General features: G+C 63.2%; 270 protein-coding genes, 2 tRNA genes, 4 rRNA genes and 3 pseudogenes (1 of these 279 only partly in view). 121 read left to right on the top strand and 158 right to left on the bottom strand.

Annotated elements, in window-relative coordinates; translation table 11 throughout:
• Positions 1 to 179, top strand: partial view of a DUF2868 domain-containing protein gene (locus CCOS191_RS25375; RefSeq protein ID WP_082120493.1) — the 3' end only. Its footprint begins 1213 nt before the window's first position; the window shows 179 of its 1392 coding nt (coding positions 1214-1392); its start codon lies off the left edge, out of view; it ends in the stop codon at positions 177 to 179.
• Positions 172 to 1536 carry a GTPase/DUF3482 domain-containing protein gene (locus tag CCOS191_RS25380; RefSeq protein WP_046857469.1) on the top strand — a complete coding sequence of 455 codons (1365 nt, stop codon included), beginning with the start codon at positions 172 to 174 and terminating at the stop codon, positions 1534 to 1536. The genes CCOS191_RS25375 and CCOS191_RS25380 overlap by 8 nt, the downstream gene beginning before the upstream one ends.
• A gap of 31 nt (positions 1537 to 1567) precedes the next feature.
• Here the strand turns inward: CCOS191_RS25380 and CCOS191_RS25385 are convergent, their stop codons facing one another.
• The 15 genes from CCOS191_RS25385 to tagH all read right to left on the bottom strand — a co-directional run bounded on the left by CCOS191_RS25385 (position 1568) and on the right by tagH (position 20548).
• A complete protein-coding gene (locus CCOS191_RS25385; protein WP_046857470.1) occupies positions 1568 to 1981 on the bottom strand; it encodes a hypothetical protein in 414 nt (137 codons plus the stop codon).
• Positions 1982 to 1985: 4 nt separating this feature from the next.
• Positions 1986 to 2402 carry a hypothetical protein gene (locus CCOS191_RS26900; RefSeq protein WP_052752660.1) on the bottom strand — a complete coding sequence of 139 codons (417 nt, stop codon included), beginning with the start codon at positions 2400 to 2402 and terminating at the stop codon, positions 1986 to 1988.
• The gene (locus CCOS191_RS25395; protein WP_046857471.1) at positions 2402 to 3304 is read right to left on the bottom strand and encodes an NAD synthetase; all 903 of its coding nucleotides are present in this window, start codon (positions 3302 to 3304) and stop codon (positions 2402 to 2404) included. Before CCOS191_RS25395 ends, CCOS191_RS26900 begins: the two co-directional genes overlap by 1 nt.
• A gap of 95 nt (positions 3305 to 3399) precedes the next feature.
• Entirely contained in the window at positions 3400 to 4326 is a 927-nt protein-coding gene (gene tagQ, locus CCOS191_RS25400; RefSeq protein WP_046857472.1) for a type VI secretion system-associated lipoprotein TagQ, read from the bottom strand.
• A 78-nt stretch (positions 4327 to 4404) separates the two neighbouring features.
• Positions 4405 to 6171, bottom strand: coding sequence for a formylglycine-generating enzyme family protein (locus CCOS191_RS25405; RefSeq protein ID WP_046857473.1), 1767 nt, complete (start codon positions 6169 to 6171; stop codon positions 4405 to 4407).
• A complete protein-coding gene (locus tag CCOS191_RS25410; protein ID WP_046857474.1) occupies positions 6164 to 7366 on the bottom strand; it encodes an FtsX-like permease family protein in 1203 nt (400 codons plus the stop codon). Before CCOS191_RS25410 ends, CCOS191_RS25405 begins: the two co-directional genes overlap by 8 nt.
• Positions 7366 to 8070, bottom strand: coding sequence for an ABC transporter ATP-binding protein (locus CCOS191_RS25415; RefSeq protein ID WP_046857475.1), 705 nt, complete (start codon positions 8068 to 8070; stop codon positions 7366 to 7368). The genes CCOS191_RS25410 and CCOS191_RS25415 overlap by 1 nt, the downstream gene beginning before the upstream one ends.
• On the bottom strand, positions 8070 to 11072 hold the full coding sequence (locus tag CCOS191_RS25420) for a serine/threonine-protein kinase (RefSeq protein ID WP_046857476.1): 3003 nt from the start codon (positions 11070 to 11072) through the stop codon (positions 8070 to 8072). Before CCOS191_RS25420 ends, CCOS191_RS25415 begins: the two co-directional genes overlap by 1 nt.
• A gap of 7 nt (positions 11073 to 11079) precedes the next feature.
• The gene (locus tag CCOS191_RS25425) at positions 11080 to 11799 is read right to left on the bottom strand and encodes a PP2C family protein-serine/threonine phosphatase (RefSeq protein WP_046857477.1); all 720 of its coding nucleotides are present in this window, start codon (positions 11797 to 11799) and stop codon (positions 11080 to 11082) included.
• Entirely contained in the window at positions 11796 to 12452 is a 657-nt protein-coding gene (tagF, locus tag CCOS191_RS25430) for a type VI secretion system-associated protein TagF (protein ID WP_046857478.1), read from the bottom strand. Before tagF ends, CCOS191_RS25425 begins: the two co-directional genes overlap by 4 nt.
• Positions 12449 to 15955 (bottom strand): type VI secretion system membrane subunit TssM, encoded by a 3507-nt coding sequence (tssM, locus tag CCOS191_RS25435; RefSeq protein ID WP_046857479.1) that lies wholly within the window; start codon positions 15953 to 15955, stop codon positions 12449 to 12451. Before tssM ends, tagF begins: the two co-directional genes overlap by 4 nt.
• Positions 15952 to 17268, bottom strand: coding sequence for a DotU family type VI secretion system protein (locus tag CCOS191_RS25440; protein ID WP_038707182.1), 1317 nt, complete (start codon positions 17266 to 17268; stop codon positions 15952 to 15954). Before CCOS191_RS25440 ends, tssM begins: the two co-directional genes overlap by 4 nt.
• 6 nt (positions 17269 to 17274) lie before the next feature.
• On the bottom strand, positions 17275 to 18609 hold the full coding sequence (tssK, locus tag CCOS191_RS25445; protein WP_046857480.1) for a type VI secretion system baseplate subunit TssK: 1335 nt from the start codon (positions 18607 to 18609) through the stop codon (positions 17275 to 17277).
• Positions 18610 to 18624: 15 nt separating this feature from the next.
• On the bottom strand, positions 18625 to 19119 hold the full coding sequence (gene tssJ, locus CCOS191_RS25450) for a type VI secretion system lipoprotein TssJ (RefSeq protein WP_046857481.1): 495 nt from the start codon (positions 19117 to 19119) through the stop codon (positions 18625 to 18627).
• A gap of 49 nt (positions 19120 to 19168) precedes the next feature.
• Positions 19169 to 20548, bottom strand: coding sequence for a type VI secretion system-associated FHA domain protein TagH (gene tagH / locus CCOS191_RS25455; RefSeq protein WP_046857482.1), 1380 nt, complete (start codon positions 20546 to 20548; stop codon positions 19169 to 19171).
• A gap of 396 nt (positions 20549 to 20944) precedes the next feature.
• Between tagH and tssA the strand changes: the two genes are divergently transcribed.
• The 17 genes from tssA (at position 20945) to CCOS191_RS25540 (ending at position 45641) form a co-directional block, all read left to right on the top strand.
• Positions 20945 to 21982: a type VI secretion system protein TssA gene (tssA, locus tag CCOS191_RS25460; protein ID WP_046857483.1), complete on the top strand. Its 1038-nt coding sequence runs from the start codon at positions 20945 to 20947 to the stop codon at positions 21980 to 21982.
• Between the two features lie 72 nt (positions 21983 to 22054).
• Entirely contained in the window at positions 22055 to 22570 is a 516-nt protein-coding gene (gene tssB / locus CCOS191_RS25465; RefSeq protein WP_023632506.1) for a type VI secretion system contractile sheath small subunit, read from the top strand.
• A gap of 11 nt (positions 22571 to 22581) precedes the next feature.
• Positions 22582 to 24075 carry a type VI secretion system contractile sheath large subunit gene (gene tssC, locus CCOS191_RS25470; RefSeq protein ID WP_046857484.1) on the top strand — a complete coding sequence of 498 codons (1494 nt, stop codon included), beginning with the start codon at positions 22582 to 22584 and terminating at the stop codon, positions 24073 to 24075.
• A 94-nt stretch (positions 24076 to 24169) separates the two neighbouring features.
• The gene (locus tag CCOS191_RS25475; protein ID WP_023632508.1) at positions 24170 to 24658 is read left to right on the top strand and encodes an Hcp family type VI secretion system effector; all 489 of its coding nucleotides are present in this window, start codon (positions 24170 to 24172) and stop codon (positions 24656 to 24658) included.
• A gap of 75 nt (positions 24659 to 24733) precedes the next feature.
• Positions 24734 to 25168 carry a type VI secretion system amidase effector protein Tae4 gene (locus tag CCOS191_RS25480; protein ID WP_046857485.1) on the top strand — a complete coding sequence of 145 codons (435 nt, stop codon included), beginning with the start codon at positions 24734 to 24736 and terminating at the stop codon, positions 25166 to 25168.
• The gene (locus CCOS191_RS25485) at positions 25165 to 25575 is read left to right on the top strand and encodes a hypothetical protein (RefSeq protein WP_046857486.1); all 411 of its coding nucleotides are present in this window, start codon (positions 25165 to 25167) and stop codon (positions 25573 to 25575) included. Before CCOS191_RS25480 ends, CCOS191_RS25485 begins: the two co-directional genes overlap by 4 nt.
• Positions 25569 to 26084 carry a type VI secretion system baseplate subunit TssE gene (gene tssE / locus CCOS191_RS25490; protein ID WP_038707176.1) on the top strand — a complete coding sequence of 172 codons (516 nt, stop codon included), beginning with the start codon at positions 25569 to 25571 and terminating at the stop codon, positions 26082 to 26084. The genes CCOS191_RS25485 and tssE overlap by 7 nt, the downstream gene beginning before the upstream one ends.
• Positions 26081 to 27943 carry a type VI secretion system baseplate subunit TssF gene (tssF, locus tag CCOS191_RS25495; RefSeq protein WP_046857487.1) on the top strand — a complete coding sequence of 621 codons (1863 nt, stop codon included), beginning with the start codon at positions 26081 to 26083 and terminating at the stop codon, positions 27941 to 27943. Before tssE ends, tssF begins: the two co-directional genes overlap by 4 nt.
• Positions 27907 to 28956, top strand: coding sequence for a type VI secretion system baseplate subunit TssG (gene tssG / locus CCOS191_RS25500; protein ID WP_046857922.1), 1050 nt, complete (start codon positions 27907 to 27909; stop codon positions 28954 to 28956). Before tssF ends, tssG begins: the two co-directional genes overlap by 37 nt.
• Positions 28949 to 31624, top strand: a complete 2676-nt coding sequence (tssH, locus tag CCOS191_RS25505; protein ID WP_046857488.1) for a type VI secretion system ATPase TssH — start codon at positions 28949 to 28951, stop codon at positions 31622 to 31624. The genes tssG and tssH overlap by 8 nt, the downstream gene beginning before the upstream one ends.
• A gap of 11 nt (positions 31625 to 31635) precedes the next feature.
• Entirely contained in the window at positions 31636 to 33573 is a 1938-nt protein-coding gene (locus tag CCOS191_RS25510) for a type VI secretion system Vgr family protein (protein WP_046857489.1), read from the top strand.
• A gap of 12 nt (positions 33574 to 33585) precedes the next feature.
• Positions 33586 to 34020: a DcrB-related protein gene (locus CCOS191_RS25515; RefSeq protein WP_046857490.1), complete on the top strand. Its 435-nt coding sequence runs from the start codon at positions 33586 to 33588 to the stop codon at positions 34018 to 34020.
• Between the two features lie 9 nt (positions 34021 to 34029).
• The gene (locus CCOS191_RS25520; protein ID WP_052752661.1) at positions 34030 to 38352 is read left to right on the top strand and encodes an RHS repeat-associated core domain-containing protein; all 4323 of its coding nucleotides are present in this window, start codon (positions 34030 to 34032) and stop codon (positions 38350 to 38352) included.
• Positions 38349 to 38876: a hypothetical protein gene (locus CCOS191_RS25525; RefSeq protein WP_046857491.1), complete on the top strand. Its 528-nt coding sequence runs from the start codon at positions 38349 to 38351 to the stop codon at positions 38874 to 38876. Before CCOS191_RS25520 ends, CCOS191_RS25525 begins: the two co-directional genes overlap by 4 nt.
• Positions 38877 to 38932: 56 nt before the next feature.
• Positions 38933 to 43366 (top strand): RHS repeat-associated core domain-containing protein, encoded by a 4434-nt coding sequence (locus tag CCOS191_RS25530; RefSeq protein WP_052752662.1) that lies wholly within the window; start codon positions 38933 to 38935, stop codon positions 43364 to 43366.
• A gap of 1 nt (position 43367) precedes the next feature.
• A complete protein-coding gene (locus CCOS191_RS25535; protein WP_046857492.1) occupies positions 43368 to 43799 on the top strand; it encodes a hypothetical protein in 432 nt (143 codons plus the stop codon).
• Between the two features lie 171 nt (positions 43800 to 43970).
• Positions 43971 to 45641 (top strand): FMN-binding glutamate synthase family protein, encoded by a 1671-nt coding sequence (locus CCOS191_RS25540; protein WP_046857493.1) that lies wholly within the window; start codon positions 43971 to 43973, stop codon positions 45639 to 45641.
• Positions 45642 to 45671: 30 nt separating this feature from the next.
• Here the strand turns inward: CCOS191_RS25540 and CCOS191_RS25545 are convergent, their stop codons facing one another.
• Positions 45672 to 46979, bottom strand: coding sequence for an OprD family porin (locus CCOS191_RS25545; protein ID WP_046857494.1), 1308 nt, complete (start codon positions 46977 to 46979; stop codon positions 45672 to 45674).
• A 608-nt stretch (positions 46980 to 47587) separates the two neighbouring features.
• Here CCOS191_RS25545 and CCOS191_RS25550 point away from each other — a divergent pair.
• Positions 47588 to 49678: a TonB-dependent receptor gene (locus tag CCOS191_RS25550; protein ID WP_046857495.1), complete on the top strand. Its 2091-nt coding sequence runs from the start codon at positions 47588 to 47590 to the stop codon at positions 49676 to 49678.
• Between the two features lie 479 nt (positions 49679 to 50157).
• Here the strand turns inward: CCOS191_RS25550 and aguA are convergent, their stop codons facing one another.
• Together aguA and CCOS191_RS25560 are read right to left on the bottom strand one after the other, a co-directional pair.
• The gene (gene aguA, locus CCOS191_RS25555) at positions 50158 to 51264 is read right to left on the bottom strand and encodes an agmatine deiminase (protein WP_023630147.1); all 1107 of its coding nucleotides are present in this window, start codon (positions 51262 to 51264) and stop codon (positions 50158 to 50160) included.
• Positions 51265 to 51464: 200 nt separating this feature from the next.
• Positions 51465 to 54365, bottom strand: coding sequence for an aminotransferase (locus CCOS191_RS25560; RefSeq protein WP_046857496.1), 2901 nt, complete (start codon positions 54363 to 54365; stop codon positions 51465 to 51467).
• 198 nt (positions 54366 to 54563) lie between these two features.
• Between CCOS191_RS25560 and CCOS191_RS25565 the strand changes: the two genes are divergently transcribed.
• Genes CCOS191_RS25565 through CCOS191_RS25575 form a run of 3 tightly spaced genes read left to right on the top strand, consistent with a single transcriptional unit; the run spans position 54564 to position 58227 of the window.
• The gene (locus CCOS191_RS25565) at positions 54564 to 56378 is read left to right on the top strand and encodes a sensor histidine kinase (RefSeq protein WP_046857497.1); all 1815 of its coding nucleotides are present in this window, start codon (positions 54564 to 54566) and stop codon (positions 56376 to 56378) included.
• Positions 56375 to 57775 carry a sigma-54-dependent transcriptional regulator gene (locus CCOS191_RS25570; protein ID WP_046857498.1) on the top strand — a complete coding sequence of 467 codons (1401 nt, stop codon included), beginning with the start codon at positions 56375 to 56377 and terminating at the stop codon, positions 57773 to 57775. Before CCOS191_RS25565 ends, CCOS191_RS25570 begins: the two co-directional genes overlap by 4 nt.
• The gene (locus CCOS191_RS25575; RefSeq protein ID WP_046857499.1) at positions 57772 to 58227 is read left to right on the top strand and encodes a thioesterase domain-containing protein; all 456 of its coding nucleotides are present in this window, start codon (positions 57772 to 57774) and stop codon (positions 58225 to 58227) included. The genes CCOS191_RS25570 and CCOS191_RS25575 overlap by 4 nt, the downstream gene beginning before the upstream one ends.
• A 52-nt stretch (positions 58228 to 58279) precedes the next feature.
• On the opposite strand, the gene cysQ is transcribed toward CCOS191_RS25575, so the two are convergent.
• Both cysQ and nudE read right to left on the bottom strand, forming a co-directional pair.
• Positions 58280 to 59113: a 3'(2'),5'-bisphosphate nucleotidase CysQ gene (cysQ, locus tag CCOS191_RS25580; RefSeq protein WP_046857500.1), complete on the bottom strand. Its 834-nt coding sequence runs from the start codon at positions 59111 to 59113 to the stop codon at positions 58280 to 58282.
• Entirely contained in the window at positions 59110 to 59676 is a 567-nt protein-coding gene (nudE, locus tag CCOS191_RS25585) for an ADP compounds hydrolase NudE (protein ID WP_023630347.1), read from the bottom strand. Before nudE ends, cysQ begins: the two co-directional genes overlap by 4 nt.
• A gap of 64 nt (positions 59677 to 59740) precedes the next feature.
• On the opposite strand from nudE, the gene yrfG reads away from it, so the two are divergent.
• Complete coding sequence (gene yrfG / locus CCOS191_RS25590) at positions 59741 to 60403, top strand: GMP/IMP nucleotidase (RefSeq protein WP_046857501.1); 663 nt, start codon at positions 59741 to 59743, stop codon at positions 60401 to 60403.
• A 108-nt stretch (positions 60404 to 60511) separates the two neighbouring features.
• On the opposite strand, the gene lysM is transcribed toward yrfG, so the two are convergent.
• Positions 60512 to 60952, bottom strand: a complete 441-nt coding sequence (lysM, locus tag CCOS191_RS25595; protein WP_046857502.1) for a peptidoglycan-binding protein LysM — start codon at positions 60950 to 60952, stop codon at positions 60512 to 60514.
• Between the two features lie 175 nt (positions 60953 to 61127).
• Here lysM and fdhD point away from each other — a divergent pair, with 175 nt between their 5' ends.
• The 5 genes from fdhD (at position 61128) to CCOS191_RS25620 (ending at position 66809) form a co-directional block, all read left to right on the top strand.
• Positions 61128 to 61955 carry a formate dehydrogenase accessory sulfurtransferase FdhD gene (gene fdhD, locus CCOS191_RS25600; protein WP_046857503.1) on the top strand — a complete coding sequence of 276 codons (828 nt, stop codon included), beginning with the start codon at positions 61128 to 61130 and terminating at the stop codon, positions 61953 to 61955.
• 8 nt (positions 61956 to 61963) lie between these two features.
• Positions 61964 to 64309, top strand: a complete 2346-nt coding sequence (locus tag CCOS191_RS25605; protein WP_046857504.1) for an FdhF/YdeP family oxidoreductase — start codon at positions 61964 to 61966, stop codon at positions 64307 to 64309.
• 223 nt (positions 64310 to 64532) lie between these two features.
• Positions 64533 to 65015, top strand: a complete 483-nt coding sequence (locus CCOS191_RS25610; protein WP_046857505.1) for a glycine zipper domain-containing protein — start codon at positions 64533 to 64535, stop codon at positions 65013 to 65015.
• Positions 65016 to 65224: 209 nt separating this feature from the next.
• The gene (locus tag CCOS191_RS25615; protein WP_046857506.1) at positions 65225 to 66034 is read left to right on the top strand and encodes a CheR family methyltransferase; all 810 of its coding nucleotides are present in this window, start codon (positions 65225 to 65227) and stop codon (positions 66032 to 66034) included.
• Positions 66035 to 66152: 118 nt separating this feature from the next.
• Positions 66153 to 66809 (top strand): response regulator, encoded by a 657-nt coding sequence (locus CCOS191_RS25620; RefSeq protein ID WP_046857507.1) that lies wholly within the window; start codon positions 66153 to 66155, stop codon positions 66807 to 66809.
• Here the strand turns inward: CCOS191_RS25620 and CCOS191_RS25625 are convergent.
• A complete protein-coding gene (locus CCOS191_RS25625) occupies positions 66799 to 67233 on the bottom strand; it encodes an acyl-CoA thioesterase (RefSeq protein ID WP_046857508.1) in 435 nt (144 codons plus the stop codon). The genes CCOS191_RS25620 and CCOS191_RS25625 overlap by 11 nt on opposite strands.
• Before the next feature lie 126 nt (positions 67234 to 67359).
• Here CCOS191_RS25625 and CCOS191_RS25630 point away from each other — a divergent pair, with 126 nt between their 5' ends.
• Positions 67360 to 67803 (top strand): hypothetical protein, encoded by a 444-nt coding sequence (locus CCOS191_RS25630; protein ID WP_046857509.1) that lies wholly within the window; start codon positions 67360 to 67362, stop codon positions 67801 to 67803.
• A gap of 413 nt (positions 67804 to 68216) precedes the next feature.
• On the opposite strand, the gene CCOS191_RS25635 is transcribed toward CCOS191_RS25630, so the two are convergent.
• Both CCOS191_RS25635 and hslO read right to left on the bottom strand, forming a co-directional pair.
• On the bottom strand, positions 68217 to 69758 hold the full coding sequence (locus CCOS191_RS25635; RefSeq protein WP_046857510.1) for a phosphoenolpyruvate carboxykinase: 1542 nt from the start codon (positions 69756 to 69758) through the stop codon (positions 68217 to 68219).
• 179 nt (positions 69759 to 69937) lie between these two features.
• Entirely contained in the window at positions 69938 to 70840 is a 903-nt protein-coding gene (gene hslO, locus CCOS191_RS25640; protein ID WP_046857511.1) for an Hsp33 family molecular chaperone HslO, read from the bottom strand.
• A gap of 108 nt (positions 70841 to 70948) precedes the next feature.
• Between hslO and CCOS191_RS25645 the strand changes: the two genes are divergently transcribed.
• Positions 70949 to 71749: a phosphatase PAP2 family protein gene (locus CCOS191_RS25645; protein WP_046857512.1), complete on the top strand. Its 801-nt coding sequence runs from the start codon at positions 70949 to 70951 to the stop codon at positions 71747 to 71749.
• Between the two features lie 29 nt (positions 71750 to 71778).
• Here CCOS191_RS25645 and CCOS191_RS25650 read toward each other — a convergent pair whose 3' ends face one another.
• Positions 71779 to 72180 (bottom strand): RNA-binding S4 domain-containing protein, encoded by a 402-nt coding sequence (locus CCOS191_RS25650; RefSeq protein ID WP_038707163.1) that lies wholly within the window; start codon positions 72178 to 72180, stop codon positions 71779 to 71781.
• 109 nt (positions 72181 to 72289) lie between these two features.
• Here CCOS191_RS25650 and rimB point away from each other — a divergent pair, with 109 nt between their 5' ends.
• Positions 72290 to 72772 (top strand): retropepsin-like aspartic endopeptidase RimB, encoded by a 483-nt coding sequence (gene rimB, locus CCOS191_RS25655; RefSeq protein WP_038707162.1) that lies wholly within the window; start codon positions 72290 to 72292, stop codon positions 72770 to 72772.
• Positions 72769 to 73674 (top strand): 30S ribosomal protein S6--L-glutamate ligase, encoded by a 906-nt coding sequence (gene rimK / locus CCOS191_RS25660; protein WP_046857513.1) that lies wholly within the window; start codon positions 72769 to 72771, stop codon positions 73672 to 73674. Before rimB ends, rimK begins: the two co-directional genes overlap by 4 nt.
• 31 nt (positions 73675 to 73705) lie before the next feature.
• On the opposite strand, the gene CCOS191_RS25665 is transcribed toward rimK, so the two are convergent.
• Both CCOS191_RS25665 and ompR read right to left on the bottom strand, forming a co-directional pair.
• The gene (locus tag CCOS191_RS25665) at positions 73706 to 75019 is read right to left on the bottom strand and encodes an ATP-binding protein (protein ID WP_038707161.1); all 1314 of its coding nucleotides are present in this window, start codon (positions 75017 to 75019) and stop codon (positions 73706 to 73708) included.
• Between the two features lie 94 nt (positions 75020 to 75113).
• Entirely contained in the window at positions 75114 to 75854 is a 741-nt protein-coding gene (gene ompR, locus CCOS191_RS25670) for an osmolarity response regulator transcription factor OmpR (protein WP_046857514.1), read from the bottom strand.
• Between the two features lie 229 nt (positions 75855 to 76083).
• On the opposite strand from ompR, the gene CCOS191_RS25675 reads away from it, so the two are divergent.
• The 4 genes from CCOS191_RS25675 (at position 76084) to CCOS191_RS25690 (ending at position 81259) form a co-directional block, all read left to right on the top strand.
• Positions 76084 to 78408 carry a Tex family protein gene (locus CCOS191_RS25675; protein ID WP_046857515.1) on the top strand — a complete coding sequence of 775 codons (2325 nt, stop codon included), beginning with the start codon at positions 76084 to 76086 and terminating at the stop codon, positions 78406 to 78408.
• Positions 78408 to 78791 (top strand): PaaI family thioesterase, encoded by a 384-nt coding sequence (locus CCOS191_RS25680; protein WP_046857516.1) that lies wholly within the window; start codon positions 78408 to 78410, stop codon positions 78789 to 78791. Before CCOS191_RS25675 ends, CCOS191_RS25680 begins: the two co-directional genes overlap by 1 nt.
• Before the next feature lie 264 nt (positions 78792 to 79055).
• On the top strand, positions 79056 to 80633 hold the full coding sequence (gene gshA, locus CCOS191_RS25685; protein WP_442963655.1) for a glutamate--cysteine ligase: 1578 nt from the start codon (positions 79056 to 79058) through the stop codon (positions 80631 to 80633).
• Positions 80633 to 81259 carry a TetR/AcrR family transcriptional regulator gene (locus CCOS191_RS25690; protein WP_046857518.1) on the top strand — a complete coding sequence of 209 codons (627 nt, stop codon included), beginning with the start codon at positions 80633 to 80635 and terminating at the stop codon, positions 81257 to 81259. Before gshA ends, CCOS191_RS25690 begins: the two co-directional genes overlap by 1 nt.
• 122 nt (positions 81260 to 81381) lie before the next feature.
• Here the strand turns inward: CCOS191_RS25690 and CCOS191_RS25695 are convergent, their stop codons facing one another.
• From CCOS191_RS25695 to CCOS191_RS25730, 8 genes are all read right to left on the bottom strand, one after another.
• Positions 81382 to 81597: a TOBE domain-containing protein gene (locus CCOS191_RS25695; RefSeq protein ID WP_008095172.1), complete on the bottom strand. Its 216-nt coding sequence runs from the start codon at positions 81595 to 81597 to the stop codon at positions 81382 to 81384.
• A 30-nt stretch (positions 81598 to 81627) separates the two neighbouring features.
• Positions 81628 to 82440: an aliphatic sulfonates ABC transporter ATP-binding protein gene (gene ssuB, locus CCOS191_RS25700; protein ID WP_038707158.1), complete on the bottom strand. Its 813-nt coding sequence runs from the start codon at positions 82438 to 82440 to the stop codon at positions 81628 to 81630.
• Positions 82440 to 83237: an aliphatic sulfonate ABC transporter permease SsuC gene (ssuC, locus tag CCOS191_RS25705; protein ID WP_046857519.1), complete on the bottom strand. Its 798-nt coding sequence runs from the start codon at positions 83235 to 83237 to the stop codon at positions 82440 to 82442. Before ssuC ends, ssuB begins: the two co-directional genes overlap by 1 nt.
• A gap of 11 nt (positions 83238 to 83248) precedes the next feature.
• Entirely contained in the window at positions 83249 to 84397 is a 1149-nt protein-coding gene (ssuD, locus tag CCOS191_RS25710) for an FMNH2-dependent alkanesulfonate monooxygenase (RefSeq protein WP_038707156.1), read from the bottom strand.
• A 60-nt stretch (positions 84398 to 84457) separates the two neighbouring features.
• Entirely contained in the window at positions 84458 to 85423 is a 966-nt protein-coding gene (locus tag CCOS191_RS25715; protein WP_046857520.1) for a sulfonate ABC transporter substrate-binding protein, read from the bottom strand.
• A gap of 95 nt (positions 85424 to 85518) precedes the next feature.
• Complete coding sequence (gene ssuE / locus CCOS191_RS25720; RefSeq protein ID WP_046857521.1) at positions 85519 to 86112, bottom strand: NADPH-dependent FMN reductase; 594 nt, start codon at positions 86110 to 86112, stop codon at positions 85519 to 85521.
• 323 nt (positions 86113 to 86435) lie between these two features.
• On the bottom strand, positions 86436 to 87074 hold the full coding sequence (locus CCOS191_RS25725) for a peroxiredoxin (protein ID WP_046857522.1): 639 nt from the start codon (positions 87072 to 87074) through the stop codon (positions 86436 to 86438).
• 164 nt (positions 87075 to 87238) lie between these two features.
• Positions 87239 to 88603, bottom strand: coding sequence for an OprD family porin (locus tag CCOS191_RS25730; RefSeq protein ID WP_046857523.1), 1365 nt, complete (start codon positions 88601 to 88603; stop codon positions 87239 to 87241).
• Positions 88604 to 89104: 501 nt separating this feature from the next.
• Here CCOS191_RS25730 and tauA point away from each other — a divergent pair.
• The 4 genes from tauA to tauD are packed head-to-tail and all read left to right on the top strand — an operon-like array spanning position 89105 to position 92587.
• On the top strand, positions 89105 to 90076 hold the full coding sequence (gene tauA, locus CCOS191_RS25735; RefSeq protein WP_046857524.1) for a taurine ABC transporter substrate-binding protein: 972 nt from the start codon (positions 89105 to 89107) through the stop codon (positions 90074 to 90076).
• 13 nt (positions 90077 to 90089) lie between these two features.
• Positions 90090 to 90869, top strand: coding sequence for a taurine ABC transporter ATP-binding subunit (tauB, locus tag CCOS191_RS25740; RefSeq protein WP_046857525.1), 780 nt, complete (start codon positions 90090 to 90092; stop codon positions 90867 to 90869).
• On the top strand, positions 90866 to 91705 hold the full coding sequence (gene tauC, locus CCOS191_RS25745) for a taurine ABC transporter permease TauC (protein WP_046857526.1): 840 nt from the start codon (positions 90866 to 90868) through the stop codon (positions 91703 to 91705). Before tauB ends, tauC begins: the two co-directional genes overlap by 4 nt.
• Positions 91706 to 91753: 48 nt before the next feature.
• Positions 91754 to 92587 carry a taurine dioxygenase gene (gene tauD, locus CCOS191_RS25750; RefSeq protein ID WP_046857527.1) on the top strand — a complete coding sequence of 278 codons (834 nt, stop codon included), beginning with the start codon at positions 91754 to 91756 and terminating at the stop codon, positions 92585 to 92587.
• A 109-nt stretch (positions 92588 to 92696) separates the two neighbouring features.
• On the opposite strand, the gene betT is transcribed toward tauD, so the two are convergent.
• Positions 92697 to 94658: a choline transporter BetT gene (gene betT, locus CCOS191_RS25755; protein ID WP_172670945.1), complete on the bottom strand. Its 1962-nt coding sequence runs from the start codon at positions 94656 to 94658 to the stop codon at positions 92697 to 92699.
• A gap of 256 nt (positions 94659 to 94914) precedes the next feature.
• On the bottom strand, positions 94915 to 95853 hold the full coding sequence (epsC, locus tag CCOS191_RS25760) for a serine O-acetyltransferase EpsC (protein ID WP_046857529.1): 939 nt from the start codon (positions 95851 to 95853) through the stop codon (positions 94915 to 94917).
• Positions 95854 to 96099: 246 nt separating this feature from the next.
• On the opposite strand from epsC, the gene tcyJ reads away from it, so the two are divergent.
• The 3 genes from tcyJ to tcyN are packed head-to-tail and all read left to right on the top strand — an operon-like array spanning position 96100 to position 98334.
• On the top strand, positions 96100 to 96906 hold the full coding sequence (gene tcyJ / locus CCOS191_RS25765; RefSeq protein ID WP_023630289.1) for a cystine ABC transporter substrate-binding protein: 807 nt from the start codon (positions 96100 to 96102) through the stop codon (positions 96904 to 96906).
• Positions 96903 to 97571, top strand: a complete 669-nt coding sequence (gene tcyL / locus CCOS191_RS25770) for a cystine ABC transporter permease (protein WP_046857530.1) — start codon at positions 96903 to 96905, stop codon at positions 97569 to 97571. The genes tcyJ and tcyL overlap by 4 nt, the downstream gene beginning before the upstream one ends.
• A gap of 1 nt (position 97572) precedes the next feature.
• Complete coding sequence (gene tcyN, locus CCOS191_RS25775; RefSeq protein WP_046857531.1) at positions 97573 to 98334, top strand: L-cystine ABC transporter ATP-binding protein TcyN; 762 nt, start codon at positions 97573 to 97575, stop codon at positions 98332 to 98334.
• 16 nt (positions 98335 to 98350) lie between these two features.
• Here tcyN and CCOS191_RS25780 read toward each other — a convergent pair whose 3' ends face one another.
• The 5 genes from CCOS191_RS25780 to trxA form a co-directional block, all read right to left on the bottom strand.
• Entirely contained in the window at positions 98351 to 99001 is a 651-nt protein-coding gene (locus tag CCOS191_RS25780; protein ID WP_046857532.1) for a gamma-glutamylcyclotransferase, read from the bottom strand.
• Positions 99002 to 99351: 350 nt separating this feature from the next.
• Positions 99352 to 100320: a CDP-6-deoxy-delta-3,4-glucoseen reductase gene (locus CCOS191_RS25785; RefSeq protein WP_046857533.1), complete on the bottom strand. Its 969-nt coding sequence runs from the start codon at positions 100318 to 100320 to the stop codon at positions 99352 to 99354.
• Positions 100320 to 101786 (bottom strand): 4-hydroxy-3-polyprenylbenzoate decarboxylase, encoded by a 1467-nt coding sequence (gene ubiD, locus CCOS191_RS25790; RefSeq protein ID WP_046857534.1) that lies wholly within the window; start codon positions 101784 to 101786, stop codon positions 100320 to 100322. The genes CCOS191_RS25785 and ubiD overlap by 1 nt, the downstream gene beginning before the upstream one ends.
• Positions 101787 to 101985: 199 nt before the next feature.
• Entirely contained in the window at positions 101986 to 103245 is a 1260-nt protein-coding gene (gene rho / locus CCOS191_RS25795; RefSeq protein WP_011536308.1) for a transcription termination factor Rho, read from the bottom strand.
• Between the two features lie 310 nt (positions 103246 to 103555).
• Positions 103556 to 103885, bottom strand: a complete 330-nt coding sequence (gene trxA / locus CCOS191_RS25800) for a thioredoxin TrxA (RefSeq protein WP_046857535.1) — start codon at positions 103883 to 103885, stop codon at positions 103556 to 103558.
• A 244-nt stretch (positions 103886 to 104129) separates the two neighbouring features.
• Here trxA and ppx point away from each other — a divergent pair, with 244 nt between their 5' ends.
• The gene (gene ppx / locus CCOS191_RS25805) at positions 104130 to 105632 is read left to right on the top strand and encodes an exopolyphosphatase (RefSeq protein ID WP_046857536.1); all 1503 of its coding nucleotides are present in this window, start codon (positions 104130 to 104132) and stop codon (positions 105630 to 105632) included.
• 129 nt (positions 105633 to 105761) lie between these two features.
• On the opposite strand, the gene ppk1 is transcribed toward ppx, so the two are convergent.
• Both ppk1 and hemB read right to left on the bottom strand, forming a co-directional pair.
• Positions 105762 to 107942 (bottom strand): polyphosphate kinase 1, encoded by a 2181-nt coding sequence (ppk1, locus tag CCOS191_RS25810; protein ID WP_401107872.1) that lies wholly within the window; start codon positions 107940 to 107942, stop codon positions 105762 to 105764.
• A gap of 79 nt (positions 107943 to 108021) precedes the next feature.
• A complete protein-coding gene (gene hemB, locus CCOS191_RS25815; protein WP_046857538.1) occupies positions 108022 to 109032 on the bottom strand; it encodes a porphobilinogen synthase in 1011 nt (336 codons plus the stop codon).
• Between the two features lie 208 nt (positions 109033 to 109240).
• Between hemB and CCOS191_RS27745 the strand changes: the two genes are divergently transcribed.
• The gene (locus CCOS191_RS27745; protein WP_082120495.1) at positions 109241 to 109885 is read left to right on the top strand and encodes a DedA family protein; all 645 of its coding nucleotides are present in this window, start codon (positions 109241 to 109243) and stop codon (positions 109883 to 109885) included.
• 501 nt (positions 109886 to 110386) lie between these two features.
• Here CCOS191_RS27745 and CCOS191_RS28500 read toward each other — a convergent pair.
• Positions 110387 to 111013: pseudogene (locus CCOS191_RS28500) on the bottom strand (sterol desaturase family protein); the annotation flags it as partial.
• 113 nt (positions 111014 to 111126) lie between these two features.
• Between CCOS191_RS28500 and elbB the strand changes: the two are divergent.
• The gene (elbB, locus tag CCOS191_RS25830) at positions 111127 to 111795 is read left to right on the top strand and encodes an isoprenoid biosynthesis glyoxalase ElbB (protein ID WP_046857540.1); all 669 of its coding nucleotides are present in this window, start codon (positions 111127 to 111129) and stop codon (positions 111793 to 111795) included.
• A gap of 89 nt (positions 111796 to 111884) precedes the next feature.
• Here elbB and CCOS191_RS25835 read toward each other — a convergent pair whose 3' ends face one another.
• Together CCOS191_RS25835 and CCOS191_RS25840 are read right to left on the bottom strand one after the other, a co-directional pair.
• The gene (locus CCOS191_RS25835) at positions 111885 to 112337 is read right to left on the bottom strand and encodes a YaiI/YqxD family protein (RefSeq protein WP_023630873.1); all 453 of its coding nucleotides are present in this window, start codon (positions 112335 to 112337) and stop codon (positions 111885 to 111887) included.
• 95 nt (positions 112338 to 112432) lie between these two features.
• Complete coding sequence (locus tag CCOS191_RS25840; protein ID WP_046857541.1) at positions 112433 to 114376, bottom strand: cytochrome c/FTR1 family iron permease; 1944 nt, start codon at positions 114374 to 114376, stop codon at positions 112433 to 112435.
• A 289-nt stretch (positions 114377 to 114665) separates the two neighbouring features.
• Between CCOS191_RS25840 and CCOS191_RS25845 the strand changes: the two genes are divergently transcribed.
• The 4 genes from CCOS191_RS25845 to CCOS191_RS25860 are packed head-to-tail and all read left to right on the top strand — an operon-like array spanning position 114666 to position 117796.
• Positions 114666 to 116057 carry a COG3014 family protein gene (locus CCOS191_RS25845; protein WP_046857542.1) on the top strand — a complete coding sequence of 464 codons (1392 nt, stop codon included), beginning with the start codon at positions 114666 to 114668 and terminating at the stop codon, positions 116055 to 116057.
• 14 nt (positions 116058 to 116071) lie between these two features.
• Positions 116072 to 116440 carry a YcfL family protein gene (locus CCOS191_RS25850; protein ID WP_046857543.1) on the top strand — a complete coding sequence of 123 codons (369 nt, stop codon included), beginning with the start codon at positions 116072 to 116074 and terminating at the stop codon, positions 116438 to 116440.
• Positions 116441 to 116461: 21 nt separating this feature from the next.
• Positions 116462 to 117049 carry a penicillin-binding protein activator LpoB gene (lpoB, locus tag CCOS191_RS25855; RefSeq protein WP_046857544.1) on the top strand — a complete coding sequence of 196 codons (588 nt, stop codon included), beginning with the start codon at positions 116462 to 116464 and terminating at the stop codon, positions 117047 to 117049.
• A gap of 3 nt (positions 117050 to 117052) precedes the next feature.
• Positions 117053 to 117796: a hypothetical protein gene (locus tag CCOS191_RS25860; RefSeq protein ID WP_046857545.1), complete on the top strand. Its 744-nt coding sequence runs from the start codon at positions 117053 to 117055 to the stop codon at positions 117794 to 117796.
• 220 nt (positions 117797 to 118016) lie between these two features.
• Here CCOS191_RS25860 and CCOS191_RS25865 read toward each other — a convergent pair whose 3' ends face one another.
• The 7 genes from CCOS191_RS25865 to CCOS191_RS25895 all read right to left on the bottom strand — a co-directional run bounded on the left by CCOS191_RS25865 (position 118017) and on the right by CCOS191_RS25895 (position 124626).
• Positions 118017 to 118472, bottom strand: coding sequence for an REP-associated tyrosine transposase (locus tag CCOS191_RS25865; RefSeq protein ID WP_046857546.1), 456 nt, complete (start codon positions 118470 to 118472; stop codon positions 118017 to 118019).
• A gap of 196 nt (positions 118473 to 118668) precedes the next feature.
• The gene (locus CCOS191_RS25870) at positions 118669 to 120087 is read right to left on the bottom strand and encodes an efflux transporter outer membrane subunit (protein WP_046857547.1); all 1419 of its coding nucleotides are present in this window, start codon (positions 120085 to 120087) and stop codon (positions 118669 to 118671) included.
• The gene (locus CCOS191_RS25875; RefSeq protein ID WP_046857548.1) at positions 120084 to 120959 is read right to left on the bottom strand and encodes an efflux RND transporter periplasmic adaptor subunit; all 876 of its coding nucleotides are present in this window, start codon (positions 120957 to 120959) and stop codon (positions 120084 to 120086) included. The genes CCOS191_RS25870 and CCOS191_RS25875 overlap by 4 nt, the downstream gene beginning before the upstream one ends.
• The gene (locus CCOS191_RS25880) at positions 120956 to 121168 is read right to left on the bottom strand and encodes a DUF1656 domain-containing protein (protein ID WP_011531590.1); all 213 of its coding nucleotides are present in this window, start codon (positions 121166 to 121168) and stop codon (positions 120956 to 120958) included. The genes CCOS191_RS25875 and CCOS191_RS25880 overlap by 4 nt, the downstream gene beginning before the upstream one ends.
• Entirely contained in the window at positions 121165 to 123252 is a 2088-nt protein-coding gene (locus CCOS191_RS25885; RefSeq protein ID WP_046857549.1) for an FUSC family protein, read from the bottom strand. The genes CCOS191_RS25880 and CCOS191_RS25885 overlap by 4 nt, the downstream gene beginning before the upstream one ends.
• Positions 123249 to 123686: a MarR family winged helix-turn-helix transcriptional regulator gene (locus CCOS191_RS25890; protein ID WP_023630816.1), complete on the bottom strand. Its 438-nt coding sequence runs from the start codon at positions 123684 to 123686 to the stop codon at positions 123249 to 123251. Before CCOS191_RS25890 ends, CCOS191_RS25885 begins: the two co-directional genes overlap by 4 nt.
• A gap of 127 nt (positions 123687 to 123813) precedes the next feature.
• Complete coding sequence (locus tag CCOS191_RS25895; RefSeq protein WP_046857550.1) at positions 123814 to 124626, bottom strand: tetratricopeptide repeat protein; 813 nt, start codon at positions 124624 to 124626, stop codon at positions 123814 to 123816.
• 206 nt (positions 124627 to 124832) lie between these two features.
• Here CCOS191_RS25895 and CCOS191_RS25900 point away from each other — a divergent pair, with 206 nt between their 5' ends.
• Positions 124833 to 125390 carry a WYL domain-containing protein gene (locus CCOS191_RS25900; protein ID WP_046857551.1) on the top strand — a complete coding sequence of 186 codons (558 nt, stop codon included), beginning with the start codon at positions 124833 to 124835 and terminating at the stop codon, positions 125388 to 125390.
• 133 nt (positions 125391 to 125523) lie between these two features.
• On the opposite strand, the gene CCOS191_RS25905 is transcribed toward CCOS191_RS25900, so the two are convergent.
• The 7 genes from CCOS191_RS25905 to CCOS191_RS25935 all read right to left on the bottom strand — a co-directional run bounded on the left by CCOS191_RS25905 (position 125524) and on the right by CCOS191_RS25935 (position 134357).
• Positions 125524 to 126387 carry an ABC transporter permease gene (locus tag CCOS191_RS25905; protein WP_046857552.1) on the bottom strand — a complete coding sequence of 288 codons (864 nt, stop codon included), beginning with the start codon at positions 126385 to 126387 and terminating at the stop codon, positions 125524 to 125526.
• 13 nt (positions 126388 to 126400) lie between these two features.
• Positions 126401 to 127264 (bottom strand): ABC transporter ATP-binding protein, encoded by an 864-nt coding sequence (locus CCOS191_RS25910; RefSeq protein WP_046857553.1) that lies wholly within the window; start codon positions 127262 to 127264, stop codon positions 126401 to 126403.
• Positions 127265 to 127270: 6 nt separating this feature from the next.
• A complete protein-coding gene (locus CCOS191_RS25915; RefSeq protein ID WP_046857554.1) occupies positions 127271 to 128290 on the bottom strand; it encodes an ABC transporter substrate-binding protein in 1020 nt (339 codons plus the stop codon).
• An 18-nt stretch (positions 128291 to 128308) separates the two neighbouring features.
• Positions 128309 to 129208, bottom strand: a complete 900-nt coding sequence (locus CCOS191_RS25920) for a TauD/TfdA dioxygenase family protein (RefSeq protein ID WP_046857555.1) — start codon at positions 129206 to 129208, stop codon at positions 128309 to 128311.
• 244 nt (positions 129209 to 129452) lie between these two features.
• On the bottom strand, positions 129453 to 130829 hold the full coding sequence (locus CCOS191_RS25925; protein WP_046857556.1) for an HlyD family type I secretion periplasmic adaptor subunit: 1377 nt from the start codon (positions 130827 to 130829) through the stop codon (positions 129453 to 129455).
• On the bottom strand, positions 130819 to 132975 hold the full coding sequence (locus CCOS191_RS25930) for a type I secretion system permease/ATPase (protein WP_046857557.1): 2157 nt from the start codon (positions 132973 to 132975) through the stop codon (positions 130819 to 130821). The genes CCOS191_RS25925 and CCOS191_RS25930 overlap by 11 nt, the downstream gene beginning before the upstream one ends.
• A gap of 44 nt (positions 132976 to 133019) precedes the next feature.
• Positions 133020 to 134357: a TolC family outer membrane protein gene (locus CCOS191_RS25935; protein WP_038707140.1), complete on the bottom strand. Its 1338-nt coding sequence runs from the start codon at positions 134355 to 134357 to the stop codon at positions 133020 to 133022.
• Between the two features lie 348 nt (positions 134358 to 134705).
• Between CCOS191_RS25935 and CCOS191_RS25940 the strand changes: the two genes are divergently transcribed.
• Positions 134706 to 152558 carry an immunoglobulin-like domain-containing protein gene (locus CCOS191_RS25940; RefSeq protein ID WP_046857558.1) on the top strand — a complete coding sequence of 5951 codons (17853 nt, stop codon included), beginning with the start codon at positions 134706 to 134708 and terminating at the stop codon, positions 152556 to 152558.
• A 160-nt stretch (positions 152559 to 152718) separates the two neighbouring features.
• Complete coding sequence (locus CCOS191_RS25945) at positions 152719 to 153060, top strand: hypothetical protein (protein ID WP_046857559.1); 342 nt, start codon at positions 152719 to 152721, stop codon at positions 153058 to 153060.
• A 54-nt stretch (positions 153061 to 153114) separates the two neighbouring features.
• Here CCOS191_RS25945 and lapD read toward each other — a convergent pair whose 3' ends face one another.
• On the bottom strand, positions 153115 to 155061 hold the full coding sequence (lapD, locus tag CCOS191_RS25950) for a cyclic di-GMP receptor LapD (RefSeq protein WP_046857560.1): 1947 nt from the start codon (positions 155059 to 155061) through the stop codon (positions 153115 to 153117).
• A 10-nt stretch (positions 155062 to 155071) separates the two neighbouring features.
• A complete protein-coding gene (lapG, locus tag CCOS191_RS25955) occupies positions 155072 to 155773 on the bottom strand; it encodes a cysteine protease LapG (RefSeq protein ID WP_156177709.1) in 702 nt (233 codons plus the stop codon).
• Between the two features lie 270 nt (positions 155774 to 156043).
• On the opposite strand from lapG, the gene CCOS191_RS25960 reads away from it, so the two are divergent.
• The 6 genes from CCOS191_RS25960 to CCOS191_RS25985 all read left to right on the top strand — a co-directional run bounded on the left by CCOS191_RS25960 (position 156044) and on the right by CCOS191_RS25985 (position 163616).
• Positions 156044 to 156736 (top strand): GntR family transcriptional regulator, encoded by a 693-nt coding sequence (locus tag CCOS191_RS25960; protein ID WP_046857561.1) that lies wholly within the window; start codon positions 156044 to 156046, stop codon positions 156734 to 156736.
• A gap of 78 nt (positions 156737 to 156814) precedes the next feature.
• Positions 156815 to 157375 (top strand): hypothetical protein, encoded by a 561-nt coding sequence (locus tag CCOS191_RS25965; RefSeq protein ID WP_156177712.1) that lies wholly within the window; start codon positions 156815 to 156817, stop codon positions 157373 to 157375.
• A gap of 596 nt (positions 157376 to 157971) precedes the next feature.
• Positions 157972 to 158748 carry a DUF3050 domain-containing protein gene (locus tag CCOS191_RS25970; protein ID WP_046857563.1) on the top strand — a complete coding sequence of 259 codons (777 nt, stop codon included), beginning with the start codon at positions 157972 to 157974 and terminating at the stop codon, positions 158746 to 158748.
• Positions 158745 to 159674 (top strand): diiron oxygenase, encoded by a 930-nt coding sequence (locus CCOS191_RS25975; protein WP_046857564.1) that lies wholly within the window; start codon positions 158745 to 158747, stop codon positions 159672 to 159674. The genes CCOS191_RS25970 and CCOS191_RS25975 overlap by 4 nt, the downstream gene beginning before the upstream one ends.
• A gap of 10 nt (positions 159675 to 159684) precedes the next feature.
• A complete protein-coding gene (locus CCOS191_RS25980) occupies positions 159685 to 163116 on the top strand; it encodes an amino acid adenylation domain-containing protein (RefSeq protein ID WP_046857565.1) in 3432 nt (1143 codons plus the stop codon).
• Between the two features lie 32 nt (positions 163117 to 163148).
• A complete protein-coding gene (locus CCOS191_RS25985; RefSeq protein ID WP_046857566.1) occupies positions 163149 to 163616 on the top strand; it encodes an SRPBCC family protein in 468 nt (155 codons plus the stop codon).
• A 338-nt stretch (positions 163617 to 163954) separates the two neighbouring features.
• Here the strand turns inward: CCOS191_RS25985 and rrf (CCOS191_RS25990) are convergent.
• From rrf (CCOS191_RS25990) to CCOS191_RS26025, 8 genes are all read right to left on the bottom strand, one after another.
• A 5S ribosomal RNA gene (gene rrf / locus CCOS191_RS25990) occupies positions 163955 to 164070 on the bottom strand.
• A 110-nt stretch (positions 164071 to 164180) separates the two neighbouring features.
• Positions 164181 to 164296: ribosomal RNA gene (gene rrf, locus CCOS191_RS25995) — 5S ribosomal RNA — on the bottom strand.
• 134 nt (positions 164297 to 164430) lie between these two features.
• Positions 164431 to 167324, bottom strand: a 23S ribosomal RNA gene (locus tag CCOS191_RS26000).
• A gap of 245 nt (positions 167325 to 167569) precedes the next feature.
• A tRNA-Ala gene (locus CCOS191_RS26005) sits at positions 167570 to 167645 on the bottom strand.
• Positions 167646 to 167669: 24 nt separating this feature from the next.
• Positions 167670 to 167746: transfer RNA gene (locus CCOS191_RS26010), tRNA-Ile, on the bottom strand.
• Between the two features lie 86 nt (positions 167747 to 167832).
• A 16S ribosomal RNA gene (locus CCOS191_RS26015) occupies positions 167833 to 169369 on the bottom strand.
• Together the 16S, 23S and 5S rRNA genes with 2 tRNA genes alongside form the textbook arrangement of a ribosomal RNA operon.
• Positions 169370 to 169924: 555 nt before the next feature.
• On the bottom strand, positions 169925 to 171145 hold the full coding sequence (locus CCOS191_RS26020) for a CaiB/BaiF CoA transferase family protein (protein ID WP_046857567.1): 1221 nt from the start codon (positions 171143 to 171145) through the stop codon (positions 169925 to 169927).
• Positions 171146 to 171160: 15 nt separating this feature from the next.
• Entirely contained in the window at positions 171161 to 172342 is a 1182-nt protein-coding gene (locus tag CCOS191_RS26025; protein ID WP_023630017.1) for an acyl-CoA dehydrogenase, read from the bottom strand.
• Between the two features lie 163 nt (positions 172343 to 172505).
• On the opposite strand from CCOS191_RS26025, the gene CCOS191_RS26030 reads away from it, so the two are divergent.
• The 5 genes from CCOS191_RS26030 (at position 172506) to CCOS191_RS26050 (ending at position 178417) form a co-directional block, all read left to right on the top strand.
• Complete coding sequence (locus CCOS191_RS26030) at positions 172506 to 173405, top strand: LysR family transcriptional regulator (RefSeq protein WP_046857568.1); 900 nt, start codon at positions 172506 to 172508, stop codon at positions 173403 to 173405.
• A 438-nt stretch (positions 173406 to 173843) separates the two neighbouring features.
• The gene (locus CCOS191_RS26035; RefSeq protein WP_038707135.1) at positions 173844 to 174965 is read left to right on the top strand and encodes a Re/Si-specific NAD(P)(+) transhydrogenase subunit alpha; all 1122 of its coding nucleotides are present in this window, start codon (positions 173844 to 173846) and stop codon (positions 174963 to 174965) included.
• 11 nt (positions 174966 to 174976) lie between these two features.
• Positions 174977 to 175291 carry an NAD(P) transhydrogenase subunit alpha gene (locus CCOS191_RS26040; protein ID WP_008097413.1) on the top strand — a complete coding sequence of 105 codons (315 nt, stop codon included), beginning with the start codon at positions 174977 to 174979 and terminating at the stop codon, positions 175289 to 175291.
• 2 nt (positions 175292 to 175293) lie between these two features.
• Complete coding sequence (locus CCOS191_RS26045) at positions 175294 to 176730, top strand: NAD(P)(+) transhydrogenase (Re/Si-specific) subunit beta (protein ID WP_046857569.1); 1437 nt, start codon at positions 175294 to 175296, stop codon at positions 176728 to 176730.
• Positions 176731 to 176923: 193 nt separating this feature from the next.
• Entirely contained in the window at positions 176924 to 178417 is a 1494-nt protein-coding gene (locus tag CCOS191_RS26050; RefSeq protein WP_023631270.1) for an acetyl-CoA hydrolase/transferase family protein, read from the top strand.
• A 102-nt stretch (positions 178418 to 178519) separates the two neighbouring features.
• On the opposite strand, the gene CCOS191_RS26055 is transcribed toward CCOS191_RS26050, so the two are convergent.
• Positions 178520 to 180187, bottom strand: coding sequence for a putative bifunctional diguanylate cyclase/phosphodiesterase (locus CCOS191_RS26055; protein WP_046857570.1), 1668 nt, complete (start codon positions 180185 to 180187; stop codon positions 178520 to 178522).
• 256 nt (positions 180188 to 180443) lie between these two features.
• On the opposite strand from CCOS191_RS26055, the gene rep reads away from it, so the two are divergent.
• Positions 180444 to 182453, top strand: coding sequence for a DNA helicase Rep (rep, locus tag CCOS191_RS26060; protein WP_023629135.1), 2010 nt, complete (start codon positions 180444 to 180446; stop codon positions 182451 to 182453).
• Positions 182454 to 182516: 63 nt separating this feature from the next.
• Positions 182517 to 183089, top strand: coding sequence for a xanthine phosphoribosyltransferase (locus CCOS191_RS26065; RefSeq protein ID WP_011536381.1), 573 nt, complete (start codon positions 182517 to 182519; stop codon positions 183087 to 183089).
• Positions 183090 to 183213: 124 nt separating this feature from the next.
• On the opposite strand, the gene CCOS191_RS26070 is transcribed toward CCOS191_RS26065, so the two are convergent.
• The 5 genes from CCOS191_RS26070 to dadA all read right to left on the bottom strand — a co-directional run bounded on the left by CCOS191_RS26070 (position 183214) and on the right by dadA (position 188971).
• Positions 183214 to 185070, bottom strand: a complete 1857-nt coding sequence (locus CCOS191_RS26070; protein ID WP_046857571.1) for an acetyl-CoA hydrolase/transferase C-terminal domain-containing protein — start codon at positions 185068 to 185070, stop codon at positions 183214 to 183216.
• Positions 185071 to 185215: 145 nt separating this feature from the next.
• Entirely contained in the window at positions 185216 to 185620 is a 405-nt protein-coding gene (locus CCOS191_RS26075; protein WP_046857927.1) for a c-type cytochrome, read from the bottom strand.
• 154 nt (positions 185621 to 185774) lie between these two features.
• Positions 185775 to 186323: a cupin domain-containing protein gene (locus CCOS191_RS26080; protein ID WP_023629132.1), complete on the bottom strand. Its 549-nt coding sequence runs from the start codon at positions 186321 to 186323 to the stop codon at positions 185775 to 185777.
• A gap of 108 nt (positions 186324 to 186431) precedes the next feature.
• Positions 186432 to 187505 carry an alanine racemase gene (gene alr / locus CCOS191_RS26085; protein WP_046857572.1) on the bottom strand — a complete coding sequence of 358 codons (1074 nt, stop codon included), beginning with the start codon at positions 187503 to 187505 and terminating at the stop codon, positions 186432 to 186434.
• A 164-nt stretch (positions 187506 to 187669) separates the two neighbouring features.
• Positions 187670 to 188971 (bottom strand): D-amino acid dehydrogenase, encoded by a 1302-nt coding sequence (gene dadA, locus CCOS191_RS26090; RefSeq protein ID WP_046857573.1) that lies wholly within the window; start codon positions 188969 to 188971, stop codon positions 187670 to 187672.
• Between the two features lie 156 nt (positions 188972 to 189127).
• On the opposite strand from dadA, the gene dadR reads away from it, so the two are divergent.
• Positions 189128 to 189616 (top strand): transcriptional regulator DadR, encoded by a 489-nt coding sequence (gene dadR / locus CCOS191_RS26095; protein WP_003258963.1) that lies wholly within the window; start codon positions 189128 to 189130, stop codon positions 189614 to 189616.
• Between the two features lie 4 nt (positions 189617 to 189620).
• Here dadR and CCOS191_RS26100 read toward each other — a convergent pair whose 3' ends face one another.
• Positions 189621 to 189974 (bottom strand): YkgJ family cysteine cluster protein, encoded by a 354-nt coding sequence (locus CCOS191_RS26100; protein WP_023630241.1) that lies wholly within the window; start codon positions 189972 to 189974, stop codon positions 189621 to 189623.
• Between the two features lie 117 nt (positions 189975 to 190091).
• Between CCOS191_RS26100 and CCOS191_RS26105 the strand changes: the two genes are divergently transcribed.
• The gene (locus tag CCOS191_RS26105; RefSeq protein WP_046857574.1) at positions 190092 to 191384 is read left to right on the top strand and encodes an NAD(P)/FAD-dependent oxidoreductase; all 1293 of its coding nucleotides are present in this window, start codon (positions 190092 to 190094) and stop codon (positions 191382 to 191384) included.
• Here the strand turns inward: CCOS191_RS26105 and CCOS191_RS26110 are convergent.
• Complete coding sequence (locus CCOS191_RS26110; protein WP_046857575.1) at positions 191381 to 191611, bottom strand: DUF1127 domain-containing protein; 231 nt, start codon at positions 191609 to 191611, stop codon at positions 191381 to 191383. The genes CCOS191_RS26105 and CCOS191_RS26110 overlap by 4 nt on opposite strands.
• A 176-nt stretch (positions 191612 to 191787) precedes the next feature.
• Here CCOS191_RS26110 and CCOS191_RS26115 point away from each other — a divergent pair, with 176 nt between their 5' ends.
• Together CCOS191_RS26115 and CCOS191_RS26120 are read left to right on the top strand one after the other, a co-directional pair.
• Entirely contained in the window at positions 191788 to 193218 is a 1431-nt protein-coding gene (locus CCOS191_RS26115; protein ID WP_172670909.1) for an aminotransferase-like domain-containing protein, read from the top strand.
• Positions 193219 to 193278: 60 nt separating this feature from the next.
• Complete coding sequence (locus CCOS191_RS26120) at positions 193279 to 194823, top strand: phospholipase D family protein (protein WP_046857577.1); 1545 nt, start codon at positions 193279 to 193281, stop codon at positions 194821 to 194823.
• A 34-nt stretch (positions 194824 to 194857) separates the two neighbouring features.
• Here the strand turns inward: CCOS191_RS26120 and CCOS191_RS26125 are convergent, their stop codons facing one another.
• Together CCOS191_RS26125 and CCOS191_RS26130 are read right to left on the bottom strand one after the other, a co-directional pair.
• Positions 194858 to 195997, bottom strand: a complete 1140-nt coding sequence (locus tag CCOS191_RS26125) for an MFS transporter (RefSeq protein WP_046857578.1) — start codon at positions 195995 to 195997, stop codon at positions 194858 to 194860.
• 186 nt (positions 195998 to 196183) lie between these two features.
• The gene (locus CCOS191_RS26130) at positions 196184 to 197677 is read right to left on the bottom strand and encodes an aldehyde dehydrogenase (protein ID WP_046857579.1); all 1494 of its coding nucleotides are present in this window, start codon (positions 197675 to 197677) and stop codon (positions 196184 to 196186) included.
• 195 nt (positions 197678 to 197872) lie between these two features.
• Here CCOS191_RS26130 and CCOS191_RS26135 point away from each other — a divergent pair, with 195 nt between their 5' ends.
• Positions 197873 to 198232, top strand: a complete 360-nt coding sequence (locus tag CCOS191_RS26135; RefSeq protein ID WP_046857580.1) for a cupin domain-containing protein — start codon at positions 197873 to 197875, stop codon at positions 198230 to 198232.
• A gap of 106 nt (positions 198233 to 198338) precedes the next feature.
• On the opposite strand, the gene rpmG is transcribed toward CCOS191_RS26135, so the two are convergent.
• Together rpmG and rpmB are read right to left on the bottom strand one after the other, a co-directional pair.
• Positions 198339 to 198494 carry a 50S ribosomal protein L33 gene (rpmG, locus tag CCOS191_RS26140; RefSeq protein WP_003253507.1) on the bottom strand — a complete coding sequence of 52 codons (156 nt, stop codon included), beginning with the start codon at positions 198492 to 198494 and terminating at the stop codon, positions 198339 to 198341.
• 11 nt (positions 198495 to 198505) lie between these two features.
• The gene (rpmB, locus tag CCOS191_RS26145; protein ID WP_023629974.1) at positions 198506 to 198742 is read right to left on the bottom strand and encodes a 50S ribosomal protein L28; all 237 of its coding nucleotides are present in this window, start codon (positions 198740 to 198742) and stop codon (positions 198506 to 198508) included.
• Positions 198743 to 199114: 372 nt separating this feature from the next.
• Between rpmB and CCOS191_RS26150 the strand changes: the two genes are divergently transcribed.
• Positions 199115 to 200704 (top strand): ABC transporter substrate-binding protein, encoded by a 1590-nt coding sequence (locus CCOS191_RS26150; RefSeq protein WP_046857581.1) that lies wholly within the window; start codon positions 199115 to 199117, stop codon positions 200702 to 200704.
• Positions 200705 to 200761: 57 nt separating this feature from the next.
• Here CCOS191_RS26150 and radC read toward each other — a convergent pair whose 3' ends face one another.
• The gene (gene radC / locus CCOS191_RS26155; protein ID WP_046857582.1) at positions 200762 to 201442 is read right to left on the bottom strand and encodes a RadC family protein; all 681 of its coding nucleotides are present in this window, start codon (positions 201440 to 201442) and stop codon (positions 200762 to 200764) included.
• Positions 201443 to 201569: 127 nt separating this feature from the next.
• Here radC and coaBC point away from each other — a divergent pair, with 127 nt between their 5' ends.
• The 5 genes and pseudogenes from coaBC to CCOS191_RS26180 all read left to right on the top strand — a co-directional run bounded on the left by coaBC (position 201570) and on the right by CCOS191_RS26180 (position 206072).
• Positions 201570 to 202781 (top strand): bifunctional phosphopantothenoylcysteine decarboxylase/phosphopantothenate--cysteine ligase CoaBC, encoded by a 1212-nt coding sequence (coaBC, locus tag CCOS191_RS26160; protein WP_046857583.1) that lies wholly within the window; start codon positions 201570 to 201572, stop codon positions 202779 to 202781.
• Between the two features lie 5 nt (positions 202782 to 202786).
• On the top strand, positions 202787 to 203242 hold the full coding sequence (dut, locus tag CCOS191_RS26165; RefSeq protein ID WP_046857584.1) for a dUTP diphosphatase: 456 nt from the start codon (positions 202787 to 202789) through the stop codon (positions 203240 to 203242).
• A gap of 135 nt (positions 203243 to 203377) precedes the next feature.
• A pseudogene (locus CCOS191_RS26170) lies at positions 203378 to 204751 on the top strand (phosphomannomutase/phosphoglucomutase); the annotation flags it as partial.
• 30 nt (positions 204752 to 204781) lie between these two features.
• Positions 204782 to 205687: an acetylglutamate kinase gene (gene argB / locus CCOS191_RS26175; protein WP_023629901.1), complete on the top strand. Its 906-nt coding sequence runs from the start codon at positions 204782 to 204784 to the stop codon at positions 205685 to 205687.
• A 178-nt stretch (positions 205688 to 205865) separates the two neighbouring features.
• The gene (locus CCOS191_RS26180) at positions 205866 to 206072 is read left to right on the top strand and encodes a hypothetical protein (RefSeq protein ID WP_023629900.1); all 207 of its coding nucleotides are present in this window, start codon (positions 205866 to 205868) and stop codon (positions 206070 to 206072) included.
• A 57-nt stretch (positions 206073 to 206129) separates the two neighbouring features.
• On the opposite strand, the gene pyrE is transcribed toward CCOS191_RS26180, so the two are convergent.
• Positions 206130 to 206771, bottom strand: a complete 642-nt coding sequence (gene pyrE, locus CCOS191_RS26185; RefSeq protein ID WP_011536401.1) for an orotate phosphoribosyltransferase — start codon at positions 206769 to 206771, stop codon at positions 206130 to 206132.
• A gap of 80 nt (positions 206772 to 206851) precedes the next feature.
• Between pyrE and CCOS191_RS26190 the strand changes: the two genes are divergently transcribed.
• Positions 206852 to 207631: an exodeoxyribonuclease III gene (locus CCOS191_RS26190; RefSeq protein WP_023629898.1), complete on the top strand. Its 780-nt coding sequence runs from the start codon at positions 206852 to 206854 to the stop codon at positions 207629 to 207631.
• 47 nt (positions 207632 to 207678) lie between these two features.
• On the opposite strand, the gene CCOS191_RS26195 is transcribed toward CCOS191_RS26190, so the two are convergent.
• Entirely contained in the window at positions 207679 to 208047 is a 369-nt protein-coding gene (locus tag CCOS191_RS26195; protein ID WP_046857586.1) for a DUF4870 domain-containing protein, read from the bottom strand.
• A gap of 24 nt (positions 208048 to 208071) precedes the next feature.
• Positions 208072 to 208794: a ribonuclease PH gene (rph, locus tag CCOS191_RS26200; RefSeq protein WP_046857587.1), complete on the bottom strand. Its 723-nt coding sequence runs from the start codon at positions 208792 to 208794 to the stop codon at positions 208072 to 208074.
• Positions 208795 to 209018: 224 nt separating this feature from the next.
• Between rph and CCOS191_RS26205 the strand changes: the two genes are divergently transcribed.
• Together CCOS191_RS26205 and gmk are read left to right on the top strand one after the other, a co-directional pair.
• On the top strand, positions 209019 to 209882 hold the full coding sequence (locus tag CCOS191_RS26205; protein ID WP_046857588.1) for a YicC/YloC family endoribonuclease: 864 nt from the start codon (positions 209019 to 209021) through the stop codon (positions 209880 to 209882).
• Between the two features lie 13 nt (positions 209883 to 209895).
• Complete coding sequence (gene gmk / locus CCOS191_RS26210; protein WP_046857589.1) at positions 209896 to 210516, top strand: guanylate kinase; 621 nt, start codon at positions 209896 to 209898, stop codon at positions 210514 to 210516.
• Between the two features lie 132 nt (positions 210517 to 210648).
• On the opposite strand, the gene CCOS191_RS26215 is transcribed toward gmk, so the two are convergent.
• The 3 genes from CCOS191_RS26215 to CCOS191_RS26225 form a co-directional block, all read right to left on the bottom strand.
• Positions 210649 to 212190, bottom strand: a complete 1542-nt coding sequence (locus tag CCOS191_RS26215) for an APC family permease (RefSeq protein ID WP_046857590.1) — start codon at positions 212188 to 212190, stop codon at positions 210649 to 210651.
• A gap of 112 nt (positions 212191 to 212302) precedes the next feature.
• A complete protein-coding gene (locus CCOS191_RS26220) occupies positions 212303 to 213076 on the bottom strand; it encodes a gamma-glutamyl-gamma-aminobutyrate hydrolase family protein (protein ID WP_046857591.1) in 774 nt (257 codons plus the stop codon).
• A gap of 4 nt (positions 213077 to 213080) precedes the next feature.
• Complete coding sequence (locus CCOS191_RS26225) at positions 213081 to 214463, bottom strand: glutamine synthetase family protein (protein ID WP_038707060.1); 1383 nt, start codon at positions 214461 to 214463, stop codon at positions 213081 to 213083.
• A gap of 207 nt (positions 214464 to 214670) precedes the next feature.
• On the opposite strand from CCOS191_RS26225, the gene CCOS191_RS26230 reads away from it, so the two are divergent.
• The 5 genes from CCOS191_RS26230 to CCOS191_RS26250 all read left to right on the top strand — a co-directional run bounded on the left by CCOS191_RS26230 (position 214671) and on the right by CCOS191_RS26250 (position 219402).
• The gene (locus CCOS191_RS26230; protein WP_038707061.1) at positions 214671 to 215546 is read left to right on the top strand and encodes a LysR family transcriptional regulator; all 876 of its coding nucleotides are present in this window, start codon (positions 214671 to 214673) and stop codon (positions 215544 to 215546) included.
• 239 nt (positions 215547 to 215785) lie between these two features.
• Entirely contained in the window at positions 215786 to 216049 is a 264-nt protein-coding gene (gene rpoZ, locus CCOS191_RS26235; protein WP_008091595.1) for a DNA-directed RNA polymerase subunit omega, read from the top strand.
• A 59-nt stretch (positions 216050 to 216108) separates the two neighbouring features.
• Positions 216109 to 218217, top strand: coding sequence for a bifunctional GTP diphosphokinase/guanosine-3',5'-bis pyrophosphate 3'-pyrophosphohydrolase (gene spoT / locus CCOS191_RS26240; RefSeq protein WP_046857592.1), 2109 nt, complete (start codon positions 216109 to 216111; stop codon positions 218215 to 218217).
• A gap of 23 nt (positions 218218 to 218240) precedes the next feature.
• A complete protein-coding gene (locus tag CCOS191_RS26245) occupies positions 218241 to 218621 on the top strand; it encodes a RidA family protein (RefSeq protein ID WP_028689951.1) in 381 nt (126 codons plus the stop codon).
• Positions 218622 to 218676: 55 nt separating this feature from the next.
• Positions 218677 to 219402, top strand: coding sequence for a hypothetical protein (locus tag CCOS191_RS26250; RefSeq protein ID WP_046857593.1), 726 nt, complete (start codon positions 218677 to 218679; stop codon positions 219400 to 219402).
• A gap of 46 nt (positions 219403 to 219448) precedes the next feature.
• Here the strand turns inward: CCOS191_RS26250 and CCOS191_RS26255 are convergent, their stop codons facing one another.
• Positions 219449 to 220306 carry an SDR family oxidoreductase gene (locus tag CCOS191_RS26255; protein ID WP_046857594.1) on the bottom strand — a complete coding sequence of 286 codons (858 nt, stop codon included), beginning with the start codon at positions 220304 to 220306 and terminating at the stop codon, positions 219449 to 219451.
• 191 nt (positions 220307 to 220497) lie between these two features.
• Between CCOS191_RS26255 and exbB the strand changes: the two genes are divergently transcribed.
• From exbB to CCOS191_RS26285, 6 genes are all read left to right on the top strand, one after another.
• A complete protein-coding gene (exbB, locus tag CCOS191_RS26260) occupies positions 220498 to 221484 on the top strand; it encodes a tonB-system energizer ExbB (protein ID WP_046857595.1) in 987 nt (328 codons plus the stop codon).
• Between the two features lie 3 nt (positions 221485 to 221487).
• Positions 221488 to 221916 (top strand): TonB system transport protein ExbD, encoded by a 429-nt coding sequence (gene exbD / locus CCOS191_RS26265; protein ID WP_023632733.1) that lies wholly within the window; start codon positions 221488 to 221490, stop codon positions 221914 to 221916.
• A complete protein-coding gene (locus CCOS191_RS26270) occupies positions 221913 to 222647 on the top strand; it encodes an energy transducer TonB (RefSeq protein WP_046857596.1) in 735 nt (244 codons plus the stop codon). Before exbD ends, CCOS191_RS26270 begins: the two co-directional genes overlap by 4 nt.
• 94 nt (positions 222648 to 222741) lie before the next feature.
• Positions 222742 to 223668: a hydrogen peroxide-inducible genes activator gene (locus tag CCOS191_RS26275; protein WP_046857597.1), complete on the top strand. Its 927-nt coding sequence runs from the start codon at positions 222742 to 222744 to the stop codon at positions 223666 to 223668.
• 4 nt (positions 223669 to 223672) lie between these two features.
• Positions 223673 to 225751, top strand: coding sequence for an ATP-dependent DNA helicase RecG (recG, locus tag CCOS191_RS26280; RefSeq protein WP_046857598.1), 2079 nt, complete (start codon positions 223673 to 223675; stop codon positions 225749 to 225751).
• Positions 225752 to 225829: 78 nt separating this feature from the next.
• Entirely contained in the window at positions 225830 to 227239 is a 1410-nt protein-coding gene (locus tag CCOS191_RS26285; RefSeq protein ID WP_046857599.1) for an aminoacyl-tRNA deacylase and HDOD domain-containing protein, read from the top strand.
• 88 nt (positions 227240 to 227327) lie between these two features.
• Here the strand turns inward: CCOS191_RS26285 and CCOS191_RS26290 are convergent, their stop codons facing one another.
• The 4 genes from CCOS191_RS26290 to CCOS191_RS26305 form a co-directional block, all read right to left on the bottom strand.
• Positions 227328 to 227702 (bottom strand): hypothetical protein, encoded by a 375-nt coding sequence (locus tag CCOS191_RS26290; RefSeq protein ID WP_023631265.1) that lies wholly within the window; start codon positions 227700 to 227702, stop codon positions 227328 to 227330.
• Positions 227703 to 227835: 133 nt separating this feature from the next.
• Positions 227836 to 228132 (bottom strand): HU family DNA-binding protein, encoded by a 297-nt coding sequence (locus tag CCOS191_RS26295; RefSeq protein ID WP_046857600.1) that lies wholly within the window; start codon positions 228130 to 228132, stop codon positions 227836 to 227838.
• Positions 228133 to 228320: 188 nt separating this feature from the next.
• Positions 228321 to 229469, bottom strand: a complete 1149-nt coding sequence (locus tag CCOS191_RS26300; protein ID WP_046857601.1) for an NAD(P)/FAD-dependent oxidoreductase — start codon at positions 229467 to 229469, stop codon at positions 228321 to 228323.
• Positions 229470 to 229502: 33 nt separating this feature from the next.
• Positions 229503 to 229670 (bottom strand): rubredoxin, encoded by a 168-nt coding sequence (locus CCOS191_RS26305; RefSeq protein ID WP_023532601.1) that lies wholly within the window; start codon positions 229668 to 229670, stop codon positions 229503 to 229505.
• A gap of 192 nt (positions 229671 to 229862) precedes the next feature.
• Between CCOS191_RS26305 and CCOS191_RS26310 the strand changes: the two genes are divergently transcribed.
• Both CCOS191_RS26310 and ubiA read left to right on the top strand, forming a co-directional pair.
• Complete coding sequence (locus tag CCOS191_RS26310; RefSeq protein ID WP_046857928.1) at positions 229863 to 230420, top strand: chorismate--pyruvate lyase family protein; 558 nt, start codon at positions 229863 to 229865, stop codon at positions 230418 to 230420.
• Positions 230420 to 231310 (top strand): 4-hydroxybenzoate octaprenyltransferase, encoded by an 891-nt coding sequence (gene ubiA, locus CCOS191_RS26315; protein WP_046857602.1) that lies wholly within the window; start codon positions 230420 to 230422, stop codon positions 231308 to 231310. The genes CCOS191_RS26310 and ubiA overlap by 1 nt, the downstream gene beginning before the upstream one ends.
• 101 nt (positions 231311 to 231411) lie before the next feature.
• Here the strand turns inward: ubiA and CCOS191_RS26320 are convergent, their stop codons facing one another.
• On the bottom strand, positions 231412 to 231783 hold the full coding sequence (locus tag CCOS191_RS26320; RefSeq protein WP_046857603.1) for a COG4315 family predicted lipoprotein: 372 nt from the start codon (positions 231781 to 231783) through the stop codon (positions 231412 to 231414).
• 175 nt (positions 231784 to 231958) lie between these two features.
• Here CCOS191_RS26320 and phoB point away from each other — a divergent pair, with 175 nt between their 5' ends.
• From phoB to CCOS191_RS26335, 3 genes are all read left to right on the top strand, one after another.
• Positions 231959 to 232648, top strand: coding sequence for a phosphate regulon transcriptional regulator PhoB (gene phoB, locus CCOS191_RS26325; protein WP_003253341.1), 690 nt, complete (start codon positions 231959 to 231961; stop codon positions 232646 to 232648).
• A gap of 72 nt (positions 232649 to 232720) precedes the next feature.
• Positions 232721 to 233992, top strand: coding sequence for a phosphate regulon sensor histidine kinase PhoR (phoR, locus tag CCOS191_RS26330; RefSeq protein WP_231867524.1), 1272 nt, complete (start codon positions 232721 to 232723; stop codon positions 233990 to 233992).
• Between the two features lie 207 nt (positions 233993 to 234199).
• The gene (locus CCOS191_RS26335; protein WP_046857605.1) at positions 234200 to 235540 is read left to right on the top strand and encodes a hemolysin family protein; all 1341 of its coding nucleotides are present in this window, start codon (positions 234200 to 234202) and stop codon (positions 235538 to 235540) included.
• A gap of 50 nt (positions 235541 to 235590) precedes the next feature.
• Here CCOS191_RS26335 and CCOS191_RS26340 read toward each other — a convergent pair whose 3' ends face one another.
• From CCOS191_RS26340 to CCOS191_RS26375, 8 genes are all read right to left on the bottom strand, one after another.
• Entirely contained in the window at positions 235591 to 236490 is a 900-nt protein-coding gene (locus CCOS191_RS26340; protein WP_046857606.1) for a peptidoglycan DD-metalloendopeptidase family protein, read from the bottom strand.
• Positions 236491 to 236641: 151 nt separating this feature from the next.
• Complete coding sequence (locus tag CCOS191_RS26345; RefSeq protein ID WP_046857607.1) at positions 236642 to 237553, bottom strand: response regulator; 912 nt, start codon at positions 237551 to 237553, stop codon at positions 236642 to 236644.
• Between the two features lie 162 nt (positions 237554 to 237715).
• The gene (gene phoU / locus CCOS191_RS26350) at positions 237716 to 238486 is read right to left on the bottom strand and encodes a phosphate signaling complex protein PhoU (RefSeq protein ID WP_023630537.1); all 771 of its coding nucleotides are present in this window, start codon (positions 238484 to 238486) and stop codon (positions 237716 to 237718) included.
• A gap of 73 nt (positions 238487 to 238559) precedes the next feature.
• Entirely contained in the window at positions 238560 to 239393 is an 834-nt protein-coding gene (pstB, locus tag CCOS191_RS26355; RefSeq protein ID WP_031315066.1) for a phosphate ABC transporter ATP-binding protein PstB, read from the bottom strand.
• A gap of 72 nt (positions 239394 to 239465) precedes the next feature.
• The gene (gene pstA, locus CCOS191_RS26360; protein WP_046857608.1) at positions 239466 to 241136 is read right to left on the bottom strand and encodes a phosphate ABC transporter permease PstA; all 1671 of its coding nucleotides are present in this window, start codon (positions 241134 to 241136) and stop codon (positions 239466 to 239468) included.
• Between the two features lie 17 nt (positions 241137 to 241153).
• Positions 241154 to 243442 (bottom strand): ABC transporter permease subunit, encoded by a 2289-nt coding sequence (locus CCOS191_RS26365; protein ID WP_046857609.1) that lies wholly within the window; start codon positions 243440 to 243442, stop codon positions 241154 to 241156.
• Between the two features lie 143 nt (positions 243443 to 243585).
• Positions 243586 to 244584 (bottom strand): phosphate ABC transporter substrate-binding protein PstS, encoded by a 999-nt coding sequence (locus CCOS191_RS26370; RefSeq protein ID WP_023629870.1) that lies wholly within the window; start codon positions 244582 to 244584, stop codon positions 243586 to 243588.
• A 168-nt stretch (positions 244585 to 244752) separates the two neighbouring features.
• Positions 244753 to 246042: an MFS transporter gene (locus tag CCOS191_RS26375; protein ID WP_023629869.1), complete on the bottom strand. Its 1290-nt coding sequence runs from the start codon at positions 246040 to 246042 to the stop codon at positions 244753 to 244755.
• Positions 246043 to 246404: 362 nt separating this feature from the next.
• Between CCOS191_RS26375 and CCOS191_RS26380 the strand changes: the two genes are divergently transcribed.
• Together CCOS191_RS26380 and CCOS191_RS26385 are read left to right on the top strand one after the other, a co-directional pair.
• Positions 246405 to 246803, top strand: a complete 399-nt coding sequence (locus tag CCOS191_RS26380) for an acyl-CoA thioesterase (RefSeq protein ID WP_003253317.1) — start codon at positions 246405 to 246407, stop codon at positions 246801 to 246803.
• A 73-nt stretch (positions 246804 to 246876) separates the two neighbouring features.
• Positions 246877 to 247773: a D-hexose-6-phosphate mutarotase gene (locus CCOS191_RS26385; RefSeq protein ID WP_046857610.1), complete on the top strand. Its 897-nt coding sequence runs from the start codon at positions 246877 to 246879 to the stop codon at positions 247771 to 247773.
• Between the two features lie 118 nt (positions 247774 to 247891).
• On the opposite strand, the gene CCOS191_RS26390 is transcribed toward CCOS191_RS26385, so the two are convergent.
• From CCOS191_RS26390 to CCOS191_RS26410, 5 genes are all read right to left on the bottom strand, one after another.
• Positions 247892 to 248425 (bottom strand): DUF3299 domain-containing protein, encoded by a 534-nt coding sequence (locus CCOS191_RS26390; protein WP_046857611.1) that lies wholly within the window; start codon positions 248423 to 248425, stop codon positions 247892 to 247894.
• A 49-nt stretch (positions 248426 to 248474) separates the two neighbouring features.
• On the bottom strand, positions 248475 to 248720 hold the full coding sequence (locus CCOS191_RS26395) for a GlsB/YeaQ/YmgE family stress response membrane protein (RefSeq protein WP_023629866.1): 246 nt from the start codon (positions 248718 to 248720) through the stop codon (positions 248475 to 248477).
• Between the two features lie 96 nt (positions 248721 to 248816).
• The gene (locus tag CCOS191_RS26400; RefSeq protein ID WP_046857612.1) at positions 248817 to 249899 is read right to left on the bottom strand and encodes a 5-(carboxyamino)imidazole ribonucleotide synthase; all 1083 of its coding nucleotides are present in this window, start codon (positions 249897 to 249899) and stop codon (positions 248817 to 248819) included.
• Between the two features lie 11 nt (positions 249900 to 249910).
• Positions 249911 to 250402 (bottom strand): 5-(carboxyamino)imidazole ribonucleotide mutase, encoded by a 492-nt coding sequence (gene purE / locus CCOS191_RS26405; RefSeq protein WP_031314848.1) that lies wholly within the window; start codon positions 250400 to 250402, stop codon positions 249911 to 249913.
• Between the two features lie 172 nt (positions 250403 to 250574).
• Positions 250575 to 251504: a LysR substrate-binding domain-containing protein gene (locus CCOS191_RS26410; protein WP_023629864.1), complete on the bottom strand. Its 930-nt coding sequence runs from the start codon at positions 251502 to 251504 to the stop codon at positions 250575 to 250577.
• 181 nt (positions 251505 to 251685) lie between these two features.
• Between CCOS191_RS26410 and aspA the strand changes: the two genes are divergently transcribed.
• From aspA to CCOS191_RS26430, 4 genes are all read left to right on the top strand, one after another.
• Positions 251686 to 253110 (top strand): aspartate ammonia-lyase, encoded by a 1425-nt coding sequence (aspA, locus tag CCOS191_RS26415; RefSeq protein ID WP_031314847.1) that lies wholly within the window; start codon positions 251686 to 251688, stop codon positions 253108 to 253110.
• A gap of 167 nt (positions 253111 to 253277) precedes the next feature.
• Positions 253278 to 254270 (top strand): AraC family transcriptional regulator, encoded by a 993-nt coding sequence (locus tag CCOS191_RS26420; RefSeq protein WP_046857613.1) that lies wholly within the window; start codon positions 253278 to 253280, stop codon positions 254268 to 254270.
• A gap of 113 nt (positions 254271 to 254383) precedes the next feature.
• The gene (locus CCOS191_RS26425) at positions 254384 to 255424 is read left to right on the top strand and encodes a histone deacetylase family protein (protein WP_046857929.1); all 1041 of its coding nucleotides are present in this window, start codon (positions 254384 to 254386) and stop codon (positions 255422 to 255424) included.
• 2 nt (positions 255425 to 255426) lie between these two features.
• Positions 255427 to 256530 carry an extracellular solute-binding protein gene (locus CCOS191_RS26430; RefSeq protein WP_046857614.1) on the top strand — a complete coding sequence of 368 codons (1104 nt, stop codon included), beginning with the start codon at positions 255427 to 255429 and terminating at the stop codon, positions 256528 to 256530.
• A gap of 110 nt (positions 256531 to 256640) precedes the next feature.
• Here the strand turns inward: CCOS191_RS26430 and pdxR are convergent, their stop codons facing one another.
• A complete protein-coding gene (gene pdxR / locus CCOS191_RS26435) occupies positions 256641 to 258170 on the bottom strand; it encodes a MocR-like pyridoxine biosynthesis transcription factor PdxR (RefSeq protein ID WP_046857615.1) in 1530 nt (509 codons plus the stop codon).
• 90 nt (positions 258171 to 258260) lie between these two features.
• On the opposite strand from pdxR, the gene CCOS191_RS26440 reads away from it, so the two are divergent.
• The 3 genes from CCOS191_RS26440 to CCOS191_RS26450 are packed head-to-tail and all read left to right on the top strand — an operon-like array spanning position 258261 to position 260028.
• Positions 258261 to 258890, top strand: a complete 630-nt coding sequence (locus CCOS191_RS26440) for an FMN-binding negative transcriptional regulator (protein WP_046857616.1) — start codon at positions 258261 to 258263, stop codon at positions 258888 to 258890.
• A gap of 12 nt (positions 258891 to 258902) precedes the next feature.
• Positions 258903 to 259349, top strand: coding sequence for a GNAT family N-acetyltransferase (locus tag CCOS191_RS26445; protein ID WP_046857617.1), 447 nt, complete (start codon positions 258903 to 258905; stop codon positions 259347 to 259349).
• Positions 259350 to 259356: 7 nt separating this feature from the next.
• On the top strand, positions 259357 to 260028 hold the full coding sequence (locus tag CCOS191_RS26450; RefSeq protein ID WP_046857618.1) for a GNAT family N-acetyltransferase: 672 nt from the start codon (positions 259357 to 259359) through the stop codon (positions 260026 to 260028).
• A gap of 68 nt (positions 260029 to 260096) precedes the next feature.
• Here CCOS191_RS26450 and oadA read toward each other — a convergent pair whose 3' ends face one another.
• Complete coding sequence (oadA, locus tag CCOS191_RS26455) at positions 260097 to 261905, bottom strand: sodium-extruding oxaloacetate decarboxylase subunit alpha (RefSeq protein WP_046857619.1); 1809 nt, start codon at positions 261903 to 261905, stop codon at positions 260097 to 260099.
• A gap of 11 nt (positions 261906 to 261916) precedes the next feature.
• A complete protein-coding gene (locus CCOS191_RS26460; protein ID WP_023630199.1) occupies positions 261917 to 263332 on the bottom strand; it encodes an acetyl-CoA carboxylase biotin carboxylase subunit in 1416 nt (471 codons plus the stop codon).
• Positions 263333 to 263521: 189 nt separating this feature from the next.
• Here CCOS191_RS26460 and CCOS191_RS26465 point away from each other — a divergent pair, with 189 nt between their 5' ends.
• A complete protein-coding gene (locus CCOS191_RS26465) occupies positions 263522 to 264484 on the top strand; it encodes a LysR family transcriptional regulator (protein WP_046857620.1) in 963 nt (320 codons plus the stop codon).
• Here CCOS191_RS26465 and CCOS191_RS27750 read toward each other — a convergent pair.
• The gene (locus CCOS191_RS27750; protein ID WP_081941302.1) at positions 264426 to 264644 is read right to left on the bottom strand and encodes a PA3496 family putative envelope integrity protein; all 219 of its coding nucleotides are present in this window, start codon (positions 264642 to 264644) and stop codon (positions 264426 to 264428) included. The genes CCOS191_RS26465 and CCOS191_RS27750 overlap by 59 nt on opposite strands.
• Before the next feature lie 136 nt (positions 264645 to 264780).
• Entirely contained in the window at positions 264781 to 265647 is an 867-nt protein-coding gene (gene hexR / locus CCOS191_RS26470; protein ID WP_023630201.1) for a transcriptional regulator HexR, read from the bottom strand.
• A 103-nt stretch (positions 265648 to 265750) separates the two neighbouring features.
• Between hexR and zwf the strand changes: the two genes are divergently transcribed.
• A complete protein-coding gene (gene zwf, locus CCOS191_RS26475) occupies positions 265751 to 267193 on the top strand; it encodes a glucose-6-phosphate dehydrogenase (protein WP_046857621.1) in 1443 nt (480 codons plus the stop codon).
• On the opposite strand, the gene CCOS191_RS26480 is transcribed toward zwf, so the two are convergent.
• On the bottom strand, positions 267190 to 270051 hold the full coding sequence (locus CCOS191_RS26480) for a GGDEF domain-containing phosphodiesterase (protein ID WP_156177718.1): 2862 nt from the start codon (positions 270049 to 270051) through the stop codon (positions 267190 to 267192). The genes zwf and CCOS191_RS26480 overlap by 4 nt on opposite strands.
• A gap of 253 nt (positions 270052 to 270304) precedes the next feature.
• Here CCOS191_RS26480 and uvrD point away from each other — a divergent pair, with 253 nt between their 5' ends.
• The 3 genes from uvrD (at position 270305) to CCOS191_RS26495 (ending at position 274019) form a co-directional block, all read left to right on the top strand.
• Positions 270305 to 272488 carry a DNA helicase II gene (uvrD, locus tag CCOS191_RS26485; protein ID WP_046857623.1) on the top strand — a complete coding sequence of 728 codons (2184 nt, stop codon included), beginning with the start codon at positions 270305 to 270307 and terminating at the stop codon, positions 272486 to 272488.
• A gap of 161 nt (positions 272489 to 272649) precedes the next feature.
• Positions 272650 to 273498 (top strand): Tim44 domain-containing protein, encoded by an 849-nt coding sequence (locus tag CCOS191_RS26490; protein WP_046857624.1) that lies wholly within the window; start codon positions 272650 to 272652, stop codon positions 273496 to 273498.
• Positions 273499 to 273611: 113 nt separating this feature from the next.
• Positions 273612 to 274019 carry an SMI1/KNR4 family protein gene (locus tag CCOS191_RS26495; RefSeq protein WP_023629684.1) on the top strand — a complete coding sequence of 136 codons (408 nt, stop codon included), beginning with the start codon at positions 273612 to 273614 and terminating at the stop codon, positions 274017 to 274019.
• A 143-nt stretch (positions 274020 to 274162) separates the two neighbouring features.
• Here the strand turns inward: CCOS191_RS26495 and CCOS191_RS26500 are convergent, their stop codons facing one another.
• Positions 274163 to 275923 (bottom strand): cation:proton antiporter, encoded by a 1761-nt coding sequence (locus CCOS191_RS26500; protein WP_046857625.1) that lies wholly within the window; start codon positions 275921 to 275923, stop codon positions 274163 to 274165.
• A gap of 326 nt (positions 275924 to 276249) precedes the next feature.
• Between CCOS191_RS26500 and CCOS191_RS26505 the strand changes: the two genes are divergently transcribed.
• Complete coding sequence (locus CCOS191_RS26505; RefSeq protein WP_046857626.1) at positions 276250 to 276735, top strand: acyl-CoA thioesterase; 486 nt, start codon at positions 276250 to 276252, stop codon at positions 276733 to 276735.
• On the opposite strand, the gene pdxY is transcribed toward CCOS191_RS26505, so the two are convergent.
• Positions 276732 to 277604 (bottom strand): pyridoxal kinase PdxY, encoded by an 873-nt coding sequence (gene pdxY, locus CCOS191_RS26510; RefSeq protein ID WP_046857627.1) that lies wholly within the window; start codon positions 277602 to 277604, stop codon positions 276732 to 276734. The two genes, CCOS191_RS26505 and pdxY, sit on opposite strands and share 4 nt — an antisense overlap.
• Positions 277605 to 277723: 119 nt before the next feature.
• Here pdxY and CCOS191_RS26515 point away from each other — a divergent pair, with 119 nt between their 5' ends.
• Positions 277724 to 278116: a DUF3301 domain-containing protein gene (locus CCOS191_RS26515; RefSeq protein ID WP_023629680.1), complete on the top strand. Its 393-nt coding sequence runs from the start codon at positions 277724 to 277726 to the stop codon at positions 278114 to 278116.
• On the opposite strand, the gene CCOS191_RS26520 is transcribed toward CCOS191_RS26515, so the two are convergent.
• From CCOS191_RS26520 to zigA, 3 genes are read right to left on the bottom strand one after another with little or no spacing between them, the layout of a single operon-like run.
• A complete protein-coding gene (locus CCOS191_RS26520) occupies positions 278117 to 279091 on the bottom strand; it encodes a CobW family GTP-binding protein (protein ID WP_046857628.1) in 975 nt (324 codons plus the stop codon).
• Between the two features lie 52 nt (positions 279092 to 279143).
• Positions 279144 to 279761, bottom strand: coding sequence for a DUF1826 domain-containing protein (locus CCOS191_RS26525; RefSeq protein ID WP_046857629.1), 618 nt, complete (start codon positions 279759 to 279761; stop codon positions 279144 to 279146).
• Positions 279758 to 280966 carry a zinc metallochaperone GTPase ZigA gene (gene zigA / locus CCOS191_RS26530; protein WP_023629678.1) on the bottom strand — a complete coding sequence of 403 codons (1209 nt, stop codon included), beginning with the start codon at positions 280964 to 280966 and terminating at the stop codon, positions 279758 to 279760. The genes CCOS191_RS26525 and zigA overlap by 4 nt, the downstream gene beginning before the upstream one ends.
• A 109-nt stretch (positions 280967 to 281075) precedes the next feature.
• Here zigA and CCOS191_RS26535 point away from each other — a divergent pair, with 109 nt between their 5' ends.
• The gene (locus CCOS191_RS26535; protein ID WP_046857630.1) at positions 281076 to 281453 is read left to right on the top strand and encodes a hypothetical protein; all 378 of its coding nucleotides are present in this window, start codon (positions 281076 to 281078) and stop codon (positions 281451 to 281453) included.
• Positions 281454 to 281476: 23 nt separating this feature from the next.
• Complete coding sequence (gene folE2, locus CCOS191_RS26540) at positions 281477 to 282358, top strand: GTP cyclohydrolase FolE2 (RefSeq protein WP_046857631.1); 882 nt, start codon at positions 281477 to 281479, stop codon at positions 282356 to 282358.
• A gap of 8 nt (positions 282359 to 282366) precedes the next feature.
• Here folE2 and CCOS191_RS26545 read toward each other — a convergent pair whose 3' ends face one another.
• The gene (locus CCOS191_RS26545) at positions 282367 to 282894 is read right to left on the bottom strand and encodes a DUF3617 domain-containing protein (RefSeq protein ID WP_046857632.1); all 528 of its coding nucleotides are present in this window, start codon (positions 282892 to 282894) and stop codon (positions 282367 to 282369) included.
• Between the two features lie 129 nt (positions 282895 to 283023).
• On the opposite strand from CCOS191_RS26545, the gene cls reads away from it, so the two are divergent.
• A complete protein-coding gene (cls, locus tag CCOS191_RS26550; protein WP_046857633.1) occupies positions 283024 to 284463 on the top strand; it encodes a cardiolipin synthase in 1440 nt (479 codons plus the stop codon).
• Positions 284464 to 284502: 39 nt separating this feature from the next.
• On the opposite strand, the gene cfaB is transcribed toward cls, so the two are convergent.
• Positions 284503 to 285687: a C17 cyclopropane fatty acid synthase CfaB gene (gene cfaB, locus CCOS191_RS26555; RefSeq protein WP_046857634.1), complete on the bottom strand. Its 1185-nt coding sequence runs from the start codon at positions 285685 to 285687 to the stop codon at positions 284503 to 284505.
• Between the two features lie 215 nt (positions 285688 to 285902).
• Here cfaB and lpdA point away from each other — a divergent pair, with 215 nt between their 5' ends.
• A complete protein-coding gene (lpdA, locus tag CCOS191_RS26560; protein WP_046857635.1) occupies positions 285903 to 287303 on the top strand; it encodes a dihydrolipoyl dehydrogenase in 1401 nt (466 codons plus the stop codon).
• 85 nt (positions 287304 to 287388) lie between these two features.
• Here the strand turns inward: lpdA and hcnC are convergent, their stop codons facing one another.
• From hcnC to CCOS191_RS26575, 3 genes are read right to left on the bottom strand one after another with little or no spacing between them, the layout of a single operon-like run.
• Entirely contained in the window at positions 287389 to 288639 is a 1251-nt protein-coding gene (gene hcnC / locus CCOS191_RS26565; RefSeq protein WP_046857636.1) for a cyanide-forming glycine dehydrogenase subunit HcnC, read from the bottom strand.
• A gap of 2 nt (positions 288640 to 288641) precedes the next feature.
• Positions 288642 to 290036 carry a cyanide-forming glycine dehydrogenase subunit HcnB gene (gene hcnB / locus CCOS191_RS26570; RefSeq protein WP_046857637.1) on the bottom strand — a complete coding sequence of 465 codons (1395 nt, stop codon included), beginning with the start codon at positions 290034 to 290036 and terminating at the stop codon, positions 288642 to 288644.
• Entirely contained in the window at positions 290033 to 290347 is a 315-nt protein-coding gene (locus CCOS191_RS26575) for a (2Fe-2S)-binding protein (RefSeq protein ID WP_046857638.1), read from the bottom strand. Before CCOS191_RS26575 ends, hcnB begins: the two co-directional genes overlap by 4 nt.
• A gap of 189 nt (positions 290348 to 290536) precedes the next feature.
• Between CCOS191_RS26575 and cysD the strand changes: the two genes are divergently transcribed.
• The 3 genes from cysD to cysN are packed head-to-tail and all read left to right on the top strand — an operon-like array spanning position 290537 to position 295322.
• Positions 290537 to 292003 carry a sulfate adenylyltransferase subunit CysD gene (cysD, locus tag CCOS191_RS26580; protein ID WP_231867461.1) on the top strand — a complete coding sequence of 489 codons (1467 nt, stop codon included), beginning with the start codon at positions 290537 to 290539 and terminating at the stop codon, positions 292001 to 292003.
• Positions 292003 to 293406: an FAD/NAD(P)-binding protein gene (locus CCOS191_RS26585; RefSeq protein WP_046857639.1), complete on the top strand. Its 1404-nt coding sequence runs from the start codon at positions 292003 to 292005 to the stop codon at positions 293404 to 293406. The genes cysD and CCOS191_RS26585 overlap by 1 nt, the downstream gene beginning before the upstream one ends.
• Positions 293407 to 293408: 2 nt before the next feature.
• Positions 293409 to 295322, top strand: coding sequence for a sulfate adenylyltransferase subunit CysN (cysN, locus tag CCOS191_RS26590; RefSeq protein WP_046857640.1), 1914 nt, complete (start codon positions 293409 to 293411; stop codon positions 295320 to 295322).
• Between the two features lie 74 nt (positions 295323 to 295396).
• Here cysN and CCOS191_RS26595 read toward each other — a convergent pair whose 3' ends face one another.
• The 12 genes and pseudogenes from CCOS191_RS26595 to CCOS191_RS26650 all read right to left on the bottom strand — a co-directional run.
• On the bottom strand, positions 295397 to 296980 hold the full coding sequence (locus CCOS191_RS26595) for an alginate O-acetyltransferase AlgX-related protein (protein ID WP_046857641.1): 1584 nt from the start codon (positions 296978 to 296980) through the stop codon (positions 295397 to 295399).
• Between the two features lie 10 nt (positions 296981 to 296990).
• Positions 296991 to 298490 carry an MBOAT family O-acyltransferase gene (locus tag CCOS191_RS26600; protein WP_046857642.1) on the bottom strand — a complete coding sequence of 500 codons (1500 nt, stop codon included), beginning with the start codon at positions 298488 to 298490 and terminating at the stop codon, positions 296991 to 296993.
• Positions 298491 to 298643: 153 nt separating this feature from the next.
• The gene (locus CCOS191_RS26905) at positions 298644 to 302096 is read right to left on the bottom strand and encodes a rhamnosyltransferase WsaF family glycosyltransferase (protein WP_052752663.1); all 3453 of its coding nucleotides are present in this window, start codon (positions 302094 to 302096) and stop codon (positions 298644 to 298646) included.
• A 194-nt stretch (positions 302097 to 302290) separates the two neighbouring features.
• Positions 302291 to 303226 carry a sulfotransferase gene (locus CCOS191_RS26610; RefSeq protein WP_197541424.1) on the bottom strand — a complete coding sequence of 312 codons (936 nt, stop codon included), beginning with the start codon at positions 303224 to 303226 and terminating at the stop codon, positions 302291 to 302293.
• Positions 303219 to 303905, bottom strand: coding sequence for a WbqC family protein (locus CCOS191_RS26615; RefSeq protein ID WP_046857644.1), 687 nt, complete (start codon positions 303903 to 303905; stop codon positions 303219 to 303221). The genes CCOS191_RS26610 and CCOS191_RS26615 overlap by 8 nt, the downstream gene beginning before the upstream one ends.
• Positions 303906 to 303915: 10 nt before the next feature.
• Positions 303916 to 305004 carry a DegT/DnrJ/EryC1/StrS family aminotransferase gene (locus tag CCOS191_RS26620; protein ID WP_046857645.1) on the bottom strand — a complete coding sequence of 363 codons (1089 nt, stop codon included), beginning with the start codon at positions 305002 to 305004 and terminating at the stop codon, positions 303916 to 303918.
• Entirely contained in the window at positions 305001 to 305777 is a 777-nt protein-coding gene (locus tag CCOS191_RS26625) for a methyltransferase domain-containing protein (RefSeq protein WP_052752664.1), read from the bottom strand. Before CCOS191_RS26625 ends, CCOS191_RS26620 begins: the two co-directional genes overlap by 4 nt.
• Positions 305774 to 307114: an ABC transporter ATP-binding protein gene (locus CCOS191_RS26630; protein ID WP_046857646.1), complete on the bottom strand. Its 1341-nt coding sequence runs from the start codon at positions 307112 to 307114 to the stop codon at positions 305774 to 305776. The genes CCOS191_RS26625 and CCOS191_RS26630 overlap by 4 nt, the downstream gene beginning before the upstream one ends.
• Positions 307104 to 307925, bottom strand: coding sequence for an ABC transporter permease (locus CCOS191_RS26635; protein WP_046857647.1), 822 nt, complete (start codon positions 307923 to 307925; stop codon positions 307104 to 307106). The genes CCOS191_RS26630 and CCOS191_RS26635 overlap by 11 nt, the downstream gene beginning before the upstream one ends.
• A complete protein-coding gene (rfbC, locus tag CCOS191_RS26640) occupies positions 307925 to 308470 on the bottom strand; it encodes a dTDP-4-dehydrorhamnose 3,5-epimerase (RefSeq protein ID WP_046857648.1) in 546 nt (181 codons plus the stop codon). Before rfbC ends, CCOS191_RS26635 begins: the two co-directional genes overlap by 1 nt.
• 229 nt (positions 308471 to 308699) lie before the next feature.
• Positions 308700 to 309719 carry a glycosyltransferase family 2 protein gene (locus tag CCOS191_RS26645; RefSeq protein WP_231867462.1) on the bottom strand — a complete coding sequence of 340 codons (1020 nt, stop codon included), beginning with the start codon at positions 309717 to 309719 and terminating at the stop codon, positions 308700 to 308702.
• An 888-nt stretch (positions 309720 to 310607) separates the two neighbouring features.
• Positions 310608 to 311447, bottom strand: a pseudogene (locus tag CCOS191_RS26650) (EamA family transporter); the annotation flags it as partial.
• 7 nt (positions 311448 to 311454) lie between these two features.
• Here CCOS191_RS26650 and CCOS191_RS26655 point away from each other — a divergent pair.
• Positions 311455 to 312180, top strand: coding sequence for an amidase family protein (locus CCOS191_RS26655; RefSeq protein WP_231867463.1), 726 nt, complete (start codon positions 311455 to 311457; stop codon positions 312178 to 312180).
• 254 nt (positions 312181 to 312434) lie between these two features.
• Here the strand turns inward: CCOS191_RS26655 and glmS are convergent, their stop codons facing one another.
• The 21 genes from glmS to rpmH all read right to left on the bottom strand — a co-directional run bounded on the left by glmS (position 312435) and on the right by rpmH (position 332646).
• Positions 312435 to 314270: a glutamine--fructose-6-phosphate transaminase (isomerizing) gene (gene glmS / locus CCOS191_RS26660; RefSeq protein WP_046857649.1), complete on the bottom strand. Its 1836-nt coding sequence runs from the start codon at positions 314268 to 314270 to the stop codon at positions 312435 to 312437.
• Between the two features lie 12 nt (positions 314271 to 314282).
• Entirely contained in the window at positions 314283 to 315050 is a 768-nt protein-coding gene (locus tag CCOS191_RS26665) for a DeoR/GlpR family DNA-binding transcription regulator (protein ID WP_046857650.1), read from the bottom strand.
• Positions 315051 to 315193: 143 nt separating this feature from the next.
• Positions 315194 to 316561 carry a bifunctional UDP-N-acetylglucosamine diphosphorylase/glucosamine-1-phosphate N-acetyltransferase GlmU gene (glmU, locus tag CCOS191_RS26670; protein ID WP_046857651.1) on the bottom strand — a complete coding sequence of 456 codons (1368 nt, stop codon included), beginning with the start codon at positions 316559 to 316561 and terminating at the stop codon, positions 315194 to 315196.
• A 121-nt stretch (positions 316562 to 316682) separates the two neighbouring features.
• On the bottom strand, positions 316683 to 317102 hold the full coding sequence (locus CCOS191_RS26675; RefSeq protein WP_011536500.1) for a F0F1 ATP synthase subunit epsilon: 420 nt from the start codon (positions 317100 to 317102) through the stop codon (positions 316683 to 316685).
• Between the two features lie 44 nt (positions 317103 to 317146).
• Entirely contained in the window at positions 317147 to 318523 is a 1377-nt protein-coding gene (gene atpD, locus CCOS191_RS26680) for a F0F1 ATP synthase subunit beta (protein WP_023628563.1), read from the bottom strand.
• Between the two features lie 27 nt (positions 318524 to 318550).
• Positions 318551 to 319411 carry a F0F1 ATP synthase subunit gamma gene (atpG, locus tag CCOS191_RS26685; protein ID WP_023628562.1) on the bottom strand — a complete coding sequence of 287 codons (861 nt, stop codon included), beginning with the start codon at positions 319409 to 319411 and terminating at the stop codon, positions 318551 to 318553.
• Positions 319412 to 319459: 48 nt separating this feature from the next.
• Positions 319460 to 321004, bottom strand: a complete 1545-nt coding sequence (atpA, locus tag CCOS191_RS26690; protein ID WP_038707082.1) for a F0F1 ATP synthase subunit alpha — start codon at positions 321002 to 321004, stop codon at positions 319460 to 319462.
• A 21-nt stretch (positions 321005 to 321025) separates the two neighbouring features.
• Positions 321026 to 321562, bottom strand: coding sequence for a F0F1 ATP synthase subunit delta (locus CCOS191_RS26695; protein ID WP_023628561.1), 537 nt, complete (start codon positions 321560 to 321562; stop codon positions 321026 to 321028).
• A gap of 12 nt (positions 321563 to 321574) precedes the next feature.
• A complete protein-coding gene (locus CCOS191_RS26700) occupies positions 321575 to 322045 on the bottom strand; it encodes a F0F1 ATP synthase subunit B (RefSeq protein ID WP_023383136.1) in 471 nt (156 codons plus the stop codon).
• Positions 322046 to 322102: 57 nt separating this feature from the next.
• On the bottom strand, positions 322103 to 322360 hold the full coding sequence (gene atpE, locus CCOS191_RS26705; protein WP_003097235.1) for a F0F1 ATP synthase subunit C: 258 nt from the start codon (positions 322358 to 322360) through the stop codon (positions 322103 to 322105).
• A 144-nt stretch (positions 322361 to 322504) separates the two neighbouring features.
• A complete protein-coding gene (atpB, locus tag CCOS191_RS26710; RefSeq protein WP_046857652.1) occupies positions 322505 to 323374 on the bottom strand; it encodes a F0F1 ATP synthase subunit A in 870 nt (289 codons plus the stop codon).
• A 16-nt stretch (positions 323375 to 323390) separates the two neighbouring features.
• Positions 323391 to 323798, bottom strand: a complete 408-nt coding sequence (locus CCOS191_RS26715) for a F0F1 ATP synthase subunit I (protein WP_011536507.1) — start codon at positions 323796 to 323798, stop codon at positions 323391 to 323393.
• A 149-nt stretch (positions 323799 to 323947) separates the two neighbouring features.
• The gene (locus CCOS191_RS26720) at positions 323948 to 324820 is read right to left on the bottom strand and encodes a ParB/RepB/Spo0J family partition protein (RefSeq protein ID WP_023628559.1); all 873 of its coding nucleotides are present in this window, start codon (positions 324818 to 324820) and stop codon (positions 323948 to 323950) included.
• Between the two features lie 9 nt (positions 324821 to 324829).
• Positions 324830 to 325621: a ParA family protein gene (locus tag CCOS191_RS26725; RefSeq protein ID WP_023628558.1), complete on the bottom strand. Its 792-nt coding sequence runs from the start codon at positions 325619 to 325621 to the stop codon at positions 324830 to 324832.
• Positions 325622 to 325639: 18 nt separating this feature from the next.
• Positions 325640 to 326290 carry a 16S rRNA (guanine(527)-N(7))-methyltransferase RsmG gene (gene rsmG / locus CCOS191_RS26730; protein ID WP_046857653.1) on the bottom strand — a complete coding sequence of 217 codons (651 nt, stop codon included), beginning with the start codon at positions 326288 to 326290 and terminating at the stop codon, positions 325640 to 325642.
• Positions 326287 to 328179 carry a tRNA uridine-5-carboxymethylaminomethyl(34) synthesis enzyme MnmG gene (gene mnmG, locus CCOS191_RS26735; RefSeq protein ID WP_046857654.1) on the bottom strand — a complete coding sequence of 631 codons (1893 nt, stop codon included), beginning with the start codon at positions 328177 to 328179 and terminating at the stop codon, positions 326287 to 326289. Before mnmG ends, rsmG begins: the two co-directional genes overlap by 4 nt.
• Positions 328180 to 328716: 537 nt before the next feature.
• Positions 328717 to 330090 (bottom strand): tRNA uridine-5-carboxymethylaminomethyl(34) synthesis GTPase MnmE, encoded by a 1374-nt coding sequence (mnmE, locus tag CCOS191_RS26740; RefSeq protein WP_046857655.1) that lies wholly within the window; start codon positions 330088 to 330090, stop codon positions 328717 to 328719.
• An 83-nt stretch (positions 330091 to 330173) separates the two neighbouring features.
• Positions 330174 to 331856 (bottom strand): membrane protein insertase YidC, encoded by a 1683-nt coding sequence (gene yidC / locus CCOS191_RS26745; protein ID WP_038707083.1) that lies wholly within the window; start codon positions 331854 to 331856, stop codon positions 330174 to 330176.
• 2 nt (positions 331857 to 331858) lie between these two features.
• A complete protein-coding gene (yidD, locus tag CCOS191_RS27755; RefSeq protein WP_011536514.1) occupies positions 331859 to 332104 on the bottom strand; it encodes a membrane protein insertion efficiency factor YidD in 246 nt (81 codons plus the stop codon).
• Positions 332097 to 332498 carry a ribonuclease P protein component gene (gene rnpA / locus CCOS191_RS26750; RefSeq protein WP_031314399.1) on the bottom strand — a complete coding sequence of 134 codons (402 nt, stop codon included), beginning with the start codon at positions 332496 to 332498 and terminating at the stop codon, positions 332097 to 332099. Before rnpA ends, yidD begins: the two co-directional genes overlap by 8 nt.
• A gap of 13 nt (positions 332499 to 332511) precedes the next feature.
• Positions 332512 to 332646, bottom strand: a complete 135-nt coding sequence (gene rpmH / locus CCOS191_RS27760; protein ID WP_003253163.1) for a 50S ribosomal protein L34 — start codon at positions 332644 to 332646, stop codon at positions 332512 to 332514.
• Positions 332647 to 332677 lie beyond the last annotated feature (31 nt).

The raw sequence follows: 332677 nt of genomic DNA on the forward strand, positions 1-332677 counted from the left end.
CCTTGCTCGCTGAGCTGGCGCGCAACGCCGGCGCCACGCGCATCTGGCTGCTGCAGGCGCAGCCCGGCCAGGCCCTGGACGCGGCACGCCTGGGCGACTGGCACGAGGCCCTTGACCGCCTGGGCCTGCCCCATGCCGACACCTCGCCGCTGACCTGGCTGGAGCATGGCCATGACTGAGCCGCTGAAACTGGCCGTGGTCGGCCACACCAACGTCGGCAAGACCTCGCTGCTGCGCACCCTCACCCGCGACGTCGGCTTCGGCGAGGTCTCGCACCGCCCCAGCACCACCCGCCATGTCGAAGGCGCCCGCCTGTCGGTGGACGGCGAGCCGTTGCTGGAGCTGTACGACACCCCTGGCCTGGAGGACGCCATCGCCCTGCTCGACTACCTGGAGCGCCTCGAACGCCCGGGCGAGCGTCTTGACGGTCCCGCTCGCCTTGAACGTTTCCTCCAGGGCAGCGAGGCACGCCAGCGCTTCGAGCAGGAAGCCAAGGTGCTGCGCCAGCTGCTGGCGAGCCATGCCGGCCTGTATGTGATCGACGCCCGCGAACCGGTGCTGGCCAAGTACCGCGACGAGCTGGAGGTGCTGGCCAGCTGCGGCAAGCCGCTGCTGCCGGTGCTCAACTTCGTTGCCAGCAGCCAGCACCGCGAGCCCGAGTGGCGCGAGGCCCTGGCGCGCCTGGGCCTGCATGCGCTGGTGCGTTTCGACAGCGTGGCCCCGCCCGAGGATGGCGAGCGCCGCCTCTACGAAAGCCTGGCCCTGCTGCTGGAAGAGGCCCGTCCTGCCCTGCAACGCCTGATCGATGACCAGCAGGCCCAGCGTGAAGCCCGCCGCCACAGCGGCAAGCGTTTGGTTGCCGAATTGCTGCTCGACTGCGCCGCCTGCCGACGCAGCGTAGAGGCCGAGCCCGCCGCCGAGGCGCAGGCCATCGAAACCCTGCGCCAGGCGGTCCGACAGCGCGAACAACGCTGTGTCGAGGCGCTGCTCAAGCTGTACGCGTTCCGTCGCGAGGACGCCAATGCCGGCGACTTGCCGTTGCTCGATGGGCGCTGGGGCGACGACCTGTTCAATCCGGAGACCCTGAAGCTGCTCGGTGTGCGCCTGGGCAGCGGCGTGGCGGCGGGCGCGGCGGCAGGTGCCGGCGTCGACCTGCTGGTTGGCGGCCTGACCCTGGGCGCCGCCGCGCTCGCCGGGGCCATTGCCGGCGGCGCGCTGCAGACCGCGCGCAACTATGGCTCGCGCCTGATGGGCAAGCTCAAGGGCCAGCGCGAGCTGACGGTGGATGACGCCGTACTGCGCCTGCTGGCGCTGCGTCAGCAACAGTTGATACTGGCCCTGGAGGCACGCGGGCACGCGGCGCAGGACAGCATTCGCCTGACGGCGCCGGAGGACAAAGGCTGGCGCGAAGGCAAGCTGCCCGAGGCCTTGCGCAAGGCGCGAGCGCATCCACAGTGGTCGACGCTCAATCCCGGGGCACGGGTCAACCAGGCCGAGCGGCAGGAGCAACTGGAAGCCCTGGTGGCGGAACTGTAGCTCCGTGCGCGGCGCCAACCCGCGATGATGGCTAGTGCTTTGCCTTGCGCCTTTGCTCTCGGTACTGCGCCAGGAGAACGCGCATTTCTCTGTACCTGTCGCTATTGATCAACAGCAACGCTACCAGCGCTGCCAGCAGGCTGCTCATGTAGATGAACATGTTGGGACGATATCCATAGGCCGGCAGCGCGATCACCAGGCTGGCCAGGCACATCCCGGCCACGAGCCAGGCCCCCCACGTCCGCCCCCGAACCACAGCGCCATGGCCCAACATGAAGACTGCCAGCGTCAGGAACAGACTCGAAGCAAAGGCGCCATCCTTCAGGCAGTTCCGGCAATACGTGCTCCACACCAGCGCAAATGTCCAGGACACGGCAATGATCGACGAGAAGTAGGCGCCGATGAATACGCCGAAGTAACGCTTCAGAAAAGGCTTGAGCGTCATTGCGCTAGCGCCGCACCTTGCGCAGCTCCACCAACCGCCGGCGCATCTCTCGATGCCGCTGGCTGTTGAGTACCAGCAGCGCGAGCAATGGCAACGCCAGCAGGATTGCCAGCAACACAGCATTCACTCCACTACCGAGCAGGCTCAACGCCATCAGCAAGGCCACAGTCGGTACAGGGAGCACCACCCATACTGCCCATGTGAGGCCCCGGACCATCGCGAAATGCCCGGAACACAGCAGCAAGACCAGCACTGCGCTGGACATCATGGTGAACAAGGGGTTATCCGGGTGATTGCGCCAGTGACTGTCGATCCACAGAGTGGCTGACAACGCCGCCGACAGGAGGCAAATGAAAAACCCCAGCAAGAACGTCGGGAAGTAACGGCGCATGAAAGTCTGGAATTGCGCAGGCTTCATCATCACTCGATCTCTTCATATAGCCCTACGGCTATGCTCTGCACCGTGGCACTCCCGGCCAACCCGAAAGTGGCGCCGAGCGAGTCGCGCATCAGGGTCTGCGTGGCGTGGCTTATCTCGGTCGGGGTGTAGCGCTTGGTCATGGTCCCTGCCGCCTGCTGCAACTTGATCTGCCTGGCCGTCAGGCTCGGGTGCTTGATCGACAGCAGCTCGTCGGTCAGCGCCTTGCGCTGCTGGCGGCTGAGGCTCTTGGATAACTCCAGCCAGCTGCGACCCGTGGCGGCCTTGTGTACTTGCAGGTACTTCAACGTGCTCAGGCCCGACGCGCCGACACCCAGCAACGAGACGCCATCGAGCACCATCGAGGCGGCCTGGTACCACTGGTTCTCATCGAGGGCATCGTTGGCCGCTGGGTTGGTCACCTCACGCACCGTGCGCATTACACCGATGCCGCACTGGATGCTGCTGGCGGTGGCGGCGGCGCCACCGACATAGGTCAGTACCAGGCTGGTACCACCGGAAAAGGGCGCGGCAATAGTGCCACTGAATACCACGAACCAGCCGATCACAGCGCCCGCGCAGGAAAGGGTCGTGTTGACCGCCTCCTTGACCACCCGCGACTCGCGCGGATTGTGCTGCAGCTGCTGGGTGTACTGGTCAGGTGTCTGGTACTTCTTGATCTCGCGCAGGATCACACGCTTGGGGCGGATGCTGCAGATCGGCTGAAACTCACGCAGGGTGACAATGTTGTATTCGGCGTCGATGTACACCACACCGGCACCGACGATACGCGGGTCGGCGTCGATGGCGGCGAACATCTGCGGCAGGTTGATCCGTGCCTGGATACGCTGACGGGCAAGAAACTGGGAGTTGTTGGCCAGGGAATTGACCAGAAGATCTGTCACGAATAGGTTTCCTTGCACAAAGCCTGGCCAAGTCGCATGACCTGCAGGCGTGGGCTTGCCCCGCGCCTACAGGTCATGCGAGCAGCCTTAACGGATCACACGTTCGGGCACGGCACCGGCGCCCAGTCACCCATGTCCGGGTTGCGGCACATGGCGTTGACCTGGTCGGTACCCGCCTTGGCTACCTGCTGGGCCTCGGCTTTCTTGCCGTTGGCGTTCTGCAGGGTCTTCTCGGTGGCCACCGCTTCCTGTGGCACCTTGGTGTTGGTCTTGGCCGGCTGGACCTTCTTCACATCCTTCTTCTTGCCGGTGGTTGCCACCTTCGGCGGCTCGGCCACGGCGACCACTTCGGTGCGCTGCACGCCCACCTGCTTGAGGTCCTGCTCGTAGGCCTGGGTGTAGTTGTTGAGGTTCTCACCCAGACGCCCGTTCACGGTGGTCAGCAGGTTGTTCGACTCCTGCAGGCCGGCAACGATCTCGGCCAGGCGCTTGCGGCCCTCGGTGTCGTTGATGCGGCCAGCCTTGCGGTTCTGGATCAGGCTGGCGAACTCGCGCTGGTAGCAGCTCTGCGACGACTTGGCGTAGGCCGTGGTGCGGTCCAGGTCGGCAGCGCTCTTGTCGATGTCGGTGGCGTAGGAAGCGATGCGCTGCTTGTCGTCGCTGATCTGCTTCTGGCGTTCGGTGTAATAGCCCGCCGCGCCGCCAACCAGCGCGCCACCAGCGGCACCGATGGCAGCATTACGGCCGCGGTTTTCCTTGTCGACCAGGGCGCCGGTGAGGGCGCCACCGACCGCGCCGAGCAGCGCGCCGGTGGCGACCGAGCGGGTCATGTCACCGTCGGTGGAGCGCAGGTGCTGCACCGGTTCGTAGCAGTTGGGGTAGTACTCGACCTTGGTCGTGGCGCCAACCTTGGACGCCGGCGAGCTGGCGCAACCGCTCAACAGCACGGTGCTGAAACCGGCTGCCAGCAGCAGCGCGGTACGGGCCTGGGATGCAGTGATCAGGGGTTTGCGGGTGAACATGGTCTGGTTTCTCTTCTTGGGTTTCTCGGTATCCGGGGGCCTCGTGCCACCCGGGAGTCCTTTCTGTGGGAACTGTCCTTAGGGTCGCGGGGCGGCCGATGCCAGCAGCTCCTTGAGGATCGTCGCCGGATCGGCCCGCCGGTTCTGGCGGTACTCCCCGACGTGGCGGACGAACAGGGTGGCGCGGGTGACCAGGCTGTTGCCCAGCACCGGCTTGCGATTGAGCTCTTCCTTGACCCGCTGGAACTGCGCCTGGATCACCGCGTCGGTGTAGCGCGTGCCGCTGGCCAGGTTGTCGATGTAGATCGCCACGGCGCCGTCGAGGGCCGCGCGGCCATTGGCGATGGCGGCGCCGTACATGCGCGCGCTGGTCTGGTCGCCGGAGGCCTCGGCCTTGGCCTGGGTGTTCTGCAGGTTGGTCAGGCGGATGTTGTAGTTATTGACGGTCTCTGCCACCAGGGCGGCGGACTGGATCAGGTTGCCAGCCGCTTCCTCGCGCTGGCGGGCGATCAGCGACACATTGCGCTTGAGCTCTTCGTTGACCAGCCCCAGCTCGGCCTGCTGGCGCGGGTCGGTGGCGGCGGCGATGATGCTGTCCAGGCGCTTGGTCGGGTCCTGGGCGGCGTCGATGTCGTCGGTCAGGCCGGCCAGGCGACCTTCTTTCTGCCACTGCTCGAACAGCTCCTGGTAGCGCGAGCGCGGCGCCGACAAGGCGCCGATGGCCACGCGGAAGCCAGTGGTCTCGTTGCGCTGCTCGGTACCGTCGACGCCGAACAGCGGGTACTCGCGGCGCATGCCGGTGAACAAGGTGCCCTCGCCTTCGAGGTAGTTGCCGCCCTTGACCACGAAGCCGCCGTAGGCGCCCTGCAGGCGCCCGGCGTTGACCAGCTGGAACGACTCCTGAACCATCTCGGCGGCGTTGCCGATCACATCGAACAAGCCCAGCGGATTGGGCTGTCTGGTGCCGATCGGCATCAGTCGCGCCGCCTGCCCGGTACCACCGGCGACCTGGTTGAACACCGCGAAGTCGCCCAGCGGCCCTTCGCTGTCGGCGCCTTCGACCTTACGCGGGAACAACCGCCCTTCCAGCTCCTGGCGGCTGACCGCCGAACCGCCACGGGCGGCGAACTCCCATTCCACCTCGGTGGGCAGGCGCACGAAGCCCACGCCACCATCCTCGGCCTTGCTGCCTCGGCCGCTGACCGGCAGCAGGTCGCGGTGGTGCTTCATCAGCCAGGCACTGTAGACGGCGGCGAAGCGTTCGGCCTCGAAGCGCGACAGTTTTACCTTGGGCAGGCGCCCCGCCGCATCGTTGTTCGCCTCGCAGGCCGGTGCCGCGTCGCCGCCGGCCAGCGACGGCGCCTGGGCCATCACCTGGGCGTACTGGCGGGCGGTCACTTCGTACTTGCCGATGAAGTACATCATCGGCGTGAGCGGGCTGCCTTTCTCGACCTTCGGCAGGCTTGGCGCAACCGCCTTCTGCCACTGTGGCGCCAGGTCCTGCAGGCTGAACTGGCCATTGATGAAGTCGCGTCGGTAACCGGAGATGAACGACTGCTTGTAGCCGGCCTCGCCTTCGCTGAACGGGTAGCCGAGGTTGACCTCGCGGTCGTCGAGGCTGCCCTGGGCCAGCACATAGACACTGCGCAGCACCAGCTCACCGCCACAGGGCAGCGGCAGGCTGACATCGCCCGGCAACGGCTTGGGGTTGTCGAACTTGCTTTCAGCCCCCGGCTGCGCCTGGGCAACTGGCTTGGCCTTGTCGTCGCCATCGGCCGGGGAACAGGCGCCCAGGTTCAAAGCGGTCAGGAGCAGGGCGGCAGCCCCGAGGCGGCGATCAGACATCACGTATTCCTTGGCAAGCCTCGATGCGCGCCACCCGCCAGCCGCCCAGGGCGGCGGCGGCGGTGCTGGCCAGCAGCACGGCACACAATGCAACGAGGTAGTGCATGGGCAGCAGGTGGCTGGCGAACTCGCCGGGCACCTGCATGAAAAGTCGGTTCAGGCCATGTTCGGCCAGCAGGTACAACAGCCCCGCCACGGCGGCGGCAAAAAGGCCGCTGTAGAGCGCCTGGAGCACCACGAACAACAGCAGCGCAGCAGTGCCGAAGCCCAGCAGACGCAGCACTGCCAGCTCGCGCTGCTTGCGCTCGACCGCCGCCACTGCGCCTGCGGCGATGGCCGCTACGGCGCCGGCCACGGCCAGACTGGCGATGATCCAGAACACCAGGTCGAGATTGCGGCTGAGCGATTGCACCTGGGCGATCTGCGCGGCCTGTGTGGAAACCAGCAGCTTGCGTTCGGCGAAGAACTGGCGCAGCGGCTCGACATCGTTCAGTTCGCGGGCATACAGGCGGAAGGCCGGGTACACCCGCGCTGACGCGCTGCCTTGCTCCTCCCCCTGCCAGCCCAGCGCAGCCACGGCGCGGCCATCGCGGTAATCCTCGACGGCTTCTAGCAGTTGCAGCGAGGCAAACAGGCCATCGCGCTCGAACGCTGCCAGGGGCAGCACGCTGCTGACCTGCAGGCGCGCCTGTCGCCATTGCATCTGCCCGGCCTGCTGGCGGCTGAAGCTGGCCTGCAGTTCGTCCCCGGCCCTGGCACCGAGTTTTTCCGCGGCGGTAAAGCTCAGCACCACCTGTTGCAGGCCGTCCGGTGGGGCGACCTGCCCCAGCAAGGGGTCGCCCTCGGCGGTGGGCAGCATTTCGACCGTCAGGCCACGCCCATGGGCCGGCAGCAACAGCTCGGCAGTCGCAGCAATCTGCCGGGTGCGCGGGATGGCGAAGCTTACCCGCGGGTGCTGGGCCAGTTCCTCGATGAACTCGGCGCGAAAGCGCCCACCGCCCAGCGGAATGATCTCGCGCACACCCGGGTCGCGCTGCAGGCGCTCGGTCAGGCTGCCGACCAGGCCGAACTTCAGCCCGAACAGCACCAGCAACGGCGCGATCACCGCCACCAGCGCCAGCACGGCGCACGCCGACAACCGCGCATCGTTGCGGTAGTCCTGCCAGGCCAGCCCGGCGATCAGCAGCGGGCGCATCAGGCGGCCCTCTCCAGGCTCGCCGTGACGCCGCCGTCGGCGTCGCGCCGGCAGGCCATGCGCAGCACCGTCAGCCCGGCCTTGTGAGCCAAAGCTTCGTCATGGGTGGCGACCACGCAGGTCACCTGGCGCGCCTCGGCCTCGCGCAACAGCAATTGCATCACCCTATCGGCGTTCACCGGGTCCAGGGACGCCGTGGGTTCATCGGCCAGCAACAATGCCGGGCCATGGGCCAGGGCACGGGCACAGCTGACCCGCTGGCGCTGGCCGAGGGACAGGGTCGCGGGCTTCTTGCCCAGCTGGTCGTGCACATCCAGCGCTTCGGCCAGACGCTCGACGCTGCCGTCATCGCCGAGCCCCAGCAACTGGCGTGGCAGGCGGATATTGCCGCGCACATCGAGAAAACCCAGCAACCCACCAGCCTGCAGCACATAGCCCAGGTGACGGCTGCGCCAGCTGGCCAGGCGGTCGAGCTGCCGGGCACGCCACAGCCCGGCGACATCCTCGCCGCCCAGGGCAAAGCCCTGCGCCGCGTCCGGCACCAGCACCAGCGCCAGCAGGTCGAGCAAGGTGCTCTTGCCGCAGCCGCTGGGCCCGACCAGCGCCACCCGCTCGCCCGCCGCCAGGTGCAACCGGTCGATCTCCAGGCTGTAACGCTGGGCACCCTGCCCGCGTGTCTTGCGCACCCCGTTCAGGCGGATCATCACGGCAGCGTCGACAGCGGGACACGGTACAGGGCGTCGCCCGGCTCGGCCTTGCCGAAGCGCACCCAGTTGGCCATGTCGTTGTGGAAGGTTTCGTACAGGCGGATCTTCGAGTCCAGCTCGTCGATGAAGTCTTCCTGCTCGGCCACCGACAGCGACAGCCACAGGTCCTGGGTCATGCTCAGGGACTTGCTGCGGTACGGCAGGCCGTCGAGGTATTCGCCGAGCACGCCGCCCTGGGCCAGGTTGGCGCCCTTGCGCAACGCGCCGGGGTCGCGGCTCATGTAGGCACTGGCGCTGGCGATTTCGTTGAAGAAGTCGCCCGGCGAGCTGCGGGTCTTGCGCGCGGCATCGACGATCAGCTTGAGCGACTGCTGCAGGTCGTTGAGCTGCAGCTTGGTCAGCATCACGCACACCTGCAGGGTCGGCAGCGTCGGGTTGGTCAGGTCGCGGTCGGCGGTCCAGGCGCTGACCAGTTGCGGCGCCTGGCTGGCGCCGTGGCGACCCAGGAAGTCCATGTGCATGGCGTAGCCGATGGCCTGCGACTTGGCCGCCAGGCTCGAGGCCGAGGTCAGCAGCGGTACGGGTTGCGGTTGCTGGTTGCGCACCTGGTGCACCAGCTCGGCGAAGGTCGAGCCGATCTCGCGCACGCGGTCGCCGAAGGCACCGACTTCACCGCCCGGCACGCTGACGTAGAGGTCGCCGATCTGCGGGTTGCTGTCGGCGGTAAGCACGCGGTACTGGGTCTCGGCCGCGCCGTGGTTCTTGACCCCGGCGGGGGTGCGCAGGTGCAGGGCGTAGATCTTGATCTGCTTGCTCAGCGCGGCCTGGCGCACTTCGGCTTCGTTCATCTGGGTGCTGCTGAACGGGTCATTCTTGCGCAGTGCGCCGGCATCGCTGACCAGCAGGATCAGGCGCCCGCCATAGCCGGACCAATCCATGCCCTCGACGGCCTGCATCACGCCAGCGAAGGCGTCCTCATTGAACGAGTGGCTGGAAACACTGGTGGCCTTGACCTGCGAGGCGGCCTTGAGGAAACGCGCCGGATCGCGGCCCTGCTCCAGGCTGACCAGGGTCTTGCTCAGGTACTCCAGGCCCGGGGTGCGCTTGACGCTGTTGCGAAAGCCGACCAAGCCGAAGCTGACGCTGTCCAGCTCGCCACGGGCCGCCAGTTGCTGCTGCAGCTCGCTGACCACCTGGCGTACCCGATCGATGTACGGCTGCATGGACACCGAGGTGTCCACCACCAGGACGATGCCGGTACGGAAGCTGTTGTCGCCGACCGCCGCGACGCCGGCCGCCTTGGGCGCGCTGTCGCGGGCGCTGGCACCGGGGTCGATGGAGGCGATGTTGAGCAGTTGCACCGGCTGGCCGCCGGCGTCGAAGCTTTCGCGGTAGTCGAAGATCGGCATCAGGTAGAACTGGTTCTGCGGCACGGCGCTGGCCGCCGGTTCCAGGGCCATCACCTGGGGCACCTGGTCGGGATTGTTCTGCGCCTTGAGCAGGCTGTCGCGAGCCAGCGGGGTGTCGTCGAGCAGATGCTGCACATCGTCCACCTGGCGCATGAACATCACCGGCGAGCGGCCCGAGCGTTCGGTGAACTTGAGCACCAGACTCTGTTTCCAGTCGCTGGTCTGCGCCGCCGGCAGCCAACCCTCGCGCTGGCCGTCGCTGGCCGCGCCGACCTGGACCCAGGCCTGGCCACCGACGTCCTTGCGCTGGTAGACATAGAGCACGGAGAAAGCTGGCAGTGTCTCGCCCGAGGCATCGCCAGGCTGAGCCACCAGCTGGGCGTCGGGCTTGGTCAGCACACGCTGGAACAGGGTCTTCTTGCCGGGCATCAGCAGTGGACGACCGTCGTCCGAGGCGGCCACCGGCGTGACTTTGGGTTCGCTGGGGACCACGCTGTCGGCGGGCGCCTGCACCACCGGCGTTTCAGGCGCGGGCGCGTCATTGCCGCCGAGCAACCAGAAGAACGCGCCCCCCAGACCCAGCGCCGCCGCTATCGCCACCGCCAGCACGGCCTTGGCCGGCTTGTTCGAGGCGGGCTTCACAGCAGGCGCGGGCTTGGGTTCGGACCGCCGGGCAGGCTTGCTCACCGGAGCGGTAACGGCCTGCGGAATGTCAATGGACACCGGCTGCGGGATGGCCGGTGGCGGGATCGGCAGCGGGCGGACCAATGTGCTGTCGTTGTTCTCGGTCGGCGCCTGGACCGTCAGACGGTCCAGCGCGGCCAGCAACGCCGCCGCGTCGGCAAAGCGCTCGTTGGGATCCTTGGCCAGCAGACCGCGCAGGATGTCCTGGTAGCGGCCATGTTCGATGGGCAGCTCCGGCAGCGGCTCGGTCAGGTGCGCCAGCGCCGTGGACAACGCATCGGTGCCGTTGTACGGCAGCTTGCCGACGAGGATTTCGTACAGCACCACACCCAGTGCATACAGGTCGGCGCGCCCGTCGATATCCATGCCGCGCGCCTGTTCCGGGCTCATGTAGCTCGGCGTGCCAACGGCGAAACCGGCCTGGGTGAACTGGGTGCGGTCATCCAGCGACTTGGCGATGCCGAAGTCCGACAGCACCGCGGTGCCGTCGGCGCGGAAAAGGATGTTGGCGGGCTTGACGTCGCGGTGCACCAGGCCCTGGGCATGGGCATAACCCAGCGCCTGGGCGATCTGGCGCACGTAGACGAGGCCCTGCTCTGGCGTCAGCCCCGCGGCGATCCGCTCCTTCAACGTGCCGCTGGGCAGGTACTCCATGGCCATGTAGTACAGCTCGCCGACATTGCCGATGTCATGGATGGTGGCGATGTTCGGGTGCGCCAGCCGCGCCAGGGTGCGGCCCTCGCGCAGGAAGCGCTCGCAGAAGGTCGGGTCGGCGGCCAGGCTCGCCGCCATGATCTTCAGCGCCACCTTGCGCTCCAGGGAGCGCTGGGTGGCGAGGTACACGCTGGCCATGGCGCCCTGGCCAAGCTCGCTGTCGATGTCGAATCCGGGAATCTGCATGTCCATGATGTCTTCAGCTGGCCTTCACGACGACGGCGGTGATGTTGTCGGGGGCGCCACGGGTCAGCCCCAGGTGTACGAGGCTGCGCACCACCTCATAAGGGTCGGCGTGGCCGAGCACCTCGGCGATCTCGTGGTCTTCGGCGGTCTTGTTCAGGCCGTCGCTGCACAGCAGGTAGGTGTCGCCGGGCTGCACCTGCAAGGCGACGGCCTGCAGCTCGAGGTGGTCCTCGACGCCGATGGCGCGGGTGACGATGTTGCCGCGAGGATGCACACGGGCTTCGGCTTCGTTGAGCAGGCCGCTGTCCTGCAGCTCCTGGACGTAGCTGTGGTCGTGGCTCAGGCGCTCGATACGGCCGTCGCGCAGGCGGTACAGGCGGCTGTCGCCGGCCCACAGGCCGATGGCCTGGTCGCCTCGGGCGGCCAGCACCACCACGGTACTGCCCATCATCGCCACGCCACGGCGCGCGGTTTCCTCGCGCACGATGCCGTTGACCCAGGCGAGGCCGTCGCGCACTTCGCCGGCAAAGTCGTCCAGTGAATCGAGCATCGGCAGGCTGCGCAGGCTATCGACCGCCAGGCTGCTGACATAATCGCCCGCCGCATGGCCGCCCATGCCGTCGGCCACCGCCCACAGGCCTGCCCAGGTCAACTCCAGGCAGGCGTCCTCGTTGATCTTGCGCACCATGCCGACATGGCTGTAGCTGGCCGCTGTGTACTGCATGCCGGTCATCCGATCCGCGCCTCGCTACCCAATAGAAAACCGGCGAAATCCTCGCTGCGCGGCAAGCCCGCGCAGCGCATCAGCCCCGGGGCGATCCGTTCGGAGCCCCTGCCCCACCAAAGGCTCATGCCTTCACAGGCGCATTCGGCCAAGGCCAGGGCGCGCCCCTGCGGCGTGGTCGCATCCAACCGCTGCAGCCCGCCCACCGTCGCACGCGGCTCCTGCACAAGCGGCCTCGCGCCGCGAAAAGGCTGCAAGGCAGCCTCGAAATCCTCGAAGGCGGCACCCGGCTCAAGCGTCGCCAGCAAGGTCTCCTCGACCGCCTCGAACCATTCCTCGGCCCCGGCCACCACAGGCGCCAGCGGCTCCCCCGGCTCCAGCACCTGGGCCACGGTCAGCGGGAAGTACCGCCCCACCCGGTCGATGCTCGGCATCAGCACCCCGACCACCGCCTCGGGCCCGCAAAGCCCCGGCGCCAGGGCGAAACGCCACAAGGGGCTGACCAGATAGGCCTCGAGCCAGCGCTCGCCCAGGGCCTGCTGGCTCGCCTGGAGCCCCGCCGCCAGCCACTGGTCCCAGGGCTGGATGAAACCGTGCGGCAGGCCGCGGCTGACAAAGTCGCCGCGGCAGGCCAGCTTTCCATAGAAACCCACGTCGTTCACAGATGCTCCGGCAGGCTGAAACCGCTGAGCACTCGGCTGCGGAACGGGTTGAAGGCGCTGCTGGCACGCAGCTCGTAGGACACGCTGGCGCCGTCGACGCGCAGGCGCAGGTTGAAGCGTTCCGGCGAGCCACCGGCCACCAGGTCGGACTGGTCAAGCAGGCGGAACCAGGCCCACGGCCCTTCCACGGTCAGCCCCGAACGACCGCTGGCCGAGGGCGGCGAGATCGACAGGCGCACTACGCCGATGCTGTTGGGGTTCGGCCACTGCAACGCCACCGGCCGGCTCGGGCCGTGGTCGTAGCTCACCTGCTGGCCGTCGAGGTCGAGCAGGAACTGGGTGATGGTCGCGTCCATCGCCACCGGCTTGAGCTCGAAGCGCACCCCCGGCTGCACGCCGTTGCTGTTGCGGAAGAACGCGTCGCGGATGCTCGCCGCGCGCTGGAAGGTGTACAGCACATTGCTGTTGATCCCCAGCTTCTGCGCCGCGCCGGGCTGCCAGCTCCAGGGTGTGCTCGAAGTGTTGACGTAGGGTTGCAGGTACTTGCGGAAGTAGTTGTCCATCACCCCACCGACGCCGAAGAACAGGCCGAAGTCCTCCAGGGTCGCATCCCGCGAACTGCCGGCCACCAACGGATAGCGACCGCTGAGGGACTGGCGATAGACGTTGACCACCTCGCTGGTCCAGGCGGCGTTGAGCTGATTGCGCACCCCGCCCATGACCAGGTTGTGGGTCGAGCCAAGCACCGAGCTCACCAGGTTCTGCACCACCTTCGGCTGACGCGCGGCCCCCAGGGCAACACGCTGCGCCGCAGCCTGGGCCTGGTTCTTGGCCTCGCCCAGCAGCGCGTCGCCACTGGCGCCGACCATGGCGCTGACCTGAACGTACAGGGCATTGAGGTCGGTAAGCAGGCCGTCGATGGCCGCAGGCTGGCCTTCGCCGGTTTCCACCAGGGCAGCCAGCTCGGCGAAGTGCGCGGTGACCGGGTCCACCTCACGGGCGGCCGGGTTGTCGCTGGGTAGCGGCGCATCACCGAGCAGGCCACCCAGGCGTTGGCGCAACTGATCGACGCCGGCCTGTTCAGCCTTGGCCTGGACCTTGTCGAGGGTGGTCGGCTGCGCCAGGTTGGTCTCCTTGGCGACCGCCTGCAGCAGCTTCTTCATCGGCGAGGTCGGCCCGGACAGCACCCGCAGCACATCGGCGGCCTGGCCGACGCTGGTGATCGGCACGAAGTCCAGGTCGGCCAACAAGGCATCCCAATGGCGGATGTAGTCCTGGTAGTACAGCTGCAGCACATCGTCGGCCAGGCGCTTGGCATCGGCCGATTCGCTGGCCTCGCGACCCAGCACCCAGCGCTCCTCGGCCAGGGTCTCGCTGTGGGCCAGGCTGGCGGCGAGGAAGGCCTTGCGGTAGCCCTCGACGGTGAAAATGCCCGGCAGCGGCTCGCTCAGCGGCTTGCCGTCCTTGAAGCGGAACACCAGCGCGGCGTCACGCCCGGCGGCATCGCTGACCCGGAAGTCGCTGACCCCGGCGGGCAGCTTCTGGCGCTTGACCCGGTCGTAGACCCGTTGGGCCACCGGCAGTTGCTGCAACTGGCGACGGGTGTCGTCGATCAGGCGCTGGTCCAGGCGGGCGTTCGGCGGGCGCTTGTCGAACAGTGCAGCCAGGTGCTGCTCCAGGGCCTGGCGCAGGTCCGGGGCCAGGTCGCGCGGCAGACTGCGCTCCCAGTCGAGGGTGACCCAGGCCTTGATGAACTCGACGTCGTAGTGTTCGCCGTCGGCCAGCATCAGGTAGGCCTTGAGCCCCTCGTAGAGGTAGTCGGACGGCCCCCCTGCGTACAACTGCTCCTCGATGCGAGTGACCAGGCGCGGGGCGAAGATGGCGATCAGCAGCTTGCGATAGACGCTGTCCGACTCGCCTTCGAGCATGTCGCCCTGATACAGCCCCAGGCCCTCGGCCCAGCCGGGCGGATCCTCGGCCAGGCGGCGCACGCCATTGAGCAGCGGCAGCACTTCGACCACGTTGCGCTGCGCCGGGCTCAGTTCCTGCACGCTCTTGCCCAGCGGCTTGAGGCGGCTGTCGACCTCGGCGATGTATTGCTGGTTGGCGCGGTAGCTCAGGGTCCACAGGGTACCGACCACCAGCACCAGGGCCACGCTCAGGGCCAGGGCGCCACGGGCGATCCACTTGCGCCGCTGCTCGACCTTCGGGTTGCTGCCGACCAGGCCGCGCTCGGCGAAGGCCACGGCGCTGAACAGCTTCTCGATGAAGTAGCTGCGCCCGGTGCCGTTTTGTCGCGCCAGGTGTGCACGGTCCAGGCCCATGCTCTGGGCCATGCTGCCGATCAGGCGGTCGATGGGACTGCCTTCCTGGGTACCGCTGGTGAAGTACACACCGCGCAGCAGTGCACGCTCTTCGAAGGCGTTGGGCTTGAAGATGCCGTCGAGGAAGGTTTTCAGGTTGCCGCGCAGGGCGGCGAACTGCTGGACGAAACCGTAGACCAGGTCGCGCCGCGCCGGATCGCGCTCCTGCTGCAGGCGCTCGACCAGGCGTTGGTTCAGGCGCTGCTCCAGCAAGGCGAATTCATTGCCGAACTGCGCCAGCGGCCCTTCGCCCTGCTGGCCATCGTCGAGCGGGAAGGTCATGCCCCAAACCTGGGCGCGCTCTTCCTTGCTCAGGGTGTCGAAGAACTCCATGAACCCCGGCACCAGGTCGAGCTTGGTCAGCATCAGGTAGATCGGGAAGCGCACGCCCAGCTGGCTGTACAGCTCCTGGATGCGGGTACGGATCGCCGCCGCATGGGCAGCGCGCTCGGCGTCGCTGCCCAGCAGCAGGTCGGACAGGCTGATGGCGATGAACGCGCCGTCGATGGGGCGGCGTGAGCGTTGGCTCTTGAGCAGGTCGAGGAAGCCCAGCCAGGCCGCCTTGTCCACCTGGGCATGGCTGTCCTGGGTGGTGTAGCGGCCGGCGGTGTCCAGCAGCACGGCCTGGTCGGTGAACCACCAGTCGCAGTTGCGCGTACCGCCAACACCACGGATGGCGCCCTCGCCCAGCTGCGCCGCCAGCGGGAAGTGCAGGCCGGAATTGACCAGCGCGGTGGTCTTGCCCGAGCCGGGCGGGCCGATGATCACGTACCACGGCAGTTCATACAGGTTGCGTCGCTCGTCGCCGCCAAGGCGTGCCTTCTTCAGCAGCACCAGGGCTTCGTCCATGCGCTGGCGCAGGGTCGCCAGTTCTTCGGCGGTGGCCACGCTGGCGGGGTCCGGCGCGGTCTCCGCGGCCAGGCTCTGCATGACCTTGGCCGCTTGACGGCGGGCCTGGACGATACGCCACACGCGGTAGGCGATCCACATCGCGAACAACAGGGCGATCAGCACCAGGCGCGGAGCGGCCGGCACCAGCATGTCCAGCAACGGGCCGAGGAACCAGATGATCAAGCTCAGGGCCAGCAGGCCCAGCAGCGGAATCACCCAGCGAATGACAAAACTGAAAAACGCCTTCACTCGACGCCCTCCGCCAGAACGGTGATTTCAACCCGGCGATTCTTCGCCCGGCCTTGCGCGCTGTCGTTCGACGCCAGCGGTTCGGTGTCGCTCAGGCCCTGCGCGGTAAAGCGCTCGGGCTGGCCGGTGCGGGCGGCGAGGAGGTTCTTCACCTCTTCGGCGCGGGCCTGGGACAACGCCCAGTTGGACGGGAAGCGCAGCGTGGCGATGCGCTGGTTGTCGCTGTGGCCGGTGACTTTCACGTTGCCTTTCACTTTCGCCACGGCTTCGGCAATGCGTAGCATCAACGGCTCGAAGTCGCCCTTGATGCTGGCGCTGGCCGAGGCGAACAGTTCGTCGCCACGGATGGTCACCACCGAACGGTCCACCGCGTCCTGCACGGCGACCCGGCCGGCCTTGATGTCTTCGGCGAGGAAACCGGCCAGGCGCGGACGCTCCACGGGCTTGGGCTGCACCACCGGACGATCCATGGCCTGCACCGGAATCTCGCCCAGGGCATGAATGCCGCGGAACACCGGCTCCGCGTCGGCCGCCAGCTTCAGGCGCAGGCCGAACAGCACCAGCAGCAGCAACGCCAGGGCCACCGCCAGGCCGACCCAGGGCGGCACGAACTGCGCCAGGCGATCGCGGGCCACGGTGACACCGCGCCAGTGCGGCGACAGCTCGCGCTCGAACTCGCCACGGGCGCTGCGGATGGTCGCGGCGGTGCGCTCGCGCAGGGCCTCGAGCTGGGCGCGGCCACCGTTCATCACCCGGTAGCGGCCTTCGAAGCCCAGGCTGGTGCACAGGTACAGCAACTCCAGCAGGTGCAGGCGTTCACGCGGACTCTGCAGGCAATGCTCCATCAGCTGGAACACCTTCTCGCCGCCCCAGGCCTCGTTGTGCACGGTGATCAGCAGGCTCTGCTTGCCCCAGTCGCTGGCGCTGCCCCAGGGCGTGCTCAGCACCGCCTCGTCGAGCGCGGTGCACAAGGCATAGCGCGCCAGCAGCACCTCGTTGCGCGGCACCCCGGCGGCCTCGGCACGCTCTTCGAACTGACGCAGGTAGGCCAGCAGTTGCGCACGCAGGCTGGCCGGGGCCGGATGGGCGATGGTGTTGCGCAGGCGCGTGAGCAGCGCCAGCAATGGACCGGCCGCTTGCTCCAGCGGGTTCAGGCCCGCCGCCTGCCCCGGCGCCAGCGGTTCGGCCGGCACGTTCAGGGGTGGCGGCGGCGCAGCTTGCGCAGGCCCCGGCGCGGCCGGTTGCGGGCCACGGCCACCGGGGCGCGGCATGAACTGGGTGCGGTCGTTGGCGAGCGGATCGTCCGATTGCATCGCGGCTTATCCTCGAATGGCCCAGAAGGCCAGGTTCAGGCCGGGGAACTCGCCGGCGACGTAGAAGGCAAAACCACCGGAATGCTGCAGCTGCTTCCAGTGTTCGCTGCCCCGGTCGAGCTCGAAGTAGGTGGAACCGGCATGGAACGGGATCTGCCGTGGCGCCACCGGCAGCGGCAGCAGGCCGATGCCCGGCAGTTGCAGGTTGACCAGGTCGCGGATGTGCTCCACCGCGCCGATCTTGCTCTGCTGGCCAAAGCGGCTGCGCAGGGTCTCGCTGGGCACGTCGGCGCGCACTACCAGCACGAAGCTGGCGCTGTCGAGCAGGCTGCGGTCGGCGAGCATGCCGACATGGATGCCGTAGGCCTTCTCGACCAGCGGGATGGCCACGGCCTTGCTGTCGATCAGCATCGACAGCGCCTCGCGCAGCGCGGCCATTAGCGGGGCGAAGGTCGCCGCCAGGTCGTCGTGCTGGTACACCGGGTAGCTTTCCGGACGGCGGCCATCGCGGGTGAAGGTGGCGAACTCGCCGGCCAGGGCCACCAGCTCGCTGTACAGCCGCTCGGGGTGCAGCGGCGTCAGCTGGTTGAGGTGCTCGACCAGCGGCTGGGCGCGGTTGACCAGTTGCAGCAGCATGAAGTCGGCGATCTCCGAGGCGCCGCCATTGGCCGAGGCGACCACGCGCCCGGCCAGGGCTTCGCCGCGCTGGTGCAGCAGACCCAGCAGCTCGCCACGAAAGCCTGAGAGCTGGTTGCTGGCGGCCACGTCGAGCAGCGGCGGGATGTAGCTGTCATCCAGCACCAGCGCACGGTCGGCACGCTTCTCGCGGATACGCACCACGCCCAACCCGGCATAGTCGCTCAGGCCATCCTCGGCGCGCAGCAGGCGCAGGGCACGGCTGCCCAGGGCAAGCGGCGCGCGGTTTTCGAACGGGGCATTGTCGTCGCGCACTTCGCTGACGCGGCTGACGTAACGCGCACCGTCAGGCACCTCGCCGTCGTCCACGGTGTCTCGGGCGCCGGCACGCTTGAGCGGCAGGCCGAGGTAGATCACGCCGTTGCGCAGGTCATCGGGAATCTCCAGCGGCGCGGGCGGCAGGTCGTCACGGGGAATGTCGAACGGCGTGCCATCCGGCAGCAGGCCACGGGCGCTGAGGATCGCCAGCTTGCCCTGGGCCAGCAGGCCCTGATCGATCAGCAGTTCGGAAAAGCCCCAGGCGGCGGCACTGAGCGGCCGGCTGCGGGCATCGACGAAGTTTTCCAGGTAGCGGTCGTGCTGCTGGAAGTGCTGGGTGGTGATGAACATCCCTTCCGACCAGACCACGCGATTGTTCCAGGACATGCTTTCTCCGATTGCCTAGCGGGCAGGCTCAGGTTGTGGGGTGGCCACGGCGCTGCGCACGGCGCGCACATCGAGGCTGATCTGATAGTCACGGGGCGGTACCGGCAGCACGCTGCGCCACTGGGCGCGGTCGACCTCGCGGTAACCGACCACCAGGCCGACCTGGCGCGTGGCCGGGTCGAGCGGGCGCTCCAGGCGCAGCTGCTCGCCGGGCTGGAGCAGGACTTCATCCTGGTCGATCAGGTCGGCGGCCAAGGTGGCCTGGGCGCGTTCGGCCAGGGCGAAGTAGTCGGCACGGGCGAAGGCGGCGCTGTTCTTCAGCTCGTAGATGCGTACCCGTACCGGCGCGGGCATGCCGCTGGCACCGGGGTTGAGCCCGGCGGCGGCGCTGAAGTACAGGGTGACGCCCGTGGAGGGCGCCGCCTCGGGGGCAGGCTCGCTCGGCGTGTCCTTGCTGCAGGCACTGAGCAGCACCATGGCCAGGGCTGCGATCAGTCTTGTTGCACTCATCCTCGTCCTCATGACGTCTTGTGTTCTTCCTGTATCCCGGGCGTTGGCCTCAGGAACGTTGAATGCGTTGGCTGTGGGCCTCGTAGGCGCGGCTGAACTCGCGGCCGAACAGGTCCTGGAAGTCGTCTTCGGCCTCTCGGGAAATCTGGCTGTAGAGCTCGGTGAACTGCTGCCAGCAATGGGCCTGGCGCGATCCGCCGAACAGCTTGGCGAGCCCGGCGGCGGGTGCCAGGCGCTCTTCCAGGCGGGCGGGTTCGAAGCGTTTGAGCAGGTGCTTGAGCGCCGCCTCGATACCCGCCATCACCGCCAACTGGTGGGCGCGCAGGTCGTCGAAGCTGTCGCGTACCGCCTGGTCGGGGGCCATGAACGCCTGGTTGCCCTCACGCAGCAACAACAACAGCGCTTCGTCGGCATTGGGGGCGAACTTCAGCGGGTTGTTCTGTACCGGGGCGATGGTGGTCTGCTGCATGCGGAACTCGCCTTTCAAGCTGCTGCGCGCGCGCAACACATCGATCAGGCCTTCGACCATGAGCCGGTAGCTGCGGCCAATGGCCTCCATCTGCGCGGCGGCATCGACGGCGTCGATGCGCAGGTGCTCGATGCCTGCGCCACGCAGGAAAGCCTGGAGCAGCGCATCGCTGTCAGCAGGCGCGGCAGCCGTCTCGACGGGCTGCGGCCGAACAACAGGCTCGCTCGGGGTCTGCGGCTCCGGCAGCGGTGGTGGCGGTGCTGGCGCCAGTACAGAGGCGGGCTGGATAACAGGTGCCGGAGTTTCATCGAACAGGTTCCAGTCATCCGGGATCACGCCCGGCGCGCCGGGCGTGGCTGCCGGTACAGGCGCAGGCGGCGCCACCGGCGTGGGCGGTCGAAAGTCATGCTGTTGCGCGGGGACATGATCCGGCTGGCTGACAGGCGGCACGCTGGAAGGGCCGAGGAAATCGAATAGATCCGGCAGGGTGTCGTGGCTCGACGCCCCCTGCAGGAAGGCGGCGGGTGCACCGGCGATGGGCGCACTGGGGGTGGGCGCACTGGGGGTGGCCACCTGGTTGGCCATCAAGGCCTCGAAACTATGGGCCTCGGACTGCCCGGCAAATGGAATCGACAGGCCGGAATCAATACGTGCCTGGATCTCGTAATCGCCAATTCGAATAACTTCGCCGTCCATCAACGGCTCACTGTTACCGCGACGCAGGCGAATACCGGCATGCACCAACTCCACGCCATTGGTGCTGTTATCGGTCAAATAGTAGCGACCATCCTTGAACTGGATCACACAATGTTTCGAAGAAACAAGGCGTTCCGGATCGGGAAGTACCCAATCATTATCCGCGGCCCGACCGACGCTGATGGCACCGTTTTCCAGCAACTTCTCCGGGCACTGCCCCGGGGTGATCTTGTGATAACTGGTAATGGTCAGGCAAAGTGCCATCATGCCTCCTTGCATATATATGAAACACTCATCTATCCATTTGAGTGGATAAACGAGCCCGACCTCGCATTTCGACCAAGCCCTTTGAAATCAAGGGCCCGATGCCAAAACACGCTTCCCGGAAGGTCGTATTAAACCCTATCGGCAAGGCACTTTGATGGCACCTGACCAATGGACGCCAAGGGTTGCCAACTGGTTCACAGTCACCTTGCGCGGCGCGTAGCTTACCTTGACAGCAATTTGGAAATAAACCATAAATGCGCAACTTAAGAGTGCCAAAGTGATATCACGGTGATATCAACTTCGCATTCTTTGACAAGTTTGTGCGCCAATTCACATTTGTAACTTGGCGCATACGAAGCCCTCGCCAAGGGCCGATATGGAGATCGATTTCTGGTGAACTCACCGCAGCTGCTCGCCGCTGTTTCCGCAGATTTCCCGTGCGGCGACGACCTCGAATACGACGCCGATTTCCTGCAACTGGAACGCGATGCCCAGGGCCGCCCCGAGCGCGTGATGGGCGACGCCGTGCAAGCAGCCGAACCGCCGCAGTGGCGTGCCATCGAACAGTCCTGCACCGACCTGCTGCAACGCAGCAAGGACCTGCGCATCACCCACTTCCTGGTCCAGGCCAACCTGGCGCTGCACGGCCTGCCGGGCCTGGCCGCCAGCCTCGAGCTGATCCGCGACCTGCTCGGCGAATACTGGCTGCACCTGCACCCGCAGCTGGACGCCGCCGACGACAACGACCCTACCGTACGCATCAATGCCCTGGCCGGCCTTACCTGCGACACCAACATCGGCCTGCTGCGCGACGCCGTGCTGGTGCGCTCCCGGGCGTTCGGCCCGGTGACCCTGCGCGCCGCCCTGCATGCAGCCGGTGTGCAGCACTTCGCCAGCGAACAGCTGAGCGCCGAGGAACTGGCCGCCGCCCTGCGCGATGCCGACCCCGAGCAGCTCGAACAGTGCCGCCAGGCGCTGCAACTGGCCCGCGACGCCCTTGACGTCATCGAGAGCCGGGTCAATGACCAGGTCGGCTCGTCCAGCGGCGTCGACCTGTCCGCGTTGCGCCAGCCGCTGCGTCAGGTCCAGCAGGTGCTGGCCGACTACAGCCCGGAAGGCGCAGCGCCGCCTTCGAACATCAGCGAAGAGCAACCCGCCAGCAGCAGCCATGACGACCGGCAACCCGTTACCAGCGCCGCCGCACCCCGCCCGACGGCGCGGCCCGGCGAAGTGAACAGCCGCGACGACGTGCTGCAGAGCCTCGAACGCCTGCTCCAGTACTACGCCCGCCACGAGCCCTCAAGCCCGTTGCCGGTGCTGCTGCGTCGGGCGAAGAACCTGGTCAACGCCGATTTCGCGACCATCGTCCGCGACCTGATCCCCGAGGGTCTGTCGCAATTCGAGAACCTGCGCGGCCCCGAAGGCGACTGACGCCTCGACACCGCATCAACACCGACGCCCGCAACAAGCAACGCCGCCGTACCGGCGACCAGGAGGAACAACGTGGCGAAAGACAGCTCCCAGAAGTTCATCGCGCGCAACCGTGCGCCGCGGGTGCAGATCGAATATGACGTCGAGCTGTACGGCGCCGAGAAGAAGGTCCAGCTGCCCTTTGTCATGGGCGTGCTCTCGGACCTCGCCGGCAAGCCCGCCGAGCCACTGCCGGCGGTGGCCGACCGCAAGTTCCTGGAGATCGACGTCGACAACTTCGACTCGCGCCTCAAGGCCATGAAGCCCCGCGTGGCGTTCAACGTGCCCAACGAGCTGACCGGTGAAGGCAACCTGAGCCTGGACATCACCTTCGAGAGCATGGACGACTTCAGCCCCGCCGCCGTGGCACGCAAGGTCGACGCGCTGAACCAGCTGCTCGAGGCCCGTACCCAGCTGGCCAACCTGCTGACCTACATGGACGGCAAGACCGGTGCCGAGGACATCATCCTCAAGGCCATCAAGGACCCGGCCCTGCTGCAGGCCCTGGCCAGCGCGCCGAAACCCGCCGACACCGAGCCGAAGGCCTGAGGAGACCGACCATGAACGATCCGTTGCGCGACAGCCAGGCCCCGCAGGCGGCCACCCAGGACCCGAGCGAGTTCGCCAGCCTGCTGCTGCAGGAGTTCAAGCCCAAGACCGAGCGGGCCAAGGAAGCCGTCGAGAGCGCCGTGCGCACCCTCGCCGAGCAGGCCCTGGCGCAGACCAGCCTGGTGTCCAACGATGCCATCGGCTCGATCGAGCAGATCATCGCCGCCATCGACGCCAAGCTCACCGCCCAGGTCAACCAGATCATCCACCACGATGACTTCCAGAAACTGGAAAGCGCCTGGCGTGGCCTGCACTACCTGGTCAACAACACCGAGAGCGACGAGCAGCTGAAGATCCGCGTGCTCAACATCTCGAAGAACGACCTGCACAAGACCCTGAAGAAGTTCAAGGGCACCGCCTGGGACCAGAGCCCGGTGTTCAAGAAGCTCTACGAAGAGGAATACGGCCAGTTCGGCGGCGAGCCGTACGGCTGCCTGGTGGGCGACTACTACTTCGACCAGTCGCCGCCCGACGTCGAGCTGCTCGGCGAAGTGTCCAAGGTCTGCGCCTCGATGCATGCGCCGTTCATCTCCGCCGCCTCGCCGACGGTCATGGGCATGGGCTCGTGGCAGGAGCTGAGCAACCCGCGCGACCTGACCAAGATCTTCACCACCCCGGAATACGCCGGCTGGCGCTCGCTGCGCGAATCGGAAGACTCGCGCTACATCGGCCTGACCATGCCGCGCTTCCTGGCACGCCTGCCCTACGGCGCCAAGACCGACCCGGTGGAGGCCTTCGCCTTCGAGGAAGACACCGACGGCGCCGACAGCAGCAAGTACACCTGGGCCAACGCCGCCTACGCCATGGCGGTGAACATCAACCGCTCGTTCAAGCACTACGGCTGGTGCTCGCGCATCCGCGGCGTGGAGTCGGGCGGCGAAGTCGAAGGCCTGCCGGCACACACCTTCCCCACCGACGACGGTGGCGTGGACATGAAGTGCCCGACCGAGATCGCCATTTCCGACCGCCGCGAGGCGGAACTGGCCAAGAACGGTTTCATGCCGCTGCTGCACAAGAAGAACACCGACTTCGCCGCCTTCATCGGCGCGCAGTCGCTGCAGAAACCGGCCGAGTACGACGACCCGGACGCCACCGCCAACGCCAACCTGGCCGCGCGCCTGCCGTACCTGTTCGCCACCTGCCGCTTCGCCCATTACCTGAAGTGCATCGTTCGCGACAAGATCGGCTCGTTCAAGGAAAAGGACGAGATGCAGCGCTGGCTGCAGGACTGGATCCTCAACTACGTCGACGGCGACCCGGCGCACTCCACCGAGACCACCAAGGCCCAGCACCCGCTGGCGGCCGCCGAAGTGGTGGTCGAGGAAGTCGAAGGCAACCCGGGTTACTACAACTCGCGCTTCTACCTGCGCCCGCACTACCAGCTCGAAGGGCTGACCGTGTCGCTGCGCCTGGTGTCGAAGCTGCCTTCGGCCAAAGGGGCCTGATCATCGCGGGGCCCGCCCGCTCCCACGGTGGGGGCGGGCTGGCTCCGCGATCAGCCACTACTACCGCTAACCGACGCGAAATCCCGAGGACATCATGGCTGTAGATATTTTCATCAAGATCGGCGACATCAAGGGCGAGTCCCACGACAAGGCCCACAAGGACGAAATCGACGTGCTCAACTGGAGCTGGGGCATGTCCCAGTCCGGCAACATGCACCTGGGCAGCGGCGGCGGTTCGGGCAAGGTCAACATCCAGGACCTGTCGATCACCAAGTACATCGACAAGTCCAGCCCCAACCTGATGGCTCACTGCTCCAGCGGCAAGCACATCGACAAGGTCAAGCTGACCGTGCGCAAGGCTGGCGGTGAAAGCCAGGTCGAGTACCTGATCATCAACCTCGAAGAGGTGATCATCAGCTCGCTGAGCACCGGCGGTTCGGGCAGCGACGACCGCCTGACCGAGAACGTGACCCTGAACTTCGCCAAGGTCACCGTCGACTACCAGCCGCAGAAAGCCGACGGCACCAAGGAAGGCGGCCCGATCAAGTACGGCTGGAACATCCGCTCGAACGTCAAGATCTGATCGACCGCGCCCGTGTCGCGCCTGGGCGCGGCGCGGGCGCACCTCCCCACGCGTCACCCGCTCACGGTGAACATCATGGCCAAGCCTTCTTTCATCAACCTGTGGAATGCCTACCCGAGCGTGTCCTCGCCCTGCGACGGCCCGTGGGACAACCAGTGCGCCATCCGCATGAGCATCGCGCTCAACGGCGAGATGAGCCTCAAGGTCAACAAATCGACCTATACCGAACCCAAGTGCGCCCACGAGCACGCCCGTGGCGCCGAATCCCTGGCCAACTGGCTGGAGACACGATTGTTCTACCCGCTGAAGATTGCCGGTACCGCCCAGGCCCGCGAAGCGCTCAAGGCCAAGACCGGGATCATCTTCTACAGAGACTGCTTCGCCCGCAACGGGCAGAGCCAGGAGAACCGCACGGGCGACCATATCGACCTGTGGAACCGCGGCCTGACCAAAGGTTTCTCCGACCACAACTACCAGTCGAAGCAAGTCTGGTTCTGGGAGCTCACATGACCCGCGCTGCCCTGGCCGGCGCCCTGCTGCTGGCCCTGAGCGCCTGCGCCGACGCCGAACTGCTGAACCAGGCCAACCTGGGTGGGCAGACCGTGACGCTGAGCGAGAATGCCGGCCAGTGTGTGCTCGATCGCGGCGAACAGCGCCTGGCGCTGGACATGCAATGGCCCTGCGGCCTGAGCCCGGACCGCGCCGGCAAGGCCCGGGTCGAGCAGTTCAATGGCACGCCAATCGTGCTGGTGACCCATTTGCAGCCACACCCGACGCTCAAGGGCGAATGCCTGAAGACCTCGCGCGCCGTGCGCCTGACCCAGGCCGGCCTGGAAGCCTCCACGCCGGCGCCGAGCGCCTCGTGCGACACCGGTTTCGAAGACCAGAAAATGTTCACAGGGATGTTCCAGTGGTAGCCGAAATCGCCACCCGCGACCGCCTGCAGCCTTCGCTGCTGGATCGCCTGACCGACGATGACCCGGGCAACCCACAGGAAGCCCCCGACAAGCGCGTGCTCAGCCTGCAGCAGCTCAAGGCCTCGGTACTGCGCGACCTGGCCTGGCTGCTCAACACCACGTCGCTGCTCGACACCGGCGCCACGCTGAACTCCCCGGCCGGCGCCTCGGTGATCAACTACGGGTTGCCGGCATTGGCCGGCAACAGCGCGTCGAACATCGACCTCAACGCGCTCGAACGCATCATCCACCAGGCCATCGCCACCTACGAGCCGCGCATCCTCGCCCATACCCTGAAGGTACGGGCCCAGGCCGCGCCCGGCGAGATGAACGCCAACGCCCTGAGCTTCGAGATCGAAGGCGACCTGTGGGCCCAGCCGGCGGCCCTTCCGCTGCTGCTGCAGACCGACGTCGACCTGGAATCCGGGCACGTGCGTGTGGCCCCCGCCGACCGCCGGAGGCGCGCATGAACCCGCGCCTGCTCGAGCTGTACAACCAGGAACTGCAGCACATCCGCGAGGGTGCCGCGGAGTTCGCCAAGGAATACCCGAAGATCGCCGGGCGCCTGACGCTGTCCGGGATCGAGTGCGCCGACCCTTACGTCGAGCGCCTGCTCGAAGGTTTCGCCTACCTCACCGCGCGGGTGCAACTCAAGCTCGACGCCGAGTACCCGACCTTCACCCACAACCTGCTGGAAATCGCCTACCCGCACTACCTGGCGCCGACGCCGTCGATGACCGTGGTGCAACTGCAGACCGATCCCGACGAAGGCTCGCTGGCCGCCGGATTCCAGCTACCCCGTGACAGCGTGCTGCGCGCCAATCTTGGGCGCAATTCGCAGACGCCCTGCGAATTTCGCAGCACCCAGGACGTCACCCTGTGGCCGTTGCAGGTTGCCCGGGCCGAGTACTTCGGCAACCCCGGGGCTGTGCTCGGGCGCCTGGCCGCCAGCGAACCGAAAGCCCGCGCCGGACTGCGCCTGACCCTGCGCAGCGGCGCCGAGATTCCGTTCTCCAGCCTGCCGCTGACGCACTTGCCGCTGTACCTCAACGGTGCCGACGAAACCCCGTTCCGCCTGTACGAACAACTGCTGGGCAGCGCCTGCGCGGTGTTCGTGCGCCAGCCGGGCGCCGACTGGGTCGAACGCATCCCGGTCGAGGACGCCTTGCTGCCCTGTGGCTTCGATGACCGCGAAGCGGCGTTGCCGGTGGTGCCGCAGGCCTTCCAGGGCTATCGCCTGTTGCAGGAGTATTTCGCCCTGCCCCAGCGCTACCTGTTCGTCGACTTCGCCGGGCTGGAGCGCGCGGTCAAGCGCTGCGACGGCCAGGAGCTGGAGCTGCTGGTGCTGTTCGAGCGCTTCGACGCAGCGCTGGAAAGCAGCGTGGGCCCTGCCCAGTTCGTGCCGTTCTGCACCCCGGCGATCAACCTGTTCCCGCGCCGGGTGGATCGCATCCACCTGACCGACCGGGTCCACGAGCACCATGTGATCGCCGACCGTACCCGGCCCACCGATTTCGAGATCCACTCATTGCAGCGGGTCACCGGCCACGGTACCGGGCCGGACCAGGAATTCCTGCCGTTCTACGCGGTGCGCGACCCGTCGCGCTATGGCCGTGACCAGGCGTACTACCTGGTGCGCCGCGAACCGCGCGTGCTCTCCAGCGAGCAGCGGCGCAACGGTACGCGCTCCAGCTACATGGGTAGCGAGACCTTCGTCAGCCTGGTCGATGGCAACCAGGCGCCGTACCGCCATGACCTGCGCCAGCTGGGCATCAGCGCGCTGTGCAGCAACCGCGACCTGCCGCTGTTCATGAATGTCGGCGACGGGCGCAGCGATTTCAGCCTGGCCGACAGCGCACCGGTATCCGCCGTGCGCTGCCTGGCCGGCCCCAGCCGACCGAAGGCCAGCCACGCCCACGACAACCGGGCCTGGCGCCTGATCAGCCAGTTGTCGCTGAACTACCTGTCGCTGGCCGAGCAAGGCCAGGGCGCAGCCGCCCTGCGCGAGCTGCTGCGCCTTTACGGCGACCAGCAGGACAGCGCCCTGCAGCTGCAGATCGACGGCCTGCGCGAAGTCAGCTGCAAACCCTGCACACGGCGCCTGCCGATGCCCGGGCCGATCGTCTTCGGCCGTGGCCTGGAGATCACCCTGACGTTCGACGAGAACGCCTTCCGCGGCACCGGCGTGTTCCTGCTGGGCGCGGTGTTCGAGCGCTTCCTGACCCGCTATGTGTCGATCAACAGCTTCACCGAAACCGTGCTGCGCACCAGCGAACGAGGCGAGATCATGCGCTGGAAAGCCAAGCCCGGGCGCAGGCCAAACCTGTGAACACGCTACAGGCCATGCAGGCCGAGCCCTGGGAATACGACTTCTTCCAGGCGCTGCGCCGCCTCGAGGCGGAGAACCCCGAGCTGCCCCGCTTCGGCCACTCGCTGCGCCTGGCCGACGAACCGGTGCGCCTGGGCCAGCGCCTGGACTGCGGCTTCGCTCCGGCGACGCTGGCCTCGGTCACGGCCAACGACGACCAGCCAGCGCGCCTGGAGCAGTTCTTCTTCGGCCTCGGCGGCCCCAACGGCCCGCTGCCGCTGCACCTGACCGAGTACATGCGCGAGCGCCAGCGCAACCACGCCGACCCGACCAGCAAGCGCTTCCTCGATGTCTTCCACCACCGCCTGCTGAGCCTGTTCTATCGCGCCTGGGCCGAGGCCCGGCCGACCGTCAGCCATGACCGCCCGGGCGACGATTACTGGGCCGCGCGCCTGGCCGCCCTCAGCGGCCGCGGTCAACCGGAGCTGCAAGGCCAGGGGCCGCTGGCCGATACCGCCAAGCTGCACTGGTCCGGCCACCTGGCGGCGCAGACCCGCTACCCGGATGGCCTGTGCAGCATCCTGGCCAGCTACTTCGGCGTGCCGGTGAAGCTCGAGGAATACGTCGGCCAGTGGCTGGAGCTGCCTGAGCGCAGCCAGCTCGGCGTGCGCACCAACCGCCTGGGCGTCGACCTGTGCCTGGGCCGCTACGTCTGGGACCGCCAGCACAAGTTCCGCCTGTGCCTGGGCCCGCTGACCCTCGACCAGTACCACGCCCTGCTCCCCGGCGGGCAGGCGTTCGTCGAGCTGGCCGCGTGGGTCGCCGAGTACCTGGGCCAGGAACTGGACTGGGACCTCAACCTCATCCTCGCGCAGGGCCAGGTGCCCGCGCTGCAACTCAATGCCGGCCGACGCCTGGGGTTCGATACCTGGCTCGGCCGGCCGTCGCACGATGCCAACGACCTGAAGCTTGCCCGGTACTACGCCGAGCGGCCGGTCAACGCCCCGCCAACAAGGAGTCAGGACCATGGGTGAAATCAGCCGCGCCGCGCTGTTCGGCAAACTCAACAGCGTCGCCTACAAGGCCATCGAGGCCGCCACGGTGTTCTGCAAGCTGCGGGGCAATCCCTATGTCGAATTGGCGCACTGGCTGCACCAGCTGCTGCAGCTGCAGGACAGCGACCTGCACCGCATCATCCGTCAGTTCAACGTCGAGCCGGCGCGCCTGGCCCGCGACCTGACCGACGCCCTGGACCGCCTGCCGCGGGGTTCGACGTCGATCACCGACCTGTCCTCCCAGGTCGAGGAAGCCGTCGAGCGCGGCTGGGTGTACGGCAGCCTGATGTTCGGCGAAAGCCAGGTTCGCACCGGCTACCTGCTGGTCGGCATCCTCAAGACCCCGAGCCTGCGCAACGCCCTGCTGGGGCTGTCCAGCGAGTTCGCCAAGCTGAAGGTCGAGGCCCTGAGCGAGCGCTTCGACGAGTACGTCGGCGACTCGCCGGAGAACAACCTGGCTGCCAGCGACGGCTTCAGCGCCGCCGCCCCGGGCGAAGCCAGCGGCGCGGTGGCGCCGGCGGCGATGGGCAAGCAGGAGGCGCTCAAGCGCTTCACCGTCGACCTCACCGAACAGGCGCGCAGCGGCAAGCTCGACCCCATCGTCGGCCGTGACGAGGAAATCCGCCAACTGGTGGACATCCTCATGCGCCGCCGCCAGAACAACCCGATCCTCACCGGCGAGGCCGGCGTCGGCAAGACCGCCGTGGTCGAAGGCTTCGCCCTGCGCATCGTCGCCGGCGACGTGCCGCCGGCCTTGAAAGACGTCGAACTGCGCAGCCTGGACGTCGGCCTGCTGCAGGCCGGCGCCAGCATGAAGGGCGAGTTCGAACAGCGCCTGCGCCAGGTCATCGAAGACGTGCAGGCCTCGCCCAAGCCGATCATCCTGTTCATCGACGAAGCCCACACCTTGGTTGGCGCCGGCGGCGCGGCCGGCACGGGCGATGCCGCCAACCTGCTCAAGCCGGCCCTTGCCCGTGGCAGCCTGCGCACCGTGGCGGCGACCACCTGGGCCGAGTACAAGAAGCATATCGAGAAGGACCCGGCGCTGACCCGGCGCTTCCAGGTAGTCCAGGTGGACGAGCCGAGCGAGGCCAAGGCGCTGCTGATGATGCGCGGCGTGGCCTCGACCATGGAGAAGCACCACCAGGTGCAGATCCTCGACGAAGCGCTGGAAGCCGCCGTGAAGCTGTCGCACCGCTACATTCCGGCGCGCCAGCTGCCCGACAAGTCGGTGAGCCTGCTCGACACCGCCTGCGCCCGCGTGGCCATCAGCCTGCACGCGGTGCCGGCCGAGGTGGACGACAGCCGTCGGCGCATCGAGGCGCTGGAAGTCGAGCTGCAGATCATCGCCCGTGAGGCCGCCATCGGTGTCAACACCGGGCAACGTCAGACCCAGGCCGACAGCCTGTTGGCCGAGGAGCGCGAGCGCCTGGCCGCCCTGGAAAGCCGTTGGGCCGAGGAGAAAGCCCTGGTCGACGAGCTGCTGGCCACCCGCGCGCAACTGCGCGAGCAGGTCGGCGTGGTCGATCAGGAAGTGGACGTGCAGGGCAGCCATGAACTGCGCGAAAAACTCGTCGACCTGCAGCAGCGCCTGAGCCAGCTGCAAGGCGAGAGCCCGCTGATCCTGCCAACCGTGGACTACCAGGCGGTGGCCTCGGTGGTCGCCGACTGGACCGGTATCCCGGTGGGGCGCATGGCGCGCAACGAGATCGAGACCGTGCTCAACCTCGACTCGCACCTGGCCAAGCGCATCATCGGCCAGGATCACGCGCTGAAGATGATCGCCAAGCGCATCCAGACCTCCCGCGCAGGCCTCGACAACCCGAACAAGCCGATCGGCGTGTTCATGCTCGCCGGCACCTCCGGCGTGGGCAAGACCGAGACCGCCCTGGCCCTGGCCGAGGCCATGTACGGCGGTGAACAGAACCTGATCACCATCAACATGAGCGAATTCCAGGAAGCCCATACCGTCTCGACCCTCAAGGGCGCGCCACCCGGCTACGTCGGCTACGGCGAAGGCGGCGTGCTGACCGAGGCCGTGCGCCGCCGCCCGTACAGTGTGGTATTGCTGGACGAGGTGGAAAAAGCCCACCCCGACGTGCACGAGATTTTCTTCCAGGTATTCGACAAGGGCGTGATGGAAGACGGCGAAGGCCGCCAGATCGACTTCCGCAATACCCTGATCCTGCTCACCACCAACGCCGGCACCGAGCTGATCGCCAACACCTGCAAGGACCCGCAGGCCCTGCCCGAACCCGAGGCCGTGGCCACCTCGCTGCGCAAGCCGCTGTTGGAGATTTTCCCGCCGGCGCTGCTCGGCCGCCTGGTGACCATCCCCTACTACCCGCTCAGCGACACCATGCTCAAGGCCATCACCCGCCTGCAGCTGGAGCGCATTCGCAAGCGCGTGGAAGGTACCCACAAGGTTGGCTTCGCCTACGACGACGAGGTGGTCGAGCTGATTGTCTCGCGCTGCACCGAAACCGAAAGCGGTGGCCGTATGATCGACGCCATCCTCACCAACGGCCTGCTGCCGGACATGAGCCGCGAGTTCCTCACCCGCCTGCTCGAAGGCAAGCCGCTGGCCAGCGTCAGCATCAGCCGTCGCGACAACGACTTGCACTATGACTTCGGCGCCGCCGACTGACAGGACCGACCATGCTGTTCAAGCAGTTCACGCGCCTGGCGCAGATCAACAGCCCCCTGGGGCCGGACAAGCTGATCCTTGCCGAGATGGGCGGCAGCGAGGAGCTTGGCCGCCTGTTCGACTATGAGCTGCAGCTGACCAGCGACGACCCGGCCATCGACCTCAACCAGCTGCTGGGCAAACCGATGAGCCTGAGCGTGCAGCAGAGCGTCGGCACATCGCGGCACTTCCACGGCATCGTCGCCCGCTGCAGCCAGTCGGTGGACCAGGGCCAGTTCGCCAGCTACCGCGTCACCCTGCGCCCGTGGCTGTGGTTGCTGACGCGCACCAGCGACTGCCGGATCTTCCAGCACCTGAGCGCGCCGCAGATCATCAAGCAGGTGTTCCGCGACCTGGGCTTCTCGGATTTCGAGGACCTGCTCAGCCGCAACTACCGCGAGCGCGAGTACTGCGTGCAATACCGCGAAACCAGCTTCGACTTCGTCAGCCGCCTGATGGAAGAAGAAGGCATCTACTACTTCTTCCGCCACGAGCAGGAGCGCCACGTGCTGGTGCTCGCCGACGCCTACGGCGCGCACCAGAAGGCGCCGGGCTACGAGACCGTGCCCTACTACCCACCGGACGGCCAGCACCGCGAGCGCGACCATATCAACGACTGGCACCTGGCCCAGGAAGTCCAGCCGGGCTCGCTGGAGCTCAACGACTACGACTTCCAGCGCCCCAGCGCGCGCATCGACGTGCGTTCGGCCATGCCCCGGCCGCACCAGGCCGGCGACTACCCGCTGTACGACTACCCCGGTGCCTATGAGCAGACCCAGGATGGCGAGCACTACGCCCGCACCCGCCTGGAATCGCTGCAAAGCCTGCACGAGCGCGTCGAGCTGCGCGGCAACGCCCGGGGCCTGGGCAGCGGCCATCTGTTCAGCCTGAGCAACTTCAGCCGCCAGGACCAGAACCGCGAGTACCTGATCGTCGCCGCCCGCTACTACGTGCACCAGGAACGCCTGGAAAGCGGTGGCGGCAGCGGCGCGGCGCAGTTCGAGAGCAACCTGAGCTGCATCGACGCGCAGCAGAGCTACCGCCCGGTGAGCAGTTCGCTGCGCCCGATCGTCAAGGGGCCGCAGACCGCCGTGGTGGTCGGCCCGGCTGGCGAGGAGATCTGGACCGACCAGTACGGCCGGGTCAAGGTGCACTTCCACTGGGACCGCCACGACCAGTCCAACGAGAACAGCTCGTGCTGGATCCGCGTATCCCAGGCCACGGCCGGCAAGAACTGGGGTTCGATCCAGGTGCCGCGCATCGGCCAGGAGGTGATCGTCAGCTTCCTCGAAGGCGACCCCGACCGGCCGATCATCACCGGGCGGGTGTACAACGCCGAACAGACCGTGCCCTACGACCTGCCCGGCGGCGCCACCCAGAGCGGCATGAAGAGCCGTTCGAGCAAGGGCGGCAGCCCGGCCAACTTCAATGAAATCCGCATGGAGGACAAGAAGGGCGCCGAACAGCTGTACATGCATGCCGAACGCAACATGGACACCGTGGTCGAGCAGAGCGAGACGCTATCGGTGGGCATCAACCGCACCCAGACCGTCGGCATGCTCGAGACCATCACCATCGGCCAGGACCGCATCCGCGCCGTGCGCCGCGACGACATGCTGCTGGTCGGCGCGAGCAAGACCGACAGTGTCAGCACCAGCTACCTGATCGAAGTCGGCGAGAACCTGCGCCTGGTCTGCGGCAAGAGCGTGATCGAGCTCAACGCCAGCGGGCAGATCAACATCAGCTGCGAGCAGTTCAGCTTCCACGCCAACGCCGACGCCGAGATCAACACCGGCGGCACCCTTGACCTGAACGTGGGCAGCGGCGCGCAGACCGACCCGAACAACCAGGGCGTGAAAACGGCCATCGACGGCGCGGTGAAGGCCCTCTTCCCCGGCGTCGGCAAGTAACGAGACCGAACCATGAGCTACCGCGTCAACGAATTCCGCTTCGCCCTGCCCGATGCGCAGGTACGCGACACCAGCATCAACATCCTGCGCTTCGAAGCCCTGGGCACCTCGCTGATCGTCAGCCGCAGCCTGCTCGAAGAGGGCGAGACCCTGCAGAGCAACTTCGACGGCCAGTTGCAGCGCCTGCAGCAACAGGTCAAGGACCTGCAATTCCAGCCGGCCCGTGCCACCCAGGTGGGCGCGGCGCAGCCGATCGAGGCGATCGAGCTGAGCAGCCAGTTCAGCAAGGGCCAGGAAAAGGTCTACCAGTACCAGCTGGCGCTGGTGCTGCCGGGCACGCGCAAGATGTTCGCCCTGAGCTACGTCAAACCCACCCCTCTGGGCGAGGCCGAGGCGACGCACTGGGCGGCGCTCAAGCAGTCCCTCGACTTCGACAGCCTGGGCTGACCCCGCACCATGTCCGACGCTCTCTGGGCCGCCCGCGAAGGCGATGCGCTGCTGCACACCTCGGTGATGGCCGACATCATCGGCGGCGTGCTGGAAGTCGCCGCCAACGTCGCCATCGGCGCCCTGGCCACCGCCGCGGTGGCCGCGGCATTGGGCATTACCGTGGTCACCGGCGGCCTGGGCTGCTTCGTGCTTGGCGCGGTGGTGGGCCTGGTGGTCGGCGTGGTCATGGCCAAGACCGGCGCCGACACCGGGCTCAGTCGATTATGCGAGGGCATCGGCAACGCCCTGTTCCCGCCGACCGTGCAAGCCACCATCGCCAGCGGCTCGCCCAACACCAAGACCAACGGCAAGCGCGCCGCGCGCGCGGCCGGCGTGGTCACCGCGCCCTCCGCCCCGGCCAGTGGCGGGGGCGGTGGCGCGCAGGCCGAGGAGCAGGAAGAGACCTTCCTCGACATGGCCAAGGGCTTCTTCTCACAGATGTGGCGGCCGACCGTCGCCAGCCCTGCGGCCAACACCCAGGAAGCCCCCGACGACAAGGTGCTGTGCACCAAGCACCCGCCGATGCCACCGCAGTACCTGGCCGAGGGCTCGAGCAAGGTATTGATCAACGGCCACCCGGCCTGTCGCAGCGGCGATCGCAGCACCTGTGAAGCGGTGATCGTCGATGGCGGGCTGGTGTCGGACAACGTGCGCATCGGCGGCGGGCCGATCGTGGTGCGCGAAATCCGCAGCGGCAAGACGCCGGGGATCGGCCTGGCGATCACGGCGTTGATGATGTTGCGGGGGCGGGGGGGGAAGTTTTATAGCAAGTTTGGGTGCATGTTGATTGGGGGGGCCACCAGCTTCGTCACGAGTCAGGTGACGGGAGCATTGACTCGAGCAATCGTCGGGAGCCCAAACCCAGTACATGCCCCTACGGGGGCCAAGATACTGTCGGGTGAGGAAGACCTTGATTTCACCTTGACGGCGCTTCTTCCAATTACCTGGCAACGTTTCTACAACAGCCGCGACGAGCGTCGCGAAGGCCTGTTTGGCGCTGGGTGGAGCGTGCCCTACGAAGCGTTCGTCGCCGTGCAAGCCGACCAGTTGGTATACACCGATGAACAAGGGCGTCTGATCGACATGGGCATGATCGCCCTCGGCGATGCAGTATTCAGTACAGGGGAAGGCCTGAGTGTACGCCGCGCCTGGGACGGCGAACTATTGATCGAAGACATAGAGAACGGGCTATATCGCCTGTTCCAGCCCTCGCCCGGCAACCCCCAGCACCTGAGACTGGCATCACTCGGGGACCGCAACGACAACCGAATTCACCTCGACTATGACGAACTCGGTCGCTTGGCGCAGTTGTGTGACACCTACAACACGCCGATGGTCAGACTGCACTACGACAGTCACTGGTCCAGGCGCGTCAGCCATATCGAACGGCTGTTCGCCGATGGCAGCGCGCAAGTTCTCGCCCGGTATAGCTTCGACGAACACGGCGACCTCGCTGAAGTTATGGACGCCGAGGGTCACTCACAGCGGTATTTCAACTATGACCAGCAGCGCCTCATGGTTGAGCATCAAACCATCTCCGGGCTGCGTTGCTTCTACAGCTGGATACTGAGCGCCGATGGCTGGCGAGTTGCCCATCACTGGACCAGCCTAGGCGACGAGTATTTTTTCGAGTACGACGTGGAGGCGGGCCTTACTCGCATCACAGACGGCCTGCAGCGCACCAGCATTCGACGCTGGAACAGCCAGTATCAGGTCGTCGAGTTCACCGATGCACTGTCACTGACTTGGCATTTTGAGTGGAATGACGATCGCCAGTTGCTCTCGGCAACAAACCCCAAGGGAGGCAAGTGGCTGTTCTTCCACGACGATTCGGGGAATCTCGCGGAAACAGTCGATCCGCTAGGTCGTAGCGAATCGACCCAGTGGCTTGAACACTGGTCGCTGCCCAAACTCAGAATCGAACGTGACGGCAGCCGTTGGAAATTCGACTATGACGCTAGGGGCAACTGCATCCGCAAGACCGATCCGCTAGGCCACATCACGCGCTTTCACTACGATGACCACGGCCAGACGCTGCAGATCGTCGATGCGACGGGGAAAAGCCGCCATCAAAAATGGAATGACCACGGGTTGCTGCGCGAACATGCCGACTGCTCGGGATACACCACACGCTTCACTTACGATCAACATGGCCATGTTCAAACCATCATCAATGCACTGGGTGAACCTCTGCATTATGTACACGACCTCCACGGCCGCCTTCTGGCCAAGACGTACCCCGATGGCCGCGTGGAGCGCTACGAGCGCAATGATCACGGTCAGCTGATACGCCATGTCAGTCCAGCAGGTCATGTCACCCGCTTCACCTACGATGAGCATGGCCGCATCACCAGCCGCACGGATGGCAATGGCAACTCGGTGCACCTGCACCATGACAGCTATGGTCGACTACAGTGGCTGAGTAACGAAAATGGCGAACGATACGCGTTTGAGTGGGACGCGCGGGACCGTTTGACGACGCAACGTAATCTCGATGGCAGCAGCCTTTGCTATGCCTACGGACGCCTGGACGAAATCCATGAGGTCAGGTTCAACCCGGCCCCAGGCATCGACCGCGAGGATCCTGTCATTCATCGCCTGTGCTCGGATGCATTCGGCCGCCTGCTGAGCAAGCACACCGCAGACGGTATCACGTGCTATCGCTATGACGACGGTGATCGGCTGGTGCACGTGAGTGCCACTGACAATCACGGCAAAGCGCAGACTCTGACGTTCGGCTATGACGCCGTCGGCCAGCTCATCAGCGAAACCAATGAAGTCGGCAACCTTACCCATCATCACGACGAGCTCGGTAACATCGTTCAGACCACACTCCCCGATGGGCGTCAGATCAAACGTCTGCATTACGGCAGCGGACATCTGCACCAGCTGAATCTTGATAGCCTGCTTATCAGCGATTTCGAACGAGATCGCCTGCACAGAGAAGTAAAGCGCACCCAGGGGAGCCTGACGACTCGAAGCGAGTATGATCGCTGTGGCCGCCTCCGCTCACGGCTGTGCCAACGTTCGGACATGCCCGCCCAGCTACGATCACCGCTTCAACAACGTTTCGAGTACGACGACGCCAGCAATCTTCAGGCCCTGATCAGCCAGCAATCGCAGCTTATGCACCAGCAATGGTTCAGTCATGACGCTGCCGGTCGCCTCACGAATTCACATGGGCCTCTGGGCGCTCAGCACGAAACCTTCAGCTACGACCCAGCTGCCAACTTGGTAGAGCAGCCCTCGAAATCTTTACCCGTTCGCCACAACCAACTGCTGGATTACAAAGACAAACGTTATCGCTATGACGGCTTCGGGCGCTTGGTCGAAAAACGCAGCCGCACATGGGGCACCCAATTCTTCCGCTATGACGCGCAGCACCGTCTGATCGAGGTCCGCAATCTGCGCCAAGGCAGGGAAACGGTGGTCACAATGCACTACGACCCCCTGGGACGTCGGATTGCCAAACGCAGTCATGATGCTGCCAGCGGGCTCACGCTGAGCGAAACCACGTTCAGCTGGGATGGCCTTCGCCTTCTCATGGAGTACAGCCATTCACACAGCAGCCTCTACCTCTATGCGGATAGCGGCTATGAGCCACTGGCACGAGTCGACGGTAACAGTGCGAACCATCAGGTCAGCTACTACCACAATCATCTGAACGGGCTTCCCGAGAAGCTTTCCGATGCTCAAGGAGTCATCGTCTGGCAGGGCCGGCATAGTGCTTGGGGGCAACTCTGGCACGAAGAGCGAACAACACCCTACGCACAGAACCTGCGCTTCCAGGGCCAATATTTCGACCGGGAAACCGGACTTCACTACAACACCTTCCGCTTCTACGATCCGGAGGTAGGTCGTTTCACTCAGCCTGACCCTATAGGGCTGGCTGGCGGTATCAATCTTTACCAGTATTGTCCCAGCCCTCTCACATGGATCGACCCCTGGGGTCTCGAGGCCATCTATGAGAACCCCGGGCACCATGAGCCCGGCTACCTGCCAAATCGCCAAGTACCGTTCAACTCCTCCAAAAGCGTGCTGCCAGCGGAGCATGAGGAATTGTTCAGACAGAGCGTTGCCGACCCAGATGATCCAAAGACTCGCTGGGCTAAAGTGGGGGAAGGCAAGAAAGCGGTGTGGCACAGGTTCCAGAGCAGTGCGGGCGACGGTTCGAAGCCTTTCCACTGGAATGGGTCGACGGATGGCAAGGATATCAACGGTCGCCCACGCGCGATCGATAAAAAGAACGTCCCAAGGTATGCGCAGAAAATGAAAGGGTGTGCACTGTGACTCAACTGATCGGAAACAAACTCACAATTGCCATCGAGTACGAGGTGACATCCCAGGCCCCTCTGATGGGGCATGGCAGGCTCTGGTTCGAAGGGCAGCCACTTGGCAGCCTGGAGGACTTGATCTACCTCGATGGCTACCTTTTGGGGTGCCTGGAGGATCTGGTAAAGAAGCCTCTACTGACGCAGCGCTACCAGCACATGGACGAGCGAGGACTGTTCCTGCAACTGGATGGAGACCTCAGTTCCTACGATGAGGAGGACAGCAAGGACTTCAGCGAACAAGCCCGTCCTTATTTCGTTACGTGCGGTACGCTGTTCGATTGTTACCTGGTGTTCTCCTACCGCCTGGACGACATGCGTGGAAGCATCATGTGGCGTCTTGAGGGGGACATCGACGACCTGCCATTCAATGACCTCAAGCAGGCCTCTCGCGCCGATCATTTCGCCACGTTCGAGTATGCGCAGTTACTTACCCTGATCAGCGAACTCCGGACAGGGTTGAGCCAAGCGGGCAGCAGGTAACGACTTTTTGGACACCACCGAACTGAACTCGACAATCGCGAGCAGCTGCCATCACCATGCCTGACGCACTCTGGGCCGCCCGCGAAGGCGATGCGCTGCTGCACACCTCGGTGATGGCCGACATCATCGGCGGCGTGCTGGAAGTGGCCGCCAACGTCGCCATCGGCGCCCTGGCCACCGCCGCGGTGGCCGCGGCATTGGGCATTACCGTGGTCACCGGCGGCCTGGGCTGCTTCGTGCTGGGCGCGGTGGTGGGCCTGGTGGTCGGCGTGGTCATGGCCAAGACCGGCGCCGACACCGGGCTCAGTCGATTATGCGAGGGCATCGGCAACGCCCTGTTCCCGCCGACCGTGCAGGCCACCATCGTCAGTGGCTCGCCCAACACCAAGACCAACGGCAAGCGCGCCGCGCGCGCGGCCGGCGTGGTCACCGCGCCCTCGGCACCGGCCAGTGGCGAGGGCGGTGGCGCGCAGGCCGAGGAACAGGAAGAGACCTTCCTCGACATGGCCAAGGGCTTCTTCTCACAGATGTGGCGGCCGACCGTCGCCAGCCCAGCAGCCAACACCCAGGAAGCCCCCGACGACAAGGTGCTGTGCACCAAGCACCCGCCGATGCCGCCGCAGTACCTTGCCGAAGGTTCGAGCAAGGTCTTGATCAACGGCCATCCGGCTGCGCGCAGTGGCGATCGCAGTACCTGTGAAGCGGTGATCGTCGACGGCGGGCTGGTGTCGAACAATGTGCGCATCGGCGGCGAGCCCATCGTGGTCCGCGAGATACGCAGCGGCAAGACGCCTGGGATCGGTCTGGCGATCACCGCCTTGATGCTCCTGCGCGGGCGTGGTGGCAAGTTCTACAGCCGATTTGGCTGCATGCTGATCGGTGGCGTGAGCAGTTATGTCACCGGCCAGGTCACCAGCGCCCTCACCTCTGCCATCGTCGGCTCGCCGAATCCGGTCCACGCACCCACTGGCGCCAAGTTGCTCAACGGCGAGGAGGATCTGGACTTCAACCTGCCAGGCCCGATCCCGTTGCCCTGGCAGCGCTACTACAACAGCCGCGGTGAACACCGCGACGGGCTGTTTGGCCCCGGCTGGAGCGTGGCTTACGAAGTCTTCGTCGAGTTGAAGCGTGACGCGGGCACAGAGCGCTTGCTGTTCACCGATGAGCAAGCACGGGTCATCGACATGGGGCAGATCCCCAAGGGCGATGCGGTATTCAGTGCCAGTGAAGGCTTGAGCGTGCGTCACGCCCTTAATGGCGAGCTGCTGATCGAAAGCCTGCAAGGGGTTTACCGGCTGTTCGAGCCTACGCCGGGCAACCCTGACCGCCTGCGCCTGAGCCAGCTGGGCGACCGTAACGACAACCGTCTTTACCTGGACTACGACGATCTCGGCCGTCTGGCATGCTTGCGCGACAGCAGCGGGCAGATCGAGATTCACCTGCGCTATTGCAGCCAGTGGCCGCAGCGGCTGCTCGCGGTTGATCGTCACTATCCCCATGCCCATCAGCCCCACCCCAGTCGAGAAACGCTGGTCAGCTACCGCTATGACGCCAATGGCAACCTGGCCCAGGTTGAAGATGCCCTGGCCTGCCCCACCCGACAGTTCGCCTACGATGCCGGTGCGCGCCTGACCCTGCACCAGACCTACGACGGCCTGCAGTGCTGCTATGAGTGGGCGAGCTTCGACGATGGCTGGCGGGTGGTCCGACATTGGACCAACGAAGGCGACGAGTATCGCTTCGAGTATGACGTTGGCGCGGGCATTACGCGTATCACCGATGGCCTGCAACGGGTCTCGACCCGTCGTTGGAACCCGCAGTACCAGGTCACCTCGTTCACCAATGCGCTGGGCGACACCTGGCATTTCGAGTGGAACGATGAGCGCCAATTGCTCGGCGCCCAGGCGCCCGATGGCGGTCAATGGCAGTACTTTTATGACGAGTCGGGCAACCTGGCCGAGAGCATCGACCCGCTTGGCCGCAGCGAGTCGTTTCAGTGGCTGGAGCACTGGGCCTTGCCACGCGTACGCACCGACAGGGGGGGTAATCGTTGGCTGTATCGCTATGACCCGCGTGGCAATCGCACCAGCGAGACCGACCCGCTGGGCCAGGTCACTCGCTACCGCTACGACGTGCACGGCCAGGTTGTGGAAATCATCGATGCGGCAGGCAAGCACAAGCAGCTGCGCTGGAACCCACTGGGCCAACTCACGCGCTATACCGACTGTTCTGCTGCGACCACCGGCTTCGACTACGATCACCGCGGCCACTTGCAGGCAGTGACCAATGCCGTGGGTGAATGCACCACCTATGAGCGGGATATCCGGGGCTACCTGACCGCCATCGTGCAGCCCGACGGTCGGCGCGAGCACTTCGAGCACGACGCCCTGGGCCGGCTGGTGCGCTACAGCGATACGGGCGGGCAAACCAGCCTCTACAGTTTCAATCGGCAAGGCAAAGCCTGGAAAAGCATCGATCCACTCGGTCACCAAGTGGAGTATCGCTACGACCCCTACGGTCGCTTGAGTACCCTGCGCAATGGCAACGGCGAGCACTATCGGTTCAGCTGGGACCCGCTCGATCGCTTGATCGACCAGCAAGCGCTCGACGGCGGCGGACGCCGCTACCGCTATGACGCCACGGACAACCTGATCGCGCTGGAGTTTTACCCCTCGCCCGAGTTCGCCGAGGCGAACCCAGCGGCAATCGTCCATCAATACACCCGCGATGCCGGTGGGCGAATGGTCGCCAAGACCACCGACGATGGTGTTACCGAGTATCGCTACGACGCGTTGGACCAACTGCTGGAAGTGCTCGGCACTGACCGCGACGGCAGCAAGCAACGGGTCGCGTTCGCCTATGACGCCTTGGGGCAAAACACCGAGGAGCACACTGCAGGCGGGGTACTGCGGCGGGTCTACGATGAACTGGGCAATCCCCTCCAAACCCAGTTGCCTGATGGCCGCTGGCTCAATCGGCATTTCTACGGCAATGGCCATCTGCACCACATCAACCTCGACGGCCTGTTGCTCTGCGACTTCGAACGCGACCGCCTGCATCGGGAGACCTTGCGCGTGCAAGGTCGCCTGGCGACGCAGAGCGAGTACGACCGCAGTGGGCGGGTGCACAGACGCCAATCTCGCCAGCTCGACCAAGCCTCCCAGCTGCTGGCGCCGTTCCAGGAGAGCTACCAGTGGAGCTTGGCCGATGATCTGGCGGGGCATTTCAACCAGCAACCCGGCCAACAGCATCAGCAGTGGCTACGCCACGATGCGGCCGGCCGGATAATCGCGCGCCAGGATACTCACGATGGCACCCATGAAGCCTTCGCCTACGATGCTGCCGCCAACCTGATAGACCCCGCGCAGACGCCGGCCAAGCCGGTTCGCCATGATCGCCTGAGCCACTATCAGGACAAACGCTATCGCTATGACGCCTTCGGCCGGTTGCGGGAAAAACGCAGCCGTCGCTGGGGCACGCAGCACTTTCACTACGACGCCGAGCACCGCCTGGTAAGGGTCGACAGCCATCAGGCAGGGCGCGAACGCGTGCTGCGCATGCGCTATGACCCGCTGGGGCGCAGGCTGGAAAAAGCCGAGTACGACGGCCAGGGTCAGCTGTTGAACCAGACCTGCTTCACCTGGGAGGGCCAACGTCTGCTGAGCGAGCGACGCAATGGCCGCACCAGCGTCTACGTCTATGCCAACGACGGCTTCGAGCCACTTGCGCGCATCGACGGCCAGGGCCAGACGCAGCAGGTCTGCCACTTCCACAACGACGTCAATGGCCTGCCGAACAAGCTGACCGACGAGCAGGGCAAGCTGCTCTGGCAGGCAAGCTATCAGGTGTGGGGCAATACCTTGCGCGAGGAGTGCGAGGAGCGCTTCATCGACGAGCAGAATCTACGCTTTCAGGGGCAATACCTTGATCGCGAAACCGGCCTGCACTACAACCTGCACCGTTACTACGACCCCGATATCGGGCGCTTCACCCAACCGGACCCGATTGGCCTGTACGGTGGCCTGAACCTGTATGCCTATGGGCCCAACCCGTTCACCTGGATCGACCCGCTGGGCCTGGACGGCATCTTCACCCGAACGGTGTTCGAGGCGCCTTCTGGCAATGTGCACACGGTCTATCAGCAGGACATCGACTGGGACTTGAAGGTCAAGACCAAGAATGGCGTGAAGACCAACATGCAACTGGTGCTGGAAGAAAATCGCAGCCCCATGATCGTCAAGAACGGCAAGTACCAAGTGGTGCACCTGCATCACTCGAAACAGGATGGGCTGGGGTCCTTGTTCGAACTTTCGGCGAAGACCCATAACCGCTTCCGCAAGAGCAATGCCTTGCATCCGCACTTGCCCAACGCCCACCCCCACAATCCGGTCAATCGTAGCGCTTTCGACATTGACCGTGATGCATACTGGAAACAACGCGCTAACGCGGCCATGAAAGCCCGTGGCAAACCAAACCGATGTGGAGCCTGACATGCTTTCCAAAAAACTGATCGACCATTGCAAAGCCAAGGGCTGGTGGTTCGATGATGCCTTCGAGGACTACCAGCAAGCCTTCAGCGACCTGGGTATCCCCATGGACTCCGATTTTGTCGAGTTCTTTTTGCATGTCGAGGATTCGCCTACCTTCCTTAGCCGCCACACCGAGATCTTCCAGGTAGGCTGGTTCCTGGTTAACTCCAGCTACGAAGATTCGATTGAAGCCGCACGAGAGATGGGCCTGCCGGAGGAGTACCTGCCGCTGGATGATTTCCAGGCTGAACACGGTTTCTTCTATAACACCCGTACTGGGGAAGTGCTGGAGCTGGAGGCAGGGCCGTTGCTGGTGGACTTCCTCGCCGGCAAGGTCAAGCCTCAATACCCAGATTTCAACGCCTTCCTGGAGTGGTACTTCGAGCTGGCGTGAACCTGTGCGAGCGGCCCGGGGCGATCCCGGGCCGCCAAGCGAGCACGGCGTTAGCCCAGGGCGACGATTGAACGCAAGTCGCGCGCGCAAGAGTGTTTTACCGAAACCACTGGTTTTCCGCACGCCCGCTTTGCCTATCCTAGGTCGGGTCATCCTGTCTGCGATGGACCCATGAAAGATTCGCTCCCCAGCCGCTATGCCTGCCTGGCCGCGTGCCTGATCTTCACCTTTGCCAGTATCCCCTTGCTCGCCCAGCACAGCTGGCTGTGGCTGTTTTGCGTGATCACTGCCCTGCTCAGCCTGGTCGGCCTCAACGACCTGCGCCAACGCCACCACGCCGTGCGCCGCAACTACCCGATCCTGGGCAATATCCGCTACCTGATCGAGACCATCCGCCCGGAGATCCGCCAGTACCTGATCGAGGGCGACGACGACAAGTTGCCGTTCTCCCGCGCCCAGCGTTCGCTGGTGTACGCCAGGGCCAAGAACGAGAGTGCCGAGAAAGCCTTCGGCACGCTCAACGATGCCTACAAGCCGGGCTTCGAGTTCATCAGCCACTCGATGCTGCCGGTGCCGATGCCCGACCCTGCGTCGTTGCGCATTCGCATCGGCGGCCCACAGTGCCGCCATCCGTACTCGGCGTCGATCTTCAATATCTCGGCCATGAGCTTCGGCGCCCTCAGCGCCAATGCCATCGCTGCGCTGAACAAGGGCGCGCGCCTGGGCCGCTTCGCCCATGACACCGGTGAGGGCAGCATCAGCCCCTACCACCGCGAACACGGCGGCGACCTGATCTGGGAAATCGGCAGCGGCTATTTCGGCTGCCGCAGCGAAGACGGCCAGTTCGACCCCGAGCGCTTCGCCGAGCAGGCCCGCGCCACCCAGGTGAAGATGATCGAGATCAAGCTCAGCCAGGGCGCCAAGCCGGGCCATGGCGGGATCCTGCCGGGGCACAAGGTCAGTGCCGAGATCGCCGCCACCCGAGGCGTGCGCGAGGGCGAGGACTGCATCTCGCCGGCCGCCCACAGCGCCTTCGCCACACCGCGGGAGCTGCTGCAGTTCGTCGCCCGGCTGCGCGAGCTGTCCGGCGGCAAGCCAGTGGGCTTCAAGTTCTGCCTGGGCCACCCGTGGGAGTTCATGGGCATCGCCAAGGCCATGCTGGCCACCGGCATCACCCCGGACTTCATCGTCGTCGACGGCAAGGAAGGCGGCACCGGCGCGGCGCCCCGGGAGTTCTCCGACAACATGGGCGTGCCGCTGCGCGAGGGCCTGATGTTCGTGCACAACACCCTGGTGGGGTTGAACCTGCGCGAGCGCATCCGCATCGGCGCGGCGGGCAAGCTGGTAAGCGCCTTTGACATCGCCAGCGTGCTGGCCATCGGCGCCGACTGGGTCAACTCGGCACGGGGCTTCATGTTCGCCATCGGCTGCATCCAGTCGCAAAGCTGCCACACCAACAAGTGCCCGACCGGCGTGGCGACCCAGGATGCGTTGCGCCAGCGCGCGCTGGTGGTGCCGGAGAAGGCCGAGCGGGTCGCCAGTTTCCACCGCAATACCCTGCACGCCCTGGCCGAGATGCTTGCCGCCGCCGGTCTGGACCATCCTTCTGAACTCAAGCCCAAGCACCTGGCGCGGCGTATCAGCGCCAGCGAGATCGGCCTGTTCTCGCAGCTGCACACCTTCCTCAAGCCGGGCGAGCTGCTCAGCGGTGCGATCGACAGCGAGTTCTATGCACGGATGTGGCGGATGGCGCGCAGTGACAGCTTCGCGCCGGAGACGGGGGAAATCGAGGTGGCGCCGCTGGCGGTCAGCGTGCAGCGGAAAGAAACAGCCCCGGCATAGGCCGGGGCTGCGGGTGACGCAAGATCAGGATCAGAAGATGCTGATCGGATACTCGACGAATACGCGGACTTCGTTGCCGTCGTCGTTGTAACCGTTCTGGCGGACCGCCGTGTTGGTGCGCAGGAACGAACCACGCAGCTTGACCGACAGGTCCTTGGCCGGGCCTTCCTGGACGACGTAGCGCAGTTGGTTGAAGATCTCGCGCTCCTTACCTTCGCCGAAGCCGTGGGTGTTGATGTTGTCACCGCGCACGTAGGCGATCTTGTAGGTCAGGCCAGGCACGCCGAACGCGCCGAAGTCCAGGCCGTAGCCGATCTGCCAGGAGCGCTCGTCCTCGGCGTTGAAGTCGGACCAGTAGGAGTTGGCCAGGTAGATGGTCGAACCACCGTCACCGAAGCCGCCGTTACGCTGGTAGCCACCGTAGTTGTAGCCGGTGTCGCCGGTGCTGCGCTGGTGGGCGATGGTTACCGAGTGTGGGCCGAAGGCGTAGGTCGCCGCCAGGCTCCAGATGGTGTTGTCGCGGTCGCCTTCCGGCATCTCCCACTTGTTGATGAACTTCTTGTCCAGCTTGGACTTGTAGCCGTTGAAGTCCAGGGTCAGGGACTGGTCAGCCGCGATCGGGAAGACGTAGTTCATGCCCAGGTAGTGCTTCTTCATCACGTCTTCGTTGTCTGCGGTGTACAGCGACGCGGTGAAGTTATCGGTGAACTTGTAGCTACCGCCCAGGACGTTGATCGACTTGAGGCGACCGCTGTCATGGCCTTGGGCGCTCTTCTGCACTTCGCTGGTGAAGCGACCGGCGTTCAGTTCCAGGCCCTTGATCTCCTTGGAGGTGATCAGGGTGCCGCTGAAGCTCTCGGGCAGCAGGCGCGAATCGTCGTACTGCAGCACAGGCAGGGCCGGCATCTGGTCGCCGTACTTGAGCACGGTGTTGGATACACGGAACTTGATCGCCGCACCGGCGCGAGCGAGGTCGTTGGCAGCATCGCTGCGCTCACGCTCGTTAACGGTGTTTTCACGCTTGAAGAAGTCGATACCGCCACCGCCGTTGCGGCCCTTGCCGCCATCAAGGCGCAGGGCGTACAGGCCGAAGGCGTCGACACCTACACCGACGGTGCCCTGGGTGAAGCCAGAGGAGAAGTTGGCGATGACGCCCTGGCCCCACTGGGACTGGTCGTTGACGTGGTGCTTCTTGTCACGGTTGATGAAGGCGTTGCGCAGAAGGACGTTGGCGTGGCTGTCCTCGATGAAGCCCTTGCTCTCGGCCTGGTCATTGGCCTGTGCCTGGGTCGCGGCGATCATCGCCAGGGCGACCAGGCTGATCCTGGTTTTCAACATGTTATTTTCCTTATTTCGTATTCAAAAACGCTCTGCATCAGAACGCCAGGAACCAACGCCCCTTCGTAGGTTCGACGCTATGCGGATCCAAGCCGAAGGCCCGCCAATGGTCTGCAACGGGCCTTGCAGCCGCATGGCCAGAGAATGGCCAGCAGGCGTAGAGCCCGAATCCTAGCCCTGCCTGCTTATACATGTCAAAAAAACGTGAAATACAGGTTGATATAACCAAAAACAAGGTCCGCGCTGGTGCATTTCCATGCATATCTGCCGTGGGTCAGCGCAAATTTGTCTCTTTTGTGGAAAGCGGTCGAAATCCATAAAACCGTCATACGGCCATGTTCCCGCAGGCCTTCCGAAAGCCTGTTTGAACTGCCCTGCTCTTCCTACTGCGCGGTCACGCAGAGAGCAACGTTGCACGCACCGCCGCTTCCACAAGCCATTCCGAAGCGCATCCTTGTGAATGCCAAGACAATTTCAAATCAATCCAAACGAATAGCAACATCCTGAAACATATGTAAAGACAACCCTTTACAAATGTCGATGCAACAGTAAATAGCAAGCATTACCATTCGCGCCCAATTTCTCACTCCCTCCCTTGGACGCCTTCGATGCCTGCCCCCTGCCGCCTTTCACCCTTGACCCTGGGCCTGTCGCTGCTGTTCAGCGCCGGCCTGGCCAGTGCCGCCACCACGACCTTGCCGGAAACCTCGGTGACAGCCGACAGCACCCGCGAAGAGGACAACCCGCGAGTCAAGGACGTGACCACCGCGACCCGCACCTCGACCCCCGCGCGCTACGTGCCACAGGCCATCGATTCGGTGAAGACCCGCAACGTGCTGGACTACGGCAGCAGCAACCTGGGCAAGGCGCTGGAAGGCATCCCCAACGTCAGCAGCGGTGCCGACACCCGTTTCGACAGCCTGCGTATTCGCGGCTTCGACGCCAGCAACGACTTCTACCTGGACGGAGTCCGCGACGACAGCCAGTACACCCGTGATCTGCACAACATCGAGCGGGTCGAGGTGCTCAAGGGGCCGGCGGCAGTGCTTTATGGCCGTGGCAGCCAGGGCGGTATCGTCAACCGGGTGAGCAAGGCGCCGGAGCACGGCCGCCGCTCGACCATCGAGGCACAAGGTGGCAGCCAGGACCTGCGCAGCCTGTATGCCGACCTCAGCGCCGACCCCAGTGACACCCTCAGCCTGCGCCTGAACCTGGGCAACGAGGACAAGAACAGCTTCCGCGACGGCATCGATGGCAACCACCGCCAACTGTTCGCCCCGTCCATGAGCTGGCAGATCACCCCCGAACTGAACTGGCTGGTGCAGTACGAGTACAGCCGCTACGACCGCACGCCCGACCGTGGCATCCCCGGCAACCCGCTCACCGGGCGCCCGGCCGATGTCAGCCGCAAGACCACCTACGGCGACACCCAGCGCGACTACATCAACGACCGCGCCGAGTCGCTGCGTTCGCGCCTGAACTACGAGCTGAACGATCAGTGGCAACTGCGCCACACCTTCAGCCTGTTCACCCTGGAGAGCGACTTCGACAACACCTATCTGACCGGCTACACCCCGTCGACCGGCATGGTCGCGCGCCAACGCTGGCAGCAGGACCTGAGCACCCGCAACCTGTACAACACCGTCGAACTCGAAGGTAACGTGCAGACATTTGGCCTGGAGCACACCCTGCTGGTGGGGCTGGAAGTGGGGGAGCAACGCCGGCACTCGCGCCTCGACCAGGGTGTCGGCGTGACCCCGGCACCGATTGGCGGGTCCACCGAGCGCAATCAGCACAATGGTGCGATGAAGCTGTTCAGCAACAATGTGACCAACGTCGACAGCACTGGCCTGTACCTGCAGGACCAGATCCGTCTGAACGATGAGTGGCAAGTGCTGGCGGGCGTACGCTTCGATCGGTTCGAGGTGGACACCACCAGCAGGATGTCAGGCATTCAGGAAAATCAGGACAGCACCAGTACCAGCCCTCGCCTGGGCGTGGTCTACACGCCGTGGAAGGACCATTCGTTCTATGCCTCTTGGAGCAAGTCGTTCGCACCAGTTGGAGGTGGGCTGATCGGTCTTTCGCCGGGCACCAAAGGCAACGCCAACCAGACCGATCCAGAGCTGACCCGGCAAAAAGAGATTGGCGTGAAAAGCGAGTGGTTCGACGAACGCCTTAGCACCACGCTCGCGGTCTACGAAATTGAACTGTACAACCGTCGCCAGGAGGACCCGCTCAACAAGGGTACCTACCTGATGACGGGGCTGCAGCGCTCGCGCGGCATCGAGCTGACCGCCACCGGCAACGTGGTCGGCAACTGGTACGTGCGGGGCGGCCTTGGCTTGCAGGACGCCACCATCGTCAAGGACGACAACGGCAACGAGGGCAAACGTGTCAACGACGTGGCCAAGCGTAACGCCAGCCTGTTCGTGACCTGGAAGCCGGAGCTGGGCTGGTACGCCGAAACCGGCCTGACCCTGGTCGGCGATCGCTATGCCGACAACCAGAACACCGTGATCCTGCCGGGCTACGGCCGCTGGGACGCGCTGGCGGGCTATCGCACCCACGACTGGGATGTACGCGCGGCCTTGAGCAACATCACCGACAAGACCTACTACAGCTCGGCCACCAGCGCGGCGCAGATCCAGGTGGGCGATCCGCGCAGCCTGGTGGTGACCGGGACCTACAGCTTCTGAGTTGCAATCCGGAGCGGACGTCAAGGACGGGTCGCCCAAACGAAAACGCCACCGCAATTGCGGTGGCGTTTTTTTTCTGCGGCGGGATCCTTCCCGGTCAATGCCAGACAGCCAGCAGAGCTTCGAGCTCTTCCTCGCTGATCAGGCCTTGGGGGTATCGCCCATCCAGCAGGCGTCGTGGGTCGGTCGTCCTGACCCGATCGTCTCCATGACGTTTCAACCACTGAGCCAGGATTCTGAGCGATTGGTGACTGGCCGCCGTTGAGGGCAAAGCCGACTCACTTGCTGCGTTCATTTCCTCACGTACTCCCTGGGCCGAGTGAGCGGCTAAGTTACTTCAGGCACGTTACAGAACGGCGTAGGCCGATTCCTCTGAAGTACGAGGAAAAATCAATACAATTGCTGTGCCATTTCAAGTGTCCGACTATCGCCAGTAAAAAAAAGCCCGTCTTGCGACGGGCTTTTCTCTCATTGGCCGATCAGCGTTTGACCGGTGCCGGCTGCTGCTGGGTCAGGCAGTGAATGTTGCCACCGCCAAGCAGCAGTTCACGCCCGGGGATCATCACCACTTCGTGGTCCGGGAAGACCTTGGCCAGGATCGCTCTGGCTTGCGCATCAGCCGGGTCGTCGAAGCTCGGGGCGATGATGCCGCCGTTGACGATCAGGAAGTTCACGTAGGAACCGGCCAGGCGTACCGAAGGGTCGCGCTCCTGGCTGCCCGCCACGTGATCGACGCCGTCGCATTCGGCCTGGGTGGCGTACAGCGGCCCCGGGATCGGCATCTTGTGCACCACGAACTCGCGCCCTTTGGCGTCGCGGGTGTTTTTCAATACCTCGTAGGCAGCGTGGCAGCGCGCATAGTTGGGGTCATTGGAATCATCGGTCCAGGCCAGTAACACTTCGCCTGGGCTGACGTAACAGCAGAAGTTGTCGACGTGGCCATCGGTCTCGTCGTTGTACAGGCCGTCCGGCAGCCAGACGATAGTCTCGACCGCCAGGTGCTCGCGCAGGATCTCCTCGATCTGTTCGCGGTCCAGGTGCGGGTTGCGGTTACGGTTGAGCAGGCATTCTTCGGTGGTGATCAGGGTGCCTTCGCCATCGACGTGGATCGAACCGCCTTCGAGCACGAAGCCTTCGGTGTGGTAACGCTGCACACGCTCCATCTCCATGACCTTGGCGGCCAGCTCCTCGTCACGGTTCCAGGGCGCGTACAGGCCGCCGTCGAAACCGCCCCAGGCGTTGAAGCCCCAGTCCACGCCGCGTACCTCGCCGTGGTCGTTGATGACGAAGGTCGGGCCGGTGTCGCGCACCCAGGCGTCGTCATTGCTGATCTCGACCACGCGGATGTTGGGCAGGTCGAGCTGGCGACGGGCGTTCTCGTACTGGCCGGCGGACACCGCCACGGTGACCGGCTCGAAGCGGGCGATGGCCTTGGCCAGGGTCACGTGCGCGGCCTGCGCCGGCTTGCCGCCCAGGCGCCAGTTGTCCGGACGCTCCGGCCAGACCATCCATACCTGGGTCTGCGGGGCCCACTCGGCGGGCATGTGGAAACCGTCGGCGCGGGGGGTCGAGTTGAGGGTCTTCATGGGTAACCTCTGCGAAGGCCCGGGGCCAGTGGCGCCAGGTCAGTGATCGAAAAAGATGCCCGCCAGTATAGGCAGCGTAATAATCAGCCGATATTACAACCGATAAATATCGACTTTAAATAGATAATCACAAAATATTTAGGCATAAAAAAGCCTGGAGAACCGATAACAATCGACTTGCCAGGCCTGCATGCCTTGAATCAGAGCCCTTCGCCGAGGACCCGCTCCACGCTGTCGACGAAGTAATTCACGCTGGCCCGCGTGGTGCACATCGGCGGCTTGATCTTGAGGATGTTCAGGTAGTCGCCGGTCGGCTGCATGAAGATCCCCAGGTCACGCAGGCGATCGCACAGGATCATGGTCTCCTCGGTCGCCGGTTCCAGCGTCTGGCGATCGCGCACCAACTCCAGCCCCAGGTAGAACCCGGAACCATGGGCGGCACCAGCAAGCGGATATTTATCGACCAATGCCTGCAGCCGAGCCTTGAAGTAACGGCCCACGTCACGGGCGTTGTCCCACAACCCTTCGCCACGCATTACGTCCAGCACCGCCATGCCGATGCGGCAACTGACTGGGCTGCCACCGGCCGACGAGAAGAAGTAGCCCTCGGCCTCCAGCGCCTCGGCGATCTCGCGCCGGGTGATCACCGCGCCCAGCGGCTGGCCGTTGCCCATGCCCTTGGCCATGGTAATGATGTCCGGCACCACGCCCTGCTCCTCGAAGCCCCAGAAGTACTCGCCCAGGCGCCCGTAACCGACCTGCACCTCGTCGGCGATGCACACCCCACCGCGCTGGCGCACCTTGGCGTAGGCCTCGCGCAGGTAGCCTGGCGGCAACGAGATGCCCCCGGCGTTTCCATAAACCGGTTCGCAGATCATCCCGGCCAGCTGGCGACCACGGGCGTCGAGGTCGGCCAGCTTGGCATCGACATCGCGGAGGTAGTCGGCTGCGCTGTCGGCGCCCCGGTAGCGCCCGCGGAAGGTATTCGGCGCCTCCACCGGATGCACCCAGTCCGGCCGGGTCTCCAGGGCTTGGGGGTTGTCGGCGATGGAGGTGGAGATCGCGTCAGTGGCCACCGACCAGCCGTGGTAGGCCTCCAGCACGCTGAGCAGGTCGCGCCCACCGCTGTAGGCCCAGGCCAGACGAATCGCCAGGTCATTGGCCTCGGTGCCACTGTTGACCAGGAACACCCGGTCGAAGCCTTCCGGGGCCACTTCCAGCAGACGTTCGGAGAATTCGGCGATGGCTGCGTAGTGAAAGCGCGAGTTGGTGTTGACCAACGACCACTGGCGCGCCGACTCGACGGCCATGCGCGGATGGCCATGGCCGAGCACCGCGACGTTGTTGAGCATGTCCAGATACGAGCGGCCCTGCATGTCGATCAGGTAGTTGCGCCAACCGCGCTCGATGTGCGGAGGCTGGGTGTAGTAATGCTTCTGCGAGCGCGCGAAGCTGGCATCGCGACGGGCCAGCAGGGCCTGCGCGTCGGCCAGCGGCTCGGCGTCGCAGTCGAAGCCCAGCAGGGTGCGCGGTGACGGGCACAGGGCCAGCCAGGCGGCAGCGTGGGAGGGCGTGGCAAAGAAGGGTGGACGGATATCGGTATCCACGCACAGCTGCACGCTAAGGTACCCACAGGTCGCGCCGATGACCTGGCCCTTGAGCAGCGCCTGGCCATCGGTCGGCGCCTCTTCCAGGCCTTCGAGCCACAGGTTCCAGTGTGCGGTGCGCAGGCAGCCACGGCCATCGCCGATGCAACGCCATACCCCAGCATCGGGCGCCTGCAACGCAGTGCCGGGCGACAGGTTCAGCTCCACGCCCAGGGCACAGGTAGCCGGTTCTTCAGGCCGGTCGATGTGGGTTTGCGACAGGCGGTACTGCCCATGCAGGCTGCACGCCGGCCCCGGCTGGGCAGCAAGCAGGCGCTGGTCAAAGCCAGGTTGCTCCCAGTTGCCCGCCTCGCAGTAGGGGCTGAGCACGCCCAGGTCGACCCGGGTCACCGCCTCGCTGTTCAACGCCGGCAGCAACACGGCGCAATCGCCAAGATCGATGCTGGCTGGCTTGCGCCCAGCCGCCTGGAGGATCGCGGCCTCCATCAACGCCGCGGGCACGGCGCAGGCGGTATCGAAGATCTCCCATTCGTGGGCGATGTTGTCGCGGGTGTACTGGTTGTCCGGGTCGATGGCCAGTTGCTGTTCGCTGCTGAGCACCAGCACGGCGGCGCGGTTCAGCACCAGCGGCCAGAGGGCGCGCAACTCGGCGTCCTGCAGGGGATTTACGGCATGATAGGCGCTGACCGCCGGCAGGATCCGCAGCGGGTCACCCTCGGCGTGATGCAGCAAGGCCGCGCAGGTCACCGACAGATCGGCGATGCGCCAGGTACGCACCAGGTCACCAAAGTCGATGACACCCTGCACCTGCCACTGCCGCTCGGCGTCGCGGGCCCAGACCACGTTGTCGTCGGTGATGTCCAGGTGCACGGCCTGGGTCGGTAGCAGGTCAATTAACGGTTGCAGACGTGCGGATGCCGCCTGGGCGACCTGCTCCACCTGCGCCCGGCGCTGGGCATCCTGCAACACGGGCGACAAATGCTGGATCAGTAACTGGGCATGGCGCGGATCCCACTGCAAGGTGCGCTCGAGGCCTGGATGGTCGAAGTCGGCCAGCGCCTTATCGACACGGGCGCAAAGCGTACCGAGCTCAGCCATCACCCGCGCTGGCAGATGGCCCAGGCGGGTCAGTGGCTGCCCGTCGATGTAATCGAGCAGGCGGGCCCGAAGCGGCTGGCCATCGACCTCGAGGTCCAGCAATAGCTCGCCGGTACTGGCTGTGCGCACTACCGGCACTGGCACGCCTTGCCCATGCAGGAACGCCAGCGCCGCGTGCTGGGCCTGCAGTTCGACCGCCGCATAGCTGCCATGACAGACCTTGAGCACGAAGCGGCCCTGGTCGCTGTCCACGCGAAAGTTGAGGTCCTGCTGGCTGCCCAGCACCTGCAACGAACCCTGCAAGTCGTAGTGCGACCTCAGCAGGGCATGGGCCTGGGCCTCGCCAAGTGAAGGACTGGGCTGGCTCGAACGCTGGATCAGGGTGCTCAGGGGCATGAACGGGGAACCTCGTTTTTTTGTCGCTTATATCGCCACCACTGCTGCCGATAAGCAAGTGGCAGCCTTGCACAGACAGCAGGCCGCCCTGCACTCACGCATACCACGAACATCAAGACCCGACAGTGGCCAGATGCACTCATCGACTGCCTCAAGTAGCGCATAATTGCGCCAGATCCTACTGGCGCCCTTATCGCAATGATCCCAAGACCCACGCCTCCCCGCCGCCCCCGCTGGCGCAGCCTGGCCCTGCTGGCGCTGTGCCTGGCCCCGCTGCTGTGGCCGCTGCACCACCTGGCCGAGCGCTACTACCAGGATGAGCTGGCCTCGCAGAATCGCCAGACCCTCGACCTCTACGTCGCCAACCTGCTGGGCACCCTGCACCGCTACGAAACCCTGCCCCGGATCCTCGGCGACCTGCCGGCGCTGCGCGGCGTGCTGGACGACCCGTTTCGCCTCGAGGCGGTAACCAACGCCAACCGGTTGCTCAAGGGCATCACCCAGCAGACCGGTGCCGAGGTGATGTACCTGATGGATGTCAGCGGCAACACCCTGGCCGCGTCCAACTGGGACAAGCAGGACAGCTTCGTCGGCCGCAACTTCTCGTTCCGCCCGTATTTCATCGAGGCGATGGAGGGGCGGTTGGGGCGGTTCTTCGGCCAGGGCACCACTTCGGCCAAGCGCGGCTACTTCTTCGCCGCCGCCGTGCACGACCGCGACAAGGTGATCGGCGTGCTGGTGGTCAAGGTCGACCTCGACCACACCGAAACCCTGTGGGGCCGCACGCCGGAACAACTGCTGCTGACCGACCAGAACGGCGTGGTGGTGCTCACCTCGCGCCCGGATTGGCGTTTCCGTGCCACCCGCGAGCTGACCGCGGCCGAGCGCCAGGCCATCGTCGCCATCCAGCCCTACCCGACCCAGGCCCCGCAGCCGTTGAGCCTCAACCGCGACGCCTGGCTGATCCAGACCCGCGACATCAAGGAAACCGGCTGGCAGGTGAACATCCTCGCCCCGCGCCTGCTGGTCGACCGCTCGGTGCAGACGGTCATGGCCATCGGCGGCGGTGCGCTGCTGGTGAGCATGCTCCTGGCTGGCCTGGTGATGCAGCGCCGACGCCACTACATCGACCGCATCGACTTCGAGGCCCTTGCCCGGCAAGAGCTGGAAAAGCGTGTGATCGAACGCACCGCCGACCTGGAAGGTCTCAATACCCGCCTCAAGAGCGCGGTGCTGGAGCGCGAAAGCGCCCAGCAGGAGCTGGTGCGCGCCCAGGACGAACTGGTCCAGGCGGGCAAACTCTCGGTACTGGGCACCATGTCGGCGAGCATCAGCCATGAGCTCAATCAACCGCTGGCGGCGATTCGCAGTTATGCCGAGAATGCCGAGATTCTTCTCGACCATCAGCGCACCGAGGACGTGCGCGGCAACCTCAAGCTGATTGGTGAACTGACCGGGCGCATGGCCTCGATCATCGCCCACCTGCGCGCCTTCGCCCGCCGCGACCAGCACGCCCCGGAGAGCGTTGCCCTGCAACCGGCCCTGGATGATGCCCTGGCGCTGTTGGCCAAGCGTCGCCGGGCCATGGCCGTCGAGCTGGTGCGCGACCTGCCCGAAGCCACGCTGTGGGTACAGGCCGGCGAGACCCGCCTGCGCCAGGTGCTGGGCAACCTGCTGGCCAACGCCCTCGATGCCCTGACCGAAAAAGCCAACCCGCGCAGGCTGTGGCTGAGTGCCGAGCGCCAGGACGGCTGCGTCTACCTGTACATCCGCGACAATGGCCCAGGCTTCAGCCGCCAGGCCCTGGAGCACGCCAAGGAGCCGTTCTTCACCACCAAGACCCGCACCCAGGGCCTCGGCTTGGGGCTGGCTATCTGTGAAAGCCTGATGCACGCGCTCGGCGGCGAGTTGCTGCTGGGCAACCACCCGGAAGGCGGCGCCCTGCTGACCCTGAAACTGCGCGTGGCCAAGCCCGGCGCCAATCTGCAATCTTCGGAGGACACCTCGGCATGAGCACCGAGACACCGATCGACAGCCGTGCCCAGGTGCTCCTGGTCGATGACGACCCGCACCTGCGCCAGGCCCTGAGCCAGACCCTGGACCTGGCCGGGCTCAAGGTGGTGGCCCTGGCCGACGCCCAGGGCCTGGCCGAACGCCTGGAGGAGGACTGGCCGGGCGTGGTGGTCAGCGATATCCGCATGCCCGGCATCGATGGCCTGCAACTGCTGGAGCAACTGCACGCCCGCGACAGCGAACTGCCGGTACTGCTGATCACCGGCCACGGCGATGTGCCGCTGGCAGTGCAGGCAATGCGCGCCGGGGCCTACGATTTCCTCGAAAAGCCTTTCGCCAGTGATTCCCTGCTCGACAGCGTGCGCCGTGCCCTGGCCCTGCGCCGCCTGGTGCTGGACAACCGTAGCCTGCGCCTGGCCCTGAGCGACCGCCAGCACCTGGCCACGCGCCTGGTCGGCCAGTCGCCCGGCATGCAGCGCCTGCGCGAACAGATCGGTGCCCTGGCCGGCACCCGCGCCGACGTGCTGATCCTTGGCGAGACCGGCGCCGGCAAGGAGGTGGTGGCGCGAGCCCTGCACGACCTGTCGAGCCGCCGCGAAGGCCCGTTCGTGGCGATCAATGCCGGCGCCCTGGCCGAGTCCGTGGTCGAGAGCGAGCTGTTCGGCCATGAGCCGGGCGCGTTTACCGGCGCGCAGAAGCGCCGCATCGGCAAGTTCGAGTTCGCCAATGGCGGCACGCTGTTCCTCGACGAAATCGAGAGCATGAGCCTGGATGTGCAGGTCAAGCTGCTGCGCCTGCTGCAGGAGCGGGTGGTCGAGCGCCTGGGCGGTAACCAGCTGATCCCGCTGGATATCCGTATCATCGCCGCCACCAAGGAAGACCTGCGCCAGGCTGCCGACCAAGGCCGTTTCCGTGCCGACCTGTACTACCGCCTGAACGTCGCGCCGCTGCGTATCCCCGCGCTGCGCGAGCGCGGCGACGACATCCTGGTGTTGTTCCAGCACTTCGCCGATGCCGCCAGCGAACGCCATGGCCTGCCGCCCCACAACCTGCAACCGGCTCAACGGGCCCTGCTGCTGCGCCACGACTGGCCGGGCAATGTCCGCGAGTTGCAGAATGCCGCCGAACGCTTTGCCCTTGGCCTGGAGTTGGCCCTTGATGGCCAGGCGCCTGCGGCGGCCAACGATATCCATGTTGCGGTGTCGACCGGCAACCTCAGCGAGCAGGTCGAGCAGTTCGAGCGCTCGCTGATCGCCGCCGAGCTGATGCAGCCGCATAGCTCCATGCGCAGCCTCGCCGAGGCCCTTGGCATCCCACGCAAGACCCTGCACGACAAGCTGCGCAAGCACAGCCTGAGCTTTGGCGGGCACGACGACCAGGAGGACAACCGTCAATGAGCAACGACAGCCAGTACCTGCAGTCCGTACTGCACAGCGATATTCCGCTGACCCGCGAGATGGGCATGGAAGTCATCGATTGGCAGGCGCACACCTTGCGCCTGAAGCTGCCATTGGCGCCCAACGTCAACCACAAGAGCACCATGTTCGGCGGCAGCCTGTACTGCGGCGCGGTGCTGGTGGGCTGGGGCTGGCTGCACCTGCGGCTGCGCGAGCTGGGGATCGATGACGGGCATATCGTCATCCAGGAAGGGCAGATCAGCTATCCATTGCCGGTGACCGGGGATGCCGTGGCGCGTTGCCCGGCGCCGGACGAGAAGACCTGGGAGCGGTTCCTGACGATGTATCGGCGTCGTGGGCGGGCACGACTGACGCTGGAGACGGTGGTGAGCAACGAGGGTAGTGACGAGCCTGCGGTGACGTTCAGCGGGCAGTACGTGTTGCATCGCTGAAAGCTGGGGGCGCTTCGCGCCCCTTTCGTCGCGGTTCGTCGCCACGACAAGCTCAAGCTTTGATCGCACGCGCCAGTTCGACGAGCGCCTGTCGCCATTCAGCAGCGCGGGGCAACGCCAAAAAGAACGGATTGAGCAGCGACTCACGCGGTGGGTAGCGGAACGGCAACCCGTCCAGCCCGATCACCTCGCCCCCGGCACCTTCCAGCACGCCCTGTGCAGCCGCCGTATCCCACTGCGAGGTCGGTGCCAGCCGTGGATAACAGTCGGCACTGCCTTCGGCGAGCAGGCAGAACTTCAAGGAGCTGCCGATGTTGGCCAGTTCCAGCTCTCCCACCGCACTCCCAAGCCCCGCCAGCAGCGCTTCCTGCTCCGGGCTCGAATGCCGACGGCTGGCGACGACGGTAAACCGCTCCTGTGCCGGTGGGGCATTACGCACCTGGATCGGTTGAGCCTCTTCGTTACGTTCGGTCTTCCAGGCACCTAACTCGCGCCCACCAAAGTAACAGCGGCCATTGGTCGGCATCGCCACCACACCGAACACCACCTCGCCGTTTTCGATCAGCGCGATGTTGACGGTGAACTCCTCGCTACCGGCGATGAACTCCTTGGTGCCATCCAAAGGATCGACCAGCCACCAACGCTGCCAGCCAGCGCGGGTTGCCAGCGGGATGTTGCAGTCCTCTTCGGAGAGCACCGGAATCTGCGGCGCCAACGCCTGCAAGCCATCGGCGATAACCCGATGGGCCGCCAGGTCGGCAGCGGTCACCGGTGAATCGTCGGCCTTGTTGCTTACCGCCACGTCAGCGCGCCAGAACGGCAGGATCGCCTCGCCAGCCAACAGGGCGAGCTTGACCACGTCCTGCATCAGTTGCCGATCATTCATACACTCAACACCCCACGCTGGATCAGCAGGTCACGGGCCAGGTACAACGCCGCCAGCGCCCGGCCTTCACTGAACTGCGGGTGCATGGCCAGGGCCGAGAGCTCGCGCAGGTTGACCTTGTCGACCCGCATCGGCTCGGGCTCGTCGCCCTCCAGGCGCTCTTCGTAAAGGTCGGTGGCCAGGACCACCTGGATCTTCTGGCTCATGTAGCCGGGCGACAGCGACAGCTCGGTCAGGTGCTCCAGCTGACGCGCGCCAAAACCGGCTTCTTCCTTGAGTTCCCGGTCGGCGGCGGCGAGCACGTCCTCGCCCGGCTCGATCAAGCCCTTGGGCAACGACAGCTCGTACTCGTCGGTACCGCCGCAATATTCCTCGACCAGCACCGCATGCTCGGCATCGAGCATGGCCACTATCATCACTGCGCCATAACCGTTGCCACGGCCGACCAGTCGCTCATAGGTGCGCTCGGTGCCATTGGAGAAGCGCAACTGCACGGCTTCGACGCGGAACAGACGGCTGCTGGCGACGATTTCGCGGCTGAGGACGGTGGGTTTCTGGCGCATGGGGCGGCTCCTTGACGTGAACGGGTTACTATACCGTGGCTTGCCGACTGATCGAGAATTTCCCATGCCCGTTCTTCCCTGGTCCGCCATCGATACCGTCCTGCTGGACATGGACGGTACCCTGCTCGACCTGCATTACGACAACCGCTTCTGGCTGCAGCACCTGCCCCAGCGCTACGCCGAGCTGCATGGCGTGAGCCGGGCCATGGCCGAGCTCGAGCTGCGCCCGCTGTTCGAACAGCATGCCGGCACGCTCAACTGGTACTGCCTGGACTTCTGGAGCCGTGAACTGCGCCTGCCGATCCGCGAGCTCAAGCTGGAGATCGCCGACCTGATCGCCTTGAAGCCGGATGCCGATACCTTCCTCGCCGCCATTCGCAAGGCCGGCAAGCGGGTGGTGATGATCACCAACGCCCACCGTGACTCGCTGTCGTTGAAGCTGGAGCGGGTGGAACTGGCGCCGTACTTCGAACGGCTGATCAGCTCGCACGACTATGGCTATCCGAAGGAGAGCCCGCAGTTCTGGGATGCGCTGCAGGCGGACATCGGCTTCGAGCCGGCGCGCAGCCTGTTCATCGATGACACCCTGGCGATTCTGCGCAGTGCCCGGCTATTTGGCGTGGGGCACCTGCTGGCTGTGCGCCAGCCGGATAGTCGGGCCGAGCCACGCGATACCCAGGAGTTCGCTGCGGTGGAAGATTACCGGGAGTTGCTGGAAGGGTTGTAACTGCGCACTCGCCCCGTAGGAGCGGCTTCAGCCGCGATCACCCGCGACGCGGGTGCCAGGCACCGCGATGCCCGCATCGCGGCTAAAGCCGCTCCTACAATTGCCCCCTCAGTCGGGAATACGCAGCACCTGCCCCGGATAGATCTTGTTGGGGTCCTTCAGCATCGGCTTGTTCGCCTCGAAGATCTTGTTGTACTTGTTGGCATCGCCGTAGACCCGTTTGGAGATGGCACTCAAGGTGTCACCCTTCTCGACCTCGACGAACCGGGCAGCTTGAGCAATTGGCCCGGTGACGGTGATCTGGTCATCCACCGAGGCCACACCGGCGATGTTGCCGGCCGCCAGGATGATCTTCTCTTTCTCTTCCTGGCTGCTTACCTCGCCCTTGAGGATGACCTTGTCACCCTCTACAGTGGCCGAGATGTTCGGGTTGCCCAGACCAACGTCCTGGACGTGTTTCTTCAACTGTTCCTCGGCGTTGGCATTGCCGGGGGTCAGCAGGTCGATCAACTTCTCGCCGGCTTCCTTCACGAAACTGAACAGGCTCATGTGGCGCTCCTTTGATGGTGAATCCATGGAAGCAGGAGTCTAGGCCAGGATCGGCCAACCCGCCCCGGTGCGACCAATCGACGCGCTCTATCACGGGATAGACGCTAGCGATTAGACGCCATCTGCACAGGGGCCTAGGCTTGTGGGGTCAAACTGCCAGCCGGTATTCGAGCCGATGAACAGCAAGCCACCGGTCTGCGCGGCGTCAACGCCTCTCGCCCTGCCCGCCGCCAGCAACACCTACGACTATGTCCAGCTCTCCGATGCCGCCCGCGACAATACCCCGCTGGCCGAGGAAGTGGCGTTGGCGATCATCTACAACGGCCTGAACCAGGCGGTGATGCTGGTCAGCCCTACCGATCTGGAAGACTTCGCCGTCGGTTTCAGCGTCGGCAGCGGCATCGTTGCCGGTACCGAGGAAATCTATGACGTGAAGCTCTCCGGCAGCGGTTCGGCGCTCTACGCCGACCTGGAGATCTCCAGCCGCGCCTTCTGGAACCTGAAGAACCAGCGCCGCCAACTGGCCGGCACCAGCGGTTGCGGCCTGTGCGGCGTCGAGGCATTGGAGCAGGCGCTGCCCGAGCTGAACGTGCTGCCTGGCGCGCCGCTGCCACCTGCCCACTGGCTGAAGGACCTGCGCCAGCGCATCGATGCCTTCCAGCCACTGGGCCAGCACTGCGGCGCGGTGCACGCGGCACTGTTCATGGACCGCGACGGCCAGCTGCTGCTGGGCCGCGAGGACATTGGCCGGCACAACGCCCTGGACAAGCTGATCGGCGCCCTGCTGCGCCAGCGCATCGAGACCCAAGGAGGGCTGGCCATCGTCACCAGCCGCTGCAGCCTGGAACTGATCCAGAAGGTCCTGCGCGCCGGCATCCAGACCCTGGTGAGCCTTTCCGCGCCCACCGGCCTGGCCCTGCAATGGGCCCGCAAGCACAACCTCAACCTCATTCATCTGCCCAAACACAGCGCACCGCGGGTGTTCAGCCCAGCGGCGGAGTAGCAACAGCCGTGACCTCCTACGAAAAACTGCCAGACAACGCCCCCGCCTCCACCCCTCGCTACAAACCTTATCCCGGCCCCGCCGGCGGCTGGGGCGCGCTGCGCAGCGTGGCCAAGGCCTGGGTGGGCAGCGACAACGCCCTGAAGAACATCCGCGCCCTGCTCAAGACCAACCAGAACGGCGGCTTCGACTGCCCAGGCTGCGCCTGGGGCGATTCGCCCGAGAGCGGCATGGTCAAGTTCTGCGAGAACGGCGCCAAGGCGGTCAACTGGGAAGCCACCAAGCGCCGGGTGGACGCCGCGTTCTTCGCCCGCTACAGCGTGAGCGCACTACTGGGGCAGAGCGACTACTGGCTCGAGTATCAGGGCCGACTGACCGAGCCGATGGTCTATGACCCGATCACCGACCGTTACCGGCCGATCGACTGGGACGCAGCCTTCGCCCTGATCGCCCGGCACCTGAACAACCTGGCAAGCCCCGACCAGGCCGAGTTCTATACCTCCGGCCGGGCCAGCAACGAGGCGGCCTATCTCTATCAGCTGTTCGTGCGCGCCTACGGCACCAACAATTTCCCCGACTGCTCGAACATGTGCCACGAAGCCAGCGGCGTGGCCTTGGGCCAGAGCGTCGGCGTGGGCAAGGGCACGGTCACCTACGACGACTTCGAGCACGCCGACACGATCTTCGTCTGGGGCCAGAACCCCGGCACCAACCACCCACGCATGCTCGACCCGCTGCGTGACGCGGTGAAACGCGGCGCCCAGGTGGTGTGCGTCAACCCGCTCAAGGAGCGTGGCCTGGAGCGCTTCCAGCACCCGCAGAACCCGTTGGAGATGCTGACCAACAGCGACCGTCCGACCAACACCGCATTCTTCCGCCCGGCGCTGGGCGGCGACATGGCGCTGCTGCGCGGCATGGCCAAGTTCCTGCTGCAATGGGAGCGTGAGGCCCAGGCCAGCGGCGCGCCGGCGATCTTCGATCATGCCTTCATCGCCGAACACGGCCACGGCGTGGACGACTACCTGGCGGTGGTCGACGCTACTCCATGGGAGCAGATCCAGGCCCAGTCCGGGCTGACCCTGGCCGATATCGAGCTGTCGGCACGCATGTACTGCAAAGGCAAACGCGTGATCATGTGCTGGGCCATGGGCATCACCCAGCACCGCCATTCGGTGCCGACCATCCAGGAAATCGTCAACCTGATGTTGTTGCGCGGCAACCTCGGGGTACCGGGCGCCGGCCTGTGCCCGGTGCGCGGCCACAGCAACGTGCAGGGCGACCGCACCATGGGCATCAACGAACGCCCACCGGTGTTCCTGCTCGATGCCATCGAAAAACGCTTCGGCTTCCCGGTGCCACGCCACAACGGTCACAACACCGTCGAGGCCATCCACGCCATGCTGGAAGGCCGGGCCAAGGTGTTCATCGGCTTGGGCGGCAACTTCGCCCAGGCCACGCCGGATACCGAGCGTACCGCTCAGGCGCTGCGCAACTGCGAGTTGACCGTGCATATCAGCACCAAGCTCAACCGCAGCCACCTGATTCACGGCAAACAAGCGTTGATCCTGCCGTGCCTGGGCCGCACCGATATCGACCTGCAGGGCGAAGGCCCGCAGGCGGTGACGGTGGAGGACTCCTTCAGCATGGTCCACGCCTCCAACGGCCAGCTCAAGCCGTTGTCCCGACAGATGCGCTCGGAGCCCGCCGTGGTTGCCGGCATCGCCGCCGCCACCCTGGGCAAGCAGCCAGTGGACTGGCACTGGCTGGTGGCCGACTACGACCGCATCCGCGATCTGATCGCCGACACCATCCCGGGCTTCGCCGACTTCAACGAGCGTCTGCGCCTGCCCGGCGGCTTCTACCTGGGCAACAGCGCCGGCAGCCGCCAGTGGAAGACCGCCAGCGGCCGCGCCAACTTCAAGGCCAATCTCCTGCCGGACAGCCTGCTCGACGAGCGCGTGCGCGCCAGCGGCCAGCTCCCGGACCTGATCATGCAGTCGATGCGCTCGCACGATCAGTACAACACCACCATCTATGGCATGGACGACCGCTACCGCGGTGTGCGCGGCCAGCGCGACGTATTGTTCGCCAACGAGGCCGACATCGTCCGCCTGGGCTTCCAGCCGGGGCAAAAGGTCGACATCGTGTCGCTGTGGGGCGATGAGCATGTACGCCGGGTGCAGGGCTTCACCCTGCTGGCGTTCGACATCCCCGCCGGCCAGGCGGCGGCCTACTACCCGGAGGTGAACCCGTTGGTGCCGCTGGAGAGCATCGGTGACGGCAGCCACACGCCGACGTCGAAGTTCATCGCCATCAAGCTGGAGCGCGCGCGGGACGACGGGCGCATCATCTGATTCGCGCCCGGCAAAGCTGAACGCCACCCACAAAAAAGCCCTGTTCCGCAACGGTTCAGGGCTTTGTCATAAGTACCTCAGACAAGCAAAAAACGAGAAAGTTTCATACATAATTCAATAACTTGGAGAATTGTGTACAACTCGTGCTACTCGTCGGATTCCGATTGCCAGCCGCTTCGCCGAGCCTCAAATTCCGCTTCGTCATCCCTCTGAGGCTCTCTTGATGAAGAAGTACTCCTCGATTCTGTTGTTGTCTTTCGGTCTGCTCAGCGGCGTTGCCATGGCAGGCGGCACCACCGAGGCCGGCATTGGCGGCGCATTGGGTGGGGTACTGGGCTCCGTGGTGGGCAACTCCATCGGTGGTAGCACCGGCGGCGCCATCGGTGCCGGTCTGGGCGGCGCGGCCGGCGGTGCCCTGGGTGCCGACAAGCGCCAGCGCGGCGAAGCGGCCATCGGTGGCGCACTGGGCGCGGCCGGCGGCAACGTGGTCGGTCGCTCGGTGGGCGGTACCACCGGTAGCTACATCGGTGCGGCGGCCGGCGGTGGCGCCGGTGGCGCACTGGGTAACTACATGGGCAACAAGGCCGACGAAGACGAGCGCCATGAGTCGCGCCGCTACCGTCGTGACTACGATGACCGCCGTCATTACGACCGCGGCCATCACTACGGCCACCGCAAGCACAAGCGCCACTGGCGCCATGACTGATCGCCAGGCTTACGCCTGACGCCTAAGGCCCTGCCCTCACCGGCAGGGCCTTTTCGTTTGCAGGCACGCCAAGGGATTAAGGGCCACCCCGATATGGAGGCCACTAGCCACTAGTTATCATCGCTGTTTCGACCACGTACAGGACGCAGGGAATGCGCGCGACCTTCACCGATCTCATCTGTCTGCCCCGGGCCAGGAGAGGCTGAAGGATGCCCAGCCGCCGCCCGCCACTGCTCAGCGAAGCCGGCTTTGCGTCGATACGCCAGCGCGTGATGCAGGCTACCGGCGTGCAACTGGCCGATGATCGCCGGGCCGTGGTCGCGGCACGTCTGCACAAGCGCCTGAAGGCCCTGGGCCTGGCTGACTACGAGCATTACCTCGGCTTGCTCGAAAGCCCGGAGGGCACCGACGAGCACGAGCATCTGCTGCGCCTACTGGTCGCCCGCGACAGTTACTTCTTTCGTGAACATCGCCATTTCGAATGCCTGGCCGGCTGGCTGGCCGACCTCGACCACCCCGCACGCCTGTGGAGCGCAGCCTGTGCCACCGGCGAAGAAGCCTGGAGCCTGGCCATGGTCGCCGCCGAAAAAGCCCGTCACCCAGGCTGGCAGGTACTGGCCAGCGACTTCGACCCGCAACTGCTGGAAACCGCAGGCGCCGGCATCTACGACATCGCCCAGGCCCGCTACTTCCCCGAGGGCTGGCTGGCCCGCCACTGCCTGTGCGGCGTCGGCGAGATGGCCGGGCGGCTACGCATCGCACCCGCCCTGCGCGAACATGTACGCTTCGAGGCCATCAACCTGATCCGGCCCCTGCCTGCCCACCTCGGCAGCTTCGACGTCATCTTGCTGCGCAACCTGCTGTCGAGCCTGGCGCCACGCTACAAGAGCGAGGTGCTCCAGCAGTTGCTGACGCACCTGCGCCCCGGTGGCCTGCTGATCATCGGTCACAGCGAAAGCGTCCACGCGCTGGGCCTGCCCCTGCGCCCGCTACTGCCGTCGGTATTCGAACGCCTATGATAAGAGGCACTGCCGCGCCAATCGGCAGACAAGGACTGATCGCGCAGTTGCGCGGCAGTGCGCTTTCGGATCGAGCAGGCCTGCCGCCCCCCTTCCCTTGCGAAACAGGCCCTAATCCATGCCTTGCCGAATCCTGCTTGCCGATCATTCGCCCCTCTTCCGCGCCGGCCTGCGTGCCTTGCTGGAGCAGAAGAAAGATTTCGTCGTGGTGGGCGACACCGGTGATGCCATGAGTGCCGTGAGCCTGGCCGAAAAGCTCAAGCCGGACATCGTGGTGCTCGACATGAGCGGTGAACTTGACAGCCAGCAGGCCCTGCAAGAACTGTTCATCCGCGCCCCCGCCAGCCGGGTACTGATGTTCTCGCCGCGCTCGGAGCTCGAGCATGTGATGAGCTGCCTGCAGCTCGGCGCCCATGGTTTCCTGCTCAAGAACGCCACGGTAACCGAGCTGGAGCAGGCCCTGCAGACCCTGCGCGGCGGTGGCCAGTACCTGTCTTCGGCGGTGCTGCCGATGGTCATCGGCCAGGCCCTCAAGCACAGCCGCAAGCGCGTTGCCAATCAGGTCCAGCCGCCGCCCCTGACCACCCGCCAGCTGGAAATCCTGCGCCTGATCGCCCGGGGCGAGACCACCCGCTCCATCGCCGACGGCCTGGGGTTGAGCATCAAGACCGTCGAGGCGCACCGCTCGCAGATCATGCACCGTCTGCAGATCCATGACGTACCCGGCCTGGTGCTGTTCGCCGTGCGCGAAGGGATCATTCGCCTCAACGATTGAGCGACAACCCGGCGAGGATCAGTTGCAGCGTTTCCGGCAGTGCCGCCGGGCGGCCTGACGCACGCTCGATGAACACCTGCACCACGCTGCCCGCCGCACAGGCCTCGGCCTCGCCCGGGCGGAACAGCGCCAGACGGAACTCAACGGTGCTGCCCGCCAGACGGGTCACCCCCAGGCCCACCTCAAGCACGTCGGGAAAGCCAGGCAAGGCGAAGAAGTCTGCCGCCGAACTCACGACGAAACCGGCCAGCTCACCGTCGCGCAGGTCCAGCTCGGCTTGTTCGACCAGGAAGGCCTGGATCGCGGTTTCGAAGCAGGCATGCACGGTTGAGCCGGCAAGGTGGCCGTTGTGGTCGTTGTCCTGGGGACGGGTGAGGATGGGGTGGAAATGGGAGAAGGCGGAGCGTTGAGGGGATTCTGTCATGAGAACAACCTTATTTCCTTTGCATGTCAGCGAAGCTTCCCACATAGGCTTGGGAACGCCTATAGTCGCAATCAACAATAGATTGCATAAGATAGTACGCGTCCCATGAAACCGAGACATACCCCCGTGCCGACCCTGCAACTGGATCATGCCAACCTCAGTCGCCTGGCTGAAAGCCGTCGAATCAACGCCACCCACATCGTTGGGCAACCCGGAGGCTGGGCTGTTCAGGTGGATGTCGACGATCAGGAGCACGTACTCACCGCTCAGCGTAGCGGCAACGTGCGGCTGTTCAAGAAGCTAGAGACGCTGGTCAGCTACCTGCATGACCTGGGTATCGACCATTTCGAAGTCGATAGCTCGATATGGGATGCGCGACAGACCGCCACCTATCAGCGGCCGGATCGCGCCCAGGCACTCAAAAGAGCACATGAGGCGGCGGCCTACGACGCCTGGTTCAGCGAACAGGTCGAAGCAAGCCGTCGCGATTCATCACCCGCGCTGGATGACGAAGAGGTCGAGAAGTTCTTTGCCGCCCGCCGAGCCGAGCTGAGAGCCAAAAACCGCTGATGCGCCTTGAAGGCCAGGCCGAGATGTTCGACGATTTGGCTGTAGCGCCTATCAGATCGAGCGCCGCCCGCGCGGCGCATCGCGGATGAATCCGCTCCTACATTCGTTGCAACGTACCGAACCTGTCAGGCCATGGTTGCCAGCCTTGGCGCAGGGCTCAAGGCAGGTGAGGCGGCGGCAATGCCCCCCGAAAAATCGCGTCGAGCGCACAAGGCTTACAACCATGGCTTATCAGGCATGGCCACGTTGCAAAAAATGTAGGAGCGGATTCATCCGCGATGCGCCGCGCGGGCGGCGCTCGGTCTCACAGATGCCACAGATCTGACGCCGAACACCTTGAAAGGAATGGCCATGATTTCAACCACGAAAAAGCCGCCCCGAGGGGCGGCTTCCTTATCCGAACCGGCAGCAGCTTACAGCTGCGGACCAGCGGCCTTGATGGCGTCGGAAACGTCGAACTTCTTGAAGTTCTCGGTGAACAGAGTGGCCAGGCCCTTGGCAGCTTCGTCGTAGGCAGCCTTGTCAGCCCAGGTGTTGCGCGGGTTGAGCAGCTCGGTCTCGACGCCCGGAACGACCTTCGGCACGTCCAGGTTGATGATGTCCAGGTGCTCGGTCTCTGCACCGACCAGCGCGCCGCTCTGGATGGCAGCGATCACGCCACGGGTGGTGGGGATGCTGAAACGCTTGCCAACGCCGTAGCCACCGCCGGTCCAGCCGGTGTTGACCAGGTAGACCTTGGAGCCGAACGCCTTGATGCGCTTGATCAGCAGCTCGGCGTAGACGCCGGCTGGGCGCGGGAAGAACGGTGCGCCGAAGCAGGTGGAGAAGGTCGACTTGATGCCGCTGCCCGAACCCATTTCGGTGGAACCGACCAGCGCGGTGTAGCCGGACAGGAAGTGGTAGGCCGCCTGCTCGTTGTTCAGGATCGACACTGGCGGCAGCACGCCGGTCAGGTCGCAGGTCAGGAAGATGACCGCATTCGGCTCGCCGCCCAGGTTCTTCTCGGAGACCTTGGCTACGTGGGTCAGCGGGTAGGCTGCACGGCTGTTCTGGGTCAGGCTCACGTCGGCGTAGTCGGCATGCTTGGCATCGTCGATGACGACGTTTTCCAGCACTGCGCCGTGCTTGATGGCTTTCCAGATGACCGGCTCGTTCTTCTCGGACAGGTCGATGCACTTGGCATAGCAACCGCCTTCGATGTTGAACACCACGCCTTCGCCCCAACCGTGCTCGTCGTCACCGATCAGGTAACGGCTTTCGTCGGCCGACAGGGTGGTCTTGCCGGTGCCGGACAGGCCGAAGAACAGGGTGACGTCACCCGCTTCGCCGATGTTGGCGGCGCAGTGCATCGGCAGCACGTCGGCGGCCGGCAGCAGGAAGTTCTGCACCGAGAACATGGCTTTCTTCATTTCACCGGCGTAACGCATGCCGGCGATCAGCACTTTCTTCTGGGCGAAGTTGATGATCACGCAGCCGTCGGAATTGGTGCCGTCACGCTCTGGCACGCACTCGAAGTTGGCGACGTTGAGAACCTGCCACTCATCGCGGCCAGCCGGGTTGTACTGGGCCGGGTTGATGAACAGGCAACGGCCGAACAGGTTCTGCCAGGCGGTCTGGGTGGTCATCTTGACCGGCAGGTAGTGCTCGGCGGCAGCGCCTACGTGAACGTAGGAAACGAAGTGATCCTGGGCGTTGTTGAACGCCTCGACGCGGTCCCACAGGGCATCGAACTTGTCGGCCGAGAACTTGCGGTTGATCGGGCCCCAGCCAATCTGGTCCTGGGTGGAAGGTTCTTCGACGATGAAACGGTCAGCCGGCGAACGGCCGGTGCGATGACCGGTTTCCACCACCAGCGCGCCGGTATCGGCCAGCACGCCTTCACCGCGGGACAGCGCTTCTTTTACCAGCTCATCGACGCTCAGGTCGGTGTACACGGTGTTGTTGGCTTGCGTCATGAGATACCCCATCCGGCCCGAGGCCGAGTGCTCCAAACGTTTTGTAGTTGTCTCGAAAAAACTACTACAGCGAAAAAAGTGGCCGGATTATGCCAGAAAAGCCCAAAAAAAGTAGGCCCCTCCTGTCAGAACTGCGCTTTTGCGCAATTCGACAGGAGTATTTCCTGTAGTGAACCGTTTCAGTGCTGAGTTTCTGATGGTGCCTCGGTGCCACCACCAGCAAACAATTGCGCAACATCGCTCGCGTCGAACACATAACGCTCGTTGCAGAACTGGCAATCGATCTCGACCTGGCCGCCACATTCGGCCACCAACGCATTGGCATCCTGCTCGCCGAGGCTGACCAGGGCGTTGCTGGAGCGCTCGCGCGAGCAGCTGCAGCGGAAGCGTAGCGGCTGGATATCGAACAGGCGAACCGCGTCCTCGTGGTACAGGCGGTGCAGCACGGTTTCGTTGTCCAGGCCGAGCAGTTCCTCGATCTTCACGGTGTTGGCCAGGGCCTTGACGTGGGCCCAGCTTTCCTCGCGCTCCTCGCTGTCCTTGTGGATCTCGGCCGGCAGCTGCTGCACCAGCAGGCCACGGGCGCGGGCGCCATCGGCGGCCAGGGAGATGCAGGTGTTCACCTGCTGCGACATGACGAAGTAGTTGGTGAAGCACTCCGACAGGTCCTTGCCGTCCAGCTCGACGGTGCCCTGGTAACGCTGGCCGTTGACCGGAATGATGGTCAGCACCAGGTGGCCGCCTGGCATCAGGTCGGCGAGGCTCGCATCGTCGTCGATCTGCTCGGCCTCGTAGCGCGCCAGGCCACGAATGTCGTGCTCGCTGGTGTACTCGATGGCCAGCAGCGGAACCGGGCCCTGGGACTGCGCCTGGAGCACCAGCAACCCATCGAACTTCAGGGTGCCGACCAGCAGCGCGGCGGCGGCCATCAGTTCACCGAGCAGATGCTTTACCGGCTGCGGGTAGTCGTGCTTGGCCAGCACCTCGGCGTAGCTGCGTTCCAGCGCGACCATCTCGCCGCGCACGTCGCGGTCGTCGAACAGGAAGCGTTGGGTGAAATCGGTATCTGGCAAGTCGCTCATGGTTGTCTGGCTTTCTAAAAATGATTACAAAATAATTACAGGAGACCGAAAGGTCCGTCGCAGAGCGCTTACGAGGCGCTCACTTCCTGCTGGATATCGAGGTATTTTATGGACAATCGACCACTGTTCCAAGCAAGGTGGTCCTGGGGACCTTTGGCAGCCTGCACCCTGCTGCCCATCGCACTACTGTGTTTCTGGTTGTGGCCCGTTGGCCAGATCCTTTGCCTGACATTCGACGAGTGGCTGTTCCACAGCCTGAATGCGCCGCTGGCAGACAACACCACCTGGCGCTACATCTGGACCGTCGGCAGCCTGCGCCCGTTCGACATCGTCGTCGGCCTGATCCTTCTGGCAGTGCTTATCCGTGGTGACTGGGTGTTCAAGGCAGCCCAGGTCCGCCAGGCCTTTTTCGGCTTTCTGGTCACGCTACTCCTCTTAGTGGTGATTCGCGCGCTGTTTTCCAAGTGGGTGGATGCAGCCGGGTGGCAACACAAGAGCCCGTCGATGATGTTCGACGACGTGGTGCACCTCAGTGACTACTACCCGAACCTGGAGGCGGCCTGGGAACTCAAGGACCGCTCGAGCAAGAGTTTCCCCGGGGATCACGCCTCGGTGCTGCTGGTCTGGGCACTGTTCATGAGCCTGTTCAGCCGCCGCCCCCTGCAGTACCTGCTGGTGTGGGGGCTGGCCCTGCTGTTCATGCTGCCGCGCCTGGTCGCCGGTGCCCACTGGGGGCAGGATGACTACATCGGTGGTTTGCTGATGGCGGTGCTGGCGTTGGGCTGGAGCTGCTACACGCCGCTGGCGGCCAAAGGCAGCGCAGCGTTGCTGCGCTGGACTGCACCGCTGTTCGACCTGCTGGGCAGGTTGCCGTTGATCGGGCGGATGAGCGTGATTCGCCCCGCCTGATCGTTCACGGGGCCGCTACGCGGCCCTCGTCACTCGAAACTGCCGTGCAGCTGGTGAATCTGCCGGCGCTGCTTCTTGGTCGGCCGCCCGTCGGTGGTCACGCCCATCGCCCCCGCCTTGCGCATTTCAGCGGCCTGCTCGCGGCGCTTCACACTCTCGGCGGTTTCCTCGTACAACGTCTGTGCTTCGGGCGCGCCACGGCGCACCACCGACAACGCCCTGACCACCACGGTGCGCTCGTCGAAACCGGTGCGCAACACGAACTCATCGCCCACCCGTGGCTCCTTGCCCGGCTTGCAGCGCTCGCCCCGGCAGTGCACCTTGCCACTTTCAATGGCCGCCTTGGCCAATGCGCGGGTCTTGTAGAAGCGCGCTGCCCACAGCCACTTGTCCAGGCGTACCTTGTCGTCGTCTTCAGGCTTTTGTGCCATGGTTTTTCCTCGAATTCTGTCTTTCACGGAACTGTACTACCGTGACTGACAGATGCAAAAAGTCCGTGCCGTCATTACAGTTCACCTCCTTATCCGCAGGGCACGCTTAGTGAAGACATTTGACCACCTGACTGTGATCGGCCTGCGCGAGTGGGTCGCCCTGCCCGGCCTCGGCGTCGCCGGCCTGCGCGCCAAGATCGACACCGGCGCCAGTACCTCCAGCCTGCACGCCACGGAGGTCGAGCCGTTCGAGCGCGATGGCCAGCAATGGGTACGCTTCACCGCCCACCTGGGCTCGGTGGTGCAACTGCGCCACCGACGCTGCGAAGCGCCCATGGTCACCATGAAGACAATCAAGAGCTCCAACGGCCATGCCCAGACCCGCTACGTGATCCGTACGCCCCTGGCGCTCGGTGACCGGGTCTGGGAGGTCGAATTCACCCTGGCCTGCCGCAAGAGCATGCGCTATCGCCTGCTGCTTGGTTCGAAGGCGCTCATCCATGGCCAACTGGTGGTCAACCCCGGCCTCAAGTACGTTCAGGACAAACCGGCCTTCGCGGCCACCCTTTCCCCTGTCACAGGTGCTGCATGAAGATCGCTGTGCTGTCGCGCAATCCGCGTCTGTATTCCACCCGCCGCCTGGTCGAGGCCGGTACCCAGCGGGGCCACGAAGTGGTGGTGATCGACACGCTTCGGGCCTACATGAACATTGCCAGCCACAAGCCGCAGATCCACTACCGCGGCAAACCCCTGGAAGGCTTCGACGCGGTCATACCGCGCATCGGCGCCTCGGTCACCTTCTATGGCTGCGCGGTGCTGCGCCAGTTCGAGATGATGGGCGTCTACCCGCTCAACGAATCGGTGGCCATCGCCCGCTCGCGGGACAAGCTGCGCTCGCTGCAACTGCTGTCGCGGCGCGGTATCGGCCTGCCGGTCACCGGCTTCGCCCACTCGCCGGACGACATCCCCGACCTGATCCAGATGGTCAACGGCGCGCCATTGGTGATCAAGGTACTGGAAGGTACCCAGGGCATCGGCGTGGTGCTGTGCGAGACCACCAAGGCCGCCGAGTCGGTGATCGAGGCGTTCATGGGCCTGAAGCAGAACATCATGGTCCAGGAGTACATCAAGGAGGCCGGTGGCGCCGATATCCGCTGCTTCGTGGTCGGCGACAAGGTGATCGCCTCGATGAAGCGCCAGGCCAAGCCGGGCGAGTTCCGCTCCAACCTGCATCGCGGGGGCGTGGCCAGCCTGATCAAGATCACCCCTGAAGAACGCATGACCGCGATTCGCGCGGCCAAGGTGATGGGGCTGAGCGTGGCGGGTGTGGATATCCTGCGCTCGAACCATGGGCCACTGGTAATGGAGGTGAACTCGTCGCCGGGCCTGGAGGGGATCGAGGTGACTACCGGCAAGGACGTGGCCGGGATGATCATCGAGCACCTGGAAAAGAACAGCGGGCCGAATCAGACCCGGACCAAAGGCAAGGGTTAAACACATCGCGGGGCAAGCCCCGCGATTGATTTCACACAGCGTTACGCGGCAGCAACAACCCCAACGGCAACCGCACCCGTGCCTCGATCCCGCCACCGGAGCGGTTGCGCAATTCGACATTGCCGCCATGCTGCGCGGCGATGCGCTTGACGATCGCCAGCCCCAGCCCGGTGCCCTTGCCGCCCCGCGCCCGGTCGCCACGGATGAACGGGTTGAAGATGGTTTCCAGCTCCGACTCGTCGATCCCCGCCCCGCGATCCAGCACGCTGAGCACCACATAAGGCGCGCTCTGGTCACCCGACACATAGGCCGCCACCTCAACGCCCTTGCCAGCGTGATGCAGGGCGTTGCCGATCAGGTTGCCGAGCATGCGCTTGAGCGAGACACGGCGCAGCGGGAACGGCGGAATCGGCTCGAGGCACAGGCGTACCTGCTCCTCATGCTGGTTGTAAGGGGCCACCACTTCGTAGATCAGATCGTTCAGGTCGACCTCTTCCACCGGCTCGTCACGCCCGTCACGAATGAACGCCAGGAACTGGTCGAGGATCGCGTCCATGTCCTCGATATCGCGGACCATGTCCTCACTGAGGTCGCTTTCGTTGCCCATCAGCGACAACGACAGACGCAGCCGGGTCAGCGGCGTGCGCAAGTCGTGGGAAACGCCCGCCAGCATCAGCTCGCGTTCGCGCCCGGCCTGCTCGACATCTTCGGCCATCTGGTTGAACGCCCGGTACACTTCGGTCATTTCGCTGGGGGTGTCGCTGATCGGCAAGCGCACACTGCGCCCCTGACCCAACTGGCGGGCGGCGAACACCAGGCGCTTGAGCGGCTGGTTGAGCTGGCGCACGAAGATCCAGGCCGAAGCCGTGGACAGCAAGCCGATGGCCAGGAACCAGCCAAGCACGTTCCAGATCTTCTGCCCGCGCAGCGGATGCGGATACAGCGGCACCTTGAGCCAGCCCGGGCCCAGGCTCGGGGCGTTCACCCACAGCGCGGGCGGCGCGTGGATACGCAACCGCACTTCGGTGTCCTCGCCCAGCTCGGCCTGCATCTGGCGCTGGTAGATCTCGCTGTAGGGCCAGTGCTGCTCGCCCTCCGGCACGCCGGCGCCGGTCACACGGATCAAGCCGGCGGCCTCGGCAATCTGGTCGCGGTTCTCTTCATCCGCTGCCCAATAGGCACGCAGCGTCAGGGCCACGCCGTGGCTGTACTGGCGGTCGACCAGCACGTCCTCGTTCATCAGCAGGTACACGAGCGTCAGTGCCTTGGAGAACAGCACGACGATCAGCACCAGCCAGAGGGTGCGAGCGAAGAAGCTTTGCGGGAACCAGAGAGGCGTTTTCATCGATCTACTACTTTGCTGAAAAGGCCGGTCGCCGTAGACGAAAACAGGGCGACCCGCATGGGTCGCCCTGCTGCACCCTGACGAGCCGGCAGGCTCATTTGCCGGCGTTTCCGTCCGGCACGAAGACGTAGCCCACACCCCATACGGTCTGGATGTAACGCGGCTTGGAAGGATCGGGCTCGATCATCCGGCGCAGGCGCGAGATCTGCACGTCGATGGAGCGCTCAAGGGCATCCCACTCACGGCCACGGGCCAGGTTCATCAGCTTGTCGCGGGTCAGCGGCTCGCGAGCGTGCATCACCAGGGCCTTGAGCACGGCGAACTCGCCGGTGGTGAGCATGTGCGTTTCTTCACCGCGCTTGAGCTCGCGGGTGGCCAGCGACAGTTCGTAGTCGCCGAAGGTGACGGTCTCTTCCTCGCTGCCCGGCGCGCCTGGCACAGCCGGGGCCTGGCGGCGCAGCACGGCCTTGACCCGGGCCACCAGCTCATCTGGGTTGAACGGCTTGGCCAGGTAATCGTCGGCGCCAAGCTCCAGGCCCTTGATACGGCTGAGCTCATCGCCCTTGGCGGTGAGCATGATGATCGGGATCTGGTTGTTCGAGGCGCGCAGGCGCTTGCACGCCGACAGGCCGTCCTCGCCCGGCAGCATCAGGTCGAGCACCACCAGATTGAACACTTCACGGGCCAGCAGGCGATCCATCTGTTCGACGTTGGGCACGGTGCGCACACGGAAGCCCTTGCTGGTGAAGAAACGGTCCAGCAGGCTGCTCAGGCCCGGGTCGTCGTCGACGATGAGAATCTTGTCGCCTTCTACGGCGTTTGCGGTGCTGGTCATGAATTACTCCTCTGATATCGCCGCGCATTATGGCGTAGCCATTGCCGCGCGTGCCGTGTGCATTGTTAGCAGATTTTTCCCGCCGTGCCACTGCCGCCCCATCGACGACTGGCGCCGCGCCATCACCGCAAGCCCGGCCCGATGGGTATAATGCGCGGCTTTCACCCAGTGTCGCCGGGGCTGAACGCCCACCCGCGGCCTTGCATTCACTATTTGTCAGGTGGTTTTCATGGACAGCATCAACAGCCGTATCGCCGAGGAACTGGGCGTGCGCCCACAGCAGGTCGAAGCGGCCGTGGGCCTGTTGGACGAAGGATCGACCGTGCCCTTCATCGCCCGTTACCGCAAGGAAGTGACCGGCAGCCTGGATGACACCCAACTGCGCCACCTGGAAGAGCGCCTGCGCTACCTGCGCGAGCTCGACGAGCGCCGCGCCAGCATCCTGGCCAGCATCGAGGAGCAGGGCAAGCTGACTCCGGAGCTGGCCCGCGAGATCAAGCTGGCCGATACCAAGACCCGCCTCGAAGACCTCTACCTGCCGTACAAGCAGAAGCGCCGCACCAAGGGCCAGATCGCCCTGGAAGCCGGCCTGGGCGAGCTGGCCGACGGCCTGTTCAACGACCCGCAACTGAACCCGGAAGCCGAAGCCGCGCGCTTCGTCGACGCGGACAAGGGCGTGGCCGACGTCAAGGCTGCCCTGGAAGGCGCCAAGTACATCCTCATGGAGCGCTTCGCCGAAGACGCCGGCCTGCTGGACAAGCTGCGCAACTTCCTCAAGCAGGAAGCGGTACTCACCGCCCGCGTGGTCGCCGGCAAGGAAGACGAAGGCGCCAAGTTCCGCGATTACTTCGCCCATGACGAACTGCTGCGCAGCGCGCCGTCGCACCGTGCCCTGGCGATCTTCCGCGGGCGCAACGAAGGCGTGCTGAGCGCCTCGCTGAAGGTCGGCGAAGAACTGCCGGGCACCCTGCACCCGTGCGAGGTGATGATCGGCAACCATGTCGGCATCGAGAACCGCAACCGCCCCGCCGACAAGTGGCTGGGCGAGGTGGTGCGCTGGACCTGGAAGGTCAAGCTCTACACCCACCTGGAAACCGACCTGTTCGGCGAGCTGCGCGACAACGCCGAAGGCGAGGCGATCAACGTCTTCGCCCACAACCTGCACGACCTGCTGCTGGCCGCCCCGGCCGGCCCGCGCGCCACCCTGGGCTTCGACCCGGGCCTGCGTACCGGCTGCAAGATCGCCGTGGTCGATGCCACCGGCAAGCTGCTGGACTACACCACGGTCTACCCGCACGCGCCGAAGAACGACTGGGACCGCACCATTTCCGTGATGGCCGCGCTGTGCGCCAAACACTCGGTGGAGCTGATCGCCATCGGCAACGGCACCGCCAGCCGCGAGAGCGACAAGCTGGTGGCGGAGCTGGTCAAGAAGTACCCGGCACTGAAGATCACCAAGATCATGGTTTCCGAGGCTGGCGCTTCGGTGTACTCGGCCTCTGAACTGGCCGCCCGCGAGTTCCCGGACCTGGACGTGTCGATCCGCGGCGCGGTGTCCATCGCCCGCCGTCTGCAGGACCCGCTGGCCGAGCTGGTGAAGATCGACCCGAAATCCATCGGCGTCGGCCAGTACCAGCACGACGTGTCGCAGGTGAAACTGGCCCGGGGCCTGGACGCCGTGGTCGAGGACTGCGTGAACGCCGTGGGCGTGGACGTAAACACCGCCTCGGTGGCGCTGCTGACACGCATTTCCGGCCTAAATGCCACCCTGGCGCAGAACATCGTCGCCCATCGCGACGCCAACGGCCCGTTCGCCACCCGCGCCGCGCTGAAAAAGGTCAGCCGCCTGGGCGAGAAAACCTTCGAGCAGGCCGCCGGCTTCCTGCGCGTGATGAACGGCGACAACCCGCTGGACGCCTCGGCGGTGCACCCGGAAGCCTACCCACTGGTGCAGCGCATCGCCGCCGACACCGACCGTGACATCCGCTCGCTGATCGGTGACAGCGGCTTCCTCAAGCGCCTGGACCCGAAGAAATTCACCGACGAGTCCTTCGGTCTGCCGACCGTCACCGACATCCTCCAGGAACTCGACAAGCCAGGTCGCGACCCGCGCCCGGAGTTCAAGACCGCCACCTTCCAGGACGGCGTCGAGGACCTCAAGGACCTGGAACCCGGCATGATCCTCGAAGGCGTGGTGACCAACGTCACCAACTTCGGTGCTTTCGTCGACATCGGCGTGCACCAGGATGGCCTGGTGCACATCTCGGCGCTGTCGGAGAAGTTCGTCAAGGACCCGCGTGAAGCGGTCAAGGCCGGCGACGTGGTCAAGGTCAAGGTCATGGAAGTGGACATCCCGCGCAAGCGCGTCGGCCTGTCCATGCGCATGAGCGACACCCCGGGCGAGAAGGTCGAGGGCAACCGCGGCGGCAACCGTGGCAATGGCGGCAACCGCCAGCAGCAGGCGCCGCGCCAGCGCGAGGCCACCACCGCCGCGCCGGCGAACAACGCCATGGCGGCGCTGTTCGCCAACGCCAAGCAACTGAAGAAGAAGTGATGGAAGTACCGAAGGAGTACGTCGAAAGCGCCTTCAGCCAGCTCCTCGGCTGCCGCCTGCAACGCCTGGAAGCGGGTGTTGCAGAAGTGGCCCTGGCGCTCGAGCCGCACCTGCGCAACCGTGGCCAGAAGCTGCACGGCGGGGCGATCTTCAGCCTGGTCGATATCAGCATGGGCCTGGCCTGCTCGGCCAGCCATGGCTTCGACCAGCAGAGCGTGACCATCGAATGCAAGATCAACTACATGCGCGCCGTCAGCGAGGGCGAGGTCGTGTGTACCGCCCGGGTGCTGCATGCGGGACGGCGCACCCTCGTGGTCGACGCCGACGTGCTCCAGGACGACAAGCTGGTGGCCAAGGCGCAGGGAACCTTCGCGGTTCTCTAGCTGATGTAGCTAAATCTGCGGTATTTTCGAGCTACTCGGGGCCGCTTCGCGCCCCATCGCCGGCAAGCCGGCTCCCACAGAGCATGTATACCCTTGTGGGAGCCGGCTTGCCGGCGATGGGGCGCGAAGCGGCCCTGGAATCGACGCTAAGCCTAGCCGGAACCGCATAAACCAGGCGACAACGCCAGTTCCTTTCCCAACTACCCTTGTAGACCGTCATCTCTACCCCCATATTGGGGCGACTGACGCGTGAAGGAATCCATCTTGAGCGACCTCCTCAACCGCCGCCTGAGCCTGCTCGGCGACAATATCGACCTGCTCAAGCAGTGCCTGCACGGCATTGAGCGCGAATGCCTGCGCGTGACCGAAGAAGGTCGCCTGGCCCAGACCCCACACCCCGAAGCACTGGGTTCGGCGCTGACCAACGAGCAGATCACCACCGACTATTCCGAGTCGCTGCTGGAGTTCATCACCCCAGCCCTGGCGGACCCTGCCAAGGTGCTCGAAAGCCTCGAACAGACCCACCGCTTCGTCTACAGCAAACTGGGCGACGAACTGCTGTGGAGCCCGTCGATGCCCTGCGCACTGCCGGCCGAAGAAGACATCCCGATCGCCGAGTACGGCAGCTCGAACATCGGCAAACTCAAGCACGTGTACCGCAAGGGCCTGGCCCTGCGTTACGGCCGCACCATGCAGTGCATCGCCGGCATCCATTACAACTTCTCGCTGCCCGAGGCGCTGTGGCCGCTGTTGCGCGATGCCGAAGGCGGCGAGCAGGACGACCGCGACTACCAGTCCTCGGCCTATATCGCGCTGATCCGCAACTTCCGCCGCTACAGCTGGCTGCTGATGTACCTGTTCGGCGCTTCCCCGGCCCTGGACAAAGGCTTCCTGCGCGGCCGCCCGCACCAGCTCGAAGAACTCGACGCCGAGACACTGTACCTGCCCTACGCCACCAGCCTGCGCATGAGCGACCTGGGCTACCAGAGCAACGCCCAGGCGGGCCTGACGCCCTGCTACAACAACCTGGCCAGCTACACCGATAGCCTGCGCAAGGCCGTCGGCACGCCCTACCCACCCTATGTCGAGGTCGGCACGCACGTCGATGGCGAGTGGGTGCAGTTGAACACCAACATCCTGCAGATCGAGAATGAGTACTACTCGAACATCCGCCCCAAGCGCGTCACCTACACCGGCGAGCGGCCGATCCAGGCCCTGACCTCGCGCGGCGTGCAGTACGTGGAAGTGCGCTGCCTGGACATCAACCCGTTCCTGCCGGTGGGCATCGACCTGACCGAAGCCCGTTTCCTCGACGCCTTCCTGCTGTTCTGTGCCCTCGAAGAGAGCCCGCAACTGGACAACGGCGAGTGCGGCCAGTGCACCGACAACTTCCTCACCGTGGTCAAGGAAGGTCGGCGCCCGGGCCTGGAGCTGCGCCGTGACGGCCAACCGGTCGCATTGAAGGAATGGGCAAGCGAACTGATCGAGCGGATCGGCCAGCTGGCCGGGCTGCTCGACCGTGCCCAGGGTGGCAATGACCACGCCAAGGCCCTGGAAGCACAGCAGGCCAAGGTCGAAGATCCCGAGCTGACGCCATCGGCCCAGGTGCTGGCGCGCATGACCGAACATGACGAGAGCTTCGTCCAGTTCTCCATGCGCCAGAGCCGCCTGCACGCCGAGAGCTTCCGCGAGCAGCCACTGAGCAGCGCGCAGCAACAGGCCTTCGAAACCCTTGCTCGCGAGTCGATCGCCAAGCAGTCCGAGCTGGAACAGGAAGAGGTCGGTGACTTCGACCTGTTCGTCGGTGCCTACCAGGCCAGCATCCTGGCAATCAGCAACTGATGAACCGCACCGCCACCCCGCGCAAGCCACGCGCCAGCAGCCAGGCCAGGATCGAAGCGATCCTCGCCGCGGCGCGCGAGCTGCTGGCAGGCCAAGGGGTGGCGGGGTTGTCGATCTACAGCGTGGCCGAGCGGGCGCAGATTCCGCCATCGTCGGTGTATCACTTCTTCGCCAGCGTGCCGGCCTTGCTGGAGGCGCTGACCGCCGATGTGCACCGGGCATTTCGCGAAGCCTTGGGCGCACCGATCGACAGCGCGGCGTTCAGCACCTGGCATGGCCTGTCGCGGCTGATCGAGCAGCGCATGCTCGACATCTACAACGAGGACGCCGCGGCGCGGCAGCTGATCCTCGCCCAGCATGGTTTGAGCGAAGTGGTCCAGGCTGATCGCCAGCATGATCTGGAACTGGGCGAGTTGATGCACCAGCTGTTCGACCGACATTTTCAGTTGCCAGCGATGCCGAGGGATGTGCACGTGTTCGCCCTGGCGATGGAACTGAGCGACCGGGTGTATGCCCGCTCGATGCAGCTGCATGAGGCGATCACGCCACGCATGGCGGAGGAAGGGATGCGCGTGTTCGAGGCGTATCTGGGGCTGTACCTGCCGCCTTATCTGGCCAAACGCTGACCCTGAGCCCTGCAAATATCCTGTAGGAGCGGCTTTAGCCGCGATGCAGCCAACGCGATGTCTGGCACCCGCTCCGCGGGTGATCGCGGCTAAAGTCGCCCCTAAAGGTACCGTGCAAGACTTCAGAGCTTGGCGATGGACACCTCGGTCGATTTCACGAAGGCGATCACCTCGCTGCCTACCTGCAACTCGAGCTCCTTCACGGAACGGGTGGTAATCACCGAGGTGACGATGCCAGAGGCGGTCTGTACGTCGATTTCCGAGAGTACCGGGCCTTCGAGAATTTCCTTCACGGTGCCTTTGAACTGGTTGCGAACGTTGATGGCTTTGATTGTCATGGCGTCATTCCTTTTTGCGGTTTCGGGGATTCAATGAGCCCAGCGCAACTGCGTGGGCAACGGGGCGACAGGTTCCGGATCGGGCGGCGTGCCCGGGACGGAGAGAACACGGTTGAGCACTTCGCTTTCCAGCGCCGCCAGGCGGTGCGAACCCCGCACCCGGGGTCGCGGCAGGTCGATGACCAGGTCCAGGCCGACGGCGCCGTCTTCGATCAGGATCACCCGGTCGGCCACGGCGACGGCTTCGCTGACGTCGTGGGTGACCAGCAGCACGGTGAAACCGTGCTGGCGCCACAGGCGCTCGATCAGTTGCTGCATCTCGATACGGGTCAGGGCGTCCAGCGCGCCCAAGGGCTCATCCAGCAGCAGCAGGCGCGGCTGATGAATGAGCGCCCGGGCCAGGGCCACCCGCTGTTTCTGGCCACCGGACAAGGCCGCCGGCCACTCATTGGCGCGATCGACCAGGCCGACCGCCTCCAGGGCTTCCAGGGCGCGTGGCCGCCAGTTGCCAGACAACCCCAGGCCGACGTTGTCGATGACCTTCTTCCAGGGCAGCAGGCGCGCGTCCTGGAACATCAGCCGGGTATCCTCGCGGGCCTCGGCAAGCGCTGCGGCGCCCGCCAGCAATTGGCCGCCGCTGGGCTGGTCGAGCCCGGCCAGCAGGCGCAACAAGGTGCTTTTACCGCAACCACTGCGACCAACGATGGCGACGAACTGGCCAGCCGGAATGTGCAGGTCGATCCCGCGCAGCACTTCGCGCTGGCCGAACGTACGACGCAGGTCCCGGGCCGCCAGGGGGATGCCACGCAGCAGGCGTGGCGGTTGTGCCTTGAGCACCGTCATCACGCGCCCTCCTTCTTCGCCACCTGGTAGGCCGGGTGCCAACGCAGCCACACACGCTCCAGGCCACGGGCGGCCAGGTCGGCCAGCTTGCCGAGCACCGCGTACAGGACAATGGCCAGCACCACCACGTCGGTCTGCAGGAACTCGCGGGCGTTCATCGCCAGATAGCCGATACCGGCATTGGCCGAGATGGTCTCGGCGACGATCAGCGTCAGCCACATGAAACCCAGGGCGAAGCGCACGCCGACCAGGATCGAGGGCAGCGCCCCCGGCAGGATCACCTGGCGGAACAGCGCGAAGCCCGAAAGCCCGTAGCTGCGCGCCATCTCCACCAGCGCCGGATCGACGTTGCGGATCCCGTGATAGGTGTTCAGGTAGATGGGGAACAGCGTCCCCAAGGCCACCAGGAAAATCTTTGCCGACTCGTCGATGCCGAACCACAGGATCACCAGCGGGATCAGCGCCAGGTGCGGCACGTTGCGGATCATCTGCACCGAACTGTCGAGCAGGCGCTCGCCCCAGTTCGACAGGCCGGTGATGAAGCCGAGCAACAGGCCGAGACTGCCGCCGATCACGAAGCCCAGGCCGGCACGCCAGCCACTGATGGCCAGGTGGGTCCAGATCTGGCCACTGCGCACCAGCTCGACGCCGGCACTGACCACCGCGCTCGGCGCCGGCAGGATGCGGGTCGACAGCCAGCCTGCGCTGACCGCCAACTGCCATACCGCCAGCAGCAGGATCGGCAGGGCCCAGGGCGCCAGGCGCTTGGACCAGGTGGTGGTGGATGCACGACTCATGGCCCTGGCCCTCAGCTCTGCGACACGGATTTGGGCAGGATGTCGTTGGCGACCATTTCACCGAACGGGCTCACGTAGCCGCCGGTTTTCGGCTGCTCCGGGCGCTGCACGTCCAGATGCGGGAACAGCAGCTCGGCGACGCGGTACGACTCTTCGAGGTGTGGATAGCCCGAGAAGATGAAGGTATCGATGCCAAGATCGGCGTATTCCTTGACCCGCGCCGCGACGGTCGGGCCATCGCCCACCAACGCGGTGCCGGCACCGCCACGCACCAGGCCGACACCGGCCCACAGGTTCGGCGCCACTTCGAGCTTGTCGCGCTTGCCACCGTGCAGCGCGGCCATGCGCTGCTGACCGACCGAGTCGAAGCGCGCCAGCGACGCCTGGGCGCGGGCGATGGTGTCGTCGTCCAGGTGCGAGATCAGCCTGTCGGCGGCAGCCCAGGCCTCCTCGTTGGTTTCCCGCACAATCACGTGCAAGCGAATGCCGAAGCGCACCTCACGGCCTTGGGCGGCCGCTTTCTCACGTACCGCAGCAATCTTCTCGGCCACCGCGGCCGGCGGCTCGCCCCAGGTCAGGTACAGCTCGACCTGTTCGGCGGCCAAGTCCTGGGCAGCGTCAGACGAGCCACCGAAGTAAAGCGGCGGGCGCGGCTGCTGGATCGGCGGGTAGAGCAGCTTGGCGCCTTTGACCTGGATGTGCTTGCCGTCGTAGTCGACCGTTTCGCCTTCGAGCACCTTGCGCCAGATACGGGTGAATTCCACCGACGCCTCATAGCGTTCCTGGTGGTTCAGGTGCAGGCCATCACCGGCCAGTTCGTCCGGATCGCCACCGGTCACCAGGTTGAACAATGCACGGCCGTTGGACAGACGATCCAGGGTCGCGGCCTGGCGGGCTGCGACGGTCGGCGAGATGATCCCCGGGCGCAGGGCGACCAGGAACTTCAGGCGCTCGGTCACCGGGATCAGCGACGCCGCCACCAACCAGGAGTCCTCACAGGAACGTCCGGTGGGGATCAGCACGCCGCCGAAGCCCAGGCGGTCGGCGGCCTGGGCGATCTGGCTCAGGTAACCGTGGTCGACGGCGCGGGCGCCTTCGCTGGTGCCCAGGTATTTGCCGTCACCATGGGTAGGGAGGAACCAGAAAATGTTAAGGCTCATTGGAGTTGTCTCCTCAAGGGTGGCTCATGCCGGGGCGACGCCCCGGCGCAGGCGAAACGTTCAAGGCGCGCTGGCGACCTTGGCCGGGGGTGTCCAGATCACGTCCTTGATGCTCAAGGGCTTGGGAATCAGCTTCAGGGCCTGGAAGGTGTCGGCAATCTTCTGCTGTGCGGCGATCACTTCCGGGGTCAGCGGCGCGGCTCCGTAGCCTTGGCGCTTGACCGAAGTCAGGGTGATGTCGGCGGGCAGGCCAAGCAGCGGCGCAACCTGGTCGGTGACCTGCTGCGGATTGGCCTGGGACCATTCGCCCACGGCACGCACCTCTTCAACCAGGGTGTTGATCACCGCCGGGTGCTGGGTCGCATAGCTGCGGGTGGCGAGGTAGAACTGGTGATTGTCGACCAGATCCTTGCCGTCACGCAGGGTGCGTGCCTGCAACTGTTGCTCGGCGGCGGCCTGGTACGGATCCCAGATCACCCAGGCATCGACACTGCCGCGCTCGAAGGCGGCACGGGCATCGGCGGGGGGCAGGTAGACGGGCTGGATATCGGTGTACCTGAGACCGGCGTCTTCCAGGGCACGCACCAGCAGGTAATGCACGTTGGAACCCTTGTTGAGGGCGACTTTCCTGCCCTTGAGTTCCTTCACCGACTGGATCGTCGACCCCTTCGGCACCAGGATCGCCTCGCTGTGCGGAGCTGGCGGCTCATAGGCGACGTAGAGCAGATCGGCGCCCGCGGCCTGGGCAAACACCGGCGGCGTTTCGCCGGTCACGCCAAAGTCGATGGAGCCGACGTTGAGCCCTTCGAGCAGCTGTGGACCGCCGGGAAACTCGGTCCATTGCACGTCGATGCCCTGTTCCTTCAGGCGCTTTTCCAGCGAGCCCTTGGCCTTGAGCAGCACCAGGGTGCCGTATTTCTGGTAACCGATACGCAGGCTCTCGGCCTGGGCTTGGCTGATGGCGCCGAAGGACACAGCCGCCGCGAACAGGGCGACCAGACCACGACGCAAGAAGACTGTGCGCATGGCGCTCTCCTGTGCGAGTTGGGTTCGGGTAGCACCTGCTTGCCTCGTTGGCGGGCGAGTAAGGTGGGGACAGCGATGGAGCGGTCAAGCCTGGTTCAGATACTCCAGCGGGCACTGATCAGGCGTTCGTTGAGCACGCCGGGGGCGACAGGTTGGGGCCGGCGCGCCATGGCGCTGTGGAATGTTTCCAGCGAATCCTGCAGGCGCTGCTCCAGGGCAGCGGCCAATTGCGCGGGTCGGGTGCCCTCACCGTAGGCAATCTGGCTGTCGTCGGCGAAGATCCCTTGCAGGGTCTCCTGCGCCTTGAGGGCCGACAGCACGGGCTTGAGCGCGTAGTCCACGGCCAGCATGTGGGCGATGCTGCCGCCGGTTGCGATCGGCAACACCACCTTGTGTTCCAGGGCCCGCTCGGGCAGCAGGTCGAGCAAGGTCTTCAAGGCCCCGGCGAAGGACGCCTTGTACACCGGCGTGGCCACCACCAGGCCGTCGGCCTGGGCTACAAGTTCGTTGAAGTGGCGCACCTGTGGGCTGTCGAAACGGGCATGCAGCAGATCTTCGGCAGGAAACTCACGCACCTGGAAGGTCACCACTTCGACACCCCGCTCCTGCAGCCAGTCGCGCGAGCGCTCTAGCAGCACGCCGGAGCGTGAACGAAGACTGGGGCTACCACCGACAGAGACAACCAGCATTGAAAGCGCTTCCTTCGATTCGATTGCAGGGCCGCGAGGGGTTGTCCCCGCTGGATGTAACGACATTAACAGCTCGTCACATATACCTATAAATCATATTTATTTATGTATTTATTCCATATAGAGATATATATGTACCACCCCTGTAGGAGCGGCTTCAGCCGCGATCACCCGCGAAGCGGGTGCCAGGTACTGCGGTGCTTGCATCGCGGCTAAAGCCGCTCCTACAGGGATCGTGGATACCGTTCGGAAGGTATAAAAAAGGGCCGTCGAAACGGCCCGAAGATCCCTGCTTGGCTAAGAGCAATGCAACGAGGAATGCTTCAACGATTGGGTTGCGGGGTCAGCCGCAGATAGGGTTTCACCGCCCGATATCCTTTCGGGAAACGACGTTTGATTTCATCTTCGTCCTTGAGCGAAGGCACGATCACTACCTCATCGCCGTCCTGCCAGTTGCCCGGCGTGGCGACCTTGTAGTTGTCGGTCAGCTGCAGCGAATCGATCACCCGCAGGATCTCGTTGAAGTTGCGCCCGGTACTGGCCGGATAGGTAATGGTCAGGCGCACCTTCTTGTTCGGGTCGATGACGAACAGTGAGCGCACGGTCAGGGTGTCGCTGGCATTGGGGTGGATCAGGTCGTACAGGTCGGACACCTTGCGGTCGGCATCGGCGATGATCGGAAAGTTGACCACGGTGTTCTGCGTCTCGTTGATGTCGTCGATCCACTTGTGGTGCGAGTCCACCGGGTCCACCGACAGGGCGATGGCCTTGACCCCGCGCTTGGCGAAATCATCCTTGAGCTTGGCGGTCAGGCCCAGTTCGGTGGTGCACACCGGGGTGAAGTCGGCCGGGTGGGAGAACAGCACGCCCCAGCTGTCGCCCAGCCATTCGTGGAAACGGATCTTTCCGGCGCTGGAATCCTGTTCGAAATCGGGGGCGATATCGCCGAGTTTGAGGCTCATGGAAGCGGCTCCTGTGCTGTGTCTGGCCTTGTGGGTTCAATGTGCCTGCTTCCGAATCAAAATAAAAAGAATAAATATCGATTTATTTATAACCAGATTGCATACGAATTTGCAGGCACAAAAAAGCCTCGCACTAGGCGAGGCTTTCTTTGTGCAGCTACGACTTACATGAAGGCGTAAGTGTAGTTGACGATGAAGCGAGTCTGGTCCTGGTCGTTTGCAGCGCCCGAACCGGTGCCGCGGTAAACGCCCTGACGCAGGCTGAAGCCCAGACCCTTGAGCGTGCCTTCCTGCAGAACGTAGTCGACGCGAGCGTCGCGCTCCCACTCGCTGAAGGTACCGTGGCCATCGGTGTTACGACCATCCTGACCACGCAGGTAAGCTACCGAAGCCTTCAGGCCCGGTACGCCCAGACGGGCGAAGTCGTAGGAGTACTGACCGAAGGTGGTGTTTTCACCCGCCTTGGCGAACTGGTTGATCATGCTGTCGGTGAACAGGTAGAAGCTGGCGCCGCCAGCACCTTCGGCACGGCCGTTACCATCAACGACACCACCCTGGTTCAGCCAGACGAAACCACCATCATCGTTGACCTGCTGATGACCGAGCATCAGCGCGTGGCCACCGAGGGTATAGGTGAACATGGCGGACCAGGTCTTGTTGTCGACCTTGCCGGTTTCCTTGGCATAACCACCGTTGTTGTTGAAGTTGTAGCCGCCGCCGTGACCGTTCTTGCCGTCGCTGCTGCTGTCGAAGTAGCGCAGGTCGGTCTTGAACGACTGATCGTCAGCGATCTTGAACACGTGGGTGGCACCCAGGAAGCTCTGCTTGTAGAAGTCTTCCAGGTTCGAGTAGTAGTACTGCAGGGTCAGGTCTGGAGTGAGCTTGTAGTCCAGGCCACCGTAGCGGAACTTGTTGCTGTCAGCGCTCGCGCCGTTGACCGACAGGCCGGTACGGTTGCTCGACGCACGACCCATCGCGTGGGTCAGCTGACCGGCGTTGATGGTCAGGTTGTCGATTTCCTTCGAGGTGATGGTGGCACCTTCGAAGGTTTGCGGCAGCAGTCGACCGTCGTTGGAGACAAGGATCGGCAGCATTGGTGCGAGGGCGCTACCGAAGTGTGCTTCGGTCTTGGAGAAGCGAGCCTTGGCGTTGGCGCCGACACGGGCCCACTGGCTTACCGAGGAGCCATCGCTGTCGTCTGGGAGGAAGCCGGCCTTGTGGTAGCCCTTGCCACCATCCAAGTGGATACCCCATACAGCTTGGGCATCGACACCGAAGCCTACGGTGCCTTCAGTGAAACCGGAAATGTAGTCCAGTTTGAAACCTTGACCGGTTTCACGCTGATCCGGGCGCTTGCCGGCCGGGCGAGTCGCGGTCGCCGGAGTGGCGTGCGCTTCACGGTTGTTGTTGTCGAAGTACATGGTGCGCGAGCTCAGGGACAGCTTGCTGTCCTCGATGAAACCGGCAGCGCCTGCTTGTTGGGCGAGAACCCCCAGTGCCACGGCCAGGGCCAGGCTGGACTTGTACATGTTTTGCTCCTCTACGTTCTAATTTTTGTGCGTCTCAAGCGGCGGAATCTGCTGCCCCACTCACCCGGATTGGCGATTTAGCCCTAAAGCGTGACCGCCAAGTCAATCGCTAACGATCGATTCGCGACTTTGGTCTAATCCGTCGATCTGCGCTACAGGATAATGACAATCCTATAAATCCAAAATGACCGTTTTATGAATCTGTAAGATTTTTACGGAATAACATCGGAACCATTCCTACAAATCGTTGTATCGACGCCGTCAATCATACCTTTAGGTTATGTGCAAACGTTTGCAGAGGTGGCGACCGACGGCCTCCCGTCGGAACCGATCAAGCCTAGCTGGCTTGGCTGATTCCGCCACCGGTACCGCTGCCCCATACGGGCGGGGGTCAGAGCGATTGGCTTTTAAGCTAATTCGAAAAAGTTATTTATTTCATATTTCTTAGATCATCTAGTCTTCTCGCCATCTATCCCCGAATGCCTGACGAGAGGTTCAACCATGATCCCGCATGCTCCGCTGCGCCTGTTCGCCGCCCTGACCCTCGCCAGTGCCAGCTGGCTGGCCCAGGCCGCCGACCTGACCGTTGCCTACCAGACCACCGTCGACCCGGCCAAGGTGGCCCAGGTCGATGGCACCTATGAAAAGGACAGCAAGGCCAGCATCGACTGGCGCAAGTTCGACAACGGCGCCGATGTGATCACCGCCGTCGCCTCGGGCGACGTGCAGATCGGCTACCTCGGCTCCAGCCCGCTGGCCGCCGCCGCCACCCGCAAATTGCCTGTGGAAACCTTTCTGATCGCCACCCAGATCGGCGCCGGCGAGGCCCTGGTCGCCCGCGACAGCATCAAGACCCCGCAGGATCTAGTCGGCAAGAAAGTCGCCGTGCCGTTCGTCTCCACCGGCCACTACAGCCTGTTGGCCGCGCTGAAGAGTTGGAACATCGACCCGTCGAAGGTGCAGATCCTCAACCTTGCGCCACCGGCCATCATCGCCGCCTGGAAACGCGGTGACATCGACGCCACCTACGTCTGGGACCCGGCCCTGGGCGTGGCCAAGGAGAACGGCAAGGTGCTGATCACCTCCGGCGAGCTGGCCGAGAAAGGCGCGCCGACCTTCGACGCCTGGATCGTGCGCAAGGACTTCGCCGCCAAGCACCCGGAGATCGTCAAGTCGTTCGCCAAGGTCACCCTCGACGCCTATGCCGATTACCGCAAGGACCCGCAAGCCTGGCTGGCCAACAAGGACAATGTCGCCAAGCTGGTCAAATTGTCTGGCGCCAAGCCCGCCGATATTCCGGTGCTGCTGCAGGGCAACGTCTACCCACTGGCCGCCGACCAGGCCAGTGCACTCGGCGCACCGACCACCCAGGCGCTGACCGACACCGCCACCTTCCTCAAGCAACAGGGCAAGGTCGATGCCGTGCTGCCGGACTACGCGCCCTACGTCAGCGCCCAGTACCTGCCCAACTGATCCGGAGCCCGTCATGGCCTTGCTCGAGCTGGAGCGCATCAGCGCACAGTACCCCGGCGCCACCACCCCGGTGCTGGCAGACATCAACCTGAGCCTGGGTCCGCGCCAGCTGCTGGTGGCCCTCGGGCCTTCCGGCAGCGGCAAGACCTCGCTGCTCAACCTGATCGCCGGCTTCGTCGCCCCCAGTGGCGGGCGCATCACCCTCGATGGCGCACCGGTGCAAGGCCCGGGCGCCGAGCGCGGCGTGGTGTTCCAGGACGACGCCCTGCTGCCCTGGCAGGACGTGCTCGGCAACGTCGCCTTCGGCCTGGAGCTGGCCGGCGTACCGCGTGCACAGCGCGAAGCCAAGGCGCGCGAGATGCTGGCGCTGGTAGACCTGGCCGGCTTCGGTGAGCGGCGTGTTTGGCAATTGTCCGGCGGGCAGAAGCAGCGCGTGGGCCTTGCCCGGGCGCTGGCCGCCGACCCGCGGGTGCTGTTGATGGACGAACCGTTCGGCGCCCTCGATGCCTTTACCCGCGAACAGATGCAGGAGCTGTTGCTGCAGGTCTGGCAGCGCACCGCCAAGCCAGTGTTCCTGATCACCCACGACATCGAGGAAGCGGTGTTCCTCGCCACCGAGCTGGTGCTCCTGGCGCCCAATCCGGGGCGTGTGGTCGAGCGCCTGCAACTGGACTTCGGCCAGCGTTACGCCGCTGGCGAGTCGGCCCGGGCGATCAAGTCCGATCCACGCTTCATCGAAACCCGCGAGCACGTGCTGGCGCGGGTGTTCTCGCAACGTCAGGAGTCCGCATGAGCAGTATCGAATTGCCAGCCGCCGCCAAGCAGGCAGCCCGGACACCACCTGTCGTGAAAACCCGCAAGCCCTTGCCGACCCGCTGGATCAGCGCCCTTACCCTGGCCTCGCTGCTGTTGGTGTGGTGGCTGGTTACCGCCGCCGGCTGGATCGAGCCGCTGTTCCTGCCCTCTCCCGCCGATATCCTGGCCAAGGGCTGGACGCTGCTCACCCAGGGCTACATGGACGCCAGCCTGTGGCAGCACCTGGGCGCGAGCCTGGGGCGCATCGGCCTGGCGCTGCTGGCCGCCACCCTGACCGCGATCCCGGTGGGCATCGCCATCGGCTACAACCGCGTGGCCCGCGGCATCCTCGATCCGCTGATCGAGTTTTATCGACCGATCCCGCCGCTGGCCTACCTGCCGCTGATCGTCATCTGGTGCGGCATAGGCGAGCTGTCGAAAGTGCTTTTGATCTACCTGGCGATCTGCGCCCCGATCGCCATCGCTACCGCCACCGGCGTGCGCACCGTCGACCCCGCCAAGCTGCGTGCCGCGCAGTCGCTGGGCGCCAGCAAAATCCAGCTGATTCGCCATGTGATCCTGCCCAGTGCGCTGCCCGACATCCTCACCGGCATCCGCATCGGCCTCGGCGTGGGCTGGTCGACGCTGGTGGCCGCCGAGCTGATCGCCGCCACCAGTGGCCTGGGCTTCATGGTGCAGTCGGCAGCGCAGTTCCTGGTCACCGATGTGGTGGTCCTGGGGATTCTGCTGATCGCCCTGATCGCCTTCGCCCTGGAGATGGGCCTGCGCGCCCTGCAGCGCAAGCTGGTGCCCTGGCACGGCCAGAGCCATTGATCACCGAATGACCACGCCGGCAACCCGGCACCTGCAACGAGAAACCACATGAGCCTGACCGTTACCCCCTTGAGCCCGGCACTGGGCGCGCAGATCAGCGGCGTGGACATCAGCCGCGACATCACTGCCGAACAGCGTGACGCCATCGAGCAGGCGCTGCTCGAACACCAGGTGCTGTTCTTCCGCGACCAACCGATCACCCCCGAGCAGCAGGCGCGCTTCGCCGCCCGCTTCGGCGACCTGCATATCCACCCGATCTACCCCAATGTGCCGGAGACACCGCAGGTACTGATCCTCGACACCGCAGTCACCGACGTGCGCGACAACGCCGTGTGGCACACCGACGTGACCTTCCTGCCAACCCCGGCGCTGGGCGCGGTGCTCAGCGCCAAGCAGTTGCCGGCCTATGGCGGCGACACTCTGTGGGCCAGCGGTATCGCTGCGTTCGAGGCGCTGTCGGCGCCGCTGCGTACGATGCTCGACGGCCTGACCGCCACCCATGATTTCACCAAGTCGTTCCCGCTGGAGCGTTTCGGCACCACGCCCGAGGACCTGGCACGCTGGGAGACGACCCGGCGCAACAACCCGCCGCTGTCGCACCCGGTGGTGCGCACGCACCCGGTCAGTGGACGCAAGGCATTGTTCGTCAATGAAGGTTTCACCACGCGGATCAACGAATTGAATGAGCAGGAGAGCGAGGCGCTGCTCAAGCTGCTGTTCGCCCATGCGACGCGGCCGGAGTTCAGCATTCGCTGGCGTTGGCAGGAAAATGACGTGGCGTTCTGGGACAACCGCGTGACGCAGCACTTTGCGGTGGATGACTACCGGCCCAGCCGGCGGGTGATGCATCGGGCGACCATCCTGGGGGATGCGCCGTTCTGAAAGATCGGGGGGAGGCCTTTGGCTTCCTTTCGCTGGCAAGCCAGCTCCCACAGGTATTGCGACAACCCTGTGGGAGCCAGCGAAAGGGTCGCATAGCGTCCCCAGCGACCTACCTGACCAGGTGCAGGTACTGCATGTGCCGCTCGTACTGGTCGAGGATGTCGTTGATGATCTGCTCCTTGCTGTAGCCCACCAGGTCGTAGTTCTGGCTGCCCTCGGACAGGTGTACCTCCGCGCGGTAGTAGCGGCGGTTCTTCAAGTCCTGGGTGCCCAGCCCGCCCAGGGCGAACGATGGCGTGAAGTAACCGCGCATCTGCACCTGGTAGATGAACGGCTGTTCCTCGCCATGACCGATCTTCAGGCTGACGTTGTCGTGGCTCGGGTCGTCCTGGGTGATCAGCACCAGGCCCTTCTGCTCGAACACCTCGCGCACTTCGGCAATGGCCGGGCGCACCACGTCGTCCATGAAGCGATACACCTCGTCCCGAGACGGGAAGTGCACCGCCTGGCTCAGGCGTTGGCGCCAGCCGCCACGCCCGCGCCGGGATTGGGCGAACGGCGCCAGCGAATGCATCTGCGCGATCTGCCGCTGGCTTTCCAGGTAGAAGGCCTTGTGCAGCCCCCACATCATGCACAGCAGGATCAGCGAGAACGGCAGCGAGGTCAGCACCACCGCCGACTTCAGCGAATCGATGCTGCCGGCGAACAGCAGGCTGCTGGTAATCAGCGCGGTCATCGCGCCCCAGAAGATCCGCAGCCAGTTCGGGCCGTCCTCGTCGGCGCCACCGCCCTTGGCCGACAGCGTCGACAGCACCACGGTGCCGGAGTCGGCCGAAGTGACGAAGAACACAAAGCTGATGAACACCGTCACGGCGATCACCGTCTTGCTCCACGGGTAGGTTTCCAGCAGCAGGTACAGGCTCATCGACGGGTTTTCGAGGGCTGACTGGCCGAGCGCGGTCATGCCGTGGTTGATCACCTGGTCGAGGGCGCTGTTGCCGAAGATCGACATCCACGCCAGGGTGAAGCCCAGCGGGATCAGCAGCACGCCGAAGACGAACTCGCGAATGGTCCGGCCCCGCGAGATACGGGCGATGAACAACCCCACGAACGGCGCCCAGGCAATCCACCAGGCCCAGTAGAACACCGTCCAGCCGCCCAGCCAGTCGCGCTGCTCGCCGTAGGCGTACACATCGAAGCTCTTGCGCGGCAGGGCGCCAAGGTAGTCACCGAGGTTCTGGATCAGGGTGTTGAACAGGTGCTGGGTGGGCCCGGCGAACAGCACGAACAGCAGCAGCGCGCAGGCCAGGAACAGGTTGATGTCGCTCATCACCCGCACGCCCTTCTCCACCCCGGCGACCGCCACGGCCACGGCCGCGCCCATCATCAGGGTGATGAGGATCACCTGCACCCATTGGCTGTGGCTGATGCCGAACAGGTAGTCCAGGCCTGCGTTCAGGTGCAGCACGCCAAAGCCCATGTCGGCGCCCAGGCCGAATACCGTGGCGATGATGCCGAAGCCATCCACCGCGTAGCCGATCGGCCCGTTGATGCGCTTGCCGATCAGCGGGTACAGCGCCGAGCGCAGGGCCAGTGGCAGGTTGTGGCGGTAGGCGAAATAGGCGAGCGCCATGCCGACGAAGGCGAATACACCCCAGCCGTGCAGGCCCCAGTGCAGGAACAGGATCTGCATCGCCTGGCGCCCGGCCTCGGCCGTGCCCGCCTCGCCCTGCGGCGGCTGGAGCATGTGGGTCAGCGGTTCGGAGACGCAGAAGAAGAACAGCGTGATGCTGATGCCGGCGGCGAACAGCATGCCGGCCCAGGACAGGTAGCTGAACTCGGGTTCGTCGTGGTCAGCGCCGAGCTTGATCTTGCCGTAGCCCGACAAGGCAGTGACCACCACGAAGACCAGGTACAGGGTCATGGCCAGCATGTAGTACCAGCCGACCGTGTTGGCCGCCCAGTTCTGCGCGGCCAGCAACCACTCGCCGGCAGCCTGGGGCTGGGCGATGACGATCAGGCCGAAAATGAGGATGAAGCTTGCCGCGAAATAGAACACGGGGGGGTTCATGCGGATCTTGCCGTTGGCAAGGTCGGGGGTCGGTGCACTCATCGAACGGGCACCTCGTCACGGGACGTGAGGTTCGGATTGAACGGGTTCAGCAAAGGCGATTCCTCCTTTTGAACACCGGCAATGGACCAGCGTTTTTCGTTGAACAAGCGTTCAAGTTAAACATGGATTGGATTTCAATGCGACCCGATGCCGCTCCAGGGCGTGATCGAGGTGGGGGCGGGAAGTCCCGCCGCCACGCCTCATAAGCCTTGAGCTAGAGGGCTTTCTTGCCCTCGCAATCCAGTTGCAGGTTCGCCTGGGTAATGTTGCTGTCAGCCGGCACGCTGCGGGTCAGCCAGACGTTGCCGCCAATGGTCGAACCCTTGCCGATGGTGATCCGCCCGAGGATGGTCGCGCCGGCGTAGATCACCACGTCGTCCTCGACGATCGGGTGCCGCGCCAGGCCCTTGTGCAAGGTGCCGGACTCGTCGCTGGGGAAGCGCTTGGCGCCCAGGGTCACCGCTTGGTAGATGCGCACCCGCTCGCCGATGATCGCGGTCTCGCCGATCACCACGCCGGTGCCATGGTCGATGAAGAAGCTCGGGCCGATCTGCGCACCGGGATGGATGTCGATGCCGGTGGCCGAGTGCGCCAGCTCCGAACTGATCCGCGCCAGCAGCGGCAGGCCGGCTCGATAGAGGTGGTGGGCCAGCCGATGGTGGATGATCGCCAGGATGCCCGGGTAGCACAGCAGCACCTCGTCGACGCTGCGCGCCGCCGGGTCGCCGTGGAAGGCGGCAAGTACGTCGGTGTCCAGCAGCACGCGCAGCGCCGGCAGGGCCGCAGCGAAATCCTGGATCAGGCGCAGGGCGTGGGTATCGACATCGACCACATCGGTCTTGCCATGGCGCGCCGCGTAGCGCAGTTCCAGACGGGCCTGGGCCAGCAGCGCGGTGAGGGCGGCGTCGAGGGTGTGGCCCACATAAAAGTCCTCGCTTTCCTCGCGCAGGTCCACCGGCCCAAGGCGCATCGGGAACAGCGCGCCGCACAGCTGCTCGAGGATCTGCCGCAGCGCCTCGCGCGACGGCAGTTCGCGCCCGCCCTGCTCGCCGCTGCTGCGGCCATTGCTGCTGCGCCACTGCTCGCGGGCGTTGCGCAGGCCACTGACAATACCCTGCAGTTGCCAGTGCCCGGTTGATGGTTGTTCGCTCACGGTGTTTCTCCTGCCAGGCGGCTTTCTCGGTATGCATACGCTCCTACAAGGAGGTGCAAAACACGATACGTCAAATCTGCCTCTTGGAAAAAACAACGCTTTATTCCATCCTGAGCTAAGTCGGGTATAAGCCGCTGCAATTTGCAGTTTGGGAATAACAACCTGATTTTTTATTATTTCCCGGCCTATGAAGCCCACCTCTATAGTCGCCACCTCACTACTTCCACAACAAGCGCGGGGCATGCCATGACCAAATTCGCCAAACCCCTTCTCAACGCCAGCCTGGCGCTTCTGCTCGGCGCCGGCCTGCTCGGCCAGGCCTTTGCCGGCGAGCAGTTGAAGACCATCCAGGAAAAAGGCGTGATCAACGTCGGCCTGGAAGGCACCTACCCACCGTTCAGCTTCCAGGACGAAAACGGCAAGCTGACCGGCTTCGAGGTCGAGCTGTCCGAGTTGCTGGCCAAGGAGCTGGGGGTCAAGGCCAAGGTCCAGCCGACCAAGTGGGACGGCATCCTCGCCGCACTGGAATCCAAGCGCCTCGACGTGGTGATCAACCAGGTGACCATCTCCGAGGAACGCAAGAAGAAGTACGATTTCTCCGAACCCTACACCGTTTCCGGCATTCAGGCCCTGGTACTCAAGGGCAGTGACAACGAGAAAAACATCAAGACTGCCGCCGATCTCGGTGGCAAGAAGGTCGGTGTCGGCCTGGGCACCAACTATGAGCAATGGGTCAAACAGGATGTGCCGACAGCCGATGTGCGCACCTACGAAGATGACCCGACCAAGTTCGCCGACCTGCGCAACGGTCGTATCGACGCCATCCTGATCGATCGCCTGGCTGCACTCGAGTACGTCCAGAAAACCGCCAAGGACAAGAAACCGACCGCACTCGCTGGCGAGAAATTCTCCAAGCTGGAATCGGGCGTGGCCTTGCGCAAAGGCGAACCTGAACTGCTCGACGCGCTGAACAAGGCCATCGACAAGCTCAAGGCCGACGGCTCGCTGGCCAAGCTGTCCGAGAAATACTTCGGTGCCGATGTCACCAAATGATCGCTGAAAGCCTGCAACTCGTTGTCGATTCCGCGCCCTTCCTGTTGAAGGGCGCGGGTTATACCGTGCTGCTCAGCGTCGGCGGCATGTTCTTTGGCCTGGTGCTGGGCTTTGCCCTGGCGCTGATGCGGCTGTCGAAGATCCTGCCGCTGGACTGGCTGGCGCGCATCTATGTGTCGTTCTTCCGCGGCACGCCGCTGCTGGTGCAGCTGTTCGTGATCTACTTCGGCCTGCCGCAGATCGGCATCGAGCTCGATCCGATCCCGGCCTCGCTGATCGGCCTGTCACTGAACATGGCGGCGTATATCTGCGAGATCCTCCGCGCGGCAATCTCCTCGATCGACCGTGGCCAGTGGGAAGCCGCCGCCAGCATCGGCATGACACGCACCCAGGCCATGCGCCGGGCGATCCTGCCGCAGGCCCTGCGCACTGCCCTGCCACCGCTGGGCAACAGCTTCATCTCGCTGGTCAAGGACACCGCCCTGGCGGCGACCATCCAGGTGCCCGAGCTGTTCCGCCAGGCGCAGCTGATCACCGCACGGACCTTCGAGGTCTTCACCATGTACCTGGCTGTCGCGGTGGTCTACTGGATCCTCTGCAGCATCCTGGCGCACTTCCAGAACCGCATGGAAGCGCGGGTCAACCAGCACGACCAGGAGCACTGAGATGATCGTAGTAGAAGGCCTGACCAAGCAGTTCAAGGGCCAGACCGTGCTCAACGGCATCGACCTGAGCGTGCAGCCCGGCGAAGTGGTGGCCATCATCGGCCCCAGCGGCTCGGGCAAGACCACCTTCCTGCGCTGCCTGAACCTGCTGGAAACCCCCGACGCCGGGCGCATCCAGATCGGCGATATCAGCATCGATGCCAACCGTCCGTTGGGTGGTCAGCAGAGTGCTATCCGCCGCCTGCGCCAACAGGCCGGGTTCGTGTTCCAGAACTTCAACCTGTTCCCGCACCGCACCGCCCTGGAGAACGTCATCGAAGGGCCGGTGATCGTCAAGAAGACGCCTCGTGACAAGGCCATCGAACTGGCCAGGCGCCTGTTGGCCAAGGTCGGCCTGGCGGGCAAGGAGGACGCCTACCCCAGGCGCCTGTCCGGTGGCCAGCAGCAACGGGTGGCCATCGCTCGCGCCCTGGCCATGGAGCCAGAAGTGATCCTGTTCGACGAGCCCACTTCGGCGCTCGACCCCGAACTGGTCGGCGAAGTGCTGGAAACCATCCGCGGCCTGGCCGAGGAGAAGCGCACCATGATCATCGTCACCCACGAGATGAGCTTCGCCCGCGATGTCGCCAACCGGGTGATCTTCTTCGACAAGGGCGTGATCGTCGAGCAGGGCGAGGCCAAGGCGCTGTTCGCCAACCCGAAGGAAGAGCGCACACGCCAGTTCCTGCGCAAGTTCCTCGGCACCGCCGCCGGCCAGGAGTGAAGCCGGTGCGCGGGGCTCACACCTCGCGCAGGTTGTGGCAACGCCTGAAGCGCGCTTCCAGGTTGCGATCGGGCATCTGGTGGCTGCGCAGGGCGTTGAGGGTCTGCTCCACGTAATCGCGCGTGGTGCCGTAGCGCCCCTTGGCGCTGGCGAGGATCTGGCTGAGCAGGGTGTCCGGCAGGTTGCCCGCGTAGCAGGGCAGGTGCCGCTCCAGCACGAAACCCAGCGCCTGCACCTTGCTGCCATCGTCCAGGCGGCAGCTCAGCCAATGCGGACGATAGGCCGGGAACGGCATCTCACGCTGCCACAGGGCCATCAGCGAGTCGTGCAGGTTGGTTTCGTCCAGACGGAAGGCGAAGCCGCTGCAGGAGCCGCCACGGTCCAGGCCGAACACCAGGCCCGGGCACTCCGGTGTGCCACGGTGTTCATGGGACCACAGGTAGAGGCCGCGGTGATAACCATGCACCCGCGCCCGCTGGCGCTCTACCGAGTTGCATTCGGGGCGCCAGATCAGCGAACCGTAGGCAAATAGCCAGACCGGGCCGCCCTCATGTTGCGACATCGTATCCTGCATCGAGCGATGCAATTGTTCGGCGGTGAGTTGTTGGCCGAAGTCGAGCGACGGCGGATAGGAGACTTGCCAGGATGAACTTTCAAGTGTCGACATGAGCTGCCGCCATTATTTCCTGTGAACTACCAAAGTGCGTGTATTACAGTGCCTTTCGGTCGTTGTCGCGGGGCAAGCCCGCTGCCACCAAGGCACATCAGGGTCGCGTGGGAGCGGCGATGCGGCGGCCCGACTTGCTCCGCGCCTTGCCTTGTGCCTAACGTAAGGCAAATCGCTCTTTGCACTCAACCCCGAAAACAGGATTTCATTAAAGCATCCGCTGAACGGAAACTAATAGTCCGAGTATAGCGAAACTTATTACCCGTACCGGTAACAATCTTCGCCATATAATCAACAGGAAAACACTTGGTTATTAAACCCGGCACGCCCTTGCAGCGTGCCGTGTTACTTCAGCCGCGTGGCGCGTAGGCAAACACGTCAGCCCGCATACGGTGGGCATCCATGCCGGCCTCGACCAATGCATCGAGGGTGGCGTAGACCATGTTCGGCGAGCCACTGGCATAGACGTGCACCTGGTTGAGGTCGCCGATATCCTCGCATACCGCTTCATGGAGCAGGCCACACCGCCCCTCCCAACCGCACAGATCGCTGACCACCTTGTGCAGGAACAGGTTCGGCAGACGCTCCCACTCAGCCCAGTGCTCGATCTGGTAGAAGTCTTCAGGCCGGCGTACACCCCAATACAAGTGCACCGGGTGCTTGAAGCCCTGCGCCCGGCAGTGCTCGATCAGGCTGTGCATCTGCCCCATGCCGGTACCGGCGGCGATCAGTACCAGCGGGCCGTCGGGCAACTCTGCCAGGTGAGCATCCCCAAATGGCAGTTCGATGCGGGCCAGACCATTGCGCTTCAACTGCTCGATCAACTGCACGGCACTGCTTTCGCGGGCCAGTACATGTAGCTCCAGCTCACGCCCACCGTGGGGCGCCGAAGCGAGCGAAAAAGCCGCCTTGTCCATGCCCTCGCGCTCGATCATCAGGTATTGCCCGGCGTGGTAGCGGGGCGGCTTGCCGGCCGGCGCGCGCAGGCGCACGCGCCAGACATCGCCACCGATCTCGACGCACTCGCTCACGGTACAGGCCAGCTTGCGCAGCGGCAGCTCGCCCAGGGCCAGCACACCATCCCACAGCAACACACAGTCCTCCAGCGGCTCGGCGATGCAGGTGAACAGCTCACCGTGATCGCGCACCTGGCCTTCCTGGCGAACACTGCCTTCCACCAGCAGCGCGGCACACACATGGCAGTTGCCGTTGCGGCAGCTGTTCGGGCAGTCATAGCCCAGTCGCCGTGCCGCATCCAGAATCCTTTCACCCGGTTCGACCGCCAGTACCGCCCCGGAAGGCTGCAAGGTTACCTGCATCAATCTATTCCCAACTGGTCCCACAACTCATCGATACGGCGGGTGACGGCCTCGTCCTTGACGATGACCCGGCCCCATTCGCGTGTAGTCTCGCCCGGCCATTTGTGCGTGGCGTCCAGGCCCATCTTCGACCCCAGCCCCGACACTGGCGACGCGAAGTCGAGGTAGTCGATGGGGGTGTTGTCGATCATCACCGTATCACGCTTGGGGTCCATGCGCGTGGTGATGGCCCAGATCACATCGTTCCAGTCGCGGGCGTTGATATCGTCGTCGGTAACGATAACGAACTTGGTGTACATGAACTGTCGCAGGAACGACCACACACCCAGCATGACGCGCTTGGCATGCCCCGGGTACTGCTTCTTCATGGTCACCACCGCCATGCGGTACGAGCAGCCTTCCGGCGGCAGATAGAAGTCGGTGATCTCGGGGAACTGCTTCTGCAGGATCGGCACGAACACTTCGTTCAGCGCCACGCCGAGAATCGCCGGCTCATCCGGCGGCCGGCCGGTATAGGTGCTGTGGTAGATCGGCTTTTGCCGGTGGGTGATGCGCTCGACGGTGAACACCGGGAAGCTGTCCACTTCGTTGTAGTAGCCGGTGTGGTCGCCGTACGGGCCTTCCGGGGCCATCTCGCCGGGGTGGATCACGCCTTCGAGGATGATCTCGGCGGTGGCCGGTACCTGCAGGTCGTTGCCACGGCACTTGACCAGTTCGGTGCGGTTGCCACGCAACAGGCCAGCGAAGGCGTATTCGGAAAGCGTGTCCGGGACCGGGGTCACGGCACCGAGGATGGTCGCCGGGTCCGCGCCCAACGCCACGGCTACCGGGAACGGCTGGCCAGGATGCTTCTCGCACCATTCGCGGTAGTCCAGCGCCCCGCCGCGGTGGCTCAGCCAGCGCATGATCACCTTGTTGCGGCCAATCACCTGCTGGCGATAGATGCCCAGGTTCTGGCGGTCCTTGTTCGGCCCACGGGTCACGGTCAGGCCCCAGGTGATCAGCGGCGCAACATCGCCAGGCCAGCAGTGCTGGATCGGCAGCTGGCCGAGGTCAACGTCATCGCCTTCGACCACGATTTCCTGGCATACCGCGTCCTTGACCACCTTCGGCGCCATGGACACGACCTTCTTGAAGATCGGCAGCTTCGACCAGGCGTCCTTCAGGCCCTTCGGCGGCTCCGGCTCCTTGAGAAACGCCAGCAGCTTGCCGATTTCGCGCAGTTCTTCGGTCGACTCGGCGCCCATGCCCATCGCCACGCGCTCGGGGGTGCCGAACAGGTTGCCCAGCACCGGCATGTCGAACCCAGTGGGCTTTTCGAAGAGCAAGGCCGGGCCCTTGGCGCGCAGCGTGCGGTCGCAGACTTCGGTCATTTCCAGAACTGGGGAGATGGGAACCTGGATGCGCTTGAGTTCACCGCGCTGTTCCAGGCCACGAATGAAGTCGCGCAGATCGCGATACTGCATGCAAAGGCCTCGTGTTGGGCGTATCGGTCGGGGTGCAGAGTGTAGCGCCGTTGGCAGGGTAAAGGCCAAGAATGACTTGGGGCCGCTTCGCGCCCCATCGCCGGCAAGCCGGCTCCCACAAGGTCATGTGAGCCCTGTGGGAGCCGGCTTGCCGGCGATGGGCTGCAAAGCAGCCCCAATCAGTTCCAGCCTGAAACGCTTACTTGCGCTTCATCGACAGGAAGAACTCATCGTTGGTCTTGGTCTGCTTGAGCTTGTCGACCAGGAACTCGATGGCGGCGATCTCGTCCATCGGGTGCAGCAGCTTGCGCAGGATCCACATGCGCTGCAGTTCGTCGTCGGCGGTCAGCAGCTCTTCGCGACGGGTACCGGACTTGTTGATGTTGATGGCCGGGAACACACGCTTCTCGGCGATGCGGCGGTCCAGGGGCAGCTCCATATTGCCGGTACCCTTGAACTCTTCGTAGATCACTTCGTCCATCTTCGAGCCAGTCTCGACCAGCGCGGTGGCGATGATGGTCAGCGAACCGCCTTCCTCGATGTTACGGGCGGCACCGAAGAAGCGCTTCGGCTTCTCCAGGGCGTGGGCATCGACACCACCGGTCAGTACCTTGCCGGAGCTCGGGATCACGGTGTTGTAGGCACGCGCCAGACGGGTGATGGAGTCGAGCAGGATGACCACGTCTTTCTTGTGCTCGACCAGGCGCTTGGCCTTCTCGATGACCATTTCGGCAACCTGCACGTGGCGGGTCGGCGGCTCGTCGAAGGTCGAGGCGACCACTTCGCCGCGCACAGTGCGCTGCATCTCGGTCACTTCTTCCGGGCGCTCGTCGATCAGCAGGACGATCAGGTGGCACTCGGGGTTGTTGCGGGTAATGTTGGCCGCGATGTTCTGCAGCATGATGGTCTTACCGGCTTTCGGCGGTGCGACGATCAGGCCACGCTGGCCTTTGCCGATCGGGGCGCACAGGTCGATGACGCGACCGGTGAGGTCTTCGGTGGAGCCGTTACCGGCTTCCATTTTCAGGCGCTTGTTCGGGAACAGCGGCGTCAGGTTTTCGAACAGGATCTTGTTCTTCGCGTTTTCCGGACGGTCGAAGTTGATGGTATCGACCTTCAGCAGCGCGAAGTAACGCTCGCCTTCCTTCGGTGGGCGGATCTTGCCGACGATGGTGTCGCCGGTGCGCAGGTTGAAGCGACGGATCTGGCTGGGCGAAACGTAGATGTCGTCAGGGCCGGCCAGGTAAGAGGCATCCGCCGAACGCAGGAAACCGAAACCATCCTGGAGAATCTCCAGCACGCCGTCACCCGAGATCTCTTCGCCGCTTTTCGCATGCTTTTTCAGCAGGGCGAAAATCACGTCCTGTTTGCGCGAACGGGCCATGTTTTCGATGCCCATCTGTTCGGCCATTTCCAAAAGATCGGTAATCGGCTTTTGCTTGAGTTCTGTCAGGTTCATAAGGGGAGTGACGTAATCATGTAAGGAAGGGAAAAATTAAGCAGTTGGCTTAATGAGGCCGCGCCGCTAGATGGCGACAGGATCGCGTACTGATTCGAATTAGGGATGCTTCGGCGACGGCGTGCAGAGGGCACTGGAGAAGCAGTGCGAGGCCGAATGTAACACTTGCTTTTTTCGACGTCTAGTGGTTTTGGCCAGTGTTTTACGGGGCTATCCGACTGGATGGTCGCAAGGCCGGGGCTCGCCAGCCCTCGGGGAAACTACCTACAACAGATAAAGAAAAGCCCCGCATTTGCGGGGCTTCTTCACATCACAGGCTGGCGTCGAGGAACGCTTTGAGCTGCGACTTGGACAAGGCGCCGACCTTGGTGGCCTCGACGTTGCCGTTCTTGAACAGCATCAGCGTCGGGATGCCACGCACGCCGTGCTTGGCCGGGGTTTCCTGGTTTTCGTCGATGTTCAGCTTGGCGATGGTCACCTTGCCTTGATATTCCGAAGCGATGTCGTCCAGTACCGGCGCGATCATCTTGCATGGGCCGCACCATTCAGCCCAGTAGTCGACCAGCACCGCGCCTTCAGCCTTGAGTACGTCGGCTTCGAAGCTGGCGTCGGTGACATGTTTGATAAGATCGCTGCTCATGGATATCTCCAGGTCGTAAGCACAAAAAAACGTTGCCCATCATAGCCGCACCCAGGCGCGACAGGAAGCCACAGACGATTGAGTGTAACTATAGTTGTGCAAGACGCCACGAATCGAAACTGTCATATCACGGTCATAACATTGCTATGACATTGCCATGCATCAAGCCTTGCAGTGCCGCTCGTTGGCGTAGGACCACGATCGTGGCACGATTGCCGGGTTAACGACCGAGAACCTCCAGACCATGCCGCATACCACCGCGAAGAACCTGTCTCTGATCGCCGCCATCGACCTGGGCTCCAACAGCTTCCACATGGTCGTGGCCAAGGCCCATCACACGGAAATCCGCATCCTCGAAAGGCTTGGAGAAAAGGTTCAGCTCGCCGCTGGCATCGACGATGAGCGCAGGCTCAGCGAAGAAGCCATGCAGCGCGGCCTGGAATGCCTCAAGCGCTTCGCCCAGCTGATCAACGGCATGCCCCAGGGCGCGGTGCGCATCGTCGGCACCAACGCCTTGCGCGAAGCACGCAACCGCAACGAATTCATCCTGCGCGCCGAGGCCATCCTCGGCCACCCGGTCGAGGTCATTTCCGGCCGTGAAGAGGCGCGCCTGATCTACCTGGGCGTGTCCCACACCCTGGCCGACACCCCGGGCAAGCGCCTGGTCGCCGACATCGGCGGCGGCAGCACCGAGTTCATCATCGGCCAGCGCTTCGAGCCGCTGCTGCGCGAAAGCCTGCAAATGGGCTGCGTCAGCTTCACCCAGCGTTATTTCCGCGACGGCAAGATCACCCCGGCACGCTACGCACAGGCCTACACCGCCGCGCGCCTGGAGCTGATGAGCATCGAGAACGCCCTGCACCGCCTGACCTGGGACGAGGCCATCGGCTCGTCCGGGACCATCCGCGCCATCGGCGCTGCCATCAAGTCCGGCGGGCTGGGCAATGGCGAGGTCAACGCCGAGGGCTTGGCCTGGGTCAAGCGCAAGCTGTTCAAGCTGGGCGAGACCGACAAGATCGACTTCGAGGGGGTCAAGCCCGATCGCCGGACCATTTTCCCCGCAGGCCTGGCCATCCTCGAGGCGATCTTCGATGCGCTGGAGCTGCAGCGCATGGAACACTGCGACGGTGCCCTGCGCGAAGGCGTGTTGTTCGACCTGCTGGGCCGCCACCATCACGAAGATGTGCGCGAGCGCACCCTGAACTCGCTGATGGAGCGCTACCACGTCGATCAAGGCCAGGCCGCACGCGTGGAGCGCAAGGCACTGCACGCCTTCGACCAGGTGGCCAAGGCATGGGACCTCGAGGACGGCAACTGGCGCGATCTTCTGGGCTGGGCGGCGAAAGTACACGAAGTGGGCCTGGACATCGCCCATTACCACTACCACAAGCACGGCGCCTACCTGATCGAGCACTCCGACCTGTCCGGCTTCTCCCGCGAGGACCAGCAGATGATGGCCCTGCTGGTGCGCGGCCATCGCCGCAACATTCCCAAGGACAAGTTCGCCGAGTTCGGCGACGAAGGCATCAAGCTGATCCGCCTGTGCGTGCTGTTGCGCTTCGCCATCCTCTTCCACCATATCCGTGGCAACCAGCAGATGCCGAAAGTGGTACTGCAGGCCGGCGACGACAGCCTCGAAGTGGTCTTCCCTGCAAACTGGCTGGAAGAAAACCAGCTGACCCAGGCCGACTTCGCCAACGAGGCGGAGTGGCTGGCCCGGGTCAATTTCGTGCTGAGCGTCAGGTAACTCATACTCCTACACTAGTGCAATCCCTGTAGGAGCGGCTTTAGCCGCGAATCAGGCGACACGGTGCCTGGCACCGGCTAAGCCGGTGATCGCGGCTGAAGCCGCTCCTACAGGCACCAGGCATGGGCTCTAGCGTACGTTGAGGACCGGGTTGCTCAGGCGCTCCAGCAGGGTCGCCTGGGCACTGCGCGGGTTCTGGTTGCCGGTCGGGGTGCTGCGCACGTAGCGCCCGTCCGGTTGCAGGGTCCAGGCCTGGGTGTTGTCGGTCAGGTATCCCTCCAACTCCTTCTTGACCCGCAGCAACAGCTTCTTGCCTTCCACCGGGAAGCAGGTCTCGACACGCTTGTCGAGGTTACGCTCCATCCAGTCGGCACTGGACAGGTAGATCTGCTCCTCGCCGCCATTGAGGAAGTAGAACACCCGGGTGTGCTCGAGGAAGCGGCCGATGATCGAGCGCACATGGATGTTGTGCGAAACGCCCGGGATGCCCGGCCGCAGGCAGCACATGCCACGCACCACCAGGTCGATGCGCACGCCCGACTGGCTGGCCTTGTACAGCGCCTTGATGATCTTGGCGTCGGTCAGCGAGTTGAACTTGGCGATGATGTGCGCAGGCTTGCCCTCCAGGGCGAACTGGGTCTCCCGGGCGATCATGTCGAGCATGCCCTTTTTCAGGGTGAAGGGCGCGTGCAGCAGCTTCTTCATGCGCAGGGTCTTGCCCATGCCGATCAGCTGGCTGAACAGTTTGCCGACGTCCTCGGTGAGGGCGTCGTCGGAGGTCAGCAGGCTGTAGTCGGTGTACAGGCGGGCGTTGCCGGCGTGGTAGTTGCCGGTGCCCAGGTGTGCGTAACGGACGATTTCGCCCTGCTCGCGGCGCAGGATCAGCATCATCTTGGCGTGGGTCTTGAAACCGACCACCCCGTAGATCACCACCGCGCCGGCGGCCTGCAGGCGGCTGGCCATCTGCAGGTTGGACTCTTCGTCGAAGCGTGCGCGCAATTCGATCACTGCCGTGACCTCCTTGCCGTTACGCGCCGCGTCCACCAGGGCGTCGACGATCTCCGAGTTGGCACCCGAGCGATAGAGCGTCTGGCGCACGGCAAGCACGTGCGGGTCCTTGGCGGCCTGACGCAGCAGGTCGATCACCGGGGTGAACGATTCGAACGGGTGCATCAGCAGGATGTCCTGCTTGCCGATCACACTGAAGATGTTGTCGGCGTTCACCAGCAGCTTGGGGATCGCCGGGGTGAACGGCGTGTACTGCAGCTCCGGGTGGCTGTCGAGCCCGGTGATGCTGAACAGGCGAGTCAGGTTGACCGGGCCGTTGACCTGGTACAGCTCGCTCTCGCTCAGGCTGAACTGCTTGAGCAGATAGTCGGAGAGGTGTTTCGGGCAGGTATCGGCTACCTCGAGGCGCACGGCATCGCCGTAGCGGCGCGAGAACAACTCGCCGCGCAGGGCACGGGCCAGGTCGTCGACCTCTTCCGAGTCCAGCGCCAGGTCGGCGTTACGAGTCAGGCGGAACTGATAGCAGCCCTTGACCTTCATGCCCTGGAACAGGTCATCGGCATGGGCATGGATCATCGACGACAGGAACACATAGTTGTCGCCTGGCCCGCCAACGTCTTCCGGCACTCGGATCACCCGCGGCAGCAGGCGCGGCGCCGGGATGATCGCCAGGCCCGAATCGCGGCCGAAGGCGTCGACACCCTCGAGCTCGACGATGAAGTTCAGGCTCTTGTTCACCAGCAACGGGAACGGGTGGGTCGGGTCGAGGCCGATCGGGGTGATGATCGGCGCGATCTCGTCGCGGAAAAAACGCCGTACCCAGGTCTTGAGCTTGGGTGTCCAGTAACGGCGGCGGATGAAGCGAATGGCGTGCTTTTCCAGCTCTGGCAGCAGCACGTCGTTGAGGATCGCGTACTGGCGATCCACTTCGAGGTGCACCAGTTCGCTGATCCGCGCCAGCGCCTGGTGCGGCTGCAGGCCGTCGGCACCGGCCTGTTCGCGGGCGAAGTTGATCTGCTTCTTCAGGCCCGCCACACGGATTTCGAAGAACTCGTCCAGGTTGCTGGAGAAGATCAACAGGAACTTCAGGCGCTCGAGCAGCGGGTACGACTCGTCCAGCGCCTGCTCCAGCACGCGGATATTGAACTGCAGCTGCGAAAGCTCGCGATGAATGTACAGGCTGCTGTCGTCCAGGCTCGGCACGGCGATCGCCGGGGCCGGCGCAGGCGCTGGGGCCGGGGCGGCTTCAGCGACAGGTTCCGGCTGCGCTACCTCCGGCAGGTCGGGCGGGGTCTGCACCATTTCTTCGGGCACGGCCTGGGCATCCTTGATCGCGACAGGGTTGAGCACTTCGTTATTCATCTGACGTTCCTGGAGAGCGTTACTGCCCTCTCATCATTTGAGCGGCACGCACGGCGAAATAGGTCAGGATGCCATCGGCGCCTGCCCGTTTGAATGCGGTGAGGGATTCGAGGATCACGGCTTCGCTGAGCCAGCCGTTCTGGATCGCGGCCATGTGCATGGCGTACTCGCCACTGACCTGATAGACGAAGGTCGGCACCTTGAACTCGGTTTTCACCCGGTGAACGATGTCCAGGTACGGCATGCCCGGCTTGACCATGACCATGTCGGCGCCTTCGGCAAGGTCCGTGGCCACTTCGTGCAGGGCCTCGTCGCTGTTGGCCGGATCCATCTGGTAGGAGGCCTTGTTGGCCTTGCCCAGGTTCAGCGCCGAGCCGACCGCGTCGCGGAACGGGCCGTAGTAGGCACTGGCGTACTTGGCCGAGTAGGCCATGATGCGCACGTTGACGTGGCCGGCCACTTCGAGGGCTTCGCGGATCGCGCCGAGACGGCCGTCCATCATGTCCGACGGGGCGACCACCTGGGCGCCAGCCTCGGCATGGGACAGCGCCTGACGCACCAGGGCGTCGACGGTGATGTCGTTCTGCACGTAGCCTTCCTCGTCGAGGATGCCGTCCTGACCGTGGGTGGTGAACGGGTCAAGGGCCACGTCGGTGATCACCCCCAGTTCCGGGAAGCGGGCACGCAAGGCGCGGGTGGCGCGCTGGGCGATACCGTCCGGGTTCCAGGCTTCGGCGCCATCGAGGGATTTCTTTTCGATCGGGGTCACCGGGAACAGCGCCAGCGCCGGAATGCCCAGCTCTACCCAGCCCTGCGCGGCTTCCAGCAGCAGGTCGATCGACAGGCGCTCGACGCCCGGCATGGACGGCACTTCTTCGCGGCGGCCCTCGCCGTCCAGTACGAATACCGGAAGAATCAGGTCATCGACAGTCAGGGTGTTTTCGCGAACCAGGCGACGGGAGAATTCGTCCCGGCGGTTGCGACGCAGACGGGTGGCAGGAAACAGACGATTGGCGGGGGTAAAGCTCACGGCAGACTCCTGAGCCCGCGCAGGCGGGCGAGCGCGACAGTTATAAGCGGCCATTATGACGCCTGTGTGACACCCGAGGGCAACCCTGCGACTTGTGGCCGCAGTCATTGTCCTTGTAGGAATTGTTCACGTCGAGACACATTTGGACACTTTCCCGAACGCGCCCGAAGGGGTAGGCTGCGCGTTCATTTCGCCAGCACGCCAGAAAATGCTTCAACAATTCCTGAACGATTTCGGCTACTTTGCCCTTTTTCTCGGCACGTTCTTCGAAGGCGAGACCATCCTCGTGCTCGCAGGGTTTCTTGCGTTTCGCGAATACATGGATATCAAGCTGGTGGTCCTGGTGGCCTTCTGTGGCAGTTATGCCGGTGACCAGTTGTGGTATTTCATGGGTCGACGCCACGGGCGCAAGATCCTCGCCCGCAAGCCTCGCTGGCAAGCCATGGGCGACCGCGCGCTGGAGCATATCCGCCGCCATCCGGACATCTGGGTGCTGAGCTTCCGCTTCGTCTACGGCCTGCGCACGGTGATGCCGGTGGCCATCGGCCTGTCCGGCTACCCGCCACGCCGCTACCTGCTGCTCAACGGCATCGGCGCCGCAGTCTGGGCCCTGGCCCTGGGCCTGGCCGCCTATCACTTCGGCGCTATCCTCGAAGGCATGCTGGGCAGCATCAAGAAGTACGAGCTATGGGTGCTCGGCGGCCTGCTGGTGCTGGGCCTCGCGCTCTGGCTGCGCCGGCGCTTTCGCAACAGCCGCGCCGAGCGTCGCGCGGCGGCAGAGGGCCAGGCCGCCGAGGCTGAGCAGGCTGTAACCCAGGAGCAGCAGCCAGAACAGGGGCGTGACCGGCACTAAGCCCAGCGCGCCGGCCAGGTACAGCGCTGGCGCATTCGACAGCAGGCGCGCCAGCTCCAGGCGCGCTGCCCAGGGTCGATCCTCGAGCGCCACGCCCAGCACGAACAACCCGAAGGCCATTACCGTCCAGCCCAATGCCAGGGCCGCGGGCGTCACCTGTTCCGCCACGTCCATCAGATAACTGCCCAACGCCACGTAGACCGCGAACTGCGCCGTGACGTACAGCTGCTGTGCGCCGCCCAGCGGGATCGCGAACTTGCGAAACGCGGCAAGATCCTGCTTGGCCTGTGGATAAGCGGTGGCCACGTCCGCCGGCCGCCAGCCGGTGGGCATGAACCAGATGCGCAGTTTGTCCCACCAACGGGCCGTTCGCCGGGCGTCGTCCCACAGCTGGGCGTAGAACTGTACGTTGGCCCACAGCGGGTTCCAGCTCGCCAAAGGCGTGGTCACGCCGAAGATCACCGGCTCGCGCTCGTCCTCTTCCTGGAAAGTACCGAACAGCCGGTCCCAGATTATGAACACGCCGCCGTAGTTGCGATCCAAGTACAGAGGATTCTGCGCATGGTGGACGCGATGGTTGGACGGCGTGATGAAAATCCACTCGAGCCAGCCCAGCTTGGGCACATGGCGGGTGTGCACCCAGAACTGGTAGAGCAGGTTCAGCGAGGCCACGGTGATGAACACCAGGGGCGGCACGCCCAGCAACGCCAGCGGCAGGTAGAAGATCCAGGAAAACAGAAAACCGCTGCTGGTCTGGCGCAAGGCGGTGGTGAGGTTGTACTCCTCGCTCTGGTGATGCACCGAGTGCGCGGCCCACAACACGTTGCGCTCGTGACCCAGGCGGTGCAGCCAGTAATAGCAGAGGTCGTAGAGCACGAAGGCGACCACCCACACCCACCAGGCATCCGCCGGCAGCCGCAGCCAGGCCAGGTGCTCCCAGGCCACGGCATAGGTGATCAGCCCCACCCCTTTGGTCAACAGCCCGGTGCTGGTGGACAGCGCACCGGTGCTCAGGCTGTTGATCGAGTCGGCAAGCTGGTAGTTGCGGCGCCCGCGCACGCGGTCGGCGATCAGCTCCACCGCGATCAGCACGAAGAAGAACGGCACGGCCAGCAGAATCAGGTCCATGAACGGCCACCTCCAAGGTTGTCCACGAAGATTAGGCCTGCACTGGGGCAAATCCCATGGCTACATCTGCCAAACTAGAGGACATTTAGCGCCTCGACACTGGAGTATTGAGCATGACAAAAAAAGTTGCGGTGATTCTGTCCGGTTGCGGCGTGTATGACGGCGCCGAAATCCATGAGAGCGTGATCACCCTGCTGCGCCTGGACCAGCGCGGCGCCCAGGTGCAGTGCTTCGCGCCGAACATCGCGCAGATGCATGTGATCGACCACCTGACCGGGGAAGATATGCCCGAATCGCGCAATGTGCTGGTGGAGTCGGCGCGCATCGCCCGTGGCGAGGTGAAGGACATTCGCGAAGCCAAGGTCGAGGACTTCGACGCCCTGATCGTGCCGGGAGGCTTCGGCGCGGCGAAGAACCTGTCGAACTTTGCCGTCGAAGGCGCCAACTGCACCGTGCAACCAGACGTGCTGGCGCTGGCCGAGGCCTTTGCCGATGCCTGCAAGCCGGTCGGGCTGATCTGCATCTCGCCGGCCCTGGCGGCGAAGATCTATGGGCCGGGCGTGGTCTGCACCATCGGCACTGACGCCGGTACCAGCGCGGCGGTGGTGAAGATGGGCGGCACCCATGAAGAGTGCGATGTGCACGATATCGTCGAAGATACCCAGCGCAAGCTGGTGACTACCCCGGCGTACATGCTGGCCAAGTCGATCAGCGAGGCGGCGGGTGGCATCTACAAGTTGGTGGATCGGGTGCTGGAGCTGACCCACGAGGGTGACAAGTAAGGCCTCGAAGGCCTGCTACGCAGGCCATCGCCGGCAAGCCGGCTCCCACAGGATCACCTACACATGCGGGAACCGGCAGCCCCACGTACTCAACGCTTGGAAAGCCGTCCAAGAATCCGGTCCAGGGCATTGGCGAACGCCTGCTTCTCGCGTTCGCCATAAGGTGCCTGCCCGCCACCCACCTGCCCCTGCTCACGCAGTTCGGTGAACAGGTTGCGCACCGCCAGGCGCTCGCCCATGTTGCGCTCGTCGAACTCGCGGCCACGCGGGTCCAGCGCTGCCACGCCTTTCTTGATCAGGCGGTCGGCCAGCGGCACATCGCTGCAGATCACCAGCTCGCCGGGCTCGGCGTTGTCCACCAGGTAGTCGTCGGCCGCGTCCATGCCGCTGGGCACCACGATAAGCCGCACGCAGGCGAAGGCCGGCTTGATCTGCGGTTGGCCGGCCACCATCACCACCTCCAGCTTGCGCTTGAGGGCGAACTTGACGATCAGGTCCTTGGCCGCCTTGGGGCAGGCGTCGGCATCGATCCATACACGCATGGGATTAATCCTGTACTCCGGGCGGACATTATGCCAGCCCTAGCCTCATTGCGGGGCGGGGTGGCGGCACACCACCCCCTTCCCACTGCACAGACTCAGCTGGCCGCCGCCCGGCGCTTCTCGGCCAAGCGGCTGCGCCCATAGAGGAACACGATAGCCAGCAACGCCACCGCCTGCGCGCTCAGTGAGTAGAGATCGGCGTGGATCCCCAGCCAGTCGAACTCGAAGAACGCCACCGGCCGCGTACCCAGCACGCCGGCCTCCTGCAGCGCCTTGACGCCGTGCCCGGCGAACACCACCGACAGCGCACAGAGCAAAGCCGCGTTGATGCTGAAGAACAGCGACAGCGGCAGCTTGGCCGAGCCGCGCAGGATCACCCATGCCAGGCCCACCAGCAGCACCAGCGCCGTGGCACCGCCTGCCAGAACCGCCTGGTGGCCAGCCGGCCCGGCCTGCAGCCACAGGGTCTCGTAGAACAGGATCACCTCGAACAGCTCGCGGTACACCGAGAAGAACGCCAGCACGGCAAAGCCGAAGCGCCCGCCGCCACTGACCAGGCTGCTCTTGATGTAGTCCTGCCAGGCGGCGGCGTGGCGGCGGTCGTGCATCCACACGCCGAGCCACAACACCATCACCGCGGCGAACAAGGCCGTGCAGCCTTCGAGCAGCTCACGCTGCGCGCCACCGACGTCGATCACGTAGGCCGCCAGGGCCCAGGTGGCGAAGCCGGCGACCAGGGCCAAGGCCCAGCCAACGTTGACGCTGCGCACAGCCGACTGCTGGCCGGTGTTGCGCAGGAAAGCGAGGATCGCCGCCAGCACCAGGATCGCCTCCAGGCCCTCGCGCAACAGGATCAGCAGGCCGGAGATGTAGCTCAACGACCAACTCAGGCCATCGCTGCCCAGCAGCTTCGAGGCCTGTTCGAGCTTGACCTTGGCTTCGGCCAGGCGCTGTTCGGCCTGGGCCACCGGCAGGCCGTCCTGCAGCGACTGACGGTAGGCCATCAGCGACTTCTCGGTGTCCTTGCGGGCCTGGGTATCGATGTTGTCGAGCGAGCTTTCCACCAGCTCGAAGCCTTCCAGGTAAGCCGCCACCGACAAGTCGTAGGCCTGGTCGTGGTCGCCGGCGCGGTAAGCCGCCAGGCTCTTGTCCAGGGTGCTGGAGGTGTACTCGAGCAACTGCGCCGGGCCACGCTTGACCTGCGGCGGTTGAGCCCGCTGGGCGCGGAACGCGGCCACGGCGTTCACGCCTTCACTGGCGGCAACTTCGGCCGGGGTCTGCCGGGCCAGGTCGGCGAGGTTCCAGGTCTTGTCGCTCTTTGCCGCCTGCGGATCGGCGGTGAAGCTGGCGATATAGGCCGCCACGTCCCAGCGCTGGCGCTCGTCGAGCTGGTCGGCGAACGAGGGCATCTCGGTGCCCTCGATGCCCAGCCCGAGGGTGTTGTACAGGTCGAACAGGCTGAGCTGGTCGAGGCGCGCGGCATCGCGCAGGTTGGCCGGCGCAGGCTCCAGGCCGACGCCGGCCGGGCCATCGCCCAGCCCGGTATCGCCGTGGCAGATCGAGCAATTCTGGGCATACAGCGCTGCGCCACGGGCCGGGTCCGGGGTGATCACCGGTGCCTGGCTGACCTCGTAGGCCACGGCCAGGCGTGCACCCAGCTGGCGGGCCTGGCGAGCAACGCCGGCGCCATCCTGTCGCTGGTCGATGGCCTGGCGCAGGCTCTGGACACCCTGCTCCAGCGCGCCGCGCTCGGCATGCTCGGGCAGCCCCTTGACCAGCTCGGCCAGCACACCGCTGAACTCCTGTTGCTCGCGGTACTCCCCGTCGTCCACCACCTTGCCGTCGCGCACGGTCGGTGGGTAGTCGGCACCGATGTAATCCAGCAGATGCAACGCCTTGGTCGCCTCGGCGGGTGCTTCAGCCAGCGTCGGGGTGCTGCACAGCGCCAGCATCGGGCCAAGCAACAGGGCAGGCAGCCAGGCAAGCAGACGGGAACGGGAAATCATGGCCAATCTCGACGGAAATACGAAAGAGAACATTGTTCACTTCCACTCTCCCCCGCTCAAGGCTCACCGGCAGATTTCATGAAAAATCTTGCGACAAATTGACCGAGCGACAGCCTGGAAAGCGCTTTTCCGCCTGATGGCACGCCTGCAGAAAATGCGAAGCAATTCGCCATCACGTAGCTACTACTTTGGGTATAATCCCGCGCCGCCGTAATAGCCATTAGCAATCAAGGTGCCTCCATCGAGAGGTTCTGGCGATAAAACAGAGGGATCTGCCGCCCCCGCCCACGCGGCCAACCGTTTCAGGGAAAGAAGAAGTCCGATGGTATCCCGCGCCCTCACCCTGGCGACCCTGGTCGCCGCCGTGCAGCTTACCGGCTGCTCGGTGTTCCGCAGCTACGACAGCGAACTGCAGGAGACCAACAAGCAGTTGGCCGCCGGCAATGTCGACGCCGCCCTCGCCCTGCTGGAAAGCAACAACAAGGGCGACAAGAAAGACCTGCTCTACTACTTCGAAAAAGGCGAGCTGCTGCGCTCCAAGGGCGACCTCAAGGGCAGCCAGGACGCCTGGCGCTCGGCCGACAGCGTGGTGTTCCAGTGGGAAGAGTCGGTCAAGCTCGACACCGACAAGTACCTGAGCCAGTTCGGCAGCTACCTGGTCAACGACAAAGTGCGCCGCTACGAAGGCTACGACTACGAAAAAGTCATGCTGACCACGCAGATGGCCTTGAACCTGCTGGCGCAGAACGACTTCGACGGCGCCCGCACCGAGATCAAGAAGACCCACGAGCGCGAAGCGATCATCGCCGAGCTGCGCGACAAGGAATACCTCAAGCGCGAGGAAGAGGCCGAGAAGGAAGGCATCAAGACCGAATACAAGGACCTGCAGGGTTACCCGGTCGCCAGCCTCGACGCCCCTGAGGTGGTCGGCCTGAAGAACAGCTACCAGAGTGCCTTCAGCCATTACCTGTCCGGCTATGTCTACGAGGCCCTCGGCGAGAAGGGCCTGGCCGCGCCGGGCTACCGCAAGGCCGCCGAGCTGCGCCCGAATACCCCGCTGCTGGACCAGGCGCTGCTGGAGCTGGACAAGAACAGCGCCAAGGCCGGTGAAAGCGACGTGCTGATCGTGGTACAGACCGGCCTGGCCCCGGCGCGTGACTCGATCCGCATCCCACTGCCACTGCCGATCCAGGACAACCTGGTGATCACTCCGCTGTCGTTCCCGATCATCAGGGAAGACACTTCGACCGCGCACCTGAGCGAGATCCAGCTCAACGACAAGGCCCTGGCCCTGACCGCGCTCAACAGCACCACCGCCATGTCACGCCGCGCCCTGCGCGACGACATGCCGGGCATCATCCTGCGCACCAGCGTGCGCGCCATCAGTCGCGGCGTGGCGCAGAAGAACCTGAACCAGACCAACCCGATGGCCGGGCTGGTGGTGGGCATTGCCTCCACCGTGCTGGAAGGTGCCGATACCCGCACCTGGCGCACCCTGCCCGACGAAACCCAGGTGGCCCGTGTACGCCTCAAGCAGGGCGAACACCACCTGAGCCTGCCGTCGAGCCTCGGCGGCACCCAGGTCACGGTGAAAGTCGATCGCCCCTACCAGGTGGTCAGCCTGCGCGTGGTCGGCAACCGCGTGTTCGCTGGCGGCCCGTCCGTCGAAGTCGCCCCGCAGGCCGCAGCCACCGCTGTCGCCAGCCTCAAGTAACCCAAGGATCGAACATGCGCAAAACATGCCTCGCCCTGGCCGCCGTCGCCCTCCTGGCCGGCTGCGCCACCCCGCCCCCTGCCCCGGGCAGCGCCGCCAGCAAGGTGGTGACCATGGGCCAGCTGGATGACATCGAGATCGGCCAGATGCGCGTCGCCCGCGAAAACGGCTATCTCACTGTCAACGTGGCGCTGACCAACAGCAGCCGCAGCAACCAGACCCTGTTCTACCGCTTCGCCTGGCTGGGCAGCGATGGTTTCCCGGTGGCCGATGAAGAGAGCTGGAAGGCCCTGCCGCTGTACGGCAAGCAGGCCAAGTTCCTGCCCGCCATCGCCCCGACCCCCGCTGCCCACGACTTCCGCCTCGAAGTCCACACCCGGTAACCCCTTTCAGGAGCACATTCGATGTTTGCACGCCTTTCCCTCGCCACCCTCGCCATCGCCCTGGTCAGTGGCTGCAGCACCCCTTCGCCGGTTCTCGGCGGCAAGAACATCAGCTACGGCGACAGCAAGGCCGTCGAACTGGTGACCAACGAGTTCGGCTCCACCGACCTGCAGATGATCGCCGAGAGCATGACCCGCTCGCTGGCCCAGTCCGGCGTGCTGCATGGCCGCCCAGTGGTGCAGGTGTACGACGTGAAGAACAAGACCAGCGAGTACATCGATACCCGCGAGATCACCACCTCGATCAAGACCCAGCTGATGAAGTCCGGCGCCGCCCGCTTCGCCAGCGACAACACCGACATGCAGAGCCAGGTCGACCAGCTCAAGCTGCAGAACCAGAGCGGCCTGTACAAGAAGAAGACCGTGGCCAAGACCGGCAACATGATCGCTGCCCAGTACCGCCTGGAAGGCTCGATCAGCTCGATCGTCAAGCGCAGCAGCGACTACAAGGACGTGTTCTACAAATTCAGCCTGCAGCTGATCGACGTGGAAAGCGGCCTGGCCGAGTGGATGGACGAAAAAGAAATCCGCAAGACCACGGAGCGCTGATCGATGCGTGCATGGATGGCAATAATCGGCCTGGCCTGCGCCTTCGGCGCGCAGGCGGCCCCCAAGGTGGCGGTGACCGACCTGGCCTACCAGGCGCAGGTGGAGGAATACATCCACACCATCAACGCCCAGAGCAGCGGCCAGGCCGGCATGTACCACGCCAGCGGCCAGTCGAGCTACAGCGAGTACGAGAGCCTCAACAGCTACATCGAGCAGACCGAACTGCGCAAGTTCGGTGGCGACATCAAGGGTGAGATCCTCAAGACCGGCATGTTCCAGCTGGTCCAGGGCCGCCCCTACACCGCCGACTCGAAGGAAGACGTGTACGACGTGATCCGCCGCATCAAGAACGGCGCGTTCAAGGGTGCCGACTACGTGCTGTTCGGCACCCTGTCGGACATCGACTTCCAGCAGGACATCAACTCGCTGGACCACACCGACAGCTACTCGGCGGTGCTGGGCCTGACCGTGGTCGCCGACTTCAGCCTGATCAACACCCGCACCTACGAGATCACCTCGGCGTTCACCGCCATGGGTGAAGGGCAGGACACCAAACTGGTGAAAAGCCAGGACCGCCGCGTGACGTTGAACCGTCCGCGGGTGGTGCGCGATGTGTCGAAGGCGCTGGGCGAGGATGTGGCGCAGCAGTTGGCCGAGCAGTTGGGCGGCTCGGTACCTGGGCAGGCGAAGCAGCCGCGTGGGCGGGACAACCTGCCGCCGGATGAGCCGGCGCGGGTGCTGAACTGAGCCACACGCAATCCCTGTAGGAGCGGCCTTACCGAGGCGTCGGACCGGCCGGAAAGGGCCGCGAAGCGGCCCCTGGGATTTAGCTGTGATGCACAAATCGTTGGGGCTGCTCTGCAGCCCTTTCGCCGGCAAGCCGGCTCCCACAGGGATCTGTGCAGCTTTTGTGGGAGCCGGCTTGCCGGCGATGAGGCCAGCACAGGCAACCATGACAGCTGCCCATTCAAATCCAGATGGCATCCCAATGCGGATAATCGCCGATCCTCTCAACCAAGCCTGACCGCTTGGGATTCATGACAATGTAGCGCGCAACAGCGCGCACATCTTCCTCACGCCGCAATGCCCGATCATGAAAGCCTTGCTGCCACAGGCGACCGGTGCGCCTCTGATATCCATTGATCATCCGCGTACTGCGCGACTTGACCCTGCGCATCAGCGTTTTCAGATCCACGTCCCCAAGCTCCACAAGCCAGTGAAAATGATCTGGCATCACAACCCAGGCCAGCGAACGGGCGATGCCTTCTTGCTTCACAGTGCGCAACTGCGCAATCAGTAACCGAGCCGATCGCAGATCGACCAGATACGGCACGCGGTTCAAGGTCTTGCTGGTGAGCAGATAAAGCCTGCCTGGTTCGGAGAACCTGCCACGCCTGAGTTGATCGGAATGAGGACTATCCATATGCCTGCTCCTGTTGATGACAGGTCAGGCTAGTTCCCTCAGCGGGCGAGGCGTAAATGGAGTGACACGTGATGTTTCTGTGTTGCCTCCATCGCCGGCAAGCCGGCTCCCACAGGGATCTGTGCAGCCTTTGTGGGAGCCGGTTTGTCGTGGCGACGAACCGCGACGAAAGGGCCGCACAGCGGCCCCAGGGATTTCAGGGCCTGGCGCTATTCTTCCAGCCGCCACCCAATGCCAGGAACACCCCGATCTGCCCCATCGCCACCTGGCTGTTGGCTGCCGCCAGCTGTGCCCGTACATCGGTGTAGGTCCGCGTCGCCTGCAGGTCCGCCAGGAACGACTCACGCCCTACCTGATAGCGCATGTGGGTCTGGTCCGCCGACTCCTTGGCGGAGCGCTCCGCCTCGGCCAGCGCGTCGCGTCGATCCAGCAGCGCGCTGTATTGCGCCAGGCGGGTCTGGGTTTCGCGAATGGCATTCAGTACTACCCCATCGAAATGCGCCAGCGCCGCCTGGGTCGAGGCCTCGGCCATGCGGATGCGCGCGCGGGTGCCGTTGGTGGGGATGGTCCAACTGACCTGCGGGCCGAAGCCCCAGCGGTTGGTGGCCGGCTCACCGAGGTTGTCGAGGATGCCGATGGTGCCCACCTGGGCGCCGATGCTGATATCCGGGTACAACGCGCCAGTGGCCACACCGATGGTGGCGGTGGCTGCGGCCAACTGGCGCTCGGCCTGGCGCACATCCGGGCGGCGCTTGAGCAGAGCCGCACCATCGCCGACCGGAACCAGTTGCGACAGCTGTGGCAGCTCGGCGCAATCGGCGGTGCCGGCAGGCAATTGCTCGACAGGCTTGGCCAGCAACGCGGCCAGCGTATAGAGGCCCGCCTCGCGCTCGACCTTGAAGCGCGGCAGCTCGGCGCGCAAGGACTTGAACTGGGTCTGCGACCGGGTGACCTGGCTCTCATCGCCACGCCCGGCGTCGCGCAGACGCTGGGTCAGTTGCACGCTCTGCTGCTGCAGGTCCAGCGACTCGCGGGCGATGTGGTACTCCTCGTTGGCCGAGCACACCTGGGTGTAGGCCTTGACCACATCGGCCACCAGGGTGATGCGCGCGGTGTCGGCGGCGGCTTGCACGGCATCGGCATTGGCCTTGGCGGCCTCGGTGCCGCGCTTGAAGGTGCCCCACAGGTCGAACTGGTAGCTGGCGCTGATGATCGCCTCGCCAATGTTGGCCACCGGCACTTTCTCCGGCAGCAGGAACGCTTCGCCGGACTCCTGCAGGCGCTGGGCACCCAGCTTGACGCCACCATTGAAGCCACCCTGCGACTCGGCCACCTCCACCTGGGCGCGGGCCTTGGCGATGTTGGCGGCAGCCACGCGCAGCTCGGTGTTTGCGCCGAGCGCCTCGCGCACCAGCTGGTTGAGCCGTTGATCCTGATACAGCTGCCACCAGTCCTCGGGCACCGGCGCCGAGACCACGCTGTCGGCGTCCTGGCGCAGCGGGCCGTTGAGGTCGCCGCGCTGCACAGCGGCCTCCTTGGGCAGCTCGTAGTCCGGGCCGACCATCATGCAGGCGCCGAGGGACAGGCACAGCCCCGCCAGGATCAGCTGTTTCATGGGCGTTGGCCCTCGACGATCGACACCGTGGCGGTGCGCCCGGCGATCATGCGAAAGTCTGCCGGCACTTCGTCGAAGGTGATGCGTACCGGGATCCGCTGGGCCAGGCGCACCCAACTGAACGCCGGGTTGACGTTGGGCAGCAGGTTGGCGCCGCTGCTGCGGTCGCGGTCCTCGATACCGGCGGAGAGGCTCTGCACTCGGCCGCGCAGGTGGGTGGGGTCGCCCATCACACGGATATCCACGGCGTCGCCGATATGGATCCCGCCCAGCTTGGTTTCCTCGAAGTAGCCATCGACGTGGTACGAGGCGCTGTCGACCACCGACAACACCGGGCGCCCGGCGCTGACGAACTCATGAGCGCGCGGGGCGCGGTCGTTGAGGTAGCCATCCACCGGGCTGCGCACCACCGAGCGGTCGAGATTGAGCTGGGCGACATCCACCTGCACCTGGGCCTCACTCACCGCCGAACGGGCGCGGGCCTCGCGGGACTGGCTCTCTTCCAGCTGCTCGGCCGCCACCAGGTTGCCCAGCTTGCGGTTGCGCTGGGCCTCGCGGGAGGCCTGGGCCAGGGTTTCCTGGCGTTCGGCCAGGGTTGCCTTGGCCTGGCGCAGGGCCAGGGTGAAACGGTCCTGGTCGATGGTGAACAGCACGTCACCGCGCTTGATGGTCTGGTTGTCGCGCACCTCGACCTGCTGGATCAGCCCGGAAACATCCGGGGCGATCTGGATCACGTCAGCGCGGATATGACCGTCGCGGGTCCAGGGGGCGAACATGTAGTACACCACCATCTGCCACACGAGCACGGCGGCGAAGGTCACTACCAGCAAGGTCAGGACCACGCGGCCCAAGGTCAGCAAAGGTTTTTTCATGGCAGCATCAGGCTTCGGCAAAAGTGGTCCACCGCGCCAAGCAGCACGGCATACAGGGCAACGTTGAACAGCGCCCGGTGCCAGACCAGGCGGTAGAAATGCAGGCGCACCAGTACTGCGTGCACGCCCAGGTACAACAGGTAGGTGCCAAACATCATCACCAGCAGCGTGGGCAGGAACACCCCGCTGATATCCAGTTCACCGATCACAGGGGTGCTCCGTCGAGGCCCGGGGGCAGTTGCGTTTGTTCGGCGGGCTCGAGCATCACCTCGACACCTGGCAGCAGCGCCAGGCGCAAACCGGCCAGGGCGTGCAGCAGGTGGGTACGGGCATCGCCGCGCTCGTAAAGCTCATCGAGGTTCAGCGCCAGGCGCGCGCGCTCCATGTTGCGCAGCAGTGCCGCCGGAGCATGCAGGCGCTCGCCGGCGCGCAGGCAGGCGGCATAGTGCGCGCCGACTTCCTCGATCACCGTCTGCAAGCGCTCGCGAGCCTGGGCGCCGGCGCGCGGCATGTACGCCAGCAGGTCGAGCAGGTTCAGGCCCACGCGCAGGTCGCGCAGAGCCACGCCGCTGTCCTGGCCGGTCTGCGACAGGCGAGGCAGGTGCTGCATCAGGCGGTCGAGCATCTGCACGCCGACCTGGCGGTGCTCGGCCAGGGTGGCCGGCGCGGTCATCTCGACGATGTCGCGCCAGGCGAAGCGGGTCATGCGCTTGGCTGCCAGCTCCACGCCGAACGGGCGTACCACCAGGGTCCAGATGAAAGCGAACAGCAGCCCCACGGGACCGGCCAGGTTGGAATTGAGGAAGGTGAAGAAGTCGGCGTCGTAGGCGCCCTGGATGCTGATGAAGGTCGAGGTGTTGACGATGGTCAGCAAGGTGCCGAGATAGAAACGCGGCTGCACGGTCAGGGTGCCGACGCAGATGAACGGCACGGCGAAGGCCAGCACCAGCATGGCGAAATCATGCAGGTTGGGCAGCACCAGGAACAGGTACAGGCTGGAGAAGATCACCGACATCAGCGTCCAGAAGAAGAACCGGTAGATCTGCGGCGCCGGGTCGTCCATGGCGGCGAAGAAACTGCACGACACGGCGGCGAGGATCACCGCGCTGGCGCCGTCGTTCCAGCCCAGGCCGATCCACAGGCCGCAGGCGACGACAATGGCGGTGACGGTGGAAAACACCGAGTAGAGCATCAGCCCGCGGTCGAAGAACGGTGTCAGCCGGCCCAGGCGCCAGTGACGGTAGACCGCGCGCCAGGGTGTGGCGTCGTCCTTGCGCAGGGCGTGCTGCAGGCTGCAGCAGTCCTGCCACAGGTCAACCCATTCGGTCAGGCGGTAGAGGGCGTTGGACAGCAGCAGCTCGGCGCGCTGGTCGAGGGCGGCGGCGCCCGGCTGCAGGCGGTCGATCTGCTCGTGCAGGGCGGTCCAGCGTGCCACCGACGCGCTGTCGGCGGTGCCTTCGAGCCATTCGCGGGCGCTGTCCAGCACCGGTTGCAGCAAGGCGAACTGCGCCGGGGCGCGACCTTCAAGGGCGATCAGGGCATCGTCGAGCGCGTCGATCACCGGCAGCAGATGGATCATCCGCCCGCGCAATTCGCGGGCGTTCTTCAAGGTATGCGGGCCGGCGCCTTCATGGCCGAGCTGGCCGATCATCAGTTCCAGCGAGTTGAAGGTGGTGACCATCGCGCCACGCATGCCGCCGACCTTGTCGGCGCCGGCTTCGCGGGCCAGGTAGGTGTCGCAGTAGCGGATCGCCTCGCCGAACCAGCTGCCGGTGGCGCCGACCACCACGGGCGCCAGCCGGCGCGGCCAGAACACCGCGCCAACCACCGCCGCACAGACGATCCCCAGGCAGATTTCCTGGGCCCGGGACGAGGCCACGTCGAACACTGCCAGCGGGTTGTCGACCACCGCCAAGGCGATCATCGGCAGGGTGTAGCCGGCCAGCATCAGCACGTAGTTGTTGGCCGTGCGCAGGTTCAGCGAGAGGAACAGCAACGTGCCGGTCCACAGGGCGATGGCGATGCTCAGCAGCAGCGGCGATTGCACCAGCGGCGGCACCAGCAATATCGCCCCGCCAGCGCCCAGCAGGGTACCCAGGGCGCGGTACAGCGCCTTGGAGGTGGTCGGGCCGAGGAATGGACTGGAGACGATATAGACCGTGGCCATGGCCCAGTACGGGCGTGGCAGTTGCATCAGCAGGGCGATATACAGGGCAATCATCGACGCGGCGAAGGTGCGTACGCCGTAGAACCAGTCGCGGGCCGGCGGGACCGAGCTGAAGAAGCCACTCATGGCTGCAGGCCTGCCTGTTCGAAGGCATGGATGACCCGCAAGGTGGCCTCCAGGTCGGCCTGGTCGATGCCTCCAAGCACCTCACGACGCAGGCGTACCAGCTCGCCTTCGATGGACTCGGCCAGCGCACGGCCCTCGACGGTCAGGCTCAGCGCCTTGGCACGACGGTCCAGCGGGTCCTCGCTGCGACACACCAGGCCAGCCTTGCACAACTGGTCGAGCAGGCGCACCAGCGACGGGCTTTCCAACCCGGCCGCCTGGGCCACCGCCACCTGATGCACGCCATCGCCCAGGCGCACGATCATCAGCAAGGGGACGGCGCAGGCTTCGGAAATGCCGTAGCCGGTCAGGGCGCCCTGGCACAGGCGGCGCCAGTGCCGGGCAGCCACAACCATGCCGCTGCTGATTTTCAGGTGCAGTGCGTCGAGGGACATGTGAGAACCGAGGATATTCATAGTTTGCTAACTATCAATATACGCCCTGCCCTCCCCCTGTCGTCAACCGCAGGTGACGGAGGGAAAAGATGAAAGGTTGTTCATGATCCCGGCAGGCACGCTGCGCTCAAGGCTGGATCTGGTCTTCCAGCTTCATGGTCAGTGCCAGCGTGCTGCCCAGCTGGATCGCCTGGTCGCGCCAGCCCAGGTAGCGCGCCGCGTCGCGGCTGCTGAAATGCACTGCCAGCTCCTCGGCGGCCTGCATCACCCCGGTTGCCGCCGCCAACTCCAGCCAGTAAAGACCGGCCTTGATATCGGCTTCGACGTACAGACCGTGCAGCAATCGGTACCCCACCTCGAAGCGGCAGCGCTTCTCGCCACGCTCGGCGCCACGCAGAAACCATTGGTAAGCCTCGAGCGGATCGACCTGCCACACCTGGTCACCCTCGCACACCTCTTCCTCGTACAGATCGGCCAGCGCCGCGGCGGCATGCACCATGCCCCGCTCGAAAGCATGGCGGTAGTATTCGGCCGCGTTGACGTAGGAAACATCAACGCCCTTGCCGAAGTAGTGCTGCTGGCCGAGGTTGAACCAGGCGGCAGCGTTGCCCTGCAACGCCGCCATGCGCAACAGGTGCCCCGCCAGCACCGTGTCGCCGCGCCAGTATTTGCCATTGAGCCAGATCCAGCCCAGGTCGTTGAGCGCGGCGACATTGCCCAGCAGGGCCTGGCGGCAGAGGTCGTGGTAGACCGCCTGCAGGTCGACTGCCTCGTCCAGGCGGTCGATCAGGCCAAAGCGCTCGCCGCTCAGGGCCTGTTGGGCAGGCATGCCGACCCCGGCGAACAGCCGGTGGCGCTGTCCGGGGCGGGCCGGTGCCGGGACGATCCGCTCGGGTAGAAGCCGGGCAAGCAGCGAATGGATATTGCTGGCGGCAGACATGTTCATCCTCATTGAACGACCCACAGCTCCAACCTCCACTGTGGTGAGGCGTGATTCTGCGCGATGCCACGACAAAACCTGTCGCGAACGAATTGATCCCAGGCAACCAATTGCATCTTCCTTGATCTGAGCAGGCTGTGGCCAATTGCCATGCCCTGCCCGTGCCGCCATCCTATGCCGGCAAGCCTAGACAAGGACGTTTCCTTTTGCCGTTCGCCACCACCCGCGCCACCCTCAGCCGCCAATGGGCATTGCTGCGCCAGTTGCCCAGCCGCTCCCCCGGGATCACCAGTGCCGAACTGGTGTGGCGCCTGCGTGACGTGGGCTTCAATGTCAGCAAGCGCACGGTCGAGCGCGACCTCAACGAGCTGTCGCTGATCTTTCCGCTGGAGCGCAACGACAAGAGCATCCCGTTCGGCTGGCACTGGTCGGCCAACGCCGGCGGCGAGTTGCGCGGGAACTTCGACCTGCAGGGGTATCTGCGCGGCGATACGTTGCAGCCTGGCCAAGGGGAAGGCATCGAACTGCAGGCGTGGATCAGCGACTTGCTGGCTCGCCGTCTGCGCGAGACGCCGCTGACCGCCGACATGCAGTTGACCGCGCTGGATCAGGGGCACCGATTGCGGGCAACCGTGGCGGATAGCTGGCCCTTGCGCTGGTGGTTGCTGAGCCAGGGGGATGGGCTGGTGGTGGAAGCGCCGCTGGCATTGCGCGGGGAGATTGCGCGGACATTGGCCAGTGCGGCGGCCAAGTATCGGGACTAGACCCCGATTTCGCCGCTGGCTGATCTGGCCTCTCGCCGGCAAGCCGGCTCCCACACCGACCGTGCGGTCCTCAAGTCTTGCGCCCTACCTGTGGGAGCCGGCTTGCCGGCGAGAGGCCGGTACAGGCAACACACTAGCGCTGCATCCCCCAGCGCCGCACGGTCAGCCGTTCGAGGGTGTTGAACACCAGCCCCTCCACCAACAGGCCGATCAGGATCACCACTGCCAGCCCGGCGAACACCTTGTCGGTATACAGCTCGTTGCGGTTCTGGAAGATGTACCAGCCAAGCCCGCCCTTGCCGCTGCTGGCGCCGAACACCAGCTCGGCGGCGATCAGGGTGCGCCAGGCGAAGGCCCAGCCGATCTTCAGCCCCGACAGGATCGACGGCAGCGCCGCTGGTACCAGGATGTGCAGCACCAGGCGCAGGCCACGCAGCCCGTAGTTGCGCCCGGCCATGCGCAGGGTTTCGGACACGCCGAGAAAGCCTGCGTATGTGTTGAGCGCCAAGGCCCACAGCACCGAATGCACCAGCACGAAGATCAGGCTGTTGTCGCCCAGGCCGAACCAGAGCAAGGCCAGCGGCAACAGGGCAATGGCCGGCAGCGGGTTGAACATCGAGGTCAGCGTGCCCAGCAGGTCGCGCCCCAGCTGCGTCGAGACGGCCAGGCTGGTCAGGCCGAATGCCAGGACGATGCCCAGCACATAGCCCTTGAGCAGCACCACCAGCGAAACGCCGACCTTGGCTGGCAGCTCGCCGCTGAGCAGCCCGTCCCACAATGCGCTGGAGGTTTGCAGGAAGCCCGGCAGCAGCAGGTCGTTGCCGGTATAGCGAGCCACCGCCTCCCAGGCCACCGCGAGCAGCATCAGGATCGCGGCCTTGCGCAGCCAACCCTGTTGCCACAAGCGCTGCATCAGCGGCAGCTCACGCTCCAGCGGCACACCCGGGAGGGGTTGCAGCGGCACTTCGTATTCCTGGCGTACAGGTGTCGTGGTCATGTCCTGGCTCCTGTCAGTAGGCAATACGGATATCGTTGAAGCCCAGATCACCGGTTCTTTCCGGGGCGTCGGCCTGGTCGAAGAGCAACCGGTGGATGCGCCGGGCGCTGGCCTGGAAATCACTGGCGCCGAGGCTGCCGAGGTCGTACTGATGGCTGTGCACCTCGGCCCGCACCCGCCCCGGATGCGGCGACAGCAGCAGGATGCGGTTGCCCACCACCAGCGCCTCTTCGATGGAGTGGGTGACGAACAACAGGGTGAAGCGCACCTCTTCCCACAACAGCAGCAGCTCTTCCTGCATCTTGCGCCGGGTGAGCGCATCGAGCGCGGCGAACGGCTCGTCCATCAGCAGGATCTTCGGTTGCGTGGCCAGTGCCCGAGCGATGGCCACACGGGCTTTCATGCCGCCGGACAAGGTATGGGGGTATGCGTCGGCGAAGGCGGCCAGGCCGACCTTCTCCAGGTAATGCAGCGCCCGCTCTTCAGCCTCGGCGCGCTTGAGCTGGCCGGACACCAGCAGCGGGAACATCACGTTCTGCTTCACCGTCTTCCACGGCGGCAGCTGGTCGAATTCCTGGAACACCACGATCCGGTCAGGCCCGGGGCCGCGCACCGGCTGGCCCTGCAGCAGGATCCGCCCTTCCCGGGGTTCGATGAAGCCAGCCACGGCCTTGAGCAAGGTGGACTTGCCGCAGCCGGAGGGGCCGAGCAGGACGAAGCGGTCGGCGCGATCCACCTCGAAACTGACCTGGTGGGTGGCCCGCACCACGCGCTGGGCGGTGCGGTATTCAAGGCTCAGGTTGTCCACCGCCAGCAGCGGTGGGGTGGCGACACGGCTCAGGTTGCTGGCCGTGTGGCCTGGCAGTGGGGCGGTCATCGGCGCTCAGCTCCCCTGCAACGGGCGTTCATCCTGGAAGAAGTAGTCCTTCCACGATTCGGGCTTGTGCTTGATCGCGCCGACCCGGTAGAGGAACTCGGCCAGCTTGTAGGTGTTCTTCGGCGTGACAGTGAATTCGTACTGCGGGTTGTCGATCAGCTTGATCAGCGCCTCGCGGTCGATCTTGGCCTTGGTCACGCGGATGTAGGTATCGGCCGCGGCGGCCTTGTCTTTCTGGGCGAAGTCGGCGGCTTCGGCCAGGGCATCAACGAAGGCCTTGTAGGTCTTGGGATTGTCCTTGCGGAATTTCTCGGTGGCGAACAGCAGGGTCGGTGAGTTGGGGCCGAGCAGGTCGTAGCTGTCGAGCACCACGTGCACGTTCTTGTTGGCCAGCACCTGGTCCTGGAATGGCGGGTTGGAGAAGTGCCCGTTGAGCTCGGTGCCGCCGGCCAGCAAGGCCGCGGTGGCGTCCGGGTGCGGCACGGCCAGGGTGTACTTGTCGAGGCGGTTGTATTCCTTGTCGCCCCACTGCCGTGCGGCAGCGTACTGCAGGAAGCGCGACTGTACTGAAACGCCTACCGCCGGGACGGCGATACGGTCCTTGTCGGAGATATCGGCGATGGTCTTCACATTGGGATTGCTGCTGACCAGGTAGTACGGGAAGTTGCCCAGTGAGGCCACGGCCTTGACGTTCTGGCGGCCCTTGGTGCGATCCCACACGGTGAGCAGCGGCCCGACGCCGGCGCCGGCGATGTCCACCGAGCCGGACAGCAACGCGTCGTTGATCGCCGCGCCGCCGGACAACTGGGCCCAGTCGACCTTGATCTCGAGGCCCTGCTCCTTGCCATGCTTCTCGATCAGTTGCTGGTCACGGACCACGTTGAGCAGCAGGTAGACGATGCCGAACTGCTCGGCGATGCGGATCTGCCCTTCGGCGTGGGCCACGGTGGGCGCCGCCAGACTGCCTAAGCCCAAGCTAACGCCCAGGCCGATACTTGCCGCCAGGCGGCTGATGGATTTGCGCATGGTGTATTTCCTCAGTCGTCAGAACGGGGCATCGCCCTGGATGGTGGTGCGGTACAGCTTGCGCCGCAGGTGCGCGGGGCAACCGGCGGCCAGGTGGATCAGCGAGCGGTTGTCCCAGAACACCAGGTCGTGGGGCTGCCATTGATGGCGGTAGATGTTCTGCTCCAGCACGCTCTGGGCGTACAGCTGTTGCAGCACGTCGCGGCTTTCGTCATCCGGCAGGCCGACGATGCGGGTGGTGAAGCCTTCGCTGACGAACAGCGCCTTGCGGCCGTTTTCCGGATGAGTACGCACCACCGGGTGGATGACTTCCTGGACCTGGGCCAGTTGCTCGGCGGTCAGCGTCGGGCGCCAGTTGCCTTCGAACTTGGTCTCGGCGTAGCGGGCGGTATAGGAATGGGCGGCGCTGCGGCCCTCTACGACCCGGCGCAGGGCCTCGGGCACTGCGTCCCAGGCCTTGTGCATGTCGGCGAACAAGGTGTCGCCGCCTTCGCTGGGCAGCTCCTGGGCGTGCAGCATCGAGCCCAGGCTCGGCAGCTCCTTGTACGACAGGTCCGAGTGCCAGAACTTGCCGGCGTCGCCCAGGCCGACGTTACGGCCGTCCTCGACGATGTTGGATACGATCAGGATCTCGGGATGGCCGGCGAGCAGGAACTGCTTGAGTACATGGATCTGCAGCTCACCGAACCGGCGGCTGAAGGCGATCTGCTGTTCGGGGGTGATGCGCTGGTCGCGAAACACCAGGACATGATGGTCCAGGTGGGCGCGGTGAATGCGGGTGAAATCCTCGGCATTGACCGGACGGGCCAGGTCGAGACCGATGATCTCGGCACCGACGGCGCCGGGGAACGGGCGGATGTCGAAGGTTTGCGATTGGGCGCTGTCGATGGTCGACAAGACGTTCGAGGCGGCTGGCATTGTTCACTCCCACGCAGTGCGCGACTTCAGGGCGCGCAACGATCGGAAACGCACGGGGATTGCCCGTGTGGGTTCGAGTCGTGCGGCGCGCCGATTGGTCAGCGGGTACGCAGTGGCGTGACTATAAAGTCATAAGAACAGTAATTTAAATACCTTTATTGCATATCCATATGAATATGCTCAGCCCTGTGCAAGCAGCAAAAGGCAAAGCGTGGGAGCGGGCTTGCCCCGCTCCCACGCGCGATCAACGCTCGCGCAAGGCTTCCGAACGGGCCTTGATGATCGGCTTGAGCAGGTAGCTCATGATGGTCTTCTTGCCGGTCATGATATCCACCGTGGCCACCATCCCCGGGATGATCAGCAGCGGCTTCTCGTCGCTGCCCAGATGGCTTTTATCGGTGCGCAGCTTGATCAGGTAGTAGGTGGTCTTCTTGTCTTCGTCAGTGATGGTGTCGGCACCGATCTGCTCGAGCTTGGCCTTCATCCCGCCGTAGATGGTGTAGTCATAGGCGGTGAACTTGACCGTGGCTTCCTGGCCCGGGTGCAGGAAGGCGATGTCCTTGGGCAGGATCTTCGCCTCGACCACCAGGGTGTCGTCCAGCGGCACGATCTCGATGATGTCGCTGCCCGGCTGGATCACGCCGCCGATGGTGTTGACCAGCAGCTGCTTGACGATACCGCGCACCGGCGAGATGACCATGGTGCGGTGCACGCGGTCGTCCAGCGCCTTGCTGGTGGCGGTGGCCTTGTTCAGCTCGGTGCGGGCCTCGTTGAGCTGGGTCAGCGCCTCGCTGCGGAACTTGCCGCGGGTCTCCTCGATCTTGCTCTCGACCTCCTTGATCGCCGCCTCGGCCCGCGGGATGGCCAGGGTGGTGGAGTCCATCTGGCCACGGTTCTCGACCTCGGCGCGGCGCAGGCGCAGCACCTCGACCTGGGAGATCGCGCCCTGGGCCACCAGTGGCTCGGACATCGAGATTTCCTGGCGCAACAGCTGCAGGCTGTTGGCGTACTGGGCGCGCTTGGAGTTGAACTCGCGCAGCTCCTGTTGCTTCTGCACCAGTTGCTGTTGCAGGCCGCCAATCTCGTCCTGCAACTGCTGACGCCGGCTCAGGTACAGCGACTGTTCGTTGGCCGCCTGGCTTGGCGCGGCCTTGCGCAGCTCCTCGTCGATCTGCAACGGCTTGTCCTCGACCTCGGCGTTCAGACGCTGCACCCGCAGGGCCATGGCCAGGCGCGAGGCCTCGGTCTCGTCGACGTTGGAGGCGAAGCGGGTCTCGTCCAGGCGTAGCAACGGCTGGCCGACTTCGACGATCTCCCCCTCCTTGGCGAAGATCTCGGCGACGATGCCGCCCTCGAGGTTCTGGATCTTCTGCACCTTGGACGACGGGATGGCCTTGCCCTCCCCGCGCGTCACCTCGTCGATGGGCGCAACGCTGGCCCAGATGATGAGGAACAGAAAGAACGCGATCACGCCCCAGATGGTCAGGCGCACCACTCGCGGCGCGTCCTCGATCAGCGCCTTGTTGACCTCGGGCAGCGGCTGCCCGGCCAACGACTCGGAGCCCTTGAAGTAGCGGCGCAGGTTGTCCTTGAAACGCCCGATATCCAGCTTATGCAACACTGATCTGCCCCTTCTTCAGCGCATCCATGACGGCGGCTTTCGGGCCATCCGCGACGATCTGTCCACGATCGATGACGATCAACCGGTCCACCAGCGACAGCAGCGACGCCCGGTGGGTGACCAGCAGCACGGTCTTGTTCTCGATGACTGCGGCCAGGCGCTGCTTGAGGCGCTCCTCGCCGGTGTTGTCCATGGCGCTGGTGGGTTCGTCGAGCAGCAGGATCTGCGGGTTGAGCAGCAGCGCCCGACCCAGGGCGACGTTCTGCCGCTGGCCACCGGAGAGATTCTGCCCACGCTCGCCGACCTGCAGCTCATAGCCGTCGGGGTGCAGGCGGGCGAACTCGTGCACGCCCGCCAACTCGGCGGCTTGCAGGATCAGCTCGTCCTCGATGTAGCGGGCGCCACTGACCAGGTTGTCGCGCAGGGTGCCGGCCAGCAGCTGGATATCCTGGGGCACATAGCCGATGTTGTGGCGAAGTTCGCTGACGTCGATCTGGCGGATGTCCACGCCGTCGACCAGCAACGAGCCGTTGTCCGGCTCATACAGGCCGACGATCAGCTTGGCCAGCGAGCTCTTGCCCGAGCCGCTGCGGCCGATGATGCCGACCTTCTCGCCTGGGCGTATGTTCAGATTGATGCCCTTGAGCGCCTGGTTCTGCTGGTTCGGGTAGGTGAACTCGACGCCGCGGAACTCGATGGCGCCTTGCAGCACCTGGCGGCTCAGCGGGCGCTCTTCGAAGTTGCGCTCCTGGGGCAGTTCCATCATCTGGTCGGTGGCGACCATGGTCACCTTGGCTTGCTGGTAGCGGGCCAGCAGGCCGTTCAGCGAGCCCAGCGGGCCAAGAGCGCGACCGCTGAGCATGTAGCAGGCCACCAGGCCACCCATGCTGAGGTTGCCGTCGATGATCAGGTACACGCCCACGCAGATCATCGCCACGCCGGCCAACTGCTGGATCAGCAGGGTGATGTTCATGGCCAGGCCCGACAGCACCTTGACCCGCAACTCGAGGCGGCTGAGGGTGCCGAGGGTCTGCTCCCACATGTACTGGCGCTCGCTCTCGGCGTTGTTGACCTTGATCCCGTCCAAGCCGGCCAGGGTCTCGATCAGGCTCGACTGGCGCTCTGAGGCCAGCGCCATGGTGCGCTCCATGGTCGCCATCAGCGGCTTCTGCAATGCATAGCCGATGCCCAGGGCCAAGGGGAAGGCCAGGACCGGGATCCACACCAGGTGCCCGCCGATGATGGCGATGACCATCAGGATCAGCAGGGTGAACGGCAGGTCGATCAGGCTGGTCAGCGTCAGCGAGGCGAGGAAGTCGCGCAGGCCCTGGAACTCGTGAATGTTCTGGGCGAAGCTGCCGACCCGCGCCGGGCGATACTTCATGGCCATGCCGACGATGCGCTCGAACAGCGTCGCCGAGATGATCAGGTCGGTCTTCTTGCCGGCCAGGTCCAGGCAGAGGCTGCGCAGCCCCTTCAGAATCAGGTCGAAGACATAGGCCCCGGCGATACCCACCGCCAGTACCCACAGGGTCGACGTGGCCTGGTTGGGCACCACGCGGTCGTACACGTTCATCACGAACAGCGGCGCGGCCAGAGCGATCAGGTTGATCACCAGGCTGGCGGCGATGGCATCGATGTACAGCCATTTGCTGCGCAGCAGCGTGTCCCGGAACCAGGAACGCGCGCGCGGGATCAGGTTGCCGTGGTTGACGTCGAACTTGTGCTGCGGCTGGGCGAAGAACACCTTGCCGCTGTAGTCGCCCAGCAACGCCTCACGGGTGACATGCACTTCGCCGCCGTCGCTCTCGCTGAGCAGCAGCCGTGCGGTGTCTTCATTTTCCCAGCCCAGCAGCACCGCGCAGCGGCCTTCCTTGAGCAGCAGCATCGCTGGCATGGCGATGCTGGGTATCTGCTCCAGCTTGCGCTGCAACAGGCGCCCCTGCAGCCCGGCCCGGGCGGCTGCACGCGGCAGCAGCTCGGCGGTCAGGCGTTGCGAGGGCAAGGGCAGCCCCGTGGTCAGCATGGCCCGGCTGGCGGGTTTCTGATGCAGGACACACAGGGTCAGCAGACTGTCCAGCAGCGGGTCGTCATGCTGACTGCGTGGATCGTGGCTGAGTTGGACTCGACTGACTTCGGATTCCACGCGGCGCTCTCTTCATCCTTGCGGGGGTGGGTTCAAGGCGCCTTTCAGTTCATGCCTGGCAGGTTCACCTTGGGTTTCAGGTCGTTCTGCACAACGGTGGCCATCGGGGCTACGACACCCTGGCTCTTGAGCAGCTGACCAATGGTCGCCTTGATTCGGTACTGAGTAAACATTTGTATGTTCTTCACCTCTACCAGACGACGCTGGGCGGTGAAGGTTTCATTCTCGCTGTCGAGCAAGTCGAGCAGGGTTCGCTCGCCCAGGCCGAACTGCTGTTGGTAAGCGCTGCGCACCCGGTTGCTGTGATCGACGTACTGCTGGGCGATCGGCACCTGGGCGTTGGCGTTTTCCAGAGCATTCCATGCCAAGCCTAACTCCTCATTGAGCTGGCGCAAGGCGTTGTTGCGAATGTCCAGGGCCTGGTTGGCCAGGTACGACTTCGACTCCAGGTCCGCCTTGTTGCTGCCGCCGGCGTACAGGTTGAAGTTCATGCGCAGCATGGCCTGCCACTCGTTGTTGTGGCCGACCGCGCCGTCGAGGTTGTTGTCGGCCGTTCGTCCGAGTTCGGCATCGAAACGTGGATAGAACGTAGACTTTGCCGCTTCGTATTGCTTCTCGGCAGCCGCGATGTCCGACTCGGCCGAGCGCAGGATCGGGCTCTCTTCGACCAACTGGTGGCGAGCTTCGTCGAGGGTCGCCGGCAGCAGGTCGACAAATGGCGCGGGCGTGCTTAACTCGTCGGGCATTTGCCCGACAACGCTCAGGTAGTTGGTGTTGGCATCGGCCAGGTTGGTCTGCTCGGTGATCAGGTTGTTGCGGGCCTGGGCCTGGCGCGCCTCGGCCTGGTCGAGGTCGGCCATGCGGCCTACGCCACGGCTGGTGCGCAGTTTGATCTGGTCGAGAATACGATCGTGGTTGCGCAGGTTTTCTTCGGCCAGGCGCACCATCTCACGGCGCGACAGCACGTCCAGATAGACCTGGGCGACGGTCAACGCGGTGCGCTCGGAGGTCCCCAGCAGGGAGTAGGCACGTGCGTTGACGGTGGCTTGTTGACGCCCGACCTCGCTGGAGGTGGCAAAACCGTCAAAGACCATTTGCCGCAGGCGAATGGCCGACTCGCCACGGTTCAGGGTCTCCCAGCGGTTGCGGGTGCTTGGGCTGTCGGTGCCCTCGCGGCCATAACCGGCCGTCACATCGACCCGCGGCAAATAGCCGCCCTGGGCTGCACGCAGTTGATAGTCCGCGGCCGTGCGCGCGTTCACGCCGGCCTGGATTTCCGGGTGTACCTCGAGGGCCTTCTGCATGGCTTCGGGCAAGGTTTGTGCTTGAACGAAAGAGGCGGCGAGAGCGAAAGGAAGAGCGGTGAACAGTGACGCACGCATTTTTACTGGTTCCCGAGAGAGCTGTTGTCCCAAATCACAGCCGAAGCCGTGCCTGCCTTGGAAAATGGCGAACCCTGATCTGTATGTAGGAAGCTTCCGAATAGGCAGTGCGATTAATACAAAAGAAAGGGGTTGGCTGGCCAAATATCAATGTGACATTACCTTGGCGATTGTTTAGGATGGCAGCCAGAAGGTCAATAGTTTGGCATAAACTTAATAGCCAGAAATTATAGACGTAAAATTGACGCAATTACGCGTCAAAAACATTATTGAAACATTCCATCAGTCGCCGCCTTCGAATGCCGGCCGGGCATGGAAGCCAACTGAACGGGTAGTCCGGAGAGTCCAATGAGCACTGTTGTTGCCATCGTCAAAAGCATTGTTGGCCAAGTCATCGCAGTTTCCCCAGAAGGCATCCGGCGCGTACTGATCGAAGGCGATCGCCTGCTTGCCGGTGAACAGGTAGACACCGGCACTGGCGGCGCGGTCACCCTGGAGCTGGCAGACGGCCGTCTGCTCGACCTCGGTCGCGACACCCAGTGGAGTGCCGACGCCCCCGACAGCAGCATTGACCTGAGCCAGGCCACCGCCCAGGCGGCGCCCTCGGTCGAAGAGCTGCAACAGGCCATCGCCGCCGGTGTCGACCCGACCACCGAACTTGAAGCCACCGCAGCCGGCCCGGCCGCGGCGGGCGGCGGTTCGGTAGGCGGCGGGCATAGCTTCGTCCTGCTTCAGGAAACCGCCGGAGTGGTCGACCCGACCATCGGCTTCCCCACCGGCCCGATAGGCTTCGGCAATGGCCTGGCGGTCGAGGAGCTGGGCGGACTTGACGGCAACGCTGCCAGCACCAACACGACCAACGTCCCGCTCACCACCGGTCTGACCCTGAGCGCCACCCCCACGATCACCGAGGCGGGTGGCGTCATCGTCTATACCGCCACCGTCGGCCAGCCACCGCTGACCAACCTGACCGTGACCCTGTCCAACGGCGCCGTCATCGTGATCCCGGCCGGCCAGACCACCGGCACCGTCAACGTCAACATCCCGGCCAACGACACGCCCTACATCGATGGCGGCCAGATCTCCGCGACCATTACCGGCACGACTGGCGGTAACGGCCTGATCGTCACGCCAAGCACCACCCCGGCGGTGACCCAGGTCACCGACACCATCGACACCACCACCGCCACGCTCACCGCGACCCCGAGCGTGACCGAAGGTGGCGTGATCACCTACACCGTGACCTTGAACAACCCGGCCCAGACCCCGGTCACCGTCACCCTGTCCAATGGCCAGACCGTCACCATCGAGGCCGGCAAGTCGTCCGGCACCGTCGACTTCCAGACCCCGGCCAACGACGTCTACAACAACGGCAGCACCGTCAGCACCACGATCACGGAGGCAACGGGCGGCAACTTCGAGAAACTGGAGCCGAACCCGTCGCCAGCGCAGACCGTCATCAATGACTCGGTCGATACCACCACCGCGACCCTGACCGCCACCCCGAGCGTGACCGAGGGCGGTGTGATCACCTATACCGTGACCCTGACCAACCCGGCACAGACCCCGGTCACCGTCACCCTGTCCAATGGCCAGACCGTCACCATCGAGGCCGGCAAGTCGTCCGGCAGCGTCGACTTCCAGACTCCGGCGAACGACGTCTACAACAATGGCAGCACCGTCAGCACCACGATCACGGGGGCAACGGGCGGCAACTTCGAGAAACTGGAGCCGAACCCGACGCCAGCTGAAACGAAGATCAACGACTCGATCGACACCACCACCGCCACCCTCACCGCGACCCCGAGCGTGACCGAAGGCGGCGTGATCACCTACACCGTGACCCTGACCAACCCGGCCCAGACCCCGGTCACCGTCACCCTGTCCAATGGCCAGACCGTCACCATCGAGGCCGGCAAGTCGTCCGGCACCGTCGACTTCCAGACCCCGGCGAACGACGTCTACAACAATGGCAGCACCGTCAGCACCACGATCACGGGGGCAACGGGCGGCAACTTCGAGAAACTGGAGCCGAACCCGACGCCAGCTGAAACGAAGATCAACGACTCGATCGATACCACCACCGCCACCCTGACCGCGACCCCTAGCGTGACCGAGGGCGGCGTGATCACCTACACCGTGACCCTGAACAACCCGGCCCAGACCCCGGTCACCGTCACCCTGTCCAACGGCCAGACCATCACCGTCAAGGCCGGCGAAAGCACCGGCAGCGTCGAATTCCAGACACCGGCCAACGATGTATTCGTCAACGGCAGCACGGTCAGCACCAGCATCACCGGCGCCACAGGTGGCAACTTCGAGAAGCTGGAACCCGACACCACGCCGATCCAGACCGTGATCAGCGACAGCATCGACACGGTGACCGTCAGCATCGCCAGCAATGGCAATGTCACCGAGGCCGAGCAGCCGACCTTCACCGTGTCGGTCAGCCAGAAGCTCGATCATGACCTGACCGTGACCCTGTCCAATGGCGCCACCGTGGTCATCAGCGCCGGCCAGACCCAGGCCACCTACAGCCTGCCGGCCCAGGGCGACGACGTGTTCAAGGACGCCAGCTCGGTGACCCTTGGCGTGACTGATGCCAGCGTGGCGGGCAAGACCTTCGAGAACCTGCAACTGGGTGGCGATGCCACCGTGCAGATCACCGACACCGTCAGCGAAGTCGTTGCGACCCTCACTGCCGACAAGACCACCGTCAGCGAAGGTGGCCAGATCACCTACACCGTGACCCTGACCAATGCCCAAGGTCTGCCGGTCAATGGCCACAATGGGCTGACCTTCACCCTGACCGACGGCACCAAGGTCACCATTCCAGCCGGTAGCACCAGCGGCACCTTCACCATCACTGCACCGGACGACGTATTCGTCGGTGGCCAGCCGAGCATCGTCAACAAGATCGAATCGGTTGCCGGTGGCGATAACTTCGAGAAGCTGACCCTCGGCGACAACAGTGTCACCACGAGCGTGACTGACGAGCCGGGCACTGGCACTCCAGGCACCGACAACCAGGGCGACAAGGTCACCGTCACCATCGTCGGCAAAGGCGATGTCACCGAAGACCAGCAGCCTGCCTTCACCGTCAAGGTCAGCCAGAAACTGGACCACGACCTGACCGTCACCTTGTCGAATGGCGACAAAGTGGTCATCCTAGCCGGTCAGACCGAAGCCGAGTACAAGGCCAAGGCCCAAGGTGATGACGTCTTCAAAGACGGCGATACCTTGACTGTCGGCATCACCGATGCTGCCGTTGACGGCAAGTCCTTCGAGAACCTGGAGCTGGGTGGCAACGCCTCGGTGCAGATCACCGATACCGTCAGTGAAGTGGTCGCAACCCTCACTGCCGACAAGACCACTGTGTCGGAAGGTGGCCAGATCACTTACACCGTCACCCTGACCAATGCCCAGGGTCTGCCGGTCAACGGCCACAACGGCCTGACCTTCACCCTGACCGATGGCACCAAGGTCACCATCCCGGCCGGCAGCGCCAGCGGTACCTTCACTATCACCGCACCGGATGACGTGTTCGTCGGTGGCCAGCCGAGCATCGTCAACAAGATCGAATCGGTTGCCGGTGGCGACAACTTCGAGAAGCTGACCCTCGGCGACAACTCGGTCACCACCACCGTGACTGACGAGCCAGGTACCGGCACTCCAGGCACCGACAACCAGGGCGACAAGGTCACCGTCACCATCGTCGGCAAGGGCGATGTCACCGAAGACCAGCAGCCTGCCTTCACCGTCAAGGTCAGCCAGAAACTGGACCACGACCTGACCGTAACCCTGTCGAACGGCGACAAAGTCGTCATTCCAGCCGGTCAGACCGAAGCCGAGTACAAAGCCAAAGCCCAGGGCGACGACGTCTTCAAAGACGGCGACACCCTGACTGTCGGCATCACTGATGCTGCCGTTGACGGCAAGTCCTTCGAGAATCTGGAACTGGGCGGCAACGCCTCGGTGCAGATCACCGACACCATCAGCGAAGTGGTCGCGACCCTGACTGCGGACAAGACCACCGTCACCGAGGGCGGCCAGATCACCTACACCGTGACCCTGACCAATGCCCAGGGCCTGTCGGTCACCGGCCATAACGGCCTGACCTTCACCCTGACTGACGGCACCAAAGTCACCATTCCGGCCGGTAGCGCCAGCGGTACCTTCACCATCACGGCTCCTGACGACGTGTTCGTTGGTGGTCAACCGACCATTACCAACAAACTGGAAAGCGTGACCGGTGCCGACAACTTCGAAAAACTGACCCTGGGTCAGGACGAAGTGAAGACCTCCGTCACTGACGAGCCGGGCACTGGTACCCCAGGCACCGACAATCAGGGCGACAAGGTCACCGTCACCATCGTCGGCAAAGGCGATGTCACCGAAGACCAGCAGCCGGCCTTCACCGTCAAGGTCAGCCAGAAACTGGACCACGACCTGACCGTGACCCTGTCGAACGGCGACAAAGTCGTCATTCCAGCCGGTCAAACCGAGGCCGAGTACAAGGCGAAAGCCCAAGGTGATGACGTCTTCAAAGACGGCGACACCCTGACCGTCGGCATCACCGATGCCGCAGTCGATGGCAAAGCCTTCGAGAATCTGGAACTGGGCGGCAACGCCTCGGTGCAGATCACCGACACTGTCAGTGAAGTGGTCGCCACCCTCACCGCCGACAAGACCACCGTTACCGAAGGTGGCCAGATCACCTATACCGTGACCCTGACCAATGCCCAGGGTTTGCCGGTCAACGGCCACAATGGCCTGACCTTCACTTTGACCGACGGCACCAAGGTCACCATCCCGGCCGGCAGCGCCAGCGGCACTTTCACCATCACCGCGCCGGACGATGTGTTCGTCGGTGGCCAGCCGAGCATCGTCAACAAGATCGAATCGGTTGCCGGTGGCGACAACTTCGAGAAGCTGACCCTCGGCGACAACAGTGTCACCACGAGCGTGACTGACGAGCCGGGCACTGGCACTCCAGGCACCGACAACCAGGGCGACAAGGTCACCGTCACCATCGTCGGCAAAGGCGATGTCACCGAAGACCAGCAACCCGCCTTCACCGTCAAGGTCAGCCAGAAGCTCGACCATGACCTGACCGTGACCCTGAGCAACGGCGACAAAGTCGTCATTCCAGCCGGTCAGACCGAAGCCGAGTACAAGGCCAAGGCCCAAGGTGATGACGTCTTCAAAGACGGCGATACCCTGACCGTCGGCATCACCGACGCTGCCGTTGACGGCAAAGCTTTCGAAAATCTGGAGCTGGGCGGTAACGCTTCCGTCCAGATCACCGACACCATCAGTGAGGTCGTCGCAACCCTCACTGCCGACAAAACCACTGTGTCCGAAGGTGGCCAGATCACCTATACCGTGACCCTGACCAATGCACAGGGTCTGCCGGTCAGCGGCCACAATGGCCTGACCTTCACCCTGACCGATGGCACCAAGGTCACCATTCCGGCAGGCAGCACCAGCGGCACCTTCACCATCACCGCTGCGGACGACGTGTTCGTCGGTGGCCAGCCTTCGATCGTCAACAAGATTGAATCCGTTGCCGGTGGCGACAACTTCGAGAAGCTGACCCTCGGCGACAACTCGGTCACCACCACCGTGACTGACGAGCCAGGTACCGGCACTCCAGGCACCGACAATCAGGGCGACAAGGTCACCGTCACCATCGTCGGCAAGGGCGATGTCACCGAAGACCAGCAGCCTGCCTTCACCGTCAAGGTCAGCCAGAAACTGGACCACGACCTGACCGTCACCTTGTCGAATGGCGACAAAGTGGTCATCCCAGCCGGTCAGACCGAAGCCGAGTACAAGGCCAAGGCCCAAGGTGATGACGTCTTCAAGGACGGCGACACCCTGACTGTCGGCATCACCGATGCTGCCGTTGACGGCAAGTCCTTCGAGAACCTGGAACTGGGTGGCAATGCCTCGGTTCAGATCACCGACACCATCAGCGAAGTCGTCGCGACCCTGACCGCCGACAAGACCACCGTGTCCGAGGGTGGCCAGATCACCTACACCGTGACGCTGACCAACGCCCAGGGTCTGCCGGTCAACGGCCACAACGGCCTGACCTTCACCCTGACCGATGGCACCAAAGTCACCATTCCGGCGGGCAGCGCCAGCGGCACCTTCACCATTACCGCACCGGATGACGTGTTCGTCGGTGGTCAACCGACCATCACCAACAAGCTGGAAGGCGTCACCGGCGCCGACAACTTCGAAAAACTGACCCTGGGTCAGGACGAAGTGAAAACCTCCGTCACTGACGAACCGGGCACTGGTACTCCTGGCACCGATAACCAGGGCGACAAGGTCACCGTCACCATCGTCGGCAAAGGCGATGTCACCGAAGACCAGCAACCGGCCTTCACCGTCAAGGTCAGCCAGAAACTCGACCATGACCTGACCGTGACGCTGTCGAACGGCGACAAGGTCGTCATTCCAGCCGGTCAGACCGAAGCCGAGTACAAAGCCAAGGCTCAGGGCGACGATGTCTTCAAAGACGGCGACACCCTGACTGTCGGCATCACCGATGCTGCCGTTGACGGCAAGGCCTTCGAGAATCTGGAACTGGGCGGCAATGCCTCGGTGCAGATCACCGACACCGTCAGTGAGGTCGTCGCAACCCTGACTGCGGACAAGACCACCGTCAACGAAGGTGGCCAGATCACCTACACCGTGACCCTGACCAATGCCCAGGGCCTGCCGGTCAACGGCCACAACGGCCTGACCTTTACCCTGACCGATGGCACCAAGGTCACCATTCCGGCGGGCAGTGCCAGCGGCACCTTCACCATTACCGCACCGGATGACGTGTTCGTAGGTGGCCAACCGACCATCACCAACAAGCTGGAAGGCGTCACCGGCGCCGATAACTTCGAAAAACTGACCCTGGGTCAGGACGAAGTGAAGACCTCCGTCACTGACGAGCCGGGCACTGGTACCCCAGGCACCGACAATCAGGGCGACAAAGTCACCGTCACCATCGTCGGCAAAGGCGATGTCACCGAAGACCAGCAACCGGCCTTCACCGTCAAGGTCAGCCAGAAGCTCGACCATGACCTCACCGTAACCCTGTCCAACGGCGACAAGGTGGTGATCCCGGCCGGCCAGACCGAGGCCGAGTACAAGGCCAAGGCCCAAGGCGATGACGTCTTCAAGGACGGCGACACCCTGACCGTCGGCATCACCGATGCCGCCGTCGATGGCAAGGCCTTCGAAAATCTGGAACTGGGTGGCAACGCCTCGGTTCAGATCACCGACACCATCAGTGAAGTGGTCGCGACCCTGACCGCCGACAAGACCACCGTCACCGAAGGCGGCCAGATCACCTACACCGTGACCCTGACCAATGCCCAAGGTCTGCCGGTCAACGGCCATAACGGCCTGACCTTCACCCTGACCGATGGCACCAAAGTCACCATCCCGGCCGGAAGCGCCAGCGGTACCTTCACCATCACCGCCCCGAGCGACGTATTCGTCGGCGGCCAGCCCTCGATCGTGAACAAGCTCGAAGGTGTCAGCGGCGCGGACAACTTCGAGAAGCTGACGCTCGGCAAGGAGACACTCACCACTACCGTCACTGATGATCCGGATACCGGCAACAAGGTATCTGTCACCATCGTCAGCAACGGCGATGTCACCGAAGACCTGCAGCCGTCCTTCACCGTCAAGGTCAACCAGAAGCTGGACCAGGACCTCACCGTCACCCTGAGCAATGGCGCCAAGGTGGTGATTCCGGCTGGCCAGACCCAGGTCGAGTACAAGGCGGATGCCCAGGGCGATGACGTCTTCAAGGATGGCAGTTCTCTGACCGTCGGCATCACTGATGCAGTCGTTGATGGCAAGACCTTCGAGAACCTGCAGCTGGGTGGCGATGCCACCGTGCAGATCACCGACACCGTCAGCGAAGTCGTCGCGACCCTGACCGCCGACAAGACCACTGTGTCGGAAGGTGGCCAGATCACTTACACCGTCACCCTGACCAATGCCCAGGGTCTGCCGGTCAACGGCCACAACGGCCTGACCTTCACCCTGACCGATGGCACCAAGGTCACCATTCCAGCCGGCAGTGCCAGCGGGACCTTCACCATCACCGCTGCGGACGACGTATTCGTCGGTGGACAGCCGAGCATCGTCAACAAGATCGAATCGGTTGCCGGTGGCGACAACTTCGAGAAACTGACCCTCGGCGACAACAGTGTCACCACGAGCGTGACTGACGAGCCGGGCACTGGCACTCCAGGCACCGACAACCAGGGCGACAAGGTCACCGTCACCATCGTTGGCAAAGGCGATGTCACCGAAGACCAACAGCCAGCCTTCACCGTCAAGGTCAGCCAGAAGCTCGACCACGACCTGACCGTGACCCTCTCCAACGGCGACAAGGTCGTGATCCCAGCCGGTCAAACCGAAGCCGAGTACAAGGCCAAGGCTCAGGGCGACGACGTCTTCAAGGACGGCGACACCCTGACTGTCGGCATCACTGATGCTGCCGTTGACGGCAAGTCCTTCGAGAATCTGGAACTGGGCGGCAACGCCTCGGTGCAGATCACCGACACCATCAGCGAAGTGGTCGCGACCCTCACCGCTGACAAGACCACCGTCACCGAAGGTGGTCAGATCACCTACACCGTGACCCTGACCAATGCCCAGGGCCTGTCGGTCACCGGCCATAACGGCCTGACCTTCACCCTGACTGACGGCACCAAGGTCACCATTCCGGCCGGCAGTGCCAGCGGCACCTTCACTATCAACGCTCCGGACGACGTGTTCGTCGGTGGCCAGCCTGCGATCGTCAACAAGATCGAAAGCGTCAGCGGCGCGGATAACTTCGAGAAGCTCACGCTCGGCAAGGACACCCTCACCACGACCGTGACCGATGAGCCAGGTACTGGCACTCCGGGCACTGGCAACGAAGGCGACAAGGTTTCCGTGACCATCGTTGGCAACGGCGCGGTCACCGAAGACCAGCAACCAAGCTTCACCGTCAAGGTCAGCCAGAAACTCGCTCAGGACCTGACCGTGACCCTGAGCAACGGCGATAAAGTCGTGATCCCGGCGGGACAAACCCAGGTTGAGTACAAGGCTACCGCCCAAGGCGATGACGTCTTCAAGGATGGCGACACCCTCACCGTCGGCATTTCCGATGCGTCGGTCACCGGCAAGACCTTCGAGAACCTCGAGCTCGGTGGTAACGCCAGCGTTGAGATCAACGACACCGTCAGCGAAGTCGTAGCGACCCTGTCTGCCGACAAAACCACCGTCAGTGAAGGCGGCCAGATCACCTACACCGTCACCCTGACCAACGCCCAGGGCCTGTCGGTCACCGGCCACAACGGCCTGACCTTCACCCTGACCGACGGCACCAAGGTCACCGTGCCAGCGGGCAGCGCCAGCGGTACCTTCACCATTACCACGCCGGATGACGTGTTCGTTGGTGGTCAACCGACCATCACCAACAAGCTGGAAGGCGTAACTGGTGCCGACAACTTCGAAAAACTGACCCTGGGTCAGGACGAAGTGAAGACCTCCGTCACCGACGAGCCGGGTACCGGCACTCCGGGCACCGACAACCAGGGTGACAAGGTCACCGTCACCATCGTCGGCAACGGCGCAGTCACCGAAGACCAGCAGCCGTCGTTCACCGTCAAGGTCAGCCAAAAACTCGGTCAGGACCTGACCGTGACCCTGAGCAACGGCGATAAAGTCGTGATCCCGGCGGGACAGACTCAGGTTGAGTACAAGGCTACAGCCCAAGGCGATGACGTCTTCAAGGATGGCGACACCCTGACCGTAGGGATCTCCGACGCCTCGGTCACCGGCAAGACCTTCGAGAACCTCGAGCTCGGCGGCAACGCCAGCGTTCAGATCAACGACACCGTCAGCGAAGTCGTAGCGACCCTGTCTGCCGACAAGACCACCGTCAGTGAAGGCGGCCAGATCACCTACACCGTCACCCTGACCAATGCCCAGGGCCTGTCGGTCACCGGCCACAATGGCCTGACCTTCACCCTGACCGATGGCACCAAGGTCACCATCCCGGCTGGCAGCGCCAGCGGCACCTTCACCATCACCGCTGCAGACGACGTGTTCGTCGGTGGACAGCCGAGCATCGTCAACAAGATCGAATCGGTTGCCGGTGGCGACAACTTCGAGAAGCTGACCCTCGGCGACAACTCGGTTACCACCACCGTGACCGATGAGCCTGGTACTGGCACGCCAGGCACCGACAACCAGGGCGACAAGGTCACCGTCACCATCGTCGGCAAAGGCGATGTCACCGAAGACCAGCAGCCCGCCTTCACCGTCAAAGTCAGCCAGAAGCTCGACCACGACCTGACCGTAACCCTGTCGAACGGCGACAAAGTCGTCATTCCAGCCGGTCAGACCGAAACCGAGTACAAAGCCAAGGCTCAGGGCGACGACGTCTTCAAGGATGGCGACACCCTGACTGTCGGCATCACCGATGCTGCCGTCGATGGCAAGGCCTTCGAGAACCTGGAGCTGGGTGGCAACGCCTCGGTACAGATCACCGACACCATCAGTGAAGTGGTCGCGACCCTCACCGCTGACAAGACCACCGTGTCCGAGGGCGGCCAGATCACCTACACCGTGACCCTGACCAACGCCCAGGGCCTGTCGGTCACTGGCCATAACGGCCTGACCTTCACTCTGACTGATGGCACCAAAGTCACCATTCCTGCGGGCAGTGCCAGCGGCACCTTCACCATCACCGCTCCGGACGACGTGTTCGTCGGTGGCCAGCCTGCGATCGTCAACAAGATCGAAGGCGTCAGCGGCGCAGACAACTTCGAGAAGCTTACCCTCGGCGACAACACGATCACCACGACCGTGACCGACGAGCCAGGCACCGGCACTCCAGGTACCGACAACCAAGGCGACAAGGTCACCGTCACCATCGTCGGCAACGGCAATGTCACCGAAGACCAGCAGCCGTCGTTCACCGTCAAGGTCAGCCAGAAACTGGCGCAGGACCTGACCGTGACCCTGAGCAACGGCGACAAGGTGGTGATCCCGGCCGGTCAGACCCAGACCGAGTACAAGGCTGCCGCCCAGGGCGACGATGTGTTCAAGGATGGCAGCTCGCTGACCGTCGGCATCACCGATGCCGCAGTCACCGGCAAGACCTTCGAAAACCTGGAGCTCGGTGGCAACGCCACTGTGCAGATCACCGATACCATCAGTGAAGTCGTCGCGACCCTGACCGCCGACAAGACCACTGTGTCCGAAGGTGGCCAGATCACCTACACCGTGACCCTGACCAACGCCCAGGGTCTGTCGGTCACTGGTCACAATGGCCTGACCTTCACCCTGTCCGACGGTACCAAGGTCACCATCCCGGCCGGCAACGCTACCGGCACCGCCACCATCAACGCGCCGGACGATGTGTTCGTCGGCGGCCAGGCGACCATCAGCAACAAACTGGTGACCGTCAGCGGTGCCGACAACTTCGAGAAACTGACCCTCGGCCAAGGTGAGGTGCAGACCTCCGTGACCGATGAGCCGGGCACTGGAACCCCGGGCACCGACAACCAGGGCGACAAGGTTTCGGTCACCATCGTCGGCAATGGCAACGTTACCGAAGACCAGCAGCCAAGCTTCACCGTCAAGGTCAGCCAGAAGCTTGGATACGACCTGACTGTCACCCTGTCCAACGGCGACAAGGTGGTGATCCCGGCCGGTCAGACTCAGACCGAGTACAAGGCTGCCGCCCAGGGCGACGACGTATTCAAGGATGGCAGCTCGCTGACCGTCGGCATCACCGATGCCACGGTTCCGGGCCATACCTTCGAGAACCTGGAGCTGGGCGGCAACGCCACCGTGCAGATCACCGACACCATCAGTGAGGTGGTTGCCACGCTGTCCGCCGACAAGACCACCGTGTCCGAAGGCGGCCAGGTCACCTACACCGTGACCCTGACCAACGCCCAGGGCCTGTCGGTTACCGGCCACAATGGCCTGACCTTCACCCTGACCGATGGCACCAAGGTCACCATCCCCGCCGGCAGCGCCACTGGCACCGCCACCATCAATGCACCGGACGATGTGTTCGTCGGTGGTCAGCCGACCATCAGCAACAAGATCACCGGCGTCACCGGCGCGGACAACTTCGAGAAGCTGACCCTGGGTCAGAACGAAGTGAAAACCTCCGTCACCGACGAGCCAGGTTCGGGCACTCCCGGCACCGGCAACCAGGGTGACAAGGTTTCGGTCACCATCGTCGGCAATGGCAACGTTACAGAAGACCAGCAGCCAAGCTTCACCGTCAAGGTCAGCCAGAAACTGGCGCAGGACCTGACCGTGACTCTGAGCAACGGTGCCAAGGTAATCATTCCGGCTGGCCAGACCCAGGTCGAGTACAAGGCTGCAGCCCAAGGCGACGACGTGTTCAAGGACGGTAGCTCGCTGACCGTCGGCGTCACCGATGCCGTAGTCACCGGCAAGACCTTCGAGAACCTGGAGCTGGGCGGCAACGCCACCGTGCAGATCACCGACACCATCAGTGAAGTGGTCGCCACCCTGTCTGCCGACAAGACCACCGTGTCCGAAGGCGGCCAGGTCACCTACACCGTGACCCTGACCAATGCCCAGGGCCTGTCGGTCACCGGCCACAACGGCCTGACCTTCACCCTGTCCGATGGCACCAAGGTCACCATTCCGGCCGGCAGCGCTACTGGCACCGCCACCATCAACGCGCCGGACGACGTATTCATCGGTGGCCAGGCCACCATCAGCAACAAGATCACCGGTGTCACCGGTGCCGACAACTTCGAGAAACTGACCCTCGGTCAGAACGAAGTGAAGACCTCCGTCACCGACGAGCCGGGCTCGGGCACTCCAGGCACCAGTAACCAGGGTGACAAGGTCTCGGTCACCATCGTCGGCAACGGCGATGTCAACGAAGCCCAGCAGCCATCGTTCACCGTCAAGGTCAGCCAGAAGCTCGACCAGGACCTGACCGTCACCCTGAGCAATGGCGCCAAGGTGGTGATCCCGGCTGGCCAGACCCAGGTCGAGTACAAGGCACCGGTCCAGGGCGACGACGTGTTCAAGGACGGCGGCCCGCTCACCGTTGGCATCAGCGATGCCAGCGTGGTCGGCAAGACGTTCGAGAACCTCGAGCTGGGCGGCAACGCCACCGTGCAGATCAACGACACCATCAGTGAAGTCGTGGCCACCTTGTCCGCCGACAAGACCACCGTGTCCGAAGGCGGCCAGGTCACCTACACCGTGACCCTGACCAACGCTCAGGGCCTGTCGGTCACCGGCCACAACGGCCTGACCTTCACCCTCACCGACGGCACCAAGGTCACCATTCCGGCCGGCAGCGCCACTGGCACCGCCACCATCAATGCGCCGGACGACGTGTTCGTCGGTGGTCAGCCGACCATCAGCAACAAGATCACCGGCGTCACCGGCGCGGACAACTTCGAGAAGCTGACCCTGGGTCAGAACGAAGTGAAGACCTCCGTCACCGACGAGCCGGGCTCGGGTACTCCGGGCACCGGTAACCAGGGCGACAAGGTTTCGGTCACCATCGTCAGCAATGGCAACGTCACCGAAGACCAGCAGCCGTCGTTCACCGTCAAGGTCAGCCAGAAGCTCGACCAGGACCTGACCGTCACCTTGTCCAACGGTACCAAGGTGGTGATCCCGGCCGGCCAGACCCAGGTCGAGTACAAGGCTGCCGCGCAGGGCGACGACGTGTTCAAGGACGGCAGCTCGCTGACCGTCGGCGTCACCGATGCCGTAGTCACCGGCAAGACCTTCGAGAACCTGGAGCTGGGCGGCAACGCCACCGTGCAGATCACCGACACCATCAGTGAGGTGGTTGCCACGCTGTCCGCCGACAAGACCACCGTGTCCGAAGGCGGCCAGGTCACCTACACCGTGACCCTGACCAACGCCCAGGGCCTGTCGGTTACCGGCCACAACGGCCTGACCTTCACCCTCACCGACGGCACCAAGGTCACCATCCCGGCCGGTAGCGCCACTGGCACCGCCACCATCAACGCACCGGACGACGTGTTCGTCGGTGGTCAGCCGACCATCAGCAACAAGATCACCGGCGTCACCGGCGCGGATAACTTCGAGAAGCTGACCCTGGGTCAGAACGAAGTGAAGACCTCCGTCACCGACGAACCTGGCTCGGGCACTCCGGGCACCGGCAACCAGGGCGACAAGGTTTCGGTCACCATCGTCAGCAATGGCAACGTCACCGAAGACCAGCAGCCGTCGTTCACCGTCAAGGTCAGCCAGAAACTGGCGCAGGACCTGACCGTCACCCTGTCCAACGGTACCAAGGTGGTGATCCCGGCCGGCCAGACCCAGGTCGAGTACAAGGCTGCCGCCCAAGGCGACGACGTGTTCAAGGACGGCAGCTCGCTGACCGTCGGCATCACCGATGCCGCGGTCACCGGCAAGACCTTCGAGAACCTGGAGCTGGGCGGCAACGCCACCGTGCAGATCACCGACACCATCAGTGAAGTGGTCGCTACCCTGTCTGCCGACAAGACCACCGTCAGCGAAGGCGGCCAGGTCACCTACACCGTGACCCTGACCAATGCCCAGGGCCTGTCTGTCACCGGCCACAATGGCCTGACCTTCACCCTGACCGACGGCACCAAGGTCAGCATTCCGGCCGGCAGCGCCAGCGGCACCTTCACCATTACCGCCAAGGACGACCCGTACCTCGGTGGCCAGCCGAACATCGTCAACAAGATCGAGTCGGTCGCCGGTGGCGACAACTTCGAGAAACTGACCCTGGGCAGCAACACCGTCACCACCAGCGTCACCGACGAGCCGAGCGGCCAGGGCGACCTGACCACCGTCGGCATCAGCGGCGACACCTCGGTGACCGAAGGCGACACCGCCCACTACAACCTGACCCTGAGCAATCCGTCGAAGTCCGAGGTGACCATCACCCTGACCTACAGCGGCACCGCCACCGACGGCCAGGACTTCACCGGTGTGGTCACCGTGAAGATCCCGGCCGGCAGCAGCGGCACCAGCTTCGACATCAAGACCATCGACGACAAGCTGGTCGAGGGCTCGGAGAACTTCACGGTCAAGATCAGCGGCGCCACGGGCGGCGGCTTCGAAAACCTGCAGGTCGACGCCGGCAAGTCCAGCGTCACCACCACCATCATCGACAACGACCATGCGCCGGTGTCGACCGGCGGCGCGGTGACTGGCAACGAAGACACCGACTACGTGTTCAAGTGGGGTGACTTCAACGTCAGCGACGCCGATGGCAACACCGGCCTGTCGGTGACCATCAGCAAGCTGCCGGACCTGGGCAGCCTGAAGTTCTTCAACGGCACCTCGTGGGTGGATGTCTCGCTCAACCAGAACATCAGCCAGGCCGACATCGCCGCCGGCAAGCTCAAGTTCGTGCCGCTGGCCAACCAGTCGGGCGTCGACGGCTATGGCGGCAGCGGCGTGGGCAACAAGCAAGCCGACTACGCGCAGATCAAGTACAAGCCCAACGACGGCACCAACGCCGGCGGCGAAGTGACCATGAAGGTCGATATCGCCCCGGTGGCCGACAAGCCGGACCTGAACATCGGCAACAACAACGTCAACTCGATCGGCCTGCTCAAGGAAACCTGGAACAGCCTCACCGGCCTGGGTAGCAACGGCAACGGCATCACCGGCGATGCGCTGAAGAATGTCTTTGCCAACTCCGGCAATGCCAGCAAGAGCGAGACCGTCACCGGGGTCGACACGGTTGCCAGCGTGACCGCAGGCAGCGGCTCGAAGACCTCCGGCCTGATCTACCTGGAAGCCGGCAAGACCTACGCGTTCAGCGGTACCGCCGACGACAGCCTGCAGATCGTCGTGGGCGGCAAGAACGTCGCCAGCGGCACCTGGGGCTCGGGCAGCGGCGCCATCTCCGGCAGCTTCACCCCGACCACCAGCGGCTACTACACCCTGGAGATCTACAACGCCAACCAGGCCGGCCCTGGCAGCCTGGATGTCAATATCAAGGTGGGCAACGGCGCGGTCACCGACCTCAACAGCTCGAACATCCCGATGTACCCGAGCGTCAAGGACCTGACCAACGCCGGCGTGACCGTCGGCGACCTGCACGGCAGCAACAACCAGGGCTACTACGACGGCTACAAGCTCAACGAAGGCAGCGAGAACGGCGCCCCGGTCAAGCTGGTGGGCATCAGCACCAACCTCACCGACACCGACGGCTCCGAGTCCCTGAGCGTCAAGCTCAGCGGCATCCCGGCAGGCTCGGTGCTGGCCGATAACGCCGGCCATACCTTCACCGTCGGCAAGGACGCGGTGGACGTCACCGGCTGGAACCTGGGCAGCCTGACCATCAAGCCGCCGGCCTACTACCAGGGCCAGTTCGACGTGAAGGTCAGCTCGACCTCCACCGAGAGCGTCGGCGGCAGCACCGCGACCAGCGAAGGCACCATCAAGGTCACCGTCTACCCGCAGTCCTACACCACCAGCAACCTGTCCTCGGACAGCGACAACATCACCGGCACCGACGGCAACGATGTGGTGGTTGCCGACGTCACCGGCCTGCACGTGGTGCCGGGCCAGGACTACAACCTCGCCTTCATCGTCGACACCTCGGGCAGCATGGGTTCGTCCGGCGTGGATGCGGCGAAGAAATCCCTGGAATCGGTGTTCAAGACCCTGGCCGCCAGCGTCAAGGGCGACCAGTCGGGTACCGTGAACATCCTCCTGGTGGACTTCGCCACCCAGGTCAAGAGCAGCGTTTCGGTGACCCTGAACGATGCCGGCCTGCAACAGTTGCTCAACGCCCTGAACAACCTGCGGGCAGACGGCGGCACCAACTACGAGGACGCCTTCAAGACCACCGCCAACTGGTTCCAGAACCTCAAGGATGGTGGCAATACCGGCAGCAACCAGACGTTCTTCATCACCGATGGCAAGCCGACCTACTACCAGACCAACGAGAACTCCAACCCGACCCTGGGCACCTCGGGCATCACCCTGGACACCTTCCTGGCTTCGATCAACTACAAGCCGGGCATGGCGTACAACGGCTACATCGACAGCAGCAACACCAACTACGTCAGCATCGACAACGCCGGTAACCTGCAGGTGCAGTACTACCGCAACGGTTGGAAATACGGCGTATCGGGCGAGCTGCACGCGGAAGGTAACGGCACCTACGAGCTGTCTTCGCGTGGTGGCCTGGGCTACGACACCAACAGCACCACCACGAGCAACTCGCAGGACAGCTTCAAGTTGCTCTCGGGCCTGTCCGAGGTCGAGGCCATCGGCCTCAACAATGGCGTCAACACCAACGACCTGAAACCGTACGACACCGACGGCAAGCCACAGACCAACATCGACCCGAGCAAGCTGGCCGAGGCCATCCTCGGCCATACCGAAGTCACCCAGCCGGGCAACGACACGGTCAATGGCGGCGACGGCAACGACATCATCTTCGGCGACCTGATGGTCTTCGACGGTGTTGCCGGCACCGGTGTCGAGGCGATCCGCGGCTATGTCGCCGACAAGCTGGGCGTAGACGCGGGCAGCGTGGACGCACGGGCGATGCACAAGTACATCACCGAGCACTACACCGAGTTCGATGTCTCACGCAGCAACGACGGCGCCGACACCCTGCTGGGCGGCAACGGCAACGACATCATCTTCGGCCAGGGTGGCAACGACTACATCGACGGCGGCAAGGGCAACGACATCCTGCTCGGCGGCACCGGCAACGACACCCTGCTCGGCGGTGAAGGCAACGACATCCTGTTTGGCGGTGCCGGCAATGACATCCTCAACGGCGGCAAGGGCGATGACATCATGACCGGTGGCAGCGGTGCCGACACCTTCGTGTGGAAGGCCGGCGACCTGGGCAACGACGTGATCAAGGACTTCAAGGCAAGCGAAGGCGACCGCCTCGACCTCAGAGACCTGCTCCAGGGAGAGAAGGCCAGCACCATCGACAACTTCCTGAAGATCACCACGGTCAATGGCGAGTCGACCCTGCAAGTCAGTACCGAAGGCAAGCTCAACGCCGCCGGCGGCCTGGCCAACGCCGATGTGAGCATCAAGCTCGAAGGGGTCAACTGGTCCAACACCACGATCAACTCGTTGATCAGCGGTGGCGACCCGACCATCAAGATCGACAACTCCAACAGCTGATCCCCACCCCCGCGGCAGCCGGCAACGGCCGCCGCGTCGGGGGCGGGCTTTCCCCGCCAACGCTTCACGCGCATACTCGTGCACCGGGCCTACACGCCCGGTGAACTTTGCCTATGCTGCTGACTACCAACAAGGAATCATCGTGACGAGGGACGCCGCCATGTTCTACGTGCAACGCGACGCTGACGGCCGTTTGCTGCGAGTGGAAGCCGCCGGGTTTGATGGATTTACCGACATGGTCCCCGCCGACAGTGCCGAGATCCAGGAATGGTTCGCCGACGATGTCGTTGAGAACAGCCTCAAGCAGCTCAAGCAGAGCGATCTGGACATGATCCGGGTGCTGGAGGACTTGATCGAGGTGCTGACTGCCAAAGGCGTGTTCAGCATCACCGACCTGCCGCCCGGCGCCCAGGCCAAGTTGCTCAACCGCTCCACCGCGCGCAAGGCGCTGGGTAGCCTGAACAACCTGATCGAGGAAGATGAGGAAGGCGGGCTGATCTGATCATGCTGGCGGCGCATCGCGGTGCGAATTGCCCCGCGATAACGCCGAGCCTGCTCAACGCCAGGGTGCCGGGCCACCCACCAGTTGCCCCTGGATGCCCTGCACGCCCATCTCCCGCAGCACCTTCAACTCCCCTTCGGTCTCCACCCGCTCGGCGATCAGCGGCAGGTCGATGCTGTGCGCAGCCCGCTGGATGGCTTCGATGAACAGGCGCTTGTGCCGTTCCTGGTCGATGTTGCGGATGTAGCCACCGTCGATCTTCAGGTAGGCCAGCCCCAGGTGGGCCAGGTTGCCGATCATGCTGAAGCGCCCGCCGAAACGTTGCAGCGCCAGGCTGAAGCCCAAAGCGCGCAGGCGCCGTGTGAGTTGCTCCAGCACCGTCTGCTCGGGCAGTTGCTCCTCGCCGATCTCGAAGGTCAGCCGCTGCCCCAGCGCGCCGTGCTGCCCCAGCAGGTCATAGACCCGCTGCAGCGCCTTGGGGTCGGCCAGGGTCGCGGCCGACAGGTTCAGCGCCAGCGCTTCACCATGCCCTTGCAGATGCTTGAGCACCTTCTCCAGCACCAGCAGGTCCAGCCGCGCCATCCAGCCGAAGCGCTCCAGCCAAGGCAGGAAGCGGCCGGCCGCCAGGGCTTCGCCCTCGTCGTCGTGCAGGCGCGAGATGACCTTGTAATGCAGCACCCGCTCTGGCGCCTTGGCGTCCACGACCGGTTGGAAGAACAGCTCGAACTGCCCTTTGCCCAGCGCCTGGTCCAGGCGCGTGTGCCAGGCGTGGTGGCTGTCGGCGGCCTGGCCCGCGGCGCCCTGCTCCAGGCATACCCAGCCCGGCGTGGGCTGGCTCTCGGCGCGGGCCAGGGCCTCGTCGGCGAGCTTGAGCAGCGCTTGCGGCGCATCGCCGGGGCTGTAGGGGGCAAGGCCGATGCAGGCCACCGGGTCGACATCGCTGGCACCGGTCTCGTGCAGGCTCTGCAAGGTAGCTTCCAGGGCCTGGGCCAGCTGGATCGCCTCGTCATGGACCATGCCCGGCGCCAACACCGCGAACTCGCCGCCACGGCTGCGGGTGATCAGGTCGTTGGTCTCCGGATAGTTCGCACAGGTGCGGCGCAGCTGCTCACCCACTGCCTGCAGCAACTGGTCGGTACGCTGACCACCCAGGCGGGCATTGAGCCCGGCCAGGTCCTGGACCCGCAGCAACAGCAGGTAGCCGGTACGGGCCTCCTCCAGGTTGCTGACCCGGGCATTGAGCTGCATTTCAAAGTAACGCCGGTTGGCAAGGCCGGTGAGGCTGTCCTGGTAGGACTCCGCACGCAGCTTCTCGCTGCGCTCGGCCTGCTCGGTGAACAGTGCCTTGAGCTTCTCGACCATCTGGTTCATCGCCTGCACCACACGGCGCAGCTCGGGGGTGCGTGGCAGCTCGGGCAGGCTGAGGAACTCTCGACGGGCGATGGCGTGGGACTGCGCCACCATGTAGTCGAGCGGGCGCAACTGGCGGCGCAGCAGCAGGGCCCCGAGCACCGCGCTCACCGCGCCGCAGAGCAGCAGCCAGCCAAGGCTGCCCAGGGCGCTCTGCCAGAGCTTGCCCAGGGCGAACATCGGGTGGCTGATTACCTCGACCCGCGCCGCCTGCTGCCAGCCGCGGCTGACGAGGGCATCGCCACCGGCCGGCTCCAGGCCGATGAGCTGGATGAACCAGCCCGGCACGCCGCCGGCGTCGGGCTCTGCGTGGCGCTCGACCAGCACGGCGTTGGAGTCCAGGTCGATGACCTTGATACTCGAGTAGTAGCCGCTGTCGAAAATCGAGCTGACCATCAGCTCGACCATCGCCGGGTCGTCGATGTTCGGCGTCAGCGACAACGCCAGCGCGGTCGCGGCGTCCTGGGCATGGGAACGCAGCTGGTTGACGTACTGGCTGCGCGAGCTCTCCAGGCTGACCATGAAGCTGCCACTGAAGGCGATCACCAGGAACAGGCAAATGGCTAGCAGCAATTGTTTGAACAGTGACATCTGTGCTCCTTCAGTAAACCGGTTCGGCCGGGAACCCTTCGGCCTGCATTTTCTTCAGCAGATCCTGCCAACGCGACAGGCGCTTGGTGTCGCCGACCTTCTTGTTGCCGCCCGCGCCGGTCAACCACAGGCCTTCACCGTTGAAGGCATACACCGGCAGCAGGTCGGTACGCTGGCTGGCCGGCTTGATCGCGTCCATCAGGCTGTCCAGCACCAGCGGCTGGGCCTGTGGGCTTGAATAATAGGTCAGGACCATGTGCGCACGGTTCTGGCGCAAGGCCTTGACGTAGGTGATGCGCAGCTTTTCGGCGGGGATGCCCATGCGCCGCAGGCTGAAGTACTTGGCGATGGCATAGTCCTCGCAGTCGCCCGCACCCTTTATCAGCGATTGTACCGGCGTGGCCCAGTAATCGACCTCGTGCCACAGGTCGATGTCCTCGACATAGCGCAGCTGCTTGTTGAAGAACAGGTTGACCACCTGCAGCTGCTCCAGTTCGCTGCCCTGCTTCTGTGTCGCCATCAGGTTCTGCCAGGCATCGATACGCCCCTGCCCCGCGCCCATCGGGCCATACAGCGCCTGGGCGCGGCGGCTGATCTGCGAGAAGTCCCAATCAGCCTGGATGACGCCCAGCCATAGGCAACCGAGCAGCGCGGCAAGGCCGAGCCGGCGTGCGGTCGCATTGAGAGGCCAAGGTATCGCCACTGCGCGCACCCGTTCAGATCAGTCGAAAGCAGCGATGGTGCGGGCTGGAGGCGCAAAAGACAATGGCACCGTGCGATCATGCTGCCAACTGTCGGCAAACCCGCTTCGTACAAGGGCTGGCGACCTTGGCTATCTTCCCAATGCCGGCAACTTGCTTCACGATAGCCGCGTTTTGACTCTGCGCCACGGCGCATCGCTTGATCAATCCGTTTGACAAGCGCCCCCTTCCCTCACTAGGGTTATTGGATCCAATTTTCATGTTGCCGAGGCGAACCCCGCGTGGCTGAGAAACCCAAACTCCTGAGCACCGTCCTGGGCAGCGAACAAGTACCACCGCACCTGGCCCGGGGTGTTATCGAAGAGCGCCTGCGCAGTGCCATCCTCGATGGCCGCCTGCCCCCGGGCACCGCCGTGCGCCAGCAAGAGCTGGCGACCCTGTTCGGTGTCAGTCGCATGCCCGTGCGCGAGGCACTGCGCCAACTCGAAGCCCAGTCCCTGCTGCAGGTGGTGATGCACAAAGGCGCCGTGGTAGCGCCATTGATCGGTGAGGATGCCGTCGACACGTACGCCCTGCGCGTGCTGCTCGAGACCGAGGCGTTGCGCCAGTCGATCCCCTTGCTCGATGCCGACGACATCGCCCAGGCCAGGGCCTACATCCGCCAACTGGAGACCGAGACCCGTCATGCCGAAATCGGCCGGCTCAATCGCCTGTTCCACATGGCTCTCTACAGCAAGGCGCAGAACCAGAAGCTGCTGCGCATGATCGAGATCGAGCTCAACGAAGAGGAACGCTTCCTGCGCTTCCATCTGTCCTCGATGGGCCTGGGCAAACTCACCCAGGATGACCACATTGCCCTTGTCGATGCCGCCAACGACAGACTGGTGGAAGAGGCCGTGAAGCTCCTGGAAGAGCACCTCAACCACGCCGCGCGCACCATCAGGAAATACCTCGACAGGCAATCGGCCAACTGATCCTGCTCAACCGCGCAGCCGCCCCTGGCGACCACCCTGCTGCGCCGACACGATCCGCCACAAGGAACGGCAGTGCACGTGCAGACTCGACAGGACACCACGCCCGACCAGCCGCCCAGGATTCGCCTGATCTGCCTGGCAAACACACGGCAGCAACTTGCCCAGTACCGCACCTGGGCAAGGACCCTCAGCGACCCCATCGAGCTGGTCGCGGTCGATGTCCCCTCCATTGCCGACCTCGAACAATCCCTGCCCATTCCCGGGCGCCTGACCCAGGCCCTGGTCGAACAGCTCCAGCCCTACCTCATGCAGCCCCATGCCGTGTTTGCCCAAGGCCTGGGCGCGCACATCGCCTTGGCCCTGATACAGCAGGTGCAAGGTGCTTGCCCGGGCCTGACCCGGCACTTGTTTGTTGCAAGCTGTGACAGCCCACAATTCAGCACCACCTACCTGCCCCTGCATATCCCCATGACCGTGCTCTATCCGCCGGGCTCGCTGGCAGCGATGCTCGGCTGGCACAGCCTGGTACGCCGGGAGCTGGAGCTCATTGAGCTACCGGTGCAAGCGGTCGATACTTCGCTGCTGAACCAGCGCCTGGTGCGCATCTTCAACGCCCACCTCGGGTTGCTAAGCTTCTAATTCTCCCCTCGCCATCCGTGCGCTGATCAAGGCTTTTCCGCTGCCTGGTCAGTGCCTGGCCATGGCAGTGCCAGCATTTTGGGCACACTCTACCCCCGCAGCGGCCGCTGATCATCAGACGTGGACCTGGCCGTTTGCCTCCTCATTCACCTGCAGAAGGAACCTGGCACCGGGGCAAGGACCGCAAGCGATCAGCCGCCCCTCAATAGTCACTCTCTCCATCTCAATTCATTCGTGCTCCGAGTGAGGCATTCACTCTGTGTCATTTTCTGATCGTTAATTATCGGAAGGAGTACGTATTGCCAAAATAAAACTTACTCAATGTTTTATTCAGGCACTTACATTTCAAGAAAAGTCCGAACATAAAATAATCAAAAAAACAATTGCGACAAACTTCGAAGTTGTTCTAACTTTTATATCGCCAGCCAAGGGCAGCCAGGCGTCACCGTGGACGCCCTGCCAAACAAGCCCTGCCGGCCTCTGCCTGTTGTTCGAATTCGAGTTTTCACTCGAGGCCTTCATTCGCCCGGCATTTAGTTGCCTTGCAACTTCCAGAGCATAACGCCCCTGTATATCACCTCTAAATGGATCTCATCATGAGCACATTGAAGCGCACACTTTCCGACAAGAAACATGAACTTTCCCTGCACCCGCTATTTTCCGAAATCGACTCTCTGGAGACGCTGCGTGGGTTCATGGAAACCCACGTGTTCGCCGTCTGGGACTTCATGTCGCTGACCAAGCGCCTGCAGCAGGAGCTGACCTGCGTCAGCCTGCCCTGGCTGCCACCAAGGGACCCGGCCGCGGCGCGCCTGATCAACGAGATCGTCCTGGGCGAGGAATCGGACGATCGCCTCGATCATGGTCACTACAGCCACTTCGAGCTGTACCTCGATGCCATGCGCGAAGTCGGTGCCAGCACCCAGGCCATCGAGCGCTTCGTCAGCCTGCAGCAACAAGGCGTCGCGGCATTCGACGCGCTGCAACGTTGCGGCGCCAGTGAAGCCGCGCAGCGATTCGTTCGCGACACCCTCGAAGTGGCCATCGAGGCACCGGCCCACCAGGTTGCCGCCGCCTTCCTGCATGGGCGGGAAAGCGTCATTCCATCGATGTTCCAGCAGATTCTCGACGAGTGGGGCATCGGCACCGAGCAGGCACCGACCTTCCGCTACTACCTGCAACGTCACATCGAGGTCGACTCCGAGGACCACGGCCCCGCCGCCGAGCAATTGCTGGCACGCCTGGTCGATCACGATCCGCTGCGCCAGGAAGACGTCTACGTGGCCGCCATCGCCGCGGTGGACAGCCGCATGGCCCTGTGGGACCGCCTGCGTACGTCGCTGAAAACAGCTGTTGCCGAGGTCACCCCATGAATGCCCTCGAGTATCGCTCCTTTGCCGAGGCCTGGGAGGCCAGGGCGACCATTCGCACCCGGCCGCGGCGCCTGGTGGAGGATGACCAGCGCCTGATCTACCCCCTGAGCCGCCAGCCCCTGGTACTCGGCGCGACGTTTCAGCGCGAGTGCCCGCAGTTGCGCGACTTCGTACTGGTACAGAGCCTCTACAAGTTCATCAATGATGTGGTGATCTTCGAGACCGAGATCGTCGACCGCACCGCCCGGCGCATCGCCAAGGACCGCTTTGCCGTGCATTTCCCGTTCGCCTGCCGCTACGACGCGATGACCGTGGTGGTGGACGAGGACTATCACGCCTTGGTGGCGATGGACTTCCTGCAGCAGACCATCGCCCTGACCGGGATCGAGCCGATCGCCCTGCCCCAGGAAATCGAACTCAGCCGCGCCATTCCAGCCGTGCTGGAACAGGTGCCCGAGGCCCTGCGTGACGCCCTGGAGCTGATCTGCGTGGGCATCGCCGAGAACACCCTGACCGACGATGTCGCGGCCTTTGCCCGCGACGATTCGGTCAAGCCCTCGGTGAAGGGCCTGATGGCCGATCACCTGCTGGATGAAGGTCGTCACTCGAGCTTCTGGGCGCGCCTGACGCGCATCTACTGGCATACCGCGCCTGAGGCGGATCGCCAGATGATCGCCAAGGTACTGCCGCTGTTCCTGCGCCAGTACCTGACCAACGACATCCAGCAGGCTTTCGACTGTGCCCTGATCGACGCCTTGCCGGTGAGCGATACGGTACGCCGGGCGCTGCGCGAGGAGGCGCTGGGCCTGGCCTATCCGATCAACCGCCAGCATCCGCTGCTGGGCAACATCCTGCGCTTCTTCCGCAGCAGCTCGATGCTCGAGTCGCCCTGCGTACAGGACGCCCTGCGCGACTATCTGCCCTGAGGACCTAGACATGAGACGCCTCGACATACTCCTGGTGGGCACCAGCCCGCCCCTGGAGGAGTTCGCCCGCCTGCTCGCCGAGCACGGACATGGCTCGGCCAGGGCCGACAGCGCCCAGGCCCTGCCCCGGCAGCTGTCGGCCCATCCCGACCTGGTGGTGGAAGATGGCAGCCTGGCACTGAGCAGCAGTGACTGGCAGCCCCTGGGCGGCACGCCGTTGCTCAGGCTACGCCTGGGTGCGAGCTACGCCGACACCCTGCCGCAACTGGAGGCCCTGTGCTGGTGCGGCAGTGCCAGCGCCCAGCGCCTGATCCATCGCGTGCCGATACACACGCCATCCTCCGGCAATGGCCAACAGCTACGCGAGGACACCTTGCAAGCCCTGTGCGAGCAACTGGAGCTGCAGGTCACCCGCTTCGCCCGCAACCCGTTGCATCTGCAGGAAACGCCTGCGGTAAGCCCTGGAGAGCATGAGCGTGAGCACGGCCTGGACTGGCTAGGCACTTTGGCCTACCGCCACCCGTTCAACCGCACGCTGCGCGCCGATTTGCTGGAGAAGGCCGAAACAGGCCTGATCGGCGGCCTGGAACACAGCCTGCGTGTGCACGCAGGGTCTCCCGCCGTGAACCACGACGGCCAGCGTTGCACTTATGAGCAACTGCATGCCCGCGCCGCCGTCATCCAGCAGGCCTTGTTGCCGCTGTTGCCCAAAGCCGGGGAGCAGCCGCCTGTGGTCGCCGTGTGCATGGGCAAGTCACCCGAGCTCTACGCCAGCCTGCTGGCGGTGCTGGGCTGCGCCGCCATCTACCTGCCACTGGATCCGGCCACACCGGCCGAGCGCCGCCAGCTGATCCTCGACGACGCTGGCGCCTGCGTCATGCTGCACGACGGCCAGACGCCTGTGGATATCCCTGATGTGGATGTGCGCAACTTTCCTTTGGCGCAGGACTTGCCGCTGCCCAGCCTGGCATTGCGCCAGGCTGCCGCCGAGCAGGCCTGCGTGGCGATCTACACCTCCGGCACCACCGGCCAACCGAAAGGCGTGTTGCTCAGCCAGGGCAACCTGGCGCACTTCATGGCCTGGTATCGCGAGCATGTGGACCTGGACCGGCACAGCCGGGTCCTGCAGTTCTCCACCATCGGCTTCGATGCCTCGCTGCTGGATATCCTGCCGACGTTCGCCTGTGGCGCGGAACTGGTCCTGCCCAGTGAGGACCAGCGTCGCGATCCGCAGCTGCTGGTACAACTTATCCACAGAGAGGAAGTGAGCCACGCGTTCCTGCCACCGGCGCTGCTGAGCATCCTGCCCCGGGATCTCCATCTGGGCCTGCGCCATCTGGTCACCGGCGGCGACGTCTGCGAACCAGAGGTCATCGCCCGATTGGCCGGGCAATGCCGGATGCACAATATCTATGGGCCGACCGAAACCACCGTGCTGGCCACGACCCGGGTGTTCGGTACGGACGACGACAACCGCAACCTGGGCCTGCCGATCGCCAACACCCAGGTGTTGATCCTCGACCAGCATCTGCAGCCGGTTTGTGAGCAGACCCCCGGCGAGCTGTACATCGCCGGGCCAGGCGTCGGCCTGGGCTACCTGAACAACCCCGAACTGAGCGCCGAACGCTTCGTCGAGCTGAGCTTGCCCGCAGGCCGCACACTGCGCGCCTACCGCACGGGGGATATCGGCAAATGGACCGAACAAGGTATCGAGTTGTGCGGTCGGCGAGACAACCAGGTGAAGATCCGTGGTTTCCGGGTCGAACCCGAAGAAATCGAGCACTGCCTGCGCGATAGCCATCTGTTCGCCCAGGTGGCGGTGGTGATCGACGCCCAGCGGCGGGTCCTGGCCTTCCTTGCCCACCCGCAACGAGCCGATGCCGAAACCTTGCTGCGCGAGCATGCCGAGCGACACCTGCCCGACTACATGCGCCCGATGTTCTATCAGGTGCTGCAGCAGATGCCCTATACCGCCAACGGCAAGGTGGATCGCCGGGCGTTGTCGTTGCGTCCACTGGCCTTGCCGACCAGCCAGCGCATCGAACCACGGACAACCACCGAGGAGCGCCTGCGCTGCCTGTGGAGTGCGCTGCTGGAGCTCCCACAAAGCGAGATTTCCGTCGACGACAGCTTCTTCAACCTCGGCGGTCACTCCATCCTGCTGTCGCGCCTGCTGCTGGAGGTCAGGGAACACTTCGGCCAGGGGGTGGCCATCAACCGCTTCATCGAACAGCCGACCCTGCAACGCCTGGGCGCGCTGCTCGATGGCGATCACGAGGCGCTGCAAACCTCCCTGGTACGCCTGGAGCAGGACGCCAATCGCGAACTGGACCTGCAGGTGCAATCGATGGAGCGCCTGGGCGATGTGCACAAGGTGATCGTCACCGGGGCCAACAGCTTCCTTGGCGTGCATCTGGTCGAGGCCCTGCTGGAGTGGGGCGCGAGTGAAGTCGCTTGCCTGGTACGCAGCGCCGCAGGGCTATCCGCCGATGAGCGTTTCTCCCAGGCCCTGCGGGACAACCACGTCACCCTGGACCGCAGCCGCGTACGGATATTCGAAGCGGACCTGCGCAAACCACTGCTGGGTCTGGCCCAGGCCGACTACGACTACCTGGACAGCAACTATGGCGCGTTGCTGCACAACGCCGCGCAGGTCAATCATGTGCTCGACTACGAGGTACTGGCAGCCGACAACATCGAGCCCTTGTTCGAGTGCCTGCGGCTATGCGAAGGCCGGCGCAAAAAGATCTTCAACTTCGTCTCGACCCTTTCCGCTTGCAGCGCGGTGGACATTGACGGTCGCGTGCTGGAGAGCGATCCGACCAATACCCCGCCGATCTACATCCGCAACGGCTACAACCTGAGCAAATGGGTCGGCGAGCGCATCCTCAGCCGTGCCCGTGAGCAGGGCGTGTGGGTCAACCTGTTCCGCCCCGGCAACATCACCTTCGATAGCCGCACCGGGGCCTGCCAGCCACAGCGCAACCGGCTGATGCTGATGCTCAAGGGCTCGCTGCAGTTGGGCCAGGTGCCGGAGCTCGAGATCGACTTCGATCTCATGCCGGTGGACTTCCTGTCCCGCTTCATCGCCTTCCACAGCAGCCGTCACCAAGCCGGCCAGTGCGTGTTCAACCTGCACAACCCCGAACCCCTGCGCTGGCGTGACTACCTGGCTTCATTCCATGCCCAGGGCCATGCCTTCGAACTGGTCAGCATCGAGCAATGGCAGCGCCAGTTGGCCAGGGTCGATAGCGACAACGCGCTGTACGACGTCCTGGGCTTCTACCTGGACGGTTTCGAAGAAGACATCGGTGACATCTCCGGCATCGCCCACGACAACGCCCGCGCCGGCGTGCAGCGCATGGGCGCCCGTTACCCGAGCAAGGACCCGGCGCTGCTCAGCCGCGGCTGCCGCTACCTGGCCGACATCGGCTTTATCTGATCCCTTACATACACAACAGGAGCAATACCCCTATGCAAGCACTCAAACCCGATACCCTGATCCGCAACCCGCAAGGCTGTCTGGTGGTTTCCAGCGTGGAGATCGCCGCGCCGGCGGCCAGCGTGTGGAACATCGTCGGCAACTTCGCTGGCTTCCCGGTGTTCATTCCTGCCCTGGCGCATATCGAGATGACCGGCAGCGGTGTGCGCTCGGTGCGCAAGAAGCTGTTCAAGGATGGCAACGTGGTGATCGAGCAGTTGAACACCCGTGACGATCAAGCCATGAACATGACCTGGAGCCTGATCTACACCAGCTTGAATATCGGCAATCTGTGGGCGGCCATGCAGGTGCAGGAGATCGACGCCAGCCGCAGCCGTGCGACCTGGACCATCCAGGCCGAGCCTTGGGAAGGTGGCCCGGAGGCTCTGCCGAGCTTCCAGGCGTTCCTGCAGGGCTTTGCCGATGAAGCGATGGGCAATGTGCGTAATCTGCTGAGCTGATAGCACGGGCAGGGGCGTATGCCCCGATAGCGAAAAGGCCGCTCCCAACCGGGAGCGGCCTTTTTTTGTCTTGAACATCAGGGGTCGCTGTTGCACAGCCAAAAGATATCTCTGTAGGAGCGGCTTTAGCCGCGATGCAAGCAACTCGGTGTCTGGCACCCGCTTCGCGGGTGATCGCGGCTGAAGCCGCTCCTACAGCGGCCGTGCTGTGCTTGTGAATACTGTTCCCTTCGTGCCAGCGCAGGGAGCTGGACGATCTCATACGGAAACTTCAGGCATTGATACCCTGAAAAGACAAAGCCCCTGATCGCATCGCGATCAGGGGCTTTGGAATTGAATCTTGACGATGACCTACTCTCACATGGGGAAACCCCACACTACCATCGGCGATGCATCGTTTCACTGCTGAGTTCGGGATGGGATCAGGTGGTTCCAATGCTCTATGGTCGTCAAGAAATTCTGTGTGCTGGTCCGTCCTGAAGGACGTACCTGCGAATCTCTGTAGTCTCTACTTAAAGACAAAACCCCTACCTGCTCGCGCAGATAGGGGTTTTGCGAAATTAATCTTGACGATGACCTACTCTCACATGGGGAAACCCCACACTACCATCGGCGATGCATCGTTTCACTGCTGAGTTCGGGATGGGATCAGGTGGTTCCAATGCTCTATGGTCGTCAAGAAATTCGGTTGCCAGTACGTCTTTGCAGACATGCCAGCCAATTCGGATATGTGATCTTTGTGGTTCGTCGCGAACTTTCGGTTCGTTTCGTCTTCACCACCGCAATCTGCGTTAGCAAATTGCTTGGGTGTTATATGGTCAAGCCTCACGGGCAATTAGTATTGGTTAGCTCAACGCCTCACAGCGCTTACACACCCAACCTATCAACGTCGTAGTCTTCGACGGCCCTTCAGGGAGCTCAAGGCTCCAGTGAGATCTCATCTTGAGGCAAGTTTCCCGCTTAGATGCTTTCAGCGGTTATCTCTTCCGAACATAGCTACCCGGCAATGCCACTGGCGTGACAACCGGAACACCAGAGGTTCGTCCACTCCGGTCCTCTCGTACTAGGAGCAGCCCCTCTCAAATCTCAAACGTCCACGGCAGATAGGGACCGAACTGTCTCACGACGTTCTAAACCCAGCTCGCGTACCACTTTAAATGGCGAACAGCCATACCCTTGGGACCGGCTTCAGCCCCAGGATGTGATGAGCCGACATCGAGGTGCCAAACACCGCCGTCGATATGAACTCTTGGGCGGTATCAGCCTGTTATCCCCGGAGTACCTTTTATCCGTTGAGCGATGGCCCTTCCATACAGAACCACCGGATCACTAAGACCTACTTTCGTACCTGCTCGACGTGTGTGTCTCGCAGTCAAGCGCGCTTTTGCCTTTATACTCTACGACCGATTTCCGACCGGTCTGAGCGCACCTTCGTACTCCTCCGTTACTCTTTGGGAGGAGACCGCCCCAGTCAAACTACCCACCATACACTGTCCTCGATCCGGATAACGGACCTGAGTTAGAACCTCAAGGTTGCCAGGGTGGTATTTCAAGGATGGCTCCATGAGAACTGGCGTCCCCACTTCAAAGCCTCCCACCTATCCTACACAAGCAAGCTCAAAGTCCAGTGCAAAGCTATAGTAAAGGTTCACGGGGTCTTTCCGTCTAGCCGCGGATACACTGCATCTTCACAGCGATTTCAATTTCACTGAGTCTCGGGTGGAGACAGCGCCGCCATCGTTACGCCATTCGTGCAGGTCGGAACTTACCCGACAAGGAATTTCGCTACCTTAGGACCGTTATAGTTACGGCCGCCGTTTACCGGGGCTTCGATCAAGAGCTTCGCTTGCGCTAACCCCATCAATTAACCTTCCGGCACCGGGCAGGCGTCACACCCTATACGTCCACTTTCGTGTTTGCAGAGTGCTGTGTTTTTAATAAACAGTCGCAGCGGCCTGGTATCTTCGACCGGCGTGGGCTTACGCAGCAAGTGCTTCACCCTCACCGGCGCACCTTCTCCCGAAGTTACGGTGCCATTTTGCCTAGTTCCTTCACCCGAGTTCTCTCAAGCGCCTTGGTATTCTCTACCTAACCACCTGTGTCGGTTTGGGGTACGGTTCCCAGTTATCTGAAGCTTAGGAGCTTTTCTTGGAAGCATGGCATCAACCACTTCGTGCTCTAGTGAGCACTCGTCATCAGCTCTCGGCCTTGAGATCCCGGATTTGCCTAAGATCTCAGCCTACCACCTTAAACTTGGACAACCAACGCCAAGCTGGCCTAGCCTTCTCCGTCCCTCCATCGCAATAACTGGAAGTACAGGAATATTAACCTGTTTTCCATCGACTACGCTTTTCAGCCTCGCCTTAGGGACCGACTAACCCTGCGTCGATTAACGTTGCGCAGGAAACCTTGGTCTTTCGGCGTGCGAGTTTTTCACTCGCATTGTCGTTACTCATGTCAGCATTCGCACTTCTGATACCTCCAGCAAGCTTCTCAACTCACCTTCACAGGCTTACAGAACGCTCCTCTACCGCATCACCAAAAGGTGATACCCGTAGCTTCGGTACATGGTTTGAGCCCCGTTACATCTTCCGCGCAGGCCGACTCGACTAGTGAGCTATTACGCTTTCTTTAAAGGGTGGCTGCTTCTAAGCCAACCTCCTAGCTGTCTAAGCCTTCCCACATCGTTTCCCACTTAACCATGACTTTGGGACCTTAGCTGACGGTCTGGGTTGTTTCCCTTTTCACGACGGACGTTAGCACCCGCCGTGTGTCTCCCATGCTCGGCACTTGTAGGTATTCGGAGTTTGCATCGGTTTGGTAAGTCGGGATGACCCCCTAGCCGAAACAGTGCTCTACCCCCTACAGTGATACATGAGGCGCTACCTAAATAGCTTTCGAGGAGAACCAGCTATCTCCGAGCTTGATTAGCCTTTCACTCCGATCCACAGGTCATCCGCTAACTTTTCAACGGTAGTCGGTTCGGTCCTCCAGTCAGTGTTACCTAACCTTCAACCTGCCCATGGATAGATCGCCCGGTTTCGGGTCTATACCCAGCGACTAAAGCGCCCTATTAAGACTCGCTTTCGCTACGCCTCCCCTATTCGGTTAAGCTCGCCACTGAATATAAGTCGCTGACCCATTATACAAAAGGTACGCAGTCACCTAACAAAGTAGGCTCCCACTGCTTGTACGCATACGGTTTCAGGTTCTATTTCACTCCCCTCTCCGGGGTTCTTTTCGCCTTTCCCTCACGGTACTGGTTCACTATCGGTCAGTCAGTAGTATTTAGCCTTGGAGGATGGTCCCCCCATGTTCAGACAAAGTTTCTCGTGCTCCGTCCTACTCGATTTCACTGGCAAGAGATTTTCGTGTACGGGGCTATCACCCACTATGGCCGCACTTTCCAGAGCGTTCCACTAATCTCAAACCAGCTTAAGGGCTGGTCCCCGTTCGCTCGCCACTACTAAGGGAATCTCGGTTGATTTCTTTTCCTCAGGGTACTTAGATGTTTCAGTTCCCCTGGTTCGCCTCTTGCACCTATGTATTCAGTACAAGATAACCAGCTTGTGCTGGCTGGGTTCCCCCATTCAGAGATCTCTGGATCACAGTCTGTTTGCCGACTCCCCAAAGCTTATCGCAGGCTACCACGTCTTTCATCGCCTCTGACTGCCAAGGCATCCACCGTATGCGCTTCTTCACTTGACCATATAACCCCAAGCAATCTGGTTATACTGTGAAGACGACATTCGCCGAAAATTCGCACGTCGCTCTTTCGAGCAGAACTCACAAATTTTACCTTAGCCTGATCCACCAGCAGTGAAACTGGTGTTCAGTCTATTTCTATCACATATCCGAATTTTTAAAGAACGATCTGACAAAAGTCAGAAATCAACATTCATCAACGAATGTTCATTTCTAAGTTCTGAGCAGTGCTGCGAAACCTGAAAGAGTGGTGGAGCCAAGCGGGATCGAACCGCTGACCTCCTGCGTGCAAGGCAGGCGCTCTCCCAGCTGAGCTATGGCCCCATTTGACCAGCCGCACCAAGTAATTGGTAGGTCTGGGCAGATTTGAACTGCCGACCTCACCCTTATCAGGGGTGCGCTCTAACCAACTGAGCTACAGACCTATAACAGGGTCGCGTTACAGCATCGTCTTTACACAATGAATCAAGCAATTCGTGTGGGAGCTCATCAGCAGGCTGATGTCTTCGATTAAGGAGGTGATCCAGCCGCAGGTTCCCCTACGGCTACCTTGTTACGACTTCACCCCAGTCATGAATCACACCGTGGTAACCGTCCTCCCGAAGGTTAGACTAGCTACTTCTGGTGCAACCCACTCCCATGGTGTGACGGGCGGTGTGTACAAGGCCCGGGAACGTATTCACCGCAACATTCTGATTTGCGATTACTAGCGATTCCGACTTCACGCAGTCGAGTTGCAGACTGCGATCCGGACTACGATCGGTTTTGTGAGATTAGCTCCACCTCGCGGCTTGGCAACCCTCTGTACCGACCATTGTAGCACGTGTGTAGCCCAGGCCGTAAGGGCCATGATGACTTGACGTCATCCCCACCTTCCTCCGGTTTGTCACCGGCAGTCTCCTTAGAGTGCCCACCATAACGTGCTGGTAACTAAGGACAAGGGTTGCGCTCGTTACGGGACTTAACCCAACATCTCACGACACGAGCTGACGACAGCCATGCAGCACCTGTGTCAGAGTTCCCGAAGGCACCAATCCATCTCTGGAAAGTTCTCTGCATGTCAAGGCCTGGTAAGGTTCTTCGCGTTGCTTCGAATTAAACCACATGCTCCACCGCTTGTGCGGGCCCCCGTCAATTCATTTGAGTTTTAACCTTGCGGCCGTACTCCCCAGGCGGTCAACTTAATGCGTTAGCTGCGCCACTAAAATCTCAAGGATTCCAACGGCTAGTTGACATCGTTTACGGCGTGGACTACCAGGGTATCTAATCCTGTTTGCTCCCCACGCTTTCGCACCTCAGTGTCAGTATCAGTCCAGGTGGTCGCCTTCGCCACTGGTGTTCCTTCCTATATCTACGCATTTCACCGCTACACAGGAAATTCCACCACCCTCTACCATACTCTAGCTCGCCAGTTTTGGATGCAGTTCCCAGGTTGAGCCCGGGGCTTTCACATCCAACTTAACGAACCACCTACGCGCGCTTTACGCCCAGTAATTCCGATTAACGCTTGCACCCTCTGTATTACCGCGGCTGCTGGCACAGAGTTAGCCGGTGCTTATTCTGTCGGTAACGTCAAAACAGCAAGGTATTAACTTACTGCCCTTCCTCCCAACTTAAAGTGCTTTACAATCCGAAGACCTTCTTCACACACGCGGCATGGCTGGATCAGGCTTTCGCCCATTGTCCAATATTCCCCACTGCTGCCTCCCGTAGGAGTCTGGACCGTGTCTCAGTTCCAGTGTGACTGATCATCCTCTCAGACCAGTTACGGATCGTCGCCTAGGTGAGCCATTACCTCACCTACTAGCTAATCCGACCTAGGCTCATCTGATAGCGCAAGGCCCGAAGGTCCCCTGCTTTCTCCCGTAGGACGTATGCGGTATTAGCGTTCCTTTCGAAACGTTGTCCCCCACTACCAGGCAGATTCCTAGGCATTACTCACCCGTCCGCCGCTGAATCAAGGAGCAAGCTCCCGTCATCCGCTCGACTTGCATGTGTTAGGCCTGCCGCCAGCGTTCAATCTGAGCCATGATCAAACTCTTCAGTTCAATACTGCTTGGGTTTTTAAGAAACCCTAAACTTGGCTCAGCAATCTCAAATGACTATGTGATTTCTCGCATGGCCACTTGTGATGCTGATAATCTTGGCGACTATCAGTCCGTACTCACAAGCACCCACACGAATTGCTTGATTCAATTTGTTAAAGAGCGTTTGGCCAAGAGCTTTTCGCCTCAACCGAGGCGCGCATTCTACGCTTTCCTCATTTCGTGTCAAGCGTTTATTTTGAAGTTTTTCGTTTCACTTCAAACACTTGACTCGCTGCGATCTCTCGTAGCGGGAGGCGAATCATACAGCGTTACAACCTGCTGTCAACTGCCTTTTTCACCGCCGCCGATCTGACGATCGAAGCACCTCCGCAACTCTCTTGATCGATCAACTCGTTGATATTCAAGGAGTTTTTCGTTCCGATGTCGCTGGAAGTGGGGCGCATTATAAGGGGATCTGAAACCCCGTCAACCTTTATTTCATAAAACCTTCAGATTGTTGAAAAGCAAAGCGGGGCGGCCTGCCGGCCGCCCCGCTTCTTATATCTATAGCTCGTATTACAGCACCCCTGCGCCCCGAAGGCCCTGCACCGCTTCCCCACTAAGCCCCAGCACATCCATGAGCACCGCCTCGGTGTGCTCCCCCAGCAATGGAGGCGCATGCCGATACTCCACCGGCGTCTCCGACAACCGGATCGGGCTGGCCACCTGCGGCACGCTGCCCGCCAGTGGATGTGGAACATTCACCGCCAGCCCACGCGCCAATACCTGTGGGTCCTGGAACATCTGCGCCAGGTCATTGATCGGCCCGCATGGAACACCTGCCTTCTCCAGCTCTGTGACCCATTCAGCCGTGGTCTTGAACACCGTAGCCTGACGAATCAACGGAATCAGCTCCGCACGATTGGCTACCCGCTGCTTATTAGTAGAGAACCGCGGGTCATCCGCCCACTGCGCCTGCCCCGCCACTTCAGCAAACTTGCGGAACTGCCCGTCATTACCCACGGTAAGAATGAAATTGCCATCCGCCGTCGGAAAGTCCTGGTAGGGCACGATATTGGGGTGCGCATTGCCCAACCGCCGGGGTGGGTTGCCAGTGGTGAGGTAGTTCATCGCCTGATTGGCCAGGCAGGCAACCTGCACATCCAGCAACGCCATATCGATATGCTGGCCTGTGCCCGCCTGATCACGATGCGCCAAGGCCGCAAGAATCGCCACGGTGGAATACAGCCCGGTCAGGATGTCAGTGAGTGCCACCCCAACCTTCATCGGCCCCGCGCCCTCCTCTCCCTCTGGGCGCCCGGTCAGGCTCATCAGCCCACCCAGCCCCTGGATCATGAAGTCATAGCCGGCACGTTTGGCATACGGCCCGGTCTGGCCGAAGCCGGTGATGGAGCAATAGATAAGCTTCGGGTTGATGGCCTTCAGGCTTTGGTAATCCAACCCGTAAGCCGCCAGCCCACCCACCTTGAAGTTCTCGATGACGATATCCGACTTCGCCGCCAGCTCACGCACCAGGCGCTGGCCTTCGGGCTGGGTGAAGTCGATGGTCACCGAGCGCTTGTTGCGGTTGGCCGACAGATAGTAGGCCGCCTCGCTGGTATTCTCGCCCTGGGCATCGCGCAGGAAAGGCGGCCCCCAGGAACGGGTGTCGTCACCCGCGCCAGGGCGCTCCACCTTGATTACATCCGCCCCAAGGTCGGCGAGGATCTGGCCGGACCAGGGGCCGGCCAATACTCGGGAAAGATCCAGCACCCGCAGATGGGAAAGCGCGCCCATGGCATGGCTCCTCTATTAATAGAACGCCTGGATGCCGGTCTGCGCACGCCCAAGGATCAGCGCATGCACGTCGTGAGTACCTTCATAGGTGTTGACCACCTCGAGGTTGACCAGGTGGCGGGCGACGCCGAACTCGTCGGAAATACCATTGCCACCCAGCATGTCCCGCGCCAGGCGAGCGATGTCCAGGGCCTTGCCGCAGGAGTTGCGCTTCATGATCGAGGTGATCTCGACCGCCGCGGTCCCTTCGTCCTTCATCCGGCCCAGGCGCAGGCAGCCTTGCAGGGCCAGGGTGATCTCGGTCTGCATGTCAGCCAGCTTCTTCTGGATCAACTGGTTGGCAGCCAGCGGGCGGCCAAACTGCTGACGATCCAGGGTGTATTGGCGAGCGGTGTGCCAGCAGGCCTCGGCGGCACCCAGCGCACCCCAGGAGATGCCGTAGCGGGCCGAGTTCAGGCAGGTGAACGGGCCTTTGAGGCCGCGCACGTCGGGGAAGATGTTCTCTTCCGGCACAAATACGTTGTCCATGACGATCTCGCCGGTGATGGAAGCGCGCAGGCCGACCTTGCCATGGATGGCCGGAGCACTGAGGCCGTCCCAGCCTTTCTCCAGCACGAAGCCGCGGATATCGCCGGCATCGTCCTTGGCCCAGACCACGAATACATCGGCGATCGGGCTGTTGGTGATCCACATCTTGCTGCCACTCAGGCGATAACCACCGTCGACCTTGCGGGCGCGGGTAATCATCGAGCCCGGGTCGGAGCCATGGTTGGGCTCGGTCAGGCCGAAGCAGCCGATCCATTCGCCACTGGCCAGCTTCGGCAGGTACTTCTGCTTCTGTGCCTCGGTACCGAACTCGTTGATCGGCACCATGACCAGCGACGATTGCACGCTCATCATCGAACGGTAGCCAGAGTCGATACGCTCCACCTCGCGGGCGATCAGGCCGTAGCACACGTAGTTCAGGCCACTGCCGCCGTACTGCTCGGGAATGGTCGCGCCGAGCAGGCCGACTTCACCCATCTCACGGAAGATCGCCGGATCCGTCTGTTCATGACGAAACGCCTCCAGCACACGGGGCGCCAGCTTGTCCTGGGCGAACTGATAGGCGCTGTCACGGACCATGCGCTCTTCTTCAGTGAGCTGCTGATCCAGCAGCAGCGGGTCGATCCAGTTGAAGCTTGCCTTGCCAGCCATGTGCGGATTCCTCGAAAGATGGGAACGAATTGTTGTGCTGGATTGATCCTAGGCCTGTTTGGCGTGAGGGACAAACGAGGATTGCGCACCGTTTAGTGATATTTTCTCACTTCGTAATCATCAAAATGCCCTGCTCAACGCCTGACATGTGAGGTTCACGTACATGCGCCGCAAGATCCCCAGCACCACCGCCCTGGTCTGCTTCGAGGCGGCCGCACGTCACGAGAGCTTCACCAAGGCCGCCCAGGAACTGGCCCTGACCCAGGGCGCCGTCTGTCGGCAGATCGGCAGCCTGGAGACCTTCCTCAATGTCGAACTGTTCCGCCGCTCACGCCGGGGCGTGAAATTGACCGAAGCCGGGCTCTCCTACAGTCGCCAGGTAGCCGCACAGCTGGATGCGGTGGAGCGCGACACGCTTTCGGTGATGCGCCAGCAAGGCGCCAATGTGATCGAACTGGCGGTTGTCCCGACCTTCGGCACCCAGTGGTTGCTGCCGCGCCTGAAGGACTTCCAGCAGCGTCACCCGGAAGTCACGGTCAACCTGACCAACCGCACCCGCCCCTTCCTGTTTGCCGACACGCCCTTCGATGCCGCCATTTACTTCGGTGACGCCGACTGGTCGGGCACCCAGTCCCACCGACTGATGGGCGAGAACCCCATGCCGGTGTGCAGCCCCTCCCTGCTGGAAGGGCAAGCCAGCCTCGACGCCCAGCGCATTGCCGGCTTGCCGCTGTTGCAGCAGACCACCCGCCCCTATGCCTGGCGACAATGGTTCGACGGCTTGGGGATGAGCGTCGAACGCGACATGACCGGCCCGCGCTACGAGCTGTTTTCGATGCTGGCCCAGGCCGCCATGCATGACATGGGCATTGCGCTGATTCCACCGTTCCTGATCCAGCGCGAGCTGCAGGAGGGCCGACTGGTGGTCGCTAACAGGCATGCCCTCTCCAGCGACAAGGCCTACCATCTGATGATCCCCGAGCGGAAGGTCGAGTCCGCCTCGCTACGGGCGTTCCGCGACTGGCTGGTGGCGCAGGCGCAACAGTACACCGCCACGAAATAGGGTGAAACGGCCAAAGCTGACCCCGTAGTCAATTATTTTGAACACCTACAGATATATGGATTTGTCGCAAATCCGTAATCTGTTCCGTTCCCCCCGAAAAACCTAGCAACCCTAGTTACTGCGCGGGTTTGCAGCTGATTTTGCGACATTCAGCAAACTGAGAACGAAAATAGCGGAATTTTTTTCAAATTTTCTCCTAAGCTCCGCATAGCGCGTGCTTGACGGCTTGAGGGCAAATCGTTGCGACATACGGTCACAGGGTGACTTGTAGTTTTAACTTCGTTTCGCTTCAGAACCGGTTGAAGGCCCTCGGGTTCGTCTGCAAAATGCCTCCCCCGCCCCGGATCCGGCGGGGTCGTGCTCTACGACCACCCAGCCGCACCACCCGAAGTGCGCTGGTTCCTATAAAGACAAAAGGTCACCGCAGGAGACAAAGTCGTGCACATTGGTGTTCCTCTCGAGACGCAGACGGGTGAGACAAGGGTCGCCGCGACCCCGGAAACCATCAAGAAACTGGTTGGCCAGGGCCATCAGGTCACCGTGCAACGGGGGGCAGGGCTCAAGGCCAGCATTCCGGACAGTGCCTATGAGGCCGTTGGCGCCAACTTGGGCGAAGCCGCTGACGCCTTCGGCGCGCAGCTGGTGCTCAAGGTGGTCGCGCCCAGTGACCAGGAACTGGCGCTGATCAACAGCGGCAGCCTGCTGGCAGGCATGCTCAACCCGTTCAACAACGAACTGATCGCCAAGATGGCCGAGCGCGGCATCACAGCCTTCGCCCTGGAGGCTGCACCGCGCACCTCACGCGCGCAGAGCCTCGACGTGCTGTCGTCGCAAGCCAACATCGCCGGCTACAAGGCCGTGCTGCTGGCAGCCCACCACTACCCGCGCTTCATGCCCATGCTGATGACCGCCGCCGGCACTGTGAAGGCCGCCCGCGTGCTGATCCTCGGTGCCGGTGTGGCCGGCCTGCAGGCCATCGCCACGGCCAAGCGCCTGGGCGCGGTGATCGAGGCGTCCGACGTGCGCCCGGCAGTGAAAGAGCAGATCGAGTCGCTCGGCGCCAAGTTCATCGACGTGCCCTACGAGACCGACGAGGAACGTGAGTGCGCCGAAGGTGTGGGCGGCTACGCCCGGCCAATGCCGGCCAGCTGGATGCAGCGTCAGGCCCAGGCCGTGCACGAGCGTGCCAAGCAGGCGGACATCGTCATCACCACCGCGCTGATCCCCGGACGCAAGGCACCGACCCTGCTCAGCGCCGAGACCGTGGCGCAGATGAAACCAGGTTCAGTGGTCATCGACCTGGCCGCGGCCCAAGGCGGCAACTGCCCGCTGACCGTGGCCGACCAGGTGGTGATGGCGCACGGCGTGACCCTCGTCGGCCCGACCAACCTGCCGGCCCAGGTCGGTGCCGACGCCTCGGCCCTGTACGCGCGCAACCTGCTGGACTTCATGAAACTGCTGTTCGACAAGGACGGCAACCTGGTCATCAACCTCGAAGACGACATCGTCGCCGCGTGCCTGATGTGCCGCGACGGCCAGGTCGTGCGCAAGAACGGCTGAGGAGCACGACAATGGAAGACATGCTGATTTCCCACGGCATCTACAACCTGATCATCTTCGTGCTGGCCATCTACGTGGGCTACCACGTGGTGTGGAACGTCACCCCGGCCCTGCACACGCCGCTGATGGCAGTTACCAACGCCATTTCCGCGATCGTCATCGTCGGTGCCATGCTGGCCGCCGCGCTGACCGTCACCCCGGCCGGCAAGGTCATGGGCACCCTGGCCGTGGCGCTGGCCGCGGTCAACGTGTTCGGTGGCTTCCTGGTCACCCGCCGCATGCTTGAGATGTTCAAGAAGAAAACCAAGAACGAGGCGCAGAAGTAAGCATGAGCATGAATCTGGTAACGCTCCTCTACCTCGTCGCCTCGGTGTGCTTCATCCAGGCGCTCAAGGGCCTGTCGCACCCGACCACTTCGCGGCGCGGCAACCTGTTCGGCATGATCGGCATGGGCATCGCGATCCTCACCACGGTGGGCCTCATCTATAAGCTTGGGGCTGAGCTTGCGACAGCGGGTATCGGCTACGTGATCGTCGGCCTTTTGGTCGGTGGCACCGCCGGTTCGATCATGGCCAAGCGCGTCGAGATGACCAAGATGCCGGAGCTGGTCGCCTTCATGCACAGCATGATCGGCCTGGCCGCGGTATTCATTGCCATCGCCGCCGTGCTCGAACCACAGTCGCTGGGCATCGTCGCCGCCATCAGCGACCCGATCCCCACCGGCAACCGTCTGGAACTGTTCCTCGGTGCAGCCATCGGCGCCGTCACCTTCTCAGGTTCCGTGATCGCCTTCGGCAAGCTGTCGGGCAAGTACAAGTTCCGCCTGTTCCAGGGCGCACCGGTACAGTTCGCCGGCCAGCACAAGTTGAACCTGATCCTGGGCCTGGCGACCATCGCCCTGGGGCTGCTGTTCACCTTCACCGGCCACTACAGCGCCTTCACCCTGATGCTGGCCCTGGCCTTCGTCATGGGCGTGCTGATCATTATCCCGATCGGCGGCGCCGACATGCCGGTGGTGGTGTCGATGCTCAACAGCTATTCGGGCTGGGCAGCAGCCGGTATCGGCTTCTCGCTGAACAACTCGATGCTGATCATCGCCGGCTCCCTGGTCGGCTCCAGCGGTGCGATCCTTTCGTACATCATGTGCAAGGCGATGAACCGTTCGTTCTTCAATGTGATCCTCGGTGGCTTCGGTGCCGACGTCGATGCCGGTGCCGCGACGGGTTCGAAAGAGCAACGCCCGGTGAAATCCGGCTCGGCCGACGACGCTACCTTCCTGCTGAGCAACGCCGACAGCGTGATCATCGTCCCGGGCTACGGCCTGGCGGTGGCCCGCGCCCAGCACGCGCTCAAGGAACTGACCGAGAAGCTGACCCACAACGGCGTGACCGTGAAGTACGCGATCCACCCGGTAGCGGGGCGCATGCCTGGGCACATGAACGTGCTGCTGGCCGAGGCCGAGGTGCCGTACGACCAGGTATTCGAGATGGAAGACATCAACGCCGAGTTCGGCCAGGTCGACGTGGTGCTGGTGCTGGGCGCCAACGACGTGGTCAACCCGGCAGCGAAGAACGATCCGAAGTCGCCGATCGCCGGCATGCCGATCCTCGAAGCCTTCAAGGCCAAGACCATCATCGTCAACAAGCGCTCCATGGCCAGCGGCTATGCCGGCCTGGACAACGAGTTGTTCTACCTGGACAAGACCATGATGGTGTTCGGTGACGCCAAAAAGGTCATCGAGGACATGGTCAAGGCTGTGGAGTAGGTCCAAGGACCGCATCGCAACCGCTTGTACAAGACAAACCCCGGGAAGCCATTTCCGGGGTTTGTCGCATTTGCCTGATCCAGATCAACGGCTCTATTTCCGGGCCGCTCATACGACCATGGTCGCGGGACGGCACCGGGCGAAATCTCTAGACTGCGCTTCCAGTAGCTTCAGTAGCCTGAGATAACAATCCATGTACCGTGATCGTATCCGCTTGTCCTCCCTGCACAGCAAGGTAATGAGTGCGGCTGACGCCGCTGGCCTGATCGAGGACGGCATGACCGTCGGCATGAGCGGCTTCACCCGCGCCGGCGAAGCCAAGGCCGTGCCCCACGCACTGGCCGAGCGCGCCAAGCAGTCGCCGCTGAAGATCAGCCTGATGACCGGCGCCAGCCTGGGCAACGACCTCGACAAGCAACTGACCGAAGCCGGCGTACTCGCCCGGCGGATGCCGTTCCAGGTCGACAGCACCCTGCGCAAGGCCATCAACGACGGCAAGGTGATGTTCATCGACCAGCACCTGTCGGAAACCGTCGAGCAGCTGCGCAACAAGCAACTGACCCTGCCGGACATCGCGGTCATCGAAGCAGTGGCGATCACCGAGCAAGGCCATATCGTACCGACCACCTCGGTGGGCAACTCGGCCAGCTTCGCGATCTTCGCCAAGCAGGTCATCGTCGAGATCAACCTGTCGCACAACGCCAACCTCGAAGGCCTGCACGACATCTACATCCCGACCTACCGCCCGACCCGCACGCCGATCCCGCTGGTGAAGGTCGATGACCGCATCGGCAGCACCGCGATCCCGATCGACCCGGCGAAGATCGTCGGCATCGTCATCAGCGACCAGCCGGACTCGCCGTCCACCGTGCTGCCGCCGGACCATGAGACCCAAGGCATCGCCGACCACCTGATCGCCTTCCTCAAGGGCGAGGTGGACGCCGGCCGCATGAGCAACAACCTCGGCCCGCTGCAGGCCGGTATCGGCAGCATCGCCAACGCGGTGATGTGCGGCCTGATCGAGTCACCGTTCGAAAACCTGACCATGTACTCCGAAGTGCTGCAGGATTCGACCTTCGACCTGATCGACGCCGGCAAGCTGAGCTTTGCCTCGGGCAGCTCGATCACCCTGTCGAGCCGCCGCAATGCCGATGTGTTCGGCAATCTGGAGCGTTACAAGGACAAGCTGGTGCTGCGTCCGCAGGAGATCTCCAACCACCCTGAGGTGGTGCGTCGCTTAGGGATCATCGGCATCAACACGGCGCTCGAGTTCGACATCTACGGCAACGTCAACTCGACCCACGTCTGCGGCACCAAGATGATGAACGGCATTGGCGGCTCGGGCGACTTCGCCCGCAATGCCCACCTGGCGATCTTTGTCACCAAGTCGATCGCCAAGGGCGGTGCGATTTCCAGCGTGGTGCCGATGGTCAGCCACGTCGATCACACCGAGCATGACGTGGACATCCTGGTGACCGAAGTAGGCCTGGCCGACCTGCGCGGCCTGGCGCCGCGCGAGCGCGCCCGGGTGATCATCGACAACTGCGTGCACCCGGACTACCGCGCCGCGCTCAACGACTACTTCGAGCGCGCCTGCCAGCGTGGCGGGCATACCCCGCATATCCTGCGCGAGGCGCTGAGCTGGCACGAGAACCTGGAAGAAACCGGGCGCATGCTGGCGGGTTGATCCAAAGGCAACAGGGCGCCGCTGACGCGGCGCATCGCCGGCAAGCCGGCTCCCACAAGGACGGCGCAACACCTGTGGGAGCCGGCTTGCCGGCGATTGGGCCTAAAGAGTCTGCACCAAACCCGGGGTGGGCACCTGCAACAGGTACTCGATCAACGCCTCCACCGGCAACGGCCGACTGACCAGGAAGCCCTGCACCTGGTCGCAACCGAACGCCCGCAGCAGCGCCAGCTGCTCCTCACTCTCCACACCTTCTGCCACCACTTCCAGGTTGAGGTTGTGCGCCAGGTTGATCATCGCGTGGACCAGCTTGGCGTTCTCTTCGCGTTGCTCCATGCCGCCGACGAAGCTGCGATCGACCTTCAGCAAGGTGATCGGCAAGCTGTTCAGGTGCACGAACGATGAAAAGCCGGTGCCGAAGTCATCCAGCGAGAAACGCACCCCCAGCCGCCCGAGGGCATCCATGGTCTGGCGCACCAACTCGTTGCGCCGCATCACGGCGGTCTCGGTCAGCTCGAACTCCAGCCAGCGCGCATCGACCCCGTGCTCGACGATCAGCCGACTCAGGGTTGCCAGCAACTGACTGTCCTGGAACTGGCGGAAACTCAGGTTCACCGCCATATGCAGCGGTGCCAGGCCACGTTCGCGCAGGGCCTGCATATCGCTCAGGGCCCGCGAGATCACCCAGTAACCCAGTGGCACGATCAACCCGCTCTGCTCGGCCAGCGGCACGAACTCGCTGGGCGCCAGCAGGCCGCGCTCGGGATGGTTCCAGCGCACCAGCGCCTCGAGCCCGACGATACGGCCGTCGGCGAGGTTGAGCCGCGGCTGGTAGTGCAGCTCCAGCTCGTCACGGCGCAGGGCGCGGCGCAACTCGCTTTCCAGGTCGGCGAGGCTGCGGGCGTTGCGATTGATACGCTCATTGAATACGTGGAAGGTGCAGCCCTGGCTGCCCTTGGCCTGGCGCATGGCGATGTGGGCGTGCCACATCAGCGGGTCGGCGCCGGCCTGGGCGCGGGCATGGGCGATCCCGAGGCTGCAGCCGAGCAGCAGGCTCTCGCCGTCGATCCAGTAGGGCTCGGTCAGCGCCTCGGTGATGCGCTCGGCCATCCACTCGGCACGGTTGGGATCACGCCGGGTGTCGATCAACAACGCGAACTCGTCGCTGCCAAGGCGCGCCAGTTGATCGCTCGCCTCCAGCTGGTGCTTCAGGCGGGCGACCACCTGCAGGATCAGGCGGTCGCCCCCCTGGTGGCCAAGGGCGTCGTTGACGTGGCGGAAGTTGTCCAGGTCGAGGTGGCCGAGGGCCAGGCCACGCCCTTCGTTCTCGGCCAAACGTGCGGTCAGCAAGGCCTGGAAGCCCTGGCGGTTGGCGATGCCGGTCAGCGGGTCTTGTTCGGCCAGACGCTGCAGGGTGGCCACCAACACGCCGCGCTCACGCACATGGCGCAGCGAGCGACGCAGCGTGTCGGTGGTCAGCTGCGCCAGCACCAGCCAGTCGCTTGCGCCCAACGGTGCAGCGACGGGCTCCTGCTCGAGCAGCAGGATCGTCGGCAGCTCGCAACGCCCTGGCGCGGGCTGCAGCTCGGGCGTGGCCAGCACCACGGCCTGACGGTCGTTGGCGAACAGGCTGTCCACCGCCGCCCAGTTCGGCGCGGTCAGCAGCACGACGCTGCCACCCATCGGTTGCAGGCATTCGCGCAGGTGCACGGCCCACTCCGGCTCATCAGCCAACAGCAGCAAACGCAGGGGTTCGACAGGCGTGGACAAGCGGGCTCCTTAGATGTGGGCGGTGGAACGGCGAGCGCGGGCAATCCTACCCGATTAATTGGAAATGATTTTCACTTTTAGTCATTGCCCGTCCCTGGCCACCATCCCGACGCAATCTGACGTGCATCCTGCGCGAAAGTAGCAGATGCGGCAAATCCGATTCGCGCCCTGCATCACAACGTCAGACGGTCGCGCATTAACCACCCCATGCCTGCTAGAATGCGCGGCTATTTTCTGGTTACCCCCGGTTTCTAGCATGTCCCGACTCAATCCCCGGCAACAGGAAGCCCGCGACTACGTCGGCGGCCCTCTTTTGGTGCTCGCCGGTGCAGGCTCCGGCAAGACCAGCGTGATCACGCGCAAGATTGCCCACCTCATCCAGAACTGCGGCATCCGTGCCCAGTACATCGTCGCCATGACCTTTACCAACAAGGCCGCGCGCGAGATGAAGGAGCGAGTCGCCACCCTGCTGCGTCCGGGGGAAGGCCGTGGCCTGACCGTGTGCACCTTCCACAACCTGGGCCTGAACATCATCCGCAAGGAGCATGACCGCCTGGGCTACAAGCCGGGGTTCTCGATCTTCGACGAGTCCGACATCAAGGCATTGCTGTCGGACATCATGCAGAAGGAATACTCCGGCGACGACGGCATCGACGAGATCAAGAACATGATCGGTGCCTGGAAGAACGACCTGATCCTGCCGCCCGAGGCCCTGGAAAAGGCGCGCAACCCGCGCGAGCAGACCGCGGCCATCGTCTACACCCACTACCAGCGCACGCTCAAGGCGTTCAACGCAGTGGACTTCGACGACCTGATCCTGCAGCCGGTGAAGCTGTTCCAGGAGCACCCCGATGTGCTCGAACGCTGGCAGAACCGCGTGCGCTACCTGCTGGTGGACGAATACCAGGACACCAACGCCAGCCAGTACCTGCTGGTGAAGATGCTGATCGGCATGCGCAACCAGTTCACCGTGGTCGGCGACGACGACCAGTCGATCTACGCCTGGCGCGGCGCCCGGCCCGAGAACCTGATGCTGCTCAAGGAGGACTACCCCTCCCTGAAGATCGTCATGCTCGAGCAGAACTACCGTTCCACCAGCCGCATCCTGCGCTGCGCCAACGTGCTGATCGCCAACAACCCGCATGCCTTCGAAAAGCAGCTGTGGAGCGAGATGGGCATCGGCGACGAGATCCGCGTGATCCGCTGCAAGAACGAGGAAGCCGAGGCCGAACGCGTGGCCATGGAAATCCTCACCCTGCACCTGCGCACCAACCGCCCGTACAGCGACTTCGCCATCCTCTACCGCGGCAACTACCAGGCCAAGCTGATCGAATTGAAGCTGCAGCACCACCAGGTGCCGTACCGCCTGTCCGGCGGCAACAGCTTCTTCGGCCGCCAGGAGGTCAAGGACCTGATGGCCTACCTGCGCCTGCTGGTGAACCCTGACGACGACAATGCCTACCTGCGCGTCATCAACGTGCCGCGCCGCGAGATCGGCTCGACCACGCTGGAAAAGCTCGGCAACTATTCCACCGAGCGCGGCATCTCGATGTACGCCGCCAGCGAGGAGATGGGCCTGGGCGAGCACCTCGACGCCCGCTACACCGAGCGCCTGCAGCGCTTCAAGCACTGGCTCGACGGGGTACGCCACAAAGTCGCCCTGGACGACCCGATCGCCGCGCTGCACGAGATGATCCGCGATATCGACTACGAGAACTGGATCCGCCAGCAGACCGCCAGCGACAAGGCCGCGGAGTTCCGCATCAGCAACGTCTGGTTCCTGGTCGAAGCGCTGAAGAATACCCTCGAGAAGGACGAAGAGGGTGACATGACCATCGAGGACGCCATCGGCAAGCTGGTGCTGCGCGACATGCTCGAGCGCCAGCAGGAAGAGGAAGAAAACGCCGAGGGCGTGCAGATGATGACCCTGCACGCCTCCAAGGGCCTGGAATTCCCTTACGTGTTCATCATGGGCATGGAGGAGGAGATCCTCCCCCACCGCTCGAGCATCGAGGCCGACACCATCGAGGAAGAACGCCGCCTGGCCTACGTGGGCATCACCCGCGCGCGCCAGACCTTGGCCTTCACCTTCGCCGCCAAGCGCAAGCAGTACGGCGAAATCATCGACTGCACACCGAGCCGGTTCCTCGACGAACTGCCGCCGGACGACCTGGCCTGGGAAGGCCTGGACGATGCGCCCGTGGAAGTGAAAGCCGCGCGCGGCAACAACGCCCTGGCCGATATCCGGGCAATGCTCAAACGCTGATCAACCATTATTCTTAAACTTTGCCGCTATTTGCGGCCACCTTTGTTACATCGGAGACACACAGTGGAAGCACTGCAGCAGAAGATTCGCGAAGAAGGCATCGTGCTTTCCGACCAGGTACTCAAAGTCGATGCGTTTCTCAACCACCAGATCGACCCTGCACTGATGCAGCTGATCGGTGACGAGTTCGCCCGCCTGTTCGCCGACTCCGGCGTGACCAAGATCGTCACCATCGAAGCTTCGGGCATCGCCCCGGCGGTGATGACCGGCCTGAAGCTCGGCGTGCCGGTGATCTTCGCCCGCAAGCACCAGTCGCTGACCCTGACCGAGAACCTGCTGACTGCCTCGGTGTATTCCTTCACCAAGCAGACCGAGAACACCGTGGCCATCTCGCCGCGCCACCTCAACAGCAGCGACCGCGTGCTGGTGATCGACGATTTCCTGGCCAACGGCAAGGCGTCCCAGGCGCTGATCTCGATCATCAAGCAGGCCGGCGCCACCGTGGCCGGCCTGGGCATCGTCATCGAGAAGTCGTTCCAGGGCGGCCGCGCCGAGCTGGACAGCCAGGGCTACCGCGTCGAGTCGCTGGCCCGGGTGAAGTCGCTGGAAGGTGGCGTGGTCACCTTCATCGAGTAAGCCTGTACCGGCCTCATCGCCGGCAAGCCGGCTCCCACAGGTACCGCACAAGGTCAAAGCCCTGCGGTACTCCTGTGGGCGTTGGCTTGCCGGCGATTGGGCTGCAAAGCAGCCCGGCAATCTTTCAGGTCGCCGCCAAGCCCGCCAGCAGCAGCCGCTGGTACAACTCCTCCTTCAGCCCCTGTGGCTCCCCCAGCCCCATGCGCGCCAACTGCGCTGCATAGGCCTCGGGCGCCGGCGCATCCAGCGCCGCCTTGCCCAGTTCCAGCACCTCGCTCAGCTTGAACTTGCTCTTGAGCCAATTCAGCGCCCGCAACAAGTCACGCTCCTCGGCCGTGAAATCGCTGCCCAGCGGATATTCCGGGAACAATCGCGCATGCCGCGCGCGGGTTGCCTCCAGGCGCTCGGGAGTGTTGTCGGTATAGCGCGCATCCAGCACGAAGTCCTTCGCCAGCTTGCCCGCCGCCTTGGCCCGCTCCATCAGCTCGCGCTGAAAACGAGAGTCACTGATCGCCAGCAACCGCGCAATCACCTCGCTGTCGGTCTGCCCGCGCAGGTCGGCGATGCCGTATTCGGTGATCACGATGTCTCGCAAGTGCCGGGGTATGGTGCAGTGGCCGTAAGTCCAGTAAAGGTTGGAGGTCACCTCGCCCCCGGCCTCGCGCCAGCTACGCAGCAACAGGATCGAGCGACCACCCTCCAGCGCATGGCCTTGGGCGACGAAGTTGTACTGCCCGCCCACGCCGCTGAGCACCCGGCCATCTTCGAGCTGGTCGGCGACACCGGCACCCAGCAAGGTCATGCCGAATACCGTATTGATGAAGCGCGCATCCCGGCGCTGACGGCGCTTGCGCTCTTCCTGGCCGTACAGCTCGTTGATGTAGCTGATGGCGGTCATGGCGAAGCGTGCGCGTTGTTCCAGCGGCATCTCGCGCAGGCGCTGGTAGAACGCCCGTGGGCCAAGGAAGAAGCCGCCATGCACCAGCACACCATGCTCGTCAGCCGGGCGGCGCACCACCCCGGCTTCAGCCAGGGCAAGCAACCCGTTGACGAACATTTCGCTGCAGCCATACAGCCCCTGGGCGAAAGTATCCAGCCCTCCTTCCCGCTCGATCAGGGCCTGCCATGGGCCGATATCCAGCTCATCGAGCAGCGCACGATAGCCTTCGTTGTCGCCCTGGCGTGCCAGCAGCGCCGCCGCCACCGCATCACCCATGGCGCCGATGCCGATCTGCAGAGTACCGCCGTCGCGCACCAGGGTGCTGGCATGCAGGCCGATGCAATGGTCCTGGGTGTTCACCGGCATGTTTGGCGTGGAGAACAACCGGCGACTTTCGGGCTGGTCGATCAACAGGTCGAACTGCTCCAGGCCCAGCTCCGCGTCCCCTGGCATGTAGGGCAGTTCGTCATGGATCTGGCCAAGCACCAGGATGGTCTCGCCCTCAGCACGGCGCCGGGCGATCATCGGCAGCAGGTCGAGGGTGATATCGGGGTTGCAGGCCAGGCTCAGGTGATCGGGCCGTTCGGGCGTGGCCGCCACCAGCTGCGCGATCAGGTTCAGGCCCTTGGCGTTGATATCCCGTGCGGCGTGGCTGTAGTTGCTGCTGACGTAGTCCTGCTGGGCCGTGTCGCTGTGCAGCAGGCTGCCGGGCTGCATGAAGAACTGTTCGACGCGGATGTTCGGCGGGAGCTTGTCGGCACGCAGGTCGGCCAGGTAGGCGAGCTCCTCATAGTCGGCGAATACACGCTCGACGAAAGGCTCAAGGAAGCGCCGTTGCAAGCCATCGCCCAACGGCGGCCGGCCGAGGGACAGGGCGGTGTAGAGGGTCAGACGACGCTCGGGCAACTCGCGGATGCGGGCGTACAGCGCGTTGACGAAGGCGTTGGGTTTGCCCAGGCCAAGCGGCAGGCCCATGTGAATATGGCTGGGCAGTCGGGCCAGGGCCTGTTCGACAGCCTGGTCGATGGAGCAGCGATACATCTGGGCCTCCTGAGTCATCCGTGGGTTCAGGGGTTGGACACAAGTCACAGCGGGTTGGTTGCCTGTCCCGCCCCCGCAACAGGGTTACCAGCCCAAAAACAAAAGCCCGCCATCAGAGGCGGGCTTTATACAAGTCAGGTCCGGCTCACAGCCCGGACATCTTCTTGATCGCACCCTTCAGGTCATCATCCGAGCAATCGGCGCAGGTGCCCTTCGGTGGCATGGCGTTGATCCCGGTGATGGCCTTGGCCAGGATGCCATCAAGGCCGCCCTGGTGGTCGGCACGCTCTTTCCACGCGGCGGTATCACCGATCTTCGGCGCGTTCAGCAGGCCGGTGCCATGGCAGGCATTGCAATGCTTGGCGATGATCTCGTCTGGCGTCTTGGCACCGCCGCCACCGGCACTGGCGACCACTTCCATGCCCTTGCATTCCTGGCCCTGGACGCACACCTGGCCGACCGGCTCGAGACGCTTGGCGATGTCGTCGTTGGTTGCAGCGGTTGCGCTCATTGCCCAAAGGGCGAATACGGCTGCTGGTACGGCCAGCATCTTCTTGATTTGGTTCACGCGAACACCCTCATGGTGGCTAATCACGCCCGCGGCCACGGAATTGCGAGCGTTGAAAAGTATAGCGGGAACCTGGAAGGCGTGAAACGACCACACTCAGGGAAAGGGTATTGACCCGTCAATGCACTGCGCTGGATCAAAAGTTCGACGGGGTGGCGGCGCTGATCAGCCGGGCCGGCTCCTCGAACGGATTGCGGAAGCGGTGCGGGCGGGTGCTTTCGAAGTAGTAGCTGTCGCCGGCCTCGAGGATGAAGATCTCGGTGCCGACCACCAGTTCCAGGCGGCCTTCGAGAAGAATGCCGGTCTCTTCACCATCGTGGGTGAGCATTTCCGCCCCCGTGTCCGCACCCGGTGGGTAGACCTCGGTCAGAAACGCGATGGCGCGATTGGGGTGCGACTTGCCGACCAGCTTCATGGTGACCGCGCCGTCGGAAATGTCGATCAGCTCGTGGGCCTTGTAGACGATCTGGGTCGGGCTTTCCGGGGCCAGCTCCACCGAGAAGAACTCGACCATGGACATGGGGATACCGCTGAGCACCTTGCGCAGGGAGCTGATCGACGGGCTCACGCTGTTCTTCTCGATCATCGAGATGGTGCTGTTGGTCACCCCCGCGCGCTTGGCGAGTTCGCGCTGGGACAAGCCCTTGAGCTTGCGGATGGCTTGCAGTCGTTCACCGACGTCCAAAGCTTGCGCCTCCAGAAACGGTCGAGGTTGGGGGAGTGTGAACGATATGATGGCAATGCCGTTCAGTATTTACAACACACAGCCCCGCAGCCTGTCCGCTTTGGCGCTTTATTCGCCGATATAGTCCAGCGGCACGCGCTTGAGATTGCAGAAGATCTGGTACGGAATGGTCCCGGCCTGCATGGCGACGTCGCTGGCCAGTACTTGCTTGCCCCACAACTCGACCGGGCTGCCGACAGTGGCCTCGGGCACGTCTGTCAGGTCGACGCAGAGCATGTCCATCGACACGCGGCCAATCAGCTGGGTGCGCTTGCCGGCCACCACCACTGGCGTGCCGGTAGGTGCCTGGCGCGGGTAACCATCGGCATAGCCCATGGCGACCACGCCGACCCGGGTCGGCCGCGGGCTGATGAACCTGGCGCCATAGCCTACCGGCTCACCGGCAGGCAGCTCGCGCACGCTGATGATGCGCGATTGCAGGGTCATCACAGGCTGCAGGCGAGCAGCCTCGGCCTGCTCCACTTCGAACGGCGTGGCGCCGTAGAGCATGATGCCTGGGCGCACCCAGTCGCTCTTGATGCTCGGCCAGCCCAGCACCGCCGGCGAGTTGCGCAGGCTGCACTCGGCGGCCAGGCCCTGGCGGGCAGCCTCGAACACGGCGACCTGCTGTTCGGTGGCGGCGGCGTCGAGCTCGTCGGCGCGGGCGAAGTGGCTCATCAGCACGATGCGCGAGACCTTGCCGCTGGCCAGCAGGCGCTGGTAGGCATCGGCGTAGTCCTTGGGGTGCACGCCGACGCGGTGCATGCCGGTGTCCATCTTCAACCAGACGGTCAGCGGCTTGTGCACCGAGGTCTTCTCGATCGCTTCCAACTGCCATGGCGAATGCACCACGCACCACAGATCATGTTCGGCGATCTGCGAAAGCTCGCTGGCCTCGAAGAAACCTTCGAGCAACAGAACGGGTGCCTTGATGCCTGCCGCGCGCAGCTCCAGGGCCTCCTCGATGCAGGCCACGGCAAAACCGTCGGCCTCGGCCTCGAGCGCCAGGGCGCAACGCACCGCGCCATGACCGTAGGCGTCGGCCTTGACCACGGCCAGGGCCTTGGCGCCGGTCAGCTCACGGGCCAGGCGGTAGTTGTGTCGGAGGGCTTGGAGGTCGATCAAGGCACGGGCGGGACGCATGGCGGCAGCCTTCTGGCAGTTCTGGTTATCGATAAAGCCCCGGCGCGGCAGATGGGGGTAGGTACCCACCGCGCCGGGGTGAGGGAACAGGTCAATCGGTTTCGGGCCTCATCGTGGGGCAAGTCGCATCGGCGCACCACGATGAGGCCAACAGCATCGAATGCTTACTGGTGCGCAGGCGCCGGCTGTCCGTGCTTGGCAGTCTCGCGGCTATTGCCATAACGCGAGATGTCCAGGCCTTCGGCACTGATCTGCGGCTTCTTGCGCGCAATCAGGTCGGCCAGCAGGCGACCGGAACCGCAGGCCATGGTCCAGCCCAGGGTGCCGTGACCGGTGTTGAGGAACAGGTTACGGAACTTGGTTGCCCCGACGATCGGGGTGCCGTCCGGGGTGGCCGGGCGCAGGCCGGTCCAGAAGCTCGCCTGGCTCAGGTCGCCGCCGCGAGGATAAAGGTCGTTGACGATCATCTCCAGCGTTTCGCGTCGACGCGGGTTCAGCGACAGGTCAAAACCGGCGATCTCGGCCATGCCGCCGACACGGATGCGGTTGTCGAAACGGGTAATCGCGACCTTGTAGGTCTCGTCCAGAATGGTCGAGGTCGGCGCCATGTCGCCGTTGGTGATCGGCACGGTCAGCGAGTAGCCCTTGAGCGGGTAGACCGGGGCCTTGATGCCCAGCGGTTTGAGCAGCTGCGGCGAGTAACTGCCCAGCGCCAGCACGTAGCGATCGGCGGTTTCCAGCTTGCCGTCGATCCATACGCCGTTGATGCGGTCGCCGGCGACGTCCAGGCGCTGGATGTCCTGGCCGAAGCGGAACTCGACACCCAGCTTGATGGCCATATCGGCGAGCTTGGTGGTGAACATCTGGCAGTCGCCAGTCTGGTCGTTGGGCAGGCGCAAGGCGCCAGCGAGGATGCCCTTCACGCTCTCCAGGGCCGGTTCGACCCGGGCAATGCCGTCACGGTCGAGCAGCTCGTACGGTACACCGGACTGCTCCAGCACTGCGATATCCTTGGCCGCGGCGTCCAGCTGCGCCTGGGTGCGGAACAGCTGGGTGGTGCCAAGGCTGCGGCTTTCGTAGGCGATGCCGGTTTCGGCGCGCAGCTCGTCGAGGCAATCGCGGCTGTACTCGGACAGGCGCACCATGCGCTCCTTGTTCACCGCATAACGGCTGGCGGTGCAGTTGCGCAGCATCTGCGCCATCCACAGGTACTGGTCGACGTCGCCGGTCAGCTTGATGGCCAGGGGCGCGTGGCGCTCCAGCAGCCACTTGATGGCTTTCAGCGGCACGCCCGGGGCGGCCCAGGGCGAGGCATAGCCGGGCGAGATCTGGCCTGCGTTGGCGAAGCTGGTTTCCATGGCCACCGCCGGCTGGCGATCGACCACCGTCACCTCGAAACCTTGCCGGGCCAGATAGTAGGCACTGGCGGTACCGATCACACCGCTACCAAGTACCAGAACTCGCATTGTTGTATCCCTCGCACGCGGCTTGCCGCAGTCTTTTGTTGAAATGGCATGGATGCGCGCAGTATAAGAATCTCCGACCAGTGCTATTCACTATATAAGAAGCTATATTTGGCGAGAATTCTCGGCAAAATTGCCTTTCACGGAGGGGCATCCCCTATGAGAACCCAGCACCAGAGCAAGCGTGAACTGGACAAGATCGACCGCAACATCCTGCGGATCCTGCAGAATGACGGGCGCATCTCCTTCACCGAACTGGGCGAGAAGGTCGGGCTGTCCACCACCCCCTGCACCGAGCGCGTGCGGCGCCTGGAGCGCGAGGGGATCATCATGGGCTACAACGCCCGGCTCAACCCGCAGCACCTGAAGGGCAGCCTGCTGGTGTTCGTCGAGATCAGCCTGGACTACAAGTCCGGCGACACCTTCGAGGAGTTCCGCCGCGCCGTGCTCAAGCTGCCCCATGTACTGGAATGTCACCTGGTGTCGGGCGATTTCGACTACCTGGTGAAGGCGCGGATCTCGGAGATGGCGTCGTATCGCAAGCTGCTCGGCGACATCCTGCTCAAGCTGCCCCATGTGCGCGAGTCGAAGAGCTACATCGTGATGGAAGAAGTGAAGGAGAGCCTGTGCCTGCCGATTCCGGACTGAAGCCTTACACCAGCACCTGGCGGGTACTGGCGATATAGGTGTGAACCAGTTGCTCGGCCGCCGGGTCGATCGGCTGCTCCGGGCCCCGCCCCCTGGGGCAGGCCAGCCGCGGCGTGGTGCCGAACAGGCGGCAGATCATCGGGCGCTCTTCATATACGGTACAGCCGTTCGGGCCCAGGTGCACACAGTCCAGGCGCTCCAGCGCGGCATCCTGCTCGGCCTGGGTCTTGCGCGGCAGGCGGGCCATTTCCTCGGCCGAGGTGGTGACCGGGCCGCAGCAGTCATGGCAGCCGGGCTCGCACTCGAACGAGGGGATGAGCTCGCGCAGGAAATGGATCTTGTGGCGGTTGCAGGACATAAGCGGCGCATCTTGGACATGAGTGCTGGATTATAAGGCAATCGCGGGAACGGGCTTGCCCCGCGATTGGCCGGTTGCCTATCCTCGCCTTTTCGCCTTGCACCCAGGAAACGACACATGGTCCACAGCGCGCAACACGCCGCCTCCTACTACGCCGCCAGCAGCGCGCCACACCCCGACTACCCGTTCCTGCAAGGCGAGCACAGCGCCGACGTGTGCATTGTCGGCGGTGGCTACTCGGGCCTGAACACCGCCATCGAACTGGCCGAACGCGGCCTGTCGGTGATCCTCCTGGAAGCACGCAAGCTCGGCTGGGGCGCCAGCGGCCGCAACGGTGGCCAGCTGATCCGGGGCGTCGGCCACGGCCTGGAACAGTTTCTCCCGGTGATCGGTGAGGAAGGCGTGCGCAGCATGAAGCTGATGGGCCTGGAGGCGGTGGAAATCGTCCGCGAGCGCGTCGAGCGCCATGGCATCGACTGCGACCTGACCTGGGGCTACTGCGACCTGGCCAACAAGCCCGCCGAACTGGAAGGCTTCGCCGAGGACTCCGAGGAACTGCGCAGCCTGGGTTATCGTCACGAACTGCGCCTGGTGCAGCCCGGCGACATGCACTCGGTAGTAGGTTCTGATCGCTATGTCGGCGGCCTGATCGACATGGGCTCCGGTCACCTGCACCCACTCAACCTGGCGCTGGGCGAAGCCGCCGTGGCCAGGCGCCTGGGTGTCGGCTTGTACGAGCAGTCGGAAGTGACCCGCATCGAGTACGGCCCGGAAGTGAAGGTGCATACCGCCCAAGGCCGGGTGCGCGCCAAGACGCTGGTGCTGTGCTGCAACGCCTACCACAACGACCTCAACCGCGAACTGGGCGGCAAGGTGCTGCCCGCCGGCAGCTACATCATCGCCACCGAGCCCTTGGGTGAGGAACGCGCCCGCCAGTTGCTGCCGCAGAACATGGCGGTATGCGACCAGCGCGTGGCGCTGGATTACTATCGCCTCTCTGCCGACAACCGCCTGCTGTTCGGCGGCGCCTGCCACTATTCCGGGCGCGACCCGCAGGACATCGCCGCCTACATGCGCCCGAAAATGCTCAAGGTGTTCCCGCAACTGGCCGATGTGCGCATTGATTACCAATGGGGCGGCATGATCGGCATCGGTGCCAACCGCCTGCCGCAGATCGGCCGCTTGGCCAGCCAGCCCAACGTCTACTATGCGCAGGCCTATTCGGGCCACGGGCTCAACGCCACCCACCTCGCCGGGCGTCTGCTCGGCGAGGCCATCAGCGGCCAGCAGAGCGGGCGCTTCGACCTGTTCGCCAAGGTCCCGCATACCACCTTCCCCGGCGGCAAACTGCTGCGTTCGCCGCTGCTGGCACTGGGGATGCTCTGGTATCGACTCAAAGAGCTCGCCTAGTCACGCCAGAAGGGCTTGCTCGCCTCATGCCGAGCCTGCTCCCAGCTGATGCCGATATCGCGCAGTTGGTAATCCTCCAACTGCAACAGGGCCCTGCGGGTGCGCCAGCGATGCAGCATCAGGCTCCAACGACCCATGCCTTGGGGCGCGCTGAAGACCCGGGGACGCTGCTCCGACTCCAGTTCACTGGCCAACAGTTGCAAGCGCACATCGCTCATGCCACCCATCACCACGTCCTCCGTTCAGTACCTGACGTGGAGACAGCATGCGGGTACACCTCCTACCAATACAGAGCCAAAATCGACTTATTATTCCCATACAGAATTGGCGCAAATAGGGCTGCATGCAGTATTTTTCGCCTATCTGTACCGGTCTTTGGGCATCAGCTGAGCAGGAGTATGCAGTGACCCTCTATTTCAACCTCGCCGAACTGCTCGGTTCACGCATCGAGCAGGGCCTGTATCGCCCCGGCCAACGCCTGCCGTCAGTGCGCGCCCTGAGCGTGGAGCACGGCGTCAGCCTGAGCACCGTGCAGCAGGCTTACCGCCTTCTGGAGGACAACGGCCTGGTCTCGCCGCGCCCCAAGTCCGGCTACTTCGTCGCCGAGGACCGCCAGCTACCAGCCCTGCCAGCCATCAGCCGCCCAGCCCAGCGTCCCGTGGATATCTCCCAGTGGGAACAAGTGCTGGAGCTGGTGCGCGCCACCCCGCGCCCGGACGTGATCCAGCTCGGCCGAGGCATGCCCGACGTCGACAGCCCCACGCTCAAGCCACTGCTGCGCAGCCTGGCGCAGATCAGCCGGCGCATGGACATGCCCGGCCTGTACTACGACAACATCCACGGCAACGCCTTGCTGCGCGAGCAGATCGCCCGCCTGATGCTCGACTCCGGCTGCCGCCTGGGCCCGGCCGACCTGGTGGTGACCACCGGCTGCCACGAGGCGCTGTCGTGCAGTATTCGCGCGGTATGCGAACCCGGTGACATCGTCGCGGTCGATTCACCCAGCTTCCACGGCGCCATGCAGACGCTCAAAGGCCTGGGCATGAAGGCCCTGGAAATCCCCACCGACCCCATCACCGGCATCAGCCTGGAAGCCCTCGAACTGGCCCTCGAACAATGGCCGATCAAGCTCATCCAGATCACCCCCAACTGCAACAACCCCATGGGCTACATCATGCCCGAGGCGCGCAAGAAGGCGCTGCTCACCCTGGCCCAGCGCTACGACGTGGCGATCCTCGAGGACGACGTGTATGGCGACCTGGCCTACACCTACCCGCGTCCGCGCACCATCAAGTCGTTCGACGACGATGGCCGCGTGCTGCTCTGCAGCTCGTTTTCCAAGACCCTGGCGCCAGGCCTGCGGATTGGCTGGGTGGCTCCGGGGCGCTACCTGGAACGGGTGCTGCACATGAAGTACATCAGCACCGGCAGTACCGCTTGCCAGCCGCAACTGGCAATCGCCGACTTCATCGCCGAGGGCCACTACCAGCCGCACCTGCGGCGCATGCGCGGCCAGTACCAGCGCGGCCGCGACCAGATGTGCGACTGGGTGACCCGCTTCTTCCCGACGGGCACCCGTGCCAGCCGCCCGCAAGGTGGCTTCATGCTGTGGGTGGAACTGCCGGAAAGTTTCGATACGCTGCGCCTGAACCGCGCTTTACTGGAGCAAGGCGTGCAGATCGCGGTGGGCAGCATATTCTCGGCCTCGGGCAAGTACCGTAACTGCCTGCGCATGAACTTCGCCGCCCGGCCCACGGAGCAGATCGAAGCCGCCGTGCGCAAAGTCGGTGAAACCGCCCTTCGTCTACTGGATGCCGAACACCCTGGCGGGTAACTTTGCGCCGCCTGCCACGGTCCAACCTCATAAGCCCTTGCCGCACAGGACAATCCACCCTTGAGACTCCAGCATGCCCTGCTGCTGGTGCTGCTGCTCGGCCTGTCGGGCTGCGCCAGTGTCGGTACACCACGTGAAGTCAGCCAGGCGCTGCCGGCGGCCGACTCGGCCTTCGGCCGCTCGGTGCAGCGCCAGGCCGCGCCCTACGAGGGACGCTCGGGCTTTCGCCTGCTGCCCAACAGCAACGAGGCATTCCGCGCCCGCGCGGAGCTGATCCGCAACGCCCAGGCAAGCATCGACCTGCAGTACTACATCGTCCACGATGGTCTCAGCACCCGCGCCCTGGTCCATGAACTGCTGCGCGCCGCCGACCGCGGCGTGCGAGTGCGCATCCTGCTCGACGACACCACCAGCGATGGCCTCGACAATCTCATGGGCACCCTCGCCGCCCACCCGAACATCCACATCCGCGTGTTCAACCCGCTGCACCTGGGGCGCAGTACCGGTGTCACCCGCGCCGTCGGCCGGCTGTTCAACCTGTCGCGCCAGCACCGGCGCATGCACAACAAGTTGTTCCTGGTGGACAACAGCATGGCCATCGTCGGCGGCCGTAACCTGGGCGACGAGTACTTCGACGCCGAACCCAACCTCAACTTCACCGACATCGACCTGCTGGGCGTGGGGCCTGTGGCCGAACAGCTCGGACACAGCTTCGACCAGTACTGGAACAGCGCCTTGAGCCGCCCGATCGGCGACTTCCTCTGGCGCCAGCCCGACGCCGACGATCTGTTCAGCAGCCGTCAGCGCCTGGAGGTGTCCCTGGCCGAAGCGCGGACCAAGCGCAAGGCCCTGTACGATCGCTTGATGGCCTATCAGTCGCAGCCCCGCCTGGATGTGTGGCGCAATGAGCTGATCTGGGCCCACAGCCAGGCGTTGTGGGACGCGCCGAGCAAAGTCCTGGCAGAGGGCGAACCGGACCCGCAACTGCTGATGACCCAGCAATTGGCGCCCGACCTGAACCGCGTGCACAAGGAACTGATCCTGGTGTCTGCCTACTTCGTACCCGGCGAACCCGGCCTACTGTACCTGACCAGTCGCGCCGACGCCGGCACCTCGGTCAAGCTCCTGACCAACTCGCTGGAAGCCACCGATGTGCCAGCGGTCCATGGCGGCTATGCGCCTTATCGCCGCGCCTTGCTGGAGCATGGCGTGCAGTTGTACGAGTTGCGCCGCCAGCCCGGCGATCCGCGCCCACGGCTGGGCTTTCACGGCAGTTCCGATTCGAGCCTGCACAGCAAGGCGATGGTGTTCGACCGACGCAAGACCTTCATCGGCTCGTTCAACTTCGACCCGCGCTCCGTGCTGTGGAACACCGAGGTGGGCGTGATGGTGGACAGCCCAGAGCTGGCCGAGTACACCCGCGAACTGGCGCTACAAGGCATGGCACCAGCGCTGAGTTACCAGGTGAAGCTGGTGGACGGGAGGATGGTCTGGGCGACCGAGGACAATGGCCAGCGGCACCTGTTGGTGACCGAGCCCGGGGGAGTTTGGCGACGCTTCAATGCCTGGATCAGCAAGGCGGTCGGGTTGGAGAAGATGTTGTAGAACGCATCGCGGGCAAGCCCGCGATTGCAATCGGTCAGGCAGACGCCGGCTCGAAGGCATCCCGCCGCCGCGTCAGCAGCACCAACCCCGCCGCGCCCACCGCCATCAGCAACGGCAGCGCATGCCCGCTGATCCACTGGCTTCCCGCCCCGGCCAGCAAAGGTCCGAGCAGGCAACCCATACCCCACAGCTGTGCCACGTGGGCATTGGCCCGCACCAGTTCGTCATCCCGGTAGCGCTCGCCGATCAGCACCAGCGACAGGGTGAACAACCCACCCGCGCTGGCACCGAACAGTACCCACAGCGGCCAGATCACCGGTGTATGCAACAGCAGCGGAATCGCCAGGCTGGAAACCATCAAGGTCAGTGCGCAACCACTGAACAACGTGCGCCGCGACATGCGGTCGGCCAAGGCGCCAATCGGCAATTGCAGCACCGCATCCCCCACCACCACGGTGCTGACCATGAACAACGCCACCTCCGTGGTGAACCCTTGCTGCAGGCAGTACACCGGCAGCAACGTCAGGATCATCGCCTCGAATGCCGCGAACAGCGCGATGGCCCAGGCGATCACCGGCAGACGCCGACAGAAGCCGAACAGGTCGGCAAAGGTGACGCTGCACGCCTCGGTGGTCGGTGCACCGCCGCGCCCCAGCAGGATCAGCGGCGCGACCAGCAGCAACCCGGTCGCGGCCCAGAAACCGAAATCATCGTCCGAGCCCAGGAACCCCAGCACCAGCGGCCCGGCCAATTGGCTCAGGGCATAGCTGCTGCCATACAGCGCCACCAGCCGGCCACGCCACTGCTCGACTACCAACTGGTTGATCCAGCTCTCGCCAAGGATGAACACCACCGTCAGCGACATACCGATCATCAAGCGCAATACCAGCCACAGGGCATAGCTGGGCAGCACCGCCACCAGGCCGATCGACAGCGCCCCACCCCACAGGCACAGGCGCATGGCCATGGGCACGCCAACCCAGCCGGCAAGGCGGCTGGCCAGGCTGGCACCGACCAGCACACCAAGGGCCGGCATCGCCGCCATCACGCCGATGGCGAACCCACCGTAGCCCCAGCCCTCCAGGCGCAGGGACACCAGCGGCATGCTCACGCCGAGCGCAAGCCCGACACTGAGCACCGACGCCAGAACGGCAAAGTAGGTTCCCCAACGCATGATGGCCTCCGAGGCGCATGACTTTTAAATGGCAGAGACAACACAGCCGGGGCGGCATGAACCGTCCCGGCTGTAGTTGGGGGCTGCCATGCAGCCCTTTCGCCGGCAAGCCGGCTCCCACAGGGTCTGCATGTAGCTTGTGGGAGCCGGCTTGCCGGCGAAAGGGCCGCAAGGCGGCCCCGTCGATTACAGTTTGATCCAGGTCGCCTTCAGCTCGGTGTACTTCTCCAATGCGTGCAGCGACTTGTCACGGCCGTTGCCCGACTGTTTGAAGCCGCCAAACGGCGCGGTCATGTCGCCACCGTCGTACTGGTTGACCCAGACACTGCCGGCGCGCACGGCGCGGGCGGTCTTGTGCGCCTTGGAGATGTCCGAGGTCCAGATGCCCGCGGCCAGGCCATATGGCGTGTCGTTGGCGATGGCCACGGCCTCTTCGGCGCTATCGAAGGTGATCACCGACAGTACCGGGCCGAAGATCTCTTCCTTGGCGATCTTCATGGCGTTGGTCACGCCGTCGAAGATGGTCGGCTCGACGTAAGTGCCACCAGTCTCTTCCAGGATGCGCTTGCCGCCAGCCAGCAGCTTGGCGCCGTCCTGGTGACCGGCCTCGATGTACGACAGCACGGTGTTCATCTGCTGGGTGTCGACCAGTGCGCCGACGGTGGTTGCCGGGTCCAGCGGGTTGCCTGGTTTCCAGGCCTTGAGGGCCTCGACCACCATGGGCAGGAACTTGTCCTTGATCGAGCGCTCGACCAACAGGCGGGAACCTGCGGTGCAGACTTCGCCCTGGTTGAAGGCGATGGCGCTGGCGGCGGCCTCGGCGGCGGCCTGCAGGTCAGGGGCATCGGCGAAGACGATGTTCGGGCTCTTGCCACCGGCTTCCAGCCAGACACGCTTCATGTTCGACTCACCGGCATAGACCATCAGCTGCTTGGCGATCTTGGTCGAACCGGTGAACACCAGGGTGTCGACGTCCATGTGCAGGGCCAGGGCCTTGCCCACGGTGTGGCCATAGCCTGGCAGCACGTTCAGCACGCCAGCCGGAATACCGGCCTCGATGGCCAGCTGGGCGATGCGGATCGCGGTCAGCGGCGATTTTTCGGACGGTTTGAGCACGATGGAGTTGCCGGTGGCCAGGGCTGGGCCCAGCTTCCAGCACGCCATCAGCAGCGGGAAGTTCCACGGTACGATGGCACCGACCACGCCCACTGGCTCGCGGGTCACCAGGCCGAGCTGGTCGTGCGGGGTCGGGGCGACTTCGTCGTAGACTTTGTCGATGGCCTCGGCAGTCCAGTGGATGGCCTGGGCCGCGCCCGGAATGTCGATGGTGGAGGAGTCACCGATCGGCTTGCCCATGTCGAGGGTTTCGAGCAGGGCCAGCTCCTCGACGTTCTTGCGCAGCAAGTCGGCGAAGCGGATCAGCTTGGCCTTGCGCTTGGCCGGGGCCAGGCGCGACCAGGCGCCGGATTCGAACACGGCGCGGGCGTTGTCGACAGCGCGGTTGGCGTCGGCCAGGTCGCAGCTGGCGACCTTGGCCAGGAAGCGTCCGTCCACCGGGCTCAGGCAGTCGAAGGTTTCACCGGATGCGGCATCGGTGTATTCGCCGTTGATGAAGGCGCGGCCTTCGATCTTCAGTTGCTGGGCACGCTGTTCCCAGTCCGCACGAGTCAGGGTGGTCATAGGAAACTCCTCTCTTGTTAAGGTGCAACGCCGCACTGAGGACTCACGGGCGCTGTCAGAAATTCTGGCCGGGTGACGACGCACACGGGCACCTGCCACCCTAAACCAGGGCGGGGAAACTATCAATATATTTGACACCAACGGCTCAAATGCCTACTGATGTTCATTTTATTAAACAACAACAGGGTAACCACCATGAGTATCACCAGCATCGTCGACTTTGCCCAGGTTCTGACCGAAGCCGAACGCTACCGCCCGGCAGCGGAGAAAATCCTCAAGGGCGAGCCTGACCAGGCTGTCTACAACCACTACGCCAGCCCGTGCGGGCAGTTCGCCGCGGGCGTCTGGGAGGGCGAGGTGGGCCAGTGGACGGTGAACTACACCGAGCACGAGTACTGCGAGATCGTCCAGGGTGTGTCGGTGCTGCGCGACCAGGACGGCGGCGCCAAGACCTTGCGTGCCGGCGATCGTTTTGTGATCCCCGCAGGCTTCAAGGGCACCTGGGAAGTGCTGGAGCCGTGCCGCAAGATCTATGTGATGTTCGAGCAGAAATGAACCCGGTCGCGAGGCCCCGCTTTTTGCAGGCCCCGCGATGACTTTGCTGGAGACATAAAAAAACCCGCCACCTTGCGGTTGCGGGTTTTTTCAGGTTGCCGATCAATTACTTGATCTTGGCTTCCTTGTACACCACGTGCTTGCGGACGACCGGATCGTACTTCTTGATCTCGATCTTGTCCGGAGTGGTGCGCTTGTTCTTGTCGGTGGTGTAGAAGTGGCCGGTACCGGCACTCGAAACCAGACGGATCAATTCACGCATGATGTTCTCCTTTAAACCTTGGCGCCAGCGCGACGGATGTCGACCAGAACGGCATCGATGCCGCGCTTGTCGATGATACGCATGCCTTTGGCGGAAACGCGCAGACGCACGAAGCGCTTCTCGGACTCAACCCAGAAACGGTGGTGCTGCAGGTTCGGCAGGAAACGACGACGGGTTTTGTTGTTTGCGTGGGAAATATTGTTCCCAGTTACCGGACCCTTACCGGTAACTTGACAGACTCTCGACATGCCTCAGCCCTCTAAAACCACATGCCCAACCCGGCATGGGTTGGCCGCTTAATCTCTCAGTCAATGGCGCCAAGGCGCCGTGTTCCCGGGGGTCTTATCGGCCGGGTGCGCTTACGCGACAGACCGAGCCCCTAGAAAAGAGCGCTGCTTTATACCAGAAAGACTCCGCCACAACAACAGAATATGAGAGTTCCGGTCGGGCCGAGCGCGCCTGGGCAGCATAACGACTGGGGCGGCAAGCTGTCGACCGCCCGTCGCCGAATTAATGCGAAAGGGTGTGGTCATTTGCCCATGCCCGCACTAGGGTAGGACATTTCCTCAATTTTCCAGACTGCACCGGCAGATGGGCCACCGACCAGCCAAGGAGTCACCATGCGTGCCGCCGCCCTTTCCCTCCTGTTCACCACCCTGTGCGCCGCGGGCCTTGCCCAGGCCGCAGCGCTGTCGGTGTGCACCGAAGCCAGCCCCGAAGGCTTCGACGTGGTGCAGTACAACTCGCTGACCACCACCAACGCCTCGGCCGACGTGCTGATGAACCGCCTGGTCGAGTTCGACGCCGCCGAGGGCAAGGTGGTGCCGAGCCTGGCGCAAAGCTGGACGGTGTCGCCTGACGGCCTGGTCTACGACTTCAAGCTGCGCCCGGACGTGAAGTTTCACACCACCGCTTACTTCAAGCCGACCCGAGAACTGGACGCCGACGACGTCCTGTTCAGCTTCCAACGCATGCTCTACCCGGCCCACGCCTGGCACAAGACCGCCCCGGGCGGCTACCCGCATGCCCAATCTCTGCAACTGGGCAGCCTGATCAAGGCCATCGACGCACCCGAGCCGCACACCGTGCGCTTCACCCTGACCCACGCCGACGCCACTTTCCTGGCCACCCTGAGCATGGGCTTTGCCTCGATCTACTCCGCCGAATATGCCGACAAGCTGCTCAAGGCCGGCACCCCCGAGAAACTCAACAACCAGCCAGTGGGCACCGGCCCGTTCGTCTTCCAGCGTTTCCAGAAAGACGCCGTGGTGCGCTACCGCGCCAACCCTGACTATTTCGCCGGCAAGCCGTCGATCGACCCGCTGATCTACGCCATCACCCCGGACGCCAACGTCCGCCTGCAAAAGATCAGGCGCGGCGAATGCCAGGTGGCCCTGTCGCCCAAGCCGCTGGACATCGCCGAGGCCGGCAAGGACGGCAACCTCAAGGTCGCCACCACCCCAGCATTCATGACCGCCTTCGTCGCCATCAACAGCCAGCACCCGCCACTGGACAAGCCTGAAGTGCGCCAGGCCATCAACCTGGCCTTCGACAAGCCGGCGTACCTCAAGGCCGTGTTCGAAGATACCGCCACTGCCGCCAACGGTCCCTATCCGCCGAATACCTGGAGCTATGCCAAGGACCTGCCCGGCTACACGCTCGATCACAAGAAGGCCAAGGCATTGCTGGCCAAGGCCGGCCTGGGCAAGGGTTTCGAGACCACCATCTGGACCCGCCCGTCGGGCAGCCTGCTCAACCCCAACCCCAGCCTGGGCGCACAGATGCTGCAGGCCGACCTTGCGAAAATCGGCATCAAGGCCGAGATCCGCACCATCGAGTGGGGCGAGCTGATCCGCCGCGCCAAGGCCGGCGAGCACGACCTGCTGTTCATGGGCTGGGCCGGAGACAACGGCGACCCGGACAACTTCCTCAGCCCGCAGTTTGCCTGCGCCGCGGTCAAGTCCGGAACCAACTTCGCGCGCTTCTGCGACAACCGCCTGGACCAGTTGATCAACGCCGGACGCACCACCAACGACCAGAGCGTGCGCAGCCGGCTGTACCAGCAGGCTCAGACGCTGATCCAGCAGCAGGCGCTGTGGCTGCCGCTGGCGCATCCGACAGCGGCCGCGCTGCTGCGCCAGGACGTGCAGGGTTATCAGGTGAGCCCGTTCGGGCGGCAGGATTTCAGCAAGGTCTCAGTCAACCGCTGACGCCCAATCGCGAGGCAAGCCCACAGTCATTGTGACAGCGGGCTTGCCCCGCGCTGCCTAACCGGCCAGCCATCCATGCTCGACCATCGATAACGGCTCGCCATCACCCACGATGACATGGTCCATCACCCGCACATCGATCAGCGCCAGCGAGCGCTTGAGCATCAGCGTCAAGTGCACGTCATCCTGGCTCGGCTCGCAAATGCCCGACGGATGGTTATGGCAGAGGATCAGGGCCGCCGCGTTGTGCAGCAATGAGCGCCGAACGACCTCGCGAGGGTAGATACTCGCGCGGTCGATGGTGCCACGGAACAGTATCTCGAACGCCAACGGCCGATGCTTAGTGTCCAGGAACAGGCAGCCGAACACCTCGCTGGACTCGTGCCGCAGCATGGACTTGAGATAGCGCCTCACCGAGGTCGGGCTCTCCAGGACCGACGCACGCTCGATGTGCTCATCCAGGTAGCGCCTGCCTATTTCCAGCAATGCCTGCAACTGCGCATACCGCACCGGCCCCAGGCCAGGCTCGCGCAGCACCACGGCCCGATCCGCCTCGAGGAACTGCCGCAGCCCGCCGAACTTCGCCAGCAGCCCACGCGCCAGGTCGAGCACATTGCGTCCGGCAACCCCAGACCCCAGCAGTACCGCCAGCAATTCCGCATCCGACAGAATCGCTGCCCCGCGCTGCAACAACTTCTCCCTCGGCCGTTCTTCAGCCGGCCACTCCCTGATGTTCATTTCCCCTCCTCGCCTGCCACTACGGCCCCTTTGGGCGCTGTGTTAATCTAGTTCGCTTCGAAAATGCGACGATCTGCCGCAGGCAGCCGTCGTCGCCACCCGCTTTCACTGGAATAAGGCAAGGCCTATGCAGCGGTTGTATCGCAAGCGCATCGTTCTCGGCGTAGGTGGCGGCATCGCCGCCTACAAGAGCGCCGAGCTGATTCGCCGACTCCTGGAACACGGCGCGCAGGTGCGCGTGGTCATGACCCGTGGTGGCGCCGAGTTCATCACCCCGCTCACGTTGCAGGCGCTGTCCGGCCACCCGGTGCACATGGACCTGCTCGACCCTGCGGCCGAAGCGGCCATGGGCCATATCGAGCTGGCCAAATGGGCCGACCTGGTCCTGATCGCCCCGGCCACCGCCGACCTGATGGCGCGCATGGCCCAAGGCATGGCCGACGACCTGCTGACCACCCTGGTGCTGGCCACCGACGCCACCGTCGCCGTCGCCCCGGCGATGAACCAGGCCATGTGGCGTGACCCGGCAACTCAGGACAACCTCGACCTGCTCAAGCGCCGTGGCATCCAGGTGTTCGGCCCGGCCTCCGGCAGCCAGGCCTGTGGCGACGTGGGCCTGGGCCGCATGCTCGAAGCCACCGACCTGGCCTGGTGCGCCGCAGAAAGCTTCAAACGCCAGGCCCTGACCGGCAAACACGTGCTGATCACCGCCGGTCCCACCCAAGAGAACATCGATCCGGTGCGCTACATCACCAACCATAGTTCAGGGAAGATGGGCTTTGCCCTGGCCGAGGCCGCCGCCGAAGCCGGGGCCCGGGTTACCCTCGTCACCGGTCCTGTGCACCTGCAGACCCCCGACCGGGTCAGCCGCATCGACGTGGTCAGCGCGCGGGACATGCTCGCGGCCTGCGAAGCAGCCATGCCGTGCGACCTGTTCATCGCCTCGGCTGCAGTCGCGGACTACCGCCCTGAGGTCGTCGCCCCGCAGAAGCTCAAGAAAGATCCCACCACCGGCGACGGCATGCTGCTGCAGATGGTGCGCAATCCCGATATCCTTGCGACCATTGCCGGCCGCGCCGACCGCCCGTTCAGCGTCGGCTTCGCCGCCGAGACCGAGCACCTGCTCGACTACGCCACGCGCAAGCTCAAGGACAAGAACCTCGACCTGATCGTCGCCAATGATGTGGCCAACCCCAGCATCGGCTTCAACAGCGAGGAAAATGCCCTGACCGTGATCGACCGGCAGCAGCATCAAACCCTCTTCGCGCAGACCAGCAAAGGCAAGATTGCCCGCCAGTTGGTCGCCTTCATCGCCGAACGGCTCAACCAGGTTCAATAAGTTACATGCACGCTCTTCAAGCCAAGATCCTCGACCCACGCCTGGGCACCGAATTCCCCCTGCCGCAGTACGCCACCCCCGGTTCCGCCGGGCTGGACCTGCGCGCCCTGCTCAAGGAGGACACCGTCCTCGAACCGGGCCAGACCCTGCTGATCCCCACCGGCCTGGCGGTGTACATCGGCGACCCGGGCCTGGCGGCCATGATCCTGCCGCGCTCGGGCCTGGGCCATAAGCACGGCATCGTGCTGGGCAACCTGGTTGGCCTGATCGACTCCGACTACCAGGGCGAGCTGATGGTGTCCTGCTGGAACCGTGGCACCACGCCGTTCACCATCACCGTTGGCGAGCGTATCGCGCAGCTGATCCTGGTGCCGGTGGTGCAGGCGCACTTCGATATCGTCGAGCAGTTCGACGAAACCCAGCGTGGCGCCGGCGGCTTCGGCCATTCAGGCACCCGCTGAGCCGACAGCAGACCGTTCGGGCCATGGATGGCGAACTCTGCGGCGAAACCACCGTCCAAGCGTTCAGTTTGTGCCTGCCCAGAAGCCTTTGAATACTTGGAGTCCCCAGAGATGAACGACATGGCCCAGCTGGTCCCCGCACTGCCCGACAGCATCTTCCGCGCCTATGACATCCGCGGCGTGGTCGGCAAGACCCTGCATGCCGAGACCGCCTACTGGATCGGTCGCGCCATCGGCGCCCAGACTCTCGCCCAGGGCGAGCCACAGATCTCGGTCGGCCGTGACGGTCGCCTGTCCGGCCCGATGCTGGTCGAGCAACTGATCAAAGGCCTGGCCGACGCTGGTTGCCAGGTCAGCGATGTCGGTCTGGTGCCGACCCCGGCGCTGTACTACGCGGCCAATGTGCTGGCCGGCAAGTCGGGCGTGATGCTCACCGGCAGCCACAACCCGTCGGACTACAACGGTTTCAAGATCGTGATTGCCGGCGACACCCTGGCTAACGAGCAGATCCAAGCCCTGCTGACCCGCCTGAAGACCAACGACCTGACCCGCGGCGAAGGCCGCGTGGAAAAGGTCGAGATCCTTGATCGCTACTTCCAGCAGATCGTTGCCGACGTGAAACTGGCCAAACGCCTGAAGGTGGTGGTCGACTGCGGCAATGGCGCGGCCGGCGTGGTCGCTCCGCAACTGATCGAAGCGTTGAACTGTGAGGTGATCCCACTGTTCTGCGAAGTCGACGGCAACTTCCCCAACCACCACCCGGACCCGGGCAAGCCCGAGAACCTGGAAGACCTGATCGCCAAGGTGAAAGAGACCGGCGCCGATATCGGCCTGGCCTTCGACGGCGACGGTGACCGCGTGGGTGTGGTGACCAACACCGGCAGCATCGTCTACCCCGACCGCCTGCTGATGCTGTTCGCCCAGGACGTGCTGTCGCGCAACCCGGGCGCCGAGATCATCTTCGACGTCAAATGCACGCGCCGCCTGACCCCGCTGATCGAACAGCACGGTGGCCGCGCGCTGATGTGGAAGACCGGCCACTCGCTGATCAAGAAGAAGATGAAACAGACCGGCTCGCTGCTGGCCGGCGAGATGAGCGGGCACATCTTCATCAAGGAACGCTGGTACGGTTTCGACGATGGCATCTACAGCGCCGCGCGCCTGCTGGAGATCCTCAGCAAGGCCGGGCAGGACGCCGAAAGCCTGTTCGCCGCGTTCCCCAATGATATTTCCACGCCGGAAATCAACATTGATGTGACCGACGAGGGTAAATTCAGCATCATTGATGCACTGCAACGCGACGCCGACTGGGGCGAAGCCAGCCTGACCACCATCGACGGTGTGCGGGTCGACTATCCCCACGGCTGGGGCCTGGTTCGCGCCTCCAACACCACACCGGTGCTGGTGCTGCGCTTCGAGGCCGACAGCGCCGCAGAACTCGACCGAATCAAGGCTGTATTCCGCACGCAGTTGCTGCGGGTCCAACCAGGCCTGCAACTGCCGTTCTGACGACTATCCGTTCCTTACCTGGAGCCCTGCATGACCCTCGATCGCGATGCCGCTTCCCATGTAGCCGAGGTTTTGTCCGAAGCACTGCCTTACATCCGCCGCTTCGTCGGCAAGACCCTGGTGATCAAGTACGGCGGCAACGCGATGGAGAGCGAGGAGCTCAAGACCGGCTTCGCCCGTGACATCGTGCTGATGAAGGCTGTAGGCATCAACCCGGTGGTGGTTCACGGTGGCGGCCCGCAAATCGGCGACCTGCTCAAGCGCCTGTCGATCGACAGCCACTTCATCGATGGCATGCGCGTCACCGACGCGGCGACCATGGACGTGGTGGAGATGGTCCTGGGCGGCCAGGTGAACAAGGACATCGTCAACCTGATCAACCGCCACGGCGGCAGCGCCATCGGCCTGACCGGCAAGGATGCTGAGCTGATCCGCGCCAAGAAGCTCACCGTCACCCGCCAGACCCCGGAGATGACCACCCCGGAAATCATCGACATCGGCCATGTCGGCGAGGTCGTCAGCGTCAACACCGACCTGCTGAACATGCTGGTCAAGGGTGACTTCATCCCGGTGATCGCGCCGATCGGCGTGGGCGCCAACGGCGAGTCCTACAACATCAACGCCGACCTGGTGGCCGGCAAGGTGGCCGAGGCGCTCAAGGCCGAGAAGCTGATGCTGCTGACCAACATCGCCGGCCTGATGGACAAGCAGGGCGAGGTCCTCACCGGGCTGAGCACCGAGCAGGTCAACGAGCTGATCGCCGACGGCACCATCTACGGCGGCATGCTGCCGAAGATCAAGTGCGCGCTGGATGCCGTCCAGGGTGGCGTGAACAGCTCGCACATCATCGACGGCCGCGTGCCGAATGCCGTGCTGCTGGAGATCTTCACCGACAGCGGCGTGGGCACGCTGATCAGCAACCGCAAGCCACGCTGATTCAACCAGCCCTCTGCCATGCAAGCCCGCCCCCCACGCAGATGGAGGGTACGGGCTTGTATCGCGACAAGACGAGCACCGCCCAGAACAGTCCCACAGCAGTGTCGGACGGGTACTACAACATCTGCTTTCATCGGCTGATTAGCATGGAGACTTCCCACACACAGGAGATCCAGCGATGAAAAAAGACGAGGTGCCCTACGGCAGCGATGTTTCCGCAGGTAGCTACGAGTGTGCCGACTGCGGCTACGAGTACTCCAATCAGGGTAAGAAGTCACTCCCGCCTTGCCCCGATTTCGACACCATTTCCCACCCGAAGCGCGCCTGGAAGATCCTGACCGGTGTCGGCGACGCCGTGCAGGACCCCTACCCCAACGGCCGTTGAAACACCGGCATGAAAAAAGGCGACCTCAGGGTCGCCTTTTCCGTTGCCGTGTGTGCGTCAGATACCGTACTGGGCGCGGTAGGCTTCGACCGCCGGCAGGTGTTGCTTGAGCTGCGGGTCGTCAGCCAGGAATTCCAGCACCTGGGTCAGCGAGACGATGCTCACGACCGGGATACCGAAGTCGCGCTCGACTTCCTGGATCGCCGACAGCTCGCCATTGCCGCGCTCTTCGCGGTTCAGCGCGATCAGCACGCCGGCGGCCTTGGCCTGCTGGGCGTTGATGATCTGCATCACTTCGCGGATGGCAGTGCCGGCGGTGATCACGTCGTCGATGATCAGCACGTCGCCGGCCAGCGGGGCGCCGACCAGGCTGCCGCCCTCACCATGGTCCTTGGCTTCCTTGCGGTTGAAGCACCACGGCACGTCGAGCTGGTGTTGCTCGGCCAGGGCCACGGCAGTGGCCGCCGCCAGGGGGATACCCTTGTAGGCCGGGCCGAACAGCACGTCGAAGGGGATCTTGCTGTCGACGATGGCCGCCGCGTAGCAACGCCCCAGCTGCGCCAGGGCGGACCCGGTGTTGAACAGGCCGGCATTGAAGAAGTACGGGCTGGTACGCCCCGATTTCAGGGTGAACTCACCGAAGCGCAGAACGCCGCGATCGATGGCAAAACGGATGAAGTCGCGCTGATACGGCTGCATGAAAGGTCCCGGACACCACGGATTTAGCTAAATGTGTTGAGCTCGGGTATCATACACGCACGAGATTTTTGGGGCCATTTATGCGGATCATCAGTGTGAACGTAAATGGCATTCAGGCTGCGGCCGAGCGTGGATTGCTCAGCTGGTTACAGGCCCAGAATGCCGACGTCATCTGCCTTCAGGATACCCGCGCCTCGGCCTTTGAACTCGACGACCCAGCTTTCCAGCTCGATGGCTATTTCCTTTACGCCTGCGACGCGGAGGTGCCCACCCAAGGTGGCGTGGCACTTTACTCGCGCATGCAGCCCAAGGCAGTCATCACCGGCCTGGGCTTCGAGACAGCCGACCGCTACGGGCGTTATCTGCAAGCAGATTTCGACAAAGTCAGTATTGCCAGCCTGTTGCTGCCTTCGGGCATGAACGGCGACGAGGACTTGAACCAGAAGTTCAAGTTGATGGACGACTTCGCCAAGTACCTGGACAAGCAGCGCCGCAAGCGTCGCGAGTACATCTACTGCGGCTCGTTCTACGTCGCGCAGCAGAAGCTCGACATCAAGAACTGGCGTGACAGCCAGCAGTCGCCGGGTTTCCTGCCACCCGAGCGCGCCTGGATGGACGCCATCGTCGGCGACATGGGCTATGTCGATGCCCTGCGCGAAGTCAGCCGTGAAGGCGACCAGTACAGCTGGTGGCCGGACAACGAGCAAGCCGAGATGCTCAACCTGGGTTATCGGTTCGACTACCAGATCCTCACCCCAGGCCTGCGCCGCTTCGTGCGCAACGCTCGCCTGCCGCGCCAGCCGCGCTTCTCCCAGCACGCGCCGCTGATCGTGGACTACGACTGGACGCTGACCATCTGAGGATGGCACGCACAAAAAAGCCGACCATCAGGTCGGCTTTTTTGTGTCTATCTGATCGGCCGCCAGATGAAGGGATAGCGATACGGCTGCCCTTCATTGGCCTTGACCGCTGCCAGGATAATCAGGATCAGCACCGCCACCATCAGCACGGCGAACAGCAGGATGCCGATGAACACGAACATCAGCAGGAAGCAGACGAAGCCAGCGATGGTCACGCTGATCTGGAAGTTCAGCGCCTCCTTGCCCTGGGCATCGATGAATGGGTCCTGTTCGCGCTTGAGGTGCCACAGCACCAGCGGGCCGAGCAAATGCCCAAGGGGCAGCACCAGCCCCAGGAGCGCCGAGAGGTGGCAGAACATCGCCCATTGCCGGACATCGGCGCTGGGCGGGGTGATCGGCAGATCCGAATCCTTCATGTCCCGCACCTCCCTGGTGTCTGCTCAGTCGGCCAGTGCCGCCTTCTGCAGTTCGAAGATTTCGTCCATGCCCTTCTGCGCCAGCGCCAGCATGGCGTTGAAGTCGGCAGGCTGGAACGGCGCGCCCTCGGCGGTGCCCTGTACCTCGATGAAACCACCGGCGCTGGTCATGACCACGTTCAGGTCGGTCTCGGCGGCGGAGTCCTCGAGGTAGTCGAGGTCGAGCACGGCCTCGCCCTGGTACATGCCCACCGATACCGCAGCGATCATGTGCTTGAGCGGGTTGCCACCCTTGAGACCGCCACGTTTCTTGATCACCGCCAGGGCGTCGCACAGGGCGACCATGGCGCCGGTGATCGAGGCAGTGCGGGTGCCGCCGTCGGCCTGGATCACGTCGCAGTCGACGTACAGGGTAATGTCGCCGAGCTTGCTCATGTCCAGCGCGGCGCGCAGGGAGCGGCCAATCAGGCGCTGGATCTCGAGGGTGCGGCCGCCTTGCTTGCCACGGCTGGCCTCGCGCTGGTTACGCTCGCCGGTGGAGCGCGGCAGCATGCCGTACTCGGCGGTCAGCCAACCTTGGCCCTGGCCTTTGAGGAAGCGCGGAACACCGTTCTCGACGCTGACCGTGCAGATGACCTTGGTGTCACCGAACTCGACCAGAACCGATCCTTCGGCGTGCTTGGTGTAGTTGCGAGTAATGCGGATCGAGCGGAGCTGATCGGCGGCGCGACCACTTGGACGTTTCATCTGGAATACCTGTACGGGGACTTTGAATCTGCCGAGCATTATAGAGCCCGACACCCGACGAAGGCACGCCTGTCGTCGCGCTCGCGCAGCCTGTCGTGTTTTCCGACAGGTTTCGGGGCGACCGTTAGCATGGCTGGATTGGGCGCCCGCGCCGCACTGCGCTACAATCCTGCGCCTTGCAGCCGACAGGCTCCCCGTCCACCTGAATACGCGAGGTACTCCCCATGGTGCATAGCATGACCGCTTTTGCTCGTGTCGAGCGCGCTGGCAGCCAAGGCACCCTGGTCTGGGAGCTGCGCTCGGTCAACCACCGCTATCTCGAACCCCACCTGCGCCTGCCCGAGGCCCTGCGCGACCTCGAAGGCGCCGTACGCGAAGGCCTGCGCCAAGGCCTCTCGCGCGGCAAGGTCGAGTGCACCCTGCGCCTGAGCGAGGACAGCACCGGCAAGCCACTGCAGGTCGATCGCGAACGCGCCGCGCAACTGGTCGCTGCCGCCGAAACCGTCGCCAGCCTGATCAAGCAACCGGCACCGCTCAACCCGCTGGAAGTACTGGCCTGGCCGGGCGTGCTGGTGGCCGACGCCACCGATCCGCAAGCGCTCAATGCCGAAGCCATCGCACTGTTCGACGAAGCCCTGACCGAACTCAAGGCCGGCCGCCAACGCGAAGGCGCCGAACTGGCCCGGCTGATCAACGAACGCCTGGACAGCATGGCCGGCGAAGTCGCCACCCTGCGCACCCTGGTGCCGCAGATGCTGGCCGCGCAACGGCAGAAGGTCCTCGATCGCTTCGGCGATATGAAGGCCGAGCTCGACCCGCAGCGCCTGGAGCAGGAAATGGTCCTGCTGGCGCAGAAGAGCGACGTCGCCGAAGAGCTGGACCGCCTCAGCACCCACGCCACCGAAGTGCGCCGGGTGCTCAAGTCGGGCGGCGCCGCCGGCCGGCGCCTGGACTTCCTGATGCAGGAGCTCAACCGCGAAGCCAACACCCTTGGCTCCAAGGCATTCGACCCACGCAGCACGCAGGCAGCAGTCAACCTGAAGGTGCTGATCGAACAGATGCGTGAACAAGTACAGAACATCGAGTAAGGCCACCCCTACCATGAACCACAGCAGCGGCACCCTCTACATCGTCTCGGCCCCGTCCGGCGCCGGCAAGACCAGCCTGGTCACGGCCCTGATCAAGGACGACGAGCGCGTCCGCGTCTCGGTCTCCCACACCACCCGCGCCATGCGCCCGGGCGAGGAACACGGGGTCAACTATCACTTCGTCGTCCACGAAGCGTTCAAGGCACTGATCGCCCAAGGCGATTTCCTCGAGCACGCCGAAGTGTTCGGCAACTTCTACGGCACTTCGCGCAGCGCCCTGCAGGAAACCCTCGACCAGGGCTACGACCTGATCCTGGAGATCGACTGGCAAGGTGCCCAGCAGGTGCGCAAGCTGATGCCCGAGGCGCGTTCGATCTTCATCCTGCCGCCAAGCCAGGAGGCCCTGCGCCAACGCCTGGACGGCCGTGGCCAGGACAGCGAGGAAATCATCGCCGGACGCATGAAGGAAGCGGTCAGCGAGATGGTGCACTACGACGAATATGAGTACGTCATCATCAACGATGACTTCGATGTGGCGCTGGATGACCTGAAAGCGGTGTTCCGCTCGAACCGGCTACTGCTCAAGAAACAACAACAGCGCCATGAGGCGCTGCTGAAACAACTGGTCGGCTGAAGACAGCCGGGGCCTCTGCGAGGCCCATTCGCCGGCAAGCCGGCTCCCACATGGATCACGCCACCTCGAGTCAAGCATCGTACCTGTGGGAGCTGGCTTGCCAGCGAATGGGGCGCAAAGCGCCCCCAGCTGTTATTCCTGCAGTTGGATAGTGGCCTGCTGACGCAGGGTAGCCCCCAGGAAGTACGCCGGCGCACGCAGCCGCGACAGCAGCATCAGCACGATGCCCAGCGCCGAGATGATCGCCGCGATCACGAATACCAGCCCCAGCCCACCCACATGCGAGCCACTGCCGAAGTCTGGCGAGGCGCTGTCTATCGCCGTGCGCAGGAAGATCACCGACAGGATCAGGCCACCCACCAGCGGGCACACGCCGCGCATGAAGAAGTGGCGCACGCTGTCGAACAGGCTGCGGCGGAAGTACCACACGCAGGCAAAGGCGGTCAGCGAGTAGTAGAAGCAGATCATCATGCCCAGGGCGGTGATGGTGTCGGCCAGCACGTTCTCGCTGAGGGTACGCATGGTCACGTAGAACAGGCCCGCGGCAATGCCGGCACAGATGGTCGCGTAGCGCGGCGTCTGCGAACGCGGGCAGACCGTGGCGAAGCGTTGCGGCACGGCGCCGTAGTAACCCATGGCGAGCAGGGTGCGCGCCGGCGAGACGAAGGTCGATTGCAGCGAGGCCGCGGTGCTGGCCAGCACCGCGATGGACATCAGGATCGCCAGCGGCCCCATGACCGGGCCGGCCAGGTGGGCGAACACGTTCTCCTGGATGCGCGGGTTGTTCAGGCCCAGGCCATGCTCGCTGATCCCGGCAAACTGCAGGGTGGCGATGGCGGTGAGCAGGTACAGGCCGAGGATCAGCAGCACGGTCCAGGTCGCCGCCTTGCCCGGCACTTCGTCGCTGCCGATCGACTCTTCGCTGACGGTCAGGCACACGTCCCAGCCCCAGAAAATGAAGATCGACAGCGACAGGCCGGCGGCAAAGGCCGAGAACGATTCGACACCGAACGGGTTGAACCAGGCCAGGTCGAACGCCAGCGGCGGCGGCGCGGTGGTCTCGCCGAACGCGGCAAAGGCGAAGCCGATCAGCACCAGCAACTGCAAGGCCACCAGGCCGTACTGCACCGTCATGGTGGTGGCCATGCCGCGACAGCAGATCCACACTGCCAGGGCGATGAACACGCAACAGGTGGTGACGTTGATCAACAGGTTGTCCGCCAGCGCGGCCAGCTCCTGGTTGCCGGTGATCTGCGCCAGGAACAGGTAGAAGAAGTCCACCGCCACGCCTGCCAGGTTGGACAGCACGATAGTGGTGGCCACCACCAGCCCCCAGCCGCCAATCCAGCCGATCATCGGGCCGAAGGCCCGGGCCGACCAGGTGAAGGACGTGCCGCTGTCGGGCTCCGCCGAGTTCAGCTCGCGGTAGCCCAGGGCGACCAGCAGCATCGGCAGGAAGCCGACGATGAACACCGCCGGCAAGTGGGCGCCGACTTCACGCACGGTCGGGCCGAGCGCGCCAGTCAGGGTGTAGACCGGTGCAATGGTGGAAATGCCCAGCACGACGCTGGCCAGCAGGCCGAGGCGGCCCTTGGCCAGGCCCTTGCTGCGCTGGGTGTTGCCCGAGTCGGCCGCCACGTCGGGTGGGCGGCCGGCTTCTGTGTAATCGCTCATGAGTATTTGCCGTAACTATTGGAATTGTTTTCACAGGCCCGCCGTAGAGGGCCCGCTTCCACTCATTGAAAGCTCACTGCCGGGGTGGGTCATCCGAGACTACCGGGTGACGTCAGAGGGTCTTCTGGCGCACACCCTCCCGTACAGCATGGGCAATGCAGGCCTCGCGGAACGCCTCGAACAGGCGCAGCGAAACCGGGTTTTCGGCGAAACGCCATTCAGGGTGCCACTGCACGCCGAGTACAAAGCCCGGCGCATCAGGCATCGACACCGCTTCAATCAGGCCATCCGGGGCCCGTGCCTCGACGCGCAGGCCCGGGGCCAGGCGGTCGATACCCTGGCTGTGCAGCGAGTTGACCTCGAACCGCGCAGCCAGGCCCAGGCGCTCGAACATCCCACCCGGCTGTATACCGACGGGGTGACGAGGGCCGTATTGCACCTCCAGGGGTGCATCCTCAGGTTCGCGGTGGTCCAGGTAGCCGGGCAACTCCTGCACCCGTTGGTGCAGGCTGCCACCGAGGGCCACGTTCAGTTCCTGGAAGCCACGGCAGATGCACAACACCGGCACACCCGCGGCAATGGCCGCCTGCAGCAGCGGCAAGGTCAGGCGGTCACGTGCAAGATCGTGCCGGGTGCCTTCCGCGCTGGGCGCGCCATTGTAATGATGCGGCTCGACATTTGAAGGCGAACCGGTAAAAAGAATGCCATCGAGCCTGGCCAACAGCGCCTGCGTGTCGCTGCCGCCGTCACGGGCCGGCAGGATCAGCGGCAACCCGGCAAAGCCCGCGGCCTCGACATACTTGTCGCCCACCGTGTGCGACGAGTTCTTCCCCACCTGCTGACGGCAGGCGCTGACACCGATCAAGGGGACCGCAATTGCGCTCATGGGCTTACACCGTGTGCAGGTACCAGTTGTACTCGAGGTCGGAGATCGACACTTCGAACTCGGCCAGCTCGCTCTCCTTGCAGGCCACGAAAATGTCGATGTAGTCCGGGCTGATGTATTGGTTGAGGACTTCACTGTCATCCAGCGCGCGCAGGGCATCACGCAGGTTGTTCGGCAGGCTCTGCTCCAACTGCTCGTACGAGTTGCCTTCGATCGGCGCGTCCGGCTCGACCTTGTTGGTCAGGCCGTGGTGGATGCCGGCGAGGATCGCCGCAAGCATGAGGTACGGGTTAGCGTCGGCGCCGGCCACGCGGTGTTCGATGCGCACGTTCTCGCTGCTGTCGGTCGGCACACGGACGGCCACGGTGCGGTTGTCCAGGCCCCAGCTCGGCGCGTTGGGCACGTAGAACTGGGCACCGAAGCGACGGTACGAGTTGATGTTCGGGCAGAGGAACGCCATCGATGCCGGCATGGTTTCCAGCACACCGCCGACGGCATGGCGCAGGGTGTCGCTTTGCAGCGGGTCCTCATTGGCGAAGATGTTCTTGCCGGTTTTCTTGTCCAGCAACGAAATGTGCACGTGCAGGCCGTTGCCGGCCTGGCCCGGATAGGGCTTGGCCATGAAGGTGGAGTCCATCTCATGGTCGTAGGCGACGTTCTTGATCAGGCGCTTGAGCAGGATCGCGTAGTCACAGGCCTTCAGCGGGTCGGCGACGTGGTGCAGGTTCACCTCGAATTGCGCCGGCGCGCTTTCCTTGACGATGGCATCAGCCGGCAGGCCCTGCTCCTTGGCGGCTTCGAGCATGTCCTGAAGGCAGTCGGCGTACTCATCAAGGTCATCGATCAGATACACCTGGGTCGACTGCGGGCGCTTGCCCGAAATCGGCGAGCGCGGCGGCTGCGGGCGACCGTTGAGGTTGTCCTGGTCGATCAGGTAGAACTCCAGCTCGAACGCGGCGCAGATATCCAGGCCCAGGTCGTCGAACTTGCTCACCACCTGGCGCAGCACTTCCCGCGGGTCGGCGAAGAACGGCGCGCCGTCCAGCTCATGCATGGTCATCAGCAGCTGGGCGGTGGGGCGTTTCTGCCAGGGTTCGTCACACAGCGTGCCGGGAATCGGCAAACAGATGCGGTCGGCGTCACCGATATCCAGGCCCAGCCCGGTGCTTTCGACGGTCGAGCCGTTGATATCCAGCGCAAACAGCGACGCCGGCAGGTTGATGCCCTTCTCGTACACCTTGTGCAGGCTGGCACGCTCGATGCGCTTGCCGCGCACCACGCCGTTCATGTCGGAGATCAGCAGGTCGACGTACTGGGTATCCGGATGGGCATCCAGGAATTCATTCATCTCGCGGGAAGAACTGGCGCACGGGGAGACCGACGTCATGGCTGTACATCCTTTGATTCGGAGCGGCGATGTGGGAACTGCGGATGACGCCTTGGAGGGCGACGATGGTGCTGCTGTTGTTCTTTTCACTGGCCCATCGTTGGGGGCTGGTTGCCGACCGGCTGCATTGATTCCCGGGGGCCGTTCCACTATAAAATGGCCAAAACGCAACAGACATTGGCATTTTGGCAAGCAGAGCGTGCACCGATGCAATATCAGATCAACCATGCGGACCTTTCCCTGGTCCTGGCACTGGAGCGCGGCCGCTCGCTGGCCAAGGCAGCCGAACTGCTCAAGGTCGACGTTTCGACGGTGTTCCGTTCGATCCGCCGGCTGGAGTCGGCGCTGGGCACCGCCTTGTTCGTCAAGAGCCGTAAAGGCTACCTGCCCACCGACACCGCCCAGGCCCTGGCCGAACAGGCCGAGCGTGCCGAACAGGCACTGGACGCGGCGCGCATCGCCCTGACCAGCGGCGAACAGGTGGTCAGCGGCACCGTGCGCCTGACCTGCACCGAGGCCGTGCTGCACAGCCTGCTGCTGCCGGCGCTGGCCGAGTTCATGCCCAATTATCCGGCGTTGTCGCTGGAGATGGGTACCTCCAACACCTTCGCCAACCTCAGCCGCCGCGATGCCGACATCGCCCTGCGCCTGACCAACACGCCGCCGGAGCACCTTGTCGGGCGCTGCCTGGGGTCGACCTCCTACGTGGTCTGCGGCCAGCCAGCGCTGCGCGAGCGGCTGCAGGAGGCGCCCCTGAGCGTGCCGTGGATCGCCCCCGACGATTCCATGCAGGACCACGCCACCGTGGTCTGGCGCAACCAGCATCATCCCGGCCTGATCCCGCGTTACCAGTGCAGCGGCATGTCGACCATCGCCCAACTGGTGACCACCGGCCTGGGCGTGGCGGCGCTACCCGACTACATGGTCCACGACCTGCCCGGCGTCGAGGCACTGAGCGGCCCGCTGCCCGGCTGCGACACCCAGTTGTGGCTGCTGACGCGGCCCGATTGCCGTGCCCTGCGCTCGGTGCAGACGCTGTTCGAGGAGCTGACCCCGCGCCTGCGCGACGCAATGTTGCGTTAACGCGTCAAGGGCGGTTGTTTTCGGGTAACAAGAACCGTTATCGTCCGAATCAGGCAGGACACGGACTGCTTAGCGGGCAAGTCCGCTTCCACAGGGCCCGCAAAGCGATTCCAACAGCATCGGAGAAAGGCCACCCGACAAAACAGCCCTTCCCTATTGGCTGGTGATTTTTTAAACTATCGAGTCCGCCTGCCCATTCTGGGCTGCACGCCTAACCGCATTTGCTACTGAGGAAGACCATGGCCCGCGTAACTGTTGAAGACTGCCTGGAACACGTGGATAACCGCTTTGAGCTGGTCATGCTCTCGACCAAGCGCGCCCGCCAGCTGGCTACCGGCGGCAAAGAGCCACGCGTTGCGTGGGAAAACGACAAGCCTACCGTCGTCGCCCTGCGTGAAATCGCCGAAGGCATCGTCACGCCAGAGTTCATCGCCGCCGAAGAGATCGTCACCGAGGATCCGGTATTCGCCGCGTTCGAGGACGAGAACAACGAGGCCGTCTGATTGATGCCCAGTCGACACCGTGCGGCGCAAGGCCCTCTTCTACTGCAAGAGGTGAAACCATGCCGGGTATAGAAGCCCTCGCCGAACGGCTGTCGACCTATCTGGGCCCCGAACAGGTCAACCTGGTTCGCCGGGCCTACTTCTACGCCGAACAGGCCCACGATGGCCAGCGCCGCCGCAGCGGCGAGCCCTACGTGACCCATCCGCTGGCGGTGGCCAGCATCCTTGCCGACATGCACATGGACCATCAGAGCCTGATGGCGGCCATGCTGCACGACGTGATCGAAGACACCGGCATCGCCAAGGAAGCCTTGAGCCAGCAATTCGGCGAGACCGTCGCCGAGCTGGTCGACGGGGTCAGCAAGCTGACCCAGATGAACTTCGAGACCAAGGCCGAGGCGCAGGCCGAAAACTTCCAGAAGATGGCCATGGCCATGGCCCGCGATATCCGCGTGATCCTGGTCAAGCTGGCCGACCGCCTGCACAACATGCGCACCCTGGAAGTGCTCTCCGGCGAAAAACGCCGGCGCATCGCCAAGGAAACCCTCGAGATCTACGCCCCCATCGCCAATCGCCTGGGCATGCACACCGTGCGCGTGGAATTCGAGGACCTCGGCTTCAAAGCCATGCACCCGATGCGTTCGTCGCTGATCCACCGGGCGGTGAAGGCCGCGCGCGGAAACCGCAAGGAAATCGTCGCCAAGATCGAGACCTCGCTGGCCAACTGCCTGGCCGCCGACGGCATCGAGGGCGAGGTCAGCGGCCGGCAGAAACACCTCTATGGCATCTACAAGAAGATGCGCGGCAAGCGCCGCGCCTTCACCGAGATCATGGACGTGTACGCCTTCCGCATCATCGTCGACAAGGTCGACACCTGCTACCGCGTGCTCGGTGCCGTGCACAACCTGTACAAGCCGCTGCCGGGCCGCTTCAAGGACTACATCGCGATCCCCAAGGCCAACGGCTACCAGTCGTTGCACACCACGCTGTTCGGCATGCACGGGGTTCCCATCGAAATCCAGATCCGCACCCGCGAGATGGAAGAGATGGCCAACAACGGCATCGCCGCGCACTGGCTGTACAAGTCCAACGAGGAAGAGCAGCCAAAAGGCAGCCATGCCCGCGCCCGCCAATGGGTCAAGGGCATCCTCGAGCTGCAGCAGCGCGCCGGCAACTCGCTGGAATTCATCGAGAGCGTGAAGATCGACCTGTTCCCGGACGAGGTCTACGTCTTCACCCCGAAAGGCCGGATCATGGAGCTGCCCAAGGGCTCCACCGCCGTCGACTTCGCCTACGCGGTGCACACCGACGTCGGCAACAGCTGCATCGCCTGCCGCATCAACCGCCGCCTGGCACCGCTGTCCGAGCCACTGCAGAGCGGCTCCACCGTCGAGATTGTCAGCGCACCGGGGGCCCGGCCGAACCCGGCCTGGCTCAATTTCGTGGTCACCGGCAAGGCGCGCACGCATATCCGCCACGCCCTCAAGCAGCAGCGCCGCTCCGAGTCCATCAGCCTTGGCGAGCGCCTGCTGAACAAGGTGCTGACCGGCTTCGACAGCAGCCTTGAGAAGATCCCGCAGGAGCGCATCCAGGCGATCCTCACCGAGTACCGCCTGGAGCTGGTCGAAGACCTGCTCGAAGACATCGGCCTGGGCAACCGCATGGCCTACGTGGTCGCCCGCCGCCTGCTGTCCGCCGAAGGCGAACAGCTGCCGGCCCCGGAAGGCCCGCTGGCGATCCGCGGCACCGAGGGCCTGGTGCTCAGCTACGCCAAGTGCTGCACGCCGATCCCGGGCGATCCTATCGTCGGCCACCTGTCGGCGGGCAAAGGCATGGTCGTGCACCTGGAAGACTGCCGCAACATCAGTGAAGTCCGGCATAACCCAGAGAAGTGCCTGCAGCTCTCCTGGGCCAAGGACATCACCGGCGAGTTCAACGTCGAGCTGCGCGTCGAGCTGGAGCACCAGCGCGGCCTGATCGCCCTGCTGGCGAGCAGCGTCAACGCCGCCGACGGCAACATCGAGAAAATCAGCATGGACGAACGCGACGGCCGTATCAGCGTGGTCCAACTGGTGGTCAGCGTGCACGACCGCGTGCACCTGGCCCGTGTGATCAAGAAGCTGCGCACCTTGACCGGCGTGGTCCGCATCACCCGGATGCGTGCGTAGTCCGCCAACCGCAAGGAGTCATCATGAGCAAGACCGTCATCACCAGCGACAAGGCCCCAGCCGCCATCGGCACTTACTCGCAAGCGATCAAGGCCGGCAACACCGTGTACATGTCGGGGCAGATCCCGCTCGACCCGAAAACCATGGAGCTGGTCGAGGGCTTCGAAGCCCAGACCGTCCAGGTGTTCGAGAACCTGAAGTCGGTGGCCGAAGCCGCTGGCGGTTCGTTCAAGGACATCGTCAAGCTGAACATCTTCCTCACCGACCTGAGCCACTTCGCCAAGGTCAACGAGATCATGGGCCGCTACTTCGAGCAGCCCTACCCGGCCCGCGCCGCCATCGGCGTGGCTGCCCTGCCCAAGGGCGCCCAGGTCGAGATGGACGCCATCCTGGTTCTCGAGTAATACCCCGGTGACGGGCCAAGGCCCGTCACCCTCCTCCCGCCTCAAGGTTTTCACCATGCGCCACGCATTGCCTCTCACGCTGGCAGCCCTGCTCCTGGGCGGCTGCGCCAGCCACAAGCCTGAAGATTTCAACGGCACCTGGATCAACCAGGCCGCCATCGACGCCGCCAGCGAAGGCACCAGCCTGCGCCAGGCCTTGGACGCGAAGGGTCCGGTGTTCGAGTGGAAGATCGACGTCAAGAACCAGCAGGCCAGCTTCAGCAATGGCTTCGAGGCCGCCGACGGGCGTCTGAGCGCCAACGAGAAGGACTGGCAGGTCAACTTCGAAGGCGACCTGACCGAACAGCTCAAGCTCGATGGCGACGAACTGGTGACTATCGACCCCTCCGGCCATCAGCAGACGTTCGTGCGCAGCAAGGCGCCAGAAGGCGCTGCGCTGGGCGGCAGTTTCGAGAAGGCGCTGTACCAGCAATACCTGGGCGGTGACTGGAAGATCGTCGAGGGTCAGGGCAAGGGCGGGTTAGTGCGCTTCAGCGATACCGGCAATGTCACCGGCCTGCCCGGGCCGGACCGCTTTGCCCTGTGCCTGGCGGGTGACTGCGCGACCATGGGCGATGGCAACGACAGCCTGTGGCTCGAGCGCAACCAGCGTGGCGCGCCGTGGATCTTCAAGCGCGACGGTGACACCCTGGAGATCTTCCAGGCGGTGAACCGCGCCCAGCCGGATGAAATGCCGCAACTGACTGCCGGCGCCCGGCAGTGGGTGCTGGAAAAGGATTAGCCATCATCGCGGCGGCCCGACTGGCCCCGCGATAAGGCCGGCTCTCTCAACCACGCCCTTGCAGAATGGCCGCATAGCCTTCTTTATAGCTCGGATACTGCGGCGCCCAGCCCAGTGCCCGAGCCCGCGCATTGCTGCAGCGCTTGCTGCCGGTACGCCGCACCCGCTGCTCGTCCGACCACTCGGTGACCCCCAGGTACTCGCGCAGCCAGCCCACCACCTCGGCCAGCGGCGCCGGATCGTCATCGACACCGATGTAGCAATCGTCCAACGCCACACCCCGGGCATCGGCCTGCAGCAGGTGCGCCAGCAAACCAGCGGCATCCTCGGCGTGAATGCGGTTGCCGTACAACGGCGGCTCCTCGGCCACTCGGTAGCCTTGACGTACCTGGCTCAGCAGCCACTCACGGCCCGGCCCATAGATCCCGGTCAGGCGCACGATGCTGGCGGGGATGCCGCTACCCAGCGCCAGGCGCTCCGCTTCGAGCATCACCTTGCCCGAATACCCCTCGGGTGCGGTGGCTGCGCTTTCGTCGATCCACTCACCATCCTGTTGTGCATAGACACTGCTGCTGGAAACGAACAGCAGGCGACGCGGCCGCTGGCCATTGGTTTTCAACCAATCGAGCACATGGCGCAAGCCGTCGACATAGGCGGCCTGGTAGCCCGCTTCGTCATGTTGGTTGGCCGCCACGCAGTACACCAGGTAGTCCGGCGCACGCGCGGGCCACGCTTCCGGCAGCTGCGGGTTCGACAGGTCGGCGGCAACGGGCCGCACCCCTTCGGGCAGGTCCCGCACCGACCGGCGCAGGCCATCGACCTGCCACCCATGGGCGAGCAACTGGCGGGCCAGACGGCCTCCCACATCGCCGCAGCCGACGATCAACGCACTCAGGTCCGACATCATGAAACTCCAAATCCAAAGGTTCACGCTAACCGGATTTAGCGATCAGCGGCTAGACAAAGGTTAAAAAAAGCGCTCTCCATTCTTTTGTTAACAAGAATTACTTGCAATAATGGCGGCCCTGTCTGTTCTCGGCCTGCTTCGAGGCCTTGAAGAACTCAACCCATTTCTCTTCATCAGGTCCGGCCAGCATGACACGTACTCAACCTTCCGCTTCGCCAACCCCGTCGCGCGCCTGGCGCGCCATTGCCGCGCTGATGTTCAGCCTGGTACTGGCCCCCGTGGCCATGGCCGATGAGCCCGCCGCCACTGCCGCCGCACCGGCAGCCGCCAGCGCCCCGGCCGCGCCTGCCGCCGAAGGCCAGGCACCGGTAGCCGCGCCAACCGACGCGCCTGCCGACGCCAACGCCCCAGTGGATGGCCAGGCACCGGCCGACGAGAACGTGCAGGCGATGGTCGAAGACACCTCGCTGGGCATGGCCCACGACCTGTCCCCATGGGGCATGTACAAGAACGCCGACGTGGTGGTGAAGGCCGTGATGATCGGCCTGGCCATCGCCTCGATCATCACCTGGACCATCTGGATCGCCAAAGGCTTCGAGCTGATGGGCGCCAAGCGCCGCCTGCGTGGCGAGATCGCCGCCCTGAAACGCTCGGTGAGCCTGAAAGAGGCCAGCGAGGTGTCGAACAAGGAAGGCACCCTGGCCCACACCCTGGTGCATGATGCCCTCGAAGAGATGCGCCTGTCGGCCAACGCTCGCGAGAAGGAAGGCATCAAGGAACGCGTCAGCTTCCGCCTCGAGCGTCTGGTGGCCGCCAGCGGTCGCACCATGAGCAGCGGTACCGGCGTGCTGGCCACCATCGGCTCCACTGCCCCGTTCGTCGGTCTGTTCGGTACCGTGTGGGGCATCATGAACAGCTTCATCGGCATCGCCAAGACTCAGACCACCAACCTCGCCGTGGTCGCTCCAGGCATCGCCGAAGCCCTGCTGGCTACCGCCCTGGGCCTGGTTGCCGCGATCCCGGCCGTGGTCATCTACAACGTCTTCGCCCGCTCCATCGCCGGCTACAAGGCACAGGTGTCCGACGCCTCCGCCCAGGTACTGCTGCTGGTCAGCCGTGATCTGGACCACCAGGGTGGCGAACGCGCCGCCCCGCACATGGTGAAAGTGGGGTAAACCATGGGCCTGCATCTCAACGAAGGTGGCGACGACCTCGCCGAGAACCACGAAATCAACGTCACGCCGTTCATCGACGTGATGCTGGTGCTGCTGATCATCTTCATGGTCGCGGCACCCTTGGCCACGGTCGACATCAAGGTCGACCTGCCCGCCTCGACCGCCAAGCCGGCGCCGAGGCCCGAGAAGCCGGTGTTCGTCAGCGTCAAGGCCGACAAGAAGCTCTACCTCGGCGACGACGAGGTGGCCCAGCGCGACCAGCTTGGCGCCATGCTCGACGCCAAGACCAAGGGCGACAAGGAAACCACCATCTTCTTCCAGGCTGACAAAGGCGTCGACTACGGCGACCTGATGGAAGTGATGAACACCATGCGCGCCGCCGGCTACCTCAAGGTCGGCCTGGTCGGCCTCGAGACGGCAGCCAAGAAATGACGAAAACGCGCTCAAACATGGCGCGCTACGGTGGCAGCCTGGCGATCGTGCTGGGTGTGCACGCGGTCGCCGTGCTGCTGACGCTCAACTGGTCGGTGCCCCAGGCCCTCGAGTTGCCGCCGGCAGCGATGATGGTCGAGCTGGCACCGCTGCCAGAGCCCGCGCCACCGCCACCGCCCAAGGCCGCCCCGAAACCGCCGACGCCGATCGAGGAGCCGCCGCTGCCCAAGCTGGCAGAGGCGCCGAAGCCGAAGATCGCCATCCCCAAGCCGCCCAAGCCCAAGGCCAAGCCTCAGCCGCCCAAGCCTGAGAAAAAACTGGAGCCGCCGAAGGACGAACCGCCGGCCAAGGACGATGTGGCGGATACACCGCCCAGCAACACGCCACCGCAGAAGTCGGCGGCGCCGCAGCCAAGCATCGCGTCCAACAGCAATGCCCTGCCGAGCTGGCAGAGTGACCTGCTGCGCCACCTGGCCAAGTACAAGAAGTACCCCGAGGACGCTCGCCGCCGTGGGTTGCAGGGCATCAACCGCCTGCGCTTCGTGGTCGACGCCGAAGGCAAGGTGGTGTCGTACACGCTGGCCGGTGGTTCGGGTAGCGCGGCGCTGGACCGGGCCACACTGGAGATGATCCGCCGTGCCGGCACGGTACCCAAGCCTCCGGCGGAGTTGCTGAACAATGGCACGATCGAAGTGGTTGCGCCGTTCGTCTACTCGCTGGACCGACGCTGACGTTTTTGTTTCTGTCACAAAACGGCAAGTCTGATAACGTGCGTCTATCGATTGCAGCCGCTATGCTGGGGCCGCAACTTCATGGACGCACGTTATGACCCTCACCGAACTTCGCTACATCGTCACCCTCGCGCAAGAGCAGCACTTCGGCCACGCGGCCGAGCGTTGCCACGTCAGCCAGCCGACCCTTTCGGTGGGCGTGAAGAAGCTCGAGGACGAACTCGGCGTGCTGATCTTCGAGCGCAGCAAGAGCGCGGTGCGCCTCACGCCGGTCGGCGAGAGCATCGTCGCCCAGGCGCAGAAGGTGCTGGAACAGGCCCAGGGCATCCGCGAACTGGCCCAGGCCGGCAAGAACCAACTGACTGCCCCGCTCAAGGTTGGCGCCATCTACACCGTCGGCCCCTATCTCTTCCCGCACCTGATCCCGCAACTGCACCGCGTGGCGCCGCAGATGCCGCTGTACATCGAAGAGAACTTCACCCACGTGCTGCGCGAGAAGCTGCGCAATGGCGAACTGGACGCGGTGATCATCGCCCTGCCGTTCAACGAGGCCGACGTGCTGACCCTGCCGTTGTACGACGAACCGTTCTGTGCGCTGATGCCGGCCGACCACCCGTGGACCGCCAAGGACACCATCGACACCTCCATGCTCAACGACAAGAGCCTGCTGCTGCTGGGCGAGGGGCATTGCTTCCGCGACCAGGTGCTCGAAGCCTGCCCTACCCTGAACAAGGGCGGCGAGGCCTCCAAGCACACCACGGTCGAATCCAGCTCGCTGGAAACCATCCGCCACATGGTCGCTTCCGGCCTGGGCGTCTCGATCCTGCCGCTGTCGGCGGTGCACAGCCATCATTACGCGCCGGGCGTCATCGAAGTTCGCCCGCTGACCGCCCCCGCGCCGTTCCGCACCGTGGCCATCGCCTGGCGCGCCAGCTTCCCGCGGCCGAAGGCCATCGAGATCCTCGCCGACTCGATCCGTCTCTGCTCGGTGGCCAAGCCACCCGTGGAACAACCGGCCTGAGCCCATGACCGAGCTGTCGAACGTCCCGGTCACCACGCTCAAGGGTGTTGGTGAAGCCATGGCAGAAAAACTCGCCAAGGTCGGCCTGGAGAACCTGCAGGACATGCTGTTCCACCTGCCGTTGCGCTACCAGGACCGCACCCGCGTGGTGCCCATCGGCCAGCTGCGTCCCGGCCAGGACGCGGTGATCGAGGGCGTGGTCAGCGGCGCTGACGTGACCATGGGCAAGCGGCGCAGTCTCGTGGTGCGCCTGGGCGATGGCAGCGGCACGCTGAGCCTGCGCTTCTACCATTTCAGCAATGCGCAGAAGGAAGGCCTCAAGCGTGGCACTCACCTGCGTTGCTATGGCGAAGCGCGCCCCGGCGCCTCGGGGCTGGAAATCTACCACCCGGAATACCGGGCGCTGAACGGCGACGAAGCACCGCCGCCGGTCGAACAGACGCTGACGCCGATCTACCCGACCACCGAAGGCCTCACCCAGCAGCGCCTGCGCCTGCTGTGCCAGCAGAGCCTGGGCCTGCTCGGCCCGCGCAGCCTGCCGGACTGGCTGCCCGACCAACTGGCCCGCGACTACCAGCTGGCGCCATTGAGCGATGCCATCCGCTACCTGCACAACCCGCCGGCCGATGCCGATCTGGACGAGCTTGCCGAGGGCCATCACTGGGCCCAGCACCGCCTGGCCTTCGAGGAACTGCTGACCCATCAGCTCTCCCAGCAGCGCCTGCGGGAAAGCCAGCGCAGCCTGCGTGCGCCGGTACTGCCCAAGGCCACCCGCCTGCCGGCCCAATACCTGGCCAACCTCGGCTTCAACCCAACCGGTGCCCAGCAGCGCGTCGGCAACGAAATCGCCTACGACCTCAGCCAACCCGAACCGATGATGCGCCTGGTACAGGGTGACGTGGGCGCCGGCAAGACCGTGGTCGCCGCCCTGGCGGCGCTGCAGGCCCTGGAGGCCGGTTACCAGGTGGCGCTGATGGCCCCCACCGAGATCCTCGCCGAGCAGCATTTCATCACCTTCAAACGCTGGCTCGAGCCGCTGGGCATCGAAGTCGCCTGGCTGGCCGGCAAGCTCAAGGGCAAGGCCCGCGCCAGCGCCCTGGAGCAGATCGCCAATGGCGCGCCGATGGTGGTCGGTACCCATGCGCTGTTCCAGGACGAGGTACAGTTCAAGCACCTGGCCCTGGCGATCATCGACGAACAACACCGTTTCGGCGTGCAACAGCGCCTGGCCCTGCGCAAGAAAGGCGTCATGGGCCAGCTGTGCCCGCACCAGTTGATCATGACCGCCACCCCGATCCCACGCACCCTGGCCATGAGCGCCTACGCCGACCTGGACACCTCGGTCCTCGACGAGCTGCCCCCCGGTCGTACACCGGTGAATACCGTACTGGTTGCCGACAGCCGTCGTTTCGAGGTGGTCGAGCGGGTCCGCGCCGCCTGTGCCGAAGGTCGCCAGGCCTACTGGGTGTGCACCTTGATCGAAGAATCCGAGGAGCTGACCTGCCAGGCCGCCGAAAGTACCTTCGAGGAGTTGGGCAGCGCCCTGGGCGAACTGCGCGTGGGCCTGATCCACGGGCGCATGAAGCCCGCGGAAAAGGCCGCGGTGATGGCCGAGTTCAAGGCCGGCGACCTGCAATTGCTGGTGGCCACCACGGTGATCGAGGTAGGCGTCGACGTACCCAATGCCAGCCTGATGATCATCGAGAACCCCGAGCGCCTGGGCCTGGCCCAGCTGCACCAGCTGCGCGGCCGGGTCGGCCGGGGCAGCGCGGCAAGCCACTGCGTGCTGCTCTACCACCCGCCACTTTCGCAGATCGGCCGTGAGCGCCTGGGCATCATGCGCGAAACCAACGATGGTTTCGTCATAGCAGAGAAGGACCTGGAGTTGCGTGGCCCCGGCGAGATGCTCGGAACCCGCCAGACCGGCCTGCTACAGTTCAAGGTCGCCGACCTGATGCGCGATGCCGACCTGTTGCCGGCGGTGCGCGATGCCGCCCAGGCCCTGCTGGCACGCTGGCCCGACCACGTCAGCCCGCTACTCGACCGCTGGTTGCGCCACGGCCAACAATATGGCCAGGTGTGACGCCCGTCCCATAATGGATCCAGCTTGGCGGCCAGGCTGGTTATACTTCGCGTTTACAGAAATGATTGGATACAGGCCATGACTGAAGTTGCCCTGGATACCGCAACCCTACACGCACCGTCTGTCATCCGGCTGTTGCTCGAAAAGCTCGGCGTCAGCTTCCGCGAGGTGCCCGAGCACCCGGGGCTGCCGGCCAACTCGCGCGTACAGGCCGTGCTGCTCGATGACGAGATCGGTGCCTTGATGGTGCTGTTCCCGCAAAGCCAGTTGCTGGACCTCAAGCGCCTCGAGGAACTGACCGGACGCAAGCTCAAGGCCGTGCCGCTGGAGCGCTTGAAGCAGATGCTCGACAAGCATCACCTCAAGGCCCTGCCCGCCATTCCCGCGCTGACCAGCTCGCCGTGCCAGTACGAAAAGAGCCTGCTCGACAACGAAACCCTGCTGATCCAGTCCGGTGAAGCCGGGCTGCTCCTGGAAATCGGCCGGACGGCTTTCAAGAAGATGCTGATCAAGGCCAGCGCCAGCACCTTCGGCCAGCCGATCAACGATATTCGCCTCAGTTTCGATCAGTTGGACGGCCCTCCCAAGGAAGTCATCCGCGCAGTCCAGGCCTTCACCGCCCGGCGCATCCAGCAACGCCTGGAGCAGACCATCGAGATTCCGCCGCTGGCCGACACCGCGCAGAAGATCATCAAGCTGCGTGTCGACCCCAATGCCAGCATCGACGACATCACCGGCGTGGTCGAAACCGACCCGGCCCTGGCTGCGCAGGTCGTCAGCTGGGCGGCATCGCCCTATTACGCGTCACCCGGCAAGATCCGCTCGGTGGAAGACGCCATCGTGCGGGTACTGGGCTTCGACCTGGTGATCAACCTGGCCTTGGGCCTGGCCCTGGGCAAGACCCTGAGCCTGCCCAAGGACCACCCGCAACAGGCCACGCCGTACTGGCAGCAGTCGATCTATACCGCTGCCGTGATCGAGGGCCTGACCCGTGCCATGCCGCGCGCCGAACGCCCGGAAGCAGGCCTTACCTACCTGGCCGGGCTGCTGCACAACTTCGGCTACCTGCTGCTGGCCCACGTGTTCCCACCGCATTTCTCGCTGATCTGCCGTCATCTGGAGGTCAACCCGCACCTGTGCCACAGCTATGTGGAGCAGCACTTGCTGGGGATCAGCCGTGAACAGATCGGTGCCTGGCTGATGAAGCTGTGGGACATGCCAGATGAACTGTCCACAGCCCTGCGCTTCCAGCACGATCCGGCGTACGACGGCGATTATGCGGCGTTCCCCAACCTGGTGTGCCTGGCGACGCGCCTGCTACGCGCCCGGGGGATCGGCTCGGGGCCGAAGGACGAGATCCCGGATGCCCTGCTCGAGCGCCTGGGGCTGACCCGGGACAAGGCCGAAGAGGTGGTGAACAAGGTGCTGGAGGCCGAGGCATTGCTACGCGAGCTGGCGTCGCAGTTCCACGCGCCGCATTCGCATTAAGGCCGCCCCGTAGGAGCGGCTTCAGCCGCGATCACCCGCGAAGCGGGTGCCAGAAACCGCGGTGCTTGCATCGCGGCTAAAGCCGTTCCTACACTTTCTTCTTCGGTTTCAGGTACTTCATCAAGCCCTGGAACCAGATCACCAGCGCCGGATTGCCCTTGATCTGGATGTTCTTCTCCTGAATCCCCTGCATGAACGCCAGCTGCTTGTTACCGGCCTGCAGCGTGGCAAAGCCGTACGCGGCATCCTTGAAGGCAATGGCGAACGCCGGCTGCGGGTGCAGGCCGCCCTTGCTGCTGATGCGCAGGTCCTTGACGATGAAGTGCCGGGCAACCTTGCCGTCGAGCGTCTGCATCTGGAAGACCAGGTCCTTGTCCTGCAGCTGCTGCTGGAACGCCGGGTTGTTGCGGCTGGCCTTGGCCATCAGCAAGCCCATGGCCCAGAGAAGAAAACGAAACTTCATCAACGCGCCTCGATTGAAAAATGACTGAGTCGCGCAGTTTATCCGTTTATCGCCCTGTTTATGCAAGTTCGCCGCATTTGCTTACCAGAAACACAACGGGCGCCTTAAGGCGCCCGTCTCGATGGCTTGTCGATCACTTTTTCTTGGCAGGCTTGGCCGGTGCGTTGACGCTGTCACGCAGACCCTTGCCCGGTTTGAAGGCGACAGTGTTGCTGGCCTTGATCTTGACCGGCTCGCCGGTTTGCGGGTTCTTGCCGGTGCGAGCGCCGCGATGGCGTTTTTCGAAGGTGCCGAAGCCGACCAGGGTGACGGTGTCCTTGTCGAGTGCGCCGGTGATGCTGTCGAGAATCGCGTTGAGGACCTGGTTGGCCTTTTCCTTGGTCAGATCGGCCTTTTCGGCGATGACGGCGGCGAGTTCTGGTTTACGCATAGTGAAGCCTCTTTGACGGGATTTCTTGTTGTTATGCCGTGCTGCCGAAGGGAGCAGCGTTCAAGGCACCGCAGGCTCTAGGCTGCGGCAGACGCCAGTGAGGATGGCACGCCGACCGGGGCCGCGCCAGTATCTGGGCGGCCATTGTCGCGGCAAGAACAGGATAATTCCGACAGAACGCCCGCTATTTACGCCATCAAGGGTGGCAACTGGCGATTCAACGCCAGTTTCTCCATGACCGCGCCGCCGGTCAGGGCGTAGCCCAGCAACTGGCCATCGGCGCCATGGCAGAGCACTTTCAGGTCGCCACCGCTACCTTCCACCACCCAGGTACCCTCGTGGCCTGCCGGCACCGGGGACACCACCAGCGGGCAGGCCGGCGTCTTCACGGTGACCGGCATCGGGCCATAGGCCACTGCAGTCGGGTTGCCGGCCAAGGTCTGGGCCAAGGCGCGGGCGCAGGTCATCAAGGGCATGACGTACAGCAGGTTGATGCCATCGACCTCGGCACAGTCGCCCAGGGCGAAGATGTTGGCGTGAGAAGTGCGCAGCTGGCGATCCACCACCACCCCGCGGTTGACCTGCAGGCCCGCTGCCGCCGCCAGGTCGGTGCGCGGCCGCAGGCCGATCGCAGACACCACCAGGTCGCAAGGGATGATGCTGCCGTCGGACAGGTGCGCCTCCACAGCCGCCCCCGAACGTTGCAGGCGGGTCAGCACCGGGCCGAGATGGAAACGCACCCCCAACCCTTCCAGGCCTGCCTGCACGGCAGCCGCCGCCGCCGGATGCAGCAAGGTCGGCATTACCTGTTCGCACGGCGCCACGACCTCGCACTGCAGGCCGCCCAAGGTGAGGTCGTTGGCGAATTCGCAGCCGATCAGGCCGGCGCCGAGGATCAGCACCCGTTGCTTGCCTGCGGCAGCGACACGAAAACGTGCGTAGTCCTCAAGGTCGTTGATCGGGAAGACCAAGTCGCCCGCATCGCCTTCCACGGGCACCTGCACAGTCTGCGCGCCCCAGGCCAGTACCAGGTCACGGTACTCTACCGCTTCCTCGCCGATCCACAGGCGCTTGTGGCCTGGGTCGATGCCGCTGATACGGGTGTGGGTGCGGATCTCGGCCTTGAGCTGCTCGGCCATGGCGCCCGGTTCGGCCATGCACAGGCCGTCGGCGTCCTTCTGCTTGGCAAAGCCGGTGGACAGCATCGGCTTGGAATAGGAGCGGCCGTCGTCGGCGGTGATCAGCAGCAGCGGCGTGTCGCCGTCCAGCTTGCGAAACTCTCGCGCCAGGTTATAACCGGCAAGGCCGGTACCAATGATCACCACGGGGGACGTCATGTCGTGCGTTCCTTGTTCAAGCCAGGGTTGCGATCAGCCAATGGCGATCATTTCGAAGTCACTCTTGCCTACGCCGCAATCAGGGCACAGCCAGTCTTCCGGCACGTCTTCCCAGCGGGTGCCGGGGGCGATGCCGTCGTCCGGCCAGCCGTCGGCTTCGTCGTAGATCAGGCCACAGACAATACATTGCCACTTCTTCATCGGGTGCTGTTCCTCGGTCAGGCTTATTGGTGCGTTGCAGCTGGTGGCCGGGCGCGGGGTACGCCCGCGCCTGCAAGTGACCACCGTGCAATCTCTGGTCGGCTTTTGTACTGGGCCTGCTGGCAGTATGCAAGCCAGGACGGCAATCATGCTAAGCTCGCCGCCTCTCTGGCCTGTATCAAGCATACCGACGTGCCGTACGAAACCCCGCAAGCAGCCGCTGTCGCGTGGCTGGCGTATCCGCAACTGGCGCCCCTGCCCGACCAGCCGACCCTGGACTGGCTGTTCGACGAAGGCTCCCTGACCCGTCGCCTGACCGGTCTTTCCCATGACCACTTCAGCGTCACCCCTTTGTTCGAGGGCTGGCAGCCACTGCGTGACGATGAATGCGCCGCGTTGGGCCTGCGGCCTGGCGCGCAGGGCTGGGTGCGCGAGGTCTACCTGCGCGGCCATGGCCAGCCGTGGGTATTCGCCCGCAGCGTCGCCAGCCGCACAGCGCTGGAGCGCGGGGGGCTCGACCTGGAGACCCTGGGCAGCCGCTCGCTGGGCGAGCTACTGTTCTGCGATCAGGCGTTCGTCCGCCACCCTATCGAAGTGTGCAGTTACCCACAGGACTGGCTGCCCGCCGAGGTCGCCAGCCCCGGGCTGTGGGGACGGCGCTCGCGCTTCGAACGCGCCGGCCTCGACCTGCTGGTGGCCGAGGTGTTCCTGCCCGCCCTGTGGCACGCGGCCAAGGAGGAAAACCGCTGATGTACCTGCAACTGCTCAAATCGCTCAATCGCCTGCACCCGCGCGCCTGGGACTTTGTCCAGCTGAGCCGCATGGACCGCCCCATCGGCATCTACCTGCTGCTGTGGCCGACGCTGTCGGCGGTGTGGATTGCCGGCAACGGCTCGCCGACCCTGGCCAACGTGCTGATCTTCGGCCTCGGCGTGGTGCTGATGCGTGCCGCCGGCTGCTGTATCAACGATTTCGCCGACCGCAAGGTGGACGGCCACGTCAAGCGCACCGCCGACCGGCCACTGGCCAGCGGCCGGGTGAAGCCCCGCGAAGCGCTGGTGCTGTTCGCCCTGCTGGTGGGGGTGAGCTTCCTGCTGGTGCTGTGCACCAACGCCACCACGGTGTGGCTGTCGTTCGGCGCGGTCGCCCTGGCCTTCTGCTACCCGTTCATGAAGCGCTACACCTACTACCCGCAGGTGGTGCTGGGCGCGGCGTATTCCTGGGGTATCCCGATGGCCTTTACCGCCGCGGGTGGCGAGCTGCCGGCCAGCGCCTGGCTGCTGTACATCGCCAACCTGCTGTGGACCGTGGGGTATGACACCTACTACGCCATGGTCGATCGTGACGACGACCTGAAGATCGGCGTGAAATCCACCGCCATCCTGTTCGGCGAGGCGGACCGGGTGATCATCCTGAGCCTGCAGCTGCTGTCGCTGGGCTGCCTGCTCCTGGCGGGCAACCGCTTCGAGCTGGGCGGCTGGTTCCACCTGGGGCTGCTGGCGGCGGCGGTATGCTTCGCCTGGGAATTTTGGTCGACGCGCAAGCTGGACCGCGAGTCGTGCTTCAAGGCGTTCCTGCACAACCACTGGGCGGGGCTGTTGATCTTCATTGGTGTGGTGCTGGACTACGCGCTGCGCTGATAACCATTTGAGGCTGCCGTGCAGCCCTTTCGCCAGCACGCCGGCTCCCTGTGAGGGAGCCGGCTTGCCGGCGAAAGGGTCGCGATGCGACCCCTGCGATCTCAAGGCTTGGCGATATGCCAGACGTCCTTGATGCCATCACCGGTGGTATCCCCCGCCTTCTTGTCCTTGACGAAGGTGTACAGCGGCTTGCCGTCATAGGCCCATTGCATCGAACCATCGTCGCGGGTGACATGGGTCCACTTGTCCTTTGGCGCCTCGTCACTCTGCTTGACCATCAAAGGCGGCCAGTTCTCGGCGCACTTGCCGTTACACGTGGACTTGCCGCTAGCATCGTCGTCATAGGTGTACAACGTCATGCCGTCATGATCGACCCACATGCCATCCTTCTCCATGGCGTGATGAGCCGACGCCACCCCCGGCACTGCCAGCGCAGCGCAAAGGGCCATCCAGCTCAGCGTATGTCGTGTCATTGGAATCACCATTGTTTCAGGGGTGGATTGAGTGTTCGCGGCCGCCCTCGCGGCCCCTTGTAGCCTAGTCCAGTCACGCAATGTCGCCAGAACCGCCCACGCCCTGTCACACAGCTGCAATAATTCCGTTATCTAATGCGGGCCAAGACATCGTTCCTGGGAGAGGTAATTGAGCATGGTTGGCAGAAACATTCTGATCGTCGACGACGAAGCGCCTATCCGCGAGATGATCGCCGTTGCATTGGAAATGGCCGGCTATGACTGCCTCGAGGCCGAGAACTCGCAACAGGCCCACGCCATCATCGTCGACCGCAAGCCGGACCTGATCCTGCTCGACTGGATGCTGCCGGGCACCTCCGGCATCGAACTGGCCCGCCGCCTCAAGCGCGACGAGCTGACCGGCGACATCCCGATCATCATGCTCACCGCCAAGGGTGAAGAGGACAACAAGATCCAGGGCCTGGAAGTCGGCGCCGACGACTACATCACCAAGCCGTTCTCGCCCCGTGAACTGGTGGCGCGCCTCAAGGCCGTGCTGCGCCGCACCGGCCCAAGCGACAGCGAAGCGCCGATCGAAGTCGGCGGCCTGCTGCTCGACCCGATCAGCCACCGCGTGACCATCGACGGCAAGCCGGCCGAGATGGGCCCCACCGAGTACCGCCTGCTGCAGTTCTTCATGACTCACCAGGAGCGTGCCTACACCCGCGGCCAGTTGCTCGACCAGGTCTGGGGCGGCAACGTCTATGTCGAGGAGCGCACCGTCGACGTGCACATCCGCCGCCTGCGCAAGGCACTGGGTGAAGCCTACGAAAATCTGGTACAAACCGTCCGCGGCACTGGCTATCGCTTCTCGACCAAAAGCTGATCGAAGCCCCAGCGCCCGCTGTACAAGGACTGTCAATTGAACCAGAACTGGCACGCGACCCTGATTCGCCACATGCTCCTGCTGATCACCGTCTGCCTGATCGGCGGGCTGGTCAGCGGGTACTATGGCTGGAGCCTGGCCATCGGCCTGGCCTTCTACCTTGGCTGGACATTGAAGCAGTTGCTGCGCCTGCACGACTGGCTGCGCAATCATCAACCCGATGAGGCGCCACCCGATGGCTACGGCCTGTGGGGCGAAGTGTTCGACAGCATCTATCACCTGCAGCGCCGCGACCAGCGCGTGCGGGGCCGCCTGCAGGCAGTGATCGACCGGGTCCAGGAGTCCACCGCCGCGCTGCGCGATGCGGTGATCATGCTCGACAGCGACGGCAACCTGGAATGGTGGAACCGCGCCGCCGAGACCCTGCTGGGCTTCAAGACCCCGCAGGACGGCGGCCAGCCGGTGACCAACCTGGTGCGCCACCCGCGCTTCAAGGAGTACTTCGAGTCGGAGAACTACGCCGAACCGCTGGAGATCCCGTCGCCGATCAACGACCGCCTGCGTGTGCAACTGCACCTTACCCGCTACGGCAACAACGAACATCTGATGCTCGTGCGCGACGTGACCCGCATTCACCAGCTGGAACAGATGCGCAAGGACTTCGTCGCCAACGTCTCCCACGAGCTGCGCACGCCGCTGACGGTGATCACCGGCTACCTCGAGACGCTGCTGGACAACGTCGAGGACGTGAACCCACGCTGGAGCCGTGCCTTGCAGCAGATGAGCGCGCAAGGCTCACGCATGCAGACGCTGCTCAACGACCTGTTGCTGTTGGCCAAGCTCGAAGCCACCGACTATCCCTCGGACAACCAGCCGGTGCTGGTCGACACCCTGCTCACCGCCATCAAGAACGACGCCCAGGCCCTGTCCGGCCCGCGCAACCAGCGGATCAGCCTGGAAGCAATGCCTGGCATACGCCTCAAAGGCAGCGAGTCGGAGCTGCGCAGCGCGTTCTCCAACCTGGTGTTCAACGCGGTCAAGTACACCCAGGATGAGGGCAATATCCGCATTCGCTGGTGGGCCGACGACCAGGGCGCACACCTCAGCGTGCAGGACTCGGGGGTCGGTATCGAGGCCAAGCACCTGCCACGCCTGACCGAACGCTTCTACCGCGTCGACTCCAGCCGCGCCTCCAACACCGGCGGCACCGGGCTGGGCCTGGCGATCGTCAAGCACGTGCTGATGCGCCATCGTGGGCGCCTGGAAATCAGCAGCGTGCCGGGGCATGGCAGTACCTTTACCTGCCACTTCGCGCCAGCGCAATTGGTCGTGAACAAGGGCTGAGATCCGAGGGCCGCTTCGCGCCCCATCGCCGGCAAGCCGGCTCCCACAGGAAAGATGCCGCCCTTGTGGGAGCCGGCTTGCCGGCGATGGGGCGCGAAGCGGCCCTTTGCTTTTGCAGCCTCAGCCGCTACATTGGATCCCCTGTGCCAGCAAACGCTGGCACTTTTTTTCTTACTTTTCAGCAGACGGACCCCGTAAAACCCCATCATGGACCCTTCCCCTGGTATCAGCCTCACCTCGTTGTTCGCCGATTTCGGCATGATTCTCTTTGCCTTGTTCCTGGTGCTGCTCAACGGCTTCTTCGTGGCCGCCGAGTTCGCCATGGTCAAGCTGCGCTCCACCCGCGTCGAATCCATCGCCGAGCTGCATGGCTGGCGTGGCAGCATCCTGCGCAAGGTGCACAACCAGCTCGACGCCTACCTCTCGGCCTGCCAGCTGGGCATCACCCTCGCCTCCCTGGGCCTGGGCTGGGTCGGCGAGCCGGCATTCGCCCACCTGCTCGAGCCGCTGCTGGCCTATGTCGGCGTGGACAGCCCGGAGCTGATCAAGGCAATCTCGTTCTTCGTCGCCTTCTTCGTGATCTCCTACCTGCACATCGTGGTCGGCGAGCTGGCCCCCAAGTCGTGGGCGATCCGCAAGCCCGAGCTGCTGTCGCTGTGGACCGCCGTGCCGCTGTACCTGTTCTACTGGGCGATGTACCCGGCGATCTACCTGCTCAATGCCAGCGCCAACACCATCCTGCGCATCGCCGGCCAAGGCGAGCCCGGGCCGCACCACGAGCATCACTACAGCCGCGAGGAGCTCAAGCTGATCCTGCACTCCAGCCGTGGCCAGGATCCAAGCGACCAGGGCATGCGCGTGCTGGCCTCGGCGGTGGAGATGGGCGAGCTGGAGGTGGTCGACTGGGCCAACTCCCGCGAGGACATGGTCAGCATCGATGCCCATGCGCCGCTGAAGGAAATCCTCGCCCTGCTGCGCCGTCACAAGTTCAGCCGCTACCCGGTGTATGACGCCGAGCGCGAGGAATTCACCGGACTGCTGCACATCAAGGACCTGCTGCTGGAGCTCGCAGAGCTCGACCACTTGCCGCAAACCATCGACCTTGCAGACCTCGCCCGCCCACTGGAGCGGGTGTCCCGGCACATGCCGCTGGCCCAGCTGCTGGAGCAGTTCCGCAAGGGTGGCGCGCACTTCGTGCTGGTCGAGGAAGCCGATGGCAAGGTGATCGGCTACCTGACCATGGAAGACGTGCTGGAAGTGCTGGTGGGCGATATCCAGGACGAACACCGCAAGACCGAGCGCGGCATCCTCGCCTACCAGCCGGGCAAGTTGCTGGTGCGCGGTGATACGCCGCTGTTCAAGGTAGAGCGCCTGCTGGGCGTCGATCTTGATCATATCGAGGCGGAAACCCTGGCCGGTCTGGTCTACGAGACCCTCAAGCGCGTCCCCGAGGAAGAGGAAGTGCTGGAGGTCGAAGGCCTGCGCATCATCATCAAGAAGATGAAAGGGCCGAAGATCGTGCTGGCCAAGGTGCTCAAGCTCGATTGACCCGAGAGCCCGCGCCTACATCCGTGGGTGCGGGCTTGCCCCGCAATGCATCATGGATTCCCTGCGGTAAAGTCCGGCAACCCGCCAATCGGCCGGTCGAACTGATACGGGATCGACTCCAGCGCCAGCCCCACATTGCGCTGCACCACGAAATGCAGGTGCGGCCCGCTGCTGTTGCCGGTGTTGCCCGATTTGGCCAATGGCTGCCCCTGGGCAACCCGCTGCCCCTCGCCCACCACCACCGAGCCGCGCATCAGGTGCAGGTAAACGCCCATGGTGCCGTCCGGGTGCAGGATCCTGACGAAATTGCCCGCCGGATTGTTGCCCCGCCCGCTCTGGTTGTTCTCGATCTTCACCACCACCCCACCGCGTGCCGCGATGATCGGCGTGCCTTCGGGCATGGCGATATCCATGGCGTAGCGGCCCTTGGGCCCGAAGTGGCTGAAACGGCCGTTGGGGCCCTGGCTCAGGCGGAACGGCCCGCCCTTCCAGGGGAACGGATAACGGTAGCCCTGCGGGCGCTGGCCCGGGTCGCCCATGGCGTAGCGGAACTTGGTGTCGTACTTGAGGCGAGCCCCTTGGCGAGCCTGCACCACGCTGAGGATCAGGTTCGAGCGCGGTGGCACCAGGCGCCGGACGATGCGCGGGGCGTTACCGCCCTGGGCATTGGCCAGGCGCTCCACACGCAGTTCAACTTCCATCGGCACGAACAGCTCGTTGCGCGCGACAAAACGCACGCCACCGGCGAAATCCTCGATCTTCAGCCGCACCTGGCCGTCCAGGCGCTCGACCATGGGTTCGCGGAACACGAAAACCTTGGCGCCCACGCTGGGTCGGTCGGAATAGGAAACCACGCCATAGGTATCGGTGGTCTTGTAGATGGTCATGCCCAGGCTCGACGCCGAGGCCGTGAGCAAGGCACAGAACAGCAGCAGTCGGGAGGGCGGCATGATGGTGGCTTTTTGACAGTGGTGTTCTGTCGAAGCCTAGCAGCCGGATTTGAGAGGGATATGACAGTTGGTCGGGATGCTGGAGGTGTAACGTGGGAGGGGGCAAGCCCGCTCCCACTACATCCGCTCCGACGCGGTGCTCAAGCGGCCATCAGGCGCCAGGCGTGAAGTGCTTCTGCGCCGTGCCGCGGGCGATCAGCCGCGACAGGTAGTCGAGTTTCTGCGCATCCTGGTCGACGAACTTGAAGGTCAGCTGCAGCCAGTCGCTCTCAGGCTTGGGCTCCAGCGCCGCAATGGCGTGCAGGTAGCCGTTCAGGCGCGCGGTTTCGGCATTCTCGCCTTGCTCCAGGTCCAGCACCGCACCTTCGAGCACCTGTGGCAGGTTGGTGCCGCGGCGCACCACCAGCAGGGCTTCCTTGAGGCTCAGGGCCTTGATCATGCACGGCTGGGTGCCACTGGACAGGCGCAGCTGGCCCTGGCCACGACCAGCCTGGGCCGCCGCAGCGGCAGTCTTCGGCGTGGGGGCGTTGATCAGAGGCTTGGCCGCCGCTGCCACGGGCGCGGCGACGGGCGCGTTCACCTTGGCCGCCTCCGGACGACCACCGGTCAAGGCACTGAGCGAATCGTTGGCAAACGCCGAGTTGACCCGCGCCGGCGCGCTGGACATCAGGCTGTCGAGCTTGCCGATCTTGGTCAGCGACTTCTTCACCTTGGTCAGCAGTTGCTCGTTGGTGAACGGCTTGCCGACGAAGTCGGAAACGCCGGCCTGGATGGCCTGGATCACGTTCTCCTTGTCGCCACGGCTGGTCACCATGATGAACTGCATGGTCTTCATCTCTTCCTGCTGACGGCACCAGGTCAGCAGTTCGAGGCCGGACATCTCCGGCATTTCCCAGTCGCACAGGACCAGGTCGAAACGTTCCTTGCTCAGCATGGCCATGGCCTTGCGACCGTTGACCGCGTCCTCGATCACCATGCCGGGGAAGGCATTGCGCAGGCACTTCCTTACCAGATCGCGGATGAACGGGGCATCATCCACGACCAGCACATTCACTTTACTCATCGATACTCCTCTTGATCCCGGCTAGCATACCGCCGACTGATGGCCATTTGCCAAACCACTGGTCACGCCGGGACTTCTCACACGGTTCGCGGGTGCCTGCTGGTGCTCGACCGCAAACGAAAACGCCCGGCGGTTGCCGGGCGTTCATGCTCGGGAGCAATCTTATTTATCGTCCGGTTCAGCCGGAACATTAGCGATTTCGCCCTCATCGAACGCTTCGCCCTGCACCTCGGCCTTCATGCGCTTGAGGCCCATGTGGCGCACGTCGGTACCACGTACCAGGTAGATCACCAACTCGGAGATGTTGCGTGCGTGGTCGCCGATGCGCTCCAGCGAACGCAGGGCCCAGATCACGCTCAACACGCGGGAGATCGAGCGCGGATCTTCCATCATGTAGGTGACCAGCTCGCGCAGCGCCGTCTTGTACTCGCGGTCGATGGTCTTGTCGTACTGGGCCACCGACAGCGCCAGGTCGGCGTCGAAGCGGGCGAAGGCGTCCAGCGCGTCGCGGACCATGTTGCGCACCTGGTCGCCGATATGGCGCACCTCGACATAACCACGCGGCGACTCGCCTTCCTCGCACAGCTGGATGGCACGGCGGGCAATCTTGGTCGATTCGTCACCGATGCGCTCCAGGTCGATCACCGACTTGGAGATGCTGATGATCAGGCGCAGGTCGGAGGCCGCCGGCTGGCGACGGGCGAGGATGCGCACGCACTCCTCGTCGATGTTGCGCTCCATCTGGTTGATCTGTTCGTCGACCTCGCGCACTTGCTGGGCAAGGCCCGAGTCGGCCTCGATCAGCGCGGTGACGGCGTCGTTCACCTGTTTCTCCACCAGCCCGCCCATGGCCAGCAAGTGGCTGCGCACCTCCTCGAGCTCGGCGTTGAACTGCTGGGAGATGTGGTGGGTAAGGCTTTCTTTGTTGATCATCGTTTCGCTCCGCGAAGCAGCTGCAGGCTTCAAGTCGTTCGTGTCGTTCCCTGGCGTTCCTACCTTGCCGGCCTTAGCCGTAGCGACCGGTGATGTAGTCTTCGGTCTGCTTCTTCGCCGGGTTGGTGAACAGGGTGTCGGTATCACCGAATTCGACCAGTTTGCCCATGTACATGAAGGCGGTGTAGTCCGAAACACGGGCCGCCTGCTGCATGTTGTGGGTCACGATGACGATGGTGTACTTGGATTTCAGTTCGTAGATCAGCTCTTCGACCTTCAGCGTCGAGATCGGGTCCAGTGCCGAGCACGGCTCGTCGAGCAACAGCACTTCCGGCTCAACGGCAATGGTACGGGCGATCACCAGACGCTGCTGCTGGCCACCGGACAGGCCCAGCGCCGACTCGTGCAGGCGGTCCTTGACCTCATCCCACAGGGCCGCGCCCTTCAGCGCCCACTCGACGGCCTCGTCGAGCACGCGCTTCTTGTTGATACCCTGGATACGCAGGCCGTAGACCACGTTCTCGTAGATGGTCTTGGGGAACGGGTTGGGCTTCTGGAATACCATACCCACGCGGCGACGCAGCTCGGCCACGTCCTCGCCCTTGCGGTAGATGTTGTTGCCGTACAGGTTGATGGCGCCTTCGACACGGCAGCCGTCGACCAGGTCGTTCATGCGGTTGAAGGTGCGCAGCAGCGTGGACTTGCCGCAGCCGGACGGGCCGATGAAGGCGGTCACGCGCTGCTTGGGGATGTTCATGCTGACGTCGAACAGTGCTTGCTTGTCGCCGTAGAACAGGGACAGGCCGGGCACTTCGATGGCCACGGTCTCTTCAGCCAGGCGCAGGCTCTGCTTGTCGCGGCCCAGGGCCGACATGTCGATGCCGTGGGCGTGGGATTCATGCTGCATGGTCAACTCCATACGCTATCAATTCGTTTCAAAGGGCCGCCCGGCATCCGGGCGGCACGCTTGCAATCAGGATCAGTGGTCCAGGGCCTTGTACTTCTCGCGCAGGTGGTTACGGATCCACACCGCCGAGAGGTTGAGGGTGGCGATCACCATCACCAGCAGCAGCGCGGTGGCGTACACCAGCGGCCGCGCGGCCTCGACGTTGGGGCTCTGGAAGCCGACGTCGTAGATGTGGAAGCCCAGGTGCATGATCTTCTGGTCCAGGTGCAGGTACGGGTAGTTGCCGTCCACCGGCAGCGATGGCGCCAGCTTCACCACACCCACCAGCATCAGCGGGGCCACTTCGCCAGCGGCGCGGGCCACGGCGAGGATCATGCCGGTCATCATGGCCGGGCTGGCCATCGGCAGGACGATCTTCCACAGCGTCTCGGCCTTGGTCGCGCCCAGGGCCAGCGAGCCTTCGCGAACAGTGCGCGGAATACGCGCCAAACCTTCCTCGGTGGCCACGATCACCACCGGCACGGCCAGCAGCGCCAGGGTCAGCGAAGCCCACAGCAGACCCGGCGTACCCAGCGTAGGTGCCGGCAGCGACTCGGGGAAGAACAGCCGGTCGATCGAGCCGCCCAGCACGTAGACGAAGAAGCCCAGGCCGAACACGCCGTAGACGATCGCCGGGACGCCGGCGAGGTTGTTCACGGCGATGCGGATCAACCGGGTCACCGGGCCCTGCCTGGCGTATTCACGCAGGTAGACAGCAGCCAGCACGCCGAACGGGGTGACGATCACCGCCATGATCAGGGTCATCATCACGGTGCCGAAGATGGCCGGGAAGATACCGCCTTCGGTGTTGGCCTCACGCGGGTCGTCGCTGAGGAACTCCCACACCTTGGCGAAGTAGGCGCCCATCTTGGTAAAGCCGGACATGGCGTTCGGCTGGATGGCGTGGACCACCTTGCTCAGGTTGATCTCAACTTCCCGGCCGTTGCCGTCGCGGGCTACCAGGCTGTCGCGGGCGAACTCCTGATGCAGGCCGTTGAGGCGCTCTTCGATGGCCTTGTAGCGGTTGTTCAGCTCAGCGCGCTCGGCGTCCATGTCGGCCTGGGCGGCGGCGTCGAGCTTGCCGTCCAGTTCCAGCTTGCGGCTGTGCAGGCGCAGGCGCTCGAGGCCATGGTTGATGGCACCGATGTCCTTCTTCTCGAGCTTCACAAGCTGGTCGTTGAGTTGGCTGGCGCGCTTGAGGCGGGCCTGCAGCTCGTTCCAGGCTTCCGGCCCCTGGGCGACCACGCGGCCCTCTTCCTTGACGCTGACCAGATAGCCGTAGAAGTTGCCCCATTCGCGGCGCTCCAGGGCAATCAGGTCGGCAGGTTTCTGCTGGTCGACCAGCCACTCGCCGACCACCCAGGTGAAGTCGCTGCCGTTGAGGTCGCGGTTGCCCACCTTGATCAGCTCGCGGGTCATGAACTCCGGGCCCTGGTCGGGCACCGGCAGGCCGGCACCCTTGAGGCGTTCGCGGGGCACTTCTTCCTTCTGCACCACTTCACCGATGACGATGTGGTCAGCCTGGCCCGGCACCTTGTAGGTGGCCTGGACCAGGTCGGCCGGCCAGAAGTGGCCCAGGCCGCGCACGGCGATCACGGCCAGCAGGCCGACGGTCATGATGACCGCCATGGCCACCGCGCCGCCACTGATCCAGACGCCGGGGGCGCCGCTCTTGAACCAGCCTTTGAGGGAATCCTTTTTCACGGATCTCTACCTTTCTATCAAAGCGACGAGTATTTCTTGCGCAGGCGCTGGCGAATCAGCTCGGCCAAAGTGTTCATGATGAACGTGAACATCAGCAGCACGAGGGCGGCGAGGAACAGCACACGATAGTGGCTGCCGCCGACTTCCGATTCGGGCATTTCCACGGCCACGTTGGCGGCCAGGGTGCGCATGCCCTCGAACAGGTTCAGCTCCATCACCGGGGTGTTGCCGGTGGCCATCAGCACGATCATGGTCTCACCCACCGCACGGCCCATACCGATCATCAGCGCCGAGAAGATGCCCGGGCTGGCGGTGAGGATGACCACGCGGGTCAGGGTTTGCCATGGCGTCGCGCCCAGGGCCAGCGAGCCCAGGGTCAGGCTGCGCGGCACGCTGAACACGGCGTCCTCGGCGATGGAGTAGATGTTCGGGATGACCGCGAAGCCCATGGCGATACCCACTACCAGGGCGTTGCGCTGGTCATAGGTGATCCCCAGATCGTTGGTGATCCACAGGCGCATGTCGCCATCGAAGAACCAGCTCTCGAGGAACGGGCTCATGTACAGGGCGAACCAGCCGATGACGAGAATCACCGGGATCAGGATCGCCGCTTCCCAGCCATCAGGGATGCGCAGGCGGATCGACTCCGGCAGGCGGCTCCAGCTGTAGCCGGCAAGCAGGATGCCGATCGGCATGATCAGGAACAGGCTGAACACGCCCGGCAGGTGGCCTTCGAGGTACGGCGCGAGGAACAGGCCGGCGAAGAAGCCGAGGATCACCGTCGGCATCGCTTCCATCAACTCGATCACCGGCTTGACCTTGCGGCGCATGCCCGGGGCCATGAAGTAGGCGGTGTAGATGGCGGCGGCGATGGCCAGCGGTGCGGCCAGGATCATCGCGTAGAACGCGGCCTTGAGCGTACCGAAGGTCAGCGGCGACAGGCTCAGCTTGGGTTCGAAGTCGGTGTTCGAGGCGGTCGACTGCCAGACATACTTGGGTTCGTCGTAGTTCTCGTACCAGACCTTGCCCCACAGCGCGCTGAACGAGACTTCCGGGTGCGGGTTCTTCAGGCTCAGCGGCAGCAGCTTGTTGCCTTGCTCGATGATGATGCGGTTGGCGCGCGGCGACAGGGCGAGGATGCCCGCGCCTTCGGCGACCGGCTCGACCAGCAGGGTGCGGTGCGCGGTGCTGTGGAACACGCCGAGCTTGCCTTCGCTGTCCAGGGCGATGAAGCCCTTGCGGCGCTCCTCGGCGTCGATCTGCACCACCGGGGCCTTGCCCAGCTGGAAGCTGCGGATCAACTTGAAGCGCGACTCGCCATCGGGGTCGCGGGCCATGAACCACTGGCTCAGGCCACCCTTGGAATCACCGAAGATCAGCGAGATACCACCGACCAGCTGGGCGGTCGCGGTGATCTCGGCGTTGCCGTCCTCGAGCAGCTTGTAGCGGCCGTTGAGGCTTTTGTCGCGCAGGCTGAACACGTCGGCAGTGGCGCGACCGTTGACCACGTACAGCCACTGCTGGCGCGGGTCGATGAAGATGTTCTTCACCACCTCGGTCATCTGCGGCAGTTCGATACGGTTCTGCTCGACAGTGACCTCGTCGGTCATCATGTTCTCGGTGCGCGACAGTTCGATCACCTGCAGGTGCGCACCGGTGGAACCGGCCAGCAACAAGGTGTCGCCGTTGACGTTGATGCTCACATGCTCCAGCGCGCGGCCTTGGTCATCCAGGGTGAACAGGTCCTGACCATAGGGGAAGTCGATGCCCGCCTCGATGGTCTTCTTGTTGTCCGGATAGGTGATCTTGTAGGTGTGGTGGAACACCAGCGCCTGGCCGTTGGACAGGCCCACCACCACCAGCGGGCTGCCCGGCTGGTCGGTGCTGATCGAGCTGACCTGGGCGCCGGCCGGCAGCGGCAGGTCGACGCGCTTCAGTTCGTTGCCGGTCTTGGTGTCGAAGAACAGGGCCTGGCCCTTGTCGGAAACACGCATACCCACGAGGTTCTGTTCCTCGAGGGCGATCAGCAGCGGTTTACCGGCGTCCTGCTGCAGCCAGGTCGGCTCCAGCGCCTTCTTGCTGGTAAGCGTGGCGCCCTGGAACAGCGGCAGCACCACATAGGCCAGGTAGAAGAAAATCAGCGTGATCGCCGCCAGCACGGCGAGCCCGCCCACCAGGACGTACCAGCGGGTCAGGCGATCCTTGAGGGCGCGCAGGCGGCGCTTGCGTTGCAACTCGGGCGTATTGAAGTCAATGCGCACGGGAGGAGAATTTTGGGTCATTGTGGAGTTGGCCAGATCATTCATGCGCACACCCTAGCGGTCCCGTATGACAAAAACATGACAGTGCAGTGACGCAAAAAAGCCCGCCGCTCAGGAGCCCTGGCTTCGGACTAAGGAATTCGTGGAGGAGGCCGGCATTCTGTGGCACCGGCCTCATCCTCAGTTACTTACTTCTTTGCAACGTTACCCGCGTGGGACAGGCCCAGGTCGGCCAGGGTCTTGTCGACCACCTTGGCTGGCAGCGGGATGTAGCCGTCCTTCACGACAACTTGCTGGCCGGCCTGCGACAGCACCAGCTTGACGAACTCGGCTTCCAGCGGGGCCAGAGGCTTGTTCGGGGCCTTGTTGACATAGACGTAGAGGAAGCGCGACAGCGGGTAGGTACCGTTCAGGGCGTTGGCTTCGTTGTCTTCGACGAACGCGCCGCCTTCTTTCTTGGCCAGGGCCACGGTCTTGACGCTGGCGGTCTTGTAGCCGATGCCCGAGTAGCCGATGCCGTTCAGCGAGGAGCTGATCGATTGCACGACCGAAGCCGAGCCAGGCTGTTCGTTGACGTTAGGCTTGAAGTCGCCTTTGCACAGGGCTTCTTCCTTGAAGTAGCCGTAGGTGCCGGATACCGAGTTACGGCCGAACAGCTGAACTGGCTTGTTGGCCAGGTCGCCGGTCACGCCCAGGTCGCCCCAGGTCTTGACGTCGGCTTTGCCACCGCACAGACGGGTGGAGGAGAAGATGGCGTCGACCTGGGCCATGGTCAGGCCTTTGATCGGGTTGTCCTTGTGAACGAACACGGCCAGGGCGTCAACGGCAACCGGGATGGCAGTCGGCTTGTAGCCGTACTTCTGCTCGAACGCCTGCAGCTCGACGTCCTTCATCTTGCGGCTCATCGGGCCCAGGTTGGCGGTGCCTTCGGTCAGGGCGGGTGGCGCGGTCGAGGAACCGGCGGCCTGGATCTGGATGTTTACGTTCGGATATTCCTTCTTGTAGGCCTCGGCCCACAGGGTCATCAGGTTCGCGAGGGTGTCGGAACCGACGCTGGAGAGGTTGCCCGAAACACCGGTGGTCTTGGTGTAGGTCGGGATTGCAGGATCGACAGCGGCGACCGCATTGGCGGCAGCGACGCCAGCGGCGGCAAAGGTCAGGGCCGCCATCAAACGCTTCAGTTTCATGCCTTGCTCCTAGCAGGAATATCGTGGGTTGTGAGATGGAACGGGCCCAAGTATCTGCAGGCCGCATGAACACTCTATGACTCGAATGTGACAATTGGATGAAAGGCCATCACCGGTAACCGGGATGGCCTTTACAGGATGTTGCGGAGGGGGGAGCTAGAGCGGGTTTCAGCGTTTGCGCGCGAGCAGATAGATGCCCACCAGCAGACCAACGGCGCACAGGCACGCCACGTAATAGGCGGGTGCCATCGGACTGAACTTGAGCAGCGCGGTCACCACCATCGGCGTGAGACCACCGAAGATCGCGTAGGCGAGGTTGTAGGAGAACGACAGGCCGCTGAAGCGCACGACAGGCGGAAACGCCTTGACCATCACGTAAGGCACGGCGCCGACGATACCCACGCACAGGCCAGTCAGCGCATAGAGCGGGAACAGCAGGTCCGGGCGTGTCGGCAGGCTGTGGTAGAAGGCCCAGGACGACGCCAGCAGCATCAGGCTGCCAACGATGAACACCCGCCCGGCACCGAAACGGTCGGCCAGGCTGCCAGCGCCGACGCAGCCCAGGCTGAGCAGCACGATGGCCAGGCTATTGGCCTTGAGCGAGTCGGTGGGGCTGACGTGGTAGAGGCTCTGCAGCAATGCCGGGGTCATGAGGATGATCACCACGATGCCGGCCGACAGCAGCCAGGTGAGCAGCATTGACAGGATGATCGCGCCGCGATGATCACGCAGCACCGCGCGCAGCGGCAGCTCTTCGGCCAGGGCCTTGCGTGCCTGCATCTCGGCAAACACAGGGGTCTCATGCAGCCAGCGGCGCAGGTAGACCGCGAAGAAACCGAACACCCCACCGAGCAGGAACGGGATACGCCAGGCGTAGTCCGCCACTTCCTCGGGGCTGTAGATCGTGTTGATCAGCGTCGCCACCAGCGAGCCAAGCAGGATGCCCGAGGTCAGGCCGGCGGTCAGGGTGCCGCAGGCATAGCCGGTGTTGCGCGCCGGCACGTGCTCGGAGACGAACACCCAGGCCCCCGGCACCTCGCCACCGATGGCCGCGCCCTGGATAACCCGCATCAACAGCAGCAGGATCGGCGCCCACAGGCCAATCTGCGCATAGGTGGGCAGCAGCCCCATCACCAGGGTCGGCACGGCCATCATGAAAATGCTCAGGGTGAACATCTTCTTGCGGCCGAGCAGGTCGCCAAAGTGGGCCATGACGATGCCGCCCAATGGCCGGGCCAGGTAGCCGGCGGCGAAGATGCCGAAGGTCTGCATCAGGCGCAGCCATTCAGGCATGTCGGCGGGGAAGAACAGCTTGCCCACCACCGTGGCGAAGAACACGAAGATGATGAAGTCGTAAAACTCCAGGGCACCGCCCAGGGCGGACAGCGAGAGAGTCTTGTAGTCACTGCGGGACAACGGCCGGGACGGCTGCTCGATACTGCTCTGCACGGAGGTCATCGCTGTTCTTTCTCTTGTAGGTCTGCGGACCGCTTGGCATGCGGCTTCTGGATTGAATAGTCGGCGAAGATAGCAAATTGCCGAGCCGCGCTCATAGCGGTACAAAATCCATACAGATATTCATGAATGCGCGGTCGTCGCTGGCTGTGCAGGTATATATACTGCCCGCTCGTAGGAAAAGGTTGCTTATCCTGAGGGATGTTGTGCGAAAACGTCGGTCATCGTTGTCAGACTGTTTCGCAGAGTTTCCCTGAGGCCGCCCCCTGAAGCGAAATCAGCGTAGTATGCGTGTTGCTGAATCGTTTTTACGGCGTCCGTTATTGCGCCACCAACGAAGCGTCACGGGTCAGAGGCCCCACCGCATGATTGAGCTCGAACAAGAAGATCCTATCCCGCAAGGCGACCTGGCCTTGCAGATCACCGCGCTGCCGCGCGAAACCAATGGTTTCGGCGATATCTTCGGCGGCTGGCTGGTCGCCCAGATGGACCTGGCCGGTACCGCCATGGCCAGCCGCGTCGCCGGAGGCCGAGTGGCCACGGTAGCCATCGACCGCATGGCATTCCTGGTCCCGGTGGCCGTGGGCGCGCAGCTGTCCTTCTATACCCAGACCCTGGAAATCGGCCGCAGCTCGATCCAGATGATGGTCGAGGTATGGAGCGACGACCCACTGTCCAGCGAATGGCGCAAGGTTACCGAGGCAGTGTTCGTGTTCGTCGCCATCGATGGCAGTGGTCGCACCCGCTCCGTACCTCGTCGCTGAGCCTGGCGAGCGGTAAACTCATTGCACGTCACCGGGTCCAACGGCCTGACAGACAATCAATGAGACGAACGCAATGGCTAACTTCACGGTCGAGACCGAGCTGCACGGCGAACTCAACTGCTGGCGCATCACCAGCGATCATGCCGAACTACTGATTGCCCAGCAGGGCGCCCAGGTCCTGAGCTATCAGCGCCTGGGCGAGCCACCGCTGCTGTGGCTGAGCGACCAGGCCATCTTCCGCCAGGGCAAGTCGGTGCGTGCCGGCGCACCCGTGTGCTGGCCGTGGTTCGGTATCTTCGAGCGCAATCCCGATTCGGTCAAAGCCATGTTCAAGGGCGAGCAGCCGCCCGCCCACGGCCTGGTGCGTGGCCGTGACTGGCAGTTGTTGCGCGCCGAGGAACACGGCGACCACCTGCAGGTCGAGTTCGAATTGCCCGAAGCCCAGGGTGACCTGCCGGGATGGCCTCATGAGGTCCAGCTCAAGCTCCTGGTAGAGCTGGGTGACCAGCTGAAGCTCACCCTCACCAGCTACAACCTCGGCAATACCGACGTTACCCTGAGCCAGGCGCTGCACAGCTACTTTGCCGTGAGCGATGTGCGCCAGGTGCAAGTGGAAGGCGTGGACGGGTTGGCCTACATCGAAACACTGGCCAACTGGGAACAGCGCAAACAACAGGGCAACCTGGGATTCGCGGGCGAGACTGATCGCATCTACCTGAACGCGCCCGAGCGACTGGCGATTGTCGATCCGCACTGGAACCGACGCATCACCCTTACCGCTGGCGGCTCACGCACCGCGGTGATCTGGAACCCCTGGACCGACCGCGCCCGCGACCTGCCGGATATGGCCGACGATGGCTGGCAGCGCATGCTGTGCATCGAGACGGCGAATGTGATGGATGACGTGGTGGTGCTCAAGCCAGGGGCGACTCATGCGATGAGCGTGGCAATCGGTAGCGAAGCGCTCTGACCCGATAGTTTCAGCCGCCTGTACTGGCCCTATCGCCGGCAAGCCGGCTCCCACAGGATTGCGCGGTCGCCTGTGGGAGCCGGCTTGCCGGCGATAGGGCCTCGACAGGAAAAATACCTTACAGATCCGCGTCTTCCACCACCCTCACCTGCCCCGCCTCCAGTGCATAGGCCGCATCCGCCAAGTCATTGCTGACTTTCTCCACCTTCAAGGTGCCGGTCACCCACAGCGGCGTGTAAATGTCGTCGATCTTCAACCCTTTCGGATACCGCACCAGCACCAGCTGGTTCGGTGGCGGCGGCGGTACATGGATGCACGCCCCCGGGTACGGCACCAGGAAAAACAGCGTGCTGTTGCCTTTGGCATCGCTCTCCAGCGGCACCGGATACCCACCCAGGCGGATCTGCCTGCCGTTCATGGCGGCCACGGTCTTGGTCGAGTACATCACTGCCGGCAGGCCCTTGCTCTGCTTCAGCCCACCCTTGGCGGTGAAGGTGCCCAGGGCTTCCGGGGAGTTGTGGTCGATCTCGGGCATCTGCTCGAGCGCCTTCTGGTCCGACTTGGGCATCAGCTCCAGCCAGTCGGTCTCGGGCAGTTCGGCATGGGCCAGGGCGCTGGCCAGCAACAGGGGAATGAGGAATAACGCACGCATGAAAATGCTCGGCAACTCAGGATGAATTGCCGGGCATTCTAGCGGGAATTCAGCGTTTCTTGATGAAGCCGTAGATCACCAGCAGGATGATCGCGCCGACCAAGGCCCCGAAGAAGCCCGCGGCCTGCCCGGCCTGGTAGATGCCCAGGGCTTGTCCGCCGTAGGTGGCGGCCAGGGAACCGGCGATGCCGAGGAGAATGGTCATGATCCAGCCCATGCTGTCGTCACCCGGTTTCAGGAAACGCGCCAGCAGGCCGACGATCAGGCCGATGAAGATGGTTCCAATGATGCCCATGGCAATCCCTCTGTGATGAACATGAGACATGCCAAAGCCTAGTCAGCGCTTTGGCATGTTGCCATCTCAGAGCGGCAATGCCCGGCAGAAGTTCGATCAGCCGGCGATCAACGCCTCTACTTCGGCAATCTTGGCCTTCAGGGTGGCCATGTCCTGGCAGCGCAGGGTGGCGTGGCCAACCTTGCGCCCGACCTTGAATGCCTTGCCGTAGTGGTGCAGGTGGCAGTCATCGATGGCGACGACCTTGTCCACTGCTGGCACTTCGCCGATGAAGTTGAGCATGGCGCTTTCGCCGACCTTGGCGGTCGAGCCCAGCGGCAGGCCGGCCACGGCGCGCAGGTGGTTCTCGAACTGGCTGCACTCACTGCCTTCGATGGTCCAGTGCCCGGAGTTGTGCACACGCGGGGCGATTTCGTTGGCCTTCAGGCCACCGTCCACTTCGAAGAACTCGAAGGCCATTACACCGACGTAGTCGAGTTTCTGCAGCACGCGGCCGACGTAGTCTTCGGCCAGGGCCTGCAACGGGTGCGCCTCGCTGGCCACCGACAGGCGCAGGATGCCGCTGTCGTGGGTGTTGTGCACCAGCGGGTAGAAGCGGGTTTCACCGTCGCGGGCGCGCACGGCCACCAGCGACACTTCGCCGGTGAACGGCACGAAGCCTTCCAGCAGGCACGGCACGCTGCCCAGTTCGGCGAAAGTGTCGACCACGTCTTCGGGCTTGCGCAGGACCTTCTGGCCCTTGCCGTCGTAACCCAGGGTGCGGGTCTTGAGCACGGCCGGCAGGCCGATGCTGGCCACCGCGGCATCGAGGTCCGCCTGCGAGAGGATGTCGGCAAAGGCCGGGGTGGGAATCCCCAGATCGCGGAACATGCTCTTCTCGAACAGGCGGTCACGGGCGATGCGCAGGGCCTCGGCGCTCGGATAGACCGGGACGAACTGCGAGAGGAAGGCCACGGTCTCGGCCGGCACGCTTTCGAACTCGAAGGTCACCAGGTCGACTTCGTCGGCCAGCTGGCGCAGGTGGTCCTGGTCGCCGTAGTCGGCGCGCAGGTGCTCGCCCAGCGGCGCGGCGCAGGCGTCCGGTGCCGGGTCGAGGAAAGCGAAGTTCATGCCCAGCGGAGTCCCCGCCAGGGCCAGCATGCGGCCCAGCTGGCCACCACCGATTACACCGATCTTCATGGGTTTCAGCCTCAAGCCTGACGCGGGTCTGGATTGTCCAGCACGGTGTCGGTCTGCTCGGTGCGGAACTGCTTGAGCGCCGCGTGGAACTGCGGGTGCTTGGCCCCGAGGATGCTCGCCGACAGCAAGGCTGCGTTGATCGCGCCGGCCTTGCCGATGGCCAGGGTGGCGACCGGTACGCCAGCAGGCATCTGCACGATCGACAGCAGCGAATCGACACCCGAGAGCATCGACGACTGCACCGGCACACCGAGCACCGGCAGGTGGGTCTTGGCGGCGCACATGCCCGGCAGGTGGGCGGCGCCGCCGGCGCCGGCGATGATCACTTCGATGCCGCGGCCTTCGGCCTCATCGGCGTACTGGAACAGCAGGTCCGGGGTGCGGTGGGCGGAAACCACCTTCACTTCGTAGGGAATGCCGAGTTTTTCCAGCATATCGGCGGTGTGGCTAAGGGTGGACCAATCGGACTTGGAGCCCATGATCACGCCAACCAGTGCACTCATCGTCGAGCCTCTTCGCTTGTGCGCCCGCAGGCGCGTCAAAAAACAACAAGCCACGCGGGACGACCGGCGTGGCTTGTTTGCTGATCATGACCGGAATCTATCCGGTCGAGGGGCCGCGCAGTATAGCGTAACGTTGCGCGGTCACGGCACCCCCGGCGACCAACTGTCGGCCTTATTTTTCGGGGGTTTGGCTGACTTTCGGGTCAACTGAACCGCCCTCCAGCTTGCGCCACAGCAAACGCACGTTGGCCTTGCGCACCAAGGCGCAGCGATACAGGCGGATTTCCAGTGGCACATGCCACTGGCTGCCACCGCAGATCGCCAGCTCGCCACGCTCCAGTTCACCGCGCATCGACAGCTTCGGGACCCAGGCGATGCCCATGCCTTCGAGCGCCATGCTCTTCAGACTGTCGGCCATGGCCGTTTCATAGACAGTGGTATAGCGCAGGTTGCGCTGGCGCAGCAGCAGGTTGACCGATCGGCCGAGGAAGGCGCCGGCACTGTAGGCCAGCAAGGGCACGCTGGCCTCCCCCTCCAGGTCGAACAGCGGCTTGCCGTCGGGGCCCACGGCACACACCGGAAGCATTTCGGTATTGCCCATGTGCAACGACGGGAAGATCTCGGCATCCATCTGCAGTGCCGCGTCCGGGTCATAGAAGGCCAGCATCAGGTCGCAGCCGCCTTCGCGTAGTGCATGCACCGCATCACCGACGTTGGTGGCGACCAGGCGCGTGGCGATGTTCAGGCCATCGTTGCGCAATTGCGCCACCCAGCGCGGGAAAAAGCCCGAGGCCAAGGAGTGCGCGGCCGAGACCTGGATCACCTCGCCCTGGCCGCCTTCCAGGTGATGTAAATGGCGAAGAACTTCGCTCAACTGGTCGACAACGGTGCGCGCGGTGACGAGAAACAGCTGCCCGGCCTCGGTCAGCTCAATGGGCGTGCGGGAACGATTCACCAAGGTCAGGCCCAGCGCCGCTTCCAGGCTGCGTATGCGTCGGCTGAACGCCGGCTGGGTAACGAACCGGCGCTCGGCCGCCTGCGAGAAACTGCGGGTCGAGGCCAGGGCACTGAAGTCCTCCAGCCATTTGCTTTCGAGGTTCATCGACTACTCCGCACTGCGTGCACCAAAATGGAACACGCTCGATTGTCAATCGGCGTCACATCAAACCGTATGCCGTTTGTGCATAGGTTAGCGTGCAACAGCATTGGCCGCAAAATCTGGGCAGCCCTAGCATTGGCGCCATTCCGGCAGGTGCCGGGTCAAAATCGAGATGATATCCATCATGTCCTCCGCTGCATCGTTCCGCGTCGAAAAAGATCTGCTTGGTACCCTTGAAGTCCCTGCCGATGCCTACTACGGCATCCAGACTCTGCGCGCTGCCAACAACTTCCACCTCTCCGGTGTTCCGCTGTCGCACTACCCGAAACTGGTAGTCGGCCTGGCGATGGTCAAGCAGGCAGCTGCTGACGCCAACCGCGAGCTGGGGCACCTGAGCGATGCCAAGCACGCCGCGATCAGCGCAGCCTGCGCACGACTGATCAAAGGCGACTACCACGAGCAGTTCGTGGTGGACATGATTCAAGGCGGTGCTGGTACTTCCACCAACATGAACGCCAACGAAGTCATCGCCAACATCGCGCTGGAGGCCATGGGTCACCAGAAGGGTGAGTACCAGTACCTGCACCCGAACAACGATGTGAACATGGCGCAGTCGACCAACGACGCCTACCCGACCGCGATCCGTCTGGGTCTGCTGCTGGGCCACGACGCCCTGCTGGCCAGCCTCGACAGCCTGATCCAGGCCTTCGCTGCCAAAGGTAAAGAGTTCGACCACGTACTGAAGATGGGCCGTACCCAGCTGCAGGACGCCGTGCCGATGACCCTGGGCCAGGAATTCCGCGCCTTCGCCACCACCATGACCGAAGACCTGCAGCGCCTGCGCTCGCTGGCTCCGGAACTGCTGACCGAAATCAACCTGGGCGGCACCGCCATCGGTACCGGCATCAACGCCGACCCGGGCTACCAGATGCTGGCCGTCCAGCGCCTGGCGATCATCAGCGGCCAGCCGCTGGTGCCGGCTGCCGACCTGATCGAAGCCACCTCCGACATGGGCGCCTTCGTGCTGTTCTCCGGCATGCTCAAGCGCACCGCGGTCAAGCTGTCGAAGATCTGCAACGACCTGCGCCTGCTGTCCAGCGGCCCACGCACCGGCATCAACGAGATCAACCTGCCGGCGCGCCAGCCAGGCAGCTCGATCATGCCAGGCAAGGTCAACCCGGTTATCCCTGAGGCCGTCAACCAAGTCGCGTTCGCCATCATGGGCAACGACCTGGCCCTGACCGTCGCCGCCGAAGGTGGCCAGCTGCAGCTGAACGTGATGGAACCGCTGATCGCCTACAAGATCTTCGACTCGATCCGCCTGCTGCAACGCGCCATGGACATGCTGCGCGAGCACTGCATCGTCGGCATCACCGCCAACGAACAGCGCTGCCGTGAACTGGTCGAGCACTCGATCGGCCTGGTCACCGCCCTGAACCCGTACATCGGCTACGAAAACGCCACCCGTATCGCCCGCGTCGCCCTGGAAACCGGCCGCGGCGTGCTGGAACTGGTGCGCGAAGAGAAGCTGCTGGACGAAGAGATGCTCAACGACATCCTGCGTCCTGAAAACATGATCGCTCCCCGTCTGGTTCCGCTGAAGGCGTAACCCAGGCCGCTGCAAACAGTCTCACCAGGTCGAGGGACTAGACACCTCTCAACCTTTCAAGGGCCCGAGCGCATGCTACGGGCCCTTTTTTTATGCACGAAACAGGCGCCTGCTGAACGGCACACAACTTGCTCGGTAATGCTCCCCAGCTCAACGGGATGCCGAGCATGCTGCACAGCCACCTCACCACCCTCAACGCCGTTTCGCTGATCCTCCAGGTGTTCCAGGAAGACGGCGTGGACGCGCAGCACATGCTCGCCGGCAGCGGCATAGGCCCCGCAGACCTTGGCCACGCCGATGCGCGCATCACCACCCAGCAGGAACTGCAGGTCTGCGCCAACGCCGTGGCCCGGCGCCAGGACATCGGCCTGGAACTCGGCCGGCGCATGCACGTGTCGTGCTACGGCATGCTCGGTTACGCCCTGCTCTCAAGTGCCACTTTGGGTGACGCCCTGCGCCTGGCGCTGACCTTTCCGGCACTGCTGGGAACAGTCTTCCAGCTGCGCCTGGTGGACGATGGCCAGCGCGTGTGGCTCAGCGCCAGCGACCATTACGACGCGCCTGGGCTGGCCGCCTTCAATGCCGAGTTCTGCCTGCTGTCGCTGAAAGTGATCTGCGATGACCTGCTCGGCCGCCAGCTACCGTTGCTGGCGGCGCGTTTCGAACACCCGCGCCCGGGCTACCACGCGCTCTATGACCCTGCATTCCAGTGCCCGCTCGGCTTCGGCGCCAGCGACAATGCCTTCGCCTTCGAACGACGCTGGCTGGACATGCCCCTGCCCCTGGCCGACCCGATCACCCACAAGGCCATGGGCGAACGCTGCCGGCGCCTCAACCTGGAGTTCACCGGCCGCCAAGCTTGGCTGGGGCGGATCCGCCAGCTGCTGCTGCGGCAACTGGATGCCGCACCTGGGCTGGAAGGTTTGGCACGGCAGATGAACTGCTCGTCGCGCACACTGCGCCGGCATTTGCAGGCGCTGGGCAGCAGTTATCAACAGCTCCTCGACGAGCTGCGCTTCGAGCGGGCCAAGCAGTTGCTGGCCGAGGACCAGATGCCGATCTACCGCATTGCCGAAACATTGGGGTTCAGCGAGACCGCGAGCTTCCGACATGCCTTCCAGCGCTGGAGCGGCGTGGCGCCAAGCCATTTTCGCGGTTGACCGGTTACGGACGGCTTGGCCACATCGATCCCCTTTTGGCCGTTCGCGACGTTCTCCAGTACCGGGCGGTCCGTAAAAATGGCTCCACGCCAGTGAATACGGAGAACAACAACGTGCTGACGATCTATTCCGATGACCACCGCCTGCACCATGGCCGCTGCGAGCTCATCGACGGCAAGCTGATGCCCTGTTTCGAAATGCCGTCGCGCGCCGACCACGTCCTGGAGCGCGTCAAGCAGCGCAACCTCGGGCCCGTGCAGGGCCCCGTCGACTTTGGCCGCGCGCCGCTGCAGCGCATCCACAGCGCCGACTACCTGGATTTCTTCGAAGGCGCCTGGGGCCGTTGGGCCGCGCTTGGCCAGGAAGGTGACCTGCTGCCGTTCACTTGGCCGGCGCGCACCCTGCGCCAGGTCAAACCCAGCGGCCTGCACGGAGAGCTCGGTTACTACAGCTTCGACGCTGGCGCACCGATCACCGCCGGCACCTGGCAGGCCGCCTACAGCGCCGCCCAGGTCGCCCTGACCGCCCAGGCCGCGATCCAGCAAGGCGCCCATGCCGCCTTCGCCCTGTGCCGGCCGCCAGGGCACCACGCCGCAGGCGAAGTGATGGGGGGTTACTGCTACCTCAACAACGCAGCCATTGCCGCCCAGGCCTTCATCGACCAAGGCCGGCGCAAGGTAGCCATCCTCGACGTCGACTATCACCACGGCAACGGTACGCAGGACATTTTCTACACCCGCAACGACGTGTTCTTCGCCTCGATCCACGGCGACCCGCAGGACGAGTTCCCGTTCTTCCTCGGCTACGCCGACGAGACCGGCGAAGGTGCCGGCGAGGGCTGCAACATCAACTACCCGCTGCCTGCCGGCAGCGACTGGGCAGCCTGGAGCGCAGCCCTGGAAGACGCCTGCCAGCGTATCGCCGCCTTCGATGCCGATGTGCTGGTGATCTCCCTTGGCGTGGATACCTTCAAGGACGACCCCATCTCCCAGTTCAAGCTCGACAGTCCCGACTACCTGGCGATGGGCAAGCGCATCGCCCAGCTGGGCAAGCCGACCTTGTTCGTGATGGAGGGCGGCTACGCTGTGGAGGAAATCGGCATCAACGCGGTCAATGTGCTGGAAGGCTTCCAGCAGACCCAGCCAGGAGCGTGAACATGACCCGACTCAAACGTCTGCTCGCCCCGCTCATCGCCGCCGGCCTGTTCGCTGGCGCACTCCAGGCACACGCCGAACAGCGCACCCTGCGGGTATACAACTGGTTCGACTACATCACCCCGCAAACCCTGGTCGACTTCCAGAAGGACAGCGGGGTCAAGCTGATCTACGACATCTTCGACACCAATGAAGCACTGGAGGCGAAGCTGCTCACCGGCAACTCCGGCTATGACGTGGTGGTGCCGTCCAACGTGTTCCTCGCCAAGCAGATAGAAGCCGGCGTGTTCCAGCCCCTCGATCGGGCGAAGCTGCCCAACTGGCAACATCTGGATCCGGCTCTGATGAAGCTGATCGAGGCCAATGACCCCGGCAACAAGTTTGCCGTGCCTTACATGTACGGCACGGTGCTGATCGGCTTCAACCCGGCCAAGGTCAAGGCGGTGCTCGGCGACGACGCACCGGTGGACAGCTGGGACCTGATCTTCAAGGAAGAGAACATCGCCAAGCTCAAGCAGTGTGGCGTGGCGCTGCTTGATTCGCCGTCGGAGATCCTGCCGCTGGCGCTGTCGTACCTGGGCCTGGACCCTAACAGCGGCAAGCCGGCCGACTATCAGAAAGCCCAGGACCTGCTGCTGAAGATCCGCCCGCATGTAACCTACTTCCACTCGTCCAAGTACATGGCCGACATCGCCAATGGTGATATCTGTGTGGCGGTGGGCTACTCGGGCAGCTTCTCCCAGGCCGCGAATCGGGCTCGCGAAGCGAAGAACGGCGTGGTGGTGGACATGCGCCTGCCGAAGGAAGGCGCGCCGATCTGGTTCGACATGCTGGCGATCCCCAAGAACGCCGCCAACCCTGAAGATGCCCACACATTCATCAACTACCTGTTGCGACCAGAAGTGATCGCACCGATCAGCGACTTCGTCGGCTACCCGAACCCGAACAAGGATGCGACCGACAAGGTCAGCCCGGCGATCCGCAACAATCCGAACCTGTACCCAACGGCGGAGGCAATGGCCAAGTTGTACACGCTCAAGCCGTTGCCACGGGATGCCGAGCGGGCGCGGACGCGGGCCTGGACCAGGATCAAGTCGGGGACCTGATATTTTTGGGGCTGCTCTGCAGCCCATCGCCGGCAAGCCGGCTCCCACAAAGACATGTGTAATTCCTGTGGGAGCCGGCTCGCCGGCGATGGGTCGCAGAGCGGCCCCATTCAATCTCGCCAAGCCTTGCGCAGGCGCATCAAAGCCTGCGCAATCTCCCCTTCTGGCACTGCCGCGAATCCCAATACCAGCCCTGCCCTCGTATCCGCAGGTTCCGAGCTGTCCTCCAGCCAGTAGCTGCTCAGCGGAGTGACCTCCACCCCCACCGCCTCCGCCCGCGCCACCAGCTCCTGCTCCCGCGCCAAGTTATCCACAGCCACCTTCACATGAAGCCCCGCTGCGACGTCTGGCATGGCCCCCAGCCCCGGTACCTCCACGGGCCAACCGGCCTTCAGCACATTCTTGCGGGCCAGCGCCGCCCGGCGCATACGGCGGATATGCCGCTGGAAATGCCCTTGGGCCATGAACTGCGCCATGACACATTGCGTGCCGACTTCCGAGTGCCGCACCGCCAGCGCCTTGGCCTGGCTGAATGCCCGCACCAGCCGTCCGGGCAGCACCAGGTAACCCAGCCGCAAAGCCGGAAAGGCGATCTTGCCGAACGTTCCCACGTACAACACCCGGCCCTGCCGATCCAGTGCCGCCAGCGGTGCCAAAGGCGCACCGCTGTAGCGGTACTCGCCATCGTAATCGTCCTCCACGACCCAGCCGTCCTGGCGCTCGGCCCAGGCCAGCAACGCCAGGCGCCGGGCCAGGCTCATGGTCACACCGGTGGGGTACTGGTGAGCCGGGGTCACGTAAGCCAGCCGGCAATCCGGCAGCTCGGCCAGGCGCGCACAGTCCATGCCCTCTTCGTCTACCGGCACACCCCTGACCCTTGCCCCCGCCAGGGCGAAGGCGTGCCCGGCTGCGCGGTAGCCCGGGTTTTCCACAGCCACCCCGTCACCAGGCTGCAACAGCAACTGTGCACAAAGGCTGATCGCCTGCTGCGCACCACTGGTGATCACAATTTGTTCAGCACTGCAGGAAAGCCCCCGCGATCGACGCAGATAGGTGGCGATCAATTCACGCAACGGCAGCTCCCCTGCCGGGTCGCCATAGCCGAGCTGCGCCGGATCGGGATTTCGCCAGAAACCCGCTTGCAGCTTGGCCCAGACCTCAAAAGGAAACAGGTCGAATGCTGGCAGGCCAACCCTGAAAGCCCTCGGCGCATCGCCTTTTGGCGGCGGAAGATGGTGCTTTTTCAGACGCAACAACGGCTCGCTGCACAGTGCAAAACTGGATAAATCCTCAGTATCAGACGCTTCGAATGTGGATAAACCTGTTGATAACCCCAGGGATAACCCTGTGGACAGTTGTGTGGATAGTTTTCCCAGGCGGCTTACATAAGTGCCATCGCCTACCCGGCTTTCGATAAAGCCCTCGGCATACAACTGGTCATAGGCACGCACCACGCTATTGCGCGACAACGCCAGCACCGCCGCAAGGTCACGGGTGGCCGGCAGCCGAGTGCCGCCTTCCAGGCGTCCATCCAGCACGCGCGCGCGCAAGGCCTGGTAAAGCTGCTGGCTGAGCCCGCGACGGCGATCCAGGACGATCCCTGCCGGATCGAAAGGCAACGCGTGGGTACGTTCGCTCATGGTATTGGACCTATCAAAACAGTCACGAATGGCTCTTACACAGAGCCAATAGCCTGCCTAGGATGAAGCCACAGCACAAGGAACGCCGGCATGTACAACAGCAAACCGCATCAGGAACATGACCTTGCCCGCCTGCACCAGCACATGCTGCACACCCGCCTGGCAACGCTGATCAGCCACGGTGAGCACGGGCTGCTGGCCACCCATCTGCCCGTGCTGGTCGCCACCGGCGAGGGCGAACTCGGCACGGTCTACGGCCACCTCGCCCGGGCCAACCAGCAATGGCAGGACCTGGCGCAAGGCGCTGAAGCCTTGCTGGTATTCCCCGGCGCCGACGCCTATGTCAGCCCCGGCTACTACCCGAGCAAGGCGGACAACCCCAAGGTGGTGCCCACCTGGAACTACATGACGGTGCATGCCTGGGGCCCGGTGGAGGTGATCCACGAGCCAACACAATTGCTGGACATCGTCAGCCGCCTGACCGATCGCCATGAGCAAGGCCGCGCAGCACCGTGGAGCGTCGCCGATGCTCCGGCTGACTACCTTGACGGCATGCTCCGCGCCATCGTCGGTATCCGCCTGCCGATCGCCCGCCTGCAGGGCGCACGCAAACTCAGCCAGAACCGTTCGGCGCAAGACATCGCCGGGGTCCGCGAAGGCCTGGCCGCCAGCGCCGACCCTGTGGATAACCAACTCGCCGCACACATGCGCGATCTCTGAAGGAAAAGCCCCATGACAGCCATTACCCTGCGCCCCGTTCGCGCCGAAGACCATGCCGCCTGGCTACCCTTGTGGCAGGCCTACCTGCGCTTCTACCAGGCCGAACTGCCCGACGCAGTCAACACCAGCACCTGGCAACGCCTGCTCGATGCGAACGAGCCGACCCACTCGGCGTTGGCCTGGGTCGATGGCAAGGCGGTGGGGATGGTCAACTTCATCTACCATCGTTCCAACTGGAGCATCGAGAACTCCTGCTACTTGCAGGACCTCTACGTGGACAGTGAAGTACGTGGCCTGGGCATCGGTCGGCAGCTGATCGAGCATGTCTACGCCACGGCCAAGGCCGCCGGCTGCATCAAGGTGCACTGGCTGACCCACGAGACCAACGCCACCGCCATCAGCTTGTACGAGCAGGTCGCCGAGCGGCCGGGCTTCATCCAATTCCGCAAAGCACTGTAGGCCGCACATGAACGACGCATTGAACTGGAAACCCGCCGGTACGCCCAAGGCCGAGCCCATCGAAGGCCGTTTCATCCGCCTGGAGAAGCTTGACCCGGCGCGCCATGGCAACGACCTTTGGGAAGTACTGCAAGGTCCGGGCTCGGACCCAGCGCTATGGGACTACCTGCCCTACGGCCCGTTTGCTGAGCGCGCCAGCTTCGACCGCTGGCTGGAAGGCAACGCCGCCAGCCGCGACCCGCTGTTCTACAGTGTGATCGACCGCGCCAACGGCCAGGTTCAGGGCATCCTCAGCTACATGTCGATCGTCCCCGAACAGGGCCGCTTCGAGATTGGCCACATCGCCTTCGGCGCCGCCATGCAACGCACACCCAAGGGTACCGAGGCGGTTTACCTTTTGAGCAAGCTGGGCTTCGAGCTGGGCAATCGCCGGCTGGAATGGAAGTGCAACGACGCCAATGCCCGCTCCAAGCGCGCGGCAGAGCGGTTCGGTTTTGTGTTCGAGGGCGTGTTCCGCAACCACATGGTGGTCAAGGACCGTAACCGCGATACAACGTGGTATTCGATTACCGATACCGAATGGCCTACCGTGGCGGCGGGGTTCGAGCGTTGGTTGAGTGAGGAAAACCAGCAGCCTGAGGGACAAGTCCGCACGCTGGAAGCGTGCCGCGTGGACTGATTTATCCAGGCAAAAAAAGGGGAGCATCCGCTCCCCAGAGGTTAACTGCTTGCAGATGAAGGCTTCTGTCAGCCTTCGATCTCGATCAGGATCTCGCCCGGGGTCACCCGGTCGCCCTTGGCCACGTGGATGGCCACGACCTTGCCGGCGATCGCCGCCTGGACTTCGGTCTCCATCTTCATCGCCTCGGTGATCAGCACCGCCTGGCCGGCCTTGACCACGTCGCCTTCCTTGACCAGCACATCGACGATGTTGCCCGGCATGCTGGTGCTGACGTGGCCCGGCGCGCTGGCCTGCTTGCGCTTGCTGCCGCCACCGCCGACGAATTCGTTGAGCGGCTCGAACACCACTTCTTCCGGCATGCCGTCGATGGACAGGTAGAAGTGGCGCTTGCCTTCGGCCTTCACGCCGACACCGGTGATATCGACGCGGTAGGTTTCACCGTGGACATCGATGACGAACTCGGTCGGTACGCCTTCACCGCCCACCGCCCCCACCGCGCCGGCTTCCGGAATCGGCAGCAAGGCTTCTGGCTTGAGGGTGCCGGCTTCACGCTCCTCGAGGAACTTGCGGCCGATGTCGGGGAACATGGCGAAGGTCAGCACGTCCTCCTCGGAGTGCGCGAGGCTGCCGATATCGGCACGCAGCTTGGCCATCTCCGGCTTGAGCAGGTCGGCCGGGCGCACGTCGATCACTTCCTCGCTGCCGATGGCCTGGCGGCGCAGCTGCTCGTTGACGACGCCCGGGGCCTTGCCGTAACCGCCCTGCAGGTACAGCTTCACCTCGTTGGTGATGGTCTTGTAGCGCTCGCCGGCCAGCACGTTGAAGAACGCCTGGGTGCCGACGATCTGCGAGGTCGGGGTCACCAGCGGCGGGAAGCCAAGGTCTTCGCGCACCCGCGGGATCTCCGCCAGCACCTCGTTCATGCGGTTGAGCGCGCCCTGCTCCTTGAGCTGGTTGGCCAGGTTGGAAATCATCCCGCCCGGGACCTGGTTGACCTGCACGCGGGTGTCCACGGCGGTGAACTCGCTTTCGAACTGGTGGTACTTCTTGCGCACGGCGTAGAAGTACAGGCCGATCTCCTGCAGCAACTCGAGGTCCAGGCCGGTGTCGAACTCGCTGCCCTTGAGCGCGGCGACCATCGACTCGGTGCCCGGGTGGCTGGTGCCCCAGGCGAAGCTGGAGATCGCGGTGTCGATATGGTCGACGCCGTTCTCGACGGCCTTGAGCTGGCACATCGCGGCCAGGCCGGCGGTGTCGTGGGAGTGGATGAACACCGGCAATGACTGCTCGGCTTTCAGTGCCTTGACCAACTCGCCGGTGGCGAACGGGGTCAACAGGCCAGCCATGTCCTTGATCGCCACCGAGTCGCAACCCATGGCTTCCATCTGCTTGGCCTGCTGCACGAAGGCATCGACGGTATGCACCGGGCTGGTGGTGTAGGCGATGGTGCCCTGGGCGTGCTTGCCGGCGGCTTTCACCGCCTCGATGGCCACGCGCAGGTTACGCACATCGTTCATGGCGTCGAAGATGCGGAACACGTCGATGCCGTTGACCGCGGCCTTGGCCACGAAGGCCTTGACCACGTCGTCGCTGTAATGGCGGTAGCCCAGCAGGTTCTGCCCACGCAGGAGCATCTGCAGGCGGGTGTTGGGCAGCGCGGCACGCAGCTTGCGCAGGCGCTCCCACGGGTCTTCCTTGAGGAAGCGCACGCAGGCGTCGAAGGTGGCACCGCCCCAGACTTCCAGCGACCAGTAGCCGACCTTGTCGAGCTTGTCGCAGATCGGCAGCATGTCTTCGGTGCGCATGCGGGTGGCCAGCAGGGACTGGTGGGCGTCGCGCAGGATCGTGTCGGTAACAAAGATTTTCTTGGACATTATTCGGTTCCTCACAGGCCTGCGTGGGCGGCGATGGCGGCGGCGATGGCCAGGGCCAGCTCTTCGGGTTTGCGCTTGATCGAGTAGTTGGTCAGTTCAGGGTGGCTTTCGACGAAGCTGGTGTTGAACTGGCCGCTACGGAATTCCGGGTTGCGCAGGATTTCCTGGTAGTACGCGGCAGTGGTCTTGACCCCCTGCAGGCGCATGTCGTCCAGGGCCCGCAGGCCGCGGTCCATGGCTTCTTCCCAGGTCAACGCCCAGACCACCAGTTTCAGGCACATGGAGTCGTAGAACGGGGGAATGGTGTAGCCGGTGTAGATCGCCGTGTCGGTACGCACACCCGGGCCGCCCGGGGCGTAGTAGCGGGTGATCTTGCCGAAGCTGGGCAGGAAGTTGTTCTTCGGATCTTCGGCGTTGATGCGAAACTGCAAGGCAAAGCCGCGGTGCTGGATGTCTTCCTGCTTGATCGACAGCGGCAGGCCGGAGGCGATGCGGATCTGCTCGCGAACGATGTCGATGCCGGTGATTTCCTCGGTGATGGTGTGTTCCACCTGCACCCGGGTGTTCATCTCCATGAAGTACACCTCGCCATCGGCGAGCAGAAACTCCACGGTACCGGCGTTCTCGTAGTCCACCGCCTTGGCCGCGCGCACGGCCAGGTCGCCGATGTAGGCACGCTGCTCAGGGGTCAGCTGCGGGCTCGGGGCGATCTCGATGAGTTTCTGGTTGCGGCGCTGGATCGAGCAGTCGCGCTCGAACAGGTGCACCACGTTGCCGAAGCTGTCACCGAGAATCTGCGCCTCGATGTGCTTGGGATTGACGATGCACTTTTCCAGGAACACTTCCGCCGAACCGAAGGCCTTGGTGGCCTCGGAAATCACCCGGGGGAAGTTCTGTTCCAGTTCCTCGCGGCTGTTGCAGCGGCGAATGCCGCGCCCGCCGCCACCGGAGGTGGCCTTGAGCATCACCGGGTAACCGATGCGGTCGCCTTCCTGCAAGGCTTCATGAATATCGGCGACATTGCCTTCGGTGCCGGGGGTAACCGGCACGCCGGCCGCGATCATGGTGCGGCGCGCTTCGGTCTTGTCACCCATGCGGCGAATGACATCGGCAGCCGGGCCGATGAACTTGATCCCGCGTTCAGCGCAGATCTCCGCCAGTTCGGCGTTTTCCGACAGGAAACCGTAGCCGGGATGCAGGGCATCGCAGCCGGTCTCGACAGCAAGGTTCACCAGCTTGCGCGGGTTCAGGTAGCCGGCCAGGGGCTCGGCACCGATGCTGTAGGCCTCGTCGGCGCGCTTGACGTGCAAGGCGTGGCGGTCGGCGTCGGAGTAGATCGCCACGGAGCGAATGCCCATCTCGGCGCAGGCACGCACGATCCGTACTGCAATCTCACCCCGGTTGGCGATCAGGATTTTTGTTATCACTGGAGTCTTCCCAAAGCCGTAGGAACAGACGATCCGGTTCTACCGGTCGGCGCGTGACCAGACGTCGCTGGCCAGTCGCATATTCACCCTAGCGCTGAAGATCGATAAACAAAAATCAATATTTGTTAGAGGCAGCATAAGCAAAAGCTTATAGTTGGGTAACAAGGTTTTGCCGGAGCACCGCAAAAAATGCGCAAGTCATTGATGCGTATGACTTTACGTCAGTTGCAGATCTTCAACGAAGTGTGTGATTTGCGCTCCTACAGCCGGGCGGCCGAGGAGATGGCGCTGACGCAACCCGCCGTTAGTCTACAGATCCGCCAGCTCGAAGAGCTGGTTGGCCAGCCGCTGTTCGAGTATGTCGGCAAGAAGCTTTACCTGACCGAGGCCGCCGAAGCGCTGCAACGCGCCAGCCGGGATATCTTCGGGCGCCTGGAGAACCTCGACATGCAGCTGTCGGACATGCAGGGCTCACTGCAGGGGCAACTGAAACTGGCGATCGAATCCAGCGCCAAGTACTTCGTGCCACACCTGTTCGCCGCCTTCAAGCAGCGCCACCCGGAGGTCAACCTCACCTTGACGGTGGTCAACCGTGCCCAGGCGATCAGGCGCCTGTCGGACAACCGCGACGACCTGGTCATCATGTCCATGGTGCCCCAGGACATGGGCCTCGAGTTCCTGCCCTTCCTGAACAACCCGATCGTCGCCGTGGCACCGCCGCAACACCCGTTGTGCAAGCCGGACAGCCTGCGCCTGCAGGATCTCGAACCGCATACCTTGCTGGTCCGTGAGCAGGGTTCGGGCACCCGCAAGGCCTGCGAGGAGTTTTTCAAGGACAAGCGCGTGCATTTCACCCAGACCCTCGAGGTGGCCTCCACCGATGCCCAGCGCGAATGCGTGGTGGCCGGGCTGGGCATTGCCCTGCTGACCCGTCATGCGGTCAACATGGAACTGGCCACCGGCATGCTCAGGGAGTTGCCGGTGGAAGAACTGCCGTTGTACCGCAGCTGGTGCCTGGTGCAGTCCCGGAGCAAGCGGCAATCGCCGGTGGCCCTGGCGTTTCAAGCGTTCATCCGCAGCGAACGTGCAATGATCAGCGGGCTTGTTGAGCGTTTCTCGGGGAAGTTGCCGCCGATACCTGCCACACCGTGAGGTCCTGCAGGTCGGGGTAGTCGGCCAGTTCGCGCAGCAACTGGCGCTGGTCGCAGTAGCATTCGATCGCGCGGCGGTACTCCATGCGGCGCTGATCCTTTTCCTGCTGCTTGCGAGCCTTGGCGTTGGGTTGGTACACACCGTCGTGATCACGTGCCATTGCCTGTCTCCCAGAAAGGATGCGGGGAGTTTCAGACTGGCTTCGGTGGTTTACGGTTTGGCGGTGGATTGGTGACGAAATGATGAAATCTGCATGGGCGCGGGACAGCCCGCCCCCATGCGAGCACAGCCTCGAATCAGTCGTCGGTCGCCTTGATCGACTTGGGCGACAGGCGCAGGCTGCGCAAGCTGCGCTTCACGCTCTTGAGGTGGTTGACCAGGCTCGGCCCGCGCGCCATGGCCACGCCCATGGCCAGTACGTCGATCACCACCAGGTGGGCGATGCGCGAGGTCAGCGGCGTGTAGATTTCGGTGTCCTCATGCACGTCGATGGCCAGGTTGACCGTCGACAGCTCGGCCAGCGGTGTCTGGCTCGGGCACAGGGTGATCAGGTTGGCACCGCTCTCGCGCACCAGGTTGGCGGTGATCAGCAGGTCCTTCGAGCGCCCCGACTGGGAAATGCACACCGCCACATCGCCCGGCTTGAGCGTGACAGCCGACATTGCCTGCATGTGCGGATCGGAATAGGCCGCCGCGCTGAGCAGCAGGCGGAAGAACTTGTGCTGCGCATCCGCCGCGACCGCGCCCGAGGCACCAAAACCGTAGAACTCCACGCGCTGGGCCTGGGCCATGGCCGTCACCGCCTGCTGCAAGGCTTGCGGATCGAGGTGCTCGCGCACTTCCATCAAGGTATGCAGGGTGGTGTCGAAGATCTTCAGGCTGTAGTCGGCGACCGAGTCGTCTTCATGGATGGCGAACTGACCGAAGCTGGCGCCGGCAGCCAGGCTTTGCGCCAGCTTGAGCTTGAGATCCTGGAAGCCCGAGCAACCGATCGCCCGGCAGAAGCGCACGATGGTCGGTTCGCTGATCCCCACGCTGTGCGCCAGGTCGGCCATCGAGCTGTGCATGACGGCAGCCGGATCGAGCAGCACATGGTCGGCCACTTTGAGTTCCGATTTGCGCAGCAGGTGCCGCGATTGGTCGATATGTTGCAACAGATTCACGGGCTGGACTCGGTTATGATCGGCGTGCCGGGATGTAGCTTTCTTGTAGTTATACTACATGCTTGCCAACCCGCCCAGCTAATCGAACGTGGAGAGTGGTGGTTTGACGATTCCTTGCGACATCCTGGTCTTCGGCGGCACGGGCGACCTGGCCCTGCACAAACTGCTCCCGGCGCTCTACCACCTGTATCGCGAAGCTCGCCTGCACACGGCCGTGCGGATTATCGCCCTGGCCCGACGCAACCTGCCGCGCAACGACTACGTCAAGCTCGCCGAGCGTCATTGCCGGGCGCAGGTCGCCCGCCAGGACTTCGACGAAGACGTCTGGCAGCGCTTTTCGGCGCGGCTCGACTACTTCCCCATGGACGCGGCGCAGAGCGCCGACTTCGGCCGCCTGGCCCGCTACCTGGGTGAGCCCGGCGGCCTGACGCGGATCTTCTACCTGGCCACTGCGCCCAAGCTGTTCGTGCCGATCGCCACTCACCTGCGCATCGCCGGCCTGGCCGACAGCGAAGCGCGCATCGTGCTGGAAAAACCCATCGGCCACTCGCTGGAGTCGGCCACCGCGATCAACGAAGCGATCGGCGCGGTGTTCGACGAATCCCAGGTCTTTCGCATCGACCACTACCTGGGCAAGGAAACCGTGCAGAACCTCATGGCCCTGCGCTTTGCCAACGCCTTGCTCGAGCCGGTATGGCGCAACGGCCAGGTCGACCATGTGCAGATCAGCGTCTGTGAAACCCTCGGCGTGGAAAACCGTGGCGCCTACTACGACCGTGCCGGTGCCACCCGCGACATGCTGCAGAACCACCTGCTGCAACTGCTCTGCCTGGTGGCCATGGAGCCCCCCTCGCAGTTCGAGGCCGAGGCGGTACGCGACGAGAAGGTGAAGATCCTCCGCGCCCTAAAGCCCATCACCGGCCAGGACGTGCAGGACAAGACCGTGCGCGGCCAGTACGGCGCCGGCAAGATCGGCGGCCAGGAAGTGCCGGCCTACTATTTCGAGAAGGACGTGGACAACGACAGCGACACCGAAACCTTCGTCGCGGTCCAGGCGCACATCGACAACTGGCGCTGGGCCGGCGTGCCGTTCTACCTGCGTACCGGCAAGCGCATGGCGCGGCGCTCGTCGCAGATCGTCATCCAGTTCAAGCCCGTGCCGCACGAGCTGTTCAGCGGCGGCCAGGTCAACCAGCTGCTGATCCAGCTACAACCGGACGAGCACATCAGCCTGCGCATGATGACCAAGAGCCCGGGCAAGGGCATGCGCCTGGCGCCGGTCGAGCTGGACCTCAACCTGGCCCAGGCCTTCGCCCGGACCCGCCGCTGGGAGGCCTACGAACGGCTGTTGCTGGATGTACTCGAAGGCGATTCGACGCTGTTCATGCGCCGCGACGAGGTCGAGGCCGCGTGGGCCTGGATCGACCCGATCCTGCAGGGCTGGGAGGAGCACTTCCAGGCGCCGCGCCCTTACCCCGCCGGCAGCAATGGCCCGGAACAGGCCAACAGCCTGCTGGCGCGCCAGGGCCAGGCCTGGCACGCCTAGCCCAACAGGTCGGCGGTCGAACGCCCTAGCAGCGCCTTGAACGACGCGGCATCGACCGGCCGGCTGATCAGGTAGCCCTGCACCTCGTCACAGCCGTGCTCGCGCAGGAACTGCAACTGTTCACGGGTTTCCACCCCTTCGGCCACCACCTTCAATTGCAGGCTCTGCGCCATGGCGATGATCGCCCGGGTGATGGCCGCGTCCTGCGTGCCTTCGAGCAGGCCGCGGATGAACGCCTGGTCGATCTTCACGTAGTCGACCGGGAAGCGCTTGAGGTAGCTCAGTGACGAGTAGCCGGTGCCGAAATCGTCGATGGCCAGCTTCACCCCCAGCGCGTGTAGCTGCTCGAAGGTGGCGATGATGTGCTCGACACTGTCCAGCAACTGGCTTTCGGTCAGTTCCAGCTCCAGCAGGTGCGGCGCCAGGCCGGATTCCTGCAGGACCTGGCGCACCAGGCTGACCAGCTTGCCCTGGCGCAACTGGTACACCGACAGGTTGACCGAAACACGCACTTCCAGGCCCTGGCGCAACCACTCGCAGGCTTGCCAACAGGCCTGGCGCAGCACGAACTCGCCCATGGGTGCGATCAACCCGGTTTCCTCCGCCAGGCCAATGAACTCGCTGGGTGGCACCATGCCCCATTGCGGGTGCTGCCAGCGTACCAGGGCCTCGGCCGCGTGCAGCTGACCGGTGCGCAGGCATAGCTTGGGCTGGTAGTAGACCAGCAGTTGGCCTTCGTCGATGGCCTTGCGCAACTGGTTCTCCAGCTGCAGGCGCTCCAGGGTGCTGGCACGCAGGCTCTCGGTATAGAACTGGAAGCTGTCGCCGCCCAGATGCTTGGCATGCTGCTTGGCCATGTCGGCCTGGCTTACCAGGGCATTGAGGTCCAGGCTGGCGTCGGACAGCAGGCTGATACCCACCGAGGCGCTGATCACAACCTCGTGCCCGCCCACACGCTGGGGCACACGCAGTTTGTCCAGCAACCGGGTAGTGACGCGCACCAGGCTGGATAAGTTGGTATAGCCGTCGAACAGCACCGCGAACTCGTCGCCGGACAGTCGCGCCACGGTATCGGCTTCGGGCACCGCGTTGGCCAGGCGCTGGGCCATCTTCTTCAGCAACTGGTCGGCCAGTTCATGACCCAGGCTCTCGTTGAGCAGCTTGAAGCGGTCCAGGTCAACGTGCAGCAGCGCCAGACTGCGACCATTCAGGCGCATGCGTTGCGCCGCCTCGTGCAGGCGCAGGCGGAACAGCGCACGGTTGGCCAGGCCGGTGAGGTCGTCGTAGTGCGCCAGATAGCGCAGGCGCTCCTCGGATTCGCGACGCGCCGACAGGTCGGTGAAGAAGCCGACGATATTGACGATGCGCCCCCGCACATCACTCACGCTGTTGAGCTGCAACCATTGGGGGTAGAGTTCGCCGCTTTTGCGCGCCTCGACCAGCTCGCCCTGCCAGCGTCCCTGCTGATCCAGCGCTTGGTCGATGGCCTGGCTGTGGCGCCGGGCGTCGCGGCTGCAGGGCAGCTCCAGGGCGTTGCGGCCGATCAGCTCGGCGCGGCCGTAGCCGGTGACATCGCAGAAAGCCTGGTTGACCGCCAGCAGCTGGAAGTCGGCATCGAGAATGGCGATCCCCTCGCTAGCTGCCTCGAACACCGTCGCGGCGAGCCGCTGCTGCTCCTCCTGCTCCTTCTGTGCGGTGATGTCACGGCGGGTGCCCAGCATGCGCAGGACCTTGCCCTGGGCATCGGACTCCACCGCCCGCCCACGGTCCTCGATCCAGCACCAGTGGCCCTGAGCGTGACGCACCCGGTACTCGACCCGGTAGTCCTCGGTGCGCCCCTTGAGATGTTCGACCAGCGTGCGCCGCAGCAGCGGCAGGTCATCGGGGTGCAGCCGCGGCTTGAGGTCGGCGCGCACCGAGCGGACCTGCTCGGCATCAAGGCCGAACAGGGCATGCAGTTGTGTGTGATGGACCTCGTCGGTTTCCAGGTTCCAGTCCCACAGCCCCAGCTCGCTGGCCTGCAGGGCCAGGGCCAGGCGCTGCTCGCTCTTGCTCAGGGCCTGGTTGGCCAGGTCCAGCGCATGGCTGCGTTCGGCCACGCGCTGTTCAAGGCCGGCATGGGCCTGGCGCAGGTCGTCCTCGGCCTGACGACGCTGGGCGATTTCGGCGCTGAGCTTGCGGTTCAGACCCTCGCTGTGGCGCTGGGCGCACTGCAGATGCTCGATCAGGGCCTGGTTCTGGAAGCGACGCAGCAGGCCACGCTCGATCAGGCGATTGACCTGCCAGGCCACCACCATCAGCGCCACCAGCAGGATCAGCCCCAGCCATCCCCAGCCACGCTGGTGCCCGGCGTCATAGACGAAGAGAAACGCGATCGGCGGCAGCAGGCACGGCACCGCGAAGCTGAGGAACGCCGGCAGGCTGACCGCGTAGGCGACACTGGCCGACAACGCCGCCGCCCCGAGCAGGCCGAATACCCAGGCCTGCTGCACGAAGTTGTCCGCCGGCGCCAGGGCGATCACCGCACTGGCCAAGGTCAGGCCGCTGAACGCCGAACCGAGCAGGAACATCCGCCGCCAGGCTGGCTTGGCCTGGCGAACCGGTGTCGCCGATTCGAAGGCCGCCACCTGGATCACCCGCAGCACCACCAGTGCCAGCAGCCAGGCCATCCACACGCCAACCAGCAGATAGCGCCCAGGGCTCCACAGCAGCCAGGCGCTGAGCAGGCCGTTGAGCAGCATGAACAAGGTGGGCAGCAGGGAGCCCTGGTACAGCAGGCGAGTCCGCTCGATCGACAGCTGGGTGGCGAATTGCCTGCGAACGCTCCGTGTCGTCTCCGGCGATGCTCCGATCGCCATGCAATCCTGGGTCATATGGCTGGATTCTTTTGAGTTCTTGTTATGGCTGACCACAAATGTGCAGGGAGAATACACAAGCGTCGCGTCAGACCAAACTGCTCTACGTCATGATTTGGAAAATGTCTCGTCCGTCCAGGTCTGACCGCTCAACCACGGGGCGCTGCCAGCAGCGCCGATGAACGGTAGATGGCCTGTGCGGTGATTTGCAGCGCGGGCGTTTGCCCCTGCCTGCGCGCGGCCATAGAATGCCCGCATGCATAATGACGACCTCTCCCTCCTGCTGAACTCCCTCAACGACGCCCAGCGCCAGGCCGTGGCGGCCTCCGTCGGACGCCAACTGGTGCTGGCCGGCGCCGGCTCGGGCAAGACCCGCGTGCTGGTGCACCGTATCGCCTGGCTGATCCAGGTCGAACAGGCCTCGCCGCACTCGATCCTGTCGGTGACATTCACCAACAAGGCCGCGGCGGAAATGCGCCAGCGTATCGAGCAACTGCTGGGCATCAACCCGGCCGGCATGTGGGTCGGCACTTTCCACGGCCTGGCCCACCGCCTGTTGCGGGCGCACTGGCAGGAGGCAGGGCTGGCGCAGAACTTCCAGATCCTCGACAGCGACGACCAGCAACGCCTGGTCAAGCGGGTGATCCGCGAAATGGGCCTGGACGAGCAGAAATGGCCGGCACGCCAGGTCCAGTGGTTCATCAACGGCCAGAAGGACGAGGGCCTGCGCCCACGGCATATCCAGGCCAGCGGCGACCTGTTCCTGGCCACCATGCGCGACATCTATGTCGCCTATGAACAGGCTTGCGACCGCGCCGGGGTCATCGACTTCTCCGAGCTGCTGCTGCGCGCCCTCGACCTGTGGCGCGACCACCCGGACCTGCTCAAGCATTACCAGCGCCGCTTCCGCCACCTGCTGGTGGACGAGTTCCAGGACACCAACGCCGTGCAGTACGCCTGGCTGCGCCTGCTGGCCTCCGGTGGCGACAGCCTGATGGCGGTGGGTGACGACGACCAGTCGATCTACGGCTGGCGCGGCGCCAAGATCGAGAACATCCACCAGTACACCGCCGACTTCCCCGACGCCGAGTTGATTCGCCTGGAGCAGAACTACCGCTCCACCGGCGGCATCCTCAAGGCCGCCAACGCGCTGATCGCCAACAACAGCGGGCGCCTGGGCAAGGAGCTGTGGACCGACATGGGCGAGGGCGAACCGCTCACGCTCTACGCCGCCTACAACGAGCACGACGAAGCGCGCTACGTGGTCGAGACCATCGAAAGTCTCATCAAGCAGGGCAACGCTCGCGACGAGATCGCCATCCTCTACCGTTCCAACGCCCAGTCGCGGGTGCTGGAGGAGGCCCTGCTGCGCGAACGCATCCCCTACCGCATCTATGGCGGCCAGCGCTTCTTCGAACGCGCCGAGATCAAGAACGCCATGGCCTACCTGCGCCTGCTCGAAGGCCGCGGCAACGACGCGGCGCTGGAGCGGGTGATCAACGTGCCGCCACGCGGCATCGGCGAGAAGACCGTCGAGGCCATCCGCGAACACGCCCGTCACAGCCAGCTGTCGATGTGGGACGCCATGTGCCAGCTGCTGGCCGCCAAGGCCCTCAAGGGCCGCGCCGCCAGCGCGCTGGGTGCCTTCATCGAGCTGCTCGAGAACCTCGCCGCCAAGGTGCTGGACATGCCGCTGCACCTGATGACCCAGACCGTCATCGAACAGTCCGGCCTGATCATCTACCACCAGGAAGAAAAGGGCGAGAAAGGCCAGGCCCGGGTGGAAAACCTTGAGGAACTGGTCAGCGCGGCGCGCAACTTCGAGACCAGCGACGACGACGCCGACCTGTCGCCACTGTCGGCGTTCCTCGGCCATGCCTCGCTGGAGGCCGGCGACACCCAGGCCGACGAGCACGAGGACAGCATCCAGCTGATGACCCTGCACAGCGCCAAGGGCCTGGAGTTCCCCTACGTGTTCCTGGTGGGCATGGAGGAAGGCCTGTTCCCGCACAAGATGAGCCTCGAAGAACCCGGCCGCCTCGAAGAAGAACGGCGCCTGGCCTACGTGGGCATCACCCGGGCGATGCGCCAGCTGGTCATGACCTACGCCGAGACCCGCCGCCTGTACGGCAGCGAAACCTACAATAAAGTGTCGCGTTTCGTCCGGGAGATTCCGCCCGGGCTGGTGCAGGAAGTGCGCCTGTCGAATACCGTCAGCCGCCCGTTCGGCGGCGCGAAGACGCCCGCGAGCAGCCTGTTCGCCAACGCCAGCATCCCGCAGACCGCCTTCAGCCTTGGCCAGCGGGTGCAGCATGCGGTGTTCGGCGAAGGCGTGATCCTCAACTTCGAGGGCTCCGGTGCCCAGGCGCGGGTGCAGGTGAACTTCTCCGAAGGCAGCAAATGGCTGATGCTTGGATACGCCAAGCTGGAAGCCATCTGAGCCCAATCGCGGGGCTTGCCCCGCGATGACCTTTCAGACAACGCCCGTCCGCATTCCCGACTATCAGGCAAAAGCTCGAAACATGTTGTCGCTGGCTATGTCTGCTGGTTCATGTGCACCATGACGCGCGTGCAATCCACACAAACGGGAATCCCCAACTTATGCAACGTTTTCTTAGCATCGCTCTGGCGCTCTGCGTCGGCCTGACGCTGAGCCTCGACGCCAACGCCAAGCGCTTCGGTGGCGGCAAGAGCTCGGGCTCCGCGCCTATCCACCAGACCCGCCAGGCAACCCCGACCACCCCTGCCGCCGCCCCGACCGCGCCAGGCCGCGCACCCGCTGCCGCCAGCGGCGCCTCGCGCTGGCTGGGCCCGCTGGCCGGCCTCGCCGCCGGTGGCCTGCTGGCCTCCATGTTCATGGGCGACGGCTTCGATGGCATGCAGATCCTCGATTTCCTGATCATGGGCCTGATCGCCTTCCTGGTCTTCCGCTTCATCGCCGCGCGCCGCCGCCAGCAGCAGCCGCAACACGCTGCAGCCGGCCATGCCCCGTACCAGCGCGAAGCCCAGCCGCAGGCCGCCCCGCAGTCGATCTTCGGCGGTTCCGCCGCGCCGGTTGCCGCGCCTGCGATCAACGCCCCGGCCTGGTTCAACGAAGCCAGCTTCCTGGCCGCCGCCCGTTCGCACTTCCAGTCGCTGCAGCAGCACTGGGACGCCAACGAGATGGACAAGATCGCCGAGTTCGTCACCCCGCAGATGCTCGAGTTCCTCAAGCGTGAGCGCGCGGAACAAGGTGAAGGCTTCCAGTCCACCTACATCGACGACCTCGATGTGCAACTGGATGGCGTAGACGACCGCGCCGACCAGACCGACGCCACCCTTACCTTCCGTGGCGTGTCGAAGACTTCGCGCTTCGATCAGGGCGAAGCGTTCAGCGAAAGCTGGCACATGGTTCGCGCCCAGGGCGAAAACCAGCCTTGGCTGCTGGCCGGTATCCGCCAAAACGGTTAACCGTCGCACGTTGCAGAAAAAACCCCGGGCCTGTCCCGGGGTTTTTGCTTTTGCCAGAGCGGCCTACTAGGGTATAACGCGCAGCGTTGTCATAAGGTCAGAGGATGTGAACCGTGGAAGAAGTGATCGAACAACTCCGTGAAGCCAACGAGCCGGTACCGGTGCCGCTGGAACTGCCGGACGAGGATCAGCTGGTCGAAATCGAGGAAGAGCTGTTCATCAACATCCCCTTCGTGTTCAAGGAATACCTGCTGACCGTCAGTGACGTGGTGTACGGCAGCCTCGAGCCGGTGACCGTGACCGACCCGCAATCCCACACCTACCTGCCGGAGGTGGCGGCCAATGCCTGGGACGCCGGCGTGCCCCGCGACCTCATCCCGATCTGCCAGGACGGAGACGATTTCTACTGCGTCGAAGAGGACGGCACCGTGGTGCTGTGGTCCGGTGAAGAGGAAATCGTCACCGAGGAAAGCTGGGAATCGGTCTGGCACTGGGCGCGGGATGTCTGGCTGGAAAGCTGAATGAGAAATACCCGCACAAAGTGATGGCTTATAGCTACCAATCACTCGTAGAATCGCCAGGCTCTCTGCGCCTGGCGACACTGCTACCGCTCCATCCCCTCGGACGACGGTGAAATCTTGCGCAGAAAGCGTTAACCGCTCCCTCAGTGCGAATGATCGCGGCTGTTCTCCAGCGTCTCCAGCAACGCCACCTGCATTCGCGTATGCACACGGATCAGCCAGCGCCACAGCAGCGCCACCACCACCGCCGCCACTACCGCGATGATCAGCAGCAGTTCGCTGGTGGGCAGAATGCTCGCCGACAAGGCTGACAGCAGCAGGAAGATCACCAGCAGTGACAGCAGCGGAATCACCTCGGCGATCACCCGTCTTACGCGCTGGGTATGTCGCCCCGCCATCTCCGGCTTGACACCCATCTCTGCCAGCAGCATCGACAGTGCCTTGAGCTTGCGGTACGCGGCAATCAGGAACGGCAACGACAGCAGCAGCGCCGCGCCCCAGATCAGCGCCTTCTGCTGACCGGCGTCCGTCACCCATTCGCTGAGCCAGACGCCGATACGCCCGGCGAAATAGCCGCCACTGAAGAAGATCGCGATCACCAGCGCCAGGTTGACTCCGACCTGCAACAGGATGCGCCGGATCATCGCCGCCAGCATGGCCCCCTCGCCCTGGGGCTGGATACTGCGCAACCACTCGCCGTACAGCGAAAGCACCCGCGCCAGACGGCTGGGTACCACCTTGCCCAGCTTGATCGACAACGGGTCGGCAGCGCGGATCAGGTAGGGCGTGAGCAGGGTGGTGATGGCCGATACCGCCACCGCTACCGGGTAGAGGAAGTCGCTGGTGACCTGCAGGGTCATGCCCAGGGCAGCGATGATGAAGGAGAATTCGCCGATCTGCGAAAGCCCCATCCCCACACGCAGCGAAGTGCGTCCATCATTGCCGGCAATGAACGCCCCCATGCCGCAGGAAAGCATCTTGCCCAACACCACCGCCAGGGTGATGACCACGATCGGCCAAGCGTATTCGAGCAGGATCGACGGGTCGATCATCAGGCCGATGGCCACGAAAAAGATGGCACTGAACAAGTCGCGCACCGGCTCGATCAGGCGCTCGATCTTCAGCAGCTCGCGCGACTCGGCCATGATTGCGCCGATCAGGAAGGCACCCAGCACCATGCTGTACTCGAGCTTGACCACCAGCAGGCAGAAGCCGAAACACAGGCCCAGCACGGTAATCAGCAGCATTTCGTTGCTTTCGAACTTGGCCACATAGGCCAGCAGCCGCGGCACCAGCAGGATGCCGATGACCAGCGCGACGATCATGAACAGCGACAACTTGCCCACGGTCGAGAACACCTCGCCGGAGCTCACCGTGCCGCTGACCGCGATGCCCGACAGCAGCGCGATGATACCGATGCCGAGAATATCCTCGACGATCAGCACGCCGAAGATCAGTTGGGCAAAGCGCTCGTTCTTCATCTTCAGGTCGTTGAGCGCCTTGACGATGATGGTGGTCGAGGAAATTGCCAGGATCGCCCCGAGGAACAGCGAATCCATGGTGTTCCAGCCGAACCAGCGGCCGATCTCGAAACCGATCCAGATCATCAGGACGATTTCCAGGAAGGCAGCGATGAACGCCGTGGCGCCGACCTTGAACAGCTTGCGCAGGCTGAACTCCAGGCCCAGGCAGAACATCAGGAATATCACTCCCAGTTCGGCCAGGGTCTTGATGGTGTCTTCGTCGTGGATCAGCCCGAACGGCGGCGTGTGCGGCCCGATGATGAAGCCGGCGACGATGTAGCCCAGCACCACGGGCTGCTTGAGGCGATGAAAGAGAATGGTGACCACCCCGGCAACCAGCATGATCACCGCCAGATCCTGGATGAAGCTGATGGCATGCATGGCGTGTTACTCCTTGTTTTCGATGCTGGGGGCGAACCGCTCCTCTGCCGGGAAGACCCTGGGCGCGGAGCAGGCACATACTGTTGTAATTGACGCGAAAGCCCACGTTGCATGGGCGTCGTCAGGTTAACATCGCGCCTTGCCGCAAATTGCCAATGCAATATGCAGAAACAGATCGGCAGATTCGACACCGCCGATGGCAATATTGGCGTGACGATGGAGCGTCAGCCGACGTCCCGTACCAGGATGGGAAACCTCAAAGAGGGGAAACAGAAGTGTCTGCAGATACCCGCCCCGATACCGTGCAAATTCACCGTGAGCTCTCTATGGAACCTGGAAACGCCCAGCTGACCATGACCGTCCTGATGACACCGGACATGGCCAACTTCTCTGGCAACGTACACGGCGGCACCCTGCTCAAGTACCTCGACGAAGTCGCCTATGCCTGCGCCAGCCGTTATGCCGGCACCTATGTGGTGACCCTGTCGGTGGACCAGGTGATCTTCCGCGAACCTGTGCACGTCGGCGAACTGGTGACCTTCCTGGCCTCGGTCAACTACACCGGCAACACCTCGATGGAGGTGGGCATCAAGGTTGTCACCGAAAATATTCGCGAGCGTTCGGTACGCCACTCCAACAGCTGCTTCTTCACCATGGTGGCTGTCGACGATGACCGGCGCCCGGTGAGGGTGCCACCGCGCCAGCCACAGAGCAGCGAAGAGAAGCGCCGCTTCCTGCAGGGCCAGCAGCGCCGACAGATCCGCCAGGAGCTGGAGCAGCGCTACCAGAACCTCAAGGCCGACGCCATCTAGTACAACAGGCGCTGCGCCTCGAAGCGTACCCGTGGGTGGGCGATGCGATCCTGGGCCCGCACCAGTTGCAGTTCATAGCTGGCGCAGGCCTGGGTTTCCAGCAACACCTCATGCACGGCGGCGGCGGTGAACTCGAAGGCTTGCAGCCAGTTGTCGCCAAGCAGCACCCGGGCGAGGAACAACCCTGACGTCAGGTCGCCCACCCCTACCGGCTGACGGGGGAACGCCAGCAACGGCCGACGCAGGTGCCAGCTGGCTTCGCGGGTCACCAGGAGCATCTCGAAGGCATCGTCCGCGCGCTGTGGATAATTCAGGTGCTTGACCAGCACCACCTGCGGCCCACGCTCCAGCAACCCGCGCGCCATGCCCACGCAATCCTCCAGCGACTGCGCGCGACGGCCACAGAAACTGTCCAGCTCGAGCTGGTTGGGGCACAGGATATCGGCCTTGGCCACGGCCTGCTCGAGCAGGAACTCACTGACCTCGGCCGGCACGATGCAACCTTTCTCGGCATGGCCCATGACCGGGTCGCATAGGTACAAAGCCCTGGGATTGACCGCCTTGATCCGCTCGACGCCAGCCAGGATCGCCCGCCCCTGCTCGGCACTGCCCAGGTAACCCGACAGCACCGCATCGCAGTGGCCCAATTCGCCGATATTGGAAATGCCTTCCACCAACGCGGGAATTTGCGCTGGCGCAAGCACTTCCCCCGCCCACTGGCCATACTGAGTGTGGTTGGAGAACTGCACCGTGTTGAGTGGCCAGACGTTGACCCCGACCCGCTGCATGGGAAACACCGCGGCGCTGTTGCCGGCGTGTCCAAAGACCACGTGGGACTGAATGGCGAGCAGGTGCGGTGTACGTTTCATGCAGGGCGCTTCCGAAACTGTGTGAAGAAATGTGCGGCCCGCAGTATGAACCCGATTGCCATCTGTACGACAGGCCAGAGACGCAGTTAAGCTGGATCACCTGTCTGGAGCTTACGCAAATGCTGACCCTGGAAAACCTTTTCGTCCTGATGCTGGTGGCGACCGCAGGCGCCTGGCTGTGGCACAACCACGGGCTTCGCGAGAAGGCCCTGGCTCGGGTCAAGCAGCATTGCGCCAAGCTCGACCTGGAACTGCTCGACGACGCCGTGGCGCTCAAACGCATCGCGTTCGTGCGCGACGCCAATGGCCGAAAGCGCCTGGCGCGCATCTACAACTTCGAGTTCACCGTCACCGGCGAACAACGTCACCCCGGCACCGTCACCCAGTTCGGCGCCCATACCATGCAGATCGAACTTGCACCTTACCCGTTCGAGATCAAGACCCCGCCACGCACCGACAACGTCATCGAAATGCAGCAATGGCGCCAGGAACATAACCGCTGGCGCAATTGATCAGCCAGCAAGGTAACTGCTGGCAATGGCTGCCTGGAGCACCTGCAGCGGTTGTGGCTGATCGAAGATCAGCTCGATGCGCGAGTCCCTGCGCCATTCGCTGGTGCGCCACTCCAGCGGCCCACCTTCCAGTCCATTGAATGACCGCCACCCATCCATGCTGTGGATAACTCCCTTCGCCCGACGCCACGGCCACTGCTTGAGCACACCACGCAGCACCCTCTCGTCAAAACTCAGATCCGGATGCCAGCGCCAACCGACACTCCAGCCCTCCTGCGCCTGCCGAGACTGGCAGATAGGCTGCCGCGCATCCGTCCACAGCGCGGGCCGTGAGTGTGAGTCATTATCCACAGGCAGGCTGGAAAGATCGGATTGACCTTTTGCGGCTGTGAGAGAAACAGGCAGCTCAGCGAGCGGTAACGCGCCATGGTCTGCCCAGACCACTGGAACGCCGGGTAACGTTGCAGTTATCAACAAGCGGGCAGTGTCGTCCACAGCCCCCGCCTTGTTGATCAACACTAACCCAGCCTTCGCCAATGCCACGCGCTGTGGCTCGGGCAAAGTATCGCCCCGGGATAGCGCGGTGGCATCCAGCACCATCAACAGTGGCTGGACCGACAGGACACCGGTCCAAGGCGCCCGCCCCAGTTGCTCCAGCAATTCGAGGGGGTGACCGAGGCCGGACGGTTCGATGAACAGGCGATCCGGGCGCGCCTTGCGCAGCAGGCGGCCGAGCCCCACTTGGAACGGTGCACCATTGACGCAGCACAGGCAGCCTCCCGCCACCTCTCCAATGGCGATGCCCGCCTCGTCACTGCTGAGCAAGGCGGCATCCAGGCCGATCTGTCCAAATTCGTTGACCAGCACGGCCCAACGCTCACCAGCCGGTCGTTGCTCCAGCAAGTGACGGATCAGGCTGGTCTTGCCGGCGCCTAGCGGGCCGGCGATCACATGGGTGGGGATGTTCTGCAACATGGCTCGGTATCGCAAGGGCTTGATGGCAGTCTATACCGGGGCGTCCGGCAATTCATGCCAACCAGTCCAGGCTCAACAGCAAGCGACGTTCCCCGGAGGGTGTCTGCGGGGACCGGTGGACCAACCCCGCACCCTCGTTGCCCAGCCACTTCTCGCCCTTGAGCAGGGCTACCTCTCCCGTCACCAATCGCCGAACGTTATCCACAGGCGGCGGCGCCAGCTGCAACCGGGTACGGTCGATGGCACCCTCTGGCAGCCATTCGCTACCTGCGCCGGCGTAGGTACTGATCAAGCGCAATGGCACATGGTCCACATGCATGCGCGGGCACATCGCCCCCTCAAGCACCCGCAGCCGCACCCCCAGGCGCCGAGCACCCAGCAGGCAGGTATAGGCCGCCACCAGCCAGGCCACATCGGCGACGAAACCATCGTAGCCATGCAGATCGGCGGTTTCTCTGAGCAGCCCGGGCAACGCTGGCGGCTGGCGTTCATCCACCTCGATCACGCGCTCATCGGCCAATGGCTGGCCCAGGCTCAGCACCAGGTTGGCGAAGTCTTCGACCTGGGCCGGCAGGCGGCGCTGCCAGACCGCAAGGTTGACGCCATCCTGGAGAATCTCCGTCATCACCTGGGGTGACTCACCGAAGACCTGGCGGATATTCACAGTCATGCCGCGGCGTCCTCATGCCACTCACCAAACGGGTCCGGCAGGCGCAGCCAGCCCATCGGCCCCAACTCCATTTCCTCGTCATCGAGCAGGCAGGCTTCCAGCTCTGTGGATAACCGAACAAAGTCGATGTTCTGCCCGATGAACACCAGTTCCTGCCGGCAGTCGCCCGCTTCCGCGGACCACTGCTTGAGGATCGCCGCAGTGTTCTCTTCATCCTGCGGCCATTGCTCGCGCGGCACGAAACGCCACCAACGACCAGCCAGGCCATGGCGCATCATGCCCCCGGCCTGCGACCAGCTGCCGGCCTCCTGGAACTTGCTGGCCAGCCAGAAGAACCCTTTGGAGCGCAGCAAGCGGCCGTTGCTCCAGGGCTTGTGGATAAAGTCGAAGAAGCGCTGCGGGTGGAATGGCCGGCGCGCCTGCCAGGTGGTAGCGGCAATACCATACTCCTCAGTTTCCGGCACATGTTCGCCACGCAGCTCCTGCAGCCAGCCCGGCGCCTGCGCGGCCTGGTCGAAATCGAACAGGCCGGTATCTAGGATGCGCGCCAAAGGCACCTGGCCCATCACCATCGGCACGATCTGCGCCCGCGCATTGAGGCTGCGCAGGATGGCGGTCAATTCTTCGCGCTCATGCTGGCTGATCAGGTCGATCTTGCTCAGCAGCAACACGTCGGCGAATTCGACCTGCTCGATCAGCAAGTCACTGATCGAACGTTCGTCACCTTCGCCCAAGGTCTCGCCCCGACTGGCCAGGCTTTCGGCTGCCTGATAATCGCGAAGAAAGTTCAGCCCATCGACAACGGTGACCATGGTATCGAGGCGTGCCATGTCGGAGAGACTGCGGCCCTGCTCATCGCGAAAGGTGAACGTCTCGGCCACCGGCAGCGGCTCGGATATACCCGTGGACTCGATCAGCAGGTAATCGAAGCGACCCTCGCCCGCCAACCGGGCGACCTCCTCCAGCAGATCTTCACGCAGTGTGCAGCAGATGCAGCCGTTGCTCATCTCAACCAGCTTTTCCTCAGCGCGGTTGAGGCTGACATTGCGTTGCACCTCACTGGCATCGATGTTGATTTCACTCATGTCGTTGACGATCACAGCCACGCGCAGGTTGTCGCGGTTACGCAGGACATGGTTGAGCAACGTGCTCTTGCCGGCACCCAGGAAGCCGGACAGCACGGTGACAGGAAGACGGTTGGGCATGACGAACCTCATCGGGCAGGCGCATTCGAAACGATGCATTGCATAATGTTATATTATAACAATACAATTTCGCCAAGCCGTATCGCCGAACGGTTGTCTGGAGAGCGTCATGAAACTACCTGGCGTCATCGCCCTGCTGCTGCTCGTTCATCCAGAGCAGCTCTTTGCCATGCCCACTACCGACCTTGCACGGTGCACCCGCAGCGCAACCTTGCTGGCCTGCCAGGACAACAAGGGCAACTACTACAGCGTGCGAACCGAGGGCAGCACCTTTTACTTGCGCGGGTATGAAGTCGCGAGCAAGCGGCTGTGGGCACAAACCAACAGCCGCCACGGCGCATTGACGTTTTTCACCGGCCTGGCCAGCGACGGCGAGGCTTGGGTCGGCTACAGCCGGCGTATTGGCTGGACCACGCTGAATCGTGTTTCCAGCTCCAGCGGCCAACGCTTCAACCTGCATTGCAGCCTCATCGGCGGTTGCCAGTGACTTAACCGTTCAGGATCCCTTCCATGACCAGCCTATCCCTTCCCGATATCGCCGCCCAAAGCAACCAACAGGCACTGCCGCTGGACTGGGTGGGCATGAGTGGTATCGCCGTTGCGCTGCAACTCGACGGGCGCACCGTCACCGCTTTTGCCGATGCCGGAGTGAGCCTCGACGATGGTGCCTCACGCGGCATTCACATGTCCCGACTGTACCTGGCATTGGAGGCGCTGGAGCAACAACCCCTGTCACCCCCGCTACTACACCAGATACTGCGGGCATTTCTGCTTAGCCACACCGGCCTATCCAACAATGCTTATCTGCGGCTGACCTTTGATCATCTGCTCAAACGGTCGGCACTGATCAGCCCGTTGGCTGGCTGGAAGCGCTACCCGGTGACCGTGGATGCCAAGCTGGAATATGAAATGTTCCACGTGGAACTATCAGTGAATGTGCCCTACTCGTCGACGTGCCCATGCTCGGCAGCACTTGCACGGCAGCTGATCCAGGAGCAGTTCGACAGGGACTTCGCCCACCGGCCATTGGACCGGCGCGGCATTCGCCAATGGCTGGGCAGCAGTGACGGGATCGTTGCGACGCCTCATAGCCAACGGAGCATGGCCAAACTTCAGGTACGCCTTGCAGGGGAAGCGCTGAATCTGACAGGGCTAATCGACGCGGCGGAAGCTGCGCTAGGCACCGCAGTGCAGACCGCCGTGAAGCGCGCCGACGAGCAGGCTTTTGCCCTGGCCAATGGTCAGAACCTGATGTTCTGCGAGGATGCTGCCCGGCGCCTGCACCTGGCCTTGATGCAGATTGAGGAGGTGACGGGGTTCAGCGTGCGCGTGGAACATGCAGAGAGCCTGCATGCCCACGACGCGGTTGCGGTTACTCAACATCGGTGGTGAGCGCTACGTCAACTGCGTGGCTTCACTGTTCCACAGTCGTTGCCCAGCCAGACCGCCCGGGTATCCATGCTGCCCTGTTGCTGAACACCGGAGGCATTGAACGTGCCGTTGACCTTGGTCAGGAACTCACGGTCGCTGAGGAAGGTGGCCTGGCCGGTACCCTGGGCTTTCGGGCAGCTGAACTGGAACTTCCAGACATTGCCATTGCGCTCGGTGATCTTCTGCGTGCAGCCCGATTGCGGGTCCTGCAGGGGAATGTCATTGGTCTTTACCTGCTCGGCGGTCAGGCACGAGCGCACACCCTTGCCGCCCACGGTGATGCCCTGCTTGGCCAGGGCACCTTCCATCATCGCCCGTTGCTCAGGCGGCAGGTTCTTCAACTGGCCGAGCATGAACTCCATGTCTGGCAACGGCTTGCCATCGACCTGCATATTGCTGGTCGTCAGCTCCCACAAGCCGGGTTGCAACATCTGCGCGTGGACCAGCGGGCTGCCCAACCCCAGTGCCAGGGCGAGCAATGGCAGACGAATCTTCATGGATGAAAGCTCCTCGAAATACCGGCTCCGGCCGGACTGAGCCTTTAGACGTCGAATTCGCCAGTGGGTTGCAGTGGCCCCCTCGAACGTGGTCTGTTAGCAGCAGTACTCTCGGCAAGCAGGATGCGTATGGATTACCACAGCCCCTACTTTTTCGGTTACGTGCTCGGTCTGATTCACCTGCTCGGCCTGGCCGCCGCGCTGCATGCGGTGTTCACCGTGCGCACCGCTCAAGGTGCGATCGCCTGGGCCATGTCGCTGCTGTTCATCCCCTACCTCACCCTCATCCCCTACCTGGTGTTCGGCGCCCGCTCCTTCTATGCGTACATCCAGGCACGGCGCCAAGCCAACCAGGAAATGCATGTGGCCATGGCCAACCTGAACTGGCGCCCATGGGTGGAGGAAGCGCTGACCGCCCGGGAGTCGGACAGCTATGCCGCCCTGCGTGCCATGCCCAAGCTCGGGCGCATGCCATGCCTGGCCAACAACGAAGTGAAACTGCTGATCGATGGCGCAGCCACATTCGAGGCAATCTTCTCGGCCATCCGCATGGCGCGGGATACCGTGCTGGTGCAGTTCTTCATCATCCACGACGATGCCCTGGGCAAGGAGCTGCAGCAGTTATTACTGCGCAAGGCCGCCGAAGGTGTCCGGGTTTTCGTGCTCTACGACCGCGTCGGCAGCCACGCGCTGCCGGCCAGTTACAGCCAGGTGCTGCGTGACGGCGGCGTGCAGATCGAAGCGTTCGCCACACGCCGTGGCTGGTTCAACCGTTTCCAGGTCAACTTTCGCAATCATCGCAAGATCGTGGTGGTCGATGGCTTGCAGGGTTTTCTCGGTGGGCACAACGTGGGCGACGAATACCTCGGGGCACACCCCAAACTCTCGCCGTGGCGCGATACCCACGTGCAGATCAGCGGCCCGGTGCTGGCCTGCCTGCAGGAGTCCTTCGCCGAGGACTGGTACTGGGCCACGCGCCAGCTCCCGCCGCTGATCCTGCCTGATGCCTACCCCGAGGATGGCGTGCTGTGCCAGGCACTGGCCAGCGGCCCGGCCGACCCCCAGGAAACCTGCGCGCTGTTCTTCCTCGAAGCGATTCACTCGGCGAGCAGCCGGGTATGGATCACCAGCCCCTACTTCATTCCCGACGAAGCCATCTTCGCCGCGCTGCGCCTGGCGGTACTGAGGGGCGTCGATGTGCGCATCCTGATTCCCTCACGCCCCGACCACCGCATCGTCTACGCCGCCTCCAGCCTGTTCGCCTTCGAAGCGGTGCGCGCCGGGGTGCGCATGTTCCGCTATCAGCCAGGGTTCCTGCATCAGAAAGTCGTGCTGGTGGACGACGAGGTCAGCGCCATCGGCAGCGCCAACCTCGACAATCGTTCGTTCCGCCTGAATTTCGAGATCACCTTGCTCACGGTGGATCGTGCCTTTGCCGATCAGGTCGAGCTCATGCTGGTGAATGATTTCGAGCAGGCCAGGGAGATCACCGCTGAAGACAGCCGCGACACCCATCGTCTGCAACAGCTGGGAATGCGCATCGCACGCCTGATTTCACCGATCCTGTAGCGCGCAGCGGCGTGCCGGACGAGCCCGCCGCTGTACAGGTCAGCGATACAGGTCCTCACGGGTCCATGGCAGGTCGTGGTGACCGTCGGCGCAAGGCTTCACTGCGAGAATCTGATGGAGGTTGATCCAGCCCTTGGTGAAGGCGTAGGCACAACCGGCCAGGTACAGGCGCCAGATACGCAAGGTCTTCTCCGGCACCAGCGCGGCGGCGCGATGCAGCTGGTTCTCGAGGTTCTCGCTCCAGTGGTTGAGGGTCTTGGCGTAGTGCAGGCGCAGGCTCTCGATGTCGACCACCTCCAGGCCCGCTTCGCAAATCCGTGCAGTGATCATCGAGATATGCGGCAGCTCGCCATGGGGGAACACATAACGATCGATGAAGTCGCCTGCGCCGCGGCCGACGGGGCGGCCATCGACATGCTTGGCCGTGATGCCATGGTTCATCACCAGGCCACCTTCGCGCACGGCACCGAACAGCCGTTGGCAGTACAGCTCGAGGTTGGCGTGGCCGACATGTTCGAACATGCCGACGCTGACCACCTTGTCGAAGCGACCGTCCTGGGGCAGGTCGCGGTAGTCGAGAATCTGCAGGTCGACCTTGTCAGCCAGGCCCTCCTCCTTGACCCGCTGGCGGCCCAGCTTCAGCTGCTCCTTGCTCAGGGTGATGCCAAACACCTTGGCACCATACTCACGGGCGGCGAAGCGCGCCAGCCCGCCCCAGCCACAACCGACATCCAGCAGGTAATCGCCAGCCTGCAGGCGCAGTTTGCGGCACAGATGGTCGAACTTGTCCTGTTGAGCCTGGGCCAGCGTGTTGTCCGGCTCCTTGAAATAAGCACAGGAATAGACCATGTCCGGGTCGAGCCACAGTTGGTAGAACTCGTTGGACAGGTCGTAGTGATAAGAAATGGCTTCGGCATCGGTGGTCTTGTCATGGGCAGTGCGTGCCGGCAATACCTCATCTTCATCCTGCAGCAAGGCATCGCTGAGTTCGTCGCAAACCCGGATGACTTCGCCTATATCGCCTTCCAGCTCCAGCTTGCCCTCGACGAAGGCCGATCCCAGCTCATTGAGGTTGGGATGGGTGAGCTGGGTAATGAGCTGGGGTTCCTTGACCACGATGGTGACTTGCGGGCTCGGCCCCAGATCGAACTGGTTGCCGTCCCACAGCTTGACGCGCAAAGGTAAGTGCAAGCTCTGCAACGCAGGTGGAAGTTGCGCAAGCATTCATGACCCTCCCTTTCGTTGATACGGGACGCCACGCCTTAATGTGTCGGACGTCACCGCATCAGGGTAGTTCATTCGTACGAAGTTTCCGGTAATCACGACCATAGTCTAGAACTATCTGGCGCAGCCTATTCAGCAGATTGTATACAATCCTTCCCGCTCAGATTAACCTTGTGCCCTCTTCGCTTCCTCACACTCTCGGAGTAACGAAACCCATGAAATCCTATGACGTGGTGATCATCGGCGGCGGCCCCGGCGGCTACAACGCAGCGATCCGCGCGGGCCAGCTGGGCCTGAGCGTGGCCTGTGTCGAGGGTCGCCCAACCTTGGGCGGCACCTGCCTGAACGTCGGTTGCATGCCTTCCAAGGCATTGCTGCACGCTTCCGAGTTGTATGAGGCAGCCAATGGCGATGAGTTCGCCCACCTGGGGATCGAGGTCAAGCCGACCCTCAATCTGGGCCAGATGATGAAGCAGAAAGATGAAAGCGTGACTGGCCTGACCAAGGGCATCGAATACCTGTTCCGCAAGAACAAGGTCGACTGGGTCAAGGGCTGGGGCCGCCTGGACGGGGTTGGCAAGGTGATCGTCAAGGCCGAGGACGGCAGCGAAACCACCCTGCAGGCCAAGGACATCGTCATTGCCACCGGCTCGGAGCCCACGCCGCTGCCCGGCGTGACCATCGACAATCAGCGCATCATCGACTCCACCGGTGCCCTGTCGCTGCCCCAGGTGCCCAAGCACCTGATCGTCATCGGCGCCGGGGTGATCGGCCTGGAGCTGGGTTCGGTATGGCGTCGCCTGGGTGCCGAAGTGACGGTGATCGAATACCTGGACCGCATCTGCCCAGGCACCGACGAAGAAACCGCCAAGACCCTGCAGAAAGCCCTGGCCAAGCAAGGCATGACCTTCAAGCTGGGCAGCAAGGTGACCCAGGCCACGGCCGCGGCCGACGGCGTCACACTGACCCTGGAACCCGCCGCCGGTGGTACCGCCGAAACCCTGCAGGCCGACTACGTGCTGGTAGCCATCGGCCGCCGTCCTTATACCGAGGGCCTGAACCTGGAAAGCGCAGGGCTGCAAACCGACAAGCGCGGAATGCTCGCCAACGACCATCACCGCAGCGCGGTGCCGGGCATCTGGGTGATCGGCGACGTCACCTCCGGCCCGATGCTGGCGCACAAGGCCGAAGACGAAGCGGTGTCGTGCATTGAGCGCATCGCTGGCAAGGCCCACGAGGTCAACTACAACCTCATCCCCGGCGTCATCTACACCCGCCCGGAACTGGCCAGCGTCGGCAAGACCGAAGAGCAACTCAAGGCCGAAGGCCGTGCCTACAAGGTCGGCAAGTTCCCTTTCACCGCCAACAGCCGCGCCAAGATCAACCATGAGACCGAGGGGTTCGCCAAGGTCATCGCCGATGCCGAGACCGATGAGGTGCTGGGCGTGCACCTGGTCGGCCCAAGCGTGAGCGAGATGATCGGCGAGTTCTGCGTGGCCATGGAATTCTCGGCCTCGGCCGAGGACATCGCCCTCACCTGCCACCCGCACCCGACCCGCTCCGAGGCCCTGCGCCAGGCGGCGATGAATGTGCAAGGGATGGCGATGCAGATCTGACCGGACCTTTCAGCACCGCCCGTGGGAGCGGGCTTGCCCCGCGATTGCGTCATGCCTGCCAACGCAATCGCAGGGCAAAGCCCACTTAGCCATGGGCCCACTGTTTATCCCCAGCGCTGTGGAAGCGCGACGCCAGGAATGGCGTAATATCCAGCGGCAGCGCCTCATTGTGGACAACCTTGTCCAGCAGCACGCCAGTAATCGCCGAGGTCAGAATCCCGGTACGGAAATGTCCACAGGCGTTGAAATACCCTTGGACATTATCCACAGGCCCGAGAATCGGTAGCTCGTCCGGTGACCCAGGCCGCAGGCCGGCCCAGGTGCGCTTGAGGTTCACCTGCGCCAGCTGTGGCACGCAGCGGATCGCCCCCTGCACCAAGCCGTTGATCTCCGGGAAGGTATTGGTGACATCAAAGCCCTTCTCCTCGGTGGTACTACCGATCAGGATCTCGCCGTTGTCCTTCTGTGCCATGTAGCAATCGCTGGTGGTGATGCAGCCATCGAGCAGCTTGGGCAGACGCTCGGTCAGCACGATCTGGCCTTTCACCGGCTTGACCGGAATGCTCTCCCCGGTGGCCCACTCGCTCAGTTCCGCCGCCCAGGCGCCAGCGGCATTGATCAATGTGCCGCAATGGAACTCACCGGCTTCGGCGGTGCGCACGCCCTTGATCCGTGAGCCTTCATGCAGCACGCCGGTGATGTTCACGTTCGGGTACAGGTCGACACCGTTCTGCCGCGCCGCCTCCATGAACGCATCGCCCAGGCGGAACGGGCTGACCTGGTGATCGCAGAGAAACTCCAGCGCGCCATTGGCCTTGAGCGTCACCGCCGGCTCCGAAGCGCGCAGCGCGTCGCGGTCGAGCCAGCGCACCTGGTCGGCCAGGTGCGGGATCTGTTTGACGATGTGCTCGGCGTACAGCTGGTCCTCTTCATCCTGGATGATGTACTTGAGCCCTGTGCGCTCGAACTTGAAGTCCATGCCGTGGCGTTCGATCAGTTCCTGGTGCAACTGTGGATAAATCGCGTTGGACTGCAAGGCGAAGTCGAAGAAGCATTCCGGCAGGATGTGCGGTGTGCTCGAATCGACCACCACCGCCGCGCCATTGGCCTCGCGCTTGCTGCGCGAGGACATCATGCGAAAGAAGATCACCCCGCAACCCAGCCCCACCGATTCGCCGATGGCCCACAGGCCGCCGGCCGAGGCGCGGGTGGCATTGCCCGGGCGCTTGCAGTCGATCAAAGCGATCTTCAGGTTGCTGCGCTTGGACAGCTGGTAGGCGCAGGACGCGCCGATCACTCCACCACCGGCGATGATGATGTCGTAGTGCTTGTTCATGTTCAGGCCTCCGTGCCGAGTTGTTCGAATGCGGAAAACGGGATCGGGTCCACCGGGAAGCGCGGGCGCAGCCAACCCACGTCCTTGCGCCCGGTGGCGCTGCGCAGACGGTCGCTGCAGTAACCGACGCACATGCGCCCCTGGCAGTCGCCCATGCTCACCCGGGTGCGCATCTTCAGGCTGGCCATGTCTTGCACACCCTGCTCCAGAGCCAGATCGATCTGCTCGCGAGTCACGTGTTCGCAACGACAGATCACCGTGTCGGCCTGTGGCAGAGCCACCTGTGCAGCGCCACGGGCGGTGTAGCGCTCAACCCCGGAACGGAAGCGCTTGATCGCCGCCAGCTTGCCCAGGTAGCGCTCACGGCGCTCGATCGCCTGCTCGGCGTCGAGCTTGCCCATCTGCTGGAGCATCGAAACCGCGGCGATGCGCCCGGTCAGCATGGCCGCCTCGCCACCGCGGATCCCGGCCATGTCGCCCGCCAGGTGAATGTTCGGCTGGCTGCTTTGCTGCCACACGTTGCATTCGGCGCGCAGGTAGCCGTCCTCGCTGAAACCATGGGCCAGGCCCAGTTGCTGGCTGAGCTGGGTACGCGGGATGAAGCCATAGCCCACTGCCAGGGTGCGCACCTGCTCGCGCTGGACACGGCTCATGTCCGGTTGCCAGTCCTGGGTGTAGGGTGCGACCTCGACTTCCTGCAGCTCGCCCTCCCCCGTGGCGCCCACCACGCCCCAGCCATAGTGCATGGGGATGCCGTTGAGCTTCATGTAGGCGAGCATGCTCAGGCCATCGAGGAACAGCTGTGGCTTGTTCATCAGCGCCAGGCTTTCCTTGGCGATGCGGTTGAACGAGCAGGCTTCGTACACCCCCGCCACCTTGGCACCGGCGGCGTGCAGCTGGCAGGCGACCAGTGGCAGCAAAGGCCCGGTACCCGCAATCAGGGTACTGCCCAGTGGCTTGACCACACCGCTCTTGATCTGCAGTTGCAAACCACCGAGCAGGATCACGCCCGGCAAGGTCCAACCAGGGAACGGCACGTTGCGTTCATGGCAACCGGCGGCCAGCAGCAGATGGGAATAGTCGATCTCGTGCAGGCGCTCGTCGCCATCGAGGACCATCAGCCGCTGGTCGTCACCGCCCACCACGCGATGGTTCAGACGCAGGTCGATGCGCTCGGCGCAGGCGGCGAAATCTTCGTGCAGCTTGGTCAGGGCCTTGGTGTAACGCGGGCCCAGGTAGCCCAGGTCGACGCCGGCGCGCAACGGGCCACGATAGACCACGCCACCGGGGCGCGAGGCCTCGTCGAACAGCAGGCAATCCACGCCATGTTCGGCCAGCTCGATGGCCGCGCCCATGCCGGCCGAGCCGCCACCGACGATCACAGGACGAAGGCTCATGGATGGGCCTCCTCGTGCACGCGGTTGACCTCGGTCTCGATGTGCATGCCCGGTTTGACGATGGTCTGGCAGGCGCGACGCTTGGGACGACCGTCGATCTGCACCAGGCAGCAATGGCAGATACCCATACCGCAGTAGGCGCCGCTGAGCTGGCCGTGGTCGTTACGCGCGACCTGGCGCAGGCCCACCGCATTAAGCACGCTCAGCACCGTTTCGCCATGTACCGCCGAGACAGACTTGCCATTAACGTGCACCGAGATGTCTGGTTGTTGCAAAGGTTGAATATCGTGAAACCGCTCCATCGTCTGCATTGCTATTCCTCATCCTTGAATGGACACAGGAGCGAAAAAGTAACGCAGAGACTCAGCTGATCCATTGATCCACGCCGCCAAAACCATTGGTGACGGGCAAACAAATACACAACCCCAGAATGTCGCATTGTGCGATCTTCTATGTTTAACTGCTTAAAAGTATCAACTCGACTACGGATACGATCAGAATTGAATGACAACCGCAGCATTGCGACAGCCCGGACTAATGCCTTGCTGGAGCTCGAGGCCGAACAGGTCTGGGATATTCCACTGGCCTATGAAGCCCTGAAGGCGAGTAACCAAGCAGACACCAAGCGCACAGTCGAGCGGCGTCTAAATGCCCTGCAGCTGCTACCACCACAACTGTACGAAGATCGTTTGCTGGATGAATTTCAGCGTCCAACGCACGGCCTCGTCATCGCGTGGGCGTTGGCACAGGCACGCAAGCGTCGAGCTCGCGTTCTGATGCTGCAGTTGGCTCCCTTGCCCAGCGGCAAACCTTGCCTGCATGCGAACGATGCGCGCGGCGCCCGCCTCTGGATCCCCTTACCGAATACCGAGGCCAGCACGATCGAACAAGCGCTGGTGGCTCTGCAGCAGCATCTAGGCAAACCCATCGCTATATTTGCCCATGGTGCGCTGGTCAGCATCCTGCGCAGTCACAACGACATCGACAATATTCGTTTCTGCCGCCAAGCCTATCTACCCATGCTCCCGGCCGATCTGAAACCACGGGAGCTCGGTCAGACTGCCAGCCATCTTCCAGCTCACCTCAAGCGCCTTGAAGCAGAGAGTATTCATATTCTTCGCGAGGCCTTGGCTGAAGCTCGAAATCCGGCAATGCTCTACTCCATCGGCAAGGACAGCAGCGTTCTACTGCACTTGGCACGCAAGGCCTTCTACCCTTCCGCGCCGCCATTTCCTCTGTTGCACGTGGACACACGCTGGAAGTTTCAAGAGATGTATCGGTTCCGTGATTTCATGGCACATGAAAGCGGGATGCAGTTGCTGGTGCACATCAATCCGACCGCGATCGAAAAGGATATAAACCCCTTCGAGCATGGATCGGCGCTGCATACCGACATCTGCAAGACCGAGGCACTCAAGCAGGCCCTGGACAAGTATGCTTTCGACGTGGTCTTTGGTGGTGCCCGCAGAGACGAAGAAACCTCACGTGCCAAGGAACGCGTCTTCTCGTTGCGCAATGCCAACCATCGCTGGGATCCCAAGAACCAATGCCCAGAGCTATGGAACCTGTACAACACCCGCAAAGCGGCTGGCGCGAGCCACCGAGTGTTTCCGCTATCCAACTGGACCGAACTGGATATCTGGCAGTACATCCATGCAGAACAGATTCCCGTAGTTCCGCTGTATTTCGCCAGCCCTCGGCCTGTGGTGACACGGGCAGGTAGCATGATGATGGTCGATGACGACCGCTGTCAGTTGCTGCCCGGTGAGGAAATCCAGATCAAGAATGTACGCTTCCGTACCTTGGGCTGCTACCCGCTCACCGCCGCAGTGGAGTCCGATGCCCGAACAACGGCAGATATTCTGCTGGAGCTGGCAACCGCACGTCAGTCGGAGCGCCTGGGCCGAACCATCGACACTGACGAAATCGGTTCGATGGAGAAAAAAAAGCAAGAGGGGTATTTCTGATGTCCAGACAGGCTGACTCAGTACTGATCGTCGGTGCAGGACTCAGCGGCGTGCTCACGGCTATAAATCTGCTGCGCTCGAGCACTGCACAGGGATCTTCGATCACACTGCTCAATGCGACTGCAACATTTGCCAGAGGCCTGGCCTACAGCTGCAGCAACGACTCCCTGCTCCTGAACGTGCCTGCTGGCAACATGAGCGCCTTTGCCGACCGGCCATCGCACTTTCTCGAATTCTGCCGGCAAAAATCGCCCTCCGTGAGAGCCGACAGCTTTGTCCCTCGTCGCTTGTATGGGGCTTATCTGGAGCACGAATTGCTCCAGGCCATGGCCGAGCAGCCTGGCCGATTGCACTTGCAAACTGGCGAAGCCGAAGCGGTTACTCCCCTTTCTGGCGGCCAGGGCTATGCCGTCAGGCTGGCCGATGGACAACGCCTGACAGCACAGCATGTGGTGCTCGCTTTGGGCCATCAGCGACCACGCCAGTCCCTGATAGACATGCCAGAAGGTGAGACCCTGATTGATCCTTGGGACTTCACCCGCATCAGCAATCTACCGCCAGGCGCACCCGTGCTGATATTGGGAACAGGCCATACCGCCGTCGATGCACTCTTCCATCTGGCCGAACATACCCAGCCAAGCCAAGTGTTGATGGTTTCGCGGCGAGGCTTGCTACCCCATGCACATCGCCTCAATACCACAGCTCCCAGCAGCGTTTATCCCTCGTACTTGGCCGCCGCATCACCGACTGTTCGCTCGCTCATGCGCTCGCTACGCGACGAAATCACCAATCAGGACGATTGGCGCGATGTACTCAACCAGCTGCGCCCCCATATACCCACGCTCTGGCAGACACTGCCAACGGCGGAGCGTCGGCGCTTTCTCCGTCATGCAGTGGCTTTCTGGGATATCCATCGTCACCGTCTCGCGCCCCAGGCGGCCCAGCGCCTGCGCGGTCTTCTCGACGACGGCAAGGTCCGGGTTCAAGGCGCACGGCTATTGTCGGTACACAAGACGAATGAGGGGTACCTGAAGATCGAAATTCGACCTCGGGGCAAACTCACCACCCAGACAGTGGAAGCAGTGGCCATTATCAACTGTACAGGGCCCGAAATGGCCATTGGCCCCCACTCCTCCCCCTTGCTCCGCCAGCTCGCCAGAGACGGCTGGCTGAACACCGACCCTTGCGCACTCGGGCTAAAGACCAACGAACAGCGCCAACTCATCGACGTCCGCGGAAAAGCAGTCGATAACTTGTGGTACATAGGCCCAATGCTCAAGGCAGAGTATTGGGAGGCCATCGCGGTTCCCGAGTTGCGAGTACACGCTCAGCAGCTGGCCAACACCCTGGCCGCACGGCTTGCATCCCCTTCGCCATTGCTAAATCGACCCGAGCCCGATTGAAGATGCCCAAGATCAAACCTCGCAACAACCCGCCTTTTTCAGCTCCAGAGCCACTCAGCCTAGCCGAGTTCCTCGAGCGCCAACGCAACCAGGACCTGCTGCGCTTCATTACCTGTGGCAGCGTGGATGACGGTAAAAGCACGTTGATTGGCCGGTTGCTGTTGGAGTCAGGGCAAATTACCGATGATCAGCTGGAACGTCTTCGAACCGACTCGAAGCGACATGGCACACTAGCAGGCGAACTCGACTTTGCCCTACTGGTTGACGGACTCATTGCAGAACGCGAACAGGGCATCACGATCGACGTCGCCTACCGCTATTTCACGACACCCCGACGTAAATTCATCGTCGCCGATACGCCTGGGCACGAGCAGTACACTCGCAACATGATCACAGGGGCCTCTACCGCCGATGTCGCCGTCCTTCTGGTAGATGCCAGCCAGGGCTTACAGACGCAGACCCGACGGCATGCTTATCTGGCTTCGCTGATTGGCGTAAGACACATCGTGCTGGCCATCAATAAGATGGACTTGGTGAACTACGATGCCCAGACATTCGCCAAGATCGCAGCAGCCTTTGAAACCGCCAGCGAGTCCCTCGCGTTCACCAGTGTCACCGCCATTCCATTGTCAGCGCTACATGGCGACAATGTCACCCAACGCTCGGCGCAGACACCTTGGTACCAAGGCCCGACGCTACTGGCTTACCTCGAGACACTCGACGTCAGCATTCCGACCGACCCCCGGCCAGTGTTCCCTGTACAATGGGTCAATCATCCCGACTCCAACTTCCGTGGGTTCAGCGGCTCTTTGACTTCAGGCCGCCTGGCCACAGGTGATGAGGTACGCGTGACAGCCTCCGGGCAAACGGCCAATATCGCCCGTATCGTCACCGCCGACGGAGATCTCCAGGAAGCTGGCAGCGAAGCAGCGGTGACTCTCGTACTGGATCGGGATATCGATGCCTCGCGCGGCGACATCTTGTCCAGCACGGAGCAGCCACTGGACATGACCGATCAATTTGAAGCGACTTTGGTGTGGATGCACGACGAACCCGGCTTGATCGGTCGCGTCTACGAGATGAAGCTGGCCACCCAATGGGCTGGCGCAAGCATCACGAACCTCAAGTACCGAATAGACGTCAACACACAAGCCCATGAATCATGTCGCGCATTGGGGCTTAACGACATCGCTGTCGCGACCCTCGCATTGACCAAGCCGCTGGTGTTCGACACTTATGCTCGGTCACGAGCATTGGGCGGCTTCATCCTGATCGACAAATACTCCCGCATCACCGTCGCCGCAGGCATGATCCGGCACAACCTGCGCCGTGCGCAAAATGTTCATCGCCAGGCACTGAGCATAGGCAGGGAGCATCGCGAGCGCCTGAACGGTCACCGCGGCCGAGTTATCTGGTTCACCGGGTTGTCGGGCTCAGGCAAGTCTACCCTCGCCAACGCACTGGAAAAGGAATTGCACGCCCAAGGCATGCGGACCTACGTGCTGGATGGCGACAATGTTCGCCAAGGCTTGAACAAGGATCTCGGTTTCACCGACGCCGACCGAGTTGAAAACATTCGCCGTGTGGCAGAGGTCGCCAAACTGATGATGGATGCGGGCCTGATCGTGATGACGGCATTCATCAGCCCGTTCCGCGCCGAAAGGGAAATGGCCCGTGAGCTCATCGGCGCAGAACACTTCATCGAGGTATTCGTGGATACCCCGCTGGAAGTCTGCGAGCAACGCGACCCCAAGGGGCTTTACAAGAAGGCCAGGACGGGGTTGATCCCCAACATGACAGGCATCAGCAGCCCCTATGAAGCGCCAATGGAACCCGACCTGACGGTCGATACGACCACGATGAGCCCTGAAGATGTGCTCAAACTGATGCGGGGCTTACTGGTCGAGCACGCATGAAGCCAAACACGCCATGATGCAGCGGCACCGGGCTCAAGCGCCCAGCAGAGCCGCTGCATCGGCCACTTGGCGGGTCAGTTCTGAATGCCGAAGCTAGGGCTTTCCAATTTGAAGCGCGAGCATTTGTCGACGGGATCGATGTCGACACGCAGACGGCGAATATCCTTGTTGATCGGCCAGTTCTCGATCTTGTCGAGTGCCAGCGAGGTTTTGCCCTTGGGCACGGTCACCCAGGCACTGTGCGCCTCGTCATAGTAGGTCATGCCCTCTTCCATCCAATACAACTGCACAGGTGCGCTTGCCGAGCCATCCGCGCAACTGAATTCGATATTCAGATACTTGGCCTTCTCCTGTACGGTCGTAGGGGTGAACGAAAACTCGACGAAGGCGTCATCGCCAATGACTTCATAGTCAGTCATCGACGCCCCCACCTTGAGGTGGTTAGTGCTGAGCGGCGATGCGTTGCTGGTAGGAATGAATCTGCCTTTCCCGTTGGTTGCAACAAGGGCGGTGTTGATTTTCGACTCCGTTACTGCCGGAGCTGGCGTCGCCTGGGTCTTGGTTTCCATCCATTCATCGGCCCAGAGCGAACGGGCATCCCGTTCGACAACCGTGAAGAACACATAGTCAGGCTTGAATTTTTCAACCAGCCGCTTGAAGTCCCCATCTGGCTTGGTAGCCGGGATCCAGTGAATCTGCAGAACCTCACTGAAGGTCGCCGCCATTAATGGCGACATTGCCGTACCGAATGAATCACGAAGCCACAAAACTTTCTTGTCATTGAGTGCCCCGGTTGTCTTGACCAACAACGGCTTCTTCGACTCTTCAAGCTTGAGATTTCCGCCCTCGTACATGACTTCACTGGCGTTGTAATCAATCACCACTGTTTTAACAGGCATATTGCTTACATTGGTCACTGGCTGAGTATCCGCCAGACTGTCTGTCAAACGGAGGAACCGAGCAAGGTCACCACCCTGCCGGGGATTGATCTGCGTAACTTCATAAACGCCTTCCGACGGCCAACGCAGCTCCGGAGCCGTCTTTGCAACCTCCTTCGCAAAGGCCTGGAAGCCAAGGCTGGCGCCCAGCTCATTCCAGTGGGTATCGGTTTTGAAGTAAAGCGCTTCCGCATGAGTCTGCTTGGCCGCCAGTAAAGCAGATCTTAGATCAACAAATCGCCCCGGCCCGACATTCTGCAACAACGCACGAGTAGGATTGTGTTCGACCGGAACAGCCCAGGTTGGCATATGCTCAGGATAGATGCTGCCCTTGTTTGGCCCGATCATGATTCGGAAAAGCGCGACCCCTTTACTGGCCAAGTACGCGGCCCATCGCTCCGTAGCCTCGCCTACCTGCCTGCCAATAATCTGGTCCGCCTCGGTGGCGCTGCGGCGATCTTCGGTCAAGGTCTTCGAATACATGTCGCCGAGATAGAGCCAGTTGTCCTTGCCAATAATCACCTGATCAGGGCTAGTGCTGATGCCGAAGGGATAAAGCAGTTCCGCAGTCCAGCGGGAGACGAAGTCCATGTTGTAGAGAAATGACTTGTCAGTCAGTTTGATTTCGCTTTTATCTTTGGCAGTCAGGATATTGACTGCTGGAACGCATAACAGCAGTAACAAGACCGACAACACGAAGACGAATACACTACGTTTCATATCTGCGCCATCAGAAGTTGAAATAGAGGAATACTGAGCTCGTCGCGGCCAGCATGAAATACATGGCCACCGCAAACAGTACCGTGCCGTAGACCATGCGTTTACGGCCTATGACGCCGTGTGCCATCTCCAGCGAATTCTTCTGCGCGACGATGATGAAAGCGGCAATGATCGCCAGGAAGATCGGTAACTGGCCGATCAAGGTAGCCGGCAGCACATTCAGGGCAACGTCGGATAACCAACCGCCCCAGGCCAGATCCGCCACCGGTATCGCAGCTGGGGCCTGCCCAAACGCCGAACCGACATCGAACATGCCGCTGAGCACGCGCAAGGCATCGTCCATGGTCTTGGCGCGGAAAAACACCCAGGTAAAGTTCACGAACAAGAATGTCAGCAACCACGCTGGTACCGCTGGCAACGGCCGGCGCAAGCGACTCCAGAGACGATGAATCACCAGCGCCACGCCATGCAGCGCGCCCCAAATCACGAACATCCAGGTTGCCCCGTGCCACAGGCCACCCAGCAGGAAAGTCGCGAACAGGTTGATATAGGTCCGGAACTCGCCATGGCGATTACCACCGAAGGGAATATACAAGTAATCACGCAGGAAATGACTGAGGGTGATATGCCAGCGACGCCAGAAATCCTGGATGCTCAGCGCCTTGTACGGTGAGTTGAAGTTGATCGGCAGCCAGATGTTGAACAGCAGCGAGGCGCCAATGGCCATGTCGCAATAGCCGCTGAAATCAAAGTAAAGCTGGAAGGTATAGGACAGGCTGGTTGCCCACGCCTCGAAGAAGCCCAGCTGATGGCCGCCATCGAAACCTGCCGTGGCCCAGACCGCGAAACTGTCCGCGATGACCACCTTCTTGAACAGACCAATGGCAAAAATGAACAAGCCTTTGAGAATGTTGTGGTAACGGCGGGTCAACGTCCAGCGCGAAGCGAATTGCGGCATGATCTGCCGGTGATGAACGATCGGGCCAGCAATCAAGTGCGGGAAGAACGTTACGAACAGCGAATAATTCAGCAGGTCGTATTCGGCGGTCTCACCACGGTAGCTGTCCACCAGGTAGACGATCTGGGTGAAGGTGAAGAAGCTGATCGCCAACGGCAACAGAATGTGTGGCAGCGAATAGTCAGTGCCGAGCACGACATTGACGTTCTCGATCAGGAAATCCGTGTACTTGAAGTACCCCAGCAACACCAGGTTGGCGACGATGCCGGTAGCCAACACCACTTTCCTATTGACCGCATGGTGGAGTTTTTTCTGCTCACCCTCCCCTGCCTTGTGCGCCTGGGCAAGCCCAGTACCTATCGCGAAGTTAAGCAGGATAGAACCGAGAATCAGTGGTAGATACTGCACATCCCAGAAGGCGTAGAAGAATAGGCTTGCGGCAACCAGCCAGGCCTTTCCCGCCACGACGAGGCGTCGGTGGTTCAACCAGAAATAGACGAAAAAGGAAATAGGCAGAAAAACCAGAATGAACTGCCAGGAACTGAAGATCATGTTGTTATGCCTGGTGAAATGACTGGAACGACCGGATCTTCCGGCCCTTATGGCTGCCCGGTCGTCATTGACCAGGCAGGCGACATACCTCTCGCAATGGGTGATGAAGCTGATAAGTGACGTCAGGCAAAACCTGCCTGACGTCACTGAAGATCAAGCGCGCAGGAACTTGGAGATTTTCTCCATCACCTCATCATTGAACGAGTGGTCCCAATCTCTGACCCAGTCGAAGGAGGCGCCGCGGATGCGCCCCTCGCTATCATCTACGCGTGATACTGCAATGCTCAACGCATCGGCGATCGAAGCGGGGTCGGCCTCGCAAGGTTCGATATTCGGAGTAATGCCGCGCAAGACCTCAGAGGTGCGGGACTCGTAAGTGTTAGTCACCACCACCTGGCCTGCGGAGGCCATTTCGAACGGCAGGATGCTCGGGTGTGGTGCAAGCATCAGGCTCAGGCCAATGTCGAACTCGCCCAGCGCAACCCCATAATCGCTCTGCGGCAACGTCCCGCTAAGCTTCATGACACGACCGTTACCCAGGTCGACATCATAGTCCGGACCCAGGGTGCCCACGCCATAGAACTCCCAGTCACCCTCGAACACGCCTTGGGCGATTGCAGCCTTCAGCCCGAGGATGCCGATCTCAAAGATGTTGCGACGGGCATGGCCTTCAGGGCGACCGTAGAACAGTAGCTTGCGGGTCTTGCGTTGAGCCAGTTGCTCGACGGAAGGTGGCGTAGTAGGTGTCAGCGCATGCTGGAACGCCACATATTGCTCATCTGCAGAGTCCCCCTGGCCGAATATACCAAGTCGCTTGCTGCGGAAATAATCCGCCAGCAATTCGGTATTGAAAATAACCTTGTGCGGTAATCGGTAAACGTAACTGCCTATCGCATAGAGCGAATCGTGCGAGTGGAAGATGGGCTCGAATTCCTGGAGGAAAAAGATGAACTCCTTGCCAATCGCTTGCGCCAGGTGATGGGCTTTGATACACGTCCAGAAGGAGTACCCGACGAAGGCATCATTGGACGATATCACCAAGGGGTAAGCACCCTGGGTAATGTTTTCAACCTCGGCAACCGCTACGGCCTGTTGCAGCGCCGGATTCGATGCCAGCTTGGCAAGCACTCCATCACGATCGAAATCGCCGGACTCGGTAAGCAGGATGCGCACACGGAAGCCGTTTTGCTGGATCTTGTGGACAAACTGCAGGCAAGCGATATAGCCACCAAACATGATCAGCGGGTCGAGTTGCGGCAGGAGCACGTTCACCCGGGCAGGCGCGTTGGGGTCAAGCGTGCACCATGGGCCAGCAAGCTTTTCTTCAAGCAATGGAATATTGCCCAGCGCCATTGGGTGAGTAATGCCTGGGTAACTTTTTTCCAACGCCTGTGCCTTGCGCAGCCCAGGGTGAGACGTTTCGTCCGCTTGCTCAATGCTTACCAGTACCTTGCCTTGCTCGATACGCTCCTTGACTAGGTGCAATACCGTTTCCGAGTTATGCCGCGGCATGGCCGCAAACAGGCGTCGTAGGTTGCCCCAGCTAAGATTACGCAGCGCGACAGATGGGTTGGCCAAGCTCATTTTGAACAGGCTGTACATCAGCCCGAGTCTTGCGGAGGTCTTCATCTCACTATTGCCTTCATGCGTCTTACGTCCTTTTAGATAACCGTTGATCACCCTCAACAGCGTGGTCATGCGCCAGCTTTTCGAGCCTAGAATCATGACCAATTCTGCTTTGTGAGCAGAGATTCGGGCCTCACGCGCATGGGCCTGCTCATCGAGCTCTGCCACCAAAGCACGCAGCTCTGATATATGCGCTTCGCGCTGCCGAATCTGTGCGTCGAGATCGGCTACCTGCGCGGAGTGCCGTACTATATCAGCACTGAGTGAAGAATTTTTGCTGTCTTGCTGGATAATCTGTGTGTCCAGCGCTGCAATCTGTTCTTCCCGCTGCATGATTGTTGCGGTGAGTTGAGAGATTTTTTCTTCCCGCTGTAAGATTTTCGTGGCGAGATCGGCAATCAGCTCGTCATGCGCCAAGGCTTGCACGCCAAGATCGGCAATCCGCTCTTCATACGCCAAGGCTTGCACGCCAAGATCGGCAATCCGCTCTTCATACGCCAAGGCTTGCACGCCAAGATCGGCAATCTGCTCTTCATACGCCAAGGCTTGCACGCCAAGATCGGCAATCTGCTCTTCATACGCCAAGGCTTGCACGCCAAGATCGGCAATCTGCTCTTCATACGCCAAGGCTTTCACGCCAAGATCGGCAATCTGCTCTTCATACGCCAAGGCTTGCACGCCAAGATCGGCAATCTGCTCTTCGTACTTCGCGACCTTCGCACCCAGCTCCCCAACCTGCTTTTCCCGCAGAGCCAATTGTGACGTGAGTTCTGAACGATGACTCTCAAGACTTTCTACCTGACCACGTAGTTCGGAAACACGTGTATTCCCCAGCTCCATTTCAGTGCCACAGGTAGCCAGCAACGCATCACGTGACGCAATTTCAGCCCCCAACTTTGAAAGCAGGTCGTCACGCATCGATATTTCTTCGCCTAGCGTCGAGAGCAAAGTATCACGCTCAACCACCGACTGTTTTAACTGCTCTAGCCGAATGACCTGTAGTGGATCAAGTTCGCTGGTCATCTTCACGAACTTTTTCACGTCAAAGTCCAGAGGCACGCGCTGTGAAGGGTCGTTAAGAGTATCGAATAGTATCGTGAGTGCGAAGGGCACAACAAAATCAAACGACTTCGTTTGAAGCATTACCCTGGCCAGGGCATAACGCATGGAACCCTGCGCGCAGAACACCTGGGCCTCAGGGAAAACCTTCAGAAGATCCTCTTTCTGGGTGAGACTAAGATAATGCTCAAGGAGAAGGCTGAACTCGAAAAATACGCGGGCATGCGTTTCTGGCCGACTTCCGCTGGCGTTGGCTTCGTTATCACGGACGCGGAATCTAACTAGTTTTTCCGGCAAAACATGAATCTGATACCGAAGGCAAACCCTGATCCACATGTCAAAATCAGCGAGCTGCGCCAGGCCGCTTCGATAAAGGCCACAGGTATCATAGCATTGCTTGCGAATCAGCACGCTCGGGTGACAGAGCGCGTTTCCTTTATTGAAAAACAACCGCAACCATTCATGGCGCGTACGGTTCGCCTCATTGAAAACCGAGTAGTAGTAGTGCTGGGTATCCGTGTAGGGTTCTCCCGACTCATTTATAGCCAGCGCGTTGCTGAACACAGCGCCGAACTCATCATGCTGATCGAGAAAAGCAATTTGTTTTTCAAGTTTTTGATTCTCCCACAGGTCATCTGAGTGATGAATCGCGATGTATTCGCCCTGGGCAACTTCGCTGATGGCCTTGTTGATGCCATATACCCCACGCATGGAGGTCTCGTTACGAAACGCCTTTAATCGAGTGTCGCTATAGCTGCTAATAATGTCCCAGGATTCATCAGTGGATGCGTCATCCCAGATAATCAGCTCAAAATTCGTAAATGTCTGTTCCAGCACACTATCTATCGCTTCCCGCAAATACTTTGCATGATTGAACGATGTCAGTATCACGGAAATTCTAGGGGCCTGTAGCATCGCCATCACCAATTTTATCTGTACGAGTGTCGAACATGGTGCTCGAGGCAAGCCCTCATTCAGCACGTTTAACACCGCGACTTTTTAAATAATCGATCCACTACAAGCCTGCGGTGCACTTCCCGTTCAATGGCGCACCTATTGCCGGGGTGGCAGGTGCTGGGCACTCGACCACCTTGCTGACGTCCATGTCTGGACCATTATCGTGTTCTCGTTGCTTCAAAGCTCGACTTGCCCTGGTAGTGGACGCCGGTCATGCCGAGTTTGTCGGTCAATTGCTCGAAATATCGAGCCGGTGCCCGACAGAAATCCTCATATTGAACAGTCATCTTCCGAGTTTCAGCTACATGCTTCAGCCCCGATTCGACTGCCAGGTTGATTGCGCGGACCTGACCTAACGCCTGCTCAAATGGCTCCAATTGGGTCAGTTCATCCTTCTCGGGTATATCAAAGGAGTACCACTTGCTTTCATCCCCTAATTGACGCTTGCGCGCCTCGAGGACAGAGGCCGCGTTGGCCACCTCATCACGTTTGATGTGAACGAAGAGTACCTTGTCGAGTACCGAATCAAGGAAGGGAATGTTGTAGTTGAAAAGCATACCCTTGGCAGCAAAAGGCTTCTGGAAAACCGCCATCATCCCACTCAATTCACGCAACATCTCCTGGGTGTTCATGCCCTTGCGCAGCGCCTCATCCGTCCAGATGTCCTGATCCGATGCACTCAGGAAACGTCTCCAGAAATACCAGAACTCGTTGGGGGCCAGGGCGCCCTTGGTCTTGCCGTTCTCCGAGCGATACTCAGCCTGTTGCACAAACTCACACAATTCACCGCGAAAGTCGTAGCGTGGGTCAGTCAGCAGCAGCTGGATCTTGGCCCCTATAATTGGCGCTTGATAAAAACGCGACAGCAGATTGGACGGGTAGGCGATCGTTCCCGTGTTGGCCAACCATTGCATGAACAACGTCGTGCCGCTGCGCAATGGGCCCATCACCAAGATCAGCGGATGTGGGAGGCATGAAGGTGCTTGCATCGCCATCAGCGTCTGCTCTGAGGGCTGTAAGTCAGCGTTCATTTCCAACAGGAGCTGCTCAAGCAGGACGTTGCGGCGGAAATCACCGGTTCTGTTTTCAGTCAAGGTCATACTCCTGGAGCAAATGAGCACATTGCTCCCTGTTGTTGAACATCATTACATCGATGATGGACAGGTTGGGCTGAAACGGGTTACCGAACTGGCCGTAACTCACCGCGCGAGGCTGGATGAAAGAAAGCTTCAGCCCATGGCGGGAGAAATCTTCAGGCGCATACAGCCCCTTCCCTCCAGGAAGGTTGATGTAGTGCGTGGCCTTGAGCGCCTGACACAGGGCAAGGACCTTGTCTTGGCCGCGAAGTTCGTTGTCCTTGTCGATCATGGAAGAACGCCGCCAGCGCGGAGACAAGCCCAGGTATTCACACAGGCTGCGCAATTGATGATCAAGCAATGAGACGAGGTCATCGCTGTCTCGCGTAATGATCTCTTCCAGCAAGGGGTACACGGTTTTATAGCATGGGGCTTTGCTGTAACACTGTCGGATCGTCTGCAGAATCTTGTGGCGCCTGTCGACGCGAATCTGGTTGATCAAGAGGTTCGGACTCGCCCGCTGCAACGGCAGCGTTAAAAGCTGAGCTCCCTGGCCGGACAGAATGCGATTGCGATTGATCCACCCACCTTTTATGAAATTGACATCGTCGTAGATTACGAACTCGTCCACTGCCTGGATAAGCTGGAAGTAACCCAGGTAGGGGAACAGATACGGTTGCATGACGGCCAGCTTCAAACAGGAAACCTCAGGCTGCGAGTGTATGTTTTATACACGTGGAGATCATCTCCACCTCTGGCCGTGTCAGCGCCGTGTACAGAGGTAGGGACAATACACGCTGCGCCAGCGATTCCGAAACCGGGCAGGCACGCTTTAGCGGCTCAGGCAGGAACGGCAGGGTATTGAGCGACGGATGGAAATAGCGGCGAGGATAGACATCACGCGCCTGCAATGCACTGCGCGCCTTCTGCATCGCCTCAGGGGTGTCAAAGACAACGGGGTAGTACGCGTAATTATACTCAAGCCCTTCAACTACCTTCGGTCGTTGCAAACCCACACCGGCGAGGCATTCGTCATACCAGGCTGAGCATTGCCGGCGTGCCGCGATGATGCTCTCTACCTGCGGCAACATCGCAAGCCCCATAGCCGCATGCAACTCTGACATCTTCGCGTTGATACCAAGGTCAATGTAGTCGTCTTCTCCCTGATGTCCGAACTTGCTCATCAGGAATGCACGCTTGGCTACCTCGGGATCTTGGAACAAGATCCCTCCCCCCTCACCACAATGAAATAGTTTAGTGGCATGGAAGCTCAGCGTGCTGCAGTCCCCATGATTGAGCAACGGCTCGCCATGCAGGCGCACGCCATAGGCATGAGCTGCATCGTAGATAACCTTGAGACCATGTTTCTGCGCAATCTGCTGGATACGCCAGACATCGCAAGGGTAACCATAGACATGAGTCGCGAGAATGGCGGTGGTATGTTCGGTGATAGCAGACTCTATCAACTCGGGATCAAGCGCGAAGGTGTGCGGATCGACATCCACGAACACGGGGACACAGCCTTCCCACAAAATCGAGTTGGTGGTGGCCACATAGCTGTAGGGGGTGGTGATGACTTCACCACGAACCCCTAACGCCTTTATCGCCAATTGCAACGCCAACGTACCATTGGTCACCAGCAGCAGGTCACGCACACCCAGTGCCTTGGTGAGCGCAGCCCCAAGCTGCTTGACCAACGGGCCATTATTGGTGAACTGGCCGGTTTCCCAGATGCTCTCCAAATGCGTCGTGTAGTCATCCAACGGCGGAAGAAAGGTGCGGGTTACCGGAATCATGATTTGGTTACCACATAAAGGATGCTGGATGGCTTAAGCCCCAGTTGTCGGAACAGCCTAGCCCCGAAGAATGCCTGGTCAAGCTCATGAACCAGAAAACCGCTCTCCTTGATCCGCGACACAAAGCCATCATGGGAATAAAGGCGGACATGATCATTCTGCCCAAACAGACGCCAGCGCTCTCCCTCGTCCGTGATCGATGGATCCTCGATGGTTTCAGGCAAGCCCATGATGATTGGCGCCATCAGAATCCCACCGCCGGACTGGCTGGTGATCCGGAACAGCTCACGGATAGCAGCTCGGTCATCGTCGACATGCTCTAGGACATGACTGCAAATGAAGAAGTCATAGCTGTGTTCAGCGAAGGGAAGATTGAGCAAATCGACAGTGTGATCCACGCCTTGCATCATCAGGTCTGCAGTCTGATAGTGAGAGAAGATTGCCTGCCGCTGCACGCTGGCTGACAAACGGGCCTCCGGGGCAAAGTGGATAGCTTTACCGCCGCTGGCTTCACCGGGTGCTGCATAGCAACTGGCCAACCAATAAGCGTAGAGCCGCTCTCGATCAGAGGCACCACATTGCGTGCAGGAGTACGTGTCCAACGCAGTCATTTCACCTTTGCCGAAATGCACGTAGCCATATTGCTCAGCGCTGTTCCGATAGAAGTCCGACAAAGGGCTGAACCCTGCATTCTTGCTGTTGCATACCGGGCAATAGGTTTTGGTAAGCCATCGCTTGAGCCTATCGAACAGACCAACCTTCGAAAATTTCATAGCGTTTGCACCTGCAGGGTGTTTTCCACATAGGCCTTGGTCCAGATACGCCCGGCAGCACGACGCTGGACATTGAACACAATGGCATCGTCGATGACATCCAGGAATTCCGCGCTCTGCTCCAGGACCACAGGTTTGGAGACCTGAATCTGGATGCTGTAGTTACCTTCATGCAATGGCAAGACGGTGCTGTAGGAAACCATGTACTGGCCGCCGGCTTCGCAACGCATGAGCGGAGCACCCACTGTCCTCAGCGCAGCCCCTAGAATCAAAATCTTCTTGTCGTCCTGGATGTAGTAGTTGATCGAGCATTCGGTATCCACTTCTGCCTCAATGTAGATTCTGACCGTGACAGCCTGATTGAACTCGGCAGAAATGACCGGATCCCCCGACGCATCCACCAACTCCGCAAATGCGATCTTCACCCCCCCCGACCCATAACGGAAGCTTGCCGCACGCTGATCGAAATCTGCAGAACGCTTGAAACTGCGGGTGGCCTTCTCTGGGGCTTGGCCCGTATCGGCCACGACTCCATGGGCAGGAGGCGGGAGGCTGTTCAATGTCCCGCTATTGAGTTCCTCGCGCATGACACGAACATATTCTTCCGTGAGGCTGGTTGCCTTGCCGAATCCCTTGAGCTCTCCGCCGTCGATGTAGGCAGCCTTGGTACACAAGCTTCGGACGCTACCGATGTCATGGCTGACGAACAACACGGTCGCGCCATTATCTTGAATACGCCGTAAAGCGGTCATGCACTTCGCCTGGAAGCTCATGTCACCGACAGCTAGCGCCTCGTCAACAATCATGATGTCGGGCTGTGAAACGATATTTACCGCGAAAGCCAAGCGAACGAACATCCCACTCGAGTAAGTCTTGACGGGTTGGTCGATGAAGCTGCCGATATCGGCAAAAGCCAGGATATCGTCGAAACGCTCCACTGCCTGCTCATGGGTCAAGCCAAGCAAGGCACAGCTTAGGTAAACGTTCTCTCGACCGGTAAAGTCCGGGTTGAAGCCTGAACCCAGCTCAAGCAACGCAGCAATGCGACCATGAGTCTCGATGACGCCGCCACTCGGATTGAGCGTGCCGCAAATCAACTGCAGCAATGTCGACTTGCCGCTGCCGTTTCGACCGATGATACCGACAGTCTCGCCCTTCATGACCTCGAACGAGATATCTCGGAGGGCCCAAAACTCCCGATAGTATTGCCGGGCACCCATACCCACGGTGCGCTGAAGTCCAGGCAGAATGAACTGCTTCAGACGATCACGGGGGGTATCGTAAATCTGGTAGCACTTACTCAGGTTATCGAGTTTGATAGCAATTTCAGAGGACATCGGCGAACCCTTTTCTGGTCTTCTGAAACCAGGCAAACCCCAGCCAGGCAATGATGAGGGTGGTAAGCCAGTAAATGGCAAGCATGTTCAGATCCGGTGCCTCGCCCCAATAGAGCGCGTTACGGGTCATTTCGATAACGGGCACCAATGGGTTCATGAACAGCATGTCCGCATATTCCGCAGGAAACGAACTGACCGGGTAGAAGATCGCACTGAGGAACATAAGCATCGAGGTCAGTACGCCGACCAACTGCGAGACATCCCGCAGAAACACGCCCAAAGAGGCCAGCCCCCAGCTCAGCCCCATGATGAACAGAGCGAAAGGCATGAGAATCAATGGGAGGTAGAGCACGGTAAGGTGGGGAGCACCGAATAGCAGCAGATACGCAATCAACCAGATCAACAGGCTGATGGCCGCATGATAGGACGCCGCCAGCAAACCCACGAACGGGAGAATTTCCAATGGAAATACGACCTTCTTCACATAGTTCGCATTGGATAAGATCAGTGTCGGCGCGCGGTTGATGCACTCGGCAAACAGATTGAACACGATGAGCCCGGCAAAAAGCACCAGTGCGAACTCAGCTGTCGAGTCACTCCCTTCGCTGCCCCAGCGTGACTTGAACACACCACTGAATACGAACGTGAATACCGCCAACATCAATAAGGGGTTAAAAAACGACCACAGCAGGCCCAGCACCGACCCCCGATAGCGCCCCAGCACTTCACGCTTGGCAGAAGCATGAACCAGTGCTCGATGACGCCACACGCTCGCGATCATTTCGAGCGGTGTAGCAGAAAAATGTCGCATCAATCAAAAACCTCAGCATCAACGAAGGCCGTACCCACGGCATCCTTGGCCGACAGGACGGGCTCGATTCCGATTGGCCACTGAATATTGAGCGTAGTGTCATCCCAGCGGATGCAGCGCTCATGTTCCGGCGCGTAGTAATCGGTCGTTTTGTAGAGAAATTCAGCTGTTTCACTGAGCACTACAAAACCATGGGCGAATCCTTCTGGCACCCAAAGTTGATGACTGTTCTTCGCGGACAACAACGCGCCAACCCATTTGCCGAACGTAGGGCTGCTTTTACGAAGGTCCACCGCCACATCAAAGACCTCACCCTGAACGACACGCACCAGTTTGCCCTGGGCCTGACGAACCTGGTAATGCAAGCCACGCAGGACATTTTTGGCAGAGCGGGAATGGTTATCCTGCACGAATGTAACAGTGTGCCCCACCGCCTCATCAAATTGTCGCTGGTTAAAGCTCTCGTAGAAGAAGCCCCGCTCGTCACCAAATACCTTTGGCTCTAGCAGCACGACTTCAGGAATGTCCAAGCGGGTAGCTTTCATCAGTAGATCATCTCGTACTGGATACGTTAGGGAATTGACCATAACCGGTTTTCACCGGCTGGGAGGTGAGATTTTCGAGCGAATGTATCTGGATCCAAGTCAGCGGGAACCCTGGGCAAGCGCTTTCGAAGGAGGCGCCAAGGACAAGACTCTGGTCTGCTGCAAGCAAGACGGCGGTGAACCATGGGGCAGAGGGAGCCGACGCCTTTGCAGCACACATGTCCACGCCTCAGATCTTGCCCAAAATTGCTGCTGCGAGGAGCCCGACATTGCCAATGAAGGTCTGCCGGTAGATGCCGCAACGCTTGAGCGTAATCAATCGAGGTATAAGACCCATGTGCCTGGATTGCGCAAAACGATGCAGGGTCTCACGGTTCTCCTGGGTAAGCCTGTGTTCAAGCATATACAAGCCGGCGATATTTCTATCATTCCAGTCGCGGTAATCCCCGCGAAGTAGCATATAGATCCGCTTAAAACGAGCCAACCAGTTGGCGTTCGTACCGATCACATTGTCCTCGTGCTGCCGATAGCGAAGTGTGGGCGACTTGTCATAAAACACCTGACCGCCACAGCCAGTGACCACGAGATAGGCCCACCAGTCATGAGTAATGGTCGAAGTGTTAACGCCCGCTTCGCGCAATAATGCTCTGGCTGCATTATTGAATACCATGGTATTACCCCCCCCGATATTCTGCATCAGGGCATTGGCGAAACTAGGTGGCTTATCAAACAGCGGAGACATACCGATTTCTTGGTTAGCGGAATCTACCAGGCAGGTACGCGCACAATATAGCCCAGGAACATCCACGGGCAGCGTCTCCAGCCAGCGCAACGCGCGCGTCAGTTTATCCGCGTCCCAAACATCGTCTTGATCGGAATAAGCATAATAATCAGCCTGGATGCGCGGATCACAGGTCAATGTTAAAAAGTTTGCGGCGAAGCCTCTCGCGGGGCCTTGGGATAGCCACAAACGACCTTCAGGCCATTTATTCTGATAGGCATTCAGAATGGAAAGTGTTTCATCTGTTGATCCATCGTCGGATGCCCAAACTTCCCAATTATCATGCAATTGATTGACGAAGGAATCCAATTGCTCGGGCAGGTACTGCTGGCCATTGTAAGTACAGAGAAGGACAGCTACTTTCTGCAGAGACTGTGGCTGATCAGACTTGATCATTGCGATCATCGTTTTTTGGTCCCCTTCGAGCTCTGCAGACGCACTAATCATTTTATTCCACTCATTGGCCACGCTAGTACCAGGCAACTACAAAACCTTGACTGCAGCTTTTCTTGCATGGCTATCACATGGAATGCATAAAGCAGAGCGACCTCCTACGCATCAATTGTCCGATAATCGAATCTGATTGGGCCTGCTGATGATAACGCAGCCCTCTGGAGCGCTCAATCAGATCCTGACCGGGAACAAGGGGACTCCAGAACACTGAGGAACCACAATCACAAATAGAGAATGATTTTCATTTACAAAAAATACCAAACGATTCCTCTGCCCTACCGCAGGCAAGCCCAAATGGGGTCTTCCCGACCAAGACACATGCTACCGCATACCATAGTGCGTGAAATTGTGGCCTTTTTCTGAAACTAAGTGCAGCTCCATCCTACTCGAGCAGGGCGCAACAATCGCAGACCCCGCCGAGAAAAAATAGTTCATTCAGCAAACCGGGTATTGCAGTAGCGCACCGCACCCGGTTATGCAGGCATTAAGCGTGACCAGGCTCGCAAGGACATGAGCCTATACAGGTCAAGTCGGGCAAAATCCACCGTTTTCACAAGTCATGAAATCGGCTGTTTCTCCTACCATCACCTGCGATAGCACCAACAAGGGCAAAAAAACGGGTCGTGGAATGTTGATCTCACGACCCGGATGACACGCGCTATTAAAGTCTTACACAACTCGTAAACCCCCGTAATTACGGGGGTTTGCCGTTTCCGGGCCAAGCCATTGATCCGGCATAAACGCTCTGCCTGGCAGCGAGAGTGGTCTGGAAGTCCCTTCCACGGGGCCGTCAAAGCGGCCAAATTTTCCTATGACTATTTTTTGAGGATCAGGTGAAGCACCCCGGTTGGATTGAGGAGGTAAGCGTTGCGCGGTAGTAGCTTCCATCACCTCCGGCCCCCCTCATTCCCTGGAGACTGCAGCTTCCACCACGCCTGTTGTCGCCGAGGGTTGGGGGCTGGAGGCGACAGACTTTCTGCGATACAGGCCGATCGCCAAACCGATGATGATGGTCATGATGGAAATCATGTTGGGCGTTGAGGCATGTTCGCCCAGAATCAGCATCGAACTGCCGATACCAAACACGGGGATCAGCAGCGACAGAGGCGCGACCGTTGAAACAGGGTACAGCTTGAGCAGCGAATTCCACCCCCAGTAGGCAAAGTGGGTCGCCAGGTACACCTGGAACAGGATCGACAGGATGGTCGCCAGGTCGAGGCTCCCTCGAAGGTTTTCGAACGGTTCGCTGCCGTGCATGCCCCAGGCGACGAGGAATAAAGGGATAGCCGGGAAGAGGCTGGCCCAGACCATGAAGGAGAAAATATCCTTGACGCCGGATTTCTTGATGATGACGTTACCCACGCTCTAGGCGATGGCGCTGAAAACGATCAGCATCACCCCCAGCATGGCGTGTTCACCCTGCTGACTCGAATTGATGCCTGCCAGCCCCACCATTGCGATAAACGCTCCAGTCAACTGCGCCCCGCGGAGCTTTTCCTTGAAGAGCAATGCCCCCCAGCCCATGGTGAAGAACACGCTGAGCTGAATGATCAGCGAAGCAATGCCCGGGCTGACGCCGACTTGAATGCCATAATTGATGACGCCCCACATGCCGAGTCCGAAGATCAAGCCATATGCCACGACGTAGCTGAAGTTGACCGCTGGGCGTTTGATGAAGAAGACCAGCGGGAGGGCCGCCAGGGTAAAGCGGATACCGGTCAACAGGAAGGGATCGAGCCGGCGATACGATATGGCAGGTCTGCATCCGCTGGCGAAGACAGTGGATAGCCTGGGTTGCTTCGCGCACTGCGTGCGGGACTGCCTGGTGCTGGACCGCCTGATGCGAGGGGAGACCAAGCTGCCCGAGGAGTCGGATACGTACGTCGTGACGCCAGGAAGATGGTTCGTGGTGGAGTCCGCAATACTTGAGGACCCCGAGCTTGAGCCCGCAGTAATGTCAAATTTCCTTGCTGCGGTGACGCTGCTGGAGGCGGTCGGCTGTGTCCGCGAAGCCATTGGCCGCAGGGGGTGGCTGGGGGCGATTGAAGCCTGGCAACTGTTGGGCGGGATTGCCAAGAGCGCCGAAGGTGGACGCATGGACCGCCGGGTTAGCAAGCGCCTGCTGGCAGGGGCGACAATGCCCTGCGGCCTGGAAGCCGAGCTGCGTGGTTTGCGCGAGACGCTGCTCAAGCGCGTTCGCGACGAACTCGATGGCGCGCTGTTGCTGATGCCGACCGTCAAGCATGTTCCCCCGCTACTCGCAGCACTGGAAGCGGACGACGAGTTGTTCGCCAGGGTCAACCTGGGCACCTTGGGGTACACGATGATTGGCAGCTTTCTCGATATCCCGGGCTTGGCGTTGCCCGTCGGGACTGATCGGCAGGGGTTGCCGACATCGTTGCTGATCAGCGCTCCTCAAGGGCATGACGATGAGGTGTTCGAGGGGGGATTGTTCGTGGAGGCTGCACTGCGGTAGTGCGACCCGCAGCCCTTGTTGTGCGGGGTGTTCTGCATCACAAGTGAGACTTGCGAACATCACAGCGTGCGGTTGCCGCTGCCGTGGCATTTGTCGAATTCGTCTCGGAAGCGCATAGATACCGATAGCACGCAACAAGAGGTGAAGCGGTATCTATGGCCCAATCATCTCCAAAATAGACGCTTCATGGTCCTGAGATGACTTGTGTCAAACTATGATGTAAGCACCCACCGGATCGGCGTGGCGGCTAAACCCTATTCAACCGTCACCGACTTGGCCAAGTTGCGCGGCTGGTCGACGTCGGTGCCCTTGAGCACGGCGACGTAGTACGACAGCAGCTGCAGCGGGATGGTGTAGAGGATCGGCGCCAGCGCATCGTTGATGTGCGGGACGTTGATCACATGGGTGCCTTCGCCATTGCTCATGCCGGCCTGCTCGTCGGCAAAGACCACCAGCTCACCGCCACGGGCGCGAACTTCCTGCAGGTTCGACTTGAGCTTTTCCAGCAGCTCGTTGTTAGGAGCCACGGTCACCACGGGCATATCGTTGTCCACCAACGCCAGAGGACCATGCTTGAGCTCACCGGCTGGGTAGGCTTCGGCGTGGATATAGGAGATTTCCTTGAGCTTGAGCGCACCTTCCATGGCCACCGGGTACTGGGCACCGCGGCCAAGGAACAGGGTGTGGTGCTTGTCGGCGAACAGCTCGGCGATCTTCTCGACCACGCTATCCATCGCCAGCGCTTCGCTCAGGCGTGCCGGCAGGCGGCGCAGCTCGTCCACCAGTTCGGCTTCGACACCGGCCTCGAGGGTACCGCGCACCTGGCCGAGGGCCAGGGTCAGCAGCATCAGCGAGACCAGCTGGGTGGTGAAGGCCTTGGTCGAGGCGACGCCGATCTCCGGCCCGGCCAGGGTCAGCAGGGTCAGGTCGGATTCACGCACCAGCGAGCTGATGCCCTTGTTGCAGATGGCCAGGCTGCCGAGGAAGCCCAATTCCTTGGCATAGCGCAGGGCCGCCAGGGTATCGGCGGTCTCGCCGGATTGCGAGATCGAGACGAACAGGGTGTCCGGCTGCACCACCACCTTGCGATAGCGGAACTCACTGGCGACTTCCACCTGGCAAGGGATGCCGGCGAGGCTTTCGAGCCAGTAACGGGCGACCATGCCGGCGTGGTAGCTGGTACCGCAGGCGACAATCTGCACATTGCGCACTTTGCCGAACAGTTCGGCGGCCTGTGGACCGAAGGCCTGCACCATCACATGGTCACTGCCCAGGCGACCTTCCAGCGTGCGCTGTACCACGCCTGGTTGCTCGTGGATCTCCTTGAGCATGAAGTGGCGGTAGTTGCCCTTCTCGGCGGCTTCCGCTCCTTCGTGGTACTGCACCGTCTCACGCTGGACCGGCTGACCGGCCTGGTCCCAGATCTGCACCTGAGTGCGACGAATCTCGGCGATATCGCCCTCTTCCAGGTACATGAAGCGGTCGGTGACCTGGCGCAGGGCCAGTTGATCCGAGGCCAGGAAGTTTTCACCGAGGCCCAGGCCGATCACCAGGGGGCTACCACTGCGGGCAGCCACCAGACGGTCGGGCTGGCTGGCGCTGATCACGGCCAGGCCATACGCGCCATGCAGGCGCTTTACCGCGGCCTTGAGCGCATCGGTGAGGTCGGGGATAGTCTTGAGCAGATGGTGGATGAGGTGCACGATCACCTCGGTGTCAGTCTGCGAGACAAAGGTGTAGCCCAGGCCCTTGAGCTCTTCGCGCAGTTCCTCGTGATTCTCGATGATGCCGTTGTGCACCACCGCAACTTCATGGCCAGAGAAATGCGGGTGAGCATTGTGCTCGGTCGGCGCGCCATGGGTGGCCCAACGGGTGTGGGCGATGCCCAGTTGGCCAGCCAGCGGGTCGGCGGCAACCGCGCCTTCCAGTTCGCTGACCTTGCCGATGCGGCGGCGACGCTCGAGCGCGCCTTGCTGGGTCAGGACGGCCAGGCCGGCGCTGTCATAACCACGGTACTCCAGACGCTTGAGGCCTTCGATGAGAATGGCTGTGATATTGCGCTCAGCAACGGCACCGACGATTCCACACATAAGATGTTGCTCCTAGCTGATAGCGGCGCAGATAAGGGTGATGCCGCGGGCTTGAATCCGGTCGCGTGCCTCGGCGGGCAGGCGATCATCAGTAATCAGGGTATTCACGCTGCCCCAGGGCAGCTCGAGGTTGGGGATCTTGCGGCCGACCTTGTCCGACTCGACCATGACGATTACCTCGCGGGCCACTTCGGCCATGACCCGGCTCAATCCCAGCAGTTCGTTGAAGGTGGTTGTGCCACGTTCCAGGTCGATGCCGTCGGCACCGATGAACAGCTGGTCGAAGTCGTATGAGCGTAGTACCTGCTCGGCCACCTGGCCCTGGAACGACTCCGAGTGCGGGTCCCACGTACCACCGGTCATCAGCAGCACAGGTTCATGCTCTTGTTCGCTGATAGCCCGGGCTACATTGAGCGAGTTGGTCATCACCACCAGGCCTGGCTGGCGCCCGAGCTGCGGGATCATCGCCGCCGTGGTGCTGCCGCTGTCGATGATGATGCGCGCGTGCTCGCGGATGCGTTCCACCGCCGCACGGGCGATGGCCTGCTTGTAGAGGGACACCGGCTGGACCGTGTCGCCCAGCAGCTCCTGAGGCATGGTCACCGCGCCGCCGTAGCGGCGCAGCAGCAGGCCGTTGGCCTCCAGGGCATGCAGATCCTTGCGGATGGTCACTTCGGAGGTTTCGAAACGCTTGGCCAAGGCGTCGACACTGACCTCGCCCTGCTCGTTGAGCAAGGCCAGGATATTGTGGCGCCGTTGTGGTGTATTTCGTTTCGACATGTCTATTTAAGTTTCGATTCGAAAGATAAGTGTTGCAATCAAAACCTAAGTCGATCGATTCGTCAAGTCAGGCATTAAACGGCAAATAAAAAGGCCGACTTATTCACATAAGCCGGCCCTGTGCAAAAAGCGCTGTGGATAACTCAGCTCTTCTTGATTTTCTCCGGCCGCTTCCAGCCTTCGATATTGCGCTGGCGTGCACGCGCAACGCCCAACTGTCCGGCTTCAACCGTCTGGGTGATGGTCGAACCCGCTGCGGTAGTGGCCCCGGTCTGGATTTCCACAGGGGCAACCAGGGAGTTGTTCGAGCCAATGAACACGTCCTCACCCATCACCGTGCGGAACTTGTTGGCACCGTCATAGTTGCAGGTGATGGTGCCGGCACCGATGTTGCTGCGGGCGCCGATCTCGGCGTCGCCTAGGTAGGTCAGGTGTCCGGCCTTGGCGCCCTCGCCCAGGTGGGCGTTCTTCAGCTCTACGAAGTTACCCACATGCGCCTTGGCCTCCAGCACGCTGCCTGGACGCAAGCGGGCGAACGGGCCGGCATCGCTGCCCTCGCCCATTACCGCGCCTTCGATATGACTGTTGGCCTTGATGACCACGCCTTTGCGCAGGGTGCTGTCCTTGATCACACAGTTCGGGCCGATCTGCACATCATCCTCGATGACTACCCGGCCTTCGAGAATGACGTTGATGTCGATCAGCACATCGCGGCCGACGGTCACTTCACCACGTACATCGAAGCGCGCCGGATCGCGAAGGGTGACGCCCTGGGCCATCAGGCGACGGCCTTCGCGCAGCTGGTAGTGACGCTCGAGTTCCGACAACTGGCGGCGGTCGTTGGCGCCCTGCACTTCCATCGGGTCGTGGGGCTGCTCGGTGGCGACCACCAGGCCATCGTCCACGGCCATGGCAATCACGTCGGTGAGGTAGTACTCGCCCTGGGCATTGTTGTTGGACAGGCGGCCCATCCAGTCGGCCAGGCGTGCGGCCGGCATGGCGAGAATACCGGTGTTGCCTTCCTTGATCGCCTTTTGCGCTTCGCTGGCGTCCTTGTGCTCGACGATCGCGGTTACTTTGCCTGCGGCGTCACGCACGATGCGGCCATAGCCGGTCGGGTCCTGCAGGGTCACCGTGAGCAGCCCGAGCTGTTGCTCGCTGACTTTGGCCAGCAGGCGCTGCAAGGTTTCCACCTCAATCAGCGGCACATCGCCGTACAGCACCAGCACGGTGTCGGCAGTGATCGCCGGCAGCGCCTGGGCCACCGCATGGCCGGTACCCAATTGCTTGTCCTGCAGGACGAAATTCAGATCGTCCGCTGCCAGGCGTTCGCGCACCAGCTCCGCGCCGTGGCCGATAACCACGTGAATACCTTTTGGCTGCAATTGGCGAGCGCTGTGGATAACGTGGCCGAGCATGGAGTTGCCGGCAACCGGATGCAGCACCTTGGGCAGCGCGGAGCGCATGCGGGTGCCTTGGCCTGCGGCGAGAATGACGATATCGAGGGACATTGACTGGCTACCAATCCTGGGCGGTCAGGGACGTGACCAAAGGGGAAATTCAGAAAAGAAAAAGGGTAGCCGAGGCTACCCTTTAACTCAATCGCATTGGAAGTGACCGGCCAAGGCCAGGTTACTTGCCCTTGCGCAATTGCTGGACAGTACGCAGCTGAGCTGCAGCTTCGGCCAGACGTGCGGCAGCAGCACCGTAGTCGAAGTCCGAGCTTTTCGCGTTCAGCGCGTTCTCAGCAGCCTTGAGGGCTTCCTGAGCCTGAGCTTCGTCCAGGTCGGCAGCGCGCTGCACGGTGTCGGCAAGAACCTTGACCATGTTCGGCTGCACTTCGAGGAAGCCACCGGAGATGTAGAACACCTCACGATCGCCACCTTGCTTGGTCAGCGTGATCGGACCAGGCTTGAGATTGGTGATCAGCGGCGCGTGGCCTGGAGCGATACCCAGATCGCCCAGGTTGCCGTGCGCTACTACCATCTCGACCAGGCCGGAGAAGATCTCTCCTTCCGCGCTGACGATATCGCAATGGACTGTCATAGCCATCTGCTTGCCTCAACCTGATTAGCGCCCCTTGCGGGGCGCCGGGATTACAGTTTCTTGGCTTTCTCGATCGCTTCGTCGATGCTGCCGACCATGTAGAACGCTTGTTCTGGCAGGTGGTCGTAGTCACCTTTGAGGATGCCGCTGAAGCCAGCGATGGTGTCCTTGAGCGAAACGTACTTGCCTGGCGAGCCGGTGAAGACTTCGGCCACGAAGAACGGCTGCGACAGGAAGCGCTGGATCTTACGAGCGCGGGCAACCAGTTGCTTGTCGGCTTCGGACAGTTCGTCCATACCCAGGATCGCGATGATGTCCTTCAGCTCTTTGTAGCGCTGCAGAACATACTGAACGCCACGAGCGGTGTCGTAGTGCTCGGTGCCGATCACGTTCGGGTCCAGCTGGCGCGAAGTCGAGTCCAGTGGATCGACCGCTGGGTAGATACCCAGGGAAGCGATGTCACGGGACAGAACGACGGTGGCGTCCAAGTGGGCGAAGGTGGTCGCTGGCGACGGGTCGGTCAGGTCGTCCGCAGGTACGTATACGGCCTGGACGGAGGTGATCGAACCTTCCTTGGTCGAAGTGATACGCTCTTGCAGAACGCCCATCTCTTCGGCCAGGGTCGGCTGGTAACCTACTGCCGAAGGCATACGGCCCAGCAGTGCGGATACTTCGGTACCGGCCAGGGTGTAACGATAGATGTTGTCGACGAACAGCAGAACGTCGTTACCTTCGTCACGGAACTTCTCAGCCATGGTCAGGCCGGTCAGCGCTACGCGCAGACGGTTTCCTGGTGGCTCGTTCATCTGACCGTAGACCAGCGCTACCTTGTCGAGAACGTTGGAGTCCTTCATCTCGTGGTAGAAGTCGTTACCCTCACGAGTACGCTCACCCACACCAGCGAACACGGAGTAACCGCTGTGTTCCATGGCGATGTTACGGATCAGTTCCATCATGTTAACGGTCTTGCCGACGCCGGCACCACCGAACAGACCAACCTTACCACCCTTGGCGAACGGGCAGACCAGGTCGATAACCTTGATGCCGGTTTCCAGCAGGTCGTTGCCGCCTGCCTGGTCAGCGAACGAAGGCGCTGGCTGGTGGATACCGCGACGCTCTTCTTCGCCGATCGGGCCGGCTTCGTCGATCGGGTTGCCCAGGACGTCCATGATACGGCCCAGGGTTGCCTTGCCGACAGGTACCGAGATGGCAGCCTTGGTGTCGACGACATCCAGACCGCGCTTCAGACCTTCGGTCGAGCCCATCGCAATGGTACGAACCACGCCGTCGCCCAGCTGCTGCTGAACTTCCAGGGTGGTTTCCGCGCCTTGTACTTTCAGCGCGTTGTAAACACTCGGCACGGCATCACGTGGGAATTCCACGTCGATGACGGCGCCGATGATTTGAACGATACGTCCGCTACTCATAGCTGGATCCTCTGAATTTTTGAACCGTTAAACCGCGGCAGCGCCGCCGACGATTTCCGAGATCTCCTGGGTGATCGCAGCCTGACGCGCCTTGTTGTAGATCAACTGAAGCTCTTTGATCAAATCACCGGCGTTGTCTGTGGCGTTCTTCATGGCGATCATCCGGGCCGCTTGTTCAGCAGCGTTGTTCTCGACCACCGCCTGGTACACCTGCGACTCCACGTAACGCACCATCAAGCCGTCCAGCAGCTCTTTTGCGTCGGGTTCGTACAGGTAGTCCCAGTGGTGCTTGAGTTCCTGATCCGGGGTTGCCACCAACGGTACCAATTGCTCGACCGTCGGTTTTTGGGTCATGGTGTTGATGAACTTGTTCGAAACCACCGAGAGGCGATCGATACGGCCGTCGAGGTAGGCGTCCAGCATCACTTTGACGGAGCCGATCAGATCGTTGATCGATGGCTCTTCGCCCAGGTGGCTGATCGCGGCTACGACGTTGCCGCCAAAGATGCGGAAGAAAGTCGCACCCTTGCTGCCGATCACGCACAGGTCGATTTCAACGCCCTGTTCGCGGTTTTCGCCCATGTCCTTGACCAGGGCCTTGAACAGGTTGGTGTTCAAGCCACCGCACAGACCACGGTCACTGCTCACCACGATATAACCGGCGCGCTTTACAGGGCGCTCGATCATGAACGGGTGGCGGTATTCCGGGTTGGCGTTGGCCAGATGACCGATCACCTGGCGGATACGCTCCGCGTAAGGACGGCTAGCAGCCATGCGCATTTGTGCCTTGCGCATCTTGCTGACCGCCACTTTCTCCATGGCGCTGGTAATTTTTTGCGTGCTTTTGATGCTCGCAATCTTACTGCGAATCTCTTTTGCGCCTGCCATGTATCACCTATCAGGTTAGCAAGCGGGGGCCGGAGCCCCCGCTGCGGCTTACCAGGTCTGGGTGGCCTTGAACTTCTCGATACCGGCTTTCATGCCAGCGTCGATTTCGTCGTTGAAGTCACCCTTCACGTTGATCTTGGCCATCAGTTCGGCGTGATCACGGTTGAAGTAGGCAATCAGAGCTTGCTCGAAGCTGCCAACCTTGGAGACTTCTACGTCGGTCAGGAAACCACGCTCAGCGGCGTACAGCGACAGGGCCATGTCGGCGATCGACATTGGCGCGTACTGCTTCTGCTTCATCAGCTCGGTAACGCGCTGACCATGCTCCAGCTGCTTGCGGGTAGCCTCGTCCAGGTCCGAAGCGAACTGGGCGAAGGCCGCCAGTTCACGGTACTGGGCCAGGGCGGTACGGATACCACCGGACAGCTTCTTGATGATCTTGGTCTGGGCGGCACCACCAACACGGGATACCGACACACCGGCGTTAACGGCAGGACGGATGCCTGCGTTGAACATGGCCGATTCCAGGAAGATCTGACCGTCGGTGATCGAGATCACGTTGGTCGGAACGAACGCGGAAACGTCGCCAGCCTGGGTTTCGATGATCGGCAGAGCGGTCAGCGAGCCAGTCTTGCCAGTTACGGCACCATTGGTGAACTTCTCGACGTACTCTTCGGAAACGCGCGATGCACGCTCCAGCAGACGGGAGTGGAGATAGAACACGTCGCCTGGGTACGCTTCACGTCCTGGTGGACGGCGCAGCAGCAGGGAGATCTGACGGTAGGCAACGGCCTGCTTGGACAGGTCATCGTAAACGATCAGGGCGTCTTCACCGCGGTCGCGGAAGAACTCGCCCATGGTGCAGCCGGCGTAAGGCGCCAGGAACTGCAGTGCGGCGGATTCCGAAGCACTGGCAACGACCACGATGGTGTTGGCCAGGGCGCCGGCTTCTTCCAGCTTGCGAACGATGTTGGCAACGGTGGAACGCTTCTGGCCGACTGCAACATAAACACAGAAAATACCGGAGTCTTTCTGGTTGATGATGGCGTCGATGGCCATGGCGGTCTTGCCGATCTGACGGTCACCGATGATCAGCTCGCGCTGGCCACGGCCGACAGGGATCATGGCGTCGACGGACTTGTAGCCAGTCTGTACAGGCTGGTCTACCGACTTACGCCAGATCACGCCTGGAGCTACTTTCTCGACTGCGTCGGTCTGGGTGTTGCCCAGAGGACCTTTGCCGTCGATCGGGTTACCCAGTGCGTCGACGACGCGACCCAGCAGTTCCTTACCAACCGGAACTTCCAGGATGCGGCCAGTGCACTTGGCGCTCATGCCTTCGGCGAGGGTGTCATAGGCACCCAGGATCACTGCACCTACGGAGTCTTGCTCCAGGTTCAGGGCCATGCCGAATACGCTGCCAGGGAACTCGATCATTTCGCCGTACATGACGTCGGCCAGACCGTGGATCCGCACGATGCCGTCGGAAACCGAAACGACGGTACCTTCGTTACGGGCTTGGGAGCCGACATCGAGGTTGTCGATGCGGCCCTTGATGATTTCACTAATTTCGGAAGGATTGAGTTGCTGCATTGCTCTGCTGCCCCTTCAAACTCAAGATTTCAAGGCTTCGGCCAGTTTCGCGATTTTCCCGCGAACCGAACCGTCGATTACCAGGTCGCCAGCGCGGATGACGACGCCGCCGATCAGGCTGGCATCCTCCGACGCGTGCAGGCGCACTTCCTGGCCTAACCGTGCACTGAGAACCTTGGCGAGTTTGTCTTGCTGTTCTTGGTTCAACGCAAAAGCACTGGTGACTTCCACGTCCACGGACTTCTCTTGCTCGGCCTTGTACAGGTCGAACAGAGTCGAAATCTCCGGCAGAAGCAGGAGACGTTCGTTTTCCGCGGCAACATGAATGAAATTCTGTGCCTTGGCGTCAAACTTGTCACCGCACACTTCAATGAATGCGGCGGCCTTTTCTGCGCTAGTCAGTTGCGGGGCCTTGAGCAGGCGCTGCATGGTGTCGTCTTGCGACACCGCAGCAGCCAGGCCGAGCATGGCTGACCAATTGGCCAGTTGCTGATGGGCCTGGGCATGCTCGAAGGCAGCCTTAGCGTAAGGTCGGGCCAACGTGGTCAGTTCTGCCATGATCGCCCTCGCTTAAATTTCAGCGGCCAGTTTGTTAACCAGCTCCGCATGCGCGTTTTGATCGATTGTGGCGCCAAGGATCTTTTCAGCACCGCCAACAGCCAGGGCACCCACTTGGGCACGCAGGGCGTCTTTGACGCTGTTCAGTTCCTGTTCGATCTCGGCTTGAGCCTGAGCCTTCACACGGTCAGCTTCGACGCGAGCCTGTTCACGGGCTTCCTCGACAAGCTGAGCAGCGCGTTTCTTGCTTTGCTCAATGATTTCGGCTGCCTGTGCCTTCGCTTCACGCAGTTGCTGACCCGCTTTCTCTTGGGCCAGCTCCAGGTCGCGAGCTGCGCGGTTGGCAGCGTCCAAGCCGTCGGCAATCTTCTTTTGGCGCTCTTGCAGGGCAGTGATGACCGGAGGCCATACGTACTTCATGCAGAAGAGTACAAAAATCAGAAAAGCAACGGATTGGCCAATCAGGGTTGCATTAATGTTCACGCCAACACCTCGCTCGGTCTTTGTCCATCACACCAATCAACTCGTAGGAACGAGTGATTAGCCGGCGATCTGACCAACGAAGGGGTTCGCGAAGGTGAAGAACAGAGCAATACCAACACCGATCATGGTTACGGCGTCGAGCAGACCGGCAACGATGAACATTTTGACCTGCAGCATCGGAACCATTTCTGGCTGGCGAGCAGCGCCTTCCAGGAACTTGCCGCCCAGCAGGCCGAAACCAATGGCGGTACCCAGAGCACCCAGGCCGATCAGCAGAGCAACAGCGATAGCGGTCAGACCAACTACAGTTTCCATCTTTCCTCCCGACTTTTACGTCGTATTGGTTAGGTTTTTAGTTTGAAGCGGTAAAACAAATCGTTTGGTACAGCATGCCCTTGCGGACTTTTTAAGCCCTCCCCCCAAACGGGCGGGGAAGGCTATCAGACACGCCAGGCGGTCTTAATGGTTATCTTCGTGAGCCATCGACAGGTAGACGATGGTCAGCATCATGAAGATGAAAGCTTGCAGGGTGATGATCAGGATGTGGAACACAGCCCACGCCCACTGCAGCACCACACCCAGGCCGCTCAGCCACAGCAGGCCGGAGCCGAACATCACGGCGATCAGGATGAAAACCAGCTCGCCAGCGTACATGTTGCCGAACAGACGCAGTGCCAGCGAGATCGGCTTGGCGATCAGGGTGACGAACTCGAGCAGGAAGTTGACCGGGATCAGCAGGATCTGCACGAAGATGTTCTTGCTGCCGAACGGGTGCAGGGTCAGCTCGCCGATGAAGCCACCCAGGCCCTTGACCTTGATGCTGTAGAAGATGATCAGGGCGAACACGCAGAAGGCCATGGCCAGGGTCGCGTTCGGGTCGGTGGTAGGTACCGCACGGAAGACGAGATGCGGATCACCAGAGATCCAGGCCGCCGCTTTCGGAATCCAGTCGACCGGAACCAGGTCGATGGCGTTCATCATGAACACCCAGACGAAAATGGTCAGTGCCAGCGGGGCGATCACCGGGCTACGGCCGTGGAAGGAGTCCTTCACGCTGCCGTTGACGAAGTCGACCAGCACTTCAACGAAGTTCTGCAGACCTCCAGGTTGGCCGGAAGTCGCCTTCTTGGCCGCCATGCGGAAGATGAACAGGAAGATCAGACCCAGCGCGACGGACCAGCCCAGGGTGTCCACGTGGAACGCCCAGAAGCCCATTGCCTTGGCTTCTGCAGCCGAATGGGCGAAGCCCCAGCTGCCGTCTGGTAGTTGACCGTAGGTCAGGTTCTGCAAGTGGTGCTGGATATAACCCGAAGCGGTTTCTTCTGCCATGGTTGCCTCAAACGCCCTAAGGTCTCGAAAGTCTTTTATTCATCAGCAGGGGCGCGAACCAGCTGACCAAAAGGGTCAGCACGAAGACGCCGAATACTGCCAACGGCGCCAATGGCTTCACTCCTGCGAAGGTCAGTGCAAACAGCACTGCCGTCAAAATCATCTTGCCCGCCTCGCCCGCGTAAAACGACTTGACGATGGCCTGCGCCGCCCGGGCTCCGCTGAAGCGAAAAGCCTTCCAGGCGAAATACACATTGGGCAGCCAGGCAATCAAACCTCCGCAAAGGCCTGAATATCCACTGACCACCCCTTTCCACTGCCACAACACCAGCGTTGCCAGCAGCAGTACGACAAATTGAGCCAGCAGTACCGGAAAAACCGCCCAGCGATGGAAAGGCAGGCGGTTTGGCGTGCGGATTTCCATCACAACTGCTCCTCGAAAGTCGACCGCCTCGTCAACAATGACTTGGCATAATTTGTGCCGACAAAATGCGCGCAGAGTATAGGGGTGGATTAACCCCTATTCAACTCTTGGGTAGTGATTTCCGACTGCGCGCTACAACAGGAATTGTTTCAGCGGATGTGAGCAAGCACGCCTTGCAACTCGTCAAGGGAGTTGTAGCGAATAACCAACTGGCCTTTGCCCTTGTTGCCATGGCGAATTTGTACCGCCGAGCCCAGGCGCTCTGCCAGACGCTGTTCAAGACGCGTGATATCCGGATCAGGTTTGCTCGCCTCGACCGGCTCAGGTTTGCCACTGAGCCACTGACGCACCAGTGCCTCGGTCTGGCGCACGGTGAGGCCGCGTGCGACAACATGACGCGCCCCTTCTTCCTGCCGATCTTCCTCGAGGCCGAGCAAGGCGCGCGCGTGGCCCATCTCCAGGTCGCCATGGGCGAGCATGGTCTTGATCGCCTCGGGCAGCGAGATCAGCCGCAACAAGTTGGCCACGGTGACCCGCGACTTGCCGACGGCATCGGCCACCTGCTGCTGGGTCAGTTCGAATTCCTGTTGCAGACGCTGCAGGGCGAGCGCCTCTTCCAGCGGGTTGAGGTCCTCGCGCTGGATGTTCTCGATCAGCGCCATGGCAATGGCGGCTTCGTCGGGTACCTCGCGGACCATGGCCGGAACGGTATCCAGGCCAGCCTGCTGGGTGGCGCGCCAGCGGCGCTCGCCGGCGATGATCTCGTAGCGGTTGTCACCGATCGGGCGAACCACGATCGGCTGCATGACGCCATGGGTGCGGATCGAGTGCGCCAGTTCTTCCAGCGCCTCGGGATCCATGTCGCGACGCGGCTGGTACTTGCCGCGCTGGATCAGCTCGACCGGCAGGTGTTGCAGTTCCTTCTGGTCGATCTTGACAGCCTGCGCTTCGAGCGCGCTGACGGAAGGACCACTGAGCAGTGCATCCAACCCACGTCCGAGACCGCGTTTCTTGATGGCCATGCGGATTCCTTAAGTTGTTTGTGCAATGCGTGATGGACGGCGCTGACGACGAACCAGTTCCCCGGCCAACGCCAGGTACGCCAGCGCGCCACGGGATTGCTTGTCGTAGGCCAGTGCCGGCATGCCGAAGCTCGGCGCCTCCGCCAGGCGGATGTTGCGCGGAATCACCGTGTCGTACAGCTGCTCGCCAAAGTGCTCCTTGAGCTGCGCCGAAACATCGTTGTTCAGGCTCAGGCGCGGGTCGTACATGGTCCGCAGCAGGCCTTCGATCTTCAGCTCCGGGTTCAACCGGGCGGCGATGCGCTTGATGTTATCCACAAGGTCGCTCAACCCTTCCAGCGCGTAGTACTCGCACTGCATGGGGATGATCACGCCATCGGAGGCGACCAGCGCATTGAGCGTCAGCATCGACAGCGACGGCGGGCAGTCGATGAGGATGTAGTCGTAGTTCTCGCGGATCGGCGCCAACGCGTTGCGCAGGCGACTCTCCTTCATCTGCATTTCCAGCAGGACCACTTCGGCGGCGGTCAGGTCGCGGTTGGCCGGCAACAGCTGGTAACCACCGTGCTCGGAGTAGTGCATGGCCTGAGCCAGGTCGCATTCCCCGATCAGCAAGTCGTACACCGAATGCTCGAGCTCGTGCTTATCCACACCGCTGCCCATGGTGGCGTTGCCCTGTGGATCGAGGTCGATCAGCAGCACGCGACGCTTGGTCGCGGCCAGCGATGCGGCGAGATTGATGCAGGTGGTGGTCTTGCCCACACCACCCTTCTGGTTCGCGATTGCGAATACCTTAGCCATTGTTGCTCGTGTTCCCAGTCATGCCTTGCGGCGCAGTATCAGCAGATGGCGCTGGCCCTGGCAACCTGGAACGGTCAGGGCCTGCTCGCTTTCCACTGTGAAGTCTGCGGGCAATGCTACCAGTTCATCGGCAGGATGCAGCCCCTTCATTGCAAGCCATTGCGTGCGGCTGTCACCCAGGTGGCGGGTCCAGTTGGTGAAATTCTCCATACTGCTGAAGGCCCGGGAGACGATCCCGCAGAACGGCTGCTCGGGCTGGACCTCTTCCACCCGGCTGTGGATAACCGTGAGGTTGTCCAGCTTCAGCTCCATCTTCACCTGGGTGAGGAAGCGCGTCTTCTTGCCGTTGCTGTCGAGCACCGTCACTTGCTTGTGCGGGTGCAGGATGGCCAGCGGGATGCCGGGCATGCCGCCGCCGCTGCCGACATCCAGCCACCGCTGGGTGTCATTGTGGATAAACGGCATGACACTGAGGCTGTCGAGCAAGTGACGCGAGACCATCTCGTCGGGGTCGCGCACGGCGGTCAGGTTGTAGGCCTTGTTCCATTTGATCAACAGGGCCAGGTAGCCCAGCAGCAGTTCGTGCTGATGTGCGGTCAGCTCGACACCAAGCTGACGCGCACCTGTGGACAACTCTTCGGCATGTTGCGGGGTGACCGGGGAACTCAAGCGCTTTGCTCCAATTCGCGGCCAGCGCCGCGTTTTTTCAAGTGAATCAGCAACAGGGAAATCGCCGCCGGGGTGACGCCGGGAATACGCGAAGCCTGGCCCAGGGTCTCTGGGCGGGTGTCGCCGAGCTTGCCCTGGATCTCCTTGGACAGCCCGGAAATGGTCGTGTAGTCGATATCCACAGGCAGACGCGTGTCTTCGCTGGCGCGCAGGCGGGCAATCTCTTCCTGCTGGCGGTCGATGTAGCCGGCGTACTTGGTCCTGATCTCGACCTGCTCGGCGACCTGTGGATCGATATTCTCGCCGCCGGTTGCCTCGATCAGGCCAGCGTAGTCGATTTCAGGGCGGGCAAGCAGGTTGAGCAGGCTGTACTCATGCGCCAATGGCGTACCGAACTTATCCACAATGGCCTGGCCTTGCGGCGTGTTCGGGCGCACCCATGTGCTCCTCAGGCGCTGCTCTTCACGCTCGATGCCTTCGCGCTTGGCGCTGAACGCCGCCCAGCGCTCATCGTCGATCAACCCGAGTTCGCGGCCTTTCTCGGTCAGGCGCAGGTCGGCGTTGTCTTCGCGCAGGATCAGCCGGTACTCGGCTCGCGAAGTGAACATGCGGTACGGCTCCTGGGTGCCGAGGGTGATCAGGTCGTCGACCAGCACGCCGATGTACGCCTCGTCGCGGCGCGGGCACCAGCTTTCACGGCCCTGGGCGCGCAGCGCCGCGTTGGTCCCGGCCAGCAGGCCTTGGGCACCAGCTTCTTCGTAGCCGGTGGTGCCGTTGATCTGGCCTGCGAAGAACAGGCCGCCGATGACCTTGGTCTCGAGACTGTACTTCAGGTCGCGCGGATCGAAGTAGTCGTACTCGATGGCATAGCCCGGGCGCACGATGTGCGCGTTCTCCATGCCGCGGATCGAGCGGACGATCTCGAGCTGCACGTCGAACGGCAACGATGTGGAAATACCGTTGGGATACAGCTCATGGGTGGTCAGGCCTTCCGGCTCGATAAACACCTGGTGGCTTTCCTTGTCGGCGAAGCGGTGGATCTTGTCCTCGATCGACGGGCAATAACGCGGGCCGATGCCTTCGATCACCCCCGAGTACATCGGCGAACGGTCGAGGTTCGAGGCAATGATCTCGTGGGTGCGGGCGTTGGTGTGGGTAATCCAGCAGCTCACCTGGCGCGGATGCATGTCGGCATTGCCCATGAACGACATTACCGGAATCGGCGTATCGCCCGGTTGCTCGGTCATCACCGAGAAGTCCACCGAACGGCCATCGATGCGCGGCGGGGTACCGGTTTTCAACCGGCCGACACGCAGCGGCAATTCACGCATGCGGTTGGCCAGGGCATTGGCGGGCGGATCGCCCGCGCGGCCACCGGAATAGTTCTGCAAACCGATGTGGATAAGTCCACCGAGGAAAGTCCCGCTGGTCAGTACCACGGAGTCGGCGAAGAACCGCAGGCCCATTTGCGTAACCACGCCCTTGACCTGGTCCTGTTCGACGATCAGGTCATCGCACGACTGCTGGAATATCCACAGGTTGGGCTGGTTTTCCAGGATTTCACGTACCACCGCCTTGTAGATGGCGCGGTCCGCCTGTGCACGGGTGGCGCGTACCGCCGGGCCCTTGCGGTTGTTCAGAACGCGGAACTGGATGCCGCTCTTGTCGGTGGCCAGCGCCATCGCGCCGCCGAGCGCATCGATTTCCTTGACCAGGTGGCTCTTGCCAATGCCACCGATGGCCGGGTTGCAGCTCATGTGACCGAGGGTTTCCACGTTATGGGTCAGCAGCAGGGTTTTTACACCCATGCGTGCGGACGCAAGCGCAGCCTCGGTACCGGCATGGCCGCCGCCGATGACGATCACTTCAAAACGGGAAGGGAAATCCACCACGCACCTCGTGCCTGTTTTTGCGAATAGAGAAGGTAAGCGGACAAGTATAGGGACTTCCCGCCCTCCAAAGAAACCTTCTGAGCAAAATTTGACCAGGCTGTGGATGAGTGGCAGGTAAAAGAAAACAAAGAGGAAAAATTTAAAAAAGCTTTGTTTTTATGTTTATGTTTATGCACCCACCTGTCTGTGTATAAGTCTCTACAGCCCATATATTTCAATGTGTACAGAGAATCATAACCCTGTGTCCAGGTAGCCCTGGGGGTTCTGGATACTGCTGTTTAACCTGTGGATGAATGCTGCTGTTACCCACAGGCAGGTTTGTCCTCAGAAAAAAAGCCTGGTTATCAACGGAGCTGAGGTCGAGTTTTCCACAGAGCTTAGCCAGGCGTGCGGAACGCTGTTGATGAAATATTTTCCGCAGCGCTTGTCGTCCTTGGTGGCTGGCTTGCTTGCAATGACCCGTACCGACACGAATCGCAGGCAAAAAAAAGCCGCTCCAGAGAGCGGCTTTGTTGCGAATCGAACCCTGTGGGATCACTTGCCAATGCAGAAGCTGGAGAAGATTCGCCCCAGCAGGTCATCCGAGCTGAATGCTCCGGTAATTTCACCCAGCACTTGCTGTGCCTGGCGCAGATCCTCTGCCAGCAGCTCACCGGCACCGGCGAGGGTCAGCTGCGCGCGGCCATGCTCGAGGTGGGCACTGGCCTGGCGTAGCGCTTCCAGGTGCCGGCGACGAGCGCTGAAGCTGCTTTCGGCGGTTTGTTCATAGCCCATGCAAGCCTTGAGATGCTCACGCAGCAGATCCAGGCCCATGTCGTTGTCCCGGGCGCTGAGGGTGATGGTGACGTGCCCATCGTCGCTTTGCTCCAGGCCCACGACCTCACCACTGAGATCCGCCTTGTTGCGAATGAGGGTGACCTTGGCCACGTCGGGGCGCTGATCGAGAAACTCTGGCCACAAGGCAAACGGATCACTGGCTTCCGGTGCCGTCGAATCGACTACCAAGAGCACACGGTCGGCCTCGCCGATGGCCTTGAGCGCCCGTTCCACGCCGATCTTTTCCACATGGTCATCGGTGTCGCGCAAGCCTGCGGTGTCGACCACATGCAGCGGCATGCCGTCGATGTGGATATGTTCGCGGAGGATATCCCGGGTGGTGCCGGCGATATCGGTGACGATTGCCGCTTCACGTCCGGCCAACTGGTTGAGCAGGCTCGATTTACCCGCGTTCGGCCGACCTGCGATGACCACGGTCATGCCGTCGCGAAGCAATGCGCCTTGCCCTGCTTCGCGCTGAACTGTGGATAACGTGTCACGTACTTCATCGAGCATGCGCAGCACATGGCCATCGGCAAGAAAGTCGATCTCTTCCTCTGGGAAGTCGATGGCGGCTTCGACATAGATGCGCAGGGCGATCAGAGCTTCGGTGAGGCCATGCACACGCTTGGAGAACGCCCCCTGCAGGGAACGCAGGGCATTGCGCGCAGCCTGTGTGGAGCTGGCTTCGATCAGGTCGGCGATAGCCTCGGCCTGGGCCAGGTCGAGCTTGTCGTTGAGGAACGCTCGCTCGCTGAATTCGCCCGGACGTGCCAGGCGGCAACCGAGCTGCAGGCAACGTTGCAGCAGCATGTCCATGACTACCGGGCCGCCATGGCCCTGCAGCTCCAGCACATCTTCGCCGGTGAACGAGTTAGGCCCGGGGAAGAACAGCGCGATCCCTTCATCCAGCACCAGGCCATCTTCATCGCGGAACGGGCCGTAATGGGCATGTCGCGGGGTCAGCGTATTGCGCCCGGTGATGACTTGCCCGGCCTGGCGGGCCAGCGGGCCGGACAATCTGACGATGCCTACCCCGCCACGGCCCTGGGCGGTGGCGATGGCGGCAATGGTTTCACGCACTGTGTTCATGCTCGAACCTCTACAACGAATACGACAGATAGCAAAAACGCCCCAAGGGGGCGTTTTTGTTCACAGGCTAGCGTAGCAGCCCGTCAAGCGGCTGCGTTCTTGGTCGCAGCCTCGATACGACGAGTGATGTACCACTGCTGTCCGATCGACAGGCAGTTGTTCACAACCCAGTACAGCACCAGACCAGCCGGGAACCACAGGAAGAAGAAGGTGAAGATGATCGGCATCATTTTCATTACCTTCGCCTGCATCGGATCGGGCGGAGTCGGGTTCAGGCGCTGCTGGATGAACATGGTGGCGCCCATGATGATCGGCAGGATGAAGAACGGATCCTTGATCGACAGGTCAGTGATCCACAGCATCCACGGGGCCTGGCGCATCTCGACGCTTTCCAGCAGTACCCAGTACAGGGCCAGGAACACCGGCATCTGCACCAGGATCGGCAGGCAGCCGCCCAGCGGGTTGATCTTCTCTTTCTTGTACAGCTCCATCATCGCCTGGGACATCTTCTGGCGATCGTCACCGAAGCGTTCCTTGAGCTGGGCCAGTTTTGGCGCCACCGCACGCATGCGCGCCATCGAGCGGTAGCTGGCGGCCGACAGCGGGAAGAACAAGCCCTTGATCAACATGGTCAGGACGATGATCGACCAGCCCCAGTTGCCCAGCAGGCTGTGGATATGTTGCAGCAGCCAGAAGATCGGCTGGGCGATGAACCACAGGAAGCCGTAGTCGACGGTCAGTTCCAGGCCTGGGGACAACTCCTTGAGCTTGGACTGGATCTTCGGACCGGCATACAGCATGGCGCTGGTTTCTACCTTGCCGCCGGCAGGGACGTTAAGCGCCGGGCCGGTATAGCCGATGATGTAGTTGCCCTGGCTGTCCTTGCGGGTCTGGACGGCGTTGTTGTCCGAGTGGGTCGGGATCCAGGCGGTCACGAAGTAGTGCTGCAGCCAGGCGACCCAGCCGCCGGTCACATTTTCTTTCAAACTACCTTTGTCGATGTCTTTCATCGACACTTTCTTGTACGGCTCGGAAGCTGTCCACAGGGCCGCGCCCAGGTAGGTGGCGGTACCGGTGGCGGTGCTCGACGACGGGTCGGAGCTGGCGTCACGCTTGAGCTGGGCAAACATGTTGCCGGTCCAGGCCTGGCTGCTCTGGTTGTCGATCAGGTAGCTGACGGTCAGGTCATACTCACCGCGCTTGAAGCTGAAGCGCTTGATGTAGTTGACGCCGTTCTCGCTGAACTTCAGGTCGACCGACAGTTGGTCCTGGCCGTCGGCCAGCTGGAAGCTCTTCTGTTCTGCGGCGTACAGCGGGCGACCCGTGGAACGGGCGTCCGGACCGTTGGCGCCGGTCAGGCCACTCTGGGCCAGATACACACGTTCGCCACCGTTATCGAACAGCTGGAACGGAATATCCGGATGATCCTGGCGACGAGGGTACTTCGGCAGGGTCAGTTGGACGATGTCACCACCGACTGGGTCGATAGCCAGGTCCAGGACGTCGGTCTTGATCCGGATCAGGTCCTTGCTGAGCGCCACTGGCGCCAGTTCGGCTGGGCTGGATTCAGCATTGGCGCTCGGCACATCGGCACTTGCACCGGAGTTGCCGGCCGGCACGGTGTCCGGCAGGGCCGGGGCAGCATTGCTGGCAGCAGCATTCTGAGTCGGCAGGGCAGCCTGGCCGTAGTCCTGGTTCCACTTGAGGACCATGACATAGGACACGATTGCCAGGGCGACGATCAGGATCGTGCGTTTAATATCCATGATTACTCGGCTATCGAAGAAGTTCGGGAGGAAGGAGCAGGTGGAACGGGATCGAAACCGCCGTCGTTCCACGGATGACAACGCCCCAGGCGACGAACGGCCAGCCACCCACCACGCAAGAGGCCATGGTTTTCAATGGCTTCATAGGCGTAACAGGAACAGCTGGGATAGAAACGACAGTGACTGGCCATCAGTGGACTGATGGCGTAACGGTAAAACTGGATCGGAACGAGGGCCAGTTTACGCATTGTGACTGTCTACCCCTGCGGAATTGGCGACCGCTGGAGAGGGCCGACTGCGGACCAGTCGCTTCCAGAGCTTGCCAAAGTGTTGGTGCAATTCTGGGTTTTCCACTTCGCCCAACCCCTTGCGCGCGACGATCACGATGTCCAGGCCAGCCAACAGCTGCTGGTTCAGGCGAAACGAATCGCGCATCAGGCGTTTCAGGCGATTGCGTTGAACGGCGAGCTTGACGCTCTTCTTGCCGATCACCAGGCCTAGGCGCGGATGATCGAGACCGTTCTCGCGGGCAAGGATAAGCAGGTTTTTCCCTGGAACCTTGCCGGTTGGGGAGTCGAAGACCGCTTTGAAATGCCGGGGTGTAAGCAGTCGCTTTTCCCGACTGAAGTCCTGACTCACCACCTGTGCCGAAAAATCAAATTGCCAGACGCTTACGGCCTTTGGCACGGCGACGCGACAGAACGGCACGGCCGTTCTTGGTTGCCATACGGGCACGGAAACCGTGGGTGCGGGCGCGCTTGATGGTGCTTGGTTGGAAAGTACGTTTCATGGCGTGTTACCTGGGTTGGTCGACAACGGGC

It is taken from the genome of Pseudomonas sp. CCOS 191, from assembly GCF_001007005.1.
In the GTDB taxonomy this organism is placed as follows: Bacteria; Pseudomonadota; Gammaproteobacteria; order Pseudomonadales; family Pseudomonadaceae; genus Aquipseudomonas; species Aquipseudomonas soli.

Coding starts and splice junctions, on each gene's coding strand:
- CCOS191_RS25380 (WP_046857469.1), top strand. CDS start 172: ATGACTGAGCCGCTGAAACTGGCCGTGGTCGGCCACACCAACGTCGGC.
- CCOS191_RS25385 (WP_046857470.1), bottom strand. CDS start 1,981: ATGACGCTCAAGCCTTTTCTGAAGCGTTACTTCGGCGTATTCATCGGC.
- CCOS191_RS26900 (WP_052752660.1), bottom strand. CDS start 2,402: ATGATGAAGCCTGCGCAATTCCAGACTTTCATGCGCCGTTACTTCCCG.
- tagQ (WP_046857472.1), bottom strand. CDS start 4,326: ATGTTCACCCGCAAACCCCTGATCACTGCATCCCAGGCCCGTACCGCG.
- CCOS191_RS25405 (WP_046857473.1), bottom strand. CDS start 6,171: ATGTCTGATCGCCGCCTCGGGGCTGCCGCCCTGCTCCTGACCGCTTTG.
- CCOS191_RS25410 (WP_046857474.1), bottom strand. CDS start 7,366: ATGCGCCCGCTGCTGATCGCCGGGCTGGCCTGGCAGGACTACCGCAAC.
- CCOS191_RS25415 (WP_046857475.1), bottom strand. CDS start 8,070: ATGATCCGCCTGAACGGGGTGCGCAAGACACGCGGGCAGGGTGCCCAG.
- CCOS191_RS25420 (WP_046857476.1), bottom strand. CDS start 11,072: ATGGACATGCAGATTCCCGGATTCGACATCGACAGCGAGCTTGGCCAG.
- CCOS191_RS25425 (WP_046857477.1), bottom strand. CDS start 11,799: ATGACCGGCATGCAGTACACAGCGGCCAGCTACAGCCATGTCGGCATG.
- CCOS191_RS25440 (WP_038707182.1), bottom strand. CDS start 17,268: ATGCAATCGGACGATCCGCTCGCCAACGACCGCACCCAGTTCATGCCG.
- tssK (WP_046857480.1), bottom strand. CDS start 18,609: ATGTCCTGGAACAATCGCGTGGTCTGGTCGGAAGGGATGTTCATCACC.
- tssJ (WP_046857481.1), bottom strand. CDS start 19,119: ATGAGTGCAACAAGACTGATCGCAGCCCTGGCCATGGTGCTGCTCAGT.
- tagH (WP_046857482.1), bottom strand. CDS start 20,548: ATGGCACTTTGCCTGACCATTACCAGTTATCACAAGATCACCCCGGGG.
- tssC (WP_046857484.1), top strand. CDS start 22,582: ATGAACGATCCGTTGCGCGACAGCCAGGCCCCGCAGGCGGCCACCCAG.
- CCOS191_RS25475 (WP_023632508.1), top strand. CDS start 24,170: ATGGCTGTAGATATTTTCATCAAGATCGGCGACATCAAGGGCGAGTCC.
- CCOS191_RS25480 (WP_046857485.1), top strand. CDS start 24,734: ATGGCCAAGCCTTCTTTCATCAACCTGTGGAATGCCTACCCGAGCGTG.
- CCOS191_RS25485 (WP_046857486.1), top strand. CDS start 25,165: ATGACCCGCGCTGCCCTGGCCGGCGCCCTGCTGCTGGCCCTGAGCGCC.
- tssF (WP_046857487.1), top strand. CDS start 26,081: ATGAACCCGCGCCTGCTCGAGCTGTACAACCAGGAACTGCAGCACATC.
- tssH (WP_046857488.1), top strand. CDS start 28,949: ATGGGTGAAATCAGCCGCGCCGCGCTGTTCGGCAAACTCAACAGCGTC.
- CCOS191_RS25510 (WP_046857489.1), top strand. CDS start 31,636: ATGCTGTTCAAGCAGTTCACGCGCCTGGCGCAGATCAACAGCCCCCTG.
- CCOS191_RS25515 (WP_046857490.1), top strand. CDS start 33,586: ATGAGCTACCGCGTCAACGAATTCCGCTTCGCCCTGCCCGATGCGCAG.
- CCOS191_RS25520 (WP_052752661.1), top strand. CDS start 34,030: ATGTCCGACGCTCTCTGGGCCGCCCGCGAAGGCGATGCGCTGCTGCAC.
- CCOS191_RS25530 (WP_052752662.1), top strand. CDS start 38,933: ATGCCTGACGCACTCTGGGCCGCCCGCGAAGGCGATGCGCTGCTGCAC.
- CCOS191_RS25535 (WP_046857492.1), top strand. CDS start 43,368: ATGCTTTCCAAAAAACTGATCGACCATTGCAAAGCCAAGGGCTGGTGG.
- CCOS191_RS25540 (WP_046857493.1), top strand. CDS start 43,971: ATGAAAGATTCGCTCCCCAGCCGCTATGCCTGCCTGGCCGCGTGCCTG.
- CCOS191_RS25545 (WP_046857494.1), bottom strand. CDS start 46,979: ATGTTGAAAACCAGGATCAGCCTGGTCGCCCTGGCGATGATCGCCGCG.
- CCOS191_RS25550 (WP_046857495.1), top strand. CDS start 47,588: ATGCCTGCCCCCTGCCGCCTTTCACCCTTGACCCTGGGCCTGTCGCTG.
- aguA (WP_023630147.1), bottom strand. CDS start 51,264: ATGAAGACCCTCAACTCGACCCCCCGCGCCGACGGTTTCCACATGCCC.
- CCOS191_RS25560 (WP_046857496.1), bottom strand. CDS start 54,365: ATGCCCCTGAGCACCCTGATCCAGCGTTCGAGCCAGCCCAGTCCTTCA.
- CCOS191_RS25565 (WP_046857497.1), top strand. CDS start 54,564: ATGATCCCAAGACCCACGCCTCCCCGCCGCCCCCGCTGGCGCAGCCTG.
- CCOS191_RS25570 (WP_046857498.1), top strand. CDS start 56,375: ATGAGCACCGAGACACCGATCGACAGCCGTGCCCAGGTGCTCCTGGTC.
- CCOS191_RS25575 (WP_046857499.1), top strand. CDS start 57,772: ATGAGCAACGACAGCCAGTACCTGCAGTCCGTACTGCACAGCGATATT.
- cysQ (WP_046857500.1), bottom strand. CDS start 59,113: ATGAATGATCGGCAACTGATGCAGGACGTGGTCAAGCTCGCCCTGTTG.
- nudE (WP_023630347.1), bottom strand. CDS start 59,676: ATGCGCCAGAAACCCACCGTCCTCAGCCGCGAAATCGTCGCCAGCAGC.
- yrfG (WP_046857501.1), top strand. CDS start 59,741: ATGCCCGTTCTTCCCTGGTCCGCCATCGATACCGTCCTGCTGGACATG.
- lysM (WP_046857502.1), bottom strand. CDS start 60,952: ATGAGCCTGTTCAGTTTCGTGAAGGAAGCCGGCGAGAAGTTGATCGAC.
- fdhD (WP_046857503.1), top strand. CDS start 61,128: ATGAACAGCAAGCCACCGGTCTGCGCGGCGTCAACGCCTCTCGCCCTG.
- CCOS191_RS25610 (WP_046857505.1), top strand. CDS start 64,533: ATGAAGAAGTACTCCTCGATTCTGTTGTTGTCTTTCGGTCTGCTCAGC.
- CCOS191_RS25615 (WP_046857506.1), top strand. CDS start 65,225: ATGCCCAGCCGCCGCCCGCCACTGCTCAGCGAAGCCGGCTTTGCGTCG.
- CCOS191_RS25620 (WP_046857507.1), top strand. CDS start 66,153: ATGCCTTGCCGAATCCTGCTTGCCGATCATTCGCCCCTCTTCCGCGCC.
- CCOS191_RS25625 (WP_046857508.1), bottom strand. CDS start 67,233: ATGACAGAATCCCCTCAACGCTCCGCCTTCTCCCATTTCCACCCCATC.
- CCOS191_RS25635 (WP_046857510.1), bottom strand. CDS start 69,758: ATGACGCAAGCCAACAACACCGTGTACACCGACCTGAGCGTCGATGAG.
- hslO (WP_046857511.1), bottom strand. CDS start 70,840: ATGAGCGACTTGCCAGATACCGATTTCACCCAACGCTTCCTGTTCGAC.
- CCOS191_RS25645 (WP_046857512.1), top strand. CDS start 70,949: ATGGACAATCGACCACTGTTCCAAGCAAGGTGGTCCTGGGGACCTTTG.
- CCOS191_RS25650 (WP_038707163.1), bottom strand. CDS start 72,180: ATGGCACAAAAGCCTGAAGACGACGACAAGGTACGCCTGGACAAGTGG.
- rimK (WP_046857513.1), top strand. CDS start 72,769: ATGAAGATCGCTGTGCTGTCGCGCAATCCGCGTCTGTATTCCACCCGC.
- CCOS191_RS25665 (WP_038707161.1), bottom strand. CDS start 75,019: ATGAAAACGCCTCTCTGGTTCCCGCAAAGCTTCTTCGCTCGCACCCTC.
- ompR (WP_046857514.1), bottom strand. CDS start 75,854: ATGACCAGCACCGCAAACGCCGTAGAAGGCGACAAGATTCTCATCGTC.
- CCOS191_RS25675 (WP_046857515.1), top strand. CDS start 76,084: ATGGACAGCATCAACAGCCGTATCGCCGAGGAACTGGGCGTGCGCCCA.
- CCOS191_RS25680 (WP_046857516.1), top strand. CDS start 78,408: ATGGAAGTACCGAAGGAGTACGTCGAAAGCGCCTTCAGCCAGCTCCTC.
- CCOS191_RS25690 (WP_046857518.1), top strand. CDS start 80,633: ATGAACCGCACCGCCACCCCGCGCAAGCCACGCGCCAGCAGCCAGGCC.
- CCOS191_RS25695 (WP_008095172.1), bottom strand. CDS start 81,597: ATGACAATCAAAGCCATCAACGTTCGCAACCAGTTCAAAGGCACCGTG.
- ssuB (WP_038707158.1), bottom strand. CDS start 82,440: ATGACGGTGCTCAAGGCACAACCGCCACGCCTGCTGCGTGGCATCCCC.
- ssuC (WP_046857519.1), bottom strand. CDS start 83,237: ATGAGTCGTGCATCCACCACCACCTGGTCCAAGCGCCTGGCGCCCTGG.
- ssuD (WP_038707156.1), bottom strand. CDS start 84,397: ATGAGCCTTAACATTTTCTGGTTCCTCCCTACCCATGGTGACGGCAAA.
- CCOS191_RS25715 (WP_046857520.1), bottom strand. CDS start 85,423: ATGCGCACAGTCTTCTTGCGTCGTGGTCTGGTCGCCCTGTTCGCGGCG.
- ssuE (WP_046857521.1), bottom strand. CDS start 86,112: ATGCTGGTTGTCTCTGTCGGTGGTAGCCCCAGTCTTCGTTCACGCTCC.
- CCOS191_RS25725 (WP_046857522.1), bottom strand. CDS start 87,074: ATGAGCCTCAAACTCGGCGATATCGCCCCCGATTTCGAACAGGATTCC.
- CCOS191_RS25730 (WP_046857523.1), bottom strand. CDS start 88,603: ATGTACAAGTCCAGCCTGGCCCTGGCCGTGGCACTGGGGGTTCTCGCC.
- tauA (WP_046857524.1), top strand. CDS start 89,105: ATGATCCCGCATGCTCCGCTGCGCCTGTTCGCCGCCCTGACCCTCGCC.
- tauB (WP_046857525.1), top strand. CDS start 90,090: ATGGCCTTGCTCGAGCTGGAGCGCATCAGCGCACAGTACCCCGGCGCC.
- tauC (WP_046857526.1), top strand. CDS start 90,866: ATGAGCAGTATCGAATTGCCAGCCGCCGCCAAGCAGGCAGCCCGGACA.
- tauD (WP_046857527.1), top strand. CDS start 91,754: ATGAGCCTGACCGTTACCCCCTTGAGCCCGGCACTGGGCGCGCAGATC.
- betT (WP_172670945.1), bottom strand. CDS start 94,658: ATGAACCCCCCCGTGTTCTATTTCGCGGCAAGCTTCATCCTCATTTTC.
- tcyJ (WP_023630289.1), top strand. CDS start 96,100: ATGACCAAATTCGCCAAACCCCTTCTCAACGCCAGCCTGGCGCTTCTG.
- tcyL (WP_046857530.1), top strand. CDS start 96,903: ATGATCGCTGAAAGCCTGCAACTCGTTGTCGATTCCGCGCCCTTCCTG.
- tcyN (WP_046857531.1), top strand. CDS start 97,573: ATGATCGTAGTAGAAGGCCTGACCAAGCAGTTCAAGGGCCAGACCGTG.
- CCOS191_RS25780 (WP_046857532.1), bottom strand. CDS start 99,001: ATGTCGACACTTGAAAGTTCATCCTGGCAAGTCTCCTATCCGCCGTCG.
- CCOS191_RS25785 (WP_046857533.1), bottom strand. CDS start 100,320: ATGCAGGTAACCTTGCAGCCTTCCGGGGCGGTACTGGCGGTCGAACCG.
- ubiD (WP_046857534.1), bottom strand. CDS start 101,786: ATGCAGTATCGCGATCTGCGCGACTTCATTCGTGGCCTGGAACAGCGC.
- rho (WP_011536308.1), bottom strand. CDS start 103,245: ATGAACCTGACAGAACTCAAGCAAAAGCCGATTACCGATCTTTTGGAA.
- trxA (WP_046857535.1), bottom strand. CDS start 103,885: ATGAGCAGCGATCTTATCAAACATGTCACCGACGCCAGCTTCGAAGCC.
- ppx (WP_046857536.1), top strand. CDS start 104,130: ATGCCGCATACCACCGCGAAGAACCTGTCTCTGATCGCCGCCATCGAC.
- ppk1 (WP_401107872.1), bottom strand. CDS start 107,942: ATGGTGCAGACCCCGCCCGACCTGCCGGAGGTAGCGCAGCCGGAACCT.
- CCOS191_RS27745 (WP_082120495.1), top strand. CDS start 109,241: ATGCTTCAACAATTCCTGAACGATTTCGGCTACTTTGCCCTTTTTCTC.
- elbB (WP_046857540.1), top strand. CDS start 111,127: ATGACAAAAAAAGTTGCGGTGATTCTGTCCGGTTGCGGCGTGTATGAC.
- CCOS191_RS25835 (WP_023630873.1), bottom strand. CDS start 112,337: ATGCGTGTATGGATCGATGCCGACGCCTGCCCCAAGGCGGCCAAGGAC.
- CCOS191_RS25840 (WP_046857541.1), bottom strand. CDS start 114,376: ATGTTCTCTTTCGTATTTCCGTCGAGATTGGCCATGATTTCCCGTTCC.
- CCOS191_RS25845 (WP_046857542.1), top strand. CDS start 114,666: ATGGTATCCCGCGCCCTCACCCTGGCGACCCTGGTCGCCGCCGTGCAG.
- CCOS191_RS25850 (WP_046857543.1), top strand. CDS start 116,072: ATGCGCAAAACATGCCTCGCCCTGGCCGCCGTCGCCCTCCTGGCCGGC.
- lpoB (WP_046857544.1), top strand. CDS start 116,462: ATGTTTGCACGCCTTTCCCTCGCCACCCTCGCCATCGCCCTGGTCAGT.
- CCOS191_RS25860 (WP_046857545.1), top strand. CDS start 117,053: ATGCGTGCATGGATGGCAATAATCGGCCTGGCCTGCGCCTTCGGCGCG.
- CCOS191_RS25865 (WP_046857546.1), bottom strand. CDS start 118,472: ATGGATAGTCCTCATTCCGATCAACTCAGGCGTGGCAGGTTCTCCGAA.
- CCOS191_RS25870 (WP_046857547.1), bottom strand. CDS start 120,087: ATGAAACAGCTGATCCTGGCGGGGCTGTGCCTGTCCCTCGGCGCCTGC.
- CCOS191_RS25875 (WP_046857548.1), bottom strand. CDS start 120,959: ATGAAAAAACCTTTGCTGACCTTGGGCCGCGTGGTCCTGACCTTGCTG.
- CCOS191_RS25885 (WP_046857549.1), bottom strand. CDS start 123,252: ATGAGTGGCTTCTTCAGCTCGGTCCCGCCGGCCCGCGACTGGTTCTAC.
- CCOS191_RS25890 (WP_023630816.1), bottom strand. CDS start 123,686: ATGTCCCTCGACGCACTGCACCTGAAAATCAGCAGCGGCATGGTTGTG.
- CCOS191_RS25895 (WP_046857550.1), bottom strand. CDS start 124,626: ATGTCTGCCGCCAGCAATATCCATTCGCTGCTTGCCCGGCTTCTACCC.
- CCOS191_RS25905 (WP_046857552.1), bottom strand. CDS start 126,387: ATGACCACGACACCTGTACGCCAGGAATACGAAGTGCCGCTGCAACCC.
- CCOS191_RS25910 (WP_046857553.1), bottom strand. CDS start 127,264: ATGACCGCCCCACTGCCAGGCCACACGGCCAGCAACCTGAGCCGTGTC.
- CCOS191_RS25915 (WP_046857554.1), bottom strand. CDS start 128,290: ATGCGCAAATCCATCAGCCGCCTGGCGGCAAGTATCGGCCTGGGCGTT.
- CCOS191_RS25920 (WP_046857555.1), bottom strand. CDS start 129,208: ATGCCAGCCGCCTCGAACGTCTTGTCGACCATCGACAGCGCCCAATCG.
- CCOS191_RS25935 (WP_038707140.1), bottom strand. CDS start 134,357: ATGCGTGCGTCACTGTTCACCGCTCTTCCTTTCGCTCTCGCCGCCTCT.
- CCOS191_RS25940 (WP_046857558.1), top strand. CDS start 134,706: ATGAGCACTGTTGTTGCCATCGTCAAAAGCATTGTTGGCCAAGTCATC.
- CCOS191_RS25945 (WP_046857559.1), top strand. CDS start 152,719: ATGTTCTACGTGCAACGCGACGCTGACGGCCGTTTGCTGCGAGTGGAA.
- lapD (WP_046857560.1), bottom strand. CDS start 155,061: ATGTCACTGTTCAAACAATTGCTGCTAGCCATTTGCCTGTTCCTGGTG.
- CCOS191_RS25970 (WP_046857563.1), top strand. CDS start 157,972: ATGAGCACATTGAAGCGCACACTTTCCGACAAGAAACATGAACTTTCC.
- CCOS191_RS25975 (WP_046857564.1), top strand. CDS start 158,745: ATGAATGCCCTCGAGTATCGCTCCTTTGCCGAGGCCTGGGAGGCCAGG.
- CCOS191_RS25980 (WP_046857565.1), top strand. CDS start 159,685: ATGAGACGCCTCGACATACTCCTGGTGGGCACCAGCCCGCCCCTGGAG.
- CCOS191_RS25985 (WP_046857566.1), top strand. CDS start 163,149: ATGCAAGCACTCAAACCCGATACCCTGATCCGCAACCCGCAAGGCTGT.
- CCOS191_RS26020 (WP_046857567.1), bottom strand. CDS start 171,145: ATGGGCGCGCTTTCCCATCTGCGGGTGCTGGATCTTTCCCGAGTATTG.
- CCOS191_RS26025 (WP_023630017.1), bottom strand. CDS start 172,342: ATGGCTGGCAAGGCAAGCTTCAACTGGATCGACCCGCTGCTGCTGGAT.
- CCOS191_RS26030 (WP_046857568.1), top strand. CDS start 172,506: ATGCGCCGCAAGATCCCCAGCACCACCGCCCTGGTCTGCTTCGAGGCG.
- CCOS191_RS26040 (WP_008097413.1), top strand. CDS start 174,977: ATGGAAGACATGCTGATTTCCCACGGCATCTACAACCTGATCATCTTC.
- CCOS191_RS26045 (WP_046857569.1), top strand. CDS start 175,294: ATGAGCATGAATCTGGTAACGCTCCTCTACCTCGTCGCCTCGGTGTGC.
- CCOS191_RS26050 (WP_023631270.1), top strand. CDS start 176,924: ATGTACCGTGATCGTATCCGCTTGTCCTCCCTGCACAGCAAGGTAATG.
- rep (WP_023629135.1), top strand. CDS start 180,444: ATGTCCCGACTCAATCCCCGGCAACAGGAAGCCCGCGACTACGTCGGC.
- CCOS191_RS26070 (WP_046857571.1), bottom strand. CDS start 185,070: ATGTATCGCTGCTCCATCGACCAGGCTGTCGAACAGGCCCTGGCCCGA.
- CCOS191_RS26075 (WP_046857927.1), bottom strand. CDS start 185,620: ATGCTGGCCGTACCAGCAGCCGTATTCGCCCTTTGGGCAATGAGCGCA.
- alr (WP_046857572.1), bottom strand. CDS start 187,505: ATGCGTCCCGCCCGTGCCTTGATCGACCTCCAAGCCCTCCGACACAAC.
- dadA (WP_046857573.1), bottom strand. CDS start 188,971: ATGCGAGTTCTGGTACTTGGTAGCGGTGTGATCGGTACCGCCAGTGCC.
- dadR (WP_003258963.1), top strand. CDS start 189,128: ATGAGAACCCAGCACCAGAGCAAGCGTGAACTGGACAAGATCGACCGC.
- CCOS191_RS26100 (WP_023630241.1), bottom strand. CDS start 189,974: ATGTCCTGCAACCGCCACAAGATCCATTTCCTGCGCGAGCTCATCCCC.
- CCOS191_RS26105 (WP_046857574.1), top strand. CDS start 190,092: ATGGTCCACAGCGCGCAACACGCCGCCTCCTACTACGCCGCCAGCAGC.
- CCOS191_RS26110 (WP_046857575.1), bottom strand. CDS start 191,611: ATGGGTGGCATGAGCGATGTGCGCTTGCAACTGTTGGCCAGTGAACTG.
- CCOS191_RS26125 (WP_046857578.1), bottom strand. CDS start 195,997: ATGCGTTGGGGAACCTACTTTGCCGTTCTGGCGTCGGTGCTCAGTGTC.
- CCOS191_RS26130 (WP_046857579.1), bottom strand. CDS start 197,677: ATGACCACCCTGACTCGTGCGGACTGGGAACAGCGTGCCCAGCAACTG.
- CCOS191_RS26135 (WP_046857580.1), top strand. CDS start 197,873: ATGAGTATCACCAGCATCGTCGACTTTGCCCAGGTTCTGACCGAAGCC.
- rpmG (WP_003253507.1), bottom strand. CDS start 198,494: ATGCGTGAATTGATCCGTCTGGTTTCGAGTGCCGGTACCGGCCACTTC.
- rpmB (WP_023629974.1), bottom strand. CDS start 198,742: ATGTCGAGAGTCTGTCAAGTTACCGGTAAGGGTCCGGTAACTGGGAAC.
- CCOS191_RS26150 (WP_046857581.1), top strand. CDS start 199,115: ATGCGTGCCGCCGCCCTTTCCCTCCTGTTCACCACCCTGTGCGCCGCG.
- radC (WP_046857582.1), bottom strand. CDS start 201,442: ATGAACATCAGGGAGTGGCCGGCTGAAGAACGGCCGAGGGAGAAGTTG.
- coaBC (WP_046857583.1), top strand. CDS start 201,570: ATGCAGCGGTTGTATCGCAAGCGCATCGTTCTCGGCGTAGGTGGCGGC.
- dut (WP_046857584.1), top strand. CDS start 202,787: ATGCACGCTCTTCAAGCCAAGATCCTCGACCCACGCCTGGGCACCGAA.
- argB (WP_023629901.1), top strand. CDS start 204,782: ATGACCCTCGATCGCGATGCCGCTTCCCATGTAGCCGAGGTTTTGTCC.
- CCOS191_RS26180 (WP_023629900.1), top strand. CDS start 205,866: ATGAAAAAAGACGAGGTGCCCTACGGCAGCGATGTTTCCGCAGGTAGC.
- pyrE (WP_011536401.1), bottom strand. CDS start 206,771: ATGCAGCCGTATCAGCGCGACTTCATCCGTTTTGCCATCGATCGCGGC.
- CCOS191_RS26190 (WP_023629898.1), top strand. CDS start 206,852: ATGCGGATCATCAGTGTGAACGTAAATGGCATTCAGGCTGCGGCCGAG.
- CCOS191_RS26195 (WP_046857586.1), bottom strand. CDS start 208,047: ATGAAGGATTCGGATCTGCCGATCACCCCGCCCAGCGCCGATGTCCGG.
- rph (WP_046857587.1), bottom strand. CDS start 208,794: ATGAAACGTCCAAGTGGTCGCGCCGCCGATCAGCTCCGCTCGATCCGC.
- CCOS191_RS26205 (WP_046857588.1), top strand. CDS start 209,019: ATGGTGCATAGCATGACCGCTTTTGCTCGTGTCGAGCGCGCTGGCAGC.
- gmk (WP_046857589.1), top strand. CDS start 209,896: ATGAACCACAGCAGCGGCACCCTCTACATCGTCTCGGCCCCGTCCGGC.
- CCOS191_RS26215 (WP_046857590.1), bottom strand. CDS start 212,190: ATGAGCGATTACACAGAAGCCGGCCGCCCACCCGACGTGGCGGCCGAC.
- CCOS191_RS26220 (WP_046857591.1), bottom strand. CDS start 213,076: ATGAGCGCAATTGCGGTCCCCTTGATCGGTGTCAGCGCCTGCCGTCAG.
- CCOS191_RS26225 (WP_038707060.1), bottom strand. CDS start 214,463: ATGACGTCGGTCTCCCCGTGCGCCAGTTCTTCCCGCGAGATGAATGAA.
- CCOS191_RS26230 (WP_038707061.1), top strand. CDS start 214,671: ATGCAATATCAGATCAACCATGCGGACCTTTCCCTGGTCCTGGCACTG.
- rpoZ (WP_008091595.1), top strand. CDS start 215,786: ATGGCCCGCGTAACTGTTGAAGACTGCCTGGAACACGTGGATAACCGC.
- spoT (WP_046857592.1), top strand. CDS start 216,109: ATGCCGGGTATAGAAGCCCTCGCCGAACGGCTGTCGACCTATCTGGGC.
- CCOS191_RS26245 (WP_028689951.1), top strand. CDS start 218,241: ATGAGCAAGACCGTCATCACCAGCGACAAGGCCCCAGCCGCCATCGGC.
- CCOS191_RS26250 (WP_046857593.1), top strand. CDS start 218,677: ATGCGCCACGCATTGCCTCTCACGCTGGCAGCCCTGCTCCTGGGCGGC.
- CCOS191_RS26255 (WP_046857594.1), bottom strand. CDS start 220,306: ATGTCGGACCTGAGTGCGTTGATCGTCGGCTGCGGCGATGTGGGAGGC.
- exbB (WP_046857595.1), top strand. CDS start 220,498: ATGACACGTACTCAACCTTCCGCTTCGCCAACCCCGTCGCGCGCCTGG.
- exbD (WP_023632733.1), top strand. CDS start 221,488: ATGGGCCTGCATCTCAACGAAGGTGGCGACGACCTCGCCGAGAACCAC.
- CCOS191_RS26270 (WP_046857596.1), top strand. CDS start 221,913: ATGACGAAAACGCGCTCAAACATGGCGCGCTACGGTGGCAGCCTGGCG.
- CCOS191_RS26275 (WP_046857597.1), top strand. CDS start 222,742: ATGACCCTCACCGAACTTCGCTACATCGTCACCCTCGCGCAAGAGCAG.
- recG (WP_046857598.1), top strand. CDS start 223,673: ATGACCGAGCTGTCGAACGTCCCGGTCACCACGCTCAAGGGTGTTGGT.
- CCOS191_RS26285 (WP_046857599.1), top strand. CDS start 225,830: ATGACTGAAGTTGCCCTGGATACCGCAACCCTACACGCACCGTCTGTC.
- CCOS191_RS26290 (WP_023631265.1), bottom strand. CDS start 227,702: ATGAAGTTTCGTTTTCTTCTCTGGGCCATGGGCTTGCTGATGGCCAAG.
- CCOS191_RS26295 (WP_046857600.1), bottom strand. CDS start 228,132: ATGCGTAAACCAGAACTCGCCGCCGTCATCGCCGAAAAGGCCGATCTG.
- CCOS191_RS26300 (WP_046857601.1), bottom strand. CDS start 229,469: ATGACGTCCCCCGTGGTGATCATTGGTACCGGCCTTGCCGGTTATAAC.
- CCOS191_RS26305 (WP_023532601.1), bottom strand. CDS start 229,670: ATGAAGAAGTGGCAATGTATTGTCTGTGGCCTGATCTACGACGAAGCC.
- ubiA (WP_046857602.1), top strand. CDS start 230,420: ATGTACCTGCAACTGCTCAAATCGCTCAATCGCCTGCACCCGCGCGCC.
- CCOS191_RS26320 (WP_046857603.1), bottom strand. CDS start 231,783: ATGACACGACATACGCTGAGCTGGATGGCCCTTTGCGCTGCGCTGGCA.
- phoB (WP_003253341.1), top strand. CDS start 231,959: ATGGTTGGCAGAAACATTCTGATCGTCGACGACGAAGCGCCTATCCGC.
- phoR (WP_231867524.1), top strand. CDS start 232,721: ATGCTCCTGCTGATCACCGTCTGCCTGATCGGCGGGCTGGTCAGCGGG.
- CCOS191_RS26335 (WP_046857605.1), top strand. CDS start 234,200: ATGGACCCTTCCCCTGGTATCAGCCTCACCTCGTTGTTCGCCGATTTC.
- CCOS191_RS26340 (WP_046857606.1), bottom strand. CDS start 236,490: ATGCCGCCCTCCCGACTGCTGCTGTTCTGTGCCTTGCTCACGGCCTCG.
- CCOS191_RS26345 (WP_046857607.1), bottom strand. CDS start 237,553: ATGAGTAAAGTGAATGTGCTGGTCGTGGATGATGCCCCGTTCATCCGC.
- phoU (WP_023630537.1), bottom strand. CDS start 238,486: ATGATCAACAAAGAAAGCCTTACCCACCACATCTCCCAGCAGTTCAAC.
- pstB (WP_031315066.1), bottom strand. CDS start 239,393: ATGCAGCATGAATCCCACGCCCACGGCATCGACATGTCGGCCCTGGGC.
- CCOS191_RS26365 (WP_046857609.1), bottom strand. CDS start 243,442: ATGAATGATCTGGCCAACTCCACAATGACCCAAAATTCTCCTCCCGTG.
- CCOS191_RS26370 (WP_023629870.1), bottom strand. CDS start 244,584: ATGAAACTGAAGCGTTTGATGGCGGCCCTGACCTTTGCCGCCGCTGGC.
- CCOS191_RS26375 (WP_023629869.1), bottom strand. CDS start 246,042: ATGACCTCCGTGCAGAGCAGTATCGAGCAGCCGTCCCGGCCGTTGTCC.
- CCOS191_RS26380 (WP_003253317.1), top strand. CDS start 246,405: ATGATTGAGCTCGAACAAGAAGATCCTATCCCGCAAGGCGACCTGGCC.
- CCOS191_RS26385 (WP_046857610.1), top strand. CDS start 246,877: ATGGCTAACTTCACGGTCGAGACCGAGCTGCACGGCGAACTCAACTGC.
- CCOS191_RS26390 (WP_046857611.1), bottom strand. CDS start 248,425: ATGCGTGCGTTATTCCTCATTCCCCTGTTGCTGGCCAGCGCCCTGGCC.
- CCOS191_RS26395 (WP_023629866.1), bottom strand. CDS start 248,720: ATGGGCATCATTGGAACCATCTTCATCGGCCTGATCGTCGGCCTGCTG.
- CCOS191_RS26400 (WP_046857612.1), bottom strand. CDS start 249,899: ATGAAGATCGGTGTAATCGGTGGTGGCCAGCTGGGCCGCATGCTGGCC.
- purE (WP_031314848.1), bottom strand. CDS start 250,402: ATGAGTGCACTGGTTGGCGTGATCATGGGCTCCAAGTCCGATTGGTCC.
- CCOS191_RS26410 (WP_023629864.1), bottom strand. CDS start 251,504: ATGAACCTCGAAAGCAAATGGCTGGAGGACTTCAGTGCCCTGGCCTCG.
- aspA (WP_031314847.1), top strand. CDS start 251,686: ATGTCCTCCGCTGCATCGTTCCGCGTCGAAAAAGATCTGCTTGGTACC.
- CCOS191_RS26420 (WP_046857613.1), top strand. CDS start 253,278: ATGCTGCACAGCCACCTCACCACCCTCAACGCCGTTTCGCTGATCCTC.
- CCOS191_RS26430 (WP_046857614.1), top strand. CDS start 255,427: ATGACCCGACTCAAACGTCTGCTCGCCCCGCTCATCGCCGCCGGCCTG.
- pdxR (WP_046857615.1), bottom strand. CDS start 258,170: ATGAGCGAACGTACCCACGCGTTGCCTTTCGATCCGGCAGGGATCGTC.
- CCOS191_RS26440 (WP_046857616.1), top strand. CDS start 258,261: ATGTACAACAGCAAACCGCATCAGGAACATGACCTTGCCCGCCTGCAC.
- CCOS191_RS26445 (WP_046857617.1), top strand. CDS start 258,903: ATGACAGCCATTACCCTGCGCCCCGTTCGCGCCGAAGACCATGCCGCC.
- CCOS191_RS26450 (WP_046857618.1), top strand. CDS start 259,357: ATGAACGACGCATTGAACTGGAAACCCGCCGGTACGCCCAAGGCCGAG.
- oadA (WP_046857619.1), bottom strand. CDS start 261,905: ATGTCCAAGAAAATCTTTGTTACCGACACGATCCTGCGCGACGCCCAC.
- CCOS191_RS26465 (WP_046857620.1), top strand. CDS start 263,522: ATGCGCAAGTCATTGATGCGTATGACTTTACGTCAGTTGCAGATCTTC.
- CCOS191_RS27750 (WP_081941302.1), bottom strand. CDS start 264,644: ATGGCACGTGATCACGACGGTGTGTACCAACCCAACGCCAAGGCTCGC.
- CCOS191_RS26480 (WP_156177718.1), bottom strand. CDS start 270,051: ATGGCGATCGGAGCATCGCCGGAGACGACACGGAGCGTTCGCAGGCAA.
- uvrD (WP_046857623.1), top strand. CDS start 270,305: ATGCATAATGACGACCTCTCCCTCCTGCTGAACTCCCTCAACGACGCC.
- CCOS191_RS26490 (WP_046857624.1), top strand. CDS start 272,650: ATGCAACGTTTTCTTAGCATCGCTCTGGCGCTCTGCGTCGGCCTGACG.
- CCOS191_RS26500 (WP_046857625.1), bottom strand. CDS start 275,923: ATGCATGCCATCAGCTTCATCCAGGATCTGGCGGTGATCATGCTGGTT.
- CCOS191_RS26505 (WP_046857626.1), top strand. CDS start 276,250: ATGGAACCTGGAAACGCCCAGCTGACCATGACCGTCCTGATGACACCG.
- pdxY (WP_046857627.1), bottom strand. CDS start 277,604: ATGAAACGTACACCGCACCTGCTCGCCATTCAGTCCCACGTGGTCTTT.
- CCOS191_RS26515 (WP_023629680.1), top strand. CDS start 277,724: ATGCTGACCCTGGAAAACCTTTTCGTCCTGATGCTGGTGGCGACCGCA.
- CCOS191_RS26520 (WP_046857628.1), bottom strand. CDS start 279,091: ATGTTGCAGAACATCCCCACCCATGTGATCGCCGGCCCGCTAGGCGCC.
- CCOS191_RS26525 (WP_046857629.1), bottom strand. CDS start 279,761: ATGACTGTGAATATCCGCCAGGTCTTCGGTGAGTCACCCCAGGTGATG.
- zigA (WP_023629678.1), bottom strand. CDS start 280,966: ATGCCCAACCGTCTTCCTGTCACCGTGCTGTCCGGCTTCCTGGGTGCC.
- CCOS191_RS26535 (WP_046857630.1), top strand. CDS start 281,076: ATGAAACTACCTGGCGTCATCGCCCTGCTGCTGCTCGTTCATCCAGAG.
- folE2 (WP_046857631.1), top strand. CDS start 281,477: ATGACCAGCCTATCCCTTCCCGATATCGCCGCCCAAAGCAACCAACAG.
- CCOS191_RS26545 (WP_046857632.1), bottom strand. CDS start 282,894: ATGAAGATTCGTCTGCCATTGCTCGCCCTGGCACTGGGGTTGGGCAGC.
- cls (WP_046857633.1), top strand. CDS start 283,024: ATGGATTACCACAGCCCCTACTTTTTCGGTTACGTGCTCGGTCTGATT.
- cfaB (WP_046857634.1), bottom strand. CDS start 285,687: ATGCTTGCGCAACTTCCACCTGCGTTGCAGAGCTTGCACTTACCTTTG.
- lpdA (WP_046857635.1), top strand. CDS start 285,903: ATGAAATCCTATGACGTGGTGATCATCGGCGGCGGCCCCGGCGGCTAC.
- hcnC (WP_046857636.1), bottom strand. CDS start 288,639: ATGAACAAGCACTACGACATCATCATCGCCGGTGGTGGAGTGATCGGC.
- hcnB (WP_046857637.1), bottom strand. CDS start 290,036: ATGAGCCTTCGTCCTGTGATCGTCGGTGGCGGCTCGGCCGGCATGGGC.
- CCOS191_RS26575 (WP_046857638.1), bottom strand. CDS start 290,347: ATGCAGACGATGGAGCGGTTTCACGATATTCAACCTTTGCAACAACCA.
- CCOS191_RS26585 (WP_046857639.1), top strand. CDS start 292,003: ATGTCCAGACAGGCTGACTCAGTACTGATCGTCGGTGCAGGACTCAGC.
- cysN (WP_046857640.1), top strand. CDS start 293,409: ATGCCCAAGATCAAACCTCGCAACAACCCGCCTTTTTCAGCTCCAGAG.
- CCOS191_RS26595 (WP_046857641.1), bottom strand. CDS start 296,980: ATGAAACGTAGTGTATTCGTCTTCGTGTTGTCGGTCTTGTTACTGCTG.
- CCOS191_RS26600 (WP_046857642.1), bottom strand. CDS start 298,490: ATGATCTTCAGTTCCTGGCAGTTCATTCTGGTTTTTCTGCCTATTTCC.
- CCOS191_RS26905 (WP_052752663.1), bottom strand. CDS start 302,096: ATGGCGATGCTACAGGCCCCTAGAATTTCCGTGATACTGACATCGTTC.
- CCOS191_RS26620 (WP_046857645.1), bottom strand. CDS start 305,004: ATGATTCCGGTAACCCGCACCTTTCTTCCGCCGTTGGATGACTACACG.
- CCOS191_RS26625 (WP_052752664.1), bottom strand. CDS start 305,777: ATGAAATTTTCGAAGGTTGGTCTGTTCGATAGGCTCAAGCGATGGCTT.
- CCOS191_RS26630 (WP_046857646.1), bottom strand. CDS start 307,114: ATGTCCTCTGAAATTGCTATCAAACTCGATAACCTGAGTAAGTGCTAC.
- CCOS191_RS26635 (WP_046857647.1), bottom strand. CDS start 307,925: ATGCGACATTTTTCTGCTACACCGCTCGAAATGATCGCGAGCGTGTGG.
- rfbC (WP_046857648.1), bottom strand. CDS start 308,470: ATGAAAGCTACCCGCTTGGACATTCCTGAAGTCGTGCTGCTAGAGCCA.
- CCOS191_RS26655 (WP_231867463.1), top strand. CDS start 311,455: ATGGCAGGTCTGCATCCGCTGGCGAAGACAGTGGATAGCCTGGGTTGC.
- glmS (WP_046857649.1), bottom strand. CDS start 314,270: ATGTGTGGAATCGTCGGTGCCGTTGCTGAGCGCAATATCACAGCCATT.
- CCOS191_RS26665 (WP_046857650.1), bottom strand. CDS start 315,050: ATGTCGAAACGAAATACACCACAACGGCGCCACAATATCCTGGCCTTG.
- glmU (WP_046857651.1), bottom strand. CDS start 316,561: ATGTCCCTCGATATCGTCATTCTCGCCGCAGGCCAAGGCACCCGCATG.
- CCOS191_RS26675 (WP_011536500.1), bottom strand. CDS start 317,102: ATGGCTATGACAGTCCATTGCGATATCGTCAGCGCGGAAGGAGAGATC.
- atpD (WP_023628563.1), bottom strand. CDS start 318,523: ATGAGTAGCGGACGTATCGTTCAAATCATCGGCGCCGTCATCGACGTG.
- atpG (WP_023628562.1), bottom strand. CDS start 319,411: ATGGCAGGCGCAAAAGAGATTCGCAGTAAGATTGCGAGCATCAAAAGC.
- atpA (WP_038707082.1), bottom strand. CDS start 321,004: ATGCAGCAACTCAATCCTTCCGAAATTAGTGAAATCATCAAGGGCCGC.
- CCOS191_RS26695 (WP_023628561.1), bottom strand. CDS start 321,562: ATGGCAGAACTGACCACGTTGGCCCGACCTTACGCTAAGGCTGCCTTC.
- atpE (WP_003097235.1), bottom strand. CDS start 322,360: ATGGAAACTGTAGTTGGTCTGACCGCTATCGCTGTTGCTCTGCTGATC.
- atpB (WP_046857652.1), bottom strand. CDS start 323,374: ATGGCAGAAGAAACCGCTTCGGGTTATATCCAGCACCACTTGCAGAAC.
- CCOS191_RS26715 (WP_011536507.1), bottom strand. CDS start 323,798: ATGGAAATCCGCACGCCAAACCGCCTGCCTTTCCATCGCTGGGCGGTT.
- CCOS191_RS26720 (WP_023628559.1), bottom strand. CDS start 324,820: ATGGCCATCAAGAAACGCGGTCTCGGACGTGGGTTGGATGCACTGCTC.
- CCOS191_RS26725 (WP_023628558.1), bottom strand. CDS start 325,621: ATGGCTAAGGTATTCGCAATCGCGAACCAGAAGGGTGGTGTGGGCAAG.
- mnmE (WP_046857655.1), bottom strand. CDS start 330,090: ATGAACACAGTGCGTGAAACCATTGCCGCCATCGCCACCGCCCAGGGC.
- yidC (WP_038707083.1), bottom strand. CDS start 331,856: ATGGATATTAAACGCACGATCCTGATCGTCGCCCTGGCAATCGTGTCC.
- yidD (WP_011536514.1), bottom strand. CDS start 332,104: ATGCGTAAACTGGCCCTCGTTCCGATCCAGTTTTACCGTTACGCCATC.
- rpmH (WP_003253163.1), bottom strand. CDS start 332,646: ATGAAACGTACTTTCCAACCAAGCACCATCAAGCGCGCCCGCACCCAC.